The following is a 461,373-nucleotide window of genomic DNA, read 5'->3' on the forward strand; positions in this document are numbered from 1 at the left end:
TTGCCGAGGAAAACTCGCCAGTGTCTCCGCCAATCGAGCACCCCGACCCGACATCCGCGGGCCGCGGGCTCCATACCAGCCTTCGCTGGATGGTGCTCCTTAGAAAGGAGGTGATCCAGCCGCACCTTCCGGTACGGCTACCTTGTTACGACTTCGTCCCAATCGCCAGCCCCACCTTCGACGGCTCCCTCCACAAGGGTTGGGCCACCGGCTTCGGGTGTTGCCGACTTTCGTGACGTGACGGGCGGTGTGTACAAGGCCCGGGAACGTATTCACCGCAGCGTTGCTGATCTGCGATTACTAGCGACTCCGACTTCACGGGGTCGAGTTGCAGACCCCGATCCGAACTGAGACCGGCTTTTTGGGATTCGCTCCACCTCACGGTATCGCAGCCCATTGTACCGGCCATTGTAGCATGCGTGAAGCCCTGGACATAAGGGGCATGATGACTTGACGTCATCCCCACCTTCCTCCGAGTTGACCCCGGCAGTCTCCCATGAGTCCCCAACCGAATTGCTGGCAACATGGGACGAGGGTTGCGCTCGTTGCGGGACTTAACCCAACATCTCACGACACGAGCTGACGACAGCCATGCACCACCTGTCACCGGCCCCGAAGGACCCCACATCTCTGCGAGATTTCCGGCGATGTCAAACCCAGGTAAGGTTCTTCGCGTTGCATCGAATTAATCCGCATGCTCCGCCGCTTGTGCGGGCCCCCGTCAATTCCTTTGAGTTTTAGCCTTGCGGCCGTACTCCCCAGGCGGGGCGCTTAATGCGTTAGCTGCGGCACAGAGAACCGGAGAGGCCCCCCACACCTAGCGCCCAACGTTTACAGCGTGGACTACCAGGGTATCTAATCCTGTTCGCTCCCCACGCTTTCGCTCCTCAGCGTCAGTATCGGCCCAGAGACCCGCCTTCGCCACCGGTGTTCCTCCTGATATCTGCGCATTTCACCGCTACACCAGGAATTCCAGTCTCCCCTACCGAACTCTAGCCTGCCCGTATCGACTGCAGGCCCGCAGTTGAGCCACGGGTTTTCACAGTCGACGCGACAAGCCGCCTACGAGCTCTTTACGCCCAATAAATCCGGACAACGCTCGCGCCCTACGTCTTACCGCGGCTGCTGGCACGTAGTTGGCCGGCGCTTCTTCTGCAGGTACCGTCACTTGCGCTTCGTCCCTGCTGAAAGAGGTTTACAACCCGAAGGCCGTCATCCCTCACGCGGCGTCGCTGCATCAGGCTTCCGCCCATTGTGCAATATTCCCCACTGCTGCCTCCCGTAGGAGTCTGGGCCGTGTCTCAGTCCCAGTGTGGCCGGTCGCCCTCTCAGGCCGGCTACCCGTCGTCGCCTTGGTAGGCCATCACCCCACCAACAAGCTGATAGGCCGCGAGCCCATCCCAAGCCGAAAAACTTTCCACCCACAAACATGCGTCCGCAAGTGAATATCCGGTATTAGCCCCGGTTTCCCGGGGTTATCCCAAAGCCTAGGGCAGGTTGCTCACGTGTTACTCACCCGTTCGCCGCTCGAGTACCCCGAAGGGCCTTTCCGCTCGACTTGCATGTGTTAAGCACGCCGCCAGCGTTCGTCCTGAGCCAGGATCAAACTCTCCAACAAAAACCTGAAGGAAAATCCATCCCAGCAACAAACAAAATTGTTGCCAAAGGAATCCAAACCAACCAGAAAAACTGGCCAGCCCGGGAATCAAACAAAAACTTGGCACTGGCATATCAAGCACCCTGTTGAGTTCTCAAAGAACAACCACACACCATCAGACAACCCCACAAAGGGCCACCATCCGGGGCACCACACCCGCCACAACCGCGCCGGGCACTTTTACTACGTTACCCGGTGGTTTCTGCCGTGTCAAACCGGCTCACACCGCTTTGTCACGCTTCAACCCATTTCTCCGGGCACCACGATCAAGCCGGCTCCCGCCGTTCCGGTCGTGGTTTTGGCAGGCCAGCCGCTGCGGTCTACCGCTAGCGCGCCTGGGGCCCTGCCGGTCGTCAACCATACCCGGTCGGTTTCGCCCCGCCAAATCCGCCTCCCGACGAATCTGGGGCACCGCCCGGCTCCGACAGGGTGGACATCAACCACCCGGTCGGAAAGGTCTACCCGCGCTCCGGCCTTGGGCTTTCGCCCTGTTTCATCCGTTCCGCGCTGGCAGAGAGAAAGTTACGCGCCCGGCGGATTGATCGTCAAATCCACCGGGCGCGTCCCGCGTCACACCTGCCGGTCGGTGGTCAGGAGCCGACCTCCACCCCGGCGAAGGACCGCTTCCCCCGACGCAGCACCAGGTACCTGCCGTGCAGCAGATCTGCCGGAGAGACGACGGCGTCCGCCGCGACGACGCGGACGTTGTTCACATAGGCACCGCCCTCGGCGATCACCCGCCGGGCTTCCTTCATGCTGGGCACCAGGCCGGACTCCTTGAACAGGGCAGCCACCTCGGGGAGGTCGTCAAGGCGTACCAGGCCGGCCTCGGTGAGCGCGGCGCGCAGCGTCACCGCGGACAGGTCGTCCAGCGATCCCCGGCCGAACAGGGCCTGACTGGCGGCGACCACCTGCGCCATTTCCCGCTCACCGTGCACCAGGGTGGTCAGTTCCTCGGCGAGGGCACGCTGCGCGGCCCGGGACGCCGGCCGCTCCGCGGTCTCCTTCTCCAGTTCCTCCAGCTCCTCCCGGCTGCGGAAGCTGAAGTAGCGCAGGTAACGACCCACGTCCCGATCATCGACGTTGATCCAGAACTGGTAGAAGGCGTACGGGCTGGTCATCTCGGGATCGAGCCAGATCGCGCCACCCTCGGTCTTGCCGAACTTCGAGCCGTCCGACTTGGTCACCAGCGGGGTGGTGAACGCCTGGACCGGCCCGAGCCCGCGTCGCCGGACGTAGTCGACACCGGCGGTGATGTTGCCCCACTGGTCGGAGCCACCGAACTGGAGCTGGCAGCCGTGCCGCCGGTGCAGCTCGAAGAAGTCGTTGGCCTGGAGCAGCTGGTAACTGAACTCGGTGAAGCTGATGCCGCTCTCCAACCGGGCCCGCACCACCTCGCGAGCCAGCATCCGGTTGACCGGGAAGTGCTTGCCCACGTCGCGGAGGAACTCCACCACCGACATCTCGCCGGTCCAGTCCAGGTTGTTGACCAGGCGGGCGGCATGGTCTCCGGTGTACGACACGAAGGGCGCGAGCTGGTCACGGATCCGCTGCACCCAGCTCGCCACGACCTCCGGCGGGTTGAGGGTCCGTTCCGCGCTCTCCTTCGGGTCGCCGATCTGCCCGGTGGCTCCCCCGACCAGCAGCAGTGGCCGGTGCCCGGCGAGTTGGAGACGACGAGCGGTGGTGACCTGCATCAGGTGGCCGACGTGCAGGCTCGGCGCGGTCGGGTCGAAGCCCACGTAGAAGGCGGCTCCCGGGCCGTCGAGCAGCGCGCGCAGCTCGTCCGGGTCGGTGGAGTCCTGGAGCAGACCCCGCCAGCGCAGGTCATCGGTCAGGGAATCCCGCCGGACCGGCGGGAGGGTGCTGTCGGTCACGGTCACCGATTGTCCCCCATCAGGCCGGTCCGGCCCTACCGGGTTCCGGCGGAAGGCACCGGCACTAGGCTGGCGAGTCCAAGATCGTGGAGGTGGCCGTGGACGTGTCGACCATGTCGGGTGGCTTCTTCGCCCTGCTCGGGCTGGAGTTGGACGAGATCAGCGGGGACCGGGTCACGATCCGCTGGCGGGTCCGCCCGGACCTGCACCAGCCGTACGGCATCCTGCACGGCGGGGTCCACTGCTCGGTGGTGGAGACGGCGGCGAGTCTGGGTGCCGGCGTCTGGCTGGGTGAGCGCGGGCGGGTGGTCGGGGTGTCCAACCAGACCGACTTCCTACGGGCCGTGGGCGAGGGTGAGCTGGTTGCCGTGGGCACCCCGGTGCACCGGGGGCGGAGCCAACAGCTGTGGCAGGTGGAGATCACGGACGTGGACGGGCGGCTGGTCGCCCGCGGCCAGGTCCGCCTGCAGAACCTCTACCCGACCGCCGACTGACAAGAGCCGGGACTGGCATCCGCCGGGACTGACAAGGGCGGCCGGCTGACAGGGCTCGCCGAGCGGGTGGAACACGGTCGGCCTGGGAACCGGGCGCAGCCCGACCGCCGCTCATCGTCGCCGCCATGCCCTGAGCGGCACTGAAGGCGGTTTCGGGTAGATGGCGGCTTTCGCGGCGTTATCGTCGCGTCGATGACCGAGCCCGCACCGCCGACGTGAGGAAGCTCCTCGCCGCCACGCTCGGCATCCTGTCCGCGGTCGGTGGTTTCGTCGACATCGGCGACCTGGTCGCCGCCGGCCAGGCCGGTGCTCGCTTCGGCATGGCGCACGCCTGGGTGTTGCTGCTCGGGGTCGTCGCCATCTGCGCGTACGCGGAAATGGCCGGACGGATCGCGGCGGTGACCGGCCGGGCGGTGTTCGACCTGGTCCGGGAACGGCTCGGTGCCCGGATGGCACTGCTCAACCTGGTGGCGTCGTACCTGGTCACGGTGATCACCCTGGCCGCCGAGCTGGGCGGGGTGGCGCTGGCGTTGCGGCTGGCCACCGGCGTGCCGTACCTGCTCTGGGTGCCCGTCGCCGGGATCGCGGTCTGGCTGGTGCTGTGGCGCATGCGGTTCCCGGTGATGGAACGGGTCTTCGGGCTGGCCGGGCTCGCGTTGGTGGTGTTCGCCGTCGCCCTGTTCTGGCTGCCGACCGACTGGGCGGCGCTCGGGCGCAGCGCGGTGGCACCAGGCGACTCGGGTCAGGGCTGGGGGGCGTACTGGTTCGTGGCGGTGGCGCTGTTCGCCTCGACGGTGAGCCCGTACGAGGTCTTCTTCTTCTCCTCCGGCGGGGTCGAGGAACGCTGGAGCGCGGACGACCTGGCCGATGCCCGCTTCAGCGTGCTGGTCGGATTCCCGATCGGCGGATTCCTCGCCCTGTCGCTGATCGCCACGGCGGCGGTGGTGCTGCGCCCCGCCGGGTTGTCGGTGGACAGCCTCGACCAGGTCGCGCATCCGGTGGTGCTGGCCTTCGGCGCGGCCGGCCTGGCGGTGGCGGCACTGGCGTTCTTCGCGGTCACCTTCGGCGCCGCGCTGGAGACCGGCCTGTCCGCCGCGTACGCCGCCGCGCAGTACTTCGGTTGGCAGTGGGGCAAACGGGTCAGCCCGCGCGAGGCGGCCCGATTCCACACGGTGCTGCTGGTCAGCGTGCTGCTGGGCGTGCTCCTGCTGCTCACCACTGTCGACCCGGTGACGCTCACCGAATTCATGCTGATCATCAGTGCGGTGGCGCTGCCGCTGACCTACCTGCCGATCCTGGTGGTCGCTAACGACCGCACCTACCTGGGCGACCGGGTCAACGGCCGGGCACTCAACCTGCTGGGCGCGGTGCTGCTGCTGGTGATCCTCGCCGCCTCGATCGTCGCCGTACCGCTGGCGATCGGTACGAGGATGGGCCAGTGAGAATCCAGGTCAGCCAGGAACTGCTCGATCGCCAACTCGTCGACCGCGACGGCCGGCTGGTCGGCAAGGTCGACGACGTGGAGTTCGGGCTCGGCGCGGACGGGGTGCCGTACCTGCGGTCGTTGCTCACCGGCCCAGGTGCGCTCGGGCAGCGGGTCGGCGGTCGGCTGGGCCGGATGCTGGTGCTGACCGCCGAACGATTCGTCACGGATCGTCCGGTGGCGCCGTTGCGCATCCCGTACGCCCTGGTCACGCGGGTGGACAGTGCGGTCTGGCTGCGGGTGCGGGTCGACGAGCTGCCCACCTCGCCGGTGGAGGAGTGGTTGCGCCGACACCTGATCGATCGGATCCCGGGGGCCGGCCGTGCGAGCGGGTGAGTTGCTGGGTCGGACGGCGTACGACCATCAGGGCCGCCGTCTCGGTCGGGTCGTGGACCTCGTGCTGCGCGGCCCCGCTGACGGCCCGCTGCGGCTGACCGACCTGGTCGTCACCCGGCACTGGTACGGCCGGTTGAGTGGGCGGCTGATCGGTCCGCAGCGGCATCCGTCGGGTCCCTGGGCGATCCGGGCGCTGGCCCGGCTGCTCGGTCGGAGCACCTGGCAGGTGCCGATGGATCGGGTGCGGTTGGACCCGCCGCTGCCCGACCCGCGCGGTCCGGGCGGGCCGGGCGGGCCGGGCGAGCGCTGACTCGAAGCGTGCCTGAGCAGGCCCGTGCCGCCCCGACGACGGTCACCACGGGCGGGTTAGGCGCGACCCGCTCAACGACGGGTGCCGTCCAGCACCGAAGAGCCGTCGGTCGGCGTACCCGATCTGTCGTCCGGCTGCGACTCGGGCTCGTCGGGGACGGCAGGCGTAGCTGCCTCGGCCGCACCGGGGGCCGCGGGCGTCGCTGTCTCGGGAGTCTCCGGGTCCTCGGACGCCGCTGTGGCGCGGCGCAACCGGATGCCGGAGACCGCCCGGTCGTCGGCGAGCGTCACCTCCAGCCGCCAGGCGTCGACGGTGAGATGCTCCCCGGCGCGGGGAATCCGGCCGAGACCGGCCAGGAGCAGCCCGGCCACGGTGGTGTAGTCGCCGTCCGGACGCCCGGGCAGTTCCACGCCGATGTCGGGCAGATCGTGGACGGGAAACGTGCCCGGCAGCAGCAGCGCTCCCTCGTCGTCGGTGCGTACCGCACCGACGTCCCGGTCGGTCTCGTCGTAGATCTCCCCGACGATCTCCTCGAGGATGTCCTCCAGGGTGACGATGCCCTCGACGGCACCGCGTTCATCGACGACCAGGGCCATGTGCTGGCGTTCGGCCTTGAACCGGCGTAGCGCGTCGACCACCGGTACCGAGTCCGGCAGCAGCAGCGGCGGGCGGGCGTACTCGTCGACCGGCTGATCGTCACCGACGCCGACCAGATCCCGCAGGTGGATGACGCCCACCGAATCGTCCAGGCCGCCGTGGCGTACCACCGGCGCGCGGGAGTGCCCGGAGGCGGCCAGCACGAGTCGGGCCGCCTCCGCCGTGGTGCCGCTGTCCAGGCAGAAGACCTGCAACCTCGGCACCAGCACCGCCCGCAGCCGCCGCTCGGCGATCTCCACCGCGCCGGCGATGATGGTCTGCTGCTCCTTGGTGAAGCCGTGATGACCGGACACGATATCCCGCAGTTCGTCCGGGCTGATCTCGTCCCGCTCGGGCTTCGGGTCCAGGCCGAACAGCCGTACCACCAGGTCGCTGGTGGCACCGAGTACCCAGACCACCGGCCGGGTGAGGGCCGCGAGCAGGTCGAGCGGGCGGGCTACGAGCAGCGCCCACCGCTCCGGAACCTGCATGGCGATCCGTTTCGGGGCCAGCTCACCGAAGACCAGGGTGACGAAGGTCAGCACCAACGTGACCAGTACCACGGACACCGGGCCGGCGGCCCGGCCGAAGACACCCTCCAGCAGCGGGACCAGCGGCCGGGCCAGTGACACCGCGGCGGCTGCCGAGGCGAGAAAGCCGGCCAGGGTGATGCCGATCTGGATGGTGGCCAGAAACCGGTTGGGGTCGCGGGCCAGCCGGGCCAGTACCCGGCCCGTGCGCCCGGTGCGCTCCAGCCGTTGGACCTGGCTGTCGCGCAGCGACACCAGCGCCAGCTCGCTGCCGGCGAAGATCGCGTTCACCACGATCAGGACTGCGACCAGGGCCAGCTGGCTCCAGTAGCTCTGCACGCCTGGTTCTCCCTCGCTGGACCGCGCGCCGTGGCGCCGCCGGTGGTGGCCCCGCCGGCGTAGCGGTGCCTATGCCCACTCGCCCCGGCGGTGAATCATCGCCCGGTCGGGGCGACGGATCAACGTTCGGCCGGGGCGGTCGGACCCGTCGGCCCGCTCTGATCCGTCGGCCCGCTCAGCCCTGTGGCAGCGCCGGCGCCGGCAGGTCCAGGATGTACGACTCCCCCGCCCGGCGGAATCCGAGGCGGTGGTAGTACGGGGCGATCATGCCCGGCGGGCTCACCACCTGGCGGAACCCACGGTCGGTGAAGAGGCTGCTGCGCCGGTAGACGAACTCGCCGGGGGTGAAGTCACGAAACGGCGGGGTGACGTAGTCCAGGTCGACCTGGGCCACCCCGTCGCCGGCGTCGCGTACCAGCACCACACCGACGACCTCGTCCGCGCGTACGACGAGGAAGGCCGCACGGCCGGCCAGCCGGTCCGGGCGGAAACCCGGGTTGAACCGGGCGATGTCGGCGGCGTGCACCCGCAGCGTGTGGGCCAGGAACGCGTCGTCGGCCCCCACCTCGACGACCTGGTAGGTCTGCTCGTCATGGCGGGTGCTGAGCAGCCGCCGCAGGTACCAGATGTTGATCACAGCCAGCACCACGTTCAGCCCGACCATGGGCCACACCCGGATCGTGGCGTTGTAGCCGATCAGGACGGCACAACCGACCAGGTTCAGGGCGCGCAGCCGCAGGATGCGCGTCTGCAGCAGCGACCAGACCAGCAACGCGGAGCCGGCCCAGCCGACCAGTTCCAGCCAGTTCACCCCGCGAGGGTAGTCGCCGCCCTGGTCAGCCCGGGTGTCAGGGGGCGGATCACGCCGGGTCGGCGCCGGGTGACGGCGGCAGTTCCAGGACGTACTCGTCGATCTCGTGGCCGCGTCCCGGTGCGTACGCCCGCTCGGTGCTGCGGACGACGAAGCCGCAGCGGCGAAGCACCGTCAGCGACGCGGCGTTGTCGGTGGCCGTCCGCGCGAACAGCGGCCGGCGGGTGACCTCCCGCAGCAGCGCGGTCAGGGCACGGGTGGCGTACCCACGGCCCCAGTGCGGCCGGTCGATCCAGTAGCTGACCTCGAACGCGTCGTCGACGGGGAAGGCGAGCACGTGGCCCACCACCGTGTCGTCGACGGTCACCGTGCGGGCCAGGTTCTCCGGGCCGGTGAGGATGCGGACCCAGTGCGCGGCGAACGCCCGCCGGTCCGTCGGATCCTCGGCGCCGAAGGCGGCCATCCGGTTGGCCTCCGGGTCGAGCTGGTGGACGAAGAACTCCACCAGGTCGTCCTCGCGTACCGGGCGCAGCCGCAGGTCATCGGTCACCGGCCGACCATACGCGGCCCGGTTGAGGACCAGCGACCCTGTTCGGATCGGCTTTCGGCCCTGCCCCCACCAGCGGCGACGTTGCTACCAACGAGGCAGAGGCATCGACGGCGAAGTGGAGGCCGGGTCATGACCAGGTACGTGTACGACTTCATCGAGGGCGGTCGAGGCATGGCCGACCTGCTCGGCGGCAAGGGCGCCAACCTCGCCGAGATGACCCGGCTCGGGTTGCCAGTGCCGCCCGGGTTCACCGTCAGCACCGACGCGTGCCGGGCGTACCTCGTCGACCGGAAGGTGCCGGAAGGACTGTTCGACGAGGTGAACGCCCACCTGCGAGAGGTCGAGGTGCGGCTGGGCCGGCGGCTCGGCGACCCTGCTGAGCCGCTGCTGCTGGCCGTCCGTTCCGGCGGACGCTACTCGATGCCCGGGATGATGGAGACCATCCTGGACATCGGGCTCAACGACGCCACCGTGACCGGGCTGGCCCGGATCAGCGGCGACGAGCGGTTCGCCTGGGACTCGTACCGACGGTTGATCCAGATGTTCGGTCGGACGGTGCACGGTGTGCCGGCCGAGGAGTTCGACCGGGAGCTGGACGCGTTGCGGGCCACCGCCGGGCCGGACGGCCCCACGGCGGAGCAGTTGCGCGGGCTGGTCGAGACGTACAAGAAGGTGTTCGCCGACCGGGTCGGTCACGACTTCCCACAAGCCCCGCACGAGCAGCTGTACCTGGCGATCCGGGCGGTCTTCGAGTCGTGGAACGCCTCCCGGGCGGTGCTCTACCGACGCCGCGAACACATTCCCGACGACCTGGGCACCGCGGTCAACGTGATGGCGATGGTCTTCGGCAACCTGGGCCCGGACTCGGGTACCGGGGTGGCGTTCACCCGCGATCCGGCCACCGGCGCGCCCGGCGTGTACGGCGACTACCTGTCCGACGCCCAGGGCGAGGACGTGGTGGCCGGGGTCCGCAACACGGTGGGGCTGGACGAACTGTCCCGGCTCGACCCGGCCAGCTACCGCCGGCTGACCGGGATCATGACCACGCTGGAGCGGCACTACCGGGACCTGTGCGACGTGGAGTTCACCATCGAGCGGGGCCGGTTGTGGATGTTGCAGACCCGGGTCGGCAAGCGCACCCCGGCGGCGGCGTTCGTGATCGCCGCGCAGCTGGCCGACGAGGGTCTGATCAGCTGGGACGAGGCGTTGACCCGGGTCAGCGGGGCGCAACTCGCGCAGCTGATGTTCCCCACCTTCGACCCGGAAGCCACGCCGGAGCCGTTGGCCACCGGCGTCGGCGCCTCGCCCGGAGCCGCCGCCGGACGGGTGGTTTTCGACAACGCCGCCGCCACCGCGGCGGACGGGCCGGTGATCCTGGTCCGCCGGGAGACCAACCCCGACGACCTGCCCGGCATGATCGCCGCCGCCGGCATCCTCACCGCCCGGGGCGGCAAGACCTCGCACGCGGCGGTGGTCGCCCGGGGCATGGGACGCACCTGCGTCTGCGGGGCGGAGGCACTGGAGATCGACCCGGAGCGCGGCGAGTTCCGCGTCGGCGACCGGACGGTCCGGGCCGGTGACGTGATCTCCATCGACGGCAGCAGCGGCCGGATCTACCTCGGCGAGGTGCCGGTCCGTCCGTCCCCGGTGACCCGCTACCTCGCCGGTGACCTGGCGCCGCAGTCCGACCGGCTGGTCTCGGCGGTGGACCGGCTGCTGCGGCACGCCGACTCGGTGCGAAAGCTCGGCGTACGCGCCAACGCCGACACCCCCGACGACGCGTCGCGGGCGCGGACGCTCGGCGCGGACGGCGTCGGGTTGTGCCGTACCGAGCACATGTTCCTGGGCGCCCGTCGCGCCCTGGTGGAGCGGTTGATCCTGGCCGACGGGCTGAACGAGGTCCACGCCTCGCTGGCGGAGCTGCTGCCGTTGCAGCGGGAGGACTTCGTCGCGATCCTCGCGGCGATGGACGGCCTGCCGGTGACCATCCGGCTGCTCGACCCGCCGCTGCACGAGTTCCTCCCCCCGTTGCCCGAGCTGGCCGCGCGGGTGGCCCGGGCGGAGGCGCTCGGGCAGGATCCGGGCCGCGACGCGGTGCTGCTGGCCGCCGTCCGCCGGATGCAGGAGAGCAACCCGATGCTGGGCCTGCGCGGGGTTCGGTTGGGCCTGGTGGTGCCGGGCCTGTTCGCGATGCAGGTCCGGGCCGTGGCGGAGGCGGCGGCACGGCGGGTGGCCGAGGGCGGCGACCCGCGCCCGGAAATCATGGTGCCGCTGGTCGTCGACGTGCACGAGCTGGCCGCGGTGCGGGCCGAGGTGGCCGACGTGCTGGCCACCGTGCCGGGGGCGCCGCCGATCCCGGTCGGCACGATGGTCGAGACGCCGCGGGCGGCACTGACCGCCGGGGCGATCGCGGGCGAGGCGGAGTTCTTCTCCCTCGGCACCAACGACCTGACCCAGACCACCTGGGCGTTCTCCCGCGACGACGGGGAGGGCTCGTTCCTCGGTGACTACCTGGAGCGGGGCATCGTCGAGATGTCGCCGTTCGAGACCGTCGACGTCGCCGGGGTGGGCCGGCTGGTCCGTCTGGCGGTGGCCGAGGGCCGGGCCGCGCGACCCGGGCTGACCGTGGGGGTCTGCGGCGAACACGGCGGTGACCCGGAGTCGGTGGAGTTCTTCGCCGACGCCGGACTCGACTACGTCTCCTGCTCGCCGTACCGGGTGCCGATCGCCCGGTTGGCCGCCGGTCGGGCCGCGGTGGCCCGCGACTGCGCCGGCTCCGACGCTCGATAGGAGGTACCCGAGATGACTGCGATCTTCAATGCCACCGGGCCGGTGCCGCTGGTTCCGCCCCGACCGGCCCCGGAAACGGCGCCGCAGCCGGCAGCGCCGCTGTCGGTCGGGCCGGTGCAGGAGTTGCCTGGCACGCCGCCGGCCGCTGTGCTGCCGGTGACCCGCGACGGACGCCCGGTCGGCGTGTTCGTCGCGACCGGCGGGCGCGTGCGGTACCTGCCGCTGCCCGACCCGGATCGGCTGCTGGTCGCCACCGCCGGGGTGCTGGCCGTCGGGCTGGTCACCGCCGGGGTGACGGTGCTGGGTCGGCGCCGGCCACCCGCGGTCGCACGGCTGACCATGGGCCCGGGCGGCTGGGTCAGTTTCCGAGGGGTACGCGCCCCGGCTCCCCGGGCTGCCCGCCCCTGGTGGGCCCGCCTGCTCCGGGCCCACCGCCTGGTCGCCGAACGCTGAGCCGCGCCGTCGGGCGGGTACGCCACGGCGAGCACTTTCGGTGATGTGCTGCCTCCGGCCGGCCGGAGGCAGCACCATCGCGGATGTTGCCCGGATCATGACCAGGGTCGGCCGGCACGTCGGTGCCCGGCCCCGACGGGCGAGCAGCGTGCCGGCGTCACCGCGTGGGGACGGGCCGGCAGGGCCGTTGGTCCCGGGCCGGGCGGGCGATCGCCCCTGCCGGGCGGTGCCGGTCTCGGCGAGGCTGGTGTCGAAGGGGCGTGCCGTCCGGGTACGCCCGATGCACAGGGCGGAGTGGACGGTGGCCGGACAGGTCCAGGTCGCGGACGGGGACGTACGCAGCGAGAGCATCGTAGCGGCGGCACCCGACACCGGGCTCAGCTCGACCGAGGCCGCCCGACGGCTGCGGGTCGACGGACCGAACGCCGCCGCGACACCGCCCCGCCGGCACCTGGCTGCCCGGGTCGTGCACCAGCTCTCCGATCCCCTGGTCGCGCTGCTGCTCGCCGCCGCCGTGGTCACCACGGTGCTGCGGGACTACCCCGACACCGCGGTGATCCTGCTCGTGGTCGCCGTCAACACGGCCATCGGGGTGGTGCAGGAGGTACGCGCCGACCGAGCCATCGCCGCGCTCGATCAGCTCGCCGCGCCGACCGCCCGGGTGATCCGCGACGGCCGGGACGCGGTGCTGCCCGCCACCGAGCTGGTCCGGGGTGACCTGGTCCGGGTCGAATCCGGCGACGTGGTCCCGGCCGACCTGCTGCTGCACGATGCGAGCCGGCTGCACCTGGACGAGTCGGCGTTGACCGGCGAGTCGGTGCCGGTGTCCCGGGCGGCAGGCGAGGAGGCCAGCGCCGGCACGGTGGTGACGACCGGTCGGGCCGCCGGCACCGTGGTACGCACCGGCGCGGCCAGCGCGCTGGGCCGGATCGCCACCCTGGCGGCCACCACCCGGCCGGCGGCCACCCCGCTGCAACGGCGTCTCGCCGCGCTCGGCCGGATCCTCGGCCTCGCCGCCGTGGCGTTGTCCGGCCTGGTCTTCGCCATCGGTGTGCTCAGCGGTCGGCCCCTGGTGGACATGGCGGTCACCGCGGTGAGCCTGGTGGTGGCCGCGGTGCCGGAGTCGCTGCCGGCGGTGGTGACGCTGGCCCTGGCGCTGGGGGCCCGCCGGATGGCGGCGGCCCGGGCGATCCCCCGCCGGCTGCACGCGGTGGAGACGCTCGGCTCGGTCACCGTGATCGCCTCGGACAAGACCGGCACCCTGACCGAGGGACGGATGGCCGTGCAGTCGGCGGTCACCGGCGACGGCGAGCGGTTCGGTGTCACCGGCAGCGGGTACGCCCCGCACGGCACCGTGCACCGCGACGGCACGCCGGTGGCGGTGCCGGACGAGTTGCGCCGGCTGGCCCGGGCCGGGCTGCTCTGCAACGACGCGACCCTCGCCCCGCCGACCGAGGAGCGACCCCGCTGGGGCGCGGTGGGCGATCCGCTGGAGGCGGCCCTGGTGGCCTTCGCGGCCCGCTGCGGCCTGGATCCGCAGACCACCCGCAACGCCTGGCCCCGGGTCGCGGAGCACCCTTTCGACCAGCAGTTACGACGGATGACTACGGTGCACCGCTCCTGCGACCGTCGCTACCTGGTGGTGTGCAAGGGCGCGCCGGAGAACGTGCTCACCACGCCACTGCTCGACGCCGACGCCGACGAGTTGGCCGGCCTGACCGCCGCCGCGCACCGGCTGGCCGGCGACGGGCTGCGGGTGCTGGCGGTGGCCGCCGCCCTGGTGGACGCCCCACCGGCCGACCTCGCGCACCCCGAGGGACTGCGTCCGGTGGGTCTGGTCGCCGTCGGCGACCCGCTGCGCGCGGGAGCACCGGACATCGCCGACGGCTTCGCCGACGCCGGTGTGCGGCTCGTGCTGGTCACCGGCGACCACCCGGCGACCGCGGCGGCCATCGCCGGTCAGCTGGGCCTGTGGGCCGACGGCGACCCGGTGGTACGCGGCGACGACGGTGACCCCGCCGAGGCACCGGCGGCGGCGCGGGTGTTCGCGCGTACCCAGCCGGAGCAGAAGCTCGACATCATCGCCGGGTTGCAGTCCCGAGGGCATGTGGTGGCGATGACCGGCGACGGCGTCAACGACGCACCGGCGCTGCGCCGAGCCGACATCGGGGTGGCGATGGGCGGCGGCACCGAGGTGGCCCGGCAGGCGGCCGACCTGGTGCTGGTCGACGACGACCTGTCCACCGTGGCCACCGCGATCGGCGAGGGCCGCAGGATCTACGACAACATCCGCCGGTTCCTGCGCTATGCCCTCTCCGGCGGGGTGGCCGAGATCGCGGTGATGCTGCTCGGGCCACTGTTCGGCCTGCCTGTGCCGCTGCTGCCGGCCCAGATCCTCTGGATCAACCTGCTCACCCACGGGGTGCCCGGGGTTGCCCTGGGCGCCGAACCGGCCGAACCCGGCACCCTGCGTCGGGTGCCACGCTCACCGCAGGAGTCGGTGCTCGGCGCGGGGCTGGGCCGGCAGATCCTGGTCGGCGGCGCGCTGATCGCGGCGGTGACCCTGGGAGCCGGCGTGCTCGCCGCCCACTGGGACCGGCCGTGGCAGTCGGTGATCTTCATCGTCCTCGGCCTGACCCAACTCGGCGTGGCCCTGGCGGTCCGCGCGCCACGACCGGGCGGACAGCGGCGGGGCAACCTGGCCCTGCCGCTCGCGGTCGCCGCCTCCGCACTGCTCCAGGTGGCCGGAGTGCTGCTGCCGCCGCTGCGGGAGCTGCTCGGCACCGAGGTCCTCGGCGTCACCGAGCTGCTGGCCTGCGCTGCGGTCAGCGTCCTGCCCGGTCTGGTGCTGCGGCTGACTCGGCGTACGCCGGACACCGATCTGTCCACCTTTACGCCGTCAGTGAGCGAGGCTGACAGCGAAGTCGAGAAGGAGATGTGATGACCAGCAACACCGGCGCCCCCGTCGTGGTGGGCGTGGACGGTTCCGAGATCGCCCTGCACGCGGTGCGCGCCGCCGCGCGGGAGGCGGCGTACCGGCATCGTCCGCTGCGGATCGTGCACGCGTTCATCTGGCCACTGATGCGGGTGCCGCTGGGCCCCGCGCCGGGTGCGCCGGCCGACGGCGGGCTGCGTAACCAGGCCGAACGGTTCCTGGCCGACGCCGTCGCCGAGGCCGGCAAGGTGGCCCCGGAGGTGGCGGTGACCGGTGAGGTGGTCGACGGAGGGGCGAGCACCGTCCTGCTCGCCGAGGCCCGGGACGCGGCGTTGGTCGTCCTCGGCAACCGGGGGCTGGGCGGCTTCGCCGGGCTGCTGCTCGGCTCGGTGGCCGTGCAGGTCAGCGCCCACGCGGACGGTCCGGTGCTGGTGGTTCGCGGCGAATCGCGGGCGGATGGGCCGGTGGTGGTCGGCGTCGACGGTTCGGAGCTGTCCCGGGAGGCCGTCCGGTTCGCCTTCGAGGAGGCCGCGTGGCGCGGCACCGACCTGGTTGCGGTGCACGCCTGGCTCTATCCGACCCCGGCCGGTCCCGGTGACATCCTGCCCCTGGTCTACGACCTGGACGCCTTCCGGGACGAGGAGGAGCGCCTCCTCGCCGAGGCGGTGGCCGGCTGGTCCGAGCGCTATCCGGAGGTGCCGGTGCGGCGGCGGTTGGTGCGCGGTTCCCCAGGTCGGGCGCTGGTCGAGGAGTCCCGCACCGCCCAACTGGTGGTGGTGGGCGCGCGTGGGCGCGGGGCGCTGGGCGGGCTGCTGCTCGGCTCGGTCAGCCACGCCGTGCTGCACCACGCCCACTCCCCGCTGGCGATCGTCCGGAGGCTGCGTACGGTCGAGGGGACCTGACCGGTGGTGTGTCGACGCGTCCCGGCCGCGGGACGCGTCGACAATGAGCCCTGACCGACTCATGGAGTGACGATGAACCGACCTGTCGTGGTGGGGGTGGACGGATCACCGCCGAGCCTGGTGGCCGCGGAGCACGCGGCGCAGGCGGCGGTGTGGCGGTCCCGCCCGCTGCACCTGGTGCACGGCTACCTGCATCCGCTCGGCTACGGCGTGCCGATCAACCCGTACGAGGTGGGCGTGCCGGCAGCGTCGGAGGACGGCCGCAAGATGCTCGAACAGACCGCCGCCGAACTGGTGGACCGGTGGCCGGGGTTGACGGTCGAGGTGCGTCAGGTGGCCGGCGGGCCGGGCGCGACCCTGGTCGAGGAGTCCCGGCGGGCGGAGCTGGTGGTGGTGGGCAGCCGGGGTCTGGGCGGCTTCGCCGGGCTGCTGCTCGGCTCGGTCGGCACCCAGGTCGCCGCGCACGGGCACTGCCCGGTGCTGGTGATCCGCCCGCCCGACCGTCCGATCCCGACCGAGGGTCCGGTGCTTGTCGGTGTGGATGGTTCGGAGTCGGCCGAACTCGCCGTCGGTTACGGCGCGGAGGAAGCCGTCCGGCGCGGCGGGACGCTGGTGCTGATGCACGTCGCCGACGAAGGCGACGACGACGGGGCGGCGGCGGCCCTGCTCGCCACCGCCGGTGCGGCGGCGCGGGGCAGCCACCCGGGGCTGACCGTGGAGGAGCAGGTGATCGTCGCGCCCAAGCCCGATCAGGCGCTGATCGAGGCGACCGGGGACGCGGCGCTCGTGGTGGCCGGATCGCGCGGTCGGGGTGGCTTCGCCGGGTTGCTGCTCGGCTCGGTCAGCCAGACGCTTGTGCACCACGCCCGCTGCCCGGTGCTCATCGCCCACCCGTACCAGCCGGAGCAGTGAGCGCCGCTCGACCGGGCCGCCGCCACGTCGGCGGCCCGGTCGGCGGGATCAGCCGTCGCGGCCGTTGAGCAGTTGGTCGAAGCTGGTGGTGAGGGCGAACGGGTCGACGGGTCCGCTGGACGGGGCGCTGCGCCGCACCAGCTCGGCCAGTTCCCGACCGGCGCGCTCGATCCTGGCGCGCAGCGCACCGTCGACGGTCCCGCCGGACCAGTCCTCCGGGGCGGCGAAGACAGCGGTCGGCGTCACCACCGCCCGCAGGTAGGTGAACATCGGACGGAGCGCGTGCTCCAGCGCCAGGGAGTGCCGGGCGGTGCCGCCGGTCGCGCCGACCAGCACCGCACGGCCGCCGAGCGCGTCGGCGTCGACCAGGTCGAAGAACGACTTGAACAGACCGTTGTACGAGGCGTTGAAGATCGGACTGACGGCGATCAGCCCGTCGGCGCCGGTGACCTCGTCCAGTACCTGCCGCAGCGGCTCCGACGGGAAACCGGTGAGCAGATGGTTGACGATGTCGTGGGCGTGTTCGCGCAGTTCGACCGGGCGCAGCTCGACCTGCTCGCCGTGCCGGACCAACTCGTCGCGGGTGGCCGCGGCGAGTTGGTCGGCCAGCAGCCGGGTGGATGAGGGCTGGCTGAGACCGGCCGAGACCACGGCGAGGGTACGCACGGTCATCGGGCGCCCTCCGGTGCCCGGCCGGTGACGTCGTCGACGGCGTGGACGGTGCTGTCGCCGCCACCCCCGGCGGCGGCCAGCAGCGAGGCGTGGGTCGGCGCCAGCGGCACGTGCGCCGGCCGCAGCGACTCGAACTCCTTGCGCAGCACCGGCACGACCTCCTCGCCGAGCAGATCGAGCTGCTCCAGGACGGTCTTCAACGGCAGCCCGGCGTGGTCGACGAGGAACAGCTGCCGCTGGTAGTCACCCACGTAGTCGCGGAAGCTGAGCGTACGGTCGATGACCTGCTGCGGGCTGCCCACGGTGAGCGGGGTCTGCGCGGTGAACTCCTCCAGCGAGGGGCCGTGGCCGTAGACCGGCGCGTTGTCGAAGTAGGGGCGGAACTCACGTACCGCGTCCTGGGAGTTGCGCCGCATGAACACCTGGCCGCCGAGACCCACGATCGCCTGGTCGGCCGAGCCGTGACCGTAGTGCTCGAAACGCTGCCGGTAGAGGCCGACCATCCGCCGGGTGTGCTCGGCCGGCCAGAAGATGTGGTTGGCGAAGAACCCGTCGCCGTAGTAGGCGGCCTGCTCGGCGATCTCGGGACTGCGGATGGAGCCGTGCCACACGAACGGGGGTACGCCGTCGAGCGGGCGCGGCGTCGAGGTGAACGACTGCAACGGGGTGCGGAACTTGCCCTTCCAGTCGACCACGTCCTCGCGCCACAGCCGGCGCAGCAGGTCGTAGTTCTCGATGGCGAGGGGGATGCCGTTGCGGATGTCCTGGCCGAACCAGGGGTAGACCGGCCCGGTGTTGCCCCGGCCCATCATCAGGTCGACCCGGCCGTCGGCGAGGTGTTGCAGCATCGCGTAGTCCTCGGCGATCTTCACCGGGTCGTTGGTGGTGATCAGCGTGGTCGCGGTGGACAGGAGCAGCCGCTCGGTGCGGGCGGCGATCCAGCCCAGCATGGTGGTGGGCGACGAGGGCACGAACGGCGGGTTGTGGTGCTCGCCGGTGGCGAAGACGTCGAGGCCGACCTCCTCGGCCTTCAGCGCGATGGCCACCATCGCCTTGATCCGTTCGGCCTCGGTGGGCTCCCGGCCGTTTGTCGGGTCGACCGTGACGTCGCCGACGGTGAAGACTCCGAACTGCATGACCGCTCCCTCGTGTCGTCCGACCGGGCGATGGTGCCCGACGCCCCCGACAACATATTTGACGAGTCAACTATTCCGCGAGTCCCGCACCCACCAGTGTCCCCCGTCACGTCTTCCCCATCCCCGGCCGCGACCGGCGACGCCATCGACGAAACCGGACAACGGGGTCAGGTTCGGCGTCGTGGCACGTGCCGGCGGTACGGGCTGACGGTCGGGTCACCGGTGATCCAGAAGCGCCAGGGCACGTCGTGCGCGGCAGCCACGCCGACCCGCGGGCCGGCGGAGACGGCCGACGGCGCGACCGGGCGGGTCGGCGGAGACAGCAGCAGCGGTCCGGTCCCGTCGAGCATGCAGGTGCCGTTCGCCGCCGCATCGACGCCAAGCGCGACCACCAACCGTGCGGGTCCGCGCGCGAGATCCCGGTCGGCCACCTCGCCACGCCGCTTGCGGGCCAGGTCCATACCGTCGACCACCTCGCCGGCACGCAGCAGGACCGCCGCCGCCTCCCCCTCGTCCCCGCAGACGACGTTGAGGCACCAGTGCATCCCGAAGACGAAGTAGGTGTAGGCGTAGCCCGCCGGACCGAACATCACAGTCGTCCGGGGCGTCGGTCCGCGATGCGCGTGCGAGGCGGGATCCACCCCGGTGCCGGCGTACGCCTCGACCTCGGTCAGCCTGATCCGGACCCCGTTGGCCGACACCTCCCAGCCCAGCAGGTGCCGCGCCGTCTGCGCGACGTCGGCGGCCGGGGCACTCGACCAGGAATGCTGCACGCCTCCAGATAACCCGGCCCGGGTCCGACCGGCAAGCCGCGCCCCATGCTGATCGAGGGCCACGGCCGCAGCATCCGGCAGGCAGTACGCGAAGATCACGCAGAGGATCGACGTGCGACGAGATCGTTCTCGTAGGCTGCGATGACGAGCTGGGCTCGATCACGGGCGTCGAGCTTGGTGAGCAGGTTGCCGACGTGAGTCTTGACCGTCTTGATCGAGATGGTGAGTGTCCGGGCGATCTCGTCGTTGGACAGGCCGCGGGCCACGAGAGACAGCACCTCGGTCTCGCGGCCGGTGAGCCTGTCGATCTTACGAACCTCGGGCGGGCCGGGCCGGTCGAGGTAGTGCGCGACGAAGCGGGTGAGAATGCTTGGCGCGAAAAGGGACTCGCCCGCGTGGGTCCGTCGGATGGCGTCGACGAGTTGGTCCGGGTGTGCGTCCTTGAGCAGGAAGCCGTGCGCCCCGGCGCGCAGCGCGGCAGCCACGTACTCGTCGAGCGCGAACATGCTGAGCACGAGGACCTTGGTACCGCTCAGTTCGGTGGCGGCGGTGATGCGTCCGGTCGCTTCGATGCCGTCGCCGTCGGGCATCCGGATGTCCATCAGGACGACGTCGGGGCGGCGTTCGCGGGTGAGCGACACGGCCTCGTGTCCGGTGGCAGCCTGACCGACGACGCTGAGGCCCGGGGTGCCGTCGATGAGCAGGGCGAGGCTGTGCCGCAGGAGCGGCTGGTCGTCCGCGACGAGCACCCCGATGCTTGTGGACGGGCCCGCTGATTCCGTTGTCATCCGGACCGCCGAGCCGGGAGGCGCGCCGTGAGCTGGAAGCCCGGCCCGGACGGGCCGGCGCGCAGGGCACCATCGAGCATGCTCACCCGCTCGCGCAGACCGTCCAGGCCGTGGCCGGCCCCGGGGCGGGGTCGCCAGCCGGGGCGGGGACCGGTGTCCCGTACCTCCACCACGATCGCGTCGCCGTCGCGATCCACGGTGACGTGCACGCAGGTCGGCCCGGCGTGCCGGGCCGTGTTGCTCAGGCCCTCGCGGACGATCGCGCACACGGTGAGCTGCACGCCCGGCGGCACCTCGCCGACCTTCCGCACCTCGACAGTGGCGGCGATCCCGGCGGCGGTCGTGGAGCGCACGATCTCCGGTAGGGCGTCGAGTGTGTCGGGCGGCCGCAGGGGAGCGGGCTCGGCGCCAGGTGCGCGGAGCACGTCGAGCATCCGCCGCAGCTCGGCCGTGGTCTCCCGACCGACCTGTTCGATGTCGGCCAGGGCGTTCGCCCGTTCGGCCGCACCGGTCGGCCCGGTCACTCGGGCGGCCGTGGCGGCACGCACCGTGACCAGGCCCAGGCCATGCGAGACGAGATCGTGAAGCTCACGGGCGATGCGCAACCGTTCCGCCGCCGCGGCCCGCTCAGCCGCCCAGGCGGTCAGCCGGTCCTCGTACACCCGCCGTTCCTGACGGGCGCCGATCACCGCCCAGAGCAACGCTGCGACGGCGGTCGTGGTGATCACCGTCAGCAGGAGCGTCCCGGCCGGCCCCACGGTGCCCGCCGTCATCAGGCAGAGGAGCAGAGCCACCGGCACCGATACGGCGACGGCGGACAGCCAGGGGCGCCGTGTCGGTCGCCCGTCAGGTGCCATCTCGCGAGTCTAGGAACCCGGACCGTGGCCTGACATCGGACCTGGGTCGGAGCGACCTGAGGTGGGCGGGCTGGCGGAAGTCCCGGCTCTGGTCCGATGACGCGGACCGGCACTCTGAGCTGACATGGTGCTCATGCTGTCAGTCGAGCGTCTGGTCAAGCGGCGCGGCTCCCGCGAGATCCTCACCGATGTCACCTTCCGGGCCGCACCGGGCCGGGTGACAGGTCTGCTGGGGCCGAACGGTGCGGGCAAGTCATCCACCCTGCGCATCCTGCTGGGCCTGGACCGGGCAGATGCCGGCACGGCCCTGGTCGACGGCCAACCGTACCGGCGCCTGCGCCAGCCGTTACGCACCGTCGGGTCGATGCTGGAGGGCTCCGGCGCACACCGCTCCCGAACCGCGCGCAATCACCTCACCTGGATGGCGCGCAGCAACGGCATCCCGATCCGACGGGTGGCCGAGGTGCTCGATCAGGTCGGGCTCGGTGCCGCCGGAGGAACCAGGGTCGGCCGGTTCTCGCTCGGCATGTGCCAGCGGCTCGGGCTGGCCGCGGCGCTGCTCGGCGAACCACGTGCACTCGTGCTCGACGAGCCGGTGAACGGGCTCGATCCGGAGGGCATTCGCTGGATCCGCGTTCTGCTGCGCGGGCACGCGGACGCCGGTGGCACCGTGCTGCTCTCCAGCCACCTGATGAGGGAGGTGGACGAGATCGCCGACGACCTGGTCGTCATCGCCCACGGCCAGGTTGTCGCCGCCGGTCCGATCCGCGAGGTCACGGCCGGCTATCCGACACTGGAGGATGCCTTCTTCGCCCTCACCGGGCCGACGGCAGGTGGGCGATGATCTTCTTCGACGCGGTCGCCGCCGAAATTCGGAAGACGGCGACGCTGCCGGCGACCATGGTCGCGCTGGCTGTCACGGTGCTCGGTCCGGTCGCGATCACTCTGATCAACGCCATCGGCGTCCGCGCCGCGCTGCGCAGCGGACGGTCCGAGCTGACGGCCTACACCTCGCCTGTCGATGCGGTCTTCTCCGCGGTGCCGATCGGCACGGTCGGCGCGGTGGTCCTCGGCGTCGTCGCCGTTGGCGGCGAGTACACCGCGAACAGCGCCAGGATCGGCGGCGGTCGGCAGATCACCACGACCCTCACCGCCATCCCCAACCGCCTCGGCGTGCTGGCCGCCAAGGCCGTCACCGTCGCCCTGCTGGTCGCGGTCGCGGCTCTGGTGGTGATTCCCGCCTCGCTGGCGCTGGCCAGCGGGATAGTCGGCGCCGACGCTCCGCCGGCCCCGGAAGGGGTGCTGTCCCGCGCTGTCGGTGCCGGGATCTACTGGCTGCTCACGGCGTTGATCGCCCTCGCGGTCACGGTCTTCACCCGCAACGGGATCGTCCCGATCATCGTGCTCGTGGTGAACAGCAGCCTCGTCTCGGTCTCCGTGCTGCTGTCGCACCTCACCCCGCTCGCGAGGTTCCTGCCCGATCTCGCGGGCATGAGCATGTTCGCCGGCGACCTGCTGGCGTTCGACGACGCGCTCGCCCCGGTCACCGGCGGCCTGGTCATGGCCACCTGGACGGCCGGGCTACTCGCGCTGGCCGGTGCGGTCTTCCTGCGGCGGGACGCGTGATCCGCGCCTGCGCCCGCGCCACCGTCGCGGAGTTGACCAAGCTGTTCGGCCTGCCTGCGGCGCTGGCCGCGGTCTTCGGCACGATCGGCGCAGCCGTCGCCATCAGCGGGGCGTTGGCCGCCTCGCCGGTCGGGGCGAACGAGCCGGTCGCAGTCGTCCTCCAAGCGGTGCCGTACCTCCAGGCCGGCACCATCTCGCTCGGCGTCCTCGCGGTCGGAACCGAGTACGCCGATGGGCAGATCCACACCACCCTGCTGTGCGTGCCGGACCGCCTGGCCGTGCCGGCCGCCAAGACCATCGCCTACCTGGCCTGGGCTGCCGGAACCGCCGTCGCGGCGCTCGCCGTCGGGCTGCTCACGGCCCGAATCGCGCTGGCCACGCGGGACGTCCCGGTGGTCACCGACGGTTTCCCGTGGACAGTCGTCGGCGCGGCGGTCCATCTCGCGCTCATCGGGTTGCTCGGGCTGGCTTTTGCCGCGCTCCTGCGGGCCGTCGTATCCGCTCTCGTCGTCACGCTCAGCCTGGTTCTGGTCGTCTCGCCGGTGCTGGACGCCGTCACCCCGCACGCTCGTTACCTGCCGGACCAGGCGGGTGGCCTGCTCTACCTTCCCGACCCGGCACGGGTCCTGACGCCCGCCACCGGCCTGCTCGTTCTGCTCGGTTGGGTCGTCGTCATCGGGAGTGCGGCGGTGACTGCCTTCCGACGCCGGGACGCCTGAGGCCGATCACCCTCTCCACCCCTACCTCCCCCGCCCCGCCGCCGGGCGCGTCGAGGCAGCAGTTTCGGGGAAACCGTCGCCTCCGGGCACGCTGAGGCGACAGTTTCCCCGAAACTGCACGAGCAACCGCGAAGGGGTGCGGGTCAGCGCGGGACCACTGACTCGGCGGTCCAGTTGCGCCAGGTGGTCAGTTGGTCTGCGGCGGTGGCTAGTTGGTCGGCCACCGGGCCGGGACCCGTGGAGCCGGGGGTGATCCGGGCGGCGAGGGCGGACCGGACCGAGAGCACGTCGCGGACGCTCGGGTCGAGGTGCTCGCTGACGGTGGCCAGGTCGGCGTCGGAGACCTCGTCGAGAGCGCAGTCCCGGGCCGCGCAGAGCGCCACCAGCTTGCCGGTGATCTCGTGCGCGTCGCGGAACGGCACGCCCTTGCGGACCAGCCAGTCGGCCACCTCGGTGGCGAGGGAGAAGCCCACCGGCGCGGCGGCGACCAGGCGGTCGACGCGTACCGTCATGGTGGAGATCATCCCGGCGAGCGCCGGCAGCAGCAGTTCCAGGGTGTCGACCGCGTCGAAGGCCGGCTCCTTGTCCTCCTGCATGTCCCGGTCGTACGTCATCGGCAGGCCCTTGAGCATGGTCAGCACGGCGACCAGCCCGCCGACGAGCCGCCCGGACTTGCCCCGGGCCAGCTCGGCGATGTCCGCGTTCTTCTTCTGCGGCATGATCGACGAGCCGGTGGCGAAGGCGTCGTCCAGCTCCACCCAGCCGAACTCCTGCGACGTCCAGAGCACCACCTCCTCACCGAGCCGGGACAGGTGCACCCCGATCATCGCGGTGACGAAGAGGAACTCGGCGACGAAGTCCCGGTCGGCGACCGCGTCCATCGAGTTGGCGAAGGACGTCCGGAAACCCAACTCCTTCGAGACCGCCCCCGGGTCCAGCGGCAGCCCCGAACCGGCCAGCGCCCCCGCGCCGAGCGGGCTGACCGCGGTCCGGTGGTCCCAGTCGCGCAGCCGTTCCAGGTCCCGCAGCAGCGGCTGCACGTGGGCGAGCAGCCAGTGGCCGAAGGTGACCGGCTGGGCGTGTTGCAGGTGGGTCATGCCGGGTGCGGCGGTGTCGACGTGCCGTCCGGCCTGCTCGACGAGCGCCTCGGCCAACTCCACCAGCCGCGCGGCCACGCCCCGCGCGTGGTCACGTAGGTAGAGCCGCAGGTCGGTGGCGACCTGGTCGTTGCGGGACCGGCCGGCACGCAGCTTGCCACCGAGGCTGCCGAGTCGTTCCAGCAGCCCGCGCTCCAGGGCGGTGTGCACGTCCTCGTCGTCGACTGTGGGACGGAACGTGCCCGAGGCGCAGGCGGCCTCCAGGTCGTCGAGGGCGGCGAGGATGCGGCCCAGTTCCTCCGGGTCGAGCAGGCCGGCGCCGGCCAGCACCCGGGCGTGCGCCCGGGAACCCGCGATGTCGTACGGGGCCAGCCGCCAGTCGAACTGCACGCTCACCGACAGGCGGGCCAGGGCCTCGGACGGGCCACCGGCGAAGCGCCCTCCCCACAGGCTCGTCCGGTTGGCCGCTGCGCTGTTCTCGGTCAGGCTCTTGTCATCCACCCGGTCAATTGTGGTCCCCACGATCAGTCGCCTTCCCACCGGGCACCCACGTCCGACACGACCTCGCTCACTGCGTACCGCTCCCTTCGCCGCTGTCGTCCCGGCGGGCCCAGCCGGCGAGCCGTTCACCTAGCGCGGCGCCACCGTCAGCGGCGCGCGCCACGACGAAAATGGTGTCGTCGCCGGCGATGGTGCCGACGACCTCCGACAGACCTGCCCGATCCAACGCGCTGGCCAGGTAGTGGGCGGCTCCCGGCGGGGTACGCAGGACCGCGATGTTGCCGCTGGAGTCGACCTCGTTGAGCAGTTCGCGCAGCAGCCGCACCAGACGGGCCGGCGCCGCCTCGGCGTCGCGCAGCGGGCGATGGCCGTCTTCGGGGATCACGTAGACGGCTCGGCCGTCACCGCCCCGGGCGGTGACCGCGCCGAGTTCCTTCAGATCCCGGGAGAGGGTGGCCTGGGTGACCTGCACGCCCTCGTCGCCGAGCAACTCGGCCAGCTCGGTCTGCGACCGGATCGGCTTGTCGCGGATCAGCTCGACGATGCGGGCGTGCCGGGCGCCCCGGGTCAGTGGTGCCGTCATGTCGGCTCTCCTTGGAGCAGGAAGGTCAGCAGCGCCTTCTGGGCGTGCAGCCGATTCTCCGCCTGGTCGAAGACGGCGCTGCGCGGGCCGTCGAGCACCTCGTCGGTGATCTCCTCGCCGCGATGCGCCGGCAGGCAGTGCAGCACGACGGCCTCCGGCGCGGCATGCCCGAGCAACGCCTTGTTGACCTGGTACGGCAGGAACGGGGTGCTGCGGTCCAACCCGTCACCCTCCTGGCCCATCGAGGTCCAGGTGTCGGTGGCCACCACGTCGGCGTCCCGCACGGCGGCGACCGGGTCGGTGAGCACCCGGACCGAACCGCCGGTGCCGGCGGCGATCGCCTCGGCGCGGGCCACCACGTCCGCGTCCGGCTGGAAGCCGGCCGGGCCGGCGACCCGCACGTGCATCCCGGCGGTCGCGCCGGCCAGCAGGTACGAGTGGGACATGTTGTTCGCCGCGTCCCCGACGTAGGCCAGCGTCCGCCCCGCGGTGCCGCCACACCACTCACGGATGGTGAGCAGGTCCGCGAGCAACTGGCAGGGGTGGAACCCGTCGGTCAGCGCGTTGACCACCGGCACGGTGGCGCCGGCGGCCACCTCCGAGATCCGGTCGTCGCCGTGGGTACGCAACACGATCGCGGCCACGTAGCGGGACAGCACCCTACCGGCGTCGGCGAGCGACTCACCCCGGCCGAAGTGGGTGACCTGGGTGTCCACCACCAGGGGGTGACCACCGAGTTCGGCGATGCCGGCGTCGAAGGAGACCCGGGTACGCAGGCTCTGCTTGTCGAAGAGCACCGCCACCGAGCGGGGTCCGGCCAACGGCGCGAACGCGAAGCGGTCGGCCTTCATCCGGCCGGCCAGGTCGAGCACCGCGGACTGCTCGGCCGGAGACAGGTCGTCGTCGCGCAGGAAGTGCCGGATCATGCGGAAGCCTCCGTCGGCGTCACCGGGTCGGTCGAGATCTCGGTGCGAGAGCGCCCCTGGGAAGGCGTCTCCGTGACCGGATCCGCAGCGACCGCCGGGGCGGCGGTCGGGATCACGCTACGGGACGGCGCATCCTGGGCACCACGATCCGGCGCGCTCGTGGCGGCGTTCAGGGCGGTCGGCAGCGCCGCCAGGAAGGCGTCGGCCTGAGTGACGGTGAGGATCAACGGCGGGGCCAGGCGGATCACGTCGGGCTGGATCGGGTTGACCAGGAAGCCGGCCTCGCGCAGCGCGCCGGCGAGGGCGGCGGACGCCGGTGCGGTCAGGGTGACGCCGAGCAGCAAGCCCGCACCGCGTACCCCGCCGACCAGCGGATGGCTGAGAGCCTCGATCCCCCGACGCAGCCGCTCACCGATCCGCTTGACGTGGTCGAGCAGCCCCTCACTGGCGATGGTGGAGATCACCGCCAGGGCGGCGGCACAACTGACCGGGTTGCCGCCGAAGGTGCTGCCGTGCGAACCAGGGACGAGCAGGTCGGCCGCCGGGCCGAAGGCCAGGGTCGCGCCGATGGGCAGCCCGCCACCGAGCCCCTTGGCCAGGGTCACCACGTCCGGTTCGACGCCGTCGGCCTGGTGGGCGAACCAGTGTCCGGTCCGGCCGATGCCCGTCTGCACCTCGTCGAGCACCAGCAGGGCACCGTGCCGGGCAGTGATCCGCCGGGCCTCGGCGAGGTAACCGGCAGGCGGGACCACCACTCCGTTCTCACCCTGGATCGGCTCCAGGATCACCATGGCCGTGGCGTCGGTCACCGCCGCGGCCAAGGCGGCGACATCACCGTACGGGACATGGGTGACCTCGCCCGGCAGCGGACGGAACGGGTCCGCCTTGGCCGGTTGACCGGTCAACGCGAGAGCGCCCATGGTGCGGCCGTGAAAGCCGCCGACGGTGGCCACCACCTGGGTACGGCCGGTGCAGCGGGAAAGCTTGAACGCCGCCTCGTTGGCCTCGGCTCCGGAGTTCGCGAAGAACACCCGCCCCGGCCGGCCGGCCAACGCCAGCAGCAGCTCGGCCAGCGCGACCGGCGGCTCGGAGATGTACAGATTGGAGACGTGGCCGAGCGTCGCCACCTGCTTCGACACGGCCGCCACCACCGCCGGGTGGGCGTGGCCGAGCGCATTGACCGCGATGCCGCCGAGCAGATCGACGTACTCCCGGCCGGCCTCGTCGACGACGACGGCGCCGGAGCCCGACACCAGCGCCATCGGCGGCGTGCCGTAGTTGTCCATCATCGCCTGCCGCCACCGGCTGACCAGAGCACTCATGAGGGAATCACCATCGTTCCGAACCCTTCCGAGGTGAACACTTCCAGCAGGGTGGAATGGGCGACCCGACCGTCCACGACGTGCGCGGCCGGCACTCCCCCGTTGACGGCCCGCAGGCACGCCTCCATCTTCGGCACCATGCCCGATTCCAGCGACGGCAGCAGCTTCGCCAGCTCATCGGTGCTGATCTCGCTGACCAGGCTGGATTTGTCGGGCCAGTCGGCGTACAGGCCGGGCACGTCGGTGAGCACCACCAGCTTGCGCGCCCGCAGGGCTACCGCGAGCGCGGCAGCGGCGGTGTCGGCGTTCAGGTTGTGCAACACCCCGTCCGCGTCCGGCGCCACCGTGGAGATCACCGGAATCCGGCCGGCGGCGATCAGGTCGTCCACCGCCGAGACGTCCACCGACTCGACGTCGCCGACCTGGCCGACGTCGACCGGCTGCCCGTCGACGTACGCGGGCCGCCGCACCGCCGTGAACAGCCCGGCGTCCTCGCCGGAGAGACCGACCGCGAACGGCCCGTACGCGTTGATCAAACCGACCAGTTCCCGGCCCACCTGGCCGACCAGCACCATCCGGACCACGTCCATCGCCTCCGGGGTGGTCACCCGCAGGCCACCCCGGAACTCGCTGTCGATGCCCAGCCGGCCGAGCATCGCCGAGATCTGCGGGCCGCCGCCATGCACCACCACCGGTTTCAGACCGACGTAACGCAGAAACACCATGTCGGCGGCGAAGGCCCGCTGCAACTCCGGGTCGACCATGGCGTTGCCGCCGTACTTGATCACGACAGTGGACCCGGAGAAGCGGGCCAGCCACGGCAGCGCCTCGATCAGCGTGGCCGCCTTCGCCTGGGCACGGCTCAGATCAGAGCTCAGGGTCACCGGACCGACCTTCCGTTCACGACTGCAGGACTCCGCTGCGCTGCATTCCTCGCGCTCACCGAGCCGATCTTCCGTTCACGACTGCGGGACTCCGCTGCGCTGCATTCCTCGCGCTCACGTTGAATAGGCCGAGTTCTCGTGCACGTAGGCGTGCGACAGGTCGTTGGTCCACACCGTCGCCTCGGTGGTACCGGCGTGCAGGTCGATCCGGATGGTGACGTCCCGGCCGGAGAGGTCGACCTTCGAGCGGTCCTCGGCCGCCGCGCCGCCCCGGCAGACCCAGATGCCGTTGACCGCCACGTCCACGGCGTCCGGCTCGAAGACGGCGGTGGTCGTACCGACGGCGGCGAGGATCCGACCCCAGTTCGGGTCGTTGCCGAACAGCGCGGTCTTCACCAGGTTGTTGCGGGCCACCGCCCGGCCCACCTCGACCGCGTCGTCCTCGTCGGCGCTGCCGACGACCTCGATGGCGACCTGCTTGGTGGCGCCCTCGGCGTCGGCGAGCAACTGCTGAGCCAGGTCGTGACAGGCGGCGGTGACCGCCGAGGCCAGCTCCGTCTCGCTCGGCGCGACGCCCGAGGCACCGCTGGCCAGCAGCAGCACCGTGTCGTTCGTCGACATGCAGCCGTCGGAGTCGACGCGGTCGAAGGTGACCCGGGTGGCTGCCCGCAGCGCGGCGTCGAGCGCCTCCGGCCCGGCCACCGCGTCGGTGGTGAGGACGCAGAGCATGGTGGCCATCGCCGGGGCCAGCATGCCGGCGCCCTTGGCCATGCCGCCGACGGTCCAGCCGGCGCCGGAGACGACAGTGGTCTTCGGCCGGGTGTCCGTCGTCATGATCGCCTCAGCGGCGGCACCACCGTTGTCACCCAGGCTCCCGACAGCAGCGGCAACCCCGGGCAGGAGCCGGTCCATGGGCAGCCGTTCGCCGATCAGGCCGGTGGAGCAGACCGCCACCTCGCCCGCGCCGATCTGATGCACGTCGGCCGAGGCCAACGCGGCAGCGGTGTGCTCGGCGGTGGCGTGGGTGTCCTGGAAGCCGGCCGGGCCGGTGCAGGCGTTCGCGCCGCCGGAGTTGAGCACCACCGCCCGCACGATGCCACCCCGGACGACCTGCTGGGTCCAGAGCACCGGCGCGGCCTTGACCCGGTTGGCGGTGAAAACACCGGCCACACCAGCGTCGGGTCCGTCGTTGACCACCAGCGCCACATCCGGCTCGCCGCTGGTCTTCAGGCCGGCGGCCACCCCGGCCGCCCGGAAACCCCGGGGTGCGGTCACGGTCACGGCGCGGTCCCCCAGACGGACAGGCCCGTGGTCTCGGGCAGGCCGAACATCAAATTGGCGTTCTGCACCGCCTGGCCTGCGGCACCCTTGCCGAGGTTGTCCAGCGCGGCGACCACGATCAGCCGACCGGAGTCGACATCGACGGTGGCCTGCAGATGACAGGAGTTGCCACCCAGCGTGGCGGCGGTGTGCGGCCACCGCCCCTCGGGCAGCAGATGCACGAACGGTTCGTCCGCGTACGCCTGCGCCAGCACCGCGCGCGGGTCGGTCTCGCCGGTCGGCAGCACGGTGACCGTGGCCAGGATGCCGCGCGGCATCGGTGCCAGCACCGGCGTGAACGACAGCCCGGTCACCCCGGTGGCCTGCTTGATCTCGGGTACGTGCTGGTGCGCGCCCACCTTGTAGGGCGACAGGTCGCCCATCACCTCGCTGGCGAGCAGGTGGGCTTTGGTGGCCCGGCCCGCGCCCGAGGTGCCGGACGCGGCGACGACCACCACGTCGTCGGGTCGGGCGACACCGGCGGCGATCAGCGGGGCCAGCGCGAGGGTGATCGTCGCCGCGTAGCAACCGGTGCTGGCCACCCGTTCCGCGGCGGCGATCCGCTCCCGCTGACCCGGCAACTCGGGCAGGCCGTAGGTCCACGCGCCCGCGTGCGGGCCGCCGTAGTAACGGGCCCAGGCGTCGGCGTCCACGAGCCGGTGGTCGGCACCGAGATCGACGATCCGTACCCCGGCGGGCAGTTGCGCCGCGAGGGCGGCGGACTCGCCGTGCGGGAGGGCGAGGAAGACGAGATCGGCCTCGGCCAGCACCTCCGGCGCGGTCGCACCGAGGGTCACGTCCAGCCCGGTCAGCTGCGGGTGAACCGCGTCGAGCCGTTGCCCGGCCTGACTGTGCGCGGTCGCGGCGACCAGGTCGAACTCGGGATGTCCGGCGAGCAGGCGGAGCAGTTCACCACCGGCGTACCCACTCGCCCCCGCGACCGCAGACCGAATCCCCATACCTACCTCCGCATGACTATGCAGCGAGGATAGCCTCGAAAGGAAGTTACTGCAAGGTCATACAGTCGTGCGCATGGTGATGTAAGGCAGGGTGCGGTGGCCCTCCGGTGCCGAAGGAGGGCCACCGCACGATCAATTGGTCCGCCCCGACAGGCCGTGCTGACGCTCGTACGTCCGCAGCGCGGCGTCCCACGCCTGCGTGTACTCGGACGGCCCAAGGCCGAGATCACCGTGGCCCTTCACCGCCTCCCGCAGCAGACTCACCAGATCCGGGACGGTGTCACGGCGCTCCACCACGTACCGCTGGAAGACCTCGGCGAACTGCTCTCCCGCCAGCCGCGCCGCATGCCCGGTGACCGGGTCGTCCTCCAGGCTCTGCAACACCGCTGCCCACCGGCGGGTCAGGTCGTCGGCCTGCCAGGCACGGATCTTCTGTAGTTCGTGGTGGCACTCGAGCTCGATCCGCTCTTCCCAGTACGGGCGCAGCCGCTCCCGCACCCGCTCGTCGGGGCTGACCCGTAGATGAACTCCGAACTGCGGCAGGCTCGCGTCCTGCGGCCAACGTTGGTGCATCAGGAGGTTGTTCAGCGCCCGCTCCAGGTCGTGAGCGCGGTGCGGTTCGTGCTCGCGGGCGAGGTCCACCGCCCGTTCCCGGACGATTCCACCCGCCCACGGCAACAATCGCTCGGCGCGCAGGCGCAGTTCCTCGAACCCCATGTTCGACGCGGTCCAGAGGTAGACGACGTGCAGGCGGAAGTCGAAAGCGTCACCCTTGGCCGGCACCAGGAGGGGTTGCGGTACGTCCTGCCGAAAGCTCACCCGAACGGGTACCGGCGGCAGCGGAGCAGGAGACGGCGGAAAGATGGAGTGCCACCATCGGCGATCGGCCTGCCTCGGCACCGAGGGGTGGACGTGCGGGTTCCCGGCGGGTTGAGTGCTCATCGGTTGTCCTCATCGATAAGTTGTCCGACATCGGCAAGCAGAGCGTTCCGGGGCATCACCGGGCGCCACACGTGCCGTAGCTGGTGGTGGAGTCGCCGACGCAACGGAATCCGTCCCGCCACCACGAGTCGCAGCAGCGCCAGCACGTGCCCAGCGACCTCGGGTTGGCCGTCCGCCCGGTTGAGCCAGGAGCCGAGGGTCCGCCAGGACCGGTACGCCGTTTCCGGCAGGCTCAGCGCTGTCGCCCAGAGCGTCGCCAGGTCATCGTCGGTGATGAACCCCGTACGGGCGAGGTCCAGCAGTTCCGGCCAGTGTTCCCGCGGCGGTCGGGCCCACCGTTCGGCCAGCACCCGCAGCGTTCGGGCGGCGTGCAGTTGTACCTCGCGGTCGGGCGACCGGGTCCACTCGACCAGATCGGGCACCAGGGCGGTGGCGTGCCCGCTCTGATACACCTCGACCAGGCCCCGAACCACGGAGTTGTTCCAGCGTTGCATGCGCGCCGACGCGACCAGGCGCAGCTGCACCAGCGCCGCGTCAGGCCAGAGACGGGCCAGCCCGAGTTCGTGGGCTCGGGCCACGGTGTCCCGCAGATGGCCGGCCGGCCCGGCTGCCCAGCGATCCAGCTCGGCCCTGACCCGCTGTCTCAGATGCGGTTGCATCGCCATCGCCACCAGCACGATCGCGGCCGCCTGCCGAACTCCGGCCCGCCGCTCCCGGGCCAGATCCCGTACCGTGTCCAGGGCCGCCTGCACGTCCCTGCTCGCCGTCCAACCGACCGCCCCGGCCGCCGCCTGGCGTACGGCCGGCTGTTCGGCCCGGACCAGATCCGCGAGCCAGCCGAGTAACACCCGAGGTGGGTACCAGTCCGTCCAGGCCACGTCGAGCACGGCGGAGCGCAGTTGCTCGCTGCCTGCGGCGAACTGGAGATGGGCAGCGCCCACGGCCCACCCGTCGGCCGGTACCACCACCGCCGCCCGCAGCGTCTGGCCGAGCAGCTGATCGACGGTGGTTCCGCGCAGGCGCAGCGGAACCGTCGCCGGTGGCATCGGCGCGTCGGCCGGCACGAGCCGATCGGCGTACCCGAGCCCGTCAGCGGCCACGAGCCGGTCGGCGGCGAGACGGATCTCCGAGGCGGAGAGGCCGACCAGGACCGCGCAGGAGAGCCGGAACGCCCGTACCTGGTCGCGGGACCAACCCACCGAGGCACCCGCGCCGTCCTCCGCGTCGAGAATGCGCGCGGCGCGCTCGCGCAGCTGCCGGGGCAACAATTCGGCCAGACGGGCGGTCAACGCCGCGGCGCGTGGTGCCGTGCGGGCGATCGCCTGCACCACCGCAACGACCTCGCGTGGTCGAGGTTCCCCGCCGAGGTAGGTCGCCAGCAAGGGATGCCGGACGCACTCCTCGTCGACATACCGTTCGACGCATCCGCCGGCACAGCCGTCCGCGCAGAAGCCGACGCACGGCACCGTCAACTCACGCCGCAGCCGAGTGCGAAACACCTCCTCCGCAGGCGGCGGTCGATGCTCGACGACATGGCCGCTGAGATCCTGGATCCGCCGCGAGAAGTCACCGACGAGAAGCAGGGTCACCCCGTGGGTCTCGGCGCGCGCCGCCAAGGCGACGAGGGTGTACCCGTCCACCGAGCACACCGTCTCGTCACTGAGTCGTAGCACGTAGCCGCATCCGCTACGGGGACCGGAGTTCGTGCCGAGCAGGTCGGCGAGTTGCTCGACGCCGAGAACCCCTACCCGGCCGAAGCCGTGCCGGCGGGCCGAGGCGACAAGCGCGGAGGTGAAGCGGCCGCTGCCGGTCGGACCGGACAGGCACACCAGGTGGCGTTGCTTCAACTGCCGGTCGAGTTGCTGATCGCTCGCGGCGGGGGCGTACGCGAAGGCGACCTCCCGTACGGTCGACTCGCTCAGTGTCTCCGCCCAGACGCGACCACCCCCGGCGGTTGCGGCGGCGGTGACGTTGACCGTGCCGATGGCGAGCGCGCCATGGCCGGTCGCGTTCTGTCCCTGAACCTGCATGTCGCCAACATCGATGCGCCCGCTGTCGCCGAGCAGACCGGCGAGTCGGCGCAGCACGTCGGCGGAGTCCAGCGGCTCCTCGGTCTCGTCGGTGTCCTCGACATCCTCCGGCTCCCGCTCCGTGGATGGCGGGTCCGCAGCGGTCGCGCCGCTGTCCGGCGCGAGTCCGGGGCGGCTCTCCTGCGGCTGGTCGCCCGGTGGCTCCAGCCCGGCATCGGCCGGCACGGCTTCGGAAGCGGACCTCGCCGACTCCGGACGGTGGTCGCTCACCGGTCCGTACCTCCACCGAGATTCGCGTCACGACCGATCGACCCGATCGCCGTGGCACCCGGGCCGATGGCGTTCTGCCCCTCGACGGTGATGTCGCCGGTTCGGATCCCACCCGGGGCGGGGATGTCGCCATCCCGCTTCGCGCGTGAACGGCGAGCAGAGACATCCGACGTGTCCCCGGCCGGCGGGTTGGACTCCGGGGACCCGTCCACCCAGGACGACAGATCCTCGTCGACGACGCAGAGCCACGCCGGTTCCTGAAATCCCTTGCTCGCGTGGACCACGTCGATCCGACGGAACCGGTCCGGGCGGAGCTCCTCGGGATACTCGGTGACAACGTCACGGTAGATGTCTGCGGACACCACGAGCGCGATCCCGGCCTCGGGGAAGGCGGCCAGTGCCCGACGGACCGGCTCCGCGTCGCACAACCTGCTGACCAGCACTACCGCTTGCCCGGGAAATCCGTTGGCACCGTCGAGGTGCACCATGCCCTGGTGCACCGCGACCCTGAGCCGGATGCGGGCTGCCGGCAACCGGCTGGCGTTGTACCGCCGTAGCAGCCGATTCAGCTCCGGCACGAACCGGCCGATCACCCTCGCTTCGGGTATGTCGTGCGGCAGGATCGCCAGTTCCCCGTCGCCCGACTGCTGTGTCGTCCAGCCCACCCGGTCCATGCCCACGTCGCCGGCTGCCTCCCGCAGCAGGCGGTGAAAGTCGTGCTGGGCCTCGTACTGCTGAAGGTTGGTACGCCGGCTGTAGCGCTCCATGTCCACGCAGACCAGCAGGCGCCGCTCTGGATGTCGCATGTGGTCGGTCCTCCTCACCATGGCCCGTCAGAGCCGGGCACCAGGTGACATCCAAGACGCGTCGAAGCTCGGAGATCCCGTAGAAAGACGGCATCGCCGCGTTTGTCGACCACCCGTCATCCCCTCCTGTGCGGGTGTCTCGACGGTTCCGTACGGATGGACTTGGCCCATGTGGACCCTGCCGATCGACCTGCTCCTGGGATCGGGGCTGGCGGCGTGGCCGACGCTCGGGTTGCTGGTCGCCTACCTGCTCGCGGCGGCGCTGTTCCGTCAGGCGTCGCGCACCGCGAAAGACCGGTTACGCTTCGATCGCTTTCGTTGGTGGAGAAAAGTGGGAGCGTTGATGCGGCGAGAAACGCCTCAGACCGCACAGTGGCCCTACGGCACATTCCTGCAGCGGCTGGGCCCCCCAGTCCGCACGGCGTTGTTGGAACTCGGCGTCCGCCGTCAGGTGCCGGCCGGTCAGATCCTGATTCACGAGGGACGCCAGGAATCACACCTGGTTCTGATCGAGCAGGGGCTGACCAAGGTCACCGCCGCGCTGCCGGACGGCCGAACCGCGCTGCTGTCGCTCCGGGTCGGGGGTGACCTCGTCGGTGAGATGTCCGCGCTTAACGAACAGCCAAGGTCGGCGACGGTCACCGCGTGCGGACCGGCCCGCTACAGCGTGATCCCGTGTGACCGCTTCCGAGCCTTCCTACGCGGGAACCCCGACGCGGCGCTCGAACTCGCGGCCATGGTCTCGGACCGGCTGCGCTGGTCGAACCGGCGACGGATCGACTTCACCTCGTACCCGGTCAAGATCAGGGTGGCACGGGTCGTGGCGGAACTGTCCCGCACCCACGGCCGGCGGGCGCCCGACGGTGTCGTCATCGATGTCCGGCTCACCCAACCGGAACTCGCCACGATCTGCGGCGCCTCCGAGACCTCGATCCAGAAGAGCCTGCGTGATCTGCGAACCGAGGGCCTCGTCGACACTGACTACCGTCGGATGACCGTCCTCGACCTGCCGCGACTGCGGGCGGTGGGGCAACTGGACGCCGAGGAGCGGTAGCCAGGTCCCGTTCCGGCCCCCGGCGACAGGCCCTGACAGCTCCCGGGTCAGAGGCGGCCCTCGGCGACCGCGTGGGTCACCCAGGGGATGACCTCGTCGAGCATCTCGTCCAGGGTCGTGGTGGCGGTGAAGCCGAGCACCTCGCGAGCCTTCGTGGTGTCCGGTACGCGTTTTTGCACGTCGTACTGGAAGGGGTCGTCGCTGACGTGTCGGAAGGGCACGTCCGGCCCCTTGATCTTGCGCCAGATCAGCTCGGCCAACTCCAGGACGGTGGTCGACTCGGCGGTGGAGAGGTTGAAGTCCTCGTTGCGCGCCGCCGGGTGCTCGATGGCGAGCGCGATCCCCCGGGCGAGGTCACCGCCGTAGGTGTAGTGCCGCACCTGGTCGCCCTCGCCGAGGATGTGCAGCGGGTCCTGCCCCTTGACGATCTTCTGGACCAGGTCCGGTACCACGTGCGACATGGCCAGCTTCACGTTGCCGGAGAGCACCTCGGCCTGGCCCAGCGCCCGCCCCTCCCCCACCCCGACGCAGTTGAACGGCCGCACGATCGTGTAGGGCAACTGGTACTGGTCCCAGGCTGCCCGGGCGTAGTACTCCACGGCCAGCTTCTGGAAGCCGTACGAGGACAGCGGCGGCGGGATCCGCCGCTCGTCGCCCTCCCGGCTGGGCCAGTGCTCGGTGGACTCGAACACCATCGAGGAGGAGAGGTAGGTGACCTTCGACAGGCGACCGGCGCGGTGCGCCTGCAACGCCGCGTCGCAGGTCGCCGCCATGATCCGCTCGTTGGTGGCGAGCAGGTCGTAGGCGTACGCGTGGAAGTAGGAGATCCCGCCGATCATGGCGGCGCCGGCGACCAGGTGGTCGCAGCCGTCGAGCAGCCCGGTCAGCAGATCGGTGTCGCGGGCGTCCCCCTCGACGAACCGGAACCTCGGGTGCCCCTCGTGGCTCTGGGCGACCGGACCGTACTTCGAGAAGTTGTCGACACCCACCACCTCGTGGCCACGGTCGAGCAGCTCCGCGACGAGGTAGCCGCCGATGAATCCGGCCGAACCAGTTACCAGGACCTTCGCCACGTACGCTCCTATGCCGTCTTCTCGTACTCGGTGCCACGCGGGGTCGGCACGGCCGCCGTCCGCACCCGGGCGGCCAACTTCTCCCGGCTCAACCGCCGACCGTAGGCGAACAGGTACCAGCGCAGGTAGCCGGGGAGGAAGCGGCCAAGGTCGAAGTGGGACTCGCCGAGCGGACGGTCCAACCAGATGGTCGGGATCTCGGCGACCGGCAGGCGCAGCCGGGTGGCCTTCGCGGTGAGTTCCAGCCCGATCTCGAAGCCGGTCCGCGACTCGATGCCGACCTCGCGGACGAACGCCGTGTCGTACGCCTTGAAGCTGTTGGTGGCGTCCCGGGTGCCCGCCCGGGCGAAGGTGTAGAGGCTGCGGCCGGCCCAGCGGGACATCAGTCGCTTCAGCCTCGGCCCGCCGACCTGCTGACCACCCGGCATGTACCGGGAGGCCGCGGCGACCACCACGCCCCGGTCCACCAACCGGGCCAGCTCGTCGATCTGGCGGGGATCGTCGCACCCGTCGGCCATCGTCACCACCGCGACCGGCGCCAGGGCCGCGTCGATGCCGTACCGGATCGCGTTGGCCGGGCCCCGGCCGTAGGTGTTGAGCACCGCCCGGACCCTCGGGTCGGTACGCGCTATCCGCTCGACGTACGGGACGGTGGTGTCCTCGGGCATGTCGTGCACGATCAGCACCTCGGCGGGCAGCATCAGTTCGCGCAGCATCCGCTCCAGGCAGCGGATGATCGCCTCGCCCTCGTTGTAGACCGGCACGATCACCGAGACCCGGGGATTCATCACACCCGCACCCCCTGCCCGGTGAGACCCCACATGTCGATCACCGGTTTGTCGGTGTCCAGGCGGGCGTACTGCTCGTGCGGTGCGGCGATGACCAGCAGGTCGGCCCGGCGCAACACCTCGTCGAGGTCGACGAAACGCTCGTCCGCCACGTACGGGTCGGTGCAGAGCGTCTCCCGGGTCTTCAACGCCAGGATCTTGCGTAGCTTGTACGCCAGGCTCTCCCGGGGATCGTCGCTGCCGCCCTTGAAGGCCATCCCGAGGATGCCCACCGTCGAGGTGGCCAGGTCGAACCGGTCCTCCAGGCGGGACACCAGATACAGCGGCAGCCCTTCGTTGATCAGCATCGCGGAGTGGCCCAGGACGAAGTTGTTCCGGTTGAACGCGGCCAGTTGCATGGTGTCCTTGAACAGGCACGGTCCGGCGGCGAAACCGGGCATCGGCAGATCGGCGGCGCGCGGGTAGTCGTACGCCACCGCATGCCGGATCCGGGCGAAGTCCAGCCCGAAGTCGTTGGCCATCATCCAGAACTGGTTCGCGGTGGCGAACTTGATGTACCGCCAGGTGTTGGTGAACAGCTTCGCCAGCTCGGCCTCCTCGGGTTCGAGCGGGACGATCTGGTCGGTCAGGTGCCGGAACAGCTTCTCCGCCCGGGTCAGCGCCTCCGGGGTTCGTGCGGCGACGATCTGCGGCAGGGTGAACAACTCGGTCATCGCCCGGCCCTCGGCGATCCGCTCCGGGCAGAACGCCACGTCCGCGCGCAGCCCCTTGCCGGCCAGCAGCTTCTCGGTCAGTGCGGTGACCCCGGGGTAGACGGTGCTGCGCAGCACGATCAGCTGGCCGTCGCGCAGATGCTCGGCGCAGCGTTCGAGCGCGCGGGGCACGGCACCGAGATCCGGGTTGAGGTGCTCGTCGACCGGCGTGCCGACCACCACAACCAGATGCTCCGACGCCCCGACGGCGGCGGGGTCGGTGGTTGCGCGCAGCCGCCCGGCGGCCACCGCCTCGGCCAGCGGACCGGCCGCGCCGGGCTCGGCGAAGGGCAGGGTGGCCGCGTTGACGCCCGCGACGGCCTCGGCGTTGATGTCGTACAGCACGACGGACAGCCCGCGGGCGGCGAAGGCGATGCCCAGTGGCAGGCCCACCCGGCCACAACCACCGACGATGCAGACGTCGACCGAGGCGGGCGGATCATCGGACATGAGGGGGCTCCCGTGGGGGTGGCGGGGGTGATGCGGATGACGGCACTCGGAATCCAAGCAGGCTAACCGCTCAGAGGTAACTCGCGGGTAACCAAACAGCCATCGGTGTTGACCTTTCGGTCGATCCCACACCGAGCGCCTTGCCGCCGTCACCGATCGCACACGCCGTCGGTGCCCGCACCCACCACCGGGGTCGGGAATGGGCCCCTTCTTTGCCCGAGGGGTAGCGAAGGGGCCCTTGCCGACCTGTCAGGCGCCGCGGAGGCTGGCGCCGCAGCGTTCGGCGGCGCGGGCGACGGCGGCGTCACGGGCGGCCACCGCCTCCTCGACCGTCAGGGTGCGGTCCGGTGCCCGGAAGGTGAGCTTGTAGGCCAGCGACTTGCGGCCGGCGCCGAGCTGCTCCGAGGCGTACACGTCGAACAGGCTGACCGACTCCAGCAACTCGCCGGCCCCCTCGACGAGCGCCTGGCGCACCTGCGCCGCCGGCACCGACTCGGCCACCACCAGCGCCACGTCGATGAGCGCCGGCGGGAACGTCGACACCGTCGGCGCGCCTACCGGCGGGGCGGACGGCAGGGCGTCCAGGTCCAGCTCCATGGCGCAGGTCCGCCTCGGCAGTTCCAGCGTCGCGACGACCTGCGGGTGCAGCTCACCGGCGTGACCGACCACCGTGCCGTCGACCAGCAGTTCCGCGCAGCGGCCCGGATGCCACGGGGCGTACTCGGCCGACCGCACCTCGACCTGCCGGTCGGGTACCCCGGCGGCGGCCAGCACCGCGCGGCCGGCCTCGACCGCGTCCGCCCAACCTGCCGCCCGGCCGCCGCCCCACCAACCGGCCGGCTCGATGTCACCGGTCAGCACGACGGCGACGTGCCGGGGTTGGCGCGGAACCACCGCGTCGGCGGCGGCGAACTCCGCGTCGGTGGGACGCCGATCCACGCCCATCGCCGGCGGGCTGCCGGCGTCCGGCCGGGGGTGGAACACCGTGCCGATCTCGTAGAGGGACAGATCCCGCAGACCACGGCCGAGGTTGCGCCGGACGATGCCGAGCAGCGGGCCGAGCAGCGTGGTGCGCAGCAGCGGCTCCTCCTCCGACAGCGGGTTGGCCAGCCGCACCGCCCGGCGGCGCGGGTCGTCGGCAGGCAGGCCGAGCTGGTCGGCCAGCTCCGTGGCGACGAACGGGTGCGCCAGGACCTCGACGTAGCCACGCTCGGCCAGGGAGCGGGACACCGCCCGGTGGCGTCGCTGCTGCCCGGTCAGACCCCGGCCGGGCGGCGCGGTCGGCAGCACCGACGGCACCTTGTCGTACCCGTCGAGGCGGACCACCTCCTCGACCAGGTCCGCCGGGTCGGTCAGGTCGGGCCGCCAGGTCGGCGGGGTGACGCTCAGCGTCTCGCCGCCACCGGCGGCCACCGCCACCTCACCCGGGTCCTCGGCCAGCCGGTCGGCGCCGCGCGACACGGTGCAGCCGACCTGCTCCAGCAGGGCGGCCACCCGGGCCGGCGGGTAGTCCACCCCGACCCGCCGGGTGGGCAGGTCGGCCGGCAGGGTGACCGGGGTACGCGGCCGGACATGGTTGATGTCCAGCACCTCGTCGCTGGCGGTGCCGCCCGCGTACGACGTGAGCAGCCCGACCGCCCGGTCCAGGGCGACCAGCGGCAGCGCCGGATCCACCCCCCGCTCCCAGCGCTTCGCCGCCTCGCTGAACAGCTTGTGCCGGCGGGCGGTGCGGCCCACCATCGCCGGGTCCCAGTGCGCGGCCTCGAAGAGCACGTTGACGGTGCCCGGCAGCACCTCGCTGGTCTCCCCGCCCATCACGGCGGCGAGCGAGATCGGCGTGCCGTCGCCCTCGGCGGCGAGCGGGTTCGGCAGCCCGACGTCGCAGATGACCATGTCCTCGGGGGCGAGGGCGCGGGTCACCCCGTCGAGCGTGGTCAGTTTCTCCCCCGGTACCGCCCGGCGCACCACCAGCGGACCGGCGATCCGGTCCGCGTCGAAGGCGTGCATCGGCTGGCCGAGTTCGAGCATCACGTAGTTGGTGATGTCGACCGGCAACGAGATGCTGCGGATGCCGGCGATGGTCAGCCGCTGCCGCATCCAGTCCGGGGTCTGCGCCGCCGGGTCGACGTCGCGCACCATCCGGGCCGCGAACCGGTCGCAGCCGACCGGGTCGCGCACCTCGACCGGGTACGCCGGCTCGGCCGTGCCGGGCGTCGCGGGCATCCGGCCCCGGTCGGAGTAGTCGAGACCGAGAGCGTGCGCCAGTTCGCGGGCGAGCCCGCGCAGTGACATCTGGTAGCCCCGGTCCGGGGTGATCTCCACCTCGACGATGATGTCGTTGAGGCCGATCACCGGCCGTGCGTCGTCGCCGGGCTCGGCGACCACGTGCTCGGGCAGCACCAGGATGCCGTCGTGGTCGTCGCCCAGGCCCAGTTCCCGGGCCGAGCAGATCATCCCGTTGGAGTTGCGCCCGTACGTCCGGCGGGCGCCGACGGCGAAGTCACCCGGCAGCACCCCGCCGGGCAGAATGACCACCACCCGGTCGCCCGGAGCGAAGTTGCGGGCACCGCAGACGATCTCCTGCGGCTCGCCGGTGCCGTTGGCAGTGCCCACGTTCACTAGGCAGAACCGGATCGGCTTCTTGAAGCCGGTCAGCTCCTCGACCTCCAGGACCTCGCCGACCACCAGTTGCCCGGTGACCGTGCCGGAGAGGTCCACGATGGACTCGACCTCGATGCCGAGGTCGACCAGGGCCCGTTCCAGCTCGTCAACGGGCAGGTCGGGAACGTCGACGTACTCCCGCAGCCAACTGAGAGAAACTCGCATGATGTGTAACCACCGTCTCCGTAACTCGCGCCCGCACTAAGCCCCGTGGCCGAACGCCCGGGTGAACCGGACGTCGCCCTCGACCAGGTCCCGCATGTCGCCCACCCCGTGCCGGAACATCACCGTCCGGTCGATGCCCATGCCGAAGGCGAAGCCGGAGTAGACCTCCGGGTCGATGCCGCACGCCCGCAACACCCGCGGGTTGACCATGCCGCAGCCGCCCCACTCGACCCACTGTGGGCCCTTGCGGTGCTCCGGGAACCACACGTCGAACTCGGCCGACGGCTCGGTGAACGGGAAGTAGTGCGGCCGGAACCGGGTCTTCGCGCCCTCGCCGAACATGGCCCGGGCGAAGTGGTCGAGCGTGCCGCGCAGGTGCGCCATCGTGATGCCCTTGTCCACCACCAGGCCCTCGACCTGGTAGAAGACCGGGGAGTGGGTGGCGTCCAACTCGTCGGTGCGGTAGACCCGGCCGGGGACGACCACGTAGATCGGTGGGGTGCGGGTGAGCATGGTGCGCGCCTGCACCGGCGAGGTGTGGGTACGCAGCACCAGTCCGGAGCCCTCCGGTGCGATGTGGAAGGTGTCCATCAGCCCGCGCGCGGGATGGTCGGCGGGGATGTTCAGCGCGTCGAAGTTGGTCCACTCCAGCTCGACCTCGGGCCCCTCGGCCACCTCGTAGCCCATCCCGATGAACAGGTCGCTGATCTGCTCCATGAGCAGGGTGATCGGGTGCCGGGAGCCACGCGGGTGGCGGTCGTACGGCAGCGTCACGTCGACTCGTTCGGCGACCAGGACCCGCTCGGCCTGCTCACGCTCCAGCACCTCGGCACGGGCGGCGTACGCCTGCTCGATGGTGCGGCGGGCCTCGTTGACCCGCTTGCCGGCGTCGGCCTTGGCGGCCGGCGGCAACGCGCCGATCTCGCGGCGGGCCAGCGAGACCGGGGCCCGGTCGCCCAGGTGCGCCGGGCGCACCACGGCGAGCGCGTCGGGGTCACCGGCGGCGGCGAACGCCTTCTCGGCCTCGGTCACGGCCTCGGCCAACGCGGCCGGGTCGAGCAGGGCGACCTGCTTCGGGTCGTACGGATCGTTGCGGTAAGTCATGGCGTACGGGCACTCCCTCACGACGGCGCCAGCCCTCGCGGGCGGCTAGGCGAGTCTACGGACGCGCGGCTGTGCCGCAGCCCGCCGGTGGGAGTCGTGTGGAGAGCAGGTCAAACCCGCCGCCCGCCGACACCGGCGGGCTGGCTAAACGAACGCCGTGGTGCGTTCATCATCGGGGCCGCATCTCCTCCGTCATGTGCGCGTGACCTCGGGTCAGCGCTGTGCTCTGGCCGAAGCGTACAGGCAGACGGCCGCCGCCGCAGCCAGGTTGAGGCTCTCGGCCCGCCCGTGCAGCGGCACCCGGACCCGCGCGTCGGCGGCCTCGGCCAGCTCGATGGGCAGGCCGTGCGCCTCGGAGCCGAACAGCCAGGCGGTCGGTGCGGCCAGCCGGCCGGCGTCGACCAGGTCGTCGAGATCAGATTCGCCGTGGCCGGTCGCGGCGAGCACGGTCAGCCCGGCGGCCCGCGCCGCGGTGACCGTCGCGAGCGGGTCGCGCTCCCGGACCACGTCGACGTGGAACAGGCTGCCCGCGGACGACCTGACGCACTTGCCGTTGTACGGGTCGACGGCGTCCCCCGCAAAGATCACCGCGGTGGCGCCGGCCGCGTCGGCGGTACGCAGCACCGTGCCGGCGTTGCCCGGGTCACGGATGCCGGCGAGCACGGCCACCAGTCGGGGGCTGTGGGACAACGCGTCGGCCAGGGACACGTCGAGCTGCCGGCAGACGGCGACCAGTCCCTGCGGGGCGACGGTCTCGGCGAGCGCGGCGAGCGCCTCGTCGGTCACCTCGGAGACGGGTACGTCGTCGGCGGCGGCGGTCGCCGCGAGGTCGGCGTACCGGTCGAGAGCCGCGGGGGTGCCGAACAACTCCAGCACGGTGCGGGGTCGGCTCAGCGCCTCCCGGACCGCCTGCGGTCCCTCGGCGAGGAACCGACCTGCGGCGTCGCGTTCGCGACGACGCTGAAGTCGGCGCGCGGCCACCACCCGGGGCGTACGCGGTGTGAAAACCATGTTCTCCGCCACACGCGCGAGGCGTCCCCCGTGGCCGAGGGACGCCTCGCTGCGCTGGGTGGGACTCAGGCGGCCTGGGCGGGCGCGCCGCCGGTGCCCTCGGCCTGCACGGCAGCCCGGGCCAGCTCGACGATCGCCGCGAACGCGGCGGCGTCGTTGACCGCCAGGTCAGCCAGGATCTTGCGGTCGACCTCGATGCCGGCCAGGCGCAGGCCCTGGATCAGCCGGTTGTAGGTCATCCCGTTGGCGCGGGCACCCGCGTTGATCCGCTGGATCCACAGCTGCCGGAAGTCGCCCTTGCGGTCGCGACGGTCCCGGTAGGCGTACTGCATCGAGTGCAGCACCTGCTCCTTGGCCTTGCGGTACAGCCGGGAGCGCTGACCGCGGTATCCGCTCGCGGTCTCCAGCAGGGTACGGCGCTTCTTCTGGGCGTTAACAGCCCGCTTGACGCGTGCCATCTCAACTCCTTCTTGGATTCAGGTGGCGCGCGTCAGCGGCCGAGCAGCTTCTTGATGCGCTTGACGTCAGCCTTGGCCACCTCGACCACGCCCGTCAGCCGGCGGGTGCGGGTGGAGGGCTTCTTCTCCAGGTTGTGACGCAGACCGGCCTGCTGCTTCGTGATCTTGCCTTTGCCGGTCACGCGGACCCGCTTGCCCATCCCCGTGTGGCTCTTCATCTTCGGCATGTGGAACGTCTTCTCCCCTGTTACTGACCGCTGGTGTCAGCGGTCGTGCCGGTCTCACCGGCTGCTGCGCTCTCACTTGTCACCGCAGGCTCGGCGGTCGCGGCGGGCTCCTCCGCGGTCCGCTCCCGAGGCCCGCCACGGGACGCCGTGGCGGCGACCGCGGAGGCCTTCACGGCCCGGTGCGGAGCGAGAACCATGATCATGTTTCGGCCGTCCTGCTTCGGAGCGGACTCCACGTATCCCAGTTCCGTGATCTCGGACTCGAGCCGGCGCAGGAGCCGGTAGCCCAGCTCCGGACGGCTCTGCTCGCGACCACGGAACATGATCGTCACCTTGACCTTGTCGCCGGCCTTGAGGAACCGCACCACGTGACCCTTCTTGGTCTCGTAGTCGTGCGGATCGATCTTCGGCCGGAGCTTCATCTCCTTGATGACGGTCTGCTGCTGGTTACGCCGCGCTTCGCGCGCCTTCAGTGCGCTCTCGTACTTGAACTTGCCGAAGTCCATGAGCTTGCACACCGGCGGGCGCGCCATCGGCGCAACCTCGACCAGGTCCAGATCGACGTCCGCGGCCAGCTGAAGGGCGCGCTCCAGCGGGACGATGCCCACCTGCTCACCCTCGGGGCCGACCAGTCGGACCTCACGTGCCCGGATCTGATCGTTCACGCGTGGTTCGACGCTGATGGGGCCTCCTCGAGTCGGATCTTCATGCGTGGCCGACCCGGCGGCTCCCGGTGGGAACCGGCCCGGAAAGTAGAAGGCCCCGGCGAATGCCAGGGCCTGCTCGACCGGTCGGCACGATCACAGGATCGCGCATCCGATGCCGGGACGTGCCCGGAACCGGTGACCGGACCCGGACGCCAAAGGCGGCGACTCGGGTGGGAGCAGGCGCTCCGCTTTCACGGCCACCCGCCGGAGCGGACAGCCTGGTCGACTTGACAACACTACACCCTCGGCCAGCGGCCCCTCAAACCGGGCGCTGGCCCGCTGCCCGCTCGGCGAGCGCGGCAAGGTGCTCCCGGTGCAGCCGGCGCAGGGCGCGCACCCCGTCGACGGCGAGCTGTTTGTCTGCGGCCTGGAGGGCGACCACCGGCAGCAGGTCGTCGTCGTACAGCTCCAGGGCCGCCCAGGGGGCGCCCCGGTCGAACCGGACGCCCCGGACGACCTCCCAGGGCAGTTCGTACGAGCCGATGATGTTGCGCACCCGCACCCCTCGCACATCCGCCTCGACCCGAGGCCGGGTGAACAGCAGGGTGCCCAGGGCGAACAGGATCCCAAGCCCGATCATGGCGAACTGGTCACCGCGCTGGAAGGTGCCGTACCCGTTGCCGGTCGGGCCGGTCAGCGTGGTGGCGACCAGCGCGAAGACCACGACCAGCAGGATCGCCGACACCCAGCAGACCAGCCGGATCCGGCGTGGCCGCAGCCGGAACAGCTCGGTGCCGGTCGCCCGCTCGCGCTCGCCCGGACCGGCGCTGGGCTGCGTCACGTCCCGCCGCTCACTCATGGCACAAGTCTGCCATCCGCTTCCGGCCGCCCCGCCGCCGCCACACTGACGTGGACCTCACGGGCCATCGAAGCAGCGACTCACAACCGGCAGGCGTGGATGTTGGTGACCAGGATCGCGCGGGCACCCAGCTCGTAGAGTTCGTCCATGATCCGGTGCACGTCGTCGCGGAGCACCATGGCCTGCACCGCCACCCAGCCCTCCCGGTGCAACGGCGAGACCGTCGGCGACTCGATGCCCGGGGTCAACGAGCTGGCCCGATCCAACAGCCCGGCCGGCACGTCGTAGGCGAGCATCACGTAGCGGCGGGCCACCAGCACCCCGTGCAGCCGGCGCAGCAGCTGCTCGGCCTGCGGGTGAGCGGCCGCGCCGGTGCGGCGTACCAGCACCGCCGAGGATTGCAGCAGCGGCTCACCGAAGACCACCAGACCGGCCTGGCGCAGCGTGGCCCCGGTCTCGACCACGTCGGCGACCACGTCGGCGACGCCCAGCCGGATGGCGTTCTCCACCGCACCGTCGAGGCGGATCACGTCGCCCTTGACGCCCAGCTCGGCGAGGTGCCGCTCGACCAGCCCCGGGTACGCGGTGGCGATCCGGTGCCCGCCCAGCTCCCGTACGTCGTCGACGTCGTCCGGCCGGGCCGCGAAGCGGAAGGTGGCCCGGCCGAAGTTCAGGTCGACGACCTCCTCGGCCGGCGCGCCGGAGTCGATCAGCAGGTCCCGGCCGGTGATGCCGACGTCCAGATCACCGGAGCCGACGTAGGTGGCGATGTCCTTCGGCCGCAGGTAGAAAAATTCGATGTCGTTGGCCTGGTCGCGGCAGACCAGGTCCTTGGTGTCGGTGCGCTGGCGGTAACCCGCCTCACGCAGCATCTGGGCGGCGGAATCGGCCAGGGCGCCCTTGTTCGGTACGGCGACACGCAGCATGACGGAGTGCTCCTTCGATCGGTTCGGTTCGACGGTGGGGGCACTCACAGATGTCGGTAGACGTCCTTCAGGTCGAGACCGGTGGCGAGCATCAGCACCTGGACCTGGTAGAGCAGCTGGGAGATCTCCTCGGCGGTGCGCTCGGGCCCCTCGTGCTCGGCGGCCATCCACGACTCGGCCGCCTCCTCGACGACCTTCTTGCCGATGAAGTGCACGCCCTGCTCCAGTGCGGCGACCGTGCCCGAGCCGGGGGTGCCGGCCGCGGCCTTGGCCTGCAACTCCGCGAACAACTCCTCGAACGTCTTCACGGAGACGGATTCTCGCAGTCGCCCAGGGTCGACCCGCGCACCGGGTCGATGGTGACCGGTGGACGGAACGCATCCGACACCGGCACGGTGGGACAACCCTTCGATCCCCACCTATGTTGGTCGTACGCTGTCCGCCATGGTCACCACCCCGCGTACCCTCGCCTTCGCCTCCGCAGCGGCCGTTCTGCTCGCGGCCAGCGCCTGCACGCCGCAGGCCCAGCCCGCGCCCATGCCGACCGTGTCGATGCCGTGCGCCAAGGACAGCCTGCCCACCGAGACTGCGGGCAAGCTCACCATCGCCACCGGTGCGGCGGTCCGCCAGCCGTGGTTCGTCGACGACAAGCCGGACAACGGTCAGGGCTTCGAGTCCGCCGTGGCCTACGCGGTGGCCGAACAGCTCGGCTACGCCCGCGACGACGTCACCTGGACACGGGTGGGGTCCGAGGCCGCTGTCGCCCCCGGGCCGAAGACCTTCGACTTCGGCATCGACCAGTTCTCGATCAGCGACGAGGGCAAGCAGGCGGTCGACTTCTCCGCGCCGTACCACCTGGTCCGGCAGGCGGTGATCACGCTGAAGTCCACCGAGATCGCAGGCGGGGCCGCGCTGGCCGAACTGCGTGACGCCCGGCTCGGCGCCCAGGCCGGCACGACCGGCCACCAGGCCATCACCGATCTGGTGCGGCCGAGCTCCGAACCGCGGACCTACAAATCCCGCGACGAGGCCACCAAGGCGCTGCGGAACGGTCGGATCGACGGCCTGGTGGTGGATCTGCCCACCGCGTTCACAATCGCCGGGACGGAGATCGACGACGCGGTGATCGTCGGACAGCTACCCCAGGTGGGCAGCCCGGAGGCGTTCGGACTGCTGCTGGAGAAGGACTCGCCACTCACCGGTTGCGTCAGCGCGACGGTCGGACAGCTCGCCTCCGAGGGCGTCCTCAAGCAGTTGGAGGAGCGGTGGCTCGCCCAGGAAGCGGGAGCGCCCGAACTCACGTGAGCACGGTCGAAGCCGGTTTCCGACTGTTCGGAAGAGGACTGGTCGATGCTGGTCGCCGGCTGATGGACGCATCCTGAGGCGACAGCCCCTCGTCGCCGGGAGACCCCATGATCTGGATCATCGAGAGCAAGAGCAAGATCAGCCGCGAGTTCGCGGCCGACGTCAAGCGCCTCCGGGCGAACAAGGCGGTGGCGCAGCACGTCACCCGGGCCGTGCTGAACAGCACGATCGCCGAGATGCAGACCCCGCTGAAGCCGGCGCTCAAGCCCGGCGAGCCGGTCCTGATCCTCGCCCACTCCGGCTACGACATCGATCCCCGGTCCGGGCAGGAGGCACCGTGGATCGGCGGACGGTGGCTGGACGAGTTCGCCCAGGACCTGGCCGCGAAGTTCACCCCGGCCGGGATCAGCGGCCACACCCTGTGGTTCCTCGTCTGCCACACCGGACACGACATCAGCGCGCTGGCCAACCACCTGGTCACCGCCGGCGTGGACAACGTGACGATCTACCTGCCGAAGAACTTCATGTACGTCAGCAAGACCGGCATCCCGCACGTGCTGCTCAGTGACGCCGACCTGGACGACGTGAACCGGGACGTCGCCCGGTGCGACAGCGACTACTGGAGCATCCAGGGCTCGCAGGCCACCGGCAGCTACTGGGCCGGCTGCTCGATCAGTGGTCAGACCGTCACCCCGCTGTCCTCAGCGGCGGTCGAGCAGGCCGTCCAGGCACAGTTCGATCCGAACGAGGAGGAGAGCTGAACCGCCGACGCCGCAACCGTCAGGCGCCGAAACCGACAGGGTAGTTGCCGGCGGCGGCGGTCTGGCGGATGGCGAGGGCGGCGTCGAGGGCGGCCACCGTCGACGACCAGCCCTTGTCCTCGGCGGAGTCGGGCAGGCCGGCACGGTCGCGGGCCTGCTCGATGGTGTCGACGGTGAGCACGCCGTGGGCGACCGGCTTGCCCTCGTCCAGGGCGACCCGGGTCAGGCCGTCGGTGACCGAGCGGCAGACGTAGTCGAAGTGGGCGGTGGCACCGCGTACCACCACGCCGAGGGCGACCACCACGTCACAGCGCCGGGCCAGGGCCTGCGCCACCACGGGCAGCTCCACCGAGCCGGCCACCCGGGCCACCACCGCCCGCGCACCGCACGCCTGCGCGGCGGCGACCGCCCGGTCGAGCATGTGGTCGGTCAGGTCACCGTGCCAGCGCGCGGCGACCACACCGACGGTCATCCCGGCCGCGTCCACCGGAGCCGTACCCGGCTCCCCGAAACCCGCCATCTCTCCTACGCTCCGATCTCTCTGCCCGGCACCGGACGCCCCATCGGCGCCTCGGCCACCTCGTCAAGCTGGTCGAGCAGGTGACCCATCCGGTCCCGCTTGGTCCGCAGGTAACGTACGTTTTCCGGGTGCGGGCGCACCGGCAGCCCCTCGCGGCCGGTGACGGTCAGTCCGTAGCCCTCCAGCCCCGCCCGCTTGGCCGGGTTGTTGGTCAACAACCGCATCGAGCGGACCCCGAGGTCGTAGAGGATCTGCGCGCCGGTGCCGTAGTCACGCGCGTCGGCCGGCAGGCCGAGGTCGAGGTTGGCGTCCACCGTGTCGCGGCCCTGGTCCTGCAACTGGTACGCCTGGAGCTTGTGCAGCAGCCCGATACCACGCCCCTCGTGACCACGCACGTAGAGGACCACGCCCCGCCCCTCGCGGGCCACCCGGTCCAGGGCGGCGTTGAGCTGCGGCCCGCAGTCGCAGCGCACCGACGAGAAGACGTCACCGGTCAGGCACTCCGAGTGCACCCGGACCAGCACGTCACGGCCGTCGCCGATGTCGCCCATCACCAGCGCCACGTGCTCGGCCGAGTCGTACTCGCTGCGGTAGCCCAGGGCCCGGAACACCCCGTGCTCGGTGGGCATCCGGGCGTCCGCGACCAGCTCGACCTGCTTCTCGGTACGCCGCCGGTAGGCGATCAGATCCGCGATTGTGACCAGGGTCAGCGAGTGCTCGGCGCAGAACTTCTCCAGGTCCGGCAGCCGCATCATGGTGCCGTCGTCGTTGACCAGCTCGCAGAGCACCCCGGCCGGGCGCAGCCCGGCCAGCCGGGTCAGGTCCACGGCCGCCTCGGTGTGCCCGGGCCGCCGCAGCACCCCACCCGAGCGGGCCCGCAGCGGCACCACGTGCCCCGGGCGGGCCAGGTCCGTCGGGCCGGTGGCCGGGTCGGCGAGCAGCCGGATGGTGTGTGCCCGGTCGGCCGCCGAGATGCCGGTGGTGACTCCTTCCCGGGCGTCGACGGTCACCGTGTAGGCGGTCTGCCGCCGGTCCTGGTTGGTGTGGTGCATGGGCGGCAGGTCGAGCCGGTCGCACTCGCTCTCGGTGAGCGGTACGCAGATGAAGCCCGAGGTGTGCCGCACCGTGAAGGCCAGCAGCTCCGGGGTGGCCAGCTCGGCCGCGAAGATCAGGTCACCCTCGTTCTCCCGGTCGGCGTCGTCGACCACCACGACCGGACGGCCGGCGGCGATCTCGGCCAGGGCCTGCTCGATGTCGGCGAAGGTCATGCCGGCACCTCCGCTCCGTCGGCCGCACGGCCGGCCAGCAGCCGCTCGACGTACTTGGCCAGCACGTCCATCTCCAGGTTGACCGGGTCACCCACCGACCGGTTGCCGAGCGTGGTCGCCGAGAGGGTGGTGGGGATCAGGCCGACGACGAACCAGCCGTCGCCCACCTCGGCCACGGTCAGCGAGACCCCGTCGACGGTGATCGAGCCCTTCTCCACCACGTACCGGGACAGCGCGGCGGGCAACCGGAACCGGACCGTCTCCCAGCGCGGCGCCGGCTCGCGGGAAAGCACCTCACCCACGCCGTCGACGTGCCCCTGCACCAGGTGACCGCCGAGGCGGCTGCCCAGCGTGGCGGCCCGCTCCAGGTTGACCCGGTCGCCGGTACGCAGCGCGCCGAGCGCCGAGCGGCGCAGCGTCTCGCCCATCACGTCGGCGGTGAACACCCCGCCGTCGACCTCGACGACGGTCAGGCAGACCCCGTTGACCGCGATCGAGTCGCCGTGCCGTGCGTCGGAGGTGACCAGTGGGCCACGGACCGCTACCAGAGACGAGTCCTCCGCCGTCGGGGTCACCCCGACGACCTCGCCCAGTTCCTCGACGATGCCGGTGAACATGCCTAGCCCTCCCTCTTTCGGGGCAGCGCGGTGATCCGCAGGTCGGGACCGACCTGCGTAACGTCGGTGAGTTCCAGGTCGATGGCCTCGGCGATGGTGGTCACACCCGCGTCGACAAGCGCGGCGGGTCCGGCCCCGAGCAGCCGGGGCGCGAGGTAGCCGACCACCCGGTCGACCAGGCCGGCGGCGAGGAACGCCCCGGCGAGCCGGGGCCCGCCCTCCAGCAGCACGGCCCGTACCCCACGGGTGTGCAGGGCGGCGAGCAGCGCCGGCAGGTCGACGCCACCGTCCGGGCCGGTGCCCACCTCCTCGGCGGTGGCCACCCAGGTGCGGGCGGCGCCGTCGCGGACCCGGGCGTCATCCGGGGTACGCCCGACCGAGTCGACCACCACGCGCAGCGGCTGCCGGATGGCCAGGCTGCCGTCGCGCAGGTTGCGCACGGTGAGGCGGGGATCGTCGGCGAGGACCGTGCCGACCCCGACGACCACCGCGTCGACGGTGGCGCGCAACGCGTGCACGTCCATCCGGGCCGCCTCGGACGTGATCCACATGCTGGTGCCGTCGGCCGCCGCGGAGCGGCCGTCCAGGGTCGCGGCGTACTTCCAGATCACGTACGGCCAGCCCCGACGCATGGCGGTCAGCCAGGCCACGTTGCCGCTCTCCGCCTCGGCCTCGCGTACCCCCAGGTCGACCCGGACCCCGGCGGCGCGCAACGTGGCTGCGCCGCCGGTGGCGACGGGATTGGGGTCCGGTACCGCGATGACGACCCGGGCCACCCCCGCCTGGACCAGCGCGGTGCTACAGGGGCTGGTGCGGCCGACGTGGTCGCAGGGTTCCAGAGTGACCACCGCCGTGCCGCCCTTGGCCCGCTGGCCGGCCTGGGCCAACGCGACGATCTCGGCGTGCGGTCCCCCGGCGTACGCGTGGAAGCCCTCGCCCACCACCTCGCCGTCGGCGTCGAGCAGCACGCAGCCGACGACCGGGTTGGGACTGGTGGTGCCGAGCCCGCGCGCCGCGAGTTCGATCGCGCGACGCATCGCCTCGTCCACGGAGACGCTTGCCATCGCCTGCCGCTGCCCTCTCGCTCGTACGCGCGGGCGGGGAGGTCGGCCGGGTGGCCACGGGCAGGCAGCGGAATCCGGGTACGGCACAGCCGCCCCGGCCGGGACGCGCGCACGCCGGAGCCCGGCGAGCCACACGGCTCCCTTCCGTCCCGCGCGCTGTCTCCCATCCGGACTGTCTGGGCGCGGACGAGCCGCCCCCAACCGTCGGCCCCGGATTCTCACCAGGTCCACCGGGCGGACGAACCGCTCCCGGGTCGCGGGCTTACCACGGTCGGACCGTGGATCACCGCCGGTTCGGAATTACACCGAGTCCCGCCAGCGCGTGGTGGGTACTGAGCAAAGTCTTACACGTCCGGCGGGGCACCGGGCCACCCGGGCGAGCTACTTCACATGACGGTTACCGGGGTCGGCGACGCCGCGACGGCGATCCACCGCCACGTACGAGCCGGGTTGGCTCTTGGCCACGGTCTTCATCTCGGAGGCGACGGTCATCGCCTCCAGCGGGTTGGTGATGCGCTTGTCGGCGTCGGAGATGGCGACCCCGATGGAGAGGGTGACCAGCGCCGCCCGGCGGATGTTGCCCCGCCGGTCCTTCAACTCCACGTAGCCGCGTTCCCGGTCGGTGGGATCGTAGAGGGCGTCCGCGGCCTTCTCGAAGTCCGACGAAACCCGCAGGGTCAGTGGCCGTACCTGCTCGGGCGTGCACACGAAGACGAAGTCGTCACCGCCGACGTGGCCGAGGAAGGCCGGCGGCAGGGCCACCGCGACGACCGCCCGGTGCAGGCTGCGGGCGAGCGCGGAGATGAAGCCGTCGCCCCGGACGAACCCGTACCTGTCGTTGACGCTCTTGAACCGGTCGATGTCGATGTAGCCGACGGCGTAGTCCGCGCCGCCACGGACCCGGTCGGCGATCTCCCGGCGGATCCGGCTGTTGCCCGGCAGGCCGGTCAGCGGGGAGACCTCCCGGAACTCCTTGTTGCGCCGCAGCGTGGAGCTGACCCGGGCGACCAGCTCGGCATTGTCGAAGGGCTTGACCAGATAGTCGTCGGCCCCGGCGTTGAGCCCGTGGACCTTGTCCTGGGTCATCCCCTTGGCCGTCAGCATGATCACCGGCAGGGCGGCGGTCATCGGATCGGCGCGCAGTCGCCGGGTCAGTTCCAGCCCGTCCACCCGCGGCATCATCAGGTCGACCACGGCCAGGTCGGGCCGCTGGCGTTCGATCAGCTCCAACGCCTCCTGACCGTCGGCGGCGAGGATCACGTCGAAGCCCTGGAGACGCAGGTTGAACTCGACGAAGCGGGCGATGTCCTCGTCGTCGTCGACGACGAGGATCACGTCCTTGCGATCGTCGTCGGGGGTGTCCACGTCAGGCCCCGGCCGCCGCGCGTTCGGCCAGCCCGCGCAGCCGGCGTACCGCCTCGGCCGGGTCGTCGGCGCCGTAGACGGCGGTGCCGGCCACGAAGGCGTCGGCGCCCGCCGCAGCCGCCTGCTCGATGGTGTCGGCGGCGATCCCGCCGTCGACCTCGATGCGCAGCTCCAGGTGGCCGGCGTCGACATGGCGGCGCGCGGTGCGGACCTTGTCCAACAGCTGCGGGAGGAAGCGCTGCCCGCCGAACCCGGCCTTGATGGTCATGACCAGCAGCGTGTCGAAGCTGGGCAGCAGGTCGAGGTACGGCTCGATCGGGGTGTCCCGGTCGATCGCCAGCCCCGCCTTGGCGCCGGCCGCCCGCAGGTCCCGGGCCAACGCCACCGGGTCGTCGCAGGCCTCGGCGTGGAACGTGACGTTGTACGCCCCCGCGTCGGCGTAGCCGGGCGCCCAACGCTTCGGGTCGGTGATCATCAGGTGCACGTCGAAGGGCAGCTTGGTGGCGGCCCGCAGGCTCTGCACCACGGGCAGCCCGATGGTCAGGTTCGGCACGAAGTGGTTGTCCATGACGTCGACGTGCAACCAGTCCGCGGCGTCCTCGACGGCACGGACCTCCTCGGCGAGACGGGAGAAATCGGCGGCGAGGATGCTGGGCGCGACGATCGGCGGCGGTACGGTCACAGGGCCAGTGTACGAACGCGGCCAGCAGCCGCGGCAGCGTGCCAGCAACCGGGACACCCCGTGACCCGGAGGTGACCAATGGTGCAGAATGACCCCCTTCGAACCGATGAAACGGAATGAAGCTCAGCTTCCACTGGCCAGGCGACCGATTCGCGGCAACACTCCATCGGGGACGGTGACGTATCGTGCATGCCGGTGGGCGCGGGAGCCGGCAGCCGGGCGGCAGCTCCCGGAAAGGGCGGACGATGCGACGGTGGCTCGCGGCACTGGCGCTGGCCAGTGTGGCTGCGATGGTGCTCAGCGGCTGCGTGCGGCCGGGTGGGACCGACGGCGATCTCACCGACGACTGGCAGACACTGCGGGCGCCGACCATGTTCGTGCCGGCCACCGACGCCTGCCTGCCCCGGATCACCGCGGTGGTCCAGGCGAGCACCTACGAGACCGTGGACTGTGCTCGCAACCATCTCGCCGAGGCAATCCACGTCGGCACGTTCACCGACGCAGCCGCCGAGGGTGAACGCCCGGAACCGGGGTCGGCGGCGCTGCGTACCGCCCGCGCGGAGTGCGACCAGCGGGCGCGCCTGGTGCTCGGCGGTGACTGGCACACCGCCCGGTTGACGCTCAACATCTCGCTGCCGTCGGCGCCGGCCTGGAACGGTGGTGCCCGCTGGTTCCGCTGCGACCTGAGCGAGACCGACAGCATCGACAACACCCGGCCGGTCAACCGCACCGGCAGCCTGCGTGGCGCACTGATCGGCGACTCACCGCTGGTGCACCGTTGCTTCGACCCGAAGCTCATCGGCGACAGCCTCAACTACATGGCCCCGGTGCTGTGCACCGAGCCGCACGGCGCCGAGTTCGTCGGTGTCTACGTCGAGCAGGACATGAGCTGGGAGCAGTTCGTCCGTTCGGCCGGCCAGGCCCACAAGCGGTGCATGGAGCTGATCGCCGCCTTCGCGGACGTGCCCAACAACGCCGACCTGCCCTACCGCGCCGGTTCCATCTTCTACCCGCCGTCACAGCGGGAATGGGAGGAGGGCGACCGGGGGGTGCGGTGCATCCTGTGGAGCGACGACCGCAAGCTCACCGGCTCGATGCGCGGCGTGGGCCCGCAGGGACTGCCTGTCACCTGAGTACGGTGCGGAAACGGCTCGAACGGTCGCCGAATCCGGTGCCGTATGCTGCCGCTTCGACAGCGGGGAGCGGGAGGTCCACGGGGATGCGACGATGGCTGACCGGAGTCGCCCTGGCGACCGTGGTGGCGCTGGCGGCGACCGGCTGCACCCGGCCGGCCGGCACCGATGGTGACCTGGTCGACGACTGGACGTCGATGAGCGCACCGGCGGTGTTCACGCCCGGCTCCGGCACCTGCCACGGGCAGCCGCAGGAGGTCGGCTACCTCAGCGCGTACGCACCGGTGGACTGCGCGCAGCCGCACCGGGCCGAAACCCTGCACGTCGGAACGCTCACCGAAGCGACCGGGTCCCGACTGCCGACGGCCGGCAGCAAGGGGATGCGCGCCGCGTTCGGCGAATGCGACCGTGAGGTCCGCGAGACACTGGGCGGCGACTGGCGCGGCGCCCGGATCGGGCTCACCGTCGTCCTGCCCTCGCCGCAGGCGTGGACCGGCGGCGCCCGGTGGTTCCGCTGCGACGTCCACGAGCTGCGCGGGCTCGACACCCCGATACCGGTACGACGTACGGCCAGCCTGGCCGGTGCGCTGGACGGGTCCTCGCCGCTGCGGCACGGCTGCTTCAACGCCCGCACCGAGGGCGACGAGGTGACCGAGATGGTCGCCGTCAAGTGCACGGCGAAGCATCGGGCCGAGTTCGTGGGTCTGTGGCAGGCACCGGAGAGCAGCTGGTCGGAGTTCCTGGAGAATCCGGGGCGGAGCCATCGAGGTTGCCGCAGCGCCGTCGCCCGCTACGCCAAGGTGCCGGACGACGGCAACCTCCAGTACCGGGTCGGCACCATCTTCTACCACCCGTCGGAAGGCGAGTGGCGCAGCGGCAACCGGTCGGTCCAGTGCTTCCTCTGGATGAGCGACCGCACCCTGACCCGATCGGTGAAGGGCGCCGGCACCCGGGTCCTGCCCATCAACTGACCCAGCCCCAGCCCCAGCTCCGGCCGCTTCGTCCCGGCCCCGGCCCGTCGCCCGCGAGATCTTGGCGAGATTCCGTTCGCGAATAACGGAAACTGTCCAAGATTTCGACGTGAGGAACCCGAATCGTCGGGGCGGGGTGGGGCGGCGAGGCGGTGGGTGCGGGGTGGGGCGGCGGGGCGGTGGGTGCGATGGGTTCCTGCGCTGACGACGAAGCGCCCACCCCCGTGCGGGGACGGGCGCTTACGCGCGGGTCGGGTCAGGACCGCCCGGCGGCCCGGGCGACGAACGCCTGCCAGGCCGCCGGGGCGAAGACCAACGCCGGACCGGTCCGGTCCTTCGAGTCGCGGACGCCGACGACGCCGGGAAGATTGTCGGCGACCTCGACACAGTCGCCACCGTTCGAGCTGCTACGGGTGCTTGTGCGCCACACGGCGCCGGTCAGGTCAGCCATGATCGTGCCTCAAGGAAGTCGATGGTCTGGCGGCGCGGCAGCGCCACCGAGCGCAGCGTATCCCAAATGGACCAGAGCGCGGCGGTGTCGTTGGTCAGCCGGCCGGCGGCCTGGTCGTCCAGGTACGCGACGTCGCCGTCCTCCGTCGTGGCGATGACGAACGGCCCCGCCTGCCCGGGGTGCAGGCCGGCGTCGAGCGGCAGTACGTGCAGCAGGACGTTGGGCCGCTGCGCCAGCCGCACCAGGTGATCCAGCTGCGGGTGCATGATGTCCGGGGCGCCGCGACGAAGCGCGAACTCGTCGATGACCGCGACGAAGAGCGGCGGTTTACGCCGTTCCAGGACCGACGACTGCCGGCGCATCCGGGTCTCGACGTAGCCGGCCACCTCGTCCGGGGCGAGCAGGCCGCTGCTGAGCACCGCCGTGGCGTACTCGGGGGTCTGCAACAGGCCCGGGATGACCGCGACTTGAAAGGACCGCAGCGCGGTGGCCTGGAGTTCCGTCTCCACCCACGGCCGGAGCCAGGACGGCTCGCGCCGCTTCAAAACGTCCGGCCAGATGTCCTCGATGTCCCGCCCTAGTGCCGCAGCCGCCGCCGCGCGGTGTCGGGGATGCGGCACCCGCCCCGGGGCAACCCACCGTGCGACCGTCTTGGGATCCACGCCTACCTGTTCGGCGAGACTCTCGGCGGTTTCCCCCGCGTCCACCATGGCTGCCCTCAGCGCCTGATTCATGCCCGCCTCCCACATGACGTCCTTGACGTCTGAAGAACCTATGCCTACGCCCTGTAGTCGTCCACATTCGCCACGCGATGGTTCTCGTGGGCGGCGCGTGCGGGCCTTGGGACGGCAATCCCGCTCGCCGGGTCGCCGGGGGTCGCCCCTGGGCGAGCAACCGGGGCGACCCCCTCCAACCACGACCGAGGAGGCACCCATGTCCGTGCAAGAGCCGGCGCGTGGCAGGTGACCGGGCGGGAGGGCGGAACACCTCGGGTCCGTCCCGGCGTGTACCTCCTGGCCCGGGAAGCATCCCCGCAGTTCCACCAACCGATCCTGGTCCGAGTGATCCGGCACCTGGAACGCACGACGTACGACGGGTGGGCCTGGGTCGACGTCTACCAGCTCGATCGGCACGGGGACGCGACGCAGCGGCGGGCGCTGTTCCTGCGACCTGCGGGGATGCGGCCGGTGAACGTCCCGCCCGTCCCGTACGCCGAGCGTCGCTCCCGGCCCCGCTCCGGCGTCGCGAGCGTGACCGGATGAACGGCCGGATCGAGGCGCACGTGCCGTCCCGCCCGACGTGGCGCTGCCGGGCCTGCGGTGCCGCCTGGCCCTGCTCGCCGGCGAAGCTGAATCTGCTCGCCGTGTACCGGGAGGACAAGCCGGCGCTCATGGTGCACCTGGTGGAGTTGCGCGAAGAGGCCGCGGAGCAGCTTGCCGGGCTATCGCCCGGTGAACAGCTCCCGGATCTGCACCGACGGTTCACGGACTGGGTACCCGTCCGGTCCGCCGAATAGCCACCCGCCCCGGTCGCTGCGGCTCTTCCCCCGACCGCCGCGCCCGGGGCGGGTCCGGGCGGCCGGTCCGCAGCACGCCACAAGCGGATCCCGGCGGCGGGGTCCGCAGCACCCCACGAACGGATCCGGACGGTGCCGGTCTGCCGATCAGGCACGCCACAAAGGGATCCCCGGCGGTGCCGGGGCCGGGCTCAGGTGCGGCGGAGCAGGGCGAGGAACATGGCGTCGGTGCCGTGCCGGTGCGGCCACAGCTGCACCGTCGGTCCGTCGCCCAACCCTGGCATGCCGGCCGGCAGCACCGTACGGGCGTCGACGAAGTCGACCGGCACCCCGCTGCGGCGGGCCGCCTCGGTCACCGTCACGTGCGTCTCCACGGTGTGCGGTGAACAGGTCACGTAGGCCACCAGCCCACCCGGCCGGGCCGCCCGCAACCCGGCGGCGAGCAGCTCACGCTGCAACCGGGTCAGGGCGGACAGGTCGGACGGCTGACGCCGCCAACGTGACTCCGGCCGGCGGCGCAACGAGCCGAGGCCGGTGCACGGCGCGTCGACAAGCACCCGGTCGAAGTGTTCCTCCGGCAGTTTCGGCTCGGTGCCCACCAGCCGACCGTCGGTGTTCAGCACAGTGACCGGCAGCCCCCGGGTGGCGCCCGCGACCAGCCGAGCCCGATGCTCGGCCACCTCCACGGCGGTCAGCCGCGCGTCCCGCTGCGCCGCGAGCGCCCCGAGCAGACCGGACTTGCCGCCCGGCCCGGCGCACAGGTCGAGCCACCGGCCGTCCGGCCCGTCCACCGGTGCCAGCGCGAGCGCGTTCGCCACCAGTTGGGAACCTTCGTCCTGGACGTGGGCCCGCCCGTCGGCCACCGCCGCCAGCTCGCCCGGTGCGCCACCGGCGAGGTAGACCGCGTACGGCGAGAAGGCGCCGGGCGCGCCACCCACCTCGTCGGCGAGGTCGACCGGGTCGACCAGGCCGGGCCGGGCGCACAGGTGCACCGGAGGGCGCTCGTTGTCCTCGATCAGCAGGCGGGTGGTCTCGCCGAAGTCGCCACCGAGCGCCTCGTTGAACGCCCGCACGATCCACTGTGGATGACTGTAGGCCAGCGCGAGGTGGCCGACCGGGTCGCTGTCGATCGACGGTGCCAGTCGAGTCACCCACTCGTCGACGTCGCGGGTGGCGACCTCGCGCAGCACGGCGTTGGCGAAGCCGGTGGCGCCCTGGCCCACCGCCCGGACCAGGTCGACGGTGGAGGAGACCGCGGCGTGCGCCGGCACCCGGGTGTGCAGCAGTTGGTACGCGCCGATGCGCAGCGCGTCGCGGACCGGTGGGTCGATCCGCTGCACGTCCCGCCCGGCCGCGTCGGTGAGGATCGCGTCGAGCGTGCCGAGGTGGCGCAGCGTGCCGTAGGTCAGTTCGGTGGCGAAGGCGGCGTCCCGGCCGACCAGCCCCGCGTCGGTCAGGATCGCCGGTAGCGCCAGATTGGCGTACGCGTCGTCGCGGTGCACTGCCGCGACCGCCTCGTACGCCGCGTACCGTGGCCGGTCGACCATCGGTCGCCCCCGACGCTCTCCGCTGCGGCGGGCGGCGGTCTCCCTCACGCGAACTCCTCCCCGGCACCGACGCGGGCACCGCGTGCCCAGTCGGTCGCCGGCATGGCCCGCTTGCCGGCCGCGCGCACCTCGCCGAGACGAACCGGAACGGTGGCGGTGCCGGCCAGCACCCGCGCCTTCTCCACGAGCAGCTCACCGGGCTTGAGGTCGGGCGCGTCCGCTGCCGGGGTGACCGGGCCGAGCTTCACCCGCTCGTTCCGGAAGGTCGTCCACGGGCCGGGGGCCGGGGTGCAGGCGCGGATGCGCCGGTCCACCGCGAAGGCCGGGTCGCCCCAGCGCACCCGGGCGTCCTCGACGGTGAGCTTCGGGGCCAGCGAGACGCCGTCGGCCGGCTGCGGCTGCGCCCTGGCGGTGCCGTCCTCCAGCGCGTCCAGCACCGCCACCAGCAGCCCGGCGCCGCTGTGTGCCAACCGCTCCAGCAGGTCGCCGGAGGTGTCCGTAGGCCGGATCTCGTCAGTGAGCGTGCCGTAGACCGGGCCGGTGTCCAGCCCCTCCTCCAGTTGGAAGACGCTGGCCCCGGTCAGCTCGTCGCCGTGCAGCACGGCGTGCTGCACGGGTGCGGCGCCCCGCCACGCCGGCAGCAGCGAGAAGTGCAGGTTCACCCAGCCGTGCCGGGGGATCTCCAACGCGACCGGCGGCACCAGCGCGCCGTAGGCGACCACCGGCACGCAGTCCGGAGCCAGCTCGCGCAGCCGGTCCAGGAACTCCGGCTCCCGGGGACGCGCGGGGGTCAGCACCTCGACACCGTGCTCGTCGGCCCAGGCACCGACCGGGGAGCGGACCAGCCCTCGGCCGCGCCCGGCGGGCGCGTCCGGGCGGGTGACCACGGCGATCAGCTCATGCCGGGAGGCGGCCACGGCGGCCAGGGCCGGAACGGCGACGGCCGGCGTACCGGCGAAGATCACACGCACCCGGTCACCGCCCCAGACCGAACGGGCTGCCGGCGGCGTGCGGGCTCAGCTTGACTGTGGGCGGCGCGGCGGCGTCGTACCACTCGGCCTGGCGGATCGCCTTCATCGCCTCCTTGCGGCCGGCCGCATCCAGCCGGTCGAGGAAGAGCACGCCGTCGAGGTGGTCGGTCTCGTGCTGCACGCAGCGGGCCATCAACCCGGTGCCGACGATCTGCATCGGGTCGCCGTAACCGTTGAAGCCCTTGGCGATCACGTTCTGCCGGCGCTTGGTGTCGAAGTAGAGCCCGGGAATGGACAGGCACCCCTCCGGGCCGTCCTGCTCCTCCTCGTCGGGAAACTCCAGGACCGGGTTCACCAGGTGGCCGAGCACGTCGTCGACGTCGAAGGTGAACACCCGCAGGCCCACACCCAGTTGCGGCGCGGCGAGACCTGCACCACCCTGCTCACGCATGGTGTCGGTCAGGTCCTCGACGAGCTTGCGCAGCTCGACGTCGAAGTCGACCACCGGATCGGCCGGCGTGCGCAGCACCGGATCCCCGAACAGACGGATGGGCTGGACGGTCACGCGGGTTGGCTCCTTCACGGCGGGACGGTAGTGCCGTACCAGTCTACGGACTGCCGATGGCCGTGCCGGCCGGCGCACCACCAACCGTGGCCGCCTGCGGTTCACCCACGGTGATCGGCAGGTGGTCGTACCCGCGCAAGGTCAGCCGGATCCGTCGCCGGGGCTGCCCGGCCGACGCCAGCCCGGGCAGCCGGCGCAGCAGCGCCGGGAAGGCCACCTGAGCCTCCAGTCGGGCCAGCCCCGCTCCCAGGCAGTAGTGCGGCCCGGCGCCGAAGGAGAGTGGATTCAGCTGCGCCCGCCACGGGTCGAACCGCTCCGGCCGCGGGTACCGCCGGGGGTCGCGGTTGGCCGCGCCGAGCAGCAGCAGGATCCAACTGTCGGCGGGCACCTCGACCCCGCCGAGCCGAACGGTTTCGCCGCTGGTCCGGGTGGTCAGCTGCACCGGGGAGTCGAAGCGGAGCAGTTCGTCCACGTACGCCGGGGCGTGCTGCGGGTGCTGACGCAGCACGTCGGCGGCCCGGGGATGGGCCAGCAGCACCGCCAGCCCGTTGCCGAGCAGGTTGGTGGTGGTCTCGAAGCCCGCGACGAGCAGGATCACCAGGTTCGCCAGCAGTTCCTCGCCGGAGAGCCGGTCACCGGAGTCGTGCGCCTGTACCAGGGCGGTGGTCAGGTCGTCGGCGGGGCGGCGGCGACGGTCGGCCACCAGCTCGGTGAAGTAGTCCCGCAGCTCGGCGGCGCCGGCATCGGCCACGGCCAGCTCCGCCGGAGTGATCTCGGGCTCCAGGGCACCGGTCAGGTCGGCCGCCCAACGCCGGAACAGCGGGCGGTCGGCGGCGGGCACGCCGAGCAGCGCACAGATCACCCCGACCGGTAGCGGGTAGGCGAACTCGGCCATGAAGTCGACCGGAAGGCCGTCCCGGCCGGTCGCCGCCATCGCGTCGATCAGCTCGTCCGTCTGCGCCGCGACCACCTCGCGCATGGCACCGATCCGGCGTGGGGTGAAGGCGCCGGCGGCGAGCCGGCGCATCCGGCTGTGGTCGGGCGGGTTGGTCCGCAGCATCGACCGGGCGATCGAGGACAGGGCCGGGCTCTCCCGCCAGCCGGGCAGGAACTGGTCGCGCAGGTGGCCGTCGAGGACCCGGATCCGGGCGTCCCGGAGGAGTTCGTCGGCCTCGGCGTGGCCGGTGACCGCGTACAGGCCCGGACCGGCCTGCACAACCGGTCCGTGGGCACGCAACCGCTCGTACGCCGGATACGGGTCGACCCGTCCCTCGGGCGACATGAGCGACGCAAACGCCTCACTAACGTCCATCTGGCCTCCTCGGTGTCCAGGAGGCTCCATCATGCCCGTGCAGCGCTGTGACCTGCGGTAACCGGGGCGTACGGCGAGGCGCGGCGGGGCTCAGCCGGCGACGCCGCTCTCCCCCGCCAGCACCGCGTCGCCGGCGAGCAGGGCGTGCTCGGGCAGCGGCAGGTGGATGTCGTGGGCCGCCTCCCAGTCGTGGATCAGGCTGGGCCGGACCTGCGCGGCGAAGTAGTCCATCGCGCTGACCCCACCGACCACGGGCTCCTCGACCTCGGCGACCAGCCGGCCCGGCACCAGCCGGAAGCCGTTACGCAGCGCGGCGCTGAGCCGGCGGTGCCCGTTGACCACGAAGAAGTACTCGCCGGTGTACCCGATCTCCAGCGGCTCCAGGCCGGTCTCACCGGCGGCGGCGACCTCGCTGGTGAGCGCCGAGTCCCACATACCGCGCAATCCGGTGACGTCCTCGGTCGGGTATACCCGCCCAGGGTCGAGCAGCAGCAGCGGCGGGGCACCGCGCAGCACCTCCGGCGCGAGTCGCCCCTCGTACGCATCGACGATGCGCTCGATCACCTCGTCGGCGGGCGCGCGGGTGGTGTCGCAGATCAGGTCGTAGTTGCGCAGCCTGGCCTTGTCCACGCCGTACCGGACCAGGAACCGGCCACGCTCGCTCTCGCTGCGTTCCCGGAGCTTGGCCTTTGCCTCGTCCAGTGAGGTGTAGCTCTCGGCCGGCCCGGAGGGGCGCAGCAGGACGCGGCGGGCGGCCTCCCCCGGCTCGGTGATCATGTGCACCTTGAGTGCGTCGGTGAAGAAGTGCCAGGCCAGCCGGGAGTCCATGACCAGACTCTCGCCGGAGGCGGCGATGTCGCGCTGGAGCTGGTCGACGTAGCCGTCGACGGCCTGGTCCAGCTCGGCGTGCAGGTTCAGCTGGAGCGCGGTCATCTGCCGCTCCTGCGCCATCTGCCGGTAGAGGTCACCGACGCTGACCCGGCGCAGGCCGAGTCGCTTGGCGATCTCGACGGAGACCGTGCTCTTGCCGCTGCCCAGGTCACCGTTGAAGACGATCGACTGACGAACGGTCACGACTTGTCCACCCCTGATCACCGGCCGGTTGAGATCATCGATTTCCGCGCCGGGCCGACGCGGTTCCGCCGTCGTCGCGCCGCCCTCGGACACCTCCAGCTCGACCTGGAGTCGCCGTACGCACCGGCATGACGGGCGATGCTACCACCTCGCGCCGGTCTGCCTCCGGGACGCGACCGTGAGCGGGCGAGTCGATACGGGCAGTCATGATCAGGTAACATATCGCACTTCTTGGGACATCGGTCGGCACGGCACACACCGTCACCGCTGGGTCAGAACAGCGCGAGCGGGTCGACCTGGAGGCGTACCGGCTCGGTCGCCTTGCGGGCGCTGCGTACCCCGGCCGCCGTGTGCAGCGCGCCGGCCATGTCGGCGGCCCGAGCCCTCGGCACCCGCACCAGCATCCGCTCCCGCTCGCCGTCGGCCGGCACCGGACCGAGCACTTCGGCCCCGTCGGGCAGCCGCGCCTGCGCCAACAGGTCGGCGACCGCGGCGGGCAGGCCCGTCACGCTGGCCATCCGCATCGCCGGCGGAAAGCCCAGCTCCCGCCGCTCGGCCAATTCCCGGGCCGCGAACCAGCCGGCGTCCCAGCGCAGCAGCGCCTGCACCGGCGCGAGCGCGCCGTCGGCGACCACCACCACCCGACCCCCGGCAGCGGCCGGCCGGGCCAGCGCCGCGGCCCCGGTCCACCGCCGCAACGCCTCCTCGCCGGCCCGCAGATCGGCGCGGGTGAGCAACGCCCAGGTGTCCAGCAGCAGCACCGCGCCGTAGCCGCCGGTCGCCACCGGCTCGGCCCCGGGGGTCGCGATCACCAGGCCAGCGCCGCCCGGGACGTCGGCCAGCACCTCCTCCCGGCCGGAGGTGCGCACCGGCACCCCCGGGAAGGCCCGCCCCAGTTCCTCGGCGGTCCGCCGGGCACCGGTCACCGAGGCCCGCAGTCGCCGCCCGCCACACTGCGGACAGGCGTAGGCGGCGGCGATCCGGGCGCACCAGCGGCAGGCGGGCGACCCGCCGGCCGACGGCAACGCGAGCGGGCCGGCGCAGTGCGGGCAGCGGGCCGGCGTACGGCAGTCGGCGCAGGCCACCGAGGGCAGGTAGCCGCGCCGGGGCACCTGGACCAGGACCGGCGCATCCGCGCGTAGTGCCTCCCGGGCGGCGGTCCAGGCCAGGCTGGGCAGCCGGGCGGTCGCCGCACCGGGATCGCGGGCCAGTTGCGGATCGTCGCCGGTCGGCACGATCGCGGGGGTACGCGCCCGCAGCACCGCCCGGTCGGCGATCACCTCGCGGGCCCAGCCGGTCTCCACCAGCAACTGCGCCTCGGCGGTACGGGCGTAGCCGCCGACCAGCGCGCCCGCCTCCGCCAACTGGGCCCGGGTCAGCAGCACCTCCCGGGCGTGCGGGTAGGGGGCTCGCGGCTCGGCGTGCAGATCGTCACCGTCGTCCCAGATGGCCACCAGTCCCAGCCGGTCGACCGGGGCGAACATGGCAGCCCGGGTGCCGATCACCACCGGGACGTCGCCACGGCGGGCGGCCAGGAACGCGCGGTAGCGCCGCGCCGGCCCGAGGGCGGCCGACAGGCAGACATGCCGGCCCGAGCCGAGCCGTGCGGTCAGCGCGGCGTCGAGCCGATCGAGGTCCCGCCCGTCGGCCACCACCACCAGCGCGCCCCGGCCGGCGGCCACCGTGGCGGCGACGGCGGTGGCGTAACGGGCCGCCCAGTCCTCCCCCGGCAACGCCGACCACACCGCACGGGGCGAGCGCCCGTCGGCAAGTGCCCGCAGCAGCGCCGGCCCGGCCGGGTAGTCGCGCCATCCCTCCGGCGCCGGTGAACTTGGCGGGTCGGCCGGTGCCTCGTCGGCCGCCCGGACCTCGGCGGTGACCTCCTTCTCCACCCGGGCGTGCCGGGGTGGAACCGCCAGCCGCAGCACGTCGGCCAGGCTGCCGGCGTACCGGTCGGCGACGACCCGGGCCAGCCTGGCCACCTCCGGGGCGAGCACCGGCACCGGGGACACGACCTTGTCGAGGTACGCGAGCCGGGGGTGCTCGGATCGTTCGGTCCGCTCCAGCAGCCAGCCGTCTACCAGTTGGCCGGCGAAGCGCACCTTCACCCGTACCCCCGGCACGGCGTCGGCGGCGAGGGCCTGCGGAACCAGGTAGTCGAAGGGCCGATCCAGGTGGGCCAGGGCAACATCGACGCAGACACGGGCGACCGGCGACCCGTCAGCGGGCCGCCGGTCGTCACGCCGGGTGGTTGTCAGGCTCCCGCGGCCGACTTGAGGTCGGCGGCGCGGTCAGTGGACTCCCAGGTCAGGTCGGGCAGCTCGCGGCCGAAGTGGCCGTAGGCGGCGGTCTGGGCGTAGATCGGCCGCAGCAGGTGCAGATCCCGGATGATGGCGGCGGGACGCAGGTCGAAGATCTCGGTGACCGCCTTCTCGATCGAGGCCACCGGCACCGTCTCGGTGCCGAACGTCTCGATGAACAGGCTCACCGGATGCGCCTTGCCGATCGCGTACGCCACCTGCACCTCGCACCGCTCCGCGAGACCGGCGGCCACCACGTTCTTGGCCACCCACCGCATCGCGTACGCGGCCGAACGGTCGACCTTCGACGGATCCTTGCCGGAGAAGGCCCCACCACCGTGGCGGGCGTAGCCACCGTAGGTGTCCACGATGATCTTCCGCCCGGTCAGGCCCGCGTCGCCCATCGGGCCACCGATCTCGAACCGGCCGGTCGGGTTGACCAGCAGCCGGTAGCCCTCGGTGTCCAGCTCCAGGCTCTCCAGTTCCGGGGCGATGACGTGGTCCCGCACGTCCGGGGTGAGCAGCGACTCCAACGAGATGTCCGCGGCGTGCTGGCTGGACACCACCACCGTGTTCAGGCGTACCGGACGCAGGCCGTCGTACTCGATGGTGACCTGGGTCTTGCCGTCGGGACGCAGGTAGGGCACCGTGCCGTCCTTGCGTACCGCGGCGAGCCGGCGGGCCAGCCGGTGCGCGAGCGCGATCGGCAGCGGCATCAGCTCGGGCGTCTCCGAGCAGGCGAAGCCGAACATCATGCCCTGGTCACCGGCGCCCTGCGCGTCCAACGCGCTCTCCGACGTCCCGGTACGCAACTCGAACGCGTTGTCCACGCCCTGCGCGATGTCCGGCGACTGGGCGCCGATGGAGACACTGACCCCACAGGACGCCCCGTCGAAACCCTTCTTCGACGAGTCGTAGCCGATACCCAGGATCGTCTCGCGCACGATCGTCGGGATGTCGGCGTACGCCTTGGTCGTCACCTCACCGGCGACGTGCACCTGACCGGTGGTGATCAGGGTCTCGACGGCCACTCGGCTGTGCGGATCCTGCGTCAACAGGGCATCGAGGATGCCGTCACTGATCTGGTCGGCGATCTTGTCCGGGTGGCCTTCCGTGACCGATTCGGACGTGAAGAGGCGGCGTGTCACGGTACTCCTAAGTTCTTGGACGTCGTTCCGCGGCAGTGTAGTCACTAACCGTCGACGGCATCGTCCACGGTCGTCTTGCGTCCAACCGTCAGGAGAAGTCACCCGGCCAACCGGGCGACCACCAGGTCCCACACCCCGTCGGCGAGATCCTCCTTGGACCGCTCGGGTATCCGGGTGACCGAGCCGTCCACGCTGATGACCGTGGCCGCGTTGGTCTCGGCGCCGAAGACCTTGTCCGGCCCGACCTCGTTGATGACGATGAGGTCGGCCCGCTTACGGGCCAGCTTGGCCCGCCCGTTGGCCTCGGCGTCGCCGGTCTCGGCGGCGAACACCACCAGCACCTGCTCCGGCCGACGACGCTGACCCAGCTCGGCGGCGATGTCCGGGTTGGTCACGAGTTCGATGATGGGTGCCGTGCCGTCGTCCGATTTCTTGATTTTGCCAGGCGCGTACGTCGCGGGTCGGAAATCTGCCGGAGCCGCCGCCATCACCACCACGTCGGCGTCCACTGCCGCCTTCAGGGTGGCCTCCCGCAGTTCGCCGGTGGTGCCCACGCGGATCAGGTCCGCACCGGCCGGGTCGGGAAGTGTGACGTTGGCGGCGATCAGCGTGACCCGGGCACCCCGGGCGAGGGCGGCACGGGCGAACGCGTAGCCCTGCTTGCCGGAGGAGCGGTTGCCCAGGAAGCGCACCGGGTCGAGCGGTTCCCGGGTGCCACCGGCGGTGACCACCACCCGACGGCCGGTCAGGTCGGCCGGCGCGTCGGCGCCGCGAGCCAGGATGCGGCGGGCCGCCGCGAAGATCTCCGTCGGCTCCGGCAACCGGCCCTTGCCGGTGTCGACACCGGTGAGTCGCCCCACGGCCGGCTCGACGACCCGGACGCCCCGGGACCGCAGCGTCGCGACGTTGTCGACGGTGGCCGGGTGTTCCCACATCTCGGTGTGCATCGCCGGCGCCAGCAGCACCGGGCACCGGGCGGTGAGCAGGGTGTTGCTGAGTAGATCATCGGCGAGGCCGTGGGCGGCGCGGGCCAGCAGGTCGGCGGTGGCGGGTGCGACCACCACCAGGTCGGCCTGCTGGCCGAGGCGTACGTGCGGCACCTCGTGCACGTCGGACCAGACGTCCTCGGCGACCGGCTGCCCGGAGAGCGCCGCCCAGGTCGGCGCGCCGACGAAGCGCAACGCGGCTGCCGTCGGCACCACCCGCACCTGGTGGCCCGACTCGGTGAACAGGCGCAGCAACTCGCACGCCTTGTAGGCGGCGATCCCGCCGCCGACGCCGAGGATGATCCGGGCGCTCATCGACGGGCGGAGGATTACGGCTGGTCGGTCGGCTCAGCGGTGAGCAGGCCAGCGTTGATCTCGCGCATCGCGATGGAGAGCGGCTTCTCCTGGGGAGTGGTCTCGACCAGCGGGCCGACGTACTCCAGCAGGCCCTCACCGAGCTGGCTGTAGTAGGCGTTGACCTGGCGGGCGCGCTTGGCCGCGAAGATGACCAGCGCGTACTTCGACGTCGTCTTCTCCAGGAGCTCGTCGATCGGCGGGTTGGTGATGCCTTCGGGGTTGGCGATGGATCCCACGGATAAACCTCTGCGTCTTTCGCACGGACCGCGCGTGAGCGCGGCGCCGGCGCTCAACCGCGCGGACGCGGCCGGGCCGGAGCCAGGAAGGAAGAACCGATGAATCCTACCAGTTCGTCCACGACCCGCTCGATGCGGTCGGCCGACACGCTGAGGTCGAAGGCCGTCACCACCGGCGGGCCCGGCAGTCGACCGGGCGGATGGAGCAGGACGAGTCGTGCCCCCGGCCAGCCCGCCCGGACCAGCAGCGCACCGTCGAGGTCCAACGCGAGCAGCACCGGCTGCCCGGCGGCGAGCCGGCGGCGCAGCGGGGCGGCCTCCGTGCCGCGCCGGTGAGCGCCGAACCGACTCCACTCCAGCAGCTCGCCGGCGGCGAGCCGGCGGTCGAACTCCTCAGCCGTGACGAAGTGTCGGTGGACGCCGTCCAGTTCGTTGCCCCGGCGGGGCCGGGTGGTGACCGCGACCGGCGTCCACACTGACGGAGAACGCGCCCGGATCAGCTCGACGACACTCTCCCTACCGGCGCCGGATGGGCCAGCCAGGACAGTGAGCCGAGCCGCCGGGCGCGCCTCGTCATCCAAGCTCACTGCTTGTTTCTACCCGCAGTCGTGCTCAGTTGGCGGCGAACTCCCCAAGCAGCGCCTTGCGCTGCTGCTCGCCGAGGCCACGCAGGCGGCGGCTGTCGGCGATCTTGAGCTTCTCCATGATTTGAGTAGCCCGGATCTTGCCGATGCCCGGCATGGCCTGCAGCACAGCCGACACCTTGAGCTTGCCGACGACATCGTCGGACTCGGCCCGCTCAAGAACGGCTCCGAGGGTGGTCTTGCCCTGCTTGAGCTGCTCCTTCAGCTCGGCACGGGCTTTGCGGATCTCCGCAGCCTTTTCCAGCGCGGCTGCGCGCTGCTCGGGGGTCAGTGACGGGAGCGGCACCAGTTCTCCTCAGGTCCCTATCGCGACGGGCGGGACGCACCGCCGCATCTGTGAAACGTGGTGTCGCTGTGAACCAAGGGGTTCCCAGCGCGGGGAAAACTAGCGGTCAACGGAGCTTTCGGCAACGTGGGCGCGCAATGATCACCACAAAGTGACCGAGCCATCAGTCAGTCAGGACATCGCCAGGACCGCCCGACACTCCGCCACGGCACGGTCCGCGGCGGCCCGCAGCGCGTCCGGATCGGGCCCGGCGCCCAGCACCTCACGGGAGTACGCGGGCAGCACGGCGGGCAGCGCGGAGCCGAAGACGACCCGCAGATCGGCTGCCGTGGCACCCTGCGCTCCGAGCCCGGGGGCGAGCAGCGGCCCGTTCACCGCAGACAGGTCGCAGCCGGTCTCTCCGACCGTCGCGCCGATCACGGCACCGACACTCCCGAGCGGCTCCGCACCCGCGTTGAGCTGGGAAATCTCGTCGAGGATCGTTTGCGCGACGCTGCGGCCGTCGGCGCCGCGGGCGCGCTGCACCGAGGCGCCCTCGGGGTTGGAGGTGAGCGCCAGGACGAACACGCCGCCGCCGTGCTCGGCGGCCAGCTCGAACATCGGGGCCAGCGATCCGACCCCCAGGAAGGGGCTCGCGGTCACCGCATCGACATACATGGGGCTGGATGGATCAAGGTAGGCCGACGCGTACGCCTGGACCGTCGAACCGATGTCGCCGCGCTTGGCGTCGAGAAGAACGAGCGAGCCGAGATTTCGTAACTGTCGGATAGTTGACTCAAGGACCGCCACCCCTTGAGACCCGAATCGCTCGAAGAACGCCGACTGGGGCTTGACCACCGCAACCCGGTCACCGAGCGCGTCCACGACGGTCCGGGCGAAGCGGTCGAGGCCGGCCACATCGTCGTCAAGGCCCCACCGGGACAGCAACGCCGGGTGCGGGTCGATCCCCACGCAGAGCGGTCCGCGCTCGTCCATGGCCCGGTGCAGCCGGGCGCCGAAACTCTCCATGTCGCCAGTGCCTTCCTCTCGTCCCGGCCGGGCTTCCACCCGTCCGCGCCTACTCAGCAGGCCCGGACCGGGGTGCCGCCGGGCTACTCCAATTCGCGATGGCTGCCGAACACGCCTACTCAAATCCAGCCAAGGGCCGATACCCGCCTACTCAGCCCGCCGCGACCGCTGCCGAGATACCCGACACCACGACGGCGAGGTCGGCGTCCGTGGTGACGTACGGCGGCATCGTGTAGACCAGATCCCGGAACGGACGCAGCCACACCCCCTGCGCCACGGCGGCGGCCGTGGCCGCGCCGAGATCCACCTCGTGGTCCAACTGGACCACGCCGATTCCGCCGAGCACCCGCACGTCCGTCACACCCGGTGCGCCGCGCAACGGCTCCAGCCCCGACCGCAGACCCCGTTCCAGCCGCGCCACCTGCCCGGCCCAGTCACCGGCCCGCAGCAGGCCCAGCGACGCGTTGGCCACCGAGCAGGCGAGCGGGTTGCCCATGAACGTCGGGCCGTGCGCGAGCACACCACCGGCCCGGATGCCCCGCGCGACCTCCGCCGTGCACAGCGCCGCGGCCAGAGTCAGATAGCCGCCGGTGAGCGCCTTGCCGACGCAGAGCACGTCCGGGGTGACCCCGGAATGCTCGGCGGCGAACATCGTCCCGGTACGGCCGAAACCGGTGGCGATCTCGTCGAAGATCAGCAGCACGCCGTGCGCCCGGGTCACCTCGCGCAGCACCCGCAGATAGTGCGGGTGGTGGAAACGCATCCCGCCGGCACCCTGCACCACCGGTTCCACGATCACCGCGGCCAGCTCGTGGGCGTGCCGCTCCACCGCGTCGATCAGCGCCGCCTCGTACGCCGGATCGGGCGGGCTGTCGAAGCCACCCGGCGGCATCGGGGCGAAGACCTGCCGCGGCAGCACGTCCCCCCAGAGGTGGTGCATGCCACCCTCCGGGTCGCAGACGCTCATCGGATGGAACGTGTCGCCGTGGTACCCGCCCCGCCAGGTGCCCAGCCGGTGCCGCTGCGGCCGGCCGGTGGCCCGCTGGTACTGCAGGCACATCTTCACCGCAACCTCGACACTCACCGAACCCGAGTCGGCCAGGAACACGTGCTCCAGCCCGTCGGGCGTCACCTCGACCAGAGTGCGGGCCAGCTCCACGGCCGGCGCGTGGGTCAGTCCGCCGAACATGACGTGACTCATCCGGCCCAACTGGTCGACCACCGCCGCGTCCAGCACCGGATGCCGGTAGCCGTGGATCGCCGCCCACCAGGAGGACATCCCGTCGACCAGCTCGCGGCCGTCGGCCAGCCGCAGCCGTACCCCCTCGGCGCTCTCCACCAGGTACGGCGCCACCGCCGGCGGCAGCGCGGCGTACGGATGCCACACGTGCGCCGCGTCGGCGGCGAGAACCTCCTCCGGCGTCATCGGTCCTCCTTGCGTCCCCTTTGCTCTGCTTCACCGGACGCCCGGGTTCCGCGCCGAAACCGTTGCGTGGGGTGAAGCAGAGCAAAGGGGGGTGGTGAGTGGGTGGTGTTCGTCAGGCGCCGGTCGTGGCCGGACGCACGGCACCCGCAGCCGCGCGGGCGACGGCCCGGGGCAGCGCCGGGCCACGGTAGATGAACCCGGTGTAGAGCTGCACCAGGCTGGCGCCGGCGTCGAACATCCGGGCCGCATCGTCGGGGTCGACGATGCCGCCGACGCCGATGACCGGCAGTCGCCCGCCCGTCTCGGCGTGCACGAAGGCGACCACCTGCCGCGCCCGGTCGGCCAGCGGACGGCCGGACAGCCCACCGGTCTCGCCGGAACGTCCCCGGTCGGTCGGGGCCAACCCGTCCCGTCCGAGGGTCGTGTTCGTGGCGATCACTCCGGCGGCGCCGCGAGCCAGGCACACCTCCAGCAACTCGGCGATGGCCGGCTCGGTGAGGTCGGGAGCGATCTTCACCAGCACCGGCTTCTCCCCCACCAATGCCGCCAACAGCGCGTCCAGATGCTCCCGGTCCTGCAAGGCGCGCAGCCCGGGGGTGTTCGGTGAGGAGACGTTGACCGCGAAGTAGTCGCCGTGCTCGCGCAACGCGCGGTACGACTCGCGGTAGTCCTCCACCGCGTCCTCCAGCGCCGTCACCTTCGACTTGCCCAGCGAGATTCCAAGCGGTACGCCGAGCGGTCGCGGCAGCGCCGCCAGCCGGTCTGCCAGCGCCTGCGCCCCGGCGTTGTTGAAGCCCATCCTGTTGATCACGGCCTCGCTGTCGACGAGCCGGAACAGCCGGGGCCGGGGATTGCCTGGTTGGGGACGCGCCGTCACCGTGCCGACCTCGACGAAACCGAAGCCCAGTGCCGGCCACGCCGGTAGCGCCACCCCGTCCTTGTCCATCCCGGCGGCCAGGCCGACCGGGTTGGGAAATGACACCCCGAACACCGTGCGCGGCGCCGACACGGCGTACCGGGCCCGCAACGCCGCCAGCGCCACCGGCGTCCGGGACAGCGCGGCCAACCGCCGCAGGGTGAACTCGTGCGCCGTCTCCGCGTCCCCACCCCCGACCCGGAACAGCCCCCGCCGAACGGTCCGTTCGAAGATCACGCCACCCCTCCCCGATGCCATGCGTCGATCAAGAAGTTCTGGTCCCGCCGAGGGCCACCCGAGGACCAAAACTTCTTGATCGACGAGAACGGGGTGGTGGACGAGGGGTGGGGGGTCACTGGGCGGACCGGAGGGTGGCGTGGAGGGCCTGGAGGGGGCGTACCTGCATGTCGCCGCGGATCCTCGCCTCGATTCCCATGACCGCGGCGGCGGCGCCGGGGACGGTGGTGACGCAGGGGATGTCGGCGGTGACCGCGGCGCTGCGGATCTCGTAACCGTCCGAGCGGGCGCTGGCACCCGAACCCTGTGGCGTGTTGATCACAAGAGCGACGTGGCCACCGAGGATCAACGACACCGCGTCGTCCTCGGAATCGGCCTCATAGTGCTTCGGGACCTGCTCGCAGGCGATGCCGTGCCGGCGCAGCACCTCGGCGGTACCGCTGGTCGCGACGATGTCGAAGCCGAGATCGGCCAGCCGCTTGATCGGGAAGATCATGCCGCGCTTGTCGCGGTTGGCCACCGAGACGAAGATCCTGCCCTCGGTCGGCAGCGACCCGTACGCCGCCGACTGCGACTTGGCGAAGGCGTGCCCGAAGGCGGTGTCGATCCCCATCACCTCGCCTGTCGACTTCATCTCCGGGCCGAGCAGCGAATCCACCCCCTTACCCGCCGGGGTACGGAACCGCTTGAACGGCAGCACCGCCTCCTTCACCGCGATCGGGGCGTCCGGCGGCAGCGAACCACCGTCCCCGGTCGTCGGCAACATGCCCTCGGCGCGCAACTCGGCCAGGGTCGCGCCGAGCGCGATCCGGGCCGCCGCCTTCGCCAGCGGCACCGCCGTGGCCTTCGAGACGAACGGCACGGTACGCGAGGCGCGCGGGTTGGCCTCCAGCACGTACAGCGCGTCGTCCTTCAGCGCGTACTGCACGTTGAGCAGTCCGCGTACGCCGATGCCCCGCGCGATGGCCTCGGTGTACCGGCGGACCTGGGCCACGTGCGAACTGGCCAGGGTGATCGGCGGCAGGGCGCAGGAGGAGTCGCCGGAGTGGATGCCCGCCTCCTCGATGTGCTCCATGATCCCGCCGAGGTAGACCGCGCCGTCGGCGTCGCAGAGCGCGTCCACGTCGATCTCGATGGCATCGTCGAGGAAACTGTCGACAAGCACCGGATGGTCCGGCGAGATGTCGGTGGCCCGGCCGATGTAGTCGCGCAGCGTGGCGTCGTCGTAGACGATCTCCATGCCCCGCCCGCCGAGCACGTACGACGGCCGGACCAGCACCGGGTAGCCGATCTCGTCGGCGATCTCCTTCGCCTCCTCGTACGAGGTGGCGGTGCCGTGGTCCGGCGCGCGCAGGCCGGCCCGGGCCAGCAGCGATCCGAAGGCGCCGCGTTCCTCGGCCAGGTGGATCGACTCCGGTGAGGTACCCACCACCGGCACCCCGGCGTCCTTGAGTCGCTGGGCCAGTCCGAGCGGGGTCTGCCCACCCAGCTGCACGATCACGCCGACCACGCCCGGCCCGCCGACGGACCGGCCGGAGGAGTCCTCCGCGTGCCAGACCTCAAGCACGTCCTCGAAGGTCAGCGGCTCGAAGTAGAGCCGGTCGGCGGTGTCGTAGTCGGTGGAGACGGTCTCCGGATTGCAGTTGACCATGACGGTCTCGTAGGACCCCTTCAGGGCCATGACCGCGTGCACGCAGGAGTAGTCGAACTCGATGCCCTGCCCGATCCGGTTCGGTCCGGAACCCAGGATCAGCACCTTGGGCCGCGCCGAGCCGGCCACCTCCGTCTCCTCGTCATAAGCGGAGTAGTGGTACGGGGTGGTGGCCTCGAACTCCGCGGCGCAGGTGTCCACCGTCTTGTAGACCGGCCGGAGGCCGAGGCGGTGCCGCAGCGTACGGACCCCGTCCTCGGCGGCCAGTTCGGGACGCAGCGCGGCCAGCTGCCGGTCGGAGAGGCCGGCCCGCTTCGCCCGGCGCAGCAGCTCCGCGTCCAGCACCGGCGCCGCCACGATCTCCGCACGCAACTCGACCAGGGCGGCGATCTGGTCCAGGAACCACGGGTCGATACCGCCGGAGGCGGCGCTGACCTCGGCGATCGAGGCACCGAGCCGCAACGCCCGCTCCACCGTGTAGAGCCGTCCGTCGTGCGGCATGCCCAGCGCGGCGAGGGTGTTCTCCTTCGTCGCCCCGACCGGGTCGGGCACGGTCCAGAAGCCGGCGGCCTTGGTCTCCATCGAGCGCATCGCCTTGTTCAGCGCCTCGGGGAAGTTGCGCCCGAGGCTCATCGCCTCGCCGACCGACTTCATCGTGGTGGTCAGCTCCGGGTCCGCGCCGGGGAACTTCTCGAACGCGAACCGGGGGATCTTCACCACCACGTAGTCAAGCGTCGGCTCGAACGCGGCCGGCGTCTTGCGGGTGATGTCGTTGGGGATCTCGTCGAGGGTGTAGCCGATGGCCAGCTTCGCGGCGATCTTCGCGATCGGGAAGCCGGTCGCCTTCGACGCCAGCGCCGACGAGCGGGACACCCGCGGGTTCATCTCGATGACGACGATGCGACCGTCGGCCGGGTTCACCGCGAACTGGATGTTGCAGCCACCGGTGTCCACGCCGACCTCGCGCAGCACCGCGATGCCCAGATCCCGCAGGTGCTGGTACTCCCGGTCGGTGAGCGTCATGGCCGGCGCCACGGTCACGCTGTCACCGGTGTGCACGCCCATCGGGTCGAGGTTCTCGATCGAGCAGACCACCACCACGTTGTCGTGGCGGTCCCGCATGAGTTCGAGTTCGTACTCCTTCCAGCCGAGCACGCTCTCCTCGATGAGCACCTCGTGCACCGGACTGGCAGCCAGCCCGGCGCCCGCGATGCGCTCCAGGTCGGCGTCGGTGTGCGCCATGCCCGAGCCGAGACCACCCATGGTGAACGACGGCCGGATCACCACCGGCAGGCCCAGCTCGGCCACCGTCTCGCGGACCTCGTCCATCGAGTGGCAGACCCGCGAACGCGGCACCAGGCTCGCCGGATCCTCGACGCCGAGGCGTACGCCGGCCTTCGCCACGATCTCCTTGAACAGCTGCCGGTCCTCGCCGCGCCGGATCGCGTCGATGTTCGCGCCGATCAGCTCGACGCCGTACTTCTCCAGCACCCCGGCCTCGTGCAACGCCACGGCGGTGTTCAGGGCGGTCTGCCCACCCAGGGTGGGCAGCACCGCGTCCGGACGCTCCTTGGCGATGACCAGCTCGACGAACTCCGGGGTGATCGGCTCGACGTAGGTGGCGTCGGCGAACTCCGGGTCGGTCATGATGGTGGCCGGGTTGGAGTTGACCAGGCTGACCCGGATCCCCTCGGCGCGCAGCACCCGGCACGCCTGAGTACCCGAGTAGTCGAACTCGCAGGCCTGTCCGATGACGATCGGTCCCGACCCGATCACCAGGATGTGCTTGAGATCGGTCCGCTTAGGCATTGGTACGCCCCCCACTGAGAGCCCGGCCGTCGATCAGCTCGGCGAAGCGGTCGAAGAGATAGTCCGCGTCGTGCGGGCCGGCCGCCGCCTCCGGGTGGTACTGAACGGTGAAGGCGGGCACGTCGCGCGCCCGCAGCCCCTCGACCACGTTGTCGTTGAGGCAGACGTGCGACACCTGGACGCCGCCGAACTCGGTCTCGATCACCTGGTCCGGCACCACCGCGCCCGGCCGTGCCCCGGGCACCTGCACCGCGAAGCCGTGGTTGTGGCTGGTCACCTCGACCTTGCCGGTGACCCGGTCGAGCACCGGCTGGTTGATGCCCCGGTGGCCGTAGCCGAGCTTGTAGGTGCCGAAGCCGAGCGCCCGGCCGAGGATCTGGCTGCCGAAGCAGATGCCGAACAGCGGCACCTCGCGGCGCAGCACCTCGCGGGCCAGCGCGACCGGCGCGTCGGCGGTCGCCGGGTCACCGGGGCCCGGTGAGAAGAAGACCGCGTCGGCGCCGGTGGCCAGCAGGTCCTCGATTGTCGAGTGGGCCGGCAGCACGTGGGTGGTCACGCCCCGCGCGGCGAGCCGGCGCGGCACGTTGCGCTTGATGCCCAGGTCCAGCGCGGCCACCGTGAACCGGTGCTCGCCCTCGGCGTCGACCACGTACGGCGTCGCGGTCGTCACCTCGGCGGAGAGGTCCGCGCCGAGCATCTGCGGCGACTGGCGGACCCGTTCGAGCAGCGCCCGGGGATCGTCCTCGACGCTGGAGACGCCCACCCGCATCGCGCCACGTTCGCGCAGGTGACGGGTGAGGGCCCGGGTGTCCACGCCGCTGATGCCGACCACGCCCTCGGTGGCCAGCCGGTCCTCCAGCCCGCCGGTGGCCCGCCAGTTGGAGCTGATCCTGGCCGGGTCACGCACCACGTAACCGGCCACCCAGATCCGGCGTGACTCGTCGTCGGAGGTGTTGACGCCGGTGTTACCGATGTGCGGAGCGGTCTGCACCACCACCTGACGGTGGTACGACGGGTCGGTGAGCGTCTCCTGGTAACCGGTCATCCCGGTGTTGAAGACCGCCTCGCCGAAGGTCTCCCCGACGCTGCCGTACGCCTCGCCGTGGAAGGTGCGCCCGTCCTCCAGGACGAGAATCGCTGGACGCCTACGACTCACTTGACTGCCTTTCCGTCCAGGACCGTCGCCTCGCCACGCAGGAAGGTCGCCACGATGCGACCCGGCAGCGTCATCCGGGCGTACGGGGTGTTGCGACTACGGCTGGCCAGTTCCGCCGGCTCGATCACCCGACGGGCCGCCGGGTCGACCAGGGTGAGGGTGGCCGGCGCGCCGGGGGCCGGGTCGTGGCCGTGCTCGGTGAGCCCGGCGATCCGGGCCGGCGTACGGGACATCCGCTCGGCGATCAGGTCCCACTGCGGACCCAGCACGTCGAGCGCGATGGACAGCGCCGTCTCCAGCCCGAGCATGCCCGGCCGGGCGTACGCCCACTCGCACTCCTTGTCCTCCACCGCGTGCGGGGCGTGGTCGGTGGCGATGATGTCGATCACCCCGTCGACAAGCGCCGCCCGCAGCGCGGCGATGTCGGTCGCGGTACGCAGCGGCGGGTTGACCTTGAACACGGGGTCGTAGGTCTCGGCACGTGTGTCGGTGAGCAGCAGGTGATGCGGGGTCACCTCAGCGGTGACGCGTACCCCCCGGGCCTTGGCGTGGCGCAGCACCTCGACGCTGCCGGCGGTGGAGACGTGGCAGATGTGCAGCCGGCTGCCGACGTGCTCGGCCAGCAGCACGTCCCGCGCGATGATCGCCTCCTCGGCGACCGCCGGCCAACCGGTCAGGCCCAGCCGGGTGGAAACCTCACCCTCGTGCATCTGCGCGCCCTCGGTGAGCCGGGGCTCCTCGGCGTGCTGGGCGATGATGCCGTCGAACGCCTTCACGTACTCCAGCGCACGGCGCATCAGCCGGGGGTCGGCGACGCAGTGCCCGTCGTCGGAGAAGATCCGCACCCGGGCCGCCGACTCGGCCATCGCGCCGAGTTCGGCCAGCCGCTCCCCGGCCAGGCCGACGGTGACCGCGCCGATCGGCTGCACGTCGACCAGCCCGGCCTCGCGGCCGAGCCGCCACACCTGCTCGACCACGCCCGCGGTGTCGGCCACCGGCGAGGTGTTCGCCATCGCGCAGACCGCGGTGTAGCCGCCGAGCGCCGCCGCCCGGGAACCGGTCTCGACCGTCTCGGCGTCCTCCCGGCCGGGCTCACGCAGGTGGGTGTGCAGGTCGACCAGGCCGGGCAGGGCGACCAGCCCGTCGGCGTCGATCACGGTGGCGTCCGGCGCGGACAGCCCCGCGCCGGTCTCGGCGACGACGCCGTCGCGGATCAGCAGGTCGGTCGGTGCGGCGCCGAGGACGCTGACGTTCCTGATCAGGTACGAGTTCACCGGTTGTTCCCCCCGAGCAGCAGGTAGAGGACGGCCATCCGGACGGAGACACCGTTGGCGACCTGTTCGACGATGGTGGAGCGGGGCGAGTCCGCGACCTCCGGCGTGATCTCCATGCCCCGGTTCATCGGGCCGGGATGCATGACGATGGCGTGCTCCGGCAGCCGGCCCATCCGCGGCCCGTCCAGGCCGTAGCGGCGGGCGTACTCGCGGGCGGACGGGAAGTACGAGTCGTTCATCCGCTCCCGCTGCACCCGCAGCATCATCACCACGTCCGACGAGGGCAGCACCGCGTCGAGGTCGTAGCAGACGTCGGTGCCCGGCGCGAGAGCGGCGGCGATGTCGACCGGGATGAGCGTGGGTGGCCCGACCAGGGTCACCTTGGCGCCGAGGGTGGACAGCAGCAGCACGTTGGAACGGGCCACCCGGGAGTGCAGCACGTCACCGACCACCGCCACCGACAGGCCGGCCAGGCGGCCCAGCCGGGACCGCATCGTGTACGCGTCGAGCAGCGCCTGGGTGGGGTGCTCGTGGGTGCCGTCGCCGGCGTTGACCACCGAACCGTCGACCCAGTCGGCGAGGCGGTGCGGAGCCCCCGAGGCGGGGTGCCGGACCACCACCGCGTCGGCCCCCATCGCCTGCAGGGTCAGCGCGGTGTCCTTCAGGCTCTCGCCCTTGGCGACGCTGGAACCCTTCGCCGAGAAGTTGATCACGTCGGCGCTGAGCCGTTTGGCCGCCGCCTCGAACGAGATCCGGGTGCGGGTCGAGTCCTCGTAGAAGAGATTCACCACGGTCCTGCCCCGCAGCGCGGGCAGCTTCTTGACCTCGCGACCGGCCACCGCGGCCATCTCGGCGGCGGTGTCCAGGATCTGGGTGGCGGTGTCGGCGTCAAGGTCGGCGCCGGAAAGCAGGTGCCTGATCATCGGGCCTCCTCCCCGTAGAGCCGGACCTCGTCCGTGCCGTCGGTCTCGACCAGCGTCACCTTGACACTCTCGGCCAGGGCGGTCGGGATGTTCTTGCCGACGTAGTCGGCGCGGATCGGTAGCTGCCGGTGCCCCCGGTCGACCAGGACGGCGAGTTGCACCGAAGCGGGCCGCCCAAGGTCACCGAGCGCGTCGAGGGCCGCCCGGACGGTCCGGCCGGAGAAGAGGACATCGTCGACGAGGACCACCCGCTTGCCGTCGATGCCACCGGCCGGCAACTGGGTGGGGCCGACCGCCCGGGTGGCGTTCCGGCGCAGGTCGTCGCGGTAGAGAGTGATGTCGAGCACGCCGACCGGCACGGAAATACCCTCGAAGGCGCTGATCCGGGCGGCGAGCCGGCTGGCGAGGGGGGCACCCCGGGTGGGGATACCGAGCAGCACGGTGTCAGCCGCGCCCTGGGTCTTCTCGAGGATCTGGTGAGCGATGCGGTCGACCACGCGTTGCAGGTCGGCGCTGGTCAATATCACCTTCACCGAGGGTTGTCGCGGCGGCGACGACGGGGCAGCCGATGGGTAGGCCACGGCGGACCTCCTTCCCCGCCTCACGGGACGGGTCGTTAAAGGACGTCGGATCCTCCCGGCCGGCCGGGAGTGGCCGGCGCAGGGGCTTCGGCAACGTTACCAGTGGTCGTCGCCGCCTCGACGCGCGGGCACCAGCTACGACGGCGTCACCCGTCGCCGTTGGCTGACTGGCCAGTCAGCCAGGCGAAACGGGACAACTCACCCGGGGTACACAACGGGAAGATCGCGACCACTTGACCACGTGTACGAATCCCCGTACCGTCACGCTCCGTAGCGAATCGCTGGGAGAACCCGAGCAGCACTGGGAGTGTCCGAATGCCCTCTGAATACGCCAAGTCTCTGGGCGCCCGCCTGCGCTCCATCCGCCAGCAGCAGGGCCTGTCCCTGCAGGGGGTGGAGGAGAAGTCGAACGGGCGTTGGAAGGCGGTTGTGGTCGGCTCGTACGAGCGCGGCGACCGGGCCGTCACGGTGTCCCGTCTGGCCGAGCTGGCCGAGTTCTACCGCGTGCCGGTCTCGGAGTTGCTGCCCGACGGCAGCGGGGTACGACACGAACCCACCAGCAAGATCGTTCTGGACCTGGAGCGCCTCTACGACGAGGCCAGCGAGGATCTCGCCTACGTGGCCCGCTACGCGCGCGCCATCCAGCAGCAGCGCGGCGACTACAACGGCCGGGTGCTGTCGATCCGCGCCGACGACCTGCGCGCCCTCGCGATCGTCTACGACGCCTCACCGTCCGGCCTGATCGAGCGGCTGACCGAGCACGGCGTACTTGTCGCCGACCCCCGGGCGTTCTTCGCCTCCTGAGATTCGACCACGCGAAAGGGCCCGTGCCGTCCGGCACGGGCCCTTTCGTCCTTTCGTCGCTTCCGCCCACCTCAACGGGTGGCGTACTCGGCGATCCGGCCGAGCAGACCGTTGAGGAAGCGGGGCGAGTCGTCGGTCGACATCTGCCGGGCCAGCTCCACCGCCTCGCTGATCGCCACCGCGTCATCGATCTCGTCGAGATACAACAGCTCGTAGACTGCGATCCGGGCCAGGTTGCGGTCGACCACAGGCATCCGGTCCAGCGTCCAGCCCTCGGCGTAGCTGGAGATCAGCTCGTCGATCCGGTCCAGGTGCCCGGCCACCCCCTCGACCAGGCCGACCGCGTACCCGAGGTGGTCGGGACGCGGCTTCTCGATCCGCTCGACATAGCCGGCCAGCACCTCGACCGGCGGACGATCACGCAGGTCGGCCTCGAAGAGCACGTCCAACGCCCGCTTGCGCGCCTTGCGACGCGCCGGCATCTGCTGCTTCGGACCCTCGGACATCAGGCGCGGCCGAGGTAACGGCCGTCGCGGGTGTCGACCTTGATCTTCTCGCCGGTGGTGACGAAGAGCGGCACCTGAACGGTCGCGCCCGTCTCCACCGTCGCTGGCTTGTTGCCACCGGTGGACCGGTCGCCCTGCAGGCCCGGCTCCGTGTAGGTGACCTCCAGCACGACCGAGGTCGGCAGCTCGACGTAGAGCGGCACGCCCTCGTGGGTGGCCACGATCGCCTCGGCTTCGGGCAGCAGGTAGTTGGCTGCCTCGCCGACCGTCCCGCCCATAACCGTGATCTGGTCGAACGTCTCCATGTCCATGAAGACGTAGTCCTCGCCGTCGGCGTAGAGATACTGCATCGTGCGCTTGTCGACGGTCGCGGTCTCAACCTTGGTGCCCGCGTTGAAGGTCTTGTCGACCACCTTGCCGGAGAGCACGTTCTTCAGCGTGGTACGCACAAACGCACCACCCTTACCGGGCTTGACGTGCTGGAACTCGACGACGGACCAGAGCTCTCCGTCGAGGTTGAGTACCAGGCCGTTCTTCAGGTCGTTGGTGGTGGCCATTTCCTGCCTTGATCATCATTTGGCGGACAGACCTGGCAAGTCTACTAGCCGCCACGCGACCCGCCGACCGCCGTCGGCCGCCCGCCAAAGTCCACCGCCGGTCGAGAGGTCCAGCCCGGCTCGGCCTGCCAGCATGCGGCGTACTGAACCCGCCTGTGCAGCACTGTCAGTGACACTCCGCCCCACCCCCGACTTATCAACCCGCTCCCTTTGCTCTGCTTCAACCCACGCAACAGTCACTGTCGGTGGCGACAACACCGTGCGCCGTCGCCAACGTGCTCGCGAAAGTGCTGGTCAGCCGCTAGTGCGTGGGTTGAAGCAGAGCAAAGGGTGGAAGGGGTTGCTGGGCGGGGGCGGTGGCTGCTCACTGAGGGTAGATGTCACCAAAAGTAGTTTGCGGCCATGAATGAGGTGCAGCCGAGCCGTCAGCCGACCTCGCCAGCAGCTCGGAGGCCGAACGGTCCGGTCGCCAGCCGGCTCGAGACGTCAGGCGGCTCGGGACGTCAGGCGGCTCGGGACGTCAGGCGCTCTGGTCGCGGCGGTTGGCCAGGTGGTGCAGGGCGAGGCGGTAGCCGTCGACGCCGAGCCCGCAGATCACGCCGGTCGCCACCGCCGAGACGACGGAGTGGTGACGGAACTCCTCCCGCGCGTGGATGTTGGAGATGTGCACCTCCACCAGCGGCCCACGCAGCATCGCGCAGGCGTCCCGCACCGCGATCGAGTAGTGCGACCAGGCCGCCGGGTTGAGCACCACGGCGGCGCCCTCGTCGGCGGCGGTGTGCAGCCAGCCGAGCAACTCATGCTCGGCGTCGGTCTGCCGCACGACGACGTCGAGGCCCAGGTCCCGCCCGGTGGTCTCGCAGAGTTCCACCAGATCGGCGTAGCTGGTCACCCCGTAGACGTCGACCTGGCGGGTACCCAGCCGGCCCAGGTTCGGCCCGTTCAGCACGTACACCCGCATGGTCATCGGGACACCGCGGCGTAGGCGGTGTGCAGCAAATCGTCGTCCGGGCCGTCGAGGATCGCCGGTCGGGCCAGCCCGTCGAGCACCACGAAACGCAGCCGACTGCCCCGGGCCTTCTTGTCGACCCGCATGGTGGCCAGCAGGCGAGGCCACGCGTCGGCGGCGTAACCCGTCGGCAGATCGAGCGCCGTCAGCACCGCCCGATGCCGCGACGCGGTGGCCGCGTCCAACCTGCCGGCGAGGCGGGCCAGCTCGGCGGCGTACACCAGGCCGACCGACACCGCGTGCCCATGCCGCCAGCGGTAACCCTCGACCTTCTCGATCGCGTGGGCCAGCGTGTGCCCGTAGTTGAGCACCTCCCGTACGCCCGACTCACGCAGGTCTCCCGCGACCACGTCGGCCTTGACCCGGATGGCCCGCTCGATCAGCTCCCGGGTGACCGGCCCGGCGGGGTCGGTCGCGGCGGCCGGGTCGGCCTCGACCAGGTCGAGGATGACCGGATCAGCGATGAACCCGCACTTGACCACCTCGGCCAGGCCGGCGGCCAGATCGGCCGGCGGGAGGCTGTCCAGCGTGGCCAGGTCGGCCAGCACGCAGACCGGCGGGTGGAAGGCACCCACGAGATTCTTGCCGGTGGCGGTGTTGATCCCGGTCTTGCCACCCACCGCCGCGTCGACCATGCCGAGCAACGAGGTGGCCACCGGCACCCACCGCACCCCGCGCAGCCAACACGCCGCCACGAAGCCGGCCAGGTCGGTGACCGCGCCGCCACCGATGCCGACCACCGCGTCGGTACGGGTGAAGCCCGCCTCGCCGAGCCGGTCCCAGCACTGCGCCGCCACATCGACGTGCTTGCTGGCCTCGGCGTCGGGCACCTCGATCGGCAGGGGGGTCACGCCGGCCGCGGCCAGGCCGACGCCTACCGCGTCGGCCAACTCCTTCAGGGGCGGCGCATACAGCACCGCGACCTTGGCGGCGTCGGGCAGCAGGCCAGGCAGCGCATCGAGCAGGTCGCGGCCGACCAGCACGTCGTACGGCCGTTCGCCACCGACCGGGATCCGGGTCACCTCGTCCATCGCCGGGAGCCTAGCCCACCCACCGCCGATCCGACCCGCGCCGCCACCGGCTGCCCGAGGGTTGGAACAACCTCAGTCCGGCGGGCCCCCACCCCTTACGGCTTCAGCAGGGCGGCGATCTCGGTGACGATCTCCTCGGGGGTGCGGCCGTCGGTGACCACGGTGGCGGTGGCGACCTCGGCGTACAGCGGTCGGCGCTGGTCCATCAGATGTTTGAGAGTGGCCCGGGGGTTGATCGCCAGCAGCGGCCGGCCGGCGCCGAGGCCGACCCGTTTGACCGCGTCCGGCAGCTCGACGGAGAGGTGCACCACCCGGTGACCGACAAGTGCGGCCCGGTTCTCCTCGGCCAGCACCGCGCCGCCGCCGAGGGCGAGCACCCCGGAGCAGGAGGCCAGCGCCGCGGCCAGCGCCGCCCGTTCGAGGGTACGGAAGTGCGCCTCCCCCTCGTCGACGAAGATCTCCGGGATCGGCTTGCCCGCCAGGCGCTCGATGTCGGTGTCGGTGTCGCGGAACTCGACACCGAGCGCTTCCGCCAGGCCCTGCCCGACGGTGGTCTTACCCGAACCGGGCGCGCCGACCAGCACGCAGACCGGCCGGGTCGGACCGGTCACCGGATCACCAGCGCGTCGAGGTAGCCGGCCAGGTTGCGGCGCATCTCGGCGACCGAGTCACCGCCGAACTTCTCCACCGCCGCCTCCGCCAGCACCAGCGCCACCATCGCCTCGGCGACCACGGCGGCGGCCGGCACCGCGCAGACGTCGGAGCGCTGGTTGATGGCGGTGGCCGGCTCACCTGTGGTGACGTCCACCGTCGCGAGGGCCCGGTTCAACGAGGAGATCGGCTTCATCGCCGCCTTCACCCGCAGCGGCTCACCCGTGGTGATGCCGCCCTCCAGGCCGCCGGCCCGGTCGGTGACCCGCCGCACGCCGGTGGCGGTGGGCATGATCTCGTCGTGCGCCTCGGAACCCCGGGACCGGGCCTGCTGCCAGCCGTCGCCGATCTCCACACCCTTGATCGCCTGAATCGACATCAAGGCGGTGGCCAGCCGGGCGTCGAGCTTACGGTCCCACTGCACGTGGCTGCCCAGACCCGGCGGTACGCCGTACGCCAACACCTCGACCACGCCGCCGAGGGTGTCGGCCGCCTTCTTCGCGGCGTCGACCTCGGCGACCATCCGGGCGCTGGCATCCGGGTCGAGGCAGCGCAACGGGTCGGCGTCGATCCGCTCGGCGTCCTCCGGGCGGGGCCGCAGCCCCGGCTTGACGGCGACCGGACCCAGTTCCACCACGTGCGAGACGATCTCGATACCGAGCGCCTGCCGCACCAACGCCTTGGCCACCGTGCCGACGGCGACCCGGGCGGCGGTCTCCCGCGCGCTGGCCCGCTCCAGGATCGGCCGGGCGTCGGTGTGGCCGTACTTCTGCATGCCGGCCAGGTCGGCGTGGCCGGGTCGGGGCCGGGTCAGCGGCGCGTTGCGGGCCTGCCGGGCCAACTCGTCGGGGTCGACCGGGTCGGCGGCCATCACCGTGCGCCACTTGGGCCACTCGGAGTTCCCGACCCGAATGGCGACCGGGCTGCCCAGGGTCACCCCGTGCCGCAGGCCGCCGACGATCTCGATCTCGTCCTGCTCGAACGCCATCCGGGCGCCCCGGCCGTAGCCGAGCCGGCGGCGGGCCAACTCTCCGGCGATCTCGGTGGAGGTCACCTCGACACCGGCCGGCACCCCCTCCAGCAACGCGACGAGAGCGGGTCCGTGCGATTCCCCTGCGGTCAACCAGCGCAACACAGCCCTGAGTCTGTCACGCCCGGTGTCCGCCGCCCCGCGCCGCCCGCCGTGTCCCGCCCTACGGACGCGGCGGCCGCGACCCGGCGCGGGCGGCGGAGGCAGACGGCACAGCGGGCGGTCAGATGCCCCGGCCGCGTCGGTGCAGGGTGCGCAGCACCGTGTCGGCGCGCACCACCCGCCCGGCGACCGCCAAGGCCAGGTACGCCCGGGGTTCGCGTGGGTTGCGCCGGATGGTCCGCCGGGCCCAGCGCACCGCGCCCCGGGAGTCTCCCGACGCGGCGCGGGCGAAGGCGATCTGCCCGGTGACCCGGGCCTGCCCCGCCGGTTGGCTGGCGAACTCGGGGTAGCGGTCCAGCAGCCACTGCAGCGCCTCGGAGATGGTGTCCCACCGCTGGGCGAAGTACGACCGTTTGTGCCAGCGCACCACCACGTACGGGGTGCGCAGGTTGACAAGTGGTGCGCTGCGGGCGGCCCGGAGCAGGAACTCGTAGTCCTCGGCGTAGCTGCCCGGGATCTCCTCGTCGACGAGCCCGAACCCGTCCCGCAACGCCGCCGCCCGGATCACGAAGGTCGACGGGTGCAGTTCGGTCATCCGGTCACGCAGCAACTCGGCCAGGCTGATCGAGTCGCGGTCCAGCACCCGCTCAACGGTGTGCCCGTCGTAGCTGACCCGGATGCCGCAGCTGACGAACTCGGCGCCCGGCACGGCGGCCAGCGCCTCGGTCTGGGCGCGCAGCTTGCCGGGCAGCCACTCGTCGTCGTCGTCGCAGAAGGCGACCAGTTCACCGGAGGCGGCAAGGGTGCCCGTGTTGCGGGCACCGGCCAGGCCGGGCGTGCGCGCGTTGGTGATGACCCGCACCGGCCGGTCCGGCGCGGACAGCTCCGCCAGCGTCGGGTCCGGTTCGGACTGGTCGTAGACGACGACCACCTCGACCGGCCCCGGGTAGTCCTGGGCGACGATGGCCCGTACCGCGGCCCGCAGCAGCTCCGGCCGGTCGCGGGTGGGCACCACGGCGCTCACGCTCGGGTACGGGGTCACGGCTTCCGCCTTCCGTTCGGGCCGGGTCCGCGCCACGGCCGCCACCAGGGTCGGTGGTGCCGCTGCGCGGCGGCGGCCACCAGGTCTTCGACGATCACTCCCACCCGTCGCACCGCGGCGCGTCGCCCGTCGGCCGCACCGGCGTCCACGGCGACGGTGAACCGGGCCCGGTCAGCGAGACCGGCGGCCAGCGTGTCCAGCAACTCCTGCCGCGACTCGCAGAGCGCCACCAGGCCGGCCGCGCCGAGCCGGCGGGCGAACAACAGCTGATGGTCGTCGACATGCTCGCCCCGGGTCGGATCGCGGGGCACCACGATCGGCAGGTGCCCGTGCCGGCGGGCCTCCAGGATGGTGGCCGGCCCGCCGTGGCAGACCACCAGGTCGGCCCCGGCCATCGCCGCCTGCAACTCGGCGTGGCCGAGGAACGGCACCGCGTCGGGCAGGTCATCCGCCCGGGTGTGGCCGTGCTGCACGGTCAACCGAACCTCACCGGCAACCTCGTCGTGCCACTCGCGCAGCCAGTCGACCAGCCGGTCGAACGGATGTTTGTCGGTGCCGACGGCCACCAGCACCCGCGGCCGGCCGTCGGTGCGCGGCTCGCGCGGCTCCGGCACGCGTACCGTCGGCTCCTCGGGGGCCGGGCGGGGCCGCACCGGCGTGGCCCGGTGCCCGTCGCCGGGCGCGTCGCCGCTCACAGCAGCGTCCCCACGACTGTGGCCTCCGGGTACTGGCGGCGCTGCTCCTCCCACTGCACGAGCATCGCCGACAGGAACGGGCGGCACAGCCGGGCGGTCAGCGTCGGTGTGTCGATCCGGTCGTAGACCTCGATGTAGACGGTCGGGATGCGGCGCAGCCGGGCGAACACGACGAACGGCACCGCCACGCCCGCGCCGGTGGTGACCACCGCGGCGACCCGCCGCCGACGCAGCACCCGGCCGGCCAGCCACGCGTTGCGCAGCAGGTTGCCCAGGTGGCGGGTGGTGGGATGGTACGCCGGAACGACGTCCTCCCCGGCCAGCAGCGACAGCGCCTCGGGCGTGTCGAAGGTGACCCAGCACCGTCGCCAGGTTTCGTACCAGGGCCGCAGGGCGAGCAACTGCGCCAGGTGCCCTCCGCTCGACCCGACCAGCAGCAGCACCGGCTGCTGGTCGGCTCCTTCGTTTGTGTTGTCCACGCGACTCCCCACAAGTCCGCTTGACGTGTCGGTCAGCTGTGTCGGTTCGAAATGGTGTCCAGCAGGGCGGGATGCAGCGCCGGATTCCAGCCGGCACCGGCGTCCGCCAGCCGCCAGGTCCGCAGCCACATCTCCACCAGGTAGGCATCGGCCACCAGCCGCTGCCGGGCCCGGTCCAGCCCCAGCACGTCGCCGTGCCGGTTGAGCCAGGTGTCGACCTGCCGGGCCGCGTCGGCGGCCGGTTCGCCGCGCGCCACGAGCGCGCGTTGGAACGCGTCGTGGGCCAGGTCGAAGCCGACGGGTACCTCCGGTCCGCTGTGCTCCCAGTCCCAGGCGATGAGGTCCCCCTCGTGCCGGCCGAGGTTCCACGGCACCCAGTCGCCGTGCCAGTGGCCGAACTCGACGGCCACGTCACCGTGCCGGCGAGCCAGGTCGGCGACGGCGGCCGACACACGGTCGCCGACGGTTTCGGCGGCGCGCCGCGCCTGCGCGGTCAGCCGGGCCAGGAACGGTGAGCCGGCCAGTTGCCGGGCCGGCGCCGGTGGGCCGCCCCGCCGGGCCACCGCGAGCAGTGCCGTCAGGTCGGGCGGCGTGTCGACGGACACCCCACGGATCCGCGCCGGCAGCGGTTCGACCACCGCCACCGCCTGCCCGGCCCAGGCGAACTCGGTGAGCAGGCGGGTGGTGCCGGGATGACCGGCTGTCCCGGCCAGCCCGGCGACCTCCCGTAGCGCCGCGGCCTCGGTGGTGACCAGCGCCCGCGTCGCGTCGTTCCAGCCGATTTTCGCGTACCCGCGCGGCTCGCCCCGGCCGTCGAACAGTTGCAGCGTCGGCTTGTGGTTCGGGTCCGGTGGGCGCACCCCGCAGGCGGCGTGCACCGGCGCGCCGAGTTCGGCACCGACCCGCGCGGCGAGCAGCACCTCCGCCGGGTCGAGCCCGACCGGCAGCGCCACGGTCAGCACCGGAAAGGGCGCCCGGTCCACCGCGCCGGCCCGCGCCGCCACACCGAGCACCGCCCGCGCCGCCCGCAGCTTCGCCGGGCGCAGGGCGTTGTACGACAGCAGCGCCGCCGCCGCGACCCGGGGGCAGCCCAACGGCAGCAGGAAGCGGGCCCGAGCCACCGACGGCACCACCGCGTACCGGGCCACGACGGTGTGCCCGGCCGGCGGCTCGGCGTCCACGGTCACCGCGACCCGGGCGTCGGAGAAGACCGCCCGGGTGACCCAGCCCAGCCCGTCGTCGCGGCTGCGGGGGTCGCCCGTGGTGGTGGCCGAGGCGGTCACGCGACCCGGTCCGGCCAGTCGAGCCGCAGTCCCAGCCGCTGCCGCAACGCCTCGTTGTGCGGGCGGTAGTACGCGGTCAGCTCGGCGCGCAGCGCCGGCTCCAGGGGTGCGGACCGACGGTCGTTGTAGACCTTGAAGTTTGGCAGGTCGAACGAGGGGAGGCCGAGGAAGTCCAGGGTGCGCCGGTAGGTGGCCCGGGCGTCGCGGTACAACTCCTCGCTGGGCAGGAAGAGGATCTGGCTACGGTCGAAGCGCTCCAGCCACGGTTGCAGGTGTTCCAGGTACCGACCCCGCGCCCGGTAGGTGTACCAGTCGTAGGGCTCGCTGAAATAGTTCGGTTCGGCGATCAGCCGGTCCCGCTCCCCTGCCGTGCGCTCCGCCTCGGCGGCCAGTGCGGCGGCGAAGTCGAGCGGCTCCACGCCGTTGGTCCGCCGCTCCTTCCAGTGCGAGTAGGCCCGTTCCACCGGGTCGCGTAGCAGCACGATCAGCCGCACCGAGGGCATCAGCGCGGACACCCGCTCGGCGGCCAGCGGGTGGAACATGTACAGCGGGGCGGCCTCACCGACGCGAACCGGACCGCCGTGGCGGTTCTCCAGCGCCTCCCGCTGCCGCAGGGTCGGGAAGTGCGAGCGGTACCACGCCTCGCCGCGGTGCCAGTGTTCCTCGAAGTAGTGCGAGGACTTCGTGTTCCAGGCCGGGAAGAGCCGGGGCACCAACGGATGCTGGATCAGGTAGTTCCACAGCGAGGTGGTGCCGCCGCGCTTGGTGCCGATGATGAGGAAGTCCGGTAACGGCCGGCGGTCGCTGGTGCGTACCCCGTAGTCGACGAGGCTTTCCCGTACCCGGTTCGTCACCTGGGTCGGCACCAACTGCTTCACCCGGTCGCGAATGGACGACACGACGAACTCACCTGCCCTTCGACGTCCGTGGCGGGTCGCCGGCCGGCGACCCGCCACGGATCTGCACCATGGTCACCCGGATGCCGCGTCGCACCCGGGACAACGTCAACAAGCCGACGCAGACGATGGCGAGCGTCGCCACCGCAAGCACCAGTCCGGCGATGCCTCGGCCGGCCACCGCCAGCCCGGCCACCGCCGCCAGCCCGACCCCGGCCACTGTGGCCGCCGCCGAGGCCAGCATCCGGGCGTCCACCAGGGGCTGGCGCACCACCAGCCGGGCGAAGGTGGCCGCGCAGAGGTTCTCGGTCACGATGCCGGCGGCCCAGGCCACCGCCGCGCCGGTCGCCCCGTGGTCGGGGATCAGCGCAAGCCCGCCGCCGACGGTGACCAGCAGCCCGGCCAGCGCCGCGGCCAGGTGCAGGCCGCTGCGCCCGCCCATCAGCAGCAGGCTCTGCACATTGCCGACCCCGGTGTTGACGAGCATCGCCACGGCGAGCACCGTCATCGCGGCGGCGCCGGTGGTGAACTCCGGGCCGAAGAGCGCCAGGAAGGCCGGTGCGAAGACGGCGAGCAGCAGGTACACCGGCCAGGAGAGGACCAGCCCCCAGCTGGTCAGCTGCCGGTGCACAGCTGCGGCGGCGGCCCGCTCACCCCGGCCGAGCAGCCGCGACAGCTGCGGGGCGACGGCCACCCGCAGCCCCTGCATGGCGAGTTGGCCGGCGAGGACGTAACGGCCGACGGCACCGAAGACACCGGCGTCGGCCGGGCTGGCCAGGGCCGAGGTGAGCAGCACGCCGATCCACATGCTGCCCGCGTCGATCGCCGCCGACGCGGCGCGCGGCAGCGCGAACCGCCAGAACGTGGACCAGTCACCGCGCTGCGGGCGCAGCCGGGCCCCCGCGCCGATCCCGAGCGGCCCGGCGACCAGGATCAGGCAGACCAGCAGCGCCACGGCGGCGGGCACCAGCCAGCCGGTCATCCCGGCCAGCAGCCCGCCACCGGCGAGTACCGCCGCACCGACCAGCAGCGGACGGGCGATCGGCAGCAGCAGGAACTGCACCGAGACGTAGGACCGCATCGAGCGTACGCAGCGCACGACGGCCAGCAGCAGGTTCATCGCGACCACCACGGGTACCGCCGCGAAGGTCACCACCAGCAGCGGCCCGCCCGCCGGGCCCAGCAGTCGGCCGGCGAGCGGCCCGGCGACAACCGCGCCACCCACCGCGACCAGCACGGCGAACAGCAGCGGTGGGGTCAGGGCGACCGGCAGCACCCGGGCACCGTCGCCGGGCCGTCGCCGGGGCAACGCCCAGATCAGACCGGTCTCCGCGCCGAGGGTGCAGATCGCGGCGGCGACCGTCACCACGCCGATCGCGGCGAAGAACGCCCCTGCCCCGGTGGTGCCGTAGCCACGGGTGATGACCACCGCGAGCACGAAACCGAACAGCCCGCTGGTCGCCGCGCCGAGCAGCCCGGCGACGCCGCTGCGGGTGCTGCGCCGGGTTTCGGCCGCGCCGTCCACCGCCCCCGCCGCAGGGGCGAGGGTGCTCGGCGTACGCCCGGGTCCGTCGCCCGTCGGTGGGCTGGTGGTCGCCGTCATGCCCGCATCACCGCCGTCGGCCGCGGCATCCCGACCGGCGGGGTACGGCGTTCCCGTTCGGCGAGTGCGAGCGCGAAGGCCACCGCGAAGAAGGCCACCGCGAGGTTCTGGTTGGCCATCCCGTAGAAGGGGACCTGCACCAGGCAGATCACCGGGACGACGGAGAGCCACTGCCCGGCCGCCGAGGTGGCCCGGGCGCAGATCAGCGCGGCGGCGACGAACCAGGCCAGGAAGCACAGCAGAGCCGGTACGCCGTGACTGAACAGCACCATCCACAACTGCCCCTGGGTGCCGATCGGCGCGTCGGCGGTGACGGTGTCCACCTCCATCGGCGCGCCGTAGCCCAGCCACGGCGAGTCACCCACCCGACGCAGCACCTCGGCGTAGAGCGACAGCCGGTCGGTGTTTGTGTCGCTGGATTCGACCCGATTACCGATCAGCTCGGCGACCGGGATGAACAGGCTGGCGAGGCCACCGAGCACCACCATGCCGCCGATCGAGGCGGCCACCCGGGTGTTGCCGCGCAGCGCCGCCCGCACCCCTAGCACGGCCAGGCCCAAACCGAGGCTGAGGAACATCGCCCGGTTGAGCGTGAGGAACGCCGGGACCAGCGACACCGGCAGCGACGCCAGCAACGCCCAGCGCAGCAGGCCACGCCGACGCAACATGGTGTACGCGACAACGCACGGCAACGTCATCGCGTACGCGCTGCCGTAGTTGTTCGTGTACGCGTACGGGGCCGCCGGCCGGTAGATCGGGTTGAGTGACCGGGCGCTGTATTCCGCGGTGGTCAAATGGACCATGTCGCTGATGAACGGCACCCCGGACACGCCCGGCGGCAGCAGCGCCTCGACCGGGGTGGTCAGTTCCAGGCGTGGCACCAGCACACCGAGCCACCCCAGCGCGACAAGTCCGAACCAGAACGCGCACAGCGGCACCAGCACGGCAGCCTGGTCGGGTCGCTCCCGGGCTACGGTGTAGACGTAGACCGCGACGACCAGCGCGGTGAGGTAGAACGCCAGCCGCAGCACGAAGGTCGGCAGCGAGGTCGGGGACGCCAGCCGGGTCGCGCTGGCCACCACGAGTGCCAGGAACAGCAGCCAGATCCCCACGGCGGGCGGCAGCGGCACCCGCCCCCGGGTGGCCAGCAGGGTGAACAGCACGGCACCCAGCAGCGGCCAGCCGAGGTAGAAGGCGCCGGCCACCCACCAGAGCGGGACCAGCCCGAACATCGCGGCCAACGGCCACAGCGGCAGTCGGGGCGGCGCGGCGGGCGGGGGCGGGGCGGCGGCGCTGGCCGGTAGGGGCGGCTCGGTGGTCGCCGGGGCGCGGGTGACCGGCACGCCTCAGCTCCGCCCGCTGCGGCACAGCACGAACCCGAGCGGGTTGACCCCGGCCGCCCGCAGCCGCTCGGCGAGCCGGCGCAGGTCGGCCTGGCGGGTGCGGTCCCGTTCGACGACGACCACGGCGGTGCCCTGCCGGGCCACCGCCACGCCCCGCTCGTCGGCCTCGGCGGGCGGGGCGTTGTAGAGCACGAGACGCTGGTCGGCGCCCTGCCGCCAGGTGCCGAACCGCACGGTGCCGGCGCCCACCACCACCTGCTCGTCGCCGCTCACCCGCCCGTTGTCGGTACGGCTGCTGGTCTTGGCGACCCGGGGCAGGGTGAGGGTGGCCTCCGGGTCGGTCGAGGCTCGGGCGCCGATCGGATGTGGGGAGGGACGTCGGGTGATGACCTCGGTGGGACCGTCGTCGGTGTCGATGTCGGTTGGGGCGGTGCGGGGTTTGGGCACGGCGGGTCGGGTCGGGTCGATGGCCGCGGGCAACCGGCCCCGGTCGGTGAGCACCGTGGACCGCAGCCGGTCGAGCCGGCCGCTGTCGTCGGCCACGAACACCTCCCGCCCGGCCACGGCGAGGGCTACCGCGAGCCCGGCGGTGATCGCGGTGGCGTCCTCCCGGGCGGTCACCACGGCGACCCGGGCGGGCTCGCGTACCCGCTCGGCGACGGCCATCGCCACGTAGCGGATGTCGGCGTCGACCGCCCGGCCACGTAGCCGGGCGCGACGGACGGTGCCCAGCAGCGGCAGGCCGGTGCTGTCCCGCGCATCGGCCACGCTGCGAATGCGCCGGTCGGCCGACTCCCACAGGAAGGCGAGCACCAGACCGATCACCGTCCCACCGAGCAGCCCACCGGCGAGCAGCATCGACGAGCTGCCGGCGGTGGTGGCCAACGCCTGCTCGGCGCTGCGGGTGACCCAGCCCGGATTCACGTCGACCGCCGCGATCTCCGTCCGGGCGGAGCTGAGCTGGGTGAGCTGGTTGTTGATGCCGCCGAGTTCGGCGACGGCGGCTTCGGCGGCGGCAGCGTCCCGGGCGTTGTTGATCCGGCGCTGCACGGTGTTGCGCTGGGCGACGATCTTCTCGATGCTCTCGTCGTACGAGTTCAGCATCTCCTCGCGCTGCTTCTCGTACATCCCGCGCCGGATGTCCAGGTAGCTCTGCGCGGCCAGGTTGGCGCCCGCCACCGCCCGTTCGGCGTCGCCGGCCTGGTAGATGAAGCGCAGGATCTGGCCACCGGCGGGCACCTCGACCTCAAGGGCGTCGCGTACCGTGCGCTGGTCCGAATCGAAGGTCGCGGCCAGCTTCCCGACGACCTCCGTGCCGGTGGCGATCCCGCTCTCCACGTTCATGTTCACCGCCCGGTCGGCGGCGGCGCCGCTGGGCGTGAAGGCGTCGGTGACCACCGGCCGCACCGCCACCACCGCGCTCGCCGTCACCGAGGCCGGTGCCACCAGCACGTAGCCGACCGCGGCGAGCAGTCCACCGAGGGCCACCGCCGCGACCAACCGGATCCGGTGCAGCGGCACCCGCACCACGTCGGTGATGGTGACGCTGCGGGAGGTCGACGCGGTGGTTGGGCCGTCTCCGGTCCAGGCGTTGGGCGTGGCATCAGTCATGGAACTTCTTCGCTATCTGTTGTGGATTGCCGATCACCACGACCCCGGGCGGGACGTCGGCGCGGACCACCGTCGCGGCACCCACGACGCTGTCCCGGCCGATCCGCACCCCCTTCATCACCAACGCGTGCGCACCGATCCACACGTTGTCCTCGACGGTGATCGGCGCTCGGGTGGCCGCTGTGGGCGGGTCGTGACGGCGATCGGGGGCCAGGTTGTGGAAGTCGTTGTCGAGCAGTTCGCAGTCCGACAGCAGGCACCGGTCGCCGATGGTCACCGAGGTCCAGGTGCCGATCCAGGTCGCGTTGAGCAGACAGTCGACGCCGACGCGTACCTCACCGGGCCCGGCGAAGCGGACCAACTTGTTCAGGCGGGTGTGCGCACCGATGCTGACCCGCACCCCGCGACGCAGCCGGATCCGGCCACGGATCTCCACCCCCGCGCCCAGTTGCAGGCGCGGGTAGCGCAGCCGGTACCAGCCACGCTTGACCGCGAAGACGGTACGCACGACGAGTCCACGTCGGATGCTGGACAACGAGCCTCCCCACTTCCTCGGGTCGGCGCGGGTTGCCCCGCGCCGACCCGAGGTGAACAAACTACCGAGGATTCGTTACGAACGGTGAACGCTAGGGCACCGAAAAGAACATCGACGCGGTCGACCAGGTCAGCTCCGGCGTGGCTTCCGCGATGAGCGTCGACGCGGTGCCGTCGACCGCGGCGGTCGGCGCCAGGGTCGGATCGAACGGCACGCTACGCAGCGAGCCGTTTGTCGCCCCGTAGACGATCTTTCCGTCCACCCAGGCCATGCCACGTACCGCCGACCAGGTCACGCCCGTGCTGGGCAGGACGAACTCGGTGGCACCCAGGTAGCTGCCGTCGATCTCGAAGTAGCGGTAGTAGAGGTTGTTGGCACCGCTGCGGGTGTAGTACAGCCGGCCGTCGAGGTAGAACGCTCCGGTCAACAGGGCCGGGTTGTACCAGTCGTTGTAGCCGGACGCCTCCCAGGAACCACCGATCGTGTTGCCGTTGAACAGCGAGACGTCGATCCGGCTGCCGGTCGGTGTGCCGGAAACCACGTGGGACCAGTAGATCCGGTCGTCGACCAGCCAGGTCGCGCCCGCGTCGGTGTAGTTCGGCTGGCTGACGACGGTGGCGTTGGCGGCGTCGAGGGTGCTGCCGTCGAACGGTACCTTCGCCACCTCACCGGGGCCGACGTTCAGGTGGAGGTGCCCGCTGCTCCCGGTGGGCGGGTTCTTCGGGATGATCGTGCGCCCACCGCTGATCGGGAACACACCGAGCCGGCCGTGGTACTCGTTGCCCATGCCGTCCGAGTTGTGTCCGAAGTAGAGGCCGGCGCTGCCGCGCCACAGCACCGGCACCGCGGATCCCCACGAGCTGGCGCCGGAGGGCAGGTCGGAGCCGCCGCTGCGGCGCGGGTTCCAGTTCACCGGCATGCCGGTGGCGGGGGTGACCGCGGCGATGCCCAGCCGGTCGATGGCGCCGTTGCCGGCCCGGTCGCTGGCGTTCGGGTTGTTCAGCCAGCGGAAGTGCCCGCCGAGGTAGATGATGTTGTCGGCCACCTCGACCGAGGTGATGGTGTCGTTACCGGTGAAGTTCACCCAGGTGGCGACCTGGCTGGGGCCCCGGTGGGCGGTCTCGAAACGGACCAGGGCGTCGCAGTAGGCGCTCGGCCAGCCCGACCCGCCGTTGGTGCCGACGACGAACCAGGTGCCGTCGCCACCGAAGCGTACGTCCTGCACGTAGTGCACGAATGTCGCCGGGTTGGCGCACGGCGCGACGAACCGCTCCGAGCTCCAGTCGATGACGCTGGGCGTGCCCGTGAGGTCGACCAGCGCGATCTGGTTACGCGGCAGGTCGTTGACGTAGAGGAAGTTGCCGCCGACGACGAGGGTGCCGCCGTCCGGGGAGACGTCGATGGTCCAGGCGTACATGCTGGTGCCGTGCCGGCCGACGCTGGTGTTGATGTCGAAGGTCGCGTCGATCTCGCCGGTCGTCGCGTCCAGCCGGCCCAGCCCGGAGTGCGCGGTGCCGTTGAGCCAGTTGAAGGCCCCGGCCACGTAGAGCCAGTTGCCGTGCAGCACCAGGTCACGCACGGTGCCGCCGTCGGAGCGACCGGCCCAGCTGTCGATGATCATCCCGGTGGACGGTTCGAGTGCCACCAGGTTCTTGCGGGACACGCCGTTGACGTTCTTGAAGGCCCCGCCGACGATCAGGGTGCCGCCCGGGCCGGCGATGAGCGAGTTGACCGCGCCGTCGAGCACCGGCAGGAAGGCCGTCGAGATCGTCCCGGTGGTGCGGTCGTACGCGAAGAGATAGCTGCGGGAGATCCAGGCCGAACTGGCCGTCTGACGGATCTGCGTGAAACTGCCCCCGACGTAGACCGTGTTGCCGATCTCGGCGAAGGCGCGAGCCTCACCGTTGCGGGCGTGCGGAGTCTGGTCGGCCGGATCGGTCGAGACCAGAGTGGCCGGCTCGGGTACCGGTACCACGGCTGCGGCCGCTGCGGTGGGCACGGAAAACACGGCCGCGACGGTCACCAACGCGACGGCCGCGGCCGGGAGTCGAAGCCGACGGGTGGAACGCCACGACAAGGAGTATCTGGGCACGCTGCGCCTCCAGAGTGGACGAGAATGCACGTAGCGTGCCCGGTCCACGCTGGAGGGCGGCATCCGCCGATTGGGCGGAGGGTGGATCAGGAAACGGACAACCTCAGCGACGGTCGGATTTCCGACAGTCGCTGCGGCGGCCCGCTTCCGCGGCTCAGCTCACCTTGGCTCAGCGGCTCCCTCCCGTCGGTTGCCGCAGGTAGCTGTCCCGTCCTGCGGCGGCGAATCCGGCCACCGCCGCCGCGTTCTGATTCATCATCATGTTGCAGGTGCTCGTGGTCTTCGTCATGCCGGCCGAGTTGAAGTAGACCGCTGCCTTGATCTTCGGATGGGCCTTCAGCGCCGCCGGGAACTCCTCGAACCAGCGTCGCTTCGCGTTCGGATCCGCGGCGTTCATGTTGGTGCCGAACTCGGCCAGCATCCGGGGCTTGCCCGCGCCGATGCCGTTCTGGTCGAGCCACCGGTAGAAGGAGCCGATGGTGGTGCTGGGGCTCTTCCAGACGGTGCTGCCGTTGCAGACGTGGAAGTTGTACGGGTCCCAGGCCACCCAGTCGACGTAGCGGTCACCGGGATAGAGCCCGGCGTACCTGTCGTAGTGACCGGACCAGCCCATCATCGTCCACACCCAGACGGCGTTGTCCGCCTTGGCGTCGGCGAACCGGTCGTGCACGTACCGCCAGGCCCGGACGAAGTCCGCGTCGCTGCCCTTGGCCGGCTCGTCCTCCGGCTCGTGGTCGAACCCGATGAAGACCGGCTGGCCGATCGCCCGGATCCGTCCGGCGACCGCGTCGATCGTCGCGTCGTAGCGCCCGCTGTAGACGTCCTTCCAGGTCAGCACCGTACCCGAGGAGAAGATCCGACTCTCCCAGGCGAAGAACATGAGCCTTCCCTCGCGCATCTGTTGCTGCTGGAACTCGTCGGGGAAGGCGCCGTTGCTGCCGGTGTTGGAGAAGTCGTGATAGCGGTGGACGATGTCGAACTTCCGCCCGACCTGCTTCTCCACGTCACTGACGGCCTTGCCGTGATCCCATCCGGCGGCGGCGTTCGTCGGCGAGTACATCCCCCACCAGGCACCGCAGCCGGGGACCAGCTTCGCCGAGACCGTTCCGCACTTGCCCGACTCCGGTGGCGGCGGTGTGGTGGTGGGGCTGGGCCGGGCGGGCGACGGGCTCACGCTGGGCGAGACGGTCGGCGAGGCCGGAGGACGGCTGGCGGTGACCGTCGGCGAGGGCGCGACGCTGGGTGAGGCCGACGGCGGCCGGATACCCACGCCGTCGTAGCTGATCGTCAGGCTCGGCCGCAGATCGGGGTTACGGTTCTCGCCGGAAGCCCAGTAGATCCGGGTGTCCAACCCGGCCTGCGCCAGCGACAGGGTCCAGATGCCGTTACCGGTGACCAGGCCCGAGACATCCCACTCGTTGAAGCCCTTGGCGACGCCGGTGACCGTGTCCAGCGCCGCGCCCAGCGGCGTCGGCATCGGACGGGCCGCGCGGGCGTCGAGTCGGGACTCGTGCGCGGTGACCGTCGCCTGGAACTTCTGCCAGGCGTGTACGCGCAGCGTGGCCCGTACGTTCATCGCGTTCGCCGGCAGCTTGGTGACCAGGAAGGTCAGCACCGCCTCGCGGGCGCCACGCGGGTTGCCGTCGCAGGGCGCGGGACACGTCGCGAGCGTGGTCTTGACGCTGTTGTCACCGTCCTGCGGCACCGCCGTGGCGGTGGTGTCGGCCACCACCGCGATCGACAGGCCGTCATCGGCGAGCAGCGGCACCATGGTCGCGCCGAGCCCTAGCACCACAGTGGTGCCGATGACGCCGAGCATCACGGCCTTACGCCGGCCGCCACGACGCGGGATCATGCGGTGCAGTCCGCGACTGGTCACGGATACTCCTCGTGTCTTCGACGATAACGCTGAGCAGCGTATCCGCGTACACAACGGAGCGTGCGAATGACGGCAGGACCTAAGCGCGTCTTAAAACTCACCTAAGACACTCCTACGCCTCCCCACCCCACCCCACCCCCGCCCCGCCCCCACCTCACCCGACTCCATTGATCATGAAGTTCACGGCGGGTTGCCGGTCGGCGCAGCACCATCACGTCGCTCACCGCCACCAGCGGCACCGGCACGTCGCGGGTGAGGATCGCCTGCCGGTCCAGCCGGGAGGCCACCCACCGCCACCAGCACACGAGATCTTGGAACGTTTCCGTTATTCGCTAACGGATTCTGTCCAAGATCTCGGCAGATCGCCCCGGCGGCCGGGAGCGGACCGCGGGGCGAGCGGTGCCGGCGGTGCCGGCGGCTGGCGGGCGGCGCCGGCGAGCGGGCGGTGGGGCGAGCGGCGATCGGAGCGGGGCGGCTGGGCGGGCGGCGGCTCGCGGGCGGCGAGGGTTCCGGCACGCCTCGCCGCGTTGGGTACCGTCACCTTGAGCCGGAGAAGGCCGCCGGCCGGCGGGAGATCAGGTACCGGCGCGGGTGGCGGCGGTGAGGGCGGCGGCCATTGCCGAGCGGGGGGCGGGTGCGCCGGTGAACTGCTCGAACTGGCCGATCGCCTGGGCCAGCAGCAGGTCGAGGCCGGAGACGATCCGGCAGCCGGCGGCTTCGGCGGCGGCGGCCAGCGGGGTCGGCCACGGGTCGTAGATCGCGTCGAAGACCACCGTGCCGGCTCGCCAGGGCACCCTGCCGGCAAGTTCGTCGGCGGCCCCCTTCGGCACCGTGGAGATCAGCACATCGACACCGGCCAGCCCCGAAGCCTCGGACCACGCCGCCGCCGGCCACGGTGCGCCGATCATCGTCACGCCGAGCGCCGCCGCGACCGGTTCCAGTTCGGCGAGCGCCGCCGGGCGGCGGGCGATCACGGTCACTGCGGCCGCGTGCAGCCGGGCCGCCGCCGCGAGGGCCGCCCGGGCGGTACCGCCCGCGCCGAGCACGGTGACGGTGGCGCCGGGGCGTACGCCCGCCTCGGTCAGCACCTCGACCATGCCGCTGACGTCGGTGTTGTCGGCGTACCAGGTGCCGTCGGGTCGGCGTACCAACGTGTTGGCCGCACCCACGGCGGCGGCGACCGGCGAGACCTCGGCGGCCACCGCGAGCGCCGCCTCCTTGCCCGGCATGGTCACCGACAGCCCGGCCCACTCCGGGCCCAGGCCGGTGACCAGGGCCGGCAGCTCCGCCGCCGCGCACTCGATCCGGGTGTACGACCACCCGGTCAACCCGGCGGCGGCGTACCCGGCATTGTGGATCACCGGGGAGAGCGAATGGGCGATCGGTTTGCCCAGCACCGCCGCCCGGTGCGCCGCTGGCCCGTGCACCGACGCCTCGGGCACCGATGCTGCACCCCCCGACGCCGCAGGCGCTGACGCGACGCTCCCTGACTCAGCCACGATCGCTCCTCAGCAGCATGCACACCTGTCGCCTAACATCCAACAATGTCTGACAGCAGTCTGCGGCACCGCAAGGGCGAGATCACCCTCACCGTCCGAGGCGCCGACCGGCAGCCGCTCGCCGACCAGGCGGTGACGGTCGCCCAGGACCGGCACTCGTTCGCCTTCGGCAACATCGGTTTCGACTTCGTCAACCTGGTGGGCGGGCCCGGCCCGACGGGAACCACGGACGTCGAGAGCTTCGGCGGGACCGACCACCTGGATCTGGACCGGCTGGGTGAGCTGTGGCTGAACCTGTTCAACACCGCGACCCTGCCGTTCTACTGGGGTCGCTACGAGCCCCGGCGTGGCGCGCCCGACACCGAACGTCTCACCGCCACGGCACGGTGGCTGGCCGAACGGGGCGTCGCCGTCAAGGGCCATCCGCTGGTCTGGCACACCGTGCAGCCGTCGTGGCTGCTCGGTCTGGACCTCGACGAGGTCGAAGGGCTGCTGCGGGCCCGCGTCCGCGATCTGGCCGGTGGATTCGCCGGCCTCATCGACACCTGGGACGCGATTAACGAGGCGGTCATCATGCCCGTCTTCGACAACGGCGACAACGCCATCACCCCGCTGGCTCGGGCGCGCGGACGCATCCACCTGGTGCGGTTGGCGTTCGAGGAGGCCCGGGCGGCCAACCCGGCGGCCACCCTGGTGCTCAACGACTTCGACCTCAGCTCGGCGTACGAATGCCTCATCGAGGGCGTTCTCGAAGCCGGTGTCCGCATCGACGCGATCGGCTTGCAGACCCATATGCACCAGGGCTACCGGGGCGAGGAGTACATGCAGCAGATGCTCGACCGGTTCGCCCGGTACGGGCTGCCACTGCACCTGACCGAGACCACCCTGGTCTCCGGGCACCTGATGCCGCCCGAGATCGAGGACCTGAACGACTACCAGATCCCGCACTGGCCCAGCACGCCGGAGGGTGAGGCGCGGCAGGCCGAGGAGATCGTCCGGCACTACCGTTCGCTGCTCGCCCACCCGGCGGTCCAGTCGATCAACTACTGGGGGCTCACCGACCGGGGTGCGTGGCTCGGCGCGCCCGCCGGACTGGTCCGCGCCGACGGCAGCCCGAAGCCGGCGTACGACGCGCTGGCAGCGCTGGTCAAGGGCGAGTGGTGGCTGCCGCCGACGGACCTGCGCACCGGAGCGGACGGCACCGTAACCGTCGAGGGCTTCCTCGGCGACTACACCGTCTCCGTCGGGGACCGCACCGCACGCTTCACCATCGACGCCACCGACACCACGACCACCCTCGACCTGGCCTGAACGCCGGGTCGCTACGTCGGTGACCGGGTCTTCACCCGGTCACCGTGTCTCAGCAGCGATCAGATGATGCCGGCCTCCCGGGCCTTGGCCTCGTTCTTCAGGTGGTCGTCGTAGGTCTCCGCGAAGGCGGAGTTGCCCTCCTTGTCGACGGCCACGAAGAACAGCCAGTCGCCGACCGGCGGATCCATCGCCCCCTCAAGGGCTTCCTTGCCGGGGTTGTTGATCGGCGTGGGGATCATGCCGCGTAGCTTGCGGTTGTACGGATTGTCCGGATTGTCCAGGTCGCTCTGGGTCATCTGGCCGGACGTCTTCGTCTTCTGCCCCGTCAACTCCAGGTAGTAGTTGACGGTGACGTCCATCTCCAGGCAGCCACAGTCGAAGTTGCCCCGGTACACCCGGTTGTAGGCGACCCGGGCGACCTTGCCGAGGTCCTTCTTGGTGCCAGCCTCTGCCTGAGCCAGCGAAGCCACGATCAGCGCCTCGTACGGGGAGATCCCGCCGCGCTCCTCCTGCACCCGGTCGGCGAACTCCATCTCGCCGGTGACGGTGAGGAAGTGGTCGACCATCTGGCCGAGGATGGCCTCGGCGGTGGCGTCCGGCGGGATCTCGTAGGTGTCCGGGAAGAGGAAGCCCTCGATCGACTTCTTCGGCTTCTTGCCGTCCTCCCGCTTGAACCACCAGTCCGGTACGCCGAGCTTCTCCGGGTCCTTCGCGGCGGTCTCGAACTCCTTCACCGGAATTTCGGTGTGATCGCTGAGCAGCTTGAAGATGCTCTTCGCGGTCCGCCCCTCGGGAATGGTGAGCCCGTTGACCACCCGGTTCTTCGGGTCGAGCATCGCGGCCAGGGCCAGCTCACCGCTCATCTGCTTGCGCAGCTTGTAGGTCCCGGGTTGGACGTTGCGGCTGCGGGAGTTCTCGTCGGCCGCCTCGATGAACGCCTTGGTGCTCTTGATCACACCGGCGTCGTACAGCGCCACGGCCATGTCGGCGAGGAACGCGCCCTGCGGAATCTGGACGGTCACCTCCTCGGTGCCGCCGCCGTCGTAGTCGGGCGTGACGAAGTAGCTCTGGATCCGGTCGAAGCCGTAGAAGGCGCCCCCGCCGATGCTGCCGAGCAGCACGACGGCCAGCAGCAGGGCCAGAACGGTCTTGCCCCGCCCACCACCGGACCGGCCGCCCTTACGGCGGCCACGGCGGTGCTTGCCCTTCTCCCCCCGCTCCTGCTCGTCGAACCCGAGGTCCAGCTCGTCCATCATTGCGTCCGCCTCCGCTGCGCATCCAGCCAGCTCTGCAGAATTTCCACGGCGGCGGCCTGGTCGACCACCGCCCGTTGTCTCTTCCCCCGGACACCACGCTCGGCAAGCCTACGGCTCGCCACGACCGTGGACATCCTCTCGTCGGTGAGCGTCACCGGGACCGGAGTTATCACATCGGCCAGTTGTCGAGCGTACGCCTTCACGTGCTCCGCCGCCGGGCCATGTTTGCCGGCCAGATTGACCGGAAGGCCCACCACCACCTCGACTGCCTCATGTTCGGCGACCAGCGCGGCGAGTTCGGTGACGTCCGACGGCACCGCATCTGACCTGGGGTTCTGCTCCCGCGCGAGGGTGAGCAGCGGGGTGGCCAGAACCCCGTGCGGATCGGACCGGGAGACCCCGATCCGGACCTGCCCGACGTCCACGCCGAGCCGTACCCCACGGGGCGAGTCGCTCACGCCGCGTCACCTCCCCCGACAAACGCGTCAGGGCGGACCGCGCCGGTCCGCCCTGATCCGCTGCGCTGACGACTCACGCGTCGGCGAGCGCCCGCTCGACCGTGAGCAACAGTCGAGGCACCTCCGACTCGGGCAGCCCGCCGCCCTGGGCCAGCTCGGGGCTGCCGCCGCCACGACCGGAGAACGCCGCCTTGACCAGCTCGTTCGCGGCGATGCCCCGGCTGCGGGCGGCCGGGTTCACCGCCACCACCAGCGACGCCTTGCCGTTGGCTCGGGCGGCCACCGCGACCACCCCGGGCCGGGACGCGTCGATCCGCCCCCGGATCTCCTGGGCGAGGGTACGCACGTCGTTGCCGGCCGCCCCCTCGGGCGCCTCGGTGCCCACGTAGGCGACCCCGTGCACGTCCTTGGCCTGGGCAGCGAGGGCCGCCGCGCCACCGAGCACCAGCTGCGCGCGTAGCTTCTCCAGCTCCTTCTCCGCGTCGCGCAGCTGGGTGACCGTCTGCTCGACCCGGTCGGCGACCTGCTCGGAGGGGACGCGGTACAGCTCGGCGAGGCGCGACACCAGCAGGTGCTCGCGGGCCAGGAAGTTGAACGCGTCCATCCCGACCAGCGCCTCGACCCGGCGTACGCCGGAACCGATTGACGACTCGGAAAGGATCTTGACCAGACCGAGCTGACCGGAGCGGGCCACGTGGGTGCCGCCACAGAGTTCGCGGGCGTAGTCACCGACCTCGACCACCCGGACATGCTCGCCGTACTTCTCGCCGAAGAGCGCCATGGCACCGATGCGCCGCGCCTCGTCCAGTGAGGTGATGAACGCGTGCACCTCCAGGTCGGCCAGCAGCACCTCGTTGACCTGCTGCTCCACGTCCCGCAGCACGCTGGGCGCCACCCCGGTGGCGGTGTTGAAGTCGAAGCGCAGCCGGCCGGGCGCGTTCAACGAGCCGGCCTGGGTGGCGGACTCGCCGAGGAAGTTACGCATCGTCTGGTGCACCAGGTGGGTGGCGGTGTGCGACCGGGAGATCGCCCGCCGCCGGCTGGTGTCGATCTCCGCGTAGCCGGTCTCCCCCGCGCGCACCTCACCGCGCAGCACCCGGGCCCGGTGCACGATCAGCCCCGGCACCGGCTGCTGCACGTCGAGGACCTCGACCTGGCCGCCGCCCACCGTGATCATGCCCAGGTCGGGCTGCTGGCCACCGCCCTCGGCGTAGAACGGGGTGGTGTCGAGCACCAGCTCGATGGTGTCGCCCTCGACGGCCGCCGCGCGCGCGCCGTCGGTGCCGAGCACCGCGCGGACCGTCGACTCGCGGGCCGTCTCGGTGTAGCCGGTGAAGGTCACCGGGCCGCCGGCGTCGAGCACCGACCGGTACGCCGACAGGTCGGTGTGCCCGGTCTTACGCGCCTGTGCGTCGGCCTTCGCGCGGGCCCGCTGGTCGGCCATCAGCCGGCGGAAGCCCTCCTGGTCGACGGTGAGCCCCTGCTCAGCGGCGATCTCCAGGGTCAGGTCGATCGGGAAGCCGTACGTGTCGTGCAGCTGGAACGCCTGCTCCCCCGACAGCGCGCCGCCCCCGGAACTGCGGGTCTGCGTGATCGCGGTGTCCAGGATCGTCGTACCGGCCCGCAACGTGGCCAGGAACGCATCCTCCTCGGCGTACGCGTACGCCGAGATCCGGTCGAAGTCCGCCGCCAGCTCCGGGTAGGACGGCGCCATGCAGTCCCGCGCCACCGGCAGCAGCTCCGGCAGCGCCCGCTCCTGCCAGCCGAGCAGCCGCACCGACCGGATCGCCCGACGCATGATCCGCCGCAGCACGTACCCGCGACCCTCGTTGGACGGGGTCACCCCGTCACCGATGAGCATCAACGCGGTACGCACGTGGTCGGCGATCACCCGCAGCCGCACGTCGTCCGGGTGTGACTGGTTGGCGGCGTGGCCCGAGTGCGCGCCGTACCGCTTGCCGGTCAGTTCGGCCGCACGGTCCAGGATCGGCCGAACCTCGTCGATCTCGTAGAGGTTGTCGACACCCTGCAGGATCGACGCCATCCGCTCCAGGCCCATGCCGGTGTCGATGTTCTTCGCCGGCAGCTCACCAAGGATCGGGAAGTTCTCCTTGTCGGTGCCCGGACCCCGCTCGAACTGCATGAACACGAGGTTCCAGAACTCCAGGTACCGGTCCTCGTCGACCTCCGGGCCGCCCTCCGCGCCGTAGGCCGGGCCCCGGTCGTAGTACAGCTCCGAGCACGGGCCGCACGGGCCGGGGATGCCCATGGACCAGAAGTTGTCCTTCTTGCCCCGGCGCACGATGCGCTCGTCGGGCACCCCGGTACGACGCCAGATGTCGTACGCCTCGTCGTCGTCGAGGTAGACCGTCGCCCAGATCCGCTCCGGATCCAGCCCGAACCCACCGGCCTCGACCGACTTCGTGGCCAGCTCCCAGGCGAGCGGGATCGCCCCGTCCTTGAAGTAGTCGCCGAAGGAGAAGTTCCCGTTCATCTGGAAGAACGTCCCGTGCCGGCTGGTCTTGCCGACCTCGTCGATGTCCGGCGTACGGATGCACTTCTGGACGCTGACCGCGCGCCGGTACGGCGGTGTCTGCTGACCCAGGAAGTAGGGGACGAACTGCACCATGCCGGCGTTGACGAACAGCAGGTTCGGGTCGCTGATGGCGGGCAGCGGAGCGGACGGCACCACGGTGTGACCGTTCGCCTCGAAGTGGGCGAGATACCGCCGCTTGATCTCCGCCGTCTTCATCGCTGGTGTTCCTCCGGAAAGATCTCTCGGTCGCCGACACGCGGGTCCTCCCGCAACTCGGCGAACTGGTCGTCGAACGCCTCGCCCTGGGCGAACGCCTCGTGGATCTCGTGCTCCCGCTCGGCCATCCCGGCGCGTACGTCCGCCACGAAGCTACGCAGTTCCTCGACAAGGCCGCCAGCGGATTGCGACAGGTTGTCGGCGATGCCGGCCGGGGTGTACGCGTGCGCGGCGCGGGTCGCCTTGCGCACCACCACCACGCCGACGGCCAGCCCGATGCCCAGCCAGAAAAGACGCCTCATGCTCGTACCTCCCGGGTGCCTTCGGGGTCAGCGGTTCCCGCGCCGGGCGGCGCGCCGCTGAGCCTTGATGGTGTCCCGCACCTCGCGCTCGGTCTCGGCGTGCCGGCGGGTGGCGGCGGCCTTGCGCACGCCGTACCCGAACGCGGCCACCTTGACCAGCGGGTTGGCCGCGGCGGCGGAGACCACGGTGACCAGGTTGGCGACGTTGGCGCTGATGTTCTGCGCGTGACCGGTCATCGTGTCGACCTTGGCCAGTTGGAGGTTGACCCCGTCGATCGAGGTCTGGACCTGCTCCAACGTCACGTTGACGTTGCGTACCGTGGTGTTGACGTCACCGAGCAGGGGCCCCGTCCGGTCGTTGAGGTCGTTGATCATGCGGGTGGTGGCGTCCACGGTGTGTCGCAGACGCAGGATGGGCAGCGTCAGGATCAGCACCAGCATCGCGAACGCGATCGCCGCGATCAGCGCCGCGACCTCCAAAAAGCCCACGCCAGTCCTCCTCAAACTGTGCGGTCGGGGCGCAGCGCCCCGAGCCGCACGACCGTCTCGCCCACGTCAACGTCGAGTGCCCGGCCGACCGCCGGTCACCACCAGCACCTGACCCTACCGTCCGTGATGACGATCGGCTCAGGACGGTGGTGACGGCGTCAGGTCGCTCAACGGGTCGTCGGTAAGTGTCGGGAAGGGATCCTCACCGGTCAGCGAGGGATCGGTGCTCGGCTGTGGCCGCGTCCGCTCGTCGTCGATCGCGTTGCGCACCTTCACCGACACCAACGATCCGGGGCACTCCTGCGCCGCGGTGGACGGGTCGGGAGCCGGCACCACCGCGGGCTCGCCGTCCACGGGTGGCGGCACGCAGGTCCGTTCCCGTACCCAGAGGTCGAGGGTGAGCTCGTCCCGCCGCCAGCAGGTGTAGCTGCCCTTCTCCTCCTGCTCCGGGCAGTAGTTGGGCGTCCACCGCTGCCAACCGTCGCGGGTCAGCGCGGCCTCGTACGCCTGGGCCGTCTCGTCCGGCGACCGGTCGGAGGTGGCGGTCCGTTCCCGCAACCGGCAGTCGAGCAGGCACCACTGGCTGCCGCTGACGTCATCGACCGGTTCGACCGAGGCCCAGGACGGCACCTCCAGTTCGTCAAGCGAGGCGAAGACCGGATCCCGGTTCATCGTCTGCACCCCGAAGAACGCGGGGAGAACGCCGAGCAGGAGGACACTGGCCAGCACCAGCACGGCGGCGCGCAGCCGCGGGGAACCTGGCGGCTGGCGGCGCGACTCACCACCGTCGCCGGTCTGGTCGCCCTCGGGCCGGTCGACGTCGGCGGCCGGCGGCACCTCGGCACGTCGGGCCATCGGCTCCGCCCCGGGATGCCCGGCCGGATCAGCCGGTGCCACGGCAGCCGCGGCGCGGGCCACCGCCGGAGCCTCACCGCCGCGCCCGGGAGGCACCGGCGGAGGCCCGGAGGGTTCGGGACGCGCCGGATGCCGGTGCGGTGGCGTGGCCCGGCCGGCGAGCCGGTCCTCCGGTCGAACCGGGGCGCCGGCTCGAGCCGTGACCGGCGGACCGATCGGACCGGTGCCGGCACCTCGGACGGGGTCAGCCGGGCCACCGCCGGCGGAGCCGGCATCGGGCCGGTGCGGGCCAGCATCGGGCCGGTGCGGGCCGCGGGCGGGGCCGGACGGCGGGCCACCCGGGCGACCGGCCGGGCCGTCGGGGCGGGCCGCACCACGCGCCGGTCCCACCGGCGGACCGTCAGGCCGGGCCGCACCACGCGGCGGAACCCCCGGCGCACCACCGGGCCGCGCGACGCCAGGCGGCGGGCCGACGGGTGGGCCGTCCGGACGCGCCGCACCACGCGGCGGAACCCCCGGCGCACCACCGGGCCGCGCGACGCCAGGCGGCGGGCCGACGGGTGGGCCGTCCGGGCGCGCCGCGCCGCGGGGCGGAGTTCCGGGCGGGCCCTCGGGACGCGCCGCACCACGGGGCGGGCCGTCGGGCCGGGCGGCCGGGCCGGTGGGACCGATCCGGGGCAGGGCGCCGGCCCGACCGGTTGGCTCAGGTCCGCCCGGGCCCGGGGCAGGGCCGGTCGGCGGAATGGGACGGCCCGGTCCAGCCGGTGGCCCGTCGGCGCGGCGGGCGGGCCCGGCACCCGGACGTTCCGGACCCGGCTCGACCCCGCGTCCATCGGCCGGTGCGGTGCCCGCGTTCGGCCGACGGGGCGGGCCGCCGGCTTCCGTGCCACGGCGGTCGCCGATCGTCGGCGTACCGCCGGACGGCGTGCCGACCACGCGGCCGGACGGTGCGGTGGGTCGCTTGCTGATCGTGGGCAACGCCGGGTCGGTGTGGTGCGGTCGACCGGCCTGCCGGAGCCAGTCGGACGGCCGCTCCGGCCGACTGGAGCGGCCCTCGGCCGGCCGCCCACCGCCGGCTGGCGTCTCGGCAGCGGCACCCGCTACGTGCCGTCCGGACGGCTCCTCGGCCGCCGCGCGCCGGCCCCGGGTCGGTGTGTCCTCCTCGTCGGCCGCGCGGCGTGCCCGCGGTGGCTCGGGTAGCCCGTCAGCAGGTCGGCTATCGAACGGCGGCTGCGGTTCGGGTGGCCTCCGACGGCCCGACGCCGCGTCGGCGGCGCCCTCGGGCCCGACCGCGCCGGGTGCGGTCCGGCGGTCCCGGTCGGCGCCGATCGGTGCGCCGGACTCCTCGCGACGAACGGGTGCGGGCTGCGCGGGCCCAGCGGCCGGACGGCCGGACGGCGCACCGGGGATCGGTGGCGCGTTGCCGGACAGCGGCACCACTGGCCGGTCCTCCTCCGGCTCGGCGGCCCGGCGGCGGCCAGCTCGCCGACCGCCCGCCGGCGCGCCGCCCGGCCGACCGACGGCGGGCGTCATGCCCGGCGCCGCCGGGCCGTGGGCGGTGTCCGGCGATGCCGGGAGAGGTTCGGTCGACGGCAGGCGGCGCGGGCCGGCCGGCGCGGCGTTCGGCCGGACGCCGGGCAGGCGCCGCTGCCCGGGCGGACCCGACACCGGGCTCGCCGGCGCACCCGACACCGGGCCCGCGGGCGGCCAGCCCGGGACGGTCGGTGCGCCGGAGACCGGGCCGGCCTCGGGAACCGGCCTGGGGCCGTCGCCCGGAACCGGCTCACCGGAATGTGGCCGCCGGGCGGGCGGCCCGGCGGCTGGCGGCTGCTGCGGCCAACCGGCCGGCGGGGTGTTCGGCGGGTCGGGCTCGTGACGGGCGGCGGGCGGCGGTGCAGCGGCGAACGGCGGGGGGGCCGGGAGCCGTCCGCCGGGCGGGCCGGCAGGCGGCCGGGCAGCCGGATTACCCGGCCAGGGGCCGTCGACCGGACGCGCTCGTGGTGGTTCGGCCGGGCCGCGGCCGGGTGGCGGCGCTACCGGAGCGTCCGGCCCCGGGTGGTTGACCGGCGTGGGGCCGGGCCGCATGGCTGGCTGCGGACCGGATCGCTCGGGACCGCTGCGTGCAGCGGCGGACGGATCGACGGCGGCGCCGTCGGGGCCCAGCTCGGTGCGCTGCTGCTTGGCCGAACGCAGGTCGTCGATCCAGCCGAAATCCTCGCCGCTCCCCGTTTCCTCCGGGGCGGCGGCCTCGGACTTGCCCCGACCCCAGCGACGACCCTTGCCGCGCCGCGCGTCCGGGCTCTCGTCCGGTCGGTCCGACGATTTCACTGTTGACCCCTCCCGTCGGCGCTCGCGCCGACCTCTTCGGCCACCTGGGCTGCCGTGGCCGTACGACCGTCGTCATCGTCCCCCCCGGACGACGTCGGCCGGGCCGGCCGACCGCCCTTTGCCGGCTCATCCGTGCGGGCAGGAGTGGACAGCCCGCGGACGATCCGGCGTAGCAACGGCAGCCGGCCGGCCACCGATCGCTCCGCGCCGTGCTGACTCGGTCGGTAGTAGTCGGTGCCGACCAGGTCGTCGGGCACGTACTGCTGGGTGACCACGCCCCGCTGGTCGTCATGCGGATAGCGGTAGCCGATGCCGTGCCCGAGCCCCCGGGCACCGGAGTAGTGGGCGTCGCGCAGGCCCCGGGGCACCGGCCCGCCCCGGCCGGAGCGCACGTCGGCGATCGCCGCCCCGATCGCGGTGGTCGCCGAGTTCGACTTCGGTGCGGTGGCCAGGTGGATGACGGCCTGAGCGAGATTGAGCTGCGCCTCGGGCAGGCCGACGTACTCCACCGCGTGGGCCGCGGCGGTCGCCACACCGAGCGCCGCCGGGTCGGCCATGCCGACGTCCTCGCTGGCGAAGATCACCAACCGCCGCGCGATGAACCTGGCATCCTCCCCGGCGACCAGCATCCGGGCCAGCCAGTGCAGCGCCGCGTCCACGTCGGAACCGCGCATGCTCTTGATGAAGGCGCTTGTCACGTCGTAGTGGGCGTCCCCCGCCCGGTCGTAGCGGACGGCTGCGGTGTCCACCGCGCGTTCGGCGGTGGCCAGGTCGATCTGGTCCTTGCCCAGCGCGGTCGTCGAGGCGGCCGCCGCCTCGAGCGCGGTGAGCGCCTTGCGGACGTCCCCGCCGGCCAACCGGATCAGGTGCTCCTCCGCCTCGGCGGCGAGGGTGAGCGCCCCGCCCAGGCCGCGCTGGTCGACCAGCGCGCGGCGCAGCAGCCCGCGTACCGCAGCGTCGTCGAGGGGCCGAAGGGTGAGCAGCACGCACCGCGAGAGCAGTGGGGAGATGACCGAGAAATACGGGTTCTCGGTGGTGGCCGCCAGCAAAGTGACCGTCCGGTCCTCCACCGCCGCGAGCAGCGAATCCTGCTGGGTCTTGCTGAACCGGTGCACCTCGTCGATGAAGAGCACCGTCGGCGGGCCACCCGAGCGCCGCTGTCGCCGCGCCGTGTCGATCACCGCACGGACGTCCTTCACCCCGGCGGTCAGCGCGGACATCGCGACGAACCGCCGGTCCGTCGCGGTGGCGACCAGGTGGGCGATAGTGGTCTTGCCGCTGCCCGGCGGCCCCCAGAGGATGACCGACATCGGTGCGCTGCCGGTGACCAGCTGGCGTAGCGGCGCACCGGGAGTGAGCAGGTGTTCCTGGCCGACCAGCTCATCGATACCGGCCGGGCGCATCCGGACCGGCAGCGGCGCGTCCGGCCCGGCCGGGGTGAAGCCGCCGACACCACCGAAACCCGCCTGCGCACCGGGTGCTGCGGCGGGTTCACCGAGGGTGAAGAGGGCGTCGGACTCCATCACGAGAACAGTACCGGGCTCGGCCGACTTCGCCGGAATCGCGCCGTCGGCCGAGCCAGGGGTGATCGTTACCGGTCAGCCGCGGCCCGGGCGGCGACCCCGGTACCAGCGACCACCGCCGCCACCCGGCCCCCGGCCGACGCCGGCCAGATAGAGCGAGAGCAGCAGCAGACCGATCAGCACCAGGGTGTTCCAGTTGAACAGGTCCGGTGCGCCGAGTTTGGTGTCCAGCAGGTCGAGCAACAGGGCGAAGCCGAAGACGACGGCCGCAGCGATGGCGAGCATGACGTTCCTCCGGTGGGGGTTCCAGTAGGTCGGCGCGGGATGTACCCGATCGGTCGGCTCGCCAATCTCCACGGTGGATCACGCGACTCCTCCCCACCCGCCGCCTACGCTGACGACATGATCAACGCCGACGAGGTCCTCGATGGGCGGGGCGCCATCCTGGCCGCGACGGGCCGCCATCCCTTCGTGCGGCACTCGCTGCCGATCCACGAACCGGCGCAGGGCTGGCGACGCGCCGGGACCGTGTGCTGGCTGCTCACCGTCGAGCAGGGGCCGATCGGTGGCGTGATCGGCCCGTCTGACACGGCGATCGACCTGGTCAGCACGCTGGTCACGGATGGCAGGTTGGGTGCCGGAAGGTGGCTGCACCTGCCCCGTACGGATCCGGCGCCGCTCGGTCCGGCCGTGGCCGGGTACGAGGACTGGGATTTTCTCTGGACGACAGGTGCGCCGCCGGCACAACCCGGCGAGGAGCGGGTGGTACGACTGACCGAGGCGGACCACCCGGCCCTGACGGCGCTTATCGACGAGGCGTTCCCGACCAGCACCGCCCGTCCGGGCAGTCCGCAGGTGCGCGGCTGGTACGGCATCCGCGACGGTGACCGGCTAGTCGCCTGCGGCGCCGACCGGACCCGGGGCGAGGTCGGTTTCCTCGCCGGACTGGCGGTGGCGCCGTGGCACCGGGGGCGCGGTCTCGGTGCGGCGATCACCGCCGGGATGACCCGGGTCCTGCTGGACCGGTACGGCATGGTGGCGCTGGGCGTCTACCCGAGCAACGTGACGGCGATCCGGCTCTATCGGCGGCTCGGCTACGCCGACACGTTCCCGCTCACCTCGGTCCGCTTCGTCTGATCGTCGGTGGGGCCGTCGGCGATCCTTCCTGCCCGGTCTGCGACCGGTTCGTCGACGATCGGTTCTGCCTGGTCGGCGGGCGGCCTGGGTTGGCCGGCGACCCGGCCCGCCCGCCAGGCGGGCAGGTACAGCGGTGCGGCGACCGCCAGCGCGACCGCACCGACGAGCATCGCCGTGCTCACCCCGGCCCGGTCGCCGATGAAGCCGAGCAGCACGCCGCCGAACGCACCGGCCGGCATGGCCACCATCGAATTCACCGAGATCACGCTGGTCCGGTACGGGCCGTCGACCTGCCGGTGCAGCAGTCCCATGTGCAGCGGGTTCGACGCGCCGTGCACGGCATGGCAGGCGAAGAAGGCGATCAGCACGCCGACCGGTCCGGCGAGCAGGGCCATCGCGACCACGGTGACGCCCTGCACGATCCGCAGCAGCGCGGCGCCGGGTGCGGCACCGAGCCGGCGGATGAGCAGCGGAGTGAAAGCCGCGCCGGCCGCGGAGGCCAGCCAGGCGATGGTGCTCGCCGGGCCGAGCAGGGCGGCTGCCCGGTCGGCGTCGCCGATCACCTCGGCCAGCCGGATCGGCAGCAGGCTCTCGAAGGTGACCATCCCGAAGCCCCAGAACAGCTCCACCGCGACCAGGGCGAGCAGCACCCGGGACCGGCGCAGCAGGCCGAACGCCTCGCCGACCATGCGGGGTGCGGCCCGGACCGAGGCCCGCACCGCACCGGGCCCGCTCGCCGGTCGCCGTTCCACCAGCAGGGTCAGCAACGCCAGCAGCGAAACCCCCTGCAGACCGAGGGCGGCCAGCACCGGCGTGGTCAGGGCACTGACCGGACCCAGCGGACCGAGCGCGACCAGACCGCCGCTGAGCAGCGCACCGGCCGCGATGCTCAGGCCGAGCACGGTGCCACCGTGACCGAGACCCTTCTCGTACGCGGCATCCGGGTCGACGGCCAGGGTGCTGTCCACGTACCAGGACTCCAGCGGGCCACTGTCCAGGGCACGGAACACGCCCTGCAACGCCCAGACGATGGCCAGCAGGGCGAACGAGTCCGCCACCACCAGCAGACCCAGTGAGACGAGGCTAACCGAACCGGCCGCCACCAGCACCGGCTTGCGGCCCAACGCGTCGGCGAACCCACCGGTCGGCAACTCCAGGGCGAGCACCACCACCCCCTGGGCGGCGGCGGCCAGACCGATCTGGGTCAGGGTCAGGCCCCGCTCCTGCATCAGCAGGATCACCACCGGGATCAGCAGGCCGGTCGGTAGCCAGCGCAGACCGTGCAGAACCAGGAAACGACGCCGGATCTGGCGTACGGACAGCTCGCTCACGGCTTCCTCCCGAGCAGCAGCGGGAAGGAGGCGAGGAAGATCTGCACCTGCTCGGCACCGGGCTCATCCGGATCGGCCCCGGCCCGGTAGCGCTCCAGGATGCGCCACAGCTCCTGCTGCAACTCGGTCAGCCGGGCCGCCGGAATGGTCAGGAAGGCATCGCTCATACCGAAGGCGTCCCGCCATTCGGGTGACCACTCGTCGCGGACGGCGAACCATCGCTCGGTGTGCTCGACGAAGAGGCGGACCTGCTCGGCCTGGATCCACTCCATCGCGGCCCGGGCATCGGGGTCGTTGTCGAAGTCGGTGTTCTCCCAGTTGGTCACGTCATGGGCGGCCCGCCACCAGCGCTGTCGCCCGGTGCCCCGGTCAGGCTCCTCGACGACCAGGCCGACCTCGGCCAACTGGCGCAGGTGATAGCTGGTCGCGCCGGTGTTGCTGTCGAGCAGTCCGGCGAGGGTGGTCGCGGTGGCCGGTCCCTTGACCCGCAGCGCGCCGAGCAGCCGGGCCCGCAGTGGATGCGCCAGCACCCGGACCTGTCGGTGATCGATGCGGACCTGTCGCGGCGGTGGTCGACGCTCTCCCTCGGTCATGGATGCACAATATCTGTGCACAACTATTATGCACAATAGTTGTGCACAGCTGCCGTCGGTGCATGGTGGGTGGCGGCCGATGAGCGGTGCCGTCTGCGCCCAGCTGCGCTTCAGGCGGCCGTCACCGGTGTACTCAACGGCCGGTGGAAGCGGCGAAAAGCTCCGAGACACCGCGCAGTCGGGTACGGAGCAGACTGGCGGCGCGGAAGGAGTCGAGGCGCACCTCGGTGGGCCGCGCCACGCCGGCACCGGTGGTGGTCTTCAGGCCGGCCGGGTCGATGCCCTCCCGGCGGGCCACCAGCAGGCCCAGTTCCGCCCGGCTCACCGCGTCCGGGCCCGCCACGTTCAGCGGGCCGGCGACGTCGGTGCCCACCAGTTCCAGCACGGCGGCGGCGAGGTCGCCGACGTCGATCGGGCAGCGCAGCTCATCGGTGAACAGGGTCGCCCGACCGGCCAGGGCGTCCCGGCAGAGCTGGATCTGCTTGCTGCCCTCGCCGAGGATCAGCGAGGTGCGCACCAGCACGGCTTCCGGGTCGATCACCCGCACCGCCGTCTCCGCAGCCGCCTTCGCCGCCCCGTACGGAAAGATCGGCGTCGGCGGATCGTCGTCGGCGTACGCCTCGGGTCGCCCGGCGTGCAACGCGTCGCTGGAGATGTGCACCAAGCGGGCACCCGCCCGCGCGGCGGCGTACGCGACGTGCGCCGCCCCGTCAGCGGTGACCGCCCAGTCGCCGTACCGGTAGGGAGTGGCGACCACGGCGTCCGGGCGCACCGCCGTGACCAGGTCGACCACCGCGGCCCGGTCGGTCACGTCCAGCCGACGCACCTCGACACCCGCCACCCCGACCTCACCCGAGTGACACGTCCCCACCACCGACCACCCGCGCGCCACCGCCCTGCCGCACACCTCCCGCCCCAGGAACCCACTCCCACCCACCACCAACACCCGCACCCGCGCCACCGCCCTCTCCCCGCCTGTTGACCAAGAAGTTTGCGTCACCAGGACGCCCAGATCATGACGCAAACTTCTTGATCAACGGGGCCCGGCACCGGGGTGGGGATGGGTCAGGTGGGGTCGGATACGGGGGCGGCGGGGCCGGCGGTGCCGGGGTGGGACGGGGGCTGCTGGGGCTTGGGCTTGGCGTCGATGCCGGCCTCGGTGCGCTGCTGGGCGGTGATCGGCGTGGGTGCGCCGGTCAACGGGTCGAAGCCGCCCCGGGTCTTCGGGAAGGCGATCACCTCACGGATCGAGTCGGCCCCGGCGAGCAGCATGCAGACCCGGTCCCAGCCGAACGCGATACCGCCGTGCGGCGGCGGGCCGTAGCTGAACGCCTCCAGCAGGAAGCCGAACTTGTCCTGTGCCTCCTCGGGCGTGATCCCGAGCAGGTCGAACACCCGCTGTTGCACGTCACGGCGGTGAATACGGATCGAACCGCCGCCGATCTCATTGCCGTTGCAGACGATGTCGTACGCGTACGCCAGAGCCCGGTCCGGTGCCTCCTCGAACCGGTCGACCCACTCGGAGTTCGGCGAGGTGAACGGGTGGTGCACAGCAGTCCATCCCCCCTCGTCGGTCTTCTCGAACATGGGGGCGTCGACCACCCAGCAGAACGCCCAGGCGCTCTCGTCGACCAGGCCGGCCCGCTTGGCGATCTCGATGCGGGCCGCACCGAGCAGCTCCTGCGCCTCCCGGGTTTGCGGGCTGGCCGCGAAGAAGATCGCGTCGCCCGGCTTGGCACCGACCGCGTCCGCCAGCCCGGCCAGGTGCTCCGCCGACAGGTTCTTCGCCACCGGCCCGCGTGCCTCGCCGGTCTCGGCGTCGAGCACCACGTAGGCCAGGCCCTTGGCGCCCCGCGCCTTGGCCCAGTCCTGCCAGCCGTCCAGCTCCTTGCGGGTCTGGGACGCGCCACCGGGCATGACCACCGCGCCCACGTAGCCACCCGCGTCGATCGCCCCGGCGAACACCCGGAACGCGGTACCCCGCAGGTAGTCGGTCAGTTCGGTCAGCTCGACGCCGTAGCGCAGGTCCGGCTTGTCCGAGCCGTACCGGGCCATCGCGTCGTGCCAGGTGATCCGTGGGATGGGCCGGGGGATCTCGTGGTCGGCCAGCTCCGACCAGAGCGCGGCGACGATCGCCTCACCGAGGTCGATCACATCGTCCTCGGTGACGAACGACATCTCGATGTCCAGCTGGGTGAACTCCGGCTGCCGGTCGGCCCGGAAGTCCTCGTCGCGGTAGCAACGGGCGATCTGGTAGTAACGCTCCATCCCGCCGACCATCAGCAACTGCTTGAACAGCTGCGGCGACTGCGGCAGCGCGTACCAGCTGCCCGGCTGAAGGCGCACCGGCACCAGGAAGTCGCGGGCGCCCTCCGGCGTGGACCGGGTCAGCGTGGGCGTCTCGATCTCCAGGAAGTCCCGCTCGTGCAGCACCGTACGAGCCAGCTGGTTGGCGCGTGACCGCAGCCGCATGGCGCGCGCCGGTCCGCCGCGCCGCAGGTCGAGGTAGCGGTACTTGAGCCGGACGTCGTCCCCGGCCACCACCTGGTCGTCCACCGGCAGCGGCAGCGGCGCGGCCTCGGAGAGCACCTCCAGCTCGGCCGCCGTCACCTCGATCTCGCCGGTGGGCAGCTCCGGGTTCTCGTTACCCTCGGGCCGCCGGGTGACCTCACCGACGACCTTGACGCAGTACTCGTTGCGCAGCGCGTGCGCGTCCTCCTCCCGGAGGACCACCTGCACCACGCCCGAGCCGTCGCGCAGGTCGACGAAGATGACACCGCCGTGGTCGCGCCGGCGGGCCACCCACCCGGCGAGCGTCACCGTGGTGCCGGCGTCCGTCGCGCGCAGGCTGCCGGCGTCATGGGTACGGATCACGACGTGCGTCTCCCTCGTCTTGCCCTACGTCTGCTCCCCGGCATTCTGTCAGCACCCGCCCGTCGACGTTCCCCGGGTACGCGGACCAGCACCCTTGTCGACACCTGCGGTGACGGACGGACGCTCCGTCAGCGCGTCCGGCTCACCGACACGACCCTCGGGTCCACGGAGTAGCGGCGCGCCACGTCGTCGGCGTCGCCCGCGGTGGCGCCGGGATCGAACAGCACCTCCAGGCACGAGCTGTGCGGCCCGTCGAACCCGAAGCCGGCGATGACGTGATCGGGATCGAAGCGGCGGCTGTCGCGGGTCAGCTCGTCGACGGATGCGTCCGGCCGCACGCACACCATCACCTCGGGCTGGGTACCGCCCCAGGCCATGGCCGGCGCCGATGCGCCGATGGTGAGCAGAAGAGTCGCCCCCACGCCGATCACGGTGGCCCGACCGAGCGCCGACCTGCTCGCCGGAAAGGCCCCGAGGGCCGGCCGGCTCGACGGCAGGGCCACCGCGCCGAGAGCGGCCAGGACGTACGCCCACAGCGCCCGCTTGTCCGCCGTGTCGTACAGGGCCAGCGCGACGACGCCGGCGCCGATGGTCTGGGTGACCAGGGCGACCACCCGGAATTCCGGCTGGTCGACAACCGCCGCGGGTATCGCGGCGAGCACACCGAGCACCAGGAGCAGCCCGACGAACCAGGACGCGTTCCATTCACGACGCGCGTCCACGGCGAGCAGCACCCAGGCCGACACCTGCCCGCCCACGAAGATCGGCGCGCGTAACTGCGCCAGGAGTCGTACGACCATCGGTCGACCGTAGTTGATGAAACCTGATCCGGAACAGCGGTGCGGGCCGCCGGAGGAGGAATCCGGCGGCCCGCTGGCGGAGGAGATTCTCCCGGTGGGCTGGTCAGAAGACGCTGACGCCGTAGCGGCTCAGCGCCTCGGTGACCGGCTGGAAGAAGGTGGTGCCGCCGGTACGGCAGTTGCCGCTGCCGCCGGAGGTCAGGCCGAGCGCGGTGCTGCCGCTGAACAGAGAGCCGCCGCTGTCGCCGGGCTCGGCGCAGATGTTGGTCCGGATCAGACCGCTGACCCGCCCCTCGGCGTAGTTGACCGTGGCGTTGAGCGCGGTCACCGAACCGCTGCGCAGGCCGGTGGTGCTGCCGGAGCGCTGCGCCGACTGACCGACGTACGCGTTGCCGGCGCCGGTGATGTCCCGGTAGCTGCCGTTGTAGAGGTAGACGTTGCCGGCCGCGTTGCCCGAGTTGTTGTGCCGGACGATGCCGTAGTCGTTGCCCGGGAAGCTGGTGCCCGCACGGGTACCCAGCAGCGAGGTCTGGCCCGAGTTGCTGTACCAGCTCGACGAGATGTTCGTGCAGTGCCCGGCGGTGAGGAAGTAGTAGGTGCTGCCGCTGCGCACGTTGAAGCCGAGCGAGCAGCGCCCGCCACCGCCGGCGTAGATGGCCTGGCCGCCGGAGATCAGGGTGCTCAGCGGGGCGGCCCCGGCCTCGATGCGCACCGCGCCGTTGGTGCGCGCGGCGGCGGCCTTCACCTGCTCCAGCTTGGCGCCGGTGACGGTGGTGTCGACGGAGATGACGACCTGGTTGGTGACCGGGTCGGTCCACCAGGCGGTGCCGGGGATGTTGACGGAACGCTCCAGCACGGCGGTGGCGCGGTTCAGCTCCGCGGCACCGCGCTTGACGACCTTGACCTTGGCGCCGGCGGCGGCCGCCTGGCGGGCGGCGGCGACGTCGGTGACGGCGACGACCATCTTGCCGCTGGCGTCGGCGTAGGTGCCGGCGGCGCGGTCTCCGAGCCGGTCGGCGAGCGCGGCGGCGGCGTCGGGCGAGACGCTCCCGGGTGCCGCCTGGGCGGGGGTGCCGGCCAACACGCCGGCGACCAGGGTTCCTGCCGCGGCTACGGTGACGACACGGCGGAGCATTGACCTCGTGGGTCGCATGTAACAGCCTCCCGACATGGGGGATGAGGCCCTGTCACGTCGACAGGGACGGGGGCAGCTCGACCACCTGGGGAAATGGCCAAGCGATGGAAAGTATTCACATATTTAAGATCGTTAACAAGACCTGGCTATGCCCGAATTCACCCACCGGCAATCCGTAACAGGGAGGACACATACGAAGACCGGGGTGTCACACGGCCAGTACGACCTCCGTGTGACACCCCGGACCGGGAAAGCGATCTCAGGGTTACGGCAGCACCGCGCTCAGCTCACCAGTGGCTTGAGATCCGCGCGAGGCGGCGTCCACTCCCCCGGCGCGGCGGCCACCTGCTCGCCGGAACGGATGTCCTTGACCTCGTCGGGGTTGCCGCCCGCACCCGGGAACCAGACGTACGGGATGCCACGCCGCTCGGCGTACCGGATCTGCTTGCCGAACTTCGCCGCGCTCGGCGACACCTCGGCCGGGATCCCCCGGGACCGCAACGCCCCGGCGACGGAGTCGCTTGTCGCCCGCAGCTCCTCGTTGGTGACCGCGACCAGCACGCACGTCGGCACCGCCCGCGACACGGACAGCGCGCCCGCGCCGAAGAGCAGCCCGAGCAGGCGGGTCACGCCGATCGAGATGCCCACCCCGGGGAAGCGGGCGTTGCCCGCGCTGGCCAGGTTGTCGTACCGACCGCCGGAGCAGATCGACCCGAACCGCTCGTACCCGATCAGCTGCGTCTCGTAGACGGTGCCGGTGTAGTAGTCCAGACCCCGGGCGATACGCAGGTCCGCCACGCAGAGACCCGGCGCGTGCGCGGCGGCGGTCTCCACCACCCGGACCAACTCCTCGACCCCCTCGTCGAGCAGCGGATCACTGACCCCGAGCGCGCGCACCGCGTCAGCGAAGGAGGCGTCCGGCGCGGAGATCTCGGCAAGTGACAGCACCGCCTTGGCCTGTGCCTCGCTCGCCCCGGCGGTGGTCGCCAGCAGCTCCGTGACACCGACCGGGCCGATCTTGTCGAGCTTGTCGACCGCGCGCAGCGCCGCCTCCGGATCGGTCAGACCGATGCCCCGGTAGAAGCCCTCACAGATCTTGCGGTTGTTGACCTGGATGCGGATCGGCGGGATCGGCAACGACCGCAGCGCGTCGCCGACGACGAGCGGCATCTCCGCCTCGTGGTGCACCGCGAGGGTGTCCCGGTCGACGATGTCGATGTCGGCCTGGAGGAACTCCCGGTAACGCCCCTCCTGCGGGCGCTCACCGCGCCACACCTTCTGGATCTGGTAGCGGCGGAACGGGAAGTTCAGCTTGCCGGCGTTCTCCAGCACGTACCTCGCGAACGGCACGGTCAGGTCGAAGTGCAGGCCGAGGGCGTCGTCACCGGCCGGGCCCTCCGGTTCACCGTGCAGCCGTCGGATCACGTAGACCTCCTTGGAGGTCTCCCCCTTACGCAGCAACTGGTCCAACGGCTCGACCGCCCGGGTCTCCAGCGGCGCGAAGCCGTACAGCTCGAAGGTCGACCGGATCCGGTCCAGCACGTACTGCTCGATCATCCGTTGGGCGGGCGTCCACTCCGGGAAACCGGAGATGGGCGTGGGCTTGCTCATGACGTACTCCCTCGGCAGCCGCGCGCTGCGCGGCAGAGTCTGCTGACGATCCCGCGCGGTCCGCGCGGTGCGGTCTCGACGCGACCGTTACAGGCCGCGGGTGGGTGCCGGTCGCGCGCCGCCCAGCTCCGCCACCTCGACGAGGTACGGGTTGGTGGCGCGCTCGCGGCCGATGGTGGTCGTGGGGCCGTGCCCGGGCAGGACGACGGTGTCGTCGGCCAACGGGAGGATCTTGTCCCGCAGGCTGGTGACCATCGTCGGCATGCTGCCGCCCGGCAGGTCGGTGCGGCCGATCGAGCCGGCGAAGAGCACGTCACCGGAGAGGCAGAGTTGCTCCGCCTCCCAGGGCGAGCCGGCGCCGGGCAGCCGGAAGAGCACCGACCCGCCGGTATGGCCGGGCGCATGGTCGACGGTGATCTCCAGCCCGGCGAGGGCGAGCGTCGTACCGTCGGCCAACTCGGCCACGTCCTCGGGCTCGGCGTACGGCAGTCGCCCGCCGAAGAGCTGCGTCAGTTCCATCGACAGCGCCTTCGTCGGATCCGCCAGCAGCTCCCGGTCGTCCGGGTGCACGTACGCGGTGATTCCGCGCGCCCCGCAGACCGGCGCCACGGAGAAGGTGTGGTCGAGGTGCCCGTGGGTGAGCAGCACCGCGGCCGGGTGCAGACGATGCTCGGCGAGCAGCGCGTCGAGCCGGTCGACCACCCCGATACCGGGATCGACCACCACGCACTGTTCCCCCGGCCCGGTGGCGACCACGTAGCAGTTGGTGCCGAAGGCGTCCGCGGGAAAGCCGACCACGAGCACGTCCGCTCCCCTTTCCGTCGAGTCGTCCTCTCCGGCAGCCTACCGGCGTCGCCGGCCGACCGGCCCGACCCGCCGGCCCCCCGGGTGAGGCACTGACGGAGCCCGATGTAGAAGGGCACCGACCTCGTACACCACTTTCCCAGCCGGTACCCGTACACTCTGGCGGGCGTGTGGCGTGGCACACCTGCCGCCCGACAGGTACACGACCACCGGGTGACGACCAGGGTAGAGGAAAGGGGAGCACGGGTGGCTTCCAGCAGGGACCGGCAGCGCAAACTGGCGCGGGCCAAGCTCGACCGGCAACTGGCCCGCCGGGCCGCCGCCGCCAGGCGTCGCCGACGCATCCAGGCCGGTGTCGGCACCGCCCTGATCCTCGTGCTGGTCGTCGCCGGCTCGGCGTGGGCCCTCGGCGCGTTCGACAGCGAGCCGACCGAGGACACCGCGGCCGACGAGGTCTGCCTCTGGACCCCGCAGAACACCGAGGGCAACGCCAACCTCAAGGATGTCGGCGAGCCCCCGACCACCGGGCTGCCGGTCACCGGCACCCGGCCGATGACGATCACCACCAACCAGGGTGCGCCGATCTCCGTCGAGCTGGATCTTGCCAGCGCCCCGTGCGCCGCGGCCAGCATCACCCACCTGGCCAGCCAGTCGTTCTACGACAACACCAAGTGCCACGAGATCACCGCCGACGGCGCGGTGCGCTGCGGCGATCCCAGCGGCACCGGTCTGGGCGGCCCGGCCTACTCGTTCTACGACGAGAACGTGCCGACCGCGCCGGAGGCGTCGCCGCAGCCGAGCCCGTCCCCGGACGATCCACCGACGTACCCCAAGGGCACGGTCGCGATGATCTCGAACCCGCCCGGGGCCAACGGCAGCCAGTTCCTGATCTTCTTCAAGGATTTCACCACCGTCGAGCCGAAGTTTCCGATCATCGGCCGGGTCACCGAGGGCCTCGACGTCGTCGAGAAGATCGGCGCCCTGCCGACGGTGGACAATGGGGCCGGGGAGAAGGTCAAGCCGGAGAATGACGACGTGGTCATCCAGAGCCTGACCGTCGGCGAGCCCGTGCTGGATCCGGCGTCGTCCGCCGATCCCGCGCCCTCGGGCACGCCGGAGTCCTCCGGCACACCGAGTCCGGCGGCCTCGGGCGACCCCGAGGCCAGCGCCAGCGCCGGCTGACCACGGGCGGCCGGGCCCCAACCCCACCGCAGCGGCATCCACATACAGTCCAGGAGGATCGAGGCGTGACGTCCACCAGAGAGCGGCAGCGCGCGGCGGCCCGCGCCCGGCTCGAGAAGGAGATGGCCGAGCGGGCCGCTCGGGCCCGTAAGCGCCGCCAGACGCAGGCGGTCGTCGGGGCCGGCGTGGTCCTGCTGCTGGTGGTCGCCGGCACCGCCTGGCTCGCCAGCAACGTGCTCGGCGACGACAGCGGCACCGACAACGCGGCCCAGGACGCGAACTCCGTGCAGTGCGACTGGGTCGAGATGCCCGACGGCGAGCGCACCCCGCAGGTCAAGGACGTCGGGCTGCCGGACACCCAGCAGAGCAAGGTCGGCGTCCAGACCATGACGATCACCACGAACCTCGGCCCGATCACCGCCCGGATCGACAGGTCCGCGGTGCCGTGCACGGCGGGCAGCTTCACCCACCTGGCCGAGCAGAACTTCTTCGACAACACCAAGTGCCACCGGCTGGTGACCGAGGGCATCAAGGTGCTCCAGTGTGGCGACCCGAGCGCCACCGGCGAGGGCTGGCGGGACACCGACGGCACCGGCGGTCCGAGCTACCGCATGGCGGAGGAGAACCTGCCGGCCGACAAGCGGCCGCCGTACCCGGAGGGCGTCATCGCGATGGCCAACTCGGGCCAGCCGTCCAGCAGCGGCAGCCAGTTCTTCATCGTGTACGGCGATTCGCCGCTGGACCCGAACTACACCGTCCTCGGCACCATTACCGGCGGAATGGACATCGTGAAGGATGTCGCGGCGGCCGGTGACGACGGCGCGTTCGCTCAGCAGGCCGGCGGCGGTCACCCCAAGAAGGAGGTCGTCATCACCGACCTCACCATGACCGACGCCTGACCCCCGAACCACCCGAAGCGCCCGTCGGCCCCGCCGACGGGCGCTTCGCTCACTCCCCCCAGCCCGGTTCCCGCCTTGGTTGATCAAGAAGTTTTGGTCTCGATCCGGCCGGATCGAGACCAAAACTTCTTGATCAACAGGGTCAGGGTGGGTGGGTTAGGCGCCGGAGGTTACGCGGTAGGCGTCGAAGACGCCGTCGACCTTGCGTACCGCCGCCAGCAGGTGCCCTAGGTGTTTCGGGTCGGCCATCTCGAAGCTGAACCGGCTCACCGCCACCCGGTCGCGGGTGGTGGTGACGGTGGCGGAGAGGATGTTGACCCGCTCCTCGGAGAGCACCCGGGTGACGTCCGCCAGCAGCTTGTGCCGGTCGAGCGCCTCCACCTGGATCGCCACCAGGAACGTCGAGGCGGAGGTGAGTTTCCAGTTCACCTCGACCACCCGCTCGCCCTGGGCGCGCAGGTCCTCCGCGTTGGCGCAGTCGTCGCGGTGCACGCTCACCCCGCCGGAACGGGTCACGAAACCGAAGACCGAGTCCGGCGGGACCGGGGTGCAGCAGCGGGCCAGCTTGATCCACACGTCGCTGACCCCGCGTACGACCACACCTGGGTCGTGGCTGGAGGCGCGGCTGCGCGGCGGGCGGGTGGCCACGGCGGTCTCGGCGATGTCCTCGGCCGCGCCCTCCTCCCCGCCGTAGGAGGCCATCAACTTCTGCACCACCGACTGGGCGGAGACCTGACTGTCGCCGACGGCCGCGTACAGCGACGCCACGTCGGCCAGGTGCAGGTCCCGGGCGATCGCCATCAGGTTGTCGGAGGTGAGCATCCGCTGCAACGGCATGCCCTGCTTGCGCATCGCCTTGACGATCGCGTCCTTGCCCTCCTCGATCGCCTCCTCGCGGCGCTCCTTGTTGAAGTACTGCCGGATCTTCGTCCGCGCCCGGGGGCTCTTGACGAAGCCGAGCCAGTCCTGAGTCGGGCCGGCCGTGTCGGACTTCGAGGTGAAGATCTCGATCACGTCGCCGTTGGACAGGGTCGACTCCAGCGGCACCAGCTTGCCGTTGACCCGCGCCCCGATGCACTTGTGCCCCACCTCGGTGTGCACCGCGTACGCGAAGTCCACAGGCGTCGACCCCGTCGGCAACGGGATCACGTCGCCCTTCGGGGTGAAGACGTACACCTCCTGGCTGGACAGGTCGAACCGCAACGCGTCCAGGAACTCGCTCGGGTCGGCGGCCTCCCGTTGCCAGTCCAGCAGCTGCCGCAGCCAGGTCATCTCGTCGATGTGGGCGGGCGGGCCGACGATCTGGGTGCCCTTGTGCTCCTTGTACTTCCAGTGCGCCGCGATGCCGAACTCCGCCGTACGGTGCATCGCGTACGTGCGGATCTGCATCTCCACCGGCTTACCGGTGGGACCGATCACCGTGGTGTGCAGCGACTGGTACATGTTGAACTTGGGCATGGCGATGTAGTCCTTGAACCGGCCCGGCACCGGCTGCCAGTTCGCGTGGATCACCCCCAGCGCCGCGTAGCAGTCCCGCACCGTGTCGACCAGGATGCGTACGCCCACCAGGTCGTAGATGTCGTTGAAGTCCCGCCCCCGCACGATCATCTTCTGGTAGATCGAGTAGAGGTGCTTCGGCCGGCCGGTGGTCTCCGCCTTGATCTTGGCGGCCTTCAGGTCGGTCTGCACCTTCTGCGTCACCTGCCGCAGCAACGCCTCCCGCTGCGGCTGGTGCTCCCCGATCAGCCGGTTGATCTCCTCGAACCGCTTCGGGAACAACGTCCCGAACGCCAGGTCCTCCAGCTCCCACTTGATCGTGTTCATACCGAGCCGGTGGGCCAGGGGGGCGAGGATCTCCAGCGTCTCCTTCGCCTTCTGCTCCTGCTTCGGGCGCGGCAGGAAGGTAAGCGTCCGCATGTTGTGCAGCCGGTCGGCCAGCTTGATCACCAGGACGCGCGGGTCCTTGGCCATGGCGACGACCATCTTGCGGATCGTCTCGGCCTTGGCCGCGTCACCGAGCTTGACCTTGTCGAGCTTGGTGACCCCGTCGACCAGCAGGGCGACCTCGCCACCGAAGTCGGACCGCATCTGGTCGAGGGTGTACTCCGTGTCCTCGATGGTGTCGTGCAGCAGCGCCGCGACCAGGGTGGTGGTGTCCATGCCCAGGTTCGCCAGGATGGTCGCCACCGCGAGCGGGTGGGTGATGTAGGGGTCGCCGGACTTGCGGTACTGCCCGGAGTGCCAGCGCGCCGCCGTGTCGAAGGCCCGCTGCAACAGCCGCGCGTCGGCCTTGGGGTGATTCTCCCGGTGCGACGCGATCAGCGGCTCCAGCACCTCGCTGACCTGCGAGGACTGCCATGGCGCGTTGAACCGGGCCAACCGGGCCCGGACCCGCCGTCCGGTGGGCGCGTGGGACAGGCCGAATCCACCGGCCGCCGAGGAATCGCCGTCCCCGGAGCCGGCGGCCGGACGAGCCGGGTCGCCGGTCCGCTGCGCCGCGCCCGACCCGCCACCCGGCGCCGCCGCGGCGCCGTTGCGGTCGGTCAGCGAGCCCTCCGCGTCACCTGTCGGGTGCACCGTGCCCTCCACCGGAGGAACGACCTCGTGGGACACCGGCCTCCTCACCGCTCGCCGGGACGACACCGACCGTGCGCCGGCCGGTCTGGTCTAGCGCCGCACAGGCGGGTAACCGCCCGGTCAGCAATGGGCAATGCTACCCCCACCCGGGGTGCCGTGCCGCTCCGCCGGACGGACCGTGCCGGGCCCGTCCGGGGCCGTTGACGCCTCAAACGGTCAACAGGGCATGCACGGGACGCGGGGCCAGTCGGTCGCGCCCGCCGAGGAAGGACAGCTCCAGCAGCACGGTGAAACCCGCCACCGTGCCACCCGCTCGCTCCACCAGATCCAACGTGGCCGCCGCCGTGCCGCCGGTGGCGAGCACGTCGTCGACCACCAGCACCCGGTGACCGGCGGTGAAGGCGTCCTGGTGCACTTCGAGCGTGGCCTCGCCGTACTCCAGCTCATAGGAGGCGGCGTACGCCGGCCGGGGCAACTTGCCGGCCTTGCGCACCGGCACCACCCCGACTCCGGTCGCGTACGCGATCGCGGCGGCGACCACGAACCCGCGCGCCTCGATGCCGACCACGGCGTCGAAGGACTCCCGCCCGTGGTACGCGACGATCCCGTCGATCACGTCCCGGAAGGCGTCACCGTCGGCGAACAACGGCATCAGGTCCTTGAACATGACGCCGGGCTTGGGAAAGTCAGGCACGTCGAGCACCCGGCTGGCCACCAGCCGGGCCACCTCCGGCCCGCTGTCCCCGCGTACTCCGGTGCTGTGGGTCTCCGTCACGACAGTTCCGCTTCCCTTCCACACGACGGCGGCGTCCCGCACACTGCTCGCACAGCATGCAGGACGCCGCCGGTACCTGTTTCTACCGGGTCGCCCCGGGCGTCCTCAGCGTCGCTTTCCGCCGCCCGGACGGTTGCCGCCACCGGGACGCCCGCCCCGGGCACCGCCGGAACGCTTGCCCGCCGGCCGGGCGCCCACCTTCGGCGCGGCGGCACCGGCGAGCGCGCCGGTCTCCGCGGTGACCGGCTCCTCGTCCCGCTCGACCGGGCGCGGCTGGCCACCCGCCTTGGCCGGGGTCTCGCCCCGGCTGACCGTGGACCGCCGGGCCAGCACCCGCTTGTTGTGCGCCTGGATCCGCGGGTCGCGGTTCTTCAGCACCACCAGCAGCGGGGTGGCCAGTGTGATCGAGGTGAGGAAGGCCATCGCCATACCGACGAAAAGCACCAGGCCGAGGTCCTTCAGGGTGCCCGCGCCGAGCAGGCCGGCACCGATGAACAGGATGCCGCCGACCGGGAGCAGGGCGACCACCGAGGTGTTGATCGACCGCATCAGGCTCTGGTTCACGGCCAGGTTGGCCGCCTCGCCGTACGTCTGGTTGTTGTTCGCGGTGATGCCTCTGGTGTTCTCCTGCACCTTGTCGAAGACCACCACCACGTCGTACAGGGCGAAGCCCAGAATGGTGAGGAATCCGATGATCGTCGACGGGGTGACCTCGAATCCGACGATCGAGTAGAGGCCGGCGGTGAGGACCAGGTTCATCACCAGGGCGAAGATCGCCCCGACCGCCATCTGCCACTCGAAGCGCAGGACCAGGTAGACGGTCACCAGCGCCAGGAAGATCACCAGACCGAGCAGGGCCCGGTTGGTCACCTGGCTGCCCCACGCCTCGCTGACCCGGTTACTGGCGATCTCCGCCGGATCGATGTTGAACACCTGACCCAACTGGGCCCGGACCGCTTCGGCCTGCTCGGCGCCGAGCTCGGTGGTACGCAGCTCGTAGAACTCGTCACCGCCACCGCCGACCTGCTGGGTGGTGACCACCCGGCCACCCTCACCCGCGGTGGCCAGCACCTCGCCCGCGCGGTCCTCCACCTGCTCCAGGGTGCCGACGCTGGTCGGCACCTGGAACGAGTTGCCGCCGGCGAACTCGATGCCGAGGCTGAAGCCCCGGAAGATGACGCTGCCGAGCGCGATCAGCACCAGCACGGCGGCGACGGTGAACCACATCTTGCGCCGGCCGACGATGTTGAGGCCGGCCTCACCTCGGTAGAGGCGGGCTGCCAGACCAGTCTCAGCCATCTCAGGCCTCCTTGACACGCTGGTTGCGGGACGGGGCCTGCTCCGACCGGGCCGGCAGTGCCCGGCCCAGGCCGCTGACCCGTGGGGACAGGAACGCCTTGGTACGGGCGAACATCGTCATGATCGGATGCCGGAAGAGGAAGACCACCAGCAGGTCCAGCACCGTGGCCAGACCGAGGGCGAAGGCGAAGCCCTTCACCGTGCCGACCGAGACGATGTAGAGCACCACCGCCGACATGATCGTGATCGCGTTGGCGGAGATGATCGTCCGGCGGGCCCGGACCCAGGCCCGAGGTACCGCGCTACGTGGGCTGCGCCCCTCCCGGATCTCGTCCTTGAGGCGTTCGAAGTAGATGACGAACGAGTCCGCCGCCACACCGAGCGAGACAATGATGCCGGCGATGCCGGCGAGGGTGAGCGTGAAGCCGATCTGCCGGCCGAGCACCACCAGGGCGCCGAAGAGCAGCAGCGCCGAGAGGATCAGGCTCAGGAAGATCACCGAGCCGAGCAGGCGGTAGTAGAAGAACGAGTAGATGATGACCAGCAGCATGCCGATGCCGGCCGCGAGCAGACCGGCCCGCAGGTGGCTGGCGCCCAGGGTGGCGGTGACGTTCTGCTGCTCCTGCGCCTCGAAGGTGACCGGCAGGGCACCGTAGCTGAGGTAGCCGGCCAGCTCGCTGGCCTCGGCGTTGCTGAAGTTGCCGGTGATCTGGGAGTTGCCGGTGAGCACACCCTGGATCTGCGGCGACGAGATGATCTGGTTGTCCAGCACCACGGCGACCCGGCACTTGCCCTCGTCACCGAGCGCGGACGCGTCGCACGCCTGGCCCTCGTTGTTGAACGCCTCGCGGGTCAACGCGGTCCACTTGTCCTGGCCGGAGCCGGTGAAGTTCAGGCTGACCACCCACTGGCTGGTCTGGTCGCGCACCGCGTTGGCGTCGGAGACGTCGGTGCCGAGCACCTTCGCCACGTCCAGCAGGTTCTTGGCGTACCCGCCCTCGCAGGCGACGACCTGCTGCTCCGGGTCGGAGATGGACGCCGGGGGCCGGTCGTCGAGCTGGGCGCAGCTGATCGTCGGCACGTTGAACTGCATCTGCGCCGGCAGCACCGCGACCTCGCGGCCGCTCAGCTCACCGAACGGCTTGAGCTTGTCGGCCAGCGACGGGTCGGCGCTGAGATCGGCCGGCGCCTGCAGGCCGCTCGCCGCGGCCCACGCCTCGGCGCCGACCTTCTGCTCGACGGCGCGGCGCTGCTCCTCGATGCTCTGCGTCACCTCTTCGTCCGGCGTGGCCGACGGGGTGGGCGACGGGGTCGCCGACGGCGTCGGAGTCGGTGCGCCGCCACCCTGACCGCCAGCGTCGGGCGACGAGGAGGCTTCGGCGTCCGGGGTGGGGCTCGCGGAGCCGGACGGGGTGGCCTCGGGGCTCGCGGAGCCGGACGGGGTCGCCGAGGGGCTTTCGCTCGGTGCCGGCGAGGGGATGGACCCGCTGCCGTCGGCGATCTTCAGGACCTTCCGGAACCGCAGCTCGGCGGCGCTGCCGACCTCGTTGAGCTCGCGGTTCTCGCCGGGCAGGGAGACGACGATGTTGCGGTCGCCCTCGGTGACCACCTCGGCCTCGGCCACGCCGTACGCGTTGACCCGGCTCTCGATGATCTGGCGGGCCCGCTCCAGGTTCTCCGCCGTGGGGGCGCGGCCGTCGAGGGTGTTTGTGGCCTCCAGCGTGAGCCGCGTGCCGCCGACCAGGTCAAGACCGAGGCGGGGTTCGAGCCGGTCCTTCCAGCCACCGCTGGCGCCGCCCGAGAAGAACACCAAAAGATAGAGGACGACGAAGATGGCCCCGAGCACGGCCAACTGCCGTCCCGGGCGCATCTGTCCCTGAGGTGGTGCCACGGCTGTCCTGTCTCCCTGTGGTCACGCCGCCGCGGGCGCGGCGGCGGGTCGGCCGGAATCCCCCGGCCGACGGTCTGCCTTCCGACGGCGCTCAGGCTGGCGCCGCCGCCTCCGGGGGTCGACGCGGACGCGTGGACCGGGTACGAGTCGGCGCGCCGGCGCCCGGCGTCGGCCTTCTATCCAATTGTCTCAATGCGCAATTAGCGGATGGCACCCACCCGGGGACGCGCGTGGGCACCCTCCCGCCCGAACCGCCGGGGGACCGGCGACCCGGTTGGGACGCGGCGTCAGTCCTTGACGGAGTCGGACTCCTCGACGGGCGACTCGACCGGGCGCTCCGCCGGGGTGACCACCCGGGCGATCGCCGGCCGGGCGTAGCGGGTCTGCACTCCGGGAGCGACCTCCAGCAGGACGCTGTCGTCCTCGACACCGGTGACCGTGCCGTAGAGCCCGCCGATGGTGACCACCTCGTCGCCCACGGAGAGGTTGGACTGCATCGATTCGGCCTCGCGGCGGCGCTTCTGCTGCGGACGGATCATCATGAAGTACATGACGCCGAAGAGCAGAGCGATCATGAGGATCGGCGTGAAGCCTCCCGCTCCGCCGCCTTCTGCTGCGTAGTGCACGGTTGTCGACCTTCCCATTGGCCGCCGGACCGGCGCGTCGGCGCCGCAACGGAGGCGGATTTTCACGTCCTGTACAGACCGCGGCGAGTCTAGTCGCTCTGTCTGGGAACGCCGAATGCGGCACAGATCACGAACAGATCACGGCTCGCCGACGTCCAGCGAGAACAGATCGGGCGCGGGAGGAGCTTCTACCGCAAATGTACCATTCGGTGGCGTACGGCCCAGATGGTGCCAGGCGGCTTCGGTGGCCACCCGGCCTCGGGGCGTACGCGCCAGCAGCCCCGCCCGCACCAGGAACGGCTCGCAGACCTCCTCGACCGTGTCCGGCTGCTCCCCCACCGCCACGGCCAGGGTCGACAGGCCGACCGGACCACCCCGGAACGAGTCCACCAGCGCGGTCAGCACCGCCCGGTCGAGCCGGTCCAGCCCGAGGGCGTCCACGTCGTACACGGTCAGGGCCGCCCGGGCGGTCGCGACGGTGACCACACCGTCGGCGCGTACCTCCGCGAAGTCGCGCACCCGGCGCAGCAGCCGGTTGGCGATCCGGGGCGTGCCCCGGGACCGGCCGGCGATCTCCGCCGCCCCGTCCTCGGTGATCGGCACCCCGAGGATCCGCGCCGAGCGATGCAGCAGCGTCTCCAGGTCGGCCGGCGCGTAGAAGTCCAGATGCGCCACGAAGCCGAACCGGTCCCGCATCGGGCCGGTGAGCAGACCCGACCGGGTGGTCGCGCCGACAAGCGTGAACGGCTCCACGTCGAGCGGGATGGCGGTGGCGCCCGGCCCCTTGCCGACCACCACGTCGACCCGGAAGTCCTCCATCGCGCTGTAGAGCAGCTCCTCCGCCGGCCTGGCGATCCGGTGGATCTCGTCGATGAAGAGCACGTCCCCCTCGGCCAGGCTGGTCAGGATCGCCGCCAGGTCACCGGAGCGTTCGATCGCCGGCCCGCTGGTCACCCGGATCCCGGCACCCAGCTCGGCGGCCACGATGTTGGCGAGGCTGGTCTTGCCCAGGCCCGGCGGGCCCGAGAGCAGGATGTGGTCGGGCGGCGAGCCGCGCCGCATGGCGCCCTGAAGCAGCAGGTCGAGCTGGTCGCGAACCCGGTCCTGGGCAATGAACTCGGAAAGGCGCCTCGGCCGGACGCTGACCTCCGCGTCCAGCTCCGCGTCGCTGACGTACGCCGAGACCAGGTTCTCGTTGCTCATCGGGTCCGGCCCAGCAGTCGGATGGCCTGCTTCAACAGCACCGGCACCGGCGGGGTGGGACCGTCGACGCTCTCGGCGACGGCGGCCACCGCCTGGTCGGCCTGGCCCGCCGTCCAACCGAGCCCGATCAACGCCTGACGGACCTGATCCGGCCAGCTGCCGCCGGTCACCCCGGCCGCGCCGTCGGCACCCACCGGCACCGGGCCGATCCGGTCGCGCAGCTCCAGCACCAGTCGCTCGGCACCCTTCTTGCCGATGCCCGGCACCCGGGTCAGCGCCGCGGTGTCGGCATTGGCGACGGCCTTGCGTACCGCATCGGGCGTGTGCACCGCGAGCACCGCCTGGGCCAGCCGCGGGCCGACCCCGCTGGCGGTCTGCAACAGCTCGAACAGCACCTTGGCGTCGTCGTCGGCGAAGCCGTAGAGGGTGAGCGAGTCCTCCCGGACGACAAGGCTGGTGGCCAGCCGGGCCGGCTGGCCGACCCGCAGGTCGGCGAGCGTGCCGGGGGCGCACTGCACCGCCAGGCCGACCCCACCGACCTCGATGACCGCGTGGTCCGGGCCGGTGGCGGTCACCACGCCACGCACACTGGCGATCATCTCGCTCCTCCTCGTCTGACCCGGTCCGCCGCGGCGGCCAGTTTCGAGCGGGTGCCGCCGCGCCACACGTGGCAGATGGCCAGCGCGAGGGCGTCCGCGGCGTCCGCCGGCCGGGGCGGCTCGGGCAGCCGCAGCAGCCGGGTGACCATCGCGGTCATCTGGGCCTTGTCCGCCTGGCCGGAACCGGTCACCGCCGCCTTGACCTCGCTCGGGGTGTACGTCTGCACCGGCAGCCCGGCACGCGCCCCGGCCAGCACCGCGATCCCGCTGGCCTGGGCGGTACCCATCACCGTACGCACGTTGTGCTGGCTGAACACCCGCTCCACGGCCACGCTGTCCGGCCGGTGCTCGGCGACCAGCTCGGTAAGCGAGCGGTCCAGGTGCAGCAGGCGGGTGGGCAACTCGTCGGCCGGGTCGGTGTAGACGACGTAGTAGGCGATGAGCGTGCAGGGCCGACCGGGCACCCCCTCCACCACGCCGACGCCGCACCGGGTCAGCCCCGGGTCGACGCCGAGCACCCGCACGCCGCCTCCCTCCGACCGCCAGCCAGTACGTGTGTTCGACACCCTACCGATGCGTCCGCGACGGCGCGCCACGGGACACGCCCGGCACGCACGCCTGGCGACACACCCGACGCGGCGTCGGGTCGGGCGGGACGCGACCGCCGTGGCGGGCACGGCCGGGATGTAGCGGACGGCCACACAGTACGGCGGGAGTATGTGCCGCCATCCCATGTGCGCCCGACCACACAGCTCGTAACTTCATGCGCCATGACGGCAGAACCCGTGGCGGTCCCCCACGTCGTGAACGTCGACCTGGCCGGTCGTACCGCCCTCGTGACGGGCGGGGGCGGCGGCATCGGCCGGGCCTGCGCCCTGCGGCTGGCCGCGGCCGGCGCCACGGTCGTGGTGGTGGACCGCAACGTCGAGGCGGCCAAGCAGGTGGCCGCCGAGGCCGGCGGCCGGGCCGAGGGGGTGGACCTCGCCGATCCGGCGGCGGTGGACGCGCTCGACGCCGACGTCGACATCGTGGTCAACAACGCCGGGCTACAACACGTCGCACCGCTCCAGGACTTTCCCGTCGAGCGGTTCGAGTACATCCAGCGGGTGATGGTGGAGGCGCCGTTCCTGCTGATCCGGCGGGCACTGCCCCACATGTACGCCCGCGGTTGGGGTCGGATCGTGAACATCTCCTCGGTGCACGGGCTGCGCGCCTCGCCGTACAAGGCCGCCTACGTCTCGGCCAAGCACGCGTTGGAGGGGCTGTCGAAGGTGGTGGCGCTGGAAGGCGCGGCGCACGGGGTGACCGCCAACTGCATCAACCCGGCGTACGTGCGCACCGCGCTGGTGGAGAGCCAGATCGCCGACCAGTCGACCGCCCACGGCATCCCCGAGTCCGAGGTGATCGAGAAGATCATGTTGGCTCGTGCGGCGGTCAAGCGACTGATCGAGCCGGAGGAGGTGGCGGAACTGCTGGCGTACCTCTGCTCGCCGCCGGCCGGGTTCCTCACCGGTGCCTCGATCGCGCTCGACGGGGGTTGGACGGCGAACTGACGCCGGCCACCCGCAGAATGTCCGTCATGTCGTCGCCGGTGGAGTTCCTGGAACTGCTCGCCCGGGAGGCGGCCGCGGTCGAGTTCGAGGGACCGCTGGTCGCCGCCCGCTCGGCCGGGCTGCCCGCCGAGCGACTCGCCGAGTTGGAGCAGGCCAAGACGGTGGCGCTGCGGGTGCGGGCGCTGCTGGAGCGCCGCCGCCGCCGGGAGAGCGAGCTGTCCGGCCTGTACGACACCGTCAGTGACCTGGCGGGGCTGCGCGACCTGGACGAGGTGCTGCGGGCGATCGTGCACCGGGCCCGGCACCTGCTCGGCGCGGACGTCGCCTACATGACGCTCGACGACGCCGAGCGCGGCGACACCTACATGCGGGTCACCGACGGCTCGGTCTCCGCCCGGTTCCAGCGGCTGCGGCTGCCCATGGGCGCCGGACTCGGCGGTCTGGTGGCCCAGTCCGGTGCCCCGTACGTCACCGCGAACTACCCGGAGGACGAGCGGTTCCACCACACCCGGGAGATCGACGCCGGGGTGGGCGAGGAAGGGCTGGTGGCCATCCTCGGGGTGCCGCTGCGGCTCGGCTCGACAAGCATCGGCGTGCTCTACGCGGCCAACCGCTCGGCCCGGCCGTTCGCCCGCGAGGAGGTGGCGCTGCTGCTCTCGCTGGCGGCCCACGCCGCGGTGGCGATCGACACCGCGCGGCTGTTGGCCGAGACCCGCTCGGCGCTTGAGGAACTGTCCTCGGCGAACACCACCATCCGCGCGCACAGCAGTTCGGTGGAGCGGGCCGCGGCGGCGCACGACCGGATGACCGCGCTTGTGTTGCGCGGCGGCGGGGTGGAGGACGTGGCCGCGGCGGTCACCGACGTGCTCGGTGGCGCGCTGCTGGCGCTGGACGCCGAGGGGCGGCGGCTGGCCCAGGTCGGTGAGATCGACGAGCCGGACCGGGCGGAGATCGTGGAGGCGGTCGCGGCGTCGCGGACCGAGGGACGCAGCGTACGCCGCGGCAGGTTGTGGTACGCCGCGGTGGTGGCGGGCGCGGAGAACCTGGGCGTGCTGGTGCTGCGTCCCGAGGGCGAACCGGCCGACGCCGACCAGCGGATCCTGGAACGGGCGGCGTTGGTGACCGCCCTGCTGCTGCTGTTCCGGCGGACCGTCGCCGAGGCGGAGGGACGGGTCCGGGGCGAGTTGCTCGACGATCTGATCGCCCGGCCGCTGCGCGACACCGACGCGCTGCGCAGCCGGGCGCGGCGGCTGGGCGTGGATCTGGACGCGCCGCACGTGCTGGTGGCCGTCGGCGACGACGCCATCGCGGCGACCGGCTCCGCCCGGCAGCGGGTGCTCTCCTGGGCCACCACGTACGCCTCGACCCGGGGTGGGCTGGCCGCGGCGCGGGACGGCCGGGTGGCGCTGATGCTGCCCGGTCAGGACGCCGGTGGCAGCGCCCGGGCGGTGGCCCGGGACCTGTCCCGGATCACCGGCCGGCCGGTGACCGCGGGCGCGAGCGGCCCGTCGACGGGCCCGGCGTCGCTGGCCGCCGCGTTCCGGGAGGCGGACCGTTGCCTGACCGCGCTCGGCGCGCTGGGTCGGGCCGGGCAGGGGGCGAGCAGCGCCGAGCTGGGTTTCGTCGGACTGCTGCTGGGCGCCGTCGACGACGGCGGCGACGCCGACGTGAGCCGGTTCCTCACCGCGACCATCGGGCCGGTGATCGAATACGACGCCCGGCGGGGCACCGCGTTGGTGCGGACCCTGGAGGCGTACTTCGGGGTGGGTGGCAGCCTGGCCCGGGCCGCCGAGCAGCTGCACGTGCACGTCAACACGGTGACCCAGCGTCTGGAGCGGGTCGGGCAGTTGCTCGGCGCCGACTGGCAGCGGCCGGATCGGGCCCTGGAGGTGCAACTGGCCCTGCGCCTGCACCGGTTGCGTACGCCGGCCGGCTGAGCGACCGTCGGTCACCTTGCGCCGCGCGACGTGTCGGCGGCGGGGGTCAGCGAGCGCGAATACCGGCCAGCACGCCGTCAACCACCTTCTCCGGCAGGGTGGCCTCGTCGAGGTCCGGGTTCCAGTTCAGCACCCGCTGGATGAGCATCGGGCCGGTGAGCATCGCCATCGTCACCTCGATGTCGATGTCGGTGCGCAGTTCGCCCTCGCGGACGCCACGGCGCAGCACCTCCCGCATCGCGGCCCGGCGGGGCTCCACGATGCTCTGGTAGAACGCGTACCGCTCGGGACTGCGTTTCATCTCCGGCACCAGACAGGGCATGATCTGCGCCGCGCGCGGGTCGACGTTGTGACCGATCGCGGTCACCAGCATGATCAGGTCCTCGCGGACGGACGCGCCGGACGGCTGCGGCGGATCGCCCTTGAGCCGGCGCAACGCGTCGCGCAGCAACGCGTCCTTGCCCGACCAGCGGCGGTAGATGGTGGCCTTGCCCACCCCGGCCCGCGCGGCGATCGCCTCGACCGAGATCGTCTCGATGGTGCTGCCCTCCGCGAGCAGATCCAGGGTGGCCTCGATGATCGCCTCGTCCGCGCGGACGCTGCGTGGCCGCCCGGGTGGTCGTGCGGCGTCCGCGGTGCTGGTCATCCCCTCATTGTCCCTGCCCGGGTGCGGCAGCGGCCAACCCGGGTTCGCCGATCGTCGCCGGCCCACCGGGGGCGGCCCGGCCGGGCATGAATCGCAGGGCCACCAGGATGCCGGCCGCGGCGACCAGCGCGGCCAGCGCGGCCGACAGATGCATGGCCGAGACGAAGGAGTCGTTGGCCGCCGCGATCAGTTGCGGGCCCGCCGGACCGAGCTGGCCGGCTGCCGCGTACGCGCCGGCGAGGGACTCACCGACTGCCGCGCCGGCTGCCGGTGGCAGATCCACCAGGGCCGGTTCGATCCCGTTGCGGTAGCCGGCGGCCAGCACCGAGCCGATCACCGCGACGCCGAGCGCGGCGGCCACCTGCCGGATGGTGTTGCTGATCGCGGAACCCACGCCGGCCTTCTCCCGGGGCAGCGCCGACATGATCGACTCCGTGGCCGGCGGCATGATGTTGGCCATCCCGACGCCCTGTAGGAAGAAGGCGACAAGCACCAGCCAGATCGGCGTGTCGGCGTCGACGAAGGCGAACGCGCCCAACGCCACCGAGGTCAGCACCAGCCCCACCACCGACACCGCCCGGCTGCCGTACCTGCGGACCATGGTGGCGCTGCGCGGGGCGAAGACGAGTTGGGCGACCGCGAAGGGCAGGAAGAGCAGGCCGGTCTCGAGCGGGCTGTACCCGCGCACCAGTTGCAGGTAGAACGAGCTGAAGAACATCACGCCCATCGCGGCGAAGAAGACCAGCCCGATCATCGCCACCGGGGCGGCGAACCGGGGCACCCGGAACAGTCGGACGTCCAGCGCCGGGTGGCTGCTGCGTCGCTCGTGCAGGACGAACCAGGCCAGCACCGCGACGCCGCCGAGGATCGAGGCCCAGACCAGGGGTCGACCGAAACCGTGCTCGCCGCCGTCGATGATGCCGTAGGTGAGGGCGACCAGGCCGACCACCGAGAGCAGCACCCCGAACGCGTCGATGCGGCCCGGTTCCGGGTCGCGCGACTCGGGCACCAGCAACGCGACCAGGGTCACGCCGAGCGCCACCACCGGCACGTTGATCAGGAAGACCGAGCCCCACCAGTAGTGTTCCAGCAGCAGTCCGCCGAGGACCGGCCCGATGGCCACCGCCAGACCGACCGCGCCGGCCCAGATGCCGATGGCGCGTCCTCGTTCCCGGGGGTCGAAGACGTTGGAGATGATCGACAACGTCGCCGGCATGATGGCCGCGCCGCCGACTCCCATCAGCGCCCGGGCGGCGATCAACTGGCCGGGCGTCTGCGCGTACGCCGACAGCAGTGACGCCAGGCCGAAGAGCGCGAGCCCGATCAGCAGCATCCGGCGGCGACCGGCCCGGTCCCCCAACACGCCGAAGGTGAACAGCAGCCCGGCGAAGACCAGGGTGTAGGAGTTGATGGACCACTCCAGCTCGCCCTGGCTGGCCCCGAGCCCGTGCACCGGGTCGGCGAGCGTGCGTAGCGCGACGTTGAGAATTGTGTTGTCGAGGACGACCACGAGCAGGCTGATCACCAGCACCCCGAGGATCGCCCACCTCCTCGGATGTCCGGTGTTCTCGTTCGGCTGCATCCCCGCCCCCGGTTTCGCTCGGTCCCGTCCGCGTCGACTCCTGAGCGTAGGGCATTTACGATACGGTACGGGTCCGTATCGGTATGACCCGCGTCACCATGGGGGCGGCGACTACCGAATGCGTACCCCTTGCCTACAACACCTCGATGGCGGCGGAGAGGGAATCGAGACGCGTCACGGGTGGGGCGAGCGGCTCGACCCAGCCCGGCCCGGCACCGTACACCCGGACCGCCGGGAACTCCCGGGCGAAGCGGCCGATGCGGTACGACCGGCCGGTCACCGGCGACTGGGACCAGACCGCGACGGTGTGTGGCCGGGCCCGGCCGACGGCGCTGGCCAACGCCGCCCACGGCAGCGCCGGCCCGACCAGCAGGCAGCCCCGGCCGCGTTCGCGCAACGCGGCGGCGAGCGCGTGCAGTCCGAGACCGTGTTCCTCCTGTTCCGCCCCGGCCAGCAGCACACCGTCGGCGGCAGGGCCGACGCCCGGACCGCGGCGGAACACGTCCAGGCCGACCCGGACGCCTTCGGACAGGGCGTGCTCGACGGCGATCCCGACGGCGGTCCGCCCGCTCAGCGCGGCGAGCACCGGCACGCAGACGTCGTCCCACAGCCGCACCACCCCCCACTCCTCGGCCAGCTCGACCACAAGCGCGGCGACCCGGTTGCCGTCGAGTTCCTCGGCGGCGGCCGTCAGGCGCTTGCCCGCGACCTGCACGACCTCGGCGGGTATCGGTACCCCAGACACCAGACTTCCTCCCAGTGGACAGGTCTCCACCGGGGGATTCGTCAGCACGGCCCGCCACGGATGCGCTCGCCACGGCCTTGACCCGGACAGCTACGTTGATGATCAACTCAGCAAGGCCGTTTCCGGAAAGGTCCCGTCATGCCCTTCGGCTTCATCCTGGCGATCGTCGCCGCCGTCATCGCGATCATCGCGGTCACCGTCGCCCTGTTCAGCTCGCAACGCCAGGTGCGGCAGATCGGCGTCCTGACGGCGGTCGGCGCCCTGGCCGGTACGGCGATCCTCACCGTCGCGTCGAGCGCCCACTCGGTACCGATCCGCTCGGTCGGCATCGTCACCAGCTTCGGCAAGCCGACAGGTGAGGTCACCGGTTCCGGCCTGAAGTGGGTCACCCCGTGGCAGCGGGTCGGCGAGTGGGACGCCGGGCGGCAGAAGTACGACCACATCGGCAGCGACAAGTGCGTGCGGGTGCGTACCGGCACCCTCGCGGACGCGTGCGTGGAGGTGCTTGTCGAGTGGCAGGTCCAGCCCGAGAACGCCCCACAGCAGTTCATGGACTACAAGGGCGACTTCGAGAGCTTCCGGGGGCAGCGGGTCGGCGTCCAACTCGACAGCGCGGTGAACGACGCCTTCGCCACCTACAACCCGTTGGAGCGTATCGACTCGAAGACCGGCAACCTGAACGTCGACCTCAAGCCCTTCTCGGCGAGCATCAAGTCCAACGCCGAGGGAAGGCTGGCCGACGACGTCGAGATCCTGTCGGTCACCATCACCCGGGTCAACCACGACGACAAGACCGAGGGCAACATCAAGGCGTTCCAGGACAAGCTCGCGCAGACCCGCAACCTCGAACAGGACCGTCTCAACGCCGAGATCCAGAAGCAGGTCACCGAAACCAACGCGACGGTGGACAAGGTGACCCGCTGCCTGGAGATCGCGGACAAGCACGGCAGCTCGCCGGGCCTGTGCATCAACCCGGGCATCATCACCGGCAAGTGAGCCGGCGGCGCCGTCGCGGACCGGCCCGCACCCTTCCGGGGCCGGACCCGAGACCGGGGCCTAGGGCCCCCGGGGGTGGCGGGAGGCCGGCGGACCTGGGCCGAGGGACAGCGCCGCCCGCCCTCACCGGTCAGGTGATGAGGGCGGGCGGCGAGCGCCGGCCGCACACCGGCGAGCCAGCCGGTGCGGCGTTGGACGGCGCGGTCAGGAGGTGAGCGCGTCGAGGGCCAGGTCGACGTCCTCGGTGGTGGAGTAGAGGTGGAACGAGGCCCGGACCCGACCGGCCCGCACCGCCGCGCGTATCCCGGCGCGCGCCAACTTCTCCTGCGCGCCGGGCACCTCGACGGTGACGATCGCGCTGTGCCCGGTCGGCTGCCCCAGACCGGTGAGGAACCGGTTGGCCAGCGCCACGTCGTACGCCCGCACCTGCTCGACGCCGATCTCCAGCAGCAGTTCCAGCGCCGGAGCGGCACCCACCCAGCTGAACCAGGCCGGCGAGAGGTCGAACCGGCGGGCGTCGTCGGCCAGCCGCAGCGGCGGCCCGTAGTAGGAGGCGTGCGGATCGCGACCCGCGTACCAACCGGCGGCGTCCGGTCGCAGCCGATCCCGCAGCTCGGGCGCCAGGTAAGCGAACGCGGTGCCCCGGGGCGCCATCAGCCACTTGTATCCGCCGGTCACCACGACGTCCGCGCGGGCCGCGTCGAACGGCAGCCAACCGCACGCCTGGGTGGCGTCCACCGCGACGAGCGCGCCGTGGGCCCGGGCCGCCGCGACGATCTCGTCGTACGCGGCGATCGTGCCGTCGGCGGACTGCACCAGGCTGAACGCCACCAGATCGGTGTCACCGTCGATGGCGACGGCCAGCTCGTCCAGCGGGACGGTGCGCACCTCGACGCCCCGTTCGGCCTGGACGAGCCAGGGAAACAGGTTGGAGGTGAACTCGACCTCGGGCACCAGCACCCGGGCGCCCGCGGGGAGCGCGGCGGCGACCGGCGCCAGCAACTGGGAGACGGTGGCACCGACCGCGACGTCGGCGACCGGTACCGCGACCAGTTGGGCGAAGGCCGTCCGACACCTGTCGGTGGACGCGCCCCAGTCCTCCCACGATCCCTGCCCCACCCGCCAGGCGGCCAGCGCGTCCTGCAAGGCGTCCCAGGCCGGGTCGGGCGGCAACCCGTAGCTGGCGGTGTTCAGCCAGCCCGGCTGCGGTTGCCACAGCTTCTGCGCCTGCTCCAGATCCACACCCCGACGCTAACCGCCCCGCCGCCCCGCCCCGAAGCGCCAATCCCACCCCAGTGGCCCACTCCCGTCCCCCGCCCCCTTGCGGAGGTGACCGGGGGTACGGGTCAGGTGACGTTGGCGGGGCCCAGGACGCTTTTCAGGTCGGCCATGAGGGCGGTGGTGGCGGCCACCCGGACCGGGCTCAGGCGCAGGGTGGTGGTGCGGGTGCCGTTGAGGAGTTTGACGTGCACCTCGGCGTCGCCGGGGTGCAGCACCAGGGTCTCCTTGAGGCGTTCCACAAGCGGCGGGGTGCAGCGGGTCACCGGGATGGTGAGGGTGACCGGCTTGTTCGCCGTACTTGTGCTGATGTCCGGCAGGGACATGTCCATCGCCATGATGCGCGGGGTGTCGTCGCGCCGGTCGACCCGACCCTTGACCACCACGATCGCGTCCTCGGCGATGTACTGCCCGATCACCTCGTAGGTGTTCGGGAAGAAGAGCGTCTCCACGCCACCGGCGAGATCCTCCAGGGTGGCCGAGGCCCACGCCCGCCCCTGCTTGGTGACCCGTCGCTGCACGCCGGAGAGGATGCCGGCGAGGGTGACCACCGCGCCGTCGGGCACGGTGCCCTCCTCCGAGAGCGCCGCGATGGTGGTGTCGGCCGCCGCGCCGAGAATGTGCTCCAGGCCGAACAGGGGGTGGTCGGAGACGTACAGGCCGAGCATCTCGCGCTCGAAGGCGAGCTTGTCGCGCTTGTCCCATTCTCCCTCGGCGATGACCGGCATGACCGTGGTGTTCGTCGCCACCTCGGCGTCACCGAAGCCCGCGCCGAACAGGTCGTACTGCCCGACGGCCTCCTTGCGCTTGACGTCGGCGTACGCGTCGATGGCGTCGGCGTGCACGGCGAGCAGGCCCTTGCGGGGGTGCTTCAGCGAGTCGAACGCCCCCGCCTTGATCAGGGATTCGATGGTCTTCTTGTTGCAGACCACCGCGTCCACCTTGGACAGGAAGTCGTAGAAGTCGGCGTACTCGCCCTTCTCCTCGCGGCAGCGCATGATCGCGGCGACCACGTTCGCGCCGACGTTACGGATCGCGCCGAGGCCGAAGCGGATCTCCCGGCCGACCGGGGTGAACGGGCCGGCCGAGGTGTTCACGTCCGGCGGCAGTACCTGGATGCCCATCCGCCGGCACTCCGACAGGTACATGGCCATCTTGTCCTTGTCGTCACCGACGGAGGTCAGCAACGCCGCCATGTACTCGGCCGGGTAGTTGGCCTTCAGGTAGCCGGTCCAGTACGACACCAGCCCGTAGCCGGCGGTGTGCGCCTTGTTGAAGGCGTAGTCGGCGAACGGGACGAGGATGTCCCACAGGGTCTTGATGGCCTCGTCGGAGTAGCCGTTGCTCTTCATCCCGTCGCGGAACGGGATGAACTCCTTGTCGAGGACCTCCTTCTTCTTCTTGCCCATCGCCCGGCGCAGCAGGTCGGCCTTGCCGAGGCTGTACCCGGCGAGCACCTGGGCGGCGCGCTGCACCTGCTCCTGGTAGACGATCAGACCGTAGGTCGGGCCGAGGATCTCCTCCAGCGGCTCGGCCAGCTCCGGGTGGATCGGGGTGATCTCCTGGAGCCCGTTCTTGCGCAGCGCGTAGTTGGTGTGCGAGTTGGCGCCCATCGGGCCGGGTCGGTAGAGCGCCAGGACGGCGGAGATGTCCTCGAAGTTGTCCGGCTTCATCAGCCGCAGCAGCGACCGCATCGGCCCGCCGTCGAGCTGGAACACACCGAGGGTGTCCCCCCGGGCCAGCAGCTCGTACGTCGGCTTGTCGTCCAACGGCAGCTTGAGCAGGTCCACGTTGAGTCCGTGGTTCAGCTCGATGTTCTTCAGCGCGTCGTCGATGATGGTCAGGTTGCGCAGGCCGAGGAAGTCCATCTTCAACAACCCGAGCGACTCACACGTCGGGTAGTCGAACTGGGTGATGATCGCCCCGTCGGCGTCCCGACGCATCAGCGGGATGTGCTCGATGATCGGCTCGGCGGACATGATCACACCGGCGGCGTGCACCCCGGTCTGCCGGATCAGTCCCTCGATGCCCTTGGCGGTGTCGATCACCTTGCGGACGTCGGGGTCGGACTCGTACAGGCCACGGATCTCGCCGGCCTCGGCGTACCGCGGATGCTTCGGGTCGAAGATGCCGGTGAGCGGAATGTCCTTGCCCATCACCGCCGGTGGCATCGCCTTGGTGATCCGGTCGCCGACCGCGTACGGGTAGCCGAGCACCCGGGCCGAGTCCTTGATCGCGGCCTTCGCCTTGATGGTGCCGAAGGTGGCGATCTGGGCGACCTTGTCCTCGCCCCACTTGTCGGTGACGTACTTGATCACCTCTCCGCGCCGACGCTCGTCGAAGTCGATGTCGACATCCGGCATGGAGACCCGCTCGGGGTTGAGGAACCGCTCGAAGATCAGCCCGTGCGGGATCGGATCCAGGTCGGTGATGCCCAGGGCGTACGCGACAAGGGAACCGGCTGCGGAACCACGGCCCGGACCGACGGCGATGCCCTGCGCCTTGGCCCACTGGATGAAGTCGGCCACCACGAGGAAGTACGACGGGAAACCCATCTGGATGATGACGCCCAACTCGTACTCGGCCTGCACGACGTGCCCCTCGGGGATGCCCTCCGGGTACCGGCGGGCCAGGCCGGCGAAGGTCTCCTTGCGGAACCAGGACTCCTCGGTCTCCCCCTCGGGCACCGGGAAGCGCGGCATCAGGTTGTGGAACTCGAACATCCCGGTCGGGTCGACCCGCTCCGCCACCAGCAGCGTGTTGCGGCAACCCTCCAGCCAGGGGTCGGAGTGGTCCACGCCGCGCATCTCGTCGGCCGACTTGATGTAGTAGCCGCTGCCGCCGAACTTGAACCGGTTCGGGTCGGCCACGTTGCTGCCGGTCTGTACGCAGAGCAGCACGTCGTGCGCCTCGGACTGCGCCTCGTGCGTGTAGTGCGAGTCGTTGGTGACCACCGGCGGGATGTTGAGCTTTCGACCGATCTCCAACAGCCCGTCGCGGACCCGCTTCTCGATGTCCAGGCCGTGGTCCATCAACTCCAGGAAGTAGTTCTCCTTGCCGAAGATCTCCTGGTACTTCGCGGCGGCTTCGAGCGCCTGCGCGTCGTGGCCGAGCCGCAGCCGGGTCTGCACCTCGCCGGACGGGCAGCCGGTGGTGGCCATCAGTCCGTCGGCGTACTCGGCCAGCAGTTCGGTGTCCATCCGGGGCCACTTGACGAAGTAGCCCTCGGTGTAAGAGCGCGAGGTCAGCGCGAACAGGTTGTGCAGACCTGTCTTGTTGCGCGCCCAGATCGTCTTGTGGGTGTACCCACCGCTACCGGAGACATCGTCGCTCTTCTGCTCCGGCCGGCCCCACCGCACCCGCTGTTTGTGGAACCGTGACTCCGGCGCCACGTACGCCTCGATGCCCAGGATCGGGGTCACCCCGGCGGCCATCGCCTGCTTGTAGAAGTCGTTCGCGCCGTGCATGTTGCCGTGGTCGGTCATCGCCACAGCCGGCATCCCCTGCCGCTTGACCTCGGCGAACAGGTCCTTGAGCCGGGCCGCCCCGTCGAGCATCGAGTACTCCGTGTGCACGTGCAGATGCGCGAACGAATCGCCCATGCGGAGGCCCCCCGGGTCGGCTGATCGAGTCGGTCGGCGCTAACCCTAACCCCGCCGTCGTCGAAGGCTCCACCGCGCCGCGCCAGGTGCTCGACGACCCGTGCAGCGCGCCTCGGCGGGACGCCTCGGCCGTCGCAGACACCCCCGAGGCGTGTCGGCTGCTGGACTCGGGGCCGGGCCCTGCGGCCCCTCCGGCGTAACCTGAACGCCCACCGCAACACCGGGCGAGTACGGGGACGGCGCGATGACCCTCGCGGACGGAGTCGACGACCTGGCCGGCGCCGCGGCGCGCGGCGACACCGCAGCTCTGGACACCCTGCTGGCGGCGATTCGCCCGGAGGTGCTGCGGCTCTGCGGTCGGTTGCTGCCCAACCGGGAGGACGCGGAGGAGGCCTGCCAGGACGCGCTGCTCGCGGTGGCCCGGGGCATCGGCCGGTTCGAGGGTCGCTCGTCGTTTCACACCTGGCTGTACCGGCTCACCGCCAACCGGGCCCGCTCCACCTACCGGGCGCTGCGCCGACGTTGGCTGATGGAGGCCGCCGGTACGCCGCTGCCGGACCGGCCCGACCCGCGCCGCACCAGCGTGGTGGCCGGCACCCGACTGGATCTGCTGGAGGCCCTCGACGCGGTCCGCCCCGAACTGGCCGAGGCGCTGACCCTGCGGGACGTGCTCGACCTCGACTATCGCGAGATCGCCGAGTTGCTCGACCTACCCGAGGGCACGGTCAAGTCCCGCCTCCACGAGGCCCGCCGGCAGGTCCGGCAGCGGCTCAGCGGTGCCGGCTGACCCGGCCACCGGGCGCCGTCCGACGGCGCTGGCCCTGGCCGTCGTGCTCGTCGCGGGTGCCGCCGGTTGCGCCGACGAGCCGGTCGCGCCGCTGCCGGTACGCCCACCCGTCCCCACCACCGCGCCGCCGCCGGTACCGACCTCCCCGCCGTCGACCCGGCCGAGCGAGACACCTGTCGTTCCGCCACCGGCGGTCGTGACCGTGCCGTCCGCGCGACCGACTCCGGCGCCTCGGGCACCCACCCCGCAGCGGAGCACCCGCAACCCGTCGCCCACCGCCACCCTGTCCGAGGCATGCCTCGGCGCGGTCCGGTACGAACTGCCCCTGTCCGACCCCGGGCCACTTCCCTCGTCGCTCTGCTTCGCCACCGGCGGGGTGCTGCGGCTGCGGGGCATCGGCCCGGGTGAGGTCACCGTCGACCGCGAGGACCTGGTGGACAGCCAGTACGAGGCCGGCGTGGTCGATCTCCGGTTCGTCCGGAGCGGCACCGTGGACGTGTTCGTACCCCGCGAGGCGGGCACCCACGTGATCACGGTGGTCGTGCGATGACCTGTCGTCGTATCCGTACCCCGTCGAGCAGCGCGTCCACGAACTCGTCGCCGGCACCGGGCGGGGGCACCACCTGCGCGTAGAGCAGCCCGACGCTGCCCCGGGCCGCGGCCTCCATCAGCACCGGCCGCCCGTGCGGGCAGTCGAAACGGGCCACCACCCAGTCCAGGCCACCCCGTCGCACCTGCCGTGGGGGCGTGGGCGCGCAGTCGGCGTGCGGCCGCTCGGCGACGAACGCGCCCGGCTCGGTGTCCCGGGCGACCACCGACAGTCCCAGGAAGGCACCCGGCACACTCGGATCGATGGCCCATCGACGCGGCTCCGGCGAGATCACCAACGCCGGTTCGAGTCGACCTGACGCGTCGTACCGCCCCGCCCACCCGGTGCCGGCCGCCCGCCAGCCGGCCGGCAGCGCCACGGTCAGCGGACCACTCGTCGCCGTGCCGCTCGGCGTCGCCGAGTCCGCCGCCACCGCGCCGGCTGCCGCCACCAGGACCACCGTCAGCGCGACCGCACGCAACCACGGCGAGCGGGACGCACCCGCCGGCACCGGCAGGACGTCGGCGGGGTGGAGGTCGAACGCCGGCCCGGTGCCCGGGTCGATCGGATCTCGGGTCCGACGCGCCGCACTCAGCAGGGCCGTGCGGAACGCCTCGGCGTCCTGGTATCTGTCTGCCGGCCGGGCGGCGGTGGCCCGGCGCAGCACCGCCATCACGACCGGTCCGACGTCGGCGGCCGCAGCGGCGATCGGTTCCCCACCGGAGACCGTTTTTCCCGGCCCCACCCCGGCGGCCGGGGGCGCGAGCAGTCGCAGGCCGAGCTGACCAAGGGCGTACACGTCGGCACGCTCGTCCACGATGGCCAGGGCATCGTCCTGTTCGGGGGCCATGTAACCGGGGGTGCCGGCGCGCATGGTGAGCCCGGACGCGACGGCGAGCGCCTTGGCCAGACCCAGGTCGGCGATGAGCACCCGTTCACCGTCGGCGGTCGAGCGGAACAGGATGTTGCCGGGCGACAGGTCGCGGTGCACCACCCGGTGCCGGTGCAGCACCGCCACCCCGGCAGCGATCTCGGCGAGCAGGTTCAGGGCGGCCGTTACGGGCAGGGGCCCCGCGGCGAGCCGCTCCCGAAGACTGCCCCCGTCGGCCCAGTCCAGCACCGTGTAGGGCCGGCCATCGGCCAGCTCTCCCACCAGGCGTACCCGGAGCAGCCGGTCGTCCTCCATCCGGCTCAGCAGCCGGGCCTCCTCCAGGAAACGCTCCCGGACGCGTACGTCGTGCTGCCAGTTGTCCGCCAGCACCTTGATCGCTACCCGGAGGTCGAGCATCGGGTCGTACGCGAGCCAGACGGTCGCGAACGAGCCCACGCCGAGCAGCCGCTCCACCCGGTACGCCCCGATCCGCTCCACCCCCACCATCCCCCCACCCCTCCCCGCCCTACCCACCCTCCCCGCCCCCACCCCCACAGGCAACCCACCCCTCCCACCCCCACCCACCCCCACGATCTTGCAGTTGTGGTCGCACCATAAGGGGCATAAGCCTCATTACAGCGACCACAACTGCAAGATCGACGCGGTGGGCGGTTGGGCGGCGGGTTGGGCGAACTGCGGGGGTGGGTGGGGAGACGAAGAAAGTAGGAACTCGATGCCGAGGAGGCGATTTCTGTGCACCGTCTCGTGTATGTCGCAGTCGCGACCGTCCTTACCCTCGCCGGGGCAGCTCCGGCCAACGCCGCGCCACTGTCGCGTACGGCCCCCTCGGTGGCGGTGGCCGCGCAGCCGCTGACCACCACCGACGTGTTGAGCGTGGGGGGTGCCGGGCCGTACCGGATCGGAGCCAGCCTCGACCGGCTCGCCGCCGCCGGGATGATCGAATCGCCGGTCGCCACCTGCGACGGTGTGGTCCGAGCCGGCGCCACCGGCACCTGGGCGGGGGTCATCCTGCTGGCCTTCCGGCACGGCCGGCTGGTCGAGGTAAACACCGCCACCGCCCCGCCCTACTCCCCCGCCGGCGCGGGTGTCGGCATGTCCTTCGCCGACCTGGAGACGATCTACGGCCCGCGCGGCAGTCTGATCAGCAACGACGCGGGCACCGCAACGGCCTACCTGGTGCGGGTGGGCACGCGGGTGGAGCTGTTCACCGGGCATCCGATCCGGCCCGGCGTGGGCGCCTTCCAGGTCGGTACGGCGTCCTTCGTGGAACGTGACTTCCGGCAGGGCGGCACCTGCTGAGGCCGACAGGCTCGCCTCCTGGCGGGCCTACAGCCCTCATGAACGTTCGGCGACACGATGTTGGCTGGGCGACATCGTTGGGTGATGGACAACAGTGTGTGTCACACAGTATGGTGTGACGCATGGTCAGCGATGACGTCCTACGGACCCATCTACAGGAGCTACGTCGAGGCACCGTGGTGGTGGCCAGTCTGGTCGCGCTCCGTCGACCCGACTACGGCTACGCGTTGCTGCAACGACTCACCGGGCACGGCTTCCCGGTCGACGCGAACACTCTCTATCCCCTACTGCGGCGGCTGGAGGAGCAGGGGCTCCTGACCAGCGAGTGGAACACCGAGGAGAGCCGGCCCCGCAAGTTCTACCGCACCAGCGACTCCGGCGAGCAGGTGCTGCGGCGCCTGCTCGCCGACCTCGCCGCCGTACAGACCTCCCTCACCACCCTGATCGAAGGAGCCCCCCGATGACCTCCCTGACCGACCGCTACCTGGACGCCACCCTGCGCTCGGTGCCGACCGGGCGGCGCGAGGAGATCGCCAACGAACTGCGCGCCTCCATCGGCGACATGGTCGACGGCCGGATCGCCGACGGGATCGACGCCGCCACCGCGGAACGTGACGTCCTCACCGAGCTGGGCAACCCCGCGCAACTGGCCGCCCGATACACCGACCGGCGGCTTCAACTCATCGGCCCCGAGTACTACCTGGCCTGGCAACGGCTGCTGATCGTGCTGCTCAGCACCATTCCCGCCATCGTCGGGGTGCTGATGGGCTTACTCGAGGCCACCGTCGCCGACAACGCGGCGGGCGCGATCGGCGAGGGCATCGTCGCGGCGTTCACCGTCGCCGTGCAGATCGCCTTCTGGGTGACCCTGGTCTTCGCGGTGATGGAACGCCTCGGCACCCCGCTGAACCTGCCCGAATGGAGCGTCGACCAACTGCCCGAGCACCCCACCGAACGGGATATCACGCTCACCGACGTGTGTGCCTCGATCGTGTTCCTGTGCCTGTTCATCGCCTTCCTGCCGTGGCAGCACTTCCAGTCCGTGGTGGGTCCCGACGGCGAGCCCCTGCCGATCCTCGATCCGGCGCTGTGGACGTTCTGGCTGCCGCTGCTGCTCGTCGTCCTGCTCGCCAGCGTCGCACTGGAGATCGCCAAGTACCGCGCCCGCCGCTGGACCTGGTCGCTTGTTGGCGGCAACGCCGTGCTGAACCTGGCGTTCGCGGTGCCGGCGATCTGGCTACTGCTCGACGACCGGCTGCTCAACCCGGAGTTCGTCGACCGCTTCGCCTGGCTGCGCGACGGCGGCCTCGACACGGTTACCCGCATCAGCGTCGTGGCGATCGTCGCGATCATCCTCTGGGACATCGCCGAGAGCGTGGTCAAGGCGCGTCGATCCGCGCGGTGAGCAGGAGCGGGCCTGGACCAACGAACGTACGATGATCAGCGGAAGAACCGATCCCACCGAGGGAGCAGCCGTGGAACTGATCATCGGACTGGTGTGCCTGGTGTTGATCGTCGTGGCGGTGCTCGGCTTCGGCGTGTCGATCTACAACGGGCTGGTCCGGGCCCGCAACGCGTACCGCAACGCCTTCGCCCAGATCGACGTGCAGCTCGTCCGGCGGCACGACCTGATCCCCAACCTGGTCGAGACCGCGAAGGGCTACCTCAAGCACGAGCGGGAGACCCTTGAGGCAGTGATCAACGCCCGCAACGCCGCCGTCAACGCACAGGCCACCGCCGCCGCAGCCCCCGGCGACCCGGCCGCGATGCAGCAGCTCAGCGGCGCGGAGAACGCACTCACCGCCACCCTGGGTCGGCTGTTCGCGCTCTCCGAGGCGTACCCGGACCTCAAGGCCAACCAGAACATGATGCAACTGTCGGAAGAACTGACCTCGACGGAGAACCGGGTGGCGTTCGCCCGGCAGGCGTATAACGACGCCGTCATGGCCTACAACAACAAGCGCGAGGTGTTCCCGTCCAGCGTGGTGGCGGGGATGTTCTCGTTCGGCCCGGCGGAGCTGTTCCAGCCGGACGACCCGCAGCAGCGCCAGGCGCCGCAGGTCTCGTTCTGATCGGGTTCCGATGAATTTCTTCGAACGACAGCGCCAGGTGCGTCGGCTGTCGACCCGGCTGGTGCTGCTGTTCGTGCTGGCTGTGTTCGGGATCGTGGTGGTGGTGAACATCGCGGCGTTGTTCGCCTTCAACGCCACCGCCGCCGATCCCGCCCAGCTCGCCGGGTTCATCGCCATGGTCACCGTCGCCACCCTCGCCGCGATCGGGCTGGCCGCCCTGGTCCGTACGCTCGCGTTGCGCGGCGGCGGCGGGAAGGTGGCCCGCGAGCTGGGTGGGGTGCCCGTACCGGCGAACACCACCGATCCGGAGCTGCGCCGGCTGCGCAACGTCGTGGAGGAGATGGCGCTTGCCTCCGGGGTACCCGTCCCCGAGGTCTACGTACTGCCGGAGGAGACGGCGATCAACGCCTTCGCCGCCGGGTGGACCCCGTCCGACGCTGCCGTCGCCGTCACCCGGGGCGCCTTGCAGCGCCTCAACCGGGACGAACTCCAGGGGGTGATCGCCCACGAGTTCAGTCACGTCGTCAACGGCGACATGCGGCTCAACATCCGGCTGATGGGCCTGCTGTTCGGCATCCTCTTCCTGACCGTGATCGGTCGTGGGTTGGCCCGCGCCGGGGTCATCGGCGGCGGCCGGTCACGCGGCAACAACAGCGGCGGCAGCGCCGCCCCACTGGCGCTGGTCGGCCTGGCCCTGCTGGTGGCCGGCTACGTCGGCGTGCTCGCCGGGCGGCTCATTCAGGCGTCGGTCTCCCGGCAGCGGGAGTACCTCGCCGACGCCTCGGCCGTGCAGTACACCCGTCAGACCCAGGGCATCGCCGGGGCGCTGAAGAAGATCGGGGGTCTCAGCGCCGGGTCCGAGCTGAAGTCGCCGAAGCGCGACGAGGTGGGGCACATGCTCTTCGGCGAGGCCGCCCGGACGTCCTGGTTCGCCACCCATCCCCCGCTGGCCGACCGGATCAAGGCACTGGAGCCGTCGTTCGACCCGGCCCAGTTGCGACAGTTGTCGCGGCAGTGGGCGGCGGCGCCCCCGTCGGGCCGCCAGGAGGACATCGCCATGGGACTGGCGCCGGGGCGGACGCCGCCGGCTCGGCCCGGGCCGGCGGAACCCGGGGAGCGGGTACGCGTCGCGCCGGAGGAGGTGTTGGGCCGGGTGGCCGCGCCGACCGACAGCGCCTACGCCCACGCCGCGGCGATCCTCGACCGGATCCCGGATCCGCTGCTCGACCGGGCCCGCGATCGGCAGGCGGCCGTACCGCTGCTGCTCGGTCTGCTGCTCAGCGCCGAGCCGACGGTCCAGCAGCACCAGTACGCCGCAGTGGCCCAGCGGCACGGCCAGGAACTGGCCGACGCCGCCCGGCGGGCGGCGGACGACCTGGTCGAGTTCCCCGCCGAGCTGCGGTTGCCGCTGGCCGAGCTGGCCTTCCCGGCGCTGCGCGAGCGTCCGGACGCCGAGCTGGAGTCACTGCTGGCGGCCGTGTTCACGTTGATCCAGGCGGACGGCGCGATCAACGTGACCGAGTACTGCCTCTCCCGGCTGCTGCTGGCCGAGTTGGAGGAGTCGCTGCGGCCGGACTCCCGCTGGCGTACCGACCGGCGCAAACTCATCGACGCGCGGTCGGCGGCGGCCGCCCTGCTGGCCATTCTCGCGCAGGTCGGGCACCCGGACCGCCCCGAAGCGGAACGGGCCTTCCAGGCCGGAGTCGGCACGCTGCTGCCCGGCACGAACCTGCCGTACGCGCCGCCGGAGAACGGCGTGCTCGCCCTGGAGACCGCGTGGCCGGTGCTGGACGGGTTGCGACCGGCCGACAAGGAACGGCTGGTGGCGGCCACCGTCGCGGTGATCAGCCACGACGGGACGATGACCGTACCCGAGATCGAGTTGCTGCGAACGGTCTGCGGTCTGCTGCACTGTCCGCTGCCGCCGATGGTCGGCCCCGTCGCTGGTTGACCCGCCCCGCTGGTGCTCCGTGGTGCTCCGCTTCAAGGTTGGCGCCACCGGAAACAACACAAAGCGTGGTTTTCACTGTGCGCAACAACAACGGGACCTACCCCTACTCCACTGCACACGCTTTGCTCTGCTTCAACCCACGCACTAGCGCTTGAGCAGGCAGGCTGCGTCCGCCCTCGGCCCCACATGCCACATCCGTTGATACTTTCCGTGAGTGTTGCGTCGGTTGAAGCAGAGCAAAGGGAGCGCGGGTCGATGGTTGGGGGAGGCCGGTCAGCACTGTCCGTGAGGTCGCGGTACGGCGGCGGGGATGGCCTGCGGTGAGCGGACCGGCCACCCGGGCTCACCCGACACGACGGGCGGGCGGCGAGGGGATGGCATGCTGCCCAGGGTGAGCACCGAGACCGCTGACGAGTGGCGACGGCCGGGGCCGACGCCGGAGCAGCGACGGCTGGATCTGTTCGCCGGCCTGGCGGCGACGGTCCTCGCCCTGCTCAGCCTGACGTTGGCCCGCAGCACCGGGGCATTCTTGCTGGGCCCACCGCCGTCCGGTGTCGAGCAGCTCTTCTGGACCGTCGCAGTGCCGCTGCCGTTGATCTGGCGACGTCGCTTCCCCGTCGCCGCCACGCTGGCCGTGTCGGCCGCGTTCATCGGTTCGCAGGTGCGCGCCGTTCCCGAGTGGCAGCTCTCCACCTGGGCGCTGTTCATCGCCATCTACACGCTGGGTGCCTGGGGCCGGGACCGCCGGTTGTCCCGCCGACTACGGATCGGCGTGATCGTTGCGATGTTCACCTGGATGGGGATCGCCCTGTCGATCAACTACCGCACGCTCACCACGGAGGACTTTGCCGACGCGGTCGGCCCGGTCCCCCCGGTGCTCGCCGCGATCGTCACCGGTGTCCTGGTCAACGCGCTGTACTTCGGGTTCGCGTACTTCTTCGGCGAGACCGCCTGGGTGGCCGCCCGCCGTGAGCACCAGCTGGCCGAGCAGGCGGAGCGGCTGCGCCGGTCACAGGCCGAGGTACGCGAGCACGCGGTGGTCGGCGAGCGGGTCAGGATAGCCCGTGAGCTGCACGACGTGGTCGCCCACCACGTGTCGGTGATGGGGGTGCAGGCAGCGGCCTGTCGCCGGGTCTTCGACAAGGATCCGGCGAAGGCCCGCACCGCCCTCGTCTCCATCGAGGAGACCGCCCGGCGAGCCGTTGACGAGTTGCGCCGGATGCTCGGCGTGCTGCGGGCCCGCGACGGCGACGCCGAGAACACCCGGCAGCCGGCCGGAATCGACCGGATAGCCGCCCTGGTGGACCGGGCCGGCGAGGCCGGGCTACGCGCCACCCTGGGCGTTTACGGCGATCCGCTGCCGTTGCCGGAATCGGTCTCCCTGGCCGCGTACCGGGTGGTGCAGGAGGCCGTGACGAACGTGTTGAAGCACGCCACCGGGGCGAGTCTGCTCGACGTCCGGATCCGTTATCTGGCGCAGGAGATGGAGGTCGAGGTGAGCGACGACGGCCGGGCCAGCCGCTCGGCGAACGCCGACGGGCTGGGACTGATCGGGATGCGGGAACGGGTCGCGACCCACGGCGGCGAACTGGAGGTGGGTCCGCGTACCGGCGGTGGTTGGCGGGTGCGGGTCCGCTTCCCGCTACCGGCGGGGAGTCCGGCGTGAATCCGATCCGAGTGCTTCTCGCCGACGACCACCATCTGGTGCGTACCGGCTTCCGGGTCATTCTGGAGATCGAGGACGACATCGAGGTGGTCGGCGAGGCCGCCGACGGGGAGCGGGCAGTCGGCATGACCCGGGCGCTGCGTCCGGACGTGGTGCTGATGGACGTGGAGATGCCCGGCGTGGACGGGTTGGAAGCCACCCGGCGGATCAGCGTCGGCGACGACGAGCCGGGCGGGCCGGCCGTGCTGATGCTGACCACGTTCGACCGCGACGACTACCTGTTCGCCGCGCTACGCGCCGGGGCCAGTGGCTTCCTGCTCAAGAACGGCACACCGGAGGCACTTGTCGACGCGATCCGGGTGGTGGCCCGCGGCGACGGCCTGCTCGCGCCGGAACTCACCCGGCGGGTGATCGCCACCTTCGCCCGCCCGGGCAGCCAACCCGGTGACGACGTGGCATCGGAGGCGGCGCTGGACAGCTTGACACCCCGGGAACGCGAGGTCCTGGTGCTCGTCGCCGGGGGCGCCAGCAATGCCGAGATCGCCGCCAGCCTGCACCTGGGCGAGGCGACGGTGAAGTCACACGTCAGCCGGGTGCTGGCCAAGCTGGGTCTGCGCGACCGGGTGCAGGCGGTGGTCTTCGCGTACGAGCACGGGGTGGTCCGGCCCGGCGGGTGAGCGACCTCCGCCGCGAGGGGGAGTCATGATCTCCGTCCGCGGGCGGACGGCGGCCAGCTTCCGAAGACCTACCGTTACGCCATGACCAGCGTGCTCCGCCTCGACGGCGTCGACCGCAGCTTCGGCGGTCGCCAGGTACTCAAGGACGTCTCCTTCGACGTCGTCGCCGGCCGGATGACCGGCTTCGTCGGCGGCAACGGCGCCGGCAAGACCACCACGATGCGGATCATCCTCGGGGTGCTCGCCGCGGACGCCGGCCAGGTGACGTGGCAGGGTGAACCGCTGAGCCGGGACGCTCGGCGACGCTTCGGGTACATGCCCGAGGAGCGCGGCCTGTACCCGAAGATGAGCGTCCGTGAGCAGGTCACCTACCTGGGTCAGCTGCACGGGTTGACCGCCGACGCCGCTCGGCGCGCCACCGACGGGCTGCTGGAGCGGGTCGGACTCGCCGAGCGGGGGAACGACCTGCTGGAGACGCTGTCGCTGGGCAACCAGCAGCGCGCGCAGATCGCCGCCGCTCTGGTGCACGACCCCGAGGTGCTGGTCCTCGACGAGCCGTTCTCCGGCCTCGATCCGCTGGCCGTCGACACGGTTGTCGGCGTGCTGCGGGAGCGGGCGGCGGCCGGGGCTCCGGTGCTCTTCTCCAGCCACCAGCTCGACGTGGTCGAACGGCTCTGCGACGACCTGGTGATCATCGCGGACGGCTCGATCCGCGCCGCCGGCAGCCGGGAGCAGCTGCGCTCGGCGTACACCACGCCCCGTTTTGAGCTGGTGGTGGAGACCGACGCCGGCTGGCTGCGCGACCACCCAGGGGTGAGCCTGGTGGACCTCGACGGCGCGCGCGCCGTGTTCGACCTGGCCGCCGGCACCGACGAACAGCCCGTGCTGCGTGCCGCGCTGGAGCGCGGCCCGGTCCGCGCGTTCCGCCCGGTCACCCCCTCCCTCGCCGAGATCTTCCGAGAGGTCGCCAAGTGAACGTCATGCAGGCCACCCGCCTCGTCGCCGCCCGGGAGATCCGGGTCAAGCTGCGCGACCGTACCTTCCTGATCAGCACCGTCGTCTTCCTGCTGATCGCGGCGGCGGCGACGATCCTGCCGCCGCTGCTGTCCGGCGGACCGTCCACCGTGGCGGTGACCGAGGCGGCGGCGGGCCCGTTGCGGGCGGCCGGGCTGGAGGTGCTCGCCGTACCCGACGACGCCGCCGCCGAGCAGGCGGTCCGCGACGGCGACGCGGACGCCGCGGTGGTCGCCGGCCCGGCCGTGCTCGCCATGGACGACGCCCCGGGCGACGTGGTCTCCGCGTTGAGCACCGAGCCCCCGGTCCGCCTGCTGAATCCGGACGCGGTGGACCCGGTGGTGGCCTTCCTGGTGCCGTTCGCCTTCGCCTTCATCTTCTTCATCACCTCCCAGACCTTCGGGGTGCAGATCGCGCAGAGCATCATCGAGGAGAAGCAGACCCGGATCGTGGAGATCCTCGTCGCCGCGGTGCCGGTCCGCGCCCTGCTGGCTGGGAAGATGCTCGCCGGTACGATCCTGGCGCTCGGGCAGATCGGCCTGGTGGCCGTGGTCGCGGTGGCCGGCATGGCGTTCGGGGACAGCGGTGGGCTGCTGTCGCTGCTCGGGCCGGCGATCGGCTGGTTCGTGCCGTTCTTCCTGCTCGGCTTCGTGCTTATCGCGTCGATGTGGGCGGCGGCCGGCGCGCTTGTCAACCGGCTGGAGGACATCGGTGGAGTGTCGATGCCGGTACAGCTCGCGGTGATGCTGCCGTTCTTCGCGGTGATCTTCCTCAACGACAACGTCACCGCCATGCGGGTGCTGTCCTACCTGCCGTTCTCCGCACCGACGGCGATGCCGCTGCGGCTGTTCAACGGCGACGCCGCCGGCTGGGAACTTGTCGTCTCGCTGGCCCTGCTCCTGGTCGCGGCGGCCGGTTTCCTGCTCGCCGGAGCCCGGGTGTACGAGGGTTCGCTGCTGCGCACCAACGGCCGCACCTCGATCCGCACCGCCTGGCGCGAGCGCGAAACCCTCAGCTGAGGTCGCCGCCTCAGCGCGACGCTCAGGCAGCAGTTTCCCCGAAGTTGCCGCCTGAGCACCGCGCGATGCAGCAGTATCCCCGAACTTGCTGCCGCAGAGCCGCGCGATGCGGCAGTTTCCCTGAAGTTGCCGCCGGCGGGTGCAGACGGTCAGCGGTGGGGTGGGATGGCTGCCCAGTTGGCGGGGAGGTGGGGGACGGGCCAGGCGGGGTCGGGTCGCCAGGTCGACCAGGACTCGTCCCACCAGCGCTCACCGGCGTCGAGCAGGGCAGCGATCCTGTCGCCCTCGGCGCGGATCGCCTCGCCCATGCCCGGGTAGCGGCCCTCGACCAGCCGCTGGGCGAACATCTCCACATCCTTGAAGACGTACCGGTCGGCGTCCGCCGCCCACCACAGGTCAAGCTCGTGGTCGAGGGTGTCCACCCCGATCGGCGTACGCCGGCACGGATCCTGGAGGTTGAAGTACCAGCCGGCGAAGGTGCGCTCCGGGCCGGACCAGAACACGTCGACCGAGTGCGCCTCGCCGGGCCGTTGCAGCATCAGCTTGCCGTGACCGGTCCAGGCGGTGTGCCCGGCGAGCTGCCACGGGTGCCGGCCACACGGGAACTCACCAGACTCGGGGAATCCGAACTCGGCACCGGTCGGCAGGTAGAGCGCGAGCAGGTCAGGCGAATCCTCAACGCAGATCGTCGGGCAGCCGAACCACACCTCACCGAGCAGGATCTCCCGCCGCACCACCACGTCACCCGGTGCGAAGCGGCCGGTCACCGGCTCGGGTGTCGGGGTCACTCCCCCGCCAGTTCCGGCCGATGCTCCCGGATCCACGCCTGCACATCCGCCTTCCGCCACACCTTGCCCTGCATAAGATCCGCTACCGGCTCGGGGAAGTTCCGATGGCTGGTGATCACATAGACGCGCTGCTTGCTGATGCCGCCAAGCATGATCCGAATCTCATGCGCGCCCACCAGCTCCATAAGGCGGACGGTAGACAGTTGCCCAAGCTCCTTGACTCGGGTCAACCCTATGGGTCACCGTATGGGGTATGTCCCAACTGCATCTCTTGCGCGGCAGCCAGCCGCTGAGTCGGTTGCATCGGGTGCACCGGCACCTGCCCCGGCGGCCCGACTGGTCCTGCGCGGCGTGTACCGCCGCCTGGCCGTGCCCGACCGCCCGGATGCTGCTGCGCCACGAGTACGGCCCGGACCGGGCGGGCCTCTCGATCTACCTGGCCGGTCAGCTTTTCGACGCCACCGGGGATCTGCTGTGGCTGGCCGGAGGTCGGCCGCCGACGCCCGCTGAGCTGTTCGAGCGCTTCCTGGGCTGGGCAGCCCCACGGCTCAGCGGGACGACGCGCCCGCGAGTGTCACACGCCGACGGTAGAAATCCAGCACCCCTGGACACGAGGAGCACGATCATGGACGTACGAGATGCCGCCCGACGGTGGGCGGACGCCTGGTCGCAGGGCTGGCCCGCCCGGGATGCGGCGAGGATCGTCGAACTCCAGGCGGAGGACGGTGACCACTGGGCGTCGATGTTCCGCCCGTACCGGGGCCGCGCCGGGCTACGCGCCTATGTCGAGGAGTGTTTCGGCGAGGAGACCCGCCCGGCGGAGGTCTGGTTCGGCGGACCACGGGTCGACGGCGACACGGCCACCATCGAGTACTGGGCGGTCACCTACCCGTACGACGAGCCGGTCACCATCTCCGGCTGCACGGTTGTCCGCTTCAACGCCGACGGTCTGGTCGCCGAGTCCCGCGACTACTCCCACAGCACCGAGGGCAGACACCTCCCACCCACAGCCCTCTTCCCCTGACCGCACCGGCCGGGCAGGGCAGGGGCTCGCAATCTTGGACAAATTCCGTTCAGGCGCACAGTTCAGGCGCTCGCAGGAACTGTCCAAGATTGCGGTTACCGCGACCGCGCCAGCCGGCCTGCCCGGTGGGTCAGCGCCTTCGACTCGTACGCGGGGTCAGCCGACGGCGGCCATGACCTCGTCGGAGACGTCGAAGTTGGCGTAGACGTTCTGCACGTCGTCGCAGTCCTCCAGGACGTCGATCAGCTTGAAGACCTTGCGCGCGCCCTCCTCGTCCAGCGGCACGTTGACGCTGGGGATCAGGGAGGATTCGGCCGACTCGTACTCGATGCCGGCGTCCTGCAACGCGGTCCGCACGGCGAGCAGGTCACCCGGCTCGGAGACCACCTCGAACGCCTCGTCGAGGTCGTTGACCTCCTCGGCGCCGGCGTCGAGGACGGCCATCATCACGTCGTCCTCGGTGGTGCCGGCCTTGGGCACGATCACCACGCCCTTGCGGGAGAACATGTACGACACCGAGCCGGCGTCGGCGAACGAGCCGCCGTTGCGGGTCAGCGCGGTGCGTACCTCGGTGGCGGCGCGGTTGCGGTTGTCGGTCAGGCACTCGATCAGCAGCGCGACACCGTTCGGGCCGTACCCCTCGTACATGATCGTCTGGTAGTCGGCGCCGCCGGCTTCCAGGCCGGAGCCGCGCTTGACGGCCCGGTCGATGTTGTCGTTGGGGACCGAGTTCTTCTTGGCCTTCTGGATCGCGTCGTAGAGCGTCGGGTTACCGGCCGGATCACCGCCACCGGTACGCGCCGCGACCTCCACGTTCTTGATCAGCTTGGCGAACATCTTGCCGCGCTTGGCGTCGATGACCGCCTTCTTGTGCTTGGTCGTCGCCCACTTTGAGTGGCCGGACATCTGTTACCTCCGTTGCTACCCGCCGTCTGCCTCGACCGCACCGAGCGCCCCGCTCCGCACCGGCGCACACGGTGGTGCCGGTCAGCTCTGGTGGAAGCAGTGGCGGCCAGATGGCCCTGCCGAATCTCGACAATCCTACCGACGTGCGGCGGGTGGTCGTCACCCGCCGCACGTCAGCCGTCGGCCCGCTCTCCCCCGGTCGACACAAAGCGGACGAAGTCACCCGCCCATGCCGTACGACCCCAGGACTGTGAAACCGGCGGTGCTCCGCTGCTCGCACCGCTCCTCCAGCCCGGCCCGGAAACGGCCGAAGGATTCCAGCGACGGAAGCGGTTGGGGTAGTTCCGGGCCCATGACGACGTCGACGAAGCTGAGCCCGTCGTCGAGCCGCAGGGTCAGATAGCGGAATCCGGGCGCATCCAGCCGGGCCAGGTCGCGGTGCACCGCGTCGAGCAGGGTCAGATGCTCGTCGAGGCGGTCCGGGCGGACGCGATACGTGATCAGAAGCGTCTCCATGGCCAGCTCACCGGCCACCAGCCGGGACCGCGTCCCGATCCGCAGTCCGGACCGCAGCGAGGAGTTCGGTGAGCATCGCCGTGATCGTCGCCGCCCTGTCTTCGCCGGGCGAGATCCGACCGTCGGCGGTCGGGTCCGACCGATCCGCACCGGTCCAGTCGAAGTCCGTGAACAGCCCCAATTCGACATGGGCCGGTAGGACCTCCATGCCCACCTCGGCGAGAATCGGTCGCAGGTGCTCGGCTGCCCGCCCGCCCCCGCGTACGCCGTAGGTGAGCACCCCGGCCGGCTTGCCGCGCCACTCGGCGTCGAGATAGTCGATGGCGTTCTTGAGGACCGCCGGGACCGAGCTGTTGTACTCCGGGGTGACGAAGACGTACGCGTCGTATGCCGCCACCACCGTCGACCAGCGGCGGGTGTGATCGTGACGGTAGTCGCCGAACCTCGCCGGCACCGGTTCGTCGAGCATCGGCAACCGCTGCTCGGCGAGATCGACAAGTTCGACGGTCACCTCACCCGCTCGCGCCGCCGGATGCCGGGCCGTCGTCTCGGCCACCCATCCCGCCACCGCCGGGCCACGTCGCCCCGGGCGACTGCTGCCGACGACCAGGCCCACCTTGATCGGTCTGTGCTGTCGTGTTCTGTTCATGAGCCGATCCCACCGCCGTCAGAAGCACTCGGGGAGACCGGCGGGAGGGTAGCCCTGGCGGGGACATGCTCCCGGGCCACGGGCGCGGCAGACTGGACGCGTGATGGACGGCGAGTTGGGCGCGTTCCTCCGCAGCCGACGGGAGGCGCTACGGCCCGAGCAGGTGGGGCTACCCACCAACGGCCGGCGGCGTACGCCCGGCCTGCGGCGTGCGGAGTTGGCCACGTTGGCCCAGGTCAGCGTGGAATACCTGACCCGGCTCGAACAGGGCCGGGACACCCGCCCGTCGCCGGGCATCCTCGCCGCCCTGGCCGAGGCGCTACGCCTCGACGACGCCGACCGGCGGCACCTTCAGCAACTCGCGTCGGTCGACCACCGCCGGCAACTGTGCGCGGGTGGGCGGCCGACCGTGTGGCGTACCGTCCGCCCACAGGTCCGGACGCTGCTGGAGGCGCTACGGGACCGGCCGGCGTACCTGATCAACCGGATCGGCGACGTGCTGGCCTGGAACGGGCCGTTCGACAGGTTGGCCCGGCCGCTGGGCCTGCTCGATGACGAGCGGCCCAACCTCGTATGGTTCGTTTTCGCCGACGAACGCGCCCCGGAGCACTTTCCCGACTGGGCCGACCTCGCCGACCAGCAGGTCGCCGACCTGCACCGGCTGCGCGGGGGCGACCCCGCCGCCGACGCGTTCGCCCAACGGCTCGACCGTACCGTCGGGGAACCGTTCCGGTCCCGGTGGCAGCGCCGACCGGTCGCCGTGCAGCCGAGCGGGGTGCGCTGGCTGCGGCATCCGGAGGTGGGGCCACTGCGACTGTCGTACGAGACCCTGGAACTCGCCGACGACCAGCAGCGACTGGTGGTGCAGCAGCCCACCGACGCGGAGAGCACCGCGGCACTGGACCGCCTCCTCGGCCGCCGCCCCGGCAGCCTCCGCTCCGTCGCCGGCTGAGGGCTGAGACACAACCACCGCCCCGCCACCGCCGCCGCCCACCGCCGCCGCCGCCGCCACCGTCACCGCGAAGATCCGAGCAGTTTCAGGGATGTTGCTGCCTCGAAGCGAGTCGAGCCAGCAGCATCCCCGATGTTGCTGCCTCACGTGCCCGGCGGGCGGCGCGCAGGGTCGGGCGGGCGGCGCGGGTCAGGGGGCGGTGCGGACCAGGTCTACGAAGTAGGCGTGCAGGCGGGGATCGCCGGTGAGTTCCGGGTGGAAGGAGGTGGCCAGCAGGTTGTGCTGGCGTACGGCGACGATCCGGCCGGCGGCCGGGCCGGCGGTAACCGTGCCGAGCACCTCCACGCCCTCGCCGACCCGCTCGACCCAGGGCGCGCGGATGAAGACCGCGTGCAGCGGCCCACCCGGTACGCCGGTGATCTCCACCGGCGCCTCGAAGGAGTCGACCTGCCGACCGAACGCGTTGCGGCGGACGGTCATCGCGATGCCGTCGAAGCCGCGCTGATCCGGCCGGCCGTCGAGCACCTCGGTGGCCAACATGATCATCCCGGCGCAGGAGCCGTAGACCGGCATGCCGGCGGCGATCCGCTTGTCGATCGGGTCGCGCAGCTCGAAGATGTCGACCAGCTTGCTGATCGTGGTGGACTCCCCGCCCGGGATGACCAGTCCGTCGACCGCGTCCAGTTCCGCCGGTCGGCGTACCGGACGGGCCTGCGCGCCCGCCGCGGTCAGCGCCGTGACGTGTTCGCGGACGTCGCCCTGGAGGGCGAGCACACCGATCACGGGTGCCGCCACGTCACCAGCCGCGTTCGGCGAGGCGGTGCGGCTGCGGGATGTCGTCGACGTTGATGCCGACCATCGCCTCGCCGAGCCCACGGGACACCTTGGCCAGCACGTCCGGGTCGTCGTGGAAGGTGGTCGCCTTGACGATCGCGGCGGCCCGCTGGGCCGGGTTGCCGGACTTGAAGATGCCGGAGCCGACGAAGACCCCCTCGGCGCCGAGCTGCATCATCATCGCCGCGTCGGCCGGGGTGGCGATGCCACCGGCGGTGAAGAGCACCACCGGCAGCTTGCCGGTCTCGGCGATCTCCTTGACCAGCTCGTACGGCGCCTGCAACTCCTTCGCCGCGACGAACAGCTCGTCGGCCGGCAGGGACGTCAGGCGGCGGATCTCCTGGCGGATCTTCCGCATGTGGGTGGTGGCGTTGGAGACGTCGCCGGTGCCGGCCTCGCCCTTGGAGCGGATCATCGCGGCCCCCTCGGTGATCCGACGCAGCGCCTCGCCGAGGTTTGTCGCGCCGCAGACGAACGGCACGGTGAACGCCCACTTGTCGATGTGGTTGGCGTAGTCCGCCGGGGTGAGCACCTCGGACTCGTCGACGTAGTCGACCCCGAGGGACTGGAGGATCTGCGCCTCGACGAAGTGGCCGATGCGGGCCTTGGCCATCACCGGGATGGAGACCGCGTTGATGATGCCGTCGATCATGTCGGGGTCGCTCATCCGGGACACCCCGCCCTGGGCACGGATGTCCGCGGGTACCCGCTCCAGCGCCATCACCGCGACCGCGCCGGCGTCCTCGGCGATCTTGGCCTGCTCGGGGGTGACCACATCCATGATCACACCGCCCTTGAGCATCTCGGCCATGCCGCGCTTCACGCGCGCGGTGCCGACGACCGGGGTGGCGGTGTTCGGGGAAGTCGTCTCGGACACGTCGTCGCTCCTCAGGCGTCCTCGGGAGGTGGCAGCGCAGATGCTACGCCCGGGCCAACGCCACTCCGACAGCCAATCAGCCCCGTGGTGGCCTGCTGTGTGTCCGCCGTCACCCCGGGCCACCCCGGCCGGCTGGGCGGAGCGGTTCAGCGGCTGGGCACGTCGGCGGCGGGGAGGGTGAGGGTCGGATCGTCGATGTCGAAGTAGCGCGGCCAGGTGTGCCGGCGTCCCATCCGTAACAGCCGCACCAGCGGCCGGCTGCGCGCCGACCGGGCGTCACGGACCAGGTCGGTGTGCACCTGGCGGGCCAGGGCGAGCCGCCGGCTGGCGGCGATCACCGCCTCACAGTCGGCATCGGTGGGATCGAGTTGCACCGACCGCAGCTGCCGGGTCAGGTCGTTCTCGGCCGCCTCCCGCTCCTCCGGCTGGGCGTCGAGGGCGATGCGCGCCGCCGCGTACAACTCGACGCCGTAACGGCGCTCGGCCAGCACCGCCGCGGCGGCGGCCCGACGCAGCAGGTGGGCGTCGAGGGCGCGGGCGGCGAGCTGGGCGCGGTCCTGGAGCCGCTCGACCCGGCCGGCGGTCCAGATCAGGTATACCGCCACCAGGGCGACGACCACCGTCGCGCCCACCACCCACCACATGCCCGGCATCGTAGTGCTGCTCCCGTTCCTCCCGATCAGGTCAACCCCACCCACTCCTGGTCGATCACCCGGCCGTCGGTGGCCTCGATCGCCGCTGCGTATACCTCCAGAACCCGGCGGGCAACCACGGGCCAGTCGAAATTCGCCACCACCTGGTCACCGCAGGCGGTCAGCTCCGCCCGCTGAGCCGGGTCGTCGAGCAGCTGCGACAGCGTCGCACGCAGGGTCACCGCGTCGCCGGTCGGGAACAGCCGGCCGGCCCGGCCGCCGTCGAGCACCCGGCGGAAGGCGTCCAGGTCGCTGGCCACGACCGTGGTGCCGGCCGCGAGCGCCTCGGTGAGGATCATGCCGAACGACTCGCCGCCGGTGTTCGGCGCGACGTAGAGGTGCGCACTGCGCAGCATCCGCGCCTTCTCCTCCTCGGAGACCAGGCCGAGGAAGGTGACCCGGTCCCGCAGGTCAGCCGGAAACCGGGCGAACAGGTCGTCCGGGTCGCCGGGACCGGCGACCAGCAGGCGCAGGCCGGGACGCTGCCGGGCCAGCTCGACGAAGGCGTCGCGCAGGATCGGGAACCCCTTGCGTGACTCGGTGAAGCGGCCGAGGAAGCCGAGCGTGCCGCCGGTGCCCGGCCCGCACTCCCCCGGCCAGCCGGGCAGCGGCTCGATCCCGGCGAACTTGGCCACCGCCACCCCGTTGGGGATCTCCACCGCCCCGCCGTCCAGGTGCTCGACCTGCACCTTGCGGGCCAGGGCGCTCACCGCGATCCGCGCGGTGATCCGCTCCAGCACGATCTGGAGCACCCCCTGGGCGGCGGCGAGCATCCGGGAGCGGGTCATCGCGGTGTGGAAGGTGGCCACCACCGGCCCCCGGGCGGAGAGCACGGCGAGCATGGACAGGCTCAGCGCGAGCGGCTCGTGCACGTGCAGCACGTCGAAGTCGCCCCGGGTGATCCAGCGGCGTACCCGGGCGGTCGAGACCGGGCCGAACGCGATCCGGGCCACCGAGCCGTTGTACGGCAGCGGCACCGACCTGCCGGCCGACACCACGTACGGCGGCAGCGGCGAGTCCTCGTCGGCCGGGGCGAGGACGCTCACCTCGTGCCCGAGCCCGATCAGCGCCTCCGCCAGGTCCATGACATGGTTCTGCACCCCGCCGGGTACGTCGAAGGAGTACGGGCAGACGATGCCGATCCGCATTGCGCCCGTCCCCTCAGTCCAGCCACATCCGTTGCAGCATGTGCCAGTCTTCCGGATGCCGGGCGATGCCCGCCGCGAGACCGTCGGCGATCAGCTGGGTCAGCGACCGGACCCGCACGTCGAGGGTGCCCGCCTCGGGCCCCGGCACCGGCAGCGGGCCCACCAGCGAGGCGCACGCCGCATCCGGTTCGTACCACATCGACGCCACATACAGCGGCGCGCCGGTGCGCAGCGCGAGCAACGCCGGACCGGCCGGCATCCGGGTCCGGCCGCCGAAGAAGTCCACCTCCACGCCACGGGTGGAGAGATCCCGGTCGGCCAGCAGGGGCACCACCGTCCCGGCGGCCAGCCGGTCGGTCAGCACGTCGATCGCCGGCCGGGCACCGCCGTTGGTGGGCAGGATCTCCATGCCCAGGCCCTGCCGGAAGGCGACGAAGCGCTCGAAGACGCCCTCCGGCTTGAGCCGCTCGGCGACGGTGGACAGCGGCCAGCCGTTGGCGGCGACCCAGGCGCCGGCCGTGTCCCAGTTGCCGGCGTGTGGCAGCGCCACCACCGCGCCGCGCCCGGCGGCCACGTCCGCGGCGAGCACGTCGGCGCGGTCCAGCCGGAATCCGGCGAGGAGCTGCTCGCGGCTCAGGGCGGGCAGCCGGAACGCCTCCATCCAGTAGCGGGCGTACGAGCGCAGCCCCCGGCGGACCAGGTCGTCGAGTTCGGCCTCGGGCAGTTCCGGGCCGACCACGCGGCGCAGGTTTGCCCGTAGCCGGGTGGCGCCCGGGCCCCGGCGGCGGTGGGCATTGTCGGCCACGGCGTCGAACGCGGCGGCGGCGACCGACCGGGGCAGCACGCGGACCAGCCGCCAGGCGGCGGCGAACCCCAACTCGGTGAGGTTCACCGGATGCTCCGCCCGGCTGTGCCGCTCACCCGTGACCGCCCGGCACGTCGACCTGCTGGGCCTGCCGGTAGACGTGTCGCATCCGCTGGCCGACGGTGAACAGGGACACCGCCGCGAGCAGCCAGAGCGCGATCGGCAGCGCCACCGCCAGGCCGAGCCCGGCGAGCAGGCCGCCGACACCGACGATCAGCAGTCGCTCCGTACGCTCGGCGATGCCCACGTTGCAGGTCATCCCGAGCCCTTCGGCGCGGGCCTTGACGTACGACACGAGCCCGCCCGCGGCCAGGCAGATCAGCGCGGCGGCCACGCCCGCGTGGTTGCCCTCGGTGGCCAGGTAGAAGGCGACCGCGCCGAACACCGCGCTGTCGGCGACCCGGTCCATGCTGGAGTCGAGGAAGGCTCCGAACCGGGTCGACCCGCCGCTCATCCGGGCCATCGTCCCGTCGAGCAGGTCGGTGAGCGCGAAGACCGTCACGATCAGCGCACCGGCGACCAGATGGCCGCGGGCACCGAGGCCGAGCGCGCCGACGAGCACGCCCAGGGTGCCCGCGACGGTGACCGCGTTGGGAGTTACGCCCGCGCGCAGCAGGCTGCGGGCGATCGGCTCGACGACGCGGGTCATCCCCGCGCGGGCCGACACTTGGAAGATCTTCGCCATGGCGGTCCCACGATAACGGTCGGCCCTCGACCGGCGACACCGCCCGTCTGACCAGCCACGCTCAGCCGGCGCGGCGGCCCGCCCGGAGAGGGTTGTGTCGGCCCTTCATCGGGTGTGAGATCGAGCCAGAAGGTGACCCGGCTCACCCCGCCGCCTGTTGACTGCCCGGTTCCCAGCGAATCACCGGAGGATATCGCCGCAGCACCCCGCCCGGGCCATCCCCGTCGCGTGCGGCGGTCGCCACCCACCACCACCGGCTGAGGGAGGTGCGCCCGATGGCGCAGAGGAGTCAGGACAAGGGGGCCGCCGGCGTACCGGCGGTGACCGACCCCGCCAGGATCCGCAACGTGGTGCTCGTCGGGCATTCCGGGGCGGGCAAGACCACGCTTGTCGAGGCGCTGCTCGCGGCGTCCGGGACGATCCCGCGAGCCGGCTCGGTCACCGACGGCACCACCGTCTGCGATCACGATCCGGCGGCCGTACGCCAGCAGCGTTCGGTCGCCCTGGCCTGCGCGCCGCTGGTGCACGACGGGATCAAGGTGAACCTGCTGGACACGCCGGGCTATGCCGACTTCGTCGGTGAGCTGCGCGCCGGGCTGCGGGCCGCCGACGCCGCGCTCTTCGTGGTCTCCGCCGTCGACGGGATGGACGCGGCCACCGCGGCGCTGTGGGAGGAGTGTGCGGCGGTGGACATGCCCCGGGCGGTCGCGGTGGCCCGACTGGACCATCCGCGCGCCGACTTCGACGAGGCGGTGGCGCTGTGCCAGCGGGTCTTCGGCGACAACGTGCTCCCGCTCTACCTGCCGATGCTCGGTGACGACGGCGAATCCACGGTCGGCCTGCTGGGGCTGATCACGCGGCGGGTCTTCGACTACACGGGCGGGCTGCCGTCACAGGTACGCGAACCCGACCCGGAGCACCTGCCGGCCATCGTCGAGTCCCGCAACGAGCTGATCGAGGGGATCATCGCCGAGAGCGAGGACGAGACCCTGATGGACCGGTACCTCGAAGGTGAGGAGATCGACGCCGGCATCCTGGTGGAGGACCTGGAGAAGGCGGTCGCCCGCGGCCACTTCTATCCGGTGGTGCCGGTCTGCGCGGCGACCGGGGTCGGCCTGGACGCGTTGCTGGAGGTGCTCACCGCCGGTTTTCCCGCCCCGCCGGAGCACGCGCTGCCCGCGGTCACCGGGGTGGACGGCGCCCCACGGCCACCGCTGACCTGCGACCCGGACGGCCCGCTGGTGGCCGAGGTGGTCCGGACCACCATCGACCGGCATGTCGGGCGGGTCTGCGTGGTCCGGGTCTTCTCCGGCACGCTGCGCCCCGAGCAGACCGTGCACGTGTCCGGGCACGGTCTGGCCGAGCGCGGGCACCCCGACCACGACGCCGACGAGCGGATCGCCCATCTCTACAGCCCGCTCGGCGCCACCCTCCGGGAGGTCGGCGTGGCGGTGGCCGGTGACATCTGCGCGATCACCAAGTCCGGCAGCGCCGAGACCGGCGACACCATCTCCGCCAAGGACAATCCGCTGCTGATCGCGCCGTGGGAGATGCCGGAGCCGTTGCTGCCGGTGGCGATCGTGGCGAAGTCCCGATCTGACGAGGACGCCCTGGCCCGCAACCTCGGCCGGCTGGTGGCCGGCGACCCGACGATGCGGCTGGAGCGCAACCCGGAGACCCACCAACTGGTGCTGTGGTGCATGGGCGAGGCGCACGCCGACGTGGTCCTCGACCGGTTGCGAGCGGGCGGGGTGGAGTTGGACACCGAGCCGGTGCGGGTGGCGCTGCGGGAGACGCTGACCGTGCCGGCCCGGGGGCACGGCCGGCACGTCAAGCAGTCCGGCGGCCATGGTCAGTACGCCGTCTGCGACATCGAGGTGGAGCCGCTGCCGCGCGGTGGCGGCTTCGAGTTCGTCGACCGGGTGGTCGGCGGCGCGGTGCCGCACAACTACATCCCCTCGGTGGAGAAGGGCGTCCGCGCCCAGATGGAACGCGGCCTGGTCGCCGGCCACCCGGTGATGGACCTGCGGGTCACCCTGGTCGACGGCAAGGCACACAGCGTGGACTCCTCCGACGCGGCGTTCCAGACCGCCGGGGCGCTGGCCCTGCGTGACGCCGCCGACCGGGGGCAGCCGGCGCTGCTGGAGCCGGTCGACGAGGTGACGGTGCGGGTGCCCGACGTCAACGTGGGCGCGGTGATGGGCGACCTGTCCGGGCGACGCGGCCGGGTGCTCGGCACCGAACCGGACCCGGCCACGGAGGGCCGCACCCTGGTACGCGCCGAGGTGCCCGCCACGGAGTTGCTGCGCTACGCCGTGGAGCTGCGGGCGATGACCTCGGGCGCCGGCACCTTCCGGCGCCACTTCGTCCGCTACGACCCGATGCCCGTCCACCTGGCCGACCAGATCCGCAAGGAGCACACCTGACCCGGACGGTATCCGGTCGGGCCCGAGGCGACTCTGGTCAGGGACGGGCGGTGGGAAGCATGGGGCTGGGCCAGTAGGGGCGGTCGGCCTCCCGCAGCGCGGCGGCCCGCACGGCGGCGAGCTGCCGTTCCACCTCGGCGAAGTGGTCGGGGGCGAGCGGGCCGAGAGCGAGCGCGGCGGCGTTCTCCTCGACCTGGGCGACGGTACGGCAGCCGGGGATCGGGATGGCCCGGTCGCTGCGCGCCCAGATCCAGCCCAGCGCCCCCTGGGCCAGGGTGCGTCCGTCGGCGGTCAACGCGGCCCGGACCGCGTGCACCCGGCGCAGCCACTCCGGCGCCGGCCGCCCGCCCCGGAACCACTCCAGCCAACCCGAGGTCATCCCCCGCACGTCGTCGCGGGGCAGCACCGACTCGGGGCGGTACTTGCCGGTGAGCAGCCCCATGCCGAGCGGACCACGGTTGATGCTGGCCAGGTCGTACTTCTCGCAGACGGCGAGAAGGTCGGGTGCGTCCCGCAGCACCGACAGGCTGTGCTGCACGGCGGCGGCGTGCGGGGCATCGTGCCCGAAGGCCGCCGCCCGGTCGACCCGGTCGGTGCTCCAGCCGTACGCGCGGACCAGACCGTCGGCCACCAGGTCCTCCAACGCGCCGATCAGCTCGTGAGCCTGTGGCACGGGCAGGTCGGCCAGGTGCAGCTGGTAGAGGTCGATCCGGTCGGTCCCGAGGCGGCGCAGCGAGTCGCACACGGCCCGCCGCAGGTACGCCGGTGAGGCGTCGGGACCGATGGCCTGCCGGGTCCGCTCGTCGAACGTGTATCCCCACTTGGTGGCGATCACCACCGTGTCACGGCGGCCGGCCAGGGCCCGCCCGAGGACCCGCTCGCCGTGTCCCGCGCCGTAGCTGTCGGCGGTGTCGAAGAGGGTCACCCCGAGGTCGAGCGCGCGCCGGATCGCCCGCACCGACTCCTCGTCGTCGACGGCACCCCAGCCCAGCGGGATGCGCCCCTCGGCCCACGGGCCGGCGATGGCCCAGCAGCCCATGCCCAGGGCGCTGACCTCGATGCCGCTGCGGCCCAGTGTCCGCGTCGACTCCACCACCGGCGCATCGTGCCATCTTTCGGACAGACGTTGACGAAGATCCAGCACGATCATCCGTACGGGTCCGGTGTGCGTACGGATCACCCGGCTGGAGGCGGGATCCGGGCCGTTTCGTCCACTCCCGCGCCACGCCGCGAGCGACCTGCGGATGGCCCCGGGAGGCCGCTGTCCGACGTATCCCCTTCGCTCTGCTTACTGATACGCATCGACTTCACTGCGTAACCTCCGCGTGGGTTGAAGCAGAGCAAAGGGCGCGAACCAAGGGCTGCCGCCGCCGGGGCGACACGGCGCGAAACGCGAGCGGGAGACGGCGCGGCGCTGGAACGGCGAGGGCGGCGCGGCGCGGGCGGGAGGTGGGCTGTGGTCAGGAGGGCCAGGCGCGGGCGAGCAGGTCGCGGGTGTCGCTCAGCAGCTGCGGCAGGACCTTGGTACGCCCGATCACCGGCATGAAGTTGGCGTCACCGCCCCATCGGGGCACCACGTGCTGGTGCAGGTGGGCGGCGATGCCGGCACCGGCCACCCCGCCCTGGTTCATGCCCAGGTTGAAACCGTGGGCACTGCTCACCTTGCGGATGACCCGCATGGCGGCCTGGGTGAACGACGCCAACTCGGCGGTCTCCGGCCCGTCCAGGTCGGTGTAGTCGGCCACGTGCCGGTACGGGCAGACCAGCAGGTGCCCCGGGTTGTACGGGTACAGGTTGAGCACCACGAAGACGTGCCCGCCGCGCGCCACCACGAGGCTCTCCTCCGGGGGCCGGGCCGGGGCCAGGCAGAACGGGCACCCGGAGGGTCGCTCGTAGCCACCCTCCGGCCGGTCCTCGCCGGAGATGTACGTCATCCGGTGGGGCGTCCAGAGCCGGTCCAGCCCGTCGGCCATGTCCCTGTCGGTGTGCTCCTCCGCCCCAGTCACACCGGCGATCCTACGGCCCCGCCCGGCCGTCACATCTCGGCGGAGGGGCCGGTGTTGGTCCGGGAGGTGACCACGTCCAGGACGTGGGTGACCGCCTCGGCCAGCGGCACCCCGTTGCGTTGGGAGCCGTCCCGGTAGCGGAAGGAGACGGTGCCGGCGGCCACGTCGTCGTCGCCGGCGATCACCATGAACGGGATCTTCTGCTGCTGAGCGGTACGGATCTTCTTCTGCATCCGCTCGTCACCGGCGTCGACCTGGGCCCGGATGCCCTCGGCGCGCAGCGCGGCGACGAAGCCGTGCAGATAGTCGGCGTGATCGTCGCGGATCGGGATGCCGACCACCTGCACCGGGGCCAGCCAGGCCGGGAACGCCCCGGCGTAGTGCTCGGTGAGCACGCCGAAGAACCGCTCGATCGAACCGAAGAGGGCCCGGTGGATCATGACGGGCCGCTGCCGGGTGCCGTCGGCGGCCTGGTACTCCAGGCCGAACCGCTCCGGCTGGTTGAAGTCGACCTGGATGGTGGACATCTGCCAGGTCCGGCCGATGGCGTCCTTGGCCTGCACGGAGATCTTGGGACCGTAGAAGGCGGCGCCACCCGGATCCGGCACCAGTTCCAGGCCGGAGGTCTCGGCGGCGGTACGCAGCGCCTCGGTGGCCTCCGCCCAGTCCTCGTCGGAGCCGATGAACTTCGGCGAGTCGTCGCGGGTGGACAGCTCCAGGTAGAAGTCGTCCAGGCCGTAGTCACGCAGCAGGTCCAGCACGAACGACAGCAGGGTGGTCAGCTCGCCCGGCATCTGCTCCCGGGTGCAGTAGATGTGCGAGTCGTCCTGGGTCAGACCGCGTACCCGGGTGAGGCCGTGCACCACGCCCGACTTCTCGTAGCGGTAGACGGTGCCGAACTCGAACAGCCGCAGCGGCAGTTCGCGGTAGGACCGTCCGCGCGACCGGAAGATCAGGTTGTGCATCGGGCAGTTCATCGCCTTGAGGTAGTACTCCGCCCCCTCCAACTGCATGGGCGGGAACATCGTGTCGGCGTAGTACGGCAGGTGGCCCGAGGTCTGGAAGAGCTGCGCCTTGGTGATGTGCGGGCTGTTGACGAACTCGTACCCCGCCTCCTCGTGCCGGCGACGCGAGTAGTCCTCCAGCTCCCGGCGGATGATGCCGCCCTTGGGGTGGAAGACCGCGAGGCCCGAGCCGATCTCGTCGGGAAAGCTGAACAGGTCCAGGTCCGCGCCGAGCTTGCGGTGGTCGCGCCGGGCGGCCTCCTCCAGCAGCTTCAGGTACGCCTTCAACCCGTCGCGGGTCGGCCACGCGGTGCCGTACACCCGCTGCAACTGCGGGTTCTTCTCCGACCCACGCCAGTACGCGGCGGCCGAGCGCATCAGCTTGAACGCGCCGATCAGCCGGGTGTTGGGCAGGTGCGGCCCCCGGCACAGATCCGACCAGCAGACCTTGTCCTCGTCGGCGGCGAGGTTGTCGTAGATGGTCAGCTCGCCGCCGCCGACCTCCATCACCTCGGAGGAATCCAGCCCTTCGCCCTTGACGTCGATCAGCTCCAGCTTGAACGGCTCGGCCGCCAGCTCGGTCTTCGCCTCGTCCAGGTTGTCGAAGCGGCGACGCCGGAACCGCTGCCCCGACTTGATGATCTCCTGCATCCGCTTTTCCAGCTTGGCCAGGTCGTCGGGCTGGAACGGCTTGTCCACCGCGAAGTCGTAGTAGAAGCCGTTGTCGATCGGCGGGCCGATGCCGAGCTTCGCCTCGGGGAAGATGTCCTGCACCGCCTGGGCCAGCACGTGGGCCGTGGAGTGGCGCAGCACGTTCAGCCCGTCCGGGGAGTCCAGCGCGACCGGCTCGACGGTCGTCTCCTCGGCCGGTCGCCAGTCCAGGTCGCGCAGCACGCCGTGCGGGTCGCGGACCACCGCGATCGCCCGGGGGCCGTTGGTGGGCAGCCCGGCCGCGGCCACCGCGTCGGCCGCCGTGGTCCCGGCGGCGACGACGACGGGGTCGGCCACGGCGGGGGTACGGGGTGCGGACACGGATGACTCCTCGCAGCAGACGTGACGGATGGTGCCGATGCCGGCGCACTGATGCTATCGGGCGCCCCGGGCGTCGCCGTCGTCGACACCGACAGCAGACGATTGCCGCCACCGTTGAACCTTTCCGGCCCGGGATCCGAACTACCAGGTGTGGCCGGAGCCGGTTCCGGCCGCGTGGACACGGATGGGAACCCAGATGGCGATGACGCACGGCCACAGCCGTCGACGCCGGGGCGTGCTGGTGGCCGCCCTGGCCACGGCCGTGGTGCTGCTCTGGCCCGCCACGGCGTGGGCCGACGGGGTGACGTTCACCCCGGCCGAGGCTCAGCAGGGCAACGCGGTGAAGCTCGAATTCGTGGTGCCCGACGAACGGCCCGGTGTCCGGACCGAACGCATCGAGATCAAGATCCCGGAGAACCCGCCGATCGCCGAGGTGTACCCGCTGTCGGTCGAGGGCTGGGCACCGACGATCACCACCCGGAAGCTGGACCGGCCGGTGTCCGGCATGCACGGCCCGGCCACCGACGTGGTGACCGCCTCACTGATCTGGTCGCGGGCGAAGGACCAGGCGGGCGAGGGGCCGGCTCGGCTGGTCTTCTCGATGGCCCCGCTGCCGCAGACCGAACGGCTGACCTTCGAGCTGGTGCAGACGTACGCCGACGGCCTCCAGGTGCGCTGGGGCGGCGGCCCCGGCCAACGGCCGTTGCCGGCGCTGACGCTGCTGCCGGGCGATCCGGCCTACCCGGGTGCGCACGGTGGGCACGGCGCGGCCCCCGGCGGCGCAGCGCCCGCCGAGGCTCCGCCCACCACCACCGCCACCTCCGACGGTGGTCCGAACGCCAACAGCCTGCTCGCCGCCGGGCTGGTCGCCGGCCTCGGCGGCGGCGCGGTGGTGGGTTGGCTGATCAGCCGCCGACGGCGCGCGACGACCGAGGAGATCGACCGTTCGGTGCTCGACGAGGAGCGGCCCGGCGAGCAGCCGGCAGCCAGCGCCGAGGCGGACGACTCCGGTGCGGCGGGAACGCCCACGGGTGCCGGTTCCGAGACGGTCGAGGCGGGCGCCCGGCGGTGAACGGCGGGCGCGGCACGTCCGGGTCAGCCGACCCAGTCGGGTAGCGGCTCCCGGGCGGCCAGCCAGTCGGCGGGCACCCCGCCGTCGGTGGCGACCCCGGTGTACGCGGCGACGATCCCCCCGGTGATGGCGGCGGTGGTGTCCACGTCACCACCCGCCTCGACGCAGGCGCGTACCGCGGCCGGGTAGTCGTCCAGGTGGGTGGCGGCGACCCAGCAGGTGAAGGCGACGGTGTCCGGCGCGGTGACGCGGGACCCGTTGCCGAGCGTGTCCACCGCCTCCGGCAGCGGGCGGCCGAGCAGCCCCGCCGCCCGGCGTACCCCCCGGTGCACCTCGGTCGCCGGGTCGACCGCGGCGGCGACGCTGGCGAGCAGGCGCTCCGGGTCCGGCCGGTCGCCCTCCAGCCGGGCCCGGGCGGCTCGGGCGGCGGCCACCGCCACCGCCACGGCACCGGCGATCCCCTCCGGGTGGGCGTGGGTCACCTCGGCCGATGCCTGTGCCTGCGCGACCACCCGGCTGGTCGAGTCGGCGAAGTACGCACCCAACGGGGCGACCCGCATCGCCGCCCCGTTGCCGCAGGAGCCCTGCCCGTCGAACGCGGACGCGGCGGCGACCGGCCACGGGGTGCCGGTCCGGATCAGGCGCAGGATGCGCACCGCTCCGGGGCCGTAGCCGCGGTAGGGCTCGCAGCGTCCGGCGAAGTCGAGGGCCAGGCTGTCCCGGTCGATCCGGCCGGCCCCGGCCAACTGGGCCAGCACCGAGCAGGCCATCTCGGTGTCGTCGGTCCACTGCCAGGGCGGTGGCGGGAGCCGGTCGGCGGCCAGGTCGGCGGGGTGCCGGCCGGGTACGAAGAACTGGGATCCGAGGGCGTCGCCGACGGACAGGCCGGCGAGGCTGTCCCGGGCCAGGGCCAGGCGGGTGTCCGGATAGAGGGTGAACGTCATGGTCGCACCAGCTTGGCGGGTACCCGGGGTGGGCCGCAATGACGCCACACTTGCCGCCCCGAGTACCGTGCTTGGGTGGCCACCGTCCTCCTGGTCGAAGACGATCACGTCGTACGCGGCGCGATGCTTCGCTCCCTCACCGACCGGGGTCACGCCGTACACGCGGTGGGCACCGCTCTGGACGCGCTGCGCCGGGTTGCCGCCGAGACACCGGACCTGGTGGTGCTCGACCTCGGCCTGCCGGATCTGGACGGCTCGGACGCGTTGCGGATGCTCCGGGGCATCACCGACGTGCCGATCATCATCGCCACCGCCCGCGACGACGAGCAGTCCGTGGTCAAGCTGCTCCGGGCCGGCGCGGACGACTACATGATCAAGCCGTTCACCGGCGCGCACCTGGACGCCCGAATCACCACCGTGCTGCGCCGCGCGGGCCGGGCCAGCCGCTCCGCCCAGCCGGCCGTGCACAGCGTCGGCGGGCTGAAGGTGGACGTCGGCGAGCGCAGCGCCCACCTCGACGGTGCGGCGCTGGCGCTGACCCGCAAGGAATTCGACCTGCTGGCGTATCTCGCCGCCCGCCCTGGCCGGGTAGTGTCCCGGCGGGAGCTCTTGGAGGAGGTATGGCGGCAGCCATCGGTCGGCGAGGATCAGACCATCGACGTTCACCTGTACTGGCTACGGCGCAAAATGGGCGAGTCCGCGGCGAAGCCGCGCTACCTGCGCACCGTGCGGGGGGTGGGCTTCCGGCTGGTGGCGCCGGACTGAGAAGGGCGCTGGCCCTCTGGACGGCCGGTGTGGGCACTCTGCTGGCGCTGGCCTTCCTCGTGCCGCTCGGGCTGACCCTCGGCGGGCAGGCACGCGAGGAAGCGATCGCCGACGCGGCCCGGCGCAGCGCGCTGGTGACCGGGGCCCTGGCGATCAGCACCGACGCGAAGGTGGTCACCCGGGCGATCGAGGCCAGCGGCGGCGACCCGGCCACCCGGCCCGTCGTGCACGGGCTCGACGTGGACTCCTCCGCCGGACGGGCCGACGCGGCGCACCTGGCGCAGGCCCGGGAGCAGGGCCGATCGTTGGTCGTCGACGTCGACGGCGGAGTGTTGCGGCTGGATCCGGTGGTGCTTGGCGAGCAGACCGCCGTGGTGGAGGTCTTCGTCCCGGATGCCGCGCTCGACGCCGGTGGCGGCCGGTGGTTGCTGCTGGCCGGGGTGGCCGTCGCGTTGGTGGGTGCCGCGATGCTGGTGGTGGACCGGCTCGCCGCCCGGGCGGCCGACGCGAGCCGGGCCCTGGTCAAGGCGTCGCTCGCCATCGGCGACGGCGACCTGGGGGTACGCGTCGAGCCGCACGGCCCGCGCGAGCTGGTCCAGGCCGGCCACGCGTTCAACCGGATGGCGGAACGGTTGGTGGCGGCGCGCACCGAGGAGCGGGAACTGGTGGCGGACCTGTCCCACCGGCTGCGCACCCCGTTGACCGTGCTGCGGCTGGACGCCGAGGCGCTGGAGTCCGACGACACGAGTGTCGGCTCGTTCAGTCAGGCCGAGCTGGACTACCGGCGCGGCATCCGACGCATCCGGCAGGCGATCGTCACCCTGGAGGGTGAGATCGACGTACTGATCAAGACCACCCGTAAGGCGGTGGCGACCGAGGCCGCGCCACCGGCGATGTGCGACGTGAGCGAGGTCGTCCGGGACCGGATGGTGTTCTGGGCCGCCCTCGCCGGTGACCAGAACCGTCCGCACCGGGTCTCCGGCGCCCAGTTGCGTATTCCCGCGCCGGTCCCCCGCGCCGAGCTGGCTGCCGCCCTGGACGCCGTGATCGGCAACGTGTTCCGCTACACCCCACAGGGCACCGCGTTCGAGGTGGCGGTGTCGCGCCGCGACGGATACGTGGCCATCCGGATCGACGATGCCGGTCCCGGTATCGCCAACCCGGACCGGGCTCTGCGACGCGGCGCCAGCGACCAGGGCTCCACCGGGTTGGGGCTGGACATCGCCAAGCGGGTGGCGTTGCAGGCCAACGGCTCGGTCAGCATCGACCGGGCCCACCTGGGCGGGGCGAGTGTGGTGATGCTGCTGGCCGACCCGGAGGCGACGCCGCGCCAGGTCAGCCGGTTCGGCCTGGTGGGCCGGATGGCGCGGGAGAGCCGGGACCAGAAGGCCCGTGGACGCCGCTGGCCCCGGCAGCGCCCGACGGACGGCTGACCGTCAGGCGCTCCGGGTAGGGAGCCGATCGCCTCGGGCTGTGCGACGGCACAAGTCTTTCTTAGATCCGAATTAACCAGGTTCCGCCCGACCGGTCCGGCTGACAGGATCGCTGCGAACCGAGCAGTTCCACCGGCCTATCGCTCCCAGCGCATTCGGCCGGTGGAGCCGTGCGCGCGGCGGGAGACACGGTCCCCCCACACCTCCTCCCGCCGCGCGCCACCTGGCCGGACGCGGTCGAGCTGACCGTCGGGGGCAGCGACCCCGCACCCGCCGCAGGGTGCGGCGGCGTCAGCCGCGCCGGTTGGCGAGGTAGGTGTCGATCTCGGCGAGGATCCGCTGCCTGCCGGTCCCGTCGAGGAAGGACGCGGTCACCGCGTTACGGGCCAGCGCGGCCACCCCGTCCGGGCCGATGTCGAGCAGCCGGGCCGCGACCGCGTACTCGTCGTCCAGGGTGGTGCCGAACATCGGCGGGTCGTCGGAGTTGATGGTCACCAGCACTCCCGCGTCGACCAGCCGGCGCAGCGGGTGCTCGTCGAGGTCGGCCACGGCCCGGGTACGCACGTTCGACGTCGGGCAGACCTCCAGCGCGATCTGTTGCTCGGCCAGGTACGCGAGCAGTCGCGGATCCTGCGCGGCGGAGATGCCGTGGCCGATGCGTTCGGCGCCCAGCTCGTGCAGCGCGTCCCAGATCGTCTGCGGGCCGGTGGTCTCCCCGGCGTGCGGCACCGACCGCAGCCCGGCCGCGCGGGCCTGGTCGAAGTAGGGCTTGAACTGCGGCCTCGGCACACCGATCTCCGGGCCGCCGAGGCCGAAGCTGATCAACCCGTCGGGGCGCTCGTCGAGCGCGATCCGCAGGGTCTCCTCGGCGGCCGGCAGGCCCGCCTCGCCGGGAATGTCGAAGCACCAGCGCAGCTCAATGCCGAAGTCGGCGGCGGCCCGTTTGCGGGCGTCCTCGATCGCCTCGCAGAACGCCGGCGCCGCAATGCCGCGCCGTACGTGGGAGTAGGGCGTCACGGTCAGCTCGGCGTAGCGGACCTGCTGGCGGGCCAGTTCCCGGGCGACCTCGTGGGTGAGGATCCAGACGTCGTCCGGGTCGCGGATCAGGTCGACCACGCTGAGGTACAACTCGATGAAGTGGGCGAAGTCGCGGAAGACGAAGTATTCGGCCAGCAGTTGCGGGTCCGCCGGGACGGGGCTTCGTCCCTCGTGCCGGGCTGCCAGCTCGGCCACGATACGGGGCGAGGCGGAGCCGACGTGGTGCACGTGCAGCTCCACCTTGGGCAGTCCGGCGATGAAGGTACGCAGGTCGGTCACGAGTTCTCCTGGGCGGAACCGGTACGGGCGACGAGGAAGATCCGTCGGAACGGGAAGTACACCTGGCCGTGCCGCACCGGGTACGCCTCGGCGAGGCGTACCGCCAGCGCGGCCCGGAAGGCGGACCAGCCGGCGGCGTCCAGCGCGGCTCGGACCGGGCGCAGGGCGGTGCCCTCCAGCCAGGTCAGCACGGGGTGGGCCGAGTCGGGACCGGCCGCCAGCAGGTGCACGTAGGTAGTCTCCCAGGCGTCGACGGTGCAGCCGGCGGCGACCAGCGACTCGGCGTAGTCGGCCGGGCTGGCGACCGGCGCTTCGCGCAGCAGCGGGGTCAACGCCGCCCGCCACGGCGGTCGACCGGCGACCTCGCGCAGCGCCCGGTGCGAGGGCGCGTCGAAGTTTCCCGGCACCTGCACCGCCAGCCAGGCGCCGGCCGGCAGCTCGGTGGCCCAGCGGACGAGCAGGTCACGGTGGCCGGGGACCCACTGGAGCACCGCGTTGCTGACCACCACGTCGGTGTCCGGGGCGGGACGCCAGTCGCGGACGTCAGCCACCTGGAAGCTGACCGGAACGTCAAGCGCGGTGGCCCGCGCGATCATCTCCGGCGAGGAGTCCAGGCCGACGACCCGGCTGTCCGGCCAGCGGGCGGCGAGCACGGCGCTGAGGGTGCCGGGGCCGCAGCCCAGGTCGACCACCTGCCGGGGGCGGTCGGCGCCCACCCGGGCGAGCAGGTCGTGGAAGGGCCGGGACCGTTCGTCGCCGTAGCGCAGGTACGCCGTCGGATCCCACATGACCGCCCCACCTCTCACAAACCGTACGTCCGTCTTGTTGACCGTACGGCCCGGCCCGTGCCGGAGGCAAGCCGGGTCACTAGGCTCACCTCATGGAGCAACGCACGTTCCCCCGAATGGATCGCCAGGTCGGTGTGGTCGGGCTCGGCGCCTGGCAGCTCGGCGCCGACTGGGGCACGGTGACCGAGGACGACGCGATCGCGGTGCTGACCGCCGCGGTCGAGGCCGGGGTCACCTTCCTGGACACCGCCGACGTCTACGGCGACGGGCGCAGCGAACAGCTGATCGGACGCTTCCTGGCGGCGCACCCCGGCGCGGGGCTGACGGTGGCGACCAAGATGGGCCGACGGGTGGCGCAGACGCCCGAGGCGTACACCCTGGACAACTTCCGCCGGTGGACCGACCGGTCCCGGACCAACCTCGGCATGGACACGCTGGACCTGGTGCAGCTGCACTGCCCGCCGACGGCCGTCTTCGCCACCGACGAGGTCTTCGACGCCCTCGACACCCTGGTGGCCGAGAAGCGGATCGCCGCGTACGGCGTCAGCGTGGAGACCTGCGACGAGGCGCTCACCGCGATCGCCCGGCCCGGGGTGGCCAGCGTGCAGATCATCCTCAACGCGCTGCGCCACAAGCCGCTCGAACGCGTGCTGCCGGCCGCCTCGGCCGCCGGGGTCGGCATCATCGCCCGCGTCCCGCTGGCCAGTGGCCTGCTCTCCGGCCGGTACGACGAGCACACCACCTTCGCCGCCGACGACCACCGCAACTACAACCGGCACGGCGAGGCGTTCGACGTCGGCGAGACGTTCTCCGGGGTGGACTTCACCACCGGCCTGGCCGCCGTGCGACGGATCGCCCCGCTGGTCGGCGAGGACCGCACGATGGCCCAGTTCGCGCTGCGCTGGGTGCTCGACCAACCGGGCGTCACCGTGGTCATTCCGGGCGCCCGCGACGCCACTCAGGCCCGCGGCAACGCCGCCGTGGCCGGCCAGCCAGCACTGTCCTCTGCGGAACTTGCCGAGGTGGCGGCGGTCTACGACGACCTGATCCGACCCCAGGTGCACCACCGATGGTGAGCGGCGCGCCCGACGGCGGCCCGTCCGGCGGCCCCACCGGTGCGCCCGGCGGCGCGCAGCCAGGTGGCGGGCCACAGCAGAGGGAGACCGCGATGAACGGTTGGCTCCGACTCACACTCGGTCTGCTGGCCGTGGTCGTGGGTGCGGTGTGGACGGTGCAGGGCCTCGGTTACGTCGAGGGCAGCGTGATGACCGGCCAGCGGATCTGGGCGGTACTCGGTCCGTTGCTGATCCTTGTCGGTCTGGCCCTGCTCTGGCTCGGCGTACGCGCCCGCAACCGCCGTTGAGGCCAGCGCACCAATCATGCGGAAAGCCCCGCGTCCGTCCGGGACGCGGGGCTTCGCACTGATTCGGGACTGCCTCGCCACTGGCCGGCGGTCGCCGACCGGTGCCTCAGAGGGGGCGGACCTGCTCGGCCTGCGGACCCTTCTGGCCCTGGGCGATTTCGAACTCCACCCGCTGGTTCTCCTCCAGCGTGCGGTAGCCGCTGGTCTGGATGGCCGAGAAGTGGACGAACACGTCAGCACCCCCGCCGTCGACGGTGATGAAGCCGAAGCCCTTGTCAGCGTTGAACCACTTCACGGTTCCCTGCGCCATGTGTATCTCCTTCTAAAACTGGCGGCCGAGCACACCGTGCGGCCGGTTGGCCGTTTTTGAGCAGCGGTGCCTGAGGCGGCCCCCAATGAAGGAGACTTCTCTCAACCCACGCCATCTCTCAACAGCGTGGAACAGCTTAACCACGTACGCAAAAACTCTGCACAGCCTAACCGACGAAATTCTCCGACATGTGACCTGAGGGATGCGTGAGATCCGTCGTGGGCGGAGGCGGTGGGATAAGGCGAAAGGCCCCCTCACCGGCAACTGGTGAGAGGGCCTTGGCATGGACGTTCAGTCCGGCCAGCTACCGGTGATCCGGCGGACGCCGACCGCACCACCCCGGTCGACGGCCGCCCGGACGACCGAGAAAATGGCTCCCTGCAAGGCAGCCGCCGCCAGGATCTCCCCCCAGCGGCGGTCCTCGTCGGTCGGGTTGGGCGCCTCACCGTCACCGGCGGTCATCTTCCACACCTGGCGGAAGACCGCGCCCGCGATCGCACCGGCGGCGAAGCCCATCAGCACGCCCACCGGCTTGTAGGCGGCCCTGCCGATTCCCTTGCTCACGCACGCCTCCCTCTAATGATCATCAACACCACGGCGGCGGCGACCGCACCGGCCGCGAGCGCGATGAACGGAGCGGGCCCCTGCCGACCCGGTCCCTGCTGGTGGTGGAGACCGGCCTGGGCGCGTACCCGGGCGACGGTCACCGCAGCCTGCTCACGTACCCGCTCGCGTGCCTGGTCCGCCGAGGACTTCAGTCGCTTCTTGACGTCGGCCTTGGCGGCCAGCGCCTCCATCGTCTCGCCCAACTCGACGCGGGTGCGCCGGATCTCCTCCCGCAGCGCCTCCGTGTCACCCGTACCGTTGCCTGTCATGCCCGTCCCCTGTCCTTCACCGCAGCGCTGACCACGTCGACGTCGGCTCGCAGGCTGCGCACGGTCGCCTCGGGCACCGGCGGGACCGCGCGACTGACCCGGCGCTTGCCGATCAGCGCGAGCACTCCGGCGACCAGGAACAGGGCCACCGCCACGATCAGGGCGGCTGCCCACGCCGGCAGCACCAGGGCCAGCAGGAGGATCGCGGCGGTCACCAGTGCCCCCAGACCGAAGAAGGCGAGGGCGCCACCGCCGGCGAACAGCCCGGCACCGATGCCGGCCTGCTTACCCTTCTCGGTCAGCTCGGCGCGGGCCAGTGCGAGTTCGTCCCGAACCAGGCGCGAGACCTGCTCGGTCGCCCGCTGAACCAGTTCGGCGGTGGACGGCTCCGTCCCGTTGTGGGACATGCGCCCGTTGTGGGACGTACGGGCATTCGCCACGTCAGCCATGCTGTCCCCCTCTCGTCATCACCGCGCTGTATGCCCGGAGTCGCCGCTCGTCAATCCTGTTCCCGAAAAAGGGGGCAGAAGCGTCGGGCAGCACGTCCCCGCCGAACGCCGCGCCAAACCTCCACATCCGAGTGGATAACGAGGTGGTCAGCGGCGAGGTTCGGCGGGCTCCCGAGGTTCGGCGGGCTCGTCCGGGCCGACGAAGGCCTCGTTGCGGGCGTGGCCGTCGTCGCTGCCACCGAAGAGCCGGGCGTCGTCGGGCATCTCGGCCTCGGCCCGTCGCCGCGTCGCGTGGCGCGGCTGGATCCACTGCCACGCCAGGTCGCTCGCGCCGTCGCCAACCTCCGTACGCAGGCGGGGCATCGCGGTGGGACGGTGATCGCGTACCCACGCCACCAGCTGCTCCCGCACGAGGCAGCGCAGGTCCCACAGCGCGCCCGCGTTGGCGGCACTCACCAGCGCGCGAACCTTGATCGTCCCGCCGGTCGCGTCGGTGACCTGGAGGACACAGACCCGGCCGTCCCACAGCTCGGTGCTCTCGACCAGCCGGCGTAGCTCCTCCCGCATGGCCTGCACCGGGATCGACCAGTCGACCTCGAACTCGGCGGTGCCCAGGACCTTCGCCTCGGTACGGGTCCAGTTCTGGAACGGCTTGCTGGTGAAGTAGGAGGTGGGCAGGATCAACCGCCGGTCGTCCCAGATCTGCACCACCACGTAGCTGAGGGTCAACTCCTCGATCCGACCCCACTCCCCCTCGATCACCACCACGTCGTCGAGGCGTACCGCGTCGCTGAAGGCGAGTTGCAGGCCGGCGAAGACGTTGCCCAGCAGGCTCTGCGCGGCCAGGGCGGCGACGACACCGACCACACCGGCGCTGGTCAACACACCGGCACCGATCCCCCGCACGGCGGGGAAGGTCATCAGCATCACGCCGAGGGTGATGACGACGATCACCACGATGGTCACCCGACGCAGCATCACCACCTGGGTGCGTACCCGCCGGGCGTGCCGGTTGTCCGGCACGTCCACCCGGAACCGGGCGAGCGCGGTGTCCTCCACCACCACCAGCAGCGAGGCGACCAGCCAGGCCGCGGTGGCGATGACGGCGAGCACCAGCAGGTGCAGCAGTGCCTGACGCCAGCCGGTGCCGATCGCGTACCCGGTGCTGAACCGGACGGCGAACTGCACGGCGAGCACCGTGGTGGCGACCTGGAACGAGCGGTGCGCGTGCTGGGTCAACTCGGTCAGCAGCAGTGACTTGCGGCCCCAGCGACGGGTGAGGCGGTGCACCACCTCGACCACGGCAAGAGCGATCGCCGCCGCGGCGAGCGCGGCGACGACCGTCACGAGGTAGCTGTGCACGTGTTGCTTCTCCTTCCGGCCCGACGACGATCCCCGGTGGTGGTGTCCGGCGTGCGGGCAATCAAGATCCGGCAAAGGGGCAATGGTGCCCTGGATTGCCGGCCCCGGCCACCGCGGGGGCGGCCGGGGAGGAGAAGGTCATACCTTGCGGTAGCGGGACTGGAGGAAGCAGTAGACGCCGAAGGCGGCGATACCCAGCGCGATGAGGATGAGCAGGATGGTGCCGAACGACTGGTCACGCAGGGTCCGAAGCGCGGCGTCCAGACCGCGGGCCTTCTCCGGGTCGTAGTTCACCGCGGCCAGTATGACCAGCAGGCCGGTGACGCCGAAGGCGACACCCCGGGAGGCGTAGCCGGCCATGCCGAGCCGACGGGCGAGCTGCCGGGTCTTGGCGTTCATCTCGCCGGTCTTCAACCGCTTCATGAACTTCTTCTTGAGGCCGTAGATCGTCATGCCGACACCAATGCCCGCGAGGACGAGGCCGGCGAGGCCGACCAACCACCGGCCGCCGGTGGACTCCATCATCCGGGCGGTCAGGTCCTCCTGCTGGGAGGCGCTGTCGGAGTTGGCGTTGGAGAAGACCCGCCAGGCGGTCCAGGCCAGCCAGAGGTAGATGACGGTGCGGGCGGCGGAGATGATCCGCTCCTTGAGCCGGTCGTTGCCCCGCTCGGTGTGGTGCCCGACGGCCGCCTCCAGGGCCTGCCAGATCGCCATGGCGAGCATGCCCACGGCGATGGCGATGACCAGGAACTGACCCATGGGTTGCGCGGCGAGGGTACGCAGCGCGCCGGACTGGTCGCCGTCGTCGGACGAATTGCCGAACGCGATCTGCAGCGCCAGCCAGCCGAACAGCAGGTGCACGATCCCGTAGCCGATGAAACCGGCCCGGGCGAGGAGTTCCAGCCACCGGCTGTCGGCCGTGCGGGCGGCGGTGGCTTCGGCGTTCCGGGTAAGAGGCATGGCGCCTCAATCTCCGAACGCGAAGATTTCCAAACGTGCTGGCCGCCGCCCGGACGCCATCAGCCGCCGTTACGGGCGATGCGGACCTTCACCTCGCTGTCGGTGACGCTGTCCAGGGTGACCGCGAGACCACCGACGTCGGCCGCCTGCTGGCCGACCGTCAGGGAGAGCTGCTCGCCGCCCACCTCGATGGTGACCACGTCGTCCTGTGCCTCGACCAGACGGGCCTCGACGCCGAGGATGTTGGCCCGGGCGTCCACGCCCCGGTCGAAGGTAACCGTGCAGGCGTCCAGCCCGCAGTCGGTGCTGGCGCCCTCGGAGCTGCACCCGGCCAGCAGGGCCGCGCCGAGCGCGAGACCGGCCAGCAGGCCGGCGAGTCGGGTGGGGGTGCCACGGCGGGGGGTGAGCGGGGGCTTGCCGGCGGGGGATCGGTTCGTCACGCCGTCAAGCGTACGAGACCCCGGCGAACCGACCAGCCGGTCCGACCGGCGATGGACAATGCAGGGGTGAGCATGCTGGTCGAGGACAATCCCGCCAAACACCGCTACGAGATCCTGGTCGACGACGCGCTCGCCGGCTTCACCGCGTACCTGCCCCGCGAACAGGTGCTGATCTTCACGCACACCGAGGTCGACTCGGCCTTTCAGAACATGGGCGTCGGTTCGGCGTTGATGCGGGGCACCCTGGACCAGGTCCGCGCGCAGGGGCAGCGGGTGGTGCCCCGCTGCCCGTTCATGGCCGCCTTCATCGAACGCCACCCGGAGTACGCCGACCTGGTCACCAGCCCGGACTGACGGCGCCGCCGGCGAGCAACTCGGCCGCGGCCCGACCGGCCGCCCGGGTGGCGCCGTGGGTGGCGACGTGCACCGCGCCGGTGACCAGCGCGGGCACCCCGAGTTCGACGACCACCGCGTCGGGGCGGACGGCCAACGCCCGGTCGACCGCGTCCCGCATCCAGGCGTGCCGGTGCAGGTCGCGCACCACCAGCACCAGCGGCCGGCCGGTGGCGTCGGCGGCCAGGTCGGCCGGCACCGAGTTCTCGACGTACCGGACGCTCGTGGTGCCCGGCACGAGAGCGGCCAGCGGCGCCGCCACCCCCCAGGGGGTCTCCGACCCGATCGCGATGTTGTGCGGCGGCTGGAACTCGACCACGTGCGACGGGCCGGTCAGCGGCAACGAGGTGGCCGAGGCCCCGCACCTGGTGATCCGGACGGCCAGCCGGGCCGCCGCCAGCCCGACCGTCGAGCCGGCCGTGGCGACCGGCGTCCCGGAACGGCCGGCACGCGCCGCCACCGTCCAGGCAGCGAGTTGGCCGACCCGCTTGGCCGCCTCGGCCAGCCGCTCCTCGGGCAGCTCACCGGCGACCACCGCGTCGACGATCGCGTCGCGCAGGTGCCGGGCCGTCTCCTCGTCGGCGTGCTCGCCGCCCACACAGATCGCGTCCGCCCCGGCGGCCAGGGCACGCACCGCCGCACCGGCGAAACCGTAGCGGTCGGCCACCGCGCCCATCTCCACCGCGTCGGTCACCACGACTCCGTCGAAGCCCATCTCCTCGCGCAGCAGGCCACCCAGGATGCGGTCGCTCAGCGTCGCCGGCAGGTCGGCATCCAGGGCGGGCACCAGCAGGTGCCCGGTCATCACGGCCTGGACGCCCGCCGCCACGGCAGCCCGGAACGGGGCCAGTTCCACCGCGTGCAGCCGGGCCCGGTCGGCGTCGATGCGAGGCAGGTCGTGATGGGAGTCGACGCGGGTGTCACCGTGGCCGGGAAAGTGCTTCGCGCAGGCGGCGACGCCACCGGACTGCAGGCCGCGTACCCAGGCGGTGGTGTGCCGGGCGACAAGCGACGGATCCGCGCCGAACGAGCGGACACCGATCACCGGGTTGTCCGGGTTGGAGTTGACGTCGACGTCCGGCGCGTAGTTCAGGGTGATCCCGGCGGCGGCCAGTTCCACGCCGAGGTCGCGGGCCACCTGCTCGGTCAGCGCCGGGTCGTCCACCGCGCCGAGCGCCAGGTTGCCCGGGCGGGAGCTGCCCCGGCCGGACTCGATCCGGGTCACGTCACCCGCTTCCTCGTCGATGGCGACGATCACGTCCGGCCGTTCCGCGCGCAGCGCCGCGGTCAGCTCGGCGACCTGCCCGGGATCGACGACGTTACGGCTGAACAGCACCACCGAGCCGAGCCCGTCGCCGAGCCAGCGGCAGATCCAGGCAGGTGGGACGGTGCCGACGAAACCGGGTTGCAGGACCGCGGCCGCCAGGGCCGCCAGGTTTGCGTTGCGCTCAACTCGATCGCTCATGACGGCACTCCGCTTCGCTGCGTGCCGCCATGAGGCACCACCGCGCTGAGTTGATGATTCGCTCGCTGCCGCTCGCTCATTCGGCGCTGTACCCCCGCGTGTTCCGCCGTGGACTCCCGCCGGCCGGCGGTGCAGACATGGTCACACCGCGCCACTCAATAGTCAATAAACCTTACAGTTGCCTTGGGAGCGCTACACCGCGACAGTGCGGGTATGGACCCCGTGCTACTGGCCGACGCGACGAGCCCGGCCGACGTCCCCGGCGTACGCCTGCTCGGCCTGGTGGTCGGCGGCCTGCTGCTGCTCCTCGCCATCCGCGCGATGTTCCGCCGCTGACCGCCCGTCAGGTGTGACCGGCGGCGGCCCGGGTACCGCCTGCCCCACAGGCATCAGCGGGGCCGAAGGGGCGAAAATGAAGATCGGATACTTCCTGTCCACCGAGGAGTACGCGCCGGCCGAACTGCTCGACCAGGCCCGGGCCGCCGAGCGGGCCGGCTTCGAGGCGCTGTGGATCTCCGATCACTACCACCCCTGGATCGACGCCCAGGGGCAGAGCCCCTTCGTCTGGTCGATGCTCGGCGCGCTGAGCCAGGTCTGCCGGCTGCCGGTCACCACCGCCGTCACCTGCCCGACCGTACGCATCCACCCGGCGGTGCTCGCCCAGGCCGCGGCGACCAGCGCGGTGCTGCACTCCGGCCGGTTCGTCCTCGGGGTGGGCTCCGGGGAGGCACTCAACGAGCACATCCTCGGCGACCACTGGCCGCAGGCCAGCGTCCGGCTGGAGATGCTGGAGGAGGCGGTCGAGGTGATGCGCAAGCTGTGGCGCGGCGGCTTCGTCAACCACCACGGCCGGCACTACCAGGTGGAGCACGCCCGGATCTACACGCTACCCGAGACTCCCCCGCCGATCTACGTCTCCGCGTTCGGTCCGAAGGCGGTGGACCTGGCCGCGCGGATCGGCGACGGGTTCGTCAACACCATGCCCGACGCCGACCTGGTGCGCCGGTTCCGGGACAACGGCGGCGGCGACAAGCCCTGCCAGGCAGGTTTCAAGGCCGCGTACGCGTCGACGGTCGAGGAGGGTATGCGGCTGGCGTACGAGCGCTGGCCGACCGAGGCGATCCCCGGTGAGCTGCTCCAGGTCCTGCCCTCGCCCCGGCACTTCGAGCAGGCCGCCACGCTCGTGGATCCGGAGGCGATGCGCGACGCGTTCGTCTGCGGCAACGACGCCGACGCCCACCTGGCGAAGATCGACGCGTACGCGAAGGCGGGTTTCGACGAGGTCTACGTCGCCAACACCGGGCCGAACTGGCCGGGGCTGCTCGACCTGTACCAGCGCGAGGTACTTCCCCGGGCACGCTGATCAACTCGGGTTTCGGCGCGGAGGCTCCCGGGTACCTGCGGCCTTCGATGAAGCTGACCACGCACTCGATGTCGTTGCGCCGCGCCGCGCGCAGCCTGTTCGGTTGGACCGCCCTGCGGCCCAACCAGTTGGCCGCGATGCGGGCCGTGATGCGCCGCCGCGACGCCCTGGTGGTGCTGCCCACCGGCGCCGGCAAGTCGGCGATCTACCAGATCCCGGCCAGCCTGATCCCCGGCCCGACCGTGGTGATCTCACCACTGCTGGCACTCCAGCAGGACCAGATCGCCGCGCTCAACGAGCGGCAGCGACCGGAACTGCGAGCGGTCCGGATCAGCTCGGACGAGACCGCGGCCCAGCAGGCCGAGGCGATCGCCGAGATCCGCGACGGGCGGGCCGAGTTTCTCTTCATCACTCCGGAACAGTTGGCCAACCCCGATCGGCTGGCCGAGGTCCGGGACCTCAAGCCGGCGCTGGTAGCGATCGACGAGGCGCACTGCATCTCCGCCTGGGGCCACGACTTCCGCCCGGACTACCTGGCCCTCGGGCAGCTCATCGAGGGCATCGGCCGGCCACCGGTGGTCGCGCTGACCGCCACCGCCTCCCCACCGGTACGCGACGACATCGTCGACCGGCTGCGGCTGCGCAAGCCCGAGATCGTGGTGTCCGGGCTGGACCGGCCCAACCTCTTCTTCGAGGTGGCGCACTGCCCCACCGAGGACTACCGGTGGCGGCGGCTGATCGCCCTGCTACGCGACGACAAGCGGCCCGGCATCATCTATGTGCCCACCCGTCGCGCCGCCGAGGAACTGTCCGCCCGGCTGACCGACGCGGGCTATCCCGCGCAGTACTACCACGGCGGGATGCCGGCCAACGCCCGTGCCCGGCTGCACGAGGCGTTCCTCGCCGACCAGGTGCCGATCATGGTGGCTACCTCGGCGTTCGGCATGGGCATCGACAAGCCGAACATCGCCTGGGTGGTGCACATGGCGCTGCCCGACTCGCCGGACAGCTACTTCCAGGAGATCGGTCGGGCCGGTCGCGACGGCGAGCCGGCCCGGGTCCTGTTGCTCTGGCAGGCCGAGGACGTCGGGCTGCAACGTTTCTTCAGCGGTGGCCTGCCCGACGCCACCGAGCTGCGCGATCTGGCCGCGTTGCTGCGCAAGGAGCCGACCACCCGCAAGGAGCTGCGCGAGGTGACGGGGCTCGGCCCGCGCAAGCTCGGGCAGTACCTCGCCCTGCTCGAACAGGTCGGTGCCGCCCAGCAGGCGGCGGGACAGCGCGTCGGCGCACCCCGTTACGCCCCCACTCCGGTCGACGCGGCGGCGGCCGCGGTGGCCGAGGCGGAACGGCAGCAGAGCCTGACCCGTTCGCGTACCGACATGATGCGCGCCTTCGCCGAGACCAGCGCCTGCCGGGGACAGACATTGCTTGCCTACTTCGGCGAGCAGATGACCGAGATCTGCGGGCACTGCGACAACTGCCACGCCGGCACCAGCGTGCCCGACGACGGCTCGGTGGGCCCGTTCCCGGTACACAGCCAGGTGCGGCACGCCGAGTGGGGCTCCGGCCTGGTGCTCAGCTACGAGGAGGATCGGATGACGGTCCTGTTCGACGAGGTCGGGTACAAGACGTTGTCGGTGAGCGTGGTGTCCGAACAGAGTCTGCTCACCCTGGACTAACCTGATCCGGCCGCTGCCGGTGGCCGGGGCTGTCGGGCCCGGCCGGATCGGGCGGAAAGACCAGACCGGCCGCCACCGGCGGTACGGCTGACGAGACGTGAACGACGAGCGGGAGGGGCGGGTCGTGATCGAAGAGCCGGCGTACACCGGTTTCGGTTTCTCCGACGAGGAGTGGGGGCTGCTGGTCGGCCTGCCACAGTCGGTGCTCACCGCGGCGAGCGCCGCCGAGTCCGACGGCACCAAGGCGACGATGGCCGAGGGGGCCGCCGGTCTGGAGACCATCTCCGGCGGGCGGGAGTCGGCCAGTCCGCTGGTGGCCGCCGTGGCCGGCGAGATCGTCACCCGGGTCGGCGACCCGGAGGCCGGCGAGGAACTGCCGGTCATCGAGCCACCGGACCCGCGCGGCTACGCCGAGGACGTGCTGGGCCGGGCCAAGGAGGCGTCGGCGCTGCTGGCGGCCAAGGTGGACGAGGGCGAGGCGGGCGCGTACCGGCACTGGCTGGTGGAGATCGCCGAGCAGGTCGTCGGCGCGGCCAGCACCGGCGGCGTGCTCGGCCTCGGCGGCACCGAGGTCAGCCCCTCCGAGCGCCGCTTCCGCGACCGCCTCTCCCAGGTCCTCAACGACTGAACCCGGGGGCAGCTCAACGGGATGCGGCATCTCGGGCCTTCCCCGGTTCGGGTAACCCCGAGATGCCGCATCCCGCGACCGCCGGCAGTGCGGGTCAGGCCACCCGGCGGGGGAACAGTAGGGCGGAGAGGAGCATGGCGAGGGCTAGCAGGCCGAGGCACCAGGCCGCCGCCTGGGTCGGTGCCGTACCGACCGGGGTGTCCAGCAGGAGGCCGCGCAGCGACTCGATGACCGGGGTGACCGGTTGGTGCTCGGCGAAGCCACGCAGCCAGCTGGGCATGGTCTCGACCGGTACGAAGGCGCTGCTCGGATAGGGCAGGAACATCACCAGGAAGGTGTAGCCGTTGGCCGCCTCCGGGGTCCGGGCCAGCAGGCCGAACGCCGCCGAGAGCCACGACACCGCCAGCAGGAACAGCAGCAGCACCCCGGCGGCGGCCAGCCAGCGCAGCGGCGCGACGGCTGGCCGGAACCCGATGGCCACAGCCACCCCCAGCACCAGCACCGTGGAGACCGCGTTGCGGGCCACGCTCGCCACCACGTGCCCGGCGAGGATGGAGGTGGCGCCCACGTCCATCGTGCGGAGCCGCTCGATCATGCCGTTGGTCAGGTCGGTGGTGACACTGACCGCCGTGCCGGCCGCCCCGAAGCCGGCACAGAGCAGCAGCACCCCGGGCACCACATAGGTCACGTACGCCGAACCGGTCTCGATCGCCCCGCCGAAGAGGTAGACGAAGAGCAGCATCAGGATCACCGGCAGCAGCAGCGAGGTGAGCAGCGCGTCGATGTTGCGCCGGGACAGCCGGACGCAGCGGCCGATCATCACGGCGGCGTGCATCGGCCGGACGGTCAGCTCAGACACGGGCCACCTCCCGCTCGGGGCTCGCCGGACGGCCGGTGAGCGTGAAGAAGACGTCATCGAGGGTCGCCTCCCGGACGGTGAACCGGACCACCCCGTGCCGGTCCGGATCGACCTCGTCGAGCAGGCCACGTACCTGGGGTGCGGTGCCGTCGGTGGCCACGGACAACGCCAGCCGGGCCGGATCGCGGTGGGTCACCCGGTCACCCAACCGCCGCGCCGCGGCGGCAAGGCCGGCGGCGTCGCGCCAGGTCAGCTCCAAGCGTTGGGCACCGAACCGGCGTTTGAGGTCGATCGCCGTCCCCTCGGCGACGAGCCCACCGTCGTGCAGCACCATGATCCGGTCAGCGAGCCGGTCGGCCTCCTCCAGGTACTGCGTGGTGAGCAACACCGTCACCCCGGCACCGGCCAGCTCGCCGATCACCTCCCACAGCCCCTGCCGGCTACGCGGGTCGAGGCCGGTGGTGGGCTCGTCCAGGAAGATCACCGACGGGGCGCCGACCAGACTGGCCGCCAGGTCGAGGCGGCGCCGCATCCCGCCGGAGTAGGTCACCACCCGCCGCCCGGCGGCGTCGGCCAGGTCGAAGCGGTCCAGCAGCGCCGCGGCGCGGGCGCGGGCCGCCGGTGCCCGCAGCCCGGCGAGCCGGGCCAGCATGGTCAGGTTCTCCACGCCGGTCTGCCCGTCGTCGAGCGCCGCGTGCTGGCCGGCGAGGCTGATAGCCCGGCGCACCCGCCGCCGCTGACGCACCACGTCGTGGCCGGCCACCCGGGCGGTACCCGAATCCGGCCGGGTCAGCGTCGCCAGGATCCGCACCGTGGTGGTCTTGCCGGCCCCGTTCTGCCCCAGCAGGGCGTGCACTCCGCCGGTGGGCACCCGCAGGGTCAGCCCGTCGAGCACGACGTGGTCCCCGAAGGACTTGCGCAGATCGACCAGCTCGACCGCCGGCGGTCCATTCGCCATGATCACCCTCCCTAATCTGCGTATGGCATACGCTTATCTGCGTAGACCATACGCAAAAGATATGCTGGCGGTCAACGCCGGCCTGGAGGTGGAGTGAACGGAGACGTCGAGCTGCCCGAGAACGTCGCGCTCGCCTGGGGGCTGCGCGACCGCCCGAGCCGTGGTCCGAAACGCAGCCTCAGCCTCGACCAGGTGGTTGCCGCCGGGATCCAGATCGCCCAGGCCGAAGGGCTGACGGCGGTGTCGATGAGCCGAGTGGCCAACGAACTCGGCGTGGCGACGATGTCGCTGTACCGGTACGTGCCGACCAAACACGATCTGCTCGACCTCATGGTGGACACCGCGTTCGGCCCGCCGCCGCACCCCCGTGGCGCTGATGAAGGCTGGCGGCCGGCCCTGGCCCGATGGGGTGAGGGCAACGTCGCCGCACTGCGCCGCCAGCCCTGGATGCGGCACGTGCCGATCAGTGGTCCACCGATCAACCCCAACCAGGTGCGCTGGCTGGAGTACGGGCTCGTCGCACTGCGCGGCACCGGGCTACGCGCCAGTGAGCGGATCTCCACGATCATGCTGGTCAGCGGGTACGCCCGCAGCTGGGCCACGCTCACCGCCGACATCGCCGAGGCCGCCGCCCGGACCGCGCAGACCCCGGAGGAGGTGGGCCTGCGCTACTGGCAGCACCTCGCCGTGCTCACCGCGCCCGGCCCGTACCCGGCGATCCACGAGCTGCTGGGCGAGGGCGAGGAGTACGACGACGACACCGACCTCGAATGGCGGTTCGGACTGGACCGGATCCTCGACGGGGTGGCGGCGATGATCGATGCCCGCGCTGCCGCCTCGTCGCAATGACGGCGGTCAGGACCGCGCCAGCAGGTTCAGCACCGCCCGCTCGGCCTGCTCCGGCGAGGTCCCCTCGGTCACCGGAGCGACCACACCGTCGTGGAACAGATCCACCACCCTCGGGTCCACGTACGAGGCGCGGGCCACCGTCGGAGTGTTGCCGAGCAGCTCCGCCACCTGTCGCATCACCGCCGCCACCGCCCGGCGTCGAGCGGTGACCGACCGGGCGGAGGTCACCGCGGCCAGCTCCGTCGCCGCCCGTACCGTCGCGTGCCAGGTGCGGAAATCCTTCGCGGTCATCTCACCGCCGCTGGCCTCGCGGAGGTAGTCGTTGACCTCGTCGGCCCGTACGTCCCGCCACTGCCGGCCGTCCCAGTAACCGAACAGCCGGTCGGCCGCCCGCCGCCGCCGGCGCAGATCGGTGAGCACCCGGCACAACTGCGGGTCGGAGATCAGCCGTACCTGCTCGATGCCCCCCTTGGCCGGGAACTCGAACAGCACACAACCCCGGCGCAGCCGGGCGTGTTCGGGGCGCAGGGTCGCCACCCCGAACGTGGGATCCTCGCCCGCCGCGTACTGGTCGCTGCCGACCCGGAAAGTGCCCATGTCGAGCAGCCGGGTCACCGTCGCCAGCACCCGCTCGCGGCGCAGCCCCCGTACCGCCAGGTCGTGGCCGACCCGCTCACGCAGCAGCGGCAGCCGGCCGGCCACCTCCAACACGTGGTCGAACTTCGCCTCGTCCTGCCGCTGTCGCCACAGCGGGTGGTAGAGGTACTGCTTACGTCCGGCCGCGTCGATACCGATGGCCTGGATGTGCCCGTTCGGGTACGGCGAGATCCACACGTCCCGCCAGGCCGGTGGGATGACCAGGGCACGCAGCCGGGTCAACTCGTCGGGATCGCGTACCGGCTCGCCGCGCGGGTCCAGGAACGACCAGCCGTTGCCCCGTCGGCGTCGCCGGTACCCCGGCCGACCCGGATCGCTACGCCGCAACCGCACGGTCCACCCGCACCGCCCGCTCCACCTCGTCGACGGCGGCCAGCACCTCGTCCACGCCGAGGGCGACCATCGTGGGATGGTCACCTACCCCGTCCCACGCCGGCCATGCCCGCGCGCCGGCCCAGAGCGCCAGGTGTCGTCGGCGCTCCGGCGGTGGCCCCCAACGGGTCGGCGAAACCGGGCCGAACAGCACCACCGACGGGGTGCGGTAGCCGGTGGCCAGGTGCGCCACTCCGGTGTCCCCGCTGACCACCAGGCGCGCCCCGGCGACCAGAGCGGCGAGTTGGGCCAGGTCCGTGCGGCCGGCCAGCACCGCAGCGGCAGGCAACCCGGCCTGGTACGCGATGTCAGCCACCACGGCCCGCTCCGCGGCGCTGCCGGTCAACACCACCCGGTGCCCCCGTCCGGTCAGCTCCCGGGCCAGGGTCGCGTACCGGCCGGCCGGCCAACGCTTGGCCGGCTCCTTCGAACCGGGGTGCAGCACCGTGACCCCGCCGGCCGCCCCGCTCGACGGCGGGCGGCGCAGGTCCAGGTCGGCCGGGTCGGCCGGAATCCCGTACCCCCACAGCAGCCGGCACCAGCGCGACACCTCGTGCTCGTCGTCGTCCCACTCCGGCCCGTCGACGTGCGGTGCCTCGGCGTTGGCGAAGGCGAACATCCGGCCAGGTCGGACGGCGGCCAGCAGCCGGTGCGACCGTGGGCCCCGGCCGTGCAGGTTGACCGCCACCTCCACCCGCCCGGCGGGCTGGTCCAGCCGGTCCAGGTCGGCGGCGGTGGGCAGCACCCGGTCCACCCCGCCGACCAGCTCGACCAGCGGACCCAGCCAGGCCGGCGCGGCGAGCACCAACTGCTGGTCCGGGTAGGCCGCCCGCAACGCCCGCAACGCCGGGACCGCCGTGGCGAGATCACCGACGCCGAGGGCGCGCAGCGCCAGGATCACGGGTACGACGTCTCCTGGTCGGCGCAGACGACCATCTCGCGGATCGCGCAGCCGGCCGGCTGGGACAGGGCGAACATGATCGCGGCGGCGGTGTCGGCCGGATCGTTGAGGATCGCGTCCGCTCCCGGCCGGTACTGCGGGTCGCGCTCGTCGAAGAAGGCCGTCCGCATCCCGCCCGGGACGAGCAGCGTGACACCGACCGTGCCGGCCAGTTCGGCGGCGAGCGCCCGGGTGAAGCCGACCACCCCGAACTTCGCCGCGCAGTACGCCGTCGCGTCGCTTACCGCCTTGATGCCGAGGGTGGAGGCCACCGTCACGACGGTGCCCCGGGACTCCGTCAGGAACGGCAGCGCGGCCCGGATCACCGCGGCGGTCGCCAGCAGGTCGACTGCCACGATCCGGTCCCAGGTCTCGCCGGGCACGTCGGCGAGCCGACCGGGTACGTCGATGCCGGCGGCGGTGACCACCGCGTCCAGCCCGCCCACGCGTTCGGCCAACTCGCGGGTGGCCGCCTCGGCACGGCGGGTGTCGGCCAGGTCGCACTCCGCCCAGGGCACCCCGTCGGCCGGCGCCTGCCGGTCCAGCACCAGCGGCTGACCACCGGCGGCAGCCACCGCCGCCACCACGGCCGCGCCCAGTCCGCTGGAGCCGCCGGTGACCAGCACCGTCCGCCCGGAAGCCGGCGCGCTCACCGGGCAAACCTCGTTCGCGACTGCGGGGCTCGCAACACCGGCTCACTCCTCACGCTCACCGGACGACCTCCGTCCGGGTGACCGTCGCGGCGATCATCTCGGTGGTGGAGCGCCCGTCCAGGTAGGGCACCACCACCGTGTGACCGCCCCACCGGCGCAGGATCTCCGCCTCCGGCAGGCCGTCGCCGTCACCGCCGCCGGTGGCGTAGTCCCCGCCCTTGACCCAGACGTCCGGGCGCAACCAGGACAACGCCGCTTCCGGTGTCGGCTCGTCGAAGATCATGACCGCGTCGACACAGCTCAGCGCGGCCAGCAGGCGACTTCGGTCGTCCTGGCGCATCACCGGCCGGTCCGGCCCCTTGAGCCCGGCGACGCTGGCATCGGAGTTGAGGCACACGATCAGGCAGTCGCCGAGCTGCCGGGCGGCCTGCAACGTCGCCACGTGGCCGGCGTGCAGCAGATCGAAACAGCCACCGGTGGCGACGACCGTGCCTCCGGCGGCGCGGACCCGGGCGACCGCGGCGGCGGACGCGGCCACCCCGACCCGGTCGCCGGCCACCGCGGCGTGCACCGCCTGCGGGGCACGCCGCACCGGCGCCGGCAACGCCGCAGCCACCCCACCGTCCGCCACGTACGCCGATGCCTCCGCCACCGCCGCCTGCACCGCCTCGGAGACCAGCGCGCCACGGGCCAGGGCGAGACAGGCGGCGACGGCGAACCGGTCGCCCGCGCCGCAGGTGTCCCCCTCGGCGGCGACCGGGGCGGGCACCATCAGCGGGGTCGACCCGGCGTGGCTGAGCAGCGCGCCGTCGGCACCGAGGGTCACCGCCACCGCCCCCGCCCGCCACCGCTGCCGCAGCCGCTGCGCACCCTCGGCGGCGGTGGCCAGCCGGGTGGCACCGACCGGCGCCTCCATCAGCTCCCGCACCTCCGCCTCGTTCGGGGTGACCAGGTTCGCCCCGGGTACCGCGGCGGGCCCGCGGGGGTGCGGATCCCACACCAGCGGGGCGCGGATCGAGGCCAGGGCCGCGCGCAGCGCCGGCTGCCGTGCCACTGCGCGGCCGTAGTCGCTGACCAGCACCACCGATGCCCGGTCCAGAACGCGCAGCACCGCCTCGCCCGGCTCGCCCAGCTCCCCCACCCCGCCGCCCCGGTCATGGCGCAGCAGCACCCGGCCCCCGGACCGCAACCGGATCTTCTCCGGGGTCGCGCCGGCCAGTCGCAGCGGATACACCTGCACCCCGGCGGCGGCGAGCAGCACGCTCAGCCGGGCCCCACCGGCGTCGTCGGCCAACGCGGTCACCAGCACCACCTCGGCACCCTGTGCGGCGGCGAAGACGGCGGAGAGCCCGGCGCCGCCGGGCCGGTCCACGTGCGCGATCTCGTCGAGCACGGGCACCGGCGAGTCCGGACAGAGCCGGTTGACCACACCCTCGACGTCCCGGTCGAGCAGGGTGTCGCCGACCACCACCACGGGTCCCGTCACGCTTGCCTCCTCACGCCTGCACCGGCCGGACGGCGCCGCCGTCCAGCACCACCTCGACACCGGCCCGCACCGCGCCAGCCGCTGGCGCCGTCGGTGCCAGCTGATCCGCCATCGCCTGCTCGACGTACTCGCAGAGCAGGTGGCTGGAGACCAGATGCAGTTCCTGGACCACCTGGGTGTCCGGCGAGTCCACGGCGAGCACCTCGTGACACGCCTCGGCGAGCGGGTTCGGCGCCGGCCCGGTGAACGCCCAGCAGCGCAGCCCCGCCTCCCGACCGGCCCGGGCAGCGGCGAGCAGGTTGCCGCTGCCGCCGCTGGTGGACAGCAACAGCAGCACGTCGTCAGGTCGGCCGTGTGCGCGGACCTGACGGGCGAACACCTCCTCGTAGCCGTAGTCGTTGCCGATCGCGGTCAACGCCGACGTCTCGGCGTGCAGCGCGATGGCGGACAGCGGCTGACGGTCGTCGCGGAGCTTGCCGACCAGCTCGGCGGTCAGGTGTTGCGCCTCGGCGGCGCTGCCACCGTTGCCGGCGACGAGCAGCCGACCGCCGTCGGTGAGCCGCCGGGCCAGCGTCGCGCCCCACCTGTCGAGCAGCGGCTCGCAGCGCCGGAACGGCGGCAGCGCCGCGGTCAGGTGGGCCAGGTGCGCGTCGAGCAGACTCATCAGGCCACCACCCGGGTCGGTCGATGCACCGCCGCGACCTCGTCGTAGACCTCGGCGAGGCGCTGGGCGGTGACCGCCCACGAGTAGTGCCGGCGGGCTCGGGCCCGGGCCGCGCCCGCGTACGCGAACCGGCGGATCCGGTCGTCGAGCAACGCCCGCAGCGTCTCTCCCAGCGCCCGTGGATCCCGCGCCGGCACCAGATCGCCGGTGACGCCGTCGACCACCGTGTCCCGCAGGCCGCCGACGGCGGTGGCCACCACCGGCACCCCGCACGCCATCGCCTCCAGCGGGGTCAGCCCGAACGGCTCGTACCAGGGCGCGGCGACCAGGATGTCCGCCGATCGGTACCAGCGGCCCATCTCCTCCCGGGGCACCGCACCCACCAGCCGGACCCGGTCGGCGACGCCGCAACTGCCGGCGAGGGCCCGCAGCCGCCGGGCGTACGGGTCGGTCTCCAGCAGGCCGGCGGGTGGCCCACCGACCACCACGCACTCGGCCTCGGGCACGTGCGCCATCGCCCGTACCACCGTCTGGAAGCCCTTGCGTTCCACCAACCGACCCACGGTGAGGATCCGGGCCCGCCCGGGCTCTCGCTCGGCGGCCGGCCCCAGCGGGGCGAAGGTGGCGAGGTTGACACCGGACGGGACGACGGTCATCGCCGACCGGGGCACCCCCATCCGGACCAGCTCACCGACCTCGTCGCGGCACTGCGCGATCACCCGGTCGACCGAACGGCCCAGTTGGCGCTCGTAGCCGATCCGCCGGGCCGGGCTGGTGTCCTGCACCCCCTGGTAGCGACGCTTCACCGTGCCGAGCGCGTGGTACGTCTGCACCACCGGCACCCCGGTCTGCCGGCCGGCCTCCAGCGCGGCGAGCCCACTCATCCAGAAGTGCGCGTGGATCACCTCGGGGGCCCAGTCCCCGCCCCGCCACCTGTCGATCAGCCAGGCGCCGAACGGGCGCATGTGCGGCAGCAGGGCGTCCTTCGCCACCGGCTCGGCCGGTCCGGCCGGCACGTGCACCACGTCGTAGCCGTCCGGGCTGCGTACGGTCACCGGTAGGTCCACCGCGTCGCGGCGGGTGTAGACCCGCACGTCGTGCCCGGCGGCGGCGAGCGCGGCGGAGAGTTCCGCGACGTGCGTGTTCTGGCCACCGGCGTCCTCGCCGCCCAGGATGGCGAGCGGGCTGGCGTGCTCCGAGATCATCGCTATCCGCATACTTCCTCCTCCAGCAGCCGGTCCCAGTCGGTGAGGAAACGGTCGAGGCCGTAACGTTCACGAGCGGCGGCACGGGCCTCGGCACCGGCCTCGCGCGCCCGCTGTGGGTCGGCGACGAAGCGGCCGGCGGCCGCCAGCAGGGTGTCGACCCGGGTGGAGAGGGCGTTGGCGCCCGTTGGCACCGCCATCGCCGCCTCGGTGGTGGCCAGCGCCACCACCGGCATGCCCATCGTCATCGCCTCGATCAGGCTCAGCCCCAGCGACGTCCACCGGCACAGGTGCAGGTACGCCCGGCGGCGCGCCAACTCGGCGTGCATCCGGTGCTGCGGCACGTCGTCGTGGCTGGTCAACCGGTCGGCCGGCAGACCGAGGTGCTCGGCCAGCCCGGCGACCTTCATGCCGAAGACGTCCAGCGGGGCGATCTCGGCGAACCGGGGCAGCAGGTCGGTGCCGGTCACCCGCCAGCGGCGTACCGGCTCATTGATCACGACGGCAAGCCTGTCCAGTTCGCCGGTCCAGGCCGCCGTCGGCGCCACGATGCCGTGGTCGACGACCGTGGTGCGGGTGGTGCCGGTGTCCCAGAACAGCTCGTTGAACGCGGTCACGTGGGCGACGAGCAGGTCGTCCCGGTCGGCCATCGGGTGGCGGCTGTTGGGGACCTGGCCGTCCTTCGGGGTGTTGTGCTCCACGTAGACGGCCGGCAGGTCCCGGCCGGGCCGGCGACCGAGCCACTGCTCGGCCAGGTCGATCTCCTCGGGGCGTTGCAGGATCACCACGTCGACGTCCGCGGTGCGCAACTGCTCCGGGCTCACCTCGGCGGCGCTCTCCGGCCAGGTGTACGTCCGGGCGCGGCCCAGCCCGTACGGTCCCCGGTCCGGGGTGGCCGGGATCAGGTAGCGGTGCTTGCCGTGCACGAACGAGGTGGTCCAGGAACCGTGCACGTGCCAGAGCAGGATGTTCATCGGCCGCCCCCACCGCCGACGGTGGCCACCTCGGGTGCCGCCCGGGGCCCGGCCGGTCCGGTAGACGCCGGGTCCGGCGCCACACCGAGCAGGCGCAGCGCGTCGAGCACGGCACCCGGTTCGATGTCGCTGAGGCAGGGATGCCCGGGTACCGGACACCGTGCGGCCCGGGTGTCGCGGCAGGCGGCGATGGCGTCACCGAGGCGTACCGTCGGCACCCGCCACGGCCCCCACTGTCCGAAGGGGACGGTGGGGGCGAAGAGGCTGACCACCGGCACGCCGTACGCGGCCGCCAGGTGCGCCGGTCCGGTGTTGCCGACCACCACCGCGCCGGCCCCGGCCACGATCCCGGCCAACTCGGCCAGGCCGGTGCGGCCACCGAGGTCCCGACCGTGCCGTCCGGCAACCCGCGCGGTGAGGTCCCGCTCGGGTGGACCGCCGGTGACCACCACCCGGTACCCGGCGGCGCTCAGCGCGTCGGCGATCCGTTCGGCCAACTCGGGCGGGCAGCCCCGGGCCGGCGCCGCCGAGCCGGGATGCAGCACCACGTAACCCGGTTCGCCGGCCTCTGGTCGCGGCGGGACCGGTCGCAGTCGCAGGTGCGGTTCGTCGCCCTCGCCGAGCAGGTAACCGGCGGCGGCGGCCAGGGAGAGGGCCCGCTCGGCCTCCGGCACGCCGACCGGCACCCGATGCCGCACGTCCAGCAGGCTGCCCGGGTAGTCGTCGCTGATCGCCGCGATCCGGGCGACCCCGGCCATCCGCAACAGCAGCGCCAAGGGCAACGGCGACTGGTGGAACGAGGTGAAGATGACCGCCTCGTCGGCGGCCACCGCCGCCAACCGGCTGACCAGGGTGGCCATCTCCTGCGGATCCACCGGCGCGGGAGCCGGGTCGATCCAGGGCAACCGGTGCTCGATCACCTCGTCGACGCCGGGCAGCAGGTCGGCGGCGGCCCGCCCCCGGGGCCCGCAGAGCAGCACCACCCGCTCGGCCCCGGCGGCGACCGCCCGGATGCCCGGTCCGGTCACCAGCACGTCCCCCGCCGAGTCCGACCGCACCACCAGCACCGTGCGACCGCCACCGGGGCGTCCCGCGCCGGCTCGCCGGACACCTGTGGCACCGGACCGGTGCTGCGGGCCCGACGTCGGCTCCGCCGGGCTCAGTGCCGCCTGACGTCGAAGGATCTCGGTAACGGCCGTGGCCAGGTCGGCGGCCACCCACGGGGCCGCCGCCACTTCCTCGGCGCGGGTCACCGGCGTCGGGACCAGGATGCCGGCCGCACCGGCGGCCAGGGCCGCCGTCACGTCGCGGCCGATGTCACCGATCAGGGCGCAGCGGGCAGGTACGGTGCCCAACGCCCGGGCCGCGGCGTGCACCAGGCCCGGTCTCGGCTTGCGACACGCGCAGCCGTCCCCGTCGTCATGGGGACACACGTGCCAGGAGTCGAACGGGCCGAGCAGGGCCTCGATCCGGCGGTGCACCCGGTGCAACTCGCCCTCGGTGAACAGCCCTCGAGCCAACCCGGACTGGTTCGTCACCACGGCGAGCTTCAGTCCGGCCGCCCGCAGCCGGTCCAACGCCGCGCGGGCGCCCGGCATCGGGCGCACCTTGTCCGGATCCGAGTTGTACGGCACGTCCTCGACCAGGGTGCCGTCGCGGTCCAGCAGGACCGCGTCGAACAGGACCGGGCGGGACACGGTCCGGCCGGCTTCGGCCAGCAACCCTGCTGACCTGCGCTGATCCGGCTCCCCATGGTCCTTTCGCACGGGCGGCGGGTTCCCTGCGCCCCGATGAGTAAACGTCACCCGCGACGCGGCCGAGGACACCGCGCACCGGCGGCACCCGCACGGCCGCCCGCGGTTGGCCTTACCCGCGGTCCCCGAGAAGCTAACCCGGCCGCCTCGTTAGCCGAGGCCACGGGTGGGGTACCGGGGGCGGTGGCGGTGGTGGAGAACCCTGGACCGGCTCTCCGACATCGCCCGCCGGCAGAAGGAACCGGACTGATCGCGGGGCACGGCGTCGGGGAGCCATTTCACCCCGGAAGGGACAAGTGGCTACGCTCACGGGTGACCCTGTCCGCAGACCGAGGATGTCCCCAATGATCGAACCCGTCCAGTTGCCCTCGCCGTGGCGGGACGTGCGCCTGACCGTCGTGGTCCCGACCTACAACGAGGCCGGCAACCTGCCGGTGCTGGTCGAGCGTCTCCTCACGCTGCCACTGCCCGGCCTGAAGGTGCTGGTCGCCGACGACAACTCCCCCGACGGCACCGGTGAGGTCGCGGACAAGCTCGCCATAGAGCATCCGGAACGCGTGCAGGTCGTGCACCGGCCGGGCAAGGAGGGTCTGGGCCGGGCGTACGTGGACGGGATCGGCCGGGCCCTCGACGGCGGCGCCGAATACGTGGCCCAGATGGACGCCGACCTGTCCCACCCGCCGGAGGCGTTGCCGGGGATGCTCGGCGCGCTGCTGTCCACTCAGGCCGGTGTGGTCATCGGGTCACGTTACGTGCCCGGCGGCGAGCTGGACGAGAACTGGCCGCTGTACCGGCGGGCACTCAGCGGCTGGGCGAACCTGTACGTGCACACGCTGCTGCGGGTACGGATCCGCGACCTCACCGCCGGTTTCAAGATCTGGCGGGCCGACGCGCTGCGCGACATCGGGCTGGAGCGGGTGCAGTCCAACGGCTACAGCTTCCAGGTCGAGATGCACTATCTGGCCACCAAGCTGGGGCACACCATCCTGGAGGTGCCGATCCGGTTCGAGGAGCGACGCGACGGCGCCTCGAAGATGACCACCGCCACCAAGATCGAAAGCGCGCTGATGCCGTTCAAGCTCCGTACCCGGCACCGCAACATCGAGCCCTGACCGGTCGTCCCGGCGGTCACGCGTAGACGGCCCGGTGCGCGGTGGCGATCGCCCGTTGGTACCACCCACCGGTGAGCGCCCGGTCGCGAGCCAGGGCGGCCCGGGCGGCGTTCGCGCCGGGGACGCCGTGCACCCCGCCGCCGGGGTGTGCCGACGAGCTGGCCAGGAAGAGCCGGTCCACCGGAGTGTCGGCGCGGCCGAGTCCGGGGACCGGCCGCAGGAACAGCTGCTGGTACGGGGCGGCGGTGCCGCCGCCCAGCGCGCCGCCGACCAGGCTCGGGTTGGCCTCCTCCAGCTCGGCCGGGCCGGCCACGTGCCGGCCCACCACCAGGCTGCGGAAGCCGGGGGCGGCGGCTTCCAGCACCGTCTCCATCCGCTCGACGTGCGCGACGATGTCGTCGGCCCGCCAGTGCCGACGGAACGGCAGGTGGGTGTACGACCAGAGCGACTCGGTGCCCGGCGGCGAGTGACTCGGATCCGCCACCGACATCTGCCCCACCAGCAGGAACGGATCCGGTGGCAGCTCGCCCCGGGCCAGCGTCGCGGCATAGCCGGTCAGCCCGTTGAGATCCGCACCCAGGTGCACGGTGCCGACGGTGGACAGGCGGCGGTTCGTCCAGGGCATCGGGGCGGACAGCGCCCAGTCCACCTTCAGCGTGGACCCGTCCCAGCGGAAGTGTTCCAGGTCAGCCACCAGCCGCGGGGGCAGCACGGCGGGGCCGACCAGATCCAGGTACAGCGCGGGCGCGGGCACGTCGGCGAGCACCGCCCGACGGGCCCGCCAGTTGGTGCCGCCGACGGTGCGTACGCCCATCGCCCGACCCCGGGCGACCAGGATCCGGTCCACCCGGGCACCGTAGAGAATCCGGCCACCTCGCTCGGTCAACCGGGCCACAAGCGCGTCGGTGATCTTCTGCGCGCCGCCTTCCGGGACCGGCCAGCCGACCTGCTGGCCGAGCATGGCGAGCAGCCAGCCGTAGACGCCGGAGCCGGCCTCCTCGGTGGACAGGTCGGTGTGCAGGGCGCAACCGGCCAGCAGTGCCGGCCCGCCGGCACCGCTGAAGAGTTCCGCACCGAGCCGGCTCGCCGGCAGCACCAGGCGCCGGGCCAGCCGCAGCGAGCCGCTGATCCGCAGCCGGCGCAGCAGGTCGAGGCCGCCGCGTACCGGCGGGAACGGAGTGGTGATCAGCTCGATCATCGGGTCGGCGACCTGCTGCCACTGCTCGTACGCGCTCAGCCAACGCTCGCCGTCACCGGGAGCGAAGGTCTCCAGTGACGCCGCCGTGACGCCGGGGTCGCGGTTGAGCACGGCGGCCCGGTCGTCGGGAAACAGGTGGGCCAGCACGTCGGGGGCGTGCCGCCAGGCGAGCCCGTACCGGGTCAGGTCGAGCCCGCGCAGCACGGGCGAGGCGTAACCGAGCGGGTAGAAAGAGCTGAACAGGTCGCTGAGGTAGCCGGGCGCGGTCACCTCGGCGGAGCGGACCGCTCCACCGGGCACCCCGGTGGCCTCCAGCACCAGCACGTCCCAACCCGCGTCAGCCAACAGGTTGGCGGCGACCAGGCCGTTGTGTCCGGCACCGACGACGACAGCGTCGGCCCGCTCGGCACCGAGGGAATCCGACGACATCATCCGAGGACGCTACCCCGAGTCGTTGCGGCGAAACGTTTGCCGGGGCCGGGCCCGGGCATGCAGCGCGCCATGTACACGGTCACGCAGCTCATCGGTGGGGTCTGGGGTGCCGGCGGGGAGGCCGGCGAGTTGACGGTGCACGATCCGGCCGACGGCCGGCCGGTGACCAGCGCCCCGGTCGCCACGACCGACGAGGTCGACAAGGCGGTGGCGGCGGCGCGCGGAGTGGCGTCCGAGTGGGCGGCGACGGCCCCGTCGGAGCGGGCCGCGGCACTGCACCGGATCGCCGACGCGGTCGCCGACGTCGCCGACGATCTCGCGCAGGCGACCACCGCGGAGATGGGCAAGCCGCTCGCCGACGCCCGGGGCGGCGTCGACGCGGGCATCGCCACCCTGCGGCAGTACGCGGAACTCGCGCCAGCCCGGGGGGGCCGTACCCTGCACGGCGATCCCGCCGCGATCGATTTCATGACGCCGCAGCCGCGTGGCGTGGTGGCTGCCATCACGCCGTGGAACGACCCGGTCGCCGTGTCGTGCGGGCTGCTCGGCGCGGCCCTGGTCACCGGAAACGTGGTGCTGCACAAGCCCAGCGAGCGCACCCCGGCGACCGGGTGGCTGCTGGCCCGCGCCTTCGACACCGCCCTGCCGGCGGGGGTGCTGTCGCTGCTCAGCGGGGGTCCGACGACCGGCGCGGCGTTGGCCGCCGCCGAGGTGGACATGGTGGCTCACGTGGGGTCCAGCGCCACCGGCCGGGCGATCGCCGAAGCCGCCGCCGGCACCGGTGCCAAGGTGCTGCTGGAGAACGGGGGCAGCGACCCGCTGATCGTCGACGCCGACGTCGACCCGAACTGGGCCGCCGGTGAGGCCGCCCTGGGCGCCTTCGCCAACGCGGGCCAGATCTGCGTCGCGGTGGAACGGATCTACGCCCACCGCGACGTGGCCGAGGACTTCGTGGCCGCGCTGGTCGAGCGGGCCGCCGCACTGCGCGTCGGACCGGGGCGGGATCCGGACACCCAGCTCGGTCCGCTGGTCGACCGACGCCATCGCGATCAGGTCCACGGGCAGGTGATCGCGGCGCTGGCCGACGGCGCCCGGCTGCGCATCGGCGGCACCCTGCCGGAGGGGCCGGGTGCCTTCTATCCGGCCACCGTGGTCGACCGCTGCGGGCACGACCTGGCGTTGATCCGGGAGGAGACGTTCGGCCCGGTCGCCGCCGTGGTGGTGGTCGACTCGTTCTCCGAGGCGCTGCGCTGCGCGGCCGACTCACCGTACGGGCTGGCGGCGACCGTGCTGACCGGGTCGATGAGCCACGCCCAGCGGGCCTGGCGCGAGCTTCCGGTGGGAACCGTGAAGGTGAACGCGGTCTTCGGCGGCGCGCCGGCCGGTGCCGCGCACCCGCGCCGGGGCAGTGGTCAGGGCTTCGGCTACGGGCCGGAACTGCTCGACGAGTTCACCGCCACCAAGGCGGTACACATCCAGGCGCCCGGCGGCGGCCACTGGTGAACGGGAGCATCGGATCCGGCGTGCCGCAGGGCCCGGTCCGACGCGTACGCCGGCCGGGCCCTGCCGACGAACGGCGGGCTCAGCCCGCCGCGGCCGTCGCGGGTCGGCGAACGTCGGTTCAGCCGCCGCGGGCCTTGCGGGTCTGGCGGTCGTTGGCCTTCTGAATGGCCTTGACCAGTTCCGGCTTGGTCATGCTCGACCGTCCCGCCACGTCCAGTTCGCGGGCCACCCCCATGAGGTGTTCCTTGGAGGCGTTCGCGTCCACCCCACCGGCGGTCGGCGCCCGCCGGGTCGGGCCACCGCCGGCGGCCTGCTGGTCGCTGGGGCCCTTGCGGCCCTTCGGCTCCCAGTGGTCGCCGACCTTCTCGAACTCGTGCTTGACGGCGGCGAACGCGGTGCGGTGCGCCCGCTCGCCCTCGCCGTAGGTCTCGACCGCGGAATCGTGTGTCTTCTCCCAGGTGCGCTGGGCCTTCTCCGGGGAGCGCCGCAGCGTGCTGGGCAGTACCTCGCGCCCGGGCATCTCGAACCTCCTCCGTGTGCGAGCGATTCGGATTGGCGTACCCCGGCGACGTCGCGGCAAACGTCGGCGGCGTTTGCCGCCGGAGCGGGCCGGGTACCGGCCGGACCAGCCACGGTGCCCACAGTGCCCAGGGAGCGGTCATGACGACGACGAACCCCGACGCCCCGTCGACCGATCCGCCGGTGCCACGGCTACCGGGGATCCGCCAGCTCCGCTGGCAGACCTGGCGTGGCGTGCTGGTCCGGGCCGGACGCAACTACCTGCGGGACAACTGCACGGACTGGGCCGCCGCGCTCACCTACTACGGGGTGCTGGCGCTGTTCCCCTCCACCGTCGTGGTGGTGGCCCTGGTCGGTCTGGTCTCCGACGGGGAGCGCACCGTCGACACCGTGCTCGACCTGGCCCGCGACGTGGGTGCCGGCTCGGTGGTGGCGAACGAGAGCTTCGTCGGCGTGGTCCGCGAGGTGGTGGACCAGAACAGCTCCGCCGGGGTGTTGCTCAGCTTCGGTCTGCTCGGTGCGCTCTGGTCGGCCTCGAACTTCATCGCCTCGTTCACCCGGGCCTCGAACGCCATCTACGGCGTCGTCGAGGGGCGGCCGGTGTGGAAGTTGCGCCCGTTGCAGATCGGACTGGCTGCCCTGTCGCTGGTGCTGCTCGCCATCGTGGCCGCCGGTCTGATCGTCAGCGGCCCGGTCGCCGACGCGATCGGTGACCTGGTGGGGGCCGGTGGCGCGGCCCGCACCGCGTGGGCGGTGGCCAAGTGGCCGGCGCTGGCGTTGATCGCGATGCTGTTGATGTCCCTGCTGTTCTGGGTCGCGCCGAACGTGCGTCAGCCACGTTTCCGCTGGCTCACCCTGGGCGGAACGGTGGCCCTGACCACCTGGGCGCTCGGCTCCTTCGGCTTCGGGTTGTACGTGGCGAACTTCAACTCGTACGACACGACGTACGGCAGCCTCGGGGCGGTGATCGCGTTCCTGGTCTGGCTCTACCTGTCCAATTCCGCGTTGATGCTCGGCGTTCAGATCAACGCCGAGCTCCAGCGGGGACGGCGGCTGCAGTCGGGCCGGGAGGACGCGGAGGAGTCGGCGCTGCCACCACGGTCACCGGCCGGCGCGTGACCGCTTACCGGTTTACCACCCGTCCCCTCGGGTAGCGCAGAAGACATGGATCGCGGCAGCAGCAAGCACTCACCGAGGGTCGACGAGCAGATGAGCCAGGAGGTCAGCGGCCTCGTGCAGGGGCCGGGGACCGGCGGCTCGCGGGTCGACGAGTTCCGCGTCCCGGAGCCCGCGGGAGAGGACCAGCCGGAGCCGACCACGGCGCCGGCCGGCGACCTGCGCAGCGGCGCTCCCCAGGGCATGACCTCCGAGGACGTCGAGGCCCGCAGCCGGTTGGGGCGGTTCATCACGATGACCGCTCTGCCGGGAGACCGGGCCGCACTGCTCGCCAACGCACGGGCGAACGAGGCCCCCGACGACGTACTGGCCGCGTTGGAGCGCCTGCCCGAGAGCACCCGGTACCAGACGGTGTCCGAGGTGTGGGCGGCGCTCGGCCACACCAACGAAACGACGCGCTGGTAGGTGGACCGACCGGTCCGCAAGCCTCACCAAGTGCAGGGAAGGATGCTGATGAGTGGCGTAACGGAGCATGTCGATGTGGCCGTCCCGGTTCGGACGGCGTACGACCAGTGGACACAGTTCGAGGAGTTTCCGCAGTTCATGGAGGGCGTGCAGGAGATCCGCCAGCTCTCCGACACGATGACCCACTGGACCGTCGAGATCGCCGGGGTGAAGCGGGAGTTCGACGCTGAGATCACCGAGCAGCTGCCCGACGAGCGGGTGGCGTGGCGGTCGACCGGCGGCACCCAGCATGCCGGGGTGGTCACCTTCCACCGACTGGACGAGAACAGCAGCCGGGTCAGCCTCCAGTTGGAGTTCGATCCGCACGGTGTCATCGAACAGGCCGGCGACAAGCTCGGCGTGGTCGACCGCCGGGCAAAGGGTGACCTGCAACGGTTCAAGACGTTCATCGAGCGGCGCGGTCAGGAGACCGGTGCGTGGCGTGGGCAGGTCGAACGTCCGCAGCCCTGATTCCGCCATGAGACCTTCGACGGCCGCCGGGTACCTCCGGCGGCCGTCGACGTGTGCACCGGATGCTTCCCTGGCTGCCGGACGACCACGCCGGGTCGGACGCGCCGTTTGCGACGACGGGGCGGGGGTACCGCGATGGCATGACCGACGACAGGGCGTGGCGCGACGAGGAACGACTGCCGCTGGAGGAACTGGACCGGGCCGTCGCCCGGTCCACGCTCGACGGGCAGGCCGACGACGTGACCGGCAACGACGCCGGGGAGGAAGCCGCCTTCGGGCACGGCCCCGAGGCGGCCGACCGGGGCGGCGAGGTCCCCGGCACGGGCCGTGAGCCCACCGACCCGGACCGCGCCTACCGCCCCTCCACGACCGGGCGTACCGGACCGGACACCCTCTGACACCGAATCCGGGTACGTTCCGGATCCGCGGCGACGATCCGCGACGTACCCGGAGCGCCGCGACTGGCAGCGGAGACGCCTCGGCCGAACGGCCGGTGAATTCGGACAGCTCAGGCAGAATCGGCCGTTCGGCTGACGGCAATGGCCGCGTCGCGCGCAAGACTTTCGGAATGCATCAGGGCTCCGGCTTCCTCTCCACGCGTCAGCGCCGCCTGGCATGGCTCGGCTTTCTCCTCGCCGCAGTGCAGGCACCCGTCTCCGCCAGGCTGGTCGACGACAGCTCGTGGCTGTTCAGCCTCTGCGTCGCGCTGATGGTGGCGACCGTGATCATCGCCGACGATGCCGCGCGGCGCCGCCCGGCGGACGCGCCTTCCTCCGAGTAGGGCTTCCCGACGTCACCGGCCGGGCGGGCGCGCCTCGGCCGGGCCGAGGTTCATGGTTCGCCGGCCGGGCGCGCCTCGTGGCCCGGACGCCCGGGCGTCCGGCGGCGCTCCTTCATCTCCGCCTCGTAGAGGTGCCGTCGGCCACCGACCAGTTGGTCGCGGGCCGACCGGTCCAAGTCGCGGAACACCGCGTGGTAGCCGTCGTCGAAGTCCTCGACGATCTGGAACGTCCACCTACCGGCGATGACGTTGCGGCCCACCAGTTCGTCGGCGATCCGGTCGGCGATGCCGGGGTGCCCGGCGTCGCGGAACATCCGTACCGCGTCGTCGAGCATCAGATCGGCGTGCCCGATGAGCTGGTGCAGCGAGTAGAGATGCCCCCGGGCGCGTTCCACGCACTCCAGCGCCTCGCTGAGCTTGCCGAGGGCAGCCACCGTGTCGTCGCTCACTCCGGCCGGACGCCGGTGTTGCTCGTCGGGACCGTCGGTGGTGTCCATCCGTACCTCCTGGTGCCGGTCATGCCGCGGGGTCCGCTTCCCCACCGTCCGCCGCGCCCGACTCGATCCCCTCGGGCACCTGCCGGCCACCGCCGTGGACACCGGGACCGGCCGAGCGGCCGAGGTCGCGGCGCTGCGGGTTGGATACATTCGTTCCCCATGCGCGTGCCGTCGAACCGGGTCGTCTCCCCCACCGCCGTCGACTGGGCCCGGTCCAGCCTGGTCACGCTCGCCAACGCCGTGGGGCTGGACGGGCTCGCCGCCGCCTCAGCCCTGCCCGGGCTGCTCGCCGCCGTCGACCAGCACGCCGCCGCGGTGCGTGACAGCCTGCGCGGGGACCGACGACCGTTGACCGCAGCGGCCCTCGCCGGTTACGCCGACGGTGTGCGGGTCGCCGCCGAGGAGTACGGCTGGCATCCGGCCGATGCCCCGGTCGACTGGGCGGAGGCGGACTGGGTGATGCTGCGCCTGCTCGCGGTCTGCGCGCTGACGGCCGCGCTGGACACGCCGGCCCCGCAGCCGCCACCGCTGTGAGCTGAGCCGGGCGCCCGCCGTGCGGCGGACACCCGGCTCAGCGCGACCGGCAGTGCGACCGAGCCACCGTCACGGACGGAACTGCTGGGTCTCGTCGCCTGCGTTGCCGGACTGGTAGGTACCCCGTCCCCCGGCCATCGAGGACTCCGATCCCCGGGCCGCCGGCTGGCCGGCGCCAGTCCGGTCGGCCATCTGCCGCTGCATGTCACCACGACCGGCCTCGGCACCCTGCCGCTGCTCCCGGATCGCCCGCGACTCCTCGGCCGCTCGGGTGAGCCAGCCTTCCCAGCGGTTCTGCATCGGTCGCACCAGACCACCACCGACGCCGATGATCAGGATGCCGGCCACCGTGGCGAGCACCGCGATCAGCACGGGCTGGGTGACGGTGGTGGCGATGCCCACCTGGTTGAGCGCCGCGATGACACCCAGGGCGATGATGAAGATCGCCGTCACGTCCGCCAGGAAGCGGCCGTACGACAGCCCGCCGAGCGCCCCGGTGACGATGTCCCGGACCGCGTTGGCGATCGCGGCGGCCACCACCACGATGACGATCGCGACGAACGCCCGGGGCAGCCACGCCACCACGCCCGCGATCAGGTCGCTGATCGCGTTCGGCCCCCAGACGCCGAAGGCGAACTGAAGGGTGAACAGCAGCACCGCGTAGTACGCGAGCCTCGCCAGGATGTCACTGGCGTCGTACCGCGTCCGCTCCAGCGCACGCTTGATACCGCCCCGTTCGACCGCCCGGTCGAACCCCACCCGTTCCAGGGCCGCGTCCACGATCTTGAGCACGGCTCTGGCGATGAGCCATCCGACCACGAGAATCGCGATGAACGCGATGGCCCGGGGCACGAACAGCAGCACCGACCTCCACATGTCGGCCACGGCGTCACCGATGTCGACCTGCCTGGCCGCGAGGGTTTCCGGCATGATGTCCCTCCTGTCGCATGGATTGCCCGGCGCGCTTACCCCTTCCCCCGGCCAGCACGCCGCTACGGTCGCCCCCTTTTTCTGGACAGACCGCACCGGAACGGCTCTGACCTGCTCTGATGTCCCAGGCCGGCGCGCCCGACCGATGATCGGGAACGCGGGTCGAGCGGGCGGACTAGGCTGCGTTCATGCCAGGAACGGTCGGGCGAGTACCCACGCCATCAGGCCCGCTGCCGGGCACGGCGGTGCCGGGCACGGCGACCGTCGTCGGCCACCCCCGATGGGGTGCCACGGCGCTCGGCCCGTACGAGTCGTGGGATCCCGCCGTCCGGGCGACCGTCGAGGTGGTGCTCGCCTCTCCGGCGCCGATGGCCCTGCACCTCGGCGCGGAGTTGCTGCTGCTGTACAACGACGCGTACGCCGATCTGATCGGCGACCGGCACCCGGACGCCATGGGCCGTCCCCCCACCGAGGTCTTCGCCGAGGTCTGGCAGCGCCCCGGTGTCGGTGACGTCGTCGAGCAGACCTACCGCACCGGTGTTCCCGTCCTGGACCGGGAGATCCCGCTCCCGCTGCACGCTGCCGCCGTCGCCCTCGACCAGCCCGTCTACACCCGCGCCTGTTCGCCGGTGCGGGACAGCCACGGCCGGGTCGTCGGCGTGCTGTCCGTGGTGGCCGAGACCAGCCCGGCCACCCGCCAGTTGCAGGGCCTCAGCGATTTCGCCGCGGCGCTCGCCGGCACGCTCACCCTGGACGACGTGGCCCGGGTCGCGTTGCGCTACGCGATCACCTCGTTCGACGCCGACCGGGTCTCCTTCGCGGTGGACGACGGGGGCGGCGGCGCCGGGTGGCGGATGGTCCGGCGGGTCCGTGGCGAGTTGGTCGACGAGGCGGACGAACGCCTTCCCCCGCTGTGGCGGCGCGGCCCGGCCGGTTGGTCGGCGCCGGCGGTGGTCAGTGCCCGCACGGGCCAGGCCAGCTTCATCGACGACGGCCAGCCGCTGCACGAGATCGCGGCGGACCGGCACGACCAAAAGATCCGGGCCCTGGCGGCGGTACCGCTGCGGGCGTCCGTGGTGCGGGGAGCGCTGACGGTCGGCTACCGCTCGGCGCATCCGTGGTCGGCGGCGGAGCGGGCACTGCTGGCAGCCTCGGCCGAGCTGATCGGGCAGGCCGCCGAGCGGGCACGCCGCTTCGAGACCCAGCACGGCACCGCCCAACTGCTGCAACGCAGCATGCTGCCGGAGAACCTGCCGGTCCTGCCCCGCCTGCGGATCGCCGCGCGGTACGACCCGGGAGTCGACGGCAACGCCGCGGGCGGGGACTTCTACGACGCGTTCGTGCTGCCCACCGGCGACCTGGGTGTGGTCCTCGGCGACGTGGCCGGCCACGACGTGCAGGCCGCCGCCCGGATGGGCCAGGTACGCGCCGCACTCCGTGCGCTGGCGCTCAACGACCCCCGCCCGGATCAGGTGCTCGCCGGGCTCGATCGGCTGGTAGGCAGCCTCGGCACCGAGGCCGGCACGTACGAGTTGTTCGTCACCGTGGCGTTCGGCGTCATCGACGTCGGCCGGGAGGAACTGACCCTGGCCAGCGCCGGTCATCCGGCGCCGCTGGTGCGTCGCTGTGGGCCGACGGGTGAGCCGAGGGCCGAGTACGTCGACGTGCCCTCCGGTGCCCCGTTGGGGATCGGCTACCGGGCGGCGACGCGTACCGTCGCATTCTCGCCCGGCGACACGCTGCTGCTGTTCAGCGACGGCGTGGTGGAACGACGCCGGCACGGATTGTCGGACGGCCTGGAGCGACTGGCGGAGTCGGTGGCCGGGGCGCCGAGCGGCGACCCGAGATCGTTGTGCGCGGTGGCCTCCGCGGCCGTGCCCGGCGCGACCGAGGATGACGTGGCGGTGCTCGCCGTCGAGTACGCGGTGCGGCCGAGCCGGTCGGCGCGGATGGAGGTACCCGCCGAGCCGACCGCGCCGAGCCGGGTACGGCACTGGATGACCGCCCAGCTCACCGAGTGGGAGGTCGCGGAGTCGGTGATCGGCGCGGCGGTGCTGTGCACCAGCGAGCTGACCACCAACGCGTTGCTGCACGCGGGCACGGCGGCCCGGGTGGAGGTCGATCTCAGCCCGGAGCGCCTGCTCGTGTCGGTGGCCGACTCGGGCTCCCGGGGCACGGTGACCCGGGCCCGCACGGAGACGCTGAGCAGCCGGGGACGCGGGTTGGGTCTGATCGAGGAGTTGAGCGACGCCTGGGGCACCGACCCCACCGTGCGTGGCTCGACGGTCTGGTTCGAGATCCTGCTCCCATCCGCCTGAGCAGCCGGCCGACGATGCTGACGCCGGTACCGGAAATTCTCCCGGATTACCGCAACCTCCGCCGGGGCACGTAGTGCGCCACCTGTCCGCCTGCTGCGGACGTGGCGAGAGGCGGTCCGGTGGAGACGGTAGACGTTGCGTTCGCGGTGCTCGGTGTGGCGGCCCTGCTCGCCGGCATCCTGCCTCGGCTGGTGGAGCGGCGACCGCTGTCGATGCCGCTGGCCTTCCTCGGTCTCGGGATGCTTGTCTACTCGCTGCCCACCACCCTGCCCGTGCCGGACCCCCTGACCCATCGGGATCTGGCCACCCACCTGACCGAGATCTGCGTGATCGTCGCCTTGATGGGCGCCGGTCTGAAGATCGATCGACCGTTGAGTTGGAGACGCTGGTCGTCGACGTGGCGGCTGCTGGCCGTGGCCATGCCGTTGTGCATCGCCGCCGTCGCCCTGCTGGGGTGGTGGTGGGCGGGCCTGGTGCCGGCCAGCGCGCTGCTGCTCGCCGCGTCGCTCGCGCCGACCGACCCGGTCCTCGCCTCCGACGTCCAGGTCGGCGAGCCCACCGACGAGTCGGACTCGGAGGACGAGGTTCGTTTCGCGCTCACCTCAGAGGCAGGGCTGAACGACGGCCTGGCGTTCCCGTTCGTCTACGCGGCGGTCGCGATCGCGGGCGCCGGCCTCGCGCCCGGTGACTGGCTGGCCCGCTGGCTCACCGTCGACCTGCTCTACAAGGTCGGCGCCGGGCTGGCCGGCGGACTACTGATCGGTTGGCTGCTCGGCAAGCTCTTCTTCCGGGCGCCCAGCGAGCTGCGGTTGGCCCGGCACGCGGAGGGATTCCTGGCGCTGGCCGCCACCTTCCTGGCGTACGGGCTGGTCGAGGTGGCCGGCGGCTACGGCTTCCTGGCGGTCTTCGTGGCCGCCCGCGCGATCCGGGCGGCGGAGCGCAACCACAAGTACCACGCGGTGCTGCACGACTTCGCCGAGCAGGTGGAACGGCTGCTCACGGTGCTGATGTTACTGCTGCTGGGCGGCGCGGTGATCAGCGGGCTGCTGGCCGCGCTGACCTGGCCCGCCGCATTTGTCGGTCTGGCCCTGGTGTTCGTGGTCCGGCCGCTGGCCGGTTGGCTGGCGCTGCGCGGCGCACCGGGGCGGCCGGCGGAGCACTGGGTGATCGCCGCCTTCGGCATCCGGGGCATCGGCTCGTTCTACTACCTGGCCTACGCCACCACGAAGGCGGACTTCCCGCAGGCGGAACTCGTCTGGGCCACCGTCGCCCTGGTGGTGATCGTCTCCGTGGTGGTGCATGGGGTCGCGGCGACACCTGTCATGCGGTTGCTTGACGCATCCGGTGGGCGCACCCGGACGGAGACCTCAGCGGCCCCCTCCGCACCTGTCGCCGCCTGAGCGCCCCATCGGCCGGCGCGTCGGCCGCTGGCCGATCAGGCCAGCCGGCGGGCCAGGGCCCGGCCGAGGTCGCGGCCGGAGCGCCAGGCGGTCTGCACCCGGGGTGCGCCGAACGCGTCCCCGGCCAGCCCGATGCCGTCGTCGTCGAGGTGGAAACCGGTGTCCGGGCCGCCACCGCCGGTCGGCTTGGCGTACGTCCACCGGTGCACGTGCACGTGTTCCGCCCGGTCGGGCAGGGCGAGCAGGTCGCGTACGGCCGCCTCGATCTCCGGCGCGGCTGCGGTCGGCTGGGCCAGGTGCCCGGCCGCGAACTCCTCGGTGGTGTGCGCGACCAGGACCGCCGCACCGTCGCCGCGCCGGTCGCCGTCGTCGCAGACCAGGTTGAGCAGTGGATGGTCGTTGACGAACGCGCCCCGGAAGTCGCTCCACCGCCGCGTCGGAAACCGCAGCATCGCCGCCAGGGCCGGCGACCAACGCTGCCGTGCCACGGCCTCGGTGGCCGCCGCGAGTCCCGGGTCGAGCAGCCACGCGGCCTGTGGCCCGGGCATCGCCAGCACCACCGCCGCACACTCTTCGCCGTTCACTGTCGGTCCCGGCCCGACACCGAGCACCAGCCGGTTGACCGTCACGGGCAGGTCCCGAGCGAGGTGTTCCACAAGCGAGCGCAGCCCGCGCGATGCCGCCCAGCGCATCGGCCCGGGCACCTCACGGCGGCCGTCGCCGTCGTACGCGACGAAGGTGTCGGTCCACTCCCGGGCCAGCCCGGCAGCCTGCCAGCCCTGCACCACCTCGGCGAACTCGGGATCACTGACGGTGAAGTAGGCCGCACCGAGGTCGGCGGGGCGGCCGTCGAAACGCCGGCTGGCCATCCGGCCGCCGGCCACCCGTCCCCGCTCCCGGATCTGGACCGGCACGCCCGCGTCGCGCAGTTCCCGGGCGCAGGCCACGCCGGCGATCCCGGCACCGATCACCACCACGCCCGATCGCTCACCGTCCATCCCATGATCGTAGGGCGGCCGGCCGCTGCGGCCCGACGCCACGGGTCGGTGGTCCGCCGAATTGTTCCGGAAACTCTTCACAAGCCTGCAATCGGCCCGTACCTTGACGGACATGTGGGAGCGCTTCCACGCACTTTCTTCGATGGGTACGAGGAGCAGACCATGAGAACCCGAAGCACATTCGCTCTGGTCGGCGTCGTGGCGACGGCACTGACCGTGGCCGGCAGCGTCGGCGTGGGCGCGCTGCGCCCCGCGCCCGCCGCGGCCGCCGAATCCGCCTTCTACGTCGACCCGCAGACCAGCGCCGCCCGCTGGGTGGCGGCCAACCCGAACGACTCGAAGGCCGCCGTGATCCGGGACCGGATCGCCAGCGTCCCGCAACCCCGCTGGTACACCACCACCAACACCTCGACCGTACGCGGCGAGGTGGACTCCTTCGTCGGCGCCGCAGCCGCCGCCGGCAAGATCCCGATCCTGGTGGTCTACAACATCCCCAACCGTGACTGCAGCAACCACAGCGCGGGCGGCGCCCCGAGCCACTCCGCCTACCGGCAGTGGGTGGACCAGGTCGCCGCGGGTCTCGGTGGACGTCCGGCCACCATCATCCTGGAGCCCGACGTGCTCCCGATCATGACCAGCTGCATGAACGAGAGCCAGCAGGCCGAGGTGCGGGCCTCGATGGCGTACGCCGGCAAGGCGCTCAAGCGGGGTTCGTCGGCGGCGAAGGTCTACTACGACATCGGCCACGGCGGCTGGCTCGCCGCCGGTGAGGCCGCTGCCCGGCTGAACGCCGCCGACATCGCCAACAGCGCCGACGGCATCTCGGTGAACGTGTCGAACTACCGCCGTACCGCCGACGAGGTCTCGTACGCCAAGCAGATCATCGCGGCCACCGGCAACTCCCGGCTGAAGGCGGTCATCGACACCAGTCGCAACGGCAACGGCCCGGCCGGCTCCGAGTGGTGCGACCCGCCGGGGCGGGCGATCGGCACTCCGAGCACCACCAACACCGGCGACTCCGCCATCGACGCGTTCCTCTGGGTGAAGCTGCCCGGCGAGGCGGACGGCTGCATCGCGGCGGCGGGTCAGTTCGTGCCGCAGCGGGCGTACGACCTGGCTATCGCGGCCGGCCCGGTGCCGACCACCGCCCCGCCGACCACCGCGCCGCCGACCACCGCCCCGCCCACCACGGCCCCGCCGACCACCGCGCCGCCGACCACCAACCCGCCCGGCGGTGGCTGCTCGGTGACGTTCACCCCGAACACGTGGACCGGTGGCTTCACCGCCGAGATCCGGGTGACCAACCGCGGCGCGGCGCTGAACGGCTGGAACCTCACCTTCAACGTCGCCTCCGGAGTGCGGCTGAGCAACGGCTGGAACGGTGACTGGAGCCAGTCCGGCAACCAGATCACGGTCCGCAACGCCGCCTGGAACGGCAGCCTGCCCAGCGGCGGCACGCTCAGCGTCGGTTTCCAGGGCACCTACACCGGCAGCAACCTGTCCACGCCGAGCGGTTACAGCCTGAACGGCACCGCCTGCGCCTGATCCCCTGACCCGTCCCGGGGCCCCCGGCCACCGCCCTACCGGTGGTGGCCGGGGGCCCGCCCTTTCCGGAGCATGTCCCGATGCTGCCCGCGTCGGCGCAGGCCAACGAGCCGGAGGCCACCCGGGCGTTACCGCCCCGCCGACGCGGGAAGGCGACCCGTTGACGAAGGAGGAGACCCATGACCACACAGTCGAACCCCTCGGCCTGGCAGCCGGGTGTGACCGGCGGCGGCACCCTCCCGTCGGGCCCCGGCGGTCGTCCCGCCGCACCCAGTGGCGACGGCCACGGACCACCAACCGGGCCGCCGACCGTGACGATCGGCGCCTTTCCGGACTATCCGGCCGCCCAGCGGGTGGTGGACCACCTCGCCGACAACCGGTTCCCGGTGGAACGAACCGCCATCGTCGGCACCGACCTGACCATGGTGGAGACCGTGCTGGGCAGGATGACCACCGCCCGTGCGGCGCTGGTCGGAGCCGGTACGGGGGCCTGGTTCGGTCTGTTCATCGGCCTGCTGTTCGGCATCTTCACCGTCGGAAACTGGGTGGCGGTGATCCTCGCCGGCCTCGTCATCGGTGCGATCTGGGGTGCCGTCTTCGGTGCCGTGGCACATGCGATGACGGGCGGGCAGCGTGACTTCACCTCCGCCAGTTCCCTGCGGGCCAACCAGTACGCGGTCACCGTGGAGGCCGACGTGGCCGACCAGGCCCGTCAGCTGCTCGGCCGGCTAAACCTGGGTGGACGCGCGGCGCAGCCGGCGGGCTGACCCCGTCCGAAACCGCCGCCCGGGCGGCCCCGCCGTGGGTGGGGCCGCCCGGTCAGTCGGTGGACAGGCGGGCGTGCAGGTGCTCGTCGTAGCGGCGGCCGTCGCCGTAGCGGTGCGACTGCCGCAGCGTGCCCTCGGCCAGAAAACCGGCCCGTTCGGCGACCCGGCAGGACGCGACATTGGCCACCGCGTGACACAGCTCGATGCGCTCCAGCCCGAGGTCGGCGAAGGCCCACCCGCTGAGCCGCACGACCGCCGCCGTGGCGACCCCGCGACCGCGAGCAGCGGCGACGGTCCAGTAACCGATCGAGGCGTCGCCGGCATGAATGCGGTGCAGCGACACCGATCCGAGCAGAATCTCCGGGTCGACCGGGTCGGCCGCCGCCAACGACACGTGGCCACCGCCGGACCAGTCGGCCCGCCACCGTAGCCAGCGCAGCGCGGCGTCGAGGTCGAGCTGGTCGCCCTGCGGGTTCCACTGCGCGATCGCCGGATCACGCCAGGCATCCAGAACGGCGGGTGCGTCCGCGTCCCGCCAGGGACGCAGCAGCAGGCCGGGAGCGGTCAGTTCCACGGCCGCAGAGTCTCACACCACCCGTGCCGAGTGCGCACCGGACATCTCTCGGCGATCTGTCGGCCACACTTCTTCAAAGCTTCACCACCACCGGCGAACAGTGCCGGCCGCGCCCCTAACCACCATGACATCCAACTCTTGTTCAAATTTTGACTAAGTGCTAACGTGGCGGCGTGACCGAGAGTCTGGACCGCGATCGCCTGGCCGCCTGGCGGACCTACATCGAGGCCAGCCAGCGGTTGTTCACCCGGCTGGAGGACGACCTGCGCGCCGCCAGCGGGCTCAGCTTCGCCGACTACCACGTGCTGGTGCTGCTCTCCGAGGTGCCCGGGCAACGACTGCGGATGGGTGAGCTGGCCGACCGTCTGGTCTTCTCACCCAGCCGGCTGACCTATCAGGTTTCCTCCATGCAACGGCGGGGCCTGGTCGCCCGACAGCCCTGCCCGCAGGACGGGCGGGGCAGCGAGGCGGTGCTGACCGCCGCCGGGCTGCTGGCGCTGCGGGAGGCCGCACCGCACCACCTGAAGTCCGTGCGTACCCATCTGATTGACGACCTCGACGACGCCGAGGTCGCCGCCCTGACCAGGATTTTCAGCCGGCTCGGCCGGCGGCTGCGAGGCGCCGACGACAGTGACGCCACCCTCGCCACCGCCCCCGGCGACAACTGAAGGAGCCCCGATGCCCGCCATCACCGTCGACAACGTTCTCGTCCTGCCCCGGCTGCCCCGGCTCGACGAATCCACCGAGTTCCGGCCGGTCCGCCGGCTCACCACCGCGCCCAGCGGCTTCGAGGGCGAAGGGTTCCCGGTGCGCAAGGCGTTCGCCGGGGTGCCGATGAGCGAGCTGGACCCGTTCATCATGCTCGACCAGATGGGCGAGGTGGACTACGCACCGGGCGAGCCGAAGGGCACCTCCTGGCATCCGCACCGGGGCTTCGAGACCGTCACCTACATCATCGACGGGATCTTCGACCACCAGGACAGCCACGGCGGCGGCGGCACGATCACCAACGGCGACACCCAGTGGATGACCGCCGGCAGCGGCCTGCTGCACATCGAGGCCCCACCGGAGCACCTGGTGGTCAGCGGTGGGCTGTTCCACGGCACCCAGCTGTGGGTCAACCTGCCCAGTGCGGCCAAGATGAGCCCACCGAAGTACCAGGACATCCGGGGCAACCAGGCCGCGCTGCTCACCACCCCGGACGGCGGGGCGCTGATCCGGGTGATCGCCGGTGAGATCGCCGGCCACCGGGGGCCCGGCTCCACGTACACCCCGATCACCGTCACCCACGTGACGGTCGAGCCCGGGGCGCAGGTGGACCTGCCCTGGCGGCCGGACTTCAACGCGCTCGTGTACGTGCTCGGCGGGCGCGGCACGGTGGGCGCCAACGGCCGCGGCGTACGCACCGGACAGCTGGCCGTGCACGGGCCGGGCGACGCGTTGCGGTTCAAGGCGAACGCCCGCCAGGACAGCCGCAACCAGACCCTGGACCTCTACATCATGGGCGGCCAGCCCATCCGGGAGCCGGTGGCGCACTACGGGCCGTTCGTGATGAACACCCGCGATGAGCTGATCCAGGCGTTCGAGGACTTCCAGGCCGGGCGGCTCGGAGTGGTCCCGGCGGAGCGGCTGCCGCACACCGAGGGGCAGGGCGAGCGTCCCTGATCGACCGCTGGACGTAGGGCGGCTCCGGTCACCGGGGCCGCCCGCCCGGCTCAGGAGACGGCAAAGATGCCGGCCACACCGAGCAGGACCATCACCAGTACGGTCAACAGCGCCCCCCGCTCACTCTCCACCGCCTGCTCGCGGTGCTCGGTCGCGGAGTTCGTCGGCTCGCCGGACATGCTTCGGCTCCTCGCTGCTCGGGGTGCGGGTCGGTCGCCTACCGCCAGCAGCCCACCAGCGTGCGAGCCCGACCACGGGTTCGTATGGTGAGGACGTGAACGACCTCTCTGAGGGCGGGAGCGTGCCGCTACAGGACTGGTTCCTCACCGCACCGGAACGCGCCAACCCGGTCTCTGAGTTACCCGTCTGGACCAGTGGAAACCTCGCCGAGCCGCTGATTCACGGTGCCGCGTACTTCGACCGGCTTGTCACCGAGGTCGAGGGGCTGGGCGCCGGCGACCACCTCTTCTTCGCCGACTGGCGGGGCGACCCGGACGAGCGTCTCCGTCCGGACGGGCCGACCATCGCCCAGCTGTTCGCCCGCGCCGCTCAGCGCGGTGTGGTGGTCAAGGGTCTGATCTGGCGGTCGCACCTCGACGTGCTGTCCTACAGCCACCAGGAGAACCGCAACCTCAGCGAGGCGATTTCGGCCGCCGGCGGCGAGGTGCTGCTCGACCAGCGGGTCCGGCGAGGTGGATCACACCATCAGAAGCTTGTGGTGCTGCGCCGTCCGGCCGCCCCCGAGCAGGACATCGCCTTTGTCGGCGGCATCGACCTGTGCCACAGCCGCCGCGACGACGACGCGCACCACGGTGACCCGCAGGCGGTACGGATGGCCGCCGCCTACGGTGACCATCCGCCCTGGCACGACGTGCAGCTCGCGCTGCGCGGGCCGGTGGTGGGCGCGCTGGACACCACGTTCCGCGAACGCTGGACCGACCCGATGCCGCTGGACTCGGAGAACCCCCTGGCCTATCTGCGCGACCGGCTCCGCGGCGCGGACCTCACCGCCGGGCCGCTGCCGGAGCAGCCGGCCGACCCGCCGGCCTGCGGGCCGCACCACGTCCAGGTGTTGCGCACCTACCCCGCGGTCCGACCCCGGTACGCGTTCGCCCCGGACGGCGAACGCACGGTGGCCCGGGGCTACACCAAGGCGGTACGCCGCGCCCGTCGGCTGATCTACCTGGAGGACCAGTACCTCTGGTCCACCGAGGTCGCCGAACTCTTCGCCGGAGCGCTGCGCGACAATCCGGAGTTGCATCTGGTCGCCGTGGTGCCACGCCATCCCGACGTGGACGGGCGGCTGGCCCTGCCGCCGAACACGGTCGGTCGCGAGCAGGCGCTGGCCCTCTGCGAGCAGACCGCGGCGGGGCGGGTGCACGTCTTCGACGTGGAGAACCACGCCGGCACCCCGGTCTACGTACACGCCAAGGTGTGCGTGGTCGACGACGTGTGGGCCTGCGTCGGCAGCGACAACTTCAACCGGCGGTCCTGGACCCACGACAGCGAACTCTCCTGCGCGGTGCTGGACGACACCGCGGACGCACGCCACCCGCACGATCCGGCCGGTCAGGGTGACGGAGCCCGGCATTTCGCCCGGGACCTCCGGCTACGCCTGCTCCGCGAGCATCTGGACCGCGATCCGGCCGGCGGCGACGACGCGGACCTGATCGACCCGGACGACGCGGTCACCGCGATCACCGCCGCCGCCGAGGCGTTGCAACGCTGGTACGACGGCGGCCAGGTGGGCCCTCGCCCACCTGGCCGGCTGCGACCGCACCGTGCCCGACGCCCGCCCTGGTGGACCCGGGCCTGGGCGCTGCCCGCGTACCGTCTGGTCTACGACCCCGACGGCAGACCGCTGCGGGCCCGCCGGTCCGGCACCTGGTAGCTCGGCTCCAGCTCGCCGAGCACCGTCAGCCCACCGGGGTACGCGAACGAGGAGCGCGGCGAGTAGTAGCCCCAGGCGATGGTGAGCGGGTTCTCCGGGCGCAACGCGTACACCGGGTGGTCCGGATCGAGGAACTCGACCGACTCGATCTCGAACGCGGTGGACGGTTCGGCGACCACCGGATAGATGCTGCTGACCAGTTGACCGTGCAACTCGGTCAGGTAGCGGTGGTGTCCGTTGTGCATGGCGTGGCCGGTGTCGCCGACGCGTACCTGGGCCCGGATCACCGGCACGCCCTCGATGTCCGTCCCGGTGACGATCGTGCCGCCCCGCTCGGTGATGCTGGTGCGGCCGGGTACGGCCGGGGCACCCCGGGCCAGGGCGTACCCGCGTACCCGCTCGCTGGAGGTGACGTAGTGGGTCCACCAACCGCCCGGGGTCACCCCGTCCGGGGCGTCCATCCCGACGAGCGTGACGCCGAGGTAGGTCAGGGAGTAGGGACCGAAGCCGGAGGTCTGGCTCTCGTCGTCCACCACGTACTGGTTCATGAAGACCTCGCGGTCCGGGTGGGGCCGCAGCCCCTCGGGGACCAGCGCCGCCACCGCGTCCGGGTCCGCCGGCAACCAGCTGAAGTACAGCGTCCGGCTGTTCACGACGAGGTGGGGAACGGCAGGATCGAGCACGGCACCTCCGGATCAGGGATGTACCCCGCGACGCTAAGCCCGGTCCCGTTCACGGGACAACGACGGATTGGTGACACTCCGCTTGCCAGCTGCGGCGACCGTCGTCCGTTCGACGCCCCGGAGGCCCCATCCGGACGGGCGGTGATGTACGGACGGTCATCTACCACTGGCCCGATCGGCCGTTCATGCAGGGTCTCCGCGACGATCTGACCGCGCCCGACAGGTTGACCTTGACCCTTTCGCGGCTTTCATGCCTAGAAATAACTTAAGTACATCGTCCTTTCGGCTAGATTTCCAGGAGACGATCGGGCTAAGGTGACTCCCGAACGTACTAACAGAACTAACCAAAGCGTCACGTCTATATCCGCGGACGAGGTGCAGGGAGGACCACCATGACCGCGTCAACGATCACTGAATCGGCGACCACCCCGGCAACCCCGACCACCCCGGCAACCCCGACCCCGAAGCTCGACCCGCGGGCGCTCACCGACAGCGCCGCCGAGCTGCTGAACGCCATGGCGGCGCTGCCGGCCGGACATCCCTCCCGGGCCGCGCTGCGTGACCGGGCGATCGAGGCCTGGCTGCCGCTCGCCAACCACCTCGCGCACCGCTACAGCGGTCGCGGCGAGCCCACCGACGACCTGGCGCAGACCGCCGCCGTCGGCCTCATCAAGGCCATCGACAAGTTCGACCCGTCCCGTGGGGTCGACTTCGCCGGGTACGCGATCCCCACCATCATCGGCGAGCTGAAGCGGCACTTCCGCGACCGGACGTGGGACATCCGCGTGCCTCGCCGCTTGCAGGAGCTGCGGCTGGCCATCTCCGACGCCAACAGCTCCCTGCTGCAGTCCCTGGGCCGCTCCCCGACCGTGGCCGACATCGCCGCTCACCTCAAGCTCACCGAGGAAGAGGTGCTGGAGGGCCTGGAGGGCGCCCGCGCGTACAACGCGGTGTCGCTGTCCACCCCGACCGGTGACGGCGATCGCGCGACCGAGCTGGGCGACATGCTCGGCGGTGAGGACAGCGAGTTCGAGCTGGCCGAGCTGCGGGTGGCACTGGGCCCGGCGCTGGCCACGCTGGACGAGCGCGAGCAGAAGATCCTCACGCTGCGGTTCTACGGCAACCTGACGCAGTCGCAGATCGCGGAGCAGATCGGCGTGTCCCAGATGCACGTTTCGCGGCTGCTGGCCCGGGCCCTGACGAAGCTGCGGGGTCAGCTCGACGGCACGTACTAAGAGGGGTGGCGGTGGTGGCCGGGTCCGATGGACCCGGCCACCACCGTCTTCGCACCTCAGCCGGCGACCGGCTCCCGCCACATCGGCCAGAACGGCGTGCCGTCGGGCAGCCGGAACGGCTCGGCGCCCCGGTAGCCGTGCCGCGCGTACAGGTCGCGGCTGGTCTCGCTACTCGCCTCCAGGTACGCCGGCATGCCGTTGGCGTCCAGCCAGGCGTGGTGGTGGCGCAGCAGCGCACTGCCGACGCCCTGGCCCTGGCGGTCCGGACGTACGGCCAGCAGTGCCAGGTGGTGATGATCGTCGTGCGGATGGTTGGCGGCGAACAGCTCGTCCAGGTGCACGAAGTTAGGGGTCCACTCCCCGCACGCCGAGGCCAGCCGGGTGTCGTAGTCCTCCGGCGGCGGCAGCGGTTCACCCACGGACGGCAGCCAGACCGCCACGCCGGCCCGGTCCTCGGTGCCGAACACCAGTCCGTGCCGAGTGGCGTGGTCGACGATGATCTCGAAGTTTCCGGCCAGCACCGACTCCCGCTTGGCCTCGTCCGGCACCAGCCAGCGAGGCTGGTCCAGCACCATGAATGCCTCGGCGATCCGCGCGGCGACCCAACGGGCGTCGTCCTCGCCGAGCCGGCCGATCTCCGGCGGGTTCACCGCCGCACCTCCGCCGTGGGCGTCGGCTCGGCCACCGGCGCGGAGGTCACGACGGCCGCCGCGCTCTCCGCGCCCAGGCCGATCCGGGCGTACGTGTCGGGACGCCGCCGCCGTAGCGACAGGCCCCACAGTCCGCCCAGCAGCGCCGCCACCGGGTAGGCCAGCGGGATCGCCCAGCGCAGCGGCGAATCCGGCTCGACCCCGAGCAGGTTGGCGAAGTTCTGCACCGCCAGCACGATGATCGCGATCAGCGCGATCACGGCGATGCCCGGCGCGACCAACCGCCGCCACAGCGTCTCCTGCACCTCGCCGCGGGCGAAGTACGCAATGATCGCGACCGCGGTGGTAGCGATCAGCAGCAGCACGCCGAACCCGCCGCTGGTGCCCAGCCAGAAGAACAGTTGCAGGACCGGGTCCCAGCCGTTGACCGCGTACAGGATGATCACCAGCAGACCGAGCGCGCTCTGCGCGAGCGAGGCGGCGCGGGGTGCGCCGGTGGTCGGTGAGGTACGGCCGAACACCGCGGGCAGCACCCGCTCCCGGCCCAACGCGAAGGTGTAGCGCGCGGTGGTGTTGTGGAACGAGATCATGGCGGCCAGTACCGAGGTCAGGAAGAGTGCCTGCCCGATGGTCAGGACGGTGTCACCCAGGTGCGCCCCGGCCAGGTTGAAGATCAGCTCGACGCTCTGGGTGCCCGCCTCCTCGACGATCCGGTCCGGTCCGACCGCCACCGTCATGCTCCACGAGGAGAGCGCGTAGACCACCGCGATGATCGCCACGGACAGGTAGGTGGCCATCGGCACCGTACGCTTCGGGTCCTTGCTCTCCTCGCTGAAGACCACAGCTGCCTCGAAGCCGACGAAACCGAGGATCGCCAGTACGAGCACCGCGCCGAGCCCCGGCACGAAGAAGTTCTCCGGCGAGAACGCGGCGAAACTCACGTCGCCGCCGGCCGGGTTGCCCAGCTGGCCGAGATCGAACACCACGATGATGGCGATCTCGGCGCAGAGCAGCGCCGCCAGCACCATGCCGTTGATGTCCACTCGGAGCAGGCCGAGCATCGCCACCAGCGCCCACGCCACCAGCGCCACGATCCACCACTGCGGGGTGATCCCGAACAGCCGGTCCAGCACCGGTGCCGCCGCCGCGCCGATGGTCCCGTAGAGCCCGACCTGGAGGGCGTTGTAGGCGATCAGCGCCACCCAGGCCGTACCCACTCCGGCCGGGCGTCCCAGCCCACGTGCCACGTATGCGTAGAAGGCCCCGGCGTTGGCCATCCGACGGGCCATCGCCACGTAGCCGACGGAGAACACGGCGAGCACCACGGCCACCGCCAGGAAGGCCAGCGGAATGCCGAGCACGCCGATGACGCCGTAGCCGGTGGTGACCACGCCGGCGACCACGGTCAGCGGTGCCGCCGCGGAGAGAACGAAGAAAATCACTGAGGGGACGCCGAGCCGGCCACGGGCCAGCGCCTCGGAGACGTTGCTAGGTCGTTCGGTTGTCGCTGTCGAGGACATGAACTGCTCCGGTCTGAGGGGAAGGGGTGTTCCGGGTCAGGGAGCGCCGCGCAGCACCGCCGCACCGACGGCGGCTTCGGTGTGCGCCACGAGTTCCTTCAGCGGGTCGGGCAGTGCCGGGATGATCAGGTTGAGTCGGTGGTGGGCCCGCGGACCGGCGCTCCACAGCACCTCCCGGGTCAGCCCTGCGGCGGCGACCAATCCGAGCAGCGTCGCGTCGGGCACGCTTGGCGGCTCGGCACGCTCCAGCAGCGCACGCAGCCGGGTCGCGGGCCAGGCCACCACGTTGAGGTCGATCGGCTGGTAGGTGACGGTGGTCCGCAACAGCCGCCGGCTCTCCTGCCGGCGCAGGACGCCGGCCCGGGACAGCCGCTCGCCCACCGAGGTCACCGACGTCTGCGCGAGAAAACTGAGCCAGGTACGCACCGACTGGTGCTGAGCCTCACCGATCAACTGGTCCAGCACGGTGTGCGCCAACGCGTCGGCTGGCGGCCGGCGGTCGATCACGCTGACCTGACCGGCGACGACCGTGATGTGTCCATAGAGGATCAGCTCGCCGAGGAGACCCCCGGCCAGCCCGAGGCCGGTCGCCGCCGGGTGCAGCTTCGCCTTGCCCCGGGTGTCGTTGTGCGCGATCAGAAAGAACTCGTCGGCGGTGAGCACACGTCCTCCCGAGCCGGCCGTCCACAGTGATCGCTAACCGGAAAAGGATGCACCGAGCGCAACTGCAACGCAACTCCCGTTTTAGCCAGTTGCACTCCGTGGTGAAGCGACCTGCGCCTTTTCCCGTGACAGACTCGGAGGGTGACCGCGAGCCCCACCGTTCGACGCCGCCGCATCGCCCGGGAACTACGCCAGCTACGTGAGCGCGCCGGGATGACCCTGGATGTCGCCGCCCGACAGTTGGACATGTCCAAGAGCAACCTGTCCCGCATCGAGAACGCCCAGATCGGCATCAAGCCGCGCGACGTCCGGGCCGCGCTCGCGCTGTACCAGGTCACCGGCAACGACGCCGAGGCGCTCATCGAGATCGCCCGGGGCGCACAGCAACGCGGCTGGTGGCAGCACTACAGCGACGTCCTCCCGGAATGGTTCGAGTTCTACGTGGGACTGGAGGCTGAGGCCGCCACCCTGCGCACCTACGAGGCCGAGGCGGTGCCCGGCCTGTTGCAGACCGAGGCGTACGCCCGCGAGGTGTACCGGCTGACCGCCGGCGAGGACGATCTGGACCGCAAGGTGGCCGCCCGGTTGCGCCGGCAGGACGTGCTGCGCGGCGACGCGCCGGTGGAGTTGTCGGTGGTGCTGAACGAGGCAGTACTGCTACGCCCTGTCAGCGATCGCACCGTCATGGCGGGCCAGATGAGCCACCTGGAAACCCTCGCCCAACTACCTAACGTAACGGTCCAGGTACTTCCGTTCGAGGCCGGTGGACATCCGGCCATGAACTCGCCGTACGTGATCCTCACGTTCGCCGACGCGGCCGACGCGGCCGTTGTCTACCTGGAAAATCTCTCCACGGGGCTGGCACTGGAGGAGGGTGCGCAGGTGCGCTCGTATAGCCTTGTGCACGAGAGGCTGTGCAGTCTGGCACTCGATCCAGCGGCGTCCCTGATCCGCCTGAAGGAAGCTTCTCGTTACTTTACGTGACCGCTGCACCGCGGTCACCCTCGGTATCGACGAAGGGATCGCGATGACCGCGCTCGACCTGTCCCGGGCGGAGTGGCGCACCAGCACGCGCAGTGTGGGCAACGGCAACTGCGTCGAGGTGGCCACCATCGACGGTGGGGTCGCGGTTCGGGACAGCAAGAATCGTCGTGGCCCCGTGCTGACCTTCCCACCGTCGGCGTGGAACGCCTTCGTCGCCAGCGTCCACACTCGCTGACCCCACCACCGCCCGCCGGGCTCGCACACCCCCACCCCTTGAGCGAAGCGGCGGCCAGAGAAGCCAACCGTCACAATCTGTCAGCTAGACGCGGCGTTCTCGCAGATCACCCTCCGCAACCGCGCCACTCACCCACCCACCTCTCACCCTCCGCCCTTTGCTCTGCTTCAACCCACGCACCCCCCGACCGAGCTGCCATAACGTCCGAGCTAGCTAATCGCACAACAGGCCGACCGCGCACGGAAGGTAACCGTTGCGTGGGTTGAAGCAGAGCAAAGGGGCGGAAGACCCTGTGCGGGGCTGAGGGAAGCGGCTACGCGTTGTGACGGGCATGCCCAGGGCGACGGGCACCGACGCAGATGCCCTCGACAAGTCAAGGCACCGACGAGGACAGCACCAGGCAGGCGCGGTCCGGCGCACCCACACGGAGCGGTCCCGATGGCCCGCATGCGGGCGCGGGGGCGGTGCGAGACTGGGCCGTGCTCTCCGACGTGTCTATCGACCTGCCGGTGCGGGCGGTGCTGCCGGCGCTGGTGGCGGCGCTGGGCTCGGCCGGCAGCGCGGTCCTGGTCGCCCCGCCGGGTACCGGTAAGACCAGCCTCGCCCCGCTCGCCGTGGTCGACGCGGTGGGCGGGCGGGTGATCGTCGCCCAGCCTCGCCGGGTGGCCGCCCGTGCTGCGGCCCGCCGAATGGCGGCGCTGCTCGGGGAGCCGGTCGGTGGTCGGGTCGGTTATGCGGTGCGGGGTGAACGACGGGCCGGACCGCGTACCCGGATCGAGGTGGTCACCACCGGCCTGCTGGTCCGCCGGATGCATCACGACCCGGAGTTGGCCGGCGTCGATGCGGTGCTGCTTGACGAGATCCACGAACGCCAGCTCGACGCGGACCTGGCGCTCGCCTTCAGCGTCGAGGCCCGGGCGACCCTGCGGCCGGAGCTGCGGCTGCTGGCCATGTCGGCGACCCCGGAGGCGGACCGCTTCGCTGCCCTGCTCGGCGGCACCGTGCCGGCACCGGTGGTTCGGGCCTCGTCGGCGCTGCATCCGGTGACCCGCATCTGGGCACCACCGCCCCGACCTCTGGCGCCACCCGGTGCGGGCCCGGTGGACCGGGCTCTGCTCGACCACGTTGCGGCCACCGTACGCCGGGCTCTCGTCGAGCAGGAGGGCGACCTGCTGGTCTTCCTGCCCGGCGTGGGCGAGATCGCCGCCGTCGCCGGTCGGTTGGGCGAGGTGCAGGACAGCGTCGATGTGCTCCGCCTGCACGGCCGTCAGAGCGGCGCCGAGCAGGACGCCGCACTGCGGCCGGGAGACCGGCGACGGGTGGTGCTGGCCACGGCGGTGGCGGAGAGCAGTTTGACCGTGCCGGGCGTACGCACGGTGGTGGACGCGGGCCTGTCCCGGGTGGCCCGACTGGACCTGGCCCGAGGGCTGGGTGCGCTGGTCACCGTGCCGGTGTCCCGGGCGGCGGCGACCCAGCGGGCCGGCCGGGCCGGGCGGGAGGCACCCGGCCAGGTGTACCGCTGCTGGTCGGCGGGGGTGCACGAGCGGTTGCCGGCGCAGCCGGAGCCGGAGATCGCCACCGCCGATCTGACCGGATTCGCCCTCGAACTCGCCGCCTGGGGCGCTCCCGGCGGGACCGGGCTGGCGCTGCCCGACCCGCCTCCATCGGCGGCGATGACGGTGGCGTCCGAGACGCTCACCGCCCTCGGTGCGATCGATGCGAACGGGCGGATCACCGAGCGGGGCCGGGCCGTGGTCGCCGTCGGAGCGCATCCCCGGCTGGCTCGGGCGCTGCTCGACGGGGCCGACCGGGTCGGCGCCGATCGTGCCGCGGAGGTGGTGGCGATGCTCGCCGAGTCGACCGTGGCCGGTTCCGACGATGATCTCGGTGCCGTCTGGCGTCGGTTGCGCGCCGGCACCGACCCGACCGCCACCGCCCGCTGGCGTGCGGAGGTACGCCGGCTGCGCGCCGCCCTGCCACCGGGCGCGTCCGGGCGGCAACAGCGGCCAGACCAGTCGAGGTGGTTGCCCGACGAGCTTGCCGCCGGGCTGCTGGTCGGGCTGGCGTACCCGGAACGGTTGGCCCGGGTGCGGCGGCCGGGTGGTTCGGCATACCTGATGAGTGGCGGCACCGCGGCGGAGCTGGCGCCCGGGTCGGGGCTGGTGGGCGTCGACTGGCTGGCCGTCGCGGTGGCCGACCGCGCTCCCGGCGCACCGGCCGCCCGGATCCGGCTCGCCGCCGTCCTCGATGAGGTCACCGCCCGTGAGGCGGCCGGCTCGCTGCTGCGGACCGAGCGGGAGATCGGCTGGTCGGGTGGAGACGTGGTGGCCAGGGAGGTGCTTCGACTGGGTGCCATCGAACTGGTCGACCGCCCGCTGGCCCGACCCGACCGGGATGCGGTGGCCGGTGCGCTGCTGACCGGACTGCGCGAGACCGGGCTCGACGTGCTGACCTGGACGCCGGCGGCCAGCGCCCTGCGTCAGCGGCTGGCGTTCTGCCGGTACGCGCTCGGCGACGACTGGCCCGACGTCTCCGACGAGGCGTTGCTGGCCGGCGCACCGCACTGGCTCGGGCCGGAGCTTGCCGGTGCCCGACGCCGGGCCGATCTGGCTCGGGTCGACGTGACAGGTGCGCTACGCCGGCTGCTGCCCTGGCCGCTGGCCGGACGGCTGGACGAGTTGGCACCGGAGCGGATCGCGGTGCCGAGCGGTTCGCGGATCCGGGTCGACTACGCCGATCCGGCAGCGCCGGTTCTCGCGGTCCGGCTTCAGGAGACGTTCGGTTGGCCCGAGGCGCCCAGAGTCGGTGACGGTCGGGTGCCGGTGCTGCTGCACCTGCTCTCCCCTGCCGGCCGACCGGTGGCGGTCACCGCCGACCTCGCCTCCTTCTGGCGCTCCGGCTACCGCCAGGTCCGCGCCGAACTGCGCGGGCGCTATCCGCGCCACCCCTGGCCGGAGGATCCGACCACGGCCACGCCGACCCGACGGGCCGGGCGGCGTTCCTGAGCGCTCACGGCTCGTCGAGCACGTCGGCGATGACGACCGTGATGTTGTCCGGGCCACCGGCCTGCAACGCCAGGTCGATGAGGTGGCGCGCGCAGGCGTCCCGCTCCGGCTGGCCGGCCAGCACCTCGGCCAGGGTGTCGGCGCGTACGACGTTTGACAGTCCGTCGCTGCACAGCAGCCAGCGGTCACCGGCCCGGGGCACCATTGTCGCGTACGTCGGGGAGACCTCGTCGCCCTGCAACGCCTGGGTCACCACCGCCCGGCGGGGATGGCTACCGGCCTGGTCCGGCGTGATCAGCCCCTGGTCGACGAGCATCTGCACGAAGGTGTCGTCCCGGGTGATCTGCTTGAGTACGCCGTCGCGGAACAGGTAGGCCCGGGAGTCACCCACGTGGGCCAGCGCCAGGCAGCTGCCGGTACGCGCGAACAGCAGCGCGGTCAGCGTGGTGCCCATGCCCTGCCGCTGGGGATCCTCGGCGACCGCCTGACGGATCCGTTCGGTGGCCAGCTGGATGCCGTTCTGCAACGCGGCGACCAGCACGTCCTCCGGCGTCTCCACATCGAGCGGCGCGACCGCTCCGATGGCGATGGCGCTGGCCAGGTCACCGGCCGCCATGCCGCCCATGCCGTCGGCGACGGCGACCAGCCAGGTGCCGGAGTGCAACGCGTCCTGGTTTCCGCTGCGGATCAGCCCACGGTCGCTCGTCCCGGCGGAACGCAGCTTCAGGGTCATGGCACGCAGCCTGCCAGGAGTAGGGCTCGGTTGTCTCTAGGAGATCAGGACCGCCCGGCGTGGCGCGGTGAATCTCACTGAGGGTGAATGTGAATTCTCATCGGATGCGATCGATTGACATGTCCTGCGCGTCCTGGAAACATGCCCGATACCTGGGAGCGCTCCCAGCTTTCGCCCCCACCTCACCCATTCCGTCCCGCTCGTCGGAAGGACTCCCCCGTGACGCCATCCCGACGTCGTCTCGCGGTGCTCGCCGCGGCGACCGCCGTGGCGCTGGTCGGCGTTAGCGCCGGCACCGCGTTCGCAGATCCACCTGCCGACGCACCCGAACAGATCCGCAACGGTGACTTCAGCGACGGCTCGTCGCCCTGGTTCTCATACGGCACCAACACCCTCGGCGTAGTCGATGGCCAGCTCTGCGCCACCGTGGCCGGTGGCCTGGCCAACCCCTGGGACGCCGGCATCGGCCACGACGCGCTTCCGTTGATCGCCGGTGCCGAGTACACCCTCGGCTTCGACGTCACCGCCACGCCTGGTGGCTCGGTCGCCGCCGTGCTGCAACTCGGCAGCGAGCCCTACACCGGCTACTACTCGGTCACCGCCGCCGCGACCCCGACCCAGCAGCGCGTCGAGCGCACCTTCGTCGCTCCGAACGACGACGATCGCGCCCAGCTGATCTTCCAGGTCGGCGGCAGCGCCGAGGCGCAGACCGTCTGCCTGGACAATGTCTCGCTGCGCGGCGGCAACCCGCCCGAGCCGTACGTGCCGGACACCGGCCCCCGGGTGCGGGTGAACCAGGTCGGTTACCTGCCCGGCGGGCCGAAGAACGCCACGGTGGTCACCGAGGCCACCGAGGCGCTGCCCTGGGAACTGCGTTCCGCCTCCGGCGCCGTGCTGGCCAGCGGCACCACCACTCCCCGCGGGGTCGACGAGGCGTCGGCACAGAACGTGCACTCGCTGGACTTCTCGTCGTACCGCACCCCGGGACAGGGGCTGACGCTGGCGGTGGACGGCGAGGTGAGCCATCCGTTCGACATCTCCGGCACGCTCTACGACCAGTTGCGGTCGGACGCCCTGCAGTTCTTCTACATCCAGCGCAGCGGTATCGAAATCGACGGTGACCTGGTCGGCGAGGAGTACGCCCGCCCCGCCGGTCACCTCGACGTCGCCCCGAACCAGGGCGACACCGACGTGCCCTGTGTCGCCAACTCCTGCGACTACCGGCTCGACGTACGCGGCGGTTGGTACGACGCGGGCGACCACGGCAAGTACGTGGTCAACGGCGGCATCGCCACCTACCAGCTGCTGAGCGCCTTCGAGCGGACCAAGAACGCCGCCACGGCCGGCTTCGGCGCCGACCTCGGCGACGGGACGCTGCGGCTGCCCGAGCGGGACAACGGGGTGCCGGACATCCTCGACGAGGCCCGCTGGGAGCTGGAGTTCCTGCTGCGGATGCAGGTTCCGGCCGGCAAGCCACTGGCCGGGATGGCCCACCACAAGATCCACGACCGGAACTGGACCGGCCTGCCGATGCAGCCCGAGGACGACCCGGAGCCGCGCGAGCTGCACCCGCCGTCCACCGCCGCCACCCTGAACCTGGCCGCCACGGCAGCCCAGTGCGCCCGACTGTTCGCCCCGTACGACAAGGAGTTCGCGCAGCGCTGCGACAGCGCGGCGAAGACCGCGTACGCGGCGGCCAAGGCCAACCCGGCCCGGTACGCCCCCGCCACCGGCAACGGCGGTGGCCCGTACGACGACACAAACGTCACCGACGAGTTCTACTGGGCGGCCGCCGAGCTGTACCTGACCACCGGCGAGAGCGCCTACCTGACCGATCTGACCGCCTCGCCGCACCACACCGGTGACGTCTTCGACCCCCGGGGCTTCGGCTGGCAGAGCGTGGCCGCGCTGGGTCGCCTCGACCTGGCCACCGTGCCGAACGGGCTGCCGGCCGCCGAGCAGACCCGAATCCGCGAGTCGGTCATCGACGCCGCTGACGGTTACCTCGCCGAGATCGGCCGGCAGGCGTACGGGCTGCCCATGCCCGGTGACCCGAACAGCTACTTCTGGGGCGGTAACGGCGCCATCATCAACAACGCGGTCGTGCTGGCCACCGCGTTCGACCTGACCGGGGCGGCGAAGTACCGCGACGGCGCGGTGCAGACGATGGACTACATCCTCGGCCGCAACGCGCTGAACATCTCGTACGTGACCGGGTGGGGCGAGCACGCGGCGGAGAACCAGCACAGCCGGATCTTCGGCTTCCAGCTCGACCCGAGCATGCCGAAGCCGCCGGCCGGTTCGATCGCCGGTGGTCCGAACGCCGCGCTCCAGGACCCGTTCGTGGAGCAGCTGCTCGAAGGCTGCGCACCGATGTTCTGCTTCGTCGACGACATCGCCTCGTACTCCACAAACGAGGTGGCGATCAACTGGAACTCGGCGCTGGCCTGGATCTCCTCGTTCCTGGCGGACCAGGGCGATTCCGCTGCGGTGCCGGCGCCCACCTGCACGGTGTCGTACACCAACTACGGCTCGTGGCAGGGCGGCACCGGCTTCACCGCCCAGGTGAACATCCGCAACACCGGCACCGCCGCGGTGAACGGCTGGACCGCCCGGTTCGCCTTCACCGGTGACGCCAAGGTGCGCGAGGCGTGGATGGCCAAGGTGACGCAGTCCGGGGCCACGGTGACCGCGAAGAGCGAGTCGTACAACTCGCGGATCAACCCGGGTGCGTCGGTGATGTTCGGCTTCAACGCCACCACCGGCGGCGGCGCGAACCCGGCGCCCAACCTGGTCACGGTCAACGGCGCGCCCTGCACCGTGTCCTGATCCCCGGGTGGGGTGCCGTCGGCGACCGGCACCCCACCCGGCCCCCACCCTGATGAAGTGATCAAGAAGTTCGTCGGGCATGTGTGGCGGGCTGTGGCTGGGCGGGTGGTCAGGGGCGGAGTTTGGGGAGGACCTGGTCGGCGAAGGTGTCGAGGAAGGGGCGTTGGTCCTGGCCGACGTGGTGGAGGGCGATCTGGTCGAAGCCGAGTGCCACGTACTCCTCCAGCCAGCCCACGTGCCGACCCAGGTCGGCGGAGATGTTGACCACCTCGGCGAGCCGGCTCATCGGCACCTCGGCCGAGACCACGTCGAAGTGTTCCGGCGTGGTCAGGTCCCAGCAGACCGGCGGCGCGAACACGTTGCTGCGCCACTGGTCGTAGGCGACGGCCTCGGCCTCGGCCTGGGCGGGCGCCCAGCTCAGGTGCACCTGGAGGTGCACAGGTCCACGACCTCCGGCCTCCCGGTAGGCGTCGATCATGCGGCGCAGGTGGTCGGTCGGCGCGTTCACCGTGATGAGGCCGTCCGCCCACTCGGCACACCAGCGGGCGGTGGCGACACTGACGGCGGCCCCGACCAGCGCCGGTGGCTGCTCCGGGCGGCTCCACAGCTTCGCCCGGTCGACCCGGACCAGGCCGTCGTGACTGACCTCCTCGCCGGCCAGCAGGGCGCGGATGACGTCCACGCACTCGCGCAGCCGCGCGTTGCGTACGTCCTTGCGCGGCCACGCGTCGCCGGTGATGTGCTCGTTGGCGGCCTCCCCGGAGCCCAGGGCCGCCCAGAACCGACCCGGGTACATGGCCGCGAGCGTGCCGATCGCCTGCGCGATGATCGCCGGGTGGTAGCGCTGCCCGGGCGCGTTGACCACCCCGAATGACAGGCCGGTGGCCTGCAACGCCGACCCGAGCCAGGACCAGGCGAATCCGGAGTGGCCCTGGCGTTCGCTCCAGGGGGCGAAGTGGTCGGAGCACATGGCGGCGTCGAAGCCGACCTGCTCGGCGTGGATCACCGCCGCCAGCAGTTCGCGCGGGTGGATCTGCTCGTGGGAAGCGTGGAACGCGATCGCCGTCATGCCGCGCTTCACTACCCACCCGGGGGCAGGAGTAAGCAGCAGCTACTCGGAGTGGCTGCCGGCGCCGGCAGTGGCGGTGCCCTCCCCCACCCAGACCGTCTTGACGTTGCAGAACTCGTGCATGCCCTGGGCGGAGAGTTCCCGGCCGTAGCCGGAGTTCTTCACCCCGCCGAAGGGCAACTCCGGGTAGGACGTCGTCATCCCGTTGATGAAGACGGCCCCGGCCTCCAGGTCGGCGGCGAACCGCTGCTGCTCCTGCGGGTCGCGGGTCCAGGCGTTCGAGCCGAGCCCGAAGCTGGTGCCGTTGGCCAACTCGATCGCCTCGTCGTACGACGAGGCCCGGTACAACCCGGCGACCGGCCCGAACACCTCCTCCGCCCACATCCGCATACCGGGGTTCAGATCCGTCACCACCGTCGGCGGGTAGAACCAGCCCTCCCCGCTCGGCTTCTCCCCGCCGCAGAGCACCGTGGCTCCTTTGTCGACCGCGTCCCGCACCTGCGCGTCGACCTCGTCGCGCCCCCGCTCGGAGGCCAGCGGGCCGACGTCGGTGCCGCCGTCCATCGGGTCGCCCACCCGCAGCGCCGACATGCGGTGCGCGAACGCCTCGGCGAAGGCGTCGTAGACGTCGGTGTGCACGATGAAACGCTTGGCCGCGATGCAGGACTGGCCGTTGTTCTGGCAGCGGGCGGTGGTGGCAACCTGCGCCGCCAGTTCCACGTCGGCGGAGGGCATCACCACGAACGGGTCGCTGCCACCCAGCTCCAGCACCGTCTTCTTCAGCTCCCGGCCGGCGATCTGCGCGATCGACCGGCCGGCGACCTCACTGCCGGTCAGCGTGGCGGCGCGGACCCGGGGATCGCTCAGAATCCGGTCCACCGCGTCGGAGCCGACCAGCAGGGTGGTGAACGCGCCCTCCGGGAAGCCGGCCCGGCGGAACAGGTCCTCCAGCAGCAGCGCGGTCTGCGGCACGTTGGAGGCGTGCTTGAGCAGGCCGGTGTTGCCGGCCATCAGGGCCGGCGCGGCGAAGCGCATGACCTGCCAGAGGGGGAAGTTCCATGGCATCACCGCCAGCACCGGGCCGATCGGCTGGTAACGGACGAACGCCCGGGTCGCCGAGACCGCCTCGGCGTCGGCCGGCTCGTCGGCGAGGAACTCGGCCGCCCGGTCGGCGTAGAAGCGGCAGGCGGTGGCGCACTTGGTGACCTCGGCCTTGGCGGCGGCGAGCGTCTTGCCCATCTCGGTGGTCATCAGGCGGGCGATCTCGTTCCGCTCCGCCTCCAGCAGGTCGGCCGCCGCGGTCAGCCACCGCCCGCGCTGCTCGATCGTGGTGTCGCGCAACTGCTGGTACGCCAGGTCGGTCCGTTCGATCGCGCCGTCGATCTGCTCGTCGGACATCGCCTCGTACGTCTTGAGCACCTGGCCGTTTGCCGGATTGGTGGTGGCGATGGTCATCAGTGCTTCTCCCGTCACTCGAAGAGCGAGTGCCGCGCGCCGGGCTCCTCCCGGCGGCGGGCGGCGCGACGACGTTGAATGATGATCAGGTCAACCACGGCAACCACCGCGAAGACGGCGCAGACGACCCCCAACCAGGCCACGTCGGCACGGAACGCCAACACCGCGAAAACGGTCATGGTGACGAGCCCGAAGCTGGCCAGCGCCAGTCGCAGATTCAGTGCGCTGTACGCGTGACCGACCGTGCCACGGGCACGCCGAGGCTGTGATCTCGTCATCACCTCCACCTACCCCGCGCCGCCAGCGCTAACCGTCGCCCGCACCCGCTTTCCGGCCGTGCGTTGCGTTACACCGGCCCCACGTGACCCGGCCGATCCGGGCATCGGCGGGGAACATGGACCCATGACCGTGAGCCATGCCGAGCCGGTGACCGTCGCCGTCGCCCGACGCGCCGACCCCGCCCGTACCGACGAGATGGTGGCGTGGATGCGGGCGGGCACGGCGCTGGCCGAGGCGTTCCCGGGCTTCCTGGGCGCGGGTTGGGTACGCCGTGCCCCGGGATCGGGCGACTGGCACATGCTGTACCGGTTCGCCGACCCGGACACCCTGCGACGTTGGGAGGAATCGCCGCAGCGACACTGGTGGCTGACGTCGGCGCAGGGCATCGTCGAGCACACCCACGTCGAGCGGCGGACCGGCATCGAGGGCTGGTTCGACCCGCCGCACGCGGCCGCCGTCGAGCCGCTGGACGCGGAACCGACAGTGCCGCCGTCGCCGCCGCGTTGGAAGCAGGCGGTGACGATCTGGCTGGCGTTCTTCCCGCTCAGCCTGACCGCCACGCTGCTCACCGGCGAGTTCCTGCCGGGGCTGCCGACCGCGGCGCGGGTGCTGCTCATGACGCTCACCCTGACCCCGCTGATGACCTACCTGGTGCTGCCCCGGATCACCCGGGCGCTGCACTGGTGGCTGCACGGCCAGCGGGCACCCTGGCACAGGTAGACGACCGTCAACCCCATACCACGCGAGCCTGGGACACGACAGGGCACTGCCGCATCCCCGACAGCAGCGCGCGATCAACCCGGCCTACGCGCGTAGAGTCACCGTGCTGTCGCTCTGCGCTGTGAGGCTGGGGAAGTCATGCCTGGACGCTGGACCACCGCCGCCGTCTGCCTGCTCGCGCTCGTCGCGTTGGCCTGCGAGGCGGGTGGGGACGCGGCGCCGCGACCGTCGGGCGGCACGGCCCAGCCCGGCTCCCCCCGGGTCGTCGCCGCCCTCGGTGACTCGATCACCACCGGCTTCGGGTCCTGCCTGGTCCTCACCTCGTGCGAGCGCAACTCCTGGTCGACGGGGGACGGACTGCGGGTCGACAGCCACTACCGCCGGCTGCTCGACCGGAACCCCAACCTGCGCGGCAAGGCCCACAACCGCGCCCGGGCGGGAGCCCGGGCCGCCGCGCTGGCCGGCCAGGCCGAGGCGGCGGTACGCGATCGCGCCGACTACGTCACCGTGCTGGTCGGCGCCAACGACGCCTGTCGCGGCACGATCGACGCGATGACCCCGGTGGCCGACTTCCGGGCCGAGATCGACCGAGGGCTGCGGGTGCTGCGCGAGGGGCGGCCGAAGGCCCGTGTCCTGGTCGTCAGCATTCCGAACCTGTACCGGCTCTGGGAGGTCGGCCACGATGAACCCCGGGCGGTACGTGCCTGGCGGCGGGGCATATGTCCGGCGCTGCTGGCCGAGGCGACGTCGACCGCACCGGCGGATCGGAGCCGCCGCGCGGCGTTCCGGGAACGGATCAGTGCATACAACGGTCAGCTGAAGGCGGCCTGCCGGGCGTACGGCTCCCGATGCCGCTATGACGGCGGCGCCGCGCACCGGATCCGCTTCGACCTGGACCTGGTGAACGCGCTTGACTACTTCCACCCCAACGCCGCCGGTCAGTCCCGCCTCGCCGAGGTGACCTGGCGTTCCTCCGGCTACGCCGATTGATCGCCATCTTCCTCGGAATGACGGGGCAGCGGGATCCGGGCCTCGCCGTGTTGACGGTAGAGCGCCCGGGAACGCTCGGCCAGCTTCTTGGTGGCCGACGAGTTCGCCCAGGTGCCAAGGATGATCGCCGCTCCGGGGACCACCTTGGCGAAGAGCCGTTTCGCCGCGCGTACCCCGGCCATCTGGGCGAGGCGGACCCCGAGGTGCAGCATCACCCGGCCGAGCGGCGCCTGCCCGCCACCGCCGAACAGCGCGCCCGCCCGTTCCCGTCCAGCCGCCACGCCCAGCGCCACGCGGGCGCTCGCGGCGACCTTGTGCACCTTCTGCAGCACCAGCAGGTCGGTGGCACGGTCGGAATGCGTCGGGTCGGCACCGTACGCGGCGGCGACGTGCAGGACCATGCGGGCCTGGGTCCAGGCCAGCACGCCGACGTCGATCACCGCACCGGGCAGTCCGGCCGCGCCCGAGACGGCCCCGGAGAGCCGGGCCTGGTTGACGAACCGGCGTACCGCCTGCTCCGCCAGGGCCTCGGCGCCGATGCCGGGCTGCGCGGCCCGGATCCGCTGCACCCACTGCGCGGCCTCCGGACCGAGCCGGCGCACCGCCTCGAGCGCGAGGTGCTCCGGAGCGTACTGCGGATCCTGGCGCATCCGGTCCCACAGCGTGGCCGGTGGCGCCTCGACGACCCGGCTGCCGGGCGGCGGCGGAGCCGGGGTGACGGGTTGGCCCTCGGCGGGCACGGGATCGCTCATCACCTCTCCTTTCGGTGGCGACCATCCATGTGTACCCCGCCGGGGCAACGGCGTACCGTCGGCCGATCGCACGGCGACGCTGGGCCGGGCGGACCGGCCCGACAGGAATGCACGAGGATGGCAGGTACGTTCTGGCGATCGGGGCACCGCGAGTCCGGTGGCCCCGTTACGCACATGCAGGGAGGCCGCACCGGTGCTCGACCCACACGAGCTCTACGAACTCACCGACGATCTGCCCGACCCCGGTCAGCCGGTCCTGATCCAGGCGCTCACCGGTTTCGTCGACGCAGGTAACGCGAGCCGGCTCGCCCGCGAACAGCTGCTCACATCGCTGGAGTCCCGCCCGATCGCCCGGTTCGACCTGGATCAACTCTTCGACTACCGCTCCCGCCGACCGGTGATGACCTTCGTCGAGGACCACTGGGAGAGCTACGACGACCCGGAGTTGGAGCTGCACCTGCTCCACGACGACGACGAGACCCCGTTCCTGCTGCTCACCGGCCCGGAGCCGGACCTTCAGTGGGAACGGTTCACCGCCGCCGTCGCCGGGCTCGCCGCCCGACTGGACGTACGGCTCACCGTCGGGCTCAACGCGATCCCGATGGCGGTGCCGCACACCCGGCCGACCGGCGTGACCGCGCACGCCACCCGGCGTGACCTGATCTCCGGTTACGAACCGTGGCTGCAACGGGTGCAGGTTCCCGGCAGCGTCGGTCACCTGCTGGAGTTCCGCCTCGGCGAGGCGGGCCGCGACGCGCTGGGCTTCGCCGCGCACGTGCCGCACTACGTGGCGCAGGCCGAGTACCCGGCCGCCGCCGAGGTGCTGCTGGCGTCGGTGTCCCGCAGCACCGGGCTGCTGCTGCCCCGGGACGGGCTGCGCTCGGCCGCCGAGGTGGTGCGGGTGGAGATCGACCGGCAGGTCGCGCAGAGCGACGAGGCCACCAGCCTGGTCCAGGCGCTTGAGGAGCAGTACGACGCGTACGCCCGGGGGCGGGGTGAGAAGAACCTGCTCGCCACGGAGAACGGCCCCCTGCCCACGGCCGAGGAACTCGGTGCCGAGTTGGAGCGTTTCCTCGCCGAGCAGACCCGCCCGAACAACGACACCCCGGGGAGTTGACCGGGGGTCTTCGGGCTGACGCGGGCGGCACGCCGACGACCTCGGCGCGTGTCGGCCGGCGGTGGCCGAGCGGGCCCAGCGGGGATGGGGCAGGCTGGCATCATGCGCCTGGCGACGTGGAACGTGAACTCGGTGAAGGCCCGGCTGCCCCGGCTGCTCGACTGGCTGGCCGGCACCGCGCCGGACGTGGTCTGTCTTCAAGAAACCAAGTGCCCCGACGGCGCCTTCCCGGCGACCGAGGTGGGTGAGCTGGGGTACACGGTGGCCAGCCACAGCGACGGCCGGTGGAACGGGGTCGCCATCCTGTCCCGGGTCGGTCTGGCCGACGTCACAGTCGGGTTCCCCGGCGAGCCCGGCTTTCCCGAGCCGGAGGCCCGGGCGATCTCGGCCACCTGCGGCGGGCTGCGGGTCTGGTCGGTGTACGTGCCGAACGGCCGCACGCCCGACGACCCGCACTACGCGTACAAGCTGGCCTGGCTGGCGGCGCTGCGGGACGCGCTGGACACCGAACTGGCGAACCGCGCGCCGCTGGCCGTCTGCGGCGACTTCAACGTGGCCCCCACCGACGACGACGTCTGGGATCCGGCGCTGTTCGTCAACTCCACCCACGTCACCCCGCCCGAACGGGCCGCCCTGGGGGCGCTGCGCGATCTCGGCCTCACCGACGTGGTGCCCACCCCGATGAAGGGCCCGCACCCGTTCACCTACTGGGACTACCGGGCCGGCATGTTCCACCAGAACAAGGGCATGCGCATCGACCTGGTGTACGCCTCGGCCCCGCTGGCCCGCGCCGTCCGGTCAGCGTACGTGGACCGGGAGGCCCGCAAGGGCAAGGGCCCCTCCGACCACGCCCCCGTCGTGGTCGACGCCGACCTCGTCCCCGCCGTCGAGTCCTTCTGAGCGCCACGTCGCGCCCGGCCACTGTGGTCTGTCGGATCGACGGCAGAACTGCGGAACCCAGGCGACACGCCCTGAACTGCGACAATACGCTGGGGTGCAGCGGCGCGTGAGATGCCGCTGACAGACCGTCCGCACGGCGAGGAGCACCCCGTGACCGACGAGATCCGACCCGCCGCCCTCACCCCACCGTCCAGTTGCGCCATCGGCTGGCAGCCCAGCGCCCTGGCCCCCGTCTTCTGGGGCTGGCGCGAGTACGGGCCTACCGACGGCGCGCCCACCCGGGTGCGGGTGTTCCATCCGAGCATCGACCCCACCCCGAACACGGCGCAGCTGCTCAGCGGCTGCGGCAGGTACCCGTTGATCGTGTTCGCCCACGGCTACTGCGAGCAGGACAACAACCACTACCAGCGCTGGATGCGTACCCCGGCGGCGCTGGCCCGTTCCGGTTACATCGTCGCCGTACCCGAACTGCCTGACATCCACGTGCACCCGGCGCAGAGCCCCGACACCCAGCAGGCGCTCGCCAGTACCGTGACCTGGATGCGGCAGGGCTGGCCCGACAAGTCCGTGCTGCTTCCCGCCGCGAAGACCGGCTTCGCCGGCCATTCCCACGGTGCGCTGCACACCGGCATCCTCGCCACCCGCATCCAGGTCGCCGCCGTCGCCTCGCTCAGCGGGGTGTGGAACGACTGGCAGCCCGGCTACGGCACCAAGCCCATCCACCAGGGCACCGTGCCCCGACTGCTGACCTGGGGAGTCGACGATCCACAGGCCACTCTCGACGCCCCTACCTGGAACGCCATCGGCAAACCCCGGCACCGGGCCATCTACGGTGGGGCGGACCACTACGACTACTTCCCGTACAACCAGAACGTGCCCTGCCGGACGAGCAGCGGACCCTGCCCACACGTCGGCATCGCCACCGACGATCTGCTCGTCATGTTCTTCGCCAGGTACCTGCCGCCGGAGCTGTGGCCCGACCTGCCCGGCCGTGTGCCCGCCGACCTCGTCCCGCCGCCGCTGAACCTCCCTCCGGAGCAGGGCTTCTACGCCGGCGGCCACCTCGTCGGCCTGTCCACCTTCAACGCCACCTCCTCGTGCAGCGTCGCCCTCACCGTGGAGCTGCCGCTGGACAAGACCGTCCCCCACGTCCGCGAGATGCTTCGCCAGCAGGCCGACCAGGCCGTACGGGCCGCCGGCCTGGCGCCCGTGTTCACCGGGTCGACAAGTCCTACGGCGTGGGTGGCGAGCCAGTCGCCGGCGGGTGGGACGAAGGTGGTCGCCAACAGCACGGTCTCGATGACCATGCAGTCCGGCCCGCTCCCGTAGCCGTCCGAACGGCCGGCCGCCACCTCCCAGGTGACAGCCCGGTCAGGCCCCGTGACGTCGCACTCGGCCATGGCTCCCAGCGGCGGCGGCCGTACTAGGGTGAGGCCATGGCAGTCGTGAAGATCAACGCGATCGACGTTCCGCCCGGTGGTGGCGAGGAGTTGGAGAAGCGGTTCGCCGCCCGGGCCCGCGCGGTGGAGAACTCCCCCGGCTTCCTCGGCTTCGAACTGCTGCGCCCGGTGGGCGGTGAGAACCGCTATTTCGTCTACACCCGGTGGGAGACCGAACAGGCGTACCAGGACTGGGCCGCCGGCCCCGCCCGAGCCGCCCACGCCGCCCCGCCCGGCGCGGAGCAGCGGCCCCCCGTCGCCTCCGGCGCCACCCTCCTCGAATTCGAGGTCGTACAACAGGTCCCCTGACCGACCGCCCGTTCACCGCTTTTGAAACATCACCGCCACGACCTCGACCGTGACGCCGATCGCCCAGTCGAGCTGAGGGCATTCAGCGCGGCCACGGCATTCCAGGCACCCACCCACCTGGAACGGCTCGGCGACCGCGCGGGTCCAATGGGTCTCTAGAATCCGATTGGCCTCGAACAGCCGACGCATCGGCGAATCCTCCTCAGGATCATCGAGCGGCACGACGACAACCTCCGCTGTGGTCACGACGAGGCCCACCCAAGGGGGCAGAGTCCTGCGTCGTGCTCCCCCTGGGCGGTTGGCCAGGTACCTCGGGAGTGCTGAAGTCCAGAAGCACCGACCACTGTCTCACTGTATCCACTGTCTCAGTGTAGTCAAGTTCTCACTGTCTTCACTTTGCCGGGTGGGCGGCTTGCCTTGATCACGTTTTGGCTGGAAGCATGATCTCTGCTGAAGTCCAGGAGTGCCGACATGCCAACCAGACCACCGCACTATCTGCGGGTAGCCGACGACATCGAAGCGAAGATCAAGTCAGGCGAATACGCGGCAGGACAACAACTTCCCTCGGTTTCGGAAATTGGTGAGATCTACCAGGTCGCCCGGTCAACGGCGTACCGGGCCGTGAAGGAACTGCATGCCCGTGACCTGATCTACGGACAACAAGGGCAGGGCGTTTTCGTCGCCGAGCCGGAGCAGTAGCGGCCGGTACGTCAGGCGGGGCGGGTGGTGGTGAGGGTGGCGAAGGCTATGACGTTGTCGGCGTAGCCGGTGCCACCGCCGAGCCACTCGCCGCCGCAGGTGATCAGCCGCAGACCGGGCGGGCCCTCGTGACCATAGACCCGGTCGGCGGGCAGCCGGTCCTTAGGAAAGTGCTCCACCGAGTTGACGGTGAACACGGCCACCGAATCGTCCTCCCGGACCACCTCGACGGTGTCACCCACCTTCAGCTTGCCCAGGTCGTAGAAGACCGACGGGCCGCTCCTGGTGTCCACGTGCCCGACGATGACCGCCGGACCCGGGTCGCCCGGCACCGGCCCACGGTCGTACCACCCGGTTTCCTCGTGCCGGCTCAGCGGCGGCACGGCGATCGAGCCGTCCGGTGCGTCGCCGACCGGCTGCACCGGTGCCGAGACGTCGATCGACGGGATGGACAGGCTCACCGGCCGCGCGGCGGTACGCCCGGCGGGTACCGCCGACGCTCCGCCGGAGCCGCGTTCATCGCCGGTGGTGGTCCAGTCGAGCGGTCCGCCGACGGTGTGCCCCAGCCCAGCGCCGGTGGCGAACACGCCGGCCAGCACGAGCAGCACCGCGAGCGGCAGTGACCACGGGCTGCGCCCGGAGCGCACTACCCGGCGAGGCCCGGCCGCGCCCCGTGGGGCACGGCGTCGATCGGTGAACGGTGCCGCGGCGCGAGCGCGCCGGGAGCCGAGGTCCGGCACCGCCGCCCAGCCGTGCGGGCGCGGCGTGGCACCGGGGCCCGCAGGGCGGTCGCCGTGGCGCGGTGGCGGGCTGGCCGCGGGTACGAACAGGTCGGGGCGGTAGCTGGGCCGGGGTGGGCTACCGGCGGGGCGGGCCGGGAGGCCGGCGCCGGTTCGCGGGGTGGCCCGGCCGACGCCGGTGCGTCCAGGCGTACCGGCCGAGCCGCTGGGGCGGGGTGCGCGGGCGGTGGTCATGGCGGCTCACCGTCGACTGCCGCGACGGCGGGTCGCGGTGACCCAGAGGACCATGCCGGTGACGGTCAACGCCAGACCGCCAGGGAGGAGCAGATTTGCGGTGATGTTGCCGGCACCACCGCCGAAGCCGGTCGCCGGGCCCCGACTGGGCTTCATGTGGCGTACGACCTGGATCATGGTGGATGCGGTCTCGCCACCCCGGCACTCCAGCTTGACCCGGTAGTTGCCGGGGAGGACCCGCTCCTTGACCATCGCCGTGCCGGTCAGCAGCCCGCGCTGCGGCTGCACGGCGACCCGGCCGAACGCGTCCGAGACGACGATGGCGCCCACCGAGTTGTCGTGGCAGCTGGCCCGGAGCCCGACCAGATGGCCCGGTTCCACCATGCTCGGCGAAACCTCCACGAACACGGTCGGGCCCGGCTGCGGCGCGCCCGCAGGCGCACCGGGTTGCCCACCGCCGGGTTGCCCGGCGACGACCGGCGCGACGGCGGCCCGCGCGGGTGAGGCCACGGCCGGCGTCGCCGCCAGCAGCGGAGTGGCCAGGGTGAGCGCGAGCAGCGGAACGAAGGCTGCGACGGTACGCGGCGAAGCAGCGGACAGCGCCTGCCTGGCTGCTGACACGATGCCCCCTCCCGGTGCGCCGATGCGGTCGCCGGGCACTGCCGGACACCCGGTCCTGCCTTCCACCGATGATGGTCTCACCACCGGGCGTACATCACATCCGGTCTTGCGTGGTGCTCGCGTAGGCTCGGTTGGTGGTGACCTCCACCGACCCGACTCCCGCCGTCGCCGCGCCGCACCTGGCGCGGGCGATCCGTACCTACCACCCGCGGCGCGGCCGGATGAGCGGCCGGCAGGTGACGGCGTTGGACCAGCTCTGGCCGCGGTACGGGCTGCGCGTCGCCGACGCCGACCCGTTCGACCCTGTCGGCCTGTTCGGCCGCCGGGCCCCACTGGTGGTCGAGATCGGTTCCGGCATGGGCGATGCGACCGCCGAGATGGCCGCCGCCGACCCGGATCGAGATTATCTGGCGGTCGAGGTGCACACCCCGGGAATCGCGAACCTGCTGGACCTGATTCACCTTCGTGACCTGGGCAATGTCCGGATCGTCGAGGGCGACGCGATGGAGTTGCTCGATCTGCTGCCGCCCAGTTCGCTGGACGCGGTGCACGTCTTCTTTCCGGACCCGTGGCCGAAGTCCCGCCACCACAAGCGGCGGCTGATCCAGCCGACCCATGTGGCGCGGTTGCGTTCCCGGTTGGCGGTCGGCGGCACGCTGCACTGCGCCACCGACTGGGCTGAGTACGCCGAGGCGATGCGGGCGACGCTGGACGCCGACCCGGGTCTGGTCAACGCCTACGACGGGTACGCTCCCCGGCCCGCGTACCGGCCGGTGACCCGGTTCGAGCGGCGGGCGCTGCGGGCCGGCCGCCCGGTCGCCGACCTGATCTACCGCCGCCACGGGTAGGCCCGACGGCGGGCGAGCGCCGGCTGCCCCGGTTGGCGCACAAGCAATTCATCCAGGCACCATGGACCGGCCATGACACTCACCGCCGCGCTGCCGAAGACCGCCGACCCCGACACCCTCTACGACGCGTTCGCCAGTTGGGCGTCCGAGCGCGGCCTGGACCTCTACCCCCACCAGGAGGAGGCGGTCATCGAGATCGTCTCCGGGGCCAACGTGATCATGAATACCCCGACCGGCTCGGGTAAGAGCCTGGTCGCCATCGCGGCGCACTTCGCCGCCCTGGCCGACGACCGGACGACCTTCTACACCGCGCCGATCAAGGCGCTGGTGTCGGAGAAGTTCTTCGCGTTGTGCGAGGTGTTCGGCGCCGAGAACGTCGGGATGCTCACCGGCGACGCCAGCGTCAACGCCGACGCCCCGATCATCTGCTGCACCGCGGAGATCCTGGCCAACCTGGCGCTGCGCGAGGGCGCCCGGGCCGACGTCGGCCAGGTGGTCATGGACGAGTTCCACTTCTACGCCGAACCGGACCGGGGCTGGGCCTGGCAGGTACCGCTGATCGAGCTGCCGCAGGCCCAGTTCGTGCTGATGTCGGCGACGCTCGGCGACACCACCCGGTTCGTCGACGACCTGACCCGGCGTACCGGCCGGGCGACCGCCGTCGTCCGCTCGGCCGAGCGGCCGGTCCCGCTGCTCTTCTCGTACGCGATGACACCGCTGCACGAGACCCTCGAAGAGCTGCTGGAGACCAAGCAGGCCCCGGTGTACGTGGTGCACTTCACCCAGGCCGCCGCCCTGGAACGCGCCCAGGCGCTGATGAGCGTAAACGTCTGCACCCGGGCCGAGAAGGACATGATCGCGGCGGCGATCGGCGGGTTCCGGTTCACCTCCGGCTTCGGCAAGACGCTGTCCCGGCTGGTCCGGCACGGCATCGGCGTGCACCACGCCGGAATGCTGCCCAAGTACCGCCGGCTGGTGGAGACCCTCGCCCAGGCCGGGCTGCTCAAGGTCATCTGCGGTACGGACACCCTCGGTGTCGGGATCAACGTGCCGATCCGCACGGTGCTGTTCACCGGCCTGTCCAAGTACGACGGGGTACGCACCCGGCTGCTGAAGGCCCGCGAGTTCCATCAGATCGCCGGTCGGGCCGGCCGGGCCGGCTTCGACACCATCGGCCGGGTCGTGGTGCAGGCGCCCGAACACGTCATCGAGAACGAGAAGGCTCTCGCCAAGGCGGGCGACGACCCGAAGAAGCGACGCAAGGTGGTGCGCAAGAAGCCGCCGGAGGGTTCCATCGGCTGGGGCAAGCCCACCTTCGACCGCCTGGTGGAGGCCGAACCGGAACCGCTCACCTCCAGCTTCCAGGTCAGCCACTCGATGCTGCTCAACGTCATCGGCCGCCCCGGCGACGCGTTCGTGGCCATGCGGCACCTGCTCACCGACAACCACGAGGACGCGGCGGCCCAGCGCCGGCACATCCGCCGGGCCATCGCCATCTACCGGGCGCTGCGGGCCGGCGGCGTGGTCGAGGAACTGCCCGAGCCGGACGAGACCGGGCGGCGGGTCCGGCTCACCGTCGACCTGCAACTCGACTTCGCGCTCAACCAGCCGTTGTCCCCGCTCGCGCTGGCCACCATCGAGTTGCTGGACAGCGAGTCCCCGTCGTACGCCCTGGATGTGCTGTCGGTGATCGAGTCGATCCTCGACGACCCGCGCCAGGTGCTCTCCGCGCAGCAGTTCAAGGCTCGCGGCGAGGCGGTCGCCGCGATGAAGGCCGAGGGCATCGAGTACGAGGCCCGGCTCGAACTGCTCGACGAGGTGACCTGGCCGAAGCCGCTCGCCGAGCTGCTGGAGAACGCCTACGAGATGTACCGGCGGGGGCACCCCTGGGTGGCCGACCACCAGCTCTCCCCCAAGTCCGTGGTCCGGGACATGTACGAGCGGGCGATGACCTTCACCGAGTACGTGCAGTTCTACGGGTTGTCCCGCTCGGAGGGGCTGGTGCTGCGCTACCTGGCCGACGCGTACAAGACGCTGCGGCAGACAGTGCCCGAGGAGGCCAAGACCGAGGAACTGGTCGACCTGATCGAGTGGCTGGGTGAGCTGGTCCGCCAGGTCGACTCCAGCCTCATCGACGAGTGGGAACGGCTGCGCAACCCGACCGACCTGCCCGAGGTGGCCGCTGCCCTGGACGACCGCCCGGCGGCGGTGACCCGCAACCCGCGGGCGTTCCGGGTGCTGGTGCGCAACGCCCTGTTCCGGCGGGTCGAGCTGGCCGCGCTGCGGCACTGGGACGCGCTCGGCGAGTTGGACGCCGACTCCGGCTGGCCCGCCGACGCCTGGGCCGACGCGCTGGAGCCCTACTTCGAGTCGTACGACGGCATCGGAACCGGCCCGGACGCCCGCGGCCCGGCGCTGCTCATGATCGAACAGGGTCGGGAGCGCTGGACGGTGCGGCAGATCCTGGACGACCCGGAGGGCGACCACGACTGGGGCATCAGCGCCGAGGTCGACCTGGCCGCCTCCGACGAGGCGGGTGCCGCCGTCGTGCGGATCACCGACGTCGGCCAGCTCTGAAATTTTTCCTACGGGGGCCGTCCGGGATGCCCGGGCGGCCCCTTTCGTGCCCTGGGCGATGTCAGGGTCGTCGATTAGAATGTATGTACTAATCGAGTTCCTGACCTGGGAGGATGCTCGTGACCGCGACCGTCTCCGCCCCCCTCACGCCGTACGCAACCCTCCTCGGTTTCACCCGGTACGTCGACCGCACCGGTCCGACCAAGGCCAGCTTCGTCGGCGGCCTGCGCCGGCAGCGGGCGAGCCGTTCCGGGTTCAACCCGCACGGCCAGTTCGTCAAGGCGCTCAAGGCCGACATCGCCTTCCACACCGGCGGCACCCACCTGGCGCAGGTGGTCGACGTGGTCAAGCCCCGCTGGCGTCCGCTCTACCAGTCGCTCGTGCCCGGCGCGACGGCCTGGCTGCACTCGCTCGGCGAGCCCGCCGGGGTCGACCTGGCCCAGACCCGCGACGCGCTGGCCATGCTCGGCGACCTCCCGATCAAGATCAACCCCCACTTCGGCATCCGGTACGCAGACGGCCGCGCCGAGGCGGTGCGCCTGCACTTCGACGAGGCCCCGCCCAGCGAGGAGGCGACCCTGGCGGCACTGCACCTGACCGCCCGCCACATGGACGCCGTGCTCCCGCACGCCGAGCCGGTCCTGGTCGACGTGCGCCGGGGCATCACCCACCGGATGCCCGACAACGCCAGGCCCCACGAGATCGAAAGCTGGCTCGCCGGCGAGGCAGCCGCCTTCCGCGCCATCTGGTCCGCCGCCGCCTGACCCACCCGCCCCCGCGCCGCCCCGCCCCCGCGCCGCCCGGCCCCACGCTGCCCCGTGCCGCGCCGTCCCACGCCGTCCCGCGCCGCGCCGTCCCGCGCCGCGCCGTCCCGCGCCGCGCCGTCCCGCGCCGCGCCGTCCCGCGCCGCGCCGTCCCGCGCCGCGCCGTCCCGCGCCGCGCCGTCCCGCGCCGCGCCGTCCCGCGCCGCGCCGTCCCGCGCTGCCCCGTGCCGTGCCGTGCCGTGCCGTGCCGTAAAGATATGAGCAACTTCGGGGGAAGTGTCGCCTCGACGCACCCGGAAGCAGCACTTTTCCCGAAGTTGCTTGAGCAGTAGCGCCCCGGCAGGGCGGCAGGGCGGCGCGGTGGGGCGGCGGGGCGGGGCGGGTGGGGCGGCGACGGGGCGGCGGGGTTATCCACAGGGGCGGCGGGCGGTGCTTGCGGTCGTCCATGGTGGACGGCATGACCAAATCTGCTCGGCGTCCGCCGCAACTGCGTGGACGCCTCTTCCGTGGTTCCCGCGCTGTGGCCCGAGGGCTACTGACCCGGGGTGAGCTACGCAGCCGGGCGTGGCGACCGGTCTTCCGAGACGTGTACGCCGACGCACAGCTCACGATCTCGCACCGCACCCGGTGCCTGGCCGCAGCGCGGTGGATGCTGCCACCCGGGGCGGTGATCGCCGGTCGGAGCGCCGCTGCACTGTTCGGTGCCGGGTTCATCGGGGATGCCGAACCGCTCGACATCCTTGTGCCGACAGGGCTCCGGTTCGGGCCGGTTGCCGGTCTCGTCGTGCACACCGGCGAAATCGCCGAGGCCGACGTGGTGTCGCACGCCGGCATGCCGGTCACCACGCCGCTGCGCACCTGCTGGGATTTGGCCCAGTGGCTGAATCCGGAGGAGGCCGTGGTCGTGGTGGACAGGCTGCTCGGTCAACGACTGGTGCGCGCCGATCAGCTGCGGGAAATGGTGGACCGCCGTCGCGGTGCCCGAGGCTGGAGACGCATGCTTCGGGTGGCACAGCTGGCCGACCCGGGCGCGGAGTCGGCTCAGGAGTCGCGGCTTCGGGTGCGGATCGTGCTGGCCGGTGTTCGCCGGCCGGTCACCCAGTTCGTGGTGGAGCGCGACGGCAGGTTCATCGCCCGGGTCGACCTCGCCTGGCCGGAACTCAAGATCGCGGTCGAGTACGACGGACTCTGGCACGACGATCCGCAGCAACTCCATCGCGACCGGCAACGCCTGAACCGTCTGCTCGGCGAGGACTGGATCGTGTTGCACGTGACCGCACAACGGCTCCGCGAGGACTTCGACGGCTTCCTCGCCGAACTCCGCCAAGCAATCCGCACCCGCACCCGCTGATCCCGCCACCCCACGCACAAGCCCGAACGGGCACAAGCGCGGACGGCAGCAAGCGCTGACGGGCACAAGCGCAGACGACAGTTTCGGGGAAACTGCCGCCTTAGCTCGTGTCGAGGGGACACTTTCCCCGAAGTTGCACACGCCGCCGTGGATCACGGCGGCGAGCCGGGCAGGCTAGCGGGGGGTGGGTGGGGTCAGGTCGGTGACGGGCACGACGTTCGGGTCCTCGGGGTTGCCGACGATGACGCGTAAGGCCGGATAGCGGTCGGCCAGGAGCTGGCGACAGGCATCGCAGGGGGTGACGAGGGAGCGGCCCCGGTCGCCGACGGTGACGATCGTCTCCAGCTCTGCCACGCCCTGGGTGGCAGCGGTGCCGAGCGCGACCGTCTCGGGGCAGGCCCCTCCCGTGGCATGCACCACGTTGACTGCGGAGATCACCCGACCGTCGGCGGTACGCGCCGCCGTGGCGAGGGTGTGGATGGCGCTGCGGCAACGCAGCTTCGCCACCGCGCTGGCAGCCTGCACCAGCGCCCGATCGGTGTCACGCATCTTCATCGCCGTCCCCGTGTCCCGCTCCCAGCCCGGCGCCCAACGATAGACCGGCCGGAGCAGCCGGCCCGAGCAGGCCGGGCACGGCGCGGGTAACCAGGAGGCGGACCGGCAACCGGCTGCCTATCCTTGGCCACGACATGCAGAATCCAGCCTCACCCGCCGCGACCGATCCCGTTCGGGAGTTGCAGCGTCGCCTCTCCCCGCTGATGTTCCGCGACCAGCGTCAGCTGCGCCGTCGACTCGACGGGCTGCGGAAGCTCCGCGACCCGCAGCGACGCGATTCGGTGCTGGCGGAGATCGTCGCCGAGACGGCTGCGGCGGAGGGCCGGCTGGAGCGGCGGAAAGCCGCGGTGCCGAAGATCGTCTACCCGGCGAGTCTGCCGGTCAGCGAGCGCAAGGATGACATCGCCGCGGCGATCCGCGACCACCAGGTGGTGATCGTGGCGGGCGAGACCGGCTCGGGCAAGACCACCCAGTTGCCGAAGATCTGCCTGGAGCTGGGGCGTGGCATCAGCGGCCTGATCGGGCACACCCAGCCCCGGCGGCTGGCGGCGCGTACGGTGGCCGACCGGATCGCCGAGGAGTTGGGGACCGAGCTCGGGGACGTGGTCGGCTACAAGGTGCGCTTCACCGATCAGGTGGGCGAGAACAGCCTGGTCAAGCTGATGACCGACGGCATCCTGCTGGCCGAGTTGCAGACCGACCGGATGCTGCGCCAGTACGACACGTTGATCATCGACGAGGCGCACGAGCGCAGCCTCAACATCGACTTCATTCTCGGGTACCTCCGGCAGCTTCTGCCGCGCCGTCCCGACCTCAAGGTGATCATCACCTCGGCGACCATCGAGACCGACAGGTTCGCGCGGCATTTTGCCGGGCCACCGACCGCCGAGCATCCCGACGGCGAGCCGGCGCCGGTGGTGGAGGTCTCCGGCCGGACCTATCCGGTGGAGGTGCGCTACCGGCCGCTTGTCGAGGTCGCCGACGGCGACGAGGAGGAAGCCGACGAGGAGAACGTCCGCGACCAGATCCAGGCGATCGGTGACGCGGTCGAGGAGCTGGCCGCCGAGGGGCCGGGCGACATCCTGGTCTTCCTCAGCGGTGAGCGGGAGATCCGGGACACCGCCGAGGCGCTGGGCAAGCTGGTGCAGAACAAGCGGTCCCTGCTCGGCACCGAGATCCTGCCGCTGTACGCCCGGCTCAGCGTCGCCGAGCAGCACCGGGTCTTCGCCCCGCACGGCGGGCGGCGGGTGGTGCTGGCCACGAACGTGGCGGAGACCTCGCTTACCGTGCCGGGCATCAAGTACGTGGTGGATCCCGGCACCGCCCGGATCTCCCGCTACTCGCAGCGGCTGAAGGTGCAGCGGCTGCCGATCGAGCCGATCTCGCAGGCCAGCGCCAACCAGCGCAAGGGCCGCTGCGGGCGTACCTCGGACGGCATCTGCATCCGGCTCTACGACGAGCAGGACTTCGACTCCCGCCCCGAGTTCACCGACCCGGAGATCCTGCGGACCAACCTGGCCTCGGTCATCCTCCAGATGACCGCCATCGGCCTGGGCGACATCGCCGCGTTCCCGTTCATCGACCCGCCGGACCGCCGCAACATCACCGACGGCGTGAACCTGTTGCACGAGTTGGGCGCGATCGACCCGACCGAGACCGAGCCGAGCCGACGGCTCACCACGCTCGGCCGGCGGCTGGCGCAGTTGCCGGTCGACCCTCGGCTGGCCCGGATGGTGCTGGAGGGCGAACGCAACGGCTGTGCCACCGAGGTGATGGTGATCGCCGCGGCCCTGTCGATTCAGGATCCGCGCGAGCGGCCGGCGGAGAAGCAGGCCCAAGCCGATCAGGCACACGCCCGGTTCGCCGACGCCGAGTCCGACTTCGTCGCGTACCTCAACCTGTGGCGGTACCTGCGGGAGCAGCAGCGGGCGCTCTCCTCAAGCGCGTTCCGGCGGATGTGTCGGGCCGAGTACCTCAACTACCTGCGGGTCCGGGAGTGGCAGGACATCGTCAGCCAGTTGCGGCAGGTGCTGCGTACCCCTGACGACAGGAACCGGGGACGGAGCCGGCGGGGCGGCGCGGACGGCGCGCCCGACGGCGGTGGGCGACGCCAGATCGGCGCGGACCTGCCGGAGGAGATCGACACACCGAAGGTGCACCAGTCGCTGCTGCCGGGCCTGCTGTCACACGTCGGCCTCAAGGACGCGCAGAAGCACGAGTACCTGGGCGCGCGCGGGGCGAAGTTCGCCCTGTTCCCGGGCTCGGCGTTGTTCCGCAAGCCGCCCCGCTGGGTGATGGCCGCCGAGCTGGTGGAGACCTCCCGGCTGTGGGGGCGGGTGAACGGGCGGATCGAGCCGGAGTGGGTCGAGCCGCTCGCCCAGCACCTGGTCAAGCGCAGCTACAGCGAGCCGCACTGGGAGAAGAAGCAGGCGGCGGTGATGGCGTACGAGAAGGTCACCCTCTTCGGCGTCCCGCTTGTCACCAGTCGGAAGGTCAACTTCGGTCGGATCGACCCGACGCTGAGCCGGGAGCTGTTCATCCGGCACGCGCTGGTCGAGGGCGACTGGTCCACCCACCACCAGTTCTGGCGGGACAACCAGCGGCTGCTGACCGAGATCGAGGAGCTGGAGAACCGGGCCCGGCGGCGCGACATCCTGGTCGACGACGAGACGATCTTCCAGTTCTACGATGAGCGGATTCCCCCCGAGGTGGTCTCCGGGCGGCACTTCGACAGCTGGTGGAAGAAGACCCGCCGGGAGCGGCCCGAGCTGCTCACCTTCACCCGGGAGCTGCTTGTCAACGCGGGCCGGGGCGGGCTGGACGAGGCCGACTATCCCGACGAGTGGCGGGCCGACGGGGTGGCGCTGCCGCTGACGTACACGTTCGACCCGGGTACGGCGACCGACGGCGTGACTGTGGACATTCCGCTGCCGTTGCTCAACCAGGTGCCCGCCGAGAGCTTCGACTGGCAGGTGCCGGGGCTGCGTGAGGAACTCGTCGTGGCGCTGATCCGGTCGCTGCCGAAGCCGGTACGGCGCAACTTCGTGCCGGTACCCGACTACGCCCGGGCCGCGCTGGCCGCGATCACTCCCGGCGAGGAGCCGCTGCTGGACGCGCTGACCCGGCAGCTGCGGCGGATGACCGGGGTAACCGTGCCGAGGGACGCGTGGGACCTGGGCAGGCTGCCGCCGCACCTGCGGGTCACCTTCCGGGTGCTCGGCGACGACGACAAGCCGGTCGCCGAGGGCAAGGATCTGCCGGCCCTGCAACGCCAGCTCAAGGCGGAGGTACGCCAGGTGGTGGCCGCGGCCGCGCCGGAGGTGGCCAGATCGGGGCTGACCGGCTGGGAGATCGGCACGCTGCCGCGCACCATGGAGCAGGTACGGGCCGGGTACGCGGTGACCGCCTACCCGGCGCTTGTGGACGAGGGCGCCACGGTCGGCGTGAAGGTGTTCGACTCCCCGGCCGAGCAGGAGGCCGCCCACTGGGCCGGCACCCGTCGGCTGCTGCGGCTGACCGTGCCGTCCCCGGCGAAGTTCCTCCAGGGCCGGTTGACCAACGAGGCGAAGCTGGCGTTGTCCCGCAACCCGCACGGCGGGGTGCAGGCGTTGATCGAGGACGCGGCCGGCGCGGCGATCGACAAGCTGATCGCCGACGCGGGCGGGCCGGCCTGGGACGAGGCGGGTTTCGCCGCGCTGCGCGAGAAGGTCCGGGCCGAGCTGGTGGACACGGTGGTGGCGGTGATGGACCGGGTCCGGGCGGTGCTCGCCACCGCGTACGCGGTGCAGCAGCGCCTCGGCGCGACGCGGAACCTGGCCGTGGTGGCCGCTCTGGCCGACGTCCGCAACCAGCTCACCGGCCTGGTGCACGCCGGCTTCATCACCGAGGCCGGGTATGCCCGGCTGCCCGACCTGCTGCGCTACCTGACCGCGATCGAGCGCCGGCTGGACCGGCTGCCCGGCAACCCCGCGCGCGACAAACAACAGCAGGACCGCGTCGCGGTGGTGCAGCGCGAGTACGACGAGCTACTGGCCGCCCTGCCCCCGGCGCGGCGCTCATCTCAGGCGGTGCGCCAGATCCGCTGGATGATCGAGGAGTTGCGGGTCAGCATCTTCGCCCAGGCCCTCGGCACCCCCTATCCCGTCTCCGAGCAACGCATCTACCGCGCCATGGACGACGCCGAAGGGCGCTGACCGATAACTGCAGGTCGTCGTGGCGATCCGGGATCGGTCGCGCTCCGCTATGGTTTGCGATGCTGGTCGGCTGGCGACTGGCGAACGCCTGGAGGCCACGTGTTCCTGACGATAATCATGATTTGTTATGTCGTCGGTCTCGTGATGAGTGCCGTGGTGCTGTTCGCGGTCGCCGTGACGTCATTTGCCACCACCAGTGTGGTCGATCGGGTGCTCGCTGGCGTCTTCTCTGTCGGCACGGCCGCGTACGTCTGGCTCCTGGTCCGCGACGACGGCGCCGCAGGTGTGTTCTCCGTCTTCTTTGTGGCCGCGCTGTTTGTTCCCTGCTACGCGGGCTACAAGCTGTACAAAGGATTTCGGCACCGGGAGCGGCTCCGGATGGAGCGAGAATCGGGCAAGCGAGCGGTGGCAGCAGCCGAGGACTGGCGTGCCGTGCGTCGCTGGTAGCCCGACGCGGATCGCCACAACGCTCGCCGTCGCGAACGCCTAGGGTAGGGGTTCGACGCCGGGCGGGAGCTGGGCGGTGGCGGTGGCGGTGTGGACGTAGTCGAGCAGGATGCGGCGTAGTTCGCGGCCGGCGTGGGTGGGCACGGCGTCCCGGCGGCGAGCCACCGCGATGGTCCGGCGTACGCCCGGAGGAGCGAGCCGGGTGACGCGGACGCCGGCCCGGCGGGCGACCACCATGCCGGGGACCACGGCGATGCCCAGCCCGGCCTCGACGAAGCTGAGCACCGCGTCCATCTCCCCGCCGTCCACCGAAAGGGTCGGTTCGAAGCCGGCGTCCCGGCACGCCTGGAGGGTGGCGTCGCGCAGGTCGTAACCCTCGCGGAACATCACCATCGGCTGGTCGCGCAGGTCGGTGATGCGCAGGTCGGCGCCGGGCGTGGCGGTGGGCACCGGGTCGACCGAGGCGACCACCAGGCTCTCGGTGAGGATCGGGTCGGCCCGCAGGCCGGGATCGGCACCCTGGGCGGGCATGATGATCAGCGCGAGGTCGAGATCGCCCCGGAGCAGGTCACGGACGAGGTCCTGCGAGCCGCCCTCCTCCATCCGCAGGTCGACGGTCGGGTGGGCGTCGCGGAACCGGCGGAGCACCGGCGGGGCGAGGGAGGTGGCGAGGCTGGGAGTGGCGCCGAGGCGTACCCGGCCACGCCGTAGGCCGACCAGTTCCTGCACCTCCCGGGTGGCGGTCTCGACGTCGGCCAGGATCCGCTTGGCCAACGGCAGCAGCACCTCCCCCGCCGCGGTCAGGGTTATGTTGCCCCTTACCCGCTCAAACAGGGGTGCGCCGAGGGTGTCCTCCAACGCGTGAATTTGCTTACTCAACGAGGGCTGGGTGATGCCCACGAGGTCGGCCGCCTGGGTGAAATGTCGTACTTCGGCCACCGCGACGAAGTACTTCAGCTGATGGAGCTGCATCTACATAGCTTACGGCTATCAAGACTGCGGTGTCGATGCATTGGACGACTGATCGAAGTCCTCCTAGCGTCGGTCGAGTGGTAGTCACGACGAGAACCCGGTCGCCCATCCGCTCCAATGTCGGCCTCAAGGCCGTCATGGCGGTGACGGGCATCCTGCTGGTGCTGTTCCTCATCGCCCACATGCTGGGCAACCTGAAGATCTTCTCGGGCGCGTCCTCGTTTGACCACTACGCGCACTGGCTGCGTGAACTCGGCGTCCCGCTACTGCCCAGCGCCGGGTTCCTGTGGATCCAACGGGTCGGCCTGCTGGCGGCGGTGCTGCTGCACATCTGGGCCGCCACGGTCCTGGCGTTGCGCGCCCGCGCCGCCCGCCCGGTGCGCTACGCCCACCGCAAGAAGGTCCGGGGCAGCTACGCGGCCCGGACCATGCGCTGGGGCGGCGTGATCATCCTGCTCTTCGTGGTCTACCACATCCTCGACCTGACCACCGGCACGCTGAACCCGGTCGGCGACCCGTCCCGGCCGTACGCGAACGTGGTCGCTGACTTCGCCCCGGAGCGCTGGTACGTCACCGCCTTCTACACGCTGGCGATCGTCGCGCTCGGCTTCCACCTGCGGCACGGCGTGTTCAGCGCGCTGCGCAGCCTGGGCCAGCAGACCCCGCGCGGCGAGCAGCGGGCCAGGGCGGTGGCGCTGGTATTCGCCGTCGCGCTCTGCGCCGGCTACCTCGTGGTCCCGTTCGCCGTACTCACCGGATTGGTGTCCTGACCATGGATCTGTTCACCGAGGGCGACCCGATCGCCGACACCAGGGCCCCTGACGGGCCGATCGAGACCCGCTGGGAACGCCGCCGCTTCGAGGCGAAGCTGGTCAACCCGGCCAACCGCCGCAAGATGACCGTGATCGTGGTCGGCACCGGCCTGGCCGGTGGCTCCGCCGCGGCCACGCTCGCCGAGCAGGGCTACCGGGTCAAGTCGTACTGCTACCAGGACAGCCCCCGCCGGGCGCACTCGATCGCCGCACAGGGCGGCATCAACGCCGCCAAGAACTACCGCAACGACGGCGACTCGGTGCACCGGCTCTTCTACGACACGGTCAAGGGCGGTGACTTCCGCTCCCGCGAGTCGAACGTGCACCGGCTGGCCGAGGTCTCGGTCAACATCATCGACCAGTGCGTCGCCCAGGGCGTGCCCTTCGCCCGCGAGTACGGCGGTCTGCTCGACACCCGTTCGTTCGGCGGCGCGCAGGTGCAGCGCACCTTCTACGCCCGGGGCCAGACGGGCCAGCAGTTGCTGCTCGGCGCGTACCAGGCGTTGGAGCGACAGATCGGCCTGGGCAACGTGGAGATGTACGCCCGGCACGAGATGCTGGAGCTGATCGTCGTCGACGGCAAGGCCCGGGGCATCGTGGTCCGCGACATGGTCACCGGCGAGATCACCACGGAGTTCGCCGACGCCGTGGTGCTCGCCTCCGGCGGCTACGGCAACGTCTTCTACCTCTCCACGAACGCCAAGGGCTGCAACGTCACCGCCACCTGGCGGGCGCACCGCAAGGGCGCGTACTTCGCCAACCCCTGCTACACCCAGATCCACCCGACCTGCATCCCGGTCTCCGGCGACCACCAGTCGAAGCTGACCCTGATGAGCGAGTCGCTGCGCAACGACGGCCGGGTCTGGGTGCCGAAGGCCAAGGGCGACGACCGCGATCCCCGCGAGATCCCCGAGGACGAGCGGGACTACTACCTGGAGCGCATCTACCCCTCCTTCGGCAACCTGGTGCCCCGCGACATCGCCTCCCGCGCCGCGAAGAACGTCTGCGACGAGGGCCGGGGCGTGGGCCCGACGAAGCTCGGGGTCTACCTCGACTTCGCCGACGCCATCGACCGGCTCGGCCGCAAGGCCATCGAGGCCAAGTACGGCAACCTCTTCGAGATGTACGAGCGGATCACCGGCGAGGACCCGTACGAGGTGCCGATGCGGATCTACCCCGCCGTGCACTACACGATGGGCGGCCTGTGGGTCGACTACGACCTCCAGTCGACGATCCCCGGCCTGTTCGTCATCGGTGAGGCGAACTTCTCCGACCATGGCGCGAACCGGCTCGGCGCCTCGGCGCTGATGCAGGGCCTCGCCGACGGGTACTTCGTGCTGCCCAACACGGTCGCGAACTACCTCGCCGCCGGCCCGTTCGAGAAGGTCGACGCGACTCACCCGGCGGCGGTCGAGGCCCGGCGCGACGTGGAGGACCGCATCCAGCGGCTGCTCGCGATCGACGGTGACCGGACGGTGGACTCGTTCCACCGCGAGCTGGGCCAGATCATGTGGGAGCACTGCGGCATGGAGCGCTCCGAGGCCGGGCTGCGCAAGGCCATCGACGAGATCCGCGCCCTGCGGGAGCAGTTCTGGCAGCGGGTCCGGGTGCCGGGCAACGGCGAAGGCTTGAACCAGTCACTGGAGAAGGCCGGCCGGGTGGCCGACTTCTTCGAGCTGGCGGAGCTGATGTGCATCGACGCCCTGCACCGGGAGGAGTCCTGCGGCGGCCACTTCCGCGCCGAGCACCAGACCCCCGAGGGCGAGGCCCAGCGCGACGACGACCGGTTCGCGTACGTGGCGGCCTGGGAGTTCACCGCCACGGGTGAGCCGTCGGTGTTGCACAAGGAAGACCTGAACTTCGAATACGTCCACCCCACGCAGCGGAGCTACAAGTGAACCTGACCCTGCGCATCTGGCGCCAGTCCGGCCCCCAGGACAAGGGTCGGATGGTGAAGTACCAGGTCGACGACGTCTCACCGGACATGTCGTTCCTGGAGATGCTCGACGTGCTCAACGAGCGGCTCATCCTCTCCGGCGAGGAGCCGGTCGCCTTCGACCACGACTGCCGCGAGGGCATCTGCGGCATGTGCGGCCTCATGATCAACGGCGACGCGCACGGTCCACAGCGCGGCACCACCGCCTGCCAGCTGCACATGCGGCAGTTCTCCGACGGCGACACCATCGACATCGAGCCGTGGCGGGCCCGGGCCTTCCCGGTCATCAAGGACCTGGTGGTCAACCGCAACGCCTTCGACAAGATCATCGCTGCTGGCGGGTACGTCACCGCGCCCACCGGCAGCGCGCCGGAGGCGCACTCCGTACCGGTGGCCAAGGCCGACGCCGACTCCGCCTTCGAGTCCGCCGCCTGCATCGGCTGCGGCGCCTGCGTGGCGGCCTGCCCGAACGGCTCCGGCATGCTGTTCACCGCCGCCAAGGTCACCCAGCTCTCGCTGCTCCCCCAGGGCCAGCCCGAGCGTTACACCCGGGTGATCGGCATGGTCGACGCGCACGACGAGGCCGGCTTCGGCGGCTGCACCAACGCCGGCGAGTGCACGGTGGTCTGCCCGAAGGGCATCCCGCTGACCACCATCGGCCGCCTCAACCGCGACTACCTGGCCGCCACCACCCGCCACGCCGACACCCCCGGCACCTGACCGCCCCGACCGGACTTCCCCCGTTGACCATGAGGTTGGCGGCAGTCGTTGATCTTCAAACTGCCGCCAACCTCATGATCAACCCCCGCGGGTGGGGGTAGGTCGGTTGAAGGGCGTTGTCGCGGGTAGCAGGTGAGCTACGGGGACGGCGGCGACGAGGGGGCGACATGCGGGCACTTACCTGGCAGGGCAAGCGGGACGTACGGGTCGAGGAGGTGCCCGACCCGAGGATCGAGGACCCGACCGACGCGATCGTGCGGATCACCTCCACCGCCATCTGCGGCTCCGACCTGCACCTGTACGAAGTCCTGGGCCCGTACCTCAAGCCGGGCGACATCCTCGGCCACGAACCGATGGGCATCGTCGAGGAGGTCGGACCCGGGGTGACCCGGCTCAAGCCCGGCGACCGGGTGGTGGTGCCGTTCAACATCTCCTGCGGATCCTGCTGGATGTGCCAGCGGCAGCTCTACGCCCAGTGCGAGACCACCCAGGTCACCGCCGAGGGCAAGGGTGCCGCGCTGTTCGGCTACACCTCCCTCTACGGTGCGGTGCCCGGCGGGCAGGCCCAGTTCCTTCGCGTCCCGTTCGCCGAGTTCGGCCCGATCAAGGTGCCGGACGAGGGTCCGGACGAGCGGTGGCTCTACCTCTCCGACATCCTGCCGACCGCCTGGCAGGCGGTGAAGTACGCCGACACCCCGCGCGGCGGCACCCTCGCGGTCTTCGGCCTGGGGCCGGTGGGCCAGTTCTGCGCCCGCATCGGCCGCCACCTCGGCGCGGACCGGGTGATCGGCCTCGACGTGGTGCCCGAGCGGCTGGAGATGGCCCGCCGGCACGGCGTGGAGGTGCTGGACATCTCCCAGCTCGACGACGTGCCCGGCACATTGATCGATCTGGTGGACGGACGCGGGCCGGACGCCGTGATCGACGCGGTCGGCATGGAGTCGCACGGCGCACCGCTGGGCAAGATGGCTCAGGCCGCCGCCGGGCTGCTGCCGGACAAGCTCGCCCAGCCGATGATCGACAAGGTGGCGGTGGACCGGCTGGTCGCGCTCAAGGCCGCGCTCAAGGGCGTCCGGCGCGGGGGCACCGTCTCCATCTCCGGGGTGTACGGCGGCGAGGTCGACCCGTTGCCGCTGATGGAGATGTTCGACCGGGGCATCCAGGTGCGGATGGGTCAGTGCCACGTGCGGCGCTGGACCGACGAGATCATCCCGCTGCTCACCGACGACGACCCGCTCGGCGTGGCCGACCTGCGTACCCACCGGCTGCCACTGGAGCAGGCGCCGCAGGCGTACGAGATGTTCCAGAAGAAGCAGGACGGCTGCGTGAAGGTCGTTCTCGCCCCGTGAGCCCATCGACGGGATCACCTACGTCGATCCTTCGGCCTAGGGTGTGTCGTGGACACACCAGGGGACCGATGGGAGAGACGAGTGACCATCCGGATGGACCGCAGGACCGCGCTCGGCCTGGGCACCGTGGCGACGGCCGGCACCGTGCTCGGCACCGGAGTGCCCGCCGCCGCTGACCCCGCCGAGGAGGCGGGCACGGCAGGCGGGCCGCGCGACCGGGAACGGCTCGCCGCCCGCATCGCCACCGTCTTCCAGCGGGAGAGCACCCGGGCCGGCGGCAACTGGCAGGCGTACGTCAGTCTGGCCGGCCCGGACGGGCCGTTGGTCGCCGTCAACGAGTCGGCGGACCTGCGGATCGAGGCGTACAGCGTCAACAAGATCGCCGTGGCGGTCGCGGTGCTGGACAAGGTCGATCGGGGCCTGCTCACCCTCGACCACCAGGTGGAGGTGACCGAGGCGATCGTGGTGACCGGCGGGGACGGCATCTTCAGCCTGGACGGCGCCTACCCCAGCCTGGTCACCGTCGGCCACGTCCTGGCGAACCTGCTGACCGTCTCCGACGACACCGCGGTACGGCTCTGCGGGCTGGTCTGCCCGGCCGCCGAGATCAACCAGATCCTGGTCGCCAAGGGCTTCCCGAACACCCAGGTGCAGCCGGTGGCTAACCCGAACCGCTTCTACCTGGGCACCAGCACCCCACGGGAGACGCACGACCTGCTGCGGGCACTTGTCGCCGGCACCCTGCTCTCCCCCGCCTCGACCGATCGCGTACTGCGGCTGCTGCGCTCGCCGGTGGCCTTCACCGACGGGGTACGCCGTGAGATGTCCTCCGCCGAACGGGCCCGCGTCGCCACCAAGGCCGGCTGGTTCGTCGACGCCCGACACGAAGCCGGAGTGATCTTCGACACTGCCGGCGCGCCACTTGTCACGTACGCCCTCTTCGCCGACGGACAGGCCGGCGCGGACGACTTCGGCGCCACCCACCCCGCCGTGCAGGCACGGGCCCGGTGGGGTCGACGGGTCATGGACCTGACCGCCGGTTTCGACGGCACCGGCACCACCCACCGCAAGCACACGTACCGCCCCAGCAACGGCGGCTGAACCCGGCCGGTGACGGCTAACGTGGACCTCGGGATCAACCGAGGGGGGACCATGCGGGCGCCGAACAAGCCGAGCGGACGGACGACCGGTCGGCGGATCACCGGGTCGGTGGCGGGCCTGGCCGCATTGGCCGGGCTCGCCGGAGCGGCCTGGGCCGCGCGGAACGTGCCGGCCGCGATCGGCGGCCGACTGGCCGGCGCCCGCGCCGAACGGGCGGCCCGGTCACCGCAGTTCCGCGACGGCGTTTTCCACAACCGGACGGACACCCGCACGATGGTGCCCGTCTCCGACCGAAACCTGTTCCGGGAACTGCTCTTCGGCAAGCAGAAGCGTCGGCCGGGCGCACCCGTGCCGCTGCTGCGACCGGCCGCCGAGACCGGGATCGACCCGGAACGCGAGCTGAACATCGTCTGGTACGGCCACGCCTCCACCCTGATCGAGATCGAGGGCAAGCGGGTGCTGCTGGACCCGGTGTGGAGCGACAGGTGCTCCCCGTCGACGGCGGTCGGCCCGCGTCGACTGCACGAACCGCCGGTACGCCTCGACGAACTGCCCCGAATCGACGCGATCCTGATCTCGCACGACCACTACGACCATCTCGACATGGGCACGGTGCGGGAACTGACCGCCCGGCAGTCGGCGCCGTTCCTGGTGCCGCTCGGGGTCGGTGCCCACCTCGACCGCTGGGGCGTCCCGCCGGAGCGGATCATCGAGCTGGACTGGTCGCAGACCCACCGGGTGGCCGAGTTGGAGATCACCTGCACCGCCGCCCAGCACTTCTCCGGCCGGGGCCTGCGCCGCAACGGCACGCTGTGGAGTTCCTGGGTGGTGGCCGGCCAGCAGCGCCGCGTCTACTACACCGGAGACTCCGGCTACTTCGGCGGGTACGCCGAGATCGGCGCCGCGCACGGGCCGTTCGACGTGACGCTCATGCAGATCGGCGCGTACGACCGGGCCTGGCCGGGCATCCACATGTTCCCCGAGGAGGCGGTCGCCGCCCACCTGGACCTGCGCGGTGGGCTGTTCATACCGGTGCACTGGGCCACCTTCAACCTCGCCCTGCACGACTGGTCCGAGCCGGTGGACCGGCTCTGGGCCGAGGCGAAGGCCCGCGACGTACGGCTGGCCGTGCCGCGCCCCGGCGAGCGCGTGGTGGTCGACGACCCACCCCCGGTCGACGGCTGGTGGCAGGCCATCGCCTGAGCCGCCGCTGCCCTGACGGGCCCGGGCCGGTCGCCTCAGAGGACGAAGGCGTCGGTCCAGAGGGCGCCGGAGCGGCCGGAGAGCGCATCCAGCATCGCCACCGCCTGGCCGTCGGTGAGCTGGGCGACGAAGTCCACGATGGCCCGGCCACGTGCCTTGCCGATGCGGTCCGGGGTACGCGGGTGCAGTTCCGCCTCGGCCAGCTCCACCAGGTCGTGCAGCCGCCGGGGCAGCCGGGACTCCTCCTCCGGATCCAGCAGCCACTCGCGCAGCGCGTCGACCAGGGTGTCGAGCAGCCGGGCCTGACCACGCTGGTGCAGCGCCAGGTCGGGACGGGCCAGCACGAACCGGTGGTGGACGAACTTGAGCACCTGCACCTCGTGCCACTGCGCCGGGGCCAGCAGCACGTGCCCGGAGCGCACGGCCGGCTGCTCGACGACGGTGATCGCGTCCACGAAACGGGTGGTCCAGCGGGCGGAGAAGCGGGCCACGTACTGTTCCGCCTCGATCGAACCGTCGAACGGCAACGCGAGCAGCCCCTCGACCAGTTCCTCCCGGACGTGCTCGACGGCGGCGGCGAACGCCTCGTCGTCGGCGATCCAGGCGTCCTTGTGGTGCAGTTGGCGACGCAGCCGCTCGATCGACGAGCCGGGCCGGCGGGCCGAGGTGGCCAGCGCGGAGTCGGTGATCGCCCGCAGATGGCCGCCCTCGCGCTGCCACGCCATCAGCTCGGCGGCCACCGCGCCCTGCTGGAGCACCCCGACCCGGTAGAAGTCCTCCACGTCGTGGATGGCGTACGCGATGTCGTCGGCGGTGTCCATCACCGACGCCTCGACGGTCTGCTGCCAGTCGGCGATCCGCCCGGCGAAAGGTGCCCGCGCCTGCCGCAGGTCGTCCAGTTCCGTGCGGTACGCCCCGAACTTCAGCGAGCCGCTGTCCGGGTCGTCGGGCGGCGGGGTCGCGCCGCGCGGCGGCGGATCCATCGTCCGGGGGTGCGGGTCGGGGTGGTCCAGCCGGGTCCACGGGTACTTCAGCATCGCCGCCCGCACCGCGGCGGTCAGGTCCAGGCCGGTGGTCGCCGCACCCCGGATCTCGGTCGAGGTGACGATCCGGTACGACTGGGCGTTGCCCTCGAACCCGTCGGTCAGGCCGAGCCGGTGCCGGGCCAGCCGGTCCAGCACCCGCTCCCCCAGGTGCCCGAAGGGCGGATGCCCGAGGTCGTGGGCGAGCGCGGCGGCCTCCACCACGTCCGGGTCGCAGCCGCCCAGCTTCTCCACCAGGTCACGTTGGTGGTCGTCGGCGGTGAGCCGCTCGGCGATCGACCGGGCCACCTGGGCGACCTTCAGGCTGTGGGTGAGCCGGTTGTGCACCAGCAGCCCGGACCCGCCCGGGCTGACCACCTGGGTGACGCCGCCGAGCCGGGTGAAGAACGGCGAGCCGACGATGCGGTCCCGGTCGGCCCGGAACGGGCTGGTGGCGAGGTCGCCGAGGGCCCGCGCGCTGCCGCCGAAGAGTCGGCGCGCCCGGGGGTCCGCAGGTGGTTCCATGATCGCCACGGTAGCCCGGCAGAATGCACCACGGAACCCACACCCGAAGGCGGAGCGACATCGTGACCCTCTCTGTTCATCAGCGGATCGCCGAGGAACTCGGCGTCGCCGAGCGCCAGGTACGCGCGGCCGTGGAGCTGCTCGACGGTGGTGCCACCGTGCCGTTCATCGCGCGGTACCGGAAGGAGGCCACCGGCCTGCTCGACGACACCCAGCTGCGCACCCTGGAGGAGCGTCTGCGGTACCTGCGCGAGCTGGACGAGCGGCGCGCGGCGGTGCTGGAGTCCATCCGCTCCCAGGGCAAGCTCGACGAGGCCCTGGAAGCGCAGATCATGGCGGCCGACTCGAAGTCCCGCCTGGAGGACATCTACCTGCCGTACAAGCCGAAGCGGCGGACCCGGGCGCAGATCGCCCGCGAGGCCGGGCTGGAGCCCCTGGCCGACACGCTGCTCGGCGACCCCACCCAGGATCCGCGCTCGGTGGCGGCGGCGTACGTCGACGCCGACAAGGGGGTGGCGGACGCCGCCGCCGCGCTGGACGGGGCGCGGGCCATCCTGATCGAGCGGTTCGCCGAGGACGCCGACCTGATCGGCACGCTGCGCGAGCAGATGTGGTCGCGGGGCCGGCTGGTGTCCCGGGTACGCGAGGGACAGGAGTCCGCCGGAGCGAAGTTCGCCGACTACTTCGACTTCGCCGAGCCGTACCCGAAGCTGCCCTCGCACCGCATCCTGGCCATGTTCCGGGGCGAGAAGGAGGGCGTACTCGACCTGACCATGGACCCGGAGGGCGAGGGCGACGCCGACGCGGCGGTGACCGGGCCGACCCGCTACGAGGCCGCCATCGCCGGCCGGTTCGGGGTCAGCGACGCCGGGTGGCCCGCCGACCGCTGGCTCGCCGACACGGTCCGCTGGGCCTGGCGTACCCGCATCCTCATCCACCTCGGCGCGGACCTGCGGATGCGGCTCTGGCAGGCGGCCGAGGAGGAGGCCGTCCGGGTCTTCGCCACGAACCTGCGGGATCTGCTGCTGGCCGCGCCGGCCGGCGCCCGGCCCACCATGGGGCTGGACCCGGGCCTGCGTACCGGCGTGAAGGTGGCGGTGGTGGACGCCACTGGCAAAGTGGTCGCCACCGACACGATCTACCCGCACGAGCCGCGCCGGCAGTGGGACGCCTCCTTGCACACCCTGGCCACGCTCGCCGCGGCGCACGGGGTCGAACTGGTCGCCATCGGCAACGGCACCGCCAGCCGGGAGACCGACAAGCTGGCCGGTGACCTGATCAAGCGGCACCCGGAGTTGAAGCTGACAAAGGTGGTGGTCTCCGAGGCCGGCGCGTCGGTCTACTCCGCCTCCGCGTACGCGGCGCAGGAGCTGCCTGGCCTGGACGTGTCGTTGCGCGGCGCGGTCTCCATCGCCCGCCGGCTGCAGGACCCGCTCGCCGAGCTGGTGAAGATCGACCCGCGCTCCATCGGCGTCGGGCAGTACCAGCACGACCTGTCCGAGGTGAAGCTCTCCCGGTCGTTGGACGCGGTGGTGGAGGACTGCGTCAACGGCGTCGGCGTGGACGTGAACACCGCCTCCGCGCCGCTGCTGACCCGGGTCTCCGGCATCGGCGCCGGGCTGGCCGAGAACATCGTGCTGCACCGGGACGCCAACGGCCCGTTCCGCACCCGGGCCGAGCTGAAGAAGGTCGCCCGGCTCGGCCCGAAGGCGTTCGAACAGTGCGCCGGCTTCCTGCGCATCCCCGGCGGCGACGACCCGCTGGACTCCTCAAGCGTGCACCCCGAGGCGTACCCGGTGGTACGCCGGATCCTCGCCTCGACCGGTCAGGACCTGCGCTCGATCATCGGCAAGAGCGCCATCCTGCGGGGGCTGCGCGCCACCGACTTCGTCGACGACACGTTCGGCCTGCCCACCGTCACCGACATCCTCGCCGAGTTGGAGAAGCCGGGCCGCGACCCACGGCCGGAGTTCAAGACGGCGACCTTCGTCGAGGGTGTGGAGAAGATCAGTGACCTGACGCCGGGGATGGTGCTGGAGGGCGTGGTCACCAACGTCGCCGCGTTCGGCGCGTTCGTCGACGTCGGGGTGCACCAGGACGGCCTGGTGCACGTGTCGGCGATGTCCCGCACCTTCGTGAAGGATCCCCGCGACGTGGTCAAGTCCGGCGACGTGGTGAAGGTCAAGGTGCTGGACGTCGACGTGCCGCGCAAGCGCATCTCGCTGACCCTACGGCTGGAGGACGATGCCTCTACCGCGAGCCGCCCCCAGGGCGACAGAGTTCGCCGGGACCGGGGAGGACCGCGGGCCGGCCAGGGCGGCGGACCGCAGGGTGGGCAGGGCGATATGCAACGCGGTGAGCGGGGCTCGCGGAGCGGCCCGCGCCAGGGGCGCGGTGCCGGAACGCCGATGCCGACCAACGACGCCATGGCGGAGGCCTTGCGCCGCGCCGGACTGGCCTAACCGTTTCGCGATGCCGAGCTGACGCCTTCGCGGACACACCAGCGTCGGCTCGGCAGCGTCCCAAGGCAACCGGGTCCTCAGTCCGGCGTATCGTGGCCGTCGTGGCCGACGATCCTGGTGAGTGGCGGGAGCACCAGCGTCGGGCTGTCCGAGCACATGCCGAGGCTGATGCCCGCCAGCGGGCTACCGAGCAGGCCGCAGCGGCCGAGTTGGTGGCGTGGTTCGCCGCAGAGGCGACCCGACGGGGGCTACGCACGACCAGACTTGTCGCCCGCTCCTACGACGGAAGTGCCCGCTATCGCACCCGACTCACCGGTTGGTACGTGGACCGGTCTCGGATCCGTGCGGTCGACCCGCAGGGACATTTTTATCTGTTGACCGTGCCGGCGAGCCTGCGTGCCCGTTTCTTCGGTGCCGCTGCGGAGCCAGCCGCAGCACCGCTCATCATTGGGCGCGGTGGCCGCGACGGCGAGTCGATGCCTTTGCGTGACATGCTCACCAGACGTCTCGACGCCGGCGACGACTGGGGCTAGCCGAACCTCGCACGTCGCCGAGCTACGCACGATAAGCACATAAACCGGGCCACATAATGCGAGAACCTGTTCTCGTTGCACAAGGGCAACACCGACGGCCAGCTACGTCGTTGACCTCCTCGGAAGCAACCGCGACAAGCGGGACGGACGGGGGCGGGCGATGGCGGTATACGAGGACACCGGTCGACGACCGGAAGGTGCGAAGGAGCGCATCCTGCTCTCACCCCCGGACGTCGGCCCGTTGGAGGAGTCGTACCTCCTCAACGCATTGCGGTCGGGCTGGGTGGCACCTGTCGGCCCAGAACTTGAAGCCTTCGAACGCGAAGTCGCCGCACGGGTGCGTCGAAAGCACGCCGTCGCGCTCACGTCCGGCACGGCCGGGCTGCATCTTGCCCTGTCGGCCCTCGGCACGGGGCCGGGCGATGTCGTGGTGGTGCCTACGCTGACCTTCATCGCCACCGCTAACGCGGTCGCCTACACCGGAGCCGAGCCGGCCTTCGTTGACTGTGAGCCCGAGTCGGGCAACCTGGACCCGGACCTGCTCGAACGAGCACTGCGTGAACTTCGACGCGCCAACCGGCGAGTTGCCGCAGTGCTGCCCGTGGACATGTTCGGATCCTGTGCCGACTACGGGCGCATCCTGCCCATCTGCGAGGCATCGGCGGTACCGGTCGTGGAGGACGCCGCAGAGGCCCTCGGTGCGGTCCGGAACGGCCGGCCAGCAGCCTCCTTTGGACGGGCGGCTGTGCTGTCGTTCAACGGCAACAAGATCATCACCACCTCTGGTGGAGGAATGCTGGTCTCGGACGATGCCGATCTTGTCGCCCGGTGCCGTTACCTGTCCACTCAGGCCCGTCAGCCGGTACCCCACTACGAGCACACCGACATCGGCTACAACTACCGGCTGAGTAACCTGCTGGCTGCCCTGGGTCGGGCACAGCTACGTCGCCTGGACGGGATGCTCGCCAGGCGCCGAGCCCACCGCGAGCGTTATGCGAAGATCTTTGCCGCCGTACCGGGTGTCCGGATACTCGCCGACATTGACACAGGCGCCAACTGCTGGCTCACCAGCATCGTGGTCGATCATGCAGCAGCTGGGTGGCGCGCTGTCGATCTTGCCCGGTTCCTAGACGCGTTCGGTATCGAAACCCGGCCGATCTGGAAGCCCATGCACCTGCAACCGGTCTTCGCCGGAGCCCGCAGCGTCCTCTCCGGGGCCGCAGAGCGACTTTTCGCAGATGGACTCACCCTACCCAGTGGCTCTGCCATGACTGACCGCCACGCCGGCCGGGTTGCCGCTGCGATCGAGGAGTTCCTCGACCGCCGATGACCGTACCTCTTGTTGATCAAATGGTGCAGGAATGAAGCTGGAAATTTGGAACGCCCGTCACCCACGCGATACGGCCAGGTGGGAGAAGGTTCACGCAGCCTGGCCGGACCGAGAGGTGTGCGCCCACCCCGGCTATGTGCGGTTGTTCGCCCGAGAGCAGGACGAACCCCTAGCGGCGTACGCACGGACCCGCGACGGCTTCATTCTCTACCCGTTCCTGCTGCGACCCGTGGACGCAACGCATCTCCGGGACGATCCGCTGTCTCACGACATCACGAGTCCTTACGGCGGTAGCGGAGGAGCCTTCCAACAGAACGTCGACGAGGTTGAGGCGAAGGCGTTCTGGATTTCTTTCGACAAGTACTGCCACTCTCGCCGGGTAGTGAGCGAGTTTTGTCGGCTTCACATCTATCCCGAACAGATCCTCCCGCATCCCGGGAACGTCCAACCGCGGCTGACTAATGTGGTGCGCAACCTCGACACACCACCGGAACAGATGTGGATGGAGTTCGAACACAAGGTCCGAAAGAATGTGAATAAGGCTCGGCGTAACGGCGTCGTCGTCGAGGTCGACGAAACGGGTGACCGGCTCAACGACTTTCTGCGCATCTATGAGACAACGATGCGACGCCGAGGCGCAGGGGAACTCTACCACTTTCCGCGAGACTTCTTCGAGACACTGCTGCGAGACCTGCCCGGTCAGGCAATCTTCTTCCATGCACAGCACCAGGGTCGAGTTATCTCGACCGAACTCGTCCTAATTTCCAGTCGCAACATGTACTCATTCCTTGGCGGCACCGACGAGGAAGCGTTCGACCTACGCCCGAACGACCTGCTCAAGTACGAGATTTTCCGGTGGGGCCATCACCATGGCCAGCGGCGCTTCCTCCTTGGTGGCGGGTACGCCCCGGACGACGGCATCTTCCGCTACAAGAAGTCTTTCGCGCCTCAGAATCTGCTGACGTTCTCAACCGGGTCCCGGGTGCTGGACCAGTCGCGGTATGACGCGTTGACTCAGGCGCACATTGCCGAAGCCCGACGGCGAGACCCGGGCTGGAGTCCACAACCCGATTTCTTCCCCGAGTATCGGCAACCTCTTCCGCAAACATGAAACGCGCCACGAAGGACTGAACGTCCTGGTAAAACTCATAGGCAGACCTATGGAGCGATTGCCGAGGGAAGCTTGTGTCAAAATCTGTGCAACGCCGAGTAAAGCGGGTACTGGACGTCGTGACCGCCCTAGTCGTCCTCACGCTGGCAGCGCCAGTGATCGCAGTCGCCTCTCTTCTCATTCAGATCCAGCTGGGCGCCCCGGTCTTCTTTGTCCAAGAGCGCTGCGGCTGGCGGAAAAAACCATTCAAGATCATGAAGCTACGCACCATGTCTGACGAACGGGACGCAGACGGCAACCTCCTGCCCGACTCGATCCGCTGCCGTGGAATTGGCCGCGTACTGCGTCGGCTTAGCATCGACGAGCTGCCCCAATTGGTGAATGTCATCAAAGGCGATCTAAGCCTCGTGGGTCCACGACCGCTACTAACCCGTTACAACGCCTGGTACACCGAGCGCGAGCGGCGGCGCTTTGAAGTCCGGCCCGGAATAACCGGACTGGCGCAGATCAGCGGACGTAACGGCCTTCCGTGGAACGAGCGCCTTGCACTCGACGTGCGGTACGTCGACGAGTGGAGCCTCTGGTTGGACCTACGCATCCTCGTCGCAACCATCGGGAAGGTTTCCCGTGCCAACGGCGTCGCCCTAGATCCCGGTGCGGAGATGCTTGACCTGGACAAGGAACGGCAGCTCACATGTACGCCCTCCTGACCACGCCCGAAGTCGAGACTCTCGACGGCAACGATCCCGCACTCGGCGAGGCGGTGGACCTGTTGGGCGCCTCCGTTCCCCAAGCGTGTGCCGGACTGGTCGCCTACCACGCTGCCGGTTACCGATCGTACCTAGCCGCAGCGGTAACACCTCCGATCGCCTCGCGCTCGCTGATCCTGCGCGCCATACGCGGTCCTCGGGGCCTACGGGCTATCGCTGACTGGCGGATTCTGCCAGGACAACTGTTCCTCAACGGAGTGGCGGTACGCGAAGATGAGCGCGGACAGGGCCTGGGCACACGGCTGTTGAGCGACGGGCGGAAGTTGGCTGAGCGGCTACTCTGCCGAAGACTCGCGCTTGACGTATCGCTGGATAATCCTGCCGCACACCGCCTCTATCTCTCCCACGGTTTTACCGAACTGTCTCGTTCCCGATGGCGCGACGTTTACCCGAGTGAACACTCGCCGGCCGCCCTCAGATTGATCAACTGGCCGTTCTACGTCGCGCACCGGAATCTGTACGGCTTTGGGGATCTTGCGGTTCGCGCAGGAATCCGCGACATGAACCTTCGGATCGTCGGCACGGCGACCCGGGTACCGGCCGTTGCCGATGCTGATGCCCTCGCGGCCGCCGTCACCCGGCTTCTACCCGTCAAGGACTACTATCTGACGGAAAGCGCAGAAGACAGGAACGCCGCAGACGGTCGACCGATACGAGCCGAGTTTCTGAGGATGTCCAGCGAGCTGCCGGAATCGACCCGATGAGGGTGTCTCAATCGCAGGCGTCGCTCTCCGGCGGAGGTGCCCGGCATACCTTCCGAATGCGCAGACCAGCACGACAATCGCCGCTGGCGACAGCCGGGTTCCTCGTTGTTGCCCAAGTGATTGTTGGGGCAGCCAGCTTGATCATCAACGTGATGGCCGCACGTGCGCTGGGGCCGGCCGGCCGCGGCAACCTGGCACTGCTGCTTCAGGTCACCTATCTGGCCAACATGCTCGCGATTGCAGGTATCGATCGGTCCTACCCAGCGACAGTCGCATCCGGACGACAAGTGCAGGACACCTCCGCCGACACGCTACGTCTCGTCGCGCCTTCAGCAGCAGTTGTATTCCTTATTGCTGGACCGCTCGTCTACTACGTCGGTGGGAGCGAGCCGGCCGGCGCCGTACTAGCCGTCGCCGGCTTCACGGTGAGTGCATGCGCGCTGGTCGTGACGGCGTCCCTTCGGACTGGGGCGGTGGCGGCCGGGGTCGTCCGGCCTTATGTCACCGCCACCATCACCGGCCAGGTGGCCCTCGTTTTAACGGCGATGATTCTCACGGTCGGCAGCGTGGACTCACCGAACGTCTGGCTGCTGGGATATGGGTTGGCAGTCGGAATCGGTCCCGTGCTTGCCTTTGTGACATTGCGCAACCAGCGCGATGGACCGGCGACGCCACACAGCCTCGTCCCTGCCCGCCGCCTTGGCCTACGGCTTATGCCCGCAGCCGTCGCCAGCATGGTGATGCTTCGTGCGGACAGATTGATGTTGCCTTGGCTGGGCACCTACGAACAACTAGGCATCTACATCGTTATCGCCACGGTCGCCGAGTTCGCGATCTGGCCCGTGCAGAGCTGGGTGGATGCCCAATTGCCACGCTGGCACCAGCGCTTCCTCTCCGGCGAGCTGCGCCGCACCGGGCCGGTGCTGACTGCGGCGGCTTACGGTGCGACCGCCGGTTTGGTTCTGCTGCTACTAGGTCACTTCCTGGTGGTGCCGATCTTCGGCACCGAATACCGGGACTCCGTGGGGCTGCTCGCACCGCTAGCCGTTGGTGCCGCCTTCTACAGCGTCAGCCGCGTCGCAATTGGTCTCGGCGTCGCCAGCGGTCGCGCCCGAGCGGCACTCGCCGCCGACATACCGGCGATGGTGGTAGCGCTCAGCTGCTACCTCGTTCTAATTCCCAGGTATGGCGCAATGGGGGCCGCTGTCGGCTCTGCGGCTGCATACGGCGTCGGTGCTGTCCTGGCACTGCTGGCTCATGGTGGCCGTCCTGCCAAGGCCGCCGCCTTGACCGTCGCCGATCGAATTGCTCGCCCATCCGACCTTCGGAGTATGCCTTGACTCAGCGGATTCACCCCGAGCCACCGGGGATGACGCCTTTGCGCGTAGATCGAACCGGCTCTGGTTCCACTCGCCGTCCTGGCGCACTGCGCGTTTCTGTGCTGCTGCTGACCGCCCTGTTCGTCGTCGCACTCGCTGGCAGGTTCTCGCCTGGCCGCCTCGATCTGCCGACGTACGGCCTAACGGACCTACGTGTACCCGGCTTGACGCTGCTGGGTTTCGGGGCACTCGTCCAGTATGCCGGCGCATCGGCACGAGGCATTCGTCTGCACTGGCCCCGCATGGTCACATTTTTCTGCTTCCTTATAGGACTTCAGTTGATTACTGGACTGTGGGCACCGCCGGAGGCTCGCGTCGGCAAGTTGACCTGGGACCTCGTCGCGATGTTGGTCCTCGTCCTGGCAGCCACGATCCTCGCCGCAGCCGAGCCGGCCCGCGCGGCTCGCGTCTTCCTCGCCCTGATGCTGATTGCTGGAATCGTCTACGCCGTAGCGGGTCTGATAGCCGGCCCGCAGACGCAGGGCAGGTACTCCGCTTTCGGCGGCGGACCCAACGTATTCGTGCGTGTGACCTGCCTAGGTATCATCGCCGCGATAGCACTAGCTGTCGTCCACCGCCGATGGCTCTTGCTCATACCACTCCCACTGCTGGCGGCTGCAGCCATGCTGTCCGGCTCACGAGGCGGTCTCGTGTCGCTCGTCGGCGCCGCGCTGGCCTTCTTCCTACTCTTTTTGCGCCGACGCCGCGTCGTGACATTGATCGCCACCGCCGTTGTCGCTTCGCTGGTGGCTTGGGCCGTATGGAGATTCCTCGGAGACGCGGTTGCGGCCCTCGCGGAGTGGCGGTACTCCATGAGCGGGATTCAGCAAGGGGACTTCTCCTCGCGGCCGATGCTGATGTCGTGGGCATGGTCGTTCTTCCTCGATCACCCGATCCTCGGAGGCGGCCTCGACAGCTACTATGCCAATTTCGGATTTGTCTACCCCCATAACTACATGCTCGCCTTGGCCGCCGAGAGCGGCATCGGAGCGCTGGCACTATTTGCACTGGCCCTGTTCTGGTTCTGGCGCGAAGGCACACCGTGGAGGGCGGTCTCTAAGGAACAGATCGGTTGCGCGGTGGCTGCGATCTACATCGGGGTGGCAAGCAACTTCTCCGGCGACTACTACGACACCCGATTCTTCTGGATCCTCGCCGTCATTGCCGTACTGAGACCGCCACGAGCCCCACGGGCACCGAGAGAAGCGCTCGCCGTCAACTACTGGAATCGGCAATCTGCACGCGACTTCTCACTTCACTGAGACGCACGGCCGGAACCACGTCATCACATGACCCCGCCAGTCCAGTACTCCGCGAGTAAAAGGTCTGCATTGTCGTCAATGAAACCGGCTGAAAGCGTACCGTTGGGAACCGCTCGGAGATTCAGGCACGGCCGCCCTCACCGGCGGATAGAACTACCGCGACTATCTCATGGAAACGACCGTGACCGTCGTTCTGACAGGCGCTGCGAGAAAAGGAGTACGACAGATGACACGCCCTGATGCACGATTTGTAATGATCATCAACCATTACGCCAAACCGGTAACTGCCGGCGGGGGGACTCGCCACGCGGAACTGTTCAGCAGACTGAAAGGATGGCGACACGTCATCGTAGCTGCGGATTTCGATCACGCATCCAAGCAGCGTTTCCTGGTTGACGACGCGTCGTTTATACAGGTACGCGCCTCGGCATACCAAGCTAATGATCATCGCCGGGTGATGAACTGGCTGACTTACTCCCTCAGGGCCTTCCTTACCGCCCTACGCGGTCCTCGACCCGACGTGGTGTACGCTTCGTCACCACACATCCTGGCGCCGGTTGCCGGATGGTTGTCCGCCCGGATACGTCGGACGGCCTTCGTGCTGGAGGTTCGCGATCTTTGGCCTCAATCGATTGTGGACACGCGCCATCTGCGCACCGGTTCACTGACGCACCGGCTCCTGACTGCACTCGAACGGTGGTTGTACCGGCGCGCCGACCGCATCGTAATTGTGACCGCTGCGTGGCGCTCGTACTTTCAGGATCTGGGCATCGAGACAGAGAAACTGGAATGGGTCAGTAACAGCGCGGAACCAGCGGACTTCGACGTCCGTCCCGACTTGGCCCCTCTGCGGGAACGGTGTGAAACACGGGGCCGCCTGCTCGTCTACGCCGGCGCCCATGGCCCCGCCAATGGACTGGACATGCTGCTCGACGCGGCGACCGCCATACCAGAACACACATTCCTGCTCATCGGCGACGGCATGGAAAAGGTTCGGCTGAAGGACCGGGTTCACCGCGAGAGTATTGACAACGTACGTTTCCTCGACCCTATGTCAAAGCAGGAGCTGGCCGGTGTCCTCGGTAGTGCTGATATCGGGATCCACGTGTTGGCCGATGCGCCCGTGTTCCAGCTCGGCGTCAGCCCGAACAAGCTCTACGACTACATGGCCGCAGGACTGCCTGTTGTGACCAACTGCATGGGCGAACCCCATGACGTCGTCGTTGAATCCGGTGCCGGAGTTGCCGTCGCACCCGGCGAACTAGCGAGCGGGATCAGCAAGTTGGTCGGACTGGACGACGACTCGCTGTGGACACTTGGCCAGCGGGGTCGGCGATACATTCAGGAGAACCGCTCCCGCACCGTGATGTCCGCGCGTCTGCAGCGCGTCTTGGACGAGACGGTTGCGGTTCGGCAGGTAGCCAGCGCACCGGTTCCGAGACTGGCCGAGACTCTGCGGGAGAGGTGATCGGATGCCGACGGTCATGCTGGTCGCCGGAACCCGACCGAACTTTATGAAGATCAAGCCGGTGCTCGACGCCCTGGTGCGGCGTTCAGCGCGTGTGGAATTGGTGCATGCGGGCCAGCACTACGACCACGCAATGAGCGACGTGTTCTTCGACGATCTGGGGTTGCGTCCCCCCGACTGGCACCTCGGCAGCGGTTCCGGGAGTGTGGCAGAGCAGACAGCGCGGATAATGTCCGGCTTCGAACCGGTGCTCGCCGACGTCTCGCCAGACGCTGTGGTCGTCGTGGGCGACGTCACCGCGACGCTTGCCTGCGCTCTGGTGACCGCACACGCCGGCCCTGTCCTGGCCCACGTGGAGGCGGGCCTTCGCAGTCGGGACTGGACCATGCCGGAGGAGGTCAACCGCGTCGTGGTGGACCGGCTAAGCGATCTGCTCTTCGCCCCGTCATCCGACGCGGTCGACAACCTTCGGCAGGAGGGCTACCACCCCCACCAGATTCACCTCACCGGAAACGTCATGGTTGACACGTTGCTCGCCAACCTTGCCCGAGCCAGAGAGTCGGACGTACTGGCGCGGCACGGGTTGACGGCGGGCGAGTTCGGCCTGGTCACCCTTCACCGGCCCGCCAATGTCGACGATCCGGCTACCCTCGGTGCCCTGATGGCGGCGATGGGAGAGGTCGCCAGCATGCTTCCGCTAGTGATGACCGTCCACCCGAGGACGGCCCAGCGACTCGCATCCTCCGGTACCCCAGCGGGGCTTCGGCTGCTACCTCCGGCCGGATACCTGGACTTTCTCGGCCTACAGGCTGCCGCACGGATGGTCTTGACCGACTCGGGCGGCGTCCAAGAGGAGACGACCGTGCTTGGCGTTCCATGCTTGACCCTGAGAGAGAACACCGAGCGGCCGATCACCATCGAACAGGGCACGAACGTGCTTGTCGGCCGGGATCCCCAACGCATTGTCACGGTTGCCAAGGAAGTCATGCATGCTCCGCCTCCGCGACGCTGTCCATCACTGTGGGATGGGCGAGCAGCCGATCGGATCGCTGACGTGCTGCTGGAGCATCTTCGGACGGGGAATCGACCGCGTCCGACAGAACTGACTGTCACTGCACCAACGCGAGCAGCTCGCCGCCGGGTCTGAGCTGCGGACCGCATCCGCCCGCAGCCGAAGCGAATCCCTTTCGAAGGAAAGGTGAACCTTTCCCGGAGTGCGAAATCCGAACCCGGACACTGTGTCAAAAATACGAAACCTGGAATCCGATCCCTTTTGTTCCGCTATGCAGTTAGGGGACATACGTGGCCCTGACCAGCCGTAGGTCACTTGCGGCCACGAACAGGACAGGGAGTCGTACATGCCGCCGGAAATGCAGCGCGCCTCACGAACGGAATCGGCGACCAGAAGCCGGGCAGAGGTGAATCGTCGTCGCACCGTCACCTTCCTGGTGACTGACGCCCTCGCGTGGGTCGGGGGATTCGTGGTCGCTGGCTGGGCGAGGTATGAGCAGAGCCTCACCGCCGAACAGGCGACCAGTGCGATATTGCTCGGCGCAGGTGCCGCCGTGCTACATGTCGGCCTCAGCGCGATGCGCCGGATCTACTCCGGCCGCCAGCCCCTCGGCAGCGTCGAGGAGGTCCGTGGGCTCGCCGGTACCACCGCCACCACGGCGACGATCGCCTTGGTCGCCCTGCTCGCGATCGGTGAGCGTCCAGTGCCCGCCAGCACGCCGGTTGTCGGCGGTGCCCTCGCCCTGTTGATGATGCTCAGCTTCCGTCTCCTGCATCGGCACCGGCGGGACCGTGCCATGCGCCCGGACGCACGTTCCGCGACCCCGGTGTTGCTCTTCGGCCTCGGGGAAGCGGGACAGGGGCTCGTACGCGCGATGCTCGGCGATCCCAAGGGCCGCTACCTGCCCGTCGGTGCGATCGACGACGACCCGAGCAAGCAGGACCTGCGCATCGCCGGCATCCCGGTACTGGGCGGCCGAGGCGACATTGCGAAGGCCATCCACCGTACTGGTGCGACTGCGCTGATCTTCTCCGTGGTGAACGCCGACGCCGCGCTGATCCGTGAGATCCGCGAGGCAACCCTCCGAACCGGTGCCGCATTCAAGATCCTTCCACCCGTTCGGGAGTTGGTGGACCACCGGATCACAGTCAGGGATGTGCGGGATGTGCAGATCGGTGACCTGCTCGGTCGACGCCAGGTCGTCGGCGACCTGACCACGGACGACAACGCGCTGACCGGCCGACGCGTCCTGGTCACCGGTGCGGGTGGTTCAATCGGCTCCGAGTTGTGCCGGCAGATCCTGCGGGCCAACCCCGGTGAGCTGATGATGCTGGACCGCGACGAGTCAGCCTTGCACAGCCTTCAGATGTCGCTCACCGGCCGGGCGCTGCTGGACGGCCCCGAACTCATTCTCGCCGACCTGCGCGACGATGAAGGGATCCGGAGCATCATGCGGGAGCGCCGCCCCGAGATCGTCTTTCACGCCGCGGCGCTGAAGCATCTGACGCTGCTGGAACGACACCCGGGAGAGGCCGTCAAGACCAACGTCTGGGGCACTCTTACCGTGCTCGACGCCTGCCGGGATGTGGCACGCTTCGTCAACATCTCGACCGACAAGGCCGCCGATCCGATCAGCGTACTCGGTTACTCGAAGCGCATCACCGAGATGCTGACCGCGCATGCCGCAGCAACCCACCCGGGCACCTTCCTCAGCGTCCGGTTCGGCAACGTGCTGAGCAGTCGGGGCTCGGTGGTGACCGCCTTTCAGCGGCAGATCGAGGCAGGGCAGCCGCTGACCGTGACCCACCCCGACGTGACCCGGTATCTGATGACCGTGCAGGAGGCGGTCCACCTGGTCCTCCAGGCAGCAAACATCGGCCGGGACGGCGAAGCCCTGGTGCTGGACATGGGCGAGCCCGTACGCATCGACGACATCGCGCGTCGGATGGTCGAACAGGCGGCCAGCCCTGTCGAGATCGTCTACACCGGACTGCGGCCCGGCGAGAAGTTGCACGAGGACCTGCTGGGCAGCGGCGAGTCCGATCACCGGCCGCTGCATCCGCTGATCTCGCACGTCAACGTGCCCGTCCTGGACCCGCTCGAGGTCAGCGGACTGGATCCCTTCGACGAGCCCGCCAAGGTCATTGACCAGCTCGCCCGACTTTGCGGCATTCTTCCAGGCGCGGCACTCAATCAGAAGGCAGGCATACCGCTCGCCCGCTGACCACAGCCGCACCGCCAGGCCGCTCGCGTCGCCACTGCCCGGCAGGCGGCCAGGGGTGATCGCCGAGACCCCATTCGACCGTGATCTGCTGTTCCGCCGCTTCGAGCACGTGCTGCTTGAAGCGGCGGGCGGCGGGCGTTCGTCGTCTACACCGCAACCATGGGCCACGTCGCTGCGGACAGCTATACGCCAGGCAGCGCTCCGGCCGTCTCTCGACATCAACATGATCGATCTATTGACACCTTTCGCACACCCGGCGAGGCTCGCGCCCAGTAGTCCTTTCATCCCAAGGGGGCACGATGAGGCGCACACCGCTGGCCATCGCCGGCGTGTTCACTCTGGTCGGTGCGCTGGTGCTGACCGCACCGGCGAGCGCACGGCCACCGTCCGATCCGGGCGGTCGCGACGGCCGAGACGGCCTGGAGGTGTACGTCGGCACGGTCGATCCCGCGCAGCTGCACACGTTGCGGGAGGCAGGTGTCGACATCGGGCACGGTGCGACGCCCGACCAGGCCGGCAAGACGGAGATCGAGACGGTGCTCAGCCGGGGGCAGGCCGACCGGCTGGCCCGCAAGGGCGTCGATCTGGAGGTCAAGAAGGTCCGCGGCAAGGATGCCTCGCAGGTGCTGCGGGAGCAGAGCGCGGCGGGCTGGCGGGCCTTCCGGTCGTACAGCGAGCCCGGCGGCATCCGCGACGAGATCACCGCGACGGCGGCCCGTTATCCGAAGCTGACGAAGGTGCAGAGCATCGGTCGGTCGGCGCAGGGTAAGCCGATCCTCGCGATCAAGGTCACCAAGGACGCGAAGAAGATCAAGGACGGCAAGCGGCCGGCGGTGCTGTACGGCGGCACCCAGCACGCCCGGGAGTGGATCACGCCGGAGATGACCCGTCGGTTGATGCACCACGTGCTGACCGGGTACGGCTCGGATCGGGAGATCACCCGGTTGGTGGACACCACCGAGCTGTGGTTCATCCCGGTGCTCAACCCGGACGGCTACGACCACACCTTCACGCCCGGCAACCGGCTGTGGCGCAAGAACCTGCGCGACAACAACGGCGACGGCCAGATCACCGGGGCCGACGGCGTCGACCTGAACCGTAACTTCAGTTACAAGTGGGGCTACGACAACGAGGGGTCTTCGCCGGACCCGACCAGTGACACCTACCGGGGGCCGGGTCCGAACTCGGAGCCGGAGACGAAGGCGCTGGACGCGTTGTTCAAGCGGCTCAGGTTCGAGTTCTTCGTCAACTACCACTCCGCCGCGCAGTTGCTGCTGTACGGCGTCGGTTGGCAGGTGGCCACACCCACCCCGGACGACGTGATCTACGAGACGCTTGTTGGCGACGACGCCAATCCCGCGGTGCCCGGCTACGACCCGGACATCTCCGCCGAGCTTTACACCACGAACGGCGACACGGACAGCCACGCGACGGTGCGCTACGGCACGCTGGGCTTCACCCCGGAGATGTCCACCTGCCAGGCGGCGGCCGAGTCGGACCCGGACGACCAGTGGCTGCCGGAGGACTGCGTCAGCAGCTTCATCTTCCCCGACGACGAGAAGTTGATCGCCGCCGAGGTGGCCAAGAACATTCCGTTCGCGCTGTCGGTGGCGAAGTCGGCCCACCAGCCGGACGACCCGGTCTCAGTGGTCGGCCGCAGCACCCCGGACTTCGTGGTGGACGCCTTCGACGTGTCGTACGGTCGGACCCAGCAGGTCGCCGCGATCACCCGGCGCTCGTTGAAGAACGTCAAGCTGAACTGGTCGATCAACGGGGGCCGGACGAAGTCCACCCGGGTCCGCGAGTGGCGCGGCGGTGAACGCTACGGCGACACCCACAACGACTACTTCGCCGAGCTGCGCGGCAAGGTCACCGGTGCCCGACCCGGTGACCGGGTGCGGGTCTGGTTCACCGCTACCAGACCGGGCCGGGGCAAGGTCAGCAGCGAGCGCTTCAGCTACCGGGTGCACGACGACATCGGTGGGGACGTGCTGGTGCTGGCCGTGGAGGACGTCACCGGTGTCAGTCCCGCCCAGGACACCACCACCGCGAAGTACGCCGACGAGGTCGCCGCGTCGCTGAAGGCCGCCGGGCGCAGCAGCGACGTGTACGACTTCGACGCGATGGGGCGTGCTGCCCCGCATCACCTGGGTGTGCTGTCGCACTACGACGCGGTGGTCTGGGAGACCGGCGACGACATCATCCTGCGCGAGCCGGGTCAGGTGCCGGGCACGGTGGCGAAGGCGGCGGTGGACACCGAGCTGTCCGTCCGGGACTACCTCAACGAGGGCGGCAAGCTGCTGGTCAGCGGCAAGTACGCGCTCTACGCCCAGGCGGCCAACGGTTCGTACGGCTACCTGCCGGACGCCCCGCCGGAGTGCACCGACGCCGCCGATCCGAGCTGCCTGCCGCTGCTCAACGACTTCCAGCAGTACTGGCTGGGGGCGTACAACTACGTAAGTGACGGCGGCACCTCGCCCGACGGGCAGCCGTACCCGGTCCGGGGTGACGACGGGGCGTTCGCCGGCTTCACCGGAACGCTCAACGCCGACGGCTCGGCCGGCAACCAGGATCACACCGCCTCGTTCCTGACCACGTCGAGTTTCCTGCCGCCGGCACAGTTCCCGCAGTTCACCAGCTCCGCCCCGGTGGGTTGGGGACGCCCGGGCGGGGCGCCGTTCGATCCGCGTACCGGCGAGTGGTATCTGTTCAGCGGGCAGTCCGACGAGTCGTACAAGCGGCTGACCCGGACGGTGGACCTGACCGGGGCGAGCAGCGCTGGGCTGCGCTTCTTCACCTCGTTCGATATCGAGACGAACTGGGACTTCATGTTCGTCGAGGCGCGGGAGGTGGGCACCGACGACTGGACCACGCTGCCGGACGCCGGGGGCCTGACCACCCAGGAGACCGGCGACAGCTGCGCCTCCGGCTGGGTGGCTCAACTGCACCCGTTCCTCGCCCACTACCAGGGCGCGGACTGTTCGCCGACCGGCAGCACCGGACAGTGGCACGCGGCGACCGGCACCTCCAACGGCTGGAAGGAGTTCGTGGCCGACCTGTCCGGGTACGCGGGCGGGCAGGTGGAGGTCTCCATCAGCTATGCCAGCGACTGGGCCACCCAGGGTCTCGGTCTGTTCATCGACGACACCCGGGTCGTGGTGGACGGGGCCACCGTCGCCGAGACGTCGTTCGAGACGGACCTCGGTGGCTGGACGGTGGCCGGTCCGCCGGAGGGGTCCGCTTCGGCTGCCATCGACTGGTCGCGCAGCCAGCAGGCGTTCGAGGAGGGTTCGACGGTGGTCACCCGGGACACCGTCTACCTGGGCTTCGGGCTGGAGGGGTTGGCGCCGGCGGCCCGGGACGAGTTGGTCGCCCGGTCGCTGAACCATCTGACGGGCCGACCGCGCCGGTAGCGGCGGTCCAGGGCGCGCCGGCGGTCGGGACACCGCCGGCGCGCCTTGCCGCGTACCGGCATGAAAGGCGCTCCGACTGTGGTGAGCTGTGGGTATGGACCGCATCCGGCTCGGGCTGGTGCTGCACCCCACCCGGGACGTGTCCCCGGTGGTGGACACCATCGCCGCCTGGGCCGCGCGGCACCAGGTGGCCCTGACGGTACGCGAGCAGGACCGGCAGCGGGTGCCCGAGTCCGTCCGCCCGGTACCGGAGGACCAACTCCCCGCCGGGGCGGACGTGCTGGTCAGCATCGGCGGGGACGGCACGATGCTGGGGGCGCTGCGGGCGGCCGTACCCGATCCCAAGCCGGTGCTCGGCGTACACCTGGGCAAGTTGGGGTTTCTGGTGGAGGTGGAGCCGCCGGAGCTGCCGACGGCGCTGGACCGGCTGCTGGCCGGTGAGTACACCGTCGAGTCGCACAGCTGCCTGGCCTGCGACGTGTGCGGCGACGACGTGGTCGCGTTCAACGACATCGCGCTGATCCGCCACCCCGGGCAGGGTTTCGTCAGCGCGACCCTGGCGGTGAACGGGCAGCAGTACGGCTACTACCGCTGTGACGCGCTGGTCGTGAGCACCCCCAGTGGGTCGACCGCCTACAGTTACGCCGCCGGCGGGCCGCTGATCTCTCCCGCGACGCGTGCCGTGGTGGTCACCCCCAGCGCGCCGATGTCCGGCATCTCCCGATCGGTGGTGCTCTCCCCCGACGAACGGGTCCGGCTGGAACTGCGTCCCGGGTCCGCCCCGGTCGCGATCGAGGTGGACGGCCAGGTCATCCGGGACGGGTCGACCTCCGGTGCGGTGGACATCGGCTACCGCACCGACGCGGGCCTGGTGGTCCGCCTCGACCCGACCCGCTACCAGGAACGCAGCCAGCTCAAGCTGAGCCTGCTCGACCTGCCGCTGCTGCCCGAGCAGCTCCGCGAACTGCTTCCCGAGAACCTGCGTCGTCAGCTGGGCCGCCGCGAGATGCCACCGCCGCGTTGATCCGGCGCCGCGGCGGCTGACTTTCCACCCTTACATCGATAGACTTCGCTTAGTCCGCAACCGGTGTCGGTGGCCGTCCCAATCGGGCCCCCCCTGTCGCGACCTTCCCGCCCGACCCACCACCGCGCCGGATCAGTCTGGAAGGAGGCACATGATCCGCGCACTCCTGCGGGCGGCGACCACCGTCCTCGCCGCCGCGCTTCTCGCCACCACCGTCATGGCCGGCAGCGCAGCCGCCAGCCCGATCTCCCAGCGTTTCTCCGTCCCCTCCGGAGACACCTGCACCTATGGCTACACCGAAGGCGTCCTGGAGTGGCGTTCCGCCGCGCCCACCAAGGCCGTGCGGCTGACCGGCGTCGTCGTTGACCGGCCCAGCGCCAACGAGCCGATCTTCTGCCGCGACGACCGTCGCTACACAATCGCCAGCTACGTCGCGTACGCGGGCGAACGTCCGATCGACCGAGCAGCGCAGCGGGTGGACAACGGAGTTCTGCGGTTCGACTTCGTTCTCGACTCCGACGCCTGGGCGGTGGGCATCGACCGCGTGGTGATCCAGGTCTGCCGGACGTCGCTCGACAGGCCCAGCACCGTGCCGGACTACTGCGGTCGGGAGTACACCTTCCGCCCCACGTCGATCGGCCCCAACGGCTCGTGACGGGGTAGCCGGGTGTGGTCACCCACGGTCACCACACCCGGCACCGCGGCTTGGGCACCGCCCGACCCGGCGGGAGCGGTGGCCGACCGGGCGGCGAGGGCCGGTCGCTCGCCCGCGTTTCCGCGACGGCTTCAGGCGCTGCCGAGGACGTCGGTGACCAGGGCCTGGGCCTCCTGTTGGAGACGGGCCAGGTGGTCGGGGCCCTGGAAGGACTCGGCGTAGATCTTGTAGACGTCCTCGGTGCCGGACGGGCGGGCGGCGAACCAGCCCGACTCGGTGGTCACCTTCAGGCCGCCGATCGGGGCCCCGTTGCCGGGGGCGGTGGTCAGCGTGGCGGTGATGGGTTCGCCGGCCAGTTCGGTGGCGCGTACCTGCTCCGGGGAGAGCTTGCCGAGCACGGCCTTCTGCTCCCGGGTGGCGGGCGCGTCGATGCGGGCGTACGCGGGTGCGCCGAACCGGTCGGCCAACTCGGCCCAGTGCTCGCTCGGGGTCCGCCCGGTGCTGCCGATGATCTCGGCGGCGAGCAGGCAGAGCAGCATGCCGTCCTTGTCGGTGGTCCAGGTGCCGCCGTCGCGGCGCAGGAAGGACGCGCCGGCGCTCTCCTCGCCACCGAAGCCGACCGCGCCGTCGAGCAGGCCGGGCACGAACCACTTGAAACCGACCGGCACCTCCAGCAGTGGTCGGCCGAGGTCGGCGGCGACCCGGTCGATCATGGATGAGGAGACCAGGGTCTTGCCGACCGCCGCGTCCGGGCCCCAGTTCTTGCGGCTACGGAACAGGTGGGCGATGGCGACGGCGAGGTAGTGGTTGGGGTTCATCAATCCGGCGTCCGGGGTGACGATGCCGTGCCGGTCGGCGTCGGCGTCGTTGCCGGTGGCCACCTGGTACTCGGCGCGCCTGGCGATCAGCGAGGCCATCGCGTTCGGCGACGAGCAGTCCATCCGGATCTTGCCGTCGCCGTCGAGGGTCATGAACCGCCAGGTCGGGTCGACGGTCGGGTTGACCACTGTCAGGTCGAGCCGGTGCCGGTCGGCGATCTCGCCCCAGTAGTCGACGCTGGCGCCGCCGAGCGGGTCGGCGCCGATGCGGACCCCGGCGGCGCGGATCGCGTCCAGGTCGAGCACCGCCGGCAGGTCGTCGACGTACGCGGCGAGGAAGTCGTACGTGTCGGTGGTGTCGGCGGCGCGGGCCCGCGCGTACGGGATGCGGCGCACCTCCTTGAGCCCGGCGGCGAGGATCGCGTTCGCGCGGTCCTGGATCCATTTCGTGACGTCGGAGTCGGCCGGGCCGCCGTGGGTGGGGTTGTACTTGAATCCGCCGTCGTCCGGTGGGTTGTGCGACGGGGTGATCACGATGCCGTCGGCGAGGCCGGCGGTGCGGCCCCGGTTGTGGGTGAGGATGGCGTGTGAGACGGCCGGGGTGGGGGTGTAACCGTCCCGGCTGTCCAGCAGCACGGTGACGTCGTTGGCGGCGAGCACCTCCAGGGCGTCGACGGCCGCCGGGGTGGACAGCGCGTGGGTGTCCCGGCCGAGGAAGAGCGGGCCGTCGAGGCCCTGTTCCCGGCGGTAGTCGCAGAGCGCCTGGGTGACGGCGAGGATGTGGTCGGAGTTGAAGGCGTTACGCAGGCTCGACCCGCGGTGCCCCGAGGTGCCGAAGGAGACCTGCTGCGCCGGGTCGGCCGGGTCGGGATGCTCGGCGTAGTAGGCGGTCACCAGCCGTGGCACGTCGACCAGGTCGGCGGGCTCGGCGGGCTGGCCGGCACGGGGATGAGCACTCACGGTTCTACCTTCTGTCCTTTGCCGATGACCACGATGCCGTTGTCGGAGACCGTGTAGCGCTGCCGGTCCCGTTCCAGGTCCACGCCGATCTCGGCGCCCTCGGGCACGTAGACGTTCTTGTCGAGGATGGCCCGCCGGACCACCGCGTGCCTGCCGATCTCGACACCTTCCATGAGTACGCAGCCGTCCACGTGGGCCCAGGAGTGGACCTTCACCTTGGGCGAGACGATCGAGTTCTCCACCAGGGAGCCGGAAATCACCGCGCCGGGCGAGACCATCGAGGCGACCGCCCGGCCGACCCGCTCCCCCCACTGGTGCACGAACTTGGCCGGCGGGAACGGCGGCTGCTCGGTGTAGATCGGCCAGTCGAAGTTGTAGAGGTTGAACACCGGGTGGACGTTGATCAGATCCATGTGGGCGTCGTAGAACGAGTCGAGCGTCCCGACGTCGCGCCAGTAGCCGCGGTCCCGGTCGGTGCTGCCGGGCACCTCGTTGTCGCGGAAGTCGTAGACGTTGGCCTCGCCGCGCTCGACGAGCATCGGGATGATGCTGCCGCCCATGTCGTGCTTGCTGGTCTTGTCGTCGGCGTCGTGTTCGACCGCGTCGATGAGCGCCCGAGTGGTGAAGACGTAGTTGCCCATCGAGGCGTAGATCTCGTCGGGCGCGTCGGGCAGGCCGACGGCGTCGGTGGGCTTCTCCCGGAAGGCCCGGATCCGTCGACCGTCCTCGCCGACCTCGATGACACCGAACTGGTCGGCCGTCGACAGCGGCTGCCGGATGCCGGCGACTGTCACCCCGGCCCCCGAGGCGATGTGGTCTTCCACCATCTGCCGGGGGTCCATCCGGTAGATGTGGTCGGCGCCGAAGACGATCACGTAGTCGGGCTGCTCGTCGTAGATCAGGTTGAAGCTCTGGTAGATCGCGTCGGCCGAGCCGGCGAACCACCAGGGGCCACGGCGCTGCTGCGCGGGCACCGGCGTGACGTAGTTGCCGAGCAGCGTCGACATCCGCCAGGTCTTGGTGATGTGTCGGTCGAGGGAGTGGGATTTGTACTGGGTCAACACGACGATCTTCAGATAGCCGGCGTTGGCCAGGTTGGAGAGGACGAAGTCGACCATGCGGTACATCCCGCCGAACGGGACGGCCGGCTTGGCCCGGTCCGTGGTCAACGGCATCAGGCGCTTGCCCTCTCCGCCGGCCAGGACGATCGCGAGCACCTTGGCAGCCATGAACAGACGCTATCCATACCGGTGCCGGTTCACCACTCGTACGGGACAGTTCCGCGGCCGGGTGCGACGCCGGATTCTGCACTAGGGTGCCGGGCATGACGGACTCCGCACGGCTGCGCGTGGACCTGCTGACCCGGGAGTACCCGCCGGAGGTCTACGGCGGCGCCGGGGTGCACGTCGAGTACCTGGCCCGGGAGCTGCGCCGGCTCACCGACGTGCGGGTGCACTGCTTCGGCGCGGCGCGTACCGAGCCGGGGGTTCGCGCGTACGCCGAACCGGCGGCCCTGGCCGGCGCGAACGCCGCGCTGCGCACCATGGGCGTGGATCTGGAGATGGCCGCCGGATGTGCCGGCACCGACGTGGTGCACAGCCACACCTGGTACGCGAACCTGGCCGGGCACACCGCGAAGCTGCTGTACGGGGTGCCGCACGTGGCGACCGCGCACAGCCTGGAACCGCTGCGACCGTGGAAGGCCGAGCAGCTCGGCGGCGGCTACGCGCTCTCCTCGTGGTGTGAGCGCACGGCGTACGAGGCGGCCGACGCGATCGTGGCGGTCAGCGCGGGGATGCGTCGGGACGTGCTGGCCGCGTACCCGTCGGTGGATCCGGACCGGGTGCACGTGATCTACAACGGCATCGACACCGCGCAGTACGCCCCGGATCCGGGCACCGACGTGTTGGCGCGACTCGGCATCGACCCGGCCCTGCCCAGCGTGGTCTACGTCGGGCGGATCACCCGGCAGAAGGGCCTGCCACACCTGCTGCGGGCCGTCCGCGAGCTGCCGGCGGACACCCAGCTGGTGCTGCTGGCCGGCGCGCCCGACACGCCGGAGATCGCCGCCGAGGTGGAGGGCCTGGTCGCAGAGCTGCGGGCGAGCCGCTCCGGGGTGGTCTGGGTGGCGGAGATGCTGCCCAAGTCCGAGGTGATCCAGGTGCTCACCCACGCCACCATCTTCGTCTGCCCGTCGGTGTACGAGCCGATGGGCATCGTCAACCTGGAGGCGATGGCCTGCGAGACGGCGGTGGTGGCCACCGCCACCGGCGGAATCCCCGAGGTGGTCGCCGACGGCGAGACCGGCCTGCTGGTCCCCATCGACCAGGCCGGTCTCGACGGCACGCCCGTCGATCCGGCGCGTTTCGAAGCCGAGCTGGCCGCCCGCCTCAACGAGCTGCTGGCCGACCCGGAACGGGCCGCCGCACTGGGCCGGGCCGGCCGCCGCCGCGCCGTCGAACACTTCTCCTGGGACGCCGTGGCCGCCCGCACCCTAGACCTCTACCGCTCCCTGCTGAAGTAGCGCGATCAACCGGCCGGGCTGATCAACTTTAGCTTCGGGAAGTACGTCCGGTACCGGGCCCCGTCGCGGCTGAGCAGACGGTATCCGCACACGGCCGCGTGGGCCCCGATGTAGAAGTCGGCTATCGGCGACCTCTTGGTGCCGCCCTGCGCGCGGTAACTCGCGTACGCCTTACCCGCGAGGAAACCAGCCGCATACGGGAGTTCCTCCCGAAGGAAGTCACCGGCCGGCAGCGCCTCGTCGAGGTCCTCGATGCGTTCGAAGCGGACCGACACCTCGGCGTACACAATGGGGTTGATCACCAGGGCCCCGTTGTCCCGCGCCTCGGCCAGTGACTCGCTGGACCAGTTCGCCCACCGGGCGTCGTTGGCGAGGATGTCGAGCAGCACGTTCGTGTCGACAAGGGTCGTGGCCGAGTCAACGGGCCGGTGGGCGACGGCGCGGAGTCGATCAGTCCCCACGCAGCAACTCCATGAGGTCGTCGGTGGACATGCCGGCGGTCTGCTTCGTGCCACCGCGCCCGCGCATGTGTCGCACCAGGCGCTGCCCTCGACTCTCCGCGCCGCTCACCCTGACGATTCGGAGCGCACCGCCGTCCTCGATCACGTCGACCTCGTCACCCTCGTGCAGGCCGTACCGGGCGCGCAGCGCGGCCGGGATGGTGACCTGCCCCTTGCTGTTGAGCTTCATGGCGCCTCCGCGTATCACGTAATACGAACGATACGTGTCAGCAGCCGGATACGCCCTCAGAACGTCGGACGCAAGACGACCGACCCAGGATGCCGTGGCGACGAGCAACTACGGGGATGGTGCTGCGTCGATCGGCGTGGAGGCAGCAGCATCCCCGAAAGTGCAGGGTTCAGTGGATCAACGACGGGGGCAACCGCGGTCAGCCGCGCGCGAGGGGATCTCGGGCAGTAGGTTGGGGCGGTGAGCGGACGGTTCCCGATCGAAGACGTCTCCCCCGTCGTCTCCTGCGGTCGCTACCCGGCCCGTGCGGTGGTCGGCGAGGTGGTGCCGGTGTCGGCGCGTGCCTACCGCGAGGGGCACGACGCGCTCGGCTGCAACGTGGTGTGGCTCGGCCCGGACGGGGTGGCCCGCCCGTTCACCCGGATGCGTCCGGGTGAACCCGGCCAGGACCGGTGGCACGCCAGCGTCGTGCCGGACGCGGTGGGCGAGTGGATGTTCACCGTGGAGGCGTTCAGCGACCCCTACCTGACCTGGCACAACGCGGTCACCAAGAAGATCGCCGCCGGCCAGGGGCCGGCTGAGCTGGCCAACGACCTGGCCGAGGGCGTACGCGTGCTCACCGCGGCCACCAAGCTGGCGCCCAAGGCCGAGCGGGCCCGTCTCAAGAAGGCCGCGCAGGCCCTGGGTGACGCCAAACGGCAGTTGCCGCAGCGGGTCGGTCCGGCGCTGGAGCTGGCCGACCTGCTCTGGGAGCACCCGGTGCGTGAGCTGGTGACCACCGGCGAGGAGTACCGCCTCTGGGTGGACCGCGAGCGGGCCCTCTTCTCCGCCTGGTACGAGTTCTTCCCCCGCTCCGAGGGGGCGGTCCCGGCGACCGTCGACGCGCCGGCCCGTTCCGGCACCTTCGCCACCGCCACCGAGCGGCTGCCGGGTGTCGCGGCGATGGGCTTCGACGTGCTCTACCTGCCGCCGATCCACCCGATCGGTCGGGTCAACCGCAAGGGCCCGAACAACAGCCTGCTCGCCGGACCGGACGACGTGGGTTCGCCGTGGGCGATCGGCGCGGCCGAGGGCGGGCACGACGCCATCCACCCCGATCTGGGTACGCCTGAGGATTTCCGCGACTTCGTCGCCGCCGCCGCCGATCACGGCCTGGAGGTGGCGATGGACCTGGCGTTGCAGTGCGCCCCGGATCACCCGTGGGTGACCGAGCACCCGGAGTGGTTCACCACCCGGGCCGACGGCAGCATCGCGTACGCGGAGAACCCGCCGAAGAAGTACCAGGACATTAACCCGCTGAACTTCGACAACGATCCGGAGGGCATCCGCGCCGAGGTGCTGCGGGTGGTGCGGCACTGGGTCGGCGAGGGCGTGAAGATCTTCCGGGTGGACAATCCGCACACCAAGCCTGTCGACTTCTGGCACTGGCTGATCTGGGAGGTCAAGCGGGTCGACCCGGACGTGCTCTTCCTCGCCGAGGCGTTCACCCGGCCGGCGATGATGCACGGGCTGGCCAAGGTCGGCTTCACCCAGTCGTACACGTACTTCACCTGGCGGACCTCGGCCGCCGAGATGCGCGAGTACTGCACGGAGCTGGTGGCGGCGGCCGACTACATGCGGCCGAACTTCTGGCCCAACACGCCTGACATCCTGCACGCCTCCTTGCAGCACGGCGGACCGCCGATGTTCAAGATCCGTGCGGTGCTGGCCGCGCTGCTCTCCCCCTCCTGGGGCATGTACGCCGGCTACGAGCTGTTCGAGCACGTGGCGCGCCCGGGGGCGGAGGAGTACCTCGACAACGAGAAGTACGAGCTGCGGCCCCGGGACTGGGCCGGCGCCGAGGCGCGGGGCCGCTCGCTGGCACCGTTCATCGCCACCCTCAACCGGGTACGCCGGCAGAACCCGGCCCTGCGCCGGCTGCGCAACCTGGTCTTCCACGACATCGACAACCCGGCCCTGCTGTGCTGGTCCAAGCGCGATCCGGAGACCGGCAACACGGTGCTGGTGATCTGCTCGTTCGACTCGCACACCGTGCAGTGGGGCAACACCACCCTGGACATGCCGGCGCTGGGCCTGGACTGGCACGACCGGTTCACGGTGCACGACGAGCTGACCGGTGCCCGCTACGACTGGGGGCAGCGCAACGCGGTCCGGCTCGACCCGTACCTGCAACCCGCGCACGTGCTCACCCTGCGCCCGGTCGCTGCGGCGTCGCCGTCGACCGGCCCGGCCGCCGGCGGGGCGGCGGACGCCGGGTCGCCGGGTCAGGGCGGCACCGAACCGGTCACCCTGACCGTCCAGGACGTACCCGCCGACCTGTCGGGTGGCACCGCACCTACCGCTCCCGCCCAGAAGGACGACACCCGATGGACCAGCTGATTTCCGGGGAGATCCACGACCCGCACGCCGTGCTCGGCGCGCACCCGGCCGGCGGGCGTACGGTTATCCGCACCCTGCGTCGGGGCGCGGGCGACGTGAGCGTGCTGGTCGGCGAGGAGCGGCACCCGATGAAGCGGGTGCACGACGTCGGCGTCTTCGAGGCCGACGTGCCTGGCGAGGTGCTCGACTACCGGCTCGACGTCGACGGGGTGCGCAACGACGACCCGTACCGTTTCCCGCCGACCCTCGGCGAGTTGGACCTGCACCTAATCAGTGAGGGCCGGCACGAGCGGCTGTGGGAGGCACTCGGTGCCCGGGTGCTCGACGGCGGGGTGGCGTTCGCGGTGTGGGCGCCGAACGCCCGCGGCGTGCGGCTGGTCGGCGACCTCACCGGCTGGGCGCCGGATGACGGCTGGCCGATGCGCTCGCTCGGCTCGACCGGGGTGTGGGAGATCTTCGTGCCCGGAGCCACCGCCGGCAGCCGGTACAAGTACCGGGTGCTGGGCGCGGACGGGTACTGGCGGGACAAGGCCGACCCGCTCGCGGCGTACGCGGAGGTGCCGCCGGCCACCGCGTCGGTGGTGCACCTGTCGACGTTCGAGTGGTCGGACGCCCAGTGGCTGGACCGGCGGTCGCGGCGGCAGCCGCACCAGGAGCCGATGAGCGTGTACGAGGTGCACCTGGGCTCGTGGCGGCCCGGCCTGGGTTACCGGGAGCTGGCCGAGCAGTTGGTCGCGTACGTGGTGGAGCTGGGCTTCACCCACGTGGAGTTCCTGCCGGTGATGGAGCACCCGTTCGGCGGCTCGTGGGGCTACCAGGTGACCGGCTACTTCGCGCCGACGGCCCGGTTCGGCGACCCCGACGACTTCCGGTACCTGGTGGACCGGCTGCACGCCGCCGGGATCGGGGTGATCCTGGACTGGGTGCCGGCGCACTTCCCGAAGGACGAGTGGGCCCTGGCCCGTTTCGACGGCACGCCGCTCTACGAGCATCCCGATCCGCGCCGGGGTGAGCATCCCGACTGGGGCACCTACGTCTTCGACTTCGGTCGCCGGGAGGTGCGCAACTTCCTGGTCGCCAACGCGCTGTACTGGCTGGACGAGTTCCACGTCGACGGGCTGCGGGTGGACGCGGTCGCCTCGATGCTCTACCTGGACTACTCCCGCTCTGACGGGCAGTGGGCACCGAACGTGCACGGCGGCCGGGAGAACCTGGAAGCCATCGCGTTCATGCAGGAGGTCAACGCGACGGTCTACAAGCACCACGCCGGGGTGCTGATGATCGCCGAGGAGTCCACCGCCTGGCCGGGGGTGACCCGGGCGACGAGCGACGGCGGGCTCGGTTTCGGGTTCAAGTGGAACATGGGCTGGATGCACGACACCCTGCTCTACACCTCGAAGGACCCGATCTACCGGCAGCACCACCACCATCAGCTCACCTTCTCCCTGGCGTACGCCTGGAGCGAGAACTACACGCTGCCGATCAGCCATGACGAGGTGGTGCACGGCAAGGGCTCGCTGGCGAGCAAGATGCCCGGCGACACCTGGCAGCGGCTGGCGAACGTCCGCGCGCTGCTGGCGTACATGTGGGCGCACCCGGGCAAGCAGTTGTTGTTCATGGGCTGCGAGCTGGCCGACGACCGGGAGTGGAGCGAGGAACGCGGACTCGACTGGTACCTGCTGCATGATCCGGCGCGGGCCGGCGTGCAGCGCCTGGTGGGCGACCTGAACCGGGTGTACCGGGACACCCCGGCGCTGTGGGCGCAGGACACCTCCCCCGCCGGTTTCCGCTGGCTCGCCGGTGACGACGTCGCCAACAACACCATCTCGTTCGTCCGGATCGCGCCCGACGGGGCCACCCTGGTCTGTGTGGCCAACTTCTCCGCGCTGCCGCTTGAGGACTACCGGATCGGGTTGCCGGCCGCCGGCGCCTGGGCGGAGGTGCTCAACACCGACGCCCACCACTACGGCGGCTCGGGGGTGGGCAACCTCGGCACGGTGCACGCCGAGAACGTCCCCTGGCACGGCCAGCCCGCCTCGGTGGCGCTCCGTGTGCCGCCGCTGGGCGCCCTCTGGCTCCGCCCCGCCTGACACGCCCACTGCTCGCCCAGTGCCACGAGCGCGCCGGGGCGAACGGGCTCGCCGGCGCCTCGTCCCCTTATAGAAGCTTGTCAACGCTTCCGGCAACAGTAGCGCGGCGGCTGCGGCGACCACCAGCAAGAGGGCGACGGGGCGTAGACGGTGCTGACGTTCGCACCGGTCGCCTGGGCGGCCTTGGATGCGAGACCTTGGACAGTTTCCGTTCGGCGCGAACGGAAACTGTCCAAGATCTGGACCGGATACCGTAGCCCGCGCCGGGTTACCCGTTCAGGGCGGGCACGAGGCGTCCTCGAAGCCGTGGTGTCACCCGGCATGTTCATGTCTGAGTGACATCGCGCTTACTGGGCATAGAACAATCCGCCGGATCGGCACGTAGATCATCCGGACGGTGAACTTCGCCCGCCCCCGCGCCCGTACTCCCGGTTCCAGGTGGACGACGAGGCGGAGGATCAATGGCGAGCAGCAGGGGTACGGCCCGGGACCGGGGCGGCGAACCCTCGCCGGGGCAGCGGAGGGTCGCGGGGTTCGCGGCGGTCGGGGTGACCCTGGCGGTGGCCTTCGCGGTGGCCACCGGGACCAGTCAGGCCAGTGAGAACTGCGACGGACTGGACGCCGCCGTGGGCAACAATCTCGCGTTCATCGCCGACCAGTTGGTGTTCCCCGACGAGTTGACGGAGGCCCGGATCGCCAACCGGCAGGCGGTCATCGACCAGTTGGAGCAACGGCGCGCGGCGGCGGGCTGTACCGGCGAGGTCGAGGTGCCCGACGCGGATCCGAACGCGGCGCTCAACGGTGGCGCGGCGGAGAACTGCGCCGGCCTCGACGGCGCGGTCCGCAACAACCTCGCCTTCATCGACGGCCAGCGCCGCAACCCGGACGCGCAGTCCGAGGCGCGGATCGCCAACCGGCAGGCGGTCATCGACCTGCTCGAAGACCGGAGGACTCTGGCCGGTTGCACCGGCGAGGTCACGCTCACACCCGGCGGCTGACACCGCCGGACGGTGGGTGGGCTGGGCCGGGTGACCGGCTCCGCCCGCCTGCCGACCCGCTCCCCCGCCGACCCGGTCGGCAGACCGTCCGGGCGACACAAGGTTCAGCTCAGACCAGGCCCGCGTCGCGCAGCAGGGTCCACAGGCCGGCGCCGTCGGGGGCGGAGAGCCACTTCTGCCCCACCGGCCCCTCGGTGGGGTGGTCGTGCGGGACGGGCAGGCTGCCGGCGAGGACCGCCTGGGCGGGCGACAACCGGCGGATCGCCACCCCGGCGACGTTGTCCGGGTGAGCGGCGGCGAACTCGCGGTAGATCTCCTGGTCGTGCTGGCCGTCGTCACCGACGAGCAGCCAGCGCACGTCGGGGAACTCCTTGGCCAGCCGGGCCAGGGTGGCGCGCTTGTGCTCCCGGCCGCTGCGGAACCAGCGGTCGTGCGTCGGCCCCCAGTCGGTGAGCAGCAGCGCCCCGGCCGGGTAGAGGTGCCGGGACAGGAACCGGGTCAACGTCGGGGCGACGTTCCACGCGCCGGTGGACAGGTAGAACACCGGCGCGCCGGGGTGGGCGGTGACCAGCCGCTCGTAGAGCACCGCCATGCCGGGCACCGCGGCGCGGGCGTGCTCGTCCAGGACGAAGGTGTTCCACGCGGCGAGCAACGGCCGGGGCAGGGCGGTCACCATGACCGTGTCGTCGATGTCGGAGATGATGCCGAAGCGCACCTCCGGGTCGAGGATGCGCACCGGGGCCTCGACCGGCTCGGCGTCGGGCATGCTCAGCCGCACCGAACCCCAACCGGGTGGCAGGCCCGCCTCGACCACCGTGTCGACGAAGCCGCTCCGGTCGGCCCGCGCCTCGTGCACCACCCCGCCGGTCTCGATGGTCACGGTGACGTGCTTGGCCGGCAGGGTGGTGAAGCTGCGCCAGCCCCGGACCTTCTCCAGCCGGCCGCGCTGGCGGGTGTCCGGCCGCCCCAGCAACACCCGGCACATCACCCGTACCCAGCCGGGACCGCCGTAGCCGGTGTACGCGATGATGTTGGTCCGCCAGCCGGTTCGCCGCAGCCGGCGTTCCACCAGCGCATGCACGGCGTCCTCGATCCGCGCGGCCCGGTGCAGGTTCGGTATGGCCAGCTGGCCTGCGGGAGTCGGTGGCACGCCAGCAACCCTGCCACAGACCAGCCACCTCGGCCACGCGAGCTGAGCCGAACCGCCACGCCCGACGTCGCCGTCGTGACACACTCCGGTCGGGACGGCGACGGGGGCGAGGTCGTGCCACGAGCAGGGGCGGAACCAGGGCGACAGCGCGGGCGGTGGCGGCCACGGCTCGACCGGCCGGCGCTTGTCGCTCTGCTGCTCGGGATGCTCGGAGTCGGGTACCGGCTGGTCCTGGTGCTGACCACCGTGCCCGTCTCCAACAGCGACGAGGCGACCTTCGGGCTGGCCGCGCTGCACATCGCGCAGGGCCGCGAGCAGCCGATCTTCCTGTACGGCCAGCGGTACATGGGCACCCTGGAGTCGTACCTGGCCGCACCGCTGCTCGCGGTGACCGGGCCGAGCTGGCCGCTGCTGCGGTTGCCGGTGCTCGCGCTCTACGCGCTGTTCCTCTGGTTGATCCACCGGTTGACCCGGCGGATCTGCTCGCCGTGGTTCGCCACCGTCGTCGTCGGGTTGCTCGCGCTCGGCTCCGAGCGGGTCGTCCGGGACCAGGTGACCGCCGTCGGCGGGCGGCCGGAGGTCAAGGTGGCGGTGCTGGCGATGCTGCTGATCGTGGTGGCGCTGGCCCGAGGCACGGCACGGCACCGGGCGCTGGCCGTGGGCGGCTTCGGGCTGCTCGCCGGGGTGGCGCTCTGGTCGGACTGGCTGATCGTGCCGTACCTGGCGGTGGCCGGGCTGGCGTTGGCGTGGACGCTGCGCCGGGAACTGCTCGGCTGGTCGGGTCTGCTGTTGGTCGTCGGCTTCGCCGCCGGGCTCGCCCCGATGATCCGGGACAACCTGGTGGCTCCACCCGGGCAGGACTCCCTGTCGGTGCTGCGTGGGGTGAGCGGCGAGGACGGGCCGGCGCCGCCCTGGTCGCAACGGCTCGGCGGCGGGCTGCTGGAGGGCGTACCGCTGGCCGCCGGGCTCTGCCCGGTCGACGGTTGTCCCCGGTGGCAGGCGTGGTTCGGCCTGCTCTACCCGCTGCTGCTGGTGGCGGCGGCGACGCTCGCCGTGCTCGCGTACCGCCGAGGAACCGGGCGCGGCGAGCGGGTCGGCCCGGTCGTGCACCTCGCGCTGCTCGCGGGCGCGGCGCTGACCCTGCTGGCGTACGTACGCAGTCCGCTGGCGGCGACGGATTCGCTGGGCAACGCCCGCTACCTGTCGGTGCTGCAACTGTCGCTGCCGGCGGTGCTCTGGCCGTTGTGGGTGGCGGCGGTCGCCGCCCGACGGGGCACCGCCGGCGTGGTGGGCCGGGTGGCGGGTGCGGTGGCCACCGCCGTGCTGGCCGCGCTGGCCGCCGGTTCGCTTGTGGTGACCGTGCTCTTCGCCACCACCGGCGCGGCTCCCGGACGCACCGAGGAACGACAGGCCCGGGAGCTGGCCGACACGGTCCGCGCGGCCGGCCTGCGTGAGGTGTACGGCGAGTACTGGACCTGCAACCGGCTGATCTTCAACACCGACGAGGAGGTGGTCTGCGCAGTGGTCGACGGCAGGCTGCACCCCGGGCAGAACCGGTACCTGGCGTACTGGTGGCGGCTGGCGCGGGCGCAGCGGCCCGGGTACGTGCTGGCGGCCGACGCCCCGGCGGACCGGCGGCTGCGGGAACTGCTCGGCGACCGGGCCGGCGGGGCGCTGCTCGCCGAGATCGGTGGCTTCCGGGTGTACCACCCGCCGGAGCCGCTGCGACCGTGGCGTTAGAGTCACCCATGCTCATCCTGCTGCCGCCCTCGGAGGGCAAGGCCGAGGCCGGCTCGGGCCGCCGACTGGACCTGGACCGCCTCTCCCTGCCGGAGCTGAACCCACGGCGGGAGGAGGTGCTGTCCGCCCTGATCGCCCTCAGTGCCGGGCCTCCGGAGACGGCGCTGACCGCGCTCGGCCTCGGTGCCAGGCAGCACGGCGAGTTGCGACGCAATGCCCGGCTGCGGCAGGCCGCCACCGCACCCGCCGGCCGGATCTACACCGGCGTGCTCTACGAGGCCCTCGACCTGGCCAGCCTCCCTGCGACGGCGCAGCGGGCAGCCGGACGGCAGGTGCTGATCAGTTCCGGTCTGTGGGGCGCGGTACGGCTGACCGACCGGATCCCGCCGTACCGCTGCCCGATCGGTGCCCGGCTGCCCGGCGTCGGCGCCCTGCCGGCGCTGTGGCGGCAGGATCTGGGGGCCGCGCTGGCTGCGGCGGCCGGTCGCGGCCCGGTGCTGGATCTGCGTTCCGGGGCGTACGCGGCGGCCTGGACGCCGCGCGGCGAGCTGGCCGAGCGCACCCTCACCGTGCGGGTGCTGCATGAACGGGAGGTCGACGGCGTGCCGGTGCGCTCGGTGGTCAGCCACTTCAACAAGGCCACCAAGGGACGGTTGGTCCGGGACCTGCTGCTCGCCGGAGCCCGACCGCGTTCGGCGGCAGCGCTGGTGACGACGCTGCGGGACCTGAAGTACACGGTGTGCGAGCAGGCCACCGGGCCCGGCCGGCCACGTCAGGTCGACGTGATCGTTTCGGAGCTGTAACCAGACGCAAGATTTCCTCAAGGCTGGACCGGATCGGTACCACCGGTCGGTGTCGCGGGTCACCGTAAGAGAACCCCGACGCGACGAGGAGGCCCTCCGGTGGTTGCTGAACCGATCCTGCTCGACCGTTCCCGTCCGTCATCGGCCCTGCCGGCGTCCACCACACCGCCGTCGGCCCGGCCCCCGTCGGCACCGCCACCGCTGGACTGGACGACGCTTGCCGACGCCTTCGAGACGGCCTGCCTGCTGCGCTGCATGCCGCCGCCGGCGACCCCCGGGCACCGGCACGTCGGGCAGCAACCCGTCCGGCCGACGACTATCGAGTTCAACCGGGAGGAGGCGGCGCGGCGGACCCGGCAGCTGCTCGACCGTCTCGACATCCCGGTCCGGCACGAAGTGGCGGTCGGTGGGCTGCGCCGCCGGTACGAGCTGCACCGGCTGCACGTCGGGCGGGAGCACCGGCCGACGTACGCGGCGATCGTGGAGAACGGCTGGCGGCGTGGCCGGCGGGAGCTGCTCGGTGGTCCGGTGCCGGGCGCCTCGACGGCGCGACGGCTGTGGCGCACCCGGTTGGCCGCCGCCGCCTGGCGGGCCGCGCTGCTGGCCGGTGGCCGGCATGTCCGGCGGCACATCCTCGGGGTGCGGATCACCGACCGGGAACTCGGCGCGGTGCTGGTACGCGGCGCCGCCCTGCTGGACGTGCCGGCGCTGCTGCGTCCGAGCACCGGCTGCTTCCTGGTCAGTGTGGCGCACGGTCGGGATCGGGACCGGATCCTGCGGTACGCGGCGGAGGAGGCGGTGCAGCGGCCGGTGGCCTGACCGGCGGCCGACCGACGGCCGCACCTGCTCCGCCCTCCCCGGGGTTGCGTCATCGGGGTCCGGCGGCGCACAGTGCTGCCCGTGACCCGTACCCGGTATCCCGCCCGAGCCCGGTGGCGCGGCGCCCGCGTGGCGGTGGCGTTGACCCTGCTGCTGGCTCTGCCCGGCCTCGGCGGCTGCCGCGACGACCCGGGTGAGCCGGTGGTCATCCGGATCGCCACCGGCAGCCCCACCGCCGTCTACCACGCCTTCGGCTCGTCGCTGGCGGCCATCCTCAACCGGGAACTGCCGCAGGTGCGGGCGGAGGTGCTGGTCACCGCGGCCTCCGCGGAGAACGTGGAACTGCTCAACGCCGGTGCGGCCGAACTCGGCTTCACCCAGGCCGACGTGTTGCAGGCCGACCCGGGTCCGGACCCGCCGGTGGTGGCGGTCGCCCGGGTCTACGACGACCTGCTGCACCTGGTCACCACCGCCGACAGCCCGGTGCGGACCCTGACCGACCTGCGCGGCCGGCGGGTCTCGGTGGGCGCGGCCGGCTCGGGGACCAAGATCACGGTGGATCGGCTGTTGACCGCCGCCGGCCTCGACGACGCACAGGTACGGCAGGAACGGCTCGGCCTGGACGATTCGGTGGCCGCGCTGCGCGCCGGCCGGATCGACGCCTTCTTCTTCTCCGGCGGGCTGCCGGTACGCGCGGTCGCCCAGTTCGCCCAGGACACCCCCACCCGCATCGTCGACCTCGGCGAGTGGACCGCACGGCTGCGCCGGGGCAACCCCGAGGTGTACGTGCCGCGGGACATTCCCCGCTCGGTGTACGGCGTCGATCCGGTCACCACCGTGGCCAACCCGAACTACCTGGTGGTGCGGGCCAACCTGCCGGAGTCGCTGGTACGCGAGGTGACCCGGCTGCTGATGGAGCGCCGCTCCGAACTGGCCGAGGCGCACCCGGCGGCCGGCCGGATGAGTCCCCGCTCGGCCATCGCCACCTCACCGCTGCCCCTGCACCCCGGCGCCGTTGACTACTACCGGGCCAGCAAACCCTGACCGGGGCGGATCAGGCGGAGCGCGCGGGGTCGCCGAGGCGGGGGAACGGTTCGGTGGAGAAGACCACCTCCACCGGCACCTCGAAGTGCCGGGCGATGCGCAGCGCCAGGTGCAGGCTCGGGCTGAACTCGCCGCGTTCCAGGTAGCCGATGGTCTGGTAGTGGACGCCCAACGCCTCGGCCAGCTGACGGCGGGAGATGCCCCGCTCGGCCCGGAGCATGGCGATGCGGTTGTGGACGTGCTCACTCATCTCGACGGCCCATCCTCAGGTCACCCGCTGCATGGCCTTCTCGCGGCGGGCCGCCACGCTGGACCCGGACTCCCGGCGGGCCATCCGGCGCAGCACCACCGGTGCCAGCACCAGCCCGGCGACCGCCCAGCCGCCGAGCACCAGCAGGGTCTCCAGGTGTCGCCACGAATCGCCGAGCTCGACGGCGGCCATGGCCTCGGGCAGCAACGCCGACCGCATGCCGAGACCGAGCCAGTAGATCGGGAAGACCTGCGCGACGGCCTGCAACCAGCCGGGCATCGCGGTGATCGGGTAGAAGATGCCCGATGTCGCGATGAGTCCCATCATCGGCAGCATGATCAGCCCCATGTTCCGGGGGTTGGACAGCAGCGAGCCGAAGACCGCGCCGACCGGCATGGTCGCCACCATGCCGACCAGCATCACCCAGGCCAGGGTCAGCCAGGCGCCGATGCTGTCCAGCGCGAGGACGTCGAAGAGGAAGAGGCCCGGTACGAGCAGCAGGGCGACGCTGACGAGCGTCATCCCCGAGACCAGGGTGATCTTGCTGATCAGGTAGCCGAACATGCCGTTTGGGGTGGCCTTGGCCCGCAGCAGGGTGCCGTCCTCACGTTCCACGGTGAGGATCGACGCCATGCTGACCAGCCCGCCGAACGCCACGGTCATGCCGAGCGTGCTGGGCAGCGTCTGCGCGCCGAGCGAAAACTCGGTGCCCGGCACCTTGGCGCCCCGCAGGAAGAACATCACCACCAGCAGGACGACCGTCGGGAAGAGGTACCCCCAGAGGGTCTCCGCGTTGGTGAAGCTCTGCCGCAGCTCGATCCGGCCCCGGGACAGACCGGCCCGGGCGGCCACGACCAGTGGACTCATCGAGCCACCTCCTCGAACGCACGGGTCGCGCCGTCGGCGCGGCCGGACTCGTGCTCGCGTACCAACGTCATGTAGGTGTCCTCCAGGCTGGCCCGGCGCACCTCAAGGTCGGCGATGTCCTCGCCGTGCTGGGCGAACAGCTCCCGCACGAAGCCGGTCGCGTCGGCGGTGGCGTGCACGAACCGTGTCCCGCCCTGGCTCCAGCGCACCTCGGCGTCGGCGGAGATGCGGCGGGACAACTCGTCGGCGGACCCGCTGGCGATGATGCGGCCACCGGCCAGGATGAGGATCCGGTCGGCCAGCTTCTCCGCCTCGTCCAGGTCATGGGTGGTGAGCAGGATGGTGGTGTCGTCGATGTCGGTGAGCCGGTGCACCAGGTCGTGGAACTCGCGGCGGGCGGACGGGTCGAACCCGGCGGTCGGCTCGTCGAGGAAGAGCACCTCGGGCCGGCCGACGATGCCGATCGCCACGTCCACCCGGCGTCGTTGGCCACCGGAGAGCTGACCGACCTTCTTGTGCGCGTGCTCGGCTAGCCCGACCACCTGGATCAGCTCGTCAATGTCCCATGGCCGGCTGATCCGCCCGGTCGAGTAGGGCGCGTAGTAGGAGCCGAGGTGCGTCAGCAGCTCCCGCACCCGCCATCGGCCGTGGTCGCGCCAGGACTGGAGCACCACGCCGAGTCGGGACCGCCACCGCTCGTCGCCGCGCGCCGGGTCGGTCCCCAGCACCTCGACCCGGCCGCCGGAGCGCATCCGGAAGCCTTCCAGGATCTCGATTGTGGTCGTCTTGCCGGCGCCGTTCGGGCCCAGCAGGGCCAGCACCTCGCCGCGCCGTGCGCGGAACGACACACCGGTGAGCACGTCGGTCGAGCCGTACCGCATCCGCAGGTCGTGCACGTCCAGGGTGATGCCCCGGTCGGTCGGCGACCCGGTGCTGGTCGGGGTTTCCGCCCCGGCGCTGACAACCATGGACCACCACCTCCGTATGATCTGTGCGCTGAAAGATAGCACTCATACTACAGATCGGAGCAAACCTCGGCTGCCCCGGACCAGCCGTGCTCAGGCCGCTGCTGGTGCGGACGACGCCGGATCGGTGGCTGCCAGTGGGCCGGCCGCGGGATCCGGGCCGGCGGGTTCGGCCGGCTCCGCCGGCTGCGGAAACCACAGCGCGGCGACCAGGCCACGCGGCGAGTTCGGGTGCATGGTGAGCCGGCCGTCGGAGGCGTCGACAAGCACGGCGGCGATGGTCAGGCCCAACCCGGCGCCGTCGACGTTCTGCACCTCCGGCGCCCGCCAGAACCGTTCGGTGGCCCGGCCGAGTTGGCTGCGGGTCATCCCCGGGCCGGTGTCGCGTACCTCAAGGGTCGTCCCACCGTCGCGGGCCGCGACGGTCACCGTCACCTCGCCGCCCGCGCCGCTGAACTTCACCGCGTTGTCGATAAGGGCATCGAGGGCCTGGTCGATGGCGGTCGGCACGGTACGGGCGTACACCGGGCCGGGACCGGCCGCCAGCCGTAGGGTGACCGACCGGTGGCGGGCCAGCGGCTCCCAGGCCGCGACCCGGGACTCGGCCGCCGCCGTCGCGTCGACGGTGACCCGCTGGTTCTCGCGGCGTTCCGCGCGGGCGAGGGTGAGCAACGCGTCCAGCAGCAGGGCGAGCCGGTCGGTCTCCTCCAACGCCAGCCGGTGTTCGACGCGGCCCTGCTCGTCGGTGACGCTCGGCCCCAACTCCTCCACCCGCAGCCGCAGCGCGGTCAACGGATTACGGAGCTGGTGGCTGGCGTGCGCGACGAACGCACGCTGCCGGTCCATCACGTCGGAGACGACGTCCGCCATGTGGTTGAAGCTCTTCGCCAGGCGGCGCAGTTCGGGCGGCCCCAGCCGGTGCTGCACGCGGGCACCGCGGTCGCCCTCGGCGATCTCGTGGGTGACCGCGTCCAACTCGGTGACCGGACGCAGCACCCAGCCGGCCAGCCCGAACGCGGTGAGCACGCAGGCCAGCACGGCGAGCAGACCCAGCGCGGCGACGAGCGTCCACCAGGTGGCGACGGTACGCCGGACCCCGTCGGCCGGGGTGGCGGTGACCACCGCGCCGAGCACCTCGCCGCCGTCGTTGATCGGCACCGCCACCACGATCGGCCCGTCGACCCACGGCCAGACCGAGTCGGGCCCGCTCGCCTGCTGCCCGGACAGCGCGACGTCCAACGCCTCCCGGGTACCCGGGGCCGGTCGCCAGCTCGCCGAGGCCACCACCTCCCGCCGGTCCCGGTCCACCACCGCCGCCCCGATGCCGTACAGCTCGTCGTAGCTGCCCAGCTCGTGGTCGAGTGGACCGGGCGCGCCGTCGCGCAACGCCGGCCCGGCCAGCGACGCGAAGCGGGTGGCGTCGGCGAGCCGGTCGGCGCGTACCCGGTCGGTCTCCCGAGTGGTCAGCGTCACCGCCAGCGGCGTACCCAGCGCCACCACCACCAGCACCATCAGCAGCAGATAGCTGATCACAAGCCGCCGTCGCACCCTGGGCTCCTCACTCGCCCCGGAGCCGGTAACCGACGCCTCGGACGGTCTCCACCAGACGCGGGTCGCCGAGCTTGCCGCGCAGCGAACCGACGTGCACCTCGACAGTGTGCCGATCGGTGAAGGTGGTGCCCCAGGCGTCGAGCAGGATCCGGTCGCGGGGCACCGCGACGCCGGGTTGCCGGGCCAGGGAGAGCAGGACGTCGAACTCCTTGCGGGTCAGCGACACCGGCCGCCCGGCCACCGCGACGGTGCGGGCCGCCACGTCGATGTAGACCGGCCCGACCTCGATCAGGTTGCGTTCCGGTGCCGCGTGCGAGGCCCGCCGCAGCACCGCCTCGATGCGAGCCTGGAGTTCCACCATCGAGAAGGGCTTGACCACGTAGTCGTCCGCGCCGAGCCGAAGGCCGAGCACCCGGTCGCGCTCCTCACCGCGCGCTGTCACCGCGATGATGCCGAGCTGGTTGCTGCGCCGTCGCAACTGCCGGCACAGGTCGGTCCCGTCGCCGTCGGGCAGGGTGAGATCGAGCAGCACCAGGTCACAGGGGGCAGCGGAGAGCGCGGCGGCGACGGTGGCGGCGTGCTCCACCTCGTACCCGCGTCGGGTCAGCGCCGACGACAGGGCGGCGGCCACCCGTCGGTCGTCCTCGACCAGCAGGATGCGCACCCGGCCTCCCCGTTCGGTCTGCTCAACTGCGCTAGATGGTGGCAGACGAGCGGCCGGGTGGACAGGCCCGGGGGCCTCGGGCGGCTCAGTCGGTCAGAGGCCGAAGGTTTCGTCGGAGGTGCCGTCGCGCACCCCGTCCACGAAGCCCTTGAATCCGGGGTCCTCGTGGCTGGCCGGCACGGTGGCGACGACCTCGCCGGTGGCCTCGGTGACCGCGTCGATCAACGGCGCGAAGTCGATCTCGGCGTCGGCGAGGGTGTCGTCGTCGGCCTCCGCCAGGTTGATCACGTGCTGCACGTCCTCCGATGGCGTGTCGGGATCGTCGGCCCAGTCGGCACCGGCGCGGTAGCACTCGTCGTAGAGCGCGCGCTGGCTGTCGGTCCAGTCCTCGTGATAGCTCTCCATGCCCATCCCCTCGCCCGGCGGCCTGCCCTTCGAGCATGCCCGCCGGGGCGGCGGACCGGGCCGGTACCGGACAAAACCCGGGCTCAAGGCCGCGGGACCAGGGCACCTTGCGGCGTCAGCGGCAGAGCCGGCCGACCTCCTCGGCGAACCGGTCCATCGGGTCGGCGTCGGTCGGGCCGAGCAGGTAGGTCTTCAGCTCCCGGCGGGCCTCGGTCATCGGGTCGTCGCCCGCCCGGGTGACCGCCACGATCTTCCCCAGTTCCCCGCAGTCGGCGGCCAGCAGGTACGCCGCCCGAGCGGTCGGGAAGGTGCGACGGAACTCGTCCTCGGGCAGCCCGGCGGGGTTGGTCACCACGTACGGCCGTTGGCTCTGCACGAAGTCGGACACCACGCTGGACACGTCGCTGACCAGCAGGTCGGTCTGGTCGAAGCAGTCGAACAGCGCGGGCACCCGCCCGGTGACGACCCGGTGCGCCGGTCCGTCCAGGGTGCTCGCGTCGATCAGGCCACCGGCGGCCCGGATGCGCTGCACGATCCGCTCGTGCGCCGCCCGGACCCGCCCCGACCGGCTCCCGGTCAGCGGGTGCGGCTTGTAGATCAGTCGGACCTCCGGCCGGAGTGCCAGCAGTTCGGCGACGAGCTGCTCCCCCATCAGCAGCACCGAGGTGTGGAACGGGTCGTCGGCGAGCCAACCCTCCCAGGTGGGCGCGTAGAGCACGGTGAAGGGACGTTCGGCAGACCCACCGGTGGTACGCAGGCCGGCCAGTTGCGGCCGACCGATCTCCACCACGTTCCCGTCGCGTACGCCGGTCCCGGCCCGGGCGAGGCGTTCCCGGCCGGCCGGCCCGGCGACCCAGACCTCGTCGTAGACCTTGCAGAACGGGTTGACGCTGGCGGCCTTGTCGCTGTCGCCGTGCCCGACGAAGACGTGCTTCATCCCGGGCTCCCGCAGCATGTGGATGTTCTCCCCGGCGTTGGCGGGATACAACGCCACCCGGACGCCTGTCTTGCCGAGATTCATGAAATCCGCACCGGGCGGGACGCAGACCACCGGCAGCCGGGTGTCGGCCAGCTCCGCCAGGGCCTCCCGGTTACGCAGGAAGACCACCGTCGGCCGGTCCAGCGCCTCGACCGGGGCGAGCCACATGTTCGCCTGGTAGACGTCCTTACCCGGGCCGGCGAAGTAGAGCGCGACCTCCGGTCGGTGGCTGTCGAGCCACCGCTGCACCGCCGACAGGCGGGCGCCGTGCCCGGCGCCCCGGCCCCGCAGCCAGATCGACGCGACAGTTGCGCCCACCACCGCGGCCAGCCCGACGGCGATCACGCCGGCCAGGTGAACGGGTGTCACCGTGTCGGCCAGCGCCGCGGCCACCGCCGCTGGCACGAGCAACACGTTCACCCAGGGCAGCCGATCCCCGCTGAGGGCAGCGGCCCACCGGGGCAGCGGCGGCCCACCGAGCCGGCCCAGGTCGATGTTGCGCACCATCGAACCGCCGGGACTGCGCCGGTCGATGATGCGCTCGAACGCCCCGGCGAAGACGGCGATCACCCACACCAGGGCGGGCAGCAGAAGCAGCAGGGTCAATGCGCCGCCGGCCGGGCTCACCTGGGCGACGACCAGCAGCACGACCGACACGTCGCGGGCCAGCTGCCGGTAGCCCAGGCCGAGGCCGGCCTTCTCCATCAGGGTCGCGGTGGCCGGCGACCACCGCTGCACGGCGACCTCGCCGAGCACCGCCGCCAGTGCGGCAACCACGAACCCGGCGACCTGGCCGAACGCGCCGCCGACGAGCAGGAGCAGGTACGCCCCCACCAGCAGGGCCCCACGCGCCGCCACACCGACGCGCCCAGTCAACATGCTCAACAAGGGACGGCTCTCCCTACCGCGATCGACGGCCGGCAGCCCCGGCGGCGCCGAACGCCACGTCCCGGCGTCAGCGCAGCTGCGACCTTAACGCGAGACATCGACGCAGTGACGTCCGGGTGCCTACCCACGACGCAGGCAGGTGACGGCGTTCGGGTGCACGGGCGGATCGGCCTTCCGCCTGGCGAACGTGGTGTAGCCGAACCCTTCACCGGTCTGCCGGGCGTACCGGTTCTGGCTGTAGACGCAGATCGTGCCCACGTCCAACCGCTCCAGCGCGGCGCCCACCTCCTCGGCGGAGGGCCGCTGGGCGGCCGGGCCACCGTTGGCGAACCGGGTCAGCAACAACCGGTCCTGGGAGAACTGCGAGTTGATGTCGTACTCGATCAGGAAGAAGTCACGCGGCAGAACCACCCGCGCCTCGGTGGTCAGCAACGGGATGGCCCGCATGATGCTCTCCGGGGCCAGCACCAGACCGTCCGGTCGGTCGAGGCCCACGACGAACCTCGCGATGGCCAGCTGCTTCGTGCGGATCTTCCAGGTCGGCCTGTCGTGCACCAGCACCCCGCTGCGCTCGTCCCACATCGGCACGGCGTAGCCGGCGAACGAGCCCACCATCACGGCGGCCAGCACCACACCGGCCAGCGCCCGTACGGCAGGCAGCCGGGTCGGCAGCCAGACCGTGCACAGCAGACCGATCAGCGCCGGCAGGGCGAACAGCCACGACACCCGCCACAGCACCACGGAGATGCCGGTGAGCGCACTGAGCCACTCCAGTACGCCGGGCACCAGCAGCACGCTCAGGGTGACCGTACCGCCGGCCGCCAGCAGCGCCGGGCTGCGGCGGCGGGCCAGCAGCGGGCCGCACCACAGCGCGAGTCCGCCGATCACGCCGACGATGCCGATCTCGAATGTCCGGCGGTAGGTGTGCGCGGCGTCGTAGAAGTTGACGTCGGCGGCGGCCTCGTTGGCCGACCCGAGGATCAGCTGGCTGATCACCACCGCTCCGATCGGATAGGTAAGCGCGGCCGCGCCGACGGCGAGCGCCGACTTCCAGCGGCCCACCAGCAGCATCATCAGGGCCGCCCCGCCCACCAGCAGCGGCAGGACGATCGCCGCCGTGGTGGTGAGCCCGGTCGCGGTGATCGACAGCGCGGCGATCAGCAGCAGCACCTGCCGGGACCGGTCGTCGAACCAGCGGGTGAGATAGAGCCACATCAGCGGCACGACCGCCGAGACGAACATGCCCTTGCCCTGGTAGAGCCGGGGCAGGTGGAAGTTGCCCAAAGCGGCGTCCGGGCCGCAGACCAGGGCGAGGAAGGCGATGGCCACGGTGAAGGCGAGCACCGGACGTCGGGGCGCCCAGCGCTGCACCAGCCGCCAGAGCGCCAGCACGGCGAGCACCGCCAGGAGCGGCAGCAGCAGGTACCAGGTCGCCGACGCGGCGGAGATGCCGAGGAACCGGGCGAGCGCGCCGGCCAGCACCTCGATGCTGGCGATCGGAGGTTGGGACGCCATCGCCGGCAGGACGTTCTCGCTGAACAGGAAGTCGTTGAGCGGAACGTTGTCGCGTTCCGCGACCCAGACCGATCGACCCACGTAGTAAATGTCGTCCGGGGTGTTGCGGGCCAGGAAGAGGGAGGCGGCAGCGGCCCCACCGGCGACCAGCAACGCGTACGCCGACTGCCAGGCGGTCGGTGCCGGGGGCCGGGTCGCCGCAGTGTCCCGCCAGGTCCGCCAGGTCCGCCGGGTCAGCAGCACCAGACCCGTGGCCGCCACGATCCCGGCCGAGGCCGGCACCCACCAGGACAGTTCTGCGCCGGCCGGCGTACCGGCCAGCCCGGCGGTGATCGCCGCGACGGTGCCGAAGACCAGTACCAGTGCCGTCCAGCTGCGCCGGACGACCGCTGCCCGGCCGGTGCGTCCCGCCGCCGGTTCGACGTCGGAGGCCGGACCCGCGCCTGCCACATCCGGCGCACCGCCCGCGGTGTCCGGCGCGCCGACGCGTCGGTGACGCCATCGGGTCAGCGCGATGAGCAGGAGCAACGCCAGGCTGGCCGCCAACCAGACCCGGAACGTCCACGACGGGGCGAGGCCGAGCGGGAGCGCGGCGTGGTACAGCAGCGTCCAGAGCGCGAACACCAGGACGGCGCCGTCGGTCAGTGCCGCGGGCAGCCCGGCGACGACCGCCCCGACCCGGCTCGCGACGAGCCACGACCGGCCGGACGCGGGAGCGGTCGGTTCGTCGATCGCCGCCGAGGGTGCGGCAGCCTGGTCGGTCATCGACACGGGGCGTCCTTGTCGTCGTACGGGCGGGTCCGGCTCGGCACGTTCGCGGCGCATGCTCGGCCGGTGCTGCGAGCGGATCGCCAAGCAGCGTAATCGGAGTCGGGCGCAGGCCCGGTCATCACACGGCCCGGTATGCTGCGCCGAGTTCCGCCAGACCGTGCACACCCGATGGGATCTGAAGGTTGACTGACAAGAACTCCCCCTCCGTCTTCGTCCATCCCACCGCCGACGTCGAGCAGGGGGCCACGGTCGGCGACGGGACCAAGGTGTGGCATCTGGCCCACATCCGATCGTCGGCCCGGGTCGGTGCCGGCTGCGTCATCGGTCGTAACGTCTATGTCGACGCGGGCGTGACGATCGGCGACCTCGTGAAGATCCAGAACAATGTCTCCGTCTACCAGGGGGTGCTCCTGGAGGACGAGGTTTTCGTCGGCCCGTGTGCGGTCTTCACCAATGACTTCCGTCCCCGCGCCCAGAACCCGGACTGGAAGATCACTCCCACGGTGGTGCGCCGGGGCGCCTCGATCGGCGCGAACGCCACCCTGGTCTGCGGCATCGAGGTCGGTGAGTACGCGATGATCGCCGCCGGTTCGGTGGTCACCCGGGACGTGGCGCCCTACCAACTGGTCGCGGGCAACCCGGCCCGGCCCAAGGGCTGGGTCGACGAGCGGGGCGAGGTCGTCTCACGGGACCTGGACAACCCGCCCCGACGGGATCACTGACCCGGTTACGACCGGGGCCCGAGCGGTAGCCGCCGGGCCCCGGGAGACGGCTCGTTCAGCCCCCGATGACCACCCGGCGGACGCCCGTCCACCGGGCTGCTTCGGTGACCCGTCGTCCGTCGACCAGCACCGTCACGCCGGGCAGATCGGCGGGGCCGAGCGTCCGGTACTCGACGTGGTCGGCCTGGATGACGGCGGCGCTGACCGGCTCACCGTGATAGCCCGGCAGGCCGTGCGCCACAAGTTCCTCGTTTGTGTACATCGGGTCGCTGACGTACGGCTTCGCGCCCCGCCGACGCAGCGCCTCCACGGTCGGGAAGACACCGGAAAAGGCGGTCTCCTTCACGCCGCCCCGGTAGGCGGCGCCGAGCACCAGCACACCGACGTCGGTCAGGTCGCCGTACGCGGCGGCCAGCAGGTCGACGGCGTACTCCGGCATGGCGACGTTGGCCTCCCGGGCCGAGCGCACCACGGTGGCCGCCGGGTCGTTCCACAGGTACATCCGTGGGTAGACCGGGATGCAGTGCCCGCCGACCGCGATGCCCGGGGAGTGGATGTGGCTGTACGGCTGGGTGTTGCACGCCTCGATCACCTTGATGACGTCGACGCCCACCGTGTCGGCGAACCTGGCGAACTGGTTCGCCAGGCCGATGTTGACGTCCCGGTACGTCGTCTCGGCCAGCTTGGCCAGCTCAGACGCCTCGGCCGAGCCCAGGTCCCAGACGCCGTTCGGGCGGTTCAGATCGGGCCGCTCGTCGAAGTCCAGCACCGCCTCGTAGAAGCGCACCCCGTGCTCACCGGACGCCTCGTCGATGCCGCCGACCAGCTTCGGGTACCGGCGCAGGTCGGCGAAGACCCGGCCGGTGAGCACCCGCTCCGGGCTGAAGACCAGGTGGAAGTCCGTACCGGCGGTGAGCCCGGAACCCGCCTCCAGCATGGGTGCCCACCGGCCCCGGGTGGTGCCGACCGGCAGGGTGGTCTCGTAGCTGACGAGGGTGCCCGGCTTGAGACCGGCGGCGATCGCCCGGGTGGCGTCGTCCATCCAGCCGAAGTCCGGTACGCCGTCGGCGTCGACGAAGAGCGGCACGACAACCACGACCGCCTCGGAGGCGGCCACCGCGGCGGTGGTGTCGGTGGTCGCCGACAGCAGGCCGGCGGCCACCACCTCCTTGAGCTTGACGTCCAGGTCCGTCTCGCCCGGAAACGGCACGGCCCCGTCGTTGACCAGTTCGACGACCCGCTCGGAGACGTCGGCACCGACCACCCGGTGTCCCTTCGAGGCGAACTGCACGGCCAGCGGCAGACCGATCTTCCCGAGGGCGACGACGCAGATGTTCATGGGACTACTTTCCTCTCGAGGGCCGCAGACGGGCCAGACGGGTGGCGGCGACCTGGCGGTACCGGACGCGCTTGAGCGTCAGGAGCACCTGAAGTTTGCGGTCAGTGTTGGCGGTGACGCGGTGCAACCGGAGCCCGCGCCACATCGCCTGGCGCGGTGCGGTGAGCTGAGCCTTCGCCCGCAGCGGCACCGTGCTGAGCCCGCCGAACACGCTGAGCTTGGCACCGGCCTTCCACCGTTGGGCACCCGCCGCGAGTAGCTGCTTCACCGGGAATTCCGCACGTAGCAGCGTACCGGCCCCGTCCGGGCGCAGCGAGACGGCGGCCGGCTGGTCACCGATGATGACCCGCACCGCGTCGCCGGTGAGGTCGGCCAGGCGTGCCCAGGCGTTGTGTGCCGTGATCACGAGGGTCAGCTCACCTGCGGCGTCGCGTCCCCAGGCGAGGTCGGTCACGGTGGTTTTGACCGCCGATTTGGCGGCCCGGTCGGTGACGTCGTACCACTCGTCCGGGAAGCCCAGTTCCGGGTCGCGGAAGCCGACGTAGCCGGCGAAGCAGCGGTCGCCGTCGACAGTCAACGCGGGCAGCAGCTTCTCGCTCTGCTGACGGATCAACCCGCGTAGCTGCTCCAGGCTTCCGTGCCGGGCGACCATCAGGCGCAGGCGTACGTCGGGGGCGAGTTGGTCCCGGATGGCGTCGGTCAGGAAGCTCTCGGCCAGCCAGCGGATCCGCTGGTGGCTACGCTCCTGAACCGATGGGTCGAGGTCGAGGAAGTCGGCCCGCAGCAGCTTGGCCACCTCCCAGCTGAAGTGCCGCACCAGGACGGCGTCGCGCCGGGAACCGGGCTCGATCAGCCCGGCCACGAAATTGATCAGTTCCTCGGCGCAGCGCAGCCGCTCCTCGAACCGACTCGCGTAGGTGATGTTCTGCGCGTTGTCCCGTTTGACCGCGTAGTAGTAGACGTAGTCGGCGAGGACCGAGATCCGCCCGGCCCGTACGCACGCCTCCAGGGTGAAGGGCTGGTCGCTACCCATCCGCATGTCCTCGCGGAACCGCAGCCCGTGCCGCTCGATCAGATCCCGCCGGAACAGCTTGGTGTTCGACATCGACCAGGGCAGCGCGCTGTCGAACAGGTCGACCTGTTCCTCGGTGCTGGCGTAAATGGCCTGGTGCACGTAGCGGTTGTTGGTGCCGACCATCCGGCCGAGCACCACGTCCGAACCCCACCGGTCGGCGGCGTCCACCAGCCGTTCCAGCGCCTCCGGGCCGAGGTAGTCGTCCGAGCCGATGAAGAAGACGTACCGCCCCTGCGCCACGTCCAGGGCCCGGTTGCTCGGCCCCGCCGGGCCACCCGAGTTGGGCTGGTGCAGCACGGTGACGGTGCCGGGATAGCGCTTGGCGAAGCGGTCCAGTTCCTCACCGCTGCCGTCGGTCGAACCGTCGTCCACGGCGACCACTTCCAGCCGCTCCAGACCGATGCTCTGCCCGACCAGCGATTCCAGGCAGGTGGTCACGTACGGCATGGTGTTGTAGACGGCGACAACGACTGTCACGTCCGGTGCGTTCACCAGGCCACTCCCACCGAGGTCGTCAGTTCCCATCGTTGCCCGTTTCCGTCGTCGCCGGTACCGCCCGCCCGTGGACCCGAGCGAGTGTACGGCAGGGTTCCGGCCCGGAACGCCGTGGCGGTCGGGGGTCCGTGACCTACCGCGCCGATTGCTAACCTCCATGCTGTTTGACGACCGATGGCAGTTTTCGCTCGGGTGTCAGGCCGCCCGGCCACCCGGCGAAGGAGCTGTCGGATCATCCCCTTTCGGCACGGACGGGATCATCCATTGCACCTCTCCCTACCGCACCCTGCGGCCCGGCTGAACCCTGCGGCACGGCTGATCAAAGGGTCGGACGCGGCGAGCGAGCGCCACCCGGCCCGGATCGGGGTTGATCGGGGGTGGTGACGGCGGAGCGCCAGCAGCAACCGGCGGCCGTGGCCGCACCGACGCGGCCGGGTCGGGTCCGGCGACTACGGGACGCCGCCCGGTACGCCCTGCCCGGGCTAGCCGCCTACGCGCTGATCCGCCTGGTCGGCGTGGTGGTCCTCGCCGTCTGGGCCGATCGCGTCGGCGTCTCACCGGGCCAGTCCCTGGCGAAGGCGGACGGGGTCTGGTATCTCGCGATCGCCCAGCACGGCTACGACGGGTACGAGAAGACGCAGTCCAACATGGCCTTCTTCCCGCTCTACCCCGGGCTGACCGCCGCGCTGGACCGGATCTCCCCGCTCAGCACCCGTGACGCGGGGCTGATCGTGGCCTGGCTGGCCGGCCTGGCCGCCGCCTGGGGGCTGTTCGCGATCGGCGCGTACCTGCACGACCGGCGCAGCGGCGTACTGCTCGCCGCACTCTGGGCGGCCGTGCCGCACGCCGTCGTCGAGTCGATGGCGTACAGCGAAACCCTGTTCACCGCCCTCGCCGCCTGGACGCTCTACGCCCTGCTGCGCGGCCACTGGATCACCGCCGGCCTGCTCTGCCTCTTCGCCGGCCTGACCCGCCCGACCGCGTCCTCGTTGATACCGGTGGTGGGGCTGGCCGCGCTGGTGGCGATCATCCGACGTCGGGACGGCTGGCGTCCCTGGGTCGCCGCGCTGCTCGCTCCCGCCGGCTGGCTCGGCTACCTGGCCTGGGTGGGCAGCGAGGTTGGGCGCCCGGACGGCTGGTTCCACATCCAGTCCGCCGGCTGGGGCAGCACCTTCGACTTCGGCGTCTACACGGTGAGCCGGGGCCGCGAGGCGCTGGCGCAGACGGCCCCGCCGCAACTGTTCGTGGTGAGCCTGGTGGCCCTGCTGGCACTGGTTCTCTTCGTACTGAGTGTGCTCAACCGGCAGCCGTGGCAACTGCTGATCTACAGCGGGCTGCTAGTGGTCACCACGCTGGGCACGGCCGGCTACTACCAGTCCAAGGCTCGGTTCCTGCTGCCGGCCTTCCCGCTGCTGCTGCCGGCGGCCGTGGCGCTGGCCCGGGCCGGCTGGGCGCGGGCGACCACCGTGCTGGTGGCGGTGGTCGCCTTCTCCACCTACTTCGGCGGCTACCTGCTGCTGATCTGGCCGTGGTCGCCCTGACCCGGTGGCCGGGGCGCGGCGCTCATCGGGTGAACGGCCGTACGTCCCACAGCCAGACGTCGTCGATCCGCTGTCCCGGGCCGTACAGGGCGTCGAGCACTGTCTTCAGCGCATCGTGCCGGCGAGCGCCCCGGTCGGGCAGCACCACCGCGTCAGCCTTCCAGTAGCGGGCGTCGGCGCGTGCCTGGGTGATCTCCGTGGGGCCGACCGTGGTGTCCCGCTTGCCCGTCGACACGGCGGTGAGCAGGGCCGCGGTGGGCTGGGGCGCCACTCCCCAGCGGCCGGTGGTGTCGGTCGCGGAGACCGGTCCGAGAAAGTAGCCTTCCGGGACGGCGAAGCCGGTCAGCGCAGCCGAGCCCCAGTACACCGAGGTCATCGAGGTGACCGGCACCGGCACCAGAGTGCGGCCGGCCGCCACGTGGTCGCGCCATGCCCCGCTGGTGACGAAGTCCGGCACCGGAGGCCGGCCTCGGGCCGGCAGCGGCGTCGGCAGGATCGGCAGCAGCGCGACGACCACCGCCACCGCACCGGCTACGCGGGCGAGCCGGCCGAACGGCCGGCCCGGGCGGGTGGCGACCCGGTCGGCGGCCACCGCCAGCAGTACCCCGAGCGCGACCGTGGTGATCAGTGCGAATCGGGCCACCACCACGGAGTCGAACGCCGGTAGGTGCTGCACGAGCGCGAACGGGGCGGGCACGTCGGTACGGCGGGTGCCGACGGTCCAGGTGGTGCCGATCGACAGCAGCGCCGACACCAGTCCGACCGCCCCGAGCACCCGCGCGACGGCCTCACGCCGCAGCCAGCACAACGCGCCGAGAGCGAGCAACAGCATCGGCCAGCCGTAGAAACTCGCCTGTTCCGTGGTGTTCGGCGCCCAGCCCACGGCACTGGTCGGGCCGCCGGCGATGGACTCGGTGGCGAACCGGGCGAACGAGCCGAGCTTGAGGGCGTACATGTCGGGGGTGCCGGGATGGCCGCTGCGGTGTTGCGGGCCGGCGAAGTACATCCAGAGCGGGTACGCGGCCACGGCCGCCACCAGCACGGCGGTGATCGCCAGGCCCGGCAGCAGCGCCCGCCCGCGGCGCACCGCATCCCGCGGCCGGACGGCGAGGTACGCCAGGACCAGCATCAGGCAGCCGAGCGCGGTGAGGAAAAGGATCTCCAGGCTGACGAAGAACTGCGCGGTCACCAGCGCGCCCAGCACCAGACCGTCGCGGACCACGTGCCCGCCCCGGGAGAGCGCGACCAGCCGCCAGACGATGAACGGCACCAGCCACTGCGCCGTGATGTGCGGATGGCCGTTGCTGTGTGAGACAAGCGCCGGAGCGAATGCGCAGAACAGGCCGCCCAGGAAGGCCGCCGCCCGGGAGTTGACGACGTGTCGGGAGAGGACGTGGTACCAGGCGTAGCCGGTACCGGCCAGGTTCAGCGTGATGAACAGCAGGTAGGCGACCGGCGCGCCGAAGAGCAGAGTGACCGGGCTGAGCACCAGCCCGGGCAGTTGCAGCCCGACGTTGGCCACCAGGTTGACCCCGTTCGGGGCGTTCTGCAACGTGGTGAAGAACGGATTCTCCAGGTGGCTGACCGCGTGTGCCGCGTACGCCAGCATCCACTCGTTGAAGCCCTGGTCGTCGGGGCGGCTGCCGAGCAGCCGGCCGTCGGGGTCGAGCCACCCTCGGCCGGTGACCCAGACTGCGCCGGCGAGGAACATCAGGGCGGCCAGCACGTCGACCGGCCAACGCCGGGCGGTACCGCGTCCGACGCCGGCCGCCGGCCCGGCGAGCGGCGGCGGGGTGGCGGACGTGTCGCTTTCCGCCGGCTCGACGCGCGGCGTCGGAGCCGAAGCGTCGCTCTCCGCCGGCTCAGCGCTTTCGGTGCGGGCGGGCTCGCGATCGCGGGTGTCGGGAGTGGTCATGTTGGGGCGCAACCTTCCACGGCGACCGGGCCGGCCACCGGACGGATCGGACGGCGGCCGAGACGACGGACGCTCGGGCCGGCGTTATTGTAGGGTCAGCACCCTGTCCGCGACGGCCCTGCCCGGCGCCAGCAGAAACCGCGTCCCGCCGACCGACGAGGTACGGCGTGCCTCTGACGAAAGGTCCCTCCCGGCATGGTCCCGCTCCGCAGACGTCCTGCGGCTGCCGCCATCCGACCGGGTAGCGAGGAGGGGCCCTCCGGGTACCCGCGCGGAATCTTCCCACCTCCCCAGGAACGGAACAAATGATCAAGCGGCGACCTCTCTGGGACTCGTGGAAACGTTCCCGGACGCGCCGGTCCGGATCCCGACCGCACATGATCTATCTCGCGATCGGTTTCCCGCCGGCGGCCAAGAGCTCCACCTACCGGATGCGGGCGACGGCCAACCAGTTCGCCGCCGCGGGTTGGGACGTCACCGTCGTCACCATCGCGGACGAGGCGTGGGAGCGCGATTACGGCCTCGACCACACGCTGGTCGCCGGGGTGGATCCCCGCGTCCGGGTGGTGAAGCTGCCGCTGTTCCGGGAGGACCTGGAGACGGACGTCCGGGCGTACACCGAACGACGTGCGCTGGACCACAACGACTATCTGACCGAGCTGCGCGAACAGCACCTGAAGGTCTTCCCCGAGCCGGTGTTCGGCGGCTGGCGGCCCGCGTTGGAGGAGGCAGTGCTCCGGCTCCACCGCGAGCGACCTGCGGAGCTGCTGGTGGCCACCTGCGTCCCGTACGTGAACCTGGCCGCCACCTGGAAGTTGTGGGAGACCCACCGGGTTCCCTACGTGGTGGACTTCCGGGACGGCTGGTCCGTTGATGTGATCAACGGCGGGGAGGCGTTCCCCCGGGATTCGGTCTCCGGCCGGTGGGAGACGAAGCTGCTCACTGACGCCGTGGCGATCTGGAACGTCAACGAGCCGATCTCCCGCTGGTACCGGGAGCGCTATCCGGAGCTGGCCCACAAAATGCGGATCGTGCGCAACGGCTACGACGCGGCCAGCATCCCGGCCGAGTCGATTCCCGCCCCCGCCGACCGGCCGCTGGCCTTCGGCTACCTCGGGGCGCTGAATCTGCCGGTGCCGCTGCTCGAAGCGGTGCTGGAGGGGTGGCGGAAGGCCCGCGTGGCGGACCCGGCGCTCACCGACGCCACGTTCGAGGTGCGGGGTCACATCGGCTCCGGGTGGGCGCGGGGCGACAACCGCCACGCCGAGTTGCTCAAGGCTGCCGCCGCCGACGGGGTGGTGGTCGGCGGATCGGTGCCCAAGGCCGAGGTGGTGGACTTCTACTCCCGCTGGGACGTCGTCGTGCTGATGGTGACCGGCGGCAAGTACATGACCTCCGGCAAGGTCTACGAGTACATGGCCACCGGGCTTCCCGTGGTCTCGGCCCACGAGGCGGAGCACGACGCGTCCACCCTGCTGTCCACGTACCCGCTCTGGACCGGGGCGGTCGGGCTTGAGCCGGACGCGCTGGCCGATGCCTTCCGGCGGGCCGCCGACCTGGCCCGCAACGTCGACGTGACCGAACGGGACAAGGCGCGGGTCGATGCGCGACAGTACGCCCGTGAGGAGCAGCTCATCCCTGCTGTCCGGGAGGTCACCGAGTTGGTGCTGGGCGTCGGCGGGCCGGCCGGCACCGCGCCCGGTGCCGCTGCCGACGCTCCCGCTCTTGCCCGGGAAGGTGGGTCATGATCGAGGTCCTGGTAGTGCTGGGCGCCGTACCCGCCCGGGTGGCGGTGCTCACCGATGCGCTGACGCAGTTCCGGGCCCTGGGCGTCACCGTACGCATCGCCACCACCTTCGACCCGGTGGAGAAGATCCCGGCGGTGACCGAGCTGGCCGAGGTGCACCAGCTACCCACGGCAGCGCAGTTGGGGCCGCGGTTCGGCCGGATGCTCAAGCGGGCCAACCCGGCCCGGCGTCCGTGGCTGCGCGCCCAGCGTGACCCGTGGATCCGTCGGCACGCGAAGCGGGCCGACGTGCTGGTCGCCCTGGACGTCAAGGCCCTGCACACGGTCTGGCAGCTGGCGCAGCGGCACCGGCGGGCCGACGCGGTCCACGGCATCGCTCCGGCGTTGCAGGCGGTGCAGAGGCGGTCGGCCGACCCGGCGCGGTACCGCCGGCACCGGCTGAGCACCATCGGTCCCTCGCCCACGGCGCTGACCAGCACCACCCGCAGTCAGACCATCGACCTGGCGAAACGGGTTTTCGACCTGAGTACCGGCAAGAGGGCCATGAAGCTCGCCCCGGTGCGTTGGTTCTGGCATCAGGCGGTGACCGCTCCCGGTGTGCCGGAACGCCTGCGGGGCGTGGCCGCCCGGCGGGTGAACCGCAGCATGCGCCGGGCCGGGCACCGGGACAGCGCGAACCGGCTGGTGCTCGCCGCCCAGCGCCGGATGCGCAGCGTCGCGGCGAAGGGTCAGGTGCTCAGCCCGATGGTCGAGGCGGAGCTCAAAGAGGGCCAGTTGCCCGAGCACCTGAAGACGGTGGTCAAGGGACAGCTCCAGATGGCCGAAGGCCACCTGAAGAAGCGCCGGACGGGCCAGGCCGCGGAGCACGTGGTACGCGCCTTCGACCTGATGTTCCACCGGAACCTGCACTTCGACGGGCTCACCTCGCCGCTGGCCGCGGATCCGGCGGGTTTCCTCGCTCCGCTGCTGAAGAGCGAGGTCGGCAAGGCCCTGGCCACTCCGCAGGGCCGCCGTACGCCGGCGGAGTTCCCACCCGCCGACCGTCCACACCGGATGCTCTTCTTCACCGGAATCAACGACAACTTCATCGGGCCGATCCTCGATCGCTACGAGGCGACGCCCGGCGTGGAGGTCCGCCGGTTGAACCTGGTGGAGGAGTCGATCCGCCCGGTGCTCGGCAACGGGAGGATGCGTCTGACCCGGCACCGGCTCACCGGCAGCTCCGAGCACGCCCGCAGGGTCCAGGAGGCCTGGGGCGCCGACGTCGCCTGGGCGGACACCATCTTCGTCGACTGGTGCAACCTGGCCGCGGCGATGCTCACCATGATCGATCCGGGGTCGGCCCGGGTGATCATCCGGTTGCACAGCTTCGAGGCGTTCACCTGGTGGCCGCACCTGACCGACTGGTCCCGGGTGGACGACCTCGTTTTCGTCTCCGAGCACCTGCGCGATCTGGCGCTGGCGGCGGTGCCCCGGCTTCGCGGGCCGCAGGGTCCGCGGACCCATGTGATCGCCAACGCCATGGACCTGCACCGGTACGTCCTGCCGAAGCCGTCGGCGGAGGCCCGCTTCATGCTCGGCCTGGTCGGGCTCAGTGCGGTGGCGAAGGACCCGCGCTGGGCGTTGGAGGTGCTCCGCGAGTTGCGCCGCCGCGACGACCGGTACCGGTTGAAGCTGATCGGTGACGAGTTGCGCACCTCGCTCGGCCCAGGGGTGGCGAGGTACGCGGAGGAGTTGGCCGCGGACCTGGCCGAGCTGGAGCCCACCGGTGCCGTGGTACGCACCGGCCGGACGGAGGACGTGCCGGGGGCCCTGACCGATGTCGGGGTCATCCTCAGCACCTCGGTACGGGAGAGCTTCCACTGCGGACTGGTCGAGGGTGCCGCCAGTGGTGCCGTGCCGGTGGTACGGGACTGGCCGTTCTTCGCCGGCCGGGCGCACGGTGCCCGCACCCTCTTCCCCAGTGACTGGGTGGTCTCCACTCCGGCGGAGGCGGCGCAGCGGATCCTGGACGTCACCGCGTCCGAGGAGACCTGGCGCGAGGCGGGCCGGGCGGCGGCCTCGCACGTGCTCGGCGAGTGGGACTGGTCCGTCACGCACAAGGACTTCGACCGGTTGGTGCTGGAGCCACCGGCGGCCACGCGCTGACGTACCGGCCAACCGTTTCCGGGGCCGTTCCGCGTCAGCGGAACGGCCCCGGTGTCGTCGGTCGGACCGGCTAGCGGGCGGCGGCGGTCTCCTCGTGGTGGCCCGGCGCCACCGCGACCACCGTGCCGTCGGTGGCCGACGCCAGCAGCCCCGCGGCGACCCGCACCGTACGCAACCCTTGCCGGAGGGTGACGATGTCGCTCTCCTTGCCCTCGACCGCGTCCCGGAAGCGCTCGTGTTCGACAAGCAGCGGCTCGCGCTTCGGAATGGCGTAGCGGACCATGTCGCCCTCGGCCACGCCGCGGAAGGCCCGCAGCGCCTCCCACTCGGTGCCGATCGCGCCGTTAGCGTAGAAGGTCAGGTCGGCGGTGAGCGTGTCGGCGACGAAGCATCCCCGGTCACCGGTGATGACTGTGGACCGCTCCTTGAGCGGGCTGAGCCAGTTGACCAGGTGGTTGACCATCGTGCCGTCGGAGAGCTGGCCGACGACCGCGACCATGTCCTCGTGCAGTCGGCCGCTGCGGGAGACCGTACGGGCCGACACCGAGACGTACTCCTGGCCGGTCACCCAGCTGGTCAGGTCGATGTCGTGGGTGGCCAGGTCCATCACCACGCCGACATCGGCGATCCGGTGCGGGAACGGGCCCTGCCGTCGGGTCACCACCTGGTAGACCTCGCCCAGCTCGCCCGCTTCCAGGCGGATGCGCAGGTTTTGCAGGGCGGGGTTGTACCGCTCGATGTGGCCGACCCCGGCCACCAGCCCACGGCTTTCGAACGCCTCGACGAGGCGGGTCGCGGCCTCGACGGACTGCGCGATCGGCTTTTCGATCAGCGCGGGCACCCCGTGTGCGGCGAGTTCCAGCCCGACCTGCTCGTGCAGCGCGGTCGGGCAGGCGACCACCGCGTAGTCGATGCCCAGGGCCAGCAGCTCGCCGAGATCGGGCAGCACCGGCGCCCGGAGCAGGCCGCTCTGGTCACCGGCCGGGTCGACGATCCCGACCAGCTCGACCCCGTCCAGACCGGAGAGTACGCGGGCGTGGTTGCGCCCCATCGCGCCGAGGCCGATCAGGCCGGCGCGCAGCTTGCCGCCCTGCCGCGCGCTCACCGGGCACCACCGGCGAGGTTGGCGGCTTCGACGATCCGCTCAAGGTCGTCGGGGCTCAGCGAGGGGTGCACCGGCAGCGAGATCACCTCGGCGGCGGCCCGCTCGGTCTCGGGCAGTTCCCAGGGGCCGGGCTGGCCGTCCTTGTCCAGGTACGGCTTGAGCCGGTGGATCGGGGTCGGGTAGTAGACGGCGTTGCCGATGCCCGACTCCTGCAGGCTCGCCTGGGCGGCGTCCCGGTCGCCCCGGACCCGGACGGTGTACTGGTGGTACACGTGCCGGGCGGCGTCCGCCACCGGCGGGGTGACCATGCCGGTGATGTTCGAGTCGAGGTACTTGGCGTTGGCCCGGCGTTGCTCGGTCCACTCGCCGAGCTGGGTCAACTGCACCCGGCCGATGGCCGCGGCCACGTCGGTCATCCGCATGTTGGCCCCGACGATCTCGTTCGCGTACCGCTGCTCCATGCCCTGGTTGCGCAGCAGCCGCAGGGTGCGGGCGAGCCCGGCGTCCGCGGTGCTGATCATGCCTCCCTCCAGGGAGTGCATGTTCTTGGTGGGGTAGAAGCTGAAGCAACCGGCGGTGCCGAACGCGCCGACCGGGGTGCCGTGCAGGCTGGCACCGTGGGCCTGGGCGGCGTCCTCGACGACGGCCAGGCTGTGCCGCTGCGCGACCGCCATGATCCGGTCCATTGCGGCGGGGTGGCCGTACAGGTGGACCGGCATGATGGCGACGGTCCGCGTGGTGACCGCGGCGGCGACCGCCTCCGGGTCGAGACAGAAGCTACCCGGCTCGATGTCCACGAAGATCGGCTCGGCGCCGACCAGCCGCACCGCGTTGGCGCTGGCCGCGAAGGAGAACGATGGCACGATGACCTCGTCGCCCGGGCCGACGCCGAGCGCCAGCAGGGTCAACTGGAGGGCGGAGGTGCCGGAGTTGACGGCGACACAGTGTCGGTTGGCGACGAGTTCGCCGAACTCCTGCTCGAACGCGGCTACCTCAGGTCCCTGTACCACCATGCCGCTGCGCAACACCCTGACAGCCGCCTCGATCTCGGCTTCGCCGATGATCGGGCGGGCTGGCGGTATGAAGGCCGGGCGCTGCCCAGTCATGAAGAAGATCCCCTCCCGTTGCCGGACTGTTCGCAAGTTCGGGGTGCGATACTAGTCCGTTGGACACGGAAGATGAGAAAGCCGTTCACGGGGCGTCCGGCCGGCGTTCACGATTCGGTGGCGAACGCCACGCAGCTCAGGCCAGATCGTCCTCCGGCACGGCGCAGGCCACCCGCAGGGCAGCCACGGCAGCCCGCGCCATCCGGTCCAGTTCGGCTGGGTCCAGCGGCAACCGGGCGATTGCCATCCGCCAGTAGATCGGCCCGACGATCAGGTCGGCCGCGGTCCGCGGGTCGGCACCGCTGGGCAGCTCACCACGCTCCACCGCCCGCCCGATAACGATCTTGCCGATCCGGTCCTGGTAGTCCTTCAGCGCGCTCTGCAGGGTCCCGGCGATCTGCGGATTGCGCGCCGCCTCGGCGAGCAGGTCGGGGATGATCTGCGACGCCACCGGGTGACCCAGCGCACCGCTCACGACCAGCAGCAGCAGCCGGACGTCACCGTCGAGGGTTCCGGTGTCCAGCATCGGCAGCTTCCGGCTCGCGACGGCCGAGACCACGTCCAGCACCAGGTCGAGCTTCGAGTTCCAGCGGCGGTAGATCGCGGTCTTGCTGACCCCGGCCCGGCGGGCCACCGCCTCGATGGAGAGCCGGCCGTATCCGACCGCGGCGAGTTCCTGCATGAGGGCCCGACGGATGGCCGAGGTGATCTCACCCCGGAGCACCGCCGCACCGGCCGGCGCGCGCCTCTTCTCGGCCGTCACCTGGGACTCTTCTCGACTGTCACCGGCACAGCGTAGCGCAACGACGCTACGGTTGCGTCCCGACGTATTTCGGACTACTGTCCAGCCAGCGACCGCGGGCGGCGCTCCCGCACTGACCCACGCTAGATTCACTCATCGCGCGACATAACGCCGGCACGACAGATCGGAGCGCCCATCCCCATGGCCAACCTGCTGGCCGACCCCGACTCCGGCCTCACCCCAGCTCAGCTGGCCGCCCGACACGGGCTGCGGGTGGCCGGCGAGCGGCCCACGATCGGCGCCTACAGCGGCCAGCTGTGGCGCTACCGGCACTTCATCTCCGCGTACGCCCACGCCAAGCTGACCGCCTCGTTCAGCAACGCCCGGCTCGGGCAGCTGTGGCAGGTGCTCACCCCGCTGAGCAACGCCGCGGTCTACTTCCTGATCTTCGGTGTGGTGCTCGAACAGACCCGGGGCATGGACAACTTCATCGCCTACCTGACCACCGGGGTGTTCATCTTCAACTTCACCCAGGTCAGCCTGCAGCAGGGCACCCAGGCGATCAGCGGCAACCTCGGCCTGATCCGCGCTCTGCACTTCCCCCGGGCCTGCCTGCCGCTGGCCATCACCGCCACCCAGTTCCAGCAGCTGCTCGGCTCGATCGTGGTGCTGTTGGTCATCGTGGTTGCCACCGGTGAGCCGATCACCCTGTTGTGGCTGATGCTGGTGCCGGCGGTGCTGCTCCAGACGGTCTTCAACGCCGGGTTGACCATGGCGATGGCCCGGCTGGGCGCCAAGGCCACCGACCTGAAGCAGGTCATGCCGTTCATCCTGCGGGCCTGGATGTACGGCTCCGGCGTGCTCTACAGCGTCACCCTGTTCGCCGAGAACCTGCCCGGCTGGGCCACGGGCATCGTGCAGTTCAACCCGATGCTTGTCTACATCGAGCTGGCCCGCATCTCCCTGCTGGAGAACACCCACCTGCTCAACGACTCGCTGCCGCTGACCTGGCTGATCGCGCTCGGTTGGGCGGTCGTCGCGGGGCTCGGCGGCTACTTCTACTTCTGGCGCGGCGAACAGGAGTACGGCCGTGGTTAACCTTGAAATGTCCAATGATGTGACGGTGACCCTTCCCCGAATCGAGGAGCGGATCCCCACCGTGGTGGTGGACGACGCGCACGTCGTCTACCGGGTGTACCGGGGCTCCGCCGGCAACACCAGCCCGGTGGCCGCCTTCAAGCGGTTGATCACCCGCACCAACACGCCGAACGTCCGGGAGGTGCACGCGGTACGCGGAGTCTCGTTCACCGCGTACCGGGGCGAGGCCATCGGGCTGATCGGCACCAACGGCTCCGGCAAGTCGACCCTGTTGCGGGCCATCGCCGGACTGCTGCCGGTGGAGCGGGGGGCCGTCTACACCCAGGGGCAGCCTTCGCTGCTGGGCGTGAACGCCGCTCTGCTCAACGACCTGCCGGGCGAGCGCAACGTCACGATCGGCTGCCTGGCCATGGGCATGTCACCGGCCGACGTACGGCGCAAGCTCCCGGAGATCATCGAGTTCTCCGGGATCAACCAGCGGGGTGACTTCGCCTCACTGCCGATGCGCACCTACTCCTCCGGCATGTCGGCCCGGCTGCGCTTCTCCATCGCCGCCGCGAAGCAGCACGACGTGCTGCTGATCGACGAGGCCCTCGCCACCGGCGACAAGGCGTTCCGCAAGCGCAGCGAGCGGCGGGTGCGGGAACTGCGCGAGAGCGCCGGCACGGTGTTCCTGGTCAGCCACCAGCTCTCCTCCGTACGGGACACCTGCGAACGCACCATCTGGCTGGAATCCGGCGAGATCCGGATGGACGGCCCGACTCGCGAGGTACTGGCGGCTTACGAGGCATTTACGAACGGCAAGTAGAGTCTGGGTGAACGAGCGGCGACGTCGCCGAGCGTGCCCAAGATCTTGGGCCGCGTTGTCCCGTTGGGACGACGCGGCCCGCGCGTTATGGTTCACTCCGTCGCCGCGTCGGCGGAACCTTCCGTTCACCTACCCACCACAGTCATGCACCCCCGAGAGCGAGGACCGGCAATGACGCAGGACCAGACCACCGATCCGGGTACCACGTCGGAGGACCGGACGCCGTGGCGACCCTCACGGACGGTGGCGGTGGTGCTGGCCGGCGGCACCGGCACCCGGCTGGGTCTGGGCATTCCCAAGCAGCTGCTCAAGATCGCCGGTAAACCGATCATCGAGCACACGCTGGCCGTCTTCGAGGGCGCGCCGGAGATCGACGAGATCATCGTGCTGATGGCCACCGGGCACGTCGCCGAGGCGCAGAAGATCGTCGACAAGGCCGGCTTCCGCAAGGTCACCAAGGTCATCGAGGGCGGCGACACCCGCAACGACACCACCCGCGTCGCGCTGGACGCGGTCGGTGAGGGCGACTGCAACATCCTCTTCCACGACGCGGTGCGCCCGCTGCTCAGCGGCCGGATCGTCCGGGAGTGCGTGAACGCGCTGTGGACCTACTCGGCCGTGGACGTGGCCATCCCGTCGGCCGACACGATCATCCAGGTCGACGAGAACGAGTGCATCACCGACATCCCCGTACGCGCCACGCTGCGCCGGGGTCAGACCCCGCAGGCGTTCCGCTCCGGCACCATCCGGGAGGCGTACCGCCGGGCCGAGGGCGACCCCAACTTCGCCGCCACCGACGACTGCGGGGTGGTGCTGCGCTACCTGCCGGAGACCCCGATCAAGGTGATCGACGGCTCGGACGAGAACATCAAGGTCACCCACCCGGTCGACGTGCACCTGGCCGACAAGCTGTTCCAGCTGGCCGCCGCCAAGGTGCCGCGGCTGACCGACCACCGCGCGTACAGCGAGGAGGTCTCCGGCCGCACCATCGTCGTCTTCGGCGGCAGCTACGGCATCGGTCACGACCTGACCGAGCTGGCCCGCCGCTACGGTGCCCAGGTCTTCCCGTTCAGCCGTTCCAGCACCGGCACCCACGTGGAGCGCCCCGAGGACGTCGAGGCGGCGCTGCGGACCGCCTTCGAGGCCACCGGCCGGATCGACCACGTCGTGGTCACCGCCGGGATCCTGGAGAAGGGCGCGCTGGCCGAGATGGACCAGGACACCATCGACCGGGTGCTCCAGGTCAACTTCGTCGGCCCGGTCACCGTCGCCCGGCAGGCCCTGCCCTACCTCCAGCAGACCAAGGGCCAGCTGCTGCTCTACACCTCCAGCTCGTACACCCGGGGGCGGGCCGACTACGCGCTCTACTCGGCCACCAAGGCCGCTCTGGTCAACCTGACCCAGGCGCTCGCGGACGAGTGGGCGGAGTTCGGCGTACGGGTCAACGTCATCAACCCGGAACGGACCGCCACCCCGATGCGGACGAAGGCGTTCGGCGCGGAACCGGAGCACACGCTGCTCGCCGCCGAGACCGTCGCCCAGTCGTCGCTGGACGTGCTGATCTCGGATCTCACCGGCCAGGTGATCGACGTCCGCCGGCCGCCGGGTGAGGCACCGGTCGCCGTCGCCGTACCCGCCCAGACCGACCGGGCGGCCAGCGCCGCCGCCGTCGGCTGACCCGTCCGACCACACGACCGCGAAAGCGACACCGAGATGCGTGGTGAGCTGGTCCGGAAGTTGACCGCACGGGGCCTGGCCACCGGTGGGGCGGTTCTGGCGTTCCTGGTGGTCGCACTCACCGGAGCGACCGCCTGGGGGCTCTGCCTGGCCGTGGTGGCGCTCGCCGCCACGGTCTGGGAGCGCCGGGTGCGACCCGGTGCCGACAACGTCGCCGAGACGGCACTGATCGCGGCCGGGGTGCTGGTCGGCTACGCCCGCCAACTCGACGCCGGCTTCGACCCGGCCCTGGCCGCGACCGCCCTGGTCCTGCTGGGCCTGGTGCTGCTCACCGGTCCGCTGCGCCAGGCCGGAAACCTGGAGATCCGCGCCGCCAACCTTCCGGTACGCGCCTGGGTGCCACAGGTCGCGGCGGTGCTCGGCGACGCTGTGGCCGTACTGCTCGGTCTGCTGGCCCTGGCCGCGCTGGCGGGGCTGCCCGCGGCCCTGGCCCTGGCGGCAACGCTGCTGGTGGGCGGTGCCGCCGCGGCCGTCGCCCTCGACCTGGCCCGGCGTCGGTTCCGGCCGTCCCCGACCGGGTCGGCGGTGGCCCGGGCGCTGCGCCGGCACCAGCCCGAGTTCGTCCTGCACTTCTCCGCCCCGCCCGGCTCGGAGTACCAGGTCACCATGTGGCTGCCGTACCTGGAACGGATCGGCCGGCCCTTCGTGGTGATGGTGCGGGAGCCGGAGTTCCTGGCCACCATCGCGGCGGCCACCACCGCCCCGGTGGTCTACTGCCCCACCACCCGGAGCATGGACGAGGTGCTGGTGCCGAGCCTGCGGGCGGCGTTCTACGTCAACCACGGCGCGAAGAACGGTCACTGCATCAGGTTCACCCAGCTCACCCACGTGCAGTTGCATCACGGTGACAGCGACAAGGCGCCCAGCGCCAACCCGGTCTCGGCGATCTTCGACCGGATCTTCGTCGCCGGTGAGGCGGCCATCGACCGGTACGCGCGGGCCGGGGTCGACATCCCCGCCGAGAAGTTCGTGGTGGTCGGCCGTCCCCAGGTCGAGGCGATCGAGGTGCGTTCGCGGCCGACGCGGGGGCTGACGAATCCGACGGTGCTCTACACCCCCACCTGGACCGGGCACAACGCCGACGCCGACTACTGCTCGCTGCCGGTGGCGGAGCCCCTGCTCCGACGCCTGTTGGACCGGGGGGCCACGGTCATCCTGCGGGCCCACCCCTACACCGCGCAGAACCCGGCCTCGGCCCGGCAGTTGGCGCGGCTGCACGACCTGCTCGCCGCCGACCGGGCCCGCACCGGCCGGGCGCACCTCTACGGTGCCGCCGCGAGCAAGCTCACCCTGACCGACTGCGTCAACCGCGCGGACGTGCTGGTCTCCGACGTCTCCGGGGTGCTCTCCGACTGGCTCTACTCGGGCAAGCCGTACGCGGTGACCGACATGGGCACCGACGGCGACCGGTTCGTCGAACGCTTCCCGCTGGCCGCCGCCGGCTACGTGCTGCGCCGGGACATGGCCGACCTGGACGACGTGCTGACCGGGCTGCTCGACACCGACCCGCTCGCCGAGGCGCGCTGGGCCACCCGCACCCGCTACCTGGGCGACTTCCCCGCTGACTCGTACGCCGAGGTCTTCCTGGCCGCTGCCCGACGCGAACTGGACCCGGCCTGGACCGCACCGGCGCAACGCACCGCGGTCGCCGCGCCCTCCCCCTCCGCCACCTGAGATCACGGGTGCGGCGCGTCCGCCAGCCGGTGCGGCGCGGTCCGCCAGCCCTCGGGCAACCGGTGAGGGTGGCCGGCGACGCCGGCCACCCTCCTTCAGGTCACGGGCAGGGCTGCCAGGCGAGGTGGTACATCGTCTGGATGCTGCCGTCGGTCGAGTCCATCGTGAGGAAGTTCGTGTCCGTGGACCGGCCCCGGCTCAGGCGCAGCTCGGTGTTGATGTTGAGGTTGCGCAGCTCGCCGCAGGGGTGCCAGACCACGGAGGCGATCGGCACCTCGTCGGTCACCATCCAGTTGTCGTCGAGCGGGGCGGGGATCGGGTGGTTGCTGAAGGTGCTCTGCGTCATGCCCTGGAAGTAGTAGTTCGCCCGCGCCGAGGCGATGGCGCCCGGGTTGAGCAGCCCGTACCCGCGGTAGTCCACCTTGACGATCGCGAAGGTGTAACCGGCCGGGGCGTGGACCAGCACGTTGAGCTGGCAGTTCCGCCGCCCGTCGGTGACCGGGATGCCCGGCCCCGCCTGGACCAGGTAGTCGCTGTAGATGGTGGTGAAGGCGGTGTTGTCCGGGGAGACCGCTACATCGGCAGTGCCCGGCCGGCACCCGGAGCCCGCCATCGCGACAAGGTCGATGACGACCTTGTCGGTGGGCGGATCATCCATGACTCCCTTAGCGGACGCCGACGCCCCCACGGTCAACGATGAAGCGAGTAGCGCAAGCACCACGCCGCCCCGCGTCAGCAGTTTACGCATGAATCCTCCTCCGGTACAGGAAACGAACCCACATGCGGAACAAGCTACGTACAGACATAGATGATTGTCAATGTAATTTCAATTTGTCGACAGCGGATGTCGAGCCGAATCTTATTCGGCTTAGTCCGGCGACTTTACCGCGTCCCACAGGGTGGAGATCGCTCGAAACCTGGGCCCGCACCGCCAGTTGATCGGGCAGATACCCCTTACGCAGCAACAGTTATAGAGGTTGATCTCCGCGCCCGGCAGTTCCGATCAAGCAAAGGCCAGCATTGGATCACATAGACGAAGACTGATGCTTGCGACCCTCGTCTCCCATCGCTAGCATCCTCTCGCAGAACGCCAACCGAGTGCTACTCACCGCCACCCACAACGGGCCGGCACGCGAAGCGCCTCACGGCCGTTCGGCGAAGAAACACGCGTTGAATTCGGTGAACATCAACTGCATCCGAGAGGAACGGAATGACAAAGAACCTCGTCGGCGCGAGAACCGGGATCTTCGCCGTACTCGGCACGGTTCTCGCGTTGTCCCTGTCCGCACCGGCCCACGCCGCTCCATCCGCTGCCACCGCTGCACCGGACAGCGAGATCACCGTCGAGGTGGTGGCTGCCAACGGCTCCGGTTGCTCGCCCGGCACCGCGCGGGTGGTGGCCCATCCCGACAACACCGGCTTCCGGATCCGGTACTACGACTTCGTCGCGACCGCGGGCCGGGGCGTCGATGTCACCGACAGCCGGAAGAACTGTCAGCTCGGTGTGCTCGTCACCGTGCCGGCCGGCTGGACCATCGCCGTAGCGGCCGCCGACTACCGGGGCCGGGCCCGGATCCCCACCGGCGCGACCGGTCGCCAGCGTACGACCTACTACTGGCAGGGCTCGTCCGAGACCAGCCGCACCGACGCTACCTTCTCCGGCCCCTACAACGGCTTCTGGGGCACCTCGGACGTCGCCCCCGTGCTGGTCTACACGCCCTGCGGGCAACAGCGGGTACTCAACGTCAACACCGAGTTGAGAGTGGACCCGGGCACCGCCGGATCGAACGTCAGCATGTCCATGACGACGACCGAGGGCGACGTCGACACCCTCTTCAACCTCAAGTGGGAACGCTGCTGATCCCCTGACCCGGCAGCGTCACCACGCCGAGCCACCCGGCGGCGGGCGCGGGTGCACGACCCGCCCCGCGCCCGCCGCTCCGGGTGCGTTTGTTGTCGTTCCAGCGACAACAAACGCACCCAGAACGACCGGCGTTCAGTCCACGGGAACGTGTTCGTCCACCCGGGCCGCACCCGCGACCTCGTGGACCTCGCGAATCGCTGCTGCCGGCAGTGCCGCGTAGACGTGCGGGAACGGCCCACCATTCGGGGCGTCCTCCCACCGCAGCGCACCACCGAGCAGGGACGCGTCGAGCGCGACGATGACAAGCTGCGGCTGGTCGCCGAAGACCCGTGCCGCCGTGGCGGCCAGTTGGGATCGCGACGAGCAGTGGATGTAGCCGCTGTCCCGGTCGAACGGTGAGCCGTCGAACCGGCCGGCGGCCCGGAACTCGGCCCATTCGCCGGGCAGCAGGATCTTGTAGATCAGCACGTCGCCATGCTGCCAGAGCGGCGGGCGCTGGCGGGTAGGTCAATTGAGGCGTACGGCGATCTGGAGGGTGTTCAGGTAGTGCTTGCGTACCGTCCCGCCCGGACGAGCGGCGATAAGCTGCCGGATCCCGGCGAAGAGGGTCCGCCGCTGCCAGGGTGCGGCGGCGATGTGATTGGAGTACGTGGACAGCACGGCGAGGTACTCCTCGGCGTTGTAGTCGCGGCTCCAGACGTAACGGTGCACGGTTGGACTGGCGAAGAACCCGCCTCCCACCATCGCCGCCACATCGGGGGCCGCGATCGCTTCGGGTGGCTGCGGGCCGCCCTGCCCGTCGCCCATGCCGACCTCGTCGTAGATCCGCTCGACCTGCCGGAAGAAGTCGTCGCCGTCCGGTGGTGACACGTGCTCGGTGGCGACGATCGCCAGGTGCCCGCCGGGACGCAGCAGTTCCGCGGCCCGACGGTAGGCGACAGCCGGGTCCAGCCAGTGCCACGAGGTCGCGGCGAAGACGAGATCGAACGGCACGCTTTCGTCAGCTTCCCACCGCTCGAAGGGCGACTCCACGACGCGCACGTCGCCGCGGCCGGCGAGTACGCGGCGCGCCACCGAGGCCAGTTCCCGTCCCGGTTCCAGGGTGACCACCTGCCAGCCGCGCGCCAGCAGACCGCGGGTGGCCTGGCCGGTGCCCGTGCCGATCTCCAGCACCCTGGCCGGCCCGGTCACCAGGCCCGTCGTCGCGGCCAGGTCGTCGAACAACGGCTCCGGATAGCCCGGTCGGGCCTGCTCGTACAGCTCGGCGGCCGTGTCGAACGTGGTGGCCAGCCCCGCGTACGGCTCCTGCTCCCCCATGGTTCCCCCGCATCAGACGTCGAGGTCGATCTCACCCCTGATCGTCGCATCGCCCCACCCGCCGTTCCCACCCTCACCGCACCCACCGTCGGGTCGCCGCCACGCCCACCGCCGCGTCACCCCCGCGCCGCCGCGCCAAGATCCGGGCAACTTCAGGGTTACTGCTGCCTCAGCCGGACTCGAAGCAGCAGCAACAGGGAAGTTGCCCGGATCTTGAACGCGACAGACCCTGCCGGAACGGCGCACTTGCTCTGCTTCACCTGGCGCGCAGGATCCGCGACGACCCGCAGGATCTCGTCCGGCGCGTACGCCGCGCTCGCCGAGATCTTGGACAGGCCCTGTCCGCCGCTTGAACCCTGGCGATCGGGGTGGCAGCGGGGTTGCTAGGCGGGGCGGCGGGTCCAGGCGATGAAGCGGGTGAAGAGGGTGGTGGGTTCGGGGGTGTCGTGGGGGTTGAGGTGGTAGAGGTCGCGCATGGCGTCGTACATCAGACCGGCGAGGTAGATGGACAGGCCGGGCAGGTTGCCGTCGTACTCGACGCGCAGCAGCAGCCGGGCCTGCCCGCAGGGCCAGGGTTGCCCGTCGGCGCGGCAGCACCACATCGGCCGTAACGGGGTGTGCGGCACCTCGCCGCCAGAGGCGTACGGACGCTGGGGCCGTGGACCCCGCTCGGGGGCGAACAGTCGGCTGGTGATCGCACCCGACCGGCCCACGGTCACCACTGGCCTCCGTTGGCCCGCCACTGCTGCCCGGGGGTGAGCCAGCCGGGACGCCCCGGACGCGGCATCGGCAACGGCCGGGTCGGCTCCCGCATCCACTCCGGCAGGTGCGTGCCCCGCCGCCGCTGCGGCAGATCCGTCTCGTGCTGATCCTGCCGCCCTGGCGAGTGCTCCGGCAGCGACCGCCGCCCCGGCGAGTACACCGGCAGCAGCGTCGTCGGGCACAAATACCAGGCAACCCGGGTACGCATATCAACCTCCCAGTCAGCGATCGGAGGGTCCGCCCGGACGCGGGGGAAGGCGCACGGGCGGCCCCGGGACAGAACCGCCCCGTCCCCTGTGGATGGGAGCGGCCCCGTTGCGTGACAGTCTGGTGAGGACGGCACTACGGTCGGAAGGCATCGACGCTGGCCACGGTGGGGTCCGGGTGCCCCGATCCAGCGCTGGGCGGCCTCTTGGCGATCTTGACAGACCCGGTGGAGGGGACATGGAACGCGAGCAGCCTTCCGACCTGCATGAGTTGATCCGTACGCAGCTTCGCCGGCTACGTACTGCCGCAGGGATGAACCAGGAGGAATTCGGTAGGCGGACGAACTATTCGGCGTCCCTGGTGTCCGCTGTGGAGGTGGGTACCCGCCCGCTCGATCGGCCGTACGCCAAGCGGGCGGACGAGGTCCTGGAGACGGGGGGCATGTTCGAGGAGTTGCTGCGGACCGCCGAGGTGCTGCGCCAACCCGCGTGGTTCCTGCCCTACCTGGAGGCGGAGCGGAACGCCCGGCAGCTCCGCTGTTACCAGCCGACGCTGGTGCCGGGCCTGCTCCAGACCGAGCGCTACGCCCGCGCGGTGATCCGGACCGACGCCGCGCTGACCGAGGCCGGGGTGGAGCGGCGGCTGGCCAACCGGATGGCCCGGCAGACGGTGCTGGAACAGGACGACCCGCCCCAGCTCATCGCGGTGATCGACGAGGTGGTGCTGCGGCGGGTCGACGAGGAGCTGAAGGACGTGCTGGTCGAGCAGGTGCACCACCTCATGGCGCTGGCCACCCGGCCCAACATCAGCGTGCACCTGGTGCCCACCGGCGTCGCCATGCACGATGGACTGACCGGCCCCTTCATCCTGGCGAGGGGCGCGGACGGCGGCTGGGTGGGTAATCTGGACACCCAACTCGGCGGCGTCCTGGTCGACAAGGACGACGACCTGAGTGTCCTGCTGTCGAAGTGGGAGACGGTGCGCAACGAGGCACTGTCCGGCCGCCAGTCGATCGAGCGCATGAAGGATGTTGTGAAGCCATGGATCTGAACGGCGCGACCTGGCGCAAGTCGACCCGCAGCGGGTCCAGCGGCAACGACTGCGTGGAGGTCGCCGACAACCTGCCCGGCATCGTGCTGGTCCGCGACACAAAGAACCGCGACGCCGCCACACTGGCCTTCACACCGGCCGCCTGGGCGAGCTTCGTCGGCCTGGCGAAGCAGCACCGCACGCACGCCTGACGAACCCCGAGCTACGTCGACCCGACAACCAGCATGACGTACCCGAAACGGAAGCCCTCGGCCAACGGGCCGAGGGCTTCCGGGTGCAGCGGGACGATGATCAGGCCGAGTAGCCGCGGGTGGCGGCCCAGTTGGCCAGATCGATGGTGCTGAGCCAGTACGACGGGTACGAGGCGTCCGCCGAGTCGGCGATCCTCACCAGCCGCCCGGAGTCCTTGTAGCCGACCACGGCGATGTAGTGGCCGCCGGGGAACGAGTGCCAGCGGCCGTCGGTGTCGGTGACGGAACCGGCGACGTTCACCACGACGCCTCGCCCGTCGGTGATGGCGGCGACGACGTCCGCCTGGAGTTGGTCCATCTGGGCCGGGGTGGCCGCACCGCCACGGATCATCGTGGTCTCGTACGGGTCGCCCTTGACGACGGCGTTGAGGACGCGGGTGGTGTCCTCGGCCGAGTTGGTGCCGGCGAACGTGGTGCCGAGCTGGCTGGCCAGGGCGTCCTGACTGCGCGCGACACCGGCGGCGCTCAGCGCGTTACGCACTGCGGCGGGACCGCAGTAGTAGCCGTTGATCTGGGCCTGGTGGTCGTACTCCAGAACCTCTGAGGCCGGCGGCTTCGGTGCCGCCTTCTTGCTGGCCAGGTCCGGGTCCGCGGTGGCCTTCGGTGACGGCGAGGCGGCGGCGCTGGCCGGCGCGGCACTGGCCGGCGCGGCGCTGCTGGGTGCCGCGCTGCTCGGCGCGGCGGTCGTCGGCGCGACCTCCGCCTGACTCGGCGCGACCACCGTGTCACTGCGCAGTTCGGCGGCGGCGGTCGTGGCCTGCGTGGGTGCCGGGGTGTTCCCGGTGCCGGCGAGGGCGGCTCCGGTGCCGGTGGCCAGGACGAGGGCCACGGCGGATCCGGCAACGAGCTGATAGGTGCGTTCGCTGACCAGCCGGCGGAGCCGGCGGGAAAGGGTGTGCTTCACGGTTCCTCCACGGGCTGAGGGGAGAACGGCACACCGGCTCCGGCGGTCGGGTCGGCATCAGCGCGCCGACGACCGCCCGGGTGAGCGGGACGAGGCCGTTCGAGGGGTACGCCCGGAGACCCGGGCGGTGGCGATGACCGGGGTCAGCTCGCGGCGGTCGGGCCAGCGAGCACGGGCACCGCGGTGCCGTGGAGGCGGGGGAACAGGGGGATCACATCGGACTGCACGAGGGTTGGTACTCCTTCCGTCACCGCCGACCGGGTTAGCTGACGGATTCGGGCGGGAAGACGCCCTACCGCGGGCCGAGACTCGCGGATTCACCCCAGTGGTGCAGTGGGTCCCCGGTTCGTGAGGTTCACGATTGAGCGGGTCGGTACGGCGTCGCTTCCTGCGATCGGTTACCGCACCGGACGCGCTGACACTACTGGCCGGTCACCTCGAAGCCAACCCACCCTGACCTGCTTAAACATGATCCGTGGCGGCAATTTTCGGGTATCGGAGAACTGGCGTCGCTCAATGGGACCGACGGCATTCCGGGCACCTTCAGGGAACAACCGGACGGCTGGTGGAAATCTCGACGGAGATTGCTGCGGTAATCGCCTCGCCTACGAACAGTGACCGAATTTCCGGCCCATGTGACCCAGCTCACGGAATTTCAGCCAAGCCGAGCCGGACGCCAGCGCGGGACAAGGTCGCGCCGGCCGGCGGTGACCCGACCGGAGACGGGCAGCCGGTTCGGTCGGAGTCGCTCAGCGGCCGCGTATGCCTCGGCGGAGAGGGCGCGGGCCGCCTCGGTGGCCAGTTCCGCCGCCCGCCACAGGTCCTGCTCCCGCTCGGCGGCCGATCGATAGGCGGCCAGGCGGTTGTCACGCACCACCCGGGCGAGGACCACCTCCTGCTCGGCCGGATGCCGCCGGGGATCCCAGCCGGACCGGCCCGCCAGCACATCGCTGAGTTGACGGGCGGTCAGGTCGCCACGCCAGTGGGCGGCCATCGCGGCCCGGCGCAGCCAGCGCTCGCGGGCCGCGTACTCGGCCGGGGTCCGGGGGGTGCGCGGGGTCGGCAGTCCGACGACGCCGGCCAGCCGGCGGGCGGCGGCCTCCGCCTGGTCGTACGCGGCCCAGGCGCGGTCCAGTTCCGTCTGGGCCACCCGCCATGCCGTGCGGCGTCGCTCGGCGTTCTGCCCGGCACCGGCTGCCGCGACCGCCACCTCGCCCGCGTATCGGCGCAGGTCGGCCTCTTCGGTCGCGGCGCGGAGCGCGTCCTCGTCGACGGGTTTCTCCACTGGCCCGGTCGGCTCCGGGCGGGCGACAAGCACGGTGAGTACGCCCAACGCCAGGACGAGCAGGACCGACCAGATGGCGGCGGCGCGTGGCACCTCGATCAGGAACTGGTAGAGAACTGTCTTCTCCATGTCGGCACCTCGGGAAATCGGTACGGCGACGGTGGCCGTGCCGGCGGCGGTTCGCGGATGGCGTTGCGGCGCGGTCGCGGCTCGTGCCGGTGCCCCTCGTGCTGGGGAGCACCGACGGCGCGGCTGGCGGCAACGGGTTGGCAGGGGCTCGGCGCGGGTGCGGCCCCGAGCGGTGCGGACGCGACGGAAGGTCGCCGGGGATCAGGCGGGCGGTGTCGCCGGGATCAGGCGTGCGGTGGGGCGCGGGCGGCCCGGACGCCCTCGACCAGGGCCGTAGGCCCCCGCGTGACGCCCGCAGCGACGCTGCCGAGCACCGTCAGCCCGGGCCGACCACAGGCCGGCGGCTGCGTCGCGGACACCCCGGTCGGGTCGGCGGCGGCCAGATCGAGAGTGGCGGACGGGTCGAGGGGTGCGGCCAAGTCCAAGGGCACGGCCAGGCCCGCGGACGCCGGTGCCACGGCGGGGTCGGCCAGCGGTGCCGGGGCGGCGGGCCGATCAGTGGGAGCCGGGTGGCCGGGCAGGGCCCAGGCGCCGAGGGTGAAGGCGGCGGCGACCGCGAGCCCGGTCAGCAGCCGCGCGGCCCAGCGCGCCAACCACCACAAGGGACGGGTGGGCGCGGCAGGAAGCACCCCGTCACGCTACCGCCACGACCGCCCGGGACGCACCAGCCACCGGGCGTGTCGAACCGCCCGGCGCGTCGCCGGGAACGTCGATACGCGCAGGTCAGGCTACCGTCAGCTCACTGTCCGTGATGGACGGTCGAGCCATGCTCGACGTCTCCGGCCGGGCCCGCACCGCCCCGGGACGCCCGCTGTCGGGGCAGCCCGACCGCCGACGGTCGGGACGGGGCCAGGCGACGCATCATCGGCTGTTCCACGTACCGGTGCAGCAGAGCGGCCAGCCCCAGGGTGAGCAGCAGGAATCCGATCACCGCGAGCGGGCCCCACCAGCCGGGCAGGCCGGTGCCCCAGTCGCCGGTCGACCGCAGGATCGTCATGATCACGAAGACGTGCACCAGGTAGAACGCGAAAGAGACCTCGCCGAGCCAGACCATCGTCCGGGAGCGCAACGGCGAGCGCCGCCCGTGCACGTCCGCGTCGGCCGCCGCGGCGATCACCAGGACGTACGCCGCCGCCAGCAGCGCCGCCCAGAACTCGGCCGGGATCCACTGGGAGGCCGCCACCCAGGTCAGGACGAAGATCAGGCTGGCCACAGGGAGCCCGGGCCCCCGCCAGCGGCCCCGCAGCATGAGTTCGGCCGCGGCCACGCCCATCCAGAACTCCAGCGAACGGACCAGCGGGAAGACCTGAGCGAACCACCAGCGATCCGACTCCGGCACCAGTGCCTGCCCGGGCCAGAGCGCCAGGATCAGCAGCGGCACCGCGATCACCACGGCCCACAGCAGCCACGGTCGGGCCCGCCGCACCGCCGGCAGCACCAGCGGCAGGCACAGGTAGAAGAACAGCTCGCAGGAGAGCGACCAACTGACGTTGTTGACGCTGTAGAAGTGGCCCGGTCGGGGATCCCAGGCCTGCACCAGCAGGAGGTTCTCCAGCGCCGCCACCGGGTTGATCGGATCGGCGAACCAGAGCATCGCCAGCATGGCCAGCGCCCACAGCACCAGATGGTTCGGATAGATCTTGGCGAACCGACGCCGCCAGAACCGGCGGCGGGAGGCACCGGGCCGCGCGGACCAGACCAGCACGAAGCCGCTGAGGATGAAGAAGAACTGCACCCCGGAGAGACCCAGGGTGAAGATCTCGCCCACCACCGCCTGCGGGCCAGGCTCGGCGATGATGCGCATGGTGCCGGCGTGGAAGCCGAAGACCAGCAGCGCGGCGATCCACCGCAGTCCGGTAAGCGACGGCAGGCGGTGGGCGTCCGTACGCTCGCTCGGGGTGGTCGCCGACGCCGCGAGGGTAGAGCTCGTCATGTCCACCTCCCGGTTCTCGACCACGTCACCCGCACGCCCATCTCCTCGTGGCCCGCCGGGCACCCTACCTCGGGTAGCTGGCAGACAACTGCCTGGCTCGGCCGTCTGCCGCACTCCGGAGCACCGCCCACCGCGGCATTCGTCCAGATCGATCACCGGCGACCCTTCAGACCACCAAGTGCCCCGCCGTTAACCTGACACTCATCGGCTGTTCGAAAACTTCACCGCGCCCGGCCACGTCAGGTTCCAGGTTCGTCAACCCGGGTGGCCGAAGGTTTCCGGGTGGTCACACCGCCGACGCCGACGCCGCTGCTGAGCATCGTCGTGCCGGTTTACGGCGTCGAGGCGTACCTGCGCCAGTGCCTGGACTCCATCCGCGCCGACGTCCCGGACGACGAGGCGGCGCAGGTCGAGGTGGTCGCCGTCGACGACGCCTCACCGGACCGCTGCGGTGAACTGCTGCGCGCGTACGCCGCCGAGCATCCCGGGGTGCGCGTCCTGCACCTGGACCGCAACGTCGGCCTCGGGCCGGCCCGCAACGCGGGCCTGGACGTGGCCACCGGCCGGTACGTCTGGTTCGTCGACAGCGACGACTGGCTGCCGGCCGGGACGATCCCGGCCGTGTTGGACCGGCTACGGGTGGACCGCCCCGACGTGATGATGGTCGACCACCTGCGGGTGCACGAGTGTGGGCGCGAGGAGGTGGACGCCAGCAGCCGGCTGCTGCGCGCGACCCCCGGCGTGGTGCGACTGGCCGACCGGCCGCATCTGCTGCGCGTGCAGCACACCGCCTGGAACAAGGTGGTACGCCGGGAGTTCATGGCCGAGTTGGGGCTGCGCTTCCACCCCGGCTGGTACGAGGACATCCCGTTCAGCCATCCGCTGCTGATCGGCGCGGAGCGGATCAGCGTGCTGGACCGGGTCTGCTATCTGTACCGTCAGGGTCGCCAGGGAGCGATCACCTCGACGCGCAGCGGCCGGCACTTCGACTCCTTCGAGCAGTACGACCGGCTCTTCGCCTGGCTGCGTGAACGGCATCCCGACGGGCGCTGGCACGCGGAACTGTTCGACCTGATGGTGAACCACTTCCTGGTGGTGGTGGGTCACGACGACCGGTTGCATCCGCACCTGCGCCGGGACTTCTTCCGCCGGGTCGCCGCGCACTACCGCACGTACCTGCCCCGCGGCGGCTACCCCCGGCCGGGCGGGGTGTCGGGGCTCAAGCACCGGCTGGTCGGCCGCGACAGCTACCTGGCGTACGCGGCGCTGCGGCGGGCCCATCGGCTCGCCGGCCGGCTACGCGGCAGCACCGGCGGGGATCCCGCGACGAGCGGGGCGGACCCGGCACCGGGCAGCCCGGCCCAGGACCGCACCTTGGTAAGCACGCACGGAAACGGATCGGAATGACGTTCAAGATCGGGTCGCATCTGGTCGGCACCGGAGAGCGCCCCTTCGTGGTGGCCGAGATGTCCGGCAACCACAACGGAGACCTGGACCGCGCACTGTCCATCGTGGATGCCGTCGCGGCCAGCGGCGCGCATGCGCTGAAGCTCCAGACGTACCGGCCGGACACCATCACCATCGACGTGGACACGCCGGACTTCCGCATCTCCGGCGGGCACGAGCTGTGGGGCGGGCAGAACCTCTACCGGCTCTACGAGAAGGCGCACACGCCGTACGAGTGGCACCGGCCGATCTTCGAGCGGGCCCGCTCCCTCGGGCTGACCGTCTTCTCCTCCCCGTTCGACTCCACCGCCGTGGAGTTGCTTGAGGAACTGGACGCTCCGGCGTACAAGATCGCTTCGTCGGAGCTGGTCGACCTGCCGCTGATCCGGCTGGTCGCGGCCACCGGCAAGCCGATGGTCATCTCGACCGGGATGGCCACCCTGGCCGAGATCGACGCCGCCGTACGCACCGCCCGCGACGGTGGCGCGGGCGGGATCATCCTGCTGGCCTGCACCGCCTCCTACCCGGCGCCGCCGGCCGACAGCAACCTGCGCCGCATTCCGGTGCTGGCCGACGCGTTCGGCGTGCCGGTGGGCCTGTCCGACCACACCCCGGGCATCGGGGTGCCGGTCGCCTCGGTGGCGCTCGGCGCCTGCTTCATCGAGAAGCACGTCACCCTGGACCGGGCCGACGGCGGGGTGGACTCCGACTTCTCCCTGAACCCCACCGAGCTGGCCGCCCTGGTGGTCGAGTCGGAGCGAGCGTACGCGGCACTGGGCGGCACGGCGGTCGGGCCGACCCCGGCCGAGCAGGAGGGCCTGCGCTTCCGGCGCTCGCTGTACGTGGTGGCGGACGTGCGCGCCGGCGACGAGGTGACCGTGCACAACGTCCGCTCGATCCGACCGGCCGGTGGACTCCCCCCGGTGGAGATCGACCGGGTGCTGGGCCGCCGCTTCACCGCCGACGTGGCGCGCGGCACCGCGCTGAGCTGGGACCTCATCTGAGGGTGCCGGTTTCCGTCGGAGGGGTATACCTCTGCGTATGACCTTGGTGGCGGTGGCGGCGGGCCTGGCGTTGATCGCCGTGGTGGTGGTCGACGTCTGGCTCACCGTGCTGCATCCGGACGCCGAGGGACCGGTCGCCCGTACGGTCCGGCGGCTGGTCTGGCGAGCCTCGTCGCTGACCGCCGGCCGACGTCGTACGCCTCGCCGCACGCCGCTGGTCTGGGCGGGACCGATCCTGGTCACCGGCACGTTCCTCGCCTGGCTCGGGCCGCTGGCGCTCGGGGTCGCGCTCGTCGTCTGGCCGAGCCTGGACGGCTACCACCGGGTCGCCGGTTACGGGCCGGCCGGCTTCGTCGACGCCCTCTACTACGCCACCGGGCTGCTGACCGTACTCGGCTTCGGCGACCTCACCCCGGACACCGGGGCGCAGAAGCTGTTCGCCGTGACCGCCGCCGCCCTCGGCTTCGGCTTCTTCGCCGCGTTGGCCACCTATCTCATCGAGCTGATCACCGGATTGGCGGTCCGCAACCGGTTCGCGCTTACCATCTACGACCAGGTGCGCGGCACCGACGGGGTGGGCCTGCTCGCCCGGAGCCTGACCGACGAGGGGGTCGACGCGGCCCGGGAGCGGTGCATGGCCTGGGCGGCGAGCCTGCGGGAGGTCGACGACACAGTTCGCCGGTATCCGCTGGTCGCCCTCACCTACCGGCCCCGCCGCCGGGACTACGACATCGAGCCCGCCCTGGAGCAGATGGCCGCCGTCACCGTCGCGGCGCTGCTGGCTGCCAGGTGCGAACCGTGGCGCGGCCTCCGACCCCGGGCGGAGGAACTGGCGTACGCCCTGCTGCGGCTCCAGGACACCATCACCAGTCGTTACCTGGGCCGTCATCTGCTTCCGGCGAGCAGCGAGCCGGCAGCGGACGACGCGGATCCCGATGAGGTCCTACGGCGGCTGCACGCCCGGCTGGTCGACAAGCTGGGGGCGCAGTTCGATCAACCAGCGGCTGACGACGAGTTGGTCCACGAGTTGCTCTCCCAGTCGCTGCCATTCCTGGCAGCGCTGCGTGGCTGGTCGGTGCTCGGTGCCACCCGCGACGGCCAGCCGATCAAGGTCGACCGCCCGGACGAGGGGGCGCGGTCTTGACGCACGAAGCATGCTTCGTGAATAATGAAACGTAGTTCGAGGGGGAGTACCCGACGCAGTGCGCGCCACCGTCAGTACGGGCCCGGCCCATCCGGGCCCCGGTGACGCGGCCACCACACAGGTGGCCGGGGAGACCTTCGTCCGACAACGCCGGGCCCGGTGACGGGTCCGGCCGGACGAGAGGTCTCTCCGGTGTCTGTCTCCTGGTGGGTCTGGGCCCTGCTGATGCTGGCGATCGCCGCGATGCTGGCCATCGACCTGTTCCTGCACCGTGACAACCACGTCATCGGCTTCCGCGAGGCCGCGACCTGGTCCGGAATCTGGATCGCCGCCGGCCTGCTGTTCGGGGTGATCCTGTGGGCATGGCAGGGCGGCGACGTGGCCGGCACCTACTTCGCCGGCTATCTCATCGAGAAGGCGCTCTCCATCGACAACGTGTTCGTCTTCGCGATGATCTTCGCCTACTTCGGAGTTCCCGCCGCGTACCAGCACAAGGTCCTCTTCTGGGGAGTCATCGGTGCGCTGGTGTTCCGGTTCGTGTTCATCTTCGTCGGCGCGGAGCTGCTGGAGACGTTCTTCTGGACCGCGTACCTGTTCGGTGCGTTCCTCATCGTGACCGCCTACAAGATGGCGTTCCGGCACGACGAGCAGACCCCACCGGACCGTAACCCCGTGGTCCGGCTGGTCCGCCGGCTCGTGCCGACCGATCCGGCCTACCACGGCGACAGGTTCTTCACCCGGGTCGACGGCCGGCGGGTCGCGACCCTGCTGTTCGTGGTCCTGATCGCGGTCGAGACCACCGACCTGATCTTCGCGATCGACTCGGTAGCGGCGATCCTGGCCATCACCACAAGCACGTTCATCGTGTGGACGGCTAACGCGTTCGCGATCCTCGGGCTGCGCAGCCTCTACTTCTGTCTCGCCGGCCTGCTGCGCCGCTTCGTGCACCTGCACTACGGCCTGGCGGTGCTGCTGGCCTTCGCCGGGGTCAAGCTCATCCTGTCCGAGACCCCGGTCGGCAAGCTCCCCATCCCGGTCACCCTGGGCGTCATCGTGGCGACGATCGCGGTGTCCATCGCCTGGAGTCTGCGCAGCACCAGCGGCCGCTCGGAAGCGCCGGAGCCCGCACAACTTCCCTGATGGTGCGGTCTCAACCGGCGCCGGACACCGCAACATCCGGGAAGGTGCGCGAATCTGGGCCGACGCGGTCGACACGGTCGACGCGGTGGGTGGAGGTGGGGGTGAAGGCGACGGTGACGACCAGGTCGGTCAGCGGCAGGGTGCGCCACAGCCAGACGGTGCCGGACGGCACCTCCAAGCCGTGCCGATGCCACCAGGTGGCCACCGGTACGTCGGCGAGTTTCGCCAGACACTCGACGCGGGTCCACCGGCCCCAGAAGTCGGTGGAGCCGAACCGACGGGCCAGCGCGGGAGGTAGCGCGGCGGCGGCCCGCTCGGCGTCGATCGCGACCTGCCAGCCGGGCACCGGTGGGGCGTACCAGCCGACACAACGTCCGTCGCCGAGATGGCTGCGGGTGACGGCGGCACCCGAGTCGGCAGCCGATGCCACCCGCAGGTGTCGTGGTGCGGCGGCGAGCAGGGCGGAAACCCGTTGCCCCGCACCGTCGTGGGTGCGGGACAACGGGTGCGGCGGATCAGATCGAGGCGGCACCGTCGACCACGATGACCTGACCGTTGATGTTCGTCTGGTCGCGCAGCAGCAGCCGCACCACCGGCACCACCTCCGCCGGCTCGGTCAGCTGACCGGTCGGCGTACGACGCACGATCTGATCAAGCTGGGTCTGGCCGAGCACCGCCGACATCTCCGAGGCGAAGAAGCCCGGCGCGACCGCGTTGACCAGCACCCGCCCGCCCAGTTCCCGGGCGAGCGAGCGGGTCGCCGCGTCCATCCCGCCCTTGGTGGCGGAGTACGCCACCAGTCCGGGAAAGCCGCGCTGCGCGCAGATCGAGGTGATGTTCACGATCCGCCCGCGTCGCCCCTGGGCCAGCATCCGCCGCACGGCCAGCCGGGTGAGCTGCAACGGCGCGGTCAGGTTGGTCTCGATGATCCGGGCGATGTCGGCATTGGCGGTGTGCACGTGCAGCGAGTCCTGCCCGACGGCCGCGTTGTTCACCACTCCGTCGATCGGGCCGAGCCGCTCCTCGGCCGCCCGGACGAACGCCTGCGCGGCGACGAGGTCGGTCACGTCGACCGAGCCGACGTGCGCCCGCTCCGGATGGGCGTCGGCGAGCTTGGCCAGCTCGGGCGTGACGGTACGGGCGAAGGCGGCCACCTTCAGGCCCGCTTCGAGCAGGTCGGTGACGATGGCGAGGCCGAGACCGCGGGAACCGCCGGAGACGAGCACCACGGAGCTGGGCGGTACGGGCTGGGCGGGGGTGGTGGGGTCAGACATCGCTCTTCAGGGTCTCCTTGACGGGAATCTCGGTAAGCACGCGAATCCGGCGCGGAACCGCGTACTCGGGCAGTTGGTCGGCGCACCAGCGCACCAGCGTCGCCTCGGCCAGCCCGGCCTCGGCCAGCCCGGCCTCGGCCGGCGCGGTGGCGCTGCCGACCGGCACCACCTCGGCGACAACCATGTGGCCGAGCAGCGGGGCGCGTCTGCCGGTGACCCGGGCCCAGGCCACCTGCGGATGCGCGGTCAGCACGTCGCGGACCACACCGGCGGAGACCTTGCTGCCACCGACGTTGATCTCGTCCGCGTCGAGCCGCCCGGTGATCAGCACCCGGTCACCGCTCACCTGCGCCCGGTCGCCGGTGCGAACCGGACCGTCCAGCCCGGCACCGTGGTACGGCGAGGTGATCACCAGCTCTCCGTCGTGCACCCCGATGGTGGGGCGACCCGGCGCTGCCCGGTCCAACCACTCCACCGGGAACCCGGCCCGCCCGTCGTGCACCACGATCGCCGCACCGACCTCGGAGGAGGCGTAGATCCAGGAGATCCGGGCGGCTGGGAACACCTCCCGGAGCCGGTCCAGGATGGTCTGGTCGACCGGTTCGCCGCCGAGCGTCAGCTGACGCAGCGGCACCCGGGCCAGCCCTGCCGGGTCGCGGTGCAGGGCCCGTCGCCAGAAGGTGGGGGTCCCGGAGGCGGCGTCCACACCGTGCTCGGCCGCCAGCGCCGGCCAGTCGTCGAGCTGATCGGGCTCCACCACCACCAGATGCTGGCCCGGCTGGGTCAGCGACAGCGTGACCACCTGCCACCAGGCGTACGTGCCGGGGGCGTACGGGCAGAGCCAGGTCCGCGCGGGCTGCTGCCCCCGGACGGTGGTCAGCGATTCGAGGGTGTGCCCCACCCGCTTGGGACGACCGGTGGAGCCGGAGGTCAGCAGCCACAGCCGGCCGGTCTCGGCAGCTCGCGAGCCCGTGTCCCCCGCCGGGTGGTCACCGCCCAGTTCCGTCACCGCGAACCCGGCGTCGCGCAGGTCGGCGCGCATCGCCGCGTCGACCCGGCTGGCCGTGCTGAGCAGCAGCTCGGTGCCGTGCACGGCGTGGTGCCGGGCGGCCGCGAGCGCGTGCCGGGCCGTGTGGGCCAGCGCGGCGGCTGGCCCCGGAAGGGTCAGCTCCGGCAGGTCACGCCAGGTGCGGGTGGCACCGTCGACGACGATCCGGTTGTCCATCCCCGCTGGGTGGGCGCGGGCCTGCGGGGCGGTCTCGACGCTCACTGCCGCTGCAACTCGACGAGGAAGTCCAGCACGTCGCCGACGGTGGCGATCCGGCGCAGCCCGGGCGCGTCGAAGTTCAGCTCCTCCCCCGTGGCGTCCTCGACGCGCAGCGCCAACTCGGAGAAGTCCAGCGATCGGAAGCCAACCTCGCGCAGATCGGCGGCGTCGTCGGCGGGCAGCGCTTTGCCCTGGTTCTTGAGAACCTCGCCCATGAGGTCGCGAATCTGCGCCCGACTCAATTCCTTCATGCGGCGGAGTGTACAGCCAGGTGAATCGTGATTAGGGTGCCCGGTGACCAGGTAAACGGAACGGAAAGCGAGCGGTACGTGTTGCGTGACGCCACCGAGGACGACGTTAACCTGATGTTGTCCTGGCGTAATCAGGAAGTCAACCGGCAGGTCAGCAAGACCAGTCACGTCATCACCGCCGAGGAGCACCGACGGTGGTGGTCGGCGGTCCGTCAGGACCCCTCCCGTCGGGTCCTGACCTACCTGCGCGACGGCGTGCCGAGCGGCGCGGTCACCTACTTCGACCTGCGGTTGTCCGGCCCGCGTACCGGCGGGTGGGGTTTCTACCTGGACGCCGAGGGGCTGGCCGAGCGGGGTGAGACGCTGCCCGCCTGGCTGGAGGTGATGCGGGAGGCGGTCGACCACGCCTTCGACGTGCTGGCGCTGGACCGCCTCGACGGTGAGGTGCTCGCCCACAACACGGTGGTACGCCAGATGAACCGTCGGCTCCGTTTTGTCGAGGGGCCCGGCCGCCAGGAAACCCACGACGGCCGGGAAATCACCGTGATACCCATTTCTCTGCAGCGCGCCAACCGTCGCGTTCGCTGATTTTTGGTTTTCCGTCCACGCATTGTTCACGTGGCCGACGAGTTACGTTGGCCGCCACTGCGGGAATCACCGACGCCGCCATCCGGCCCATTTCCGGTGCGGGTCGCCGCCCAGCCGGACAAAGCCGTACCGGGTGCCGTCCCAGTCGTCGGGTTCGCCGGGCGTCCAGCGGGCGAAGACCACCTCCGCGTCGGCCGGCGGCCGGTCGCGGAACCACGGCACCTCGGTCCAGGTGACCTGGTGGCTGAGGTTGAACCGGAGCTGGTATGGCACGCCGGTGGACGCGGCGACCCGCTCCGGCGGCCGGACCCCAAGGTCGGTCACGCCGGGCACGGGGGTGCCGGCCGCCGCCAGTGGGCGGATCAGTCGCTGCGTGATCACCTGCATGGTCGCCACGTTGACCACGACCAGCACCGCGAGCACCACCCCCAGCAGGCGAATGCGCGCGGTCCGGTGGCGGGTCGCCAGCACGAGCACGAGCAGCAGGCAACCGGCGACCCCGATCGCGGAGCCGACAAGCGGGCGCAGCTGTCGCCACCCGCCGGTCAGGGCCATCAGGTCCGGCGCGCTGAACCCACCCCAGCGCAGCGGCGCACCCTGGGCCGCGGCGTGGGCCAGTCGGAGATGGATCAGCGCGCCGCCCGCCGCCAGCAGCAGCACGGCGGCCCCGGCCCGGCGCAGCAGCGGACGGTACGCGACACCGAACAGCAGCCCGATGCCGACAAGCATCCAGAACGGGGCGAACATCTGCACGTACCGGGCGTAGATGGCGTCCGGCACCCGGTCCGGAATACCGGCCAGCACCGCCTCCGCGCCGACGGCTACGCCGACGGTGGTCAACAGGGCCACCCCGAACGTCCATCGGGTGGCGGCACCGCCCCGGCGACACAGCCGGGTCACCGCCTCGGCGCCGGCCAGCCCGGCCAGCCCGAAGGTGACGACCGTCAGGTACCACACCTGCGTACCGACGGACGCCAGCACCTGCGACAGTCCTCGGACCGAGGTGACCGCGCGCCCGACGTTGCCACTGGCCGGGTTGCCGAGCAGCTGCACCGTCTCGCCGAGCAGCCGTACGCCCGCCTCATTGGCCAGCACGGCGGCCAGCACCGGCAGCACCGCCGCCAGCAGCGCGGCCGGGTCCAGTCGACGGCGGACGACCAGCGCCAGAGCCAGCAGCGCGAACCCGGCGACGATCACCACCCCGCGCGAGTGCACCAGATGTGCCGCCCCCACCAGGGTGCCGCACACCGCCGCGGCGACCGGTCCGGGCCGCTCGACCAGCCGGTGCACGGCGAGCAGCCAGGCCAGCAGCAGCGGACCGAGCACCGCGTCGGTCATCGCCACCGTGGCGTGGAAGGCCACCGCCGGCAACGTGGCCGCGCCGGCCGCCGCCGCCAGCGCCGGACCGGGTCGCAGTCCCAGCAGCCGACGGCCGAGCAGGTACGCCAGCGGCAGGACCGTCGCGTTCAGCGCCGCGTTGATCACCCGTACCAGCAGGTAGGTGTCGACGAAGTCCCGGTCGAGGAGAAAGGCCGGCGCGATCAGCAGCGGGTAGCCGATCCGGCGCAGGGTCTCGTTCTCGCTGCTGAACCCGCCGGGACCGCCGGCCAGGGCGCGTGCGGTGTTCAGGTAGCTGTCCTCGTCGGTGTGCGCGAACGGCATGCTGGCGTGGCGGGCCAACCAGATCCGCCAGGCGGTGCCGAGCAGCCAGCCGCCGACCAGCAGCAGGGGCACCAGCCAGCGTCGGCGGTTGGGCCACGCCGAACCACGCCGGTCCACCGGCCCGCCCGTGTCCCCGGCCCGGGTCGCCTCGGCCTCGACGGTCATCGTTTCCTCCCACGACGCGGCCGGGGCAGGCAGCCGCCAGCCGGACGCGCCACGGTTCCCGGTCGGTCGGGACGCTAACGGGCCGGTCGACGCAGGTCGGCGGGCACGCCGCGACGGCGGCAGGTGTTCGCCAACTGGGTGCTCGCCATTCATCGCCGCACGGCGCGCGGTTAACCGCAGGGCTCGGGCCCGTTAACCCACCGCGTCTAGCGTTCCCACCCGGCCGGCCGAGGCCGACCGCGAATCCGACACACACGGGAGCACCAGTTGAGCGAGCTGAACGGATCGTCCATCCTCGTCACCGGGGGAACGGGTTCCTTCGGCAGGACCTTCCTGCGGCACCTACTCGCCGAGACCGATCCGGCCCGGGTGGTGGTCTTCTCCCGTGATGAACTCAAGCAGTACGAGCTGCGCCAGCAGCTCGGCGACGACCCCCGGCTGCGCTGGTTCATCGGTGACATCCGGGACCGGCACCGGCTGACCCGGGCCATGCACGGCGTCGACCACGTCGTACACGCCGCCGCCCTCAAGCAGGTCGACACCGCGGAGTACAACCCGTCGGAGTTCATCGCCACCAACATCACCGGTTCGCAGCACGTCGTCGACGCCGCGATCGAGGCCGGTGTGAAGAAGGTGGTGGCCCTCTCCACCGACAAGGCGTCCAGCCCGATCAACCTGTACGGCGCGACCAAACTGGTCGGCGACAAGCTGTTCATCTCCGCCAACCACTACGCGGCACAGCACCCGACCCGTTTCGCGGTGGTGCGCTACGGCAACGTGGTCGGCAGCCGGGGCTCGGTGGTTCCGCTGTTCCGCCGGCTCGCCGCCGAAGGCAAGAGCCTGCCGATCACGGACAAGCGGATGACCCGCTTCTGGATCACCCTGGACCAGGCCGTGCAGTTCGTCATCGACTCGTTCGACCAGATGCAGGGCGGCGAGCTGTTCGTCCCCCGCATCCCCAGCATGCGCATCCTCGACCTGGTCGAGGCGGTCGCCCCGGAGGCCACCACCCACGAGATCGGCATCCGGCCGGGCGAGAAGCTGCACGAGGAGATGATCGCTCCGGACGACAGCCGGCGGACGCTCATCGCCAAGGACCGGTTCATCGTGCAGCCGACCATCGCCACCTGGGGTTACCAGCCGCCCGTCGGCTGTGAGCCGGTGGCGGACGGGTTCGCGTACCAGTCGGACTCCAACGACGAGTGGCTCACCGTGCCCCAGCTGCGTGAGATGCTCGGCATCGCGGCATGAGCGAGCACCGCGAGCGAATCATCAGGCTCAGCGCCGCCGTGCCTCATGGCGGCACGCAGCGCAGCGGAGTGCCGTCATGAGCGAGCACCGCGAGCGAATCATCAGGCTCAGCGCCGCCGTGCCTCATGGCGGCACGCAGCGCAGCGGAGTGCCGGCATGAGCGAGCACCGCGAGCGAATCATCAGGCTCAGCGCCGCCGTGCCTCATGGCGGCACGCAGCGCAGCGGAGTGCCGGCATGAGTACCTCCTTTCTGCCGTACGGACGCCAGTCGGTGACCGACGACGACGTGGCCGCCGTGGTCGCCGCCCTGCGCAGCGACTGGCTCACCACCGGCCCGGAGGTCGCCGCCTTCGAAGCGGACATCTCCGCGTGGGCCGGTGGTGCCGGGGTGGCCACGGTCTCCAACGGCACCGCCGCGCTGCACGTGGCGTACGCGGCGGCCGGCGTCGGCCCCGGCGACGAGGTGATCGTGCCGCCGATGACGTTCGTGGCCACCGCCAGCAGCGCGGTCGCGCTCGGCGCGCGGGTCGTCTTCGCCGATGTGGAGGAGGAGACGTTCACCCTCGATCCGGCAGCGGTGGCCGCGACGACCACCGAACGGACGAAGGTCGTCGCGGCGGTGGACTACGCCGGTCACCCGGCCGACTACGACGCGCTGCGCACCGCGCTCGACGGCAGCGACGCGCTGCTGCTCGCCGACGCGGCCCACTCGATAGGCGCCACCTACCGGGGCCGGTCGGTCGGCTCGCTTGCCGACCTGACCACGTTCTCGTTCTTCCCCACCAAGAACCTAACCACCGCCGAGGGCGGCGCGGTCGCCACCACCGATCCGCGGCTACTGAAGCGGGCCCGCCGGTTCCGCAACATCGGGCTGGTCCGGGAAGCCGACGAGTTGCGGTGGCCCGACGAGGGCGGCTGGCATCAGGAGGTGCACGAGTTCGGCCTGAACTACCGGCTGCCGGACGTGCTGTGTGCGCTCGGCCGCAGCCAGTTGCGCCGGCTCGGTGCCTTCCTCGCCCGCCGCGCCGAACTGGTGGCCCGCTACGACGCGGCCCTCGCCGAACTGCCCGGCGTGCTCGTCCCCGGCCGGCGGGAGTGGGCGGCACCGGCCTGGCACCTGTACCCGATCCGGGTGCTCGACGGTCGCCGCCGCGAAATCTACGAACGGATGCGCGCCGCCGGCATCGGCGTCCAGGTCAACTACATCCCCGCGCACTGGCACCCGGCCTTCGCCGACCTCGGCTACCGGCGCGGCAGTTGCCCCGTGTCGGAGGCCTTCTACGCCCAGCAGTTGTCGCTGCCGCTCTACCCTGGACTGCGCGACGCCGACCAGGACCGCGTCATCGACGCGTTGGCCGCGGCCCTGCGCGGTGCCTCGCTCCGGCCCGCCGCCTGAGGGAACGCCCGATGCACCACGCGAACCACTTCTACGGTCACGCCCACGTGCTGGCCCGCTACACGGGGCTGGGTGACGGCCACCCACCCCGGATAAACGGGTACGTCCAGCACGGCTGGAACATCGGCGACGGCCTCGCACCCGGCCACCCGTACGCCGAGCGCACGCCGAGTCTGCTCTGGTCGGAGCAGACCCGGCGGCGGGCCTGGTCGGTCGGGCGGCGCAACGTCACGGTGATCGGGGCACCCTTCGTCTACCTGCTGGCCATGCGACCGGAGGAGAAATCGCCGCCACCCCGGGAAGGCACCATCTGGTACCCGTTCCACGGCTGGGAGGGCCAACACGTCAAGGGTGACCACAAGGAACTGATCGCCCGCATCCGGGACACCGAACCCGGCCCGGTCACGGTCTGCCTGTACTGGCACGAGCACCGGATGCGGCGGGTGCGCCGGCTCTACGAGAACGCCGGCTTCCGGGTCATCTGCCACGGCTACCGCGGGCACTGGTGGAAAGACACCGACCCGCTGTTCCTGGACCGCCAGCTCGCCGAGCTGCGCCGGCACCGCCGGGTCGCGTCCAACCGGTTGACCAGCGCCATCTTCTACGGCATCGCGGCCGGCTGCGAGCCGGCGGTGTACGGCGACCCGATGGTGCTCGCCGACGAAGACCCGACCTTCGGCGGCGCCGCCCGCATCCGCCGACAGTGGCCGCAGTTGCACGGCGAACAGGTGCACCTGCCGACCGCCATCGCGATCGCCCACGCCGAGCTGGGCACCGACCACCGCCACCCGCCAGCCGCGCTGCGGGAGCTGCTGGGGTGGGCGTACCCGCAGGAGGAGACGACGTGACAACCGAGACGGTGTCAGCGGTGGCGCTGCCCGGCGGCGAGATGCTCACCTGGTCCGACCGGACGGACGAGACCGGCGACGGCGCCCTCGCGGCGCTGGCCGCCCGCCTGGTGCCGGCCGGGGCCCGGGTGCTGCTGGCCGGGCCGCACGGTCCGGCGCTGCTCGACGCGCTGCCCCACGCCCGGATCACCTGCCTGCTGCGCGGCTACCCGGACGCGGCGGTGCTCGCCGACCGGGTGGACCGGGTGCTGGTGGCCGGCCCGCACGGCCTGCCCGCCGGCGAGGAGTACGACGTGGTGATCGCCGGTGCCGGGCTGGACGCGGTCGAGTCGGTCGAGGGTGAGCGGCTCGGCTGGGACGGGCTGCTGGCCCGCCTGGTGGCGGCGGTCCGCCCCGGTGGTGACCTGCTGCTGCGGCTGGACAACCCGCTCGGCGTGCACCGGCTGGTCGCCGCGCAGAGCTGGTACGCCGGCCGGGGCGATGCCGAGTGGAGCGTCGGTGGGGTGCTGGACGCCGCCCGTCCGGCCAATCTGGCGCAGGTACGCGGACGGTTGGCCGCCGCCGGGATGCGCACCGGCACCTGCTACGCCGGGTACCCGCGTCCCGACCTGACCACCGCGCTGCTGGCCGTCGACGAGCTGGCTCGGCGCACCACCAGTGGGTTGTTCGACGCGGTGCTGCACGCCGCCTGCACCGACGGGTACACCGGCCGGTTCGTCCTCGCCGATCCGGCTCGGCTGGCCGCCGACGCCCTGCACGCCGGGCGCGCCGCCGACCTGGCCCCGTCCTGGCTGGTCCTGGCCCGCCGACCGGCCGCCGAGCCGACCGACCACGACGAGGAGCCGGTCGGCACCGCCCCCGACCCGGTCGACACCGGCGACGCGGCTCACCGGCTGCCCCGCTCCGACCGGTCGGCGCACCCGTCAGCCGAGGTCGGCGGATCCGACCGGCTGCCGGTGGCGTTGCTCGCCGACGCGACGGCGGGCGGCACCGTCGTGGAGGTGCGGGACGGGCCGCAGGGCTGGCACTGGCACCGCACCGGCATCGCCGTGGCCACCGCCTCGGCCGACGCCGGCCTGGATGCGGTCCACCGCGACCCGGATGGCACCGACGGGCCGGTGCCCGACGGGCGTCTGCTGCGCAGCCTGCTGCTCGACGGTTGCCTGCGCCGCGACACGGCGCTGCTGCGCCGGCTGCTGCGTGGGTACGCCGGCTGGCTCGACGGCCAGGCCGAGCAGGGACAGCTCGCCGGGGCGGCGGCCCTGGCCGGGGTGGACAACGTGGTGGTCGACGGTGACCGCTGGGCGGTGCTCGACCGGAGCTGGCGGGCCGAGGCACCGTTGCCGGTCGACGTGGTGCTGGCCCGGACGTTGTGGCGCTTCGCCGCCGAGCTGCTCACCGGCGGGTACGCCCACCCGTGGACGTCCACGCTGGACGTTGCGGGGCTGACCGTGGTGCTCGGTGGGGTCGCCGGACGCGACTTCGACCGGGCCGTCGTCGAGGCCGCGATGCAACCGACCGCGGCCACCGCCGAACCGACCGACCCGCCACCCGGCCCGCGCAGCTACCAGCAACTCCGCGAGGCGTGGTTACGCCAGCGGGAGGAGAACACCCGGCTGACGGCGCTGCTCAAGTGGACCGAGGACCTGCTCACCTCGCGGGAACGCGCGCTGCGTCGGGCCGAGGCGAAGATCAATCTGTTGAGCGGTTCGCTGAGCTACAAGGTCGGGCGCCTGGCCATCACGCCGGCCCGGATGGCCCGGCGCGGCGCCCGCGCCGCCAAGCGCCGGGCCCGCGCCGCCATCTCCTCGAAGCAGGGAGGACAGCAGTGACGGACCGGATCGTCGGCATCGTGCAGGCGCGGATGGGCTCGTCCCGGCTGCCCGGCAAGGTGCTCCGCCCGCTGGCCGGGCGCAGCGTACTCGGCCGGGTGGTCCGGGCCGCCCAGGACAGCGGCGTGCTGGCCGACCTGGTGGTGGCGACCAGCAGCGACAGCAGTGACGACGCGGTCGTCGCCGAGTGTGACCGGCTCGGCGTCGGCTGGCACCGGGGCCCCGTCGATGACGTGCTGACCCGCTTCGTCGGTGCCCTGGACGCCCACCCCGCCGACGCGGTCATGCGGTTCACCGCCGACTGTCCGCTGCTGGACCCGGAGATCGTCAGCCTGGTCGCCTCGGTGTACCGCGCCGTGCCGGGGCTGGACTACGCCAGCACGTCGATCGCCCGTACCCTCCCCCGAGGTCTGGACGTCGAGATCATCCGGGCGGACGCGCTGCGTACCGTCGACCGGCTCGCCACCGACCATCACCGGGTGCACGTGACCTCGTACGCGTACGCGCATCCGGAGCTGTTCCGGGTGCTCGGCGTGACCCTCACCCCGGACCGTTCGCAGCTGCGCCTCACCCTCGACACGGCCCGCGACTGGGATCTGGTCCGCGCGGTGGTCGAGCACTTCGGTGACGTCAGCGTGCCGCTGGCCAAGCTCGCCGACTGGCTCGACGGGCAACCGGCGCTGCGCGCGCTCAACGCCGACGTCCGGCAGAAGCGGTTGGAGGAGCGCTGAGCACGTTACGTGTCGGACTGCGTTGCGACGCCGGGCCGCTGCGCGGTGTCGGGCACCTGGTCCGTTGTCTCGCTCTCGGTGAGGAGTTCCAGGCCCGGGGCGCCACCGTCGAGGTCTTCGGCACCGTCGACGGCGTCGGTTGGGCGGCCGACCAGCTCACCGCCCGGGGTATCGCGTTGCGCCCCGGCCCGGACACCCCGGACGACCTGGTCGCCATGGCCCGCCGACACGACCTGGACGTGCTGGTTCTCGACTCGTACGAGCTGGATCCCGCCGGTGCGGGCGCGCTGCGGGCCGCCGGGGTGCTGACCCTGGCCATCGTCGACGGGGACACCCGGGGCCAGGACGCCGACCTCTATCTCGACCAGAACTTCGCCACCGACCTGGCGGTGCCGGCGGGCAGGCTGCTCGCCGGCAGCGGGTACGCCCTGCTGCGGGAGGGTGTGCTGGCCGCCCGGCCGGCGGCCCCGCGCCCGGCGGTGACGGTGGATTCCCCCTCGGTGCTGGCCTTCTTCGGCGGCACCGACGCGGCCGGCGCGGCGCCGGTGCTGACCGAGGTGCTGCTGTCGACCGGCCGGCCGATGGAACTCATAGTCGTCGTCGGCCGGCCCGAACTGGGCGAGCGGATAGCTGGGCTGACGCCGGGGCCCGGGCAGTCGCTGCTGCCGGTGCCACCCACCGGTACGCTGCCCGCGCTGATCGCCGCGGCGGATCTGGTGGTCAGCGCGGCCGGCACCTCCACCTGGGAACTGTGCTGTCTCGGGGCCCCGTCGGCGCTGGTCTGCGTGGTGGACAACCAGCGCGAGTCGTACCACCGGGTGGTGGCGGCGGGCCTGGCCGCCGGGCTCGGTGAGCTGCCCGGGCTGGCCGGCGACGCTCCGGCGCTCCGCGCCGCCACGCGCACCCTGGCGGGGCTGCTCGACGACGGGGCCCGCCGGGCGGAGTTGTCCGCCCGCGCCTGGGCCGCCGTGGACGGGCGCGGACGGGAACGGGTGGTGGACGCGGTGCTGGAGGTGCTAGGACACGTCGCGGCTGGCGCCCCAGTGCAGTGACAGGCCCCGGGCGGCACGGTCGGTGTTGATCTCCATCATGCTGCCGAGGATCGTCGCCCGGTCGGCGACGATGGCGATGCCGTCCGACGTGTAGGTGGTCCGGTCGCTGATCAGCACGGCAGCGCCGGGAGCGTCGTCCAGGTGTGCCGCCGGCGCCCCGTCGAGGATGCCGGGCCGGATCGTCTCGGTGGCCCGGGCGACCGGGACACCCCGGGTGGCGAGCGCCTCGTACAGCGAGGTGGCGGTGAAGTCCACCTCGCGCAGACCGTCCGCGTGCGATGCGCGTACCCAGGAGACCTGGTGTACGGCGCGGCGGCCGGCGAACGCCCGGACCCGCTCCAGCCGCAGCCCCGAGTCGGCCGTGCTGGCCCGCAGCGTGCCGGCGACCCGCGCGGGCAGCCGACGCACCGCGCGGCCGACGACGGCGGTACGCACCTCGTGGCCCTGCTCTCGCAGGTCGTCGGCGAAGCTGCGCAGCGAGCCGAGCCGGTACGCCAGGTGTGGCGGCGTGACGAAGGTGCCCCGACCGGGTTGCTGCTCGATCAGCCCTTCGTCGCTGAGCTGCCGTAACGCCTGCCGGAGCGTCATCAGCGTGACGCCGTAGGCGGCGCTGAGGTCACGCTGGGAGGGCAGCGCCCCGCCGGGCGGATAGTCGCCGGATCGGATCTTGGCGGCGAGGTCCGCGGCGATGGTGCGGTACCGCGCCGCAGGCGCGTCCTGCCCGGTAGCCATGCCGCCGCCCCGCCTCCTATCCTCCGGCGTCCTCCGCCGTCCGTGCCGGCACGCCGTCCAGCGCCGCGCGCAGCGACCGGACGAATCCGGCGGTCGACGCCGGGTCCGCGCCGTCGAGCACGCGTCGCATCAGCGCCGCGCCGACGATCACGCCGTCGGCGTCCCGCGCCGCGGCAGCCGCCTGCGCCGGTGTCGAGATGCCGAATCCCAAGAATACGGGCCGGTCCGTGACGCCCCGCAGGCGCCGCGCCAGCCCGGCGGCCGAGGCGGCGAGCTGGTTGCGCTCGCCGGTGGTTCCCATCAGGGAGACGGCGTAGACGAAGCCGCGACTGCGTTCGGCGATGTCCCGCAGCCGCCGTGCCGGGGTGGCGGGCGAGGCCAGCAACGCGAGGTCGACGTTCGCGGCCCGCGCAGCCGTGCCCGTCGATCCGGCCTCCTCCAGCGGCAGGTCGGGCACGATCAGGCCCTGGACGCCCGCATCGGCGAGGGCCCGGCAGAACCGGTCCGCGCCACGACGCAGGGCGAGGTTGGCGTACGTGCTGACGACGACCGGCACGTCGATCCGACTCCTGGACAGGTCGGCGAGGATCCCGGCGGTGGTGGCACCCCGGCGGAGCGCGACGTCGGACCCCTCCTGAATGGTGACGCCGTCGAGAGTGGGGTCGGAGAAGGGGATGCCGACCTCGATCGCGTCGGCCCCGGCGTCGGCGAGGGCGCGCAGGTGGTCGGTCCAGTCCGGGGTCACTCCCCCGGTGAGGTAGGGCATGAGCAGCTTGCGCCCACGGCCCCGCCGCAGCCGCAGCCGGGTCTCCAGACTTGTCATTCCGCCTCCCCGTCACCCAGGTACGTCATCAGCGTCGCGATGTCCTTGTCGCCGCGCCCGGAGAGCGTGACGAGCACGCTGCTGCCGGTGGGGAGTTCGGTGGTGCCGGCGGCGCGGATGACCCAGGCGAGCGCGTGCGCCGACTCGATCGCCGGGACGATGCCCTCGGCGCGGGCCAGCCGGACCGCCGCCGCCAGCGCCTCCTCGTCGGTGGCGGTGACGTATTCGGCCCGACCGAGATCGCGCAGGTGGGCGTGCTCCGGCCCGACTCCGGGATAGTCCAGGCCCGCCGCCACGGAGCGCGCCTCGCGGATCTGACCCTGCTCGTCCTGGAGGAAAAGCGACTGGAATCCGTGCAGCACGCCGATCTCACCCCGCGCCGCGCCGGCACCGCCCGCCGCCTCGACCCCCACCAGACGTGCCGAGGTGTCGACGAACCCGGCGAAGGTGCCGGCGGCGTTGGAACCACCACCGACGCAGGCGACGACATGCTCCGGTGTGCCGGCCGGCAACTGCTCGGCGCACTGGTGTCGTGCCTCCTGGCCGATGACCGCCTGTAGCTGGCGAACCATCCACGGGTACGGGTGCGGACCGATCACCGAGCCGACGCAGTAGTAGGCCTCCTCGGTGACGCTCACCCAGTGGCGCATCGCCTCGCTGGTGGCGTCCTTGAGGGTCCGGCTGCCCGACCGCACCGGTACGACCTGTGCGCCGAGCAGCCGCATCCGGAACACGTTGTGTGCCTGCCGCTCGACGTCGCGCTCGCCCATGAAGACCGTCACCGGCAGGCCCAGCAGGGCACCGGCGGTGGCGGTGGCGACGCCGTGCATTCCCGCGCCGGTCTCGGCGAGCAGCCGCCGCTTGCCCATCCGGCGCGCCAGCAATGCCTGCCCCAACACGTTATTGATCTTGTGGGAGCCGGTGTGCGCCAGATCCTCCCGCTTGAGCAGCACCGTCACGCCGAGTTCGGTCGACAGCCGCAGGGCCGGGGTCAGCGGCGTCGGTCGGCCCGCGTACCTCGACAGCAGCCACGCCAGATCGGCCCGGAAGCCCGCATCCGCCCACGCCTCGGCGAAGGCCACCTCGACCTCTTCGCAGGCGGGTATAAGTGGCTCAGGTACGAACCGGCCACCGTGGCGCCCGAATCGGCCGGCCTCGGGCGCGGCGGTCGGGTCGCGCAGTGCCAGAGCCTCCATGACCACTCCCAACTGTTCTATAACTCTCTCGTGGAGTTATAGAACAGTTGCCGGCCACACGCAACCCCCGGCTCACCGACTCGGTAGCACTGGTGTACTAAATCCCTGCTAGGCTGCGGGGCATGTCGCAGACCGCGTACCAGCCGTCGATGCTGGAGGTCACCGACGCCGCGCCCGCCCTCGGCCCGCTGGCCGGGCAGCCGCGCCGGCACCCGCTGAGCCGGGGCGCCTGGGTCGACCACCTGCCCGGCTGGGTGCGCGGCTCCGACCAGGTGCTCGACGTGCTGCTGCGCGAGGTGCCGTGGCGGGCCGAACGACGCACCATGTACGACACCGAGGTCGACGTGCCCCGGCTGCTCAGCTGGTACGGCGCTGGCCGACCGCTGCCGCACCCGGTGCTGACCGCCGCCCGCGCGGCGCTGACCCGCCACTACGCCGACGAGTTGGGCGAGCCGTTCGTCACCGCCGGCATGTGCCTCTACCGCGACGGCCGGGACAGCGTCGCCTGGCACGGCGACACCCAGGGCCGCTCAGCCCACACCGACACCATGGTCGCCATCGTCTCCTTCGGCTCGCCGCGTCAGCTTCTGCTGCGCCCCCGCGGCGGCGGCACCAGCCTGCGCTTTCCGCTCGGCCACGGCGACCTGGTGGTGATGGGCGGCTCCTGCCAGCGCACCTGGGAACACGCGATACCGAAGACCGCCCGCCCGGTCGGCCCCCGGGTCAGCGTCCAGTTCCGCCCGGCCGGCGTCGCCTGACCCACCGGTCGGGGACACGCAAGCGTCGACTCACGCAACCGCAGCCCGGCGCGTCGGAGTCCCCGGGGCTCGACCGGGGACTCCGACCATCGGCTTAGAACTGCGCGAAGAACCGCCACACCTCGCCCTTGGTCCAGGTCCTGGCGCCGCTGTCGCCGCCGCCGTCGACCGGGCCGGGGGTGTGACCACCGTCGAACGCGCCCCACTGCACCGGATAGCCGGCGCGGCATCCCGAGTAGACGGTGGTGATATGCGTCCGGCTGCCCGCCGCCGGCTCCGGCGGGTTCTGCGCGGTGCAGCCGTTGTTACGGACGAACCTGTCCCGCAACGACCGCCCGCTGGTGATGTTGTCGGAGATGCCGTGGATGCCGAAGTACGCGATCGGCTGGGTACCGCCGCTGCACCCGCTCAGCTCCCGGGGAGCGCCGTAGACCGCGACGGCCCGGAAGACGTTCGCGCGGGCACAGGCGAGGGCGTAGCTCATCGCCCCGCCGTAGCTGAACCCGAGGGCGAAGCGCTGCGTCGTGTTGACGCACAGGTCGCTCTCGATCCGACGGATCATGTCGTCGACGAAGGTGACGTCCTCACCACCGGAGTTGGCCCAGCCGTTGCCGATGCCCTGGGGCGCGACCAGGATCGCGCTGTTGTTCGACTGCTCCTGCTGCCCGTAGTAGGCCCAGGCGGCCCCGTCTGCTCCGCCGTAGGCGACGTCGCCCGCGGTGCCGCCCCACCAGTGGAACGCAAACATCAACCGGTAGCGGGTGTTGCTGTTGTAGTTGGCCGGCAGGCGCAGGATGAAGCTACGACTCTGGCCGCCGCTCTGGATGGTGTGCGTACCGTTGCCCAGCGTCGGCGTCCGGCCGCACCCCGCGCCCGGCTCACCGGTCGGTGGTGGCGACGTGGGGCCGCCCCCGTCGACCCGGGCCAGTTGCCACTGCTGGTTGCTGCCGTTCCAGTCGGCGTACTGCACGATGTTCGCGCCGTCCGCCGTGGAGGCACCCTGCACCTCGACGACCTTGTTGCTGTGCCGACTGACCAACCGGACAAGACCACCATCGGAGTCGGCCAACCGGAACTGCTGATTGGTGCCGTTGTGATCCGACCACTGCACGATCGCCGCACCGTCGGCGGTCGACGCATTCGACACGTCCAGAACCTTGCCCGAGTGCCGGGACTTCAACCGATAGAAGCCACCGCCGGAGTCCACGAACTGCCACTGCTGGTTCGCGCCGTCGTTACGGGTCCACTGGCTGATCCGCGCACCGTCATTGGTCGCCAGACCATACACGTCCAACGCCTTGCCACTGTTGCGATTGACCAGCACATACCAGGCGTTCGGGTCGACCGTCGCCGCCGCCGCGGGCGCCGCGTTGACCGCGACGAGGCCGCCGGCCACCAGGACCGCCGCACCGACCGCCGCCACGACCGACCGTCGTCGACGCCTGGGAGGAGAGGCGGGACGAACCTCACCAATCATTGATCCACTCCTTCGACTAGGACCACGCGCAGTCGGGAAGGGACGCGCGTTGTCGCAGGCACCGACGTTGTGGATGGTGGTGTCGACACGTCGGGCCGCCAGCGAGCAAACCCAACGTAGCGTCGTAATACGTCATACGTCAATGACAGGCGTCGATGGATGCGCGCGTGCCGGACGGTGGTCTCCGGCACGCGCCGTCGAGGAGCAGGCAGCTACTCGCGGTCGATCTGGTGACCCACCACGGCTGGACCGAGCATGACGGCGAAGCCGGACCCGTCGCGGCGCGGGTCGGCCGCCGGCAGCTCCACCGCCTCACCGTTGGCCGTCGAGCCCACCGGTCGGGGACCGACCCAACCGACCACCACGTCGGTCTCACCCTTGAGGAAACGATGGGCACGCACCCCGGCGGTCGCCCGCCCCTTCGCCGGGTACGCCGACAACGGCGTCACCTTGACCGTCGCACCGGTCGAGGTGACCACCATCGGCTCACCGTGCTCCGGATCGTCGGTGCGGACCGCGCCGAAGAACACCACCCGCGCCCCGGACGACAGGGCGATCCCGGCCATCCCGCCGCCCTTGAGCCCCTGCGGGCGGACAGTCCCGGCGGGGAACCGCAGCAGCGAGGCCGCACTGGTCAGGAAGGCGAGCGTCTCGGCGCCGTCGACCAGCCAGGTCGCCCCGACCACCTCGTCGCCGTCCCGCAGCCCGATCACCTCGAACTCGTCGGATCGCACCGGCCAGTCCGGGGCACAGACCTTCACCACACCCTGCCGGGTACCGAGTGCCAGGCCCGGCGACCCCTCCGCGGCAGCGCCGAGCGGCGCCAGGCCGACCACTGTCTCCCCCGGCTCCAGCGGCACCAGCTCGGCGGCCGACATCCCGCCCCGCAGCGACACCGTGCCGGCCTGCTCCGGCAACACCGGCAGCGGTAGCACGTCCACCTTGAACGCCCGGCCGGCACTGGTCACCAGCAACACCCGCCCCCGGGCGGTGGAGTGCACCACGGCGCGTACCGCGTCGTGCTTGACCCGGCCGTGCCGGCGGCGCCCCTCGGCGGCCTCCTCCGACTCGGCCGCGGTACGGGCCACCAACCCGGTCGCCGACAGGATGACCTGGCACGGGTCGTCGGCCACCTCCAACGGCCCGGCCGGCGCGGACGCGGCCAGCACCTCCTTGAGGTCACCGTCGACGAGCGTCGTGCGCCGGGGCGCGGCGAACTGCTTGACCACGGCGGCCAACTCGTCGGAGACGACCTTCTTCAGCACGTTCTCGTCGTCGAGGATGGTGGACAGCTCGGCGATCTCGGCCCGCAGCTTCTGCTGCTCGGCCTCCAGCTCCAGCCGGTCGTACTTCGTCAACCGGCGCAGCGGAGTGTCCAGGATGTAGTTGGCCTGGATCTCCGAGAGCTTGAACTGGCGCATCAGGCCGCTCCGGGCCGCCTGGGCGTCCTCGCTGCCCCGGATCAGCTTCACCACCTTGTCGATGTCGAGCAGCGCGATCAGCAGGCCGTCGACCAGATGCAGCCGCTCCTCCCGCCTGCGCTTGCGGTACGCGCTGCGCCGGGTCACCACCTCGTAGCGGTGGGCCAGGAACACCTCAAGCAGCTCCTTGAGCCCCAGGGTGCGCGGCTGCCCGTCGACGAGCACCAGGTTGTTGACGCCGAAGGACTGCTCCAGCGGGGTCAACCGGTAGAGGTCGGCGAGCAGCGCCTGCGGGTTCACGCCGACCTTGCACTCGATGACCAACCGGGTGCCGCTCTCGCGGTCGGTGAGGTCCTTGACGTCGGCGATCCCGGTCAGCCGCTTGGTCTTGGTCACCTCGTTGGTGATGGCGGCGATGACCTTCTCCGCGCCGACGCCGTACGGCAACTCGACCACGGTGATGGCCTGCCGCCCCCGGCTGCCCTCCAGCGGCCCGATCTCCACCTTGCCGCGCATCCGCACCACGCCACGGCCGGTCTCGTACGCCCGGCGCACCTCGTCCAGGCCGAGCAGCATGCCGCCGGTGGGCAGGTCGGGACCGGGCACGAACTCCATCAGCTTGTCGAGGGTGGCGTTCGGGTGCCGGATCAGCCAGCGGGCCGCCGCGACGACCTCGCCCAGGTTGTGCGGGATCATGTTGGTCGCCATCCCGACCGCGATCCCGGCAGCGCCGTTGACCAGCAGGTTCGGAAAGGCGGCCGGCAGCACGGTGGGCTGGGTCAGCGAACCGTCGTAGTTGGGCTCGACGTCGACGGTGTCCTCGCCCAACTCACCGACGAGCAGCATCGCCTCCCGCGACATCCGGGCCTCGGTGTAACGCGCCGCTGCCGGACCATCGTCCGGGGATCCAAAATTTCCATGCCCGTCGATGAGTGGCGCGTTGAGTGAGAAGTCCTGCGCCAGCCGGACCATCGCGTCGTAGATCGCGGTGTCGCCGTGCGGATGGTACTTACCCATTGCGTCGCCGACGATCCGGGCGGACTTGACGTGCGCCCGGTCCGGGCGGTGGCCCTGCTCGTACATCGACCAGAGGATGCGCCGGTGCACCGGCTTGAGGCCGTCGCGCGCGTCGGGCAGGGCCCGGGAGTGGATGACCGAGAAGGCGTACTCCAGGTAGGAGTCGGACACCTCCGTGGTCAGCGGGTTGTCGATGATCCGCGCGCCGGCCTGGTCGAACGCGGAATGGTCGACCTTCGTCTCCTTGCGGCGTGCCATGGCTCAGCTTTCCTTCCGAGAGACGCGGTGGTCAGGCGTCGATGGCGTCACGGTCGACCCGGTCGGCGGAGTCGATCAGCCAGTTGCGGCGCGGCTCGACCTTCTCCCCCATCAGCAGTTCGAGGATCCGCTCGGCGGCCTCGACATCGTCCAGGGTGATCCGGCGTACCGCGCGGGTGGCCGGGTTCATCGTGGTCTCCCACAACTCGTCGGCGTCCATCTCGCCGAGGCCCTTGAACCGGGGCACCGGGGTGACGATCTGCTTGCCGGCCTTCTCGAACCGGCGCACCGTCGACTCCATCTCCGCCTGGGTGTAGGTGTAGACGGTCTCCGGGTTGCGCCCCCTGGTCGTGATCTTGTGCAGGGGCGGCATGGCGGCGTAGAGCCGGCCCGCCTCGATCAGCGGTCGCATGTACCGGGCGAAGAGGGTGATCAGCAGTGTCCGGATGTGCGCGCCGTCGACGTCGGCGTCGGCCATGATGAGCACCCGGCCGTAGCGCAGCGCCGACAGGTCGAAGGTGCGCCCCGAGCCGGCACCGAGCACCTGCACGATCGCCGCGCACTCGGCGTTGTCGAGCACCTGCTGAAGGTTGGCCTTCTGCACGTTGAGGATCTTGCCCCGGATCGGAAGAAGTGCCTGATACTCCGCGGAGCGGGCAAGTCGGCCGGTGCCGAGGGCGCTGTCGCCCTCCACGATGAACAGCTCACTCCTGTCGATGCCCGAGGCGCGGCAGTCGACGAGTTTGGCGGGCATGGCCGCGCCTTCGAGGGCGGTCTTGCGGCGGGCCGCGTCCTTCTGCTGCTTCTGGGTGAGGCGTACCCGGGACGCGTCGACGATCTTCTGAAGGACCGTACGCGCCTCGGTGCGCGTCTTGCGGTCGTCCAGCCAGGACTTGATGTGCTGCTCCACCAGGCCCTGCACGACCTTGGTGATGCCGGCGGTGGAGAGCTCGTCCTTGGTCTGCGAGGTGAACTGCGGCTCGGGCACCCGGACGTGCACCACAGCCGTCATGCCCTCCAGGACGTCATCCAGCGTGGGCGCGTCCTCCTTGGCCTTGAGCAGACCCCGGGTGTTGCGCACGGCGTCGGCGAGCGTACGCGCCAACGCTCGCTCGAAGCCCTTGCGGTGGGTGCCGCCGTGGGCGTTGCGAATGGTGTTGGTGAAGCACTCGACAGTGCGTTCGTAGCCGGTGCCCCAGCGGAAGGCGATCTCGACCTCGGCCCGGCGCTGCACGTTGGACTGCATGACGCCGTTGGCGTCGGCGGCGTTCTCCCGGTACGTCCCCTCGCCGGTGACCAGCAGGGTGCCGGAGACCGGCCGGTCGCCGGCCGGTGCCAGGAACTCCACCATGTCGGTGAGGCCGTTGGGGTAGTGGAAGCGCTCCTCGGTGGGCTCCTCCGTGGTGCGGTCGCGCAGCGTGTAGCCGACGCCGGGGACCAGGAAGGCGGTGTGCCGCAGTTTGGCCCGCACCGCGTCGTGGTCGAGCGTGGCACCGGTCTCGAAGTAGCGGGGGTCGTGCCAGTAACGGATCGAGGTGCCGGTGCGCTGGCCACGCTTGACGGCGCCGACGACCTGGAGCCCGGGGCCGGGGGTGAACGGCGCGTCGGGGCCGTCGCCGTCGAAGATGCCGGGCACGCCGTGCCGGAACGACATGGTGTGCACCTTGCCGCCCCGGCGGACGGTGACGTCGAAGCGGCGGGACAGGGCGTTGACCGCCGAGGCGCCCACGCCGTGCAGGCCGCCGGAGGTCTTGTAGCCGGAGCCGCCGAACTTGCCGCCAGCGTGCAGGCGGGTGAGCACCAGCTCGACACCGGAGATGCCGGAGCGGGCGTGCACGTCGGTGGGGATGCCTCGGCCGTTGTCGTCGACCTGGACCGAGCCGTCGGCGTGCAGGACGACCTCGACGGCGGTGGCGTGGCCGGCGACGCCCTCGTCGGTCGAGTTGTCGAGGATCTCGTTGACGAGGTGACCCACGCCACGGCTGTCGGTGGAGCCGATGTACATGCCGGGCCGCTTGCGGACGGCGTCCAGCCCCTCAAGGTGCGTGAGGTCGTCGGCCCCATACAGGGTGTCAGGCTCTGCGGTCAACTGGTCGTACTCCCCGGTCTCGGCGATGTGTTCCCCCGCGCCGTCGGCGGTCGGCCCGGCGCGGGCACGCCGCAGCGAGCGTAGCCGTACGCCCCGACAACCTGTGCGGACACCCGCCCGGCACGCCGTGGGCCGCTGCTGGCGGACCTGCTGCGGTCAACGTCCCGGCTGCCGGCCTTATGCCCGGCGGCGGTGCTCGACGTCAGCCACGGGAGCCTCCCTGACCCCGCTGGACCCGCTCGTCACAAATGTTTCCCGCTGTTGACGTTCGTCACACCTGCGTGATCTCATCACCGCACCAGAGGATCTTTCATATTTCTATGAACGGATGGGGATGCCGATGTCCGCGTTGCGTCGTACCGCCGCCGCGATGGCCCTGGCCGTCACCGCGGCGACCCTCTCCACCGCCGTCGCGGCCCCCGCCGCCTCGGCCGCACCACCCACCGCGGCGGTGGCTCTCGGCGACAGCTTCATCAGCGGCGAGGGCGCCGGCTCCTACCAGCCGGTGGTCGACGCGACCGGCGTGGCGCGGAGTTTCCCCGGGTGGACAGCACCCAACAGCGACGCCTTCTTCTGTCACCGGTCGGCCAACGCCTCACTGCACAAGGCGACGCTGCCCGGCATCCAGAACCGGTTCAATCTCGCCTGCTCCGGCGGCCAGCCGCACGACATCGCCGCCGCCTCGTCGGCCCGGACGAACGGCCGCCAGGTCGCCGCCCAACTCGACCAGCTCCGCGCGGTCGCCCAGACCCACGACATCGACCTGGTCCTGATCGGGCTCGGCTCGAACAACAGCTCGTTCACCTTCGGCGGGGTCGCCGAGAAGTGCGCCAACCGGTTCATCGCCGACGCCTGGACCGGCTGGTGGGAGTTCTGGGCGTACCTCAACGGGCCGGTCGAGCAGAAGCCGTGCACGGACGCCGACCTGGCCACCGCCGCCCAGATCACCGCCGCGACGGCGGAGACCACCGCGGCCGTACGCCAGATCCTGACCACCCTGCGCGAGGTGGACGCCGACGGCCAGCACCGGGTGGTGTTGCAGGACTACACCAACCCGTTGCCGCTGGACCTGGCCCCCACGTACCACTCCGAGGACAACCGGGACGACACCCGGGACAAGTTCCGCGCGCTGGGCGCCGAGCGGTACGCGGCCGGTTGCCCGATCCACCGGGCCAGCCTCGCTCCCGGCCACCGGTTCTCACAGGGTCTCGGCACCATCGTGCGCTCCGCCCGGGACACCCTGGCCGCCGAGTTCGCCAGCGCCGACCTGGTCTACCTCAACGTGCAGCGGGCCTTCGACGGCGCCCGGCTCTGCGAGAACACGAACAGCCCGGCCGGCACCCTGGCCACCCCGATCCGCCTGATGGACAGCCCACCCAACGGGACCTTCGTGACCAGCCTCTCCGGCAAGGACAAGATCGCCATCCAGCGGATCGCCAACACCTGTGTGAGCTACTTCCAGACCTGTCAGGAGTCGTGGCACCCGAATGCGGCCGGGCACCAGGTGCTGGGCCAGTGCCTCTCCGGCGCGGCCACCACCGCCGCCCGCTCGGTCGCCTGCGTACGCGGCTCGAACGGCACGATAAGCGTTTCCTGACCGGCTCGGTACCGCCCGGACCCGCGAGGTCCGGGCGGTACCCGTTGCTCACGATGCCGGGGGTGTCGGGCCGAGGGCGAGCAGCACCGACCCGGTCGGCCCGTCGACCAGATCGCCGAGGCTGACCCCGTCGAGAACGGTGAGGAACGCCTCCAGCGCCCGACGCAGTTCGGCCCGCAGCCGGCAGGCCGACCGCAGTGGACAGGCCGGTGCCTCGCAGTCGACCACCTCGCCGTCGCCCTCGAACGCCCGGACCACCTGCCCCACGGTGTAGGCCGCACCTTCGGCGGCGAAGGCCACCCCGCCGAAGCGACCCCGGATGGTCACCAGCACGCCGAGGCGCTGCAGTCGCTGCACCACCTTGGCCACGTGGTTGCGGGGCAGCGCCAGCCGCTCGGCCAACTCGTCCACCGTCGTCCGGCGGCCGGTAGCCGCAGCGTGCATGGCGATCCGTAGTGCCATGTCGGTGGATCTGTTGAGTTTCACGTACCGACCCTAGCTTGATCTTTAACCTGTGCGGCGTGGGCGGGGACTGCTCGAGGTCTTCGGTTTCTTCCTTGCGTTCGCGCTGATGTGCACGTCGTGTCGTTGAGCGGGTTGCTTGTTCGGTCGGCCTGGTGGTCGCCCTGGACCTGGTCGGGAGGGTTTCGGTGCGCTGGCCAGGCAGGCGGTCTTCGCGCGGAGGTGCCGGAACCCTCGTCGGACGCGGGCGGGTGAGAGGCGTTCGGGCGGTGTCGGTTTCTCCCAGGGGCGGCGCAGGTCACTGGTGAGGCCGCGTGCCAGGCGCAGCTGCGCGTAGACGGCCAGAATGAGCCAGGTCCACCGGTCGGCGGCTTGTGGGGTGCGGATCTTCGGGCAGGTCCAGCCAAGGGTCTGTTTGAGCAGCCGGAAGGTGTGCTCGATGTCGAAGCGGCGCAGGAACGCCTGCCAGAGCCGGTCAACGTCGGCGGGTGTGGCATCGGTCTCGGACCACCACAGCCACACCGGCTTCGGGATCGCGCCGCTAGGCAGGTGATTCACCTCCAGCCGGATCACGGTGCCTTCGATGAGTGGCAGGTCGCCGGTCTGGTCGATCCAGGCGTTGCGGTGCGTCAGCCGGGGATGTAGCCGGTCCCAGCTGCGGGCGGTGGCAGCGCCGTAGAGGCGAGTGTCGGTCACCGTGGTCACCTCGGGCGCGCCCCAGCTCGCGGGGTCACCGAAGATGAACTCGCTGCCGTGGCGGGGTGGTCGACCGTTCGTGCCCGGCCGTCGGGGCGGGGCCGCGTGGCGCAGCACTCGATCGGAGCGCATCCGGCCCAGCACCTGCACCGGCAGGTCGCGCAGCAGGTATGCCAATCGGGGCGTGTCGTAGCCGGCGTCGGCGACGACCAGGATGTGGGGATCACCGGTGCGCCACTGCCCAGCGGCGATGAGTCGCTGCACGAGGTGGCGGAGTTGCCCGGCGGTGACGGTGGCGGCATCATCGCCCGGCGCGAGCCGCTGAGCATCCAGCGGCGCGGTCCAGGAACTGCGACCGGGCTCCAACGCCGTGACGAACGAGTACGGCCAGCCAGGAATCATCACGTGCTGGTCCTTGCCGCGGCCGTAGGTGTGGCACAGGATCCGCTCCGCGGAGGTATGCGCGTCGGGCCGCAGCCAGCAGGTGATGTCGACCGCCAGGACAAGCCGGCCGTCGGCCGCGCGAGGCAGCGGAAGCGCCGCCAAGCTCCTGCGCAGCCGCTCGACATCCACCCGACCTCGGGCCAGCGCCGCGTACAGCGACCCATGGCCACGACGATGCTCGCCCACCAGCGACAGCTCCACCAGCGAATGCACCGGCCCGTCGCCGCACAACACCGCGTCGGCCAACTCGAACATCGCATCCGCCCGAGCGGTCAGACAGGCATGGAACTCCCGCCGAAACGCCGCCAGCTCCCCGAACGCACCAGCAGAACCAGCATCATGCACACTGACCACCAAGACAGCCCCTGGTATTGATCCTCTTCCCTCGACAAGAAGATGATCGACCAGGGGCTGTCACCATGATCAGCCGGGGTCACCGACCAGCCGCCAAAGGTTAAAGATCAAGCTAGGCTGTGGCGGCTCGATGCCACGGTCGGCTGACTCCCCGGTGTGACCTGTACGACCGTCGATCCGGGACCTTCGACCCTAAAACAGGTATCTGCAAATCCTGTTTTGTGTGGGGGTCCGAACGGTCGAACCAGAAGGAGAACATCGTGCTCACGCAGTCCTCAGCAGCGGTGGTGTCGGCGACCCTGCCCGCGGTACGCGCGCACGGCGAGGCCATCACGCGGCGGTTCTACCAGCGGATGTTCGAGGCTCATCCGGAGTTGCTCGACCTGTTCAACCGGGGCAATCAGGCAAGCGGGGCGCAGCAGGCCGCCCTGGCCGCCGCGGTGGTCGCCTACGCCGAGCACCTGACCGGTGCGAGCACCGTGCCCTGGGGACCGATTCTGGACCGGATCGCCCACAAGCACGCGTCGCTGGGCATCACCCCCTCCCAGTACACGCTGGTGGGTCGCAACCTGCTCGCTGCCGTCGGTGAGGTGCTCGGCGATGCGGTGACGCCGCCGGTCGCCGCCGCCTGGGACGAGGTCTACTGGCTGTTGGCCTGCGAGCTGGTCGCCCGGGAGGCCCGGCTCTACGCGGCCGCCGGGCTGGCCGAGGGCGAGTCGGTGTGGCGGCCGTGGCGCGTGACCGCCCGCCGGCAGGAGACCGGCGACGTGGTGTCGTTCACCCTGGCACCCGCGGACGGCAGGGCCGCGCCCACGTTCATCCCCGGCCAGTACACCTCGGTCGCGGTCGACCTCGACGGCGGTCGTGGTCAGCAGATCCGGCAGTACAGCCTCACCGGCCGCCCAGGGGCCGCCGACTGGCGGATCGCCGTCAAGCGGCTACGCGGGCTCGACGGCGCACCAGACGGCCTGGTCTCGACCTTCCTGCACGAGCACGTGGGCGTCGGTGACACGCTGCGACTCAGCCCGCCCTTCGGCGAGGTCAGCGCGGTGGCCGGAGACGGGCCGCTGCTGCTGGTGAGCGCCGGTATCGGGCTGACCCCGGCAATGGCCGCGCTGGAGCATCTGGCGGTCACCGCACCACGACGACCGGTGGTGCTGGTGCACGCCGATCGAGCCGGCGCGACGCACGCCCTACGCGGTGACCTGCCGCGCCTGCATGCCGCGCTGCCCAACCTGCACACCACGCTGTGGTACGAGGACACCAGCGACGCGACGCCGCGCGATCTCACCGCCACGGTGAGCGGTGGCCGGGTCGATCCGGAGCTGATCCCGCTCACGCCCGACGCCCACGTGCACCTGTGCGGCCCGCTGCCGTTCATGAACCTGGTCCGGAGCGGTCTGCTGCGTCGCGGCGTACCGGTAGAGCGGATCGCCTACGAGGTCTTCGGCCCGGGCATGCTGCGCGGCGAGCCACGGTGACGCCGCCGGTCGCCTCCCGGCGCGGGCGCAGTCCCGCCGGGGGCGACCCACAGCCGCCACCTACCCGCCGGTAACCTGTGGTCGTGAACGTGGTGGAGTACCAGCAGGAGTTCGTCCAGGTCGACGGTGCCCGGCTCGGCATCCAGGTCTACCCGGAGCCCGTCGGCGTGGCCGACGCCCCGGTGGTGCTGATCGCGCCGGCGATGGGAGTCCGGGCCCGGTACTACCGACCGTTCGCCGCCGCGCTGCGCGCCGCCGGGCTCGCCGTGGTCGTGGCGGACCTGCGCGGCACCGGCGAGAGCACGCCGCGGCCGAGCCGCACCTGCCGGTACGGCTACACCGAACTGGCCGCCGACATCGGGGCGGTACGGGCGGCGCTCAAGCCCCGGCTGGACGGCCGGCGGACCCTGCTGCTGGGGCACTCCCTCGGCGGTCAGGCCGCCGTGCTGCACCTGGCCCTGCACGGCGAGCACGAGGTGGACGGGCTGGCCCTGATCGCGGTCGGCGTCCCCTACTGGCGTGACTTCACCGGCCCCCGACGGTACGGGATACTGCCGTACACCCAGGGCGTCGCGGCCACCGCCAGGTTGCTCGGGGTCTGGCCCGGATGGGGTTTCGGTGGCCGGCAGGCACGCGGGGTGATCCGCGACTGGGCGCACACGGCCCGCACCGGACGTTTTCCCGAGCTGGAGGGGGTGGACACGGAGGCGGCGGTACGCCGGATCCGCACCCCGGTGCTGGCGATCAGCGTCGACGGCGACCAGTACACCCCGCATCCCACGCTGGACCGGCTCTGCGCCAAGCTCACCGCAGCTCCCGTCGAGCGTGAACGCTACGGCGCGCCCGGCACCGACCTGGACCACTTCACCTGGGTACGTGCCGGCGGGCCGCTGGCCGCGCGGGTGGCCGACTTCGTCACCACCCTGCCCGCCCGCTGACCCGCCCAGCGGCGGGCCGGGACGCCGGACAGCCGGTCAAGCCGACAGGCTGGCCGAACCGCGTCGGCGAAGCCGGAACAGCAGCCGGGCCACGGCCATCGGCAGCAGGTGCAGCACCACCACCAGCGTGGCCGTCAGCGTCGCGTACTGACCCACGGAGAGCCCGGCCAGGGCCAGCACCAGCCCGGCGCAGGCCACGGTGACCAGCGCGTGGCCTGCGATCCGTAGCGCGATCCGTCCGGGCGACGGGTCCAGCTCGGGCTCGGCGGATCGTCGCAGCGCCGCGCCGACCACCGCCGCGACCGCGGTCAGGCCGGCGAACTGCAAGGCCCAGAGGGCGACCCGGCCGACACCGGCCTCGTCGGTCACCGACGGCGCGACGAGGGTGGCCAGCGCGAACACGACGAAGGTCGGTGGCCAGCTGAGAACGAACGCGCCCGACGCCGCCAGCGCGATCCGGCGGGGCAGGCTCGGCTGCGGGCGTACCTCCTGCTCGATGCGGGTCATCACCTCGCCGGGGGCCCACACGAGTTGGTGTTCCGAGCCCGCTTCGGGTGCCGGAGTTGCCATGCGGCGAGCCTAATCGGACCGGTCAATGCGATCTGTCGGGGCGGAGCCGCGAGGCGACCGCCGCGCCGGCGACCCAGCCGGCACGATATGACCTGCGTCACTCGACGGCACAGCGGCCAGGGCCGCGGTGTCCTGAGAGCGGACCCTGACGCGAAGGAGACCCCGTGACCTGCCGAGGAGGTACCGGAACCCGCACGGAGGAAAGGTCGAGACAGTGAGTGATCGCGCCACCGACCCGGCGACCGCGACCTTTGTCGCCCACCGCAACCTGCTGTTCACCGTCGCGTACGAGCTGCTCGGGTCTGCCGCCGACGCCGAGGACGTCCTCCAGGAGACCTGGCTGCGGTGGGTCGACGTCGACCTGGGACGGGTCCGCGACCAGCGTGCCTACCTGGTCCGGATCACCACCCGGCAGGCCCTCAACCGGCTGCGCACGATGCGCCGCCGCAAGGAGGCGTATGTGGGGTCGTGGCTGCCCGAGCCGCTGCTCACCGCGCCGGACGTGGCTGACGACGTCGAACTCGCCGAGAGCGTCTCGATGGCGCTGATGCTCGTCCTTGAGACGCTGTCGCCGACCGAACGGGCCGTGTTCGTGCTGCGCGACGCGTTCGACGTCAGCTACGACGAGATCGCCGCTGCGGTCGGCCGCAGCCCCGCCGCGGTGCGGCAGATCGCGCACCGGGCCCGCCAGCACGTCAACGCCCGTCGTCCCCGCGACGTGGTCTCCCCCCGCGAGACCCGGGCGGCGTTGGAGTCGTTCCAGCGCGCGGTCGAGACCGGCGATCTCCAGGCGCTGCTCGACGTGCTCGCCCCCGAGGTCGTCCTGGTCGCCGACGGCGGCGGCGTGCGGCAGGCCGTGCCGAACCCGATCGTCGGCGCGGACAAGGTGGCCCGCATGATCGTCGGTGGTCTCCGCAAGGTGCCGGGCCGGCTGACCGCAGCCGCCACCTCGCTCAACGGCAGCCCCGCCCTCGTCGTGCAGCTGGACGGTGAGCTCGACGGCGTGATGGCGGTCCGGGTCGGGAAGACGGGCATCGCCGGCCTGTACTACGTGCGCAACCCCGAGAAGCTGACCCGGGTCGCAGCCGAGACCCGACTCGCCCGACGCTGAACGCCGACCGACGCAGGCACGTCGCCCGAGGTCACAGCGATTAGCCCCACCGAAGGTGGGTAAGCCGCTGCGCCCGATACGGCGGAAGGGGACCAGATGTCTGACAGCCACACCGCACTGCGTTCGATGCACGACCTGGGCCTGGCGGCCTGGTTCGGCGGCTCCCTGATGGGTGCCTTCGGCGTCAACGGTGCCGCGGCCCGGATGGGCGACTCGACCCAACGACTCTCGGTGGCGTCGACCGGTTGGAACCGGTGGACGCCGGTCAACGCGGCGGCCATCGGTGCCCACCTCGCCGGGGCGGTCGGCGAGCTGGTGACCGAGAGCCCACGCATGGTCGCCCAGGCCGGCGTCGGCCGGGCCAGCACCGTGAAAACCGCGCTGACCGTGAGCGCCCTGGCGGTGACCGGGTACAGCCGACTGCTCGGCATGCGGCTGGCCAAGGCCGGACAGCCGTCGGTCGAGGGGGTCACCGAGCCGAACCAGCAGACCCCGGCGAACGTGGCGTCCTGCCAGCGCCAGTTGAAGATGCTGCAATGGGCGATTCCGGCACTGACCGGTGCCCTGATCGTGGTCACCGCCTACATGGGTGAGCAGCAGAAGCCGGGCCAGGTCCTACGCGGCATGCTCGGCCGCGTGGGTGGCATGGGGCACACGTCGAAGATGATGGGCAAGGGTGCCGGCGGGATGGCGGCGGCCAAGGCGATCCGACAGATGACGATGTCCGGCCGCTGACGGCTGAACCACACGAACGCCAGCGCAGCCATGTGCCGGGTGCCGGTGTCACGTAGACCGGCGACCGGGCACCGATCAGCGAGGTGGCGATGACGGACAGGGACAGGCACGACCGGGCACCCGAGGGTGTCGCACCCTGGGGGACCACCGACGGCTTCGACGCGGATCCGCCGTGGGGTGCCGGTGCGGACTCCCCGACGGACGAGGGCAGCGAGGAGACCGCCGTGCCCGAGGGACGACGCGGTGAACGACGCGCGGCCGGCCCCCTCACCGGTGATACGACGGAACGGCCCGCCGGGCGGCACGGGTTCGGCTCGGTGGAGCCGACCCGTACGCCGGTGGCCGGGCCCGGGGCACCGCCGGACCCCGCGCCGTCGCGGCGCAGCTTCCCGGACGACGCCGCCGACGGGGATCTGCCGGACAACGCGCTGGAGGAGGCGACCGGGATGCACCCGGAGGGGACCTGGCGCGGGTGAGTGCCGCCGCACTGTCCGGTCAGGACCGTACGGCCCACCGGTCGGCCCCGTCGAGCAGGCCGGCGAGCCGTTCCGCATCGCGCTGGGCCTGACCGGCGCAGCAGTTGTTGAACAGCACGTGCAGTTCGTCGGCCTGCCCGGCGAGGTCGACCAGTAGCTCGGACCAGCGGCGCAGTTCCTCGTCGCCGTACGCGTACCGGAACCGGTCCTCCTTGTCGCCGCTGGTCCAGGCGCTGCTGTGGCCGTGGAACCGGATCATCGCCAGGTCGGCGGTGGCGACCGGGATCGGCGGCACCGAGTCCGGATGCCCCTGCGGCATGTCCACGCAGCAGAAGGTCAGCTCCTGGTCACGTAGGAAGGCCAACGTCTCCAGCGCCGCCGTCCCGTCGAACCAGGAGGCGTGCCGCAACTCGACGGCCACCCGCCACGGCCGGCAGCGTGACGCCAGCTCCGTGATCCGTCGCCGGGCCGCCTCGCCACGGGCCAGCCACGGCGGAAACTGCAACAGCACCGCGCCGAGCCGGCCGGCCGCCGCGATCGGCGTCAGCGCCGCCCGGAACCGGCTCCACAACTCGTCGTACGCGGCCGTCGGCAGGTCGCGCCGGCGGATCCGGGTCGGTCCGCCGGTCGGTCGCAGATCGGCGGGCAGGGTGGCGATCGGGGTCGGGTGACCGGTGAAGAGGCTGAACGCCTTGACGTTGAAGGTGAACCCCTCGGGTGTGGCGTCGACCCAGCCCTGCGCGGTCTCCGGCGCGGGCACCGCGTAGTACGACGTGTCCACCTCGACCAGCCCGAACCGCTCGGCGTAGTGGCCCAGCCGACCGGCCGGGGTGTTCGCCTGGCGCGGGTACCAGCCGGAACGCACAAGCGTCCGGTCCGCCCACGAGGACGTGCCCACCTTGATGACACCCATGTAGTTCAGTGGACCGCCGAACGGGCCAATCGGCAACCGCTGGGCGGTGACCGCCCGAGGAGAGGGCGCGCGGTCGCCGAGGTGGTTTGAGTCGACGTCCGTCGGGGAGCCTCGGTTCGGGCGTCACGACGACGGGAGACAGGGATGCGTGCTCTGCGGCTGCCCGCCTGGAAGACGGAGCCGGAACTGGTCGAGGTCGACGAACCGACACCCGGCCCGGGCCAGGTGGTGGTGCGGATCGGGGCCGCCGGCGCCTGCCACTCCGACCTGCACCTGATGCACGACTTCGAGGCCGGCGGCCTGCCCTGGAATCCGCCGTTCACGCTCGGCCACGAGAACGCGGGCTGGGTGCACCGGCTCGGCTCCGGGGTGACCGGGCTGGAGGTGGGCCAGCCGGTCGCGGTCTACGGGCCGTGGGGTTGCGGTCGCTGCGCCCGGTGCCGGGTCGGTGTCGACAACTACTGCGAGAACCCGGCCGCCGCGCCGGTGCCGGGCGGAGGTGGTGGCCTCGGTCTGGACGGTGGCATGGCCGAGTACGAGTTGGTGCCGGATGCCCGGCACGTGCTGCCGCTGCCCGAGGGGCTCGGTCCGGTCGACGCCGCACCCCTGACCGACGCGGGGCTCACCCCGTACCACGCGATTCGCCGGTCCTGGCCGAAGCTGCCTCCGGGCAGCACCGCGCTGGTGATCGGCGTCGGTGGGCTGGGGCACGTCGGCGTGCAGGTCCTCAAGGCGACCACCGCCGCCCGGGTCGTCGCGGTGGACACCCGGGAGGAGGCGCTGCGGCTCGCCGAGGAGTGCGGTGCCGACGTGACGATGCAATCGGCCGAAGGCACCGCCGAGGAGATCCGCAGGGTCACCGGCGGTCGGGGTGCCGACGTGGTGCTCGACTTCGTCGGCGCCGATGCCACGCTGAAGCTGGGCGTCGCCGCCGCTCGGACCGTGGGTGACCTGAGCATCGTGGGGCTCGGCGGCGGCTCGCTGTCGGTCGGATTCTTCTCCGTGCCGTACGAGGTCAGTATCCAGACCACCTACTGGGGCAGCCGCCCGGAGCTGCTGGAGGTGCTCGATCTGGGTGCGCGCGGGCTGGTGCGGCCGAAAACCACCACGTTCAGCCTGGACGAGGCGATGAGCGCGTACCGGATGATGCAGGACGGCACGCTTGAAGGTCGAGCCGTCATCGTGCCGTGAGCCGCCCGGACGGCGCGTTCCTCGGACTCCACCCTAGAGTGATCATGTGGTCGCCGCGTTGGAGCTGTACCTGGACACCGTCGCCACCCGGCGGATCCGGGTGCTGTGGGACGCCCTCGAGGCCGAAGGGGTGCAGAGCATGCGCTCCCTGCTGGAGCAGCGGCACCGGCCCCACGTCTCGCTCGCGGTCGCGCCGCGCTTCGATCCGGAGCAGGTCACCGCAGCGCTGGCCGGCACCACGGTGGCAGCACCACTGCGGTTGTCGTTCCAGCACGCCGGTCAGTTCGTCGGCCGGGTGCTGTGGTTGGGTCCGGTACCCACCTCGGAGCTGCTGGCGCACCACCGGCGGGTGCACGACCTGCTCGTCGCGGGCGGGGTGACGCTTGTGGAGCACTACCGGCCGGGCCGGTGGGTGCCGCACTGCACGCTGTCCATGCGGGTGCCGAACGCGCTGATGGCCACCGCCGTACGCCGCTGCCTCGAAATGCTCCCCCTGGAGGCCACCGTCGTCGCCGCCGCCCTCACCGACCACGCCCGCAACATCTCCCACCCCCTCCCCTGACCACCCCACCCTGCCCCCCGCATCGTTGATCATCAGTTTGGCGGCAGAGTCCATCTCGAAGCCGCCGCTGACCCATGATCAGCAGGTAAAGCTGTCAGGAGGGGTCGGGGCGGCCGTGGCGCCAGTAACCCATGAAGGCCACCGCGCGGCGGTCCAGGCCGCGCTCGCTGACCAGGTGCCGGCGGAGGGCACGGATGACGCCGGCCTCCCCCGCCAGCCAGGCGTAGAGCGGGGCCGTCGGGGGCGCCTCGGGCACCTCCCAGAGGATCTCGTGGTCCACGTTCACCTCGTCGACCAGCTGCGGCCCGCGCTCATCGGGCGCGGTGCCGGCGAGCAGGTCTCCGGCGACCGCGGCGACGGCGGCGACGAGGCGGCTGCCGTATCCACCGGAACCCCGGGGCAGCCAGGTCACCTCGACACCGGGCGGCGTGATCAGCGGCAGTGCGTCACCGGCTTCGGGGACCTCCAGCAGCACCCGGCCGCGCGCGTCCAGCGGTAGCCGTTCACAGATGCCGCTGATCGCCGGCACCGCCGTCTCGTCCCCGGCCAGCAGCAGGCGCCCGGTCGACGGGGGCCGGAACTCGACCCCGCCGTGGTCGCCGCCGTACGCCGAGTCGGGGCCCACGATCGCGATCGAGTCGCCGGGGCGGACCCGGCGGGCCCACCGGGTGGCCGGTCCACCGTCGCCGTGCAGCACCAGGTCGACGTCGACCTCGCTCAGGTACGGCCGGACCGCGCGCACCGTGTACGTCCGGATCGGGTTGCGCTCGTGATCCGGCAGGGTCCGCCACCGCGCGTACCAGTCCGGCCCCTGTGGAAGGTGGACGCCGGCCTGGCCGGGCAGCGGCAACGCCAGCTTGATCCGCTGGTCGTACCCGTTGTCGGCGAAGCGGTCCAGGTCGGGACCGGTGAAGGTGACCCGGACGAAGGACGGGCTGAGCCGACGTACCGCGCGGACCTCGACGGCGAACAGCCGCCAGGGCGCGATGGGCAGAGTGTGGGTCATGGTGCCTCTCCGGGTCGGGTCGGTGCGCTTACCGGGGTGGGGCGGCGGCGCGGGAACGCCACAGCAGCCAGACGAAGTAGGGGGTGCCGATCATGGCGGTGACCAGCCCGGCGGGAATCTGGGCCGGAGCGATCACGGTGCGGCCGAGGGTGTCGGCGAGGCTGACCAGGGCCGCGCCGAGGAGGGCGGCGACCGGGAGTACCCGGGTGTGCCGGCCGCCGACGAGAGCCCGGGCCGCGTGCGGTGCGACCAGGCCGACGAAGCCGATCACGCCGACGGCGGAGACCGCCGTCGAGGTGAGCAGGGCCGCCGCACCGAGCGCAACCAGTCGGGTGCGTTCCAGCCGGACGCCGAGCACCCGTGGGGTGTCGTCGTCGAGCGTCATCAGGTCCAGCTCGCGGCGGGCGGCCACCACGGCCGGGGTGAGCACCAGCAGGGCTATCGCCACCGGCAGCACCTGGGTCGCGGTGCGGCCGTAGGTGGAGCCGGAGAGCCAGGTGAGGGCCTTGCCGGTGTTCCACGGGTCGAACGCCACGATCATGAAGGTGATCATGGCCATGCCGCCCTGCCAGGCACCGAAGCCGATCAGGACCAGCCGGTCGGAGCTGAGGCCGCCCCGCCAGGCCGCGCCGTACACCAGGGCGAAGGCCAGCATGGCGCCGAGCCCGGCAACCCCGGAGACGGCCCAGACGCCGGCCAGCGGCACGAAGGTGAGCAGCGAGACCGCGCCCAGTCCGGCACCGGCGGTGATGCCGAGGATGCCGGGCTCGGCCAGCGGGTTGCGGCAGACCGCCTGCACGGTGGTGCCGGCGACCGCCAGGGCCGCGCCGGCCAGCATCGCGGCGGCGACGCGCGGCCACCGCTGGTCCAGCACGAAGGTGTACGCCGGCCCGGTGCTGCCGTTGACCCAGTTGACGATGTCGCCGAGCAGCAGCCAGGTGTCCCCGGCGAGCATGCCGAGCAGCACCGCCCCGGCGGTGACGGTGGCGGCGACCGCCACCACGGTGCGGTGGAAGGCCGCGGAGCGTACGGCGGCGTGACCGCCGGCTGGGCGACGGGTGGGGCCGGCGTCGCGGTGCCGGCGGGCCAGCCAGATCAGGATTCCCGCGCCGAACAGGGTGGTCACCACGCCGGTGGGAATGTCGACGCCGGCCTGACCACCCATCAGCGCCCGCAGCAGCACGTCGGAGCCGAGGACGATGATGACGCCGGCCATACCGGACAGCGGCAGCAGGATCCGGTGCCGGTGGACGCCGGGCACCAGCGGGCCGAGCAGCCGGACGATCACCGGTGCGCAGAGGCCGACGAAACCGACCGGGCCGGTGAGGGTGACCGCTGCGGCGGACAGCAGCACCGCCAGCACGGTGACGATCAGCCGGGTCCGGCGTACGTCGATGCCGAGCACGGTGGCGGTGTCGTCGCCGAGGGCGAGGATGTCGAGGCGGTGGCCGAACAGCATCAACGCCGCCACGGCGGCCACGATCACGGGAGCGAGTTGGGTGAGGGTGTCCAGGTCGCTCTGCACCAGGGAGCCGTTGCCCCAGGCGAACAGGCCGATGGTGGCCTGCTCGAACAGCAGGAGCAGCAGCATGGTCACCGAGCTGAGCGCCAGCGCGGTGGCCGAGCCGGCGAGGATCAGCCGGGTGGTGCCGGCCTGACCGCCGGACGACATCGCCATCACCAGGCCGGCGGCGGCGAGGCCACCGCAGAAGGCCAGGCCACCGGCGGGCAGCGCGGGCAGTGCGATGCCGAACGCGGCGACCGAGACGATGGCCAGGTGTGCCCCGGCGTTGACGGCGAGGGTGTCCGGGGACGCGAGGGGGTTGCGGGCGATCGACTGGAGCGCCGCACCGGCGAAGCCGAGGGCGACGCCGATGGTCAGCCCGGCGAGCAGCCGGGGCACCCGGGACGCGACGAGCACCCGGGCGGTCTCGTCGTCCCCGCCGGTCAGCAGGCGGAGCAGGTCGAGCGCACCCACGGCGGAGGTGCCCTGGGTCAGGTGCACCGCCACGACCGCCAGCAGCAGCGCGGTGGCGGCGACGAAGATCCCGACGACGCGGGGAGTGGAGGGGCGCTCGGCCGGAGCCGGCTGGACAGCCGGCTCCGGACGCGGGGGCGCGGACAGCGTGGTCACACCGCGTAGGTGCTGACGAGCTGGTCGATGTACTGCTTGCCGGAGAGCGGCCCGCCGAAGGTCCAGATGCCGTCGGGCATCCGGTGCAGGTTGCCCTGCTCGACGAAGGGCAGCGACTTCCAGATGGCGTTGCTGTTCAGCCCGTCGGCGAAGACGTCGACACCGTCCGAGGCGTTGTAGAAGAAGTGCAGGTCCGGGCTCTTGAGCACGGTCAGGCCCTCGACGTCGGTCTGGCCCAGGCCCCAGGCCGGGTCGGTCTCGCCGGTCCAGGCGTTCGTCAGGCCGAGCTGGATGCCGATCTGGGAGACCAGGGCGCCCTCGCCGAACATCCGGATGCTGACCGTGCTGCCTTCCTTCCAGCCGTCGGCGATGGCGAACGGCTTGCCGGCCGCACCGGCGTCGGCGATCTTCTTCTTGCCGTCGGCGATGGCGGCGTCGAAGTCGGCGAGCAGCTTCTCCGCCTCGGCGGTCTTGCCGACCGCGGTGGCGATCATGTTCAGGTCGGCCCGCATCCGGCCGAGGTTGTCCGAGGCGTCGCTGCCCTTGGTCACGATGACCGGGACGTACTTCTCCAGCTGCGTGATCACGTTGGCGCCGCGGTCGTCCTCCATGACCACGAGGTCTGGTTGCAGCGCCACGATGGAGTCGATGCTCGGCTCACCGCGCGTGCCCACGTCCTTGACGCCCGCGTCGAGCTTGGCGGCGCTGACCCAGGTCGCGTACCCCTTGGGGTCGGCGACGCCGACCGGCATGACGCCGAGGCTGACAAGCATCTCGACCTCGCCCCATTCGAGACCGACCACCTTGGTCGCGGGGGCGTCGAGCTTGACCTCCTTGCCCCGGCTGTCGGTGACGGTGACCGGGCCGCTGGCGGCGGGAGTGGTGGCGGCGGGCTCGGTGGTGTTCTCGGTGGTGCCGCAGGCGGCCAGCAGCACTGCGGTGGCGGCGGCCACCAGGGCGGTTACACGGGTACGGGACATGATGTTCTTTCTCGGGTGGGTGTCGTGAACGGTCTGTGCTCAGACCGGGATTCGGGCCAGGTGTCGGCCCACGGGACGGGTCGTCACCAGCCCGCTGAGCGGGTCGGTGCTGACCTCGATCCGGATGCCGTAGGTCTCGGTCAGGTCGTGTTCGGTGAAGACCTCGGCCGGGGTGCCGGTGACGCGGACCCGGCCACCGTGCAGCAGGACCACCTCGTCGGCCACCGCGGCGGCCTGGTTGAGGTCGTGCAGCACGACGCCGACCGCGACGCCGTGATCGTCGGCGAGGTCACGCATCAGATCGAGAATCCCGACCTGGTAGCGCAGGTCGAGGAAGGTGGTGGGCTCGTCGAGCAGCAGCACCGGGGTGTCCTGGGCCAGGCAGGTGGCCAGCCAGACCCGCTGGAGTTCGCCGCCGGAGAGTTCGTCCACGGGCCGGCCGGCCATGGCGTTGACGCCGGTGACCTCCATCGCGCGGGCGATGGCGGCCGGGCCGTCCGGGTCGTCCGCGCGCCACCGGCCCCGGTAGGGGTGGCGGCCGTAGCCGACGACATCGCGGACGGTGACGCCGTTGGGGATCGGCCGGCTCTGGGCGAGCAGGGTGACCCGGCGGGCGTACTCCTTGGCGGGCAGACCCGCCGCGGCGATGCCGTCGGCGAAGAGCACCGTGCCGCTGTCGAGCGGATGCAGCCGGGCCAACGCCCGCAGCAGGGTGGACTTGCCGCTGCCGTTGGGGCCGACGAGCGCGGTCACGGTGCCGGGACGCAGGGTGATCGCAGCGCCGTGCACCACCGTGGTGCCGTGGTAGCCCAGGCGCAGGTCGACACCGCGTAGGCTCTGCTCGGCGTCGTTCGTCATCAGTCCGCTCGACATGCGGTTAGGCTAACCTAACCTAAGTACGTGTCAAGACGCGGGTCTGTTTCACTTTCATCGCCCCACCAGCCCCTCTCGACGCCGGTGAGCAGGGTCGATACGTCACGCCGCGTCGCCGGCCGGTCCCCTGGCGTGTAACCGGGACAAGCAGCCACGTGCGATCGGCGGGACGCCGATGCCGGACCACCCGTCAGACGGCGCGAAATCCGTACCGGGGTGGGAGGACAGAGCAGCCGGAGCAGCGGTAACGTTGCGCGTCATCCGCCGCCGGCCCGCCGGCGTGGCGCTCTTCGATCCTCTGGAGGATGGGGCATGTCCATCGGCGAGGAGCCGTTCGCAGTCCGCGACGACCTGGCCTCGCGGCCGAATTTCGAGGTCGCCCTGCGCGGGTTCGACAAACGGCAGGTCGAGCGCTACGTCGAGCAGATGGACGGCCGGCTCGCCGCCATCTCGGCGGAACGGGACCGGGCCACCGCACACGTACGGGAGCTGAGCGGAAAGCTCCAGGCGGTGCAGAGCGAGATGGCCGAGCTGCGGCAGCGACCGGCGCAAGTGGACAAGGCCACCTTCCAGGACGTGGGTCCGATGGTCGGCCAGATCCTGGACCTGGCCGAGAAGCAGGCCGCGGCGATCATCGACACGCACACCCAGCGGGCCACCAAACTCCAGGCGGAGGCGGAGAAGACGCTCGCCAACGCGCGGGAACGCACCGTCAAGGCGCTGGCCGACCTGGAAGAGGAACTGGCGGCCCGGCGGGCCGAGCACGAGAAGACGTACGAGGAGTTGCGGGCGACGGCCGACGCGGAACTGGCCGAGACCCGTGAGCGGGCCGACAAGCTGCGCGCCGACGGGGAGGCCGCACACGAGCGTGCCCAGCAGGAGGCGCAGCGGATCGGCGAGCAGTGCCGACAGCAGGTCGAGCAGGCCCGCTCGGCGGCGGAGGCGCTGACCACCTCGGCGCGTACCCAGATCCACCAGGAGATCCAGGCGGCCCGGTCGAAGAGCCAGCAGGAGCTGGCGCAGTGGCGGGCCACGGTCGAGGAGGAGCTGGCCGAGCGACGGGCCACGGCCGAGGAGGACCTGACCGAGCAGCGGGCCGCTGTCGAGCGTGAGCTGGCCGCGCAACGCACCGCCGCCGAGCAGCGGGTCAGCTCGATGATCGCCGACGCCCAGCAGTACTCGGCGGAGATCCGCAAGCGCGCCGACGAGCAGGCGGCCGAGGTGCGCAAGCTCAGCGACGAGCAGGCCGCGGCGGCCGAGGAACAGTTGCACGCGGTCCAGCTTGAGGTCGGGGAGCAGCGTCAGGCACTGGCCCAGCTGCACGAGCAGCTGGACGACGCCGAGCAGCAGCTCGACGAGGCTCGCCGCGCCAAGGACGCCACCGAGGCCGAGCTGAACCGGCTGCGGCAGCTGCTGGAGGAGACCAGCCACGAGCTCGTGGCGGAGCGTCAGCGACTGGACGAGGTGCGCCGGGCGGCCGAGGCCGCCGAGCGGCACGCCAAGGAGACCCGGGCCCGGGTGCAGCGGGAGGCCAAGCGGGTCGCCGATCTGGCGGCCGCGGCGGTGATGGCGGCTGCGGCCGGTGGCGGCGAGACCGCCGAGTACCCGATGGTGGCCGCCCGACTGGGGGTTTCCCGGACCGGTGGCGACGCGGCCACGGCGGGCGGTGGCGAGGTGACCCCGGCGGGCGGTGGCGAGGTGACCCCGGCGGCCGATGCTCAGGCCGAGGGGGCGACCGCCGCTGCCGAGGAGGACGCCGAGCAGGCCGGGTTGGGCTCGGAGCGGACGGCGGCCGACCCCGCCGCCCCGGCAGGCCAGGAGCGCAACGGAGCCGCGACCGGCCGGCCGGGCAACCCGCAGCCAGGCTCGGGCAAAGTAGGTGGCGGACCTGAGCACGGCACCCGCCCGCTGGTGGATCCGGTGGCTCGCGCGGCGGCTGCGGTGGCGGCAGGCGGGCCGGGCGGCATCGACTGGTTCGCCGGCCAGCCGGCGAACCAGCAGTCCGACCAGGCCGAGCCGGCGGCACCCGCCGCGAACGACACCGACCGGGCACCCGAGCCGGCGGCGAACTGATCGGGCCACCCGAGCGGTGCCGCGTGCCGACCGGCCTGTCCGCACAAGCCCGCCGGAGGCGACCTGAGCCCGTCCGCCGGTCGACGACCGGCGGACGGTTCCTCATCACGGCCGGCGGGGCAGCCAGCCGAGGAAGCGGTTACGCGCCCGGGCCAGCGGTAGCCCGGGTAGATCCCGGGCGGCAGCCAGCAGACAGGAGCCCAGGTAGACCGCGAGCGCGGCGCGGGCACCGCCGAACTCCGCGAGCAGTTGGCTCTGCTTGACCGCGCACGGCCACTCCTGCCCGCAACCGGTGCAGGTCCAGCTCGGCGGCGAGGGCAGATGCTCCGGCGGCTTGGCCGAGCGGTAACGGACGGAGGCGCTGTTTCCTCGGCCGACCCGGCTGGCGGGCCGGGGTGGATCGCCAGGCACAGAATGTCGATGAGTGAACAGTTCCCGTCGCGCCAGTCCGAGCGCCCCGCCCACCCGGACCAGCGCGTCCGGACCCGGACGGTAGCCGACCAGGGCACCCAGCAGGTGGTGACCCAGCAGGTCGAAGGCGTCCGGCCCGAGGGCGAGGTCGCGGCAGAGCGCGATCAGCCGCGTCGGCGCCACCACCCGCTGCGCCACCAGGGCGCAGCGCAACACGTCCCGCAGGGCACCGCCCAGATCGGACGTGCGGGATCCCACGATGCCGGTCAGGTCTGTCTCGCCGGCGATCCGCCGGCGTGCCTCAGCCGTCGCCAGTCGGACGATGTCAGTCGGATCCTTGGTCTCCAACACCCCACCCCTTCACCCGTTGGTCGATCAGCTACCCCTCGTTCGACACCCTTCGCATGATCATGGCCACGGAGGGTTGTCGGCTAGCCCGGTGCGCGCACGCCGGACCGTGCCGATTAGCCCAAAAACGAAAACTCCCCTGACATCGACAACGAGCGAGATCTACCGGGCGCGACGGATGCGCCACGAAAACTTCATGGGAGTCCTTCCTTTGTGGATACCATCGATGGGAATCCTGGCTCTGCATGTCCTATCGCTTGCCGGATCCACCACGTCTCGCCGGGGCATCGTCCCGGCGTGCCGAAGCGCCCTCCGTCCAGGTCGATGGAGACGTATTGAAGACGAAGGTTCCGATTGCCCACCGGTTCGACAGCCGCGACCCGGAGACGATCCGCGACTTCCTGGCGTACGCCTACCGCTCCAAGGTCGCCCTCCGCGCGGCCCCCGGCGTCCACTACCGGTTCCGCCACCACCGGGTCGACGCGGGCTCGTTCTGGTTGGAGTCGTTGGCACAGTCCACCCAGCTCGATATCGATGTCGAACCGCCCGCCGCGCTGGTGATCTGCGAGGTCCTCAACGGACGCGTCGACCGCTCAAGCGCCGGTGCGTACGGCCGGTACAGCCCGGGCGACGTCTTCCTGGCCACCCTCCCCGACCTTCCCTGCTCGCTGCGCTGGCTGCCGGGCCGGGTCAACGTCTGCCTGCTCGACCTCGCCGTGCTGGACCGGGTGACCGGCACCGCGTCCGCCGGGCGGGTGAGGGCGGTCCAGTTCGGCGGTCTGTCCCCCGCCTCCCCGGCCCTGGCCGGACTGTGGCGGCACACCACGAGCTACCTCAACCACGTCGTCCTGGGCAACCCGTACGCGTACCGCGAGCCGCTGGTCATCGCCAACGCGGCCCGGATGCTGGCCGCCTCGGCCCTGGCGGTCTTCCCCAACTCCACCGCACGCTGGCCACAGGCCATCGACCGGCGGGCCGCTACCACCGCCACGCTGCGCCGCGCCACGGCCTTCATCGAGGAGTACGCCGACCGCGACATCGGCGCAGCCGACATCGCCGCCGCCGCCCAGGTCTCGCTGCGGACCCTGCAACTGGCGTTCCGCCGGCACCTCGACACCACACCGATGGCGCACCTGCGCCGGGTCCGGCTCGACCGTGCCCACCGTGACCTGGTGCAGGCCGACCCCCGCCAGGAGACCGTCTCCGCGATCGCCTCCCGGTGGGGGTTCCTCAGCCACAGCCGATTCACCGCGCGTTACCACGCCACCTACGGATTTCCGCCCAGCCGCACCCTGCACGCCTGACGCCCACCCTGACCGACCGCCCGCGGCGGGCCACCGTCCGCCCGATGGCCACTCCACCTCATCGGTGCCAGAATCGCACCATGCGGGGTACGCTCGTCGGCCGCGACGGGGTGTTCGACCAGGCCTGGCGCGCACTACGCGAGCCGGGGTCGGTGCTGTTGGAGGGCCCGGCCGGGATCGGCAAGACGACGTTGCTCCGGGAACTGGTCACCGAGGCGACGCGGGCCGGCTGGTCGGTGCTGACCTGTGCGCCGACCGAGTGCGAGACCGAGCTGCCCTTCGCCGCCCTCGCCGACCTGCTCCGTCCGCTGGCGGACCTGGTGGTGGACTTGCCGCGCCCGCAGCGTGTCGCGGCCGAGATGGTGCTGCTCACCCGCGACAGCGACGAGACCGTCGACGAGCGGGTGGTCGGTGCCGCCACCCGCTCGCTGCTGGAGGGCGTGCTCGCCGCCGGCCGGCCGGTGCTGGTCGCCGTCGACGACTCGCCGTGGCTGGACAGGCCGAGCGAACGAGCGCTGCGGTTCGCGCTGCGCCGGGTCGCGCCCGGCCTGTCCACCCTGGTCAGTTGCCGCACCGACAACACGTCGACGCTGCGGATCGCGCCGCTCGGGCTCGACGCCGGTCCCGGCCGACTGACCCGGCTGCCACTGGCTCCGCTGGGAGTGGGGGCCCTGCACCACGTCCTGCGCGAGCGGGTCGGTGCCACCCTGAGTCGTTCGCTGCTCGCCCGGATCGCCCGGGAGGCTGCCGGCAACCCACTGGTCGCCATCGAGGTGACCCGTGCGGTGCAGCGCCTGCCACAGCCACCGGAGCCGGCACAGGATCTACCGGTGGCCTCGTCCATGCATCAACTCCTCGGTGAGGTGCTCGCCCGGCTCCCGGCCCGCTGCCGGGACGCCGTACGGCTGGCCGCCCTGCTCGGCGTACCCCTGCTCCGGGACCTGGCCGCGGCGGGGGTCTCCCCCGCCGCGTTCGATGCCGCGGAGGAGGCCGGTCTGCTGGTGGTCGGGGCGGTGCGGGTGGAGTTCACCCACCCGGTCTACGCTGCCGCGGTCCGCGCCGGCATCCCACCCGGCGTCCGGCGCGGCCTGCACCGCCGGCTCGCCGAGGTGGTGACCGATCCGGACGAACGGGTCCGGCACCTGGCCCTGTGCACCACCACGCCGGACCCGGTGGTCGCCGACGCCCTCGGCGCGGCTGCCGCCCGGCAACACGCGCGGGGCGCGCCGGAGGCCGCCGCGAACATGTACGAGTCGGCGGCGCGGCTCACGCCGGCCGACGATGAGGCCAGCCGAGGCCAGCGGCTGCTGGCGGCAGCCCGTTGCCGCTTCGGGTGCGGCGACCATCCCGGCGCGCGGGTCGCCGCCGAGGCGGTGGCCGCCGAGTTCGGCGGCGACGTGCGCGCGGAGGCGCTGCTGCTGCGCGCGGTGGTCGCCTGGAGCGCGGACGAGTCCGGCGGCACGGCGGTCGAGGCAGCCGGCCGGGCACTGGCGGCAACCCGTCCGGATTCCCCGCTGGCCGGCCGGATCCACGCCCACCTGGCGCTCTTCGTCGACCTGCCGGATCCGGCGCGGGCCCATGCCGAGGCAGCCATCGCCCTGCTCAGCGGTCCCGGTGGAGACCGCACGCTGCTCGCCGCGGCGCTGCTGCACCTGTTCTTCAACGAGGTACGGGCCGGCGAACCACCCCGCATCGCACTGCTCGACCGGGCGCTGGAGATGGAGGGACCGGAGCCGTCATGGCTCGCCGGCACGATCCCGGCGATCTGGTGGAAGTCGATCGACGATCCGGCCCAGGCCCGACGACGGCTGGGCAGCCTGCTGGACCTGGCGGCCGCTCGGGGAGATGAACCCTCACAGTACGACCTACTCAAACACCTCGGCGAGACCGAGCTGCTCGCGGGGCGGTGGTCGACCGCCGAACGGCACATCGCAGCGGCCCGCGAGCTCGGCGAGCTGCTGGGCACCGAGGCGACCGCGGAAATCTGGCTGGCCGGGCTGCTCGACGCGCTCCGCGGCCGCCTCGACGTGGCGCAGCGGGTGGCCGAGGCGGGGCTCCGACTGGCCGAGCAGCTCGATGACGACTGGTGCCGGCGGATCCACCTGCAGCTGGCTGCGTTCGTGGCGCTCTGCGCCGGCCGGACGGCCGACGCCGCGGCCGGGTACGGCCGACTCGCCGAGACAGTCGACCGGATGGGTCTGGCCGAGCCGCTCGCACAGCGCTTCGAGACCGACTGGATCGAGGCCTGCGTGGGTGCCGGCGACCTGGTCACGGCGCGTGCTGCCCTGGCCCGGCTGGCGGAACGTCACAGGCGGTTGCCCCGCCCCTGGACGCTGCTGGGGCTGGCGCGCAGCCGCGCCCTGCTGGACAGCGCCAGTGGCGTCGACCCCTCGGCGGCCCTGGACGACCTCGCCGCCGCGCGAGCCGCCGTGCCGCCGGAGGTCCTGCCGCTGGATCGGGCCAGGTGTCTGCTGGTCGAGGGCATGGTGCACCGCCGGTCCCGCCGGAAGCGGCCGGCCCGGGAGGCACTGGCCGCCGCGGCGGTCGAGTTCGACGCCCTGGGCGCGACGGTGTTCGCCGAGCGAGCCCGGGCCGAGGCCGCCCGGCTCGGTGGGCGTCCGCCCGCGCCGTCGGACCTCACCGCCACAGAGGAGCGGGTCGCCCGGCTCGCCGCACAGGGACGGACCAGCCGGGCCATCGCCGACGAGCTGTTCGTCAGCCCGAAGACCGTCGAGACGAACCTGTCCCGGGTCTACCGCAAGCTGGGCATCTCCCGGCGGGCGGAACTGGGTGCCGCGCTGGCGCGGGTAGGTGGACCCGACGAACGGCTACGCCGGCCGGCGGTCACGGTCGGCGCGCCGACCGGCACGGCCAAAGGCTAGGGAAACGCCGGATTCCTCGACGACCGTCTGGTCGTAGCGTCGAGACGTCACTCCCGGCGGACCGGCTTCGGGTGGACCGGTGCCGGCTGCCGGCACCGGTCCGGCCGTGCCGTCCGAGCGGCGGTCGTCCGTTCCGGGTGTGGTCGAACAGCCCAGCCCGATGGCGGCCGGGTGTCAGAAGGGAACCGAACCTGTGCGTCGACTGATCCTGCCCGCAGTGCTCGCGGCCGCGCTCGCGCTGACCGGCTGCGACAGCGCCGAACCTACGCCGCCAACGGCTGGCCCCGGCGCGGATGTGGAGACCGACCTGGACGTGCCCGCCGACGGCGCGGGCACCGAGGCCCCGCCCTGCCCGTTCACCGCAGCCCAGATCTCCGAGTTGATCGGCCAGTCCATGGTCGACGACGGCAACTGCAGCTTCGGCGACGGCAAGGGGGTGGCGGCGTTGTCCGTGACGACCGCCTCCCAGTTGGCCGGTGAGACGACCTACGACTATCAGCGTCAGCAGGCCGAGCAGGGTTACCAGACGGTGACGGATCTCGACGGGGACGGCAAGGGCTACCTGGCGGTCAAGGACATCGGCGCCGAGGCGGTGCTCGTCGGCGGCGCTGGCAGCTTCACCGTGACGTTGAGCAGCTTCGAGCGCCTCGGTGCGCAGCCCGACGGCTACGAGCAGGCGTTGCGCCGGCTGCTCGACGCCCTGCCCCGGTGACACCACGCCCCGAGGAGACAACCGTGAGGTACCTCAAGCTAGCCGCGACGGCCGTCGTCGTCGCCGCACTCACCGCCTGCGGCGGCAACGTCGAACCCGCCGCGCCACCGCCACCGACCGAGGCGGCGGAACCGGCCCCGCCCACCGAGGCGACCGAGGCAGCGGAGCCGACGGCCGAGGCGCCGCCTGTCGACGCCTGCGCCCTGGTCCCCAAGGAGGACGCCGAGAAACTTGCGGGCACCCGCCTGGAGGATCCGGTGCCGGTCCGGGAGACCTGCACGTACAGCGGGCCGGTCTCGGGTCCGTTGGCGCAGGTGGAGGTCTACGTGGGCGACGGAGCCAAGAAGATCCTCGACATCGACCGCGATCTCGACCACGAGTTCGAGACGCTCTCCGGGATCGGCGACGAGGCATACCTGGAGGACGGCGCGGTCTTCGTGCACGCCGCCGGGGTGTGGGTGGCCATCCGACTGGTCCGGCTGGACGACCCGGCCAAGTACGACAAGCCGCTTACCGAGTTGGCCCGGACGGTCGCCGGGCGGCTCTGAGCCCGGCCGGGGCCGGTCACGCCGCCTTCCGCTCGGCGGGCGACTCCTCGCTCGCCCGACGCTGCGCCTCGAAGCGCCGCCGGATCACGGCGACCGCCTCCTCCTCGTGGCAACCGAGGGTGCGCAACAGGTCGGTGGCGACGGTACGGATCTGGGCCACCACCACACTGCCGGAGAAACCGACCCCCTCGTCGTACGCCTCGGCGGCCCGGTCGACCGCCTTGAGGATCAACTGCTCGGACCGGTTCGTGTGGTGCCCGCTCTCCGCCTCGACCTGCAACAGCGCCAGGGCGTCGCCGAAGTAGTGCACAGCGGCCGCCAGCCCGGCCGGGATCGGTTCCTCGTCCCGGACCGCGGTGGCCGCCCGGCGCAGCATCTCCTGACCACCCCCGACGGCCAGGTCGAGGTAGCGCGTACCACGTTCGTAGTGCTCGAACTCGCCCCGTCGGTGCCAGCGGGCCGGCGACACCGCCACCGCCTCCCGTGCGCCGGAAACAGCGTCGTTGAGCAGAGCCAGTTGGGGGCTCAGGCCGTATAAGCCGTCCCGGGCGGCGGCCACCACCGCGGCGTCGCCCTGGGACATCCCGTCCGCGGCGTTGTGCAGGTGTTCGATCAGGGTGGAGAAGAGGGGGCGGGCGGCCCGTTGGATGATGCGCACGGGGTTGACCGGCAGCACGGCCACCACCACCACGGCCGAGATCGCGCCGATCACCGCGTCGATGACCCGCGGCACCTCCAGTCCCCGCTGGATCGGCGAGAGGGTGGCGATCAGCACCGCCGTACCGCCGGCCTGGGTGACGACCGCGCCACCCCGGCTCATGGTCAGCGCGAGCAGGATGGCCAGGGTGACCACGGTGCCGATCTGCCAGGGGCCGGTGCCGATCACCATGATCAGGGCGTCACCCACCAGCAGGCCGGCCAGCACGCCGACCAGTAGTTCGACGGTACGACGGGTCCGTCGGCCGATCGCGGCGGCGACGGTGCCGACGGCGGCACTGGGGGCGAACACCGGCGACGGGTGGTTCAGCAGCTCGTGCGCCAGCGTCCAGGCGATCGCGGCGGCCACGCCCGCCTGAACGGCGAGGATCGCGTACAACTCCAGGCTCCGGCGTCGCTCCCGCCAGCCGATGCGTTGGCTGAGGCTCCCGACCGTGCTGGCGACCCCGGCCTGGACCCGGCCGCCGGCACGATGCGCCCAGCCGCTGTCGTGCTCCCCCGCCGCCACGCCGCCGACTACCCCACCGGGCCCCGCTCATTCACCGCCTGGCGACGCTTCCTTCCCGCGGGCAGCCGCCGAACCGTTCGAGGCGGCATCCACACCGCCTCGGTACGCCGAGCCGGAATACGCCATCCCTGGTGCACCTTTCTCACCTGGGTAGAGAGCCTTCATATCGTGCTGCATCGATTGACAAAGTTGATGATCCCAACTTATGGTGCGAGCCGGCCGGATGTTTCCGGTGGCCCGGCGACGCCCGGCCAGCCACCCCGTTGACACCATCACCACGCGAGGAGCGTCATGGCTGGGCTGAAGGGCACACTACGCAGGACACGTTGGCGATTCGGCCTGGTCGCCAGCGGCATCGCCGCACTACTGGCCGGGGCCGGCCTGATCACCGCCGGCACCGCGCACGCGGCGGCCGGATGCCGGGTGGCGTACTCCGCCCCCAGCCAGTGGCCGGGCGGGTTCACCGCAAACGTCGCCGTGACGAACCTCGGCGACCCGCTCAACGGTTGGCGGCTGACCTGGACCTTCCCCTCGGGGCAGCGGGTCACGCAGGCATGGAATGCCACGGTCACCTCGTCCGGCAACGATGTCACCGCCAGCAACGTCAGCTACAACGCCGCCCTGGGTACCAACCAGACCGCGTCGTTCGGCTTCAACGGCTCGTGGTCCGGCAGCAACACGGCACCGACCACCTTCTCCCTCAACGGCGTCACCTGCACCGGTAGCGTCGGCACCACCCCGCCACCGACCACCACCCCGCCGCCGAGCACGCCACCGCCGAGCACCCCGCCGCCGGCCGGCGACCCGATGGCCTACGTGGCGGCGATGCAGCCCGGCTGGAACCTCGGCAACACCTTCGACGCGGTCGGCGCCGACGAGACCGCGTGGGGCAACCCGCGCGTCACCGAGGCGCAGCTCGACGCCATCCGGGCCCAGGGCTTCAACAGCATCCGGATCCCGGTGACCTGGAGCAACCACCACGGCCCCGCGCCCTCGTACACCATCGACGCGGCCTGGCTGAACCGGATCAAGGAGGTCGTCGGCTGGGCCCTGGACGACGGCTTCTACGTGATGATCAACCTGCACCACGACTCGTGGCAGTGGATCCACGAGATGCCGACGAACCGGACCACGGTGCTCAACCGCTACAACGCGCTGTGGACCCAGATCGCCGCCGCGTTCCGGGACCACTCGCCGAGGCTGCACTTCGAGAGCGTCAACGAGCCGCAGTTCGCCAACAGCTCCGGCGACGCCCAGAACGCGGAGCTGCTGCACGAGCTGAACGTGAACTTCCACCGGATCGTGCGCGCCTCGGGCGGCACCAACGCCACCCGGATGCTGGTCCTGCCGACCCTGCACACCTCGTCCGAACAGGCTCGGATCAACGAGTTGACCACGACGATCAACCAGCTCGACGACCGCAACCTGATCGCCACCGTGCACTTCTACGGCTACTGGCCGTTCAGCGTCAACGTCGCCGGTGGCACCCGCTTCGACGCCACGACGCAGCAGGATCTGACCGACTCGTTCGACCGGGTGCACAACGCCTTCGTGACCCGCAACATCCCGGTCGTCATCGGCGAGTACGGGCTGCTCGGCTTCGACCGGCACACCGGCACCATCCAGCAGGGCGAGAAGCTCAAGTTCTTCGAGTTCCTCGGGCACTACGCGCGATCCAAGCGGCTCACCACCCAGCTCTGGGACAACGGTCAGCACTTCGACCGGGTCGCCTTCCAGTGGAAGGACCCGGAGCTGTGGGCCCAGATCAGGTCGAGCTGGACGACCCGTTCCGGCACCGCGTCGTCCGACCAGGTGTACGTGCCGCGTACCGGCTCGATCACCGCGAAGTCGCTGACCCTCAACCTGAACGGCACCACCTTCTCCGGGTTGCGCCACGGCAGCACGAACCTGACGCAGGGCACCGACTACACGGTCTCCGGCAACCAGCTCACCATCACCGCGAGCGCGCTGACCCGGTTGGTAGGCAACCGGGCGTACGGGGTCAACGCCAGCCTCCAGGCCCGCTTCTCGGCCGGTGTGCCCTGGCGGATAGACGTGATCACCTACGACACCCCCGTCCTGTCCAGCGCCACCGGAACGACAGCCGCCTTCGCCATTCCGACCCAGTTCCGCGGCGACCAGCTCGCCACCATGGAGGCGAGGTACGCCGACGGCAGCAACGCCGGCCCGCACGACTGGACGTCGTTCAAGGAGTTCGACGTGGCCTTCAGCCCTGACTACCCGGGCAACCGGATCACGTTGACCGACACCTTCTTCGGCGAGGTCCGCGACGGGGCAGCGGTCACCCTCACCTTCCACTTCTGGAGCGGTGCCCAGGTGACCTACCGCGTCACCCGGTCCGGCAGCACCGTCACCGGCGTCACCGGCTGAACCAGCCGCGCCACCGGCCGCCCACCGGGTGGCCGGTGGCGCGCAGCGGTCATCATGGGTTCATGATCCGATTCCTGCTGAACGTGCTCTGGCTCATCTTCGGTGGTGGCCTCGTGCTGGCGATCGGCTACGGTATCGCCGCCCTTATCTGCTTCGTGCTCGTCGTCACCATCCCGTTCGGGGTGGCGTCGTTGCGGCTGGCGTCGTACTCGCTGTGGCCCTTCGGCCGGACCCTCGCACCGAAGCCCGGTGTCGGGGTGGCTTCGGGTCTCGCCAACATCATCTGGGTGTTGCTGGCCGGTTGGTGGCTGGCGCTCTCGCACATCGTCGCCGGCGTCGGCCTCTGCCTGACCATCATCGGGATCCCGTTCGGCGTGGCCAACTTCAAGCTCGTCCCGGCGGCGATCTGGCCGTTGGGGCAGGAGGTCGTACCCGCCCCATGAGAGCCGAAGGCGTGTTTCCGACGAATGACCTGACTGGTCGGGTGGCTGTCGTCACCGGGGCCAACCACGGCATCGGCGCGGCCACCGCCGTCACGCTGGCCCGGTTGGGCGCAGCGGTGCTGGTCAGCTACCTACGGTTGGACGACCCACCGGACCCGGGCATCCCCGACGCGTACCGACGCAAGCGGGCGGGCGACGCGACCGAGGTGGTCGAGCGTGTCCGCGCCGTCGGCGGCCGGGTGCTGCCGGTCGAGGCGGACCTGGCGGACCCGGCCGTCCCGGCCCGGCTGTTCGACATCGCCGAGCGCGAGCTGGGTACGGTCGACATCCTGGTGAACAATGCCAGCGGCTGGCTGGCCGACACGTTCAAGCCAACGGCCGTCGACCGGCACGGCCGGTCGTTGCGGCCGGTGAGCGCCGAATCCTTCGACACGCAGTTCGCTGTGGACGCCCGCGCGGGCGCCCTGCTGATCGCCGAGTTCGCCCGCCGCAACGTCGCCGCGCGTCGCGGCTGGGGGCGCGTCATCAGCCTCACTTCCGGCGGCAGTGACGGGTTTCCCGAGGAGGTCTCCTACGGTGCCGCCAAGGCGGCCCTGGTCAACTACACCATGTCCGCGGCGCACGAACTCGCGCCGTTCGGCATCACCGCCAACGCCGTGCACCCACCGGTCACCGACACCGGCTGGGTCAGCGAGGAGGTACGCGCCGCCGTCGCCGACGATCCGCACCTGCTGCGGGTGGCCGAGCCCGAGGAGGTCGCCGAGGTGATCGCCTTCCTCGCCGGGGAGAGCGGGCGGCTGGTCACCGGTAACGTGATCCAACTGCGCTGACCGGCTCACCAGTGGGCGCCGCCGCAGACGCCTTCGGCATCCCGGGGCTCGACCTGCAAGGTGGCGTGCTCGATGCGGAAGCGGTCGTGCAACATCTGGCGGGCGGCGGCCAGCACCGGGGCCAGGTCCGCACCTGTGTCCAGGGTGAGGTGTGCCGAAGCCACCTCCATCCCCGAGGTCAGGGTCCACACGTGCAGATCGTGCACGTCGGCGACACCGTCGAGCCCACGCAGGCCGTCGCGCACCTCGGCGACGTCCACGTGCGGCGGCGCGGCCTGCACCAGCACCCGCAGCGCAGCCCGGGCGAGCCGGTAGGTGCGGGGCAGGATGAACAGGCCCACCCCGACGGCGACGATCGGGTCCGCGTACCACCAGCCGGTCAGCGCGATCACCCCGGCCGCGACCAGCACGCCCACCGAGGCGAGCAGGTCACCGAGAACCTCCAGGTAGGCGCCGCGCACGTTGAGGCTCTCCGTCGACCCGGCGCGCAGCAGCAGGAAGGCGACCACGTTGGCGACCAGCCCGCCGACGGCCACCGCCAGCATCGGGCCGACCAGCACCTCCGGCGGGTCGTCGAACCGCCGGAGCGCCTCCACCAGCACGTAGAGGGCGACCCCGGAGAGCAGCACCGCGTTGGCCAGCGCCGCCAGGACCTCCATCCGGTACAGGCCGAAGGTGCGCTGACCGTCCCGGGAGGCCCGGCTCGCGGCGGTGATCGCCGCGAGCGCCATGCCGATGCCCAGCACGTCGGTGAACATGTGCCCGGCGTCCGACAGCAGAGCCAGGGAGCCGCTCACCCAGGCGCCGACCGCCTCCACCAGCATGAAGATCGCCAACAGGGCGAAGGCCGCCCACAGTCGCCCGCGGTGCTTCTCCCCCGCCCGGGCAACCTGCTGCCCGTGATCGTGCCCGGCACCCACCCCGCGCCCCCTCTCGCCGCCGCCAACATATGCGTATATCGCAATGGGCGCAACTATCTCTGCCAGCCCCGCCCCGCGATCTTGCACTTCCGGTCGCCGAGATGCACCTTTTCACCACTTCTGAGGAGGCAAGAAGTGCAAGATCGCGGGGCGGGAGCCGGGCTGGAGGAGGAGCGGCGGTTCAGCCGGGATGTGCGGTCAGTCAGCGAGCGCGTCGGTTGGCGCGCAGGGCGCCGAGGATCACCCTCGGTGTGACGAGCGAACTCGGGTGCTTGCGCATCGAGACGACGTCGTTGAACCGCCGGGCGGTGGTCACGTCGGTGACGGTCGCCGCGACGATCTGCCGGCTCACCCAGCTGGAGAGCCGGTAGCCGCGTGGGTAGGGGCCGTCGACGTGCGGCAGCGCCAGGTCGGCCGAGGTCGAGATCGACCAGGCGGCGTCGACCACGATCTTCTGAAGCGCGAAGAAGTGGCGGGCCGGCAGGCCCAGGTCCGGACCGGGCCGCAGGTAGTGCGCCAGGCAGGCCGCGTGCAGCGCGGCGGCGGTGATGCCCTGCCCGTACACCGGGTTGAACGAGGCGACCGCGTCACCGACGCTGACCAGCCCGCCCGGCAGCCGGGTCACCGCGTGGAAGTCCCGACGCCGGCTGTCGGCGTGCCGGTAGGTCTGCACGTCGCCGAGGATCTCGCTGTCGGCGACCGTCGCGAACTCCGGCGGGAACTGCTCGCGCAGCCGTCGGACGAAATCCTCGGCGGTACGGCCGGGACGGTGCTCCCCGTAACCGGCCATCATCGCCATCCACCGACCGTCCTCGATCGCGAAGAAGGCGGCACCGGCGACGTCGACAGACATCGTCGGGCTGTGCAGCGCCAGCACCACCGTGTGCTCGGGGTCCGCCTCATCGCGTCGGAACAGGGCGGTCGCGTAGTTGAGGTGCACAGTCATCCGCCGCAGCGCCGGCCGCTCCCACCCGGCCTCTGCCAGCCAGTCGGAGAGCCGGCTGGACCGCCCCATGGCGTCCACCACCAGATCGGCGTGCTCGACACCCGGCGAACCGCCGACGTCGCACCGGACGCCGCTGGCCACCGGGCCGTCGAACACCAGCCCGGTGGCGCGGGCGGTGACCGTCTTGACGTTGGGCAGTCGCAGCACCTGCTGCCGGATCAACGACTCCAGCAGCGGCCGGCTCCCGGCCAGGCTGTCGGCGTCGTCCGGTACGACGACCTTCAGCCGGCCGTCCAGGTAGTTCCGCCGGGCTGCCGGCGGAGCCTCGATCGCCCCCTGTGCCAGGGCCTGTTCCCGGAACCCGGGGAACAGCTGCTCCAACTGGAGGAAGCCACCGGGCAGCAGGGCGTGCAGTTGAGTCCCCTGTGGTACGCCCGGTCGTCCTCCGGTCGCCTGTAGGTCGTCGCGGTCGATGACCACCACGCTCTCGGCGTGGTCGGAGAGCACCCGGGCGGCAAGCATGCCGGCGATGCTGCCGCCGATCACCACCGCCTTGCCCATGACAGGGGACGCCTGGTCGGGCGGTCGCACCGCGTTCAGCGCGGCGAGGACCCGAGCCGGAGAGAGGGACATCGTGCTCTCCAAAGGGGTACGAGGTGTGGCGCCTTTCCGCCTGCCTGCCAGTGACCGATGCTGGGGCAGACCGACGGAGCCGGGCGGTCGGCATGACGCCCAACGATCGTTGCACAGGGAGGGAACGCCGACGACGATTCGTCCCGGCCCCCGGCCACCTTTGTCTCCGGCCGGCTCAGCTCCGGACGGCACCGTCCGGCGCCGGCTCCCGGCCGGCACCAACCCGGTTGACCAGGTAACCGAAGGCGGCGGCCGTGAAGAACATGACGATGCCGTAGACGGCGCCGGGAATCGCCATCTGCGCGTTGTCGAGCAGCGCCGGACTGAGCGCGATGGTGATGGCCAGCGTGCTGTTGTGGATGCCGATCTCGAACCCGGCCGCCTTGGCGGCGCTCCGCTCGACCCCGGCCAGCCTCGGCACGCCGTACCCGATGCCGAGGCTGAGCAGGTTGAACGCCAGTACGGCCAGCCCGACGGAGACGAAGTAGTCGGCGAGGTTCTCCCGCTCACCGAGTACGGCACCGGCGATCACCGCGATCAGCACCACCACGGACAGCACCCGTACCGGGCGGTCCAACCGCTGCGCGACAGCGGCCGACCGTGCCCGGATCAGCATCCCGAGAGCGACCGGGATCAGCACGATCGCGAACACCTGGAGCACCTTGTCGAACTGGAGCCCGATGCTCCGCGCGTCGCCGAGGAGGTACGCCGCCGACAGGTTGACCACGATCGGCAGGGTGAAGACCGCCAGCACCGAGTTGATGGCGGTCAGCGTGATGTTCAGGGCCACGTGCCCGCCGAAGAGGTGGCTGTAGAGGTTCGCCGTGGTGCCGCCCGGCGAGGCCGCCAGCAGCATCATCCCGACGCCCAGTTCGGGCGGCAGGTCGAAGGCGAGCACCAGGCCGAAGCAGAGCGCCGGCAGCAGCAGCACCTGACAGACCAGGGCGATGACGGCGGCCTTCGGGTGCCGGGCCACCCGGCGGAAGTCGCCGGTGGTCAGGCCGAGACCCAGACCGAGCATGATGATGCCGAGGGCGACGGGTAGTCCGATCAAGGTCAGGGCGGAGTCCATGACACGACATCGTTACCACCGGGTAACGCACTGGCAATCCTCCATGTGGCCGGGGTAGCCGTCAGAACTGGACGACGCGCCCCACCCGTGGCGGGGTTACGCCCGCGAGCACGTCGAGCCAGGCCCGCTCCAGCGCGCCCGGGCCGGAGCCGAGCTGGACGTCGACCCATTCGCCGGCCACGTCCGCGAAGCGCCGCCAGGCGTCCGCGAACCGCTGGTCGAGCCCGTCGCGACCCCAGTCCAGGCGGCGTTTGCGCATCTGCACCGGGGCGAAGAAGACCTCTCCGGCGGCATCGGCGTTCGGGATCTGATTGGTCAGGCCGACAGCGATGTCGCGGACCAGCCGGTCACCGAGGTGCCGCCGCAGGGCGGCCCGGGTCGCGGGCGCGCCGGACAGATCGAGGTAGGCGGTCGGCACCGGGTCGAGGGCGGCGATCCCGTCGTACGGCAGCACCTCGTCGTAGCAGCCGAGCGACCGGGTGAACGCGAGGTTGCCGGGCGAGGTGAGCCCGACCAGGCGCGCGCCGCGCCCACGCAGCTCCACAGCGGCGGCGTACGCGGTCTTGCTGGACGCCGACGAGAAGACCAGCGACGTCGCGCCGTAGCAGTCGTTGTCGACGATCTGGTCGGCCAGCATGAACGAGGTGAAGAAGAGCGGCCGGAACAGGATCAGCAGATCCTCCTGGTCGGCCCGGTACGCCGGGTCACCGACGGTCGAGCGGTACCCGTTGTACGGCGAGGGCAGCTCGGCCCGGTGCACGCTGGCGTCCCGGAACCCGGAGGCGTCCACCCGGGACGGCCGCACCACCAGGTGCCCGGCCGGCGGAAGGTAGCCGTACACCCGCTGCCCCACCTCGACCTCGGCGACGGTCGAGGCGGCCACCTCGGCGAAGCCCCACAACGGCGGCAGCCCCCACTGCCCGCCCAGCCCGTGCCGGCCGGGCGGGAAGAACTCCCAGTACCGCATCGACTCGCCGAGCACCGCGTAGGTGACGTTGTTGGCGGTCAGTCCGACGCGGTCCACGCGCAGCAGCGTCTCGCCGTCGGACAGCTCCGGCACGGCCATCTCCACCAGGGTGGTGCGGCTCAGCTCGGCACGGGCCACGGCGAACGTCCAGGAGGCAGCCATGCTCAGACGCTAGGCAGTCAGAGCCGTCGAGACAAGATGCACTGCTAGTGCAAAATCCCACTCCGTGTGGCTATCTGGTCGCCATCCGGCGGGTCAGTTCGGCCGCCCGGTACGCCGCCACCTGACGGGCCTGACCGGCCACGAAGCGCCGCAGCGGCGCCGGTGCGTGTGCGGTGACCCGTTCGTCGACCCGGGTGCCCTCCGGTACCGGGGTCAGCTCCACCACCGCGCGCAGGGACACCCAGCCCGGGCTGCGCACCTCGCTGACCAACGGACCGTGCGGCGGCGTCGAGACCATGCGTACCCGGATGCGGTTGTCCCACCGCAACGGACCGACCAGCCGGAACCGCTCGACGGCGACGTACTCGGCCATCGCGCGGCCCTCGGCGTCGTGACCGTGCCGCACGTCGTCGACCGCCACGATCAGCGGCGACAGTCCGATGTAGCTACGCGGATCGGCCAGGTGCGCGTACACCACGTCGGGCGGGGCCGCGACGGTGCTGGTGGTCTCGAACGCGATCGGCGGCTTCCGGTCCTCGGGCACGCTCCATGGTGGCACGCCGGCGACGCGACCGTGTCCCGCCGCCGGCGTGCCCGAGATGTCAGGACGGCCGGGCCGCCTTCGCCAGGCCGCGCTCGACGGCGGCGATGAGCTGCGGACGCAACTCCTCGGGCCGGATGATGGCGTCCACCGAGCCGACCTCGACCGCACGCTGGATGCTGTGCACACCGTCGAACTCGGCGGCCACCTCGGCCAGCTTCTCCGCCCGCACCGACGCGCGCACGTCCATCAGCTGCGTCACCAGCGCCGCCCGCTGTCCGCCGGTCGCCGCCGCCACGCGTGCCTCCAGGTCGGCCACCCGCGGATCCTTCGCCGTACGCGCGTTGACGTCACCGGCGAACACCACCGCCGCGGCCGGCGCGCCGCCGATGACGGAGGCGAACGAACCCGCCACGGCGAGGACCGTCATGTTCGGGTTGAGCGCCTTGGAGAAGACCACGAACGCGCCACCGTGGTACCGCGAGATCACGCAGAAGACGATCGGCCCGTCGAAGTTGACGATCGCCCGGCCGATCTCCGCGCCGTACTCCAGCTGCAACTGTCGCATCGATTCCGGCGAGCCGTCGAAGCCGGAGAGGTTCGCCAGCACCACGAGCGGACGGTTCCCACTTGCCGCGTTTATCGCGCGGGCCGCCTTCTTGGACGAGCGCGGGAAGAGCGTGCCGGCGGTGTAGGTGTCCGGCCCGTCGGTGGGCGGGAAGCCGCGCCGGGGCACCGAACGGGACTCGATGCCGAGCAGGCACACCGGGATGCCGCCGAGATGCACGTCCTGCACGACAGCCGTCTCGGCGTCGGCCATGCCCGCCCAGCGTTCCAGGACCGTGTGGTCCTGGTCGGCCAGAGCCCGCATCAGCGTACGGATGTCGAACGCCTTCTTGCGGTCGGGGTTGCGCTCCCGGGAGAAGATCTCCCCGACGGTGGTGAAGTCGCTGTCCGGCACGCTGTGCGGGTAGTCGGAGATGTCGCGGTCGACCGGGTCGGTGGTGACCGCCCGACGTGGCCGGCTCTCGCCCGGCGCCACGTAGGCGTGGTCGTGGTACGCCATCAGGACCTGGTGGCCACCGCGCAGGTTCGGCGCCCAGTACTGGGCCTGACCGTTGGGGCCCATCACCCGGTCGTAGCCGCCGATGCCGAAGTTGTCCTCGGCGGACACCCCACCGGAGAAGTCCAGCGACTGCTTGCCGGTCAGCACCATCGCCGAATCCGGCGTCATCACCAGGATGCCCCGGGTGTGCATGAGCATCGTCGCCTCGGCGTTCCAGTACGGCTGGGCACCCACGGTGATTCCCGCGACGACGATGTTGATCTCGCCGCCGGCCTGGGTGAACTCGACGATCCGCTTGAGCGCGGCGGCCACCCAGTCCATGTTCTCGGTGCCCGAACTCATCGAGATCCGCGCTCCGGCCGACAGCGCGAACCAGTCGACCGGCACGCGCATCCGCTCGGCCAGGTCGAGCGCGGCGATCACCCGCGCGCACTCCGGCTCGGCCAGCGCGCCCAACGCCCTGGTCGGGTCGCCGAGCAGCACCACCCGGGTGACACCCTCCGGATAACGCTCGGTGGGCGTGCTCGCCACCCCGACGACGATGCCCGCCCGGTTGTGCCCCTTCGGCCGCTGCACCGGGACCAGTTCGCCGGACTCGGTCAGGTCGTACTCGACGAAACTGCCGTTGCGGCCGGCCAGCATCTCGGTCAGCTCGTACGGGTAGGTGGTACCGCGCCGCCGAGCCGACAGCACCTTCTGCCGGTAGTCGTCGAGCGGCTGGATCAGCTCCGCCGTCGGCTCGGTGACGGAGATCCGCATGCCCTCGTCGTAGGAGATCTGCACCGCGATGTCGGTCAGCTCGCCGGTGTCCTCATCCCGCTGGCGGCCGAGGAACAGCACCTCCTCCAGCCCGGCGTCCGCCGTGATCGGCAGCACCCGCTGGGCGACGGTGTTCAGCTCCTCGATGCTCAGGTCGTTGGGCGGCCAGACGAAGAGGGTGATCCGGTTGGTGTCGAACCGCTTTTTCGCCGGGCGCTGCGCCTGTACCTTGCGGATCGCGTCGAGGCAGGCGTCGAGCGCGCCCTCGACCGCGGGCAACGCCAGGATCCGGCCGTCGGTGTCGCGCAGCGGAGTGAGGTCGCGTACCTGGGCCATCGCGGCCAGCCGCTCGTCGGCCGGATTGTCCGGCGCGACGCAGTGGAAGAGGTACACCTCCTCGTCGGCCGAGGGCAGCCGGGTGAGGTCGAAGTGGCGTAGCCGGGGCAGTTGCAGACGCTGGGCGATCAGCGGGTGCAGGCCCCGGATCACCCGGTCCTCACCGACATCGGGCCGGAAGGTGAAGTGGTGGTGCATCTCGGCGCCGTTGCGCCCGGCCACGGATACCGTCACCCGCTGGAGCACGTTCAGCAGGCCGGCCTGGTCGAGCACCTCCCGCAGGGTCGTGGCCATCGCCTCCACGTCGGGCTGCTCGGCCCAGGTCAGGTACACGTCGGCGACCGACGGCGCGGTATCCGGGCCGGGCACCGGCGACGCCGAGCCGGCATCGTCGCCACCCCCTCCGACCAGCGCGGCGACCTTGGCCAGGGTCGCCGACAGGCCGGCGAAGTCCGTGGCCGCGGCAACCAGGCGGAAGCGCTCGCCGTCCCGGTCGTACCCGGCGGTGAAGAACGACTGCCCGGTCACCTCGACGGCTCGGGCGTTGCTCGCGCCACGGCTGCCGTAGTAGCGGCGGCTGAGCACTTCGAGCATCGGGCCGTGGTCGACGCCCGGCCGGCCGATGCGCTGGGCGAGCAGCCGGACCAGTGGCTCGGGCGAGGCGACCATCGTCGCGATCCGTTCGGCCCGGTCCGCCGCGTCGGGGTTGCGGTCGAGATAACGCAGGTTGCCGCGAACGTCGGCGTACACCTCGGCCCGCTTGCGTCGCAGCATCGGCTGCGCCGCCCAACGGAAGACCACGCTGCGGGCGAGGTCGCCGACCACCGGGAAACGGCGCTGGGTGGCGAAGATCAGGTGTTCCAACGCCTGACCGACCAGCTCGCGCAGGCTCTCGGCCGGCGGCGGCTCGGTGAGCCACCGTTGCAGGAAGGTGACGATCACCTTCACGTCGGCCGCCGCCCGCTGCTGGGCCAGGAAGATCCGGAAGACGGCCTCCTCCAACTCCGGCGTGCGTTCGAAGTCCTGTACGCCGTAGTGGGCCAGCACCCGGGCGAGACGCTGGCGGAACGTCTCCGGCAGGGCCGCCCGCTCGACGTCGAGGCACTGGAGGTAGCTGTGGAAGTACTCGCGCGGGCTGTGCACCCGAGTGTCGGCCCGGGTCTCCTCGCCGGCCGGACGGTTGCGGCTCAGCTCGGACAGGTCGGCGAAGACCTGGAGCAGCTCGACCTCCTCCTCCAGCGGCCGGTGCGGCAGCTCGGCCCGGGCTGCCAGGTACGCGGCGAGGGCCCGGCGTTCGTCACGCGGGTCCAGGTCGTAGCCGAGCAGCAGGCTGCGCAGCTCGGCGATGCCACGTGCCACGCGGTCCCCGGCGGACAGCCCGGCCGGCTCGGGCGGCAGTTCCAGGTCGACGGCCGTGGACTCGGTGGCCTCGCTCGCGGCACCGTCACCGAGCGGTTCCAGGCGCAGCAGCGGCGCGCCGGTCTCCACCTGACTGCCGACGGAGACCAGGCACTCGCGCACCTTCGCCGCGAACGGGGCGCGCAGCACGGTCTCCATCTTCATGCTCTCCAGGACCAGCACCGGCGCGCCGGCCTCGACCTCGTCGCCCACCGCGAGCGGGGTCGCGACGACAAGCGCGGGTGACAGGGAGCGCAGCACGCCGCCCTCGTCCCGGCTGACCCGGTGCGTGATGCCGTCCACCTCGACCAGGTGGATGGGTCCGTGCGTGTCGGTGACCAACCGGAATCGCCGGCCGTTGACCAGGATCCGGCCACTGTGCTCGTCGAAGCGCTCCAGCTCGACGTCCACCGTCGAGGTGTCGCCGACGCCGACCCGGAACCGGTGCGGGCCGGTCTGCGCGACGGAGACCCGGTAGGTCGCGCCGCGCAGCTTCAGGTCGATCGGCCGGCCGCTGACGTGCTGGACCTGGGGACGGCCGCCGTGGGCGGTGGAGAGCAACCGCTGCCGCTCGACGTGCGCCTCGTCCTCGTACGCCTCGATGGCGGCGGCGGCCAGCGCGACGCCGGAGTGCCGGGTGGAGACCAGGCGGCCCTGCGCGCGGACCCGGTCGATCCAGCCGGTGTCGGCGCTGGCGTCGATCACCTCGGGCTGGTCCAGCAGGTCGAGCAGGAAGCTCTTGTTGCTCGCACCGCCCTCGATGATCACCGTGGTCTCGGCCACCGCACGACGCAGCCGGCCCAGCGCCTCATCGCGGTTGCGGCCGTACGCGATGATCTTCGCGATCATCGAGTCGAAGTCGGCGGGGATCACGTCACCCTCGCTGACCCCGGTGTCCACCCGCACGCCGGGCCCGCTGGGCAGCACCAGTCGCACGATCCGGCCGGGCGACGGCGCGAAGTCCCGGTCGGGGTCCTCGGCGTTGAGTCGGGCCTCGACGGCGTGCCCCGCCTCGGCCGGGATCCGGTCGCCGAGCCGGCCACCGGCGGCCACCTGGATCTGCGCCTTGACCAGGTCGAAGTCGGTGGTGGCCTCGGTGATCGGGTGCTCCACCTGCAACCGGGTGTTGACCTCCAGGAAGGCGAACATCCGGTCACCCGGGTGGTAGAGGAACTCCACCGTGCCCGCGCCGCGGTAGTCCACCGCCAGCGCGAGCCGCTCGGCCGCCTCCTTCAGCTCGCGAGTCTGCTCGGCGGAGAGCACCGGCGAGGCCGACTCCTCGATCACCTTCTGATTGCGCCGCTGCACCGAGCAGTCCCGTACGCCCAGCGCCCACGCGGTGCCCTGGCCGTCGGCAATCACCTGAACCTCGACGTGCCGCGCACCGGTGACCAGCCGTTCCAGGAAGACCACACCGCTGCCGAAGGCGCGTTGGGCCTCAAGGCTCGTGCGCTCGTACGCCTCGGCAAGTTCGGTGTCGCTGCGTACCACCCGGATGCCCCGGCCGCCCCCGCCCGCGGTGGCCTTCAGCATCAGCGGGTAGCCGATCTCGGCCGCGGCCCGCTGGGCCGCGTCGAGGCTCTCCACCGCGCCACGACTCCACGGCGCCACCGGGACGCCGACCTCCTCGGCGATCAGCTTCGCGCCGATCTTGTCGCCAAGCTTGCGCATCGCCTCGGGGCTCGGGCCGATGAAGGTGACGCCGTTCTTCTCACACAGCTCGGCGAAGGCCGGGTCCTCGGCCACGAAGCCCCAGCCCACCCAGGCCGCGTCGGCGCCGGTGTCGTGCAGCGCCCGTTCGAGGACCTGGTGGTCCAGGTAGGGTCGCGCCGACGCGGGTCCGAGGCAGTAGCTGTGGTCGGCCTCGCGTACGAAGGTGGCCGAGCGCTCCGCCTCGGTGTAGAGCGCGACGGTCTCGATCGGCGGGGCGTCGGTCTCGGCGTTGAGCTCGCGAACAGCGTGGATCAGCCGCATGGCGGCTTCTCCCCGGTTGACGATGGCGATGCGGCTGAACACCGAGCAGGCCTCCGGAAGATCGTCCCTGACAGGAGGGGACGCTCCCTCGGACAGGGGGTCCCGTTGAACCAACCTTCGTGGCTACCGGCGGGTAAGGAAGACGTGGGAACTGCCACCTCCGGACAACGGATTTTGTGGAGAACCACCAACGCCACCCTCCGACGCCGGATTCGGGTGGCCCGGGTCACCCCGAACGGGCCTCGAACGACCACGTCGCGTCGAGGCGACAAACACCCTGCGTGGCGATGACATCTCCCAAGATCATCAACGTTTCCCTCGCGGACCTGGTGCTATACGGTCAGCGGGTGAGAGTTGAGCGTCACTGGTGGAACGGCGACCACACCCCGCGCGGACGTCGCGACGTCTACATCCGTACCGACGGCGAGTCGTGGGAGGTCGAGGCCCGGGCCGGCGGCGGCACCGGCCGCTCGAAGATCTACCCCTGCCCCGGCCGCAAGTCGGCGGAGATCCTGGCCGGGGCGTGGATGGGCGGCCAGAGCCGCTGGCGGGTCGTGGCACCCTCCTGAACCTCACCGGCAGCCCGCCCGCCACCGGTCGGGTAGGCTGATCGTGCGACCCGCCTGACCGCGGGTCCGATTCGATGTCCCGAGCCCCGCGCCTTCGACGCGCCAGGCCACGGCCGGCACCACTGCGCCGGGGCGGGACGTCCCCTTCTACGTTCGGAGCCTTCATGGCGGCACGCCGCCCGCAGCAACAGACCACCCCGTCCACCGTCCCGACCTTCGCCGAGCTGGGCGTGCCCGCCGCACTTACCCGCGTGCTGGCCGCGACCGGGGTGGACCGACCGTTTCCGATCCAGGCCGCAACTCTGCCCGACGCCCTCGCCGGTCGCGACGTGCTCGGTCGGGGCCGCACCGGTTCGGGCAAGACGTACGCCTTCGTCCTGGCCGTGCTCACCCGGCTCGCCGCAACCGCCGCACCGCGCCGGCCCGGACGCCCCCGGGCGCTGATCCTCGCGCCGACCCGGGAGCTGGCCACCCAGATCGACAGCGTGATGGCGCCGCTGGCCCAGGCGCTGTCGCTGCGCACGATGACCGTCTTCGGCGGCGTCGCCGCCCGGCCGCAGATCACCGGGTTGCGCGCCGGGGTCGACGTCCTGGTGGCCTGCCCGGGCCGGCTCGCCGACCACGTACAGGCCGGGCACGCCCACTTGGACGCCGTCGAGATCAGCGTGCTCGACGAGGCCGACCACATGGCCGACCTGGGCTTCCTGCCGACGGTACGCCGACTGCTGGAGCTGACCCCGCGCAGCGGGCAACGGCTGCTCTTCTCCGCCACCCTGGACTCCGGCGTCGATGTGCTCGTCCGGCGTTTTCTCACCGATCCGGTGGTGCACAGCGTCGACTCGACCAAGTCTCCGGTCGCCGCGATGACGCACCACGTGCTGCACGTGCACGCCGAGGACCGGTTCGCCGTGCTTGTCGACCTGACCGCCGCGCCGGGACGGACGGTGGTGTTCACCCGCACCAAGCGAGGCGCCAAGACCCTCACCCGCCGGCTTGTCGCGGCCGGGGTGGCCGCGGTGGAGCTGCACGGCAATCTGGCTCAGGGCGCCCGTACCAGGAATCTCCAGGCGTTCTCCGACGGTACGGTGCGGACGCTGGTGGCCACCGACATCGCGGCCCGGGGCATTCACGTCGACGACGTGGCCCTCGTGGTGCACGCCGATCCACCCGTGGAGCACAAGGCGTACCTGCACCGCTCGGGGCGTACCGCCCGGGCCGGCGCGGCCGGGACCGTGGTGACCCTGATGACCGACACGCAGGCCCCGGAGGTACGGGAGCTGACCCGCAAGGCGGGCATCGCGGCGACCACCACTCGACTGCGCCCAGGGGACGCGCTGCTGCGCGAACTCGCGCCAGGGGAACGGACACTTGCGGTCGCGCCGGCCGCGCCGGTCGCCCGGCCAACGGCCGCCCGCCGGGAGGCGTCACCCGCCTCCGGCGGCCGCAACCGGCGCGGCGGCAAGTCCGCCCAGGGCAGCTCGACCCGGTCCGCTTCAGCCAGCTCGGGGCGGCCCGTTCCGGCCGGTTCAGGGCGGTCCTCGGCTGCCTCGGCGCGCTCCGGTGCCGCCCGGTCGGGTGCGGCAGCCTTCTCCGCCCGGGCCCGGCCCGGCGGGCGTGGCGGCGGTCGCTGAGCGACGCGGCCACCCGCCAACAGTCCTGATCAGCGCTTCCGAAAGCCCGCCGGCACCGCCGGCGGGCTTTCCTTGCGCCACCTGAATACCTAGAACTACTATGCCTCATAGTTCTAGGTATTGGTGGTGGGAGAATCTCATGAAGGTCACCAAGGATCTCGTCGCCGCCTCGGCGACGCCGATGGTGCTCGGCATCCTGGCCGACGGGGAGAGCTACGGGTACGCGATCCTCAGACGCATCAACGAGCTGTCCGACGGCGAGTTGGACTGGACCGAAGGGCTGCTCTATCCCCTGCTGCACCGGCTCGAACGGCTCGGTCACGTGGAGTCGAGCTGGCAGTCGGTCCCCGGGGAGCGGCGACGCAAGTACTACCGCATCACCGACAGCGGCCTCGCCGAGCTGGCCGAGCAACGTCGCCAGTGGGACACCGTGGTGAGCGCCCTCAAGGCGATCTGGGCCGACCCCGGCGACGTACGGCGCTCGACGACGATTCCCCTCGGAGGTCTGGCATGACCGCGCCCGGCAGCCCCGACGCTGGCACGCCATCCCCCGGCCCGGACGCGTTGGAGGACCAGTTCGCCCAGTGGCGTCACTACGTACGACGCCGCCCGGAGTTGCAGCGCGCCGACGTCGAGGAACTGGAGGACCACCTTCGCGGCTCGGTCGACGAGCTCATCGCCGCCGGCCTGCGCCCCGACGAGGCGTTCCTGGTCGCGGTCAAACGGCTCGGCGGCCTGGACGAACTGTCCCGCGAGTTCGCCCGGGAACACTCGGAGCGGCTGTGGAAGCAACTGGTGCTGACCGGCGGCGCCGACGACCCGGAGACGGGCAACCGGTCCCGGCGCGACCTGACCGCGATGATCGTCTGCGCGGTCGGCGCGGCCGTGTCGATCAAGCTGCCGGAGCTGTTCGGCCTGGGTTTCCAACAGGACGGCGCCTTCTACGCACCCAACTTCGCGCTGTTCACGCTGCCCTGGCTGGCCGCGTACCTGGCCTGGCGCCGCCGGGCCGGCAGGGCGCTGATCGGGGTGATGGTCGCCCTGTTCGCGCTCGGTGCGGTGGCCGCCAACGCCTACTCCCTCGCGGAGGACTCCCAGTCGCTGGTGCTGACCACCATCCACCTGCCGATAGCCCTGTGGTTCGTGGTCGGCCTGGCCTATGTCTCCGACGATCTGCGCTCGTCGCGACGGCGCATGGACTTCATCAGATTCACCGGCGAATGCTTCGTCTACTTCGTCCTCATCGCCCTCGGCGGCGGCGTGCTGACCGCCTTCACGGTCGGCACCTTCCAGGCCATCGGGATCGACCCCGAGGGCTTCGTCTCGGAATGGTTGCTGCCGTGCGGCGTGGTGGCCGCGGTGGTCGTGGCGGGCTGGCTCGTCGAGGCCAAGCAGAGCGTGGTCGAGAACATCGCCCCGGTGCTCACCCGCCTGTTCACGCCGCTGTTCACCGCCGCGTTGCTGGCCTTCCTGGTCGCCATCGTCTGGACCACCGCCGGCATCAACGTCGAGCGGGAGGCACTGATCCTGTTCGACCTGCTGCTGGTCGTGGTGCTGGGGCTGCTGCTGTACTCGATCTCGGCCCGCGACCCGCTGGCCCCGCCCGGCCTGTTCGACCGACTGCAACTCGCCCTCGTGGTCAGCGCGCTCATCATCGACGTGCTGGTGCTGTGGGCGATCACCGAGCGGATCACCGAGTACGGCACCACCCCGAACAAGGCCGCGGCCCTCGGCGAGAACGTCATCCTGCTGGCCAACCTCGCCTGGTCGGCGTGGTTGATGCTGGACTTCATCCGTCGGCGCACCCCGTTCGCGGCCCTGGAACGCTGGCAGACCGGCTACCTACCGGTGTACGCCGGTTGGGCCTGGGTCGTGGTGCTGCTCTTCCCGCCGCTGTTCAGCTACCTCTGATCCGCCGCGCAACCCGAGCGGCCACCGGCTAGCACTGACGGCAATCGTCCGCGCCCGGTGGCCGCCTGCGCGCCGATCTTCCAGCTCCTGGCACCGGCAACCGCTTGAAGCGCCTTCATGCCGATCGACCATGCAGTGGAGTGCCGGCGTCTCAGCTGGTCGCACCGCGCCAGGGATCGACGACATTGATCCCTGTGTCAGTGAAGTCCTTAGTGTTCCGGGTGGCGAGGGTGGCGGCCTGGACGCGGCAGATGGCAGCGATCTGGGCGTCGAACCCATCGATCGGGTGGCCGAGTTTCTCCCGCACCGCGACTACGTCGGCGTAGGCGCCGGCTGCGGCGAGGTCGAAGGGCAGCACCTGGCGAGGAAAGGCGGCGAAGATCTCGCTGGCAGCCTGGTGCAGTGATTCCCGGCGCTGGCCTTCCGGCAGCCGCGCAATGCCGTAGCGGATCTCGGCGACGGTAACGGCTGTGGTGTACAGGCCGGTGCTCGAACTCTGCTGGAGCCACGCGAGCACCACTGGAGCGGGCTCGGCCCGCATGAGCTCGGAGACGACGTTGGTGTCGAGAACGATCATCATTCGGGCAGATCCGCCGCACGGGGGGCCGTGGAACGTGCCGGTACATCCAGCTCAACCCCACCGAGTCTGGTGAATCGATCGGTGAGTGCGCTGAACAGGTCGTTTGCCGGCGCGTCCTCGGCAACTGCCGCAGTGAGTATGTCGCGAATCTCGGCCTCCATGGATCGGCCGTGTTGCGCAGCGCGGCGGCGCAGCTTGTCGCGCACGCTGTCGTCGAGATCTCTGATGCTGAGGGCTGCCATGCTGTTCCTCCCACCCACCCAATGAGAGCAATGCTAGCATGGGCTACCGCACGCTGGTCGGCGGGCCGAAGGCGACCGGCACCCCCGGTGAGTAGAGCACGCTTGTCGGTGGCCCCTGCGGTGCCGGCAGCCCGGCGGCGGTCACCAGTTCGTCGTCCAGGGCGAGCAGTTCCGCGTGGTGCAGTGGCCAGCGTGGGTGCCAGTTCGGCAGGTGCCGGGTACGTCCGTACGCCCGGGTGTGCAGGCCCCAGCGCGCGGTGACGAAGTGGTCCAGCGGCGTCGGCTCGGCGATCGGCCCGCCGACCCGGACCTCGATCCGGCTGGTCGTGCCGGTCGGACCCGGCCAGCGACGCCGGCACCGGTAGCTGAGCCGGTCGCCGTCTCGCTCCAGCTTCATGGCCGACCACAGGTACGGCAGCCGCAGGGTCGCCCGGGCGACCAGCACCGGCACCAGCCGGGAGGCGTCGAGCGAGCGGAAGACCACGGCCCGTCGGCCGGAGCTGTCCACGGAGTACAACCGGACGTTGGTCTCCCAGAAGCTGCCGAAGTACGGTACGCCGGGTCCGAATCCCAGCCCCAGACCGACCATCCGGAAGCCGATCAGCCCGACGTAGGTCAGCCCGTCGAGCGTGTCGGGGCGGGTGCCGGCCGGCAGCAGCGGTGCAACCCGCTCCGGCTCGACCGGCCAGTGCAGGAAGATCAGATCATCCCAGCGTTGCCGAAGGATCGCGCGGCGGAACCCCCGGATGGGCGCGACGTCGACCGGCTCGATGTCCACGTACCGATCCTGCCGGACCGGCCGACGCCGCGGCACCCGGCAGTCAGGTACCGGGGTGACGGCTGCCCATCCGGTTTCCGCCGGCCCGCTTCGCCGCGTACATCGCACCGTCCGCGTGCGCCAGGGTCTCTCCGAGGGTGTACGCGGAACCGCCCGCCACCCCGACGCTCACCGTCACCTGCCACACCGCCATCGCGGCCACGGCGTCGACGGCCCGCTGGGCGACCTGCTCAGCGGCGCCGAGATCCGCTCCCGGCAGGATCGCGACGAATTCGTCACCGCCCAGCCGGGCGACGAAGTCGTCCCGGCGGACACTTGCCGCGACCACCTGCGCAACGGCCCGCAGCACGTCGTCGCCGGTGGCGTGCCCCAACGAGTCGTTTATGTCCTTGAACCGGTCCACGTCCACGATCAGCACCGCCACCGGATCGGTCCCGGCCGCCGTGGGAGTGGCCAGGCGCTCCAGGAAGCTGTCCAGGCCCCGCCGGTTGGCCACCCCGGTGAGCGGGTCGATCCGCGCGGCCCGTTCGGCCCGCTCGTGCTGCCACCGCAGCACGTCGTACGACTGCATGGTCACCGCCGCGTGCAGCCAGCGATGTCGCTGACGCCACAGCAGTTCCGCGAGCGCGTCGCCGTAGGTGAGGCCCGGCAGTGCGTCGCGTGCCCCGGTCTTCGCCAGCAGCACCGCGTGCGTACGGTGCAGCGCCGCCGTGATCAACCAGTCGTTGTCGGGAGAGAGGCCGGTCACCGCCTCCTCGATGACCCGCAGCGCCTCAGCCGGCCGCCCGGACCGGCTGAGCGCGACGGCGTGGAACGGCCGGCACAGCAGTTGCTCCTGGTGTCGCTGTTCGACGCCGTGCTCCTGCAACGACGCCAGTACCCGGGGAATGTCCTCCGCCGCACCGGCCGGGTCCTGACGGTCGGCGCGGGCGCACGCCGCGAAGAGCGACGCCGAGAGCCGCCACACCTCCGCCTTGGGGCCGGAGGCTTCCGTCATCGCCCGCGCCGCGTGCTCCTCGGCCACCGTGGTGTGCTTCTCCGCCTCGGCGACCTGGCCGACCTGATACAACTCCAGGGCCCACATGAGGTTGAGCTCCGCGAGGTTGCACAGCCACATCGCCCGGTTGCCGTTGTCCGGGTACCCGGGTCGGCAGGTCGTCTCGTATGCCGCCTGGAACTGTGGCGCCGCCAGCTCGTAGAGGCGCAGCTTCGCGTACCCGATCGCCAGCCCGGTGCGGGCGTTGCCCTCGATCACCGGATCCGGTTCGCCGGCCAGCAGGGCCGTTTCGGCGCGAACGAGGTCCCGCAGGACGGCTTCGATGTCGTACTCGGCGATGTCCTGGTCGCCGAGGCGGAGCCGCCGGTCGGCGCGCAGCGACAGCGCGCAGGAGCGCCACCCGGCGCTGTTCTCCCGCTCGGCGGCGACGAGCATCAGATCGGCGGCGGCGATCGCGGCGCGCAGGTCACCGAGCCGGGTCAGCGCCACGACGCGCACGAAGTGCATCGCCGCCGGGCCGTCGCGCAGTTCCCCGGTCGGTTCCCGTAGCGCCGCGACCGCCTCCGCCAGCACCTGGGCCGCGCCACCGGCCTGCGCCTCCTCCAGTAGCCGCAGGGCTCGGAGGGTCACATCGTCCATGCGGTCTCCTCCGCACCCACCCAGGGGAAGAACAGCCCGATGGTACGGTAATCAGCTCTCTTCGATAGTCTCCGACCGGTTTGGACTCTGTGCCAGCGGTCGCCAGGCGGCGACAGCGACAACCGCCATCGTCACCCCGGCGATCCAGAACGGGGCCGTGTTGCCCCAGCTGCCGGCAATCAGGCCACCGAGAAGGGAGCCGACCGCCGCCCCGCCGAGATCGAGCACCGCGTACGCGCTGCCGACCCGGCCGAGCAGCCGGGACGGCACCAGCCGTTGACGCAGCGACGCGACGGTGATTCCCCAGACCATGCCGTGCGCGCTGAACACGACCACCACCGATGGCAACAGCGCACCCATGGCGGTGTCGGCCAGCGTCTCCCCCGTACCGAGCAGAAAGAGCACCGCGTAGAAGATGACCACCGTGACGGTGTCGGTGGCGATGGTGACCGTCAGCGTGGCGAGCGCGACGGCCCGCACCAGGTTCACCGCCACCACCAGGCGACGCCTGTCGATCCGGTCCACGTAGGCACCGCTGAGCAGGGCGAACAACAACCAGGGCAGCTGTTGTACGAAGACCGCACCGGCGATCAGCGCCGGGCTCTCGGTGATGGAGGCGACCAGCAGCGGGCCGGCCGCCATGGTGATGCCGTCGCCGATGTTGGACACCGCCGAGGCGGTCCAGAGTTTGGCGAAGTCCGCGCCCAGACGCGCGGATACCAGGGCACGCAAGATTGCTCCTCGAACTGGAAGGGAAACGGTCGTCAGGGGACCGCTCCGCAGCGAGGAGCACCGCCACCGTCGGTGGACCGGCGGTGGACCGGCGGTGGACCGCACGGATCAGCGCACGGGGAGCTCTCGCGCCGGAGCGGCGGCCGTGTCCAGGTCGAGGCGCATCTCAGCTCCTGTCCGTCGACGGATGTCGAAGCGGAGGATAGTCGGCCGATCCCGTACGCCGGCACTGGATTTCGCCGTTTCGCGCCGAGCCATGATCGCGACGCCGGTCGATACAGTGACGCGGTGGAGCAGATCAGCCGCCGGCGGTTCCTCGACGAGATGGCGGCCGTCACCCGGGACCGGCAGGCCACCACCCACCTCTACCTGATGCTGCGCGAGGGCGGCGGCATCGGCGTGCAGTGGGAGCAGCCCGGTCTCGACCATCTGCGGGAGTTCCGCGTGGTCGACCCGGACGGGCCCGTCTGCCCGCACTGCACGATCATCGAGACGGTCCTGACACTGGCCCCGGTCCTGCCGCTCGACATGCTGCGGACGGCCCGGGCTCGGGTGCAGTACGAGCGGATCCTGCGCGCCGGCATGCTGCCGGCGCCAGCGTTCGCCCGACAGTCGGTGAGCCGTGAGGTCACCTGGTTGGGAGACTGCCACGGCGCGACCGGCGATCCGCACACCGACGCGGACTGCGCCGAACACGCGGCGATCGGTCCGTCCATCGTCACCGACCCGCTCCACGTGGATCCCGTCGCGCCACTGCCCCGCGCGCTGCTTGAGATGACCGACGCCACCGACGTCCGGGAACGGCTGCGGCTGGCCCGCGACTGGCGGGACACCGCAGCCGAGGTTGCCCGGCGCAGCCGATGGGCCGCAACGACCTGGGGCTTCCTGCGGAGTTCCGCGGTCCTGGGCGTCCCTACGCCCGGCCGGCCGGGGATGGTCTACGCCCTCGACCCGGACGCGGCGACCGACGACCGTCCCTTCACCGAGGTCGCCACGACGGCGATGCGGTCGCTCTCCGGCCGGGATGACCTGGTCTACGCCGACCGGGTCTGCCTGGTACCCGACCCGGTCCCGAGCGGCGAGCGGATGCCCAGCTTCGCCGGTGCGGTGGACGTGGCCGCCGGGCAACCGGTACGCACGTTGCGGCTGCCGTCGAGCCGCCGGCCGCTGAGTCGGCTCGGCCGCGGGATCCTGCTGTTGTTCGAGGCGCGGCACGTGATGCTGATCCGCCACGTCCAACGCACCCCGGACTGGGAGTCGGAGGCGGCGCTGCACCTCTTCGAGTTCGGCATGTTGGAGGAACTCGGCGGGCCCGCGTACACCTCGGCCGTCGCCGCGTACCTCGACGCGCTGCGCCGCGAGGGCGAGTTGCTCGCCCGACCGCAGAAGGTCCTCGACCGCCGCGCGCGCAAGGCGCTCGCCGGCATTTTCGGCGGCCTCGACGACGAGGAACTGCACCTGTGGGGATCGGTCGCCTACCGCAACGCGATCATGGTCATGCTGGGCAGCCAATCCGCCTTCGCCGAACACCTTCGACGTCAGGCGTCCTGAACCGAGCAACCCGGGTGGGTGGGGTCGGCACGCGGCCCCACCCACCCGGATCGTCAGTTACGCAGATTCCACTGCTGGTTGGCGCCGCCGTGGCAGGCCCAGAGGTGGACCACCGTGCCGTTGGTGGTGCCGTAGCCGCTGGCGTCGAGGCACAGCCCGGACTGCGCGCCGGTGATGGTGCCGTTGGCGTTGACGTTCCACTGCTGGTTGACCTGGCCGTTGCAGTCCCAGATGATCGCCAGGGTGCCGTTGCTGGTGCCCTGCCCCGACGCGTCGAGGCACTTGTTGCCGTACACCATGAGTTGCTTGCTGGCGGTGTAGGTCCAGCGCTGGTTCGTCCCGCCGTGGCAGTCCCAGAGCTTCGCCTGAGCGCCGTTGGTGGTGCTCGCACCTTCGACGTCCACGCACCGCCCGGACTGGGTACCGACGATCTGCACGCCCTGCGGGTTGCTGGTGCCGCCCTGCGGACCGGCCCCGGCCATCACCGCCTGGGCGCCCGAGGGCCAGTTGCCGTTGGTCACCGTCACGTTTCCGGACACGACGTTGCCCCGGTCGCCGTTTGTCACGTTGGTGCTGCCGTTCGTCGACCAGTTGTTGGTGACGGTGAAGTTGCCCATGTTCTCGGCGTACCAGTAGTTGGCGGTGGCCCAGGTGCCGGTGGACGAGAACACGTTGTTGCGGGCGGTGTAGTAGCGGGACCCCTCGTCGAAGTAGACGCCGAAGTAGCCGTTGGTCCGCAGGCAGTAGTTGTCGCTGATCAACCCGCCCGGGTTCGCCGACAGGGTGTAGATGCACCCGCCGTCGTTCATCTGCTGCATCACGTCGTGCACGTAGTTGCCGATGAGCCGGTTGTTCGACGCGGTGGTGGCCGTGGTGTAGCGCGGCTGGTAGTTGTACAGGCCACGGCCGGCGTAGTGCTCGCTGCCACCCGCGTCGTTGGAGCCCCAGCCGTACCCGATGGACATGCCGGTGTACGGCATGTTGTAGACCTCGTTGTACGAGACCGTGGAGTTGGTGACGTAGGTGGTGAGCACCGAGACGATGCCCCGGTACTCGATGCCCAGGTCGTGCAGGCGGTTGTTGCTGATGGTGATGTCCCGATTCACCATGCGCTGGTCACTGGGGTGGTGGGCGTCGGCGCGTACGCCACCGACGACGATGCCACCGGCCGCGTTGCGGGCGATCTCGGAGCGGGTGACGGTGATGTTGCTGGTGCCCAGGCCCACCCCGCTGGCGTGGGCGTTGGCGTCGTTGCCGATCCCGATCGCCGTCTGCCCGAGGTTGACGAACTGTGAGTCGCTGAAGGTGATGTTGTTGGCGGCCGAGACCTGCACGGCGGCCGGCATCTGCTGCCAGTTCGGTCGGGTGGCCTCGAACTGCGGGCAACCGTTGTGGCAGGAGGAGAAGCTGGGCCAGTTCCAGTTGCCGTAGATGTAGGCGCCGGTCTGCTGGTCCACGTAGCCCTGGTTGCTGCTGGCCCCCAGCCAGGTCGTTCCGGTGAAGGTGATACCGGTGAACGTGATGTGGTGTGCCGGCGCGGCGTAGGTCCCGCCGAGGTTGACCAGGGACTGCTGCGTCGGCAGTTCCACGCTTACGCTGTTCATGTTCTGGCCGGCGAGCGGGATGTAGTTCAGCGCGCCGGTGCCCGGGTCGAGGTACCACTCCCCCGGCGAGTCCAGGAACTCGTAGGCGTTGGCCAGGTAGAGCGGTCCGGCCCGGTGCGGGCTGGTGAACGTGTCGTACCCGAAGTTGTTGTTGCTCCAGCCGGGCTGCTGCATCCGGATGAGGTTGCCGCTGATGCTCTGCACCGACACGTACCGGTCGGTGAACGAGTTGACGCTCTCCATCTGGATGCGGCTCTGGTTGGCCAGGTTGTTGAGGTAGCTCAGGGCGCCGCTGGTGAACCGCATACCGGTGCTGTCCGCGGTGAAGTCCGCCCGGTTGACCTGGGTGCGGGCCCGGGTGGCGAGCGCACCGTTTACGTACAGCTGGCGGGTGTCGGTGCCGGCGCCGACGTTGGCCCGCCAGATGTTGCGGCCGGCGTCCACCTGCGTCCAGCCGGTGACCGCCCGCGCGCCGCTGATCACGGGACGGGCCGACGGTGCCGCCTGCCAGATCACCCGGTAGCCGTTGGTGCCGGAGTCGGCGGCGGTGAACCGCAGCGGTGCGGAGAGCCGATAGACGCCGTCAGCCAGTTGCACGACGATGTCGCCCGACATTGAGCTGTTGATCGAGCGGACGGCGGTCTGCGCACCAGCCAACGAACACGGCTGCGCGGCGGTGCAACTGCTGCCGCCACCGGAGGGGGACGCGTAGAGGGTGGTGGTCGCGGCGAGCGCGGGGGCGGCGAACGTGGTCACGCCGGCCACGGTGGCCGCGGCGGTCAGCGCCACCGTCGCGGCCGCGGCCAGCACCCGTCGGGGTGTGCCGGGGGGTGGAGGTACGGACACGGGGGTCTCCTTACCTGGACGGGTGGTGCGGTGTGGTGGGTGGTATGTGGACGGCAGTTCATCATACGAATGATGTCTGCGCAAGGATCGACTGAGATCACGCCGGTGACCGGGCGTAGGGCGGCGCAGCTCAGCCGAGAATGCTCCGGAGATAGGCCAGCCCGTCCCCCGCGAGCCGGTCCGGTGACGGGGCGAGCGGGCGCCAGATCGAGGCGGCGGTCGCGATCGTCGCGTTCTCCGGGGTGAACGACTCGATGCAGATCGCACCCCAGTAGCCGGTGGCGGCCAGGGCGGCGAGGAGCCGGGGCCAGTCCAGGTGATCCGACCCGGGCGCGCCCCGGTTGGTGCCGCTCACCTGTACGTGCTTGATGTGCGGACCCGCCGCGGCCAGCGCCGCGTACGGGTTCGCCTCCTCGATGTTCATGTGGTACGTGTCGATCATGAGGCCGACGTTCGTCGGCAGACCGTCGATCATCTCCACGGTCTGTTCGATCGTGTTGACCACACTGGTCTCGTACCGGTTGAGCGCCTCCACCCCGATGGACACCCCCCGATCGGCGGCCCGGTCGGCAACCGGTACCAGCGCCCGACGGAAATCGGCGTAACAGGTCGCGCGTTCCGTCGGCGTCATCGGCCAGGTGCGGCCCACCGACGCGTAGACCGGACCACCGACACACGGCGCGCCGATGATCGCCGCACTGTCCACGCAGCTGTTCAGGTACGCCACCGTGGCCTCCACCACGGCGGGGGCGGCATTTACGAGTTCCCGCCCGGGCGGGGTGACCGCACAGACGCCGGCCGCGTCCAGTCCGTACCTGGCGAGCAGGTCCCGGACGCGGTACGGATCCCAGTCACCCGGCTGCTCGATCGGCAGTTCGACCGCGTCGAAGCCGAGCGCCGCGATCCGGGGGATCAGTGCGGTCAGGGCCTCGTCGTCGACCGGCGAGGTCCACACCCAGGGATTGACACCGACGGCACGCAACGGACGCCTACTTCCAGCGCTGCGGGTAACCCGGCAGGTCGGTGCAGCCGCACATCGCGTAGTGCAGCGGCGGCATGTTCGGGTCGAGATAGCTGTCCAGATTCTCCTGGGTGATCGTCGGCTGGGGCAGCTTCCACGGGTCGGACACCTGCTGGCCGTCGAGGATTCGCAGCGCCGCGATGATCGGCGTACGCCACTGGTAGGTCGGGTACGTGGGCGCGATCGCGGTGAGCCCTTCGTCCTTCCACATCTTCAGGAAGTCGAGCTGGTCCTCGCCGTTGATCGGAGGCACCGGCTGACCGGCGTCCTGGAACGCCTCCACCGCCGCGACGGCGACCGCGCCCGCGTCCATCCAGACGCCGTCGATGGTGCCGTGCCGCTGGATGTAGTCGTTGACGATCTTCTTGGTCTTGGCCGGGTCGCCATCGGTGAACTCGACCCCGACCACGTCGACCTGCGCCTTGTCGAACGCGACCTTGGCGGCGGACCACCGGGTCTCCAGCACGTCGACGCCGGGCAGGATACGCAGCGCGAGAACCTTGCCGCCGGGCTTCATCTGCTGGCTGACGAACTCCGCTCCGACGTGACCGAACCCGTACCCGCCGATCGGGTTGATGAACGTCACCGGGCAGTCGGTGTCGACGCCACGGTCGAAGACGATGACCGGCAGGCCGGCGTCGCAGGCCGCCGTCACGGCCGGAGTGAGCGTGGCGGTGGTGTTCGGCGAGACGATGAGCGCGTCACAGCCCTTGCCGAGCAGGTCGTTGATGTCGGCGATCTGCTTCTGGTCCTTGCCTTCGGCGTCGACGTGAACGAACTCGGAGATCCGGTCGCCCTGCGCCTCGACCTCGGCCTGCATGGTCTTGAAGCCGACCTGACGCCACGGGTTGTTCAACGCCGCGTTCGAGAAGCAGATCTTGTAGGGGCCGTCCTTCTTGAACTTGGCGGTGTCCACCATCTTCGGGTTGAGCACCTGCTCCCACGGCTTGTCGGCCGGACCGGTCGGTGCGGCGTCGAGCAGCGCGAGTTCGTTGTCGTAGTCGGCCTGCACGAAGAACTTCGACTGCTCGCCGGTGCCGGCCCCGGCAGGGGGCGCCGAAGAGCCGTCCGAAGGGGTCGCAGCGGGCTCGTCGGTGGCACAGCCGACGAGGGACACCAGGAGAAGCGCGGCCGTGGCCGCCATGCGTCGTTTCATTGAGAAATCCCCTTATCTCGACGTGGAACGTCGACTCGAGACCGCCACGGCGAACAGGATGATGGCGCCCTGAACGGTCGGTCTGAGGGCGCCGGAGACGCCGTAGAAATTCATGAGCGTGAAGAGCAGTTCGAGGGTCAGCGCGCCGAGCATCGCGCCGACGACCGAGCCGCGTCCGCCACCCAGGGCGACCCCGCCCAGCACGACCGCGGTGATGGCGCCGAACTCCAGACCGGCGCCGGCCTGGAAGGACACCCCGCTGTAGCCGCCGATCAGGATGGCCGCGACGGCGGCGGCGAGGCCGCTCAGCATGAAGGCGATGGTCCGGGTACGGCGTACCCGGGCGCCGCTCAGCTCCGCCGTACGTGCGTTGTCCCCGACCGCGACCAGGATCCGGCCGAAGTCGGAGCGCATCAGCAGCACCGCGAGCGTGGCGAGGACCAGCAGGACCAGCAGGGCGTACGGGATACGGCCGAACACCGGCACGTCCTCGAACGCACGCCGGCCGAAGCGACGGAACTCCTCGGAGAGCCCGCCCTTGGGCGCGCCGTTGGACCAGAGATAGACCGCACCCACCAGGATCAGGAACATGCCGAGGGTGGTGATGAACGAGGGCACCCGCAGTCGCGTCGTGATCAGGCCGTTGACCAGCCCGACGAGCACCCCGCCAGCGAGCAGCACCAGCACCACCGGCCAGGTCCGCGACGGATCGCTGTCGATCAGCCGGGCGGCGACCACGACCTGTGCGGTGACCAGCGAGCCGACGGACAGGTCGAACTCGCCCGAGACGATCACGAAATACTGACCCGCGGCGAGCAGGATGATCGGCGCCGAGCGGCCGAGGAACGACATCAGGGAGGCCGGCGCCAGAAAATCGGGCTGGCGCACGGCGACCAGAATTAGCAGCACCGCGAGTATCGCGAGCAGGGGCAGCAGCCCGCCGGCGCGTACCCGGGTCAGCTGGGGCGGCAGCGGGCGACGCTTGACGAGCTGCATGTCAGACGGCCGCCTTTCGCATGGCCCGACGGGCGTAGACGGCCACGGCGGCGATGATGATGGCCCCCCGGATCACCTGCTTGAAGAAGGCGTCCACTTCGAGCTGGTTGAAGATGGCGTCGATGCTGGCGAGCAACAGCACGCCGCCGAGCGTGCCGAGGACGCCACCACGGCCGCCGGCGAGAGCGGTGCCGCCGATGACCACGGCGGCGATCGACTCCAGGTCGTAGAGACCTTCGGTGCCCACCCGGGGGGCACCCGAGCCGAGCCGGCTCGCCAGGTAGATCCCGGCGAGTCCGGCGCAGAGCGAGCAGAGCACGTGGGCGATGACCAGAACCCGGTCGTTGCGGACGCCGGAGAGTCGGGCGACCTCCGGGTCACCGCCGACGGCGACCAGATGGTGACCGAACCGGGTCCGCGCCAGCGCGAACCAGCATGCCCCGGTCACGGCGAGCAGCAGCAGGAAGGACAGTGGTACGGGGCCGATGCGTTGGTAGCCGAGGCTCTGCACGAGCCCGGGCGAGGTGCTGCCGGCCGGACCGTCGTAGCCGTTGTCGAGGTATCCCTTGAGCAGCAGCCCGACGCCGAGGGTGGCGATGAAGGCGTTGATCCGCAGCCTGGTGACGAGCAGCCCGTTGAGCAGCCCGACAGCAGCACTGACCGTGAGCGCCAAAGCGACCGCGGGCAGCAGCGCGCCGTCGCTGCCGTTCATCGTCTCGGCCGCGACGAGGGTGCTCAGGCTGATCACGTAGGCCACCGAGAGGTCGAGCGACCCACCGAGGATGACCAGGGTCTGACCGACCGCGACGAGGCCCAGCCCGGCGGCGACGTGCAGCAGGCTCACCGTCGTCGACTGGTTGAACAGCTGACCGCCGTCGATCATGACGATCAGCCAACCGAGCGCCAGCGTGATGGCAAGTGCCACGAACACGCCAGGTACCGGCCGTCGCGCCGGCCGCAGCGACAGCAGACTCACGCCGCCGCCTCGCTTCGCTCGCTCCGCTTACTCACGCCGCCGCCTCCCGTACCGTCCCGACCGCCAGGGCGACGACGTCCTCCTCGGTGGCGCCGGCGGGCAGCTCACCGGCGACACGGCCGTCGCGCATGACGAGCATCCGGTCACTCATGCCGAGCAGCTCCGGCAGCTCGGACGAGATCATCAGCACCGCCGCACCCGCCCGGGCGAGCCGACGGACGAGATCGTGGATCGCCGACTTGGCGCCCACGTCGATGCCCCGGGTGGGTTCGTCGAAGAGCAGGATCAGCGGGTCGAGTGCGAGCCACCTGGCCAGCACCACCTTCTGCTGGTTGCCGCCGGACAGAAATCGGATCTCCTGGTCGTCACCGGCGGCCCGGACCTCCACCGCGGCAAGCAGCTCGCGGACGCGTACGGTGCGCGCGGCGCGACCCGAGCGGGCCGGGAAGACCGCCCGGCTCGCGAGCAGCGCGTTGTCGAGCACCGACTGCCGGGCGACGATGCCCTCGCCCTTGCGGTCCTCGGTGACGTACGCGAGGCCGGCCCGCGTCGCCGCGCGCGGAGAGCGCAGCCGGGTCGGCCTACCGTCGATCGTGACCACGCCGGTGGTGAACGGCTCCACCCCGAACAGCGCGCGGGCCAGCGCCGAGCGTCCGGAGCCCTGCAGACCACCGATCCCCAGCACCTCACCGGCGCGCAGTTCCAGGTCGACGTCGCGTAGTTTGCGGTTCCCGCCACCCCGCACGGCCAGCCGTACCGCGCCGACGTCCCCGGGCGCGGCCCGATCCGGGTAGTAGCTGGACAGCTCCCGGCCGACCATCTGGCGTACCAGGTCCTCCGGTGTGGCGTCGGCAGTGCGCATCGTCCGCACCAGGCGGCCGTCCTTGAGGACCGTGATCCGGTCGGACAGGTCGAAGACCTCGGTCAACCGGTGCGAGACGTACAGCAGGCCGATGCCCTGCTGTTGCAACCGTCGCACCAGGCCGTAGAGCAGTTCGACCTCGTGGTCGGCCAGTGCGGCGGTGGGCTCGTCCATGATGAGCAGGCGCGCGTCGAGCGCGAGCGCCTTGGCGATCTCGACCACCTGCTGCTGAGCGACCCCGAGGCGGCCCACCACGGCATCGGCGGGCAGTTCCGTCTCCCCGATGGTGGCCAGCAGCTCCGCGGTGCGGCTGAGCATCTGTCGCCGGTCGACCAGGCCACGCCGCTTCGGCTCATGACCCAGGTATACGTTCTCTGCGACGGTGCGCTCCGGCAGGAGGTTGAACTCCTGGTGGATGATGCCGATGCCGGCCCGCTGGGCGTCACGCGGGCCGCCGAACACGCGTGCTCGCCCGGCGAACTCGACGGTGCCGCCGTCCGGGGCGTACCCACCCGAGACGATCTTCATCAGGGTGGACTTGCCGGCACCGTTCTCGCCCACCACGGCGTGCACCTCGCCCGGAGCGACGTCGAGATCGACACCGTCGAGAACGCGTACCCCGAAGAAGGACTTGCCAATGCCCCGCAGGGTCAGCAGCGCCGGGGGTCGAGCTGACATCAAGAATCCTTACGGATAGTAATCGCCAAGGGCATCGGTGCGCCACCTCGAAGTTCACTTAGGACCGGCCGGTCACCTGGCTTTAGTTATCGGAAGCGAAGCTTCCTGTTGTCGTGCTCAAACTTTCGCTTGACATGACCGAAACATCACACGTATGAAGATAGATGCTCGGGGATGGGTACGCAATCCCCGATCTTCCCGGACTAGCGACTGGGCCGATGACAGGCAAAGACGCCGGGTCAGGTCCACTGGGGAACGTGGGCGCCGATGATCAGTCCCATCCATGTTGTCGTTAACATCAATTTATGTCCATATCGATACTATTTAGGCTCCTTGCCACCACGGGGCCCGGAACCCACCCGGGCGTGACTCTGCGTCACATCCAGCAGTGTCACGTCGGTACGACGAACCGTGCGAAGACCACCGCGCACGCCTCCCGTCGTGCCACACCAGGCACCACCCGACGTGCCGTGGGAGGTGACCGGACTCGTGGTCGCGCCCCCTGTTGCTCCACCCCCGACGAGGAGACGGCATGCGTCGTAAGACAGCCATCATCGGACTGATCGCCGGTCTGTTACTGGCGCTCGCGCTGGTCCAGCCGGCATCAGCGGCTCCGGAGTTCCGCGCCCTGTTGTTCACCAAGACCACCGGCTACCGGCACGACTCGATCCCGGCCGGGGTCTCGATGTTCCAGCAGCAGGCCGCGTCCGACAACTTCGAGCTGGTACACAGTGAGGACTCCAGCGTCTTCACCGCAGCGAACCTGGCCACCTTCGATGTCCTGATCATGTTCCAGACGTCCGGCATGGTGTGGACCTCCGCCAGCCAGCGCCAGGCGGTGGAGGGCTACCTCGCCAGCGGCAAGGGCATCGTGGCCATCCACAACGCCACCGACATGGGCATCGAGGGCGAGTACCCCTGGTGGGACCAGACCATCAACGCGGGTGCGCACATGCCGGAGCACTCCCCCGGCGTCCTGCCCGGCACCGCCATCGTCGCCGACAAGAAGCACCCGTCGACGGCCAGCCTGCCGGATCGCTGGAACCGCAGCGAAGAGTGGTACAACTTCGACAAGAACCCGCGCGGTGAGGTGCACGTCCTGGTCACCGCCGACGAGCGCACGTACAACCCGGGCCCCCGCGCGATGGGCTCCGACCACCCGATCTCCTGGTGCCGTAACACCGGCGGGGGCCGGGTCTGGGCCACCGCGATGGGCCACGCCGCGGCGTCCTACAGCGAGACCCACTTCCGCAATCACGTCCTCGGCGGGGTGAAGTGGGCCGCCGGCAACGAGCCGGGCGACTGTGGTGGCACCGTCTGGGGCAACTTCGAGAAGCGGACCCTCGACAGCAACACCGTCGACCCGATGGCACTGGCCGTGGCACCCGACGGGCGGGTGCTGTACGTCCAGCGCGGCGGCCAGGTCAAGATCTTCAAGCCGAGCACCAACAGCACGGTGACCGCCGGCACGCTCAGTGTCTACACCGGAGGCGAGGACGGGCTGACCGGGCTGGCCCTCGACCCGAACTTCGCCAGCAACGGGTACGTGTACGTGTATCACGCCCCGGCCAGCAGCTCGACCGACGTCAACCGGGTCTCCCGCTACACCCTCAACGGCGACACGTTGAACATGTCCAGCGGGGTGACCATCATCGACATCCCGGCCTACCGCGACCGGACGTACCCCGAACCCGGCCACACCGGCGGATACATCGCCTTCGGGCCCGACGGCAACCTCTACATCGGCACCGGCGACGACGTCGCGCCGAACCTCGACCCCAACTGGCAGGGCTACGCCCCGCTGGACTGGCGCCCGGGCAAGCACATGCTCGACGCGGCGCGTACCGCCGGCAACACCAACGACCTGCGCGGCAAGCTGCTGCGCATCCGGCCCTCCGCCGGTGGCGGCTACACCATCCCGTCGGGCAACCTCTACCCCCAGGGGACGGCGCAGACCCGGCCCGAGATCTACGCGATGGGCTTCCGCAACCCGTTCCGCTTCTCGATCGACCCGGCCAACGGCTGGGTCTACCTGGCCGACTACGGACCGGACCGGAACCCACCGACCACCAACCGGGGCCCCGAGGGCCTCGTCGAACTCAACGTGATCAAGACGCCGGGCAACTACGGCTGGCCGTTCTGCCACGGCGACAACCAGCCGTACGCGCCGTACAACCCGGACACCGGCGTGGTAGGCGCCAAGTTCAACTGCGCCGCACCGGTCAACAACTCGCCCAACAACACCGGCCTGACCAACCTCCGGCCGGTCGTCGCGCCCAACTTGTGGTACGGCTACGGCGCCTCGCAGAACTTCCCAGAGGTGGGCTCGGGCGGCTCGGCACCGATGGGCGGACCGGTCTACCGCTACGACCCACAGAACCCTTCGGCGACGAAGTTCCCGCCGTACTACGACGGAGTGCACTTCTTCTACGAGTGGTCGCGTGACTACATCAAGGAGATGCACTTCGACTCGGCGTCGGCGGTCACCCGAACCAACCCGTTCCTGCCCAACACGCGGTTCAACAGCCCGATGGACCTCGAGTTCGGCCCGGACGGCTCGCTCTACCTGCTGGAGTGGGGCACCAACTTCGGTGGCGGCAACAGCGACTCCGGCCTCTACCGGATCGACTACGTCCAGGGCGGGCGGTCACCGATCGCCAAGGCCACCGGAACCCCCACGAGCGGCAACGCCCCGTTGACCGTGCAGTTCTCAAGCGCCGGGTCGGCGGATCCCGACCCCGGTGACACGATCAGCTACCTGTGGACGTTCGGCGACGGCACCACCTCGACGGCGGCCAACCCGTCGAAGGTCTACACCAGCAACGGCAACTACACGGCGCAGTTGAAGGTCACCGACAGCTCGGGCAAGACGGCCTTCGCCAACGTGCCGATCACCGTCGGCAACACCGCTCCGGTGGTCACCATCACCACGCCGGCCAACGGTGGCATGCTCACCTTCGGCGACCGGGTCTCCTACCAGATCACCGTCACCGACCCGGGCGGCGCACCGATCGACTGCAGCAAAGTCTTCCTTAACCCGGCGCTCGGGCACGACGACCACGCGCACGAGACCACGGACTACGCCGGCTGCTCCGGGACCATTCCCACCGACCTGCTCGGCGGGCACCCGGACGGCGCAAACCTGTTCTACGTGCTGAACGCGCGGTACACCGACGACGGCGGCGCGGGTGGCGCGGCTCCACTCACCGGCCGTGCCCAGATGATCCTCCAACCCAAGCACAAGCAGGCCGAGTACTACAGCAGTCAGTCCGGCACCCGGGTCATCGACCAGGCCGGCGCGGAGAGCGGCAAGCGCATCGGGGACATCTCCAACAACGACTGGGTGGCGTTCAACCCGATGAGCCTGTCCGGCATCAACACCGTGAGCTACCGGCTGTCGTCGCCCTCCGGCGGCGGATCGATCGAGTTGCGGGCCGGATCGGCCACCGGCACGCTGCTGGCCACCACCCCGGTGCCGAGCACCGGCGGCTGGGACAACTACCAGTCCACGCCGCCGGTGAACGTCACCCCGCTCGCCGGCACCCACACCCTGTACCTGGTGTTCAAGGGCAGCGGCAACAACTGGTTCGACCTGGACTCGCACACCTTCGGTGGTCCGGGAGTGGGCGTCGGTGACACCGGTGGTGGGATAGCCGGCCGTACGTGGACGCTCACCGCACAACACAGCAACAAGCTGATGGACGTCAGCGGCGTCTCCACGGCCGACGGCGCGCAGATCCACCAGTGGGCGGCCACCGGTGGCAACAACCAGAAGTGGCAGGCGGTCGACGCCGGCGGCGGTGCCGTCTATCTCCGGGCCGTGCACAGCAACAAGTGCGCGGAGATCACCGGCGGCTCCACCACCCCCGGCGCCTTCCTCCAGCAGGCCACCTGCAACAACAGCAACCAGCAAAAGTTCACCGTCGCGTCCACCGGTACCACCGGGGTCTACACGGTGAAGAGTGTGCTGAGCGGGCTCTGCATCGATGTCAACGGCGGTGCCACCACCGACGGCGCCCGCCTGTTGCAGTGGACCTGCCACAGCGGCACCAACCAGCAGTGGCGGTTCAGCCTGGCCTGACCATCGCGACCGTCAAGGACGCCCCGGTCGGGACCGGTTTCCGAAAAGCGGAGCCGGTCCCGCGCCGGTGCGGTCACACCCGCCAACGCGATGTGTGCTCGACGTCGTCATATCCGATCTTCGAGCGTCATCCTGCCGAGGCGAGCAGCCCGGTGGCGGCCAGTGACCGCCACAGCTCGTCGGGCACGACCGTGGCCGAACGCCGTACGGTCTCCGTCATCTGCGTTCCGTTGCGCACACCTACGACCGTGGAGACCACGGCCGGATGCCGGCGGACGAAGGCCAGCGCCGCCTGGGGCAGGGTGACACCGTGCGCGTCGCAGACCTCGGCGATCCGTCGGGCCCGCTCGATCAGCTCCGGTGGCGCCTGCTGGTAGTTGTAGAGCGCGTTGGCGGGCGGGTGGTCCCGGGACAGCAGTCCCGAGTTGTAGACACCCGCGATCACCACGCCCACCCCCCGGCTCTCCGCGAGCGGCAACAGGTCAGCGGCCGCACCCTGTTCGAGCAGGGTGTACCGGCCGGCACACATCATCACGTCCACGTCGGTTTCCCGAACGAACCGCGCCAGCATCGCCGACTGGTTCATGCCGGCCCCGATCGCACCGACGACGCCCTGGTCGCGCAACTCGACCAGGGCGGGCACGGCCTCGGTGGCGGCCTGCTCCCAGTGATCGTCGGGGTCATGCAGGTAGGCGATGTCGATCCGGTCCAGGCCGGTGCGCGCCAGGCTGGCCTCGATGCTGCGGCGTACCCCGTCGCGGCTGAAGTCCCAGACCCGGCGATGGCTGGCGGCAACGTCGAACCCCTCGGGGTCGCGCAGGTGCGCGTTCTGTGGCGACGGCACCAGGAGTCGCCCCACCTTCGTCGACACCACGTACTCGTCGCGCGGTCTGTGCCGCAGGGCGCTGCCCAGGCGACGTTCGGACAGCCCGAGGCCGTAGTGCGGCGCGGTGTCGTAGTACCGCACGCCCGCAGCCCAGGCGGTGTCGACAGCGGCGACGAACTCCTCGTCGGTGGTCGCCCGGTAAAGGTTGCCGCCCTGGGCGGCGCCGAAGCCCAACTCGGTGAGGCCGATCGCCGGACGACGCGGCAGTACCTGCTTCCTCATTACGCCCCCAGTCGGTAAGAACGTCGGGCGGTACCCTCCCAGAACGCTGCGCGGTCGGTCGGGCCGAGGTCGCCCAGCAGTTCCGTGACCGCCTCGATCCAGCGGGGGTACGAGCTGGCGAGCAGGCACACCGGCCAGTCCGAGCCGAACATCAGCCGCTGCGGCCCGAACACGTCGAGTGCGTGGTCGACGGCAGGTCGGAGATCAGCCGTCGACCAGGGGGACCGGGGCACCTCGGTCGTCAGGCCGGACACCTTCGCCGTCGTGTTGGCTGCTTTTGCGAGCGCCCGCAGGTCGCGCTTCCAGTCGTCGAATTCCTGGGTGCCCAGCGCGGGCTTGCCGAGGTGGTCGAGGACGAAGCGCACCTCGGGCAGGTCATGGGCCAACCGGGCGGCCATGGGCAGCTGGTGTTGCCGGACCAGCAGGTCGAAGACCAGGCCGGCGGCACCCACCGCGGCGATGCCCCGGCGGACGTCCGGGCGATCGAGGTAGGCCGGGTCGGTCTCGCTCTGCACGAGATGACGGATGCCGACCAGGCGCTGCCCGCCGGGCGCGGCGCGTAGCCGGTCGAGACGGTCGGCGACGTCGTCGGCCGTCAGGTCGACCCAACCGACGACGCCGCCGACCAGGACGTCGTCGGCCGCGATCCGGAGCAGGTCCACGGTCTCCCGCGCCGAGGCGATGGACTGTACGACGACGGTGCTGGTGACACCCGCCGCCCGGGCCAGCGGGGCCAGGTCGGCCAGCTCGAAGTCGGCGTCGATGGTCGCCATGGTCACCGGGTCGATCCACGGCTGCGGATGTCGTGCCCGGACCCAGAGGTGGTGGTGGGCGTCGACGATCCCGGCCGCGCCCGGAGTTGCGTCGGTCATCGGCCCAACCACCCGCCGTCGACCGGCAGCACGATCCCGTTGACGTAGTCGGAGGCCGCCGAAGCCAGAAACACGGTCGCACCACCGAGGTCATCGGCGGCGCCCCACCGACCGGCCGGTATCCGGGCGAGAATCGCCTGGTCGCGCTCGGGGTCCTCGCGCAGGGCCCGGGTGTTGTCGGTGGCGATGTAACCAGGGGCGATGGCGTTCACGTTCACCCCGTGCGCCGCCCACTCGTTCGCCAGGGCCTTGGTGAGACCGGCGACACCCGACTTCGAGGCGGCGTACCCGGGCACGGTGATGCCGCCCTGGAAGCTGAGCAGGGACGCGGTAAAAATGATCTTCCCGTGGCCGCGTTCGACCATTGCCCGACCGATCTCCCGACTCAGCACGAACTGGCTGTTCAGGTTCACCTCGATCACATGGTCCCAGAGTTCGTCGGGGTGCTCGACGGCCGGTGCGCGGGCGATCGTACCGCCGTTGTTGACCAGGATGTCGATCGGTCCGAGCGCGACAAGCTCGCCGGCCAGCCGGCGCACGGCCGTACGATCGGCCAGATCGGCGCGCAGCCCGGTGAACCGTCGGCCGGCGGCGCGCACCCGACGCTCCACCTCGCTCCCCTCCGGTTCCAGGTGCGCGGAGACGCCCACGACGTCGGCACCGGCCCGGGCCAGCGCCTCGGCCATGGCCAGGCCGATGCCCCGCCGGGCGCCGGTGACCACGGCGGTCCGTCCGGACAGGTCGAACGGATTCGTCACCGGTTGCCCTCCCGCCAGTCCAGCAGCACCTTCATCACACCGCCACCCTCCAGCGCGGTGAACGCCGCGGTCGCCGCCTCGGGCGGGTCGACCCGGGAGATCAGCTGCCGTGCCGGGATCGCGCCGGAGGCGACCAACCGGATCGCCTCCGCCATGTCGTCGCGCTGGTAGAGCCGGGCGCCGAGCAGCTCCAACTCGCGCCAGAAGAACCGGTGCAGGTTCACCTCCCGGGGGCGGGGATGGATCGCCACCATCACCAGCCGACCCCGGACAGCCAGCACCTCGACCGCGGTGGCGACCCCCGCCGCGGCACCGGAGACCTCGAAGGCGACGTCGGCGCCCGCGCCGTCGGTCCGGTCGGCGACAAGCGCCGCCACGTCGATCGCGGCCGGGTCGACCGCCTCGATGCCGATGTCGCCCGCCACGGCGCGTCGAGTCGGGTCCGGCTCGACGAGCAGTACCCGCGCACCGCGACCCTGGGCGACGGTGCCGATGAGCACCCCGATCGGCCCTCCGCCCACGACGACCACGTGATCGCCCGAGGCCACCGAGCCCCGCCGTACGTCGTGCACGGCGACGGCGACCGGTTCGACGAGTGCACCGTGGTCGAGCGGCAGCTCCTCCGGCAGCGGCAGGACCAGTTCCGCCGGCACGTTCCAGACGGACTGCATGGCGCCGGGCGAGTCGATGCCGAGGAAGTCCATGGCGTGGCAGATGTGCGAGTTGCCGCGCCGACAGGCGGCACACTGCCCGCACCATCTGGTGGGCAGCACCGTCACCGGCTGGCCGACGGACCAACCGGTGACGCCCTCACCCAGCGCCGCGATCCGCCCGGACATCTCGTGCCCGATGATCGCGGCGGCACCGACCCGGGAGTCCATGTCCCCGTGGTAGATGTGCAGGTCGGTGCCGCAGATCCCGGTGTACGCCACCGATATCCCCAACTCACCGCGCCCGGGTGCCGCCGGCTCACGTTCCTCGATACCGAGATGCCGTGCTCCCCGGTAGACCACTGCCTTCATCGATCCTCCGTATCAACTCCGCACACCGCTCGCGTCACCGGCCACCACCGTCGGTCCCGTTCAGTGACTTCCGGTCGGCGACACCTGGTTGCTGTTGTGCGCCGGGGTGACAGCCCGGGTCAGCGGGAAGCCAGCGGTGGCGGGCAGGACGCCGTCCGTCGCCGCCAGCAGCCGTCGCCCGGCCTGCTCCGGCCGGACGTTCGGGCCGTCGTCCGCCGGCGCCTGGGGGTGCCGGTCCACGGCCTGGATCCGCTGTTCGTCCACGCGGAGGCCGAGTCCGGGTGAGTCACCCAGGACGAAGAACCCGTCCTCGACGTGCGCGTCGACGGAGACACCGACCGGCGGCCAGAGGTCCTGCAACTCGCTGGTCAGGTGGTTCGGCACCGAGGTGGCGGCGTGCAGCAGCCCGAGCGGGCTGTTGCCGATCGGGCTGACCGGCAGATCGTAGGCGTGCGCCAGGGCGGACACCCGCAGGAAATGGGTGACTCCCCCGACCGCGGACGTCTGGACGACGTCGACCGCGCCGGCGGCGATCAGCGGACGGTACTGCTCCAGCCCGGTGAGGTTCTCCCCCGTGGCGACGGAGGCGCGTACCCCCCGGCCGACGGCGGCGAGCCCTTCGGCGTCCCAGCGTCGAACCGGCTCCTCGATCCAGATGAGGTCGAGGGTGCGTTCGAGTTCGCAGACGTGCCGGACGGCCTGCTTGCGGGTCCACGCCTCGTTGACGTCGAGCATCAGACCCGGCCGCAGTCCGTGGCCGGCCTCCGCCAGGACCTCCTTGACCAGGTGGAGCCGGTGTCGGTCATGCTCGATGTCGAGACCACCCTTGAGCTTGGCGGCCCGCAGCCCGTGCTCGGCGTAACGGATGTACGCCGAGACGAGGTCCTCGTCGCTCAGGGCGATGTCGAGACCGGACGCGTACGCCGGGACCCGGCGGTCGCGGCCGCCCAGCAACCGCCACAGCGGCTGACCGGCCGCCTGCGCCTTGATGTCCCACAGTGCCGTGTCGAGTGCGCCGATGGTGCCGAACACCGGGCCGGCGTGACCGGCCTTGAAGGTGTGTCGCAGCATGCGGTCGTAGAGCGTCGTCACCGCACGGGGGTCTTCGCCGTCGATGGCCGCGAAGATCCGCTCGATTTCGACGTGCGGGCCGATGCCGACACCCGACAACCCCTCGTCGGTTTCCACGACGACGATCGGCACCGGGACCCTCCCGTCGGCGAAGACGCCGTTGGCGTCGCCGACCGGGCGCCCCCATTCCTGGACCGTGGTGAGCGTCCGAAAACCGGTGATGCGCATTTCAGCCCTTCGTGGAGCCGGCGGCGACGCCGTCGGCGATCTGGCGCTGGAGAAAGAGGTAGACCACGAGGACCGGTATCGCGGCGATCAGCACCCCGGAGGCGAAGGTGGGGATGTCGTCGGAATACTGGCCACGCAGCGAGGTCACGCCGACCATGAGCGTGCGGTGATCCGCCGACGGCATCATCACCAGCGACATCAGGACATCGTTCCAGCAGAACAGCGCGTTGAGGATGCCGACCGACAGCAGCGCCGGGGTGCCCAACGGCAGCATGATCCGGCGGTACACGCCGTACACACTGTTGCCGTCGATCCTGGCCGCGTCGATGATCTCCCGCGGAATGGTCTTGTAGTAACTCGTCATCAGGAAGACGGTGAAGGGCAGGAACTGGGCCACGAAGACCAGGATCAGTCCGGGGTACGTGTCGATGAGGGCGGTGTCGGCCATGATCCGGGCGAGCGGCACCATGATCACCTGGAACGGCACGAACAGGCCCGCGAGGCAGCCCAGGAACAGCGCCGAGGAGCCACGGAACCGAAGCTGGCTCAGGGCGAAGCCCGCCATCGACCCGAGCAACAGCAGCAGGAGGACCGACGACGTCACCACGATCAGGGAGTTGACGAAGTACCGGTCCATGCCGACGCTGTTCCACGCCGCGCTGATGTTGTCCCAGCGCAGAGTGTCGGTCAGGGAGAACCGGTCGAGGATGTAGTCGCGCCGGGTCTTCATCGCCACGTTGGCGGTGAACAGCAGTGGGTAGATCGTCGCCAGCGCGAGCAGCGACATCGGGATGGCCAGCAGCCACCGGCTCAGTCGTACCCGGGACATCAGTCCTCACCTCCCGCCCGCCTGAGCAGCTTCACCTGGAGCAGCCCCACGACGAGCATGATCACGAAGAGCACCGTCGACGCGGCCGAGGCGAGGGCGGGCCGATTCATCTGGCCCTGCTGGATCCAGATGTAGTACTCCGGGAGATAGGTGGACCCTTCCGGCCCGCCGCTGGTCATCACATAGAGCAGGCCGAACATCGAGGTCAGCATTCCGACCATGGTGGTCACGGCGACGAACGCGATGGTGCGGGACAGACCCGGGATGATCACGTGTCGGATGACCTGGGCCAGCGAGGCACCGTCCACCCGGGCCGCGTCCAACAGCGCGGCGTCCAGGGTCGCGAAGCCGGCCAGGAACACCACAAGCGCCATTCCGAAGGTGGCCCAGATGTGTACGCCGACCACCACGAACATCGCGACGTCGGGATTCCCGAGCCAGTCCACCGGGCTGATCCCGGCCGCCTCGAACAGGACGTTGACCGGGCCGTCAAAGGCGAGCAGCAGATTGAAGATCGCGCCGACGATGACAGGTGAGAGCACCGCCGGGAAGAAGTAGACGCTGCGGTAGAAGCGGTGCCCGGGTACCCGGAGGTAGATGAACGTCGCGAGCAGCCCGGGGATCGCCACCGCCACCGGAAGCAACAGCACCAGCAGCCCGACGTTGCCCAGCGCGGTGCGGAACAACGGGTCCTCGATCAACTCAAGGTAGTTGTCGAAGCCCACCGTCTGACCGTTGCGCTCGCCGTCTCCGGTGAAGGAGAAGTTGACGCCGAGCAGCAACGGGTACAGCCGCAGCACCACGATGATCAGGATGGCGGGTGCGACCAGGACGTAAGGGGCGAAGCGCTCGGCCCGCGAGCCGCCGCGAACGGACCGTGAGCCGCCACCGCGACGGGCGCCTGCGGACCCGGCCGCCGCCCCGTCGGCCCGTCCGGGAGGAACCGGACGGACCGACGGCTCTGCGTTTCCGATCGGCACGAAATCAGCCTGCCTGGTCGGAAGCTGCCAGCTGCTTCACCGCCTCGTCGACGCTGATCGAGCCGCTGAGCAGTTGCTGGGAGACCCGCCCCATCAGGTCCAGGGTCTTCGAGGAGAGCGCCACGTGCAGGGCGGGCTTACCGCTGTTGAGCGCGGCGACGATCGTGGCGGCGGCCGGACCGGCCTGCGACACGTCGATTGTGGTGTCGGCGGCGATCGCACCGGCGTCGGCGTAGAACGCCTGGAGCGCCTCGGTCGACGTCAGCGATCGCACCAGGTCGGCGGCGACCTTGGGATCCTTGGTCCACTTCGCCACCCCGTACCCGATGCCGCCGTCATAGGCCAGGCTCGGCGTGGTGCCGGCGGTGACCACCGGAGCGCTCATCACGCCGAGCTTCTCGGGCGTCAGGAACTCGTTGAAGTCCTTCCAGTGCCCCACGTCCGACATCAGTCCGATGACGTGCGCGGCCTTGGCGGACTGGAAGAGCGCGAACGAGTCGTTGAACATCGCGGTCGAGTTGCCCCCGTCGTTGTTCAGGCCGGCGTCGCCGGCCTCCTTCCAGAGCTCGAAGATCCGCTTCACGTTTGGCGAGTTCCAGTCGCGCTTGCCCGCGATCCAGTCGTCGTACTCCTGAGCGGTGAGGATGCCGGAGCCGAGGGCCGACATCCAGAACTGGATTCCAGCGCCTTCCTTGTTGCCCAGGGCGAAGCACTTGGCGCCGGCCTTGCCGATGGCGGCGCAGTCAGCGAGGAACTTGTCCCAGGTGGTGGCGGGGCTCGCCGGATCGAGCCCGGCCTTCTCGTAGAGCGCCTTGTTGTAGTAGATGGGGTGCCCCTGCAGCGTCACCGGACCGGCGTAAACCTTGCCGTCCTTGCTGAAGGCGTCCCAACCGGCGAGGCGCTGCTTGTCCTCGGCCACGTACTCGTCGAGGGGCACCAGCGCGTCGACCCGGTCGCGGATCTGACCGCCGCCGTTGAACAGCATCACATCCGGGCCCTTGCCGGACTGAATGGCCCCGCCGAGCAGCGTGTAGTACTGGTCGAACGGCTGCGCGACGAACTCGACCGTCACGTCGGGGTGCTTGGCGGAGAAGTCGGCCTTCGCCTTCTCGACATACGCTTTAGCCGAAGGCTCGCCGGACTTCCAGTCCCACACCACAAGTTTGTCGTTCCCGCCACCGGACGAGGGCCCCGTATCGCTGGCACTTCCACAACCTGCCGTCGCCAGTCCCACAACGAGGACGGCTGACCACAATGCTCGTTGTTTCATAGTTGTTCACCTCTGAAGGGAGTGGCTGACGGCCTGCCGCAGCCAACGTGATCAAGAACGTAACTCGTATGACGTCTGACGTCAACAGTCCCGCCGTACACTGGCCCTGGACGTCGTGGCACGACGAGCCAATCGGAGGGGGACATGACGCCATCGCAGGAGACGGCCCTGGAAAATCTGGCCGCCCCGGTCTGGGCGCGCCGCCCCACCAACCTCGCCACGGCGGTCACCGCCGAGCTGGTGGAACGCATCGTCCGTGGGGTGCATCCGTCCGGCACGGCACTGCCTCCGGAGCCCGTGCTCTGCGAGACCTTCTCCGTCAGTCGGACAGTCGTCCGAGAGGCGGTGAAGATCCTCCAGGAGAAGGGGCTGGTGCAGGTCCGCCAGGGTGCCGGCACCATGGTCACCCCGGCCTCGATGTGGGACATGCTCGACGAGCTCGTCCTCGGGGCCACCATCGCCGAGGACGACAGCCTCGCCATCCTCGACGACCTCGTGGTCACCCGACGCCTGCTGGAATCCGACATGGCGAATGTCGCCGCCCGGGTCGCCGACCAGGAGACTCTCGACCGGCTGCGCGCCCTGGTGGACCGGATGGACGAGCTGGTCGGCGATCACGTCACCTACCACGAGCACGACCGGGCCTTCCACGACCTGATCATGCAGGCGTCCGGGAACCGCATCGCCCGTGGCGTCGTCCGGGCGCTGGAGAGCCAGGTGGTGAACACCGCCCGGTACATGGGCCGCACCGAGCGTTCCCTGTGTGTGGCATCGAACCGCGGGCACCGCCGCATCTACGAGCGGATCGCCGCCCACGACCCGGAAGGGGCCGCGGCGGCGATGTTCACCCACATCACCGAGGCCTGGGTGGTCCGCCGCAGCGGCTCCGGCAAGCCGGCCCGCCTGCAACGCTGACCCGGGACACGACGGGTCGGCGGGCCCGACCCCCTGGTTCCCACTGCCGCCAGGAGGCCGCGACCCGCCGTCGCGCTCGGCCCGGTCAAGAGAACTGGGCGAAGAAGCGCCAGATCTCACCCTTGGTCCAAGTGGTGATGCCACTCTCGGCGTAGGTCCCGTCCACCGGGCCCGGCATGTGCCCGTTGTCGAAGGCCGCCCACTGCACCGGGTACCCGGCTCGGCAGCCGGAGTATGCCGTGGTGATGTGCGTACGGCTGCCCGCACCCGGCTCCGGCGGGTTCTGAGCGTTGCACCCGTTGTTCCGGACGAAGGTGTCGCGCAGCCCTCGGCCCTGGCCGATGCTGAGGACGTTGTCCGAGATGCCGTGCAGACCGAAGTACGCGATCGGCTGGGTACCGCCGCTGCAACCGCTGATCTGCGCACCGGCGATCACGGCAACCGCCCGGAAGACCGTGGCCCGTGCACAGGCGAGGGCGTAGCTCATGCCACCGCCCCAGCTGAAGCCGAGGGCGAAACGCTGCCTCGGGTTGACGCACAGGTCGCTCTCGATCCGGCGGATCATGTCGTCGACGAAGGTGACGTCCTCACCGCCGGCGTTGCCCCACCCGTTGCCGAGACCCTGCGGCGCGACCAGGATCGCGCTGTTGTTCGACTGCTCCTGCTGCCCGTAGTAGGACCAGGCGCTCCCGCTGGTGCCACCGGAGGAGATCTCCTGCATGGTGCCGCCACGCCAGTGGAACGCGAAGATCAGCCGATACGCGTTGTTGTTGTTGTAGTTGGCCGGCAGGCGCAGGATGAACTGGCGGCTCTTGCCGTTGCTCTGGATGGTGTGCGTGCCGTTGTACAGCGTCGGGGCCTTGCCGCACCCGGTGCCACCGCTCGGCGGTGGCGACGTGGGGCCGCCCCCGTCGACCCGGGCCAGTTGCCACTGCTGGTTGCTGCCGTTCCAGTCGGCGTACTGCACGATGTTCGCGCCGTCCGCCGTGGAGGCGCCCTGCACCTCGACGACCTTGTTGCTGTGCCGGCTGATCAACCGGACATGACCGCCGTCCGAGTCGGCCAACCGGAACTGCTGATTGGTGCCGTTGTGGTCGGACCACTGCACGATCGCCCCGCCGTCGGCGGTCGAGAAGTTGTGCACGTCGAGGACCTTGCCCGAGTGCCGGGACTTCAGCCGGTAGTAGCCTCCGCCGGAGTCCACGAACTGCCACTGCTGATTAGCCCCGTCGTTACGGGTCCACTGGCTGATCCGCGCACCGTCATTGGTCGCCAGACCATACACGTCCAACGCCTTGCCACTGTTGCGATTGACCAGCACATACCAGGCATTCGTGTCCACGGTCGCCGCCGCCGCCGGCGCCGCGTTCACCGCCACGAGCGCGCTCGCCGCCAGGGCCGCGGCGGCCGCCGCGGCCAGCCCCGACCGCCAACCGCGTCTGGGTGGAGAGGCGGGACGAGCCTCACCGATGGCCTTCATGGTCCACTCCTTCGATCGGGGTCACCCACGCGCAGCCGTGGATGCCCTGGGGATGTGCCGGCGTCAGGTGGTGGCGTCAGCACGTGGGGTGGTGCGAAAGGTCTGGTCACCGGCGCCACCGGTCAGCACGACGACGCGCCCACGGTCGCGGCTGGCCGGCGCGGGACCACGGCGGAGAATCCGGCTCCCGGCAGCCACAACACCCGCCCGTGAAGCGAAGTTAGCGTTAACGACGTCATACGTCAAACGACAGAGGTCTATCCCTTGCCAGGTGTTCGTGCCCCCGGTCCGGATCCGCGCAGAGCCACGGAACGCCCCCGCCCACCGGGCCCGGTGGCGACTCCCGGGCCCGGACGACGGTCACGGTGTCCAGTACACGTGCGGGTTCACCCGCCCCGACCAGTCGAAGACGGCCATGTTGTCCCAGCCGTTGCCGGTTCCGTTGATGTCCGCCGGATCCCAGCCATTGCCGCGTACGGCGTGCCAGGTCGGCTCCCAGTAGAAGACGCCTACCGCACCGGCGTTGCGTGCGGTGTTCTGCACCCAACTGAACTGCTGCGCCTGCCCGGACCAGGTGGCCGGGATGTTGTCGCAGCGCGCGGTGCCGGGGATCACGTTCGGCTGGTGGTCGGCGTCGGCAGTGGTGAACGGGTACGCGGTCTCGGCGATCACCACCGGTTTGCCGTAGCGGGCCTTCACGTCGGCGATGACGTTGTACAGGTTGGCCAGCGTGCCGTGCCACATGCAGTAGTAGGACAAGGCGGTGACGTCCCAGGTGACGCCCTGCGCCCGGATCCCGTCGTAGAACCAGCGGGCGTTGGCGTTGCTGTCCGCGTTCGCCGTGTGGATCCACACCTGGGTGCCGCCGTGGCACGCCTTGGTGGCCTGGTAGCCCCGTTTGAGCAGGCTCGCCAGCGGGGCGAAGTCGTTGTTGACCACCTGCCCGGCGGGCCAGAGCATCCCCACGTTGATCTCGTTGCCGATCTGCACCGCGTCCGGCGTGGTGCCCTGCGCCTTCAGCGCGCTGCACACGTCGTAGGTGTAGTTGTAGACGTCGGCCTGCAACTGACTCAGCGAGTGGTTGGCCCATGCCGCCGGCGGATACTGCTTGCCCGGATCCGCCCAGGTGTCCGAGTAGTGGAAGTCGATCAGCAGCTTGAAGCCCTTGGCCTTGATCGCCCTGGCCTGCTGAAGCACCTTGGCCTTGTTGTTGTAGCCACTGGCCGGGTTGTTCCAGATGCGCAGCCGCAGGTAGTTGACCCCCTTCGAGGCGAGGATGTCGTAGGGGTCGGCCTGCGCGCCGGAGGCGTTGTAGTAGCGGGCCCCGAGATCGAGGCTGCGTTGCAGCGAGGAGACGTCGGCACCGCGCATGGCGAGTGTGTTGGCCGCCTGCGCGGGAGCGGTCAGGGCCAGCGGGGCCGCGAGGACTGCCACCCCCACAAGGACCCGGAGGGACGGTTTCATGGCGCTCCTTCACATCCAGGGATGCGGGTGCCCGACGGGTTCGGGCACGTCCGGCGGGACTGCCGGACGGTCTCGGTACCAGGTGAGGTGGTGATGGGGATCGATGGCTCAAGCGTGACAGTCAGAGTGACCCATGCCGGCACCTCCGCACCACCCCCCACGGTGCCGCGCTCCGGACCCGACGTCGTACGCCCGACCGGGGCCGGCGACGGTAGGTTGCCCGCATGGAGCTGGAGTTCGCCGGTGAGGTGTGGTTCTGGCGCGGCCCGTCCCCGTTCCACTTCGTCACCGTGCCCGACCAGCACTGCGGCCAGCTGGCGGAGGTGGCCGGTCAGGTCAGCTACGGCTGGGGAATGATCCCGGTGGCCGCGCGGATCGGTGACACCCAGTGGACCACCTCACTGTTCCCCAGGGACGGCGGCTACGTCGTGCCGGTCAAGGACAAGGTCCGCCGGGCCGAGGGCATCGAGGTCGGCGACGTCGTCACGGTTCGGCTGATCGTCGACGCGAGGTAACGACGCGCAGGCCGGCCGAGAAGCGGTATAACTTATTGAATATCTTGCATGTATCGATGCTCTTCGGTAAGAAGGCTTAGGAATCGTTCAGGTTCCGCTTCCTGGGAGGAGCGACGATGAAACATGCCCTGCGCCGCCTACGCACCGCGACCGTCACACTCGCCGCCTGCACACTCGGCCTGTCCCTGCTGTCGGCTCCGGCCGCGGCATATCCGGTGCAGCCGATCACGCCCCTTTCCGACCGGGCGCCCGAGTCGGACCAGTTCTCGGCCGAGGGTGTGACGACCGTCGGTGAGCTGCGCACCGTCGACGGCTCGTTGTCGTACGCCCGCGCCGGCCGGACCCAGATCATTCAGCACCCCGGCGCCACGTACATCAAGGTGCACTTCAGCTCGCTGCGGCTGGCTCCCGGGGAGTACGTCACCGTGTCGAGCCCGGACGGCCGGGAAAGCTACCGGTACGACCGTCACCTGAACCGGGCGACCGGCGCGGACTACACCACCGACGGACGGCCGGGCTTCTGGGCGATGTCGGTGGAAGGCGACACGGCGGTGGTGACCTTGCACAGCAACCGCTCCTCCCGGGGCAGCGCCGCGACCATCGACCGGTTCTGGCGCGGCTACGACCGCACGGAGATCAGCCAGTACAACTTCTCCATCCAGTCGGTGTGCAGCACCGACGCCCGCCGCGACGTGGTCTGCTACCGGAGCAGCCACCCCACCGAGTATGCGCGCGGCAACGCGGTGGCCCGGCTGCTGATCAGCGGCGGCGGCATGTGCACCACCTGGCGGGTCGGTAACACCAACCGCATGCTCACCAACAAGCACTGCTTCTCGACCCAGGCCGCGGTCAGCGGGAGCGAGATGCAGTTCAACTACCAGTGCGCCACCTGCGGCGGCGCGAACCCCGGGCCCGGCACCAAGGTCAGTGGTGCAACGCTCTACCGGGTGAGCAGTGGTGGCTCCAGCCAGCTCGACTACGCCCTGTTCTCGGTGAACAACTTCGCTGCCATCCAGGGCTTCGGCACGCTCTACCTGGCGACGTCCGCCACCACCACCGGGACGCAGATGTACATCCCGGGGCACGGTGACGGCAGCCCGAAGCGTCTGTCCATCTTCGAGAACGCCCAGAACGGCGCGCGCTGCACCGTCCGCAACGCCAACTACAACACCTGGAACATCAGCTACAGCTGCGACACCTCCGGCGGCAACTCGGGCTCACCGGTGCTGAACAGCAGCCACCGGGTGATCGCCCTGCACCACCTCGGCGGCTGTCCGTCCAACCAGGGCGCCAAGGCGCACCTCATCTACAACGAGATCGCGAGTCTGATCGACAACGGCTGACCACGGCCGGTGGCGGCCCGGTGGCGGACCACGCGACCCCGGGCCGCCACCGGTCGCACCAACCCTCGTGGGCCGCGCACCCGAGTCCGCCGTACCATCCGGTACATGACGATTGCCGTCGAACAGCACGTGGACGCCGAGGTCGCCGCCGTCTGGCGGACAGTGAGCGACGTCGACCGCTGGGCCGAGTTGCTGCCCACCATCGACGAGATCAGGCGAATCGACGACGCCGGGCCGGTGGCGGTCGGCAGCCGCTTCCGGATCCGCCAGCCGGGGCTGAGCGCCGCCACGTACGAGATCACCGACTGGCGGCCCGGGGCCGGCTTCACCTGGGTGACCCGTACGCCGGGGGTCCGGACCAGGGCGAGCCACGAGCTGCTGCCGGAGGGCTCCGCCACCCGCCTGCGGCTGAGCATCGACTGGGCCGGCCCGGCCGCCCGCCTGGTGGAACTGCTGTACGGCAAGCGGACCCAGCGGCTCCTCACGCAGGAGGCGACGACCTTCGCCAGCCTCGCCGCAGGCAACGGGGGTGCCCGATGAATCCGGTCGAGCGCGTACCCACCCGCTGGGACGTCCTGGACGAGCGGTTCCGGACGGTGAGCGGTGACCACCTGGTGCAGCGGCTGTTCGACGGCGGGCGGTGGCTGGAGGGGCCGGCGTACTCCCCCGCGTGGCGCTGCCTGCTGTTCAGTGACATCCCGAACGACCGGGTGCTGCGGTGGGACGAGATCACCGGGCGGTGCGACGTCTTCCAGACGCCCGCCGGTTACGCAAACGGCCGTACGATCGACCGCCTCGGCCGTGTCGTGACGTGCGAGCACGGCCACCGCCGGGTCACCCGTACCGAGCCGGACGGGTCGCTGACCGTGGTGGCGGACCGTTGGCAGGGCAAGCGGTTCAACAGCCCGAACGACGTCGTGGAGACCAGCGACGGTTCGTTGTGGTTCACCGACCCGAGCTACGGCATCGACAGCGACTACGAGGGGCACCGGGCGGATCCGGAGCTGGACGGCTGCCACGTCTACCGCTGCTCGCCCGACGGTCGGGTGGAACGGGTCGCCGACGACTTCCTGCGTCCCAACGGTCTGGCGTTTTCGGCCGACGAGCGTCGGCTGTTCATCGTCGACACCCGGCGTCGGCACCTCCGCCACTTCGACGTGGGCCCCGACGGGACGCTGCGGGACCGTGGCGTGCTCGCCGAATGCGACGCCGGGTCGTTCGACGGGATCCGACTCGACCGGGAGGGCCGGCTGTGGGTCGCCGCCCACGACGGGCTGCACTGCTTCGACCAGGACGGCACCCTGCTCGGAAAGCTCCGGCTGCCCGAGATCTGCTCGAACCTCACCTTCGGTGGTCGTAAGCGCAACGTGCTGTTCGTGACGGCCACCACCTCGGTCTACTCGCTCGTCCTCAATGTCACCGGCGCAGGCCCGACGACCGGTCCGGCCACCAGGTAGGCACACCGACGTCCGCTGGTCGGACCACCCGGACACCAGCCACCGGTGCGCTGCCGGCGGGGCCGGGAGGGTTCGGTGGCCACCGACCCGGGTATGGCACACCTGTTCGAGAGAGAGGGTGCCGACATGAGCGAAAAGCATGATCCGCAGGCCGCGGTGAAGGACCCGGACGAGTGGGTGACCGGCGACGAGCCGACGACGGCGGCGCAGGAGTCGTATCTGCGGACCCTGGCCCGCGAGGCGGGCGAGAGCGTGCCGGACCGCCTCAGCAAGGCCGAGGCGGCGAAGCTGATCGACCGGTTGCAGCAGCAGACCGGGCGGGGTGACCAGGGCTGATCCCCTGAGGCCACTTCCATCTTATCGACGGGTCAAGTCGCGCAAATCACCCTGGATGCTGATTTTGCGGTTCTGGCCGGTACATATTCTCGACCAGTCCCCGTGCAGCAGCCTCTGGCAGACCAGGGAGCGGTGTGTCCGAAACAGTGCGGCAGCTCGCCATCGAGCAGCAGGTGGTCGACAGGGTGTACGAGCGACTGGAGGTCATGCGTACGCAGGCGAGGGAACTGGAGTCCGAGGGTCGCGGTCGCGCCACGGCCGGCCCGCTGACCGGGCTGGTCGAGCGCGACGCGATGGTGCTGAGCGCGGCGGCCAGACTGTCCGACCTGGACGGTCAGGAGGAGGGCCTGGTCTTCGGCCGGCTGGACTTCGACGACGGCGACACCTACCGCATCGGCCGGCTGGGCGTACGCGACGAGAACCGGGAGCCGCTGGTGGTCGACTGGCGTGCGCCGGCCGCCGCGCCGTTCTACCGAGCCACCCCCGGTGAGCCACTGGGCGTGGTCCGCCGCCGGATCATCACCTGCGAAGGCCCCACGGTCGTCGGCGTGGACGACGAGGTGCTGTCCGGCGGCGAGGTCGACGGTGTGGTGGGCGAGGGCGCCCTGCTCGCGTCGCTCAGCCGGGAACGCGGTCCGCACATGCGCGACATCGTCAGCACCATCCAGCGCGAGCAGGACGAGGCGATCCGCGCCCCGGCGCACGGCGTCACCCTCATCACCGGCGGCCCCGGCACCGGCAAGACCCAGGTCGCCCTGCACCGTGCCGCCTATCTGCTCTACACCGACCGGGGGAAGTTCGCCGACGGCCGGGTGCTGGTGGTCGGTCCCTCGACCGTGTTCACCGAGTACATCGGCCGGGTGCTGCCCGGTCTCGGTGAAGACAGCGTCCACCTGCGGGCGATCGGGGAGCTGTTCGACGGTGTGGTGGCGACCCGGCGTGACCGCGCCGAGGTCGCCAGGTCCAAGGGCGACCTGAAGATGGTGCGGGTGCTCACCGAACTGGCCTGGGACACTCCGCCGAACGCGCCACAACGGTTGGCCAGGCTCGACGCCGACGACCTGACGAAGGCCCGCCTGGAGGTGCGTCGACGGTGCGAGGCTCGGGGCATCAAGCCCAACCTCGCCCGTGCCGAGGCGGCGCAGGTGCTCTCGGACCTGCTCGGCGGCAGGGAGATCCCGGACGCCTTCCTGACGGCCTGGTGGCCGATGCTGACCCCGCAGGACGTGCTGCCCGCGCAGCACGGGCAGTGGTCGGTGGACGACGTCCCACTGCTCGACGAGCTCGCCGAGATCCTGGGCCCGCCGGTCACCACGGCGCCGACCAGGAGCGAGTGGCAGGTACGGGAGTTGAGCAGTGGTCCCCGGCTGGCGGAGACCTTCGTGCTCAGCCTGAGCCTGAACGACGGTTGGCAGCTCTTCGCACCCGGACTGGCCACCCCGATCGCCGTCTCCGGCCAGTCCCTGGACAGCGGCAACGCCTGGGCGGCGCAGCGCTGGGCGGCGGCGATCATCCTGCGTGAGGGCCACACGGTGGTGGGCTGGGCAGACGGCTTCGACCCGTACGGCGAGGAGGGGCACGTGCCGGAGCTTGCCGAGCCGTTGCCGGTGGCCGTGCCCACCGAGCCCGTCGAGGACGTGTACCTGCATGTCATCCTCGACGAGGCCCAGGACCTGTCGCCGATGGAGTGTCGGATGATCGCCCGCCGAGCCGCGCACGCCTCGATGACGATCGTAGGCGACCTCGGTCAGGCGACCCATCCGCTGGCCGCCGGAAGCTGGCCTGAGCTGGTGCAGCAGCTCGGCAAACGCGAGGCTCGAATGCTCGATCTACCCACCGGCTATCGGGTGCCGCAGGTCATCGCCGACTTCGCCGCCCGGACGCTGGCGCCCGGGATCGCGCCGACCCGCTCCTTCCGACCCGGCGGCACCCTCACGATCCGCCAGGTGGACGACCTGCGGGCGGCCCTCGCGCAGGAAACCGGTGCGATCATCGCTCCGGACGCGATCGCCGACCAGCTCGGGGCGATCCCGGTCAGTCAGGTCAAGGGGCTGGAGTACGACCGGGTCGTGCTGGTGGAGCCCGCGGACATCGTCGCCGCCGAGCCGCGCGGCATGAACCGGCTCTACGTCGCCCTGACCCGGGCCGTCGCCGAACTGGTCATCCTGCACACCAAGCCACTGCCGGAGGCGCTCCGGTCGTGAGCGCCCGGTCGGCGTCGGTCACCCGTCGTGAGACGCCGCCGGTGGTCGCTGGACCGCCTCGGCGACGACCCGCCAGACCTGGGTGGCGAGCCAGTCGTTGAGCTGCTCCGGCCCGACCTCGTCCCGGTGGTCGAACCACCAGATGATGCCGGCGTCGACCATGCCCACAACGCTGGCCACCACGTACGCGGGCAGGTGCGCCGCGTACCCGGCGGCACGCAGGTTGGCGACGGCGGCTTCGGTGATTTCGGGGACGGCGTGCGCGGTGCCGAGACGGGCCCGGAACCGGTAGAGGTTGGGGTGGGACACCGCCCAGCTCAGCACCTGGCCGACGATGCCGTGCACCACCTCCGGCGGGGTGCCCGGGGCGGTCAGCGACGGACGGATCCAGGCGCTCACCAGGCGGGCGGCGTGCCGGGCGACGGCCTGGTCGAGGTCGTCCTTGCTGGCGAAATGGCGGTAGACGTGCGGTCTGGGCAGCCCGGCCCGGTCGGCCACCGTGCCCAGCCCGATGTCGGTGCCGTGCTCCTCGATGACGCGGACCGCGGCCTCCACGATCGCCTGCCGTCGCCGGGCCCGCTCCTGCGGAATGCCGCCGGCACGGCGGGCGGCGATGGTGTCCCGTTTCACCGCCGCGTTACCCACCGGATCACTGTAGCGGGTCGGTAGCCTTGGTTGGGTACGAGCTGTACCCAACCAGCATCCTGCGAGGTAGCCATGCCCAGTCAAGCGCCCGGCCCCGTCGACCTCGCCCGCCTTCAGCAGGTGCTCGACGGACCGTGGGCCGAGGTCCGCAACGCGCACCGTCGGCATCTCGACGAACGCTTCCTCCCGGTGTACGGCGAGACCGGTGACCAGGCGCGTGAGCGGATCACCCGACTGCTCGGCGAGCTGCCTGTCAAGCTGGGTATCGCGTCGGCCTTTCCCACCCAGTACGGCGGCGGATCCGACGTCGGCGGCTCGATCATCGCCACCGAGATGCTGGCGCAGGTCGACCTCTCGCTGATGGTCAAGGCCGGCGTGCAGTGGGGTCTGTTCGGCGGCGCGGTCGCGGCTCTGGGCACCCGGCGTCACCACGACGCCTACCTTCGGGACATCATCTCCGGCCGGATCCTGGGCTGCTTCGCGATGACCGAGACCGGGCACGGCTCCGACGTCCAGCAGCTGCGCACCACCTGCACGTACGATCCCCGGACGCAGACCTTCGACCTGCACACCCCGCACGAGGCGGCCCGCAAGGACTACATCGGCAACGCGGCCCGGGACGGGCGGATGGCGGTGGTCTTCGCGCAGCTGGTCACCAACGGGCGGCGGCACGGCGTACACGCGTGGCTGGTGCCGATCCGTGACGAGCGGGGCAACCCGCTGCCCGGCGTGACCATCGGCGACGCGGGGGCCAAGGCCGGCCTGCTCGGCGTGGACAACGGGCGACTCAGCTTCGACCACGTGACGGTGCCCCGCGACATGCTGCTGGACCGGTACGGCCAGGTCGCCGAGGACGGCACCTACTCCAGCCCGATCGAGAACGACTCCCGACGCTTCTTCACAATGCTGGGCACCCTGGTCCGTGGCCGGGTCAGCGTGGGTGGCGCCGCGTCGTCGGCCACCAAGTCGGCGTTGACCATCGCGGTCCGCTACGGCGACATCCGCCGCCAGTTCAGCACCCCCGACGCTGAGCGGGAGGTGCTGCTCAACGACTACCTGGCCCACCAGCGCAAGCTGCTACCCGCCCTGGCCACCTCGTACGCGCTGCACTTCGCCCAGGCCGAGCTGGTCGCCGCGGTGCACGAGGTGCAGGGCGGCGACGGCCCGGTCGACGAGCGCCGGCAACGGGAGCTGGAATCCCGCGCCGCCGGGCTCAAGGCCGCGCAGACCTGGCACGCCGCCCGCACCATCCAGCTGTGTCGCGAGGCGTGTGGCGGCGCCGGTTACCTGGCCGAGAACCGGTTGCCGGGCCTGCGGGCCGACACCGACGTCTTCACCACCTTCGAGGGCGACAACACGGTCCTGCTGCAACTTGTCGCCAAGGGGCTGCTGACCGGCTACCGGGACGAGTTCGGCTCGCTGGACGGCTGGGGTCGCGCCTCCTTCGTCGCCGAGCAGGTCCGGGAGATGGTGCTCGAACGCACCGCCGCACGGTCGCTGATCCAGCAGCTGATCAGCGCCGTGCCGGGCCGCGACGAGGAGGTCGCCGTCACCGACCGGGGCTGGCAGCTGAAGATCTTCGACGACCGCGAGAAGCATCTGCTCGAAGGGGCGATCCGCCGCTTGCGTAACGGCGCTTCCAGCAAGCAGGACCGCCCGTTCGACATCTTCAACGACGTCCAGGACCACGTCCTCACCGCCGCCGCCGCGCACATCGACCGGATCACCCTGGAGGCGTTCGTCGCCGGCATCGAGGACACGGCGGACCCGGCGGTCCGGGCGCTGCTCTCCCGCGTCTGCGACCTGTACGCCCTCAGCGTCATCGAGGCCCACAAGGGGTGGCTGCTGGAGCACGGCCGGCTCACACCGGCCCGCTCGAAGGCGATCACCGCCGTGGTGAACGGCCTGCTCAAGGAGCTGCGCCCACAGATGCGGACACTGGTGGACGGATTCGCCATCCCGGACATCTGGCTGCACGCCGCCATCCTGAGGGAGGAACCCGGTCGCCAGGAGACGATGACCGCCCACGACACCGCCTCCGCCTGAGGCGTGGCTGCTTAGATTTTGCGGGTAATCTATAACCCGACAGTTCGGTGGCCACGGTGAAGGTGGGCAGATGAGTCGGGCATCCAAGGCTGAGGCACAGGCCAATCGGGCAGCGGCGGTGAAGGCCGCCTCGCGACTCTTCCGCGAACAGGGCGTACCGAACGTCAGCGTGGGCGACGTGATGCGGTCCGTCGGCCTGACCCAGGGTGGCTTCTACAAGCAGTTCGCATCGAAGGCGGCGCTCGTCGACGAGGCCGTACACCTGGGCTTCATCGACATGCTGCGCTATCTGTCGGACCTGCAGGACGGCTCCGCGGACCACGCGGCGGCATGGTCGTCGCTGCTGGACACGTACCTGTCGGTCGAGCACCGGGACGACCCGGGCGCGGGTTGCCCAGCGGCCGGATTCGCCGGTGATGTCGCGCACGACCCGGGGCCTCGTGAGACGTACGCGGCCGGCGTCCGGGAGATGGCCGGCTGGATCGCGCCGGGCAACGCCGGTCTGGCCGCCCTGTCCACCATCGTCGGCGGCCTGCTCCTGGCCCGGGCGACGGCGGGCACGGAGGTGTCGGAGGAAATCCTGGGCGCGGTGCGCGAGGCCGCCTCTCCGCCGGCCGACTGAACACGCGAAGGCGGAGCCGTGGCAGTCGCCACGACTCCGCCCCGCACCGCTCAGCTGTCGGAACCGGTTGCCGCGGCGATCGCGGCGCGCACCTGCTGTGCGAAGCCCCGGACGGTGTAGTCGGCCGGAAGGCTGTCGATCAGCACGATGTCAGAGATCGAGTTGTTGACCCGCAGAGGCAGGATCTCCTGATACTCGGGCGAGGCGTACCACCGCTCGGCCGCGGCGCGATCGGGGAACTCCATGAGGACGACCAGGCCCGGCCACGCGCCTTCGACCGTGCTCGCCTCGCCGTTGGCAAGCCACTTCCCGCCGTACGGCTTCACCGTGGCCTCGACCTGCTCGAGGTAGCGCAGCCCGGCCTCGTTCGGAACACCGCCGGGAATGCGCAAGTGGTTGATCAGGTAGGTGCTCATCGCGGACCTCCAGGTCAGGGGAGAGCCGCGGACGCGGCCCTGTTTAGATTATGAGCGTAATCTAAACAGGGCCGCACACCCGAGGCGCGTGAGCCACCACACTCGATTGCCCGAGGATCCTCGCGGTCGCGCCTCGACGCCTCGCAGGCCCACGTCAGGGTGAGACATCTCCCATTCAGTTCAAGCTTGAATCAAGTCTGGCTATCGTCGGATTCAAGCTTGAACCTCAGACTCATGGGAGTTGTCGTGACCCTGTTCCGACTGGATGCCAGCATCCGCACCCACGGCTCGGCGAGCCGCGAGATCGCGGACATCGTCGAGGCGGAGTGGCTCGCCGCGCGCCCCGGTGACACGATCGAACGTCGCCACCTCGGCGTCGATCCCCTGCCCGCGACCGCCTGGGCCGCGGCGGTCACCGCCGGGACGACCGCGCCGGAGGAGCACACCACCGAGCAGCGCGAGGCCGTCGCCCTCGCCGCGACACTTGTGGACGAGCTGCTCGCCGCCGACGCCATCCTGTTCGCCGTGCCGCTCTACAACTACGGCGTCTCACAGCACTTCAAGGCGTACGTCGACCTGGTAAGCACCGACCAGCGAGCGTTCGCCCAGCCGTTCCTGGCGGGCAAGCGGGTCGTGCTCGCGACGGTGCGTGGTGGGGCGTACGGCGGTGGCACGCCCCGGGAGGGTTGGGACCACGCGACGCCGTACCTGCGCCGCATCCTCGCCGACTGCTGGGGCGCCGACCTCACAGTGGTCGAGCGCGAGTTCACCCTCGTCGGCGTCAACCCCGCCCTTGACTCGTTCACCGACCAGGCCGCGCAGATGCACGCCGAGGCCCTGAAGGCCGCTCGGGAGGCCGGCCGCGCGCTCGGTGACCTGCCGGTCCCGGCCTGAGGGGGCGGGTGAGGCAGGCCGGCGCGGGACGCCCCGCGCCGGTCCCACCTCGCCCTCAACCATCCGCGCGGCAGGAGGCGTTTACTTCTGCCGAGGGGGTGGCGATGAGCCAGACGTTCCACGAGTTCGTGGTGCACCGTTCACCGGCGCTGTCCCGGACCGCCTACCTGCTCACCGGCGACCACCAACTGGCCGAAGATCTTCTCCAGAGCGCACTCGCCCGAACGTACCGGCACTGGCGGCGGATCCGCGGCGGTGACCCGGAGGCGTACGTGCGCCGGGTCATGTACCACCAGCAGGTCTCCTGGTGGCGGCGGCGTCGGTTCACCGAACGGCTGGAGGCCGACCCGGCGCCTGCGCAGACCGGTCACCCGGACCCCAGCGACGCCGCTGCCCTCCGGGTGACGCTGGCCGCCGCGTTACGCCAGCTCACCCCCAGGCAGCGGGCCGTGATCGTGCTGCGCTTCTACGAGGACCTGACCGAGGCGCAGGTGGCCGCCGTACTCGGCTGCTCGGTCGGGACGGTGAAACGGCATGGGCACGACGCGCTGGTCCGGCTTCGCGCGGTGGCCCCGGAACTTGTCGACCCGGTGCCGGAGAGGAGCGCGCGATGACCACGCGGCTACGGGACGTGCTGCACACCACGGCGGCGCAGGTTCCCGCGTACCAGGTGGAACAGCGTGCTCTGGCGACGGCGCGCCGCACGCGACGGCGTCGAGCCACGGCGGTGGCCGCCGCGCTCGTGCTGGTGGTGCTCGGCGGGCTCGTACTGCCGGCAGCCCGTACCTCGCCGGTGGATCCGGCCGGACGAGACGAGCCAGGAGCGTTGCCGGACCGGATCGGCCTGCCGCCCCTCGGGAGCCTGCACGCCACGGACCGGCCCCGGACCGGTCCCGCCTCGGTGATCTTCACCGGGGAGGCCGGACGCCTGACCTACGACGACGAGTGCAGTCTCGTCACCGTGGTGGACGGCGACACCGACGCCTACCGGGTCGTCCGCAGCGGCTGGGAGATGACCGCCGGCACGGACGTGGTGCTCTCCCCACAGGGCCGGTGGATCGCCCACGACCCGCAGCGCGGCGATCCCCGGGTCGACATCATCGACCTGGTCACCGGTGCGACCCGTCAGCTGCGCAGCGGTGTGGCCGGGACGGTCGGCACGGAACCGGCCGCCTGGTCGCCGGACGGGATGTCACTTGTGGTCCGTGACTCGGTGCCGATCCACCTCGACCGCAGTGATCACCGGCGCCTGCTCAATCTGATCCGGCTGGACGACGGCAGCTCGGTCCGGCTGGCCGAGGCGCCATCCGGCACGGTGCCGGGCGTGGTCGTCGCCTTCGCGCCCGGTGGGGACCGTCTCGCCTGGCAGACCGGGCGCGTGGTCACGGTCGCGCACATCGACGGCAGCGTGATCGCCTCGTTTCCGCTCGCGCCCGGTACCGAGCTGGCCGGCAAGGGGGCCTGGACGCCGGACGGGCGGTGGCTCACGGTGGCGCGGCGCGATGACGCGAGGTGGACGCTGCGCCGGATCGAGCCGGCCACGGGAGCCGACGGCGGGGCGTTGGGCACCGCCGGTGTCGACGACGTGGTCGGCCTCCAACTCCTCGGCTGGACGGCGACCGGCGTGCCCTGGGTGGTGTCCTACCTTCCCCATCCGCCCGAGGCAGCGACCTACACCAGGCCCTTCCCCAACGACGACCGCCCGATGTACGGCAATATCGGCAGTGTTGAGGTGCTGTCGCTGCCGCCGGACGGTCAGCCACCGACCACGCTGCTCACCGCACCCCGGCAGGTGGTCTCCATCGACATCGCCGACGAGGTGATCCGGGCCGGTCAGACCCGCGTCGCCGACCCGCCGCGCGGCGTCGGCGGCCGGTTCTGGATCTGGACCGCCGGGATCATGCTGGCGGTGAGCGCGGTGGCGGCCTACCGGCGCCGGGAACAGCTCACGCTCTGGTGGGAGAACCGCCGGGTGCGACGGTCAGCCGGGGCCCGGTGACGCTGGAGCGCTGAGCGGCATTCAGTGGCCGTTCACGCCAGCGCCAGGCAGGCGTCAACTCGTCACGGCAGGGTGACCGCCTGCGCACGTTGCGCGGATGCTCTGAGGTGGACTCTGCGTGGGACGGGGCCGGCAGACGATGCGATCCGACATGACCGGAGAGACGACGCTCTCCGTGGTCATTCCGATGTACAACGAGGAAGCGGTGATAGCCGGCCTCGTCGCCCGGCTCCGCCCGGTGCTGGACGGTCTGCACGTCGACTACGAGGTAGTGGCCGTCGACGACGGCAGTCGGGACGCCACGGTCACGCTGCTCACCGCGCAGGCGCGGGACTGGCCACAGCTACGGATCGTGCGGCTGCGTCGCAACAGCGGCCATCAGGCGGCGCTGACCGCCGGCCTGCACCGGGCGCGCGGCCGGTGGGTGGTCAGCCTCGACGCCGACCTCCAGGACCCGCCGGAGACCATCGCCGAGATGCTGCGGCTCGCTCGGGCCGGTGCCGCAGTGGTGTACGGGGTACGCGCCGACCGCAGCACCGACACGGTCTTCAAGCGGCACACCGCTCGGGCCTACTACCGCCTGATGCGGCGGATCGTCGGGGCCGAGGTGCCGGCTCAGGCGGGCGACTTCCGAATGGTCAGCCGGGAGGTGGTGCAGACGCTACGCCGGCTGCCGGAGCAGAACCCGGTCTACCGGCTGCTCATCCCGGCCCTCGGCTTTCCCAGCGCCGAGGTCCGCTACGTACGCGAGGCCCGGCACGCCGGGCAGACGAAGTACCCGCTGCCGCGCATGATCGCGCTGGCCTGGGACAGCGTCGCCAACTTCTCCGCTGCTCCGCTGCGGCTGGCCACCTGGCTCGGCGCGGGTAGCTTCTTGGCCTGCCTGGCGCTGATCGTCTTTGGCGTCGTCGGGCACCTGCGCGGGGTGACCATCCCCGGCTGGACCTCGCTGTTCGTGGCGGTGCTGCTGCTCGGCGGGGTGCAGCTGGTCTGCCTGGGCCTGCTCGGCGAGTACGTCGGCCGGATCTACGCCGCCATGCAGAACCGACCCGCCTTCCACATCGGCTCGGACACCGCCGACGACCCGCCCACCACGTTGGAGCATCAGGCGGCCAACGGCCGGCCGGTCGCTGCTCTCCGTGGCTGACCTGCGTCGATTCGCCGCACTGCTGCCCTGGCTGGCGGTACTCACCGTAGTGCCGGTCGGCTGGTGGCACGGCGGGGTACCGATCGCCGACGTCGGAGCGTTCGTGGCGTACTGGGCGTTGGCGGTGGTGCTGCCGGGAACCCTGGTGCACCGTGCGCTACGCGGCAGCCGGGGTAACCTGCCCGAGGATTTCGGCTACGGCGCGGCCACCGGCCTGCTGCTCGAACTCGCCGCCTGGGCGGTCGCCGCCGCCACCGACGGCCAGCACCTGTTGCGGTGGTGGCCGCTGCCGGTGGTAGTCGTTTTCCTGGCCGTACCCCGATTGCGGAAGCACTGGCGTACCGGTCCCGGTCGACGGCTGCCGCTGGGCTGGCACTGGGCGATCTGCGGGGTACTGCTGCTCATCGCCGTTTGGGGCTACGCCAGTTGGCGGATGCTGCCGCTGCCCCCGGCCGACTACGCCTACTACCCAGACCTGCTCTACCACCTCGGGCTGGTGCACGAACTCACCCGGACCATGCCCTTCGAGCTGCCGCACCTGGCCGGGGAGCCGCTGCGCTACCACTATCTGTCCGACGCGCACGTCGCCAGCGCCAGCATGATCACCGGCGTGCCACCGGCGACGGTGCTGCTGCACCTGTGGGTGGTGCCGGTCGGCTGGGTGGCCGCGCTGGTCACCGCCGCGCTGGCCCGCGAGCTGGCCGGACGCTGGTGGGTCGGGCCGTTGGTGGCCGCTGTGGGGTATCTCGGCGCCTCGCCGACCTTCGGCTCGCCGCTGGACATCCCGTGGACCCGCGCGCTGTCGTACGCCAGCCTTTCTCAGACGTACGCGCTGCCGCTGTTGATGCTGCTCGCCGCCGTCTGCGTCCAGGTGCTGCGCGGGCGGGCCCTCGGCCCGGCCTGGGTGCTGGTCCCGGCGCTCGGCCTGGCCTGCGCGGGCGCCAAGTCCAGCGCCCTGCCGCCGCTGATCGCCGGCCTCGGTCTCGCCGCGCTGGCCGCCTGGGTCCGTCGTCGTCGGGTGCCGTGGCGGGTGTTCGCGCTGCTGGCCTCGCTGGTCGTCGCCATGGCCGTCGGCTACCGGTTGTTCGCCGGTGGCGGCGCGGGCACCCTGCGGGCCCAACCGCTCGGGCTGATCCGCCATCTGCTGCCCTACCAGCAGACCTACGGCGCGGAAGAGGGCGCCCGGTTCGGGGGCCTGCTGCCGCCGGGCCTGGCCGAGGCGGACAGGAACGCCGCGTGGCTGCTCGCGGCGGCCCTGTTCGGCTCGTGGCTGCTGCGGCAGGCACCCCGGCTGGCCGGCGGGTTGCTGCTGGCCACACCGGCCCGACGCGATCCGGTCGCCTGGTTGTTCACCGGTGCCGTCGCCGCTGGTCTCGCCGTGGCCTGGCTGACCTACCATCCCTCCGCCAGTCAGGTTTACTTCTGGCTACCCGTCATCCCGTTCGGTGCGCTGCTCGCCGGCTGGCTACTCGCCCGGAGCCGGGTACGGTGGCCGGTGCTCGTGACGGCCGGTCTCCTCGGTGTACTCACGCACCTTCTCGCCCCGCCGCTCGGGTCGCCGCCCGTGCTGACCCAGGCGGAGCGAGCCGTCGAGTCGGTACGCCTCGCCAACGCCGACGACTGGATGACCGCACTCGGGTGGTCGGCCGCCCGGTACGCCGCCCTGATCGTCCTGGCCGCGCTGCTCGCCGTCGCGGTGGAGGCGCTGCTGCTCACGTGGCCCAGGGCCGCCGTCTCTGCCCGCCGTGCCGCCCTGGTCCGTCGGCGGGGCCGGCCGACGCGGACGACGTTGCTCGGCCGGTCGGCGCTGGCCGGGACGGTCACGGCACTGCTCGGTGCCAGCCTCGCCGTCGGAGTGGAGATTCCGGTTCGGCACCTGCTCGCCCGCGAGGATCCGCTCGGGGCCATCAACCAGCAGCTGGTGGTGACCGAGGCCGAGATGCGGGCCGCGCTCTGGCTGAACGAGCACACCGAACCCTACGACCTGGTCGCCACCAACGTGCACTGCCGACCGGTACGGTCCACACCGCACTGCGACGCCCGCGCCTACTGGGTCACCGGACTGGGCGGACGCCGCGCCCTGGTGGAGAGCTGGGCGTACGCCGACGCCACCCTCGCCGCCCACGGCCGCGACGGATACCGCTACCCCCGACAGCCCGCCCCGGACCCGGACGTGTTCACCCTCAACGAGCGGGTGTTCACCGCCCCCACCCCCGCCGACCTGGCCCGGCTCCACGACACCCACGGGGTGCGCTGGCTACTCGCCGACACCAACGCCGGACCGGTCTCCACTGACCTGGCCCGGCTGGCCCCGGTCCGCTACACCGCCGGCCCGGTCACCATCCACGAACTACCCTGACCCGCGACTCGACCGGCTCGGGCAGCGACGGAGGTGGTCGGCTCGCCGAGGCGAACCGACCACCTCCGTCCCGATCGGTCAGAACAGCCAGGTCGGCAACGCCGGGTCACTGCGCAGCGGCACCGGCGGCTGCGCGGCGGGGCCGGAGTCCTGGCTCGGCGCCCGGCCACGGGCCGACGTCGTGCCCGGCGGCGGGGCTGCGGCGCAACGGGTACCCTCCGCCGGCACCACCTGATCGATCAGGTACGCCTCGATGGCCTCGTCCGCGCAGCTCACGCGGCCGTACACGATGTGCCCCCAACCCTCGTAGGTAAGCAGTTCGGCATGGTCGGCGAACTGGTCGGCGGCACCGAGCGCCCAGTTGTAACCGGTCGCCGGGTCGTGCAGCGAGTTGACGAGCAGCAGTTGCGAATCGTTTGTCGGGTCGATCCGCCGCTGCGGGTTGTCCGCCGAAGTCGGCCAGCCCAGGCAGATCGCGCCGACCGACGCCCGGGGCGGGTCCGGCAGATCCGGTGCGACGCGCTGCGCGTCCGCGAGAATCGACCGCCACCTGGTGACATCAGGTGCCTTAAGGTTCCAGTCCTGGCAGAGCACCGCCTGGTACGCGAAGGCCACCACGGTCGGCGGTTCCTCGGCCGACTGCCGCGCCGCCGACGACGTCCCCGACGGCCGACCCGCGTCGACCCGCTCCAACTCGGCGGCGATCTCCAGCCAGTACGGCTGGTAGTTGAGGTTGCCCAGCACGAAGTTGACCAGATCCCGCTGGGTGATCTTGTAGGTGTGATCGTCCGGGTCCGGCAACTCACCCCGGGCGGCGCGGTCGAGCAGCCGCTGCCAGAACTGGCGGATGTCCCGGCCGTACAGGGCGCACTGCGGCAACCGGGCGCAGCCGGCCACGAACTCGTCGAACGAATCCTGCCCGGTGGCCGCCTGGGTGACGGCGAAACCACGCGCGTCCTGGCTGTGATCCATCACGCTGTCGGCCACAATGGCGCGTACCCGGCTCGGAAACATTTCCGCGTACTGCTGGGCCATCAGCGTGCCGTATGACATCCCAAGAAAATTCAGCTGGGTGTCACCGACTGCGGCGCGTATCGCGTCGATGTCCTGGATAACCTGTAGCGTGTCGACGTGGTCGAATACCGGCCCGCTGTTGGCGCGACAGTCATCGGCCAACGCGCGACTCGCGGACACCATCCGGGCAAATGCGCTGGACGTTTTGATCGGCTCGACCGGCAAATCGTTGATCTTGTCCAGCGTACACATGATCGGTGAACTGCGGGCCACCCCGCGCGGGTCGAATCCGACGATGTCGAAATGGCGGCGCAGCTCGTCGCCGTAGGTGGCCCAGAGCGCCGAGTCGACGCCGGAGCCACCGGGCCCACCCGGATTCACGATCAGCGACCCGCGGCGCACCGTCGGGTCCGTTGCCGGCCGCTTGGCCAGCGCCAACTCGATTGTCGGCCCGTTCGGATCGGCCCAGTCGACCGGTACCTCCAGGGTGCCGCACAGGGCGCTGGCATCCTGCTCACACGGCATCCACTGCACGTCCCCAATCGGGGCCGCGGACGCGGACGACGCGGCAAGCGGTGCCAGCACCACCCCCACCGTGACCCCGGCGAGCAATCGCCGGATCAGTTTTCTGCGCATGCTCCCTCTCCCAGATCATTTTCCGGCTTTCCGCCGGCCG

The 461,373-nt window shown here is 71.3% G+C and carries 413 protein-coding genes, 1 rRNA gene, 2 pseudogenes and 1 riboswitch; of the genes and pseudogenes, 172 read left to right on the forward strand and 244 right to left on the reverse strand.

The window, feature by feature from the left end; all coding sequences use genetic code 11:
• Positions 1-103: 103 nt before the first annotated feature.
• A 16S ribosomal RNA gene (locus tag O7624_RS04905) occupies positions 104-1,618 on the reverse strand.
• Between the two features lie 629 nt (positions 1,619-2,247).
• Positions 2,248-3,534 (reverse strand): tyrosine--tRNA ligase, encoded by a 1,287-nt coding sequence (tyrS, locus tag O7624_RS04910; RefSeq protein WP_282239101.1) that lies wholly within the window; start codon positions 3,532-3,534, stop codon positions 2,248-2,250.
• Between the two features lie 113 nt (positions 3,535-3,647).
• On the opposite strand from tyrS, the gene O7624_RS04915 reads away from it, so the two are divergent.
• From O7624_RS04915 to O7624_RS04930, 4 genes are all read left to right on the forward strand, one after another.
• A complete protein-coding gene (locus tag O7624_RS04915; RefSeq protein WP_282240540.1) occupies positions 3,648-4,028 on the forward strand; it encodes a PaaI family thioesterase in 381 nt (126 codons plus the stop codon).
• A gap of 215 nt (positions 4,029-4,243) precedes the next feature.
• The gene (locus tag O7624_RS04920) at positions 4,244-5,470 is read left to right on the forward strand and encodes a divalent metal cation transporter (RefSeq protein ID WP_282239102.1); all 1,227 of its coding nucleotides are present in this window, start codon (positions 4,244-4,246) and stop codon (positions 5,468-5,470) included.
• On the forward strand, positions 5,467-5,847 hold the full coding sequence (locus O7624_RS04925) for a hypothetical protein (protein ID WP_282239103.1): 381 nt from the start codon (positions 5,467-5,469) through the stop codon (positions 5,845-5,847). Before O7624_RS04920 ends, O7624_RS04925 begins: the two co-directional genes overlap by 4 nt.
• Positions 5,834-6,157: a PRC-barrel domain-containing protein gene (locus tag O7624_RS04930; RefSeq protein WP_282239104.1), complete on the forward strand. Its 324-nt coding sequence runs from the start codon at positions 5,834-5,836 to the stop codon at positions 6,155-6,157. The genes O7624_RS04925 and O7624_RS04930 overlap by 14 nt, the downstream gene beginning before the upstream one ends.
• Before the next feature lie 71 nt (positions 6,158-6,228).
• Here O7624_RS04930 and O7624_RS04935 read toward each other — a convergent pair whose 3' ends face one another.
• The 3 genes from O7624_RS04935 to O7624_RS04945 form a co-directional block, all read right to left on the reverse strand.
• Positions 6,229-7,662, reverse strand: coding sequence for a hemolysin family protein (locus tag O7624_RS04935; protein WP_282239105.1), 1,434 nt, complete (start codon positions 7,660-7,662; stop codon positions 6,229-6,231).
• Positions 7,663-7,837: 175 nt separating this feature from the next.
• Complete coding sequence (locus tag O7624_RS04940) at positions 7,838-8,473, reverse strand: hypothetical protein (RefSeq protein WP_282239106.1); 636 nt, start codon at positions 8,471-8,473, stop codon at positions 7,838-7,840.
• A 49-nt stretch (positions 8,474-8,522) separates the two neighbouring features.
• On the reverse strand, positions 8,523-9,023 hold the full coding sequence (locus O7624_RS04945) for a GNAT family N-acetyltransferase (RefSeq protein ID WP_282239107.1): 501 nt from the start codon (positions 9,021-9,023) through the stop codon (positions 8,523-8,525).
• A 129-nt stretch (positions 9,024-9,152) separates the two neighbouring features.
• Here O7624_RS04945 and ppdK point away from each other — a divergent pair, with 129 nt between their 5' ends.
• From ppdK to O7624_RS04970, 5 genes are all read left to right on the forward strand, one after another.
• Positions 9,153-11,813, forward strand: a complete 2,661-nt coding sequence (ppdK, locus tag O7624_RS04950; RefSeq protein WP_282239108.1) for a pyruvate, phosphate dikinase — start codon at positions 9,153-9,155, stop codon at positions 11,811-11,813.
• Positions 11,814-11,825: 12 nt separating this feature from the next.
• The gene (locus O7624_RS04955) at positions 11,826-12,266 is read left to right on the forward strand and encodes a hypothetical protein (protein WP_282239109.1); all 441 of its coding nucleotides are present in this window, start codon (positions 11,826-11,828) and stop codon (positions 12,264-12,266) included.
• A 280-nt stretch (positions 12,267-12,546) separates the two neighbouring features.
• Positions 12,547-15,207, forward strand: coding sequence for a cation-transporting P-type ATPase (locus O7624_RS04960; RefSeq protein ID WP_282239110.1), 2,661 nt, complete (start codon positions 12,547-12,549; stop codon positions 15,205-15,207).
• Entirely contained in the window at positions 15,207-16,103 is an 897-nt protein-coding gene (locus O7624_RS04965) for a universal stress protein (RefSeq protein WP_282239111.1), read from the forward strand. The genes O7624_RS04960 and O7624_RS04965 overlap by 1 nt, the downstream gene beginning before the upstream one ends.
• A 66-nt stretch (positions 16,104-16,169) precedes the next feature.
• A complete protein-coding gene (locus O7624_RS04970) occupies positions 16,170-17,015 on the forward strand; it encodes a universal stress protein (RefSeq protein WP_282239112.1) in 846 nt (281 codons plus the stop codon).
• Positions 17,016-17,063: 48 nt separating this feature from the next.
• Here the strand turns inward: O7624_RS04970 and O7624_RS04975 are convergent, their stop codons facing one another.
• The 5 genes from O7624_RS04975 to O7624_RS04995 form a co-directional block, all read right to left on the reverse strand.
• A complete protein-coding gene (locus tag O7624_RS04975) occupies positions 17,064-17,687 on the reverse strand; it encodes an FMN reductase (protein WP_282239113.1) in 624 nt (207 codons plus the stop codon).
• On the reverse strand, positions 17,684-18,823 hold the full coding sequence (locus O7624_RS04980) for an LLM class flavin-dependent oxidoreductase (protein WP_282239114.1): 1,140 nt from the start codon (positions 18,821-18,823) through the stop codon (positions 17,684-17,686). The genes O7624_RS04975 and O7624_RS04980 overlap by 4 nt, the downstream gene beginning before the upstream one ends.
• A gap of 167 nt (positions 18,824-18,990) precedes the next feature.
• Positions 18,991-19,596: a DNA-3-methyladenine glycosylase gene (locus tag O7624_RS04985; RefSeq protein ID WP_282239115.1), complete on the reverse strand. Its 606-nt coding sequence runs from the start codon at positions 19,594-19,596 to the stop codon at positions 18,991-18,993.
• Between the two features lie 95 nt (positions 19,597-19,691).
• The gene (locus O7624_RS04990) at positions 19,692-20,384 is read right to left on the reverse strand and encodes a response regulator transcription factor (RefSeq protein WP_282239116.1); all 693 of its coding nucleotides are present in this window, start codon (positions 20,382-20,384) and stop codon (positions 19,692-19,694) included.
• A complete protein-coding gene (locus O7624_RS04995) occupies positions 20,381-21,241 on the reverse strand; it encodes a histidine kinase (RefSeq protein WP_282239117.1) in 861 nt (286 codons plus the stop codon). The genes O7624_RS04990 and O7624_RS04995 overlap by 4 nt, the downstream gene beginning before the upstream one ends.
• 133 nt (positions 21,242-21,374) lie before the next feature.
• Between O7624_RS04995 and O7624_RS05000 the strand changes: the two genes are divergently transcribed.
• Genes O7624_RS05000 through O7624_RS05010 form a run of 3 tightly spaced genes read left to right on the forward strand, consistent with a single transcriptional unit; the run spans position 21,375 to position 23,586 of the window.
• Positions 21,375-22,085 (forward strand): ATP-binding cassette domain-containing protein, encoded by a 711-nt coding sequence (locus O7624_RS05000; RefSeq protein WP_282239118.1) that lies wholly within the window; start codon positions 21,375-21,377, stop codon positions 22,083-22,085.
• Positions 22,082-22,867: a hypothetical protein gene (locus O7624_RS05005; RefSeq protein ID WP_282239119.1), complete on the forward strand. Its 786-nt coding sequence runs from the start codon at positions 22,082-22,084 to the stop codon at positions 22,865-22,867. The genes O7624_RS05000 and O7624_RS05005 overlap by 4 nt, the downstream gene beginning before the upstream one ends.
• Entirely contained in the window at positions 22,864-23,586 is a 723-nt protein-coding gene (locus O7624_RS05010) for a hypothetical protein (protein ID WP_282239120.1), read from the forward strand. Before O7624_RS05005 ends, O7624_RS05010 begins: the two co-directional genes overlap by 4 nt.
• Positions 23,587-23,729: 143 nt before the next feature.
• On the opposite strand, the gene argH is transcribed toward O7624_RS05010, so the two are convergent.
• The 10 genes from argH to O7624_RS05060 form a co-directional block, all read right to left on the reverse strand.
• Positions 23,730-25,193, reverse strand: a complete 1,464-nt coding sequence (gene argH / locus O7624_RS05015; protein WP_093404776.1) for an argininosuccinate lyase — start codon at positions 25,191-25,193, stop codon at positions 23,730-23,732.
• A 58-nt stretch (positions 25,194-25,251) separates the two neighbouring features.
• A complete protein-coding gene (locus tag O7624_RS05020) occupies positions 25,252-25,767 on the reverse strand; it encodes an arginine repressor (RefSeq protein ID WP_093404252.1) in 516 nt (171 codons plus the stop codon).
• Positions 25,764-26,693, reverse strand: coding sequence for an ornithine carbamoyltransferase (argF, locus tag O7624_RS05025; RefSeq protein WP_282239121.1), 930 nt, complete (start codon positions 26,691-26,693; stop codon positions 25,764-25,766). Before argF ends, O7624_RS05020 begins: the two co-directional genes overlap by 4 nt.
• Complete coding sequence (locus O7624_RS05030; RefSeq protein ID WP_282239122.1) at positions 26,690-28,015, reverse strand: acetylornithine transaminase; 1,326 nt, start codon at positions 28,013-28,015, stop codon at positions 26,690-26,692. The genes argF and O7624_RS05030 overlap by 4 nt, the downstream gene beginning before the upstream one ends.
• Positions 28,012-28,899 (reverse strand): acetylglutamate kinase, encoded by an 888-nt coding sequence (argB, locus tag O7624_RS05035; protein WP_282239123.1) that lies wholly within the window; start codon positions 28,897-28,899, stop codon positions 28,012-28,014. The genes O7624_RS05030 and argB overlap by 4 nt, the downstream gene beginning before the upstream one ends.
• Positions 28,900-29,013: 114 nt before the next feature.
• The gene (gene argJ / locus O7624_RS05040; protein WP_282239124.1) at positions 29,014-30,180 is read right to left on the reverse strand and encodes a bifunctional glutamate N-acetyltransferase/amino-acid acetyltransferase ArgJ; all 1,167 of its coding nucleotides are present in this window, start codon (positions 30,178-30,180) and stop codon (positions 29,014-29,016) included.
• The gene (argC, locus tag O7624_RS05045) at positions 30,177-31,178 is read right to left on the reverse strand and encodes an N-acetyl-gamma-glutamyl-phosphate reductase (RefSeq protein ID WP_282239125.1); all 1,002 of its coding nucleotides are present in this window, start codon (positions 31,176-31,178) and stop codon (positions 30,177-30,179) included. Before argC ends, argJ begins: the two co-directional genes overlap by 4 nt.
• A gap of 132 nt (positions 31,179-31,310) precedes the next feature.
• Positions 31,311-32,120, reverse strand: a complete 810-nt coding sequence (locus O7624_RS05050) for a hypothetical protein (RefSeq protein ID WP_232511236.1) — start codon at positions 32,118-32,120, stop codon at positions 31,311-31,313.
• Positions 32,117-34,420: a hypothetical protein gene (locus tag O7624_RS05055; protein ID WP_282239126.1), complete on the reverse strand. Its 2,304-nt coding sequence runs from the start codon at positions 34,418-34,420 to the stop codon at positions 32,117-32,119. The genes O7624_RS05050 and O7624_RS05055 overlap by 4 nt, the downstream gene beginning before the upstream one ends.
• A complete protein-coding gene (locus tag O7624_RS05060) occupies positions 34,417-35,226 on the reverse strand; it encodes a hypothetical protein (protein WP_282239127.1) in 810 nt (269 codons plus the stop codon). Before O7624_RS05060 ends, O7624_RS05055 begins: the two co-directional genes overlap by 4 nt.
• 169 nt (positions 35,227-35,395) lie before the next feature.
• Between O7624_RS05060 and O7624_RS05065 the strand changes: the two genes are divergently transcribed.
• On the forward strand, positions 35,396-36,280 hold the full coding sequence (locus O7624_RS05065; RefSeq protein WP_282239128.1) for a Crp/Fnr family transcriptional regulator: 885 nt from the start codon (positions 35,396-35,398) through the stop codon (positions 36,278-36,280).
• 47 nt (positions 36,281-36,327) lie between these two features.
• On the opposite strand, the gene O7624_RS05070 is transcribed toward O7624_RS05065, so the two are convergent.
• The 12 genes from O7624_RS05070 to O7624_RS05125 form a co-directional block, all read right to left on the reverse strand.
• Positions 36,328-37,353, reverse strand: a complete 1,026-nt coding sequence (locus O7624_RS05070; protein ID WP_282239129.1) for an NAD-dependent epimerase/dehydratase family protein — start codon at positions 37,351-37,353, stop codon at positions 36,328-36,330.
• 8 nt (positions 37,354-37,361) lie between these two features.
• Complete coding sequence (locus O7624_RS05075; protein ID WP_282239130.1) at positions 37,362-38,141, reverse strand: glycosyltransferase family 2 protein; 780 nt, start codon at positions 38,139-38,141, stop codon at positions 37,362-37,364.
• On the reverse strand, positions 38,141-39,343 hold the full coding sequence (locus tag O7624_RS05080) for a nucleotide sugar dehydrogenase (protein WP_093404266.1): 1,203 nt from the start codon (positions 39,341-39,343) through the stop codon (positions 38,141-38,143). The genes O7624_RS05075 and O7624_RS05080 overlap by 1 nt, the downstream gene beginning before the upstream one ends.
• Positions 39,344-39,592: 249 nt before the next feature.
• Entirely contained in the window at positions 39,593-42,169 is a 2,577-nt protein-coding gene (pheT, locus tag O7624_RS05085; protein ID WP_282239131.1) for a phenylalanine--tRNA ligase subunit beta, read from the reverse strand.
• 36 nt (positions 42,170-42,205) lie between these two features.
• Entirely contained in the window at positions 42,206-43,273 is a 1,068-nt protein-coding gene (pheS, locus tag O7624_RS05090; protein ID WP_282239132.1) for a phenylalanine--tRNA ligase subunit alpha, read from the reverse strand.
• 213 nt (positions 43,274-43,486) lie between these two features.
• Positions 43,487-44,284, reverse strand: a complete 798-nt coding sequence (locus O7624_RS05095; RefSeq protein WP_282239133.1) for an RNA methyltransferase — start codon at positions 44,282-44,284, stop codon at positions 43,487-43,489.
• Between the two features lie 65 nt (positions 44,285-44,349).
• Positions 44,350-44,742, reverse strand: coding sequence for a 50S ribosomal protein L20 (gene rplT, locus O7624_RS05100; RefSeq protein ID WP_093404272.1), 393 nt, complete (start codon positions 44,740-44,742; stop codon positions 44,350-44,352).
• Between the two features lie 32 nt (positions 44,743-44,774).
• On the reverse strand, positions 44,775-44,969 hold the full coding sequence (rpmI, locus tag O7624_RS05105; RefSeq protein WP_093404274.1) for a 50S ribosomal protein L35: 195 nt from the start codon (positions 44,967-44,969) through the stop codon (positions 44,775-44,777).
• Positions 44,970-44,989: 20 nt separating this feature from the next.
• Positions 44,990-45,634, reverse strand: coding sequence for a translation initiation factor IF-3 (gene infC, locus O7624_RS05110; protein ID WP_093404276.1), 645 nt, complete (start codon positions 45,632-45,634; stop codon positions 44,990-44,992).
• A 301-nt stretch (positions 45,635-45,935) separates the two neighbouring features.
• Positions 45,936-46,475, reverse strand: coding sequence for a PH domain-containing protein (locus O7624_RS05115; protein ID WP_282239134.1), 540 nt, complete (start codon positions 46,473-46,475; stop codon positions 45,936-45,938).
• An 80-nt stretch (positions 46,476-46,555) separates the two neighbouring features.
• Positions 46,556-47,401, reverse strand: coding sequence for an ATP phosphoribosyltransferase (gene hisG / locus O7624_RS05120; protein ID WP_282239135.1), 846 nt, complete (start codon positions 47,399-47,401; stop codon positions 46,556-46,558).
• A 44-nt stretch (positions 47,402-47,445) separates the two neighbouring features.
• On the reverse strand, positions 47,446-47,727 hold the full coding sequence (locus O7624_RS05125) for a phosphoribosyl-ATP diphosphatase (protein WP_348774987.1): 282 nt from the start codon (positions 47,725-47,727) through the stop codon (positions 47,446-47,448).
• Between the two features lie 118 nt (positions 47,728-47,845).
• Between O7624_RS05125 and O7624_RS05130 the strand changes: the two genes are divergently transcribed.
• A complete protein-coding gene (locus O7624_RS05130; RefSeq protein WP_282239137.1) occupies positions 47,846-48,706 on the forward strand; it encodes an ABC transporter substrate-binding protein in 861 nt (286 codons plus the stop codon).
• Positions 48,707-48,813: 107 nt separating this feature from the next.
• Positions 48,814-49,467, forward strand: a complete 654-nt coding sequence (locus tag O7624_RS05135) for a hypothetical protein (protein ID WP_093404282.1) — start codon at positions 48,814-48,816, stop codon at positions 49,465-49,467.
• A gap of 19 nt (positions 49,468-49,486) precedes the next feature.
• On the opposite strand, the gene ribH is transcribed toward O7624_RS05135, so the two are convergent.
• From ribH to rpe, 6 genes are all read right to left on the reverse strand, one after another.
• Positions 49,487-49,987, reverse strand: a complete 501-nt coding sequence (gene ribH / locus O7624_RS05140) for a 6,7-dimethyl-8-ribityllumazine synthase (protein ID WP_093404283.1) — start codon at positions 49,985-49,987, stop codon at positions 49,487-49,489.
• Positions 49,988-49,992: 5 nt separating this feature from the next.
• A complete protein-coding gene (locus O7624_RS05145) occupies positions 49,993-51,255 on the reverse strand; it encodes a bifunctional 3,4-dihydroxy-2-butanone-4-phosphate synthase/GTP cyclohydrolase II (RefSeq protein ID WP_282239138.1) in 1,263 nt (420 codons plus the stop codon).
• Entirely contained in the window at positions 51,252-51,872 is a 621-nt protein-coding gene (locus O7624_RS05150) for a riboflavin synthase (protein ID WP_282239139.1), read from the reverse strand. The genes O7624_RS05145 and O7624_RS05150 overlap by 4 nt, the downstream gene beginning before the upstream one ends.
• Before the next feature lie 2 nt (positions 51,873-51,874).
• A complete protein-coding gene (ribD, locus tag O7624_RS05155) occupies positions 51,875-52,936 on the reverse strand; it encodes a bifunctional diaminohydroxyphosphoribosylaminopyrimidine deaminase/5-amino-6-(5-phosphoribosylamino)uracil reductase RibD (protein WP_093404288.1) in 1,062 nt (353 codons plus the stop codon).
• A gap of 381 nt (positions 52,937-53,317) precedes the next feature.
• Positions 53,318-54,418, reverse strand: a complete 1,101-nt coding sequence (locus O7624_RS05160; RefSeq protein ID WP_282240541.1) for a response regulator — start codon at positions 54,416-54,418, stop codon at positions 53,318-53,320.
• Positions 54,303-54,983: a ribulose-phosphate 3-epimerase gene (gene rpe, locus O7624_RS05165; RefSeq protein WP_093404294.1), complete on the reverse strand. Its 681-nt coding sequence runs from the start codon at positions 54,981-54,983 to the stop codon at positions 54,303-54,305. The genes O7624_RS05160 and rpe overlap by 116 nt, the downstream gene beginning before the upstream one ends.
• 245 nt (positions 54,984-55,228) lie before the next feature.
• On the opposite strand from rpe, the gene O7624_RS05170 reads away from it, so the two are divergent.
• Together O7624_RS05170 and O7624_RS05175 are read left to right on the forward strand one after the other, a co-directional pair.
• The gene (locus O7624_RS05170; RefSeq protein ID WP_282239140.1) at positions 55,229-56,116 is read left to right on the forward strand and encodes a septum formation family protein; all 888 of its coding nucleotides are present in this window, start codon (positions 55,229-55,231) and stop codon (positions 56,114-56,116) included.
• A gap of 86 nt (positions 56,117-56,202) precedes the next feature.
• Positions 56,203-57,087, forward strand: a complete 885-nt coding sequence (locus O7624_RS05175) for a septum formation family protein (protein WP_282239141.1) — start codon at positions 56,203-56,205, stop codon at positions 57,085-57,087.
• A gap of 256 nt (positions 57,088-57,343) precedes the next feature.
• On the opposite strand, the gene O7624_RS05180 is transcribed toward O7624_RS05175, so the two are convergent.
• Together O7624_RS05180 and O7624_RS05185 are read right to left on the reverse strand one after the other, a co-directional pair.
• Positions 57,344-57,538 (reverse strand): DUF397 domain-containing protein, encoded by a 195-nt coding sequence (locus O7624_RS05180; protein WP_093404304.1) that lies wholly within the window; start codon positions 57,536-57,538, stop codon positions 57,344-57,346.
• On the reverse strand, positions 57,526-58,272 hold the full coding sequence (locus O7624_RS05185; protein WP_282239142.1) for a DUF5753 domain-containing protein: 747 nt from the start codon (positions 58,270-58,272) through the stop codon (positions 57,526-57,528). The genes O7624_RS05180 and O7624_RS05185 overlap by 13 nt, the downstream gene beginning before the upstream one ends.
• Positions 58,273-58,500: 228 nt before the next feature.
• Between O7624_RS05185 and O7624_RS05190 the strand changes: the two genes are divergently transcribed.
• Positions 58,501-58,800, forward strand: coding sequence for a hypothetical protein (locus O7624_RS05190; protein WP_210939315.1), 300 nt, complete (start codon positions 58,501-58,503; stop codon positions 58,798-58,800).
• Positions 58,797-59,054 carry a flavin reductase gene (locus O7624_RS05195; RefSeq protein ID WP_282239143.1) on the forward strand — a complete coding sequence of 86 codons (258 nt, stop codon included), beginning with the start codon at positions 58,797-58,799 and terminating at the stop codon, positions 59,052-59,054. The genes O7624_RS05190 and O7624_RS05195 overlap by 4 nt, the downstream gene beginning before the upstream one ends.
• A gap of 191 nt (positions 59,055-59,245) precedes the next feature.
• Here the strand turns inward: O7624_RS05195 and O7624_RS05200 are convergent, their stop codons facing one another.
• The 19 genes from O7624_RS05200 to pyrR all read right to left on the reverse strand — a co-directional run bounded on the left by O7624_RS05200 (position 59,246) and on the right by pyrR (position 81,461).
• Positions 59,246-60,601 (reverse strand): transcription antitermination factor NusB, encoded by a 1,356-nt coding sequence (locus O7624_RS05200; RefSeq protein ID WP_282240542.1) that lies wholly within the window; start codon positions 60,599-60,601, stop codon positions 59,246-59,248.
• Between the two features lie 44 nt (positions 60,602-60,645).
• A complete protein-coding gene (fmt, locus tag O7624_RS05205) occupies positions 60,646-61,572 on the reverse strand; it encodes a methionyl-tRNA formyltransferase (protein ID WP_282239144.1) in 927 nt (308 codons plus the stop codon).
• Positions 61,573-61,576: 4 nt separating this feature from the next.
• Complete coding sequence (gene def, locus O7624_RS05210) at positions 61,577-62,137, reverse strand: peptide deformylase (protein WP_093404792.1); 561 nt, start codon at positions 62,135-62,137, stop codon at positions 61,577-61,579.
• 43 nt (positions 62,138-62,180) lie between these two features.
• Positions 62,181-63,449 (reverse strand): cytochrome P450, encoded by a 1,269-nt coding sequence (locus tag O7624_RS05215; RefSeq protein WP_282239145.1) that lies wholly within the window; start codon positions 63,447-63,449, stop codon positions 62,181-62,183.
• A gap of 90 nt (positions 63,450-63,539) precedes the next feature.
• Complete coding sequence (locus O7624_RS05220; RefSeq protein WP_282239146.1) at positions 63,540-64,523, reverse strand: AAA family ATPase; 984 nt, start codon at positions 64,521-64,523, stop codon at positions 63,540-63,542.
• Between the two features lie 272 nt (positions 64,524-64,795).
• Positions 64,796-66,781, reverse strand: a complete 1,986-nt coding sequence (locus O7624_RS05225; RefSeq protein ID WP_282240543.1) for a primosomal protein N' — start codon at positions 66,779-66,781, stop codon at positions 64,796-64,798.
• Positions 66,778-67,971 carry a methionine adenosyltransferase gene (gene metK / locus O7624_RS05230; protein WP_093404322.1) on the reverse strand — a complete coding sequence of 398 codons (1,194 nt, stop codon included), beginning with the start codon at positions 67,969-67,971 and terminating at the stop codon, positions 66,778-66,780. Before metK ends, O7624_RS05225 begins: the two co-directional genes overlap by 4 nt.
• A 98-nt stretch (positions 67,972-68,069) precedes the next feature.
• On the reverse strand, positions 68,070-69,272 hold the full coding sequence (gene coaBC / locus O7624_RS05235; RefSeq protein ID WP_282239147.1) for a bifunctional phosphopantothenoylcysteine decarboxylase/phosphopantothenate--cysteine ligase CoaBC: 1,203 nt from the start codon (positions 69,270-69,272) through the stop codon (positions 68,070-68,072).
• 14 nt (positions 69,273-69,286) lie between these two features.
• The gene (gene rpoZ / locus O7624_RS05240; protein WP_007075826.1) at positions 69,287-69,550 is read right to left on the reverse strand and encodes a DNA-directed RNA polymerase subunit omega; all 264 of its coding nucleotides are present in this window, start codon (positions 69,548-69,550) and stop codon (positions 69,287-69,289) included.
• Between the two features lie 53 nt (positions 69,551-69,603).
• Entirely contained in the window at positions 69,604-70,137 is a 534-nt protein-coding gene (locus tag O7624_RS05245; protein WP_282239148.1) for a guanylate kinase, read from the reverse strand.
• A gap of 25 nt (positions 70,138-70,162) precedes the next feature.
• Entirely contained in the window at positions 70,163-70,480 is a 318-nt protein-coding gene (gene mihF, locus O7624_RS05250) for an integration host factor, actinobacterial type (RefSeq protein ID WP_007458370.1), read from the reverse strand.
• Positions 70,481-70,651: 171 nt separating this feature from the next.
• Positions 70,652-71,488 carry an orotidine-5'-phosphate decarboxylase gene (gene pyrF, locus O7624_RS05255; protein ID WP_093404330.1) on the reverse strand — a complete coding sequence of 279 codons (837 nt, stop codon included), beginning with the start codon at positions 71,486-71,488 and terminating at the stop codon, positions 70,652-70,654.
• A gap of 151 nt (positions 71,489-71,639) precedes the next feature.
• Positions 71,640-72,914: an adenosylmethionine--8-amino-7-oxononanoate transaminase gene (locus O7624_RS05260; RefSeq protein WP_282239149.1), complete on the reverse strand. Its 1,275-nt coding sequence runs from the start codon at positions 72,912-72,914 to the stop codon at positions 71,640-71,642.
• Between the two features lie 112 nt (positions 72,915-73,026).
• Positions 73,027-74,067, reverse strand: a complete 1,041-nt coding sequence (locus tag O7624_RS05265; RefSeq protein WP_282239150.1) for a quinone-dependent dihydroorotate dehydrogenase — start codon at positions 74,065-74,067, stop codon at positions 73,027-73,029.
• 115 nt (positions 74,068-74,182) lie between these two features.
• Positions 74,183-77,527: a carbamoyl-phosphate synthase large subunit gene (carB, locus tag O7624_RS05270; RefSeq protein ID WP_282239151.1), complete on the reverse strand. Its 3,345-nt coding sequence runs from the start codon at positions 77,525-77,527 to the stop codon at positions 74,183-74,185.
• Positions 77,520-78,683: a glutamine-hydrolyzing carbamoyl-phosphate synthase small subunit gene (gene carA, locus O7624_RS05275; RefSeq protein ID WP_282239152.1), complete on the reverse strand. Its 1,164-nt coding sequence runs from the start codon at positions 78,681-78,683 to the stop codon at positions 77,520-77,522. Before carA ends, carB begins: the two co-directional genes overlap by 8 nt.
• Positions 78,680-79,957 carry a dihydroorotase gene (locus tag O7624_RS05280; RefSeq protein ID WP_282239153.1) on the reverse strand — a complete coding sequence of 426 codons (1,278 nt, stop codon included), beginning with the start codon at positions 79,955-79,957 and terminating at the stop codon, positions 78,680-78,682. Before O7624_RS05280 ends, carA begins: the two co-directional genes overlap by 4 nt.
• Positions 79,954-80,880 carry an aspartate carbamoyltransferase catalytic subunit gene (locus O7624_RS05285; RefSeq protein ID WP_093404346.1) on the reverse strand — a complete coding sequence of 309 codons (927 nt, stop codon included), beginning with the start codon at positions 80,878-80,880 and terminating at the stop codon, positions 79,954-79,956. The genes O7624_RS05280 and O7624_RS05285 overlap by 4 nt, the downstream gene beginning before the upstream one ends.
• Positions 80,877-81,461, reverse strand: a complete 585-nt coding sequence (gene pyrR, locus O7624_RS05290; protein WP_093404350.1) for a bifunctional pyr operon transcriptional regulator/uracil phosphoribosyltransferase PyrR — start codon at positions 81,459-81,461, stop codon at positions 80,877-80,879. Before pyrR ends, O7624_RS05285 begins: the two co-directional genes overlap by 4 nt.
• A 315-nt stretch (positions 81,462-81,776) precedes the next feature.
• Here pyrR and O7624_RS05295 point away from each other — a divergent pair, with 315 nt between their 5' ends.
• Positions 81,777-82,265, forward strand: coding sequence for a transcriptional regulator (locus O7624_RS05295; RefSeq protein WP_007458348.1), 489 nt, complete (start codon positions 81,777-81,779; stop codon positions 82,263-82,265).
• 71 nt (positions 82,266-82,336) lie between these two features.
• Here O7624_RS05295 and nusB read toward each other — a convergent pair whose 3' ends face one another.
• From nusB to O7624_RS05390, 19 genes and pseudogenes are all read right to left on the reverse strand, one after another.
• Positions 82,337-82,747, reverse strand: a complete 411-nt coding sequence (nusB, locus tag O7624_RS05300) for a transcription antitermination factor NusB (protein WP_170863437.1) — start codon at positions 82,745-82,747, stop codon at positions 82,337-82,339.
• A gap of 23 nt (positions 82,748-82,770) precedes the next feature.
• Positions 82,771-83,328 (reverse strand): elongation factor P, encoded by a 558-nt coding sequence (gene efp, locus O7624_RS05305; RefSeq protein ID WP_093404355.1) that lies wholly within the window; start codon positions 83,326-83,328, stop codon positions 82,771-82,773.
• A 520-nt stretch (positions 83,329-83,848) separates the two neighbouring features.
• Positions 83,849-84,289: a type II 3-dehydroquinate dehydratase gene (gene aroQ / locus O7624_RS05310; protein ID WP_282240544.1), complete on the reverse strand. Its 441-nt coding sequence runs from the start codon at positions 84,287-84,289 to the stop codon at positions 83,849-83,851.
• Between the two features lie 2 nt (positions 84,290-84,291).
• On the reverse strand, positions 84,292-85,368 hold the full coding sequence (aroB, locus tag O7624_RS05315) for a 3-dehydroquinate synthase (protein WP_282239154.1): 1,077 nt from the start codon (positions 85,366-85,368) through the stop codon (positions 84,292-84,294).
• Positions 85,369-85,463: 95 nt separating this feature from the next.
• The gene (locus O7624_RS05320) at positions 85,464-85,979 is read right to left on the reverse strand and encodes a shikimate kinase (protein WP_282239155.1); all 516 of its coding nucleotides are present in this window, start codon (positions 85,977-85,979) and stop codon (positions 85,464-85,466) included.
• Entirely contained in the window at positions 85,976-87,154 is a 1,179-nt protein-coding gene (aroC, locus tag O7624_RS05325) for a chorismate synthase (RefSeq protein WP_282239156.1), read from the reverse strand. The genes O7624_RS05320 and aroC overlap by 4 nt, the downstream gene beginning before the upstream one ends.
• 118 nt (positions 87,155-87,272) lie before the next feature.
• Positions 87,273-88,193 (reverse strand): glycosyltransferase family 2 protein, encoded by a 921-nt coding sequence (locus O7624_RS05330; protein ID WP_282239157.1) that lies wholly within the window; start codon positions 88,191-88,193, stop codon positions 87,273-87,275.
• Complete coding sequence (locus tag O7624_RS05335; RefSeq protein WP_282240545.1) at positions 88,190-88,807, reverse strand: glycosyltransferase; 618 nt, start codon at positions 88,805-88,807, stop codon at positions 88,190-88,192. Before O7624_RS05335 ends, O7624_RS05330 begins: the two co-directional genes overlap by 4 nt.
• 77 nt (positions 88,808-88,884) lie before the next feature.
• Entirely contained in the window at positions 88,885-89,367 is a 483-nt protein-coding gene (locus O7624_RS05340; RefSeq protein ID WP_282239158.1) for a UDP-N-acetylglucosamine--LPS N-acetylglucosamine transferase, read from the reverse strand.
• Positions 89,368-89,399: 32 nt separating this feature from the next.
• Positions 89,400-90,650 carry a hypothetical protein gene (locus tag O7624_RS05345; RefSeq protein ID WP_282239159.1) on the reverse strand — a complete coding sequence of 417 codons (1,251 nt, stop codon included), beginning with the start codon at positions 90,648-90,650 and terminating at the stop codon, positions 89,400-89,402.
• Entirely contained in the window at positions 90,647-91,549 is a 903-nt protein-coding gene (locus O7624_RS05350) for a sulfotransferase domain-containing protein (RefSeq protein WP_282239160.1), read from the reverse strand. The genes O7624_RS05345 and O7624_RS05350 overlap by 4 nt, the downstream gene beginning before the upstream one ends.
• A gap of 7 nt (positions 91,550-91,556) precedes the next feature.
• Positions 91,557-93,149: a lipopolysaccharide biosynthesis protein gene (locus tag O7624_RS05355; RefSeq protein ID WP_282239161.1), complete on the reverse strand. Its 1,593-nt coding sequence runs from the start codon at positions 93,147-93,149 to the stop codon at positions 91,557-91,559.
• Positions 93,146-94,381 carry an O-antigen ligase domain-containing protein gene (locus O7624_RS05360; protein WP_282240546.1) on the reverse strand — a complete coding sequence of 412 codons (1,236 nt, stop codon included), beginning with the start codon at positions 94,379-94,381 and terminating at the stop codon, positions 93,146-93,148. The genes O7624_RS05355 and O7624_RS05360 overlap by 4 nt, the downstream gene beginning before the upstream one ends.
• 114 nt (positions 94,382-94,495) lie before the next feature.
• A complete protein-coding gene (locus O7624_RS05365; protein ID WP_282239162.1) occupies positions 94,496-96,103 on the reverse strand; it encodes a lipopolysaccharide biosynthesis protein in 1,608 nt (535 codons plus the stop codon).
• A complete protein-coding gene (locus O7624_RS05370; protein ID WP_282239163.1) occupies positions 96,096-96,638 on the reverse strand; it encodes an acyltransferase in 543 nt (180 codons plus the stop codon). Before O7624_RS05370 ends, O7624_RS05365 begins: the two co-directional genes overlap by 8 nt.
• A gap of 91 nt (positions 96,639-96,729) precedes the next feature.
• Entirely contained in the window at positions 96,730-98,715 is a 1,986-nt protein-coding gene (locus O7624_RS05375; RefSeq protein ID WP_282240547.1) for a hypothetical protein, read from the reverse strand.
• Positions 98,716-98,899: 184 nt separating this feature from the next.
• On the reverse strand, positions 98,900-100,609 hold the full coding sequence (locus O7624_RS05380) for a glycosyl hydrolase (protein WP_093404385.1): 1,710 nt from the start codon (positions 100,607-100,609) through the stop codon (positions 98,900-98,902).
• Between the two features lie 197 nt (positions 100,610-100,806).
• A pseudogene (locus O7624_RS05385) lies at positions 100,807-100,896 on the reverse strand (XRE family transcriptional regulator); the annotation flags it as partial.
• Positions 100,897-101,184: 288 nt separating this feature from the next.
• Positions 101,185-102,036, reverse strand: a complete 852-nt coding sequence (locus O7624_RS05390) for a shikimate dehydrogenase (RefSeq protein ID WP_282240548.1) — start codon at positions 102,034-102,036, stop codon at positions 101,185-101,187.
• Between the two features lie 117 nt (positions 102,037-102,153).
• Between O7624_RS05390 and O7624_RS05395 the strand changes: the two genes are divergently transcribed.
• On the forward strand, positions 102,154-103,419 hold the full coding sequence (locus tag O7624_RS05395) for an endo-1,4-beta-xylanase (RefSeq protein ID WP_282239164.1): 1,266 nt from the start codon (positions 102,154-102,156) through the stop codon (positions 103,417-103,419).
• 59 nt (positions 103,420-103,478) lie between these two features.
• Here the strand turns inward: O7624_RS05395 and mltG are convergent, their stop codons facing one another.
• From mltG to O7624_RS05435, 8 genes are all read right to left on the reverse strand, one after another.
• Positions 103,479-104,675: an endolytic transglycosylase MltG gene (gene mltG, locus O7624_RS05400; RefSeq protein WP_093404391.1), complete on the reverse strand. Its 1,197-nt coding sequence runs from the start codon at positions 104,673-104,675 to the stop codon at positions 103,479-103,481.
• A complete protein-coding gene (ruvX, locus tag O7624_RS05405) occupies positions 104,672-105,133 on the reverse strand; it encodes a Holliday junction resolvase RuvX (RefSeq protein WP_282239165.1) in 462 nt (153 codons plus the stop codon). Before ruvX ends, mltG begins: the two co-directional genes overlap by 4 nt.
• Before the next feature lie 73 nt (positions 105,134-105,206).
• Positions 105,207-107,885, reverse strand: a complete 2,679-nt coding sequence (alaS, locus tag O7624_RS05410; RefSeq protein ID WP_282239166.1) for an alanine--tRNA ligase — start codon at positions 107,883-107,885, stop codon at positions 105,207-105,209.
• Positions 107,882-108,187: a hypothetical protein gene (locus O7624_RS05415; protein WP_093404399.1), complete on the reverse strand. Its 306-nt coding sequence runs from the start codon at positions 108,185-108,187 to the stop codon at positions 107,882-107,884. Before O7624_RS05415 ends, alaS begins: the two co-directional genes overlap by 4 nt.
• Before the next feature lie 27 nt (positions 108,188-108,214).
• The gene (locus tag O7624_RS05420) at positions 108,215-108,676 is read right to left on the reverse strand and encodes a DUF948 domain-containing protein (protein ID WP_093404402.1); all 462 of its coding nucleotides are present in this window, start codon (positions 108,674-108,676) and stop codon (positions 108,215-108,217) included.
• Positions 108,677-108,814: 138 nt separating this feature from the next.
• Complete coding sequence (locus O7624_RS05425; RefSeq protein ID WP_282240549.1) at positions 108,815-109,531, reverse strand: hypothetical protein; 717 nt, start codon at positions 109,529-109,531, stop codon at positions 108,815-108,817.
• A 2,324-nt stretch (positions 109,532-111,855) separates the two neighbouring features.
• A complete protein-coding gene (locus O7624_RS05430) occupies positions 111,856-113,382 on the reverse strand; it encodes a replication-associated recombination protein A (RefSeq protein ID WP_282239167.1) in 1,527 nt (508 codons plus the stop codon).
• 75 nt (positions 113,383-113,457) lie between these two features.
• The gene (locus O7624_RS05435; RefSeq protein ID WP_093404409.1) at positions 113,458-113,667 is read right to left on the reverse strand and encodes a hypothetical protein; all 210 of its coding nucleotides are present in this window, start codon (positions 113,665-113,667) and stop codon (positions 113,458-113,460) included.
• Between the two features lie 117 nt (positions 113,668-113,784).
• Here O7624_RS05435 and O7624_RS05440 point away from each other — a divergent pair, with 117 nt between their 5' ends.
• On the forward strand, positions 113,785-114,519 hold the full coding sequence (locus O7624_RS05440; protein WP_282239168.1) for a GNAT family N-acetyltransferase: 735 nt from the start codon (positions 113,785-113,787) through the stop codon (positions 114,517-114,519).
• On the opposite strand, the gene O7624_RS05445 is transcribed toward O7624_RS05440, so the two are convergent.
• The 8 genes from O7624_RS05445 to O7624_RS05480 all read right to left on the reverse strand — a co-directional run bounded on the left by O7624_RS05445 (position 114,477) and on the right by O7624_RS05480 (position 123,667).
• Positions 114,477-115,850, reverse strand: coding sequence for an MFS transporter (locus tag O7624_RS05445; RefSeq protein WP_093404412.1), 1,374 nt, complete (start codon positions 115,848-115,850; stop codon positions 114,477-114,479). The two genes, O7624_RS05440 and O7624_RS05445, sit on opposite strands and share 43 nt — an antisense overlap.
• Entirely contained in the window at positions 115,847-116,443 is a 597-nt protein-coding gene (locus tag O7624_RS05450; RefSeq protein WP_282239169.1) for a helix-turn-helix domain-containing protein, read from the reverse strand. Before O7624_RS05450 ends, O7624_RS05445 begins: the two co-directional genes overlap by 4 nt.
• A 133-nt stretch (positions 116,444-116,576) precedes the next feature.
• Positions 116,577-117,395, reverse strand: coding sequence for a sugar nucleotide-binding protein (locus O7624_RS05455; protein WP_282240550.1), 819 nt, complete (start codon positions 117,393-117,395; stop codon positions 116,577-116,579).
• Between the two features lie 113 nt (positions 117,396-117,508).
• The gene (gene aspS / locus O7624_RS05460; RefSeq protein WP_282239170.1) at positions 117,509-119,317 is read right to left on the reverse strand and encodes an aspartate--tRNA ligase; all 1,809 of its coding nucleotides are present in this window, start codon (positions 119,315-119,317) and stop codon (positions 117,509-117,511) included.
• A gap of 128 nt (positions 119,318-119,445) precedes the next feature.
• Positions 119,446-120,117, reverse strand: a complete 672-nt coding sequence (locus tag O7624_RS05465; protein ID WP_282239171.1) for a hypothetical protein — start codon at positions 120,115-120,117, stop codon at positions 119,446-119,448.
• A 103-nt stretch (positions 120,118-120,220) separates the two neighbouring features.
• Positions 120,221-121,270, reverse strand: a complete 1,050-nt coding sequence (locus O7624_RS05470) for a S1 family peptidase (protein ID WP_282239172.1) — start codon at positions 121,268-121,270, stop codon at positions 120,221-120,223.
• A gap of 264 nt (positions 121,271-121,534) precedes the next feature.
• Positions 121,535-122,863 (reverse strand): histidine--tRNA ligase, encoded by a 1,329-nt coding sequence (gene hisS, locus O7624_RS05475; RefSeq protein WP_282239173.1) that lies wholly within the window; start codon positions 122,861-122,863, stop codon positions 121,535-121,537.
• 87 nt (positions 122,864-122,950) lie between these two features.
• Positions 122,951-123,667, reverse strand: a complete 717-nt coding sequence (locus O7624_RS05480; RefSeq protein WP_093404430.1) for an MBL fold metallo-hydrolase — start codon at positions 123,665-123,667, stop codon at positions 122,951-122,953.
• Between the two features lie 246 nt (positions 123,668-123,913).
• Here O7624_RS05480 and O7624_RS05485 point away from each other — a divergent pair, with 246 nt between their 5' ends.
• Together O7624_RS05485 and O7624_RS05490 are read left to right on the forward strand one after the other, a co-directional pair.
• Positions 123,914-124,849, forward strand: coding sequence for a peptidylprolyl isomerase (locus tag O7624_RS05485; RefSeq protein WP_282239174.1), 936 nt, complete (start codon positions 123,914-123,916; stop codon positions 124,847-124,849).
• 65 nt (positions 124,850-124,914) lie between these two features.
• Positions 124,915-125,748 carry a peptidylprolyl isomerase gene (locus tag O7624_RS05490; RefSeq protein ID WP_282239175.1) on the forward strand — a complete coding sequence of 278 codons (834 nt, stop codon included), beginning with the start codon at positions 124,915-124,917 and terminating at the stop codon, positions 125,746-125,748.
• 156 nt (positions 125,749-125,904) lie between these two features.
• Here the strand turns inward: O7624_RS05490 and O7624_RS05495 are convergent, their stop codons facing one another.
• The 8 genes from O7624_RS05495 to ruvC all read right to left on the reverse strand — a co-directional run bounded on the left by O7624_RS05495 (position 125,905) and on the right by ruvC (position 135,242).
• Complete coding sequence (locus O7624_RS05495; protein WP_282240551.1) at positions 125,905-128,337, reverse strand: bifunctional (p)ppGpp synthetase/guanosine-3',5'-bis(diphosphate) 3'-pyrophosphohydrolase; 2,433 nt, start codon at positions 128,335-128,337, stop codon at positions 125,905-125,907.
• A gap of 196 nt (positions 128,338-128,533) precedes the next feature.
• A complete protein-coding gene (locus O7624_RS05500) occupies positions 128,534-129,100 on the reverse strand; it encodes an adenine phosphoribosyltransferase (protein WP_093404441.1) in 567 nt (188 codons plus the stop codon).
• Positions 129,101-129,205: 105 nt separating this feature from the next.
• The gene (gene secF, locus O7624_RS05505) at positions 129,206-130,399 is read right to left on the reverse strand and encodes a protein translocase subunit SecF (protein ID WP_282239176.1); all 1,194 of its coding nucleotides are present in this window, start codon (positions 130,397-130,399) and stop codon (positions 129,206-129,208) included.
• Position 130,400: 1 nt separating this feature from the next.
• Positions 130,401-132,290, reverse strand: coding sequence for a protein translocase subunit SecD (secD, locus tag O7624_RS05510; protein WP_282239177.1), 1,890 nt, complete (start codon positions 132,288-132,290; stop codon positions 130,401-130,403).
• Positions 132,291-132,577: 287 nt separating this feature from the next.
• The gene (gene yajC, locus O7624_RS05515; protein ID WP_170863428.1) at positions 132,578-132,916 is read right to left on the reverse strand and encodes a preprotein translocase subunit YajC; all 339 of its coding nucleotides are present in this window, start codon (positions 132,914-132,916) and stop codon (positions 132,578-132,580) included.
• A gap of 138 nt (positions 132,917-133,054) precedes the next feature.
• Positions 133,055-134,119, reverse strand: coding sequence for a Holliday junction branch migration DNA helicase RuvB (gene ruvB / locus O7624_RS05520; RefSeq protein ID WP_093404452.1), 1,065 nt, complete (start codon positions 134,117-134,119; stop codon positions 133,055-133,057).
• Positions 134,116-134,718: a Holliday junction branch migration protein RuvA gene (gene ruvA / locus O7624_RS05525; RefSeq protein ID WP_093404455.1), complete on the reverse strand. Its 603-nt coding sequence runs from the start codon at positions 134,716-134,718 to the stop codon at positions 134,116-134,118. The genes ruvB and ruvA overlap by 4 nt, the downstream gene beginning before the upstream one ends.
• A complete protein-coding gene (ruvC, locus tag O7624_RS05530) occupies positions 134,715-135,242 on the reverse strand; it encodes a crossover junction endodeoxyribonuclease RuvC (RefSeq protein WP_269738820.1) in 528 nt (175 codons plus the stop codon). Before ruvC ends, ruvA begins: the two co-directional genes overlap by 4 nt.
• 246 nt (positions 135,243-135,488) lie before the next feature.
• Here ruvC and O7624_RS05535 point away from each other — a divergent pair, with 246 nt between their 5' ends.
• A complete protein-coding gene (locus O7624_RS05535) occupies positions 135,489-136,271 on the forward strand; it encodes a 3-hydroxybutyrate dehydrogenase (protein ID WP_093404460.1) in 783 nt (260 codons plus the stop codon).
• Between the two features lie 17 nt (positions 136,272-136,288).
• Positions 136,289-138,208 carry a helix-turn-helix domain-containing protein gene (locus O7624_RS05540; protein ID WP_093404463.1) on the forward strand — a complete coding sequence of 640 codons (1,920 nt, stop codon included), beginning with the start codon at positions 136,289-136,291 and terminating at the stop codon, positions 138,206-138,208.
• Positions 138,209-138,254: 46 nt separating this feature from the next.
• On the opposite strand, the gene O7624_RS05545 is transcribed toward O7624_RS05540, so the two are convergent.
• The 3 genes from O7624_RS05545 to O7624_RS05555 all read right to left on the reverse strand — a co-directional run bounded on the left by O7624_RS05545 (position 138,255) and on the right by O7624_RS05555 (position 141,181).
• Complete coding sequence (locus tag O7624_RS05545; protein ID WP_282239178.1) at positions 138,255-138,854, reverse strand: TetR/AcrR family transcriptional regulator; 600 nt, start codon at positions 138,852-138,854, stop codon at positions 138,255-138,257.
• Positions 138,855-138,858: 4 nt separating this feature from the next.
• Positions 138,859-140,436, reverse strand: coding sequence for an MFS transporter (locus tag O7624_RS05550; RefSeq protein ID WP_282239179.1), 1,578 nt, complete (start codon positions 140,434-140,436; stop codon positions 138,859-138,861).
• Between the two features lie 133 nt (positions 140,437-140,569).
• Positions 140,570-141,181, reverse strand: a complete 612-nt coding sequence (locus tag O7624_RS05555; protein ID WP_282239180.1) for a transcriptional regulator — start codon at positions 141,179-141,181, stop codon at positions 140,570-140,572.
• A gap of 138 nt (positions 141,182-141,319) precedes the next feature.
• Here O7624_RS05555 and O7624_RS05560 point away from each other — a divergent pair, with 138 nt between their 5' ends.
• Positions 141,320-142,177, forward strand: a complete 858-nt coding sequence (locus tag O7624_RS05560; protein WP_282239181.1) for an SPFH domain-containing protein — start codon at positions 141,320-141,322, stop codon at positions 142,175-142,177.
• A 204-nt stretch (positions 142,178-142,381) separates the two neighbouring features.
• Here O7624_RS05560 and O7624_RS05565 read toward each other — a convergent pair whose 3' ends face one another.
• Together O7624_RS05565 and dnaE are read right to left on the reverse strand one after the other, a co-directional pair.
• The gene (locus O7624_RS05565; protein ID WP_282239182.1) at positions 142,382-143,419 is read right to left on the reverse strand and encodes an aminotransferase class V-fold PLP-dependent enzyme; all 1,038 of its coding nucleotides are present in this window, start codon (positions 143,417-143,419) and stop codon (positions 142,382-142,384) included.
• 104 nt (positions 143,420-143,523) lie between these two features.
• On the reverse strand, positions 143,524-147,057 hold the full coding sequence (dnaE, locus tag O7624_RS05570) for a DNA polymerase III subunit alpha (protein ID WP_282239183.1): 3,534 nt from the start codon (positions 147,055-147,057) through the stop codon (positions 143,524-143,526).
• A 244-nt stretch (positions 147,058-147,301) separates the two neighbouring features.
• Here dnaE and O7624_RS05575 point away from each other — a divergent pair, with 244 nt between their 5' ends.
• Together O7624_RS05575 and O7624_RS05580 are read left to right on the forward strand one after the other, a co-directional pair.
• Positions 147,302-147,844 carry an RNA polymerase sigma factor gene (locus tag O7624_RS05575; protein ID WP_282239184.1) on the forward strand — a complete coding sequence of 181 codons (543 nt, stop codon included), beginning with the start codon at positions 147,302-147,304 and terminating at the stop codon, positions 147,842-147,844.
• The gene (locus O7624_RS05580) at positions 147,834-148,394 is read left to right on the forward strand and encodes a hypothetical protein (protein ID WP_282239185.1); all 561 of its coding nucleotides are present in this window, start codon (positions 147,834-147,836) and stop codon (positions 148,392-148,394) included. The genes O7624_RS05575 and O7624_RS05580 overlap by 11 nt, the downstream gene beginning before the upstream one ends.
• On the opposite strand, the gene O7624_RS05585 is transcribed toward O7624_RS05580, so the two are convergent.
• On the reverse strand, positions 148,375-149,811 hold the full coding sequence (locus O7624_RS05585; protein WP_282239186.1) for a serine/threonine-protein kinase: 1,437 nt from the start codon (positions 149,809-149,811) through the stop codon (positions 148,375-148,377). The genes O7624_RS05580 and O7624_RS05585 overlap by 20 nt on opposite strands.
• A gap of 246 nt (positions 149,812-150,057) precedes the next feature.
• Here O7624_RS05585 and O7624_RS05590 point away from each other — a divergent pair, with 246 nt between their 5' ends.
• The 9 genes from O7624_RS05590 to O7624_RS05630 all read left to right on the forward strand — a co-directional run bounded on the left by O7624_RS05590 (position 150,058) and on the right by O7624_RS05630 (position 159,023).
• Entirely contained in the window at positions 150,058-150,624 is a 567-nt protein-coding gene (locus tag O7624_RS05590) for a hypothetical protein (RefSeq protein ID WP_282239187.1), read from the forward strand.
• Between the two features lie 122 nt (positions 150,625-150,746).
• Entirely contained in the window at positions 150,747-151,088 is a 342-nt protein-coding gene (locus tag O7624_RS05595; protein WP_093404491.1) for a PadR family transcriptional regulator, read from the forward strand.
• The gene (locus O7624_RS05600; RefSeq protein ID WP_282239188.1) at positions 151,085-152,029 is read left to right on the forward strand and encodes a permease prefix domain 1-containing protein; all 945 of its coding nucleotides are present in this window, start codon (positions 151,085-151,087) and stop codon (positions 152,027-152,029) included. The genes O7624_RS05595 and O7624_RS05600 overlap by 4 nt, the downstream gene beginning before the upstream one ends.
• A gap of 70 nt (positions 152,030-152,099) precedes the next feature.
• The gene (locus tag O7624_RS05605) at positions 152,100-152,696 is read left to right on the forward strand and encodes a LemA family protein (RefSeq protein ID WP_198413173.1); all 597 of its coding nucleotides are present in this window, start codon (positions 152,100-152,102) and stop codon (positions 152,694-152,696) included.
• A gap of 10 nt (positions 152,697-152,706) precedes the next feature.
• Entirely contained in the window at positions 152,707-154,647 is a 1,941-nt protein-coding gene (locus O7624_RS05610) for a M48 family metallopeptidase (protein WP_282239189.1), read from the forward strand.
• Positions 154,648-155,038: 391 nt separating this feature from the next.
• Positions 155,039-156,313 carry a sensor histidine kinase gene (locus tag O7624_RS05615; RefSeq protein ID WP_282239190.1) on the forward strand — a complete coding sequence of 425 codons (1,275 nt, stop codon included), beginning with the start codon at positions 155,039-155,041 and terminating at the stop codon, positions 156,311-156,313.
• Positions 156,310-156,990 carry a response regulator transcription factor gene (locus O7624_RS05620; RefSeq protein ID WP_282239191.1) on the forward strand — a complete coding sequence of 227 codons (681 nt, stop codon included), beginning with the start codon at positions 156,310-156,312 and terminating at the stop codon, positions 156,988-156,990. The genes O7624_RS05615 and O7624_RS05620 overlap by 4 nt, the downstream gene beginning before the upstream one ends.
• A gap of 81 nt (positions 156,991-157,071) precedes the next feature.
• Positions 157,072-157,965 carry an ATP-binding cassette domain-containing protein gene (locus O7624_RS05625; RefSeq protein WP_282239192.1) on the forward strand — a complete coding sequence of 298 codons (894 nt, stop codon included), beginning with the start codon at positions 157,072-157,074 and terminating at the stop codon, positions 157,963-157,965.
• A complete protein-coding gene (locus O7624_RS05630; protein ID WP_282239193.1) occupies positions 157,962-159,023 on the forward strand; it encodes an ABC transporter permease in 1,062 nt (353 codons plus the stop codon). The genes O7624_RS05625 and O7624_RS05630 overlap by 4 nt, the downstream gene beginning before the upstream one ends.
• Before the next feature lie 149 nt (positions 159,024-159,172).
• Here O7624_RS05630 and O7624_RS05635 read toward each other — a convergent pair whose 3' ends face one another.
• Both O7624_RS05635 and O7624_RS05640 read right to left on the reverse strand, forming a co-directional pair.
• The gene (locus O7624_RS05635; protein WP_282239194.1) at positions 159,173-159,811 is read right to left on the reverse strand and encodes a DUF402 domain-containing protein; all 639 of its coding nucleotides are present in this window, start codon (positions 159,809-159,811) and stop codon (positions 159,173-159,175) included.
• Entirely contained in the window at positions 159,808-159,996 is a 189-nt protein-coding gene (locus O7624_RS05640; RefSeq protein WP_093404826.1) for a hypothetical protein, read from the reverse strand. Before O7624_RS05640 ends, O7624_RS05635 begins: the two co-directional genes overlap by 4 nt.
• Positions 159,997-160,064: 68 nt before the next feature.
• Here O7624_RS05640 and O7624_RS05645 point away from each other — a divergent pair, with 68 nt between their 5' ends.
• Positions 160,065-160,835, forward strand: a complete 771-nt coding sequence (locus tag O7624_RS05645) for a nuclear transport factor 2 family protein (protein WP_282239195.1) — start codon at positions 160,065-160,067, stop codon at positions 160,833-160,835.
• 156 nt (positions 160,836-160,991) lie between these two features.
• On the opposite strand, the gene O7624_RS05650 is transcribed toward O7624_RS05645, so the two are convergent.
• The 3 genes from O7624_RS05650 to O7624_RS05660 form a co-directional block, all read right to left on the reverse strand.
• Positions 160,992-161,741: a YebC/PmpR family DNA-binding transcriptional regulator gene (locus tag O7624_RS05650; RefSeq protein ID WP_093404509.1), complete on the reverse strand. Its 750-nt coding sequence runs from the start codon at positions 161,739-161,741 to the stop codon at positions 160,992-160,994.
• 219 nt (positions 161,742-161,960) lie between these two features.
• Positions 161,961-162,257 carry a hypothetical protein gene (locus O7624_RS05655; RefSeq protein ID WP_139233142.1) on the reverse strand — a complete coding sequence of 99 codons (297 nt, stop codon included), beginning with the start codon at positions 162,255-162,257 and terminating at the stop codon, positions 161,961-161,963.
• 7 nt (positions 162,258-162,264) lie between these two features.
• Entirely contained in the window at positions 162,265-162,906 is a 642-nt protein-coding gene (locus tag O7624_RS05660) for an NAD(P)H-dependent oxidoreductase (RefSeq protein ID WP_282239196.1), read from the reverse strand.
• 103 nt (positions 162,907-163,009) lie between these two features.
• Here O7624_RS05660 and O7624_RS05665 point away from each other — a divergent pair, with 103 nt between their 5' ends.
• Complete coding sequence (locus tag O7624_RS05665; protein WP_282240552.1) at positions 163,010-163,858, forward strand: helix-turn-helix transcriptional regulator; 849 nt, start codon at positions 163,010-163,012, stop codon at positions 163,856-163,858.
• A gap of 189 nt (positions 163,859-164,047) precedes the next feature.
• Here the strand turns inward: O7624_RS05665 and pdxT are convergent, their stop codons facing one another.
• From pdxT to pgsA, 6 genes are all read right to left on the reverse strand, one after another.
• On the reverse strand, positions 164,048-164,653 hold the full coding sequence (gene pdxT, locus O7624_RS05670) for a pyridoxal 5'-phosphate synthase glutaminase subunit PdxT (protein WP_282239197.1): 606 nt from the start codon (positions 164,651-164,653) through the stop codon (positions 164,048-164,050).
• Between the two features lies 1 nt (position 164,654).
• Positions 164,655-165,569, reverse strand: a complete 915-nt coding sequence (gene pdxS, locus O7624_RS05675; RefSeq protein ID WP_093404522.1) for a pyridoxal 5'-phosphate synthase lyase subunit PdxS — start codon at positions 165,567-165,569, stop codon at positions 164,655-164,657.
• Between the two features lie 146 nt (positions 165,570-165,715).
• A complete protein-coding gene (locus tag O7624_RS05680) occupies positions 165,716-166,222 on the reverse strand; it encodes a hypothetical protein (protein ID WP_093404525.1) in 507 nt (168 codons plus the stop codon).
• 26 nt (positions 166,223-166,248) lie between these two features.
• The gene (locus tag O7624_RS05685; protein WP_282239198.1) at positions 166,249-167,409 is read right to left on the reverse strand and encodes a glycosyltransferase family 4 protein; all 1,161 of its coding nucleotides are present in this window, start codon (positions 167,407-167,409) and stop codon (positions 166,249-166,251) included.
• A 13-nt stretch (positions 167,410-167,422) separates the two neighbouring features.
• On the reverse strand, positions 167,423-168,301 hold the full coding sequence (locus O7624_RS05690) for a phosphatidylinositol mannoside acyltransferase (RefSeq protein ID WP_282239199.1): 879 nt from the start codon (positions 168,299-168,301) through the stop codon (positions 167,423-167,425).
• A gap of 25 nt (positions 168,302-168,326) precedes the next feature.
• A complete protein-coding gene (pgsA, locus tag O7624_RS05695) occupies positions 168,327-168,959 on the reverse strand; it encodes a phosphatidylinositol phosphate synthase (protein WP_210935171.1) in 633 nt (210 codons plus the stop codon).
• Positions 168,960-169,234: 275 nt separating this feature from the next.
• On the opposite strand from pgsA, the gene O7624_RS05700 reads away from it, so the two are divergent.
• On the forward strand, positions 169,235-171,385 hold the full coding sequence (locus O7624_RS05700; RefSeq protein WP_282239200.1) for an elongation factor G-like protein EF-G2: 2,151 nt from the start codon (positions 169,235-169,237) through the stop codon (positions 171,383-171,385).
• 37 nt (positions 171,386-171,422) lie between these two features.
• Here the strand turns inward: O7624_RS05700 and O7624_RS05705 are convergent, their stop codons facing one another.
• The 3 genes from O7624_RS05705 to thrS all read right to left on the reverse strand — a co-directional run bounded on the left by O7624_RS05705 (position 171,423) and on the right by thrS (position 175,427).
• On the reverse strand, positions 171,423-172,481 hold the full coding sequence (locus O7624_RS05705; protein WP_282239201.1) for an aldo/keto reductase: 1,059 nt from the start codon (positions 172,479-172,481) through the stop codon (positions 171,423-171,425).
• Between the two features lie 364 nt (positions 172,482-172,845).
• On the reverse strand, positions 172,846-173,358 hold the full coding sequence (locus O7624_RS05710) for an HIT domain-containing protein (RefSeq protein WP_282240553.1): 513 nt from the start codon (positions 173,356-173,358) through the stop codon (positions 172,846-172,848).
• Between the two features lie 62 nt (positions 173,359-173,420).
• Positions 173,421-175,427, reverse strand: coding sequence for a threonine--tRNA ligase (gene thrS, locus O7624_RS05715; protein ID WP_282239202.1), 2,007 nt, complete (start codon positions 175,425-175,427; stop codon positions 173,421-173,423).
• Between the two features lie 196 nt (positions 175,428-175,623).
• Between thrS and O7624_RS05720 the strand changes: the two genes are divergently transcribed.
• Complete coding sequence (locus O7624_RS05720; protein WP_282239203.1) at positions 175,624-176,499, forward strand: DUF1775 domain-containing protein; 876 nt, start codon at positions 175,624-175,626, stop codon at positions 176,497-176,499.
• A gap of 23 nt (positions 176,500-176,522) precedes the next feature.
• Here the strand turns inward: O7624_RS05720 and O7624_RS05725 are convergent, their stop codons facing one another.
• The gene (locus O7624_RS05725; protein WP_282239204.1) at positions 176,523-177,443 is read right to left on the reverse strand and encodes an ADP-ribosylglycohydrolase family protein; all 921 of its coding nucleotides are present in this window, start codon (positions 177,441-177,443) and stop codon (positions 176,523-176,525) included.
• 75 nt (positions 177,444-177,518) lie between these two features.
• Between O7624_RS05725 and O7624_RS05730 the strand changes: the two genes are divergently transcribed.
• Both O7624_RS05730 and O7624_RS05735 read left to right on the forward strand, forming a co-directional pair.
• Positions 177,519-178,208, forward strand: coding sequence for a response regulator transcription factor (locus O7624_RS05730; protein ID WP_093404550.1), 690 nt, complete (start codon positions 177,519-177,521; stop codon positions 178,206-178,208).
• A 29-nt stretch (positions 178,209-178,237) separates the two neighbouring features.
• Positions 178,238-179,641: a HAMP domain-containing sensor histidine kinase gene (locus O7624_RS05735; protein ID WP_170863431.1), complete on the forward strand. Its 1,404-nt coding sequence runs from the start codon at positions 178,238-178,240 to the stop codon at positions 179,639-179,641.
• Positions 179,642-179,932: 291 nt separating this feature from the next.
• On the opposite strand, the gene O7624_RS05740 is transcribed toward O7624_RS05735, so the two are convergent.
• The gene (locus tag O7624_RS05740) at positions 179,933-180,958 is read right to left on the reverse strand and encodes an adenosine deaminase (RefSeq protein ID WP_282239205.1); all 1,026 of its coding nucleotides are present in this window, start codon (positions 180,956-180,958) and stop codon (positions 179,933-179,935) included.
• Positions 180,955-181,746, reverse strand: coding sequence for a trans-aconitate 2-methyltransferase (locus tag O7624_RS05745; protein ID WP_282239206.1), 792 nt, complete (start codon positions 181,744-181,746; stop codon positions 180,955-180,957). The genes O7624_RS05740 and O7624_RS05745 overlap by 4 nt, the downstream gene beginning before the upstream one ends.
• 92 nt (positions 181,747-181,838) lie before the next feature.
• Here O7624_RS05745 and O7624_RS05750 point away from each other — a divergent pair, with 92 nt between their 5' ends.
• Complete coding sequence (locus tag O7624_RS05750) at positions 181,839-182,822, forward strand: aldo/keto reductase (RefSeq protein ID WP_282239207.1); 984 nt, start codon at positions 181,839-181,841, stop codon at positions 182,820-182,822.
• A 92-nt stretch (positions 182,823-182,914) separates the two neighbouring features.
• The gene (locus tag O7624_RS05755) at positions 182,915-183,109 is read left to right on the forward strand and encodes a hypothetical protein (RefSeq protein ID WP_093404560.1); all 195 of its coding nucleotides are present in this window, start codon (positions 182,915-182,917) and stop codon (positions 183,107-183,109) included.
• Positions 183,110-183,215: 106 nt separating this feature from the next.
• Here O7624_RS05755 and O7624_RS05760 read toward each other — a convergent pair whose 3' ends face one another.
• The 7 genes from O7624_RS05760 to O7624_RS05790 all read right to left on the reverse strand — a co-directional run bounded on the left by O7624_RS05760 (position 183,216) and on the right by O7624_RS05790 (position 187,505).
• On the reverse strand, positions 183,216-183,419 hold the full coding sequence (locus O7624_RS05760; RefSeq protein WP_011905669.1) for a cold-shock protein: 204 nt from the start codon (positions 183,417-183,419) through the stop codon (positions 183,216-183,218).
• A 291-nt stretch (positions 183,420-183,710) separates the two neighbouring features.
• Positions 183,711-183,983 (reverse strand): DUF4235 domain-containing protein, encoded by a 273-nt coding sequence (locus tag O7624_RS05765; protein WP_093404563.1) that lies wholly within the window; start codon positions 183,981-183,983, stop codon positions 183,711-183,713.
• On the reverse strand, positions 183,980-184,294 hold the full coding sequence (locus tag O7624_RS05770) for a DUF3618 domain-containing protein (protein WP_210935191.1): 315 nt from the start codon (positions 184,292-184,294) through the stop codon (positions 183,980-183,982). The genes O7624_RS05765 and O7624_RS05770 overlap by 4 nt, the downstream gene beginning before the upstream one ends.
• Positions 184,291-184,743, reverse strand: a complete 453-nt coding sequence (locus O7624_RS05775; protein ID WP_210935192.1) for a phage holin family protein — start codon at positions 184,741-184,743, stop codon at positions 184,291-184,293. The genes O7624_RS05770 and O7624_RS05775 overlap by 4 nt, the downstream gene beginning before the upstream one ends.
• 147 nt (positions 184,744-184,890) lie before the next feature.
• Entirely contained in the window at positions 184,891-186,105 is a 1,215-nt protein-coding gene (locus O7624_RS05780; protein ID WP_282239208.1) for a mechanosensitive ion channel domain-containing protein, read from the reverse strand.
• A gap of 138 nt (positions 186,106-186,243) precedes the next feature.
• Complete coding sequence (locus O7624_RS05785; protein ID WP_282239209.1) at positions 186,244-187,065, reverse strand: DUF1206 domain-containing protein; 822 nt, start codon at positions 187,063-187,065, stop codon at positions 186,244-186,246.
• A 59-nt stretch (positions 187,066-187,124) separates the two neighbouring features.
• Positions 187,125-187,505 carry a hypothetical protein gene (locus O7624_RS05790; protein ID WP_093404575.1) on the reverse strand — a complete coding sequence of 127 codons (381 nt, stop codon included), beginning with the start codon at positions 187,503-187,505 and terminating at the stop codon, positions 187,125-187,127.
• A gap of 72 nt (positions 187,506-187,577) precedes the next feature.
• Here O7624_RS05790 and O7624_RS05795 point away from each other — a divergent pair, with 72 nt between their 5' ends.
• The gene (locus O7624_RS05795) at positions 187,578-187,859 is read left to right on the forward strand and encodes a GNAT family N-acetyltransferase (protein ID WP_282240554.1); all 282 of its coding nucleotides are present in this window, start codon (positions 187,578-187,580) and stop codon (positions 187,857-187,859) included.
• On the opposite strand, the gene O7624_RS05800 is transcribed toward O7624_RS05795, so the two are convergent.
• Positions 187,843-189,363: a glycoside hydrolase family 3 N-terminal domain-containing protein gene (locus O7624_RS05800; protein WP_282239210.1), complete on the reverse strand. Its 1,521-nt coding sequence runs from the start codon at positions 189,361-189,363 to the stop codon at positions 187,843-187,845. The two genes, O7624_RS05795 and O7624_RS05800, sit on opposite strands and share 17 nt — an antisense overlap.
• Positions 189,364-189,576: 213 nt before the next feature.
• On the opposite strand from O7624_RS05800, the gene O7624_RS05805 reads away from it, so the two are divergent.
• The 4 genes from O7624_RS05805 to O7624_RS05820 all read left to right on the forward strand — a co-directional run bounded on the left by O7624_RS05805 (position 189,577) and on the right by O7624_RS05820 (position 193,033).
• Positions 189,577-189,699 (forward strand): hypothetical protein, encoded by a 123-nt coding sequence (locus tag O7624_RS05805; protein WP_275415498.1) that lies wholly within the window; start codon positions 189,577-189,579, stop codon positions 189,697-189,699.
• A gap of 76 nt (positions 189,700-189,775) precedes the next feature.
• Positions 189,776-190,726 (forward strand): TIGR03557 family F420-dependent LLM class oxidoreductase, encoded by a 951-nt coding sequence (locus tag O7624_RS05810; protein ID WP_282239211.1) that lies wholly within the window; start codon positions 189,776-189,778, stop codon positions 190,724-190,726.
• Positions 190,727-190,773: 47 nt separating this feature from the next.
• Positions 190,774-192,405, forward strand: coding sequence for a RecQ family ATP-dependent DNA helicase (locus tag O7624_RS05815; protein WP_282239212.1), 1,632 nt, complete (start codon positions 190,774-190,776; stop codon positions 192,403-192,405).
• Between the two features lie 124 nt (positions 192,406-192,529).
• Complete coding sequence (locus tag O7624_RS05820; protein WP_282240555.1) at positions 192,530-193,033, forward strand: hypothetical protein; 504 nt, start codon at positions 192,530-192,532, stop codon at positions 193,031-193,033.
• Between the two features lie 94 nt (positions 193,034-193,127).
• Here the strand turns inward: O7624_RS05820 and O7624_RS05825 are convergent, their stop codons facing one another.
• Both O7624_RS05825 and O7624_RS05830 read right to left on the reverse strand, forming a co-directional pair.
• Positions 193,128-193,892, reverse strand: a complete 765-nt coding sequence (locus tag O7624_RS05825) for an ABC transporter permease (RefSeq protein ID WP_232511244.1) — start codon at positions 193,890-193,892, stop codon at positions 193,128-193,130.
• On the reverse strand, positions 193,885-194,850 hold the full coding sequence (locus tag O7624_RS05830) for an ATP-binding cassette domain-containing protein (RefSeq protein ID WP_282239213.1): 966 nt from the start codon (positions 194,848-194,850) through the stop codon (positions 193,885-193,887). The genes O7624_RS05825 and O7624_RS05830 overlap by 8 nt, the downstream gene beginning before the upstream one ends.
• Positions 194,851-194,943: 93 nt before the next feature.
• Between O7624_RS05830 and O7624_RS05835 the strand changes: the two genes are divergently transcribed.
• Complete coding sequence (locus O7624_RS05835; protein WP_282239214.1) at positions 194,944-195,699, forward strand: TetR/AcrR family transcriptional regulator; 756 nt, start codon at positions 194,944-194,946, stop codon at positions 195,697-195,699.
• A 6-nt stretch (positions 195,700-195,705) separates the two neighbouring features.
• On the opposite strand, the gene O7624_RS05840 is transcribed toward O7624_RS05835, so the two are convergent.
• From O7624_RS05840 to O7624_RS05875, 8 genes are read right to left on the reverse strand one after another with little or no spacing between them, the layout of a single operon-like run.
• Positions 195,706-196,689: a DNA topoisomerase IB gene (locus O7624_RS05840; protein WP_282239215.1), complete on the reverse strand. Its 984-nt coding sequence runs from the start codon at positions 196,687-196,689 to the stop codon at positions 195,706-195,708.
• Positions 196,673-197,629: a glycosyltransferase family 9 protein gene (locus tag O7624_RS05845; RefSeq protein WP_282239216.1), complete on the reverse strand. Its 957-nt coding sequence runs from the start codon at positions 197,627-197,629 to the stop codon at positions 196,673-196,675. Before O7624_RS05845 ends, O7624_RS05840 begins: the two co-directional genes overlap by 17 nt.
• On the reverse strand, positions 197,626-198,321 hold the full coding sequence (locus O7624_RS05850; RefSeq protein WP_282239217.1) for an SDR family oxidoreductase: 696 nt from the start codon (positions 198,319-198,321) through the stop codon (positions 197,626-197,628). Before O7624_RS05850 ends, O7624_RS05845 begins: the two co-directional genes overlap by 4 nt.
• A 55-nt stretch (positions 198,322-198,376) precedes the next feature.
• Complete coding sequence (locus tag O7624_RS05855; protein WP_348774977.1) at positions 198,377-199,807, reverse strand: PfkB family carbohydrate kinase; 1,431 nt, start codon at positions 199,805-199,807, stop codon at positions 198,377-198,379.
• Between the two features lie 10 nt (positions 199,808-199,817).
• Positions 199,818-200,471 carry an SIS domain-containing protein gene (locus tag O7624_RS05860; RefSeq protein ID WP_093404602.1) on the reverse strand — a complete coding sequence of 218 codons (654 nt, stop codon included), beginning with the start codon at positions 200,469-200,471 and terminating at the stop codon, positions 199,818-199,820.
• The gene (locus O7624_RS05865; protein WP_093404604.1) at positions 200,471-201,688 is read right to left on the reverse strand and encodes a glycosyltransferase; all 1,218 of its coding nucleotides are present in this window, start codon (positions 201,686-201,688) and stop codon (positions 200,471-200,473) included. Before O7624_RS05865 ends, O7624_RS05860 begins: the two co-directional genes overlap by 1 nt.
• Positions 201,679-202,650 carry a glycosyltransferase gene (locus O7624_RS05870; protein WP_282239218.1) on the reverse strand — a complete coding sequence of 324 codons (972 nt, stop codon included), beginning with the start codon at positions 202,648-202,650 and terminating at the stop codon, positions 201,679-201,681. The genes O7624_RS05865 and O7624_RS05870 overlap by 10 nt, the downstream gene beginning before the upstream one ends.
• A complete protein-coding gene (locus O7624_RS05875) occupies positions 202,647-204,371 on the reverse strand; it encodes an HAD-IIIA family hydrolase (protein WP_282240556.1) in 1,725 nt (574 codons plus the stop codon). Before O7624_RS05875 ends, O7624_RS05870 begins: the two co-directional genes overlap by 4 nt.
• Before the next feature lie 377 nt (positions 204,372-204,748).
• Between O7624_RS05875 and O7624_RS05880 the strand changes: the two genes are divergently transcribed.
• Positions 204,749-205,516, forward strand: a complete 768-nt coding sequence (locus tag O7624_RS05880; protein ID WP_093404612.1) for a polyprenol monophosphomannose synthase — start codon at positions 204,749-204,751, stop codon at positions 205,514-205,516.
• Positions 205,517-205,532: 16 nt separating this feature from the next.
• On the opposite strand, the gene O7624_RS05885 is transcribed toward O7624_RS05880, so the two are convergent.
• The gene (locus tag O7624_RS05885; protein ID WP_282239219.1) at positions 205,533-207,146 is read right to left on the reverse strand and encodes an NAD(P)/FAD-dependent oxidoreductase; all 1,614 of its coding nucleotides are present in this window, start codon (positions 207,144-207,146) and stop codon (positions 205,533-205,535) included.
• 69 nt (positions 207,147-207,215) lie between these two features.
• On the opposite strand from O7624_RS05885, the gene O7624_RS05890 reads away from it, so the two are divergent.
• Positions 207,216-208,649 (forward strand): aldehyde dehydrogenase family protein, encoded by a 1,434-nt coding sequence (locus O7624_RS05890; protein ID WP_282239220.1) that lies wholly within the window; start codon positions 207,216-207,218, stop codon positions 208,647-208,649.
• A 118-nt stretch (positions 208,650-208,767) separates the two neighbouring features.
• Here the strand turns inward: O7624_RS05890 and O7624_RS05895 are convergent, their stop codons facing one another.
• Positions 208,768-209,169, reverse strand: coding sequence for a ChaB family protein (locus O7624_RS05895; protein ID WP_282239221.1), 402 nt, complete (start codon positions 209,167-209,169; stop codon positions 208,768-208,770).
• A gap of 140 nt (positions 209,170-209,309) precedes the next feature.
• On the opposite strand from O7624_RS05895, the gene O7624_RS05900 reads away from it, so the two are divergent.
• The 5 genes from O7624_RS05900 (at position 209,310) to O7624_RS05920 (ending at position 212,040) form a co-directional block, all read left to right on the forward strand.
• The gene (locus tag O7624_RS05900; RefSeq protein WP_282239222.1) at positions 209,310-210,287 is read left to right on the forward strand and encodes a YihY/virulence factor BrkB family protein; all 978 of its coding nucleotides are present in this window, start codon (positions 209,310-209,312) and stop codon (positions 210,285-210,287) included.
• Between the two features lie 45 nt (positions 210,288-210,332).
• Positions 210,333-210,749 (forward strand): DUF2795 domain-containing protein, encoded by a 417-nt coding sequence (locus O7624_RS05905; RefSeq protein WP_093404622.1) that lies wholly within the window; start codon positions 210,333-210,335, stop codon positions 210,747-210,749.
• Positions 210,750-210,797: 48 nt separating this feature from the next.
• The gene (locus tag O7624_RS05910) at positions 210,798-211,259 is read left to right on the forward strand and encodes an SRPBCC family protein (RefSeq protein ID WP_093404847.1); all 462 of its coding nucleotides are present in this window, start codon (positions 210,798-210,800) and stop codon (positions 211,257-211,259) included.
• A 140-nt stretch (positions 211,260-211,399) separates the two neighbouring features.
• Entirely contained in the window at positions 211,400-211,657 is a 258-nt protein-coding gene (locus tag O7624_RS05915; RefSeq protein WP_210935223.1) for a hypothetical protein, read from the forward strand.
• A 95-nt stretch (positions 211,658-211,752) separates the two neighbouring features.
• Positions 211,753-212,040, forward strand: coding sequence for a hypothetical protein (locus O7624_RS05920; RefSeq protein ID WP_247673185.1), 288 nt, complete (start codon positions 211,753-211,755; stop codon positions 212,038-212,040).
• A 50-nt stretch (positions 212,041-212,090) separates the two neighbouring features.
• Here the strand turns inward: O7624_RS05920 and O7624_RS05925 are convergent, their stop codons facing one another.
• Complete coding sequence (locus O7624_RS05925) at positions 212,091-212,537, reverse strand: hypothetical protein (RefSeq protein WP_282239223.1); 447 nt, start codon at positions 212,535-212,537, stop codon at positions 212,091-212,093.
• Between the two features lie 159 nt (positions 212,538-212,696).
• On the opposite strand from O7624_RS05925, the gene O7624_RS05930 reads away from it, so the two are divergent.
• Positions 212,697-213,071 (forward strand): DUF6401 family natural product biosynthesis protein, encoded by a 375-nt coding sequence (locus O7624_RS05930; RefSeq protein WP_093404627.1) that lies wholly within the window; start codon positions 212,697-212,699, stop codon positions 213,069-213,071.
• Positions 213,072-213,140: 69 nt separating this feature from the next.
• Here the strand turns inward: O7624_RS05930 and O7624_RS05935 are convergent, their stop codons facing one another.
• Positions 213,141-214,001 (reverse strand): hypothetical protein, encoded by an 861-nt coding sequence (locus tag O7624_RS05935; protein ID WP_093404629.1) that lies wholly within the window; start codon positions 213,999-214,001, stop codon positions 213,141-213,143.
• Between the two features lie 188 nt (positions 214,002-214,189).
• On the opposite strand from O7624_RS05935, the gene O7624_RS05940 reads away from it, so the two are divergent.
• On the forward strand, positions 214,190-216,319 hold the full coding sequence (locus O7624_RS05940) for a SpoIIE family protein phosphatase (RefSeq protein WP_282239224.1): 2,130 nt from the start codon (positions 214,190-214,192) through the stop codon (positions 216,317-216,319).
• A gap of 119 nt (positions 216,320-216,438) precedes the next feature.
• Positions 216,439-217,719, forward strand: coding sequence for a cation:proton antiporter (locus O7624_RS05945; protein WP_282239225.1), 1,281 nt, complete (start codon positions 216,439-216,441; stop codon positions 217,717-217,719).
• Positions 217,720-217,754: 35 nt separating this feature from the next.
• Here the strand turns inward: O7624_RS05945 and O7624_RS05950 are convergent, their stop codons facing one another.
• Complete coding sequence (locus O7624_RS05950; protein ID WP_282239226.1) at positions 217,755-218,717, reverse strand: FAD-dependent oxidoreductase; 963 nt, start codon at positions 218,715-218,717, stop codon at positions 217,755-217,757.
• A gap of 162 nt (positions 218,718-218,879) precedes the next feature.
• On the opposite strand from O7624_RS05950, the gene O7624_RS05955 reads away from it, so the two are divergent.
• Entirely contained in the window at positions 218,880-220,262 is a 1,383-nt protein-coding gene (locus tag O7624_RS05955; RefSeq protein ID WP_282239227.1) for a glycoside hydrolase family 6 protein, read from the forward strand.
• Between the two features lie 179 nt (positions 220,263-220,441).
• Positions 220,442-221,029, forward strand: coding sequence for a general stress protein (locus O7624_RS05960; protein WP_282239228.1), 588 nt, complete (start codon positions 220,442-220,444; stop codon positions 221,027-221,029).
• A 52-nt stretch (positions 221,030-221,081) separates the two neighbouring features.
• On the opposite strand, the gene O7624_RS05965 is transcribed toward O7624_RS05960, so the two are convergent.
• Positions 221,082-221,603: a GNAT family N-acetyltransferase gene (locus O7624_RS05965; RefSeq protein WP_282239229.1), complete on the reverse strand. Its 522-nt coding sequence runs from the start codon at positions 221,601-221,603 to the stop codon at positions 221,082-221,084.
• 173 nt (positions 221,604-221,776) lie between these two features.
• On the opposite strand from O7624_RS05965, the gene O7624_RS05970 reads away from it, so the two are divergent.
• Complete coding sequence (locus tag O7624_RS05970) at positions 221,777-222,271, forward strand: MarR family transcriptional regulator (protein ID WP_282239230.1); 495 nt, start codon at positions 221,777-221,779, stop codon at positions 222,269-222,271.
• A 10-nt stretch (positions 222,272-222,281) separates the two neighbouring features.
• Entirely contained in the window at positions 222,282-223,268 is a 987-nt protein-coding gene (locus O7624_RS05975) for a pirin family protein (protein ID WP_093404650.1), read from the forward strand.
• Between the two features lie 50 nt (positions 223,269-223,318).
• On the opposite strand, the gene O7624_RS05980 is transcribed toward O7624_RS05975, so the two are convergent.
• Positions 223,319-223,447: a hypothetical protein gene (locus tag O7624_RS05980; RefSeq protein WP_275415497.1), complete on the reverse strand. Its 129-nt coding sequence runs from the start codon at positions 223,445-223,447 to the stop codon at positions 223,319-223,321.
• Positions 223,448-223,569: 122 nt separating this feature from the next.
• Between O7624_RS05980 and O7624_RS05985 the strand changes: the two genes are divergently transcribed.
• Positions 223,570-225,159: a phospholipase D-like domain-containing protein gene (locus O7624_RS05985; RefSeq protein WP_282240557.1), complete on the forward strand. Its 1,590-nt coding sequence runs from the start codon at positions 223,570-223,572 to the stop codon at positions 225,157-225,159.
• On the opposite strand, the gene O7624_RS05990 is transcribed toward O7624_RS05985, so the two are convergent.
• Positions 225,108-225,812, reverse strand: a complete 705-nt coding sequence (locus O7624_RS05990; protein ID WP_282239231.1) for an acetoacetate decarboxylase family protein — start codon at positions 225,810-225,812, stop codon at positions 225,108-225,110. The two genes, O7624_RS05985 and O7624_RS05990, sit on opposite strands and share 52 nt — an antisense overlap.
• 422 nt (positions 225,813-226,234) lie before the next feature.
• On the opposite strand from O7624_RS05990, the gene O7624_RS05995 reads away from it, so the two are divergent.
• Positions 226,235-227,077, forward strand: a complete 843-nt coding sequence (locus O7624_RS05995) for a SigB/SigF/SigG family RNA polymerase sigma factor (RefSeq protein WP_282239232.1) — start codon at positions 226,235-226,237, stop codon at positions 227,075-227,077.
• Positions 227,078-227,133: 56 nt separating this feature from the next.
• Here the strand turns inward: O7624_RS05995 and O7624_RS06000 are convergent, their stop codons facing one another.
• From O7624_RS06000 to O7624_RS06010, 3 genes are read right to left on the reverse strand one after another with little or no spacing between them, the layout of a single operon-like run.
• Complete coding sequence (locus O7624_RS06000) at positions 227,134-227,727, reverse strand: GNAT family N-acetyltransferase (RefSeq protein WP_282239233.1); 594 nt, start codon at positions 227,725-227,727, stop codon at positions 227,134-227,136.
• The gene (locus O7624_RS06005) at positions 227,724-229,247 is read right to left on the reverse strand and encodes an APC family permease (RefSeq protein ID WP_282239234.1); all 1,524 of its coding nucleotides are present in this window, start codon (positions 229,245-229,247) and stop codon (positions 227,724-227,726) included. The genes O7624_RS06000 and O7624_RS06005 overlap by 4 nt, the downstream gene beginning before the upstream one ends.
• 36 nt (positions 229,248-229,283) lie before the next feature.
• Positions 229,284-229,910: a GPP34 family phosphoprotein gene (locus tag O7624_RS06010; RefSeq protein WP_093404662.1), complete on the reverse strand. Its 627-nt coding sequence runs from the start codon at positions 229,908-229,910 to the stop codon at positions 229,284-229,286.
• Positions 229,911-230,051: 141 nt separating this feature from the next.
• Between O7624_RS06010 and O7624_RS06015 the strand changes: the two genes are divergently transcribed.
• The 3 genes from O7624_RS06015 to hrpB all read left to right on the forward strand — a co-directional run bounded on the left by O7624_RS06015 (position 230,052) and on the right by hrpB (position 234,134).
• Positions 230,052-230,894, forward strand: a complete 843-nt coding sequence (locus O7624_RS06015) for a helix-turn-helix transcriptional regulator (protein ID WP_093404665.1) — start codon at positions 230,052-230,054, stop codon at positions 230,892-230,894.
• A 43-nt stretch (positions 230,895-230,937) separates the two neighbouring features.
• Complete coding sequence (locus tag O7624_RS06020; RefSeq protein ID WP_282239235.1) at positions 230,938-231,129, forward strand: DUF397 domain-containing protein; 192 nt, start codon at positions 230,938-230,940, stop codon at positions 231,127-231,129.
• A gap of 479 nt (positions 231,130-231,608) precedes the next feature.
• On the forward strand, positions 231,609-234,134 hold the full coding sequence (gene hrpB / locus O7624_RS06025; RefSeq protein ID WP_282240558.1) for an ATP-dependent helicase HrpB: 2,526 nt from the start codon (positions 231,609-231,611) through the stop codon (positions 234,132-234,134).
• A 4-nt stretch (positions 234,135-234,138) separates the two neighbouring features.
• Here the strand turns inward: hrpB and O7624_RS06030 are convergent, their stop codons facing one another.
• Entirely contained in the window at positions 234,139-234,867 is a 729-nt protein-coding gene (locus O7624_RS06030) for a protein phosphatase 2C domain-containing protein (RefSeq protein ID WP_093404671.1), read from the reverse strand.
• A gap of 219 nt (positions 234,868-235,086) precedes the next feature.
• Here O7624_RS06030 and O7624_RS06035 point away from each other — a divergent pair, with 219 nt between their 5' ends.
• Complete coding sequence (locus O7624_RS06035) at positions 235,087-237,696, forward strand: glycoside hydrolase family 9 protein (protein ID WP_282239236.1); 2,610 nt, start codon at positions 235,087-235,089, stop codon at positions 237,694-237,696.
• A gap of 109 nt (positions 237,697-237,805) precedes the next feature.
• Here O7624_RS06035 and O7624_RS06040 read toward each other — a convergent pair whose 3' ends face one another.
• From O7624_RS06040 to O7624_RS06050, 3 genes are read right to left on the reverse strand one after another with little or no spacing between them, the layout of a single operon-like run.
• On the reverse strand, positions 237,806-238,765 hold the full coding sequence (locus O7624_RS06040; RefSeq protein ID WP_282239237.1) for a TIGR03885 family FMN-dependent LLM class oxidoreductase: 960 nt from the start codon (positions 238,763-238,765) through the stop codon (positions 237,806-237,808).
• A 42-nt stretch (positions 238,766-238,807) separates the two neighbouring features.
• Positions 238,808-240,220: an NADP-dependent succinic semialdehyde dehydrogenase gene (locus O7624_RS06045; protein ID WP_282239238.1), complete on the reverse strand. Its 1,413-nt coding sequence runs from the start codon at positions 240,218-240,220 to the stop codon at positions 238,808-238,810.
• A gap of 14 nt (positions 240,221-240,234) precedes the next feature.
• Entirely contained in the window at positions 240,235-240,498 is a 264-nt protein-coding gene (locus tag O7624_RS06050; protein WP_210935265.1) for a DUF6343 family protein, read from the reverse strand.
• Positions 240,499-240,622: 124 nt separating this feature from the next.
• Between O7624_RS06050 and O7624_RS06055 the strand changes: the two genes are divergently transcribed.
• Both O7624_RS06055 and O7624_RS06060 read left to right on the forward strand, forming a co-directional pair.
• Positions 240,623-241,219: an antibiotic biosynthesis monooxygenase gene (locus tag O7624_RS06055; protein WP_093404678.1), complete on the forward strand. Its 597-nt coding sequence runs from the start codon at positions 240,623-240,625 to the stop codon at positions 241,217-241,219.
• 138 nt (positions 241,220-241,357) lie between these two features.
• Complete coding sequence (locus tag O7624_RS06060; RefSeq protein ID WP_282239239.1) at positions 241,358-242,209, forward strand: GDSL-type esterase/lipase family protein; 852 nt, start codon at positions 241,358-241,360, stop codon at positions 242,207-242,209.
• On the opposite strand, the gene O7624_RS06065 is transcribed toward O7624_RS06060, so the two are convergent.
• Positions 242,197-242,961, reverse strand: coding sequence for an EcsC family protein (locus O7624_RS06065; protein ID WP_282239240.1), 765 nt, complete (start codon positions 242,959-242,961; stop codon positions 242,197-242,199). The genes O7624_RS06060 and O7624_RS06065 overlap by 13 nt on opposite strands.
• Positions 242,962-243,154: 193 nt before the next feature.
• Between O7624_RS06065 and O7624_RS06070 the strand changes: the two genes are divergently transcribed.
• From O7624_RS06070 to O7624_RS06085, 4 genes are all read left to right on the forward strand, one after another.
• Positions 243,155-244,078, forward strand: coding sequence for a PAC2 family protein (locus tag O7624_RS06070; protein ID WP_282239241.1), 924 nt, complete (start codon positions 243,155-243,157; stop codon positions 244,076-244,078).
• 102 nt (positions 244,079-244,180) lie between these two features.
• Entirely contained in the window at positions 244,181-244,978 is a 798-nt protein-coding gene (locus O7624_RS06075) for an exodeoxyribonuclease III (RefSeq protein ID WP_282239242.1), read from the forward strand.
• Positions 244,979-245,128: 150 nt separating this feature from the next.
• Positions 245,129-246,307 (forward strand): PASTA domain-containing protein, encoded by a 1,179-nt coding sequence (locus O7624_RS06080; RefSeq protein WP_282239243.1) that lies wholly within the window; start codon positions 245,129-245,131, stop codon positions 246,305-246,307.
• Positions 246,308-246,414: 107 nt separating this feature from the next.
• Positions 246,415-246,726, forward strand: coding sequence for an antibiotic biosynthesis monooxygenase (locus O7624_RS06085; protein ID WP_282239244.1), 312 nt, complete (start codon positions 246,415-246,417; stop codon positions 246,724-246,726).
• A 12-nt stretch (positions 246,727-246,738) separates the two neighbouring features.
• Here O7624_RS06085 and O7624_RS06090 read toward each other — a convergent pair whose 3' ends face one another.
• Entirely contained in the window at positions 246,739-246,972 is a 234-nt protein-coding gene (locus tag O7624_RS06090; RefSeq protein WP_282239245.1) for a hypothetical protein, read from the reverse strand.
• Positions 246,973-247,197: 225 nt separating this feature from the next.
• Here O7624_RS06090 and O7624_RS06095 point away from each other — a divergent pair, with 225 nt between their 5' ends.
• A complete protein-coding gene (locus tag O7624_RS06095; protein WP_282239246.1) occupies positions 247,198-247,425 on the forward strand; it encodes a GntR family transcriptional regulator in 228 nt (75 codons plus the stop codon).
• 11 nt (positions 247,426-247,436) lie between these two features.
• On the opposite strand, the gene O7624_RS06100 is transcribed toward O7624_RS06095, so the two are convergent.
• Both O7624_RS06100 and O7624_RS06105 read right to left on the reverse strand, forming a co-directional pair.
• Complete coding sequence (locus tag O7624_RS06100) at positions 247,437-248,072, reverse strand: class F sortase (protein ID WP_282240559.1); 636 nt, start codon at positions 248,070-248,072, stop codon at positions 247,437-247,439.
• A 333-nt stretch (positions 248,073-248,405) separates the two neighbouring features.
• The gene (locus tag O7624_RS06105) at positions 248,406-249,020 is read right to left on the reverse strand and encodes a hypothetical protein (RefSeq protein ID WP_282239247.1); all 615 of its coding nucleotides are present in this window, start codon (positions 249,018-249,020) and stop codon (positions 248,406-248,408) included.
• Positions 249,021-249,241: 221 nt separating this feature from the next.
• Here O7624_RS06105 and trmB point away from each other — a divergent pair, with 221 nt between their 5' ends.
• The 4 genes from trmB to O7624_RS06125 all read left to right on the forward strand — a co-directional run bounded on the left by trmB (position 249,242) and on the right by O7624_RS06125 (position 254,560).
• Complete coding sequence (gene trmB / locus O7624_RS06110; RefSeq protein ID WP_282240560.1) at positions 249,242-249,868, forward strand: tRNA (guanosine(46)-N7)-methyltransferase TrmB; 627 nt, start codon at positions 249,242-249,244, stop codon at positions 249,866-249,868.
• 72 nt (positions 249,869-249,940) lie between these two features.
• Positions 249,941-252,445, forward strand: a complete 2,505-nt coding sequence (locus O7624_RS06115; RefSeq protein ID WP_282239248.1) for a DEAD/DEAH box helicase — start codon at positions 249,941-249,943, stop codon at positions 252,443-252,445.
• A gap of 113 nt (positions 252,446-252,558) precedes the next feature.
• A complete protein-coding gene (locus O7624_RS06120) occupies positions 252,559-253,209 on the forward strand; it encodes a hypothetical protein (RefSeq protein ID WP_282239249.1) in 651 nt (216 codons plus the stop codon).
• 457 nt (positions 253,210-253,666) lie between these two features.
• Complete coding sequence (locus O7624_RS06125; RefSeq protein WP_282239250.1) at positions 253,667-254,560, forward strand: hypothetical protein; 894 nt, start codon at positions 253,667-253,669, stop codon at positions 254,558-254,560.
• Positions 254,561-254,734: 174 nt separating this feature from the next.
• Here O7624_RS06125 and O7624_RS06130 read toward each other — a convergent pair whose 3' ends face one another.
• A complete protein-coding gene (locus tag O7624_RS06130; RefSeq protein WP_282239251.1) occupies positions 254,735-255,115 on the reverse strand; it encodes a cytidine deaminase in 381 nt (126 codons plus the stop codon).
• A gap of 134 nt (positions 255,116-255,249) precedes the next feature.
• Here O7624_RS06130 and hrpA point away from each other — a divergent pair, with 134 nt between their 5' ends.
• Positions 255,250-259,308: an ATP-dependent RNA helicase HrpA gene (hrpA, locus tag O7624_RS06135; RefSeq protein WP_282239252.1), complete on the forward strand. Its 4,059-nt coding sequence runs from the start codon at positions 255,250-255,252 to the stop codon at positions 259,306-259,308.
• 99 nt (positions 259,309-259,407) lie between these two features.
• A complete protein-coding gene (locus O7624_RS06140; protein WP_210935281.1) occupies positions 259,408-259,755 on the forward strand; it encodes a hypothetical protein in 348 nt (115 codons plus the stop codon).
• Between the two features lie 39 nt (positions 259,756-259,794).
• Here O7624_RS06140 and O7624_RS06145 read toward each other — a convergent pair whose 3' ends face one another.
• Positions 259,795-260,727, reverse strand: a complete 933-nt coding sequence (locus tag O7624_RS06145; RefSeq protein ID WP_282239253.1) for a LysR family transcriptional regulator — start codon at positions 260,725-260,727, stop codon at positions 259,795-259,797.
• A gap of 77 nt (positions 260,728-260,804) precedes the next feature.
• Here O7624_RS06145 and O7624_RS06150 point away from each other — a divergent pair, with 77 nt between their 5' ends.
• From O7624_RS06150 to O7624_RS06175, 6 genes are all read left to right on the forward strand, one after another.
• Complete coding sequence (locus O7624_RS06150) at positions 260,805-261,497, forward strand: succinate dehydrogenase cytochrome b subunit (protein ID WP_275415496.1); 693 nt, start codon at positions 260,805-260,807, stop codon at positions 261,495-261,497.
• Positions 261,498-261,499: 2 nt separating this feature from the next.
• Positions 261,500-263,437 (forward strand): fumarate reductase/succinate dehydrogenase flavoprotein subunit, encoded by a 1,938-nt coding sequence (locus O7624_RS06155; RefSeq protein WP_282239254.1) that lies wholly within the window; start codon positions 261,500-261,502, stop codon positions 263,435-263,437.
• Positions 263,434-264,195, forward strand: coding sequence for a succinate dehydrogenase/fumarate reductase iron-sulfur subunit (locus tag O7624_RS06160; protein ID WP_282239255.1), 762 nt, complete (start codon positions 263,434-263,436; stop codon positions 264,193-264,195). The genes O7624_RS06155 and O7624_RS06160 overlap by 4 nt, the downstream gene beginning before the upstream one ends.
• 167 nt (positions 264,196-264,362) lie before the next feature.
• Entirely contained in the window at positions 264,363-265,544 is a 1,182-nt protein-coding gene (locus O7624_RS06165; protein ID WP_282239256.1) for a zinc-dependent alcohol dehydrogenase, read from the forward strand.
• Positions 265,545-265,625: 81 nt separating this feature from the next.
• Positions 265,626-266,645, forward strand: a complete 1,020-nt coding sequence (locus O7624_RS06170; RefSeq protein ID WP_282239257.1) for a serine hydrolase — start codon at positions 265,626-265,628, stop codon at positions 266,643-266,645.
• 51 nt (positions 266,646-266,696) lie between these two features.
• Positions 266,697-267,848, forward strand: a complete 1,152-nt coding sequence (locus O7624_RS06175; RefSeq protein WP_282239258.1) for an MBL fold metallo-hydrolase — start codon at positions 266,697-266,699, stop codon at positions 267,846-267,848.
• 35 nt (positions 267,849-267,883) lie between these two features.
• Here O7624_RS06175 and dgt read toward each other — a convergent pair whose 3' ends face one another.
• Positions 267,884-269,395 (reverse strand): dGTP triphosphohydrolase, encoded by a 1,512-nt coding sequence (gene dgt / locus O7624_RS06180; RefSeq protein ID WP_282239259.1) that lies wholly within the window; start codon positions 269,393-269,395, stop codon positions 267,884-267,886.
• Here dgt and O7624_RS06185 point away from each other — a divergent pair.
• From O7624_RS06185 to O7624_RS06250, 14 genes and pseudogenes are all read left to right on the forward strand, one after another.
• A pseudogene (locus O7624_RS06185) lies at positions 269,394-271,857 on the forward strand (Tex family protein). The gene dgt and the pseudogene O7624_RS06185 overlap by 2 nt on opposite strands.
• 101 nt (positions 271,858-271,958) lie before the next feature.
• A complete protein-coding gene (locus O7624_RS06190) occupies positions 271,959-272,390 on the forward strand; it encodes a hypothetical protein (protein ID WP_282239261.1) in 432 nt (143 codons plus the stop codon).
• A gap of 241 nt (positions 272,391-272,631) precedes the next feature.
• Complete coding sequence (locus tag O7624_RS06195; RefSeq protein ID WP_348774978.1) at positions 272,632-273,720, forward strand: aminotransferase class I/II-fold pyridoxal phosphate-dependent enzyme; 1,089 nt, start codon at positions 272,632-272,634, stop codon at positions 273,718-273,720.
• A 31-nt stretch (positions 273,721-273,751) separates the two neighbouring features.
• Entirely contained in the window at positions 273,752-274,831 is a 1,080-nt protein-coding gene (locus O7624_RS06200) for a GNAT family N-acetyltransferase (protein WP_282239263.1), read from the forward strand.
• A gap of 86 nt (positions 274,832-274,917) precedes the next feature.
• Positions 274,918-275,541 carry a sugar transferase gene (locus O7624_RS06205; RefSeq protein WP_282239264.1) on the forward strand — a complete coding sequence of 208 codons (624 nt, stop codon included), beginning with the start codon at positions 274,918-274,920 and terminating at the stop codon, positions 275,539-275,541.
• Positions 275,526-276,305 carry a GNAT family N-acetyltransferase gene (locus tag O7624_RS06210; RefSeq protein WP_282239265.1) on the forward strand — a complete coding sequence of 260 codons (780 nt, stop codon included), beginning with the start codon at positions 275,526-275,528 and terminating at the stop codon, positions 276,303-276,305. The genes O7624_RS06205 and O7624_RS06210 overlap by 16 nt, the downstream gene beginning before the upstream one ends.
• Before the next feature lie 137 nt (positions 276,306-276,442).
• On the forward strand, positions 276,443-277,645 hold the full coding sequence (locus tag O7624_RS06215; protein ID WP_282239266.1) for a polysaccharide biosynthesis C-terminal domain-containing protein: 1,203 nt from the start codon (positions 276,443-276,445) through the stop codon (positions 277,643-277,645).
• Positions 277,646-277,743: 98 nt separating this feature from the next.
• Positions 277,744-278,946, forward strand: a complete 1,203-nt coding sequence (locus O7624_RS06220) for an O-antigen ligase family protein (RefSeq protein ID WP_282239267.1) — start codon at positions 277,744-277,746, stop codon at positions 278,944-278,946.
• A gap of 226 nt (positions 278,947-279,172) precedes the next feature.
• Positions 279,173-280,414 carry a glycosyltransferase family 4 protein gene (locus O7624_RS06225; protein ID WP_282239268.1) on the forward strand — a complete coding sequence of 414 codons (1,242 nt, stop codon included), beginning with the start codon at positions 279,173-279,175 and terminating at the stop codon, positions 280,412-280,414.
• A 4-nt stretch (positions 280,415-280,418) separates the two neighbouring features.
• Positions 280,419-281,561 (forward strand): UDP-N-acetylglucosamine 2-epimerase (non-hydrolyzing), encoded by a 1,143-nt coding sequence (gene wecB / locus O7624_RS06230; RefSeq protein WP_282239269.1) that lies wholly within the window; start codon positions 280,419-280,421, stop codon positions 281,559-281,561.
• A gap of 223 nt (positions 281,562-281,784) precedes the next feature.
• Positions 281,785-283,650 carry a nucleoside-diphosphate sugar epimerase/dehydratase gene (locus O7624_RS06235; protein ID WP_282240561.1) on the forward strand — a complete coding sequence of 622 codons (1,866 nt, stop codon included), beginning with the start codon at positions 281,785-281,787 and terminating at the stop codon, positions 283,648-283,650.
• 299 nt (positions 283,651-283,949) lie between these two features.
• Entirely contained in the window at positions 283,950-287,063 is a 3,114-nt protein-coding gene (locus O7624_RS06240) for a M14 family metallopeptidase (RefSeq protein WP_282239270.1), read from the forward strand.
• Between the two features lie 94 nt (positions 287,064-287,157).
• Positions 287,158-288,087, forward strand: a complete 930-nt coding sequence (locus O7624_RS06245) for an NAD(+)/NADH kinase (protein ID WP_282239271.1) — start codon at positions 287,158-287,160, stop codon at positions 288,085-288,087.
• A 151-nt stretch (positions 288,088-288,238) separates the two neighbouring features.
• Positions 288,239-288,742 (forward strand): hypothetical protein, encoded by a 504-nt coding sequence (locus O7624_RS06250; RefSeq protein WP_282239272.1) that lies wholly within the window; start codon positions 288,239-288,241, stop codon positions 288,740-288,742.
• 131 nt (positions 288,743-288,873) lie between these two features.
• On the opposite strand, the gene pgm is transcribed toward O7624_RS06250, so the two are convergent.
• Positions 288,874-290,520, reverse strand: a complete 1,647-nt coding sequence (pgm, locus tag O7624_RS06255) for a phosphoglucomutase (alpha-D-glucose-1,6-bisphosphate-dependent) (RefSeq protein WP_282239273.1) — start codon at positions 290,518-290,520, stop codon at positions 288,874-288,876.
• Positions 290,517-291,749, reverse strand: a complete 1,233-nt coding sequence (glgC, locus tag O7624_RS06260; protein WP_210935329.1) for a glucose-1-phosphate adenylyltransferase — start codon at positions 291,747-291,749, stop codon at positions 290,517-290,519. Before glgC ends, pgm begins: the two co-directional genes overlap by 4 nt.
• A 95-nt stretch (positions 291,750-291,844) precedes the next feature.
• On the opposite strand from glgC, the gene glgA reads away from it, so the two are divergent.
• A complete protein-coding gene (gene glgA, locus O7624_RS06265; RefSeq protein WP_282239274.1) occupies positions 291,845-293,044 on the forward strand; it encodes a glycogen synthase in 1,200 nt (399 codons plus the stop codon).
• Positions 293,045-293,049: 5 nt separating this feature from the next.
• On the opposite strand, the gene O7624_RS06270 is transcribed toward glgA, so the two are convergent.
• Together O7624_RS06270 and O7624_RS06275 are read right to left on the reverse strand one after the other, a co-directional pair.
• Entirely contained in the window at positions 293,050-293,505 is a 456-nt protein-coding gene (locus O7624_RS06270) for a type II toxin-antitoxin system VapC family toxin (RefSeq protein ID WP_282239275.1), read from the reverse strand.
• Positions 293,495-293,734, reverse strand: coding sequence for an AbrB/MazE/SpoVT family DNA-binding domain-containing protein (locus tag O7624_RS06275; protein WP_164445328.1), 240 nt, complete (start codon positions 293,732-293,734; stop codon positions 293,495-293,497). The genes O7624_RS06270 and O7624_RS06275 overlap by 11 nt, the downstream gene beginning before the upstream one ends.
• Before the next feature lie 240 nt (positions 293,735-293,974).
• On the opposite strand from O7624_RS06275, the gene O7624_RS06280 reads away from it, so the two are divergent.
• The 3 genes from O7624_RS06280 to O7624_RS06290 all read left to right on the forward strand — a co-directional run bounded on the left by O7624_RS06280 (position 293,975) and on the right by O7624_RS06290 (position 299,201).
• Positions 293,975-296,113 carry an alpha-1,4-glucan--maltose-1-phosphate maltosyltransferase gene (locus O7624_RS06280; RefSeq protein WP_282239276.1) on the forward strand — a complete coding sequence of 713 codons (2,139 nt, stop codon included), beginning with the start codon at positions 293,975-293,977 and terminating at the stop codon, positions 296,111-296,113.
• The gene (glgB, locus tag O7624_RS06285) at positions 296,101-298,203 is read left to right on the forward strand and encodes a 1,4-alpha-glucan branching protein GlgB (protein WP_282239277.1); all 2,103 of its coding nucleotides are present in this window, start codon (positions 296,101-296,103) and stop codon (positions 298,201-298,203) included. The genes O7624_RS06280 and glgB overlap by 13 nt, the downstream gene beginning before the upstream one ends.
• A gap of 461 nt (positions 298,204-298,664) precedes the next feature.
• Positions 298,665-299,201 carry a hypothetical protein gene (locus tag O7624_RS06290; protein WP_210935332.1) on the forward strand — a complete coding sequence of 179 codons (537 nt, stop codon included), beginning with the start codon at positions 298,665-298,667 and terminating at the stop codon, positions 299,199-299,201.
• Between the two features lie 109 nt (positions 299,202-299,310).
• On the opposite strand, the gene O7624_RS06295 is transcribed toward O7624_RS06290, so the two are convergent.
• Complete coding sequence (locus O7624_RS06295; protein WP_282239278.1) at positions 299,311-300,351, reverse strand: phosphatase domain-containing protein; 1,041 nt, start codon at positions 300,349-300,351, stop codon at positions 299,311-299,313.
• 114 nt (positions 300,352-300,465) lie between these two features.
• Between O7624_RS06295 and O7624_RS06300 the strand changes: the two genes are divergently transcribed.
• The 4 genes from O7624_RS06300 (at position 300,466) to O7624_RS06315 (ending at position 304,757) form a co-directional block, all read left to right on the forward strand.
• Positions 300,466-302,091, forward strand: coding sequence for a hypothetical protein (locus O7624_RS06300; RefSeq protein ID WP_282239279.1), 1,626 nt, complete (start codon positions 300,466-300,468; stop codon positions 302,089-302,091).
• A gap of 8 nt (positions 302,092-302,099) precedes the next feature.
• Positions 302,100-302,894 (forward strand): peroxide stress protein YaaA, encoded by a 795-nt coding sequence (gene yaaA, locus O7624_RS06305; protein ID WP_282239280.1) that lies wholly within the window; start codon positions 302,100-302,102, stop codon positions 302,892-302,894.
• A 147-nt stretch (positions 302,895-303,041) separates the two neighbouring features.
• Positions 303,042-303,713 carry a hypothetical protein gene (locus O7624_RS06310; protein WP_282240562.1) on the forward strand — a complete coding sequence of 224 codons (672 nt, stop codon included), beginning with the start codon at positions 303,042-303,044 and terminating at the stop codon, positions 303,711-303,713.
• Positions 303,714-303,794: 81 nt separating this feature from the next.
• On the forward strand, positions 303,795-304,757 hold the full coding sequence (locus tag O7624_RS06315) for a TAXI family TRAP transporter solute-binding subunit (protein WP_282239281.1): 963 nt from the start codon (positions 303,795-303,797) through the stop codon (positions 304,755-304,757).
• Positions 304,758-304,767: 10 nt separating this feature from the next.
• Here O7624_RS06315 and O7624_RS06320 read toward each other — a convergent pair whose 3' ends face one another.
• The 8 genes from O7624_RS06320 to O7624_RS06355 all read right to left on the reverse strand — a co-directional run bounded on the left by O7624_RS06320 (position 304,768) and on the right by O7624_RS06355 (position 313,606).
• Entirely contained in the window at positions 304,768-305,007 is a 240-nt protein-coding gene (locus O7624_RS06320; RefSeq protein ID WP_093403164.1) for a helix-turn-helix transcriptional regulator, read from the reverse strand.
• A gap of 15 nt (positions 305,008-305,022) precedes the next feature.
• Complete coding sequence (locus O7624_RS06325) at positions 305,023-305,874, reverse strand: ABC transporter permease (protein WP_282239282.1); 852 nt, start codon at positions 305,872-305,874, stop codon at positions 305,023-305,025.
• Positions 305,871-306,842, reverse strand: a complete 972-nt coding sequence (locus O7624_RS06330; RefSeq protein ID WP_282239283.1) for an ABC transporter ATP-binding protein — start codon at positions 306,840-306,842, stop codon at positions 305,871-305,873. The genes O7624_RS06325 and O7624_RS06330 overlap by 4 nt, the downstream gene beginning before the upstream one ends.
• Positions 306,843-306,932: 90 nt before the next feature.
• Positions 306,933-308,387, reverse strand: coding sequence for a HAMP domain-containing sensor histidine kinase (locus O7624_RS06335; RefSeq protein WP_282239284.1), 1,455 nt, complete (start codon positions 308,385-308,387; stop codon positions 306,933-306,935).
• Between the two features lie 10 nt (positions 308,388-308,397).
• Positions 308,398-309,054 carry a response regulator transcription factor gene (locus O7624_RS06340; protein WP_281561887.1) on the reverse strand — a complete coding sequence of 219 codons (657 nt, stop codon included), beginning with the start codon at positions 309,052-309,054 and terminating at the stop codon, positions 308,398-308,400.
• Between the two features lie 93 nt (positions 309,055-309,147).
• Positions 309,148-309,459, reverse strand: coding sequence for a hypothetical protein (locus O7624_RS06345; protein WP_093403251.1), 312 nt, complete (start codon positions 309,457-309,459; stop codon positions 309,148-309,150).
• Positions 309,460-309,574: 115 nt separating this feature from the next.
• Complete coding sequence (locus O7624_RS06350; protein ID WP_282239285.1) at positions 309,575-311,317, reverse strand: CDP-glycerol glycerophosphotransferase family protein; 1,743 nt, start codon at positions 311,315-311,317, stop codon at positions 309,575-309,577.
• A 129-nt stretch (positions 311,318-311,446) separates the two neighbouring features.
• Entirely contained in the window at positions 311,447-313,606 is a 2,160-nt protein-coding gene (locus O7624_RS06355; RefSeq protein WP_282239286.1) for a DUF6077 domain-containing protein, read from the reverse strand.
• Positions 313,607-313,794: 188 nt separating this feature from the next.
• Here O7624_RS06355 and O7624_RS06360 point away from each other — a divergent pair, with 188 nt between their 5' ends.
• Complete coding sequence (locus O7624_RS06360) at positions 313,795-314,334, forward strand: acyltransferase (protein ID WP_093403154.1); 540 nt, start codon at positions 313,795-313,797, stop codon at positions 314,332-314,334.
• Between the two features lie 55 nt (positions 314,335-314,389).
• Here the strand turns inward: O7624_RS06360 and O7624_RS06365 are convergent, their stop codons facing one another.
• Both O7624_RS06365 and O7624_RS06370 read right to left on the reverse strand, forming a co-directional pair.
• Positions 314,390-315,673 (reverse strand): nucleotide sugar dehydrogenase, encoded by a 1,284-nt coding sequence (locus tag O7624_RS06365; protein WP_093403153.1) that lies wholly within the window; start codon positions 315,671-315,673, stop codon positions 314,390-314,392.
• Between the two features lie 4 nt (positions 315,674-315,677).
• Positions 315,678-317,240 (reverse strand): glycosyltransferase, encoded by a 1,563-nt coding sequence (locus O7624_RS06370; protein ID WP_282240563.1) that lies wholly within the window; start codon positions 317,238-317,240, stop codon positions 315,678-315,680.
• Between the two features lie 383 nt (positions 317,241-317,623).
• On the opposite strand from O7624_RS06370, the gene O7624_RS06375 reads away from it, so the two are divergent.
• Positions 317,624-318,784: a hypothetical protein gene (locus tag O7624_RS06375; RefSeq protein WP_282239287.1), complete on the forward strand. Its 1,161-nt coding sequence runs from the start codon at positions 317,624-317,626 to the stop codon at positions 318,782-318,784.
• Positions 318,785-318,806: 22 nt separating this feature from the next.
• Here the strand turns inward: O7624_RS06375 and O7624_RS06380 are convergent, their stop codons facing one another.
• Complete coding sequence (locus O7624_RS06380; RefSeq protein WP_282239288.1) at positions 318,807-320,699, reverse strand: hypothetical protein; 1,893 nt, start codon at positions 320,697-320,699, stop codon at positions 318,807-318,809.
• Positions 320,700-321,076: 377 nt separating this feature from the next.
• Here O7624_RS06380 and O7624_RS06385 point away from each other — a divergent pair, with 377 nt between their 5' ends.
• Positions 321,077-322,447, forward strand: coding sequence for a glycosyltransferase (locus tag O7624_RS06385; RefSeq protein ID WP_282239289.1), 1,371 nt, complete (start codon positions 321,077-321,079; stop codon positions 322,445-322,447).
• Positions 322,444-324,594, forward strand: a complete 2,151-nt coding sequence (locus O7624_RS06390) for a glycosyltransferase family 1 protein (RefSeq protein WP_282239290.1) — start codon at positions 322,444-322,446, stop codon at positions 324,592-324,594. The genes O7624_RS06385 and O7624_RS06390 overlap by 4 nt, the downstream gene beginning before the upstream one ends.
• 70 nt (positions 324,595-324,664) lie before the next feature.
• On the opposite strand, the gene O7624_RS06395 is transcribed toward O7624_RS06390, so the two are convergent.
• From O7624_RS06395 to O7624_RS06405, 3 genes are all read right to left on the reverse strand, one after another.
• Positions 324,665-325,699: a Gfo/Idh/MocA family oxidoreductase gene (locus O7624_RS06395; RefSeq protein WP_282239291.1), complete on the reverse strand. Its 1,035-nt coding sequence runs from the start codon at positions 325,697-325,699 to the stop codon at positions 324,665-324,667.
• Positions 325,696-326,805, reverse strand: a complete 1,110-nt coding sequence (locus O7624_RS06400) for a DegT/DnrJ/EryC1/StrS family aminotransferase (RefSeq protein ID WP_282239292.1) — start codon at positions 326,803-326,805, stop codon at positions 325,696-325,698. The genes O7624_RS06395 and O7624_RS06400 overlap by 4 nt, the downstream gene beginning before the upstream one ends.
• A 136-nt stretch (positions 326,806-326,941) precedes the next feature.
• Positions 326,942-327,568, reverse strand: coding sequence for a TetR/AcrR family transcriptional regulator (locus tag O7624_RS06405; protein ID WP_282239293.1), 627 nt, complete (start codon positions 327,566-327,568; stop codon positions 326,942-326,944).
• A gap of 180 nt (positions 327,569-327,748) precedes the next feature.
• Between O7624_RS06405 and O7624_RS06410 the strand changes: the two genes are divergently transcribed.
• The 4 genes from O7624_RS06410 to O7624_RS06425 all read left to right on the forward strand — a co-directional run bounded on the left by O7624_RS06410 (position 327,749) and on the right by O7624_RS06425 (position 332,864).
• Positions 327,749-328,645: an ABC transporter permease gene (locus tag O7624_RS06410; RefSeq protein WP_282239294.1), complete on the forward strand. Its 897-nt coding sequence runs from the start codon at positions 327,749-327,751 to the stop codon at positions 328,643-328,645.
• A gap of 7 nt (positions 328,646-328,652) precedes the next feature.
• On the forward strand, positions 328,653-329,453 hold the full coding sequence (locus O7624_RS06415) for an ABC transporter ATP-binding protein (protein ID WP_093403140.1): 801 nt from the start codon (positions 328,653-328,655) through the stop codon (positions 329,451-329,453).
• A 171-nt stretch (positions 329,454-329,624) separates the two neighbouring features.
• A complete protein-coding gene (locus O7624_RS06420; RefSeq protein ID WP_282239295.1) occupies positions 329,625-331,130 on the forward strand; it encodes a bifunctional cytidylyltransferase/SDR family oxidoreductase in 1,506 nt (501 codons plus the stop codon).
• Between the two features lie 36 nt (positions 331,131-331,166).
• A complete protein-coding gene (locus O7624_RS06425) occupies positions 331,167-332,864 on the forward strand; it encodes a CDP-glycerol glycerophosphotransferase family protein (protein WP_282239296.1) in 1,698 nt (565 codons plus the stop codon).
• A 100-nt stretch (positions 332,865-332,964) separates the two neighbouring features.
• Here the strand turns inward: O7624_RS06425 and O7624_RS06430 are convergent, their stop codons facing one another.
• Entirely contained in the window at positions 332,965-333,522 is a 558-nt protein-coding gene (locus O7624_RS06430; protein ID WP_282239297.1) for a DUF4360 domain-containing protein, read from the reverse strand.
• A gap of 552 nt (positions 333,523-334,074) precedes the next feature.
• Between O7624_RS06430 and O7624_RS06435 the strand changes: the two genes are divergently transcribed.
• Positions 334,075-334,725: a DUF4360 domain-containing protein gene (locus O7624_RS06435; RefSeq protein ID WP_282239298.1), complete on the forward strand. Its 651-nt coding sequence runs from the start codon at positions 334,075-334,077 to the stop codon at positions 334,723-334,725.
• Between the two features lie 135 nt (positions 334,726-334,860).
• On the opposite strand, the gene O7624_RS06440 is transcribed toward O7624_RS06435, so the two are convergent.
• The 4 genes from O7624_RS06440 to O7624_RS06455 all read right to left on the reverse strand — a co-directional run bounded on the left by O7624_RS06440 (position 334,861) and on the right by O7624_RS06455 (position 337,015).
• On the reverse strand, positions 334,861-335,196 hold the full coding sequence (locus O7624_RS06440) for a DUF952 domain-containing protein (protein ID WP_282239299.1): 336 nt from the start codon (positions 335,194-335,196) through the stop codon (positions 334,861-334,863).
• A gap of 39 nt (positions 335,197-335,235) precedes the next feature.
• Positions 335,236-336,045 (reverse strand): class I SAM-dependent methyltransferase, encoded by an 810-nt coding sequence (locus O7624_RS06445; RefSeq protein ID WP_282239300.1) that lies wholly within the window; start codon positions 336,043-336,045, stop codon positions 335,236-335,238.
• A 383-nt stretch (positions 336,046-336,428) separates the two neighbouring features.
• A complete protein-coding gene (locus O7624_RS06450) occupies positions 336,429-336,764 on the reverse strand; it encodes a hypothetical protein (protein ID WP_282239301.1) in 336 nt (111 codons plus the stop codon).
• Positions 336,761-337,015: a hypothetical protein gene (locus O7624_RS06455; protein ID WP_282239302.1), complete on the reverse strand. Its 255-nt coding sequence runs from the start codon at positions 337,013-337,015 to the stop codon at positions 336,761-336,763. Before O7624_RS06455 ends, O7624_RS06450 begins: the two co-directional genes overlap by 4 nt.
• Positions 337,016-337,251: 236 nt before the next feature.
• Between O7624_RS06455 and O7624_RS06460 the strand changes: the two genes are divergently transcribed.
• Both O7624_RS06460 and O7624_RS06465 read left to right on the forward strand, forming a co-directional pair.
• The gene (locus O7624_RS06460; RefSeq protein ID WP_282239303.1) at positions 337,252-338,064 is read left to right on the forward strand and encodes a helix-turn-helix transcriptional regulator; all 813 of its coding nucleotides are present in this window, start codon (positions 337,252-337,254) and stop codon (positions 338,062-338,064) included.
• A complete protein-coding gene (locus O7624_RS06465) occupies positions 338,055-338,255 on the forward strand; it encodes a DUF397 domain-containing protein (RefSeq protein ID WP_282239304.1) in 201 nt (66 codons plus the stop codon). Before O7624_RS06460 ends, O7624_RS06465 begins: the two co-directional genes overlap by 10 nt.
• A 100-nt stretch (positions 338,256-338,355) precedes the next feature.
• Here O7624_RS06465 and O7624_RS06470 read toward each other — a convergent pair whose 3' ends face one another.
• From O7624_RS06470 to O7624_RS06485, 4 genes are all read right to left on the reverse strand, one after another.
• The gene (locus O7624_RS06470; protein WP_282239305.1) at positions 338,356-339,219 is read right to left on the reverse strand and encodes a C39 family peptidase; all 864 of its coding nucleotides are present in this window, start codon (positions 339,217-339,219) and stop codon (positions 338,356-338,358) included.
• 236 nt (positions 339,220-339,455) lie between these two features.
• Positions 339,456-339,597, reverse strand: a riboswitch (cyclic di-AMP (ydaO/yuaA leader).
• Between the two features lie 277 nt (positions 339,598-339,874).
• Positions 339,875-340,633, reverse strand: coding sequence for a hypothetical protein (locus O7624_RS06475; RefSeq protein WP_282239306.1), 759 nt, complete (start codon positions 340,631-340,633; stop codon positions 339,875-339,877).
• 224 nt (positions 340,634-340,857) lie between these two features.
• On the reverse strand, positions 340,858-341,262 hold the full coding sequence (locus O7624_RS06480) for a hypothetical protein (RefSeq protein ID WP_282239307.1): 405 nt from the start codon (positions 341,260-341,262) through the stop codon (positions 340,858-340,860).
• A gap of 110 nt (positions 341,263-341,372) precedes the next feature.
• Entirely contained in the window at positions 341,373-342,566 is a 1,194-nt protein-coding gene (locus tag O7624_RS06485; protein WP_282239308.1) for an acyltransferase, read from the reverse strand.
• A 282-nt stretch (positions 342,567-342,848) separates the two neighbouring features.
• Here O7624_RS06485 and O7624_RS06490 point away from each other — a divergent pair, with 282 nt between their 5' ends.
• The 4 genes from O7624_RS06490 to O7624_RS06505 all read left to right on the forward strand — a co-directional run bounded on the left by O7624_RS06490 (position 342,849) and on the right by O7624_RS06505 (position 347,300).
• Positions 342,849-343,973 carry a glycosyltransferase gene (locus tag O7624_RS06490; protein WP_282239309.1) on the forward strand — a complete coding sequence of 375 codons (1,125 nt, stop codon included), beginning with the start codon at positions 342,849-342,851 and terminating at the stop codon, positions 343,971-343,973.
• A complete protein-coding gene (gene pseI / locus O7624_RS06495; protein ID WP_170863391.1) occupies positions 343,964-345,016 on the forward strand; it encodes a pseudaminic acid synthase in 1,053 nt (350 codons plus the stop codon). The genes O7624_RS06490 and pseI overlap by 10 nt, the downstream gene beginning before the upstream one ends.
• 37 nt (positions 345,017-345,053) lie before the next feature.
• Complete coding sequence (locus O7624_RS06500; protein WP_282239310.1) at positions 345,054-346,160, forward strand: potassium channel family protein; 1,107 nt, start codon at positions 345,054-345,056, stop codon at positions 346,158-346,160.
• A 192-nt stretch (positions 346,161-346,352) separates the two neighbouring features.
• Positions 346,353-347,300 (forward strand): TerC family protein, encoded by a 948-nt coding sequence (locus O7624_RS06505; RefSeq protein WP_282239311.1) that lies wholly within the window; start codon positions 346,353-346,355, stop codon positions 347,298-347,300.
• Positions 347,301-347,310: 10 nt separating this feature from the next.
• On the opposite strand, the gene O7624_RS06510 is transcribed toward O7624_RS06505, so the two are convergent.
• The 4 genes from O7624_RS06510 to O7624_RS06525 are packed head-to-tail and all read right to left on the reverse strand — an operon-like array spanning position 347,311 to position 350,092.
• Entirely contained in the window at positions 347,311-347,832 is a 522-nt protein-coding gene (locus tag O7624_RS06510; RefSeq protein WP_282239312.1) for a hypothetical protein, read from the reverse strand.
• Positions 347,816-348,574, reverse strand: coding sequence for an SDR family NAD(P)-dependent oxidoreductase (locus O7624_RS06515; protein ID WP_282239313.1), 759 nt, complete (start codon positions 348,572-348,574; stop codon positions 347,816-347,818). Before O7624_RS06515 ends, O7624_RS06510 begins: the two co-directional genes overlap by 17 nt.
• Complete coding sequence (locus tag O7624_RS06520; RefSeq protein ID WP_282239314.1) at positions 348,567-349,844, reverse strand: AMP-binding protein; 1,278 nt, start codon at positions 349,842-349,844, stop codon at positions 348,567-348,569. Before O7624_RS06520 ends, O7624_RS06515 begins: the two co-directional genes overlap by 8 nt.
• A complete protein-coding gene (locus O7624_RS06525; protein WP_093403117.1) occupies positions 349,841-350,092 on the reverse strand; it encodes an acyl carrier protein in 252 nt (83 codons plus the stop codon). The genes O7624_RS06520 and O7624_RS06525 overlap by 4 nt, the downstream gene beginning before the upstream one ends.
• A gap of 27 nt (positions 350,093-350,119) precedes the next feature.
• On the opposite strand from O7624_RS06525, the gene O7624_RS06530 reads away from it, so the two are divergent.
• Positions 350,120-350,680, forward strand: coding sequence for a GNAT family N-acetyltransferase (locus O7624_RS06530; RefSeq protein ID WP_282239315.1), 561 nt, complete (start codon positions 350,120-350,122; stop codon positions 350,678-350,680).
• Positions 350,681-350,746: 66 nt separating this feature from the next.
• Here the strand turns inward: O7624_RS06530 and O7624_RS06535 are convergent, their stop codons facing one another.
• Positions 350,747-352,507, reverse strand: a complete 1,761-nt coding sequence (locus O7624_RS06535; RefSeq protein ID WP_282239316.1) for a glycosyltransferase family 39 protein — start codon at positions 352,505-352,507, stop codon at positions 350,747-350,749.
• A 267-nt stretch (positions 352,508-352,774) separates the two neighbouring features.
• Between O7624_RS06535 and pseB the strand changes: the two genes are divergently transcribed.
• From pseB to O7624_RS06565, 6 genes are all read left to right on the forward strand, one after another.
• Complete coding sequence (gene pseB, locus O7624_RS06540; protein WP_093403112.1) at positions 352,775-353,758, forward strand: UDP-N-acetylglucosamine 4,6-dehydratase (inverting); 984 nt, start codon at positions 352,775-352,777, stop codon at positions 353,756-353,758.
• Between the two features lie 236 nt (positions 353,759-353,994).
• A complete protein-coding gene (locus tag O7624_RS06545; protein ID WP_282239317.1) occupies positions 353,995-355,155 on the forward strand; it encodes a DegT/DnrJ/EryC1/StrS family aminotransferase in 1,161 nt (386 codons plus the stop codon).
• Positions 355,156-355,166: 11 nt separating this feature from the next.
• Positions 355,167-356,003: a hypothetical protein gene (locus O7624_RS06550; protein ID WP_282239318.1), complete on the forward strand. Its 837-nt coding sequence runs from the start codon at positions 355,167-355,169 to the stop codon at positions 356,001-356,003.
• Positions 356,004-356,044: 41 nt separating this feature from the next.
• Positions 356,045-357,835 (forward strand): class I SAM-dependent methyltransferase, encoded by a 1,791-nt coding sequence (locus tag O7624_RS06555; protein ID WP_282240564.1) that lies wholly within the window; start codon positions 356,045-356,047, stop codon positions 357,833-357,835.
• Positions 357,832-358,566 (forward strand): glycosyltransferase family protein, encoded by a 735-nt coding sequence (locus O7624_RS06560; RefSeq protein ID WP_282239319.1) that lies wholly within the window; start codon positions 357,832-357,834, stop codon positions 358,564-358,566. Before O7624_RS06555 ends, O7624_RS06560 begins: the two co-directional genes overlap by 4 nt.
• On the forward strand, positions 358,563-359,618 hold the full coding sequence (locus O7624_RS06565) for a spore coat protein (RefSeq protein WP_282240565.1): 1,056 nt from the start codon (positions 358,563-358,565) through the stop codon (positions 359,616-359,618). The genes O7624_RS06560 and O7624_RS06565 overlap by 4 nt, the downstream gene beginning before the upstream one ends.
• Here O7624_RS06565 and O7624_RS06570 read toward each other — a convergent pair.
• Genes O7624_RS06570 through trpB form a run of 3 tightly spaced genes read right to left on the reverse strand, consistent with a single transcriptional unit; the run spans position 359,583 to position 362,369 of the window.
• Positions 359,583-360,350 (reverse strand): GntR family transcriptional regulator, encoded by a 768-nt coding sequence (locus O7624_RS06570; RefSeq protein WP_282239320.1) that lies wholly within the window; start codon positions 360,348-360,350, stop codon positions 359,583-359,585. The genes O7624_RS06565 and O7624_RS06570 overlap by 36 nt on opposite strands.
• A 16-nt stretch (positions 360,351-360,366) precedes the next feature.
• Positions 360,367-361,173, reverse strand: coding sequence for a tryptophan synthase subunit alpha (gene trpA / locus O7624_RS06575; protein WP_282239321.1), 807 nt, complete (start codon positions 361,171-361,173; stop codon positions 360,367-360,369).
• A complete protein-coding gene (gene trpB / locus O7624_RS06580) occupies positions 361,170-362,369 on the reverse strand; it encodes a tryptophan synthase subunit beta (protein WP_282239322.1) in 1,200 nt (399 codons plus the stop codon). Before trpB ends, trpA begins: the two co-directional genes overlap by 4 nt.
• A 122-nt stretch (positions 362,370-362,491) precedes the next feature.
• On the opposite strand from trpB, the gene O7624_RS06585 reads away from it, so the two are divergent.
• Positions 362,492-363,127, forward strand: coding sequence for an alpha-ketoglutarate-dependent dioxygenase AlkB (locus tag O7624_RS06585; protein WP_282239323.1), 636 nt, complete (start codon positions 362,492-362,494; stop codon positions 363,125-363,127).
• A gap of 94 nt (positions 363,128-363,221) precedes the next feature.
• On the opposite strand, the gene O7624_RS06590 is transcribed toward O7624_RS06585, so the two are convergent.
• From O7624_RS06590 to O7624_RS06600, 3 genes are all read right to left on the reverse strand, one after another.
• A complete protein-coding gene (locus O7624_RS06590) occupies positions 363,222-364,604 on the reverse strand; it encodes an RICIN domain-containing protein (RefSeq protein WP_282239324.1) in 1,383 nt (460 codons plus the stop codon).
• Positions 364,605-364,816: 212 nt separating this feature from the next.
• A complete protein-coding gene (locus tag O7624_RS06595) occupies positions 364,817-367,300 on the reverse strand; it encodes a DNA topoisomerase (ATP-hydrolyzing) (RefSeq protein ID WP_282239325.1) in 2,484 nt (827 codons plus the stop codon).
• 31 nt (positions 367,301-367,331) lie between these two features.
• Positions 367,332-369,389: a DNA topoisomerase IV subunit B gene (locus O7624_RS06600; RefSeq protein WP_282239326.1), complete on the reverse strand. Its 2,058-nt coding sequence runs from the start codon at positions 369,387-369,389 to the stop codon at positions 367,332-367,334.
• Positions 369,390-369,729: 340 nt separating this feature from the next.
• Here O7624_RS06600 and O7624_RS06605 point away from each other — a divergent pair, with 340 nt between their 5' ends.
• On the forward strand, positions 369,730-370,986 hold the full coding sequence (locus O7624_RS06605; protein WP_282240566.1) for a hypothetical protein: 1,257 nt from the start codon (positions 369,730-369,732) through the stop codon (positions 370,984-370,986).
• A 48-nt stretch (positions 370,987-371,034) separates the two neighbouring features.
• Here O7624_RS06605 and O7624_RS06610 read toward each other — a convergent pair whose 3' ends face one another.
• On the reverse strand, positions 371,035-371,472 hold the full coding sequence (locus O7624_RS06610; protein WP_282239327.1) for an Rrf2 family transcriptional regulator: 438 nt from the start codon (positions 371,470-371,472) through the stop codon (positions 371,035-371,037).
• A 21-nt stretch (positions 371,473-371,493) separates the two neighbouring features.
• Positions 371,494-372,942 carry an NF041680 family putative transposase gene (locus O7624_RS06615; protein WP_282236745.1) on the reverse strand — a complete coding sequence of 483 codons (1,449 nt, stop codon included), beginning with the start codon at positions 372,940-372,942 and terminating at the stop codon, positions 371,494-371,496.
• Positions 372,943-373,163: 221 nt separating this feature from the next.
• Here O7624_RS06615 and O7624_RS06620 point away from each other — a divergent pair, with 221 nt between their 5' ends.
• Together O7624_RS06620 and O7624_RS06625 are read left to right on the forward strand one after the other, a co-directional pair.
• Positions 373,164-374,423, forward strand: coding sequence for a globin domain-containing protein (locus O7624_RS06620; RefSeq protein ID WP_282239328.1), 1,260 nt, complete (start codon positions 373,164-373,166; stop codon positions 374,421-374,423).
• 83 nt (positions 374,424-374,506) lie between these two features.
• On the forward strand, positions 374,507-375,361 hold the full coding sequence (locus O7624_RS06625; RefSeq protein WP_282239329.1) for an alpha/beta fold hydrolase: 855 nt from the start codon (positions 374,507-374,509) through the stop codon (positions 375,359-375,361).
• A gap of 36 nt (positions 375,362-375,397) precedes the next feature.
• Here the strand turns inward: O7624_RS06625 and O7624_RS06630 are convergent, their stop codons facing one another.
• On the reverse strand, positions 375,398-375,931 hold the full coding sequence (locus O7624_RS06630; protein WP_282239330.1) for a hypothetical protein: 534 nt from the start codon (positions 375,929-375,931) through the stop codon (positions 375,398-375,400).
• Between the two features lie 214 nt (positions 375,932-376,145).
• On the opposite strand from O7624_RS06630, the gene O7624_RS06635 reads away from it, so the two are divergent.
• From O7624_RS06635 to O7624_RS06645, 3 genes are all read left to right on the forward strand, one after another.
• Positions 376,146-377,042 (forward strand): RNA polymerase sigma-70 factor, encoded by an 897-nt coding sequence (locus O7624_RS06635; protein ID WP_282239331.1) that lies wholly within the window; start codon positions 376,146-376,148, stop codon positions 377,040-377,042.
• Between the two features lie 96 nt (positions 377,043-377,138).
• Entirely contained in the window at positions 377,139-377,777 is a 639-nt protein-coding gene (locus O7624_RS06640; RefSeq protein ID WP_282239332.1) for a hypothetical protein, read from the forward strand.
• Between the two features lie 89 nt (positions 377,778-377,866).
• Positions 377,867-378,253: a hypothetical protein gene (locus tag O7624_RS06645; RefSeq protein WP_282239333.1), complete on the forward strand. Its 387-nt coding sequence runs from the start codon at positions 377,867-377,869 to the stop codon at positions 378,251-378,253.
• Between the two features lie 19 nt (positions 378,254-378,272).
• Here O7624_RS06645 and O7624_RS06650 read toward each other — a convergent pair whose 3' ends face one another.
• Positions 378,273-379,166, reverse strand: coding sequence for a DUF72 domain-containing protein (locus O7624_RS06650; RefSeq protein WP_093403233.1), 894 nt, complete (start codon positions 379,164-379,166; stop codon positions 378,273-378,275).
• Between the two features lie 144 nt (positions 379,167-379,310).
• Here O7624_RS06650 and O7624_RS06655 point away from each other — a divergent pair, with 144 nt between their 5' ends.
• Together O7624_RS06655 and O7624_RS06660 are read left to right on the forward strand one after the other, a co-directional pair.
• Complete coding sequence (locus O7624_RS06655) at positions 379,311-380,357, forward strand: NAD(P)-dependent alcohol dehydrogenase (RefSeq protein WP_282239334.1); 1,047 nt, start codon at positions 379,311-379,313, stop codon at positions 380,355-380,357.
• 46 nt (positions 380,358-380,403) lie between these two features.
• A complete protein-coding gene (locus tag O7624_RS06660; protein WP_093403084.1) occupies positions 380,404-380,919 on the forward strand; it encodes a 2'-5' RNA ligase family protein in 516 nt (171 codons plus the stop codon).
• 94 nt (positions 380,920-381,013) lie between these two features.
• On the opposite strand, the gene O7624_RS06665 is transcribed toward O7624_RS06660, so the two are convergent.
• Genes O7624_RS06665 through O7624_RS06680 form a run of 4 tightly spaced genes read right to left on the reverse strand, consistent with a single transcriptional unit; the run spans position 381,014 to position 385,912 of the window.
• A complete protein-coding gene (locus O7624_RS06665; protein WP_282239335.1) occupies positions 381,014-381,925 on the reverse strand; it encodes a siderophore-interacting protein in 912 nt (303 codons plus the stop codon).
• A gap of 28 nt (positions 381,926-381,953) precedes the next feature.
• Positions 381,954-384,059, reverse strand: a complete 2,106-nt coding sequence (locus O7624_RS06670) for an iron ABC transporter permease (RefSeq protein ID WP_282239336.1) — start codon at positions 384,057-384,059, stop codon at positions 381,954-381,956.
• Positions 384,056-385,039 (reverse strand): iron-siderophore ABC transporter substrate-binding protein, encoded by a 984-nt coding sequence (locus O7624_RS06675; RefSeq protein ID WP_093403081.1) that lies wholly within the window; start codon positions 385,037-385,039, stop codon positions 384,056-384,058. Before O7624_RS06675 ends, O7624_RS06670 begins: the two co-directional genes overlap by 4 nt.
• A 39-nt stretch (positions 385,040-385,078) precedes the next feature.
• Positions 385,079-385,912 carry an ABC transporter ATP-binding protein gene (locus tag O7624_RS06680; protein ID WP_282239337.1) on the reverse strand — a complete coding sequence of 278 codons (834 nt, stop codon included), beginning with the start codon at positions 385,910-385,912 and terminating at the stop codon, positions 385,079-385,081.
• Between the two features lie 312 nt (positions 385,913-386,224).
• Between O7624_RS06680 and O7624_RS06685 the strand changes: the two genes are divergently transcribed.
• Positions 386,225-387,985, forward strand: coding sequence for a hypothetical protein (locus O7624_RS06685; protein ID WP_282239338.1), 1,761 nt, complete (start codon positions 386,225-386,227; stop codon positions 387,983-387,985).
• Positions 387,986-388,090: 105 nt separating this feature from the next.
• Here the strand turns inward: O7624_RS06685 and O7624_RS06690 are convergent, their stop codons facing one another.
• Positions 388,091-388,747, reverse strand: coding sequence for a hypothetical protein (locus O7624_RS06690; RefSeq protein ID WP_282239339.1), 657 nt, complete (start codon positions 388,745-388,747; stop codon positions 388,091-388,093).
• A 332-nt stretch (positions 388,748-389,079) separates the two neighbouring features.
• Between O7624_RS06690 and O7624_RS06695 the strand changes: the two genes are divergently transcribed.
• The 4 genes from O7624_RS06695 (at position 389,080) to O7624_RS06710 (ending at position 394,190) form a co-directional block, all read left to right on the forward strand.
• Entirely contained in the window at positions 389,080-390,048 is a 969-nt protein-coding gene (locus tag O7624_RS06695) for a helix-turn-helix transcriptional regulator (RefSeq protein ID WP_282239340.1), read from the forward strand.
• A gap of 80 nt (positions 390,049-390,128) precedes the next feature.
• Complete coding sequence (locus O7624_RS06700; RefSeq protein WP_282239341.1) at positions 390,129-392,930, forward strand: LuxR family transcriptional regulator; 2,802 nt, start codon at positions 390,129-390,131, stop codon at positions 392,928-392,930.
• Positions 392,931-393,123: 193 nt separating this feature from the next.
• On the forward strand, positions 393,124-393,642 hold the full coding sequence (locus O7624_RS06705) for a hypothetical protein (protein ID WP_282239342.1): 519 nt from the start codon (positions 393,124-393,126) through the stop codon (positions 393,640-393,642).
• Positions 393,643-393,665: 23 nt separating this feature from the next.
• On the forward strand, positions 393,666-394,190 hold the full coding sequence (locus O7624_RS06710) for a hypothetical protein (protein WP_282239343.1): 525 nt from the start codon (positions 393,666-393,668) through the stop codon (positions 394,188-394,190).
• Between the two features lie 16 nt (positions 394,191-394,206).
• On the opposite strand, the gene O7624_RS06715 is transcribed toward O7624_RS06710, so the two are convergent.
• Positions 394,207-395,415 (reverse strand): FUSC family protein, encoded by a 1,209-nt coding sequence (locus O7624_RS06715; protein ID WP_282239344.1) that lies wholly within the window; start codon positions 395,413-395,415, stop codon positions 394,207-394,209.
• A 291-nt stretch (positions 395,416-395,706) separates the two neighbouring features.
• Between O7624_RS06715 and O7624_RS06720 the strand changes: the two genes are divergently transcribed.
• From O7624_RS06720 to O7624_RS06730, 3 genes are all read left to right on the forward strand, one after another.
• Positions 395,707-397,806, forward strand: a complete 2,100-nt coding sequence (locus O7624_RS06720; protein ID WP_282239345.1) for a cellulase family glycosylhydrolase — start codon at positions 395,707-395,709, stop codon at positions 397,804-397,806.
• 62 nt (positions 397,807-397,868) lie between these two features.
• On the forward strand, positions 397,869-398,249 hold the full coding sequence (locus O7624_RS06725; protein WP_093403068.1) for a YccF domain-containing protein: 381 nt from the start codon (positions 397,869-397,871) through the stop codon (positions 398,247-398,249).
• Positions 398,250-398,290: 41 nt separating this feature from the next.
• Positions 398,291-399,079, forward strand: a complete 789-nt coding sequence (locus O7624_RS06730) for an SDR family oxidoreductase (RefSeq protein ID WP_282239346.1) — start codon at positions 398,291-398,293, stop codon at positions 399,077-399,079.
• A gap of 5 nt (positions 399,080-399,084) precedes the next feature.
• On the opposite strand, the gene O7624_RS06735 is transcribed toward O7624_RS06730, so the two are convergent.
• The 6 genes from O7624_RS06735 to O7624_RS06760 all read right to left on the reverse strand — a co-directional run bounded on the left by O7624_RS06735 (position 399,085) and on the right by O7624_RS06760 (position 409,853).
• A complete protein-coding gene (locus O7624_RS06735) occupies positions 399,085-399,999 on the reverse strand; it encodes a cation diffusion facilitator family transporter (RefSeq protein ID WP_282239347.1) in 915 nt (304 codons plus the stop codon).
• A 202-nt stretch (positions 400,000-400,201) separates the two neighbouring features.
• Positions 400,202-401,578 carry an FAD-dependent oxidoreductase gene (locus O7624_RS06740; RefSeq protein WP_282239348.1) on the reverse strand — a complete coding sequence of 459 codons (1,377 nt, stop codon included), beginning with the start codon at positions 401,576-401,578 and terminating at the stop codon, positions 400,202-400,204.
• Between the two features lie 175 nt (positions 401,579-401,753).
• On the reverse strand, positions 401,754-402,650 hold the full coding sequence (locus tag O7624_RS06745) for a bile acid:sodium symporter family protein (protein WP_282239349.1): 897 nt from the start codon (positions 402,648-402,650) through the stop codon (positions 401,754-401,756).
• A gap of 61 nt (positions 402,651-402,711) precedes the next feature.
• On the reverse strand, positions 402,712-403,779 hold the full coding sequence (locus O7624_RS06750) for a DUF2855 family protein (RefSeq protein WP_282239350.1): 1,068 nt from the start codon (positions 403,777-403,779) through the stop codon (positions 402,712-402,714).
• A gap of 70 nt (positions 403,780-403,849) precedes the next feature.
• A complete protein-coding gene (locus tag O7624_RS06755; RefSeq protein WP_282239351.1) occupies positions 403,850-404,338 on the reverse strand; it encodes an SRPBCC family protein in 489 nt (162 codons plus the stop codon).
• A gap of 43 nt (positions 404,339-404,381) precedes the next feature.
• Complete coding sequence (locus O7624_RS06760; protein WP_282239352.1) at positions 404,382-409,853, reverse strand: carboxyl transferase domain-containing protein; 5,472 nt, start codon at positions 409,851-409,853, stop codon at positions 404,382-404,384.
• Positions 409,854-410,200: 347 nt separating this feature from the next.
• On the opposite strand from O7624_RS06760, the gene O7624_RS06765 reads away from it, so the two are divergent.
• The 4 genes from O7624_RS06765 to O7624_RS06780 all read left to right on the forward strand — a co-directional run bounded on the left by O7624_RS06765 (position 410,201) and on the right by O7624_RS06780 (position 413,964).
• Positions 410,201-410,422, forward strand: coding sequence for a hypothetical protein (locus O7624_RS06765; RefSeq protein WP_099851929.1), 222 nt, complete (start codon positions 410,201-410,203; stop codon positions 410,420-410,422).
• Positions 410,423-410,586: 164 nt separating this feature from the next.
• Positions 410,587-412,053 carry a DEAD/DEAH box helicase gene (locus tag O7624_RS06770; RefSeq protein WP_282239353.1) on the forward strand — a complete coding sequence of 489 codons (1,467 nt, stop codon included), beginning with the start codon at positions 410,587-410,589 and terminating at the stop codon, positions 412,051-412,053.
• Positions 412,054-412,192: 139 nt separating this feature from the next.
• Complete coding sequence (locus tag O7624_RS06775; RefSeq protein WP_282239354.1) at positions 412,193-412,567, forward strand: helix-turn-helix transcriptional regulator; 375 nt, start codon at positions 412,193-412,195, stop codon at positions 412,565-412,567.
• Positions 412,564-413,964, forward strand: coding sequence for a permease prefix domain 1-containing protein (locus O7624_RS06780; RefSeq protein ID WP_282239355.1), 1,401 nt, complete (start codon positions 412,564-412,566; stop codon positions 413,962-413,964). Before O7624_RS06775 ends, O7624_RS06780 begins: the two co-directional genes overlap by 4 nt.
• Before the next feature lie 151 nt (positions 413,965-414,115).
• Here O7624_RS06780 and O7624_RS06785 read toward each other — a convergent pair whose 3' ends face one another.
• Genes O7624_RS06785 through O7624_RS06805 form a run of 5 tightly spaced genes read right to left on the reverse strand, consistent with a single transcriptional unit; the run spans position 414,116 to position 417,932 of the window.
• Positions 414,116-414,544, reverse strand: a complete 429-nt coding sequence (locus O7624_RS06785; protein ID WP_235944355.1) for a type II toxin-antitoxin system VapC family toxin — start codon at positions 414,542-414,544, stop codon at positions 414,116-414,118.
• Positions 414,541-414,786 carry an Arc family DNA-binding protein gene (locus O7624_RS06790; protein WP_164445404.1) on the reverse strand — a complete coding sequence of 82 codons (246 nt, stop codon included), beginning with the start codon at positions 414,784-414,786 and terminating at the stop codon, positions 414,541-414,543. Before O7624_RS06790 ends, O7624_RS06785 begins: the two co-directional genes overlap by 4 nt.
• 43 nt (positions 414,787-414,829) lie before the next feature.
• Positions 414,830-415,564: a DUF2071 domain-containing protein gene (locus O7624_RS06795; protein WP_282239356.1), complete on the reverse strand. Its 735-nt coding sequence runs from the start codon at positions 415,562-415,564 to the stop codon at positions 414,830-414,832.
• Between the two features lie 43 nt (positions 415,565-415,607).
• Complete coding sequence (locus O7624_RS06800) at positions 415,608-417,200, reverse strand: GGDEF domain-containing protein (RefSeq protein WP_282239357.1); 1,593 nt, start codon at positions 417,198-417,200, stop codon at positions 415,608-415,610.
• 51 nt (positions 417,201-417,251) lie between these two features.
• Positions 417,252-417,932: an MFS transporter gene (locus tag O7624_RS06805; protein ID WP_282239358.1), complete on the reverse strand. Its 681-nt coding sequence runs from the start codon at positions 417,930-417,932 to the stop codon at positions 417,252-417,254.
• Positions 417,933-418,220: 288 nt separating this feature from the next.
• Between O7624_RS06805 and O7624_RS06810 the strand changes: the two genes are divergently transcribed.
• Positions 418,221-419,483, forward strand: a complete 1,263-nt coding sequence (locus O7624_RS06810) for a hypothetical protein (protein ID WP_282239359.1) — start codon at positions 418,221-418,223, stop codon at positions 419,481-419,483.
• A gap of 53 nt (positions 419,484-419,536) precedes the next feature.
• Here O7624_RS06810 and O7624_RS06815 read toward each other — a convergent pair whose 3' ends face one another.
• From O7624_RS06815 to O7624_RS06840, 6 genes are all read right to left on the reverse strand, one after another.
• A complete protein-coding gene (locus O7624_RS06815; RefSeq protein WP_282239360.1) occupies positions 419,537-421,933 on the reverse strand; it encodes an RICIN domain-containing protein in 2,397 nt (798 codons plus the stop codon).
• A gap of 130 nt (positions 421,934-422,063) precedes the next feature.
• A complete protein-coding gene (locus O7624_RS06820; RefSeq protein WP_282239361.1) occupies positions 422,064-422,915 on the reverse strand; it encodes a sugar phosphate isomerase/epimerase family protein in 852 nt (283 codons plus the stop codon).
• 7 nt (positions 422,916-422,922) lie between these two features.
• Positions 422,923-424,110, reverse strand: coding sequence for a substrate-binding domain-containing protein (locus tag O7624_RS06825; protein ID WP_232511164.1), 1,188 nt, complete (start codon positions 424,108-424,110; stop codon positions 422,923-422,925).
• 12 nt (positions 424,111-424,122) lie between these two features.
• Positions 424,123-425,106: an ABC transporter permease gene (locus tag O7624_RS06830; protein WP_282239362.1), complete on the reverse strand. Its 984-nt coding sequence runs from the start codon at positions 425,104-425,106 to the stop codon at positions 424,123-424,125.
• A gap of 1 nt (position 425,107) precedes the next feature.
• Positions 425,108-426,082 (reverse strand): ABC transporter permease, encoded by a 975-nt coding sequence (locus O7624_RS06835; RefSeq protein ID WP_282239363.1) that lies wholly within the window; start codon positions 426,080-426,082, stop codon positions 425,108-425,110.
• A 31-nt stretch (positions 426,083-426,113) separates the two neighbouring features.
• A complete protein-coding gene (locus O7624_RS06840) occupies positions 426,114-427,622 on the reverse strand; it encodes a sugar ABC transporter ATP-binding protein (RefSeq protein WP_093403039.1) in 1,509 nt (502 codons plus the stop codon).
• Between the two features lie 532 nt (positions 427,623-428,154).
• Between O7624_RS06840 and O7624_RS06845 the strand changes: the two genes are divergently transcribed.
• Positions 428,155-431,703: a ThuA domain-containing protein gene (locus tag O7624_RS06845; RefSeq protein ID WP_282239364.1), complete on the forward strand. Its 3,549-nt coding sequence runs from the start codon at positions 428,155-428,157 to the stop codon at positions 431,701-431,703.
• 127 nt (positions 431,704-431,830) lie between these two features.
• Here the strand turns inward: O7624_RS06845 and O7624_RS06850 are convergent, their stop codons facing one another.
• The 8 genes from O7624_RS06850 to O7624_RS06885 are packed head-to-tail and all read right to left on the reverse strand — an operon-like array spanning position 431,831 to position 439,727.
• Complete coding sequence (locus tag O7624_RS06850; RefSeq protein ID WP_282239365.1) at positions 431,831-432,811, reverse strand: aldo/keto reductase; 981 nt, start codon at positions 432,809-432,811, stop codon at positions 431,831-431,833.
• On the reverse strand, positions 432,811-433,683 hold the full coding sequence (locus O7624_RS06855; RefSeq protein WP_282239366.1) for an amidohydrolase family protein: 873 nt from the start codon (positions 433,681-433,683) through the stop codon (positions 432,811-432,813). The genes O7624_RS06850 and O7624_RS06855 overlap by 1 nt, the downstream gene beginning before the upstream one ends.
• The gene (kduD, locus tag O7624_RS06860; protein ID WP_093403033.1) at positions 433,680-434,441 is read right to left on the reverse strand and encodes a 2-dehydro-3-deoxy-D-gluconate 5-dehydrogenase KduD; all 762 of its coding nucleotides are present in this window, start codon (positions 434,439-434,441) and stop codon (positions 433,680-433,682) included. Before kduD ends, O7624_RS06855 begins: the two co-directional genes overlap by 4 nt.
• Complete coding sequence (locus O7624_RS06865) at positions 434,438-435,463, reverse strand: alcohol dehydrogenase catalytic domain-containing protein (RefSeq protein WP_282239367.1); 1,026 nt, start codon at positions 435,461-435,463, stop codon at positions 434,438-434,440. The genes kduD and O7624_RS06865 overlap by 4 nt, the downstream gene beginning before the upstream one ends.
• A 60-nt stretch (positions 435,464-435,523) precedes the next feature.
• Complete coding sequence (locus O7624_RS06870; RefSeq protein ID WP_282239368.1) at positions 435,524-436,762, reverse strand: mandelate racemase/muconate lactonizing enzyme family protein; 1,239 nt, start codon at positions 436,760-436,762, stop codon at positions 435,524-435,526.
• A gap of 1 nt (position 436,763) precedes the next feature.
• Positions 436,764-437,591 (reverse strand): carbohydrate ABC transporter permease, encoded by an 828-nt coding sequence (locus O7624_RS06875; protein ID WP_282239369.1) that lies wholly within the window; start codon positions 437,589-437,591, stop codon positions 436,764-436,766.
• Complete coding sequence (locus O7624_RS06880) at positions 437,591-438,571, reverse strand: sugar ABC transporter permease (RefSeq protein WP_282239370.1); 981 nt, start codon at positions 438,569-438,571, stop codon at positions 437,591-437,593. Before O7624_RS06880 ends, O7624_RS06875 begins: the two co-directional genes overlap by 1 nt.
• A 4-nt stretch (positions 438,572-438,575) precedes the next feature.
• The gene (locus O7624_RS06885; RefSeq protein ID WP_282239371.1) at positions 438,576-439,727 is read right to left on the reverse strand and encodes an extracellular solute-binding protein; all 1,152 of its coding nucleotides are present in this window, start codon (positions 439,725-439,727) and stop codon (positions 438,576-438,578) included.
• Positions 439,728-439,985: 258 nt separating this feature from the next.
• Between O7624_RS06885 and O7624_RS06890 the strand changes: the two genes are divergently transcribed.
• A complete protein-coding gene (locus tag O7624_RS06890) occupies positions 439,986-440,756 on the forward strand; it encodes a FadR/GntR family transcriptional regulator (RefSeq protein WP_282239372.1) in 771 nt (256 codons plus the stop codon).
• Between the two features lie 85 nt (positions 440,757-440,841).
• Here the strand turns inward: O7624_RS06890 and O7624_RS06895 are convergent, their stop codons facing one another.
• Together O7624_RS06895 and O7624_RS06900 are read right to left on the reverse strand one after the other, a co-directional pair.
• A complete protein-coding gene (locus O7624_RS06895) occupies positions 440,842-442,236 on the reverse strand; it encodes an RICIN domain-containing protein (protein WP_282239373.1) in 1,395 nt (464 codons plus the stop codon).
• A 360-nt stretch (positions 442,237-442,596) separates the two neighbouring features.
• A complete protein-coding gene (locus O7624_RS06900) occupies positions 442,597-443,700 on the reverse strand; it encodes a glycosyl hydrolase 53 family protein (protein ID WP_282239374.1) in 1,104 nt (367 codons plus the stop codon).
• 224 nt (positions 443,701-443,924) lie between these two features.
• On the opposite strand from O7624_RS06900, the gene O7624_RS06905 reads away from it, so the two are divergent.
• The 6 genes from O7624_RS06905 (at position 443,925) to O7624_RS06930 (ending at position 449,555) form a co-directional block, all read left to right on the forward strand.
• A complete protein-coding gene (locus O7624_RS06905; protein WP_282239375.1) occupies positions 443,925-444,215 on the forward strand; it encodes a DUF1905 domain-containing protein in 291 nt (96 codons plus the stop codon).
• Positions 444,216-444,331: 116 nt separating this feature from the next.
• Positions 444,332-445,558 (forward strand): serine protease, encoded by a 1,227-nt coding sequence (locus O7624_RS06910; protein ID WP_282239376.1) that lies wholly within the window; start codon positions 444,332-444,334, stop codon positions 445,556-445,558.
• 105 nt (positions 445,559-445,663) lie between these two features.
• A complete protein-coding gene (locus O7624_RS06915; RefSeq protein ID WP_282239377.1) occupies positions 445,664-446,098 on the forward strand; it encodes an SRPBCC family protein in 435 nt (144 codons plus the stop codon).
• On the forward strand, positions 446,095-447,015 hold the full coding sequence (locus O7624_RS06920; protein WP_282239378.1) for an SMP-30/gluconolactonase/LRE family protein: 921 nt from the start codon (positions 446,095-446,097) through the stop codon (positions 447,013-447,015). Before O7624_RS06915 ends, O7624_RS06920 begins: the two co-directional genes overlap by 4 nt.
• Positions 447,016-447,141: 126 nt before the next feature.
• On the forward strand, positions 447,142-447,351 hold the full coding sequence (locus tag O7624_RS06925; protein ID WP_282239379.1) for a DUF3072 domain-containing protein: 210 nt from the start codon (positions 447,142-447,144) through the stop codon (positions 447,349-447,351).
• 134 nt (positions 447,352-447,485) lie between these two features.
• Positions 447,486-449,555 carry a UvrD-helicase domain-containing protein gene (locus O7624_RS06930; protein ID WP_282239380.1) on the forward strand — a complete coding sequence of 690 codons (2,070 nt, stop codon included), beginning with the start codon at positions 447,486-447,488 and terminating at the stop codon, positions 449,553-449,555.
• 18 nt (positions 449,556-449,573) lie between these two features.
• Here O7624_RS06930 and O7624_RS06935 read toward each other — a convergent pair whose 3' ends face one another.
• Positions 449,574-450,200, reverse strand: coding sequence for a TetR/AcrR family transcriptional regulator (locus O7624_RS06935; protein ID WP_282239381.1), 627 nt, complete (start codon positions 450,198-450,200; stop codon positions 449,574-449,576).
• 72 nt (positions 450,201-450,272) lie between these two features.
• On the opposite strand from O7624_RS06935, the gene O7624_RS06940 reads away from it, so the two are divergent.
• Positions 450,273-452,246 carry an acyl-CoA dehydrogenase gene (locus O7624_RS06940; RefSeq protein ID WP_282239382.1) on the forward strand — a complete coding sequence of 658 codons (1,974 nt, stop codon included), beginning with the start codon at positions 450,273-450,275 and terminating at the stop codon, positions 452,244-452,246.
• A 70-nt stretch (positions 452,247-452,316) separates the two neighbouring features.
• Positions 452,317-452,868 carry a TetR/AcrR family transcriptional regulator gene (locus O7624_RS06945; RefSeq protein ID WP_282239383.1) on the forward strand — a complete coding sequence of 184 codons (552 nt, stop codon included), beginning with the start codon at positions 452,317-452,319 and terminating at the stop codon, positions 452,866-452,868.
• Between the two features lie 50 nt (positions 452,869-452,918).
• Here O7624_RS06945 and O7624_RS06950 read toward each other — a convergent pair whose 3' ends face one another.
• On the reverse strand, positions 452,919-453,284 hold the full coding sequence (locus O7624_RS06950) for a DUF1330 domain-containing protein (protein WP_282239384.1): 366 nt from the start codon (positions 453,282-453,284) through the stop codon (positions 452,919-452,921).
• Positions 453,285-453,518: 234 nt separating this feature from the next.
• Here O7624_RS06950 and O7624_RS06955 point away from each other — a divergent pair, with 234 nt between their 5' ends.
• From O7624_RS06955 to O7624_RS06975, 5 genes are all read left to right on the forward strand, one after another.
• The gene (locus O7624_RS06955) at positions 453,519-454,178 is read left to right on the forward strand and encodes an NAD(P)H-dependent oxidoreductase (RefSeq protein ID WP_282239385.1); all 660 of its coding nucleotides are present in this window, start codon (positions 453,519-453,521) and stop codon (positions 454,176-454,178) included.
• A gap of 104 nt (positions 454,179-454,282) precedes the next feature.
• Positions 454,283-454,792 carry a SigE family RNA polymerase sigma factor gene (locus O7624_RS06960; protein ID WP_282239386.1) on the forward strand — a complete coding sequence of 170 codons (510 nt, stop codon included), beginning with the start codon at positions 454,283-454,285 and terminating at the stop codon, positions 454,790-454,792.
• On the forward strand, positions 454,789-456,177 hold the full coding sequence (locus O7624_RS06965) for a hypothetical protein (RefSeq protein WP_282239387.1): 1,389 nt from the start codon (positions 454,789-454,791) through the stop codon (positions 456,175-456,177). The genes O7624_RS06960 and O7624_RS06965 overlap by 4 nt, the downstream gene beginning before the upstream one ends.
• A gap of 151 nt (positions 456,178-456,328) precedes the next feature.
• Positions 456,329-457,324, forward strand: a complete 996-nt coding sequence (locus tag O7624_RS06970; RefSeq protein WP_282239388.1) for a glycosyltransferase family 2 protein — start codon at positions 456,329-456,331, stop codon at positions 457,322-457,324.
• Positions 457,317-459,683: a hypothetical protein gene (locus O7624_RS06975; protein ID WP_282239389.1), complete on the forward strand. Its 2,367-nt coding sequence runs from the start codon at positions 457,317-457,319 to the stop codon at positions 459,681-459,683. The genes O7624_RS06970 and O7624_RS06975 overlap by 8 nt, the downstream gene beginning before the upstream one ends.
• 78 nt (positions 459,684-459,761) lie before the next feature.
• Here the strand turns inward: O7624_RS06975 and O7624_RS06980 are convergent, their stop codons facing one another.
• Entirely contained in the window at positions 459,762-461,333 is a 1,572-nt protein-coding gene (locus O7624_RS06980) for an alpha/beta hydrolase (protein WP_282239390.1), read from the reverse strand.
• Positions 461,334-461,373 lie beyond the last annotated feature (40 nt).

This window comes from Verrucosispora sp. WMMD1129, assembly GCF_029581255.1.
Taxonomy (GTDB): domain Bacteria; phylum Actinomycetota; class Actinomycetes; order Mycobacteriales; family Micromonosporaceae; genus Micromonospora; species Micromonospora sediminimaris.

Bases quoted from the DNA above. Each gene is read 5' to 3' on its own strand.
- O7624_RS05960 (WP_282239228.1), top strand. From the start codon at position 220,442: ATGACCACACAGTCGAACCCCTCGGCCTGGCAGCCGGGTGTGACCGGC.
- trpA (WP_282239321.1), bottom strand. From the start codon at position 361,173: ATGACAAGTCTGGAGACCCGGCTGCGGCTGCGGCGGGGCCGTGGGCGC.
- dnaE (WP_282239183.1), bottom strand. From the start codon at position 147,057: ATGGGCGATTCGTTCGCGCATCTGCACGTGCACACGGAGTACTCGATG.
- O7624_RS06475 (WP_282239306.1), bottom strand. From the start codon at position 340,633: ATGGAGAAGACAGTTCTCTACCAGTTCCTGATCGAGGTGCCACGCGCC.
- O7624_RS06640 (WP_282239332.1), top strand. From the start codon at position 377,139: ATGTCTGACAGCCACACCGCACTGCGTTCGATGCACGACCTGGGCCTG.
- O7624_RS06345 (WP_093403251.1), bottom strand. From the start codon at position 309,459: ATGGAGAGCTATCACGAGGACTGGACCGACAGCCAGCGCGCGCTCTAC.
- O7624_RS05170 (WP_282239140.1), top strand. From the start codon at position 55,229: ATGCGACGGTGGCTCGCGGCACTGGCGCTGGCCAGTGTGGCTGCGATG.
- O7624_RS05535 (WP_093404460.1), top strand. From the start codon at position 135,489: ATGACGGCAGAACCCGTGGCGGTCCCCCACGTCGTGAACGTCGACCTG.
- O7624_RS05975 (WP_093404650.1), top strand. From the start codon at position 222,282: ATGCCCGCCATCACCGTCGACAACGTTCTCGTCCTGCCCCGGCTGCCC.
- O7624_RS06945 (WP_282239383.1), top strand. From the start codon at position 452,317: ATGAGTCGGGCATCCAAGGCTGAGGCACAGGCCAATCGGGCAGCGGCG.
- O7624_RS05645 (WP_282239195.1), top strand. From the start codon at position 160,065: ATGTCCCAACTGCATCTCTTGCGCGGCAGCCAGCCGCTGAGTCGGTTG.
- O7624_RS05295 (WP_007458348.1), top strand. From the start codon at position 81,777: ATGCCCTCTGAATACGCCAAGTCTCTGGGCGCCCGCCTGCGCTCCATC.
- O7624_RS06585 (WP_282239323.1), top strand. From the start codon at position 362,492: ATGTCGCAGACCGCGTACCAGCCGTCGATGCTGGAGGTCACCGACGCC.
- O7624_RS05195 (WP_282239143.1), top strand. From the start codon at position 58,797: ATGAACGGCCGGATCGAGGCGCACGTGCCGTCCCGCCCGACGTGGCGC.
- O7624_RS05885 (WP_282239219.1), bottom strand. From the start codon at position 207,146: ATGATGTCGTCGGATTCCCTCGGTGCCGAGCGGGCCGACGCTGTCGTC.
- O7624_RS06250 (WP_282239272.1), top strand. From the start codon at position 288,239: ATGATCCGCGCACTCCTGCGGGCGGCGACCACCGTCCTCGCCGCCGCG.
- O7624_RS06870 (WP_282239368.1), bottom strand. From the start codon at position 436,762: ATGCGCATCACCGGTTTTCGGACGCTCACCACGGTCCAGGAATGGGGG.
- O7624_RS06210 (WP_282239265.1), top strand. From the start codon at position 275,526: ATGTACGCCCTCCTGACCACGCCCGAAGTCGAGACTCTCGACGGCAAC.
- O7624_RS06645 (WP_282239333.1), top strand. From the start codon at position 377,867: ATGACGGACAGGGACAGGCACGACCGGGCACCCGAGGGTGTCGCACCC.
- O7624_RS06850 (WP_282239365.1), bottom strand. From the start codon at position 432,811: ATGAGGAAGCAGGTACTGCCGCGTCGTCCGGCGATCGGCCTCACCGAG.
- O7624_RS05725 (WP_282239204.1), bottom strand. From the start codon at position 177,443: ATGACGTTCACCCTCTATCCGGACACCCGCCTGGCCCTGGCCCGGGAC.
- O7624_RS06455 (WP_282239302.1), bottom strand. From the start codon at position 337,015: ATGCGTACCCGGGTTGCCTGGTATTTGTGCCCGACGACGCTGCTGCCG.
- O7624_RS06120 (WP_282239249.1), top strand. From the start codon at position 252,559: ATGCTCGTGACCGCGACCGTCTCCGCCCCCCTCACGCCGTACGCAACC.
- ruvB (WP_093404452.1), bottom strand. From the start codon at position 134,119: ATGAGCAACGAGAACCTGGTCTCGGCGTACGTCAGCGACGCGGAGCTG.
- O7624_RS05870 (WP_282239218.1), bottom strand. From the start codon at position 202,650: ATGAACATCCTGCTCTGGCACGTGCACGGTTCCTGGACCACCTCGTTC.
- O7624_RS06355 (WP_282239286.1), bottom strand. From the start codon at position 313,606: ATGACCGACCAGGCTGCCGCACCCTCGGCGGCGATCGACGAACCGACC.
- O7624_RS05995 (WP_282239232.1), top strand. From the start codon at position 226,235: ATGACCGCGTCAACGATCACTGAATCGGCGACCACCCCGGCAACCCCG.
- O7624_RS06555 (WP_282240564.1), top strand. From the start codon at position 356,045: ATGCTCACCTGGTCCGACCGGACGGACGAGACCGGCGACGGCGCCCTC.
- O7624_RS04960 (WP_282239110.1), top strand. From the start codon at position 12,547: ATGCACAGGGCGGAGTGGACGGTGGCCGGACAGGTCCAGGTCGCGGAC.
- O7624_RS05745 (WP_282239206.1), bottom strand. From the start codon at position 181,746: ATGTGGGATCCGACGGCGTACCTGCGCTACGGCGACGAACGGTCCCGG.
- ribD (WP_093404288.1), bottom strand. From the start codon at position 52,936: ATGGCAAGCGTCTCCGTGGACGAGGCGATGCGTCGCGCGATCGAACTC.
- pheS (WP_282239132.1), bottom strand. From the start codon at position 43,273: ATGACTTACCGCAACGATCCGTACGACCCGAAGCAGGTCGCCCTGCTC.
- O7624_RS05650 (WP_093404509.1), bottom strand. From the start codon at position 161,741: ATGTCCGGCCACTCAAAGTGGGCGACGACCAAGCACAAGAAGGCGGTC.
- O7624_RS06760 (WP_282239352.1), bottom strand. From the start codon at position 409,853: ATGCGGCTGATCCACGCTGTTCGCGAGCTCAACGCCGAGACCGACGCC.
- O7624_RS05830 (WP_282239213.1), bottom strand. From the start codon at position 194,850: ATGGCGAATGGACCGCCGGCGGTCGAGCTGGTCGATCTGCGCAAGTCC.
- O7624_RS05805 (WP_275415498.1), top strand. From the start codon at position 189,577: ATGGACCCCGTGCTACTGGCCGACGCGACGAGCCCGGCCGACGTCCCC.
- O7624_RS06960 (WP_282239386.1), top strand. From the start codon at position 454,283: ATGAGCCAGACGTTCCACGAGTTCGTGGTGCACCGTTCACCGGCGCTG.
- O7624_RS05435 (WP_093404409.1), bottom strand. From the start codon at position 113,667: ATGCTCGCCATCGCTGCGGCCGTCGTCTTCGGCTTCGCCCTGTTGCTC.
- O7624_RS06400 (WP_282239292.1), bottom strand. From the start codon at position 326,805: ATGACTGGGCAGCGCCCGGCCTTCATACCGCCAGCCCGCCCGATCATC.
- O7624_RS06955 (WP_282239385.1), top strand. From the start codon at position 453,519: ATGGGAGTTGTCGTGACCCTGTTCCGACTGGATGCCAGCATCCGCACC.
- O7624_RS06500 (WP_282239310.1), top strand. From the start codon at position 345,054: ATGACCTTGGTGGCGGTGGCGGCGGGCCTGGCGTTGATCGCCGTGGTG.
- O7624_RS05430 (WP_282239167.1), bottom strand. From the start codon at position 113,382: ATGGAGTCCGACGCCCTCTTCACCCTCGGTGAACCCGCCGCAGCACCC.
- hrpA (WP_282239252.1), top strand. From the start codon at position 255,250: ATGCAGAATCCAGCCTCACCCGCCGCGACCGATCCCGTTCGGGAGTTG.
- O7624_RS06055 (WP_093404678.1), top strand. From the start codon at position 240,623: ATGACCGTGAGCCATGCCGAGCCGGTGACCGTCGCCGTCGCCCGACGC.
- O7624_RS06890 (WP_282239372.1), top strand. From the start codon at position 439,986: ATGACGCCATCGCAGGAGACGGCCCTGGAAAATCTGGCCGCCCCGGTC.
- O7624_RS06225 (WP_282239268.1), top strand. From the start codon at position 279,173: ATGACACGCCCTGATGCACGATTTGTAATGATCATCAACCATTACGCC.
- O7624_RS06385 (WP_282239289.1), top strand. From the start codon at position 321,077: ATGATCTATCTCGCGATCGGTTTCCCGCCGGCGGCCAAGAGCTCCACC.
- O7624_RS05685 (WP_282239198.1), bottom strand. From the start codon at position 167,409: ATGCGGATCGGCATCGTCTGCCCGTACTCCTTCGACGTACCCGGCGGG.
- O7624_RS06590 (WP_282239324.1), bottom strand. From the start codon at position 364,604: ATGATTGGTGAGGTTCGTCCCGCCTCTCCTCCCAGGCGTCGACGACGG.
- O7624_RS05925 (WP_282239223.1), bottom strand. From the start codon at position 212,537: ATGGACACCACCGACGGTCCCGACGAGCAACACCGGCGTCCGGCCGGA.
- O7624_RS05355 (WP_282239161.1), bottom strand. From the start codon at position 93,149: ATGACGGCGACCACCAGCCCACCGACGGGCGACGGACCCGGGCGTACG.
- O7624_RS04980 (WP_282239114.1), bottom strand. From the start codon at position 18,823: ATGCAGTTCGGAGTCTTCACCGTCGGCGACGTCACGGTCGACCCGACA.
- O7624_RS06550 (WP_282239318.1), top strand. From the start codon at position 355,167: ATGCACCACGCGAACCACTTCTACGGTCACGCCCACGTGCTGGCCCGC.
- O7624_RS06685 (WP_282239338.1), top strand. From the start codon at position 386,225: ATGTCCATCGGCGAGGAGCCGTTCGCAGTCCGCGACGACCTGGCCTCG.
- nusB (WP_170863437.1), bottom strand. From the start codon at position 82,747: ATGCCGGCGCGTCGCAAGGCGCGCAAGCGGGCGTTGGACGTGCTCTTC.
- O7624_RS06330 (WP_282239283.1), bottom strand. From the start codon at position 306,842: ATGGTTGTCAGCGCCGGGGCGGAAACCCCGACCAGCACCGGGTCGCCG.
- O7624_RS06745 (WP_282239349.1), bottom strand. From the start codon at position 402,650: ATGGACTCCGCCCTGACCTTGATCGGACTACCCGTCGCCCTCGGCATC.
- O7624_RS05550 (WP_282239179.1), bottom strand. From the start codon at position 140,436: ATGCAGCCGAACGAGAACACCGGACATCCGAGGAGGTGGGCGATCCTC.
- O7624_RS06415 (WP_093403140.1), top strand. From the start codon at position 328,653: ATGTCCAATGATGTGACGGTGACCCTTCCCCGAATCGAGGAGCGGATC.
- O7624_RS05710 (WP_282240553.1), bottom strand. From the start codon at position 173,358: ATGGCCGACGGGCTGGACCGGCTCTGGACGCCCCACCGGATGACGTAC.
- O7624_RS05440 (WP_282239168.1), top strand. From the start codon at position 113,785: ATGATCAACGCCGACGAGGTCCTCGATGGGCGGGGCGCCATCCTGGCC.
- O7624_RS06665 (WP_282239335.1), bottom strand. From the start codon at position 381,925: ATGACCCACACTCTGCCCATCGCGCCCTGGCGGCTGTTCGCCGTCGAG.
- hisG (WP_282239135.1), bottom strand. From the start codon at position 47,401: ATGCTGCGTGTCGCCGTACCGAACAAGGGCGCCCTGGCCGATTCCGCC.
- O7624_RS05775 (WP_210935192.1), bottom strand. From the start codon at position 184,743: ATGGCTGACGTGGCGAATGCCCGTACGTCCCACAACGGGCGCATGTCC.
- O7624_RS05640 (WP_093404826.1), bottom strand. From the start codon at position 159,996: ATGGAGCTGGTGGGCGCGCATGAGATTCGGATCATGCTTGGCGGCATC.
- O7624_RS06655 (WP_282239334.1), top strand. From the start codon at position 379,311: ATGCGTGCTCTGCGGCTGCCCGCCTGGAAGACGGAGCCGGAACTGGTC.
- wecB (WP_282239269.1), top strand. From the start codon at position 280,419: ATGCCGACGGTCATGCTGGTCGCCGGAACCCGACCGAACTTTATGAAG.
- O7624_RS05880 (WP_093404612.1), top strand. From the start codon at position 204,749: ATGATCGAACCCGTCCAGTTGCCCTCGCCGTGGCGGGACGTGCGCCTG.
- O7624_RS06800 (WP_282239357.1), bottom strand. From the start codon at position 417,200: ATGGACGATGTGACCCTCCGAGCCCTGCGGCTACTGGAGGAGGCGCAG.
- O7624_RS06410 (WP_282239294.1), top strand. From the start codon at position 327,749: ATGGCCAACCTGCTGGCCGACCCCGACTCCGGCCTCACCCCAGCTCAG.
- O7624_RS06700 (WP_282239341.1), top strand. From the start codon at position 390,129: ATGCGGGGTACGCTCGTCGGCCGCGACGGGGTGTTCGACCAGGCCTGG.
- O7624_RS06275 (WP_164445328.1), bottom strand. From the start codon at position 293,734: ATGAAGCTCAACAGCAAGGGGCAGGTCACCATCCCGGCCGCGCTGCGC.
- O7624_RS05865 (WP_093404604.1), bottom strand. From the start codon at position 201,688: ATGCGGATAGCGATGATCTCGGAGCACGCCAGCCCGCTCGCCATCCTG.
- O7624_RS06855 (WP_282239366.1), bottom strand. From the start codon at position 433,683: ATGACCGACGCAACTCCGGGCGCGGCCGGGATCGTCGACGCCCACCAC.
- O7624_RS05700 (WP_282239200.1), top strand. From the start codon at position 169,235: ATGGCGCAGAGGAGTCAGGACAAGGGGGCCGCCGGCGTACCGGCGGTG.
- O7624_RS05365 (WP_282239162.1), bottom strand. From the start codon at position 96,103: ATGACTGATGCCACGCCCAACGCCTGGACCGGAGACGGCCCAACCACC.
- O7624_RS06045 (WP_282239238.1), bottom strand. From the start codon at position 240,220: ATGACCATCGCCACCACCAATCCGGCAAACGGCCAGGTGCTCAAGACG.
- aroB (WP_282239154.1), bottom strand. From the start codon at position 85,368: ATGGACGAGGTGACCCGGATCCCGGTCGGTGGCGAACGGCCGTACGAC.
- O7624_RS06720 (WP_282239345.1), top strand. From the start codon at position 395,707: ATGGCTGGGCTGAAGGGCACACTACGCAGGACACGTTGGCGATTCGGC.
- O7624_RS05185 (WP_282239142.1), bottom strand. From the start codon at position 58,272: ATGAATCAGGCGCTGAGGGCAGCCATGGTGGACGCGGGGGAAACCGCC.
- O7624_RS05020 (WP_093404252.1), bottom strand. From the start codon at position 25,767: ATGACGGCACCACTGACCCGGGGCGCCCGGCACGCCCGCATCGTCGAG.
- O7624_RS06770 (WP_282239353.1), top strand. From the start codon at position 410,587: ATGGCGGCACGCCGCCCGCAGCAACAGACCACCCCGTCCACCGTCCCG.
- O7624_RS06095 (WP_282239246.1), top strand. From the start codon at position 247,198: ATGCCAACCAGACCACCGCACTATCTGCGGGTAGCCGACGACATCGAA.
- O7624_RS06940 (WP_282239382.1), top strand. From the start codon at position 450,273: ATGCCCAGTCAAGCGCCCGGCCCCGTCGACCTCGCCCGCCTTCAGCAG.
- O7624_RS06785 (WP_235944355.1), bottom strand. From the start codon at position 414,544: ATGATGATCGTTCTCGACACCAACGTCGTCTCCGAGCTCATGCGGGCC.
- O7624_RS06050 (WP_210935265.1), bottom strand. From the start codon at position 240,498: ATGACGAGATCACAGCCTCGGCGTGCCCGTGGCACGGTCGGTCACGCG.
- O7624_RS05150 (WP_282239139.1), bottom strand. From the start codon at position 51,872: ATGTTCACCGGCATCGTCGAGGAACTGGGCGAGGTCGTCGGGGTGACC.
- O7624_RS06525 (WP_093403117.1), bottom strand. From the start codon at position 350,092: ATGAAGGAATTGAGTCGGGCGCAGATTCGCGACCTCATGGGCGAGGTT.
- O7624_RS05095 (WP_282239133.1), bottom strand. From the start codon at position 44,284: ATGGTTTTCACACCGCGTACGCCCCGGGTGGTGGCCGCGCGCCGACTT.
- O7624_RS05360 (WP_282240546.1), bottom strand. From the start codon at position 94,381: ATGTTCGGGCTGGTCCCGCTCTGGTGGGTGGCCGGCGCCTTCTACCTC.
- O7624_RS06005 (WP_282239234.1), bottom strand. From the start codon at position 229,247: ATGTCCTCGACAGCGACAACCGAACGACCTAGCAACGTCTCCGAGGCG.
- O7624_RS06825 (WP_232511164.1), bottom strand. From the start codon at position 424,110: ATGAAACGACGCATGGCGGCCACGGCCGCGCTTCTCCTGGTGTCCCTC.
- carB (WP_282239151.1), bottom strand. From the start codon at position 77,527: ATGCCTAAGCGGACCGATCTCAAGCACATCCTGGTGATCGGGTCGGGA.
- O7624_RS05135 (WP_093404282.1), top strand. From the start codon at position 48,814: ATGATCTGGATCATCGAGAGCAAGAGCAAGATCAGCCGCGAGTTCGCG.
- glgC (WP_210935329.1), bottom strand. From the start codon at position 291,749: ATGGCTGCCAAGGTGCTCGCGATCGTCCTGGCCGGCGGAGAGGGCAAG.
- argF (WP_282239121.1), bottom strand. From the start codon at position 26,693: ATGATCCGGCACTTCCTGCGCGACGACGACCTGTCTCCGGCCGAGCAG.
- O7624_RS06790 (WP_164445404.1), bottom strand. From the start codon at position 414,786: ATGGCAGCCCTCAGCATCAGAGATCTCGACGACAGCGTGCGCGACAAG.
- O7624_RS06725 (WP_093403068.1), top strand. From the start codon at position 397,869: ATGATCCGATTCCTGCTGAACGTGCTCTGGCTCATCTTCGGTGGTGGC.
- O7624_RS06895 (WP_282239373.1), bottom strand. From the start codon at position 442,236: ATGAAGGCCATCGGTGAGGCTCGTCCCGCCTCTCCACCCAGACGCGGT.
- O7624_RS06950 (WP_282239384.1), bottom strand. From the start codon at position 453,284: ATGAGCACCTACCTGATCAACCACTTGCGCATTCCCGGCGGTGTTCCG.
- O7624_RS06780 (WP_282239355.1), top strand. From the start codon at position 412,564: ATGACCGCGCCCGGCAGCCCCGACGCTGGCACGCCATCCCCCGGCCCG.
- O7624_RS05770 (WP_210935191.1), bottom strand. From the start codon at position 184,294: ATGACAGGCAACGGTACGGGTGACACGGAGGCGCTGCGGGAGGAGATC.
- O7624_RS05980 (WP_275415497.1), bottom strand. From the start codon at position 223,447: ATGTCCGGCGAGCCGACGAACTCCGCGACCGAGCACCGCGAGCAGGCG.
- O7624_RS05030 (WP_282239122.1), bottom strand. From the start codon at position 28,015: ATGAGTGCTCTGGTCAGCCGGTGGCGGCAGGCGATGATGGACAACTAC.
- O7624_RS05810 (WP_282239211.1), top strand. From the start codon at position 189,776: ATGAAGATCGGATACTTCCTGTCCACCGAGGAGTACGCGCCGGCCGAA.
- O7624_RS05200 (WP_282240542.1), bottom strand. From the start codon at position 60,601: ATGGTCGACCGGCCACGGTACGCGGCGTACGAGGCGGTCGCGGCAGTG.
- O7624_RS06155 (WP_282239254.1), top strand. From the start codon at position 261,500: ATGGATCTGTTCACCGAGGGCGACCCGATCGCCGACACCAGGGCCCCT.
- pheT (WP_282239131.1), bottom strand. From the start codon at position 42,169: ATGCGAGTTTCTCTCAGTTGGCTGCGGGAGTACGTCGACGTTCCCGAC.
- pyrF (WP_093404330.1), bottom strand. From the start codon at position 71,488: ATGGAGAGTTTCGGCGCCCGGCTGCACCGGGCCATGGACGAGCGCGGA.
- O7624_RS06740 (WP_282239348.1), bottom strand. From the start codon at position 401,578: ATGTCCCTCTCTCCGGCTCGGGTCCTCGCCGCGCTGAACGCGGTGCGA.
- glgB (WP_282239277.1), top strand. From the start codon at position 296,101: ATGGACCAGCTGATTTCCGGGGAGATCCACGACCCGCACGCCGTGCTC.
- O7624_RS06840 (WP_093403039.1), bottom strand. From the start codon at position 427,622: ATGTCAGCTCGACCCCCGGCGCTGCTGACCCTGCGGGGCATTGGCAAG.
- O7624_RS05545 (WP_282239178.1), bottom strand. From the start codon at position 138,854: ATGACCAGCACCGCGGACGCCGCACGACCACCCGGGCGGCCACGCAGC.
- O7624_RS05720 (WP_282239203.1), top strand. From the start codon at position 175,624: ATGGCGATGACGCACGGCCACAGCCGTCGACGCCGGGGCGTGCTGGTG.
- O7624_RS05415 (WP_093404399.1), bottom strand. From the start codon at position 108,187: ATGAGGCGTCTTTTCTGGCTGGGCATCGGGCTGGCCGTCGGCGTGGTG.
- O7624_RS05795 (WP_282240554.1), top strand. From the start codon at position 187,578: ATGCTGGTCGAGGACAATCCCGCCAAACACCGCTACGAGATCCTGGTC.
- O7624_RS06175 (WP_282239258.1), top strand. From the start codon at position 266,697: ATGCGGGCGCCGAACAAGCCGAGCGGACGGACGACCGGTCGGCGGATC.
- O7624_RS05930 (WP_093404627.1), top strand. From the start codon at position 212,697: ATGCGCGTGCCGTCGAACCGGGTCGTCTCCCCCACCGCCGTCGACTGG.
- O7624_RS06535 (WP_282239316.1), bottom strand. From the start codon at position 352,507: ATGACCGTCGAGGCCGAGGCGACCCGGGCCGGGGACACGGGCGGGCCG.
- O7624_RS05760 (WP_011905669.1), bottom strand. From the start codon at position 183,419: ATGGCGCAGGGAACCGTGAAGTGGTTCAACGCTGACAAGGGCTTCGGC.
- alaS (WP_282239166.1), bottom strand. From the start codon at position 107,885: ATGAAGACGGCGGAGATCAAGCGGCGGTATCTCGCCCACTTCGAGGCG.
- O7624_RS06775 (WP_282239354.1), top strand. From the start codon at position 412,193: ATGAAGGTCACCAAGGATCTCGTCGCCGCCTCGGCGACGCCGATGGTG.
- ribH (WP_093404283.1), bottom strand. From the start codon at position 49,987: ATGGCGGGTTTCGGGGAGCCGGGTACGGCTCCGGTGGACGCGGCCGGG.
- pgsA (WP_210935171.1), bottom strand. From the start codon at position 168,959: ATGGCGAAGATCTTCCAAGTGTCGGCCCGCGCGGGGATGACCCGCGTC.
- O7624_RS06910 (WP_282239376.1), top strand. From the start codon at position 444,332: ATGAAACATGCCCTGCGCCGCCTACGCACCGCGACCGTCACACTCGCC.
- O7624_RS06965 (WP_282239387.1), top strand. From the start codon at position 454,789: ATGACCACGCGGCTACGGGACGTGCTGCACACCACGGCGGCGCAGGTT.
- O7624_RS05425 (WP_282240549.1), bottom strand. From the start codon at position 109,531: ATGGCCCGACGTGCCGAGGTGCCGCCGGCCGCCGACGTCGACCGGCCC.
- O7624_RS05465 (WP_282239171.1), bottom strand. From the start codon at position 120,117: ATGGTCGTACGACTCCTGGCGCAGTTACGCGCGCCGATCTTCGTGGGC.
- O7624_RS05610 (WP_282239189.1), top strand. From the start codon at position 152,707: ATGAATTTCTTCGAACGACAGCGCCAGGTGCGTCGGCTGTCGACCCGG.
- O7624_RS06420 (WP_282239295.1), top strand. From the start codon at position 329,625: ATGACGCAGGACCAGACCACCGATCCGGGTACCACGTCGGAGGACCGG.
- O7624_RS06445 (WP_282239300.1), bottom strand. From the start codon at position 336,045: ATGGGGGAGCAGGAGCCGTACGCGGGGCTGGCCACCACGTTCGACACG.
- O7624_RS06425 (WP_282239296.1), top strand. From the start codon at position 331,167: ATGCGTGGTGAGCTGGTCCGGAAGTTGACCGCACGGGGCCTGGCCACC.
- O7624_RS06460 (WP_282239303.1), top strand. From the start codon at position 337,252: ATGGAACGCGAGCAGCCTTCCGACCTGCATGAGTTGATCCGTACGCAG.
- O7624_RS06430 (WP_282239297.1), bottom strand. From the start codon at position 333,522: ATGGATGATCCGCCCACCGACAAGGTCGTCATCGACCTTGTCGCGATG.
- dgt (WP_282239259.1), bottom strand. From the start codon at position 269,395: ATGGAACCACCTGCGGACCCCCGGGCGCGCCGACTCTTCGGCGGCAGC.
- coaBC (WP_282239147.1), bottom strand. From the start codon at position 69,272: ATGAGCGCCCGGATCATCCTCGGCGTCGGCGGCGGGATCGCCGCCTAC.
- O7624_RS05060 (WP_282239127.1), bottom strand. From the start codon at position 35,226: ATGCGACATCCAGAGCGGCGCCTGCTGGTCTGCGTGGACATGGAGCGC.
- O7624_RS06290 (WP_210935332.1), top strand. From the start codon at position 298,665: ATGGCGAGCAGCAGGGGTACGGCCCGGGACCGGGGCGGCGAACCCTCG.
- O7624_RS04995 (WP_282239117.1), bottom strand. From the start codon at position 21,241: ATGGCACCTGACGGGCGACCGACACGGCGCCCCTGGCTGTCCGCCGTC.
- trpB (WP_282239322.1), bottom strand. From the start codon at position 362,369: ATGGAGGCTCTGGCACTGCGCGACCCGACCGCCGCGCCCGAGGCCGGC.
- O7624_RS06650 (WP_093403233.1), bottom strand. From the start codon at position 379,166: ATGGGTGTCATCAAGGTGGGCACGTCCTCGTGGGCGGACCGGACGCTT.
- O7624_RS05395 (WP_282239164.1), top strand. From the start codon at position 102,154: ATGTCTGACAGCAGTCTGCGGCACCGCAAGGGCGAGATCACCCTCACC.
- O7624_RS05895 (WP_282239221.1), bottom strand. From the start codon at position 209,169: ATGCCCGGGCGCGAGGTACTGCCCAGCACGCTGCGGCGCTCCCCGGAG.
- O7624_RS06320 (WP_093403164.1), bottom strand. From the start codon at position 305,007: ATGAGTGAGCACGTCCACAACCGCATCGCCATGCTCCGGGCCGAGCGG.
- O7624_RS06830 (WP_282239362.1), bottom strand. From the start codon at position 425,106: ATGCAGCTCGTCAAGCGTCGCCCGCTGCCGCCCCAGCTGACCCGGGTA.
- O7624_RS06485 (WP_282239308.1), bottom strand. From the start codon at position 342,566: ATGACGAGCTCTACCCTCGCGGCGTCGGCGACCACCCCGAGCGAGCGT.
- O7624_RS06750 (WP_282239350.1), bottom strand. From the start codon at position 403,779: ATGGCTGCCTCCTGGACGTTCGCCGTGGCCCGTGCCGAGCTGAGCCGC.
- argC (WP_282239125.1), bottom strand. From the start codon at position 31,178: ATGGGGATTCGGTCTGCGGTCGCGGGGGCGAGTGGGTACGCCGGTGGT.
- O7624_RS06465 (WP_282239304.1), top strand. From the start codon at position 338,055: ATGGATCTGAACGGCGCGACCTGGCGCAAGTCGACCCGCAGCGGGTCC.
- yaaA (WP_282239280.1), top strand. From the start codon at position 302,100: ATGCTCATCCTGCTGCCGCCCTCGGAGGGCAAGGCCGAGGCCGGCTCG.
- O7624_RS05860 (WP_093404602.1), bottom strand. From the start codon at position 200,471: ATGAGTCTGCTCGACGCGCACCTGGCCCACCTGACCGCGGCGCTGCCG.
- O7624_RS04965 (WP_282239111.1), top strand. From the start codon at position 15,207: ATGACCAGCAACACCGGCGCCCCCGTCGTGGTGGGCGTGGACGGTTCC.
- O7624_RS06065 (WP_282239240.1), bottom strand. From the start codon at position 242,961: ATGAGCGATCCCGTGCCCGCCGAGGGCCAACCCGTCACCCCGGCTCCG.
- O7624_RS05575 (WP_282239184.1), top strand. From the start codon at position 147,302: ATGACCCTCGCGGACGGAGTCGACGACCTGGCCGGCGCCGCGGCGCGC.
- O7624_RS06545 (WP_282239317.1), top strand. From the start codon at position 353,995: ATGAGTACCTCCTTTCTGCCGTACGGACGCCAGTCGGTGACCGACGAC.
- O7624_RS06125 (WP_282239250.1), top strand. From the start codon at position 253,667: ATGACCAAATCTGCTCGGCGTCCGCCGCAACTGCGTGGACGCCTCTTC.
- O7624_RS05215 (WP_282239145.1), bottom strand. From the start codon at position 63,449: ATGGACGTTAGTGAGGCGTTTGCGTCGCTCATGTCGCCCGAGGGACGG.
- O7624_RS06675 (WP_093403081.1), bottom strand. From the start codon at position 385,039: ATGTCCCGTACCCGTGTAACCGCCCTGGTGGCCGCCGCCACCGCAGTG.
- O7624_RS06900 (WP_282239374.1), bottom strand. From the start codon at position 443,700: ATGAAACCGTCCCTCCGGGTCCTTGTGGGGGTGGCAGTCCTCGCGGCC.
- rplT (WP_093404272.1), bottom strand. From the start codon at position 44,742: ATGGCACGCGTCAAGCGGGCTGTTAACGCCCAGAAGAAGCGCCGTACC.
- O7624_RS06075 (WP_282239242.1), top strand. From the start codon at position 244,181: ATGCGCCTGGCGACGTGGAACGTGAACTCGGTGAAGGCCCGGCTGCCC.
- O7624_RS05900 (WP_282239222.1), top strand. From the start codon at position 209,310: ATGACGACGACGAACCCCGACGCCCCGTCGACCGATCCGCCGGTGCCA.
- O7624_RS06350 (WP_282239285.1), bottom strand. From the start codon at position 311,317: ATGTTGACTGGGCGCGTCGGTGTGGCGGCGCGTGGGGCCCTGCTGGTG.
- O7624_RS05585 (WP_282239186.1), bottom strand. From the start codon at position 149,811: ATGGTGGGGGTGGAGCGGATCGGGGCGTACCGGGTGGAGCGGCTGCTC.
- O7624_RS06980 (WP_282239390.1), bottom strand. From the start codon at position 461,333: ATGCGCAGAAAACTGATCCGGCGATTGCTCGCCGGGGTCACGGTGGGG.
- efp (WP_093404355.1), bottom strand. From the start codon at position 83,328: ATGGCCACCACCAACGACCTGAAGAACGGCCTGGTACTCAACCTCGAC.
- O7624_RS06380 (WP_282239288.1), bottom strand. From the start codon at position 320,699: ATGACCACTCCCGACACCCGCGATCGCGAGCCCGCCCGCACCGAAAGC.
- O7624_RS05175 (WP_282239141.1), top strand. From the start codon at position 56,203: ATGCGACGATGGCTGACCGGAGTCGCCCTGGCGACCGTGGTGGCGCTG.
- O7624_RS05815 (WP_282239212.1), top strand. From the start codon at position 190,774: ATGAAGCTGACCACGCACTCGATGTCGTTGCGCCGCGCCGCGCGCAGC.
- O7624_RS05065 (WP_282239128.1), top strand. From the start codon at position 35,396: ATGTGGACCCTGCCGATCGACCTGCTCCTGGGATCGGGGCTGGCGGCG.
- O7624_RS06165 (WP_282239256.1), top strand. From the start codon at position 264,363: ATGCGGGCACTTACCTGGCAGGGCAAGCGGGACGTACGGGTCGAGGAG.
- O7624_RS06060 (WP_282239239.1), top strand. From the start codon at position 241,358: ATGCCTGGACGCTGGACCACCGCCGCCGTCTGCCTGCTCGCGCTCGTC.
- O7624_RS05285 (WP_093404346.1), bottom strand. From the start codon at position 80,880: ATGATCAGGCACCTGCTTTCCGGCGCCGACCTTGACGCCGACACCGCC.
- O7624_RS05595 (WP_093404491.1), top strand. From the start codon at position 150,747: ATGGTCAGCGATGACGTCCTACGGACCCATCTACAGGAGCTACGTCGA.
- O7624_RS05080 (WP_093404266.1), bottom strand. From the start codon at position 39,343: ATGTCCGATGATCCGCCCGCCTCGGTCGACGTCTGCATCGTCGGTGGT.
- trmB (WP_282240560.1), top strand. From the start codon at position 249,242: ATGAGCGGCCGGCAGGTGACGGCGTTGGACCAGCTCTGGCCGCGGTAC.
- O7624_RS05600 (WP_282239188.1), top strand. From the start codon at position 151,085: ATGACCTCCCTGACCGACCGCTACCTGGACGCCACCCTGCGCTCGGTG.
- O7624_RS06040 (WP_282239237.1), bottom strand. From the start codon at position 238,765: ATGACGGCGATCGCGTTCCACGCTTCCCACGAGCAGATCCACCCGCGC.
- O7624_RS05130 (WP_282239137.1), top strand. From the start codon at position 47,846: ATGGTCACCACCCCGCGTACCCTCGCCTTCGCCTCCGCAGCGGCCGTT.
- O7624_RS05260 (WP_282239149.1), bottom strand. From the start codon at position 72,914: ATGACGCCGGAGGAGGTTCTCGCCGCCGACGCGGCGCACGTGTGGCAT.
- O7624_RS06915 (WP_282239377.1), top strand. From the start codon at position 445,664: ATGACGATTGCCGTCGAACAGCACGTGGACGCCGAGGTCGCCGCCGTC.
- O7624_RS06390 (WP_282239290.1), top strand. From the start codon at position 322,444: ATGATCGAGGTCCTGGTAGTGCTGGGCGCCGTACCCGCCCGGGTGGCG.
- O7624_RS05000 (WP_282239118.1), top strand. From the start codon at position 21,375: ATGCTGTCAGTCGAGCGTCTGGTCAAGCGGCGCGGCTCCCGCGAGATC.
- secF (WP_282239176.1), bottom strand. From the start codon at position 130,399: ATGGCTGAGACTGGTCTGGCAGCCCGCCTCTACCGAGGTGAGGCCGGC.
- O7624_RS06085 (WP_282239244.1), top strand. From the start codon at position 246,415: ATGGCAGTCGTGAAGATCAACGCGATCGACGTTCCGCCCGGTGGTGGC.
- O7624_RS05755 (WP_093404560.1), top strand. From the start codon at position 182,915: ATGAACGGTTGGCTCCGACTCACACTCGGTCTGCTGGCCGTGGTCGTG.
- O7624_RS06905 (WP_282239375.1), top strand. From the start codon at position 443,925: ATGGAGCTGGAGTTCGCCGGTGAGGTGTGGTTCTGGCGCGGCCCGTCC.
- O7624_RS05560 (WP_282239181.1), top strand. From the start codon at position 141,320: ATGCCCTTCGGCTTCATCCTGGCGATCGTCGCCGCCGTCATCGCGATC.
- O7624_RS05075 (WP_282239130.1), bottom strand. From the start codon at position 38,141: ATGAATCCCCGGGTCTCGGTGATCGTGCCGGTCTACAACGAGGGCGAG.
- O7624_RS06925 (WP_282239379.1), top strand. From the start codon at position 447,142: ATGAGCGAAAAGCATGATCCGCAGGCCGCGGTGAAGGACCCGGACGAG.
- aroQ (WP_282240544.1), bottom strand. From the start codon at position 84,289: ATGCGGGTGTACGTGCTGAACGGGCCGAACCTGGGCCGGCTGGGTACC.
- O7624_RS06515 (WP_282239313.1), bottom strand. From the start codon at position 348,574: ATGTCTGACCCCACCACCCCCGCCCAGCCCGTACCGCCCAGCTCCGTG.
- O7624_RS05935 (WP_093404629.1), bottom strand. From the start codon at position 214,001: ATGCCGGAAACCCTCGCGGCCAGGCAGGTCGACATCGGTGACGCCGTG.
- O7624_RS05005 (WP_282239119.1), top strand. From the start codon at position 22,082: ATGATCTTCTTCGACGCGGTCGCCGCCGAAATTCGGAAGACGGCGACG.
- O7624_RS06970 (WP_282239388.1), top strand. From the start codon at position 456,329: ATGACCGGAGAGACGACGCTCTCCGTGGTCATTCCGATGTACAACGAG.
- O7624_RS05145 (WP_282239138.1), bottom strand. From the start codon at position 51,255: ATGACCTTCGCCGACATCGAGCAGGCCCTGGCCGAGATCGCCGCCGGC.
- O7624_RS06605 (WP_282240566.1), top strand. From the start codon at position 369,730: ATGTCCGCGTTGCGTCGTACCGCCGCCGCGATGGCCCTGGCCGTCACC.
- mltG (WP_093404391.1), bottom strand. From the start codon at position 104,675: ATGATGGACGAGCTGGACCTCGGGTTCGACGAGCAGGAGCGGGGGGAG.
- O7624_RS06570 (WP_282239320.1), bottom strand. From the start codon at position 360,350: ATGGCTACCGGGCAGGACGCGCCTGCGGCGCGGTACCGCACCATCGCC.
- O7624_RS05450 (WP_282239169.1), bottom strand. From the start codon at position 116,443: ATGACCGAGGGAGAGCGTCGACCACCGCCGCGACAGGTCCGCATCGAT.
- O7624_RS05890 (WP_282239220.1), top strand. From the start codon at position 207,216: ATGTACACGGTCACGCAGCTCATCGGTGGGGTCTGGGGTGCCGGCGGG.
- O7624_RS06630 (WP_282239330.1), bottom strand. From the start codon at position 375,931: ATGGCAACTCCGGCACCCGAAGCGGGCTCGGAACACCAACTCGTGTGG.
- O7624_RS06130 (WP_282239251.1), bottom strand. From the start codon at position 255,115: ATGAAGATGCGTGACACCGATCGGGCGCTGGTGCAGGCTGCCAGCGCG.
- O7624_RS06680 (WP_282239337.1), bottom strand. From the start codon at position 385,912: ATGTCGAGCGGACTGATGACGAACGACGCCGAGCAGAGCCTACGCGGT.
- O7624_RS05655 (WP_139233142.1), bottom strand. From the start codon at position 162,257: ATGGAGACGCTTCTGATCACGTATCGCGTCCGCCCGGACCGCCTCGAC.
- O7624_RS05470 (WP_282239172.1), bottom strand. From the start codon at position 121,270: ATGCGACCCACGAGGTCAATGCTCCGCCGTGTCGTCACCGTAGCCGCG.
- O7624_RS06595 (WP_282239325.1), bottom strand. From the start codon at position 367,300: ATGGCACGCCGCAAGGAGACGAAGGTCGACCATTCCGCGTTCGACCAG.
- O7624_RS06115 (WP_282239248.1), top strand. From the start codon at position 249,941: ATGACACTCACCGCCGCGCTGCCGAAGACCGCCGACCCCGACACCCTC.
- O7624_RS06920 (WP_282239378.1), top strand. From the start codon at position 446,095: ATGAATCCGGTCGAGCGCGTACCCACCCGCTGGGACGTCCTGGACGAG.
- O7624_RS04990 (WP_282239116.1), bottom strand. From the start codon at position 20,384: ATGACAACGGAATCAGCGGGCCCGTCCACAAGCATCGGGGTGCTCGTC.
- O7624_RS06365 (WP_093403153.1), bottom strand. From the start codon at position 315,673: ATGAACATCTGCGTCGTCGCCCTCGGGAAGATCGGTCTGCCGCTGGCC.
- O7624_RS05680 (WP_093404525.1), bottom strand. From the start codon at position 166,222: ATGCCGGGCATGTGGTGGGTGGTGGGCGCGACGGTGGTCGTCGCCCTG.
- ruvA (WP_093404455.1), bottom strand. From the start codon at position 134,718: ATGATCGCCAGTGTGCGTGGCGTGGTGACCGCCACCGGCCCGGACCAC.
- O7624_RS06325 (WP_282239282.1), bottom strand. From the start codon at position 305,874: ATGAGTCCACTGGTCGTGGCCGCCCGGGCCGGTCTGTCCCGGGGCCGG.
- O7624_RS05625 (WP_282239192.1), top strand. From the start codon at position 157,072: ATGACCAGCGTGCTCCGCCTCGACGGCGTCGACCGCAGCTTCGGCGGT.
- rpmI (WP_093404274.1), bottom strand. From the start codon at position 44,969: ATGCCGAAGATGAAGAGCCACACGGGGATGGGCAAGCGGGTCCGCGTG.
- O7624_RS05785 (WP_282239209.1), bottom strand. From the start codon at position 187,065: ATGCCTCTTACCCGGAACGCCGAAGCCACCGCCGCCCGCACGGCCGAC.
- O7624_RS05950 (WP_282239226.1), bottom strand. From the start codon at position 218,717: ATGGACGGTGAGCGATCGGGCGTGGTGGTGATCGGTGCCGGGATCGCC.
- O7624_RS05910 (WP_093404847.1), top strand. From the start codon at position 210,798: ATGAGTGGCGTAACGGAGCATGTCGATGTGGCCGTCCCGGTTCGGACG.
- O7624_RS05750 (WP_282239207.1), top strand. From the start codon at position 181,839: ATGGAGCAACGCACGTTCCCCCGAATGGATCGCCAGGTCGGTGTGGTC.
- O7624_RS05905 (WP_093404622.1), top strand. From the start codon at position 210,333: ATGGATCGCGGCAGCAGCAAGCACTCACCGAGGGTCGACGAGCAGATG.
- O7624_RS05050 (WP_232511236.1), bottom strand. From the start codon at position 32,120: ATGAGCACTCAACCCGCCGGGAACCCGCACGTCCACCCCTCGGTGCCG.
- O7624_RS05115 (WP_282239134.1), bottom strand. From the start codon at position 46,475: ATGAGTGAGCGGCGGGACGTGACGCAGCCCAGCGCCGGTCCGGGCGAG.
- O7624_RS04915 (WP_282240540.1), top strand. From the start codon at position 3,648: ATGTCGGGTGGCTTCTTCGCCCTGCTCGGGCTGGAGTTGGACGAGATC.
- O7624_RS06245 (WP_282239271.1), top strand. From the start codon at position 287,158: ATGGACCGCATCCGGCTCGGGCTGGTGCTGCACCCCACCCGGGACGTG.
- O7624_RS06240 (WP_282239270.1), top strand. From the start codon at position 283,950: ATGAGGCGCACACCGCTGGCCATCGCCGGCGTGTTCACTCTGGTCGGT.
- O7624_RS05540 (WP_093404463.1), top strand. From the start codon at position 136,289: ATGTCCGTCATGTCGTCGCCGGTGGAGTTCCTGGAACTGCTCGCCCGG.
- O7624_RS06030 (WP_093404671.1), bottom strand. From the start codon at position 234,867: ATGACCCTGAAGCTGCGTTCCGCCGGGACGAGCGACCGTGGGCTGATC.
- O7624_RS06235 (WP_282240561.1), top strand. From the start codon at position 281,785: ATGCAGCGCGCCTCACGAACGGAATCGGCGACCAGAAGCCGGGCAGAG.
- O7624_RS06200 (WP_282239263.1), top strand. From the start codon at position 273,752: ATGAAGCTGGAAATTTGGAACGCCCGTCACCCACGCGATACGGCCAGG.
- O7624_RS06020 (WP_282239235.1), top strand. From the start codon at position 230,938: ATGACCGCGCTCGACCTGTCCCGGGCGGAGTGGCGCACCAGCACGCGC.
- O7624_RS05955 (WP_282239227.1), top strand. From the start codon at position 218,880: ATGAGAACCCGAAGCACATTCGCTCTGGTCGGCGTCGTGGCGACGGCA.
- O7624_RS05800 (WP_282239210.1), bottom strand. From the start codon at position 189,363: ATGAGCGATCGAGTTGAGCGCAACGCAAACCTGGCGGCCCTGGCGGCC.
- O7624_RS05660 (WP_282239196.1), bottom strand. From the start codon at position 162,906: ATGAACAGAACACGACAGCACAGACCGATCAAGGTGGGCCTGGTCGTC.
- O7624_RS04975 (WP_282239113.1), bottom strand. From the start codon at position 17,687: ATGACCGTGCGTACCCTCGCCGTGGTCTCGGCCGGTCTCAGCCAGCCC.
- O7624_RS06875 (WP_282239369.1), bottom strand. From the start codon at position 437,591: ATGTCCCGGGTACGACTGAGCCGGTGGCTGCTGGCCATCCCGATGTCG.
- O7624_RS04955 (WP_282239109.1), top strand. From the start codon at position 11,826: ATGACTGCGATCTTCAATGCCACCGGGCCGGTGCCGCTGGTTCCGCCC.
- O7624_RS06435 (WP_282239298.1), top strand. From the start codon at position 334,075: ATGACAAAGAACCTCGTCGGCGCGAGAACCGGGATCTTCGCCGTACTC.
- O7624_RS05665 (WP_282240552.1), top strand. From the start codon at position 163,010: ATGGACGGCGAGTTGGGCGCGTTCCTCCGCAGCCGACGGGAGGCGCTA.
- O7624_RS06845 (WP_282239364.1), top strand. From the start codon at position 428,155: ATGCGTCGTAAGACAGCCATCATCGGACTGATCGCCGGTCTGTTACTG.
- glgA (WP_282239274.1), top strand. From the start codon at position 291,845: ATGACGGACTCCGCACGGCTGCGCGTGGACCTGCTGACCCGGGAGTAC.
- hisS (WP_282239173.1), bottom strand. From the start codon at position 122,863: ATGAGCAAGCCCACGCCCATCTCCGGTTTCCCGGAGTGGACGCCCGCC.
- O7624_RS06865 (WP_282239367.1), bottom strand. From the start codon at position 435,463: ATGAAGGCAGTGGTCTACCGGGGAGCACGGCATCTCGGTATCGAGGAA.
- O7624_RS05940 (WP_282239224.1), top strand. From the start codon at position 214,190: ATGCCAGGAACGGTCGGGCGAGTACCCACGCCATCAGGCCCGCTGCCG.
- O7624_RS05180 (WP_093404304.1), bottom strand. From the start codon at position 57,538: ATGGCTGACCTGACCGGCGCCGTGTGGCGCACAAGCACCCGTAGCAGC.
- O7624_RS05915 (WP_210935223.1), top strand. From the start codon at position 211,400: ATGACCGACGACAGGGCGTGGCGCGACGAGGAACGACTGCCGCTGGAG.
- ppdK (WP_282239108.1), top strand. From the start codon at position 9,153: ATGACCAGGTACGTGTACGACTTCATCGAGGGCGGTCGAGGCATGGCC.
- O7624_RS06145 (WP_282239253.1), bottom strand. From the start codon at position 260,727: ATGCAGCTCCATCAGCTGAAGTACTTCGTCGCGGTGGCCGAAGTACGA.